We start from the raw sequence: 461,373 nt of genomic DNA, 5'->3' as shown, positions 1-461,373 counted from the left end.
CGCAAACAAGTTATTGGATACCTTGGCATCAGCTTTGGGCGTTTCTTTGGCTTTAATATCTGAGTTCGCACCTAATTTTAGCATACCCTGCATCAGCTCTGCGGTGGCGCGTGCATCCGCTAGGGCATCATGCGCATCACCCGGAAAAGGTTTGTGAAGAATGCGCTCATACGCAATGGTCAGCTTCGGTGTTTTCCAAAACCAATGCATTCTTTCTGAGTGCCAGCGCATGGCACCGACCAGTTCTTTACTAAATTCAGCGACATCTAACCATTTGCCATAGTCTAATTCAAACGGAAGTTGTTTTTTCTCAGCCGTGTTTTTGAGGTAGTTAAAGTCGCTTTCAGTGCTGTAAGCCAGAATAATGTCAGCTTGTTGTAATAGTGCATGAATGTCGGGCCAGCAGTCTTCAATTTTGGGTGCATCGGCTACCATCTCGGTAGTGATAGTATGTTTTTCATTGGGTGGAATCGGGTAGCCAGGATTGTAGAGCTGATTGAGCTTTTCATTACCCTCAAGGTCACAAACTGATAGCTGAATAACATCCGCATCTGGATTGGTAGAAATATCTGTTGCTTCAATATCAAGGCACAGAATGGTTTTGTTCTTCAGACTTTTGGCCTGCTGTTTGAGTTTGTAAAGCGCATCATTACGGTTATCACGAATTAAGTCGGTGACACTAGACTGAGTAAACTCGCTAATTAGCGCTTCAATGGCTAGCGCCAGTTTATGTTTTGACTTGTGTAGGCTTTTGCTTACTTTTTCCTCCTTCGTAGCCTGCTCAATAAAACGATCGCAACAGATTACTTGCTCGTCAATAAGGAGTTGGTCAAGCGTATATTGCGCGATTTTTCGCGTATCAAAATCAAAATCTTCAAGAGGTGGAATGCGTAAACCCGCGGTTAACAGTGCTTTTTCGCCTTTAGCGGGTGAGGCAATGACTTGAACGCCTTTAATGTCTAAACCATCCGAGGCGGCAACCGCAACGATGTAGTCTTTAAGGGGTTGGTTGCGTTTATCAATAAGAATGAGTTGGGGTGAATTCATGAAAAATAAGACAGGCTAGTTAAAAATAACTATTTTAGCAGCTATAGTTAGCACCGCTTAGATTTCTTTTGATAACGTAAGCGGCTTGGGTTTATTTTCGGCTTGATTCAACGAACTTGGTTGATGATTAATTAGCGCCAAGTTAGCTAAAAAATCTTGGGTCACACTGGTCCATTGAAATAGCGCTACGCTGGCACGCACTTTTTGACGTTTGACCGATAAGGCTTCGGTAATGGCCTCAAACAGATTGTCATCTAGATGACCATTTATCCCGTTTTGCACAATATCAATTGGGCCGGTGACCGGATAGGCCGCTACCGGTGTTCCAGAAGCCATAGCCTCGATATTAACGAGTCCAAAGGTGTCCGTTTTTGAAGGGAAAACAAACACATCAGCACTAGCATAATATTGGGCGAGTTCTTCACCAAATTTTTCACCGACAAATACCGCTTTAGGGTAACGGTTGCTTAAAAACTCACGATCTGGGCCGTCTCCAACCACTAAATGTGTGCCAGGGAGGGTTAAGCGTAAAAACGAGGCGAGATTTTTTTCAGTCGCGATACGTCCCACATACAGATAGATTGGTCTAGGATAAGGCAGGTCTTGACGTTTTTCGGGGTGAAAATGCGTTTGATCGACGCCACGACTCAGACGTTTGAGGTGTCCAAATCCGCGTTGTTCTAACTCGGTAATCAGGTGGTCTGACGGTGCAAAAGTGGTGTGTGCCGGTGCATGAAATCGTTTTAACAAGCTATACATTAACTTAAGTGGCAGCCTAGTGCGGGCATAGACATATTCGGGGTACTTGGTTTCGGCGTCTTCGTGGTGAGTTTGTAACCATTCGGGTTGGGAGGCTGTTAGCATCAGTCTAGTGGGTGAATGTGACAGGTTGATGGCAGCTAATGGAAAGATTTGTGACGCTAAGCCGGATGTAATGCTTTAGCGTCAATAGTAGATTACTGCTTCGTATTACTCTTGGCTTAAACTCGATTGGGTGCGCTCAAGGCGTTTGGTTTTGATGTGTAATGCCGCTTTGGCCATCAAATGCGCGCTAACAGGTGCGGTAATGAATAAGAACACCGTAACTAAGAGTTCGTGCAAACTGATTCCTTCACCCCGCACGGTAAAAAATACCGCTGAGGCAATCAAAATCGCGCCTACACCGAGCGTGGTTGCTTTGGTGGGGCCGTGTAAACGCATATAAAAGTCCGGCAGCTTATAGAGGCCAATCGAGCCAACGAGGGTAAAGAAGGCACCGATTAAAATTAATAACGATAAAATAAACTCTAACATAGTCGGTCCTTATTCCATGATGTCACCGCGCAGCAAGTATTTGCTGAGCGCAACGGTGCCTACAAATCCCATCACCGCAATCAGCAGCGCCGCTTCAAAATAGAGCGCACTGCCCAGATGCAGGCCAAGCAGAATCAATAGGGCAATCGAATTAATATACAGCGTATCCAGCGCTAAGATGCGGTCAGGTAACTCGGGGCCAATAATGACCCGGTATAGACTCAAGAACAGAGCCACGCTAACCATGGCAAAGGCAATTGGAATGACAATGTCTAGCATGGGACAAATACCTCTTTCAATGGACGCTCATAACGCTGTTTAATGTCGGCAATCATTTGCGCTTGATCATCAATATGCAATGCGTGAATAATCAATTTGGTTTGATCCGGTGACAGGTCGCAGGACACCGTACCTGGGGTCAATGAGATGGTGTTCGCCAGAATACTAATCCCAATGGGTGTCGTAATTTCCAGTGGCACTTCAAAGAACCCGGGTTGCAATTTGTCATTGCGCCCTAAGATCAATTTGGCCACCGCAAAGTTAGCCACCATAATATCCCAAAGCACGACGGCAAAAAACTTGGCCAGGACAGCCGGTTTTTGTACCTTGATTTTTTCTGGCCAAAAAGCCGCTGTAAACCAAGGGATGAAGATGGCTAAAATAGCACCTAACACCATGTGACCTGGGTCAACCGTGTTGTTAAGGAGTAACCAAGCTATCCATAAAATGAATGATAAAATCGGATGAGGTAAGACTCGTTTAAGCATCATTTTCTCTCCGTTGCTGGTGCACTAAGTACCGCATCAATATAACTGGCTGCATCAAATACTTGGGCTGCGATCAGATCCGTGTAGGCCGTAATCGGGTGGGCAAAAATAATCATAATCGGTGCCGTCGCAAATAAAGCGACGACGGCCACAAAAGCAGATTTATTCAATGGTTCACCCGGTGCTTGCTCACTCGGCTGGGTGCGATAAAACAACAAGGAACCAGAACGCGCCATGGCCACAATGCTTAATAAGCTGGCGATGAGTACTACCGCAAAAACTGCAGCCAGCCACTGATGTTCTAAAGCCGCGCCTAAAATCAGCATTTTGCCAAAAAAGCCTGAAAGCGGCGGCATACCGGTCATGGCAACGGCGCCGAACATAAAGGCACTGCCTATTAACACGCCATTGGCCATGATGGGCGATGATTCGAAGCGATCATCGGTATCGCAACGGCCTCGAGCAATTATATCGGCTAGTAAGAACATACCGCCTGCAATTAAGGTTGAATGTACCATGTAATATACGGTAGCAGAGACGGCGGCAGGCGTTGCGATGCCTACCCCGATCAGCAGGGTTGCTACAGAGGCTAATACCAAGTAGGCCACCTGCTCGCGTAAACCGCGCGCGGCTAGTACACCCAGCGCAGCGAGTGCCAAGGTGATAATCCCTAGACCTAACACCCATGGTGCATAGTAGAAGGCTAAATCACCCGCATCGTCACCGAATAGGGTGCCATGTGCACGGATGATAGAGTAGATACCTACTTTGGTCATGATGGCAAACAGGGCGGCCACCGGTGCGGAGGTATTGGCATAAGCAGTAGGGAGCCACAGATAGAGCGGGAACATTGCGGCTTTAATCCCGAATACCACTAGTAGTAGCAGGCCTGCTGCCGCAATTAAGCCGCGATATTCAGCCGGCGCATCCGCTACCTTGTTAGCCATATCCGCTATATTCATCGTTCCAGTTGCACCATAGAGCGCACCAACGGCAAACAGGAATAGCGTGGCACCAATCATGTTAATTACAACATAGTGCAAGCCGGCTTTGGTACGCAAACGTCCGCCACCATGTAGTAGTAAGCCATAAGACGCCAATAGCATTACTTCAAAGAATACAAACAGGTTAAACAAGTCCCCGGTCATAAAAGCGCCATTTAAACCAAACACTTGTAGTTGGAACAACACGTGGAAATGACTGCCTTTGGCATCGTAGTTAGTCGCAATAGCATACCAAAGTGAGCCAAGGGCCAGGATGGCGGTCATAAACACCATCAGCGCCGATAGACGATCAAGTACAAAGACGATCCCAAATGGCGCTGCCCAGTTACCGGATAAATAGACTTCTTGCGCACCCGTACTCGCAACTTTAAGCATTTCAATGCTGACAAAGATGAGTCCAATCGTAATAAGCAGGTTAAGTGCGCGCTGCAGCTTTAAGCCACCCATACGTGCAAACAACAAAATAAAGCCGGCGACTAATGGCAGTAATACCGGAAAAGCGGTTAATTGCATCATTGTTTAGTCTCCTGCTCGTCATGACTGCGGTGCAAACCATCAACATGATCATTACCTAGTTCACTGCGTGCTTTTAATGCCAAAACAATTAAAAAAGCAGTCATACCAAAGGCAATAACAATTGCAGTTAATACCAATGCTTGTGGTAATGGATCACCATAGCCGGCAGCGGCGGCATCAATAACCGCTGGCTGTCCTATGGTTAAGCGTCCCATTGCGAATAAAAAGACATTGGCCGAATAGGCTAGTAATGTCAGACCGAGTACGACCGGGAAGGTGCGAGCACGTAAGGTGAGGTAAACGCCCGCGCTGGTCATGACTCCAATTACAATTGCGACAAGCCATTCCATTAATTTTTCTCCTGTTGTGCAGCATAGTCGTGCGAGGCACGGCTAAGCTTGCCAAGCTGAACAAGGCTTAATACCGTTGCGCCTACGACGACAAGGAATACGCCGATATCAAATGCAATGGCACTGGCGACCTCGAACTTACCGACTACCGGCCAGGTTAAATATTCAAAGGTCGAGGTTAGGAACGGGAAGCCAATAGCAATCGACACTAAACCGGTTCCAGTACCAATTAATAGGCCGTAAGCAATGACGGTATGCATATCGACCTTAAGGCGATCACTCGTCCAATCAATGCCGTTAGCAAGGTATTGCACTATGAGGGCAACTGAAGCAATCAGGCCGGCGATAAAGCCGCCACCAGGCAAGTTGTGACCGCGTAAGAAGATGAATACAGCAACGAGTAACATCAACGGCAATAACAGACGAGTGAGGGTTTGCATAATTGCAGGATGGGTATCTGGATTCCACAGTCTGCCTTGGGCATCACGATCTCTTGCAGGAAGTTTCATGCCTTCTAGCATGGCATAGATCCCTAGACCTGCAAGAGCTAATACCACAATTTCAGCTAGTGTATCGATGCCGCGGAAGTCAACGAGAATAACGTTCACCACGTTGGTGCCGCCACCGCCAGGAACAGAGTTCTCTAAGAAGAACTCTGAAATCGGCGCGAAATCACGAGTCAATACAGCCATCGTCATCAGCGTGACGCCGATACCTGTAATGACAGCAATAACCCCATCACGTCCCAAACGTAATTTGCTAACCTCTTTTGGAGTGATTTGTGGCAAGAAGTACAAGGCCAAAAGCAACATCACAATGGTAACGATTTCGACTGATAACTGCGTTAAAGCTAGATCCGGTGCAGAGAACTTGACAAACCCTAATGCAATGATCAGCCCCACAACACCGATAGAGATAAGGCTCAAAAAGCGCTGACGATGCACTAAAACGGTCATTATTGTTGCGGCAATAAGCACAATGGCCGCTGTCAAGGATGCCGCATCAATTGGCAGAGTGGCGCGGTCACCAAACAGCGGCGCGTCTACCGTCATAAAGCCAATCACGCCGGCGACCAGGCCTGCACCTATCACCCATACCGATGCGTGCTGTAACGAGCCTTTGTCAAAGCGGCGCGTGACACTTAACGATAGGGTAAGTGTGGCATTGAGCAATGCGTTATAGCCGACTCTGGCATCGACACGACCTAAGATTTGGTCATGTAACTTGTATAGACGTTCACGAATCATGTAAACCCCTACACCCAGTGCTAATGCCAGCATACTCATCACTAATGGCAGGTTAAAGCCGTGCCAAATAGATAAACTATATTCTGGCGGTGTGGCTTGTAAGGTACCCGCAACGGCTACCGCTAAGATTGGCGCCACAGTAAACATTGGCAAAATACCTACCGCAAGACAAATAACGACCAATAAGTCTACTGGGATTTTCATAAAACGCGGTGGTTCATGGGGTACTTTTGGCAAATCTTTCGGTTCGCCATTAAAGAACACGTCATGAATAAAGCGTAATGAATAAGCAACAGAGAAGATAGCAGCTAGGGTGACTAATACCGGAATCGCCCAAGCCCATGCACTGGTTTCGGTCGCAAATACCGCTTGTTCAAAGAACATTTCTTTACTCAAGAAGCCGTTCATTAACGGCACACCAGCCATGGCGGCCGCGGCAATCATCGCCAGCACTGCAGTATGAGGCATGTATTTTAATAAACCGCTAAGTTTACGCATATCACGGGTGCCGGTTTCATGGTCAATGATACCGGCCACCATAAATAGGGAGGCTTTAAAGGTGGCATGGTTAATAATATGGAAAATAGCGGCTACAGCGGCCATTTGAGTACCAAAACCAAATAACAGTGTAATTAAACCTAAATGACTGATGGTGGAGTAGGCGAGTAGACCTTTAAGGTCATGCTTAAACATGGCCGTATAGGCACCAATCATAAAGGTTAGTAGGCCTGCTGTACCGACAATCCATGTCCATTCGGGCGTGCCGGATAGTGCCGGGAAGAAACGCGCAAGCAGAAAAATGCCCGCTTTAACCATGGTTGCCGAATGCAGATAAGCCGATACCGGCGTCGGTGCGGCCATCGCATGAGGTAACCAAAAATGGAACGGAAATTGTGCTGACTTGGTGAACACACCGAGTAAGATGAGTACCAAAATGGGCAGATAGAGTTCGTGGTTTTTAATCATGTCGCCTGCGGCAAGGACATCGGTTAGGTTGTAACTACCTACAACATGACCCAGTAGCAGTACCCCACCAAGCAGCGCTAAACCACCTGCACCGGTAATAGCTAACGCCATGCGTGCGCCGTGACGAGCGTCTTGACGGTGTTGCCAATAACTAATCAGTAAAAACGAACTGAGCGACGTCAGCTCCCAGAAGACCACCAGTTGCAATAGGTTTTCTGACAGAACGATACCTAACATAGAACCCATAAACATCATTAAATAGGCAAAAAAGCGTCCCATCGAGTCTTTGGTTGATAGATAGTAACGAGCATAAATAATGATGAGTAAGCCAATCACTAGAATGAGCAGGGCGAATAACAGAGCCAAGCCATCTAAACGAAAGGCAAAATCCAATCCGATGCTAGGCATCCAGGCCCAGCTTTGGATAAGAGTTTCACCGGCAAAAGGTATGCTGATGGCCGGCGCAAGGAAGGCAAGGGCAAGGACGGTAATCCCCGCAGATACCCATGCCGATGCAACACGATGAAATCTTGAAGCCCAAGCGGCTAAGGCCGCACCAACAAAGGGCAACAAAGCTACTATGGGCAAGTTAAAGGCAAGTAGGCTCATGTTTTTCCTGATCGAAGTTATAAATAAAGTTTATCAACCATGAAAGCTTACCATGTAAGGCGCCCAAGTCAATAATTTGTAAGCGAAATTGCCGCTTATGGGCGGTTGTTTTTGGATGGGGTATGGGTTTTGGCGGGGAAATAAAAAAGGCCGCAGAGTGCGGCCAAGCCAAGTCGTCGTGAAAAAACTTGGTAGAGGAACGAACTAAATCAATAAAACAAACGGCTAGCCATGCCTAAAACTGGTAACGCACACCAGCAGTAAAGTTACGCCCGGTAATCGGCGCTTCGTTTTTAAAGAAGCTTTGATGCAAACGACCATTTTCGTTGGTCAAGTTGCGCCCTTGTAGGAACAAACGCAGGTCTTTGATATTCGCAGGCGTATAGGCTAAATCAAAGCCAAGTGTGCCAAAACCATCGGTTGCTTCCTCCGCTTCGGCGGTTTGGGTTTGTTTAAGATGATAACGGTAATCCACGCTCAATTTAAAGTCACTCCAACGCGTATCCGCCCCTAATCCAACGCGGGGTGGGGTCATGCGCGGCAGATTGCCACCGTCACGTAACTCACCCCGCAAATAATCACCGCTGGCGCGTAAGGTTAGTGGCAGTTGAGTCGCAAGGTCGATGGCACCGCTTAGTTCCACGCCATAAAAAATCGCATCGTCTTGAGCGTTATAGACCAGCAGTTCACCGTTTGGATCATCACTTTGACCATCTCTTGAAACACGACGCGGGTTGCCGTTTGCATCTACATCATTTTGGTAATAGATAAAGTTATCCACCATATTGACAAAAGCCGTCGCTTCATAACGCAGACTGCCTTGTTGGCGCAATAAGCTAACTTCGGTGTTGAGGAAAGTTTCCTTGGTTAAATCCGGATTGCCGATTTCAAAAGTACCAGCGGCACCGTGGCGGCCAAAGGCATAAAGCTGTTCTGGGCCGGGCGCGGCTTCAGAGCGGCTAATACCGGCACGCAACTTGTGCTGACTATCCAAATTAAATAACGCACCCAAAGCAATGCCGGTAGTCAGATAATTTTGATTGCCTGGGTTCACGTCAAAATTGATGGTTTCACCACGATACTGAACTGCTGTAACTTTATTGTTATCAACGCGCTCTGGGTTAACCTGATCGTAACCCAGTCTAAAACCGACTTCGAATTGCCCCCAAGACGTTGGTCTTTCTTGCATACTAAACACACCAATTGCATTGCGCTCGCTTGGGCGAATAAAAAAGGCTTCACCGTCGTCTTCGGCTTCAAACTTGGTGTTGTTATAATCAAGACCAATTACCCCTGTCCAATTGGCAATCGGGTCATGGGTCAGCTCCAAGCGCAAATCGAATTCTTTTTGTTTGAAAATGGCTTCAAGATCGTCTTTTTTGCCGTCTTCATACTCCCATTCTTCTTGATAAAAGTCGGTGTAAGCGAGGCTAAAACGTGCGGTATTAAACCCTGGCATCGGATCATAGAGTTCGCCTTTTAAGTCAAAACGCTTTGACTCCGCCTCAATGCGATCATAGTCATCAGGGTCAGCTTCTGGAATTCCATAGTCGGTATTCCATTGACTAAAACCTATGCCCAAAAATCCGCGCTCACCGACATACACACCCGTAATCGCTAAATTGCGGCTTTCAAGATCACTGTTTAACAGTTCATTACGTTTGCCCTCGCCATCGTCTGTTTGGAAACCGTTAATAGCGAAGTTGTCGGTTTTGCGATAATCTGCGTCTAAACGAACCGCCATTTCACCCAAAACCGGCAATTCTAAAGCGATACCGGTACGACGATCATGGCCATTTAGTCCATAAGACGCCTGCACCGCACCGTTAGCGCGGTCACCGATAATCGGACTAAAACGGCCGGACACCACATTCACCACGCCGCCGGTTGCCCCCGATCCATAGAGTAAGGTGGCAGGGCCGCGAATAACCTCGACCGAATCGGCGCGCAGGGTTGAACTGGCTACCGCATGGTCGGCACCTTCGCCGGACACATCACTGACACGCGCACCGTCTTCTAATACTGCAACCCGTGAACCCTGCAAGCCACGAATAACCGGACGCCCCACACCCGGGCCAAAGTCTGCATTACTCATACCGGGTAAGCCATCCAAGGCCTCACCAATCGTACCGGCGCGACGCTGTTCCATTTGTTCGCCTTCAATCACGGCCACCGGGCGCACCACTTCGCTTTCTGTTTGGCTCATGATGGAACCGGTTTGAATGACCGAGATGCGCTCTAATGTAGTATCGGTATCAGTGCTCGCTAATAGTTGTGGGCTGAGAAGGGCTAGGCTGCTGCTGACACTCAGATAGCCTAGTGCGTGCACAATTCGCTTGGCTTTAAACATGGTTAACTCCTAAATTTTTTATTGCTAATAAAAAGTTTTTATAAAATATTTTGAATAATATTAGTGGTAATATAATATTTAGTCAAGACTAAATATTATATTTGGGCGTGAGTAAGTGGCCTGCTTGATAATTAAGCAGGCCTGGTGCGGTAGCGTGGAGTTTAAAGTGAGTTTAACGAGATAACAGCGCCGGGCGATTGGCGGTAAGGCGATAAAACAATGGAATCGTAAACAGCGTCAGTAACGTTGAGACACCAATGCCCCAAACGATCGCGGTGGCTACGGGACTAAACATCAGCGAATGGCCGCCCATGCCAATGGCCAAACCCATTAAGCCGGCCATGGTGGTAAAGGTGGTAATTAAAATGGGTACCAAGCGGCGACGAGCGGCATAGACAATCGCATGCAAGCTAGACATGCCACTGGCACGGCGTGAATTGGCCGCCGAAATTAACACGATGGCGGCATTGACCGCGATACCTGAGAGTGCCACTACGCCATAGAGGGTATATAAGCTCAAAGGGTAACCGCTGATCCAAAGTCCATAGGCCACACCGGTAAACGCCATCGGAATGGTAAGCAAAATAATAAAGGGCTGAAAATAGCTTCTAAATTGCGCGCCTAAAATCAAGTACATCAGCCCAACGCCCATTACAAACAGCATCAACATCGCATTCAGCGATTCATTGATTTCATCCAGTTCGCCAGAAAAATCAAGATTAATACCTGGGTGTTGCGCGGCGATATCGTCCCACGCGGCCTGCAGTTTTGCGTTGGCTGTGAGGGTGTCAATCTGACTGCGATCAATATCGGCCTCTAGGGTGATTGCACGGCTGAAGTTATGATGGCGCAAACTCACAAACCCTTGGCGGATATCCACGGTCACTAGTTCGGCTAAGGCAATGCGCTGCCCACTTGGACTGGTGATTTGCGTGGCTAACCAGGCCTGGATATCATCCGTTTGGGGAAGAGCGCCTCTGACGCGTAAATCAACTTGCTCCCCTCGGTCATTGAGTTGTGCGACCACTTCTCCATCGGTTAATAAACGTAAACTGCGCACCACGGTCATGGGGTCCAGGCCGGCTTGTCGAATCGCTGGCATGTTAAGCTGGGTTACCAGTTGAGGGCTGCCCAAGGTGGCATCATTTTGAATGTCAGTCACCCCAGGGATTTGTTCGAGTAGCGCAGTTAAGTCAGCTACGGCAGCCGCAATCTCGGTGTAATCATCACCGCGTACTTTGACACTAATCGGTTTTGAGCTGGGTGGGCCACCGGATAGTTTAAGCACCCCGACCTCGGCTGGTGCCGGTGCGTTGGCTGTGATGTGATCACGCAATCCATCAATGATGGTATCGGCACTTCGTTCACGCTGCGATGCTGGGTGCAGGCTAATAAATACCTGCCCTAGGTTTTCACCAATCAGCGGTTCCGTTTCGGTAAACATTTGTCCGGCATAACTGACCAGCGCGCGACCCTCACCGTCTTGTAACCAGGCCTGCGCAAGTCCTTCTACTTCGCGGGTTTTAACTAGGGTTTGGTCGATCGGTGTGCCGGTGGGAAGTTCGACATTTAAGTAGAAAATATCTAGGGTGTCGGAGGCGAAAAAGTTGGTGGTAATTCGTTCAGAGGAGACGAGGTAAATGGCTGATGCAAAGGTGCTTGCCAGTACCAACATGGTCAGCCAGGGGTGGCGAAAACTTTTGACCAGTGCCCGGCCATAGAGGTTGCGCAGTTTCATTAGGCGTCTTTCGCGCCCCGGCGTTAGGTGATGTTTTTGGTCGGCTTTAAGATGCATAGCATGGCTTTGAGACGGGAGCATCCAAAAGGCTTGAATCAGACTGATAATCAGCGCAATGGTGACCACCAGTGGCACAATGCGCATGAAGTCGCCCAAAATACCGGGCAGCAACATCAGCGGTAAAAAAGCCGCAATCGTCGTGAGCACAGCGGCAATCAATGGCCAGCCCACTTCGCGCATCGCCTCAAGCGCGGCATCAAGTGTATTGCGGCCACGGTGCATCTGTTGATGCATCGCCTCGATCATGACGACCGCCACATCGACCAACATCCCCAGCGCAATAATAATGCCTAATAAGACCGTGAGATTGAGGGTTTCGCCGCTCAGATTCAGCACGATAAACACCCCGGTTAGCGAGAAAGGAATGGCCATTGCGACCAATACCCCAATGCGCCACCCTAAAAACAACCAACTGACCAGCAGCACCAGCGTCAAACCTTGTAGCGCATTAGTTTGCATCATGCTAATGGCGTCACGGGTGGATTGGGTTTGGTCATCAGCAAGGGTTAGGGTTAAGCCTTGTGCGGCATATTGTTGATTATAATCAACAATAAAATCGCTTAAACGTTCAACTAACTCAAGGGTATTAGCCGTGCCTGACTTCATGACTGCTAGCATCACTGCTGGCTGATCATTCATCGATACCATTTGCGTGGTATCTTGGCGCGCCCGTAAAATCTCCGCGACTTCTTCAAGTAACACATCACCTTGTGGCGTCGGTAGCGGCAGTTGTGCGAGGGCTTGCGGGTTTGGGTCTTGACCAATGTGGCGCACGAGCCATTGTTCTTGGCCGACGCGTAATTTACCGGCGGCCTGGTCCTGCCACTGTGCTGCGATCATGTCGGCGACCAGCGGCGGGCTAAGACCGAGTTGAGCCAGGCGGTTAAAATCGAGCCTAACCTGTAGCTCGGGGTCTTCGAGTCCAATGGTATCAATGCGATCGACGCCGCGCAGCCGTTCTAATTCGCGTTTAAGTTGAAAGCCTTGGGCGCGTAGCGTTTCATCAAACGCCTGGCCTTTTAGCACGAGTGTGGCCGAAGGATAGGCATTAGCGCTGGTAATTTCAATGACCATCGGCTCTACAATATCGGCGGGGAGCTCGGGGCGTTTGTTTTGGATTTCTCGGCGTAAATCATTGATGCGTTTATCAAAGGTGCGATCGTCTAAATCACGAAATCTAACCAGAATATTGGATAAACCCACCCGCGAGGTGCTGGACACGAAATTGACATCATTGAGTTTGCGTAACGCATCCTCCAGCGGTTGGGTGACGCGGGTTTCGATGTCTTCTGCGCTGGCACCGGGCAGGGCAGTCACAATTACAATCCAGTTGAAGTTTATGGTCGGATCTTTTTGACGCGGCATATCCAAGTAGGACAGGGTGCCGAGCACCAACACCAAGGCGAAAACCAGATTCGCTAAGACCGCATTGCTGATAACGCGCTTAATCATTGGCCTGCTCGCGGGTTAAGCGCTGCTGGCCCTGGGTCACAATCAATAAGTTATCTGGCCAGTCGGCGGGCAGCGCATGGGGGCGTCCTTCTTGGACATCTTGCAGCTGGCGAAACCTCAGTTGATTGTCTTCTAGGGTAAAGACGCCAAATGCTTGGCCACGTTGCACAATCACCTGCGCGGGCAAGAAAGGCTGTGGGTGGGTAAGTCGCACTTGTCCGCTTAGGCCAATCGGCAAGTCGGCGGGGGCATTAAACCACACTTGCACCGTGCGACTGTTTGGATCAATGTGAGGTGCTTGGCGAATGAGCTGCAGGTCAATGTCATCAAATCCGCGTACTTGCAAGCGAGCACTCAGATCAGCAGGCCTGGTATGATCCATAGACTGTAGCCAACTAAAGGGTAGCCGGGTGCTAATTTCAGCCTGCTCAGTTTGTAGCAATTCCAACAGGGGGCTACCAACATTGACCCATTGGCCTTCACCGACATGATGCTTGAGCACACTGCCGGTAAACGGCGCCTTAATCGTGCAACGTTCAATTTGACGCGCATTGAGTCGTTGCTCGACTGCTAAGATATCGCCTTGTGCTTGGAGTTGTTGCACCTGTGCTGCGACTTCGTCTAATTGGCTCACTGCGGTAAGGTCGCGGTTTTGTAATTGCGCTAAGCGTGTTTGGGTGCTTTGCGCTAGGCTCAGTGAGGCTTGATTTTGTTGGCGTTGCGCCACTAAGCGTTCAGCCTGTAGTTGGGAGTCTTGGCAATCGAGTTTAACTAACCGTTGACCTTGTTTAACCTGTTCGCCTGGGCGCGTATAGATCCGCAGTACACGGGCATTCAGCTCGCTCGCTAATTGGGTTTGATTGGGACTGATGACCTCGGCGGCAAAGCTTTGTGAGCGTTCAATGACCACCTCGGACAAGGGTTGGGTTTGAATTTGGGCGCGCCAAGTTTCATCTGACTTAGCATAAATAGCGCTAACGGTTAGTGGATTTACCAGTATAAAGCCCAACACAATGACCCAACGCATGACCCCTCCTGAAATTATGTATAACGCGTTGATAGACTATGCCGCATAACTCGACTTGATTTGGGCATAATCATCACAGACCTGTTGCATCGCTTGCGCATCATAAACCCGCAAGCCACTGAGTAACATGGTTTTGTGGCCATGGCCAATCGGAGTGTCGCCATTCATAATGGTAAACTTGAGTGCAACTTGAGCGCGTTTTCCCTGTAAATCAATGTCATAACCGGCATAGGCGAGTTGGGTGTTTTGAGTGGGTTGTGTGTCAAAATTGACCGCCATGCTTTCGTACATCACCATCGGGCGAGCTGGATTGATCATAATATTATGTTCCGCCATAATCGGAACCAGCAAATGTGGAAAACTTTCGCCAGAAAAGGCCACATAGGCTTTAATAAATGGCGCAATAATCTGTGAATCTCGCGTTAAACAGTCTTGGTGGGTTAGGCTTAAAAAGGTTTTGGCGTCACTGTCTTGAATTAGATAATTATCTGTTTGTTCCGGCACAAAGGTTAGTTCGCGGTTATCGCTCAACATGCCTACAAATTTCACTCTCATGTGTTTGGCTAAACCGAGTTGACTTAAGCTCACTGCAAATAGCAGGTCCCCGGGTACACAAAAGCGCTTTGAATCTGGATTATGCAATGGATTGAAATCACCCGCGACTTGTTTGGCAAAACGACTGGCTTGTTCAGGCTCAATTACAAAAGAATTTAATCTGCTTGAGCAGGTCTGGTAAAAATCACTTAGAAACATGGCATAATCCGATTAAAATTTGCGATAAAAGAACTTAATAATACTTTAACCTAACGATGGAAGCTAGTTTGTGTCTAGTCGTAAGCATAATCTACCTAAAATAAAGGAAATAGCATGATTCAGCCAGTTAAGTCGGCCAAGCCAGATTCAATCGATCATCAAACTAAATCCAGTGCGCTCGGGCGTCGCGCCTTGTTAACCGGTGCGGTGGTCGCAACGGCTGCGGGGCTAAGTGGTTGCCAAGCGGATTGTGATCAAGGCGTCACGCTCGATCGTGAGCGGGTGTTTAATTGGAAAATGGTGACCTCTTGGCCGAAGAACTTTCCAGGTTTAGGTACTGGTGCGAATAATTTGGCGCAGCTCATTGAGCAGATGTCCGGTGGTCGTATAAAGGTCACAGTATTTGGCGCTGGAGAGTTGGTTGGGCCTTTCGAGGTCTTTGATGCGGTATCCCAAGGCCAAGCCGAATTAGGTCATTCGACCGCCTATTATTGGAAAGGTAAGTTACCCAGTGCAGATTTCTTTACCGTCGTGCCGATGGGTTTGACTGCAGAAGAAATGAACAGTTGGCTTTATTATGGTGGTGGCATGGCCTTGTGGGAAGAAGCTTATCAGCCCTTTGGTTTAATACCCAATGCCGCTGGTAATACGGGCACCCAAATGGGTGGTTGGTTTAATCGAGAAATAAAGAGTATCGCTGATTTGGGTGGCTTAAAAATTCGTATGCCAGGCTTGGGTGCCGAAGTCTATGAAAAAGTGGGAGCGGTACCGGTTAATCTGCCTGGTAATGAACTTTTTCAAGGTATGCAAACGGGTTTAATTGATGCTGTCGAGTTTGTCGGGCCTTACAATGATTTAGCTTTTGGTTTTCATCGAGTTGCCAAATACTATTATACGCCGGGCTGGCAGGAGCCGGGATCAGCCTTGGAATGTATGATCAATGCTAAAGCCTTTGCTGAACTGACGCCAGATTTGCAAGTCATAGTGCGTAGCGCTATGAAAGTCGCTAATCTAAATATGCTGGCAGAATATACCGCGCGCAATCAGCAGGCGCTGGATACGTTAGTGAATCAACATGGTGTCCAGTTGCGTCAATTCCCGCAGGATGTGTTACTGGCCTTAAAACAAACCAGCGAGGAGGTGGTTGAAGCGGCGGCTGCGCGTGATCCTTTGGCGCAAAAAGTTTGGGCTTCGCAGAAGGCTTTTCGTGACCAAGTCGCGCCTTGGACTGAACAATCCTTGAAAGCCTTTTTAGATTTACGATATATGTAATCAAATGGAGAGCGCATCATGAAAGTAGCTGTATTTAGTACCAAGCCTTATGATAAAACCGCATTGGGTCATTATGATAATGATGAAGTGGATCTAACTTTTTTAGAAGTGCCCTTGACGGTTGCTAGTGCCCATTATGCGCAGGGGTTTCAAGCGGTCAGCGCCTTTGTAAATGATGATTTGAGCGAACCCGTGTTAAGCCAGCTAAAGGGCTATGGTATTGAGCTAGTCACGTTACGTTGTGCGGGTTTTAATAATGTCGATTTAGCGACCGCAAAAAAACTCGCTATCAAGGTAACACGTGTACCGGCCTATTCACCCTATGCCGTTGCCGAGCACACCATTGGGATGATGTTGGCCTTGAGCCGTAAGATTTATAAAGCCTATAACCGTGTGCGCGAAGGAAATTTCTCGCTCAATGGTCTGTTGGGCTTTGATTTTTATGGCAAAACCGTGGGCATTATCGGTGCGGGAAAAATTGGCTTGCTCGTCGCTAAACGCTTACAGGCGTTTGGTTGCCGGGTGTTGGTTTATGATCCCTATTTGTGTGAATCCTGTGCCTCAGAGGGATTTGAGCAGGTGTCGTTAGATGCGTTGTTTGAGCAAGCGCATATTATTTCTATGCACTGCCCGTTAACGCCGGAAACGACGCGGATGATTAATAGTGAATCGATTGCTAAGATGCGTCAAGGTGTGATGATTATCAATACCGGACGTGGTGCGTTAATTGATACTAAAGCGTTAATTAAGGGTTTAAAATCGCGCCACATCGGGTATGTGGGTTTGGATGTGTATGAAGAAGAAGGGCCGTTGTTTTTTGAAGATCATTCGGATGACATCATACAAGATGACTACTTTGAACGCTTATTGACCTTCCCGAATGTATTAGTGACCGGTCACCAGGCTTACTTTACCCATGAAGCCCTCGAGCACATTGCTGAAACGACCATTGAAAACTTGATGGCGTTTAAATATCAGCGCCCTATGAGCAACGAAGTGCCGTTTAAATAACCGTCTCAATAAAAAAGCCCCAGAATCCAAATAGATATCCAAATGGAAACGGGGGCTTGCTTATATTAGGTCAGTTTAGCAGGCCTGCTTAGACTGAACCCATGCTACGTTTAGTACGCGGTGCGCCGGCTGGTTTACGGCTTAACTTTGGACGTGCGCCTGGTGCGCTACCCGTATCTCTAACTTCAGTCAAATCGGCTGCCTGACCACAAATCCAAGTTTTCTTGAGGGTGGCCAATTGCGCTTTCGATAAGTCTGCAGGCAAATCAACTAAGCTAAAGCTATCTTGAATGTTTAACTGACGGATCGAGGAGCCGTTGATATTCGCTTCATTGGCAATCGCACCAATAATATTGCCTGGCTTAACACCATTGGCAAAACCAACGTTAATCCGGTAGCGTTTCATGCCAGACTCAGGCGGGCCGTCTACACGAGGACGACGTGTTCCACGCTCTGGGCGTTCACCACGGCCGCGTCCATTACGCTCACGACCAAAGTCGCGATCACCGCGGCTTCCACGGTCATTGTCACGGAAGCTAGCCTGACGCACAGGCTTGTCTTCTAAGAAGAAAGGCGTGTCGCCTTGAACAAGCTTAGCTAAGGCAGCGGCAATTTCTAATGCGGGTACATTCGAGGCTTGTTGTAAATCTTCAATCATTTGTTGATAGAATTCTAAGCCCTCTTGTTCTAGTGCATCGGTAATGCGCGCCTTGAATTTTTCAACGCGTTGATCATTAATGTCTTGCGTGCTTGGCAGCGTTAGCATGTCGATCTTTTTATTAGTTGCGCGCTCAATTTGCTGCAATAAACGACGCTCACGTGGTGCCACAAACAAAATCGCATTACCAGAACGACCGGCACGACCAGTGCGGCCAATGCGGTGAACATAGCTTTCGGTATCGTACGGAATGTCATAGTTGACAACATGGGTAATACGCTCAACGTCCAAACCACGTGCCACGACGTCAGTCGCAATCAAGATATCGATTTTGCCTTTTTTGAGTTGGTTAACAATACGCTCACGGTGATTCTGCGCAATATCGCCATTCAAAGCGGCCGCTGCGTAACCACGCGCTTCAAGTTTTTCAGCGAGTTCAATGGTGGCAGTTTTGGTGCGCACGAAAATAATCATGCCGTCAAATTCGGTCGCTTCTAGGATACGGGTTAAGGCATCTAACTTGTGTAAACCACTGACCAACCAATAAGACTGGGTAATGGTTGACGCGGTGCCCGTTTTTTGTTTGATAATGACTTCGGTTGGGTTGTTCAAATGCTTGCTAGCAATTTTATGTACTTCTTTAGGCATAGTTGCCGAGAACAAGGCAATTTGACGGTCCTGTGGTGTTTGTTCCAATACCCATTCCACGTCATCAATAAAGCCCATACGTAGCATTTCGTCGGCTTCATCTAGTACCAAGGCTTGCAGGTTATCAAGGTTTAAGGTGCCTTTACGCATGTGATCCATCACACGACCAGGTGTGCCAACAATGACTTGCGCGCCGCGTTTTAAGGCTCGGATTTGACCACCATATTCTTGGCCACCGTAAATTGGCAATACATGGAAGCCTTTCATGTGATGCGCAAAGCTCTGGAAAGCTTCTGCAACTTGAATAGCCAATTCGCGGGTTGGTGCCAATACCAAAATTTGTGGGTTGGTGTTTTTAATATCGACGCGTGATAGTAATGGCAGGGCGAAGGCGGCGGTTTTACCGGTGCCGGTTTGCGCCATACCTAAAATATCACGGCCTTCTAAAATGGGTGGAATCGCTTGGGCTTGAATCGGCGAAGGGGTTTCATAACCCACATCTTTCAATGCCTTTAAAACCTGAGGAATAAGGTTAAAATCTTCAAATGTCATATCAATCGTGTTGTCGCTCATAGGGTTTTCCTTTAAGTGCTAATGAAAAAACGCTTATGGCTCAGATCAACGGAAAAACGGCGGTCTGGACAAGTCCTATGGCGATGGTGTGCACACCTATACACTGGGATGTGATGACATCGATGCTGGACTGATGCAGTAAGAAAGTAGAAATGACGCTATTTATTGGTCATTAAAAAGTTCCCGAGCTCCGTATGGCTCTCGGTCTAGCGAAATCAATCTGTAAAATCATACAGAGATAATTAAGTCGTCACTAATGAGAGAGCAAAGCAATAAAGCTAGCACAGGATAACAGAATTTATGCGGCTTGCAACTAATATATTGATTCTATTAATGGTGTCATTGGTATTTTTAGCGAAAATCGAACTTAAGCAGGATGGTGTTTTTAACCTAAATAAAATAGAATGAAAGTTCATTCTAAGGTGGTGATTGAAACATTATGACTGTTGCAAACAGTTTTTTTGAACACAAACATGGCTCAAAGCTGCAAACAAAAGTGCTTAATAGCGCGTTGAAACTGTTTGTAGAGCAGGGCTTTCATAAAACCTCCGTTCCTGACTTAGTCGCGGACTCGGGGGTGAGTATTGGCAGTATTTACAAGCATTTTGGTGATAAAGAGGGCTTGGCCAAGGAGTTAATGGTGCGTTTGTTTGAGGAACTTTCTCGACAGCAACAGATCATTATTGATCAGTATTCGCACGCTAAAGACCAATACCGTGCTTTGGTGGCCTGGATGTTTCAATTTGCCCTAGAGTTTCCGGATGTGATGGCATTTTTACTCTATGCCCGACATCAGAATTTTTTGCCCGATACCCGTTCAGCTTGTTCAGCCAAGCCGTTCATGATGTTGCGTGATGTCATTGCGCAGGGTATCGAGCGTAAAGAAATAAAGCAGCAAGACCCGCTTATTATGGCAGCGGTCGCCTTTGGGCCCGTATTGAGGGTTTTGCAGCTTTATATTGATGGTGTGCTGCCTAAGCCATTAACAGCATACCAAGACGAATTGATTGCGACGAGTTGGCAAGCAATCGCTTATTCAAACAATAATAACGATGGCGACAATAAAAAAGGATGATAATCATGATGAAGCGACGCGATTTTATTCTAGGTGGGCTGGGTGGCATGGCCGCGCTAACAGCAGGGCAAGCGGCAGCGCAAGATCCCTTAGCGAGAGCTTTACAGCATTACATGCAAGAGCTTGAGCGTGCTGAGCGTCAAGCGGGTTATTTAGGTCCACGTATTACTATTCCACAGGCTCAAAAAGTGACTGACGGTGTTTACACCGTGGTGGGCAGTATGATTTGGCATAACCCCTCCAACTATGGTTTAAATAATAACCTCAGCTTTATGATTTTTGAGGATGGAGTGTTTGTATTTAATGGCAGTGCCAATCCAGCCTTGTCACAAGCCTTGCATCGTCAAATTCAGCAAATTACCGATAAACCGGTTAGATGGGTGGCGGTTGAAAATCATCAAGGCCATGCGCACCTAGGTTCAAGCTATTGGTATGACATGGGCGTGCGTAATTTTTATTCCCAACGTCAGGCCCATGCGGACTTTCATGCCAGCTGGGATATTATCAAAGATCGTTGGTCACGAGCAGTGGGGCATCAATTAACCGCACCGGCCTATGATATTTCAGATGAGTTTACGGTGTTTGATGAGCGCATGGATATTGATGTCGGTGGCGGTGAGGTCGTGCAAATGCATTATTTTGGTAAAGGCCACACGCCCGGTTCGACCACGCTCTATGTGCCATCGCGCAATGTGATTTTCCCAGGCGATAACGCCTATGAAAGCCGGATGCTAGCTTTGTTTAGTTATACAGATACCCAAGCCTGGGTTAAAACCTTTGAGCGTTTTATGGAGTTTACGCCAGAGGGTACGATTATTGTGCCAGGCCATGGTGTGCCCACCGATATGGCAACGGTCAAGCGAGATACGTATGATTATTTAACTTGGATGCATCAAGAGATTCAAGCTATTATTGACCGTGGTGGTAGTCAACGTGATGCTGAAAACCTTGATCAGTCGCAGTTTAGTCATCGTGAAGTGTTTTCACAGACCTTTGCCGGTAATGCCCGCCATATTTATCGTGAATTAAAAGGCTTAGACTTGGGCGATGCGGTTGATTAATTGCTATTCTGCTATGCGCTTCAAAAAAGCCCCTGCCTAGGGGCTTTTTTGTGATCCATTTTTAGGTCAAGATAATCGAGATTAACATATTGTACAAGGTCGCAGTAATAGGTGCCGGGCCGGGCGGTTTAATGGTTGCTGAACAACTTGCAACCGACCCACGGTTTAAGATCAGGGTGTTTGATGCCATGCCCTCGGCTGGGCGTAAGTTTTTGCAAGCCGGGCGGGGTGGTCTCAATATTACCCATACCATGCCATTTGACCAGTTTGTGGCCGGTTATGGCGCGCAAGCGCCGCAGATTAAACCTTGGCTGGAGCAGTTTGGTCCGCAGCAGGTGCGTGATTGGGTACAGGGTTTTGGCATTGATACCTTTGTGGGGTCATCGGGGCGGGTCTATCCCGAAAATATGAAAGCCGCGCCCTTGTTGCGTGCCTGGTTGAAGCGATTGCGTGAGCGGGGTGTGGATTTTGCGATGCGTCATCAATGGCTGGGTTGGGAAGACTCGCCGTCTTATCAGCCGTTATTAAAATTTAAAACTCCCGATGGTGAGCAGATTATTGCGGCAGATATCGTTATTTTGGCGCTGGGTGGGGCGAGTTGGCCGCATTTAGGCTCAAATGGCGCGTGGACGCGCTATTTTAATCAGGCGCAATTAAGCCCTTTTTTACCGGCTAATTGCGGTTTTGAGCAGGCTTGGTCGGCGGTGTTTAGCGAAAGGTTTGCCGGTCAGCCACTTAAAAATACCTGTTTAACAGTCATCGATGCACAGCAACAGGTTTGGAAAAAAAGTGGGGAGTGCCTTATTACGGCGCATGGTCTTGAGGGGAGTTTAATCTATAGTTTATCTAGGGTGATCCGTGATGCCTTATTAAAGCAAGAACAAGTTGATGCCTGGTTAGATCTTTGCCCTGCTTTAAACCATGCGCAACTGATTAATCGTTTAAGCAAGCCACGGGGGAAGTTGTCTGTCGCAAACTTTTTGAAACGCGCTGGTATAGACGCTATTAGGTTGGGTTTGTTGCGTGAAAAGTTTTCAACAACTGATTTAAATAGGGCGCTCGATAATCCGGCTGAGTTAGCAGGCTTGCTTAAACACTATCCATTGGATTTGGTAAAAACAAGACCGATTGCAGAAGCCATTAGTAGTGCAGGTGGGGTTAAATTCGATGCCATTGATGCGTTTGGCCAGTTAGTCAGTCGACCAAGGTGTTATTGTATTGGGGAAATGTTGGATTGGGAGGCGCCCACAGGTGGTTATTTATTAACGGCGGTATTGTCACAAGCTTATTGTGTGGCGCAACAGTTAATCACCATTACGCCACCGCAAGCAGATTAGTCAGCGGCTACGCTCGCCATATCAGCTTGTTGATCGTTTAAACCTGGATCGCCTTCTTCTAGCACTTCAAATTTGTAACCAATGCCATATACAGAATGGATGACATCGGTGTCCGGCCAAACCTGATGCATTTTTTGGCGCAGCTTTTTAATATGACTGTCTACGGTACGGTCAGATACAATTCGACCGTCTTGATAAATCCTGTTCATAAGTTGGGCGCGAGAAAATATTTGACCTGGGTGTTCAAAGAGCACTTGGAATAAGGCAAATTCTACGGCTGTTAAGGCTACTGACTGTTCTTGGAAATGAATTTGTGAGCGTGTTTCATCCAACGTCCATTCGCTCGGTTGTTTCATTTCGTAGTGGCGACGTAGCACCGCACGAACACGAGCCATCACTTCTTTTGGGCTAAAGGGTTTGCAGATATAATCATCAGCACCTAAATCCAATCCTAGAATGCGATCCATTTCTTCAACTTTGGCGCTAATCATAATAATGGGCACCTGTGACGTTTTGCGCACTTGTTGGCAGATACTAATGCCATCGACCTCTGGCAGCATAATATCTAACAGAACCAGGTCAGGGTGCGTTTCTCGAATGGTATTAACTGCATTGGCGCCCGTATTGATTTGCTGAGTCGTGTAGCCTTCGGCTTTTAGGTAATCCTCTAGTAAATCGGCAATGCGTTTTTCATCTTCAATGATTAGAATATTCATGATGCATAAGCCTCCTGAGGCAAGGTTAGGTAAAATTTTAATCCACCATGTGAGCTAGCGGATACGGTCACATCGCCTTGATGTGCGTGCACTATTTGTTGCACTAGGGCTAAGCCAATACCCGCTCCGCCAAACCGACGATTGCGAGAACCTTCAGCCCGGTAAAAGCGCTCGAACAGATGTTTCATCGCTTCTTCGCTTACTGAGGGCGCCGTATCCTCTAACTCCAAGTGTAACACTTTTTTGTTTTGGGTTAATTTGATATAAATGTGACCAGGTTGATCAGTATACGCGATGCTATTGGCAATTAAATTGGCGATCATTTGATGTAGACGATCATTATCGCCCAGTAAAAATAAGTCCTGTTCAGGTAATTGTGCATGGATGGCGAGGCCTTTTGCTTCTGCTTGTGGGCGGAAGTTTTCTAGCGCATTATTAACTAGGCTCGTAAAATTAACCCGGGTCATTTGATAGCGCAGCCCACCGACGTCGTTCAATGCGATTTGATAAAGGTCATCAATTAGGCGATTAAGGTGGATAACTTCGTTATGTAAATTGTCCAAGCTGTGTTGGTTGAGTGGTCGAACGCCATCTTTCATGGCTTCAATATCACCGCGAATGATGGTAAGTGGCGTGCGTAACTCATGTGAGATATCGGCAATCCATTGATTGCGACTTTGTTGATTTTTTTCTAAGCTTTTCGATAGGTGGTTAAAGTCTTGTAACAACTGGCCGAGCTCATCACGACGATTAACTTTTAAGCGGGTATCAAAACGCCCAGCAGTTAAGGCGCGCATACCTTGGGTGACGGCTAGGATGGGATGAATAAAATAATGTGCAATGGGAAGGAGTAGCAGGCCTGTTATTAGAACTAGAAAGGCCACACTATAGGTAATCAGTTCACGTTGGCGCTGTTCAAGCTGAATATCAAGGCTTTCAGTCAGTTTTTCGCGATGGCTATAGCCAATGTAGCCTACTTTTTCATTGTCAATTTCAACGGGTAGAAACAAAGTGCGATTGCTCGCTTCATTACCAAAAATACATTCACGGCCCGTATTCATTAGGCTTAGTCTTTGTTCAGTGTAGTTGGGATGAAAGCGTTTAAACTCGGAAAAAGGATGAAAAAGAAACACCTCCGCGGGAACCATGGTTTCAGCAAAGTCAACTCGGCTTGAAATACCCACCAAATTTTTCCAAGTGACCTCATCCATTTGAGATAGGTCGGATTCACCACGCTGGGTCAGGACGTGTTGGAGATTTTTTTTGATGCGTTCTAAGTGGAGTTGATCACGCTGATCAACATATTCGATGAGACTGGTTTTCAGCATATAGTGATTGGTGACAATAGTCCCAATCACTAAAAAAAGCCCAAAAACGAGCGCGACTAAAATTAATTTTAGTTTAAAGCCTAGCATATGCTTGAGAGTTTCTCCGGATGTCATCCACTTGGATGACATGTATTCGTATTTTATAAAACGTTTCAAGTATAACTAGTCCAAAGTTATGTAATAAGAAAATAGATGGAATGCTAAAGATCCTGTTTTACGCAATCCATCGCATAAACGGTTTGACCATTTTTATCAATTTTTTCTAAGCCATGAATATCTGTTTCAAAGCCAGGAAACTGTTCGTTAAATACCTGTGCAAATTTTAAATATCTTAAAATGGTGCGATTAACCCGTTCACCAGGGATTAATAATGGAATCCCTGGTGGATAAGGCGTGAGTAGTACCGCGGTAATCCGGCCTTCAAGATCACCCACTTCGACACGTTCTATTTTGTTATGCACCATCATCGCATAAGCATCAGCCGGTTTCATCGCCGGTTCCATGTGCGAGGTGTACATTTCGGTGGTAAGACGAGCGACATCATTTTCGCGGTACATATTGTGAATAGCATCACATAAGTCACGTAAACCAATACGCTCATAGCGAGGATATTTTTTAATAAACCCTGGCAAACCCCGCCACAAGGGCATGTTGCGGTCATAGTCGTCCTTAAACTGTTGTAACGCCGTTACCATGGTGTTCCAACGCCCTTTGGTAATGCCAATCGTAAACATAATAAAGAAAGAATAGAGGCCGGTTTTTTCAATAATGACCCCATGCTCTGCCAAGTATCGCGTTACGATAGCGGCGGGAATACCTGACTCTGAAAAGTCGCCATTGACCGCTAGACCGGGGGTAATAATGGTCGCTTTTATTGGGTCGAGCATATTAAAGTTAGCTGCAAGTTTCCCAAAACCATGCCATGGATCATCGGCACGCAATACCCAGTCATCACGTTCGCCTACGCCTTCCTCCGCCAGTTCGTCTGGCCCCCAAACTTTAAACCACCAAGAATCACCATATTCTTCATCGACTTTGCGCATGGCACGTCTAAAATCGAGTGCTTCAGCAATTGACTCTTCAACGAGAGCTGTGCCCCCTGGTGGTTCCATCATCGAGGCCGCCACATCACAGCTGGCAATAATGGCATATTGGGGACTGGTGGATACGTGCATTAGGTAAGCTTCGTTAAAACGACCACGATCTAGAAGCCGTTTAGGGGATTCTTGCACTAAAATTTGGCTCGCTTGACTTAAGCCCGCCAGTAATTTGTGGGTAGACTGACAGGCGTAAACCATGGGGCCTTCCGAGCGATTGGTATCGCGTCCAATCGCGTGCATGCCTTTATAAAACTCGTGGAAAGTAGCATGAGGTAGCCAAGCTTCATCAAAATGAAGATTCTCAACAGATTCACCGAGTGTTTTTTTAATTTTATCGACATTGTACAAAATACCATCATAGGTACTTTGAGTAATGGTGAGCATTTGTGGCTTGGCATGGGGGTTTTTGACCAACGGGTTTGCCGCAATTTTTTGCTTGATGGTGTCAGGGTGGAATTCACTTTCTGGAATCGGACCGATAATGCCGTAATGGTTGCGGGTCGGCATTAAAAATACGGGCACAGCACCCGTCATAATAATAGAGTGGAGTACTGATTTATGGCAATTTCGATCGACTACCACTATGTCATCGTCTGCGACATTGGCATGCCAGACAATTTTGTTAGAAGTCGAGGTGCCGTTGGTGACAAAAAATAAATGATCCGCACCAAAGATACGCGCGGCATTATGCTCTGATGCCGCAACAGCGCCTGTATGGTCGAGGAGCTGACCTAATTCATCTACCGCATTACACACGTCGGCACGTAACATGTTCTCACCAAAAAATTGGTGGAACATTTGTCCGACCGGGCTTTTTAAGAAAGCCACGCCACCTGAGTGGCCGGGGCAGTGCCATGAATAGGAGCCGTCAGCTGCATAGCCGGTCAGCGCTCTGAAGAAGGGAGGCGCAAGACCATCAAGGTAAACACGTGCTTCGCGCATAATATGACGTGCAACAAACTCCGGCGTGTCTTCAAACATGTGAATAAAACCATGTAATTCTTTGAGTACATCATTGGGGATATGGCGTGATGTGCGGGTTTCGCCATAAAGGAAAATGGGTATGTCTGAGTTACGGTTACGAATTTCTTCAACAAACAGGCGCAGCTTGGCAATGGCACTGTCTTTAAGTTCCTCGTCGCCAAATTCGTCATCATCAATTGATAAAATAAAACACGACGCTCGGTTTTGTTGCTGGGCAATCATCGCGGTGTCATTAAAACTAGTGACACCTAAGGTTTCCATTCCCGCCGATTCTATCGCATCAGCGAGTGCACGAACGCCGGTGCCAGATGCGTTTTCAGAGCGAAAGTCTTCGTCAATAATAACGACGGGAAAGCGAAATTTCATAGCTATGTTAATCCTTGTCCAATGAGTGTGGATAGTCAAATATTTGACTTAGCATTATACAAAACGCCGTTAAAAATGATACGAAAGTTTCGAGCTGGCGTTAATATACTTAGCGTGAGTCTAGGTAGGTTGCTGCTTATTTACCGCAATTAATTGAACTCTGGTTAACTGTACAAATATTTTGAGGTGGTTATGTTTAGGTCGATTTTCTTTTTTGATGCCATGTTAGTTCCCAAGATTATTACCGGGTTGTATTGGTTATTGTTGGCTGGTGTGGTTATATCTGGTTTAGGTATGATGATAGCGGGAAGTTTTTTTGGCGGTTTAATGCTCATTCTGTTTGGTGCGGTGGGTGTGCGCATCTGGTGTGAGCTATTGATTGTGTTATTCAAAATTAACGACCATTTAAAGAAAATGGCTGAAAAACCTTAGTTGATAAACCCTAGCCGATAAACGCGGGTAGCCAAGTCGCGAGGCTGGGCCAAGCCGCCAGCAGAGCAAGCAGGCCCAGTTGCAACACGATAAAGGGCCAAACCCCTTTATAGATGTCTAGCGTTTTTAAAGCCTCGCTGGCCACGCCGCGCAAATAAAATAAGGCAAAGCCAAACGGGGGCGTTAAAAAAGCGGTTTGCAGGTTGATCGCAATCATAATCGCGAGCCAAATCGGGTCAGCGCCCAACATCAATAAGACTGGCGCAATAATCGGCACCACTACATAGGTGATTTCGATAAAGTCTAAAAAGAATCCCAAAATAAATAAAAATAGCATCGTCAGAAGCATCAGGGTAAACAAGCCGCCAGGCAGATTACCCAATAATTGATGCGCCAGCTCATCACCGCCCAAGCCCCGAAACACCAGGGAAAAAAAGGCCGCACCAATAAAAATTAAAAAGATCATGCTGGTGAGTTTAAGGGTATTGCGCATGACATAGTTCAGCGTATTCATCGACAGTTGTCGCTTGAACATAGCAAGCAGCAAGGCTCCTAGCGCACCTAAGGCGCCCGCCTCGGTCGGGGTGGCCATCCCCAATATAATCGAACCCAGTACCAATAAAATTAACCCAATGGGCGGCAGCAGGCTTTGCACGACTCGTACTAGCAGGCCTGGTTGGGTTTGAATCACGCCATGTTGCGTGGGCGCGACAAATTTGGGCACGCGATGCGGTTGCAACCACGCCACGCCTAACATATAGGCAAGATACAACCCTACCAGCAGCAGGCCTGGTAGTAATGCACCGGCAAATAAATCGCCAACCGACACCGTTTCAGGCGCAAAAATCCCTTGCTGTAATTGCGCTTGTTGATAAGCATTGGAGATGACGTCGGCCAGTAAAATCAGAATGATCGACGGCGGAATAATTTGCCCAAGGGTGCCACTGGCGCAAATGGTGCCGCTGGCTAATTTAGGGCAATAACCTTGTTGTAACATGGTGGGTAGGGCCAGCAGGCCAAGCATAACTACGGTGGCACCGACGAGGCCGGTACTGGCGGCTAACAGGGCGCCGACTAAAATGACCGCGATGCCGAGGCCACCGCGCACGCCTTTAAAGACTTCGGCTAGGGTCAGCAGCAGTTGATCAGCGATTTTCGATTTTTCTAACATCAGACCCATAAAAATAAATAACGGCACCGCCAGCAGCGTGGAGTTGGTCATGATCGAGTAGATGCGGCTGGGTATCGCTTGAATAAAGGCGATATCAAATACCCCGGCGAATAGCGCGCCGAAAGCAAATAACAAGGATACCCCGGCTAGGGTAAAGGCCACCGGAAAGCCAATCATCAACGAGATTAAAACCAACGCAAATAAAACGAGTGCCAGCCATTCCATTATGCGGGTTCCTCAACATGAAGCAGGGTGAGCAGATACTGTGCAATAAGGCCGAGTGTTTGCAGGATCACCAGGCCTGGCATAATTAGAATTAAGGTTTTAAGCAGATATACATACGGCAGCCCGCTGGCATCGAGCGATTTTTCCTGAATCGTCCAGCTCGCGCCTACATAACTTAGCCCCGCCCAAATAATAAACACCATCACCGGCAGTACAAATAAGATGGCACCGAGTAGGTTAATCCAGGTTTGGGTGCGCAGCGAACAACGTTGATAAAACACATCTACCCGCACATGCTGATTTTGTTGATAGGTATAGGAAATTCCCAGCATAAACAAGGTCGCATGCATATAGATTAGGCTCTCATCGAGTTTGCTGGCACTAAAATTGACGCCATAGCGCAGTAGCACCGCTGCTGCGGTAGTCAGTACTAGCGCCAAGCTTAGCCATGCCACCGCATGACCAACGGATTGTTGGAAACGGTTTTGCCAGAAGATAAAAAGCCGTAACAAATGCATGCAGGTCATCAACAAGGTAAAATCAACATTTTAGCCGAAAAATCATCCAGATGAAAAACGATGCAAACTAAATTTCTACGCGTTCAAGTGGCGTTACCTGGGCCGTTTTGGCAACCCCTCAGCTATCTTGTGCCTGACGATTACCTGTCGGTTGCCACCGATCCAACTGTGCAATCGGCTTGGCAAGCTGACTGGCTGGGTTGGCGGGTGCGGGTGCCGTTTCGCAATCAAACGCGCGTTGCGGTGGTGGTAGGCGTGGATCAGGATGATGGAGTTGAACTCAGTAAACTTAAACCCTTGTTAGCCAAGTTGGACCAAGAACCGGTTTTGAATTCTCAAGACCTTAAATTTTTGCGCTGGGCCGCGAATTATTACCACGAACCGATTGGCGAGGTGGTAATGGCTGCCTTGCCCAAGCGCTTGCGCGATGGCGAGCCTTTGGCACTGCCAGGGGTGATGACTTGGCAGCGTTCGGCTTTGGGTCAAACCATCAATGTGGATCAACTCAGCGCGCGCGCGCACAAGCAACGGGCACTTTGGCAAGCGCTATCCAATGACCAGGCCTGGTCGTCCAGTCAACTTAATGCGTCGTTCAGCGGCTGGCAGCCGCTTGTAAAGCGCTGGGTGGAGCAGGGCTGGTTAGCCGTTACAGAAGGGCCCTGTTTAGCGCAAAAGTCCCTTCCAAATCCAGTGCGCCATGTGCTTAATGACGAGCAGCAAGCCGCGGTTACGAGCGTGCAAGCGAGCCAGGGTTTTGGTTGTTTTTTGCTGGATGGCGTGACCGGTAGCGGTAAAACCGAAGTCTATTTAGCCTTAATTGAGCAGGTGTTAGCCCAGGGAAAGCAAGTGCTGGTGTTGGTGCCTGAAATTGGGTTGACCCCACAAACCGCCGCGCGTTTTGAGGCCTATCTACAGCAGCCGGTAGTAGCGTTGCACTCGGGTTTAAATGATCAAGAACGCCACTGTGCGTGGCAGGTGATGCGCCGTGGGGAGGCAAGTGTGTTACTCGGTACGCGTTCGGCGCTCTTCTCGCCCTTTGCTGATTTGGGGTTATGCATTTTGGATGAAGAGCATGATTTGTCGTTTAAACAGCAAGATGGGTTTCGTTATTCCGCGCGTGACCTGCTGATTCGCCGGGCGCATTTACTTAACATCCCGGTGGTGTTAGGGTCGGCAACACCGAGTATGGAGAGTCTGCATAATGCCCAAACAGGCCGCTATCACTATCTGCGCCTGAGTCAGCGGGCGGGGGAGGCACAACCGCCACAATTGAGCTTGCTGGATGTCCGGGGCGATCGTTTACAAGAAGGCTTGTCGAATAAGGCGTTGGGGCAGATGCGTGATGCCTTAGCCGCGGGAGGGCAGGTGTTGGTGTTTTTAAATCGGCGTGGTTTTGCGCCGGTGTTGCTCTGTCATTCTTGTGGCTGGCAGGGCGCCTGTTCGCATTGTGATGCCAATCTGACCTACCATCATGCCAGCGATAGCTTGAAATGTCATCATTGTGGCTTTCAGCAGCCTAAGCCCAAGGTGTGTCCCGCCTGTGGTAGTGCGCACTTTGTAGCCATGGGGCAGGGTACCGAACGCCTAGAACAGTTTTTAACGACTCAGTTTCCAGAGCACAGCATTTTGCGTATCGATCGCGATACCACCCGTTTAAAAGGCAGTTTGGCCGAAAAGGTGACCCAAGCGCGCGATGGTGAAGCCGATATTCTAATTGGTACTCAGATGTTGGCTAAAGGTCATCACTTTCCTAAATTGACGCTGGTGGTAATGCTGGATTTAGATCAAGGCTTGTTTAGTGTTGATTTTCGTGGTGCTGAACGGATGGCGCAATTATTAGTGCAGGTCGCCGGTCGGGCGGGTCGTGGAACGCAAGCAGGACGCGTATTGATTCAAACGCATCAGCCCGAACATCCTACTTATCAACAACTGATACGCGAAGGCTATGCTGGTTTTGCCGCGCAAACCCTGCGTGACCGTCAAACTGCCAATCTGCCGCCGTTTAGTTTTCAACTTCTGGTGCGAGTTGAGGCGCTGGACTCAGCCCAGGCCGTCGCGTTTTTAGAGACCATTAAAGCGCTGTTATTGGCGGTGCCGGTCGCCGAACCCTGCGAGATTTGGGGGCCGGTGTCGGCTCCAATGGCTAAGCGCCAAAATCGCTGGCGTTATCAACTGCTCCTACAGGCACCGAGCCGCCCAAGCTTGCAGGCCTGGTGGCAAGCGGTGGCAGCCGATGTTTATACCCACCCACTCGCTAATCGAGTGCGCTGGAGTCTGGATGTTGATCCGCAAGAAATGGGCTGAAATGGTCTGAGCAGGGTTTGTGGTAAAGTATTAAAATAATTACATAATGTATTTACTTTAACCAAAGGACTCACACGTGAACCCCTTTATCCAATTTATGAAGGCGATTAATGCCAATCAACACCCCTCGCAAATCGCGCTGGGACTAACCCTAGGTATGCTGTTGGGACTCACGCCTTTTTGGTTTCCCCACACAATTCTAACGCTGTTGCTGATTTTAGTATTGCGAGTGAATGTGTCTGCGGTGTTAGTAGCTTGGGCTGTCTTTACCGGTATCGCTTATCTGTTTGATCCACTCTTTAATAGTTTGGGTGCTTGGTTGTTGCAATTACCAGGCCTGGTGCCCATCTGGACGGAGATGTATAACAATGCGTTTTGGCGCTTTATGTCATTTAACAATACGATTGTGTTAGGCAGTATTGCCGTGGCCTATACGCTTGCTGTGCCTTTTTTTGGATTATTTTTAGTCTTGGTTCGTGCCTACCGTCAGCGGTTTTTAGCTTGGGCACAACGGTTTAAAATTGTGCGAATTATAATGATGAGCGATAAAGCCAGTAGTCTAGCGGGGTGGTTCAAATGAGCGAGCCGATTAAAACTGACAAAAATAGTACGCCCCCCAAAAAAATGGCCGCGCCAAAAGGCTGGGTGCGTTGGTCAGGTGTGATGCTGCTAGCAGGCCTGCTGCTTGTTGGGGGTGGCTTAACGTATGTCGTTTCACAGTGGGCCTTAAAAGCGCAGCTAGAGCGCGCGGCTTCTGCGGCATGGGGTGCCAAGGTAGAGATTGCCAGTTTGCGTTTTGGACTAGCGCCAGTGGGCATGGAGTTGCGTGGTTTAGCGATCACCGATACCAACGATACCATGCAAAATGCATTGGTGATTGATCGCATCGCATTTGATTTGAATTTGTATCATCTGGTGGTGGGGCGCACGGTAATTGATCAAGCGCGCATTACGGGCATTGCATTTGATCAACCACGTTCACGTGATGGCGCTTTGCCGATTAGATCTGTTGAACAAACGGAGTCCAGCCGAGTAGCGCGTTTAGTGGAGCGTGTCCCCTTGCCTAACTTGGCACTGCCTGAGCCGGACACTATTTTAAGTCGTGAATCCTTGCAAACCCTCGAACAAACCCAGGCGCTGGCTACACAGTTGGAACAAATTAAAGCGGAGTGGCAAAGTTTGCAGCCGGATCTGCCAACGCCTGCGCGTTTAACTGAGTATCAAACCCGCTTAGCTGCGTTATTAGAGGGTGATTTGAGCGATGTGAGTCAAATTCCACAACGCCAACAAGCTTTAGCTGAACTTCAAGCCCAATGGCAACAGGATCAGCAAACGCTTGCACGCGCACGTAGTGTATTTGATGAACAAATGCCGGGTATTCGTGCGTCGATCTCGTCGTTACCGGGTCTGCCGGCTGCAGATGCTCGCCGTTTAATGGCCACCTATACGTTAGATGAACAGGGTTTGTCTAATATCACCTATTTGTTATTTGGCGATACCATTCAAGGTTATTTGGACCAGGGTTTAGGTTGGTATCATCGCGCGCAGCCGGTTATCGAGTGGTGGCAGAATTATCGTGCTGAAGCGCAAGCTGAAGCGGCAAGGGCGGCAGCACAAGCACCTGCTCGCTGGGAAGGCGAGTATATTGTTTTTACGGAATATGATCCTCAGCCAGACTTTATGCTTAAAACCTTAGAAATTAGCGCGGAATTGGCAAGTGGCCCGATGCGTGGTGAAGTTAATTTTTTAAATTTTGATCATGCGACTAGCCAACAGCCCATTGAGTTTGAGTTTAGCCTTGCTCAGGCGGCGCAGATTAATCCTTGGCATTTACTGGGTCAAGTCGATGGGCGTGGCGAAGATTGGGTCAGTGATGTGCAGTTTAACTGGCCGGATTATGCTATAGAAGATTGGCAATTAGTGGACTCGGCCAGTTTGCCGGTGGTGATGCAATCTGCTCAAGCCGATTGGATAGGGCAGTTGCAGTTAACCAACTTAGATCGTGTTGATGCAACGTTGCTAATGCAGTATCAGCAAGCCAAACTGGATGTCAGTCAATCGGATTCTGCTACCGTGTTGCGTTTATTACAGCCTATTTTTACTGGCGTGGATAGCTTTAAAGTTGAAGCAGGTCTAGTGGGTGCGCCTTGGGCACCCAGATTGTCGGCGTCATCGGATTTAGATCGTCGTTTTGCCAGTGGTTTACGTCAGGTCATGCAGCAGGAAATGGCGCAATTACAACAGCAATTGACTCAAGAAATTGAGTCACGTTTAGCGGAGGCGATGGCGCCTTTGGATGCGCAATTGGCGAGTTTGAACCTAGATCAAGCCGAGTTGATGTCTTTAGTACAGGGGTATGCGGGTTTGGATCAGCAAGGAGATCAGCAGCGTCGCGCTTTAGAGCGTCAGTTGCAGCAGCGAGCGGAAGATGAGGTACGAGGGCGTGCCGAACAAGAGTTACGTCAACGCTTGCCTAATCCATTTGGACGCTAAATAGCACAAAACAAAAAGGCGCAACCAAGCGCCTTTGAGGTAACAGCTAAAGCACCTATTACATTGGACAACCCATTGCGCGGGCACGTTTTTTTACTATGGCTCTTTCAGCGGCATCAGCCTCGCTGTCAAAGCCATCGCGTTCATACCAACCCTGGGTATGTTGCAACAAGACATCGGTTAGCGCATCAGTATGGTCTTCACGATAGTTTAGCGCTTTGATATAACTAAACTTCTCACCACCGGCTTCTTCAAAATACTCGCGGTTTTCACCATCAATTTCTTCAATGGTTTCGAGACAGTCCGCTGAAAAGCCAGGGCAGATGACTTGAACATGTTTGTATCCCAGGCCGGGTAAAGACATCATGGTTTCATCCGTGTAAGGTTTTAACCATTCCTCTTTGCCAAACAGCGACTGGAAAGTTACCTTGTATTGATGCGGCTCTAAACCCAGTTCCTGCGCGAGTAAGCGCGAGGTCACTTGGCATTCGCAATGATAAGGGTCGCCATTGGTTAGGTAGCGTTTTGGTACGCCGTGATAAGACATGACCAATAAATCCGGCACGCCATGTTCCGCTTGATGCTCACGTACTGAGTTGGCTAAGGCTTTAATATAACCTGGGTGACGGTGATAGTGATTGATAAAGCGCAGTTCTGGAATCCAGCGCCATTTGCGCAATACATCCGTCACATCATCAAAGGTCGACGCGGTGGTCGCTCCTGCATACTGCGGATAGAGTGGCATGACCACTAAGCGCTGCACGCCAAGTTGCTCAAACTTTTTCAACGCCGATTCAATTGATGGATTGCCATAGCGCATGGCAATATCAAATACCACCTTGCCTTTAAAATGGGGCGCCAGCTTTTTTTCAATGGCTTCTTTTTGCTTCACGGTAATATTAAGCAGTGGCGAACCTGGCCCTTCTGAATCCCAGACTTCTTCATAGGCTTCTGCCGATTTTGCAGGGCGGGTGTTGAGGATAATGCCATTGAGAATTAACCACCATAACCAGCGTGCGGGTGGTGGTTCAACCACGCGCGGATCCCATAAAAACTGCTTTAAATAGGGGCGAAGTGCTTGTTTAGTGGGCGCGTCGGGTGTGCCCAAGTTGGTAATGAGTACACCGGTTGCTGCTTCATCGCCGTGCCGATAAGTGGTATTGTTATGGTATTTCATCCAGTTTTCCTTTTAAGACGTGGCAAATGACTCTTATTGTATAAGAATTGTATAGAGTTTGTGGATGGGTTTTTTTGTGTAATCATCCCTACACATTAGATTCTTTTTTAAAATAACTAATATAATTAAACTAAAATCAAAATAAAAGCTATCAAAAAGCTAACTCAAGGATACTTCAAAATGATTAATTTGTCAGGTCAGTGGCGGCGCAGATCAGTGTTTTTATTAGCTGCGACTATGATTGCGAGCGCCACCTTCAGTCATCAACTCTTAGCTAACCAATTAGTTATTCAAAGTCATGTTGAACAGGCAACCGTCACTGAATCGATTATGGGCTTGGGTGAAGTATTAGCTAAGCGTCATGTTGAACTACAACCTAGCGTAACAGAACGGGTGGTTGCAGTGCATTTTGGCGATGGTGACTGGGTTGAAGAGGGGCAGTTACTTTTAACACTGGATCAAGCTGAAGTACGCGCGCAATTGGCTGAGTTGGCCGTGCGCCTTGCCGATGCCGACCGCCAATTTGCCCGGTTACGCACGCTGTTAGCGCGAGGTGATGTGTCGCAAGCGGCGGTAGATGAAGCGGATTTAATGCGCCAAACCTTACGGGCGCAACAAGAATTACTCAATGTACGCCTGGCGCGTCTTGAATTGCGCGCGCCGTTTGCTGGTCGATTAGGCGTGCGTCAAGTCAACGAGGGCGCGATGGCATCACCAAGCCTGGTGATAACCGATTTGATTGAATTGGATGAGGTGATGGTTGATTTCCATCTACCCGCGCGTTTTCTGAGCGATGTGGCGGTTGGGCAAACGGTGGTGTTGGAAAGTAGCCAGTTTAATCAGCGTGACATTCAAGGAGAGGTGGTCACTATATTCTCCAGTCTTGACCCAGCTACCCGCACCTTTCAAGTCAGGGCTAAGGTCGCAAATCTCGATTACAGTTTGTTGCCAGGTATGGCGATGACGGTGCGTTTGGATAAGGCACCGCGCAACGTGTTGCGCGTGCCTGAAACTGCTATCGTACCTATGGCCGATCAAAATTTTGTTTATGTGCTTAAACCGCAAGCGGATTCGGACTTGTTTAAAATTGAGCGCCGAGAAGTCGTACTTGGGCTGCGTCAACCTGGCTGGGTTGAGCTAGTAACGGGGGCTGAAAAAGGTGAGAAGGTGGTCAGCCAAGGCGCTTTGCGTGTTAGACCCGGTCAGCAGGTGAAAGTAGCCGACCAATTGCATCAAATCTCTGAATTCGCGCAATAGGAGGCGTTATGTTACTGTCTGACACGGCTGTTAAACGCCCCGTTTTGGCGGCCGTTTTTTCGTTATTGTTGGTCGCATTCGGTATGTTGGCCTTTGATCGCTTGCCCTTACGTGAATATCCCAACATTGATCCGCCGATTGTCTCGATAACCACCGGTTACCCGGGGGCGTCGGCCGCGGTCATTGAATCTCGCATTACCAAGCTAATCGAAGATCAGATTGCCGGTATTGAGGGTATTTCATTTATTGAATCGACCTCAAGTGATGGGCGATCGCGGATTCGGATTGAATTTAATATCAACCGCGATATTGATTCAGCTGCTAATGATGTGCGCGATCGTGTCGCTCGAGTTGCGCGTAACTTACCAGACGGCGCAGATCAACCCGAAGTGCAAAAAGTCGATGGTGACGATGATGTGATTGTCTGGTTTAACTTAACTTCTGACAATATGACCGTACCTGAGCTGACGGATTATGCCCGGCGTTATTTAGTCGATCGTTTCTCAGTCTTAGACGGTGTGGCCCGTGTTCGTATAGGCGGTGGCCAGGAATATGCAATGCGCCTGTGGTTAGATGCCAATGAAATGGCGATGCGCAATATCACTGTCAGTGATGTAGAACGCACGCTGCGCAGTGCCAATATTGAATTACCGGCGGGTACCGTTACCATGCAGGATGCCTCATTTAGTGTCAGGGTAGATCGTCAATTAACCAGCGTTGCCGATTTTGAGCGTTTGGTGGTTAAGCGCGGTTCGGCGCAAACCCAGGTACGCCTAGCCGATATTGCTCGCATCGAGTTGGGCTCGATTGAAAACCGCAGTTTTTTTCGAGGCAATGGTCTGCCGATGATTGGCCTTGGGATTATTAAACAATCCACCGCCAATACGATTACCGTTGCCGAAGGTGCTGCGGACGAGGTGGCGCGTTTAAACGCGATTTTGCCTGAAGGCATGGCGATAAAAGCCAGCTATGATAGTTCGGTATTTATCAAAAGCGCGATAAACGAAGTCTATAAAACCCTCGCTATTGCGATTGTCTTAGTGATGCTGGTTATTTTGTTGTTCCTGCGTAGTGTCCGCGTGGCCTTAATTCCTTTGGTCACAGTCCCCGTCTCGATTATTGCCACCTTTTGGGTGTTGTGGATGCTTGGATTTTCGATCAACCTGTTAACCTTGTTAGCCTTGGTATTGGCGATTGGCTTGGTGGTTGATGATGCGATTGTGGTGCTTGAGAACGTACAACGGCATATTGAAAAAGGCTTCTCACCGCTTGCGGCCGCCTTTTTGGGCACACGGCAAGTCGGTTTTGCAGTTATTGCAACCACGCTGGTGTTGGTGGCGGTATTTTTTCCGATTAGTTTTTTACAAGGCACCTTGGGCCGATTGTTTTCCGAATTTGCCATTACACTCACCGTGGCGGTAATCTTTTCAAGTTTTGTCGCACTGACCTTGTCACCGGCCTTGGCCTCTAAGTTGTTAAAAGCACGCAAAACAAAAGCTAACTCAGCAGCTATAAATACCGATCCGGCATTGGACAATAGCAGGCCTGCTGATTATCACGCGCCGGATGGCATGATGATTAGGGCATATCGTCCGATCTTAAAAGCCATCGTTAAGTGGCCCATTATGATTCTGCCGATTTTGTTTGCGGCCTTTTATGCCAGTTATTGGTTGTTTCAACAGCTTCCGGAAGAATATGCACCCCGAGAAGATCGTGGTGCCTTCTTTATTTTTGTATCGGGTCCAGAGGGCGCGACCCACGATTATATGAAAACCTATCTGGATGAGGTCGAGGCGCGTTTAATGCCTTTGGTCGAAAATGGCGAAATCAATCGTTTGTTGATTCGCTCACCGCGAGGGTTTGGTAATACAGAAATTTTTAATACCGGGATTGGGATTGTTGTGCTGAATGATTGGGCAGAACGCCGGCCTGCTAATGAGATTATGCAGGATGTGCGCGATCGTTTGGCCGATTTGCCGGGTATTCGAGCCAATCCCGTGATGCGCCAAGGTATTGGCGGGCGGGTGCAAAAACCTGTGCAGTTTGTACTGGGTGGTGGCAGCTATGCTGAGCTAGCGGAATGGCGGCGCATTATTACTGATGCGATTAACGACAACAATCCTGGCTTTGAAGCGGTTGATTGGGACTATAAAGAAACCAAACCGCAGTTGCGCGTCAATATTGATTACGAAAAAGCCTTTGATATGGGAGTAACCACTGAAGAAATTGGTCGCACCTTACAAACTTTGCTGGGTTCAACACGGGTGACGACTTTTGTTGACCAGGGTGAAGAGTACGATATTATCTTACAGGCTGATCGACGCTTGTATCGTTCGCCGACGAGTTTGGATCTAATACATGTGCGCTCAAACACCACGGGTGAACTCATCCCTTTATCAAGTTTGGTCAGTTATGAGGAGTTTGCCGATTCCGGTTCCTTGAATCGTTACAACCGGATGCGCTCAGTCACGATTGATGCTAATTTAGCGCCTCACCTTAGTTTAGGGGACGGCCTCGCTCATTTAGAAGGCTTGGCGCGCGAACTCTTGCCTGCCGATGCGATGATTGACTATAAAGGTCAGTCCCGTGATTTTCAGACCTCTGGTAATGCGGTGTTGTTTGTATTTTTACTGGGGCTATTGGTGGTTTTCTTGGTGCTATCTGCTCAGTTTGAAAGTTTTGTCAGTCCGTTTATAATCATGTTAACAGTGCCATTAGCTGTACTGGGCGGACTATTGGGTTTATGGTTACATGGCTTAACGTTAAACCTATATACGCAAATTGGTTTGGTCATGCTTATTGGTTTAGCCACCAAAAATGGTATATTGATTGTGGAGTTTGCTAATCAGCTTCGTGATCAGGGGATTGCATTTAAAGAGGCGTTAATTGATGCATCTTGCATGCGACTACGACCTATACTGATGACTGCCATTACAACCTGCATAGGTGCAACGCCATTGATCATGAGCTCAGGTGCTGGTGCCGAAACACGCTATGTATTGGGGATGGTATTAATTTGGGGCGTGGCGATAGCTACGGTGCTTACCCTGATTGTCATTCCTGCTGTGTATGCGTTACTTGGACGTTTTAGCCAACCTGCTGGTGTGAACAGTCGTGCGCTGGTAGCTGAATTAGGTACAGACCTCGATCGATATAAAAAATAAATACTAGGATGCTCAAATGAATTTTAAAGACCTCACCCTCAACACTAAGGTGTCTATTTTTGCGACCTCGCTAGGTGTCATATTGGCATTGGTATTGTCCGCGCAAATGTACTTTATCAATATTCCTCAAACGCAGTCTGCAACGCAAGAAAATCTTTTGGTTGAATCGCGGATTCATGTTGAAAAAGCGATCGATTTAAAGGTACAAAGCGGCGTGTTAGGCGCGACCGCTTTCAGTATGCAGCCCAATCTTATCGATGCCCTTTACATGGAAGAGCGTGAAAACCTACTCGATTTTTTTGCGGGTATTCGTGATGATTTTCGTAGCAAGTCTAATTTCAATAATATAGCTACGATTTTATTTTCAGCTGATGGGAGGATGCTGATAAGGTCTTGGGACTTAGAGACCTACGGTCAAGATGCAACCAATAGCCCGATCATTCAACAGGTTATGGCAGAACAGATGTCTACCGCGTCACTGGCAGTAGGGGCAAGGGGCGTTGGTGTGGTGGCCGTTGCGCCAGTGATGGATGATGGTGAAATGCTGGGTATGGTCTCTGTTTTACAAGGTCTGGCATCAACTGTCAGTGATTTTAATCGAATGGATACGGACTGGGTGTTATTGATTGATCAACGCTATATCGAAACCTATTTTCCCGGTTTTGGCGTCGTAGCGAACAATAAACAAATTGGTGACCATCACATTCTTGCTAACAATAACTGGTTCCCAGACGATGCGGTTGCCATTCTCGAACGCCATTTTAAGCCTGTAGAGGGTGAGCAAGAACAGGTATTCCTAGCCGATGGTAAGGTGATAATGGATTTACCGGCCTTTGATGAGCGCGGTGAAGTGATGGGGCGTCATATTCTTATTCGTGACGAAGATTATTTGTTAGAGCCGATTGCTATCGCCACAAGGGAGGCATGGGCTACCTTGACAACCGTACTCATTGGATTGCTGTTGTTAACGACCATCCTTATTCTTGCTGTGAATAGAATGGTGATTAAGCCTTTGCAGCAAGTTCAGAATATGCTGCAAAAAGTGACCCGAGAAGGAAAATTCAGCCTTAAGGCAGATGTTAAATCGAAAGATGAGGTTGGGAAAACCATGGCCTCGATCAATAGTTTGTTAACGAATGTTGACCATGCTTTAAATGAATCCAATCAGGTCGTCACGGCTATTTCTAAGGGCGATTTTACCAAGCGCATAGAGGGTGATTATGTTGGCGACTTAGATGAGCTTAAGCAGGGGGTTAATCTAAGTGTTGAAAATATTGTATCGGTCATGAACCAAATTGCGGGTGCGATGGAGGCACTGAGTAAAGGCGAGTTTGACTATAAGTTTAGCGTCACGGGAGAGGGTGAGTATGCGCGTATCATGGAATATGCGCAGCAAGCCATGGCACAAACGGATCAGCTAATCGCTGAGATTAACCGCGCGATGGCGGCGATGCAGGCGGGTAATTATCAAGTACATATAGATGTAGATGCGTTTGGCCAGCTCGCAATTATGCGTGATCGCGTAAATGACTCCATTGCGACACTCGACAAGGCGATCAAAGATATTACGCGGATTGTTGTGGCACAAAGTGAAGGTGATTTAACCCAGCAAATTACCCATGAATATCAGGGTGACTTGGATGTGCTTAAGCAGGCAATTAACCGTTCATTATCTCAATTGTCTGCTATGGTAGACCAGTCTATACAAGGCGCGAGCGTTGTACGATCAGCGTCTGATGAAGTGGCTAAAGGTGCGCAGGATTTAAGCCAACGCGTCCAAGAGCAAGCAGCAGCTTTAGAGCAAACTAGTGCCACCATGCATGAAATGAATGAAGCGATTCAGAATAATACAGAGAACACTGAAACTGCGTCAAAATCAGCTATAGATATTCAGCAGCAAGCAGAACAAGGCCAGCAGGTGATGTCAAAAACGATTCAGGCGATGGCTGAAATTGACGCGGCTAGTCAGCAGATTGCCGATATTGTCCATCTAATTGATTCCATTGCTTTTCAAACCAACCTGTTGGCTTTAAACGCATCGGTAGAAGCGGCAAGAGCCGGTGAGCAAGGTCGTGGCTTTGCAGTCGTTGCTGGTGAGGTGCGAAATCTTGCGCAAAAATCGGCAGAGTCCGCCAAGAATATTAAAGTATTGATTGACTCGAGCGTTGAAAAAGTGAGCAACGGGACGCAGTTAGCTACAGACTTGGAGCAACGTTTGGCGAACATGGCTGATAGCATTAACCAAGTAAGTGGCATGATTGAGCAGATCGCAAATGCGTCTAGTCAGCAGGCAGAGGGCATTGGCCAGGTTCATCAAGCGATTAACGAGATAGATAGTGTGACGCAGCAAAATGCAGCACTGGTAGAAGAAACTACAGCCGCTGCGGAGAGCATGAGTGACCAAGCTACTCAGATGGAAGAAACAATGCGTTTTTTCAGAACAGCAAATGGGGGTGGTTTAACGCACCAGTTAGGACATCAACCTAAAACACCCAAAGCGATCAAGCAAGCAGCGCAAACAAACGCAGATACGACGGCACCAAAGCCTGTAAACAAAGCTAAGCCAAGTATTGAGAGCAAGTCACAATCTGATGATGACTGGGCTGAGTTTTAACTGCAACGAGATAGGCAGATAAGGCTTTCGATATGTTTAGTATGACTAAACATATCGAATTGTTGTGCTTGTTCAATGACAAAGCCTTGTTGAATTAATAAAGCTAAGTCTCGATTTAAACTGCCAGGATGGCAAGAGACATAAACCAATCTTTGCAACTGGGTTTTGCCTAAGGTGGCACAGAGCGCTTCAGCTCCAGCGCGTCCTGGATCCAAGATAGCCCTATCTGCAGGCCAAGACCACCAGGCCTGTTTATCAGGTGCTACAAACAAATTACTCTCTTCAAATCTAACATTAGTAATACCATTTGCGTTCGCATTTTTGTGTGCCAAGGCGACAGCTTGAGAATTTCCTTCTATGCCTAATACCGCTGCGGCTTGCAGTGCGGCCGGCAAACTAAAGTTTCCAATTCCGGAGAAAAAATCTATGACTCGACTAGCCGGTGTAAGCTGTAACCAAGTTAGCGCCTGCGCGACAAGCTGCTCATTAACGATTTGATTGACTTGAATAAAGCTTTTAGCAGTGAAGTAAAGACGTAAGCCCATTAGGGTGTAAAAGTCACTTTGCGGTTGATCTTCTTCACCTAGTTGACAGAGCGTTACATTGTCTCCTGCGCTTAGCCATAACGTTTGATTACGCTTGGGCGCATGATCAAGTAAACCGTGTCGTTGTGTTGTCAATTCTTGGTTGATAGATGAGGTGAGGATTGGACACTCTGAAATATCAACGACTTGATGGCTTTGTTGACTTCGAAAACCCAGTAGGGGTTGATGGCTCTGCCAACCTCGCCCAAGGATCAGTTTAGCCCGTCGACGGTATGCGCGATCAGGGGTGTTTGGCGTGTCAAGCCAGCTTATCGATGGTTTGGGCTGTAGCTTAGTCAGCATTTTAATAAGGTGCTGCTGTTTCCAATAGCGTTGAGCATCAATGTTCAAATGCTGCAGCTGGCAGCCACCACACTGATGATAAAGGGCGCAGAAGGGCGTTTCTCGGTGGGGTGATGCACTTGTTAAGTGAGTCAGCTTGGCAAGTGCGTAGCGCGGCGTATCCTCAGTAATTTGGATAGTAGCACAGTCACCAGGAACGGCTCCGACAACAAATATCGTTTTACCCTTTACTTTGGTAACACCCAAGCCGGTTTCAGATAGGTCGGTAATCTTGGCAGATGGAATGGAGTCGCCGAGTTTGAATTGGGTTTTTGCCTGTCGTTGAACAGGCTTAACACTTCGGCGCTGGGGTAGCTTCAATTATTGGATTCCGATGACATCTCCAACCGTCGCTTGAAAATAAACGGGGTCGAATGAAGGGGGTAATTGTTGATGAATAATAAAGTACATATACACGGCGTGTAGTGCACCGAACTTATAAAACCAGTGTCCTAGCCAACGTTTTAGCAGGCCTGGTTCAACTCGACGCAATTTCAGTTTACTCTTTGCGGTCCCAAACAAGTAGCCATAGGTTGCGCCACTAATAGGTTGTTGGGGGTTTAATCGACCTGTTTTAACCAACTCTTTCGATAGACGTACAGCGTCACGAATCGACTTGGCGAGTGCTAGACTCAAGTGCTTTGACACCTGTGCGCTATCGGCCTTGCCTTTTTCAAGTTGTTGGCGAAGATAAGCATGTTTTTGAGCCAAAACATGGTGTGCCTTGGCAAGATGCAGGGTGATTTGGCCATCGCTGTCTTGACTATAAAATACATGATCACTTAGATTAGTAAAGACCAAACGCCCAGTTAAGCGCAGGCTAATCTTATTAATCAGGTCTTTAAAGGAAAAGAATGGCATAGTAGCCAAGGGGTAAATGATTAAGAAGGTCATCAGTAACGCAAAGCTAATGGCTATAGAACGCCGACGCATTGGTGTGCCTTCGTAAAAGCCAAACATCACGATAAAAAAAGATAGCGTTAGCAGGCCTGCAATAAAAAGAATACTTAGCAGGTGTTGCCATAAAAAATGACGCCCTTGCCGACTTGCAACCAAGGCTCTCGTAAAATGCCAAGTTTCTCTGACACGAAATAGCCATTCATTGTTCATGATGTTTATCACCCTGTCGTGATTGCAGACAAAAATTCAATCTAAAATACAGTTAAAGAACCACACAAATAACCTTGTAATTATAGGCTAGTTGTAAACCACAATCAATTTATTAGCAGCATGTTTGAATGAAATGTGTTGTGGGTTAATTCATTCAATCAATAACCCATAAATGACCAAACCAATACCATTGTCCTTGCCCAGTCGGGGCGGTGCATGCATAGCGATCTCGTGGGGAGCGTAATGCTTGCTCAGCTTGAATAACCAATTGAGTGGGGCTTTGCCAATCCATGTGTAAGGTGTGTCCACGACTGTTAAAACAGTTAAGTTGGCGTACCGGCTCTGATAATTCTAAAGTAAGCGTAGGTGGATTCTTGCTAATAATTGGATCCCAAGGAGTGATGGAGTTGAGTGGCAGGGGACGTGTGTTAACTTTGAGTCGAAAATCTTCGATTTTGGCAAAGTTAACCGCCATCGGAAAACGATTCAGGGCACGGCGATCCATGTTCGCATCAACCGCACCTGATACTTGCGCGACACTTGTATAGCCCATTTCGGCAATTAAGTTTGCCGCGGATTCACTATATTCACCATAGGGGTAGGCGAATAAACGGGGTACATTTTCAGCACCTAGTTCGGCATCAAGGCGTTGTTGCGCAAGACTTACCTCTTGACGCACGCGTGTGAGCATGTCAGCTTCTGTTTCGCCGTCTATTGGGCGCATCTTGCTATGGCTGTGGCTGTGGTTGGCAAACTCAAATCCAGCTGCCTGCATGTTTCGCATTTGTTGCCAAGACATATAGTTGCCAAATCCACTATCAACCGGCTCTGAATTGACAAACGTGGTCATTGTCCAACCCAGTTTTTTAAGTCGTGGGTAGGCTTCAGTATAAACGCTAATATAGGCATCGTCTGCGGTTAATACGACGGTTCGATCCGGTACCGGTTGATTGGTTTCCCAATGATGAATGAGTTTGGATAGTGGCCAAACGGTAAAGTCATTATTTTTAAGGTAGTCTAAGTGGGCATCAAATTGGGCAAGGGTGACACTGGTGCTGGGCGGAGTATCATCACCAAAGTGATGATACATTAAAATAACGGCCGCACTATTGTGAGAATGTGATTGAACTTGGGTGCTAAACAATGTAAGTGCGGAAGCAAATATTAGAGCGAAATAATATTGAGTTTTAAACAGACTTATCCTCATAACCATCCTAAATTTGCTTTTTTTCTAATCATTGAAATATTATGCACGTGTGTTAAGGCAGATTCAAAGGAAGAAAATGCTAACTTATATTAAATTCAGTCTTATTCCATTAACTATATTCGCCGGGTGGATTTTTTACGAGCGTGGACAGTCGCTGGATAAAAAAGATAAGCCATTCGTTGCAGTTGAACTGCCAGATTTTGCAGCTATTGTTGATGTTAATGAGAAAAAACAAGCTTTTGTGGATTTTCTATTGCCCGCTATAGAAGCCTCTAATCAGGCTATAAAGCAAGAGCGCCAGTTTTTAATGCAATTAAACGTTGAACAGATGAGCAATCAACAACGCACTAAATTGGAGGCGTTAGCTGAGAAATATCAACAACCTCGCAATGAAGGTCAGTCTCTTGCTGAATGGCAATCCGCACTAATTAAAAAAGTGGATATTATTCCGCCGGCTCTAGCACTTGCGCAGGCAGCAAATGAGTCCGCTTGGGGAACGTCACGTTTTGCGATTGATGGAATGAACTTTTTTGGTCAATGGTGTTTTTCTGTTGGCTGTGGTCTAGTGCCTAATCAGCGCCCCGAGGGTCAAACTTATGAAGTCAGAGTGTTTGACTCCCCTCAGGCATCGGTAGATGCCTATATGTTGAACTTAAACGCTTTTCATACTTACGAAGATTTAAGGGACATTCGTGCTGAAAAACGTGCCAATAACCAACCGCTTAATAGCGAAGCCTTGGCCGAAGGCTTACTCGCCTATTCGACAAAACGAGAGGTTTACATAGAGGAATTGCAGGCAATGATCCGCTTTAATCAGTGGCAAGGCTATGATAAGAAGCTTTGATGAGAATGTCTTTATTAGATAGATGAATTTCGTGCACTATGATAAATTTTCTTACACAGTAAGAAACTAACCCTTATAATATCGAGGTTTTTAACACGCGCTCATAGTGAAATGGATATCACGAGGCCCTCCGGAGGCCTAAGTGGAGGTTCGATTCCTCCTGAGCGCGCCACCTTCCAAGTTTATGCCTGGCGCATAAACTGATCGATACGATCGAGTGCCTCTTCCAATTGAGCCATACTGGTTGCAAATGAAATCCGCAAATGCCCTTCACTGCCAAAACCTGATCCAGGCACCGCGGCGACTTCGGCATGATCTAAAATGGCACTGGCTAATTCGGCATCATTGGCCAAGCCTTTCATTTTTACCGCTTCGCTGACGTTGATGAACATATAAAAAGCGCCATCCGCTGGTAAGCATTTAAAGCCTGGAATTTGATTAATTCGTTGCACCACAAAGTGATGGCGTTCTTTAAATGCGGCTAGCATTGTTTGAATGCAGGCCTGGTCACCGTTAAGCGCGGCCACTGCGGCTGCTTGAGAAATTGAGCAGGGGTTGGAGGTACTTTGCGATTGGACGGTTTTCATCGCTTTAATAATCGCTTTGGGGCCACCGGCATAGCCAATACGCCAACCGGTCATGGAATAGGCTTTAGACACGCCATTTAATACAATCGTGCGGTCAGCTAGGGCTGGGCAGACTTCTAAAATATTGGTAAAGCCTAATTCACCTAAAATAATATGCTCATACATATCATCCGAGGCAATCAAGATGTTCGGGTGAGCCAACAATACATCGGCTATGGCCTGCAATTCATCAGCAGTATAAATTGCGCCGGTAGGGTTTGAGGGGCTGTTAATCACCACCATACGCGTATTGGGGGTAATCGCTTGCGCAAGCTGTTGGGCGCTAATTTTAAAATTTTGTTCAATATTGGTTTCTATAATAACCTGATTTGCGCCAGCTAATAAAGCCATGTCCGGGTAGGATACCCAGTAAGGCGCAGGAATGATGACTTCATCGCCATCATTAAGCACCGCTTGGCAAAGATTATAAAAGCTCTGCTTGCCACCGCTTGATACGAGAATTTCGTCAGCGGCGTAATCTAGCCCGTTGTCACGCTTGAACTTAGCTTGAATGGCCTGTTTAAGTTCGGGAATACCATCAACGGCGGTGTAGCGTGTTTGTCCGCCTTCAATGGCTGCAATACCAGCCGCTTTGATGTGCGTTGGCGTATCAAAGTCGGGTTCGCCGGCGCCAAGGCTTATAATAGCTTTTCCGGCCCGTTTGAGTTCAGCGGCTTTGGCTGAAATTACCAGGGTTAATGAAGGTTTTACACGTTGCACACGATCAGAAAGCAAGGCCATGAATTTCTCTCAGCTGATAGTATGATGCTGAAACAGCACCGGAATTTAAATTTATATGAAATAACCCTTTATTTTACTGTTTTTATAGGTTATTTAAAGCAGTTTATAAAAAATGTTTAGTGGGATCTTCCACATCATCTTTACCTTGTTAAGGAGCCGTCATGGCAAAAGCGTTTGAATTGGTATCACATTATCAACCTGCGGGTGACCAACCCGCTGCGATAGCAGGCCTGCTAGAAGGGCTGCAGGATGGCGAAGCTTATCAAACGCTGCTTGGGGTGACCGGGTCGGGTAAGACCTTTACCATGGCGAATGTGATTCAGCAGGTTAAGCGTCCAACCATTATTATGGCGCACAATAAAACGCTGGCTGCGCAGTTGTATGGTGAAATGAAAGGGTTTTTCCCTAAAAATGCGGTCGAATATTTTGTTTCTTACTATGATTATTATCAGCCGGAGGCTTATGTGCCGGCGTCAGATACCTACATTGCCAAAGATGCGGCAGTTAATGAGCAGATTGAGCAGTTGCGTTTGTCGGCCACCAAGGCGCTGATGGAGCGTGAAGATGTGATTTTGATTGCCACGGTATCAGCGATTTATGGTTTGGGGGATCCAGATCAATATTTGAGCATGATGCTGCAACTTCGGCTGGGCGATAAAATCAGCCAGCGAGATATTTTGGCGCGTTTGGCGACCATGCAATACAGTCGAAATGATATTGAAATGTATCGCGGTATGTTTCGGGTGCGTGGTGATGTGGTGGATGTCTATCCTGCGGAAGCTGAACAGTATGCGGTGCGGATTGAACTGTTTGATGACGAGGTAGAGCGCTTGAGTTGGTTTGATCCGCTTACCGGTGAGCAGGTTGCTAAGGTGACACGTATTAGTGTTTATCCAAAATCTCACTATGTTACACCGCGTGAGCGCGTGCTTGAAACCATTGATCAGGTCAAAATTGAGTTGAAGGCTCGCTTGGAGGAGTTACGCAGTTTAAATAAACTGGTTGAAGCGCAACGGCTTGAAGAGCGCACGCGCATGGATATCGAGATGATGTTGGAGCTAGGCTATTGTCAGGGGATAGAAAACTATTCGCGTTATTTGTCGGGGCGGGGTCCGGGCGAAGCACCACCGACTTTAATTGATTATTTGCCTAAAAATGCGTTGATGATTATTGATGAAAGCCATGTCACTATTCCGCAAATTGGCGGCATGTATAAAGGTGACCGCTCGCGCAAAGAAAACTTGGTTAACTATGGTTTTCGACTGCCTTCGGCGATGGATAATCGCCCGATGAAGTTTGAAGAATTCGAACAGTTAATGCCACAAACCATTTTTGTTTCAGCGACTCCCGCGGCTTATGAGTTTGAACACAGCTCGAAAATTGTTGAGCAGGTGGTGCGCCCAACAGGCTTGGTGGACCCGGTGCTCGAAGTGCGCCCCGCCACCACTCAGGTTGATGATTTGCTCGGTGAAATTCGATTGTGTGTGGCCAAGGCTGAGCGGGTGCTGGTGACGACCCTAACCAAACGCATGGCCGAAGATTTAACCGATTATTTAGAAGATCACCAGGTGCGGGTGCGTTATTTACATTCTGATATTGATACCGTCGAGCGGATTGAAATTATTCGTGATTTACGTCAAGGCGAATTTGATGTATTGGTTGGTATTAACCTGTTACGAGAGGGGCTAGATATTCCTGAAGTGGCCTTAGTGGCGATTTTGGATGCCGATAAGGAGGGCTTTTTGCGCTCCGAACGCTCGTTGATTCAAACAATTGGGCGCGCCGCACGTAATACCGAAGGGCGGGCGATTTTGTATGCCGATAAAATCACCAAATCAATGCAAAAGGCGATGGATGAATCCCTGCGTCGCCGTGAAAAACAATTAGCCTTTAACGAGACGCACGGCATTACTCCGACGGCTTTAAATAAAAAAGTGACCGATATTTTAGAGCACTCGCCCTATGCCTCCAAAGCCGGGCGCACTAGCCAGCGGAGTGCCATGGTGGCTGAAGCGAATGGTGACTTTGATGTTGCGTCTATTGCGCTGCTAAAACCGGCTGAGCTAGCGAAAAAGATCAAGCAAACTGAAAAGCAGATGTATGAAGCGGCCAAAGCGCTCGATTTTGAGCTGGCGGCGCAATTGCGTGATCAAGTTAAACAGTTAAAGGCAGGCATGGTTGGCGTGGGCGATTTAAGGTAGAATTGACAGATTGAGTATTAAATATTTGAGTGGGATAGTATGAAGCAGTGGGTCAAAAATTTAGGCGCTTATTTGAGTGCGGTGCTTTTAATGTTTCCTGCGTTTGTAGGAAATGTAAGTGCCGATGATGACAGTGCGAGCACCATCGTGGCGATTGAGCAACATATTGTCTCGCGTGAGTTTGATCAAGCTCAAGCATTGCTTAGTGAGTCTACGATACCTGAATTTCAGCGTGATTATTTGCGTGGTTGGTTAGCGGTTAAGCAGCAAGACTTCGAACAAGCGAAGGCGATTTGGCTGCCACTTTGGGAAGCTCATCCAGATAAGTTAGAATTGGGCAATAATCTAGCCGTGGCGCTTATTCAATTAAAAGAGTTTGGCTTAGCCAAGCGTGTGTTAGAAGGGTCGCTAAACCAAGATGAGCGTATTGCCAGTGCTTTGGGAAACTTGAACGATTTACACAGCTACCTTGCTCAGCGAGCCTATGCCAATGTATTTAATCGTATTCAAGCGCAACCGCCATTGGGTCAATGGTTAGCGCTTGCCCCTGAAACGATTAGTTATGATGTGGCAGCCAGTGTCAGCACTCAGGGTGTTGACTTTGAGCGCGAGATTACTCAAGCCTTAGTAGCTTGGCGTCATGCTTGGGCGGCACAGAATGTCGATCGTTATTTAATGGCATATAGCGATCGCTTTGTACCGTCGAATAATCAGAGTCTTGCTGATTGGCGGCGAACGCGTGAGCGCAATGTATCTCGACCGAATTTTATTGAGTTACAGTTAGCCAATGTGCGTATTTTACCTATCACTGCCAATGAAGTTCAGGTTGAGTTTGATCAAATGTACCGTTCGAATATTGTAACGAGTAATACGCGCAAGATGCTCATGTTTGAGCGTCAAGATGGTCGCTGGTTTATTATTCAAGAAAGGGTAATCAATGAAGGTTAGTGGCTTTTTTAACCCCAAAAGATTTGTTGTCGGGTTAAGTTTGATGGCATGTTTATCCATGCTCAGTCTATCGGCTCAAGCTGAAAATAATGCGGATGGTATATCGGCTGATATGGTGTTCGAAGCCCCGACTCGTCAAGCGGAACGTTTGCTGCTAGAGGTTTTGTATTACATTAAGCAGGGTGAGATGAATCTAGCTATGTCGCATGTGCAGGATTTAACTGAGCGTCACCCTGATTACCATTTAGCGCAAATGATCATGGCTGATTTATGGGCATTTCGTGCCGGTAACCTTGGTTTATTAGATCGAGTAGGAGAGCTTTACCCTATTACCGTGCGCCGGCTGCGTGAAGAGGCACAAGTGCGTTGGCAGTTTGCTCATTCAGATGAAAGCTTGGTAAAAAATTTACTGCACTCTTCAGTGCTTAAAGTTGGCCAGCAGCCGCATCTTGTGTTAATTAATCTTGCTAAAAGCCGGTTATATCTATACCAAAATCAAAGTGGTGAGCTTAATTTGATTACAGACTACTACATATCGATGGGTACAGCAGGCGCCGGAAAAGAAAGAGAAGGGGATCGCAAGACGCCTATTGGTGTGTACCATATTACTGATTTTGTCGCGGGAGAGCGCTTAGCCGATTTGTATGGTTATGGTGCATTGCCACTCAACTATCCTAATATTTGGGATCAGTCTTTGGGTAGAACGGGGCATGGTATTTGGTTGCATGGTACGCCCAGCGATACGTTCAGTCGGCCGCCACAATCTAGTCAAGGTTGCGTGGTGTTGAATAATGACGAGATGGGCAGCTTGGTATCAAAGTTTAACGTATCAGTCGCTACACCAGTGATTATTGTTAATCAAGCGGAAGACTTGTTGTTTTTAGAGTCGGAGCGTTTAGAGGTATTAAATGAAGTGCAACATTGGCTTGCTAACCAAGGTGAACGCTTTAATTGGGCCGATGTAAGCGTTTATGCCTACCCGAATGAATTACAACTGTACTACGCAACTTTTCCAGATGTGCGCCGTGATGAGCATCTCATTCATCAGTATTGGCGTCGTGATGAAGAGGGGGCATGGCAGTTGGTATTGCAAAGTACCGATCCAATACAAATTGCAACGCGATTAAATTAGTTTGCTAAATATCAGAAGTCGGCCTCGTAAGACTCAAGCTTATCATCAACCCAGTCCACCATATCTTGCCATATTTGGACGATTTCTTGTTGACTGGGTAAGACACCTGCCGCTTCAAGTTCAATAGTCAGTACCGGGATATTCAGGTGTTCGCCTGCGTAACGACCAAGCGATCCTGGAAAAGTACCAAGCTGTTGTAGCGTTAAATTGCCGAGTTTATCTGGCCGTGCAAAGTCAGGTCCATCGTAATCCAATAAGCCATAAGGTGCGTGCACCGAAATAATCGCGTCGGGTTGAAAGGTTTTAATAATGTCTACTTGCCATTGTGTTTCAGGCTCGCTAGCTGCACTGGCACCAGGGTGGCGTCGCGCATTGCGTCGAGCATGGCTTTCCCAAAATTGCAAAGCAAGTTCGTCCCAATCAGGTGTCGGAAAATTACGGTTTAAATCAACGCCATTTGCATTGGTGCGGGTTGAGGGCTGTTTATACAAGCCATCTGGGTTAGCTAGGGGTAAAAATAGCCAGTGATGCTTTATGGTTTCTGGGTTAGCAAGCATTGCTCGCATCCATAGATAGCCAATGCTTATCGCTGAAAATTCATCTCCATGTACTCCGCCGATGACAAGAATCCTAGCGCCTGGTCGTTGTTCGTTCATCGGTATAAATTCTCGATGCACCAGCTTGCGTCCTTCAACGCTTTGATAATGACTGGTCTGTAGGTCAAATGCCAGGCAGCCTTCTTTGGTTACTGTTCTGAGTTTATTTGCCCAATCTTTACAGTAATTGAGCATGACCGTTTCTGCTTTGTTTACAGTTGACTCCGGGTTGGCCATCGCCCCATGCCAGGTTATGCAGGCTAAGAGGAAGGGTATCCAGTATTTGATTGGATAAAGTTTGAACATGGTGGCTATTTTCATGGTTAAAGTTAAAATAAGACTATTATAAAATCATTATTAATATTGTGTCCTATCAAAACTCATGTGAGTGCCTATTAAGACCTAGGAGAAACGTTTGAACAATAAAATACTACTGGTCGAAGATGAATCAGCCTATGGCGAGATGTTGCAAAAAATTTTAGCGTCAAAAGACTATGAAGTTGTGCTCACCGCTAACCGAGAACAAGCCTTAGCATTCTTTGCCAAAGAGGGTGCGACTGTTTTTTGCGTGCTGCAAGATTTAGGCTTGCCCCCTTGCACTGACTCGATTGAAGAAGGTTTGGCATGTATGACTGATTTAATTGCGATTCAGCCCCAGTTAAAGGTCATCGTGTTAACAGGTCGAGATAGAGGCGAGGCCGGCGAACATGCTATTCGCTTGGGTGCGTTTGATTATTTGGAGAAGCCGGTTTCGCTCGATGCACTGGTAGTCGCCTTAGAGCGGGCTAAACTTTTTAACCAATCCGAAAACCGTTTGCTACAAGACGGTGTAGTGCCCATTAAGTTTAATGCTAACCTGGAGCAGGGCTTAAAGCTATCACGGGATAATTTTGAAGCGGAATTGGTTCGTCGCGTGCTGGAACAGTGCGATTTTAATATCCGCAAAGCCGCCGATATACTGGGTGTTAAGCGAGAAGGCTTGTACTATCTACTCAAAAAACATGATATCAGCCTGTTAAGGGAGGTTAATGACCTGCAGTGATTTTGAATACGACTGGGGTTAAGCCTAGTTGTTTGTATTGACGCCAGCGTTCTCGACCTGCTTCAATGCGTTCAGGTGACTGATCAAGCACTTCGACAGTGCGTCGGAAGCGCTCAAAGTGTGGATATAGCTCGGGATGCAGGTTAATTAATACATCTTGTTGTGGTTTGATAAGTTCGGAACCATGCAACAAGATACGACTAGGCTGGTGCCCCGCTAAGCTGTGGCCGATATAGCGTTCAGCAGGCTGTTGCCAGGCGATATGATCAAAGCGTTCTGCTTGCTCTTGTGTTTCAAAACGTACATCTGCACGGCGTTGTTGTTGCTGAATTTTGAGTAACAGTTTAGTTAGAAAGCGCTCACGGCTATGGGCATCAGCGCTGTCTAACACATAAAATACTAGGCTTGCTTCTTCAGTCGAGCTCATTGGGATAACTTTATGCTTGTTTAGATACAAGGTACTGGACTAATGCTGGAACGGGGCGCCCACTCGCACCTTTATTAGTACCAGATTGCCAAGCCGTCCCCGCGATATCGAGGTGTGCCCAGGCTACATCTTGGGTAAAGCGTGCCAAGAATTGTGCTGCGGTAATAGTACCCGCTTCACGCCCACCAATATTGGCCATGTCAGCAAAGTTTGACTTTAATTGTTCATCCCACTCTTCACCTAATGGTAACTGCCAAAAGCGATCGTAGGTATAGTCACTTGCAGTTTTAAGCTCATCAACCAGAGTCTGATCATTGCCCAGTATGGCTGAAACATGTTTACCTAGCGCAATAATGCAGGCGCCCGTTAAGGTTGCCATATCAATCACACATTTAGGTTGGTAAGTTTGTTGGGCGTAAGTGAGGGCATCACATAGGATTAATCGACCCTCAGCATCGGTATTTAAAATCTCAATAGTTTGCCCAGATAACGAGGTAACGACATCACCAGGTTTAATCGCATTACCTGCTGGCATGTTGTCGGTGGCTGGAATGATGCCCACTACATTGACATTTGGCTTAAGTTCGCCTAAAGATTTAAAGACACCGAGAACGGTTGCCGCACCGCACATATCATATTTCATTTCATCCATACCAGCGCCAGGCTTCAGTGAAATACCGCCTGTGTCAAAGGTAACTCCTTTACCGACCAGTGTAATCGGTGCGTCTGTTTTTTCTGCGCCCCAATACTCTAAGCAAATCATTTTCGGTGGCGTGACCGTGCCCTGCGCTACGGCCATAAAAGAACCCATGCCCATCGCAATCATTTCATCGCGCTCTAAAATAGTCGCTTTAAAACCATAATCTTTGGCAAGTGCAGTGGCGGTGTCGGCTAGATAGCTGGGTGTGCAAATATTGCTTGGTAAGTTGCCAAGGTCTTGGGTGAGCGCCATGCCTAATGCACTCGCTTGGCCTTGTTGTGCTGCGTGTGTTAGCGTGTCGTTCGCATCAAGAGGATAAATAATTTCAGTGATCGCCGACTGTTTGGGGGAATGCTCGCCACGGCTTGGGTGGCTGTATTCATAAAAGTTGCGCTGCCAGTTTTGGGTGTGTTGTAGTACTGACCAGGCCTGGTTGCAGCTAGATGGGTAATGTAATACGCTGGCATCGATTATCTGTTTGGCACCGGTATTTTCAAGTGCTTTGATCGCAGCGCTTTGTGCACTCAGCGATTTTTTGACGGTTAGTTTGTCACGTTCACCTAAGCCAACGAGTACTAGGCGTTGCGGCGTGTCGCTATAGACGGTGCGCGTTTGTGCGAGTTTGCCACTAAAATCACCTTGTGAAATGAGTGGCGCGACCAAGTGCTGAACACCAAGCTTTGCCAAAATAGGGTCGTCAAGTTCGTTTTGATAGAGTGAAATGATCAGAGTGTCAGTGAGTTTGGGGGTGGCAGAAAAGTTAAGTGCCAATTTTTTCATCGCATGATTCCTCTAAGATTAGTGTCTCACCAAGTCAGTGAGCTTCTACTGTTATAATGCACACTATTCTAACTTGAGAAGCAATTTTTGTGCGTATTCTCGATAAATATCTTTATAAAGAGTTGTTGTTAACACTGTTTGCTGTGTTATTGGTATTGTTGCTGATTGTATTTGGCACGGAGGCTACGCGATTATTGGCGATGGCGGTAGAAGGCAAGCTACCCGCGACTATTTTGGGTCAGGTTTTAATGTTACAACTGCCCGCCGCATTAGAAATGGTTTTGCCTTTGGTTGTATTGCTGAGCGTGTTGATTGCCTTTGGGCGTTGGTATCAAGACCGCGAAATGGTGGTGTTGCAGGCTTGTGCTGTATCACCGCAATACTTAGAGCGCCGGTTGCTGTTGTTTTTAACCCCTTTGGCAATATTGATGGCATGGATAACCTTGTTTTTAACGCCCTGGGCAGAAAAGCAAGAGCGCGAACTCATCTATCAAGCGACGGTACAAGCACCATTGTCCGGGTTGGTTGCCGGGCGGTTTAATAGCTTGCCACAGGGGCAGGGGGTGCTGTATGCCCAGCGCATTGATAGCAATGGTCAGATGCAGCAGGTTTGGTTGCAGCAACAAACCCTTGAGGGAGACCGCTTAATTGTTGCACCGAATGCACGTTTTGAATGGCGTGAAAATCGCCTAGCGTTAGTTATGCTTGATGGCTGGGCTTATGAGGGCTTAGTGCAAGGTGATAGCTTGCAAGTCCGGCAGTTTGAGCGTTTTGAAGGCTTCTTACCGGCCATGCCTGCTCCCACTATTACGCCTCGACTAGAAGAAAGCAGCTTGACGGATTTGTGGCATGCTGCAACCCCCGAAGCGACCGCCTTATTGCAGTGGCGTTTGGTGATGCCATTGAGTGTGTTAGTACTCGGCTTGGTTGCTTGGCGCATGAGTAAAACGGATCCACGACAAGGGCGATTCGGTAAGATTTTTTTGGCTATCTTCATATACATACTCTATCTGCAGCTCCTATTTACGTTTAATGGTTGGCTGCGTCAAGGGATTTGGCCTAGTTGGCCTGGATTATTTATTGTGCCGGTATTCACCTTATTATTGTTGTGGTTATGGCCTAAATGGCGGCAATTAAGGAGACTGGCGTGAAAAAAATAGAATGGTATTTAGCCCAGCAGTTAGTTCTTCATATTGGCCTAGTCATGATGGTGGTGTTGATTATTCTCGGATTTTCAGAGTTTATGAATCAAGTCACCAATTTGCGCGAAGATTATACGCTGGGTAGAGCCGCCATTTTTTCGTTATTAAAAATGGTGGTGTTTGCTTATGAGGTGTTTCCAATTGCGTTATTAATTGGTACCTTGTTGGCGTTGGGCGGTTTAGCGAATCGTGCCGAACTGACTGTCCTAAGGGTAACGGGCTGGTCGGTTAAGCGCTTGTATTGGGCAGTCATAAAAGTCGTATTAGTGATGTGGCTGCTGATGGCGTTAGTTGGCGAATTTTTAGCGCCAATAAGTGAAAGCTATGCCACGCAAATGCGAGCAGAATCCTTAAACCGCTCTTTGTCACTGGGGGGGCGTGAAGGCTTTTGGCTGAAAGAGCCTGATCAGGTCATTCAAATTGAACGTGTTGTATCGCCCACACAGTTGCGCAATATTACGCTATACCAATTGGAGGATGATCAGTTAGTGTCATGGATTCAGGCGCCGAGTGCCTATTTTATTGATGAGAATACTTGGCAGCTTGAGCAGGCCTGGTTACAGACTTTGACATGGCAAAGGGTTGATGATTTATCGCTTGAAATAGGCACCGTATCCAGAATGAATTGGTCTCAAACGCCACTTGAGGATGCAAGACTTCAACTGCCCGTTGATGCCGATTTGATTCAAAAGCTCCAGTTAGACCCACGTTACATGCGACTTGATGAGTTACAGCGATACATTCAGTTTTTAGCAGATAACAACCTGGACGCGCATGTATATCAGTTAGCCTACTGGCAAAAGTGGTCGGTGCCGATTACGGTGATGGCAATGATTGCGTTGGTATTACCTTTGGTGTTGGGTTCAACACGATCGGTGAGTATGGGCCAGCGTATTTTTGTCGGTTCGTTAATTGGGTTAGGGTTTTATTTATTAAATCAGTTTGTGGGTAATATGTCGGTGGTTTATCAATTTCCAGCGCTGCTTGGTGCATTTCTGCCGTCTATATTACTCTTGCTGATTGCGTTATGGGCGTTGAGGCGGGTGCGTTTAGAAAAAGGCGCCAGCAGGAAACTGGCGCTAGGAGCATAGATTACTGACCTATCTGCGCATAATAATGCGCAAGTTGTTCAATTTCGTCATCCGTTAAGTTCTGTGCAACATTGCGCATGGCCGCATTGACGTCATTGTTACGGCTACCATCACGGTAGGCCTTTAGCGTGCGAATGGTATAGTCTACTGCCTGGCCTGCTAGGGCTGGGAAGGTGTCGCCATTCCCTTCTCCTTGAGCACCATGACAGGCTGCACAGCTGATAATCATGCGACTCATGTCACCTGTGGTGACTAGCTGTTCTGTACTCGACTCAATACTCACTGTCGATGTGGTATTAACCAAGGGTTGCTGTGCCGCATAATAACGAGCAAGATCGCTAATGTGTTGGTCGGTCAACTCTTTGCTTAGGTAATGCATGATCTTCGCTTGGCCGTAAGGCTCTGCACGATGATTATGGCGATAGTCTAGTAATACTTTACGCAGATAGTTTTCGGGCTGTGCGTTCAGGTTCACATAGGTATGTGAACGAAATTCGCCTTCGACACTATGGCAAGCAATACATAAAAACTGATTTGCAACACGTTCGCCACGGATTTCATCGCCCTCTGGTAGTGCAGTAAGCGCATCGCGCAAACGGGCATCTGTCCAAGGTGTGGGGCGATCTTGTAGGGTCTGTGCGACCGCAGAAATACGCGTTAAGTCAAGCGTGTCATCGTGACTCGTGGCTGACAGTTGCGCAGCAGATTCACTCTGAGTGGTCATCTTGTCATTGGCGCTGCTAGGTGCATCCGACTGGCCGCAACCTGCTAAAGCAAGGGCAAGCCCTGCAGTTAAAGCCGACATAGAGAAGGTTTTAAATTGTGTTTTCATGAGGATTCCTTTCACGCTTAACCGAATACGTCTTTAACAAATGCACGATGCCAGTTTTTCTGGTAGGTCGCTTCTAAAATAGGTTGGCCGGGTAAATCAGTAATGGGTGACACACCTGATGACTCCCCTTTTGCCACGATGCGGTTATCAACAACTTCATAGATCGCTGAAATACTGATGCCATAGTTGGAGCCTACTAAGCTGTAGCAGACATTGGCGAAAATCGCAGCGGGCTGTTCTTCGCCGCGAAGCTCAGCGGCAATCGCACGGGCGCAGACTTTCGCCTGGGTGTTAGCGGCATTGCCAGACTTAGGCATTGCGTCAGCAATGGAGCTATCGCCTAATACATACACATCCTGTTGAATAGTCGATTCAAACGTATGACGGTTGATAGGGCACCAGCCGCTATCGTCAGTTAGGCCAAGTGTTTGAGCAATTTTGCCAGCACGTTGGTTAGGAATAATGTTGCACGCATCATATTTAACCGGACCACCGTCGCTAAACAAGGTTTTGTTGGCGGCATCAATGCCTGTTACACGGCCACCTTGATCAAGTGATACCCAATCAATTAAGCTATCATCCGTACCGTAGCCATACAAGCGCTGCCATGCGGTTTGGAAAGGGGTGAACTTCGAGTGAGAGTTTTTAGGGTCTAGAATGATAATCTTACCGGTTGGGTTGTGTTTTTGCATCCATTCTGCAAATAAAGAAATGCGCTCGTAAGGGCCTGGTGGGCAGCGGAAGTTGCCAGCAGGGGCGCTCATTACAAACACGCCGCCTTGCTTCATGCTTTGAAACTGGTCGCGGAGCATCAGCGTTTGTGGTCCTGCTTTGTAAGCGTGTGGCAATTGTGTATTGGCTAGTTCAGCACTATGGCCTTCGTAGTCTTCAAAACGGAAGTCAATACCGGGAGACATCACGAGTTTGTCGTACTTGATTTCATCGCCTTTGGCGGTACGTACTATTTTACGATCAAAATCGACCGCGGTAGCGCTATCAAATACAAAGCCAATACCATATTGGTTGCGCAGGGTGTCGTAAGAAAAGGTCAACTCATCAAGTGTGTGAAGGTTGACCATGACATCATTAGTGCGAAGACAGGTAATGTAGTGATCATTTGGTTCAATAACGGTGATTTTGACATCGTCATGTGCAAAACGTAAATATTTGGCAAAGGTTGCACCGCCAATCCCGCCACCAATAACAACGACATGCTGTGCGTTAGTTGCGTAGGCTTTGTGTGACGCGCCAAACAAACCTGTTCCCGCAAGTGCAGCCGCGCCAAATGTTTTGATTAATGTGCGGCGATTGATGGGCTGATTAAATGTCGAATTAGTCATGATTTAATTCTCCGGTCCATTGGGTTTTGGGTTGCGCAGCAAACCATTGAGCCATTGCGGCAATTTCATCGTCAGTGAAGCCTTTGGCTACCCGATCCATAATGACCGCAGCGCGTTCTCCACGCTTAAACTGCTGCATCACTTCAATAAAATAATCGGCATCGAGCCCGGCTAGGCCGGGCATGGATTCGCCAAATTCACGGCCGTTAGTGCCATGACAGGGTGCGCAGAGCCAAGCCATTGCTTCAGGGTCATAGCGGAGTTCATTGTTGTCAGGGTGAGCAAGAGCGCTTTGGCTGAACAGCAGGCCTGCTGCAACCAACATAAAAGCTTTCTTTGTCATGGTCTTGTCCTTAAAGGTCTATGTATAAAATCTTTGAGATAATACAATAAGGCAAGCTTATGATCACATCACTATAATTTATTGAACGCAATAGGTATATTTTATGGCGCCATAAAAAGCCCGCTATAAGCGGGCTGGTGGAAGAAAGCAAGGGTGTTTAGAATTGGAACTTTTGGGGTCGGCTTTGCTGGGAATGCAGCGGCGCAACAGCCGTTTCAAATAATGATTCATCAACCCATTCTTCCTCACTAATGCGGGTGATTAAGATGGCTGAAATGGCCGGTGCTTCGCCAACAAAGGCAATAAGGCGGCCACCTAAAGTAAGTTTTTTTCGGTACGCTTCAGAAATTTCGTCAACAGCACCAGTGAGAACAATAGCGTCATATTGTCTGCCATCAGGCCAATCTTGGCTCGCATCCCCCTGGTGTAATTCAATATTATTTAAGTCAGCTAAGGATTTTTTGGCTTGTGCAGCAATGCTGGCGTGCCATTCAATGCTTGTTACTTTGTCTGCTGCATGGCTTAATAGTCGCGTAAAGTAGCCTAGTCCTGTACCGATTTCCAGAACGCTGTCTTGCTTAGAAATGTCTAACGCCTGTAGTAACTTAGCTTCAATTTTGGGGCTTAGGGTCAATTCACCCTCACCAATAGGTAGTTCAAGATCACTGTATGCGAGTTTTTGTTGATGCTTTGGCATATAAAGGTGACGAGGGTGTGCGTCAAGTAACGAGAGAACATCTGGATCAAGCACTTCCCAGGGGCGAATTTGCTGTTCAATCATAAAAAAACGGGCTTGGTCAAAATTCATCGCGCTTCCTTACAGTTTTTGTTACAAAAATTTTGTCAATTATAACGATTTTAGTCTAAGTTCGTGACTTTTAACTGAAATTCTAAACATCAGCGCACTCAAAAAATGATGTGTGGTATTATTATCGGCCTAATTTTATTATGTTTTTTCATTTTTTTAATGTGTCAGGTGACGTAATCATGCCAATTATAACTTTGCCAGATGGGGCTCAGAAAACCTTTGATCAAGCGGTCAGTGTGCTTGATGTTGCAGAATCGATCGGTGCAGGACTAGCGAAGGCAACTGTAGCGGGTCGTGTGAGTGGTCGTTTGGTCGATGCAACTGACATGATTACCGAGGATGCTGCGTTAGAAATTATTACCTTGAAAGACCCAGCGGGTTTAGACATTATGCGTCATTCCTGCGCACACTTGCTGGGTCATGCGTTGAAACAACTTTTCCCTCAGGCCAAGATGGCCATTGGGCCGGTAATAGAAAACGGCTTTTATTATGATATAGATGCACCAGAGTCCCTGACCCCTGATGATTTAGTTGCGCTTGAAAAGCGCATGAAAGACTTGGCTAAAACGGGCTATCAAGTTAAAAAGGTCATGACGCCACGTGATCAAGTTATCGAAACCTTTAAAGCGCGTGAAGAAGACTACAAGCTGGAATTGGTTGCGGACATGCCGAACGAAACAGCGTTTGGTCTATACCATCACGAAGAGTATGTTGATATGTGCCGTGGACCGCACGTGCCGAATATGAAGCATATTAAAGCGTTTAAGTTGACACATCTGGCCGGCGCCTATTGGCGGGGCGACTCTAACAATAAAATGCTTCAGCGTATATATGGTGTGGCGTTTGCGTCAAAACAAGAGCTTAAAGACTACTTGCTCATGATGGAAGAAGCGGAAAAACGCGATCATCGTAAGCTAGGTAAAATGCTGGATTTATTTCATCTTGAAGATATTGCGCCTGGTATGGCGTTTTGGCATCCAAAGGGTACGATGCTGTATCGTGTGGTTGAAGATTATATGCGTCAGCAAATTCATGAAAACGGCTATGAAGAAATCCGCACCCCGTTCATTATGGATCGTATCCTGTGGGAGAAGTCTGGCCACTGGGATAAGTTCAAAGACAATATGTTTACCACCCATACCGAGCACCGTGATTATGCAGTGAAGCCGATGAATTGCCCCGGGCATATCATGGTTTATAACCGCCAGCTGCATAGTTACCGTGACCTGCCTGTGCGTGTAGCTGAATTTGGTACCGTGCATCGCAATGAGTCGTCAGGTACCTTGCATGGATTAATGCGTGTGCGCTCGTTTACGCAAGATGATGCGCATATCTTCTGTACCGAAGATCAAATAAAAGACGAGGTGCAAGCGTGTATCAACTTGGTTTATCAAACCTATGCAGATTTTGGCTTTGATAAGATTGAAGTGAAGTTTTCCACACGTCCAGAGCAGCGGGTAGGTAGTGATGCGGTATGGGATCAAGCGGAAGCCGCGCTAGAGCAAACCTTGCACGACGCTGGACTGGATTTTGAATTGCAACCCGGTGAGGGCGCGTTTTATGGCCCTAAAATCGAATTTTCGCTTCGTGACTGCATTGGCCGAGTATGGCAATGTGGCACCATTCAGCTTGATTTTTCGATGACCCAAGGTGAGCGTCTGAATGCAGTATATGTAGGTCAGGATAATGACAAACATCATCCGGTTATGATTCACCGCGCCATTCTTGGCTCACTTGAACGTTTTGTAGGTATTTTAATCGAGCATTATGAAGGGCGCTTCCCAACTTGGTTGGCTCCGGTTCAGCTTGTTATTGCACCTATTTCCCAAACCCACAGTGAATATGTCACCGAATTTGCCGAAAAACTAAAAAAACAAGGCTTTAGAGTCGAAACGGACTTGAGAAATGAGAAGGTTGGGTTTAAAATTCGCGAGCATACTCTTCAGCGTGTTCCTTATATTCTTGTTGCCGGTGACCAAGAAGTGGCCGACCAAACCATTACGGTGCGGGCACGAAATGGTGAAAATCTCGGTTCAATGACCTTGGATGCTCTGTTGAGTCACTTGTCTGTTGATGTTGCTCAATTAGGTCGCAACGTTTAACAGCCGCAAGATTAATTTAGCAGGAGGATAAGGCTATCGCTGTAAGAAGAGGTCGACCAAGACCACAACAACCCGAGTTACCGAAAGATAATATTAATGACGCTATTACCGCTAGAGAAGTGCGTCTAATTGATGCCGAAGGTGAGCAAGTCGGAGTTGTCTCCATCGCAAGCGCTAAGGCAATGGCCGAAGAAGCGGGATTGGATTTAGTTGAAATTGCAGCGAAGGCTGAACCGCCTGTTTGCCGAATAATGGATTACGGTAAATTCATTTATCAGCAACAAAAAAAGCAGCACGATGCGAAGAAAAACCAAAAGCAAGTGCAAGTTAAAGAAGTTAAGTTTCGCCCAGGAACTGAGGAAGGGGACTATCAGGTCAAGCTTCGCAACCTGATGCGTTTCCTTGAGCAGGGTGATCGGGTTAAGGTAACCATTTGGTTCCGCGGCCGTGAGATTACTCATAAGGAACTGGGAATGAAAATGTTGGAGCGTGTTAAGGGTGATGTTGAAGAGGTTGCGACCGTTGAACAAGAACCCAAGATGGAAGGTCGTCAGATGCAAATGATGATTGCGCCAACAAAAAAAGGTAAATAGTTTCGACTAGATACCGCCACAACAATCGGCTTCAGTAGTAATACTGTCGACTGGTGCAGCTCCCTCAGTGCTGTTCGTTGTTCCGACTGATTCAATGCTTATGTATTGAGTCTTATTGTTTAAGGCAGATGAAAAGATGGTGAATCTTATTCATCCAAATGCGGAGTTTGCAATGCCAAAAATTAAATCACATAGTGGCGCAGCTAAGCGCTTCAAAAAAACCGGTTCAGGCCGTTTCAAGTGTAAACAGTCTCACTTGCGTCATATCCTGACTAAAAAATCAACTAAGCGTAAGCGTCAGTTGCGTGCGCCTAACATGATCCATGACCATGATGTGGCAATGGTTCGTCGTATGTTACCGTACCTATAGTCAAGGAGATAAAACATGGCAAGAGTTAAAAGAGGCGTTACCGCCCGTGCAGCGCACAAGAAAGTATTGAAGGCTGCGAAAGGTTACTACGGTGCCCGTCGCAAGCAGTTTACCACAGCAAATCAAGCTGTTATCAAAGCGGGTCAATATGCTTACCGTGATCGTCGCCAAAGAAAGCGTCAATTCCGCCGTCTTTGGATTGCGCGTATTAACGCGGCAGCACGTATCAATGGCATGACTTATAGCCGTTTTATTAATGGTTTAAGCAAAGCAGGAATCATGGTTGATCGTAAGGTATTATCTGATATTGCGATTCATGATGCTGCAGCATTTGCGGCCATTGCAGCTAAAGCAAAAGCTGCATTAGCCTAAATTGTTGTCCAACGGATGTGAAAAGGGGGCGTAAGCCCCTTTTTTGTCGTTTATAAATAGGTCGTAAGATTCAAAAAAAATTGATAAGGGTTTTGACTAGATCTTATTAGCGGCATCTGGTTAAAAGTTTCATCAATATTTTTTGTTTAGGAAGCAGGGCATGCAAGATAAACTTACCGCAATTTTAGCGCAAGCCAAAGACACCATTGAGCGCGCAACGCAGCTTAGTGAAGTCGAAAAACTTCGTGTTGATTTACTGGGTAAAAAGGCGGAAGTGACCGCCTTGATGAAGACATTGGGTCAGTTATCTGCTGAAGAACGTCCATTGGTGGGGCAGCAAATTAATGATGTTAAACAGGCGATTCAGCAGCTCATTAGTGATAAAAAACACGCGCTAGAAACCGCTAAGATGGCCGCAGATTTAGCCCGTGAAACGATTGATGTTACGCTGGCTGGGCGTGATTTAGATTTGGGCGGCCTGCATCCGGTCACCCGGACATTAAGACGCATTGAGCAGCTGTTTGCGAAAGCTGGCTTTGATGTCGCGACCGGACCAGAAATTGAAGACGATTGGCATAATTTTGGTGCCTTAAACATCCCTGAAACCCATCCCGCCCGTGCGATGCACGACACCTTTTATATTGATGAGAGCACTGTACTGCGTACCCACACGTCAGGGGTGCAGATTCGGATTATGGAAAACCAGGCGCCGCCGATTCGGATTATTGCGCCCGGGCGGGTTTATCGCTGTGATTCTGATCAAACCCACACCCCGATGTTCCATCAAATTGAAGGTTTGATTGTTGAAAAGAATGCTAATTTTGCGCAACTGATGCAGTTGCTGACCGAATTCCTACAGCACTTCTTTGAGGACGACCAACTTAAAACACGCTTTCGTCCGTCTTATTTTCCGTTTACTGAGCCTTCAGCAGAGGTCGATATTGCCACTGAGTTGTTTGGTGCCGGTCGTTGGGTGGAGGTGCTAGGTTGTGGCATGGTGCATCCAAATGTACTTCGCAATGTCGGTATAGACCCTGAAGAGTATACCGGCTTAGCCTTTGGATTAGGCGTCGAACGCCTGGCTATGTTGCGTTATGGTGTAAAAGACCTGCGTCAATTCTTTGAAAACGATCTTCGTTTTTTAAAGCAATTTCAATAAGTCCCAGCAAGCAAAAACGAGAAGAAGATGAAATTAAGTGAACAATGGTTAAGAACTTGGTGTAACCCTAACTGGACAACACACGAGCTATCAGAAGCGCTAAGCCTTGCGGGATTGGAAGTGGATGATGTCGCGCCGGTTGCGCCTGATTTTAGCGGTGTGGTGGTTGCTGAAGTCGTCAGTGTGGACGCGCATCCTGATGCTGAAAAACTGCGTGTTGCGCAGGTGAATGTCGGTGATGAGGCGTTAGTACAGATTGTTTGTGGTGCGCCTAACGTCCGACCAGGCATCAAGGTGCCTTGTGCCAAAGTCGGCGCGGTTTTGCCAGATAGTTTTAAAATCAAAAAAGCAAAATTACGTGGCGTTGAGTCTTTTGGCATGCTCTGTTCGGCGACTGAATTAGGACTTGAGCAAGATTATGATGGTTTGTGGGAACTTTCTGCCGATTTATCCGTGGGTGAAGATATTCGTTCTGCGCTAGCCTTGGACGATCAATTAATTGAAGTGGATTTGACGCCTAACCGTGCCGATTGTTTAAGTGTTGAAGGTTTGGCTCGTGAGTTAGCGGTTGTAAGCCATGCGCCATTGCAGACTCCGTTTGAATTGTCACCGCTCACCCTGAACGGCAGCTGTCCACAAGCCGTGGTGATCGAGGAGCAGCAGGCCTGCTTAACTTACCTAGGCTGTGTCGTAACGGACTATAACACCCAGGCGACTACTCCGGACTGGGTGACGCAACGTTTGATCCGCAGTGGTTTGCGACCCATTTCCTTGTTGGTTGATATTACCAACTATGTGATGCTGGAACTCGGTCAGCCTATGCATGCCTTTGATGCGGATAAGCTGCAAGGTCCAGTACGAGTCCGTTATGCCCAAGCCGGTGAAGAGCTGGTAACCCTTGATGAAAAAACGCTACAACTTTCACCCAATACGCTGGTGATTGCCGATGATCAAGGTCCGCTTGCGCTAGCCGGGATTATGGGTGGACTTGCTTCCTCGGTTACGGAACAGACTCAACGTCTATTCTTTGAGTGTGCCCATTTCACGCCGGATGCAATAGTCGGTAAAGCACGTCAATATGGTTTGCATACCGATTCTTCACATCGTTTTGAGCGCGGTGTCGATCCAGCATTACCTGCAAAAGCGCTGACTCGCGCCCTGAATTTGCTGCAAGCTATTGCCGGTGGTCAGGTCAGCGAATGGGTTGTTGCGGGCCACTCCATTGAAGAGGGTCAGTCGACCAAGCCAGCAATTATGCTGCGTCGCAGTCGTGTGACCCAACTATTGGGCACCGCGATTGAGGATAGCTTTATTAGCCAGTTGTTGGCGCGCTTGGGGTGTCAGGTCCTTGCCGATGACCAGGCCTGGTCAGTCACTCCACCGACCTACCGCTTTGATTTGACTATTGAAGTTGATTTGATTGAAGAGATTGCGCGCGTCTATGGTTATAACAACCTTGCGGTTAACCAAGCTGCGATGCCACTTAATCTAAAACCCCTGCCAGAATCTGAACAAGAGTTGCATAGCTTACGGATGGCACTGGTGGGCCGGGGTTATCATGAAGTCATTAGTTATAGCTTTGTTGAAGAGTCAGCGGTGCAGCAGTTAAGCCCTGAGATTCCTTATGTGCAAATTAAAAATCCGATCTCGGAAGATATGAGCACGATGCGCACATCCCTGTTTCCAGGCCTTCTTGGCGTACTAAGCTATAACCAAAAGCGCCAACAATCGCGGGTGCGTATTTTTGAAACCGGTCTTATTTTTTCATTAGAAGACGGTCAAATGCAGCAGGTACCGGTCCTGGGTGGGTTGATTTATGGCCAAGTGGCACCGGTGAGCTGGCAGGCAAGTAATCGTAAGGTCGATTTTTACGACCTTAAAGGTGATGTTGAGGCCCTATTAGCCATGAGTCACTTGCATGATCAGGTCAGTTTTGCCCCCGCGCAAAGTCCGGAGTTCCATCCAGGTCAATGTGCACATATTCACTATGCTGGCCAAACCATTGGTTTAATAGGCCAATTGCATCCGCAATGGCTTAAGCCCTTTGGAGTGCAAGGGCCGGTATTTATGTTTCAGATTTTCCAGGATAGCTTGTTAACCAAACAAGTGCCACAGGTAACAGGTATTTCTAAATTCCCCGAAGTGCAGCGTGATCTAGCCTTTGTTGTTGACAAAACCTGTCCAGTTTCAGATTTGGTTTCGGCCATAAAGTCATTAGAAAATACGCTCATAAAACATATTCAAGTTTTTGATGTATATGAAGGAACAGGGTTGCCAGACTCACAAAAGAGTGTGGCAATCAGTGTAAAAATACAACATAATGATAGAACCTTGACTGACGAAGAGGTTGATCAGTTGATTCAACAAGTTATCGAACGAGCGCATCAGCGCGTTAATGCTAGCTTGAGATAAAGGAAGATCATGGGAACCTTAACAAAAGCAGATATGGCTGAAAAATTATCAGATATGTATGGCTTTAACAAGCGTGAATCAAAAGACCTAGTCGAGCAGTTTTTTAATGAGGTGACAGAAATATTGGTGAGTGGCGAATGTGTCAAGATTTCTGGATTTGGGAATTTCGAGCTGCGCGATAAAGCGTCACGGCCAGGCCGTAACCCGCGTACAGGCGAAGAGGTGGCGATTTCAGCTAGGCGGGTAGTCACCTTTAAACCTGGTCAAAAATTGCGTATTCAGGTGGATAACTACACAGGCTAAGTGATGGACAAACATCCCCAGCAGTTGCAAATAGATATTGAGCTTCCAGATAAAAAATACTTTACCATTGGTGAGGTGAGTGAGATCTGTCAGCTTAAATCCCATGTGTTGCGCTACTGGGAACAAGCCTTTCCTCAGCTTAAGCCGAGTAAGCGTCGTGGTCGTCGCTATTATCAAAAAGCGGATTTATTGCTTTTGTTAGAAATTAAAAGTTTGTTGCATGACCAAGGCTTTACTATTCCCGGCGCCAAAGCTCGGTTAGACCAAGTTCATTCTGCTAAAGGCGTATTGGCGGAGCAAAGTCTTGATGCGCCACAACAGGATATGCTGAGCCGCATAACCCAACTTCATCAAGATGTGGTTGAGTTTAAGCACTATATTCAACAAACCTACTAAATTCCGACTAGCGCGCTAAATGCGCGTTCACTTCCCGATAGACCCAATCGACATCAATTGCATCCATACACACCGGATTGTTACAGGGTGTTTTACGATGATTGGCGGCACTGACGCAGGGCGAGCAAGCCAGTCCGGCAAAAATAGCGGTGCTATTACCTAAAGATCCATAAAGCTTGGGTGTTTCTGGGCCAAATAATACAAAGGTTTTAAGCGGGGTAATGGCAGAAAAATGCCCCGGACCGGAATCATTGGTCACCATTAATTCACTCAGGGTATAGAGCATCGGCATTTGTTGTAATTTGAGCTGGCCGGCAAAGTTAATGCAGCGTGGGTGAGCGATCTTATCTTTAAGTGTTTCTGCTTCATCAAATTCGGCTGGCGCGCCAGTGATTAAAATTACAATATCGTCATGGGTAGCGAGTAAACGCTGCATCAGACTTTCAAAATTGGCTTTTGGCCAACGGCGTTGCGGCAAGAGTTCGCTCGCGTTGGGATTGATCAGCACCAGCCTGTGAGGCTGAGTTGCATAACTCGGAAACAACGTACTAACTTTATCGCGCACCGGTGCCAGCTGCGCCTCATCAAAACGGACTTGGTCGAGTTTAATGTCACTGTCGGCAATGAGCACTTTAGAGAAGGGTTGCTCATCTTGATTAAGCGGTAACGCATGGATCAAGGCGATAAAGTTTTTTGCTATGTGTAGGTGTGGGTTATAGCTGACTTTATGGGTAAGTAAATGGCCACGGTAGAGGCCTTCACCATGAAAGTTGTGAAAGCCGACGCGTCGTGGCGCGAGGCTGGCAGCGGTCAGTAATGCTGATACGCGCGAAAACAACTCTAAATCGACGGTGGCATCAATTTTATTGCGCCGACACCAGGCAATAAAACGCAGACTATCCCAAATAAGTAAGCTGAGTTTATCTTCACGCAGGGTGAAAATATTCGCTTCGGGAATCGTGTTGAGCAAATCTAAACTGGGTTTGTTTTTGCTAAAAATAACAAAAAATAATTCGGCATTAAGCTCGCGGCGCGTTTTTTTCATCGCGGGGTCAGCCAAAATAGTACTACCCATTTCAGATAGTTCGACAAATAATACCTTAGTCGGCTTGCCCGCTTTTGGGCGTATCCAATCAACTAGTTTGGTAAATAGACTGGTTAGCACACAAAGTGGTATGCCAAGGTAGTAGTCTATTTTGCGCATCGTATCGACTTTCACGGTTTGACTCCCTATAAAATTTTATGTTTATTGCGCACATAAAATACCAGGCCTGGTAGTGCCGCAAAAATGAGCATAATGCCATATAAAATCGACATGGCTAATACGAGGGTAGCATCAATGCCTACCGACATAAATAAGAAAATGAGTGCACCTTCGCGTAAGCCCCAGCCGGCAAAAGACAGGGGTAGCACGGTTAATAAAATAGCCGGTGGAATCAGCACTAAATAGGTCACCAGGGGTTCGTTAATCCCAACGCTATGGCCAATCCCAAAAATAGCAATCATCGCCAACAGATGAATTAACACTGACAAACCCAGTTGCTGACTAATGCGTTTGGGTGTTTTATACACCAGCCGAAAGCGCTGAGACAAATCAAAAAAGAGTTTGGTAAAGGACCAGCGCTCAAGCAAGGGTAGTTTATGCAGGGCAAGCAAGACAAAAAACCCCAAAAAGGCCGCCAGGATCAGACCATTAACTAAGTAGAAAATCTCTGTGGGCAGTAAACTGGGATCAATCATATTGGCGACAAGGGTAATTAGTAGTAAACCTATCAGGCCGACAATGCGATCGATGAACACACCATAAAAGGCTTCACGTAACCGACCACCTTGCGATTTAACTTCTGCTACACGGTAGGCATCGCCGCCAATACTGGTGGGTAGCACCTGATTAAACATTGCGCCTTTAAAGTAACTTTTGACATAAAAAATCAGTGGGTGACTATAGCTTAGCAAGCCCATAATCAGGCTCCAGCGATAAGCAGCCACCAGTTGACTGGCAATCAAAAACATCAAGGCAAGTCCAAGCAACAGCCAGTCAGCGCCCAGAATGGTTTGAGTCACTGCCGCAAAATCTACTTTGTAGATTAGAAAGCCTAGAATCGCAGCAGAAATGAGGAGTTTAAGATAATTAGCCAAGGTATGTGAAGTCGAGTCGTGTTAATTGTGTTGTTTGGTATGCCGAAGTTGTTTAACTGTTGCATTATAGCAAACCTTTGCGCTGGCAGAGGTAGAGATGGTAGTAGACATAAGCTTGGGTGGCGTCCGGGTAGTCTATGCGCTCGAGTAACTGGCAGCGTTCAAAGCGCAGGGTAGCCTGGTCGCGCAGTTTGTCGCCATAGTTGGGCCAAATAAACAGCGCCTGCTCAGGCAGAATCTCGGGTAGCGGAAACCACAAATCAAATTGATCAATACGTCGATCATCGACATAGACAGGTTCGGGGTAGGCATACCAGGCTAGGCGGCTAGCATGGGTCCAGTTGGTGACCCACAAGGATACCGGTTGTTGCTGATCAGCCAGCTTGCTTTGCCAGGCTTGCGCGCGATCAACCACCTCCGGCCAGCCATGTAATTCTTGTAACGGATGATTGGGCGCCTTAGCCAGTTGTGGCATAACTAACAACAAATTAAGTGCTAAGGTTAGCCCCACCACCCAAATAGCGTGTATGACCACTAGGGTTTTAAGCCAGGCGCGCTGCCAATTAGCATAGAGCCAATGAATTAACAGTGGGGCTAAAAATAACCACGCCAACGCGGTCCAGTGCGGTAGGGTCATTTTATGACCGCCGCCATAACCAAATAGCATCAGGATCGGCAGCGCGAAGATAATCACCAAGCGAGCATTGGGTTCACGCCAAAAAAGCCACAGCCATAGGACGCTTAACAGTCCGCCGATGAATAATAACGGTCCATACACCACCAGTTGTGCTGCTTGGCCAGCAAAAAACCGACCCAATAGCCAATTTGGATCGCGGGTGCCATGGTCAAGTTGATAGCTAAACGACAGCCACTCATGTTGATAGTTCCACATCAATACCGGGCTAATCAGCAGCAAGGTCACCAACACGGCGATCCAGGTTTTTAATTGACTAAGCCAGTAAAAGCGTCGTTCGATTAGCATAATCAACAGCAGTGAGATCACCAGGGTAATCGCGGTATATTTTGACAGCGCTGCCAAGCCTAAGCACACCCCAAGGCCTAACCAGGCCTGCCAGCTATTGCTTTCGCGTATGTTAAGTAATGCCAGCAAGCTTAATAAGCTAAACAGAATCAGTGGCGATTCGGGCAGCGGGGCTAAGCCTAACAGCTGCATCATCACAGCGCTATTGACGAGCAACAAGGTCCAAAACCCTAACCAGGCCTGCTGCGGGAACAGCCTCAAGCTAACACGATAAAGTACCGCATTACTGAGCGCCCAAAGGAGTATCGCTGGCAAGCGCATTAACCACTCAGTTTGGCCCAAGCTGACCGATGGTATCAGCAGCCACCCTATCATCGGTGGATGATCAAAATAACTCAGCGCCGGATGCAGCGCATAAAGCCCATAATGAGCTTCATCTACGCTCAAACCGACTTGGCCGGCTAACCAAAGATGCCAGGCACTGATTAACAAAATCAGTACGCTACTCCATTGAGCGGCAGGTTGAGAGGGTAGGTAGCTGCGAAGAAACGATGGGCTTGACATGGGGTGTATAATACTCTTATTTATCTAGAAATCACAGCCAAGCTGTGTTTTGCGCTGAGGAGTGCTTCATGTCTGATGTTCCATTAACTAAACGTTCCGTTATGACCCTGTTTTCTGATCCACGTAGCCCGAATTCGCATCGTGTGCGCTTGGTGGCAAAAGAAAAAGACATTCCCATGGATGTAATCGAAGTTGATCCAGATAACTTGCCGGAAGATTTAGTTGAATTAAATCCTTACGCGTCCTTGCCAACTCTCGTTGATCGCGATCTTATTTTATATGATGCGCAGGTGATTATTGAGTATTTAGACGAGCGTTATCCACACCCACCTTTAATGTCAGTGGATCCGATTTCAAAAGCGCGTTCACGCCAGCAGTTGCGTCAAATTGAAACTGAATGGTATCCGTTAGTTGAAACCATTGTCCGTAATGAAAACGCGGATGCGGTTAAAGTTGCGCGTCGTGATCTAACCGAGCGTTTGATTCAAATGATTCCGGTCTTTGCGCATCGTCCGTTCTTTATGAGTGATGACTATACCTTAGTCGATGCCAGTTTAGCGGTATTGCTATGGCGTTTACCGTCATTGGGCATTGATTTACCTAAATCAGCGAAAGCCATTACCGACTATTCAAATCGTTTGATGGAACGTGAAATGTTTAACGAAAGCTTGTCTGATGACGAACTTGATATGAATGATGCCTAAGCCGTTTAAGGAGAGATGATGATTTCGAATCGTCCTTATTTAATTCGCGCGATTTACCAGTGGATTGTTGACAACGATTGGACGCCACATATCCAAGTCGATGCGAATTATCCAGGTGTGCTGGTGCCGCAACAGCATGTGCAAGATGGCGTGATTGTGCTTAATCTTGCGCCATCCGCGGTACAGGGTCTGGATATGGATAACGCGCTGTTTACTTTTCGCGCCCGTTTTTCCGGCGTTGAACAGCGTTTGGCTGTGCCACCGCAAGCCGTATTGGCGATCTTTGCGCGTGAAAATGGTCAGGGTATGCCGTTACCGCCTGAGCCTTATCCTGAGACGGCGTTGGCTGATGAAGGCGCGGATGCATCAGCGCCTAAGTCGGGCAAGCCTGCTAAGCCGGGGACTAAAAAACCTGGCTTACGCCGGATTAAATAGGTTATGGCCAGCTAGTCCTAGCTGGCTGCTTGTTTATCAGGTTTAGCAAAAGGTTCAATCACCTTAAGACCCAAAAAAGCGGCACTGACCGCTTTTTTTTGTGCCGCTAAAAACAGCAGTTTTAAATTCGGTCCGGCATCCATCGTAAAATACACTTCTACACCTTGCTGGCGTAATGCCCAAACTTTTTGCATAGCGATCACCGACTCGGCTTGCCAATAGAGTAGCGGCGGCCAGCTGGCAATCATCGTGGCATGCATACTGAGCGCATTGTGCTCGGCTGTTGCGCCTAGCCGGCTAAAATCCTGTTGTTGAATGGCGTTAATAATCACCGCTTTGTCGCGCTCTGCTTGCGCCGGCCAGGCACTGTAGAGTGCACAAGCTGCCGTGGTTTGTTGCATACCTGCGGTGGAGCCGACCGGCTTTTCAGCGACATCAATTTCAACCAGACCGACACAAAAATCCGGCCAAGGCGCATCTAAGGCTTCGGCAAAACTGTCTGAACCCTGCTCACTTTGCCCTGCATGCCAAATTGCAAAGCCAGGGAATAATGAGCGACTGGCGCTGCCACTGCCCAAACGGGCTAGTAAAGACAGCTGCGTGGCGGGAAGTTGCCAGTTAAATAAATCATTCAGCGCTAATACCAATGCGGCGTAGCCCGATGCCGACGAGGCTAGACCGGCGGCAGTCGGCACGGTGTTGTGCGTGACAACCTCAAAAAAAGGCACCTCAGCGGTGCGAAATAAATCCAAAAACTGACTCAGGCGGCGCGCAAACGGCTGATGTGCATCGAGTAGCTGACCATTTAAGCTGATACGATCTTGCCCCGTCGCGTGTTGGCTCGAATTGGATGCAAGCGGGCGCAGGGTCGTGTCGGTGCCTAGGCCAGGTAGGCTAATTGATACTGAGCCATTTTGCGGCAGATTTAAAATCGCATCCCGTTTGCCCCAGTATTTACTGAGCGCAATATTGACCGGCGCGTGACCTTTGCCCTCTAATTTTATGGACTTAGCTGGCGAGCAGGCCTGCTTATCTGTTGCGAGGACGGCTTGTACAAAAGCAACTTGACGTGGGTTAGGCGTGTTCATGGTGACTGTCCTCGCTGTGTGAAGAGGGTGAATCTGCAGAGTCTGTTAATTGCGCTAGGGGTTTTGTTCGCGGTGTCATGCTGGCACCTTGCGCGGTGATTGGCAAACAAAAATGCGGCCAAGCTTGCAGGGAGGCTTGTTGTAAGCCATGTTGTAAGCCATGTTGTACAGCCCCGGCATGATGGCTAAAGGCAATAATACAATCGCCCAACCCGGAGCCAGAAATTTTCGCAGCGCCCATGTTGGAAAGTTGGCTGACTAGGCTAATCAGGTGGTCAAGCGTCTTATCACTCACGCCAAGCTGAACCATGCAATCTTGATAGTCATTTACGCTGGCATAAAAGTCTGACCAGGCCTGCTGCGCTATTGCTTGATAAGCCTGCTGGGTAATCTGTCCCATCTGCTGGTAGAGCTGATCACGCTCAGTGGGTCGATGCTGCCAATGTTGGGCAACCCAAGCCAGCACCTCCGCCGTAGGCGTTTTATAGCCGGCATAGACTAGCCCAAGTTGCAAAGACGCATAATGCACAGGCGCGAGTGGGGTAATTTGCGGGGTCGGTTGCGCTGGGTTCTCAGGCTGTAGATAAACCAAACCACCATACAGACTGGCCGCGAGATCCGCCGCAGAGCCGCGTCCTTGACGCTGACGAATAATCCTGCGCCCCAGTTGCCAAAGTTCGAGCAGACTATACTGGCTGGCGGTAAGGGTATTTAAGCCCACTAAACAGGCTGCTAGCACGGCGGCCGAGCTGCCTAAACCAAATTGGGTGCCGATATGACTGCTAATGCGTAATTGCCAGCCCTGCTGTGCGTCACGCAGTGCCGGTGCGAAGGCGAGCAACGCACCACCCACAAAGCCCAGTTGCGGGTGAATTTCAAGCTGCGCTAAGGAGGTGGTATGTTGTGCTAGTTCACTATGAATCACCAGGTCGGTGGTATCTAGCGGTGTCCAATCAATCGTCAGCCACTGATCCAGTGCCGCCACTAATGCGGGTTGACCATAGACTACCGCATGTTCACCCATGATCATGGTATTGGCTGGCGCACGACTTTGCCACAAGGGGAGTTGCGTCATTTGCGTTCTCCGCTCGTGGCCAACTTCGTCCAGCTTAGCCCAGCTGAGCCAAGTTGAATGGGTTGTGCGCGCCAGCCCTGTGTTTGGCAAATCGCATCCGGTGGCGTGTCGCCGATATAAAGCAACACCCCACCGGCATCGCCCGCAACACTGCCAGCGCCACAGAGTTTCACACCGCCAAGCTGTTGCAGCTGTGCAATCGGTGCATCGAGTGCGGCGGGCACCACGCCGATCTGTCTAAGCAGTTGGTGATTGTGATTAAGCTGTTGTTTCAGGGCGTTAAGATCTTGGGCTAACCAGGCCTGCTGCATCCGTGCTGTGACCCGTTTAAATTCAGGCCAAATAGCCGCTTGCGCATCATAGCGTCGCGCCACATCACTGACACACTCACCGGTGCTACTGCACGGCGCACCGGTATCAATTAACCAAGCTGACAGTGGCCAGGATGGCAGGGCTGTAAGTCCGGTTTCGCGTTCGAATCGGCAGGCGCCGCCCAATGCAATGATGCTAGGATCAAGACCACTGGACCGTCCATGTTGCCAATTTTCGAGGTGTTGCGCCTGCTCAATTAGCTCGACTAAAGTGAGATTATCATTTGCATAGGGTAGCTGAGCACTACGCCACACGGCTAGCAGTGCTAGCAAGCAGGCCGCTGAACTGCCCAAACCGCGGCCTAACCAGGCCTGGGAACGGATTTGAATTGAGCAGGCCTGCTGCTGAATCATGGGTGGAATAGCGCCATGGCTTAAAACTAATATCACCAGGTCACTGGGACAACTGAGCAGTTGCTCAATCGCGAGCTGACCTTGTTGAAAGGCGTGGTAACGCTGCTGCAAAATCGCACCGCGCGCGATTATCCCAGCCCAGCTTAATGAATAGTGACGGGCAAAATCGATTAAATCCAGCGTTAAACCGGCTGGTTGAGTTGAATCTAGGGTTAGGGTGACCTGCGTGGGTAAATCAATGCTGGTGGCTAAGGCAGGGCAGTCATAGAGTACCGCATGCTCACCACTTAAAATGAGCTTGGCGGGAGCCTGCGCGTGCAGTTGCTCCCGCATCCTAGGCCTCGGTTTTGAGATAGTAGCGTTTGTGGTCTTGGATGCCTGCGAGGCGATAGGGGCCAGTATGATAGATGTCAAAGGTGATATTGGCATCATTGGGCTGAGGCTGTTGATAATAGGCCAAATAATCGGCATAGCTTAACGCCTTGCGTTGCGCTATTTGCGCTAAATGGCTTTTGGTAAATAAATGCGCTTGATAACCGGTTTGCAATACGCCGCTAAAAAATTCAGCAACACAGCCAGAGCCATAGCTAAATAGCCCCACGCGATCGCCACTTAAATCGGTCGATTTTTGCGCGTAATAATCTAGCAGTGAACAAAAACCGACAAATAGCGAGGCACTGTAACTATTGCCAATCACCCGATTATAAATTTGGCTGGGTTGAATCTGTGCTTGGGTTTGGGCGTCATCCTGCGCCACGCCCGCGAGTTTAACCAGCTGCTTATGGGCTTTTTCGGCCATTTTAGTAAACGGAATGTGATAGCAGAAATGCTGAATATCGGCAAAGCCGCGTCCGGTTGCATCTTGAAAGTGTGACCAGGCCTGCTTCAAGCTATGCAGGTAAACTTTGGTCGAATACTTGCCATCAACCAGTGCGGTATCGCGGTGATTGGGGCGCCAAAAATCCATGACATCTTCAGTGTAATAGCCTGAACCAGGTTCAATGGCCATAATGCGTGGATTGGCAGTTACTAGCATGGCCACCGCGCCACAACCTTGGGTGGCCTCGCCGGAGGTGTCCACATCATAGCGTGCAATGTCGGCAGCAACGACTAAAATACGTTCATTAGGATTGGCGCGCACACTGTTCACTGCCATTTGTAACGCGGCGGCACCGGCATAACAAGCGTGTTTAAATTCCATTACGCGGCAACGGTTAGGCAGCCCAAGTAGGCCATGTAAAAAAGCACCGGCTGATTTTGATTGATCGACACCGGATTCGGTGGCAAAAAAGACGGCGGTGATTAGGCTGGGGTCACTGGCGGCTAACACTGGGTCGCAGGCTTTGGCGGAGAGGGTGACCACATCTTCATCGGGCGGCGCAATCGACATTTTTTCTTGGCCAATGCCCACATGGTATTTATTGAGATCTTGATTTTTTTGTTGCGCAAAGACGTCCAGCCCGAGATAAAAATCGGCGGTGGCAAAGTGGATTAGGTCAATACCAACATTCATGCGTCGTCTAAGCTTCCATGTTAAGGCTGCACCAAGAGGGCATCGTTTAAAAAAAGGTCTGTTGTCGTTGCGGCGCCGACTAAAAATTGCGCAACCTGAAATGCTTGTTTAAATTCAGTAATCGTTTGAACCACGGCGTCGGTGCTTTGTAAGGCCGGTTGTAAAAACGGCGCGGCCACACCACAGACATAGCCACCCATTATAACTGATTTCACCATGTCAATGCCATTACGGATTCCGCCACTGGCAATAAAGCGCGCTTGCTGATGAAAAGGACGCGCATTTTGTAGCGCTTGGGGTGTGGTATAGCCCCAATCTTGAAACAACAGCCCTAAAGCTTGTTGTTGTGATTTAGTGGTGCGATGCGCTTCAATGCGGCTCCAAGACGTGCCGCCACGACCAGCAAGATCAAACCAACCAATACCGGCGTTAAGTCCGCGTTGAATGTCAGTCGCTGATAAGCCACAGCCAACTTCTTTTAACACAATCGGCACCGGCAGCTCGCGGGCGAGTTGCTCAATTTTGGCGCATAAGCCAGCAAAGTTGCGGTCACCTTCTGGTTGAATCAGCTCTTGCAATGGATTCAGGTGCAAGATAAGCGCGTTGGCCTCTAAACAATCGACCGCGCGTTTCGCTTCATCCAAGCCAAAACCATAGTTAAGTTGGACCGCACCTAAATTAGCCAATAACGGCACATGAGGCGCATAGTGGCGAATTGCAAAGCTGCGTTGCGCGTCGCTGTTGGCCATCATCACCCGCTGTGAACCGACGGCCAGTGCAATCTGTTGATCTGCAGCGGCCTCGGCCAAATGACGATTAATTTTTTCCAGTTGCTCGCCCGAACCACCGGTCATCGATGAAATAAGTAACGGGAAGGCAAGGGTGTGGTCAAACAAGGTGCATTGACTATCGAGTTGCGCAAAATCCAGGCCAGGTAGCGCGCAATGGCGCAGTTGGATTTGATCAAAGCCGCTTTGCTGGCGGTCTATTGCTTGGTCTGACAAGATCGCATTAATGTGATCTTGTTTGCGCTGATTGATGGCGTTAAATTCGCTCACTTAGCGCTCGAACTTGAGGTGGGCAGCCATCAGCTCACCGGGATTGGTTTGCGCGGCTAATAGGGAAAGTTCGCCACAAAGCGCGGTGGCCCCAGCAATCGCCGCTAAACGACGCGCATTTACACCCGGTTCTACATCCGTGGCGGTGCAACCAAGCTGGGCGAGGTTGCGTTGGACAAAATCTAGGCCTTTGCCATTGCCGACACTGCCAACAATCAGGTTAGGCAGGCTAGTTGAAAAATATAACCCGCCATCGGGCGTCACTTCGGCATGGTTAATCGCTTGCGAACCTTCAACAATATTGGCGGCATCTTGACCGGTCGCTAAATAAAAGCCGAGCAGCATATTGGCGACATGGGCATTAGCACTGCGCAGGCTGCCAGCGGCAATTGAGCCGAGTAGGTCTTTTTTAATATGCAAATCGACCAGTTTGGCAGGGGTGGTTTTTAAAAAGCGTTGGCAGAGTTTGTCGCTAATCCAGGTTTCACACACAATATGTTTACCGCGGCCTAAAATGCCATTGACCGCCGAAACTTTTTTGTCAGTACAGAAATTGCCCGAAATCGACACATAACTAAGCTGTGGGTATTGGTTAAGTAGCCAGGGAGTGAGCTGGTCGGCCGCTTGGGTGACCATATTATGACCAGAGGCATCGCCGGTGCTGAACTCTAAACGTAAATACAATAGATTGCCAATAATCTCACCGTTAATATCGAGCAGTTTGGCAAAGCGACTGGTTTGGGCGACCACTTGCTGTAAGTCGGCTTGGCGCAGTTGCACTTGGCGCAATACGTTTAAGGCTTGTGTGGCATCGGGCGCTTGTAACAACAACGAGCGGGTCATGCGTTCGTTAATCACGGTGACCTGAATGCCGCCAGCATGAGCAGTCGCGCGCGCGCCACGCGCCACTGATGGCCAAAGTGGAGTTTCATAGGTCGCCATTGGCACCATAATGTCATCGGCATTAACCGCGCCGGTCAGCTTGAGCGGGCCCACCGAGCGCATCGGGATCTGGGCAAATTCTGTGTACTCAATTGGAGATGATTTCATGTGCGCCATTATAAACGAGATCGCAAAAATGTCACGATGGACAAGCTGCGATAGTCTGGGTTAAGTCCTGTTAAATAAGGCTGGCATAGCCTTCTTGGTAGCTAGGGTAAATAAATTCATAACCAGTGGCACGAAGTCGCGCATTACTTAAACGCTTATTACTGCGCATTAGACGGCTGTTTTCAGTCGGTTCAGCGTGCTCAATATTGCCAATACTGAGTTGCTCGGCCAACCATTCATAGACTTCGCAAGACAAGCTGGGTTGATTGTCGACGGCAATATATAAAGACTCGGGATTGGGCAGGTTCATTAAATGACTTAGCACGCCAACACAATCATCGGTATGGATTCGGTTGCTATACACATCCTCCATACACTGGGCTTTGCCTTTTAGTACCTGGTCGATAATGTGGGTGCGCCCCGGGCCGTATATGCCGCCAAAGCGCACCACGGTGGCAGGAAAGTTGGCATTTAAGGCGAGTTGTTCGCCCTCTAAAATACGTTTGCTAGAAAAGTTATGTTCTTCTGCAGGGCTGGTTTCTGTGACCCATTCCCCGTCGGCTTGGCTAAATACCGAGGTACTAGAGGTGAAAAACAGCCGCTTAATCGGCTGGTCTGCTAGCGCCGTCAATAGGTTTTTCATGCCGGCAACATAGGCTTGGTAGTAGGCAAGGTCGTTGTATTTACCGGCAGAAGCCATGTAGAACACATAGTCTAGGTCGTTGGGTAGATCTAGGTTGTCCTGGTGCAGGTCAGCAGCAATGGGCTGAATGCCCTCGGGTAACAGGTCGGTGTTGCGACGAATGCCATAAACCTGGTGGCCGGCATCGCTAAGTTGGCTGCCCAAGCGGCTGCCAATATCACCACAGCCTGCAATTAAAACCTTTGCCATACAATCCCCTTACTATGCTGATAAACGTGTGCAGTTAAATTTTTCGCTAGTATGCCCAAGTTTAGCGATGCTGAAAAGGTGCAAGGTGTAAAAAATTTGTTAAATAAAAAAGCCCCGGGGCTTGTGGGAGCAAGCGGCGCCGAGGCAGGCTTGGTTAGCAGGCTAACCAGGGTAGGAGAAGCGGTTGGTTAGAAGTTCATCCGCAATGCAATGGTGTAACCCAATTGAGAGTGGGTGACTTTGTGGGAGGTGTCACCTGGGGCGCCACCACTAATTAAACCAGTGTCAACTGTTTTAGTTTTTTCCGCGGCATAGGTCACTGCACCTTCAACGGTTAGGTTGTCGGTGAAGCTATAGCCGCCACCAAAGGTAAAGTGGCTTTCTACGACTGCAGGGAAAAAGTGGTTGTTAAATAAATTTACTACCTGGTTTTGTGCATTCTTTAGCATGTCTCCACCAGAACTATTTAATTTTTTAATTGGGTCGCTACCATAGTTATAGCCCACGCCTAGCCAGTATTTATTGGCGGTATATTTGGCACCAATCGCAAACACGTCTTGATCTTCCCAGTTGAAATCTTTATAGCCTTTCGCCGAGCCCCAACCAATACGCTTATAGTCAGCGGTGTACATCATGTTACCCATGGTGTAAGCGGCACCAACTTTAATTTCGGAGGGTTGTTCAAGGTTGTCTCCAAATGGCCTATCTAAAGGCCCACCAAAATCCTGACTAAATGGAGCAGATGCATTAGAAATTTGGTCTTTATATTTCATGTCAATTGCTGATTGATAGGCTAAACCAAGTGTGAGTTCTGGGGTGACATCGAAATAACCACCGATATTGAAGCCCAAGCCATAGTCAGTTGACATACCGCTGCCAATAGAAGTAGACGGGTCGGTATTGTCAAACTGGTAATTAATGTCCAATGCACCATACTGAATCACCGGTGCAAAGCCGATGCCCCAGTTGCTGTCGTTATAGGCAAGGGTTGGAGCAAATTTCATTAACTGAAGGTTACTGTAGCCGTTAATGAGTTCATCATTTCCTCTGTAATCAACCCCCATGCCTGCTGTTCCGAAAATGCCTAGACCAAACACCCAGTTGTCGTTAATGCGGGTGGCCAAAGACACTTCTGGAATAATGCTGAGATCCGAGTCACTTTTTGCTTTTCCTGGCCCAAATGTGGTTGCATCAGCCTTTACATCTGGCATAAACACCGTACCACCAATCACAAACTCCGTGCCCTGCATCTTACCAATCAAGGCCGGGTTGGTTAGGGCGTTTTCTGAACCAAAAAATGCCGCCGCTCCGGTACCGCCCATGGCGCGAGATTGAGCGCCTAAACCAATTAAGTGATCGCCGTTAGTGGCTAAAACAGGTTGTGAGACCATGGCTGCCGCTGCAACGGCTAGTGCTAAACGAGTAGGTTTCATACTTTAGTATCCTTTTTTGTAATAAAAGTATTGAAGCAATTGGAGTTAGTGCCGAAAGGGCCTAATTCCTAGGTGTTTTTAACTATGCGGCAAAATGAATTAAAAAGATAATTGATAAATTTTTATCGGGGATAGAAGAAGTTGATGCTTTATAAGTAATTGATAATAAAATTAAATAATTAAAGTCTAATTTTAATAAGGCAAAAAAAAACCGGTGCCAAAGCACCGGTAAGCGGAGGAGAAGCGAGGGTAGATGTTAGAAAACGTCGCCAGTTGCGCCTTTTTCCATCATTTCCCACATTGCTTCACGCACAGCCATAGTCAATTCTTTCAGCTCTTCAGGCATTTTACGCCCCATCTTGATCATCATATCCATATTCATGGTGTAAAGATGTAAGCCACCATCATGCTCTACGATCGTAATACGGCATGGTAAGAAGGCGCCCATCGCCGGACTAAAGTCGATCATTTTACGCGCCGTTTCTGGGTTACAGTAAGACACAACATGAATGACACCGGATTCTACGCCGCGTGCATTTAGCTCCTGTGACAACGGTAGTTGACCCACATCCATTAAGCCAGGTGTGTTAAGTGCTACATTATCTAAGGCGTCAAGAATGTCTTGAACTTCAACGCCTTCTTCAGCTTCACGGTGCCAGACTACGGCATAGCCAATGTCGCCTTCGCTTTCAACCCAGCGATCCCAAATTTCATTAAAGGTGCCCCAGGCGCCCTCTTCGAGGTTACCAGCTGCTTTCATAGTGCCGCAGCCAGAAAGTAGTGCGATTAAACCGGCTAGAAAACCGACTTTAACAAAGGTCATATTCATAGTTACTATCCTTTACATGGTTATGACGAAAATTAACATTAAGCGATTGAGTATTTCAGTCGTGTTTTTTTTTACAAAACCAAGATTACTCCTGTTGTCACCAAAAGAGAAAGCGAATTTTTTTGGTGTCTAATAATAAAATTTTATTATAATTTATTAATCTTCTAATATTAGAGTTGCCTAATATAAACGAAAGCCAAGTGATTGCAAGGCTTGATTCCATTCTTTTTGTGCACCTTTGGCTAGCGTATGCATCGGCCATTCTCGGCGCATGGGATAATCTCGACGTTGGATTTCAAACTGGCGCCACACTTGTTCCATGGTGTCAGCGTGCAATCGCTGGTGATCATAGTGTGGGTTGTAAGCCTGATGCAGTAAGTCAAGCAATATCGCAGGCCAGTTATCTAAGTGGCTATTTAATTGCAGTGCGGCAGGCTGAGCTGGGCAGGCCTGCTGCCAGTGGGTTTGGGGTGAAACCTGCCAAAATTTGCATAGTTGTTGGTACACCCATAACCCACCAGTGAGTTTCGCGTCATAGCTATGCCCCGCAATGTGAGGGGTAGCAAGGCTGGCTTGTTTAAAAAGTGTGGCATTAATATGGGGTTCATCTTGCCAGCAATCGACCAGTTTTGTGTGCATGGCACTTTGGCACCAGGCCTGCTCATCGACGATGCCACCGCGAGCGGCATTGATGATGATTTGGTTTGCATGAAGTCTGTTAAGGCGATTTGCATGGATAAGATTGGCGCTAGGATAAGCCCCCTCAAAACTGAGCGGTGTGTGAAGGGTAATAATATCGGCTTGATCTAAAAGGCTATCCAGGTCTTGCCAGTCACCAGCGGGACAGGCATCGCCTTGATCTTGACGTGGTGGGTCATTGAGTAGCAGTTTAAAACCGAGGGCCTGTGCTTTGGCGACCACCTTTTGGCCAACATGGCCGACACCGACTACGCCAATCGTTAGCTGCTTAAAGTCTTGTTGGCGTAAGCAAGCCTGCTCAACTAGTAGCGTGATAATATATTCACTCACTGAGTTTGCATTGCACCCTTGTGCTGAATAAAAGTGAATGCCTTGTTGAGCTAACCAGGCCTGGTCGATATGATCGAGGCCAACAACGCTACTGCCAACAAACTTAACACGGCTATTGGCAAGTAGCGTTTCATTCACTTGGGTGCGTGAACGTACGATGAGTGCGTCGGCATCCTGCACTGTTTGCGCGTCAATATCGCGTCCGGCAATGAGTTGGATGTCGCCTAGGTGACTAAATAGTTCGCTTGCCAAGGGTAAAGCATCATCAATAATAATACGATGGGTTGTCATGTGCCAAATGTCTCCGAGCTTAGACTAAGTAAAAGGAAATACCTAAGGATATGAAGCAGTGTAATCTAGGTCAGGCCATAATAGCTACAAATTGGAGCGGGCATGGGGCAAGCTAAATCAATTGTATTTGTCCCAGGACCAGTGGGGATGCTAGAGTGTCGGCTGGGTATGCTAAAGCCGGGAACGCGCCCACGAGGGTTGGTGGTGTTATTGCATCCCCATCCGCTCTATGAAGGTAGTATGAATAACAAAGTTGTGACTACCTTGGAGAAAAGCTTTTTAGCTGCGGGCTGGCAAACCGTGGCGTTTAATTTTCGCGGTGTGGGGCGCAGTGAGGGTTTTTTTGATGAAGGGCGCGGTGAGCAAGCGGATTTAGCTGCGGTTGTCACCTGGGCGCAAGGCATGTACGGTGAGTTACCGCTTGCCTTAGCAGGTTTTTCATTTGGCAGCTATATTGCGTTGTGCCAGGCGGAAGCTTTGCAGGCGCGTTATTTAATTACCGTTGCACCGCCGGTGAATCTTTATGCGTTCGAGTCGTTATCGGTGCCAGCTGAGCTGCATTGGAGTCTAATTCAGGGTGGGCAAGATGAGGTGGTCCCACCTTATAAAGTGGCTAACTGGATGCGGGGTTTAAAGGTACGACCAGATGTCTATTGGCGCGAGGCGGCAAGTCATTATTTTCATGGTGAGTTGATTTGGTTGCAGCGAATTGTTGCCGCTTGTTTGACTTAGTTTAATGAATTATAATATTAGAATTTTCTAATATATTAATGCGTTTGCTGTTGTGCGTGAAGCTGCGTATGCTTAGCAAATTAGGCCTATTTTAAGTAAGGAAGTAAACATGAAGCCTCGTATTTTGGCTATGGCGTTGAGTTGTGTCTTTTCAAGCGCTGTGCTGGCTCAAACGGTTGAATTTAGTGAAAGTGTCAATCAAACGCTGTCGCAAAACCCACAGCGTGATGTAACGGCTGCGCAAATTGACCAAGCGCAAGCAGCGGTTAATCAGGCAGAGTATGGCCGTATGCCTCGGTTTAATTTGTCTTTTGGGGTAACCCATAGCAACAACCCACTGAATGTGTTTGGGATGAAGTTGCAACAAAAAAATGCAACATTTGGCGATTTTGGATTTAGACAGTTTGATCCTATTAACCCTAACCCAGGACTTAAACCTGACGATCTTAACAACCCCGATCCCTACACCAACTTCAATACCGCAGTTGAAATGCAGCTTCCCATCTGGAATGGTGGGCGTATTGCGCACTTTCAACAGCAAGCTGAAGCCATGTTGGCCGCAGCACAGCAAGGTGATGAAGCTGTGCAGCAGATGCTGACGTTTTATGTTTATGAAGCCTATGAAGGTGTCCATGCTGCACGACGTTTTATCGATGTCGCTAAACAGGCGTTAAAAGCAGCAGAGGCCTATGTTAACACCACGCAAAACCTTGTTAATCAGGGTGTGGTGGTGCGTTCCGAATTATTGAGCGCGCAAGCAAATGCAGCAGAAATTTCAGTATTACTTGAGCAAGCTCAAAACCAAGAGCAAATGGCATTAGATGGCTTGCGTATGCTAATGGGGATTGAACCAAATGCACCGCTCGATGTAGGTGCGCGTGTCGCGGTGGTGTTGCCGTCGGACGATTTGGATAGCCTGCTTAACCAAGCCTTATTAAATAATCCGCAGTTACAAGCGCAACGCCGTGCTTTGTTAGCGCAGCAGGCAGCAGTGGGTGTGGCGCGTGCAGATTTGTATCCGCAGGTTAACATGATGGCACGTTCTGAGTGGAATGACGACCGTTTGGGGCTCAGTGCGCAGTCTTATACTATTGGTGCGGTTGCAACCTGGACTTTTTATGACTTTGGCTTTACCCAGCGTGGCGTTGATCAGGTGAATGCGAAATTGCGTGAAGAGCAAGCCAAGCTCCGCAGTCATGAGTTAGAGGTCAGAATGCAAGTATTGCAAGCTTGGCGACAATATCAAAATGAGTTAAAAAAATTAGCGGCCAATGAAGCCGCAGAACGCTTCGCCACCGAAGCTCAGGAACTTGTCGCACGTCGTTATGAAACGGGTATTGCAACGATGACCGAGGTATTAGCCAGTCAAGCGCAATTGGATAAAGCGCGGGCAGAATTAGTCAACTCGCAATATGCCATTAACTTACAAAAAGCCAGGTTACGTCTAGCGGCTGGCCTAATGAATTTAGATGATTTGAGTTTGGAGAACCAATAAATGAAAAGATATTCTTTGGCCTTAGCAGGCCTGCTAGCCGTGACGTTTGGTCTAAGTGGCTGTAACGATGAGTCAAGTTCGAGTGATGTTCAGAACGAAGCCGTTAACACCCATGAAGTAACGGTTAGCCAGGTGCAGTTGGCGACGGTACCCGTCTTGGTCAATATGCCAGGATCAGTGGTGCCTGACCAACAAGCACGCATTGCTTCTCGCCTGATGGGCAATATTCAAACCATGCCGGTCGAGTTGGGTACGCACGTTAAACGCGGTGATTTATTGTTTACGATAGACCCACAAGATATTAACAGTCAGATTTCGCAAGCGCGTGCTGGTTTTCAACAAGCCCAAGCGGCGTTAGAAAATGCTCGTGCTGATTTTGAACGTTTTAGCGAACTACTGCGTGAAGAGTCGGTATCGCGTCAGCAGTTTGATGGCGTGCGCTTACAATATAATGTTGCGCAAGAAAATCTAGCTGCAGCGCGTGCTGGTTTAGAACAGGCTGAGGCACAATTAACCTATGCCAATGTCCGTGCGCCGTTTGATGGTGTCGTGGTACAAAAATTAGCGGATGCGGGCGACCTTGCCGCACCAGGAAACCCTGTCGTGGTCATTGAAAACTTGCGTTCGCTAAGTGTGCAAACAGAAGTTTCACAAGACCTGTATGCGGCAATCAATGTGGGCGATACGGCACTTATTCAGGTAGATGGCGTCAATGAGGTTTTGGAGGGAGAAATTTACTCTCTTGTTGCAGCAGCTAATCCACGTACGCGTGGTCATACCACCAAATTAAGTTTGCCGGTGTTGGATAATGTTAATTCGGGCACCTTTGCACGTATTAGTTTTATTCGTGGCGAGCGTCAGGCACTGTTGATTCCGCAAACGGCGATTGTCAACCGTTCTGGGATTGAAGGGGTATTTGTGGTCACCGATGATGCACACGTGCAGTTCCGCATGGTGCGTTTGGGCGCTCAGCAAGCCAATTTTGTTGAAGTTCAAGCAGGTTTGGATATCGACGAGGTTATTGTTGTTACCCATAATCAAACCTTGGTGAATGGTGATCGTGTTATCACGCAAACAGCGGCGTTGGAGCGTAGTGAATAATGGCAGAGTCACAGAATCAAACAGGGCAGGATAACCTGCAACTCAACAGTGCGGGGAAACTCGCCAAAATGTTTATTCACTCCAAGATCACCATGATGATCATGATTGCTATCATGTTGGCAGGTCTATTGTCATTGTTTATGACACCGCGTGAATATAACCCACAAATTGTGGTGCCGGCTGCGAATATTATGGTGCCCAAAGCGGGTGCGACACCGGAAGAAGTGAATAACATGGTGGTCAAGCCATTAGAAGCGATTATGAATGCGCTTCCAGGCGTTGATAATACTTTTGGTTATGCTACCAGTGATTTTGGGGTGGTAACAGTTCAGTTTAAGGTCGGTGAGGATCAGATTGATAGCTTGGTAAAAGTTTATAACCAGGTGATGCAAAATATGGATCGGATGCCACCGGCGACACAGCAGCCCATTATCAAGCCAATTAATGTTGATGATGTGCCCATCCTTACCTTGACACTCACCTCAGAACGGATGGATGGCTATGACTTGCGCGACGTGAGTTTAAAGCTGGTTGAACAGTTGCGTAACGTGCCGGGTGTGTCCTTTACCGAGGTGCTGGGTGGTAAACAGCGTGCGGTCAATGTTTGGTTGGATTCACAAAAAATTGCCATGACGGGCTTATCTTTGGATGACATTAGCGACATGCTAATGGGATCCAACGTGTCTATGCCGGTCGGTAACCTGGTGCACAATAATCAAAGTCATCCTGTGCGAGTGAATGGTTATCTCGGTAGCGCGCAAGAAGTTGGTGACATTATTATTGGCGCAGACAAGGGACAGCCGATCTTTTTGCGTGATATTGCCACAATTGAAGAAGGCCCATTTGAAGATGAAGTTCACACTCGGATTGGATTTGGACCTGCGAGTTCGTTGGGTTTGCGTGGCGAGTTGCCTGCGGTCACTATTTCGATTGCTAAAAAGCCGGGCACCAATGCCGTAACGGTATCGAATGCGGTGATGGAAAAGTTTGATACTTTACAAACCGCTATGTTACCGGCTGATATTGAAGTGGTGGTGACCCGTAATGATGGTGAAATGGCTGATAAGGCTGTTAACGTTCTGGTAGAAAGCTTAATTATTGCCATTATTGCCGTGGTCATTATTTTGATGGTGTCATTGGGTTGGCGCGAAGCCTTAATCGTGACCTTAACCGTACCATTAATTTTGTTTGTGGTGCTGATTGTCGGCTATATTTTTGGTCAAACCCTAAACCGAATTACGCTGTTTGCGCTGATTCTATCGCTAGGGTTATTGGTTGACGCCGCGATAGTGGTGGTGGAGAACATCCACCGCCATGTGCGGCATGGTGTCGATCCAAAAACCTTTGATCAGTTACTGATTAAGGCCACGAATGAAATTGGTAATCCGACTAACGTGGCAACGCTTGCAGTTATTTTGGCCTTTATTCCGATGTTGTTTGTGACCGGAATGATGGGGCCCTTTATGGCACCGATTCCATTCAACGTGCCTGTGGCAATGATTGCATCACTACTTATTGCTTATATGTTGGTGCCTTATGCAGCTTATCGTTGGTTGGGTAAAAATGCCATTAAGAAAATGGCGGAAACCGATAGCATTCAGTCTCATCACCCGCAAAAAGAAGATTGGCTGCAGCGCGGTTATGTCAAGTTATTGGCACCGATGATTGCTAGTCGTACCAAACGGAATATCTTCTTGTTTGTGGTGTTAATGAGCTTATTTGCAGCGATGTTCCAGCCAGCGATTCAGTTTGTGCGCGAAGATGGCATGAATAATCCGCTGCACCCGGCGGGGGTGGAAGTCAAAATGCTACCGTTTGATAACACTGACACCTTCTTGGTACAGGTCGATATGCCATCGGGCACGGCCACGGAAGCGACCGACCGCGTGGTGCGTTTTGTGGGTGATATTATTGGTCGGACTGACTATGTCACCGACTACAGTGTTTATTTGGGAACACCGGCACCGATTGATTTTGCTGCCCTGGTTCGCGGTGACTTGATTAAGCAGGGTGAAAACTTTGCCCAGATTCGAGTGAATTTGCTTGAAAAAGAACGTCGCTCGTTAAGTTCGCATGAAATTGCCCAGCAGCTTTATGATCGCTTTGCGATGGTGCGTCAAGACTTCCCAGAAGCTAAAGTCAAAATCTACGAAACACCGCCTGGGCCGCCAGTGACGGCACAGATTTTAGCTGAGCTTTATGGGCCAGATTATGACAAACTGCGTGATGCGGCCAATGAGATTAACGCCAAGTTTGAGCAGATTTACGGCATGATTAACGTGGATAACTCGGTCACTGATGATGTGTTGAGTTATGAGATTAATATTGACCGTGAAAAGGCTAACTTACTGGGTATTGCGCCGGCAAATGTCAGCAAAATGCTGCGTGATTATGTCAGTGGCTTTAACTTGGGGTACATGCATTATGATAATGTTCGTGAACCCGTCAATATCGTAGTGCGTTTACCGCGTGCGGAGCGAACCGTACCAGAGCAGCTGTTAACCTTGCGCGTTAACTCTTACTCGGGTGAGGCCGTGCCTTTATCTGCGATTGCCACGATAGAAGAGCGTATTCTAGCTAAGCCGATTATGGGGCGTGACCAGCATTCCATGACGATGGTGAGTGGTGAACTTTTGCGCTCTAGTCCGGTGTATGCCGTGTTGACGCTTGATAAAATGCTGGATAATGTCACCCTGTCAGAATCAGGCGTGACCTTCCAAACCGCCAACCTAGGCTTTATTGAAGCCCAACCGAAGGATGTGATGGATTACACCTTGTTATGGGGTGGGGAAATGCGTCTTACTTTGGATGTATTCCGTGATATGGGGAGTGCGTTTATTGTCGCCCTTGTATTTATCTATCTGATTTTGGTTGGCTATTATCGCTCGTTTATGTTGCCTTTTATTGTCATGGGCGCGATTCCATTAACGATGATTGGGGTCTTCCCTGGGCATTGGTTGTTGGGTCAGGCATTTACGGCTACGTCGATGATAGGGGTGATTGCCTTGGCGGGGATTGTGGTGCGTAACTCCTTGTTGCTGATCGATTTCACTCTAGAGTATCAACGTGAAGGAAAGTCTTTACGCGACGCAGTTATTGAGGCAGGTAAAGTGCGTGCCAAAGCGATTATTCTAACGGCATTAACGATTATTTTTGCCTCGATTGTGATGGTGCCCGATCCGGTATTTGGTGGGTTAGCGATCAGCTTAATCTTTGGGGTGATTTCATCAACAATCTTGACCTTGTTTGTGATTCCGTTGATGTACTTTATCTGGCAAACCTACTATCCGTCACCACCAGAGTTAACGGATATGGCCAAAATTGAAAAAGAGTTATTGTCTAAGGTTTAAGCTTTGATAGTTAATCTTGGTTCAAGATAACCGATGAACCCCAATAAGCAGGCCTGCTTATTGGGGTTTTTTGTTTTATACTGCGTTAATTTGTAGAGGGGTGGGGCTCTTATGCCATTTGATCAAGCCTTAGCGGCCTTTATGCGTTATTTGCATCTTGCTCAGGGCTTAAGTCGTGCGACACAGCAGGCGTATCAGCGTGATTTACGTGATTTTGTGTTGCGCACCGGCGGCGAAGCCGCGCTATCTTCTGCTGCTTGGCTCACTTGGCAAGAAACTGATATTCTTCAGTATTTAGTGGGGTTGTCGGCAGAAGCTAAACCGCAAACACTGGCTCGGCGTTTGGCGGCTATCAAGCGGCTGTATAAGTTTGCCTTGCACCAGGCCTGGTTGTCGGTGCATCCAGCGCAACAGTTACAGGCACCCAAACAGCAGCAGGCGATTCCTAAGGTTCTATCCGAGCAGAATATTGATGCGTTACTGGCCGCACCGGATGTCAGCACAGCGTTGGGGTTGCGTGATCGCGCCATTTTAGAGCTGATGTATGCAACCGGTTTGCGGGTATCAGAGGTCGTTAGTCTACCTATTGCGCAGGTGGATTTAGCCGCAGGCCTGCTAATGGTGGTGGGCAAGGGTAATAAGCAGCGTATTATCCCGATGGGTGAGTGGGCGCAGCATTGGTTAGCCCAGTATTTAGCGCAAGCTCGGCCAGGCCTGCTTAAACCTGGCGCGGTATTGGATGAGGTGTTTGTATCACGGATTGGGCGCCCAATGACACGACAAACATTGTGGCATCGTATTCATAATCTTGCGCAACAGGCCGGTCTCACTGGTAAACTATCCCCCCATGGGTTGCGGCATGCCTTTGCGACGCACTTAATTAATCATGGGGCGGATTTACGCAGTGTGCAGCTATTGCTTGGACACAGCGATTTATCCACCACCCAAATTTATACCCATGTCGCTAAAGCGCGACTTAAACAGCTTCATCAACAACATCATCCGCGCGGATAGCAGGATTAGAGGACAAAGTATGATTAAATCGATTCAAAGTTTGGCGTTAGCCGCACTAATGGGCGCGAGTGCTATGATGCCTGCGATGGCAGATACTCAGCGTATCCAACAAGTTTTATCGCAAATGGCGCCGGGCGCACCGGCGGCTGATATACAACCCAGTGTAATACCGGGTCTGTACGAAGTGACCTTAGGTGTTACGGTTTTTTACATGACAGCGGACGGCGAGCATTTGTTTAATGGTAACTTGATTAATCTTGAGCAGGGTGCGAACCTGACTGAAAAGCGTCTGCAGCAAGCAAGACTTGAGGCGTTAAATGATATTGATCCTGCGTCGATGATCGTATTTAAAGCTAAAGGTGATACCAAGCGCCAAATCACCGTGTTTACTGATATTGATTGTCCGTTTTGTAAGCGTTTTCATAATCAAGTTGGACAGTTAAATGAGGCCGGTATTGAGGTGCGTTATTTAGCCTTCCCTCGTTCAGGCCCAAGCACGCCTAGTTTTACTAAAATGGAATCGGTGTGGTGTAGTGCGAATCCGGTTAAGGCTATGGATGATGCTAAAAATGGCATGGACCCAGAAACCAAACGTTGTGACAATCCGGTGATGTCTCACTTCCAAGCGGCACAGTTTTTTAATGTATCGGGTACACCGACGATGATTATTGATGATGGCCAAATGGTGCCAGGTTTTGTACCTGCGGAAGATTTGATTCCAGCGTTGTTAGAAAACTAACTAAAAAGGCATTGTATGAGTGCAATGCCTTGTTGTTATCCTAAACAACCTTTTGGGGTTAAACGCTATCCCAACTGCTGCGGCGTTTTGGGATTCTGAAGAAACGCCCGAGTAATAAGCCAATTAACAATACACCTGCCCCCGTTAAAAACCATTGGCGTTTAACGGCATCACCTGCTTGGGCGATTTGTTGGCGCATAATGACCTGTTGCGCTTCCATTTCATTAATAATCTGACGCATTTCACGGTTTTGCTTATCTAAATCAACCGCCTGTCCTGATATCTCGCGGATTTGTTCTAGTTCGCGGCGTGCTTCAAAATGCGCTTGTTTAAGCTCAGTTAATTCCGCAACAATTTCATCGTGATGGGTTTGTAGCTGCTCATAATCGCGATTTTGCTCATTAAAGCGCGCTTCAAGTTCATTAAAGCGTGCGCGTTGTTCATTTAATTGCAAACGTGCCGGCGGTTGATTCTGAATAGAAACCTGGTGAATCCAGCCTTGTGACGTGCGGTTGTTATGAGTCGCTTCTACGCGTGACCAGCCATCGCGGGTTTCAAGCACTTTTAATGGCGTGCCGGGGGGCAACATCCGTTCAATTCGGAACTCCACCCCCGCGCCACGCCGCATAGGTTGTTCCACACGGTCGCTAACATAATGGGTGAAGGCTTGTGTGTTGTCTTGTGCATAAACAGTGGAGCTGGATAATAGACCTATGTTTAAGCTTCCGGTTAACAGGATCAGCCCGAGTGTCTGACGTTTAAAGCTGTTCGATTTTGCCATATTGCTGCTCCAAGTTGCGTAGTGCGGTTTGAATATCATCGAGCTTAGCGCGTTCCTTGGCGACGACGGCGTCGGGTGCGCGCGAAATAAAGTTTTCGTTACTAAGTTTGCCATCCAGTCTTTTTTGTTCGTTTTCTAAACGATCAATTTCCTTTTTCAGGCGCGCCAGCTCGGCTTCTTTGTCAATAAGGCCCGCCATCGGAATTAAAATATTCATCTCGCCAACCAGTGACATAGCCGATTCCGGCTCATCGGTTTCATTGGCTAAGACCTCAATCGATTCAAGCTTCGCCAGTGTCATTAAGAACAGGCGGTTATTATCCAACCAGGCCTGGTCTTGCGCCGATACTTTGCTGAGTAATACCGGCAGGGGTTTGCCCGGTGCAATATCCATTTCCGAACGAATACGACGCACACCCATAATAAATTGTTTCACCCAGTCCAGTTCGGCTTCGGCAGCCAAGTCAATCTTGCTCTCATCCGCTTCTGGGTAAGGTTGCAACATAATGGTGTCGCCCTGTTTACCGGCCAAGGGTGCGACCGCTTGCCAAGCCTCTTCGGTGATATAAGGCATCACCGGGTGCAATAAACGCAACAAGGTTTCCAGTACGCGTACCAGGGTACGGCGCGTGCCGCGTTTGGCGGCATCGGACGAGTCTTTGTTAAGAATCGGTTTCGCCAGCTCCAAATACCAATCGCAGTATTCGTTCCAGGTAAATTCATACAAGAGATTCGCCGCCATATCAAAACGGTATTGTTCAAAATGACGCACCACTTCGGTTTCTAGCGTTTGTAAGCGCGATACGATCCAACGATCGGCCAGTGACAACTCAATCGGCTGGCTTTCATCGACCCCGGTATCAAACCCTTGAGTGTTCATTAATACATAACGGGTGGCGTTCCACAATTTATTGCAGAAGTTGCGATAACCTTCACAGCGATTGAGGTCAAACCGAATATCGCGGCCAGTTGATGCCAGCGAGGCAAAGGTGAAACGCATCGCATCGGTGCCAAATGCGGGAATACCGTCGGCAAATTGTTTGCGGGTGTCTTTTTCGATTTTGGCGGCTTTTTCCGGTTGCATCATGCCATAGGTGCGTTTGTTGACCAGGCTTTCCAAGTCGATACCGTCAATCAAGTCAATCGGATCCAACACATTGCCTTTCGATTTGGACATTTTTTGTCCTTCGGCGTCGCGCACCAAACCATGCACATAGACTTGTTTAAACGGTACTTGGCCGGTGAACTTCAGGGTCATCATAATCATCCGTGCGACCCAGAAGAAAATAATGTCGAAGCCGGTTACCAAGACTGAAGTCGGGTGGAATTTTTCCAGTTCCGGTGTTTGCTCCGGCCAACCGAGGGTCGAGAAGGTCCATAACGCCGAGCTGAACCAGGTATCCAGCACGTCATCATCTTGATGCAGAGGACGATCACCTAAATTATGCTTGGCGCGCACTTCAGCTTCATCACGGCCGACATACACACCGCCTTGGTCGTCATACCAAGCCGGAATGCGGTGTCCCCACCAAATTTGGCGCGAAATACACCAGTCTTGAATATTGTTCATCCATTCAAAATAGGTGTTTTCCCAGTTTTTCGGCACAAATTCGATGTCGCCGTTTTTCACCGCGTCAATCGCCGGTTTGGCTAGTTCTTGTACCGCGACATACCATTGGTCGGTCAGCATCGGTTCGATCACTGCATGCGTCCGGTCACCGCGTGGCACCATCAGTTTATGCGGTTCGATTTTTTCCATAAGACCGAGCGCTTCCAAATCGGTCACGATTTGTTTACGTGCTTCGTAACGGTCGAGACCTTGGTATTTTTCCGGTGCTGAATCGTTAATTGCTGCGTCTTGGGTGAAGACATTTAACATCGGCAGGTTGTGACGTTTGCCCATTTCATAGTCGTTAAAGTCGTGCGCGGGCGTAATTTTGACGCAACCGGTTCCAAACTCAGGGTCAACATAGTCATCGGCGATAATCGGAATGTCACGCCCCACCAATGGCAGGGTAATGGTTTTGCCAATCAATGCTTGATAACGTTCGTCTTCCGGATGCACAGCCACCGCTTGGTCGCCGAGCATGGTTTCGGGGCGGGTTGTGGCGACCACCAAATGCCCGGAGCCATCGGTCAAAGGATAGCGCATGTGCCACAGGTTGCCTTGTTCTTCTTCTGACACGACTTCCAGGTCGGAGACGGCGGTGTGCAGCACCGGATCCCAGTTGACGAGACGTTTGCCGCGATAAATCAAGCCTTCTTCATGCAAACGGACAAATACTTCTTTCACCGCGTTGGATAAGCCGTCGTCCATCGTAAAGCGTTCACGGCTCCAGTCAGGCGATGCACCCAAACGGCGTAACTGTTGGGTGATAGTGCCGCCGGATTCGGCTTTCCATTTCCAGATTTCATCAATAAACTTGTCGCGTCCTAAATCATGGCGACTTAAACCTTTGGCGGCTAATTGGCGCTCAACCACCATTTGGGTGGCGATACCGGCGTGGTCGGTGCCCGGTTGCCACAGGGTCGGTTTGCCTTGCATACGATTGAGGCGAATCAGGGTATCCATAATCGTGTCTTGGAAGGCATGTCCCATGTGCAAACTGCCGGTGACGTTCGGCGGCGGAATCATAATGCAATAGGGCGCTTTATCTGAGTCGGTATTGGGCGAGAAATAACCGGCGTTTTCCCAAGTTTGATACCACTTGGCTTCAATCGTTGTTGGGTCGAAATGTTTATCCATGATCTGCTTGTATGTGTCTTGATAAAAATAGCGTTAATTATAACAAGCGTTTATAAATAGGTGCGAAGGATTATGCGGATTTGAAAACGCAGGCGATTACTTGGGTGGATTGACCAGGGCACAACCAATGGTCTAACAGCGATCAGTTTGGACAGAGTCCTATAGAAACAGGGTTGATCTTATAAGCGCATTTATCTAATAAGCTGTAGGATATTTGCTTTGTCTTGGTTGCCTTGAGCCAGCATCATAATACCCGCTTGATTTAAGATGTCTTCGCGCGCTTTGCTAACAGAAGCGCGCGCAAAATCGGTATCTAAAATCTGGCTACGGCTGGCTATGTCATTTGTTTGGCCAGTGGCCATATTGGATATAGCCGACAATAGACCATTTTGCTGTGCGCCAAACTCAGCTTGGGTGCTGCTCATGGTTTCGATGGCTGTTTTCAGGGAATCGACAGATGCTGAGGCGCTAGCAAGGTTGCTAATACTTAAACCATTTAAGCTTAATAGATCGTTGTTAAGGGTGGGCATAGTTAAGGTGCTTGAGCTATCACCTAGTGCTAGATTGATGTCTGGATTTTCACCGTTGAATAAAGATACGCCATTAAACTGTGTCGTTTCAATTATGCGGTTTATTTCTTGTAATCCCTGTTGAAATTCACTGTCGAGTAGATTGCGTTGCGAATCATTGAGCGTGCCATTCATAGACTGGATCGATAGCTCGTACATCCGTTGTAAATTAACTGTGATGCCCTGGGTTGCGCCATTGGCTGTTTGCAGGATAGAGATGCCGTCAGCGGCGTTGCGCAAACCAGTTGATTGACTGTTGATGTCGGTGGTTAAACCATTTGCAACGGCTAAGCCGCTTGGGTTGTCGGCGGCACGATTAATTTGAGAGCCTGAAGTCATGCTTGCTGTAGTTGAACTTAAATTAGAAAAATTAGCTCGACTGTTGCTAATAGCGTCTGTACTCATAACTGAAAATCTCCCAAGACTATGACAACTTAATTCTATAATACGACATGGTGTTTATATTGCAAAGGATATCTAATGAGTTGTTGCGGAAAAGGCTTTTGTAATTTTCAATTTCCACCGGGTCCGCCTTTAACAGATTACTCGGTTACGAATCTTGATGCGCAATATTTATTTCTGCCCTATGGCACTTTGCTTGAGGTTGAAGAAGTGGTTCGCATTTGGATGGAGTCGGGTAAAACAAAAGAGGTCATCGTTACCGCCAAATGGCCAGTGGTATTTGATAGTACAGGCGCACATACGCCAGCTCGTGATCAGGATTTGCCATGGCAATTGGTTGCTATGGATACAGGGTTTGAATATGAAGATATTATGTACTGGCCGCAGCATGATTTATTTAACCCCACAACACAGCCGGTGGTGCTAGAGTTTAAGCATCCAATTGAATATAAGCCAAGCTTAAAAATGCGTTGGTTAGAATTGCTCTATAAAATTCGCAACTTGTAATGAAGCCAACTAGCGAGCGACCTAAGCTTAAAGCCAATGCAGTATAGGTTTAGTCACAAGGTAATGGTCTCGACTTGAGGATAAAATTTTTACAGTTTTTTTTAAAATACACTTGCAGTTTTTTTAGATCTTGGCATAATACGCACCTGTCTTCGGACTGAGATATTGGGCTGTAGCCAAGCGGTAAGGCAGCGGGTTTTGATCCCGTCATGCGAAGGTTCGAATCCTTCCAGCCCAGCCATCTCTCATCCGCATAAAGAATTCTATTCCTCCACAGGAGCTGCCATTATATGGCTAACAAAAGCGTCATGATATTTGCCGGTAATGCAAATGTCACTCTTGCCGAGAGAATCTCCCTCTACTTAGATCAACCCTTAGGACAAGCAAACGTTGGCCGTTTTAGTGATGGCGAAATCATGGTGCAGATTACAGAATCTGTTCGTGGTAAGGATGTCTATGTTTTGCAACCTACTTGTACGCCAGAACCGGCCGTTAATTTAATGGAAATGCTGGTTATGATTGATGCACTTAAACGTGCCTCAGCGAAACGTATCACCGCAGTGGTCCCTTATTATGGGTTTGCGCGTCAAGATCGTCGTCCTCATTCAGCGCGTGTACCGATTACAGCACGTCTAGCGGCTGACATGATTACAGTCGCTGGCGCGGATCGCATGATTACCATTGACCTGCACTCTGATCAAATTCAAGGTTTCTTCGACATCCCAGTTGATAATATCTATGCTTCGCCGGTATTGGTTGAAGATATGCTGGCTCAGTCCGGCTCAAATGTGTCCAATATTACGGTGGTGTCCCCCGATGTTGGGGGCGTAGTGCGTGCCCGTGCTGTTGCCAAAGCATTAGATGTTGAGTTAGCCATCATTGATAAGCGCCGACCAAAAGCCAACGTATCGCAGGTTATGCATGTTATTGGTGATATCAAGGGTCGAGATTGTATTATTGTAGATGATATGGTCGATACTGCGGGCACCTTGTGTAAAGCGGCAGCAGCTTTGATGGAAAATGGCGCTAAAAGTGTGACAGCCTATGCTACGCATGCCGTATTGTCTGGTCCTGCAGTCGGAAACATTCGTAAATCGGTGTTAAAAGAATTGGTGGTAACGGATACCATTCCGCAAACACTTGATGCGATGGAGTGCGAAAAAATTCGCCAAGTTTCGGTTGCTAATATTCTGGGCGAAACGATTCGTCGCGTAAATAATGAAGAATCGGTTACTGCGCTAATGCCAGCGATGTAAGCCAGCCGTTATAAGTTATTATTGATAAGTAACCAGCCCCGATTAGTCGGGGTTTGTTGTTTCTGGCAGGCTATATTAGCAAGTGCTTGAAAATTATTGGTTAATTGTTGGCTATTAAGTCATAAATCAGTATAATACGGCCTTTATTTTTGCCTGGTCGCGGGTGAAAGTTTTTGTAACGAGGGCAACCTCATTGATGGAGTAACGCTATGAGCGCATTATGGACAGCTAAAGTTCGTTCGACTGAGGGGAAAGGTGCGAGCCGCCGCCTTCGTCATACGGGCCAAATCCCAGGGATCATTTATGGCGGCGAAAAAGACGCCGTATCGGTCACCTTGGATGCAAACTTTGTTAAAAAAGCATTAACGAACAACGATATTTACAACACGGTTTTAACTGTTGATGTTGAAGGTGCAGGCCAAGAAAGTGTTGTGATTAAAGACATGCAACGTCACCCAGCGCGTGCTGATGTGATGCACATCGATTTACAACGTGTAACCGATAACGGTCGTGTTGTTAAGCGTGTTCCCATTAAGTTCACCGGTGCGTCAAAAGCGCCTGGCGTTAAATTGGGTGGCCTAATGACCTACTTCCAGAAAACAGTAGAAGTACGTTGTTCAGCTAAAAACCTTCCGACTGCCATTGAAATTGATGTTTCAAAAATGGAGTCAGGTGAAAGCATGCGTTTATCAGATCTTCAATTGCCTGAAGGCGTTGAAGTGGTTGCACTATTACACGGTAGTGCCGACTATGACCAAGCCGTTGTAGGTATTGGTAAAGTTAGACGTTAATTAAACTTGGCCCAGTAGGGTCAGGTTGACTAGGAACCAGCGCTTATGTCCTCTGTACAACTGATTGTCGGCTTGGGTAACCCAGGCGAGCAATATGAACAGACACGACATAACGCTGGTTTTTGGTTTGTGGAGGAAATGGCACGCCACGCTGGCGAGGTGTTTCGTCCAGAAACCAAATTTTTAGGTCTCGTGGCCAAAGTCGTGGTTAATAATCATCCAGTATGGTTATTGAAGCCAGCCACGTTTATGAATCGTTCAGGCCAGTCAATTCAAGCGCTAGCCAACTTTTATCGCATTCCCGTCGAAAGTATTTTAATTGCGCATGATGAGCTCGATCTACCGGTAGGGGTGGCCAAACTCAAAACAGGCGGAGGCCATGGCGGGCATAATGGTTTAAGAGATTCAATCGCAGCACTGGGCGGTGCCCATTTTCATCGTTTACGCTTGGGTATTGATCATCCAGGTGATCGCAAGCAAGTCGTCAATTATGTGCTTAAAGCACCATCAAAACCTGACCGCCAAGCGATTGAGGATGCGATTTATGATGCCACGCGGGTGATGACTGATGTCGTGCAAGGCGATTTTGCTAAAGCGATGAATCAGCTCCACACCAGGCCTGCTGCCAGTTAATATCATTTCAGACTACAAGGACATTTACCATGGGAATTAAGTGCGGCATTGTCGGTTTGCCTAATGTTGGAAAATCAACCTTATTTAATGCGCTCACCAATGCTGGCATAGATGCCGCTAACTATCCATTTTGTACGATAGAGCCGAATGTGGGCATTGTGCCTGTGCCTGATCCACGCCAAGATAAGTTAGCGGAGATGGTCAAGCCTGAGCGTGTATTAGCTGCAACCATGGAGTTTGTGGATATAGCAGGCCTGGTAGCGGGCGCATCGAAGGGCGAAGGGTTAGGTAATAAGTTTTTAGCTAATATTCGCGAAACGGATGCGATTGCGCAAGTGGTGCGTTGTTTTGAAAACGACGATATTGTACATGTGGCCGGTAAGGTGGATCCATTAACTGATATCGATATTATTAATACCGAATTGGTTTTGGCTGATATGGAGTCGATTGATAAAGCGATTCAAAAAGTGCAGCGAGTGGCTAAAACCGGCAGCAAAGAAGCGAAGGCACGCCTAGTGGTATTGGAAAAGGTTGCTGCCGGCATTGCAGAAGGTACCTTGGTACGCAACCTTGATTTGTCCCCTGAAGAACAAGCGGAACTGTATGATCTGCATTTGTTGACCATTAAGCCGATGATGTATATCGCTAACGTCAATGAAGATGGGTTTGAAAACAATCCTTACCTAGATGCATTGACGACATTTGCATTAGAGCAAGGTGCAGCCGTGGTGCCGGTGTGCGCGGCGATTGAGTCTGAAATCGCAGAGCTAGATGACGAAGATAAGCTGGATTTTTTACAGGGTATGGGTTTAGAAGAACCCGGTCTAAATCGAGTCATTCGTGCAGGTTATAGTTTGCTTGGCTTGCAAACCTACTTTACGGCAGGTGTAAAAGAAGTGCGCGCCTGGACGGTTAAAGTCGGTGCGACAGCGCCTCAGGCTGCGGGGGTTATTCATACTGATTTTGAAAAAGGCTTTATCCGTGCAGAAGTGACGGCCTACGATGATTACGTAAAATATAATGGCGAGCAGGGCGCTAAAGAAGCCGGTAAGCTGCGTTTGGAAGGCAAGGAATATATCGTGCAAGATGGTGATGTCATGCACTTTAGGTTTAATGTGTAAGAAAGTTTTGACAATCGCGCAAACTTCCTTATAATACGCCCATCTTTGGCTACATAGCTCAGTTGGTTAGAGCACATCACTCATAATGATGGGGTCCCAGGTTCGAATCCCGGTGTAGCCACCATTTTCAAGAAAAGCCCGTCTCATACGGGCTTTTTTTATGCCCTCAGCAACGTAAAATCAACAACTTAGCGTTTTTTCAGTAAAAATTTACATCTTGTTAAAAAGGCAAACGACGGCGTAAATTGTCTAGCATTTCACCGCCTCGTTCTTCAAGCTGCTGCTGGATTTGTTCGCCAATCTTTTCTTTTTGTTCTTCAACCTGTTTTTCGATTTGTTGTTGAATACGCTCTTGTTCCTGACGTAAGCGCTGCTCAACCTCTTGACGCGCGCGACTTTCTAGTAAAGAAGCCAAATCCAGCGACACACGCGGACTCAGTAGCGAGCCAGTTAATTTAACTGGGATGGTTAAGCCAACAAGATTACTTAAATCGGCACCATCTTGTCCCACGGCTGACGCGACAATGCTGGTGCGTACAAGATAATCCAGCTCTTGTTTAGGTAAATTGACGGTTCCTTCGCCTCGGATACGCATAAACGGTGCTTCGGCGCTTAGACGCTCTGTTGTCACCACACCTTGCTTGATGGTGGCACGTAAATCTAAGGCGCTAAAGTCAGTTTGTAATGGACCCTCGTCTGCTTGCGCACGCTGTCCGCGGAATAGGGCTTGCGCATCACGTACTGATTTAGCGAGGTTAAATCCTTTAACCGCACCGTCACGAAGGTTTAGGGTGACGTGGCCGTTAAGATTTTCTTGCCATTGACTGATACGATCACCGGCTGTAGTTAAGTCAGCTTGTACCAGGCCTGTTCCGGATAGCCGATCAAAGTCGACAAAACTGCTAATGACCTCACCAATGGGAATATTGCGACTGTCTAATTTAACCGCCATTTTCGGTTGATCGTCGCGGACATCAAGTTGCGCGCTCGCCACAGCTTGGGTGTTAAACAAATCAGCGCGTAACTGCGATAAATCAAGCACGCCTTCCTTGGCTTTAACATCAACAAGGATATTGGTCATATTTAATTGATCAAACGTCAATTGTCCCACGCGGATCTCACCATCTAAGTCTAAGCTGCGCAGTAGCTCATCGGGGAGTTCTAATACAAATTCAGGCTGGTCGTCAGGTTTTGGCTCCGTTTCTGTCACTGCATCTGGTTTAGGCGGCAAATAATCATTTAAGTTGATTTGATTTAACGCTAAATTCCAGCGTGCTAATAGGCTGTCGCCTGGCTGTACTTGCGCTTGCCCAGTCAGCTGGCTATTATCTAGTTCAAGTTTGAGGTTGTTAATAGCAATGTTAGGTGCAGCTTCACCTAGGGTGACGTGGCTATTAAAACTGAGCGCTAACTTTTCAAGGGTATTAGCCTTTGCCATTTCAGGCAATTCGACTTGTAACTGGTTTAATAGCTTGCGCAGGTTAAAGCTATCAATGGCTAATTCGCTAGTAATTGTTGGCGTAGTTTGGAGTTGCGTAATCGCAACGCGAGAATTCAAGACTAAATCTAATAGTGCCAGTTGCAAGCTATCAACAGTCAAGGTTTGCTCACTTAGATTGGCCTGCAACTCGGTGCGTAGGTCAAAATTGGTTTTTCCGACCGGCAATAGTGGCGAATCAAGCGTACCGTTCAACAGAATACTCGGTAATGCCACAGCCAAGGTATCGAGCTTTGCATCCAAGCCGGCAAAGTTCAGGTTCAGATCCAGGCTGTTAAGTAGTTTTTCATCACTGGATTGCGTTGGCCCATTCGCATTCAGCGTTAAGGCAAACTCGGGCAGCATCAGTTGTTGCTCGGTTAGATGCAATGTCACGGCCTGAATATCACTTTGTCCGGTCACTGAGGCAATAGGCAGGTTATCGTTAAACTGCGCTGCCATATTTAGGCTTAGGTCATTGATATTGAACATCTGTTGTTCAAGATCGAGATCAATAGTAGGGAGTGCCAGATTTACTCTGCTTTGCGTGACGGGCAATTCACGACTATTAAGATCTAATTGTAACGTCAGGTCTTTAAGGCTTAAACTTAGTTGGTTATCTATTTTGGCATCAATAGCTAACTGCCAATTTAGGTTAAGTTGCGGATCTTGTACGGCGAGGTTGCCGGCAAGGTTAAGATTAAAAAACTGATTTAATTTAATCGCAGTAGCGGTGATATTCAGGTCGTCAAATTCAATGCGTTGTTGGCTCGCCTGATCATCCCAAATAAAGGATGCGTTTTGAATGCGAATGCCATCAATCGCAAGGTTTTGTAGTTGCGCTATTAAGGCGTCAGTGTCTGTCGGCGCAGTCTCTTTGATGGCTTCTGTGTGTTCGGCTGGCTGACTCGCTTCTGGTTCGGGGAGTAAGTCTTGCCAGTTGGTAGTGCCATCGGCGTTGCGCGCTAAATAAACAGCGAGTCCGTTGAGTTCTAAGGTATCAACGGCCAACTCTTGGCGCAACAGTGGCATAAGGGCGACACCGATTCGCATTTGCGCTATTTTGACCATGGTGGGCTCGTCAAAACCGGTTGCATTACTAAGCTGCGCGTTGGTAATAGCTAAGCCGATGGTTGGATAAAGGGTTAGGCTGATGTCATCCAAACTGAGTTCACGACCGGTTTGATCCAACACCACTTGGCTGATTTGATCACGATATTTATTGGCATCAAAGGTGAGGAGTAGCACCGTGATACCAATCACTAACACCAGTGCTAAACCAAGGGTAATCTTAACAATCCAACCAAGCCATTTCATACCATTCTGCTCCATTAAATAGTGTTTTAATATTAGCAGAATCGCGAATTAAAAAGGAATATGGGTTAAGAAAATCTTGATTTAAATGGGTTGGACTTTAAAAGCAACCTGCTTAAGGTGAGCGATAAAGGTTAACCAGTTCCGAAATTGCATCCGCTACAATGTCAGGTCGTTGTCGCTGAATGGCATGGCCTGCAGGCACTGTGCGCCAATCGGCTTGAGGATAGAGTCTAGCGAGGTCCTCTCGCTTGTTAGTAACGTGGTCTCTGGCCGCTTGATCACGACTGTAATCCTTGCCAGCAACTAAAATAATCATTGGAATCTGTTCAGGGTTCGGCATATTAAGGACAGCTTCACCCGTGGCCATCAGGTTAAACAATTCTGCTTTTTCAGTTTTAGAAGTAAATAATTGAAATCCCAGTCGACTCCACCAAGGCCAGTTTTTATAGGCACCACGCCCTTCCATTTGAGAAGGATGCACTGAGTCAACAAGTAGCAGGCCTGCTAATTCTTCAGGGTAACTACGTGCAAAATATTGTGCATACAGCCCTCCTAACGAATGCCCGATGAGCAGGTAGGGCGGCTCTATTTGTTGTTGCGCCAATAGCGAGCGAAGTTCGGCGACAATAAATTCGCCAGTTCGAGGCTGGTCGCTAGATTCTGAGCGGCCATAATCGGCGCGATTATAAACCAAGTAATTCACATCATCGGGTAATAGCGGCAGCACGCCTTGCCAGGTTGATAACTTAGAGGTTAGGCCATTTTCAAAAATGAGGGTCAGGTCAGCTTGCTGATCTTGGTAAATAAACTCAACTTTACGGTCAGCGACATTGACTTGCTGGGATGGCAGCAGGGCACAGCCAGAAATATGTACCATATTAAATAATACCGCTGTAATGGCAGCGAGCTTTAATGACTTCATGTGGGTTCACTGTTTAAATTGTTTATTATGTAGTAATTTATTCAATGTAATTCGCTGTAAAAACAATTAAATAAGAATTAATGGCTAGAGAGATAAATGATGAAGCGATTTGGCATGATTGTGGGTGTTTTGGTTGCGGCATTAGTGTCTGCCTGTACTTACAAAACTGATTTGATTTCGCCTGTTGATCATCACACCAGTCAGATAGCTGTTGACTGGGCGGGTAGTTATGTTGGTCATTTACCTTGTGCTGATTGTGAAGCTATTCACTGGCAATTGAGCTTGTACGATGATTATTCATTTAACTTAGTGCGAGAATATATTGGCCGTTCAGAAAGTGTAATTAAAGATAAGGGTCAGTTTTTTTGGGCAGAAGATGGGCAGCGGATTTTGCTGACCACACAGGCGGGTGAAAAACTTGGATTTTTTGTAGGCGAGAACCGGATTTGGTTACTTGACCAAGAAAATCGTCTTATCGAAGGTAAGTTAACGGATTTGTATAAACTGATTAAGAAGTAGCAATGGACGTTGTTGAATGAATGTTTGGATACTATTGAGCTTGGCGATTATTGCCGAAGTGATTGGCACCAGCGCATTGAAGCTTAGTGATGGGTTTACTAAGCTTTGGCCTTCATTGGTGGTGTTGGTAGGTTATGGTTTAGCGTTTTATTTATTATCCTTGACCCTAAAGCAAATTCCGGTGGGCGTCGCCTATGCGATTTGGGCAGGGGCGGGGATTGCACTAATTACCTTAATTGGGTGGGTCGTGTTTAAACAAACGCTAGATTTAGCGGCGGTGCTGGGTATAGCCTTAATTGTAAGTGGCGTCGTGGTCTTGCAGGTGTTTTCTAAAGTCGGTGGGCAATAGAACAATAGTGTCGTTTAAGCAGGGTGCATTAAATTTTTTAAAAGCTTACAGCTTCGTTGATTAAAACCACCATTGGCCGGAGCCCAAGATAATGCGAGTGATTGTTTGATAACCGGATGATGCGGGGTGTGCGCCGTCGTTTTGGGCGATTTCGGCCAGATAAGCGTTATCTTGAACCAAGGCATCAAACAGCGGGATAAACGGCAAACCGGCTTTTTCAGCTTCGCTTTGCATGGCTTCTGATAAGGCTTTAATACGTTGATTTTGTTGATCGTCATCCACCGGCGGCGGGCCAACTACCAGGCCTGGTGAGGATTGCATACGCGCAAATAGCGCGCGCATATTCAGCAAAGACGTTTCAAACTCCACACGTAACACGCCGTTTTCCAGCGTGGTGTCGTTCACGCCGCACGACAATACAATCCGATTGTCGCAATCTGGATGTTGGCGTAACGCAATCTCGTTCCAGTGTTGCAGAATATCCGTCGAGGTGTTGCGCCGAATCCCCAGATTGTAATAGGTGATGTCGTGGCCTTTTTGACGCGTATCGACACACACACGTCCCGCCCAACCGAGCATCGTCTCATCGCCTGTGCCGTTAACGAACGAATCGCCGATAAAACAAATGCGGGTGTCGGTCATTGTCTCGCTTCCTCAGCATCAAGCCAATCTTCCGCACATTCTGCACTGTGGTTTGAGAAGGCGCGAGTTTCTATTGCGTCTTGGTTATTGGCGTACTTTTGCTTCAAAAATAAAAAGAAGTCATGTAGCTCACGTTGCGCATTCTCGGGTAGGCTTTGCCATTCCTGTGATGTGATGGTTTGCATTGCATATTCCTTTTGGGAAGCTAACTCTAAAGGTGATTATACATGTATGGCTTTTCTTAGCCTAGAAGGGCCAAGCTTTAAAATACAGCAACCATCAATAGCCATTTGAGATGATTTCCGGTCTAATCGACTCATAGATTGATACGAATAAGATTTTGAGTGTGTAACTACCAGGCATGGTTGGTAAGGTCTTTATGTGAATCTAAATTTTCTTTTTTCAGTTAATTGTGAAAATATAGTTTCATTTTACCGTTATTTAGCATAAAGTAACGCTAACAAAATTTTTTAGAGGTTAGCAAGACGTGGATAAGCGAACAGCGACTTTATTTCCTAAGCAGGAGGCGATTTTGGTGCAGTTGGGTGAAAACATTCGGCTGGCGGCGAAACGCCGAAAACTGACTCAAACCCAAATGGCCGAGCGCACGGGGTTGTCTAAGCCCACACTCAGAAAAATTGAGCGCGGTGATGGTTCGGTGTCGATGGGGCATTATCTGTTGGTTTTATCGGTTTTGGGTTTGGCGGATGATTTAACCAAGGTGGCGCGTGACGATGAATTTGGGCGTAAGTTGCAGGATATTGAACTGCTGAAAGGTAAGTCGTCATGAGCCGTGAAATTTTGGTTTATGCCGATTGGCAGGGGATGGATACCCCGCATAAGGTCGGGGTGTTGCGTGCGGATGTTGTGCGTGGCAGCGAGCACTTTAGTTTTAGCTATGATTCAGCTTGGTTGACTTCGGATTATGCTCAGCAAATTGATCCTGAACTCAAGTTGTTTCAGGGCGAGCAGCATAGTCAAGATAATCAAAACTTTCGTGCGTTTTTAGATTCGTGCCCGGATCGCTGGGGGCGTTTGATTATGCAACGTAGAGAGGCCGTTTTAGCCAGTCAGCAAAACCGCAAACCCATAAAGCTGATGGAAACCGATTATTTGCTTGGGGTTCATGATCTTCATCGTATGGGGGCGTTGCGTTTTAAGTTAGAGGAGGCTGGTGCGTTTTTAGATGACAATCACGCGTTATCCGCACCGCCCATGTCGTCGTTGCGAGAATTGGAAGTGGCGGCTTCGGAAGTTGAAAAACCGGGTATCAATAAGTCAGCGGACTATTCAAAGTGGTTGAATATGTTGATTTCTCCTGGTTCATCTTTGGGCGGTGCGCGACCAAAAGCCAGTGTGGTTGATGAAGATGGCAATTTGTGGATTGCTAAGTTTCCAAGCCGTTATGACACGCATGATATGGCCGCTTGGGAAATGCTGGTGTATAAGCTTGCGATAAATGCTGGCATTAATATGGCGCCCTGTGATATCAAGCGTTTGAATAGCGAACAACATACGTTTTTAACCCAGCGTTTTGATCGCGTTGCAGGACAGCGGTTGCATTTTTCATCCGCCATGACGCAACTTGGCTATTTTGATGGCGAAGCGGGCGCGAGTTATTTGGAGCTGGCCGAGTTTTTAATTCAGCATGGCGCGAATACTAAGGACGATTTGGCGCAGTTATGGCGGCGAATGGTGTTTTATATTGCGGTATCCAATACCGATGATCATTTGAGAAATCACGGTTTTCTTCATACATCGAAGGGCTGGGTTTTATCGCCTGCTTACGACATTAACCCGGTGGCTGATGGCACGGGCCTGCATTTGAATATTAATGAAATGGATAATCGCCTCGATTTTGAACTGGCTTTTTCCGTGATTGATTATTTTCAGTTAAATCAAGCAACCGCCGAAACCATTTATCGACAAGTGATTCAGGCGGTTGATCAATGGCGCGATGTGGCGGAACAGCTCAAAATCAGTCGCCAAGAGCAAGAATTGATGGCTCCTGCATTTATGGTACAGCGCCTTTAGTCACGCCTAAAATCAACAGGCCAGGTTTGGGCGAATGTTTAAAAAGTCACAAGTATAAAAGCTGTTTGAGATGATTGGGTGTTCTAATCGACTCATAAACTGATACAATTAAATCAATTAATCGTCTCACGCGGGTCTAAATATGGCGCAACAATGGGTATGGCAGCAGGCAAACTGGCCGAACTGGTCTTTTGATCAGGCACAGGTCATGCCGTCTTTATTGAGCGCGGTCAGAGCGGTTGCACCTTTAATTGCCCTAGCCAATCAACTTTCAGCGGAAAAACGTTTGGCGTTTGAGAGCCAGGTGTTGCTGGATGAAGCCTTGTCCACCTCCCTTATTGAACAACAGGTACTTGACCGCGAATCGGTGCGTTCCAGCATTGCCCGACATTTGGGTTTGCCTGATGCGAAACCGACAGACAAACGTTATGAAGCCTTTACGCAAGTTTTCTTGGAGGCGGTTCGTAATGCGGATCAGCTGTTAGATCATGCGCAACTTAAACGCTGGCAAGCGCAATTGCTTATCGAAACACCCAGGCTAAAAGAAATCACGTTGGGTGATTATCGTGATGAGCCGATGGCGGTGGTCTCGGGGCATTTTGGACGTAAGGAGGTGGTGCATTTTCAAGCACCCTGTGAGCAACGCGCCTGTGTAGAAGCTTATATGGATAAATTTATTGACTGGTTCAATCAAGATGAGTCGATGGTGGATTATCCGGTGTACGATTATTTAAAGGCCGCGATTGCGAAGTTTTGGTTTGTGACCGTTCACCCTTTTGATGACGGCAACGGACGCTTGTCACGCATTCTGGCCGAACGCTGTTTAGCGCGCGCCGATCATACCGATATTCGCTTGTATTCGATTTCCAGTGAAATGGCGCGTCAAAAATCCGATTATTATCAGGTGCTGGAAAAAACGCAAAAAGGTGACGGCGATTTAACCGAATGGATGGTTTGGTTCTTACATTGTGTGCAAGCAGCGGCACAAAACAGTTTGCGGCGATTGGAAAAAGTGCGTTATGCCACGCAGTTTTGGGATCAATATCGTTCGCACGCGTTTAACGAGCGCCAACGGAAATTATTGGTGCGCTTGTTGGAAACGAATGATTTTGATGACGGCATTGCACGGCGAAAATATAAAAATCTGGTCGGCACATCCGATGCCACCGCCGCGCGTGATTTAACCGAATTGGTTGAGTTAAGCGTTCTACAAACCCAAGGCAAAGGCCGTTCGGTTAAGTATTTTCTGTCTTAGCCCAAATATGCCATCGGCAACGCCCAGAGTTTGTCGCCGAATTGCACGGCGTGGTCGCCTAAATAAAATACATAACCGCCTTTAAAGTTATCGCCGAGGGTTTCAGCAAACGGCTTTAAATGTTTAAACGCGGACGCATCAATTTGGCTGGACGCTTTCACTTCGATGCCAATCGTTTGTAGTCCGCGCTGAATAATCAAATCTATCTCTTTTTGATCACTGGTGCGCAGGTGATATAACTCGGTCAGTTCAAGTGTCGTTTGTTTAGCGCGATAGAGTTCACTAAACACAAAGTTTTCCGTTATCAATCCGCGATAAGGGCTTTGCCAAAAACTGTCTAAACTCACTTGCAACATATTGCACAGCACACCGGTATCCATAAAAAACAATTTGGGCATTTTGACATGGCGTTTGGTGAGGTTATCCCAATAAGCTGAAACTAATTCAATTTGATAGGTGGTTTGCAACAAGGCCAAATAGTCATCCAATAAGGCGGCACTGATGCCGATGTCGCGCGCTAAACTGGCTTTGTTAAGCAGGTTAGCACTGCGCGAGGCCAAAATGTGATACAGCCGATAAAACGCGTCTTTTTTACGAATTTCTGCCAAGTTAAACGCATCGCGCTCAATATAGGTGGTGATGTAAGCGCCCATCCACAGTTTTTGCAAACGGGGTTGGGTTAGCGTTTGCATTTCTGGATAACCGCCGCTTAGCATCTGTTCAATGACGGGTTTGTCTAACGTTGGTGTTTGTTGTGTTATTGCGCCATTGAATAGATCGTCCAGCAGGTTTGGCTTGTGGTTATTGAGTTCACGCAAACTAAAGGGCGTGAGTTCCAGTACGCCCAAACGCCCGGCCAGCGAGTCTTGTACATTTTTCATGCCAAGCAAATTGGCTGACCCTGTGAGCAAGTAGCGACCATTCTGACGATTTAAGTCAATGTCCTGCTTAATCGCCAGTAGTAATTCGGGCACCCGTTGAATTTCATCAATAATGACCGGCTTTGGCAGGGATTGAATAAACGTCTGCGGGCTGTCTTGGGCCGCCATATACAAGGTGATGTCATCAAGCGTGACGTAATGGTAATCGGGTAATGCCATGACTAGCGTTGATTTACCGGTTTGGCGCGCACCACCTAACCATACGGCCGGAAACAGCTTGAGATAGTCGTTTAGCAGGTTTTGAATATGGCGTTTAAGCATAACTTACCATCCTTTTTTATAAATTATATAACTTTACCTTTATAATTTACATGGTTGTGGATGATTTATTTTTATCCATCCAACCAGGCCTGGTTCTTAGCTTATTGCCCCATGGTTTGTTTAATTCGGTCGATAAAATCATGGATATAGGGGGCGTGTTGGGCATTGTCTGCCGTATTTACCCTCTTATTATTTACATAGTTTTCTTGTCTTTGTAAAAGTTGCTTTGTATAGTTTTAACTGTATTTATTAATTTTTATTAATCGGTAATCTCACTAGGTTAGTTATTTCCAACAAAAATGGTTCATTAAATGAATGAAAATCTTCGCTTATTTGCACAGATTAGCGTTTTCTGTGCGGCAATTTTCACTATCACTGTGCATGCAGAACAAAAATCGAACGCCCCCTTTCTACCACTGATCGAGTCTCAACAGTCCACTGCTATACAAATCACAGGAGGCAGTGAACTGATCACTGAAATGATTCCATTAGGTGCCAGTAAAGTGACCATTGAAGAACCTCGTCATGCAGTGGTTTATGTCTGGCCAACAGCAGAATCCACCTTTGCGTTCTTTCTATATGACGGCAGTTTAGACGGTATCGAGCAGTTTGATGCCAACCTAGGATTTAATTGGCGATTCAGTCGAGATAATGGCGCTTGGAAAGCTGAGCGTATTCAATATGAATCGCTATATGAAGCGGAATTTGAATACCCTTATGAGCGCTTAACTCGTCGAAATTCTGTCTTAACCGATATTGCTTTGTTTAACGAGTCTAGGATGATTGAGTGTTTGCAAACACGGGGCAGTAAGTTTTCAAAAGACGCTAACCATAGTTGGACAAGAGAAGAGGCAATAAGCAACTTCTCCGGCAAAATCAGGGGAATGGGGCGGAATTTTATGACGAAACCCGGCCTTGAAGATATTCAGGCGTGTAGCCCAGAAATGCTCACTTCACTGTTGTATTTGGGCAAGGAAAGTTATGAGATTCTGTATGAGGTTGGCTTGAATCAGGCTTCCAAGGAAGAGAATCGATTGGTTAATGAAGAGAATCGATTGGTTAATGAAGAGAATCGATTGGTTAATGAAGAGAATCGATTGGTTAATGAAGAGAATCGATTGGTTAATGAAGAGGCTGATCGGTTGACAAATATTTTAAACAAGTTAAGTGGGCAGTAAGCCCTTTCTGTAGATATTTAATAACATGATGGCTAACGACGTGGGATCAACGTCGCATGAACCCAAACTTATACAATATACAAGGACAAATCCTATGACGGAAATGAAGTTACTCCCACAGAACAGAGCGCAATCAGCGTTAAGATTTAAGTTAGCAACCATGTTGCTCGGCATTGTTATGCTTGCAGGTTGTGATCAAGGGCAAGCGGATACTTCTAATAATGTAGGACAGGGTTTTATTGTCAGTCAAACCAAGCTAGAACGTCCGGGGGTGGATGCGGCGATGGTGCGGATTACAACCAAGCCGGGTGGGGCGCAAATTTACATTAACGGCCACCGCCGTGGCGATACGCCCGAACAAGCCGGCCAAACTTTTGCGATCAAGCTTGCCGAAGGTAGCTATCACATTCAAGTGGTGAAGGCGATTGATGCCAATAACGAATGGCGCGGCGAACGCAAAGATGTGTTTATTGCCGACTTCACATCGCCAACCGTGCATATTGATATGACAAGAGAGCTTACCCAAAAAGCAATAGATAAGCAAAAGGCTGAACAAAAAGCGAAGCAGGATGCTAACGACAATGCGTTTAAAGAGCGCTATGTGCTTAACAATGATGGCACGGTCTATGACAAAAAAACTAACCTTATTTGGATGCGCTGCAGCTTAGGGCAAACCTGGACCGGCACCACCTGTTCGGGTGACGCCAGCAGACATTTTTTGCAAGTCGCGGAAGACCTCGCCAAACAGAGCCGTTTTGCCGGTAAAACCGACTGGCGCGTGCCCACAGTTGATGAGCTACACTCACTGGTCTATTGTAGTTCTGGCCAACAACGCCGACTCGACGCGAGTGGCGGAATTGTAATTCGAGGCGGAATGGTAAGGCAAGGTAGTGAACTAACTGGCCGCTGCGAAGGTGACTATAGCCGTCCGACCATTTTTACCTCGGCCTTCCCGAATACGCCAAGAATGTTTTATTGGTCGGCCTCGCCTATTCCCATCGATAGCGATCTTGCGTGGGGTGTCTATTTCACCATTGGCGGCGTCAGCTACAGTAATCGCAGCAACGACGGTCATGTGCGCCTGGTGCGCGGCGGACAGTAACTTTGGCCGCGTAAGCGGCTTTTGCTTTCAAGGAGTAAACAATTTTTTCTCGCGACAACATGCCGAGCGGATTTACGCCTTGTATTGACGTTGCGCATGGCAACGCAATAAAAGCCAGACCGAATAACCAGGCCTGGTTGTCATTTTCAAGGTGAAACGTCATTAACGAAATAATAGTATGATTTTAAAAACAGGGCGCATATGAAACCATTTAAACTGGGTGAACTGCCGGATCACGACCGTCCGTTGCCAAACTGGCTGCAAATCAAAAACGAACAGCAGGGCAAAGTTGATATCAGCACCAACACGGCAGACGAACTGGTTTCAATGAGTAATGAAGCGTTTAACGAGCTTATCGGCAACGATAAAATAGACAATGATATTTTGCTGGTGTTTTTAACTACCCTAGACGATGGCGAACTGCAGCGTTTCTACCGCTATCTCGACGACACGGTACGCCCCGGCAACGACCCGCAGGCCAGCAGCCCGCGAAAAAACTTTGAAGCGGCATTGGCGCAGGTGCGCGAAGCTGGAAATGTGGAACAGCTTGCCAAACAGCGTGCCACGCTGGAAACCCCCATGAATATCCGCTTTGCCAAAAGTCTCTACGGTCAAACTACGCGGCTACGATCTGAACTTGAATCGCGCTACTTCGACTACGAAAACGGTGCTGAAAAGCAGATTGAAGGGCATCTAAACATGGCGCTCTTTGAAGAAATGAAATACATCCCCACCCATTACGAACAGACGCTGGATTTTATGCGTGATCGTTACTTAAATCCCACCGATGAACGCTGTCGTCGATTTGCGGATCATCTGTGTGATCGCTTTGGATATTTGATCTACGGCCTTTACCGCCTAAACCATCATTCGCAAATCACCGAAGCCGAACCGGGAGCCGATTCGCTGGCATGGTTTGTCGCCACTTTTCTTCAAGAGCGTGGCTTGGACATTTCCGAGCTGGAAGAAAAAGCGCCGCTGACTTACTACGTCGCCAGTGTGTATCACGCTATCGCCGATCAGGACGAGGACCTCTATTTAGGGGCACTTGTGCGTGTGACGCTGGAGCTTTTGAGTTACTATCCGCTCAATAGCGATGCCGCCGAATACGCGCTAGTAGAAACCATGAAATCGGTGGCGCTCAAGCAGGTCTCGCCAGAAAACGCGCAGAGTTTCCTAAACCTGTTTACGACATTGCCACACCTGTACGATAGGCTGAATTACCAAACGCTCATGCGGCTCAAAGAAACGATCAACCAGACCCTAGCGCAATACAAACCCCACGAAAACAAAGTATTTGCAGAGCATAACCTGAGCACGCTTGTGATGCTTGATTATCTGATCGATATGGAAGACCTTTACTCACAGGACGGCTAAAACCCGCGAGCGCCAGTGCTTTTAGTTTATGGGGTGAATGTTCAGAAAATATCAACTTGTTACCAGGCCTGGTTATAATGGCTAAATAATATGCATTAATAATTGATGCGGTGTTTATAGGCTTTGTTTCAGCTTCTTTTTTTGGTGTTCAGGTGGGCTTTCCCACTGGGCCAACGGGAAGGAGATGGGTCTTAATTCTATAGGAGTTAGTGTGACAGCAAATAATCTAGTGGGGCAGGTTGCCGCGCTTAGTGGCGCGCGTGCTGGTTGGGCGGAATCGAGGGTTTCGGTGCTGGCGTTGGCGCTAGGCGCGCTGATGCTTGTAGGTTGTGATCAAGGGCAAGTGGATACTGCTAATAAAGTAGGGCAGGGTTTTATTGTCAGTCAAACCAAGCTAGAACGTCCGAGTGCGGATGCGGCGATGGTACGCATTACAACCAAGCCGGGTGGGGCGCAAATTTACATTAACGGCCACCGCCGTGGCGATACGCCCGAACAAGCTGGCCAAACCTTTGCGATCAAGCTTGCCGAAGGCAGCTATCATATTCAAGTGGTGAAGGCGATTGATGCTAATAATGAATGGCGCGGCGAACGCAAAGACGTGTTTATTGCCGACTTCACCTCACCAACCGTGCATATTGATATGTCAAGAGAGCTTACTCCGGCTGGGGTGGTAGCGCAACGAAAAGCGGAAGAAGAGCGTAAAGCAGAGAACCAAAGGCGATGGGCTCAACAAGGTTATGTCGATAACCAAGACGGCACCATCACAGACACCAAAACTAACCTCACTTGGATGCGTTGCAGTCTTGGGCAAACTTGGACCGGCACTACCTGTTCGGGTGACGCCAGCATACATAGGTGGCAAGCCGCACGAGACCTTGCGAAAGAAAGCCGTTTTGCCGACAAATCAGATTGGCGTCTGCCTACCGTTGATGAGCTACACTCATTGGTCTATTGTAGTTCTGGCCAACAACGCCAGCGCCGACTCGACGCGAGTGGCAGCAATGCAAGGCAAGGTAATACATCTCTAGATGGAAGCTGTGAAGGCAACTATAGCCGTCCGACTATTTTTACCCCGGCCTTCCCGAATATGCCAAGCGCTTTTTATTGGTCGGCCTCGCCTGTTGCCTTCAATAGCAGTGATGCGTGGGGTGTCCATTTCTACAATGGCTTCGGCAACTACGTTTATCGCAGCAGCAGCACTCATGTGCGCCTGGTGCGCGGCGGGCAGTAACTTGGCCGCGTAAGCGGCTTTTGCTTTCTCGTTTCCAAGCGTCTTCGTGGGGTGCGTAAGCTTTGTATTCCACGATTATATTATGTCAGTAGTAGATAAAGGTTTAAATTTCATTTAAACGTGTCATAAAAGGAACACACTATGAAAAAACAAAGATTTCTAAAAACCACTATATTCTCGATGATGCTTGCCACTGGCAGCCTAATTCTCACAGGATGCAGCGCGGATAGTAGCAGCGCCTCTTCAGCTGAGAGCATTGGGCTGAGTTATATTGATAATGGCGACGGTACCGTGACCGACACCGAAACTAATCTTACTTGGATGCGCTGTAGTCTTGGTCAACAATGGACAGGCTCAACATGTACAGGGGTCGCAATCCAAATGAATCATAATGATGCCGCTATGAGAGGTCTTGGCTTTAATTATGCCGGCAAATCCGACTGGCGCTTGCCTACTTTTGATGAGCTACACTCATTGGTCTATTGTAGTTCTGGCCAACAACGCGAAGTCCGGCTAGACAGTCGTGGCATAGCTATAAAGAAAGGCAATACATATCTTAATGGACAGTGTGAAGGCAACTATAGCCGACCGGCCATTTTTACGTCAGCCTTCCCGAATACGCCAGAACAAAAATATTGGTCAGCCTCAATGATCCCCGGCGTCAGTAGTGATTGGGCGTGGGGTGTACATTTCTTCTCTGGTGTCGAAAGCCACCTTTACCGGAGCAGCAGCCGAAACAATCATGTGCGCCTGGTGCGCGGCGGACAGTAACTTTGGCCGCGTAAGCGGCTTTTGCTTTCTCGTTTCCAAGCGTCTTCGTGGAGTGCATAAGTTATTTTGCCGGAATTTTATTAAGTCAGTTGTAGGTAAAGATTTAAATTTCATTTAAACGTGTCATAAAAGGAACTCACTATGAAAAAACAAGGATTTCTAAAAACCACTATATTCTCGATGATGCTGGCCACTGGCAGCCTAATTCTAATAGGATGCAGCGCGGATAGTAGCAGCGCGGATAGTAGCAGCGCTTCTTCAGTTTATAACATTGGGCATGGCTATATTGATAATGGCGACGGCACAGTGACCGACACCGAAACTAATCTTACTTGGATGCGCTGTAGCTTGGGGCAAACTTGGAATGGCAGCACCTGTTTGGGTGACGCCAGCAGACATAACTGGCAAACCGCACGAGACCTTGCAAAAGAAAGCCATTTTGCCGACAAATCAGATTGGCGTCTGCCTACCGTTGATGAACTACACTCACTTGTCTATTGCGGCATCTTCGGCGAACAGCGGCAGCGCCTACTCGACGCAAGTGGCGAAACTGTATGGGAAGGTAGTTCCAATCTAGATGGCCGTTGTGAAGGTGACTATAGCCGTCCGACTATTCTTAACTCAGCCTTCCCGAATACGCCAGGTGAATGGTATTGGTCGGCCTCGCTTATTGCCTCGCCTATTGGCGACGATAGCGATTTTGTGAGGGGTGTCAATTTCTACAATGGCTACGACAACTTCTATGTTCGCAGCAACAGCTATCATGTGCGCCTGGTGCGCGGCGGACAGTAACTTTGGCCGCGTAAGCGGCTTTTGCTTTCAAGGAGTAAACCATGAAATTCATTTTACTGTTGGTTTTGTTGGCGGGTTATAACGCCCAGGCCTGGTCGTTTAGTTTTGATGATTTAGATCAATTACAGCAACACGAGCAAGAAAACTTGTTGGAATTGTCAAAGCAGGCATCACGCAGTTGGAACTTTGCTGAGGCGCAGCGTTATCTGGAGCAGGCAAGAAACACCGCCTATAACCCCACCGCTTTAGCCGAAGCCGAAGCGGTGTTTAACCGCGAGCGCAACGCACATCAGGCCGAACTTCGCCGCCAAGAAGAGGAACGCCGTCTGGCTGAAGAACGTCGCCTAGCCGCCGAACGCGACGCACGTCAAGCGAGTCGTTCCAGCTCATCCGGCTCAACAATGGGTAGTGGTGCCCAAACATCGATTTGTCGAATCACTTGCAGAACGCCCGGTTTTCTATTGAACGATACAAATGTGATTGAGCAAGCAACGATTAAAGGTAACCCAGATAACGAAACCGGACAAATGACCAAGCTATGCCGATCTGTCTTTGGTGGCCAGTGGTATCATTCAAAGCATACGTGTAGGTAAAGTCAATATGGCGTTTAGAACCATAATTGGAGATGTCAGAGGAGGTTATGAACGTTTTCTCAGATGTCATGTTGAAATATAGAGCTTATGCTCGGCATCATTGCCCCATGGTTTGTTTAATGCGGTCGCTAAACTCTTGGATTATTCAATTTAATTTGAGCTTTAATACAACAATCCAAACATCCATAGCGGGAGGGTGTTGTGGTGACCGACTTCGATATCGTCAAGCGCTAGGTAGCTATGGTCGAGCGATTGAAGCTGTTTTTTGGTTTTGCCTGCGCCGCCTATTTCAAAGATAGCCTGTTCATCAATAATAAAGTCGGCTTGATGGTGATAATGCACCTGATGCTGATGGTTCAGTTGCGATACAAAAAAGCTTTCGCGCACACTGCCGCTGTTGGGTTCAGCGCATAACACATAAAACAGATTCGGATTAGCCAGCAGCAGTTTATTCGGTTTATTGACCGCGCGCATGCCGCTACCACCGCGCAGGTGATGAATTAAATCAGCCGAGGCCATGAGTTGAATGTATTTATCGATCGTCGGCCAAGAGGCTTCAAGCGCGGCGCTGATTTTGGCTTTATTCAATTCCAGTGGCGGTGTCGCGCAAAGCAAATAGAGCATCTTTTTCAATTTATCGAGTTTGCTGGAATCGATATGGAAAATACTGGTGAGGTCGGAATCAATGGTGTGGTTAATGACTTCGAGCAGTTTTAATGGGTAATTGCTAAGGGATTCTTGATAAAACGGATAGGCACCGTGAAGCGTGTAAGCGCGAAAATGCTCAATCGGTCTAAATTGCGCGGTTAAATCCAGCGCAATGTCTTGATGGTTTTCCAATAATTCAGCTAGGCTGAACGCCTTAATTTGAAGTCCGGTTTCAATTTCTAAAAACTCGCGGAATGACAAAGCTGGCAAATGAAACATCACCGCACGGCGGGATAAGTCTGCCGATTGATGCGTCATTTGAATCGCCGAAGAGCCGGAAAAAATGACTTTTAAATCAAAGGTGTCGTAAATCGCCTTGAGTGATGTACCGAGTTGTTTGGCTTTGTGACTTTCATCGAGCAACAAAAGTTTGCCGCCTTCTTGATAAAACGTCTTCGCCAGCTCAAACAGGTCGGCATCCACCATCGCCGGATGATCGCACGACACATACAACACTTTGCTCAAAGGCAAGCCGCATTGTTGGGCATATTGCAGCAGTAGGGTAGTTTTGCCACTGCCGCGCGCGCCTCTAATGCCAATCAACCGGTCATTGAAATCAATCTTGCTCAGCAAGAACCGCTGATAACTGGGCTGACTGCGCTGCAGGATAAACTGCGAAGTCTGACGAATGACACTATGAATCATGTTTTATACCTTTTTAGGTTATGTATAAAACATAATTTATAGCAAATGGGTTTGTGTGGCAAGTTTAGTTTAATTAAATCAGGTTGTCGTCTATGTTTCGGGTGTCGGTGGTTTCATTTTTGTTTGTTACGAGTAAGGAAACTCAAGTGCTTTTTATGCTAGAATGCGATTAAAAGTACGATTGGGAGTATGTTTATGATTGTTACCGCAAATGATGTGAAAACCAAAGGTGTAGCCTTTTTAGGTAGTATGCTCGAAAAGGCAGATGAGCTTATTATCAATGTTCGTGGAAAAAACAAGTATGTGGTATTGGACATTGAGCGTTATCAGGCTTTTCGGCAACAAGAGTTAGATCTTGCGCACTTACTTGCCATGCGCGATATTAAAGAGGGTCGCTATCAGTCCCAAACGGCAAAAGAGCATATCGAAGAGTTAACGAATGCTTTATAAAATTATTCGAACCGACGAGTACTTTAAAAAGCTGAAAAAATTTATCAAAAAACACCCTGACATCTTACCGCGATACATAAAAACAATCGAAATACTTGAGGTTGACCCGTTTCATCCTTCCTTGAGGTTGCACAAGCTTCAAGGCCAGTTAGGTGAATACTACAGTGTTTCCATTAATATGAAATACCGTGTTGTTATAGATTTTCTGCTTAAAGACAATGAAATTATTCCAATTGATATTGGCTCTCATGATGAAGTTTATTAGCCTCGATAGGGGCAAACCCAATTGATTTATCCGTTCGTTAGCCGATATTAAAAACAACCAGGCCTGGTTGTGATGGTCTGGGTTTACGGTTTTTTTTAAATCCCCAACTAAACCATTAAAACCATGCTGCCGTATTTTTCGAATTGTGTGTCATGCGTCTTGTCCTAAAACAGCTTGGCGACCTGGTCGTTATGGTCATCAATATCATCGGGAATGATTAGATGTTTCGCTGCGCCAATTCTGAGTGCGGTGTCAGGCGTGGTATCAAGTGGCACCAGCTTGGCAACTGGACGACCGTGGCGCGCAATAATAATCTCTTTTTCTTGATGGCTTTCAATCGCTTCGAGCAGTTTAGAAAGCTGAGATTTGGCTTCAAACATATTGACTGCGTGCATAGCATTATCCTTAGCTAAGTTTGGTTTTGTTTGATTATATGGCACGCTTTTCGGTTATCCAAGCTGAACCCGATCTTATTGATTGAAGGCGAATCCTATACCCTGATGACCCAGGACATGACGATAATCGATATTTTTAATATCGGGGATATAGGTTTTAACTCTATGACAGCGGTGTTTAATGAAACCAGGCCTGGTTTGAAGTTGATTAAGAAAGTAAAACACTTTCAAGTAATTGACGGACTCTAGTTTTTGATAAAGCGACTGGCAAACGCTGTAGTTTTTCGCCCGTGTCATATTATCAACCAAAGACTGCTCAGTGCGTATAGAATAATGCTTAGTTTGTATGCGTTCACACAAGATCTAGAAAACGTGGTTTAGTCGCCATAATTTATGCCTCATAAAATGCTAAGGATTGAAATTAAATTCAGTAATAACAAGGCGTTATGTTAATTCGATCTACGAAACTACCGATATAAAACACCAGTTTTATAATTTGTTGGCATGGTTAATATATTTGGTTTAGGATGTCTAATTATAGTTATACGAGGAGAAAGTATGAAGCTGAAATCATTTAGAATCGTTGTAGTAGTGTTGATACCTCTCATTTTTGGGGCGCCGGTCAATGCGGCTAAATTTGCACCTGTAGCAAGCCTTGATTTTACTAAAACTAATATTTTTGCTTACGCAAAAACAAATATTGCAAGTGGCGCTTACGTTGATATATACACGAAAACAGGAAGATGTCGGGATGTAAGCTTCAAGCAACCACGCCCTCCTGTTGAAGTTGTCATACTGGATTCGTCGATAGAAGATATCCGTATCAGAAGCCCGATGTACCAGTCTCATATGAATCAACATGAAAAAGGTTTCTTGGTTGAGATTGTTTCTGATGGAAACTGTAAAGGAAAAGTTGGGTATCTGCCAGTGGATGCTCCAGAGCAATATTCTAAAGATTATCGCGAAAACATTTCAAACTATGCAAATGACTTGATGCGAAACAATCATATTAATGATTTGATTGCGGTTAAGAGGAGATATGAACAATATCCAATTTATGGTTTTTTTAAAGAAGCAGATATAGTACTAAATCAGAGATTGGTTGAGAAGATAAGGCAGGCAGAGAAGTGTGAAAGCAAAGAATGTTTTGAGAAATTTTATGTGGACTGGAATAGCAACAAGAAGGCTTATCTCCATTGGGTTTCATCGGCTGATATAGAGGGAGTTCATCTGAGCTATAAAGAATTTGTGAAAAATGAGTATCAGAAAGTTCAATCCATAAAAAGTATTGCTGGGTATCATTGGTTCTTGAATAACTATCCCGATGCTGAGCAGGCGCGAGATGCCTTGAAAAATTTACATACTCTCGCATATGAAATGGCATCGAAGATTGGAACTATTGATGCTTATAATGATTTCATCATTTCTTTTCCGTATGCTGATCAAGTGAAAAACGCAAACGAAAAAGCCTATGCTTTGGAAAACAAAGAGTATTCTAGTTTTTTTACAAGCAACGAGAAGCTTTCACGCGCATTACTGGTTCGCTCTAAACAAATAGAGCGAAAAGCTCGTAGTAGTAGAGGTATGCAACGGGCAGGTTACATGTTGGTTGTAAATCGCATGAATGAATTGTTGCAAGAGAAGTTCCCTGCTGAAGAAGCAACATTACGATATCTTGAGTCAGAAGAGTTTAAAGACTTTTATCGTGATTTCGCAAGATTGTTAAGCCAGATTGACCGCAAATTGGCAGATATTCAGTCAAATACTGCCAGTCTTTCAAGCTTGGTCAAAGAACAAACACTTTTGATGGATAACCACTTTGAGAAGGCCGCGGAGTCACGCAAGATGTCAGAGGAGTTGACGCGCCAACATCGTCTGTGGGAACGCTCTCTTCTAGCAGGGAATTAAGAGGACACGCACAAATTAGCTAATCTCCTATACGTTTTGACGTTGATGTCTGATACCTCTCGTCGCTAAATCGCTTTGCCGTGGTGTTATGGATAAGCAAGGAGGCAGCCATGACACGCGCGCGTTATTCTCAGTTTTTTTGGACGATACCCCGTTTTATATGTAGTGGTCAGTGTGAATAATCAGCCCGCGTGTCAGTTTGCGATTCCATAACGCTCGCAACAACGCCGTTTTAACCAGCTGCACATTAATTCGGTTATCCATCGCCCAACCCACCACACGGCGTGAAGGGCTCCAATGCTTCTTCAACATAATTCCTTGATGATAGTTCACTGACCATGTTGCTGTAATTTGAACTAACATAGTTTAAGTCTCCGACCAGTAAGTTAAGGTCATCGATTGTTGTAATGGTCCAACCAAATTGATTAGCTAACCCCAGTCTATCACTATCAATTTTCTTCAAGTTAATTTGAGTTTTATTCGTTTTTTTCATGTTGTCGGCGTCTTACCATAATCGGCGATCACACTTTCGTTGGTTTAAACAAGACAAGGAAACAAGCAAGACGATTGGCGTGCTTCCCAAGCGTTTTCGTCAGGAAAAGTATGAGTTGGATGTGGCGTTTCGGATGGCATCAATCGCGATACCATGCACTCTTCGAACCTAACAACCACAGCAGTCTATTTAGAGAAGCAAGCTAATAATCGTCATCTTCACTGCGTGCGGTGACGCTGATGTCGCCATCGTAATCCACCTGCACATGCAAATGGATGGGGCGACAACAGACAAAACAATCTTCAACATAGTGTTGTTCTGATTCGGATGGGTCCACTACAATTTCAATTTCTTCCCAACAATAGGGGCATTGAATAAACTGGGTATCGAGCATGGCTTAAGCTCCGGTTGCGTTTTGGGGCTGACAAGCCAGCGCAAATACTTGCGCACTATGCCAGGCCTGCTTATTGGCAAAATCGGCCACTTGGTGACGACAACTGGTGCCGGTGGCAACAATTAAGTCGTCTGCCTGCGCGCCAGCCAGTGTGGGCAACAGGGTTTGTTCGGCAATTTTGAGCGACACGGCGCGATTTTTATAACCAAATTCTCCCGACATACCACAGCAGCCAGATGGAATCAGCTGAACACTTAGCTGCGGAATGAGGCTCAGTGCGGCTTTGGCATCTAAGGCTTTGGCTAAGGATTTCTGATGACAATGCACGTGCAACCACAGGGTTTTATTGATCGGTTGCAATGGCAGTGGCGCGTCTTTGGCGAGCGCTAGGATCAGTTCTTCAAATAGGCGTACATCTTGATAATGCCATTCAGGTTCAACTTTTGGCGGCAATAATGCGCTGGCTTCATCGCGCCATACCAAGGTATCGGATGGTTCTAGCCCCACAATCCAGTCGCCATGGGTTACCTGACTTAATTGTGCCTGAATCGCTTTTAAACTCTGTTTGGCTTCATCAAGCAAGCCTTGGCTCAAGAGTGCGCGAGGTGAGTGGTCTAAAAATACCGGTATCACCTCAAGGTTTAGCGCGCATAAGCTAGTAATTGCCGCCTGGCCAATTTCCGGTTCTTGATAATTAGTGTATAGATCAATCAGTAACCAGACGCGACCTCGTGTTGGGGCAGATGGCTCAGGTAGCAGGCCTGCTGACTGCTGCCACCAATCGGCCAGGGTTTGTTCAGCCAGCGTGGGTAACGGCCGTGCCTCGTCCACACCCATGAGTTTTTTACTTAGCCAAAGGTTTTGGACGCGGTTAAACAGCTTGGGCATTCTGCTACCAAATTTGAGTAGCGGCGCATAGTGTTTGATTGACCAACGACTAAACGAGAAGGGCTGGGTTTGATAGAGCACCTCAGATTTTAACCGTGCCATATCCACACTGGCCGGACATTCGGTTTTACAGGCCTTACAGCCTAAGCACAAGGCTAAGGCATCTTGTAGTTCAGCATTATTCAGTGCCGCACGTGGGTCGGGTTCGGTTAAGGCGCGACGCAATAAATTACTGCGGCCTCGGGTGGAATAATTTTCTTCACGGGTGGCCTGATACGACGGACACATGGTGCCTTGGCCGGCGGATTTGCGACAGGCGCCCGCGCCATTACATTTTTCGACCGCGTCGAGCAGGGAGAGGTCTTTGCGCCAGTTATAGCCGGTGCTAAAGGTTTGTTGTGCGCGGCGTTGCGCACGCAGGTTTTCTGTAATCGGCGTGTCGCTCAAAATGACGCCGGGATTAAAGAGATTGTGCGGATCAAACAGTTGTTTGAGTTGTACCAAGCATTGATACACCGCGTCTCCGAGCTGGCTTTTTAAATAGGGCGCGCGGATCCGCCCATCGCCATGCTCACCGGACAGGGCGCCTCGGTATTTTTTGACCAACGCAGCACTGCGCTCAGCAACCTGCGCAAACAGGTCAGGACCTGTTGGGCTGGCTAAATCTATTTCTGGGCGCACATGAATCAGCCCAACCGACGCATGGCCATAATAGACGCAACCAAGTTGCAGTTCGGCCATCAGCGCTTGGGTGTCGCGATAAAAATCGGGTAAGGCAGCTACCGGCACACAGGCATCTTCAATAACGGCGACGGCTTTTTTGCGGGTTGGTTTGCCCATTAGCAGACCCAGTCCGGCTTTGCGCAAATTCCAGACCTTTACACTATCGCTCGGGTCGATAATCGGGCAGGCGTAGGCACCCTGTTGTTGCATCCAGGCCTGGTCATGGGCAAGGCGTTGCGCGAGTTGTTCAGCGCAATCATCAAAGAGTTCAACAACTAAAACCGCCGCCGGGTCGCCTTCTACCCAAAAGCGATTGGCCATTTGTTCACGATTATTCAGCGTGCCATCGAGGGTTGCTTTGTCAATTAGCTCTATGGCCGCAGGCTGCTGGGGCAAATAGGCTGGCACCACCTGCATTGCGGTAAAGATGGAGTCAAAATGGGCACAAAATAGCTGACGATGTTTGGGCAGCGGCACTAAATTAAGGGTGGCTTGAGTAATGACCCCGAGCGTGCCCTCACTGCCACAAATTAAAGGCACCAGGCTAAAGGGCTTGCCTTGTGGATTAAAGGGTTGGTGTTGGGTGTAGAGCACATCCAGCGCATAGCCGGTATTGCGACGGATGATACTGGGGTCGGGGTAGGCGGCTGCTATCGCCTCGCCCTGTTGCTGTAATAGCTCTAATACGCCACGATAAATTTGACCTTCTAAATCCGTTTGTTGGCATTTTTGTGCTAATTCGGCTGCGCTAAGTGGGCCAATGCTGACCTCTTGACCATCAGCTAGAATCATCTTTAGCGCTTTAACATGCTCACGGGTGGTGCCATAGTAAACCGAATAGGCGCCACAGGAGTTGTTACCGATCATACCTGCAATCATGGCGCGATTAGACGTGGAGGTGTCAGGCGCAAAGCGCAATCCATCTTGGCGAACCAGCGCGTTTAGATCATCCTGAATCACCCCTGGCTCGACATCGACTTCGCGTTGCGCGGGTCGATAATCCAACACGCGGGTAAAGTGTTTTGATAGGTCGAGTAGCAGGCCTGGTCCAATCGCTTGTCCGCCTAATGAGGTGCCTCCGGCGCGCGGCGTAATCGGTAACCTCGCCTCCAGTGCTTGACGTACCTGTGCCAGCAAATCGGCTTGATCGGTTGGGTAGGCAAAGCGCTGCGGGATAATTTCAAATACGGAGGCATCGGTGGTTATGCGAGTCATAATCTAATCGGTCACTCAGTGTAATAGTCGGGTGCGTAGCGTGCCCGGAATTTGTTTTAATTGTGCCAGAGCCGCATCACGGTCTTTAGCATCGAGGTCAATGACCACATAGCCAATCTCGCTGTTGGTTTGCAGGTATTGTGCCGCAATATTAATGTTTTGTGCAGCAAAGGCGTGGTTAATTTGTGTCAATACCCCGGGTTGGTTGTGGTGGATGTGGAGTAGGCGGCTACGTCCAGTATGTTCGGGGAGTGCGACTTCGGGAAAATTGACCGCCGACAAGCTGGTGCCAATATCGGAATAAGCGACTAGTTTAGCGGCGACTTCTTGACCAATACTGGCTTGGGCTTCTTCAGTGCTACCGCCAATATGCGGGGTGAGCAACACATTATCCAGGCCACGCAGTGGTGATTCAAACGGCTGCTTATTGGTTTCCGGTTCAGTTGGGAAGACATCAATGGCAGCACCGGCTAGCTGACCTGATTTAAGCGCATCGGCCAAGGCGTGTATGTCAACGACGCGGCCACGGGCGGCATTAATTAGTAAGCTACCGGGTTTCATTTTAGCCAGCTGGTCATGGCCCATCATCCATTCGGTGTCAGGCGTTTCAGGCACATGCAAGCTCACCACATCAGCAGCGGTCAGCAAGGCATCCAGGCTCGCCACTTGCTGAGCATTATTGAGCGGAAGTTGTTTGACAATGTCATAAAAGATCACGCGCATACCCAGGTTTTCCGCCAAGATGCTTAGTTGCGAACCGATTCGTCCATAACCAATAATGCCAAGGGTTTTGCCGCGTGCTTCAAAAGCCCCTTGCGCGGTTTTTTGCCAAATTCCGCGATGGGCGAGGGCATTCTTTTCGGGAATGCGGCGCAATAATAATAGGATTTCGCCTAGCACTAATTCAGCCACTGAACGGGTGTTGGAAAAGGGCGCGTTAAAAACGGGGATACCCAAGCGCATGGCGGCGGTTAAATCGACCTGATTTGTGCCAATGCAAAAACACCCAATGGCGTTAAGTTTGGGCGCTTGGGCAAGCAGTTCGGCGGTTAGCTGGGTACGTGAGCGAATGCCAATAAAATGACAATTAGCCAAGGCGTCTTTTAACGCACTCGGGCTGAGTGCCCCAGCATGGCTAGTAATATTGTTATAACCTTGCGCCCTAAAATAGGCCTCTGCGCTTGGGTGGATGCCCTCAAGCAACAGAATTTTAATTTTATCTTTAGCTAAGGATAGCTGAGTGTCGTGCATGATAATAACCTAGTAATTTAGTTGGTTATTAGTATAAAGTAATTTTATAATCTGACCAAGTGCTATTAATAGCGAATCCGTGCTTTTATTGTGCAATTACCAATATTGGTGAAAGTGATGGGTCGGTCCATGCCCTGACCCGACTGTTAACTGATCTGCGTGCGCAATGGCGGCGTTGATATAGTCTTTGGCCTGTTGAATGGCTTGCGCTAAATCACCGGTTTGCGCCCAAAAACTGGCAATCGCTGACGACAGAGTACAGCCGGTGCCATGGGTATTTTGGGTGGCAAGTCGAGGATGGCTAAACCAAAGCGCTTGCTCAGCGGTGAGCAGTAGATCTTGGCAGTGATCACCTGGCAAGTGGCCCCCCTTCGCCAATACCGCTTGCGCGCCAAGGTCAAGTAGTTGTTGCGCTTGTGAAAGCATCTGTTCTGGCGTCGTGGCTTCATCTTGCGCCACTAGTGTGGCGAGTTCTGGCAGGTTGGGGGTCACCAGGCCTGCTAGCTGTAATAAGCGATCGCGCAATGCAAGTTGGGTGGGCGAATCAATTAATGCCGCACCCCCTTTGGCAATCATCACCGGATCAAGCACAATCGGGCCGTTAAAGTCGGCCAGTCGGTCGGCGATGACATCGATAATCCGCACATCGCTGAGCATGCCAATCTTAATGGCATCAATGCGAATATCCTCTAGTAAGCTATCAAATTGTTGCGCGACAAAATCGGCGGGTAAAGGGTGAATTGCTTGCACCCCCTGGGTATTTTGTGCCGTGAGGCCGGTAATCACCGACATGCCATAGCACCCACAGGCTGAAAAAGTCTTTAGGTCAGCTTGAATACCCGCGCCGCCTGACGGGTCGGAGCCTGCAATGGTTAAAAGATTACAAATTGGTTGGTTTATCTTAGTCTTCGTCATCTTCGCTGTCCTTATATTAGGCTTACTTCGGTGCTGATTGCATGGCGCTTAACCAGGCCTGGCGAAATTGGCGAGTCACGGCGGCTGGATCGTCCGCACCGCAAATAGCCGAGGCGACCGCCAGACCCTGTGCACCGGTTTGATAGACCTGCTTGACATCGGCCAAGCCCAGCCCGCCAATTAATACCACGGGCTTATGGCTTAAGGCCACGCCCGCAGTGGCACCAGCCCAGCCGATGGGCGGTAGATGATTTTGTTTAGTGGCGGTGGCATAAACCGGGCCATGACCCACATAATCGGCATAAGCGAGTTCATCCGCTTGCAGCGCAGCCGCATTCGGCGCGGTTCGTCCAATAATGGCGTGTGGGCCAAGGGTGGCGCGAGCCTGGGCTAGATCGCCATCACCCTGACCCAAATGCACGCCGGCGGCCTTGGCTGCTTGAGCAATCGCCACGGAGTCATTAATAATTAAGGGCAGATTAAAATCATCTAGGCGTTGTTTGAGTTGTTCTGCGAGAGCTAAGCAGGCCTGCTCATCGCCGCGTTTATCGCGCAATTGAATCAAGCTAATTCCCCCGCGTGCCGCCGCCGTAGCGACCTCTAGCGGCGGATGCAAACAACGCGACGGGTCTAAAATTAAATAGAGGCTTAAATCCACGTTACTTTCCAATGCTCACCTACCAAGATTCGCTAACTTGCGTTTCGACCCAGGCCATAAAACCCTCATGCCAGGCCATGTGTTGTTTAGCGGCCAGATCAAAATCAAACGGATTACTGGCTTTGGCCAGTTCGTGGGGTGCTTTAAGCAGTTTGTAAGGGTTTTCAGCTTGCGCGGCTTGATTACCTTGTTGATAGGCATTGGCAAGTTGTTGTTGCTGATGGGCATCCTGTGCTTGTTGCTGCAACCAGGTATCTTGCGCGCCGTACTGATGCACATAACGCAGAATCTCTAGCGCTTGTTCCAATTCATTACGGCTTAATTGCGCCAAAAAATCGGCAAGATTAAAATCCGAGGTGTGTTGACCTAGGTGCGCCAACAGCGACCAGTGTTTTTGGGTAAAGTTGGGTGGCGAACTTGTCTCTAATGGTGTCATCAATCATCCTGTTTAAGCTAAGGTGGCTAATCGAGTTGTGGCATTCTAATCGGTTTTGCGGTCATGGTGTAGGGTCTTCATTGATGCGATAGGGCGCAAAGACCTGACGCATATCCACTCTCGCGTGTAATTTGGCGGCTAATAAATACAAGCCGCCTAGTTTACGATGAAAAAACAGTGCATCCGCAGGGGGGCTGTGCCAATAGTTTTGCTCAAAACTCAACGCCATGCCTTGATCCTTAATTCGCGCCAACATATCGGATTGCGCAAAATCAAAGGCGCCATGATAACAAAAGGGTTCGCAGGCCTGCTTAAATAGCCGAATCACGGTGTCTTGTTGTGCCGGCAAAATGTTCTGCTGGAAAAACCCAATTTGGCGGGCCGCATCGGCCATCTTGTCAGCACGGTTATCTTGAGCGGCGCTAATTAATTGGCGGTAGCCTAAGGCAATATCAGCGCTAAATGAGCGGGTGGCGCCAAAATCGAGCAGCACAATGCGTTGGGTATCAGCTTGGTATAAAAAGTTGGCAAAATTCGGGTCAGTTTGCATCCGCTGCCAGTCAAACAGTTCGGTCAAGAGTAATCTAAACAGCGCGGTAACCAATTTATCCCGCGTGGCTTGGGGTGCGTTAGCCAGGGTTTCGATGGGTTCGCCGGCCATAAAACTCATTGCCAAAATCGCTTGATTAGATAAAGTTTGATCTACTTTTGGCAGTATAAAGTAATCGTTCAGATCACTGTTTTGGAGCGCGGTTGCCATGTTATTTAAGGCGTCGGCTTCATGCTGATAATTGGTTTCTAGTAGCAGTTGTTGTTTGGCTTCGGCAAGAATCGGCGCTAAATCGACATCTTTGGGTATTAATCGTGACCAGCGTAATAAACTGGCTAAATTATCAACATCACTGTCAATGCTATTAGCCACACCCGGGTATTGAATTTTGATGGCTAAATCTGCACCGGCGAGGGTATGGGCGCGATGCACCTGACCAATGGATGCGGCGGCAATCGGGTAAAAGCTAAATTGACTAAACGCCTGCATCCAGTCATTGCCCCAATGTTGGTTAAGTTGAGCTTGCAGTTGCGAAATGGGCATAGATGGCGCTTGATTACGCAATTGCGCGAGGATGGTGGCCAGCTCATCGGGAATCAGTTCACCGGCATCAAGGGATAGGAGTTGGCCCACTTTCATCGCCGCACCGCGCATTTTGGCCAGTTCATCGGTCAAGCGTTGAATGTTTTGGCTGCTCAGTACCAGTGATTGCTTGGTTGGTTTTTCGCCCTGCAACCATTGTTTGGTACCTTGGTAAAGAATAGATCCGGCCATGCCACCGGCCACCTTGCCTAAGCGTGCTAGGCGGTTAAGGCGATGACTGGGTAGTGGATAGCTGTTTGGTGGCGCGAATTTCGTCATGGGGTAACCTTGATCAAAAATGAAATTAACACGGCTATTAATGTGGTGTATTGCATAAGTTTTGTATAACTCTATACTGTTAAGGTGAATAAACGCAAGATTGAACTTGGATAACAATTAGCAATAAGCACAGGATATTAATTACAGGATTAAGTAGCGTGGCAGACTTAGTAGAAGGTGATTTGGATCGTATTATTGAAATGGCTTGGGAGGATCGTACCCCGTTTGAGGCCATTGAGTTGCAGTTTGGCTTAACAGAGCCGCAGGTGATTAAGCTAATGCGCAATAACCTAAAGCCGGGTTCTTTTAAGCGTTGGCGTGAGCGGGTCACCGGGCGCGCCACGAAACATTTGCAATTGCGCGAGTTTACGGTGGGACGGGGCTATTGCGCGACGCAATACAAAGCGCCGCAGTATCGTCAACGCTAATGACCAAGAGGATGCGATGAATCAAGACATACTCGTGGTGGGAGCCAGTGGCGCGATTGGTCAGGCGTTAGTTAACCAAGCTGTGTTGCACCTACCGGCGCAGGCACGTTTAATCCGTATGGCACGTCAGCCACAGTGTTTACCGCCTTTAAATACGTCGCATCAAGTCATTGATTTAGCGATGGATTTTAGTGAGCCAGCGCAGATTGCTGAACTATTTGAGCAGGCTTACCAGGCCTGGTCGCGGGCATCGGGCTTAGCTAATCCTGCCGAACACCTAGCGCAGGTGTGGATCGCCACAGGTTTGTTGCATGATGCGACGATGCAACCGGAAAAACGTCATCAATCACTTAATGCGGTGGCGATGCAGCGCGCCTTTGCGGTGAATAGCATTGGACCAAGTTTGTTGTTATCACAACTCATTGATAGGTTACCCCGGCGTATTGCGCTTAAAATCGGGGTATTGTCTGCGCGCGTCGGCAGTATCAGTGATAATCGCATGGGGGGCTGGTATAGTTATCGTTCATCGAAAGCCGCGCTAAATATGTTGCTTAAAACCTTGGCGATTGAACTGGCGCGAACCCATCCACAGGTCACCTTGATGGGGATGCAGCCGGGTACCACGCGCAGTAATTTGTCGGCGCCGTTTAGTCGTCATGTTGCTGACAGTGATTTGCAGTCGCCCGAATTTACCGCCGCGCACTTATATCAGGTGCTCGCATCGTGTCAGCCCAGTGACTCCGGGAAGCTGATTGATTTTATGGGCGAATTTTTTGAGCCTTAAATTCAGATCTATTAAATAATTAGGAAAAGCGCATGAAACAACATCTAACCCCCGCTGCAGAGCAAAGGCTCTTCCCCAATTTCCATCAATCGCCCGGCGAGCAGGCCTGGTATTTTGTCAGTGATCAGGTGATGGGCGGCGTCTCCCATGGCGAGGTGCGCACCTATGCCGAGCAGGGTCAAATCCAAACCTGCCTGCAGGGGCAGGTCAGCCTAGAAAATAATGGCGGTTTTGTTCAAATGCAATGGGTGCTGGATCGAGGCGTTGATTTGTCCCAGTTCAGTGGTTTTTATGTGGATTGGCGGGGCCAGGCACCGGCCTTGGCGCTCCATCTAAAAACCGATCAATTGATGAGACCTTGGCAATCTTATCGTTATGAAACCCAAGTTAGCTCGCAATGGCAGCGCGAATATATTGCTTTCACCGATTTTGCACCTTACCGGACCGATACCCCGTTGGATTTGGCGCATGTGCGTCGATTAGCGGTAATTGCGTTGGGTGAGGCCGGGGGGGTGCAGGTTTGCGTCAGAGAAATGGGGTTGTATCGCTCATGACGCACCAAGCATTATCGCTAACGCCGCTGCCATTGCAGTTTAGCCAGCGTGAAGAGCTGGTGGCACAGGTATTGGCTTTGTCGCCTGATTTGACTGCCATGGATGACGATCCCGTTGCGAGCTGTGTGTCCGATATTGTGGGTGGAGCCGATGAGGCCGCGATGGCACTGCAGCTTTGGCCTGTTGCTGATTATGGTAAAACGCGCAATTATTTAAATGGTGCGGTGTCGGGTTTGTCACCCTATGTACGCCATGGCGTGTTGACGCCAGCCACCCTCAAGCAGGCCTGCTTAGTGCAGCAAAGTTTAGACGAAGCGCAAAAACTCTTGCAGCAACTGAGTTGGCGTGATTATTTTCACCATCTTGCACAGCTCAATCCTGCCGATTTATGGCGGGATATCGAGCCTTATAAAACCGGTTTTGTGGCCAGCGATTATTCGGCCGAACTCCCCGCCGATCTGATGCGCGCACAAACTCCAGATGCGTTTATTAACCAGTTAATTGAGCAACTCTACACGCAAGGTTATTTGCATAATCACGCGCGGTTATATTTGGCCAGTTATTTGGTGCACTGGCGGCGTGTGCGATGGCAGGCCGGCGCACAATGGATGTTGGGTCATTTATTAGATGGCGACTTGGCCAGCAATAATTTATCTTGGCAATGGGTGGCGTCCACTTTTAGCAGCAAACCCTATATTTTTAATCTTGATAATGTGGTGAAGTTTGCCGGTCAGCCCCATACCTTTGATCTCTCCCCAGCGCATAACCCCAGTTTAGCGGCCAGTTATGAGACGTTGCAGCGGCAGTTGTTCCCAAATTTAGGGGGAGATCATGTCTAGCCTAAGTTCGAATGTTAATCTTAATCAAACTCCAGCGCGGTTGTTCTGGTTACATGACGAAGCCTTAGCCAAACCAGATGATTATCGGGCGGGCGATAAATTGGTGTACCTTTGGGACGCGAATTATTTTGCCCAGCAGGCCTGGTCATTAAAAAGACGGGTGTTTATTTATGAATGCCTAGTCGCGCTGAAGGCGGAAATTTATGTTGGCCAGCCGGCTGAGTTTTGGCCTGTATTCTTGGCGCAACAAGCGCAGTCGTTGGGGCAAGGATCAGAGCCAATTGTGTATGTGGCTGCGGCACTGGATCCTGTGTTGCAGGCCTGGTTAGCAACCTGTCCGTCTGAGGTTAAGTTGGAAGTAACGTCTAACCCGAGTCATTTTTTGTTGCCGGACCTGCAACCGACGCGGCTAAAACGCTTTAGTCATTTTTGGTCCGCGCAAGCCAAAGCCTTGGGTGTGCCCGCATTTGGACGGTCAAATGGATCATCAAAGCATAAACGCCTAAGGAAGCATCAATGAGCAATACTTATCAAGCTCTGGCGAAAGTTTTTACCTATGCGGGAATGTTGCCGTTTATCTATGGTGCGCTAGCGGCGTTGGATTGGGCACCGGGTTTGGGGTTATGGCCAGATTGGATAAGCTGGCCGCAAGCGATGATTTTGTATGCTGCGGTGATTCTAAGTTTTTTAGCTGGGGTGCAATGGGGGCGAAGTTTGCAGGCAGGCTTGACCGAGTCGGCTAGCTTGGGCTTATTAGTCAGTGCTAATGCTATCGCCGTGAGCGTTTGGTTGCTATTGATGTTCAATCAAAGTAGCTGGGCGGTGTTGGGTTTGATGATGGGGTTTATGCTGGCCTTGGCGGTAGATTATGTGGCGTTACGTCAACAAGATCAGCAGGCCTGGTTTTTTAAGTTGCGCTGGCAAGCGACTCTGGCCGCATTGATTTCATTAGGGGTAGCATTAATTATTTATTATTAAAATAATTGTCACTCTTTTAAAAATCACCCATAATAAATACAAAACACAACATCGTAAGTTGGTTAATGTATGAGTGGTCAAGAATATAAACTTTCAGCTGAATTAGTAATCTTATCTACGGCAGATTTGCATGGAACGATCATTGACTATAACGCGGGCTTTAAAGAAGCGTCGGGCTACAGTGATGAAGAATTAAAAAATCAACCCCATAGTATTCTTCGTCATCCTGATATGCCTAAAGAGGCATTTAAGGATTTTTGGGATACCATTCAAGCAGGCCTGCCATGGCAGGGCATGGTTAAAAATAAGCGCAAAAACGGCGACTATTATTGGGTTTCGGCCAATGCGTGCCCCATATTCAAAGACGGCAAGATAACCAGTTATCTGTCGGTTCGTTATCCCGCAACAGAAGAGCAAAAGCAGTGGGCCACCCAGCTTTATGCCGACGTAAAAGCTGGTAAAGTTGGCTTTCCTTGGACACCTCGCCCATCAAAACAGACTGAAAAAGCCAAACTCACTCTGCCGCTGTTAGCTGGTTTAGGCGGCACTGTGGCAGCCGGTGTCACGATTGCAATGACTGGCGGTTTATTAGGCTTGGCTTGGTTAAGTTTACCGGTGATTGGACTGAGTTATCTTGCCTATCAGCTGCATGGCAAGCAATCCATCTCGGCTACGATTCTTAAAGGCATCGAAGATATTAACAATAGCCAATTCCGTAATCGCATTAACGATAATTCTGAACTTGGTTTTATGATGAACTTGATTCGTTCACGGGTGGCTGAATCTGCGGCGCGAAATTATGATGCGCTGCGCGCTTCGCAGGAGCTAACGACTGCCCTGAATGCTGCCAGCACCAATATCATGGTGGCCGACGGTGAGTTCAATATTAAGAGTATTAACAAATCACTGCGTGAGATGTTTACCCGTAATGAAGCGCAACTCAAACAAGCCTTGCCTAATTTCGATGCCACTCGGGTAGTGGGCTCTAATATGGATATTTTCCATCAAAATCCTGCCCATCAGCGTGCAATGGTGGGCAAAATGGTTGAGCCTTGGACGGGTGAATTGCGTGTAGCGGGTCTGGTGCTACGCCTTACGGTCGTACCCATTAAAGTCAATGGCGAAAAAACCGGGTATGTCGTTGAATGGTTAGATCGCACCCAAGAAGCCAATATTACTGACGATATCGTGCGTGTTATGAGCGATATGAACCACGGTCGGTTTGATTCACAGGTGACAGCGGTCGCGGATGGTGTGCTTAAAGTCATGAAAGGCAACATAAATGGCGCCTTAAGCCAGGTTAATCAGGCCGTGTCTGAAATCAGTACAGTTTTAGAGGCGCAGTCCAAGGGGGATCTTACCCAGCAGTTGCCTGAAAATGCTTTCAAAGGTCAAATGCATGACCTGGAAAATGCCATTAATTATGCGGCGGACCGTTTAAAAGAAGTGGTTGGCTCTGCCATTGAGGCAGCTCAGGTAGTAAGTGATGCCTCTGCACAAGTGTCGCAGGGAGCGAATGATTTATCTGAGCGTGTGCAATCGCAGGCCGCGGCACTGGAGCAAACCAGTGCTACCATGCATCAGATGAGCTCGGCGATTGAGAATACCAGTCAGAATTCACGTCGTGCTGCTGAGTTGTCGCTTGAAGTGAAATCGCAATCTACTGAGGGCGCACAGGTAATGGAAAAAACGCTTACCGCGATGCAAGCCATTGAAGAGTCGAGTCATAAAATTGCTGATATTGTTTCCTTGATTGACAGTATTGCCTTCCAAACGAATTTGCTTGCTTTAAATGCCGCTGTTGAAGCGGCTAGAGCGGGTGAACATGGACGAGGCTTTGCCGTCGTGGCGGGTGAGGTGCGTGCTCTAGCACAAAAATCAGCAGAAGCATCGAAAGAGATTCGCGGGTTGATTGATGCAAGCGTGGAGCGTGTTGGCAACGGTACGCAGTTAGCACAAAAATCAGGCGATTATTTAAATCAAATCACTCAGTCTATTGAAGAGATGGCGGATATGATTCAACAAATTGCCGATGCGTCAGCAGAGCAAAGCCAAGGTATTGCACAAGTGCATGAGGCGATCACCCAGATTGATGCGGTTACCCAACAGAACGCGGCCTTGGTAGAAGAGACAACTGCGGCTGCGGACACCTTAGACAGCGAAGCAACTAATTTGCGAAACACCATGGCCTATTTTAAAACAGGAAGTCAGCCACAAGCACTGGCAGAAAACACGACGCAGCCTGCTAAACCAAGGCTCGATAACAAAAAATCAGCACAGGCCGCCTTACCAAAAACTGTATCACCAGCATCTAGATCGGATGAGTGGGCTGAGTTTTAACCCGCTAAACTTATTATGATCAGAGACTTTTAAAAACACACCGACCACGGCATAATCACCTTCAAGTAAAAACTAAAGGTAAAAGCCATGGCCGGGCAAGAGTTTATCCTTCCAAAAGACTTAGTTATTCTTTCAACATCTGACTTACACGGCAACATTATTGATTACAACGAGGGCTTTAAAGAGGCTTCGGGCTATTCAGATAGTGAATTGATTAACCAGCCCCATAATCTATTAAGACATCCTGATATGCCCAAAGAGGCGTTTAAGGATTTTTGGGATACCATTCAAGCAGGCCTGCCTTGGCAGGGTATCGTCAAAAATAAACGTAAAAATGGTGATTACTATTGGGTATCTGCCAATGCCGCCCCCGTGTTTAAAGATGGCAAAATTACCAGTTATCTGTCGGTGCGTTATCCGGCCACTGATGAGCAAAAGCAATTTGCATCGCAACTTTATGCCGATATTAAAGCGGGTAAGGTGGGTTTTCCGTGGACGCCAAGACCGGAAAGTCAGGTGGGTTTACTAAAAACAACACTACCATTACTTGCTGGTGTCGGTGGCGTGCTAGCGGCAGTGGCAAGTAATGCTACCACGGGTGGATTAATGGGATTGGCTTGGTTGGGTCTATCAGTTGCTGCAATGGGTTACTTGGCCTATTTGGCGCATACTAAGCAACATTTTTCTGCTAACTTGCTTAAAGGTATTGAAGACCTGAATAATAGCCAGTTCCAACAACGCATTAATGATAATAGTCAGCTTGGTTTTATGCTGAATTTAATTCGTTCGCGTGTCGCGGAGTTTGCGGCTAGAAACTATGACAATATCCGTGCTTCTGATGAATTAATTACCGCGCTCAATGCGGCCAGTACCAATATTATGGTTGCTGACCAACATTTCACTATTAAAAGTATCAACAAATCCCTTCATCAAATGTTTACGCGTAATGAAGCACAACTCAAACAAGTCTTGCCAAATTTTAATGCTTCTAAAGTGGTGGGTTCGAACATGGATATGTTGCATCAAGATCCAGCCCATCAGCGTGCATTGCTAGAAAAAATACAAGAACCTTGGACAAGTGAGTTACGTGTTGCAGGCTTAGTTCTACGCTTAACGGTGGTTCCGATTGTCAAGGATGGAAAAAAACGCGGGTATGTGGTCGAGTGGTTAGACCGTACCCAAGAGGCCAATATTACTGACGACATCGTGCGTGTTATGGATGATATGAGCAATGGTCGTTTTGATTCGCAAGTGACTGCAGAAGCGGAGGGTGTCTTGAAGACCATGAAAGATAATATCAACAGTGCATTGATGCAGTTGAATAAGGTTATGATGGGTCTTCATGCTGTACTTGCTGCGCAGGCAGATGGTGATTTGACGCAAACATTACCTGACGGAGTATACAAGGGACAGATTCATGATTTAAAAAATGCGATTACCTATGCGGGCGAAAAATTAAAAGAGGTTGTTAGTGCATCAACTGAAGCGGCGCAAGTGGTCAGTGATGCGTCTTCGCAAGTGTCTGAGAGCTCGGCAGATTTGTCTGAAAGAGTGCAATCTCAAGCCGCTATACTTCAGCAAACAAGTTCAACGATGCATCAAATGAGTTCGGCGATAGAAAACACCAGTCAAAACTCCCAAAAAGCCGCCGGGTTAACACACGAGGTTAAGTCTCAGTCTATTGACGGCGCGCAGGTTATGGCGCAAACGCTGGCTGCCATGGAAGCGATTGAAGAGTCGAGCCATAAAATTGCTGATATTATTTCGTTAATTGATAGTATTGCATTTCAGACCAATCTATTAGCATTGAACGCGGCAGTAGAGGCAGCGCGAGCCGGTGAGCATGGGCGAGGCTTTGCGGTAGTTGCCGGCGAAGTACGTGATTTGGCGCAAAAATCGGCTGAAGCATCGAAAGAAATTCGTGGTTTGATCGACGTTAGCGTTGAACGCGTTAGTAAAGGCACGCATCTTGCCAAAAAGTCGGGTGATTATTTAAATCAGATTACCGACTCAATTCAAGAAGTGGCCGATATGATACAGCAAATTGCTGATGCCTCAGCAGAGCAGAGCTTGGGGGTCGCGCAGGTGAACGAAGCGATCACCCAGATAGATAGTGTTACTCAGCAAAATGCTGCTCTGGTTGAAGAGACAACTGCAGCGGCCATCTCGCTTGACAGTGAATCAAGTAGTTTGCGCAACACCATGGCTTATTTTAAAACAGGGAGTCAGACACGGGCACTATCCGTAAAAACGCCACAGCCCGCTAAATCCGCGCTCGCTAATAAAAAATCAACCCAAGCTGCCTTACCAAAAACGCTATCACGTGCGTCCGAAGGGGATGAGTGGGCTGAGTTCTAACTTGGCAAATAATAATGACAATAAAAAAGGGGCAATTGCCCCTTTTTGTTAACTTAAGTGATTAGTTAATCAATTAACTGAATCCTTAAGACCTTTACCTGGCGTAAATTTGACTTGTTTGCGGGCTGCAATTTGAATTTCTGCACCGGTAGAAGGGTTGCGTCCTGTACGAGCAGGTACATCTTTGACACTAAATTTGCCAAAGCCAATTAAACTAACATCTTGGCCTTTTACCATTAAGTCTGTTACTGCTTGAGTAACCTGACCAATTGCAGTGGTGGCATCTTTTTTAGAAAGACCTGTGTTAGCGACGATCTGTTCGACTAATGCTTCTTTAGACATGAATAAACTCCCGTTATGCATGATTGATGTTTTAAAAGAATGAAAAAAGAATTCGAATCTTTAATTAAATGTTGCACGTAAAATTTATGGCCAATCAAGGATATTTTACTTAAGCGCTGGCTGCAAGTCTTTCGATGCAGAAAAGTCCAGAAATTTAATGGCCTAAATGAATATTAGGTAAAAATCGCAAAGACTGCAACATTTATTGATTGTTTATGGCTAAATTAACAATTTAATAGCCCAAGTTGTCATGGAGCAGTGTTATGAAGTGGTTACGAAATATTTTTATGCTGTTTTTGCCAGTATCTTCTGCTTTGGCACTCGAGCCAGGTGATATGGCACCTGATTTTAGTTTAATGAATCAGCATCAGCAAATTGAATCCTTAGCCAATTACCGTGGGCAATGGGTAGTGGTGTATTTTTATCCTAAAAACGATACGCCAGGTTGCACGACTGAAGCTTGTAGTTTTAGAGATAACATTAATGCCATCATCGCTAAGCAGGCCACGGTTTTCGGTGTCAGTGTAGACAATGTAGCCAGTCATGCAGCCTTTGCCGAAAAATACCAGTTGCCGTTTAGTTTGTTGTCCGATGAGCGTGGCGAGGTGGCTAAGCAATATAATTCATTATGGCAGTTAGGGCCGTTGCGTTTTGCGCGTCGAAACAGTTTCATTGTTGATCCCAATGGTCGGATTGCCAAGGTTTACAAGGGTGTTGACCCAGAAGCGCACGTCGCCGAGGTATTGCGTGATTTAAACGCACTGCAGCAAGGCGCTAGCTAGTTTTAATGTCGCAGCGATTATTATCAGTTGCAGGGCAAAATTGGATTTTAAAGCGCGACCGTCGGCGCAAACGGGTGGCATTGCGCGTTGATGGGCAGGGGTGTTGGTGTTTAGCACCCTTTGGCGTCTCTGACGCATGGCTAGTGCAATTTATAACTGACCACCAGGCCTGGTGGCGTAACCAACTTAAACAACTTCCGGTTCCCCTTAATCTAAAACCTAATCAACTTTGGCCCTATCGCAATTTAGGGCGAATTATTACGCCGCAAGATTCGCTCACATCCCTCAAGCGCTGGTACCTCGAGCAAGCCGGTACTTATTTACCGTATCGCTTAGCCCATTGGGCCGATATTATGCCTAAACAACCACAAGGATTGAAGATTCGTTTTTACAGAGGGCGTTGGGGGAGTTGTAACCGTCGCCAAGAGTTGCAGCTTAATTGGGCATTAATCGCCTGCCCGGACGCAGTTATTGATTATGTGATGGTGCATGAACTAGCCCACCTCGTTCACTTTAACCACAGTAAAGCGTTTTGGCAGTTGGTTGAATGCTATTATCCTGATTATCAGCAGCAGGCCTGCTGGTTGCGCCGAGAAGGCCATCATTATTTAACCCAATTAAAAAGCTTGAACTTTTAATCATTCTTGATAGGCTGATGACACAAAATTAAACGCTATGAGGCATTATGTTAGTTGATTGGTTATCAGCATTGTTCGGACACTGGATAGTCTATCCAATGTTATTAAGTATATTGGTGGCTTTTACCAGTATTGCGACGGTTTTATTGTTCGTAAGTGTGAGCTTTTATCTATCAAGGCAATTAGTACGCCCTTGGGTGAATCGACTTATTGATTGGTTTGAAGGTGATACGCTTGATGTGACCTCAGCACAGCGTCCTGCTTTGGCCAGTCATATCGCACATCTCATCCCCGCCATCCTGTTGGTTGGCTTGGTCCCTTTTTTCTTTGGTAGTTGGCCTTGGTGGGAAAGCCTGGTGCACACCTTGACTTGGCTCTATTTATACGTATTCATTGCATTAACGTTTGCGGCGCTGGCCGACGTCATTCAAGCTATGCTAGCGGCACGTCATCAAGATTCTAATATTCCGTTTAAAGTTATTTCCCAGTTAACTAAGCTGGTGATTTTTATCGTGCTGGCGATTATGGCGGTGAGTTTACTCATGGGGACCTCGCCGGCCTATTTACTAAGTGGCTTAGGGGCACTTACTGCAATATTGCTGTTGGTGTTTCGTGATGCCTTATTGGGCTTTGTGGCCAGTATTCAGATTGCCGTTAATCGAATGGTAGCACGAGGAGACTGGATTGAAATGCCTAAGTATGGTGCCAATGGCAGTGTGATTGAGCTGGCGCTGACTACAGTAAAAGTACGCAACTTCGATAATACGGTCACCACCTTGCCAACTTATGCACTGATCTCGGATTCGTTTAAAAACTGGCGTGCCATGCAGGAGTCCGGTGGTCGTCGTATTATGCGGGCGATATTAATTGATATTCTGTCTATTCGCTTTGTTGATGCGGATGAGCTGGCTAAAATTAAACAAGCACCTATGCTGGCGGACTTTTTTGGCGAGCAAAAATTGGTGAATCTTGAACAACCCGATCTAACCAATACCGCATTATTTCGAGCCTATGTTGAATGGCAGTTGCGTAAACACCCTTTGATCAATCAAAACCTAATGGTGATGGTGCGACAACTTCAGCCCAGTGAGGTAGGGTTACCGATTGAAATTTATTGTTTTAGCGCGGATAAAGACTGGGCCAATTATGAGCGAATCCAGTCGGACATTTTCGATAATTTATTAGCTACTTTGCCTTTGTTCGATTTACAGGCTTTCCAACGGGTTGGCAGTCGTCGTAATGAATATGATGTGGATAAAACGAGTTTCGGAGAATAATGATTGTGGTAAGTTACATTCGGTTTTTTAATGAGTTGACTTTAGATGACTTGCCGCTGGTGGGGGGCAAAAATGCGTCACTGGGCGAAATGGTGCAGGCTTTAGCCAGTCAAGGTGTGCCGGTGCCAGAGGGATTCGCGGTGACGGCAGAGGCCTATCGCGAGTTGCTATCGGCCAACAAGCTGACTGGAAAAATCTCGGCTGAAATGCAAGCACTTAACCCCGATGATAAGGATGATTTAGCCACACGCGCAAAGCGGGTTAGAGGCTGGATTTATGATGCCAAGTGGCCAGCGGAGATGATTAGCCAGTTGCATCAAGCCTATGGGCGTTTGCAAGCCGAGTCGGGTTTAGGTGACCAATTGAGTTTAGCGGTGCGTAGCTCCGCGACGGCAGAAGATTTGCCGAATGCCAGTTTTGCCGGTCAGCAAGATACCTATCTTAATATTCAAGGTGAAGCCGACTTGTTAGAAGCCTGCAAACGTTGTTTTGCGAGTTTATACACGGATCGTGCAATTCACTATCGTATTGATAAAGGCTTTGATCATGATCAGGTGGCCTTATCGATTGGCGTGCAGCGCATGGTGCGGAGTGACTTAGCTTCATCTGGGGTGATGTTTACCTTAGATACAGAAACCGGGTTTGATCAGGTGGTGTTTATTACCGCCGCCTGGGGGTTGGGTGAAAATGTCGTGCAAGGAGCGGTTGATCCGGATGAGTTTTATGTGCATAAACCAACTTTAGCACAAGGGTTTGAGCAGGTACTCAAACGCCATAAGGGTGCCAAAAAGATTAAGATGGTGTATGCCGCAGCCTCAGCCGCAGCCAAGTCACCCGTGCGAAATGTGCCTACCTCGCGTGCTGAACGCGAGGTGTTCTGTTTGAGTGATACCGATGCGGTGACGCTGGCACGCTATGCGATGATTATTGAGCAACATTATTCGGCGCAAGCCGGTTACACCAAGCCGATGGATATAGAGTGGGCTAAAGATGGTTTAACCGGCGAATTATTTATTGTTCAAGCGCGCCCAGAAACGGTTATTTCGCAAAAAAATAAAGCGATTCAGCGAGACTATCGTTTAGCGACGCCTCCAGCCTGTGCGCCGTTGGTGGTTGGGCGAGCTGTCGGCGGTAAGATTGGTCAAGGCCAGGTGCGAGTGATTAAAGACCTGTCTGAGTTATCGAGTTTTAAACGCGGTGAAATTTTGGTGAGCGATACCACTAACCCTGATTGGGAGCCGATTATGAAAATGGCCGGTGCGATTGTCACCAATCGGGGCGGGCGCACCTGTCATGCCGCGATTATTGCGCGTGAGCTAGGGATTCCTGCTGTGGTGGGATGTGAGCATGCCACGGAACATCTCACCAGCGGTATGGATGTAACGGTGAGTTGTGCCGAAGGCGAGCAGGGCAAGATTTATCCAGGACTGCTTGATATTGACATCACAGAAACCGACTTGAGTGACCTGCCGCTGCCTGCCACTCCGATTATGCTGAATCTTGGCAATCCTGAATTGGCTTTTGCCTATGCGCATTTGCCGGTAGCTGGCGTAGGTTTAGCCAGAATGGAGTTTATCATTAATGCGATAGGTGTTCATCCACAGGCGCTATTGGACTTTGAGCAGTTGAGTGATCAGCCCTTAAAAACCGCTATTGGCGAGCGTATTAGGGGTTATGAATCACCGCAAGCTTATTATGTGCAATCCTTAGCGGAAGGGATTGCTACCTTAGCGGCGGCCTTTTATCCCAAACCCGTGTTGGTCCGTTTTTCGGATTTTAAATCCAATGAATATGCCAATTTATTAGGTGGCAGCCTGTATGAACCAGAGGAAGAGAATCCGATGATCGGTTATCGGGGTGCGGCGCGTTACATTGATGCTGATTTTGCACCGAGTTTTGCGCTGGAGTGCCAAGCCATTAAACAGGTGCGAGAAAAAATGGGGCTGACCAATGTCAATGTGATGGTGCCATTTTGTCGCCGTGTGAATGAAGCGCAGGCGGTGGTGAGCTTGCTGAATCAATTAGGCATTCGATCTGGCGATCAGGGGTTAAAAATCTACATGATGTGTGAAATCCCTAATAATGTCTTGATGATGTCAGACTTCGCCGAGTATTTTGATGGTTTTTCGATTGGCAGTAATGACTTAACGCAACTGGTGTTAGGGGTGGATCGCGATTCAGCTAAGGTGGCCGCCTCTTATGATGAACGAGACCCAGGCGTGAAAAAGATGTTGCAGATGGCGATTGAGCAAGCGCAAACCTTGGGTAAACCCATTGGTATTTGTGGTCAAGCGCCATCTGATTATCCAGAGATGGCTGAGTTTTTAGTGCAGCTAGGGGTGAGTTCGATGAGTTTAAACCCAGACTCGGTGTTAACGAGCTTGCCGAAAATTTTAGCCGCCGAGCAAGCGAGCACCTAACTCAACGCAAGGGTAAAGATTTATGGTAAGCTATGCGGCTATTTTTCTTGGCTGGTGCCTATTAACCATCTGATTTATAAGGTAAAGCAACATGAGTGATCTATTAACAAAGCAAGATACGTCTTTAACGAGCTCGATTGTTGGCGGTGGGTTATTGATTAAAACCTATGGCTGTCAAATGAATGAGTATGATTCAGAAAAGATGGCTAATTTGCTTGAGAACACCCATGGTTTGCGTTTGGTTGAAACCCCAGAAGAAGCCGATGTAGTGTTGATGAATACCTGTTCGGTGCGCGAAAAAGCGCAAGAAAAAGTATTTGATGAACTGGGTAAATGGAAAAAGTGGAAAGCGGAAAAGCCTAATCGGGTGATTGGCGTTGGTGGTTGTGTCGCTTCACAAGAGGGAAAGGTTATTCGTAAACGTGCGCCCTATGTGGATGTAATTTTTGGGCCACAAACCCTGCATCGTTTACCGAATATGATTAACGATGCGTTAGGTGCGCGTGCACGAGATGGCAAGGCTAAAGCGGTGATTGATATTTCTTTTCCAGAAATTGAAAAGTTTGATCATTTGCCTAAGCCAGAATCCACCGGCGTATCGGCCTTTGTGTCGATTATGGAAGGCTGTTCAAAATATTGTACCTTTTGTGTGGTGCCCTATACCCGTGGCGAAGAGGTCAGCCGGCCGTTTAATGATGTGCTAGCTGAGGTACGTATGCTAGCCGAACAGGGGGTGCGTGAAATCAATTTACTGGGTCAGAATGTTAATGCCTATCGGGGTGTGATGGCCGATGGTGACATCGCCGATTTAGCGATTTTAATGCACGCAATACGTTTAATTCCAGGCATTGACCGGATTCGTTATACCACTTCACACCCCAATGAAATGACCAGCAATATTATTAATGCGTTTGGTGAAATTCCCGAGTTGGTATCTCATTTACACCTACCGATTCAATCTGGTTCAGACCGAATTTTGGCCTTGATGAAGCGTAATCACTTGGCGTTGGAATATAAGTCGATTATTCGCAAAGTGCGGGCGCATCGTCCAAATTTAAGTTTGTCGGGTGATTTTATTATTGGTTTCCCCGGTGAAACTCATGCAGATTTTGAAGCCACTATGAAGCTAGTCGAAGAGTTGAAATACGATCGTTCGTTTAGTTTTATTTATAGCCCACGCCCCGGCACGCCGGCATCGAGTTTGCCTGATGATGTGTCGATGGATGAAAAAAAGCAGCGTTTATATGCGTTGCAAGCCTTGTTGAATGAGCAAACTCAAGCCTACAGCGAAGCGATGATTGGCACTAAGCAGCGGGTATTAGTTGAGCGTTTATCACGACGATCCACTGATGAAGTGGCTGGACGCACTGAAAATAATCGCGTGGTTAATTTTCCTGGCCGTATTGATATGATTGGTCAGTTTGTAGATGTCGAGATTCATGAAGCCTTAACTAATTCCCTGCGAGGTAAGGTGGTTGATGAACCAGAAGCAGGCTTGCAACGTGATCCTGTAGCCTACTATGCGTTGTAATGTCTTATGAGTGAAAGCCAATTGGACTCGATTGTATTTGAGTTAACCCCAGAATCAAACGAGCAGCTGCAAAATTTTTGTGGCTGGCACAATCAGCACATTAGTGACCTAGAGCTAAAGCTTGGCGTGGAGATTAACCATCTAGGCTTTAAATTTAAAATCACCGGCCATCCAAGCCGTTTGGTAACGGCTGAGCGGGCTGTACGCACTTGGTATGCGGAAGCGGAACATAAAACGCTGTTGCCTGAAGACCTGCATTTGTTACTGAGTTCTGCAGATATTCAACAAGGTCTGGCGCAGGCCGCTGCAAGCAGCACCGAGGGTTTTGAACTTATTCGTGTTAAGCGTAAGCAAATTAAAACCCGTAATCCCAATCAAACCCAGTATGTCCGGGCGATGAAAAATAATGAAGTGAACTTTGGCATAGGCCCGGCGGGTACGGGTAAAACCTATCTGGCGGTGGCCTGTGCGGTAGCGGCGCTCGAAGCGGATCAGGTGCGACGAATCGTCTTGACCAGGCCTGCTGTCGAGGCCGGTGAGAAACTGGGTTTTTTACCAGGCGATCTTACTCAAAAGGTGGATCCTTATTTGCGCCCGCTATACGATGCACTGTTCGATATGTTGGGCTTTGAAGCTGTTGAGCGCTTGATCGAAAAAAACGTTATTGAAATTGCGCCGCTTGCTTTTATGCGGGGCCGTACGCTCAATGAAGCCTTTATTATCTTGGATGAAGCCCAGAATACCACTATTGAACAGATGAAGATGCTATTAACCCGAATGGGTTTTAATTCTCGTTTGGCCGTGACCGGAGATATTACGCAATGTGATTTGCCGAAGCATCAAAAATCCGGTTTGCGAGATGCGATTGAGGTTTTAGCGGATTTAGATGAAATCGGTTTTACGTTTTTTCAAGTCAAAGACGTCGTGCGCCATAAGTTAGTACAACGCATCGTGCAGGCCTATGAACAATCAAAGCCAATGCCCCATAATTGAGCCTAGCCATGTTTGAACTTGATATACAGGTTGTTGAAGATGATCCAGAGTTACCGACTGAGGCGCAATGCTTAGGCTGGTTAGCGTCGGCGCAGGCCGAATTAGTAGCCTTTGATGCTGATGAGTTTGCGGATCAAGATTATATTATCACGCTTAGATTTGTGGATGCGGCTGAAAGTCAGCAGCTAAATGAAAGCTACCGAGGTATTAATAAACCGACCAATGTACTCTCTTTTCCTGTCGATGATTGGGATGATGCCTGTTTGCCCCCTGAGCTATTGGCCGAATTGGGTAGGCCGCATTTAGGTGATTTAGTATTTTGTGTGCCAGTGATGTTAGCAGAGGCACAAGACATGGCCATTGCGACAGAAGCTCATTGGGCGCATTTATTAATTCATGGTTACTTGCATTTACATGGATTTGATCATATTAAAGATGACGAAGCGGCGCTAATGGAGCGATTGGAGTCGTGTATTCTGCGCAAGTTAGGTTTTGCCGATCCTTACTAATCTTATTATTTTAATTTATTTTATTGCAATGGAGTTAAGCCCTCACCATGAGTGAAAGTGACAGTAGTAGCAGGTCGTCTTGGATAGATCGTATCGCCCGTGTATTTTCGAATGAACCGGAGGATTTAGACGACCTTATCACCCTGCTGAAAGATGCGCAACAGCAGGGACTAATCGATCATGACGCTTTTTTTATGATTGAAGGGGTGTTAGATGTTAATGAGATGCGGGTGCGCGACATTATGGTGCCGCGCCCTCAAGTCGATGTCATTGATGAGTCTGAACCTTTAGACGTCATTTTGAGTGAAATTGCCCGCTCTGCCCATTCTCGTTATCCCGTTATTTCCGAAACGAAAGATCAAGTATTAGGTATTTTGCTGGCAAAAGATGTTTTGAAGCTCATGGTGCAGGGTCAATTAAATTCGATTGAAGACCTGCGCTCAATTTACCGCAAACCGGTGTTTATTCCCGAGAGTAAGCGGGTTAACGTGTTGCTGCGTGAATTTAAGTCTAGTCACAACCACATGGCACTGGTGGTAGATGAGTATGCCGGACTGGCCGGCGTAGTTACCATTGAAGATGTCCTTGAGCAAATCGTCGGTGAAATTGAAGATGAGCATGATGAAGATGAAGAAGCTTTAATCAAGGCGCAAAATGGCACCAGTTTTAAAGTACAAGCCATTACACCACTTGAGGTTTTTGCCGAGACATTTAAAGTAGTATTGGATCATGACAGCAATATTGAAACACTTGGTGGCTTAATTGCAACACACTTAGGACATGTTCCGCAAAAAGGCGAAGAGCTTGTGCTGCAAGGGTTTAATTTTCGTGTTTTAAAAGCGGATAGTCGGCGTGTCCATTTATTCTTAGTCAAGCCGGTGAATAAAGCATCAGACGCTGGGTCTGCTGATATTGATGATTAAACTCAAACATGCATTAGTCGCGTTTGGCCAAGCCTTGGTACCAAATCGTTGGGCAGGTTTAGCCATTATTTTTGGCGCCATGACCGTGTTGGGTTTTGCACCCTTTGAGTTATCTCCGTTCGCTTTAGCTGGCCTGACCGGCTTGTTTTGGCTATGGTTGGCCAAGTCAAACAGTTTGGCAGATGGTGCGCGATATGGTCTGTGGTTCGGTATTGGCCAATTTGGCGTGGGTGTAAGCTGGTTATTCTCGAGTATTTATTTTTATTCAGAAGCAGGCCTGCTAGCCGCTATTATTCTCGTTGCCTTGTTTGTGCTGCTGTTATCCAGTTTTGTCGCTTTAGCAGGCCTGGTAATTCGTAAATTAGCATCGCATAATTGGCCGGGTGCAGCCCTGTTGTGGTTGATGCCAGCTGTTTGGGTGTTGGTCGAGTGGTTGCGCACCCATACCTTTGGAGGCTTGCCTTTCTTGTTAATGGGCACTTCGCACTTGGACACCTGGCTGGATGGTTATGCACCTGTATTCGGTGTTTATGGTGTGAGTTTTGCTGTTGCAATGACCGCAGGCCTGTTGGTATGGATGCTGCAGTACCGTCAAGTCTTGCCTGCCGCTTTAGTGATGGTTTTCTTGTGGCCGCTTGGCGGAAGCTTGCAAAAAGTAGCTTGGGTTAACCCTGTTGATGATCCGGTATCGGTTGCCTTGATTCAGGGTAATATTTCGCAAGATATTAAATGGCAGACATCAGAGTTTGCCAATATGATGCGCTTGTATACGCGTTTAACGCGTGAGCACTTGGATGCGCAAATTGTGGTGTGGCCAGAAACGGCGATTCCTGGCTATTATGATCAAGCAGCAGCAGGCCTGCTACGACACTTTGTGGGTGATGCACAATTGCAATCGCGTGATATTGTAGTGGGAGCCATTACGCGCCCCGACCCGAGCGCCAATCAATACTTCAACTCTATGATTAATCTGCGTCAACCTGATCAAATTTACCATAAACGTAAGTTGGTGTTATTTGGTGAGTATTACCCGATGTCTGGGGTCATTGAATCGGTTGCTGACTATCTTAATTTGCCCTTTTCGCAGTTTAGTGCCGGTCCAGCGCGACAGCCATTAATGGAATTGGCTGGGCATTCTGTGGGTGTATCGATTTGTTTTGAGATGATGTTTGGTGCTTTGATTGCCAGGGATGTACCGCAGGCCAGGTTTTTAATTACCGCCAGTAATGATGCCTGGTTTAGTCATACCTTAGAGCCGGCACAACTGCGTCAAGAAGCGCAGATGCGTGCGCGTGAGCTTGGGCGTGAAATAGCACGCGTGACCAATACGGGCTATACCGTCATTATTGGCGTAGATGGTCAGGTTAAGCAGCAGATTCCAGCCTATGAAGTGGGTGTATTGCGAGGTCATATTCAGCCTTATGAAGGACAAACTCCCTTTAGTCGTTGGACACATTGGCCTGTTTTAATTTGGTCGTGGATTTTGCTAATGATTGCGGTTTATCTTAAAAGAAATAACTTTAGTGAAATTGTACAAGGTTGGTTGCGTTAAACAAAAAACCCAACATTAAGCTGGGTTTTTTATGCGTAGGTTTCTATCTGGAGATCGCTCTCCAGAGAATCGATTAAGCTGAGTAATACATATCAAACTCAATCGGATGCGTGGTTGCGCGCATGCGAGTCACGTCTTCCATTTTCAGTGCGATATATGAATCGATCGCTTCATCAGTGAATACGCCACCTGCCGTTAAGAACGCGCGGTCTTTATCAAGCGCATCTAATGCCTCTTCTAGAGAAGAGCACACTGTTTCAAAGGTAGCTTCTTCTTCTGGTGGTAGATCATATAAATCTTTCTCAGCCGGTGCGCCTGGGTCAATCTTGTTGATAATACCGTCTAGGCCAGCCATTAACGAAGCGGCAAAGGCTAGATATGGGTTAGCCGTTGGGTCTGGGAAGCGTAATTCAACACGACGACCACGTTCTGAGGCCGCATAAGGAATACGGATGGACGCTGAACGGTTAGAGCCTGAGTAAGCTAGTAAGATCGGCGCTTCGAAGCCGGGTACCAAACGCTTGTAAGAGTTAGTGCCTGGGTTAGTGAAAGCATTTAATGCACGAGCATGCTTCATCAGACCACCAATGTACCATAGTGCTTCTTGTGACAAACCAGAATAGACATCACCCGCAAAGATATTTTTACCACCTTTTGAAAGCGACTGGTTAATGTGCATCCCTGAACCATTATCGCCTACAACAGGCTTAGGCATAAAGGTAGCGGTCTTGCCTAACTGGTGGCAAGTATTATGCACGGCATACTTAAGCATTTGCACTTCGTCAGCTTTAGCCGTTAGAGTGTTGCCGGCAATGGCTAACTCGCATTGGCCACTGTTAGCCACTTCGTGGTGATGCGCTTCAATTTTCAAGCCAATTGCTTCGGCCATAGCGCAGATATCAGCACGAACTTCATGTAGCTGATCAACCGGTGGAACTGGGAAATAACCACCTTTAACTTTTGGACGGTGACCCATATTACCGCCTTCGTAAACTTTTTCAGAGTTCCATGATGATTCACCACCATCGATCTTAACAAATGAGCCAGACATATCTGCACCCCAGCGCACATCATCAAACACGAAAAACTCTGGTTCTGGGCCAAAAAATGCCGAATCAGCTATGCCGGTAGACTTTAAATACATTTCCGCTTTCTTGGCAATGCCGCGTGGATCCTTTTCATAGGGTTCTAATGTTGAGGGTTCAACAATCATGCATCGGATAACAATGGTGGGATCATTGGTAAATGGATCTGAATAAAAACCATCAGTTTGAGGCATCAACAACATATCAGAGTTTTGGATTCCTTTCCAACCACGGATTGATGAGCCGTCAAAACTATGGCCGTCTTCGAAAAAGTCTTCGTCTACCTCAGTAGCAGGAATGGTGACATGTTGTTCCTTGCCAATCGTGTCGGTGAAACGCAAATCAGCCCATTTAATATCTTGTTCTTTGATGAGATCGAAAATAGCTTGCGACATAATCTTTATCCTTCGTTGTGGTTGTAATTATATTGTCATTGATATTAAAGCGGAAACCGTGCCAGTTATTCATTTTTTGTAATTTAGTTGCGTGTACCCTGTTGATTTAAAAATGAATTTTGTATTCGAATTTGGTTTTTAGTCACCTAGTCCTTAAACGGCAATATTCTATTTTGGTGCATTTGATTTGCTTTTGGTGCGATTGCAGGCTGAAATTAAATCTATTTTGACACATAGCTGTAATATTGGCTCGATATAGTGTGTTGAAATTAATCTAACAGGGTGGAAATCCGTTCAAATGAGCCAGCTTGCCAAAGACAATCTTAATGAGGCCTTAACTGGTCAACGCTCGAAACGGCGTTTATTACGTCGTCGTATTCTTGATCATACCGCAAAATATGGTATTAGTAGCGGCGGAATAGGGATTATTTTTGCCGTTTTCCTGATAATGTTTTTTTTGATTTATGTTGTGTTGCCGATGTTCGTGTCAGCAGACATAGACAAACGCACTGAGATGCTCGTGCCGGGTGGAATTGATCAGAGTACAGTGCATTATGCCATTGATGATTATAAAGAAGTCGGGGTACGTATTACTGATCTGGGTCAGATACTTGGCTTTTCTACAGAAAATGCCGATGTGTTACTTGATGAAAGAGTACCTGTGCCAGTGGGCACGCAAATTACTAGCTTCACCCTAGTAGATGAGCCAACGAATCGTTTTGCGTTTGGTTTAGGTGATGGAGGCGTCATATTAGGCCAAATACGTTTTGAGTTAACCTATCCTGATGGTCAACGGGTCATTACGCCGGTGGTGGATTGGCCTTTTGGAGAAGAGCCCAAGGCAATCCATGATGGTCCTGTTGATCGATTAGCGGTACGAGATGTTGATGAGCGCATGATGATTGTTGCTCAATCTAATTTTTCAGATAAAGTCAGTATTCAAACCTATACCAAGCGGACGTCGTTTATTTCTGATGAAATTCAGCTTCGCCCAAGGGCGCAATCTCAAATTAGTACCGATTTTGTTGCCGACTACATAATGCTTGCCAGGAATATGCGTGATTTGGTGTTGGTTGCGCGTGATGGTCTCGCGCGTTATTACCAAATAAGTAATATAGAGCAGCCGGAATTGTTGCAGCAGCTACGTGTTGTTCGTCCTGATGAGACGATTACAACGGCTAAATACCTCAATGGTAATACCTCGATGTTATTTGGTACCGATAAGGGTCGCGTAGTTCAATGGTTTCCGGTGCGGGATCGTAATAATGATTTCGCATTACAAGAAATTCGTGATTTTTCACGCAGTGAGCAGCCGATTACCGCCATAGGTATTGAAGGTACGCGTCGCGGGTTAGCCCTTGGTGACAACGATGGACAATTTAATCTGTTCTACTCTACGTCGGAACGTCACTTAAAAGGAGTGGCTACGGGTTTACAAGATCCGATTAACTTTATCCGCTTTGCACCGCGCGAAAACGGTGCCCTAGTTGAAACCCAGTCGGGACGTTTAATTAGCTATGACATTCACAATCCTCACCCTCAAATTTCATTTTCATCCTTATGGAAAAAGGTGTGGTATGAGGGGTATTCAGAGCCGACCCATACTTGGCAGTCTACAGGTGCAACCGACGACTTCGAAGGCAAAATGTCACTCACGCCCTTAACCTTTGGGACGATTAAGGCCGCGCTCTACTCAATGTTATTTGCCGTACCGATTGCGATCTTTGCTGCCATCTACACCGCGTTTTTTATGGACAAAAAAACGCGTCAATGGATTAAGCCGTCTGTTGAGCTTATTGAAGCCTTGCCTACCGTTATTTTAGGTTTCCTTGCGGGTCTTTGGTTGGCACCCTACATGGAAGCAAATTTACCAGGCTTTTTTGCCATCGTTTTTGTCGTACCCATAGGCATACTGCTGTTTGGATATGGCTGGTCTCGGTTGCCCGAAAAGATTCGTTTAATGGTGCCGATTGGGCGTAGAGCGGTTTTGATGTTACCGGTGGTCATTTTCTTGGGTTGGTTTGCCCTCAGCATGAGTGTACCGATTGAGAGGATGTTCTTTAACGGTGATATGCGTGATTGGTTGACCAATAGTGCTGGGATTGATTTTGATCAACGCAACGCGATGGTGATCGGCTTTGCAATGGGCTTTGCTTTAATTCCGACCATCTTTTCGGTGGCCGAAGACGCGATTTACAGTGTGCCACGTTATCTAGTTAACGGTTCCTATGCGTTGGGTGCCAGTGGTTGGCAGACTATGGTCGGTGTCGTGCTGCCAACGGCCAGTCCGGGTATTTTTTCAGCGGTTATGCTGGGCTTTGGACGTGGGGTGGGCGAAACGATGATCGTATTAATGGCATCGGGTAATACGCCATTAATGGACGTCAATATCTTTGAGGGAATGCGAACCTTAGCGGCCAACCTGGCGGTTGAAATGGCGGAAACCGAAGTCGATAGTACTCATTATCGTGTGCTGTTCCTGTCCGGTTTAGTGTTGTTTATTTTCACCTTCTTTTTTAACACCCTAGCCGAAATAGTGCGTCAGCGTATGCGTAAAAAATACGGTTCACTTTAACGCTATTACCCAAGATAAAAGGAATTAGTCATGAAAACATGGATGAGCAAAGGCGAACATTGGGTATGGTTTAGTGCGTCTGCCGTTAGTATCGCTGTTGTACTCGTATTTGGTTTACTGTTAATGATTTCAGCACGTGGGTTAAGTCACTTTTGGCCGCACTCGATCTATGAGTTTAAAGTTGAACAAGCAACGGAATCTGCAGTCTATACCGCTGAAATTCATAACACCCGCGTGCGCGTGTTTGAAGATCCGCAGAACCCCGGAGTCAGTTTGCGTGAAAATCAAATTTTATTAAAAACAGCGAACCGTGAAATTTATGGTCTCGATTTTAGGTGGATTCCTGAAAATGCAATTACATCGAAGCGGCTTGCCGAAGGTTTAAGTGTTTTTGAAAGATATGAACATGGTGATATGTATGCGGTCATCGAGGCATTTGAGGTTAATGGTGAGCGCATTGACGATCTAGTCTTAGTTAAAGATCGGATGCGTTCACAGCTAGCAAAAAGTCATCAAATTCGCCAAGAGTTGCGTCATATTGAAAGAGGGTTGATTGGTAATATCAATTATCAGTTAGAGCAGCTACGTTTTGAACAACGTCGTTTAGAGCAAAGAGGGCAGTTAACGGAACAAATCATCGCTGATTTTGATGCTGATCGTGCGCGTTTAAATCAAGAATTTAGCGAGCTAGAAACGGTACGCAATGAGCTATATAACCAATTAAGCCAATTAGGCACAGTCATTGTAAGTCTTGCTGATGGTGCTGAGCGTCGGCTCGGTTTAGATCATGTCGTGCGGTTTTGGCAACCAAATGAAATGCACCTTGGTGAAAAAACCGCTTTCTTTTTTGGCTCAATTAAAAATTTCTTACTCGATGATCCACGTAATGCCAATACCGAAGGCGGGGTATTCCCTGCCATCGTCGGTACCTTTACGATGGTCATCTTGATGACCTTATTTGTGATGCCAATGGGTATTTTAGCCGCGATCTATATGCGCGAATATGCCAAAGAAGGACCAGTTTTAAAGTTGGTGCGTATCTCAATCAATAACCTAGCAGGGGTTCCCTCAATCGTATTTGGTATTTTTGGTTTAGGCTTCTTTGTCTATGTGCTTGGTTACAACATAGATCAAATGTTTTACAGCCATGTGCTGCCTAATCCCACTTTTGGTACACCAGGCCTGCTGTGGGCGGCGTTAACCATGGCCTTGTTAACCCTTCCGGTGGTGATTGTGTCAACCGATGAAGGCTTGTCAAGGATTCCACGTTCGCTTCGAGAGGGGGGGCTAGCGTTAGGTGCTACCAAACTGGAAGTGATATTGCGAATAGTGTTGCCGATGACAACACCAGCCATTATGACGGGTTTAATTCTGGCGATTGCGCGTGCTGCCGGAGAGGTCGCGCCACTCATGCTTGTGGGTGTTGTAAAACTGGTTTCCGAGTTACCGGTGAATGCGAATCCGCCCTTTGTGCATTTGGATCAGAAGTTTATGCACCTCGGCTTTCATATTTTTGATGCGGGCTTCCAAAGCCCCAATGTTGAAGCAGCGCAGCCATTAGTTTATGCCACCTCGCTGTTGCTGGTACTGGTGATTGTGACCTTAAACTTGGGCGCGATTATGATCCGCAACCGTCTTCGCGAAAAATATAAATCGCTCGAACATTAATTACCAGAAATTAATTGACAGAATTTAGGTTAAAAGGAAAAAGTAATGAGTCAGAACATTAGTGTCAATACTGGGCGAGATCACCGCAATATGAGTCTTTCAGATGAAAAAATTGCGATCCAGGTCAAAAATTGGGATTTATATTATGGCAACTCACAGGCGTTAAAAAATGTCACGATGGATATTCCAGAGAATCGAGTCACTGCTTTTATTGGTCCGTCAGGTTGTGGTAAGTCAACCTTGTTGCGTTGCTTCAATCGCATGAACGATTTGATCGATATCGTGCGCGTTGAGGGCAAGATGCATATTCATGGCCAGGATATGTACGCCAAAGAAGTGGATGTAGCTGAAATTCGTCGTCGCATTGGGATGGTATTTCAAAAGCCGAATCCCTTTCCTAAAAGTATCTATGAGAATGTGGCTTATGGCCTGCGTTTGCAGGGTGTGAATAATAAGTCAACGCTTGATGATACCGTCGAATGGGCCTTGCAAGGTGCCGGTTTGTGGAATGAGGTGAAAGACCGTTTAAATGAAAATGCCTTGGGGATGTCGGGTGGTCAGCAGCAGCGTTTGTGTATTGCACGGGCGATTGCGATTCAGCCAGAGGTGATGTTACTAGATGAACCTACTTCGGCCTTAGACCCGATTTCAACCTTGGCGATTGAAGAGTTGATTTTTGAGTTGAAAAAAGACTTTACGATTTTAATTGTTACCCGCAACATGCAGCAAGCAGCCCGAGTATCGGATTACACCGCATTTATGTATATGGGCGAACTAATTGAATACACCGATACAGATAGTTTATTTACTAATCCACAAACTAAACGAACCGAGGATTACATTACCGGGCGCTACGGTTAATACCCACAAAAGGATAGGGATAAGATTATGGAAAAAAAAGAGTTTACTTCACATGTATCTGGCTCATTTAACCGTGCGCTCGAAGAATTATTTAACCAGGTTTTAGAGATGGGTGGCCTAGTCGAGCGTCAGTTGGCTAGCGCTATTCACGCGGTGCAAAATTACGATATTCAAGAAGCTAGAGAGGTTATTAATCTTGATAAGCTGGTTAACCAACAAGAAATTGAAATTGATCGTTTGAGTGTGCGGTTATTGGCGCGTCAACAGCCCACCGCGTCTGACTTAAGGCTGGTTATTGCGTCGATCCGTTTAGGGGTCGATTTAGAACGCATGGGCGATGAGGTGGTCAAGATTGCCAATATGGTTATCCAGATTGCTAAGATGGATGATGGACGCTGTCAGGGGTTAGAAGGGTATAAACAACTGATTGAGATTGCTTCGCGTGCTACTGAAATGCTCCAGAAAGCCTTAAATGCATTTGCGCGTTTAGATATAAAAGATTGTAGCAGCATTATTGAAGAGGAAGAGCGTGTGGACGAACTCTTTAAAGTGACGACTGATGAAGTCATGGCACTTTTTAAAGATTCGGATGTCGATGTGGTATGTTTGTTTGAATTGATTTATGCTTTACGAGCAAGTGAGCGCATTACCGATCATGCTCGAAATATGGCAGAAACCATTATTTATTTAGTGAATGGCCAGGAAATGCGTAATATTGATCCGAATCGTTTAGCTGAGTTTTTAGAAAATATTAGTTAATTGATTACCATGATGAGAGACTTTATGCCCCCTGCCAAAATACTCGTCGTAGAAGACGAATCGGCTATTCGTGATATGTTGCACTTTACCCTAAGTTCAGCAGGCTATGACGTGGTTTTGGCCGCTAATGCTGAACAGGGCTGGCAAAAAATACAGGATGAAACGCCGGATTTGCTTATTCTGGATTGGATGTTACCGGGTATTAGTGGGGTTAAGCTCGCGCAACGTATTCGACAGGATGAGAAAACGCGCAGCTTACCGATTGTGATGTTAACGGCGCGTGGTGAAGAAACCGATCAAGTAATGGGTTTTGATGCGGGCGCTGATGATTATGTGGTTAAGCCGTTTTCTCCTCGGGCTTTAGTTGCGCGTATTCGTGCCTTGTTTCGTCGCCAGGATCCAGAAACTCAAACTACAGAAGTGTTGCAACTTGGTGAGTTGAGAATGGATTTGGCCAGTTATCGTTTTTGGGCAAAAGAGCAAGAGGTCCGTATGGGGCCTACCGAGTTTAAGCTGATGCAGTTTTTTATGCAGCATCCTAATCGAGTTTATTCTCGGGGCCAGCTATTGGATCAGGTCTGGGGTCAGCAAGTGGTGGTTGAAGAGCGTACAGTGGATGTGCATATTCGCCGCTTACGCAAGTTGCTTGAACCGCTACAATGTGAAGATTACATCCACACTATTCGTGGTGCAGGTTACCGTTTTTCGGAACCTGATCCACGTTTTTCAGATGAGTAATGGGTCTGTTGAGTGCTTGGTATAAAGCCGTTTTTTGACTTATCAACAAGGATGCGTTTTCACGAGGAAGTGATTGGCATAGCAGGGCTGGTGCTTCTGGCCACAGTTCTTGGATTGTTTACTCAGGCTTGGGGCTGGTCATTTGTGGTTGCGTTTTTGTTGTACGTATTGCGAAATATGTATTTTTTTGCGCAGTTTTTGCGCATGGTCAAAAGTCCAGACTTAGTGGCACAACAAGTACCTTTTGGTGTGTGGGGTGATGTTTTTGATGCCTATTTTGAAAAGTCATACAAAGAAAAACGCCAAATTAAGCGGCTAAGATCGGAAACGGATCAAGTTCAGCAGGCCATGAACCTATTGCCAGATGCACATATTTCATTATCTAAGAATTTTAAAATTGAATGGATTAATCACGCTGCCGAAGATTTGTTAGGTTTAAATCAACGGGACGTAGGTCAACTTATTACTAATTTGCTGCGTCAGCCTGAAATTATCGCTTATTTTGAGATGGCTGATTTTGAGCAAAGCGTTGAGTTTTATCAAACTCACCAAAGCACCCAGCGACTAAGTGCATCAATGGTGCCTTATTTTCAACACCATTTTTTATTTATCGTGCGTGACATTACCGCCGAGCATAACCTTGCCCAAGTTCGACGTGATTTTGTGGCAAATGCCTCACATGAGTTGCGGACACCCTTAACGGTGGTAACCGGTTATTTGGAGTTGATGCAAGATGAGCTCGCTAGCTTTCCACCCTTATGGCACGGTCCCGTTGAGCAAATGAGCAGCCAAGCTCAGCGAATGCAGAACATTATCAACGACTTGTTAACGCTATCCTCAATTGAAGCGGATAGTTATAAAACACCGCCCGATGTGATTGATATGCAAGATGTATTAATGGCACTTGAACAGGAAATGCACCAACTTAGCCAAAACGAACACGATATAAAGTTCGAAATAGCGACCCACAAAAACCTTTTTGGGTTAGTAGATCCGCTACGCAGCGTGTTTGTGAACCTGGTGAGTAATGCCATTCGCTACACGCCAGCAGGAGGCAAAATCACGGTGCGTTGGTTTGAGAATAAACAACATCAATTGGTTTTTCAAGTTAAAGACACCGGTATTGGTATTGCACGAGAAGACATCCCGCGATTAACCGAGCGCTTTTACCGTGTGGACACCGCACGCTCACGTAGTTCAGGCGGCACGGGTCTGGGGCTAGCCATAGTCAAACATATTATTGAGCGTCATCAGGCCAAGTTGGATATTCAAAGTCGTCTAAAAGTCGGTTCAACATTTCGCGTTATTTTTCCTACAGCTATGGTTCGCGATCCGGCCTAATATCGACCTGTTTAGTGCTTGTCATAAAACTGTCAAATCTTCTTCATTTAACTGTTATTTAGCTCCCGCATACTAATCCTGAAGTTTAAATTTATTTAATTCTCTTAAGGAGCTTAACTATGCTACGTCGTAAATTATTAGCCACCATGGGTTTTGCTGCGGCCGCTTTAACAATACAGCCAGTTTTAGCGGGTGTGGATCCTACTTTGCCAAGTTATGAGCGGACTTCAGGTATCTCTGGCTCTTTGAGCTCAATTGGTTCAGATACCTTGAACAACTTGATGACTTTATGGTCAGAAGAATTTAATCGTATGTATCCGAATGTGAATGTGCAGATTCAAGGTGCTGGCTCATCCACTGCTCCGACGGCTTTAACTGAAGGTGCAGCTCAATTTGGTCCTATGAGTCGTGCCATGCGTTCAGGTGAAATTGCGGCTTTCGAGGCGCGTTATGGTTACGCCCCGACTGAAATCGGTGTGGCAATTGATACTTTAGCGGTATTTGTGCACAAGGATAACCCTATTGAGGGACTTACCCTGTCTCAGGTGGATTCATTATTTTCATCGACCCGAGCGTGTGGCGCACGTGAGGATGCCACCACCTGGGGTGATGTGGGTTTAACGGGTGAGTGGGCGAATCGCCCCGTCCAATTATACGGGCGTAACTCAGTATCGGGTACCTATGGTTATTTCCGTAATGTAGCCCTTTGTCGTGGCGATTTTAAAAACTCAGTTAACGAGCAACCTGGTTCAGCATCGGTTGTGCAAGGTGTGTCAGCATCAGTTAACGGCATTGGTTACTCAGGAGTCGGCTATCTAACTTCAAGTGTTCGCTCAGTACCTTTAGCACGTGAAGCCGGTGAGCAATTTTTTGAAGCGAATGCAGAAAATGCCGCAACGGGTGATTTTCCATTAGCGCGCCTGTTGTACGTTTATGTGAACAATCCACCTTCACAGCCTATGGAACCAGCGGTTAGAGAGTTTATGAGAATGGTGTTGTCTAAAGAAGGGCAAACCATTGTGAATAATGATGGTTATGTGCCATTACCCCGCGCGGCCGCAGAGCGTGAGTTACGTAAACTCGACTAATCACTATGCCGTTACAGGTTAGTTGATCAAAAAAACCCAGCCCTGTGCTGGGTTTTTTATTATTTAAAAAGCTTTCTTTCATGTTTTTATGCTTTAATGATGTTGATTGTTTTTCTAATTGGATAGATTGCTGTTAGATCTGTACTAGACAACCTGATTTCAAGCTGGTTTCCCTATCCAGCCCTCTACGTATTAAAATTATTAGTAATAAGTATTCTTGTTCATAAGGTGAATGAATATGTTTAAGTCAATCAGAGCTAAACTCTTGGGAAGTTTTATTGTAATTACCTTGATGGTGATTGGATTGGCGGTATATAGTATCGTCAAGGTACAGGAATCGGCCGGTGGTTTTGCTGATTATCGAACCTTAGCCATTAATGCGGTGGTTGCGACTGATGTTGATTCTAGCATGTTTGCGACGCGCATGAACTTGATGCGTTATTTAAGGAGCTCTAGCCCTGAAAATGCGGAGGGTTTTAATGCGCGTTACAACGAGCTCGTTAATGAAACAGAGCGTTTAACCGAACGCTTGACAGGCTCTGAGCGTGAGCGTCAAGCTCAAGAAATCATGGTTGCATTGCGCGAATACCGCACCAATTTTGATCGCATTCAATTACTCATAGCGGAACGCGATACATTGGTACATGCCCTTACCTTTGAAACCGGGCCGCAAATCGAACAAAACATTACTGACATTTTGCGTAGCGCTGAAACTCCTGAGGTGGTTCGGGATTTAGGTTTGCTAAATCGTAACTTGCTTGTAGCGCGTATTGCTGGACAGCGCTTTATTCGCGAGGGCACGCCGGACATCATGGAGATCGCCTATCAAGAGTTTGAACGTTCTGAACAGCGTCTTGCAACTCTGCGCGAAAATATGCAAAACCTTGATCTAATTGCTCAAATGCGCGATACCGAACAATTGATTGATGTTTATGTTCAGCAAATGCGTGATTTGCAACGTGTTATAGATCTAACCAATTCAAATATCAGCGAAATGGATCGAATCGGTAGCGATGTTGAAGGTCGCTTGCAAGAAGTGGTATCACGTATCCAAGCAGAACAAAACCAAGTCGGTCCGATGGTGCAGGCGCTCAATGAAGACATTGTGCGCATGATGATTATTATCAGTTTGTTGGTGGTGGTTTTATCGATTGCGGTCGCCGTTTATATCCCACGTTTGATTGCCCGCGGTTTATCAGCGATTCAAGGCAGTCTGGCGCAAATTAGCCAAACCGGCAATTTCAGCATACGTGCCGATGACAAACGCCAAGATGAAATCGGTGAGATGGGTAAAGCGGTCAATTTCCTGTTGTCGAATATGCAAGATGCCATTAGTGAAGCGAATGAGGTCGTTAAAGCATTGTCAGAAGGGCGCTTTGATCAGCGTGTCACCCGTGAGCTGGTGGGTGACCTTAATAAACTCAAAGACGGCATTAATACCAGTGCCGACAATATTACCGATGTCATGGCGCAGTTGAAAAAGACGATGGGCTACCTACGCGACGGTCAGTTTAGTGTCAATATCGACACCCAAGCGCAGGGTGAATATAAGGCGATGATTGACTCTGCCTCAACGTCCATGGCCGCCATGAATCGCGTGATTAGTGAAATTAACAGCGTCATGTCTAATGTATCAGAAGGCCAATTCTCCGAGCGGGTGAAAATTGCAGCGGCTGGCGATATGAATAAGCTAAAAGATTCAATAAATGCAACGGTTACGGTGCTTGAGGATGTTATTGGCGATATCACCCGTGTTATGGATGCGCAAAGCCAAGGCGATCTCACCCAAGCGGTCACCACCGACTGCCAAGGCCAGTTAGATCAACTCAAAACGGCTATTAATGCGAATGCGGACAATCTTGCGGGCATTATTGCCGGTGCCCTTAATAGTGCAGATGTGGTTAATGGTGCGGCAAACGAAGTGTCTAAAGGTTCACAGGATTTGAGCCAGCGTGTACAAGAGCAGGCGGCGGCGTTGGAAGAAACCTCTGCCACTATGGAAGAGATGAATTCGGCGGTTCAAAACAATACGCAGAATGCCCTTGAGGCAACGCGTGTCGCACAGGATGTACAGCTTAAAGCCAATGACGGTTCGCAGGTGATGCAGCAAACCATTGCAGCGATGAACGCTATTCAGGAATCGAGTCACAAGATTTCTGAAATTGTCAGTTTGATTGATGGTATTGCTTTCCAAACAAATCTATTGGCCTTGAATGCAGCGGTTGAAGCGGCACGGGCAGGTGATCATGGTCGTGGTTTTGCCGTTGTTGCGGGTGAGGTGCGTGCCTTGGCACAAAAATCTGCCGAAGCGGCTAAGGATATTAAAGCATTGATTGATGAAAGCGTGGTTCGGATTGATGAGGGTAGCAAATTGGCATCCTCATCTGGTGACATGCTGGCCGAAATTAACAATGCCATCGAAAATGTAACATCGATGATTGAGCATATTGGTGAAGCATCAAGAGAGCAGGCCGATGGCGTCAATCAAGTGCATCAGGCGGTAGCCGACATTGATCAGGTTACGCAGCAAAATGCGGCACTCGTAGAAGAAACATCAGCAGCAGCGGAAAGCATGAGTGAGCAAGCTCAAGAATTGAGTCGCAATATGGCCTTCTTTAATACTGGCCGAGATCTTCACCGTCCCGTTAAGCAACTTGAACAGAGCAAGCCTATAATGGCAGACAAACTTGTAAAACCAGCATCATTGCCAGGGTCTGCTAAGCCGTCTGACACTAAAACCACGGATGCTGATGAGTGGACGGAGTTTTAGTTGTTCGTTGCAAGGATGGTTGCTTCATTGATTAGCCCGAATTGTTCGGGCTTTTTATTTAAGCGCTAAATAAGGGCGCAGTTGCAGATGATTGACCTGATTTAAGCAGGTCTGCTGATCAGCTTTATCGAGTTGTCCTAATAAGTACCAGGCCTGCTGATTTTCGGGCATCTGCTTAGGTAAGTGATGAACAAAGTCTGCCAGTAGGTCTGCCAGCGTCCCTTCATAACAACCTGGCAGCCCATCTGGGTGTGCTACGCGATTGACTACGCCCCAATCCTCCAATAATGGCACGGCACCCAATGCCGACTCGGTTAACTCTAATATAAATCGCGCCGGTTTCAGTTGCACCGGTAGTAGGGGATCATGTTTGAGTAGCGCAATCATCGGTGCCACTACTAGGCCTGCTTGCATTGCTTGATGGCGTTCTTTTGCGGCGGCTAAGACCCAAGCGAGGCTGCTGCGATCTGCTAACCAAATTTGTGCTTGTTGTGGCCAGACCTTTACGCCATCGGGGCGAATGAAGTCTTGCCGCAGCGTGACATGCAACAGGTCTCCGGTCTGCCATGTGTCTAACCAGGCCTGGTCACTGAGCCATTGGGTTCTAACCCGACCATCTGCGGTAGCTTGGTTGTGCCAGGCTTTAGCGGTGATGTGCTCGGTGAAATGGCCAACCCTACCAAATTCAATCTCATGCGCTTGTTCTGTTTGCCACAACCAGGCCTGGTTGGGTTGGGCGTTGCAGCTTAATAGGGTGATCAGGCTATTCATCAAGACTTATGTCGCTTACACGGCACGGTTTTGATAAACCGTGCGACCCTGAAACAGCGTGGTGACCACCGCTGATTCAAAACGCCAACCGGCAAAAGGTGAGTTTTTACCCGCTGAAATCAGTTGTGCAGGTTCAAATGCCCAGAAGGTTTCTGGATCGACCAAACAGAGATCTGCACTGTAGCCACTCCCCAGCCTTCCGGCCATCACATTAATAATATTGGCGGGCTGCCAAGTTAAGGCACTGATGGCACGTTCCAAGGTTAACTGGCCACTTGCAACTAATTTAAGTGTTAAGGGTAGAAGTGTTTCTAAACTACTAATACCGGGTGTGCTTTCACCAAATGGTAGTAGCTTATGGTCTTTGTTTAGCGGGGTATGGTCGCTGACAATGGCATCAATTGTGCCATCAGCTAAGCCTGCAACCAACGCACGTTGGTCGTCCTGGCTGCGCAACGGCGGGCTAACATGAAATAGACTGTTAAACTCCAGCAAGTCCATTTCAGTGAGGTGTAGCTGATGGGCGGCTACATCACAGGTGACCGGTAAGCCTTGTGCTTTTGCTTGGGCAATCATCTGCACAGATTCGGCGCAAGAAAGTTGCGAAAAATGAGCGCGGACGCCACTTTCAGCAACCAAAATTAAATCACGCGCCAGCGCAATGGTTTCCGCTGAACGCGGAATCGGATTCAAGCCAAGGCGGGTACTGACCGTACCGGAATGGGCAACGCCGTGATTTTTGAGTTGCTGATTTTCGCAGCGCAGCATCACCAGTAAATCTTGTGAGGCTGCATAGTCGAGGGCGTTTTTGAGTACCAAGGGGTTTTGAATCGGTTGATTGGCTTGGCTTAGCGCTACGCAGCCACCGGCTTTGAGGGCGTTCATATTACTGAGTTGTTCGCCAGTAAGCCCTTTGGTTAGCGCACCCAGTGGCAAAACAAACGCCGTGGCGGCTTGGCGCGCCCGACGTTGAATGAGTTCGGTGACGGCTTGGGTGTCGGTGACCGGCTGGGTGTCGGGTGGGCAGCACAAGGTGGTAATGCCGCCGGCCACGGCCGCTTTGGTTTCACTGGCAATGCTGCCGGCGAGGTGTTTGCCGGGTTCGCCTAAGCGGGCTTGCAAATCTACCAGGCCAGGCAGTACCCACAAGCCTTGCGCATCTAAGACATCTAGGTCTTGGTTAGTTTCGAAGCCTGCAGGCGCTTGATCGCCAACTGCAGCAATATGCCCTTGACTAATATAGATATTGGTTACTTGATCGAGCTGTTGTGAAGGATCAATCACTCGGCCCTGTTGAATAATCATTTTCATGAGTGAGTCTCCGTGCTGGCTTGGGCATCGGCTTGTTGTAGTTGGGCGGCATTACTCATAATAGTTGCCATGACGGCCATGCGCACGGCAATGCCATAGGTGACCTGCTGTAAGATCACCGATTGTGGGCCATCAGCCACCGCTGAGTCAATTTCAACACCGCGATTAATCGGGCCGGGATGCATGACAATGGCATCGGCTTTGGCATAATTCAGACGTTCTTCAGTTAATCCATAGGTTTTAAAGTATTCTTCAGCGCTGGGCAGTAGCGCACTTTGCATCCGTTCATTTTGTAAACGCAGCATGATGACCACATCGACGCCATCTAACCCTTGCTTCATATCATGGTAGACCTGTACGCCTAAGCTTTCAGGATAGGATGGGATTAAGGTTTTTGGCCCAATAACGCGAATTTCACGCGCTTCTAACAGGCTGAGTGCTTGAATTTGGGAGCGCGCAACACGTGAATGCAAAATATCGCCCACAATCGCCACGTTTAAATCAAACACATCGCCTTTAAGTTTGCGGATCGTAAACATGTCCAGCATGGCTTGAGTTGGGTGCGCATGTTGACCATCCCCGGCATTCAGCACATGCACGTGCGGGGCGACGTGCTCAGCAAAAAAGTGCGCGGCACCACTTTCGGCATGACGTACCACAAACATATCCGCTTGCATGGCTTCTAGGTTCCACAGGGTATCGAGTAGCGATTCGCCTTTTTTGGTCGCCGAGGCGCTGATATTGAGGTTCATTACATCAGCCGACAGGCGTTTTTCGGCAATTTCAAAGGTGGTGCGGGTGCGGGTGCTCGGCTCAAAAAACAAGTTCATAATGGTTTTGCCGCGCAGCAGGGGGACTTTTTTGATTTCATTGGTTTGCGGATTGATGAAGGACTCCGCCAAATCGAGGATTTCTAACAGGTGAGTTTGTTTTAAACCCTCCAGCGTTAGAAAGTGTTTCAGTTTGCCTAGCTCGTTAAGTTGAATGTTGGGGGCATTTAGGCGTGGGCTCATAGGGTGTCCTCCAAAGGTTCAATGCGCAGGCTCAAGGGGCGAGGGCCTTGTAATTTAAAGCGGAGCGCATCTGCAGTGGCATAGGCATAAAAATCGGGCTGGATAGGCAGTTCGCGTCCACCTTGGCGATCAATCAGGCAGGCTAAAATAATTCGTGCTGGGCGACCATAGTCAAAAATTTCGTTCATTGCGGCACGAATGGTGCGTCCGGTGTGCACCACGTCATCCACCAAAATAATGGTTTGATCTTGCACATCCCATGGAATATTAGACGGTTGCACTTGGGCGCTAAGTCCGCTGGTGGCAAAGTCATCACGATAAAAGCTGCTGTCTAATACGCCAATCGCTTCATTAAGTTGCAGACGTTCGGCTAAGGCCAGCGCGATATATTCGCCGCCGGTGCGCAGCCCAATCATTTTGCTGTCGGCGCTAAAAAAGGGCGCTTGACGGATAGCATCAGCAAGTTGGTCTAGTAAGGAATCTAAATCAAGGTTGGGCATGATCATGCGGTCTCCAGCCAATTGGTCAGTAAAATTTGGGCGGCGTGTGCGTCAAGCAATGAATCGTGGCGGGTGCTGGCTTTTTTGCCAGCGGACTGGGCGCGCAGGCGCTGTTCGGCTTCAATAGAACTCAGTTGCTCTTCGATTAAAAACACCGGTAGGTTGTAGCGACCACCGAGGCGTTGGGCAAATTTGCGGGCATTTTGGGTAAAGGGCTGTTCTTCACCATTTAAACGTAGCGGTAATCCCACCACCAGCCCCACCGGTTGCCATTCAGTAATTAACGCGCTGATGTCATCCCAATTTACTTGGCCATCGCGATTTTTTAGTACACATAAAGGAGTGGCCGTGTCGCTAATGGTTTGACCTATCGCCACGCCAATGCGTGCCAGCCCGTAATCAAAGCCGAGCAAACTCCCCGATAAATCGGCTTTAGTGCGGCCTTGTGCTAGGGCATGTAGATTAAGCATGGCCGGCCTCACTGCTTAAAAAAACCGGGTCAATGCCGAGTGAGGCGAGGGCATGATTCCAGTGCTGATCAATGGGTACATCAAACACGATAGCCGGATCATAGGGACAAGTAAGCCAGGAATTGCGTTGGATTTCTTCAGTTAACTGGCCGGGATGCCAGCTAGCGACGCCTAAAAATACTAAATGAGGGGCTTCTGCTTCACCAGAAGCGATGGCTTTTAAAAACGCTTCTGATGTGCTCAAGATTAAGCCGCCCTCTAATGCAATGCTATTGGGCCAGTTGTTATTGTTGCGGTGCAAAATAAAGCCGTGTTCTTTGTCTACGGGGCCGCCCAAACGAACATATTCTGCTAATTCTGCTCGGGTATCCTCTTGGCCAACAGGGGTAAAATTAAAGTAGTCTAGTAAGTCGTTAACCTTGAATTTATGCGGTTTGTTAAGCACTAGGCCGGTGGTTTGTTGGTCGCTGTCTTCGGCAATATAAATCACCGTTTTTTCAAACCAGCTGTTATCCAAGCTGGGGTTGGCAATTAAAATTTGGTGTTGATAACTGTGTAATGTTTCTATCTTGGGCTGCAACGTAGGCCTCGTGTCATTCTGTGAGTCAGTCTGTCGGTGTTTAGGTCATGAAATGCCCATTATTTTAACAGATTTATTTAATAGCATTCGCTGGCTTATGGGTTCGTCTTGACTAACCAGGGCGAAAGAGCAGGGCTGACAATCAGCTGATTTTGCTGGTCGATGAATAGATAGTGACTCAGCTCAAATTCAGCGACTAAGGCTTGCCAATCTTTAGGGCCGGCAATGAGTAGAGCCGTTGCAAGGGTGTCAGCAACCACCGGATCTGTGTGCCAAACGCTAACAGAGGCAAAGCTATCAGCCGGTGCGGCGGTGTTGGGGTTAAGCAGGTGGCTGAAGCGCTGCCCTTGCCAATCGAAGTATCGTTGATAGGTACCGGAGGTGAACAGGGCCATATTGGCGGGTAGGCTCACTTCGGCGATTGCGCGCTCTGGTTGTTGCGGGTCGCGTAGTTTGATGGTCCAGTTTGTATCGGGTTTTTTATCACGTGTATCAACCGAAAAACTGCCTAGGTCGCCGCCTAGATTAAGCAGGGCGTGAGGTATTTGATGGTCTTGTAAAATTGACCAGGCCTGCTGCACCGCTAAACCTTTGAGATTGCCGCCAAAATCCAAGCGCACCTCTGTGTTGCGGCTAGTGAGCTGGCCTTGCTCAAATGCGAGGTCGGCAATGGAAGGGCGCTGGTCTAACCAGGCCTGGCGCAGGTGAAGCTCGGGCGGTGGGCCTTGCCAGTCGCGCTGATGAAATCCCCATAGTGCAATCAGGCTACCAATGCCGGGGTCAAAAAGATGGTGAGTGCGGGCGCTTAATTGCTGAGTTTGTTGGATGAAGTCTTGGATATCGGCAGGGATTTCAATGGCCTGATCTTGCGCAATGGCTTGATTAATTTGATACACCCAGCCATGGGGTTCCCAAGCATGCCAGGCCTGGTGCATGGCTAAAAAATGTTGTTCGATAGCATGAATTGCACGCTGGGCTTGCGGTGCGGGGGTGTCATAAATATGCACAGTCACTTCAGTGCCAAACACATAGAAGGTTTGCACAACCGGCGGCGGGGTCGGTTGGCAGCCACCGAGTAGCAGCAGGCCTGCTAACACTAGGCCTAAGATTACGCGTGGAGTTCGAGAGGTGGTTAATCGCGTGCTTGGCTGCATGTGGTTAATGGCGCGCTGGTTGTTGAATGGCTTGCTCTTGCAGCGCCTGTTCTAAGCGTTGCATTAACTGGTCGGCAATTTTGAGGCCAAATTGCGCATCCAGCTCACGGATGCAGGTCGGGCTGGTGACATTAATTTCGGTAATGTAGTCGCCAATCACATCGAGGCCAACAAACCATAATCCTTTGGCGCGTAAAGTGGGTGCAATCCGGGCGCAAAGAGCCTGGTCGCGCTCCGTGAGCGGTTGACCGACCCCCCGTCCACCGGCCGCCAAATTGCCGCGATTTTCGCCAGCAAGAGGAATGCGAGCCAGCGCAAAAGGCACGGGTTCACCATCAATAATCAGAATACGCTTGTCGCCTTGCGCAATCTCCGGTAAGAATCGTTGCGCCATGATCAGGTGTTGGCCATGGTTGGTCAAGGTTTCGATAATCACATTGAGATTCGGGTCGCCTTGTTTTACTCGAAAAATAGACGCGCCACCCATGGCATCAAGTGGTTTAAAAATGGTGTCTTGATGCTGCGCCACAAAGGTTTTGAGCAGATCAGCTTGCGCGGTCACCAGGGTGTCGGTCATGCAATCGCTAAACCAAGTGGCAAAGAGTTTTTCATTGGCGTCGCGCAGGCTTTGGGGTTTGTTGACCACCAGCACGCCTTGTTGTTCGGCGAGTTCTAAAATTTGCGTGCAATAGAGATAGTCTTGATCAAACGGGGGGTCTTGGCGAATCAGCACAATATCTAATTCATTAAGCGGGCGATCTTGGCGGTCATGAAGTTCAAAATAGTTTGGATCATCAGCCTGCTCCCAGACACGCAGCCTTTGCATCCGTGCCATGGGTTGACCTTGTGCTAAGAACACATCGCTCGGATTCATATAATATAAAACATAGCCGCGAGCTTGGGCGGCCAAAAGCATCGCAAATGAGCTGTCTTTATAAGGTTTTATCTGTTCGATTGGATCCATTATGATCCCGAGTTTAATGGTCATCGTGCCGTCCCAAGCGTCTGCTAAAAAGAACTTTATTATAGGAGATTTAGCGGGGCATTTTTATGTCGTTTTGTTTGTGCTGTTTTTTGTTCTAACTTGGTGCGGTTTGTTTCAAGATTTTCTTACAAAACGTTTTATTTTTTAGTTTTTTATGCCTAATTATATGTTTTCTAATATTAATTAAAATTTTGGTTTTTTATGTGCTTTAATCTAGTAAATATAATAAACATGAGGATGTAATGATGCTGTCGGCATATAACCCCGCCTTTTATGATGAGTCTATGCTATCCGATACTGAGCCACGTGCCGGTTCGCAGGACTTGGTCAATAATTTTCGTGCCTTAAATTCGGACCAGTTGCAGGGCTTGCAGGCCTTGGCAGATGCAACGATTGCCAAAATGGGCGTGTCCTTCACGGTTTATAGTGATGAAGGCAATATCGATCGGGCTTGGCCTTTTGATATTTGGCCGCGCGTCATTGAAGCCAGTGAATGGCAATCGGTGGCAGCAGGCCTGCAACAACGCTTACGCGCACTGAATTGTTTTATTGATGATGTCTACAACGAACAAAAGATCTTCAAGGCTGGTGTGGTGCCGGCTGATATTGTGCTAAGTTCGCGCAATTTTCGCCCTGAGTGTGTCGGGATGCGTCCAAAACATGGCGCCTGGTCTAATATTTGTGGCAGTGATTTGGTGCGCGATGCACAGGGTCAATTTTATGTGTTGGAAGACAATCTGCGCGTGCCATCGGGCGTATCCTATATGTTAGAAAACCGCGCGGTTATGAAGCAGGTGCTCCCTGAGTTGTTTGAACATAGCATGATTGCGCCTGTCGGGGATTATCCCAATAAATTATTGTCGATGCTCAATTCGCTTAATCCTAATGACTCAGTACTGGCTGAGGTGGTGGTGTTAACACCGGGGATTTTCAATTCGGCCTATTATGAACACGCCTTCTTAGCCCATGAAATGGGGGCTGAGTTGGTGGAGGGTAGCGACCTGGTCGTCGGTGATGATGACTATGTCTATATGCGTAATATCGAAGGTTTAAAGCGTGTTGATGTGATTTATCGTCGCATTGATGATGAGTTCTTAGACCCTGAGGTATTTCGGCCGGACTCGACCCTAGGTGTGCCGGGCTTAATGCGTGCTTGGCGTGCCGGCAAGGTGGGCATTGCTAATGCACCAGGCTGTGGTGTCGCAGATGATAAGGTGGTCTATGCGTATGTGCCAGCGATGATTGAGTTTTATTTGAATGAGCAACCTTTAGTGCCGAATGTGCCCACTTACCTGTGTCGCAACGACGATGATCAAGCCTATGTGTTGGCGAATATTGAGCAGTTAGTGGTGAAGCCGGCCAATGAATCGGGTGGTTACGGCATGTTGGTTGGGCCGCACGCCAGCGCTGAACAATGTGATGCGTTTCGTGAGTTGATTAAACAGAATCCACGCAACTACATTGCCCAACCTACTTTGCAGTTGTCAGTGGTGCCCACCCTAACGCCGAAGGGTATTGCTCAGCGCCATGTTGATTTGAGGCCGTTTATATTGCAAGGCGCAGACACCTACGTTACGCCGGGCGGCTTAACCCGTGTTGCGTTGGTTGAAGGCTCGTTGGTGGTGAATTCGTCACAGGGTGGCGGCAGTAAAGATACCTGGATTGTAGATTTGGAGGTGGATGATGTTATCTAGAGTTGCAGAGCGGGTATATTGGGTTGCGCGCTATATTGAGCGTGTTGAAAACAGTGCACGGATGATTTTGGTGCATTCTAATTTAATGTACGACTTGCCCAAAAAAATTGATATTAGTTGGTATCGTTTGATTGAATTGGTTAGTGCCGAAGCCTTGTTTGATGATCTTTATGATGCGAAAACTGAAAAAAATGTCATGGCGATGTTAATCAGTGATACGCGCAATCCTTCGTCATTGGTGTCTTCACTGCGGTTTGCGCGCGAAAATATTCGCACCACGCGTGATATCTTGCCAAAAGAAACCTGGAACATGATTAATGGACTGCACTTGATGCTGGCATCACGCGAAAGTGATTTGAGTTCGCGAGCCAAACGCAATGATTTAATGGAAGAGGTGATTCGTGCCTGTCAGGCGATGACCGGGATGTTTTCCGGTACCTTGAGTCAGAATGAAACTTTTTCATTTTTGATGTTAGGGCGCAATCTAGAGCGCGCCGATATGACGTCGCGCTTACTGGATGAGGGTGGCTTCTTTTTAGGTCAGCAAAAACATCTTGAGCAGGTGCAGGCTTATGAAAATGTACTCTGGGCCAATGTATTGCGTTCAGTCAGTGGTTATTTGATGTATCGTCAGCATGTGCAAACCCAAATTAATGGTGAAGACGTGGTGCGTTTTTTGTTGAATGATCGCAAATTTCCGCGCTCCGTGACCCAGTGTTTACAAACCATTGAGCAGGTCATACAGCAATTACCGGGCGATGGCGTAGTGAAGCAGCAGGTGGCTTCGTTAAGGGTTTACTTGCAGGATTGGCGTAATTTTGAAGCCGGATCGGAGGAATTACATGGTTACCTTGATCAGTTGCAAAAACACTTAATGTCGCTTAATAATGCGATTTACCAGGCTTGGTTTGTGCATAAATTAGCGGCGGCATAAAATGACAAAGAGCGTTAAGCAATAGGTTAGCAAAGGACGGCTATGCAACGATTTTATTGTAATTGTGGTCAGGAGGTCTATTTTGCCGATACGCATTGTATTGCTTGTGGTAGAGAGTTGGGATTTGATCCAGCACAACGCCACATGTACTGTGGTCGGCGCGATGGCAAGGAATTCATTGCTGAATTACCTAACGGCTCTGAAAAGCGCTTTAAAGTCTGTGATAATCACCAAGAGCCGGTGCATTGTAATTGGCTGTTGGCGTTGGATGATCCGCATCACCAATGTATTTCGTGTCGTACCACCCATATTATTCCAGACCAAAGTTATGCTAAAAATGGTGAGCGTTGGCGTCTTTTAGAAAAAGCAAAGCGCCGCTTATTTGATACGTTAATTAGTCTAGGGTTGGATGTTCGTGGCGTGCCAGAGCGGCCTCAAGGATTGCGGTTCAATTTTTTAGAAGATCAACGCAGTAATCCAGCGGTTGATCTTGAGTTTGTGTTGACTGGGCATAGTCATGGCCTAATCACCTTGAATGCGGCAGAAGCCGACGAAGGTTTCCTGCACACTATGAAAGAGCGGATGAATGAGCCTTATCGCAGTTTGTTGGGGCATTTTCGTCATGAAGTCGGCCACTATTATTGGGAATATCTACTGAAACCTGAAAGCTTAGTTCAGTTTAGAAGGGTGTTTGGTGATGAGCGATTTGATTATGGTCAAGCCTTACAAAGTTACTATCAATTTGGTGCGCAACGTAATTGGCAGGTGAGTTTTATCAGTGCTTATGCTAGTTCGCATCCTCTAGAGGATTGGGCGGAAACCTGGGCGCATTATTTACATATAACCGATACATTGGAAACGGCTCGGGTGTATGGCTTAAGTGAATATGTGCAGGGCCGGCATGACTTTGACCGTTGGATGGATGAATGGCTAAAAGTGGTTAAAGTGATGAATGCATTAAACCGAAGTATGGGCTTGGCAGACCCTTATCCATTTATAGTGAGTCCAATTGTGATGAGTAAATTGCGCTTTATTGATGAATTAGTGGATAGCCAAGCTCGACTAGATTGATACTACAGGCGCCAATTCATTAATAGATCACTAGGTAGGTAATGTGCTGTTCCGTGTACTTGTTTAAGTTTATCAGCCGTATAGGCATGATGAATAACGGCCATTTGTGCAGCAAGGCTGAGCGCTATGCCTTGGGCGACTAGGCCTGCTATGAGTCCGGTTAACACATCGCCCATACCACCTTTGGCCATGCCGCTATTGCCATAGCGGCAGACGATCATGTCTTGGCCATCATAAATAAGTGTCCCCGTGCCTTTTAATACAATCACGCCACCATAGCGTTTATGCAGGGCTTTAGCGGCGGCAATCCGGTCTTGCTGGACTTGGGCGACTGATTGTTTAAGCAATCGTGCGGCCTCTTTCGGATGGGGCGTTAAAACCCAGCGATGATAGTGAAAGGGTCGGTGTGCGAGGCAATTGAGCGCATCCGCATCAAGAATTAAGGGTTTATTGGTTTGGCAGGTTTGCTCAAATATACGCCATGCCCAATCGCTTTGGCCGAGTCCCGGGCCAATGGCAATCGTTGTTGCTTGTGCTAAATGTTCGGCGAGGGTGCTGTCATTGCTGACCATGAGTTCGGGCTGCATTTGCGTAAGTGGCAATTGATGTTCTGTACGACTGATGACTTTAACTAATCCGGCCCCTGCGCGTAAGCAGGCCTGGCTTGCTAAGGCGACAGCGCCCATCATGCCATAGTCGCCGCCGATTAAAAGGGCGGTGCCATAGCTACCTTTATGGCTGTTATGGAGGCGTGTAGGAAGTGAGAGCTCATTGATAGACGGTGCTATGGCTTCAGGTTGGAAAGCATGCAAAAGGTCGGGATCAAGTTGAAGATCGCAATGATGAATTTGCCCGCACTTATCACGCCCATCGAGCTGATAATAACCTAGTTTATGGCAAATAAAGGCGGCGGTATGGCTGGCGTTAATCGTGTCAGGGTGTGCCAGGCCTGTTGCACAATCCAATCCTGACGGACAATCTAACGCCAAGACCGGTTTTTCCGCGAGATTAACGGCTTGGGTAATAAGGTTCCAGGGCTCACTGAGTGGTCGGTTCAGGCCAATGCCAAATAGGGCATCAACTATAATGTCTGATTCTAGAAGTGTTTGGGCTGAAAAGCCTGCTACTGTGATGTCATGTTCGCTGATTTGCTTGGCCGCACGTTGAGTTAAAGTTGCCTTGGGGACGCTGATTTGACAGACCGTAGCTTGTTTACCAGCCTGTTTGGCATATTGCGCAAACAAATAGCCATCACCTCCATTGTTCCCAGAGCCCACCAAAATGTAATAGTGACTTGCTTGTGGCCATAGCTTTGCGGCTAATTGCCAGGCCTGCTTGGCGGCACGATTCATCAGCTCCCAACCATCATCACCGAGTTGTTTTTGGGCGAGCTGGTCGATGGCTTGGTTTTGGTGTGGCGTAAATATCGGCAGCATGGCAAGCCTTTTAATCATCTAGTTTAGGGTGATTAAAGCATAATTCCAGCCATAAAAAAACCGGCTTGAAGCCGGTTTTAGCACGAAAAACCAAATAAATAAATTACTTAATTTTCGCTTCTTTAAACATGACGTGCTTACGAGCCACTGGGTCGTATTTTTTGATTTCAAACTTGCCCGCCATGGTGCGTTTGTTTTTATCAGTGGTGTAAAAATAACCTGTACCCGCTGAAGAAACTAGTTTAATTTTATCGCGCATAACCGTCTCCTATTAAACCTTCTCACCACGTGCACGCATTTCTGCAAGCACTGACTCGATGCCGTTCTTATCGATAGTACGCATAGCGGCTGGCGTTAAGCGTAGTTTTACAAAACGGTTTTCAGACTCAACCCAAAAACGGTGTGCTTGTAAATTTGGTAAAAAACGACGACGTGTTTTACGGTGAGAGTGGGAAACGTTATTACCGACCGCAGGGCGTTTTCCTGTGACTTGGCAAACTTTAGACATCTCTCAATCCCCTAATCTTTTAAGATTTAACACTAAATTAGAAGGCGCAATATTACGCTTTCAAAAATTCTACATTACGGTAATAAATTACCTAAAAACAAGAATGACGCATTATCCATAAATAGCTTTCGGATTGCAAGTGTTATTTGTTTATATCTCACCTGCTTGCGCCATCGAGTGCCAGCGGCCATGATCACCAAGGATAATGTGGTCGAGTAATCTGACTTCAACTAAAGCAAACGCCTCTTTAATAGTAGCCGTTATACTGCGATCTGCTTGGCTTGGATGGGGTTTGCCTGATGGATGGTTGTGGGTAATAATAGCGGCCGCAGCATTGTGCTTTAACGCCAATTTCACTAACTCGCGGGGGTGTACGCTGGCTTGGTTAACCGTCCCCAAAAATACGATATCGAACGTAATCATTTGATGTTGCTGATCAAGCAGCATCAGCCCAAATTGTTCGCGTTGGCTATGGCCAATTTGTTGCATAAAGTATTGCGCGCTGAGTTCTGGCGCATTCATCGTGTTACCTTTTTTTAGGCCACTTTCAAAATGCCGCCGCGACATTTCAAGTACAGCACGTAATTGCGCGTATTTTGCAATACCTAGCCCTTTAGCTTGGCAAAAATAGCTTTGTTCGGCGTTGAGTAGGCTATGTAAGTCGCCAAACTCGTCTAATAGATCTTGTGCTAAAGTAACGGCACTTTTTCCCTTCACGCCAACGCGCAGAAAAATTGCTAATAGTTCTGCATCGGTTAAGCTGGCGGCACCAAATGCGATCAGCTTTTCTCTTGGTTGGTCAAATGGATGCCATTCTTTGATGCCCATATTTTAATTGCCCCTTATGATAAGCATAAATACTTATTATAAGGGGCGGTTGTGACGATTGAAAGCCGTATTTTATGTTGCGGCTTGCGCCTTTTTTTGTCGTTGTTGTTTGATGAGTAAAGCGGTTTTAGCCACTTTTGCGAAGTATGGGTATTGATGTTCCACACGTTTATACATTTGAACGGGACTTTCCCAAGGCATTTCGAAAGCAGTTTGTGCGATTTCAAACCATTTATCTATTTCTTGATCAGTAAAATATCTATTGATTTCAAAGTAAGATAATTTGGCCAGAATGACCGCTCTAAAGGTTTTATTCCATTCTAGATCGGTCAGCTTAGGATGGTTTTTTTTATAAAATTCGTTTGGCCCGTCAACTAGAAATTTGAGCAAGACTTTTAAGGTTTCGTGTGTGAGTAGATCTTGTGCAGCATCACTAGCAGCAAAGCTTAAATTATTTAGAAATTGAAGTTCAATTTGATGGCTTGTGCCTGGCATGGTTAGCTGCTCCTATACTAAATTAGTTAAAGCACTCTTGGAGCTCGTATTTTTGAATTTGCGCGAGTAAGAAGGTATGGTTAATGCCATTAAAAAACTCCAAGTTGATCGCAACGCGCTCATAAAAGGTTTCGGTTTGGCTTTGAATGCTTACTACTGTGCCATCAAAGTTTAATAGTTTGTCTTCATCTTTAAAGTAGATTAGCACATCTAAAGCTTCGCCAACCCTCAACCCTTTTTTGAGATTAAGTGCCACGCCACTCGCACTGACATTAACTGTGTCAAAGCGCCAGTCTTCAGGGTGTTGGCGTTGTATATGATCCTCGTGCAGTTGGCGAAATATGTCTGTATAAATGTTGAGCAGCACACTGGTATGCAAAATAGCTTGCATTAACGGAATGTTTTCGAACTTTGGGGCGTTGATTTTTTCACATAGTTCATCAATTTTGAAGCCCATTGGTAATGGTTCAGGTGAGTAAAAAGTATCCGAAGATGATTGACTCATCACCTCATCTAATCGTTGCAAGAAATATAGGTATTTTGTTTCTATGAGTTTGATGTAAGTGTAGGTTTTAGGTGCAGATTCTTTAATGGTTTTTATTAACGTCATGCCTTCAAAGTAGGCGTTGAGTTTAAAAATGGTATTGGGATCTTTTTTAGCATTGTAGCCCTTTGTGAGTTCGACTAGGCAGTGTTCAAAAAAGTCGAGGTGTTCTTGAATTTCAGCGAATATTTTTTTAACGAGGTCTGAGTTTTCACTCAGCTGGTTAAGTGAGATATTGACTCGGGTTTTTTGTTGATGGATATGGGTCTGAACACTGGTTGGGATGTAGTTGGCACCTGTTGCTAGGATGTCGCGGTCAGTTATCGGCGATTTGGGCGTCACGTATACCCTAAGCGGCATATTAATTCTAAAAAACCTGCGTACGTTGCGGGAAGCTCTTGTCATAATAGGATCAGTTTTTTCGTTGTATTTTATAAAGTGCCACTTCACCGAGTAGATTTGGAAGCATGCGAGTACCTAGATTACTTTTGTGCTGGTTATTAACGACGGCCTTGGCAACAATCTCAATATTATTCTCTTCACATAGGTCTTCAAAATCATTAAAGGTACAAAGGTGAATGTTCGGCGTGTCATACCAGCGATAGGGTAAGGTATCCGTTTCAGGCATTCTCCCTTTCAATAATAATTGAGCACGCATTTTCCAGTGACCAAAATTTGGAAAGGTGATAATAATTTGTTTGCCAATCGTTAACATATGCTTTAACAATAGGTCTGGGCGCCGAACCACCTGTAAGGCTTGCGTCATGATAACAAAATCAAAGCTACTGGGATCAAAGTAGTGGATTAAGTCTTCAGAGTCAAGATTGCTTTGAATAACATTGACGCCGTTTTGTAGAGCGAGCACATTTTTATGCGGATCAATTTCCATTCCATAGCCACGGATATTGCGTGTTTGCTTAAGGTGGTTTAAAAGGGTGCCATCCCCGCAGCCCAGGTCAAGCACATGGCTTTCGGGTGTAATCCAGTCAGTAATGAGGCTAAACTCTGGTGTGATGCGGTTCATGTTACCCATCCTTTTTAATACGATTCATGTAGGCACGAAAAATACCTTCATAATGGGCGTTTGGAAGTAAAAAGGCGTCATGACCATGCTCGGACTCAATTTCTGCATAACTCACGCTTCGGTCATTATCAAGTAGAGCTCGGACTATTTCGCGTGAGCGAGCAGGGGAAAAACGCCAATCTGAGGTAAATGAGACAACTAAAAAAGCCGCCTGAGTTTTTGCAAACGCAGCGCTCAAGTCGTTGTCGAATTCTGCGGCCGGATCAAAATAATCTAATGCTTTAGTCATCAGTAAATAGGTATTAGCATCGAAGTTTTGCTTGGTGGCAAACTTTTCGCCCTGATAACGTAAATAACTTTCTACTTGAAACTCGACATCAAAGCTATATTTAAGACGTTCACTACGCAGCTCGCGACCAAATTTTGCGCCCATCATATCATCAGACAAATAGGTGAGATGCCCTAGCATTCTTGCCAGAGCTAAACCGCCTTTCGGTGTGGTATTCGCTTCAATAAAACGCCCATCGTGAAAGTCAGGGTCGGTCATAATCGCGCGGCGTGCCACTTCGTTAAAGGCAATATTTTGTGCGCTTAACTTGGGTGCCGCGGCAATGACCAAGGCATGGCGTAATTTATCTGGATAATCAATCGCCCATTGCATGACTTGCATCCCACCCATTGAACCACCAATAATGGCAGCCCATTGATCTATGCCTAGATGCTGGCGAAGGGTGTTTTGACTATTAACCCAATCTCGACAGGTAACGATAGGGAAGTCTGGTCCATATACTTTACCAGAGAGCGGGTTTAGACTGGTTGGGCCGCTAGAGCCGCGACAACTCCCTAGGTTATTGGAGCAGACGACAAAAAACTCATTGGTATCAACCGGTTTGCCAGGCCCTATGTAGTGATCCCACCAGCCTGGCTTGTTATCCTCTTCATAAAAGCCGCTGACATGATGATCACCGCTTAGTGCGTGACAAATAAGCACAGCATTAGATGCATCTTCATTAAGTTCACCATAGGTTTCATAAACCAAGTCATATTGCGGCAGTTCGGCGCCACTAACCAGTTTTAATGGTGCCGATACATGTAGTGTGCTTGGCGTGACATACAATTTATCCGTCATCTTAGGGTGCTCAAAAGTTATGCCAGAGTATTGGCAAATTGGGCGATGCTGCCCACAATTAAAATTTGACTTAATTTTATCACGGCAATGGCCACAATCGGTGATAGATCAAAGCCACCCAAGTCGGGCATAAAGCGACGTATTGGCGCGAGCATGGGTTCGGTCATTTGGCGAAAGATGTCAAGATTTGGGTTGCTGTTACTACGTGCTAACCAGCTCAAGATGACTTGGATAATAATAAGCCAAAAGGCCAAATCAAATAAAAAGTTGAGTACTTCACTCAGTGCAAAAAGGCTAATAAAACCGGCACTAAAACTGCGACCTGTTATCCAGCCAATCATGACGGCAAGGGCGGCTTGTAAAATAACTGCAACAATCAGCGCGGCTAAATCCCAGCGTGGCCCGAGTTTGTTAGTCCAGTTGAAGGGTGCGCAAATGGGCGTGGTTACCTTGCCAATAAATTGTACGATTGGATTACGCCAGTCGGTGAAGGTAGCGCGCATGATAAAGCGCAGCACCAGTGCGAAAACAATGATGCCAACACTAAACTGTAATAGAAATAGACCTGCTTGTGTTGTAGGGCTCATGCTTGTTCTCCCAGTTCATCTGCGAGTTTTTGCGCACGTTGATAGGCGGCTTGCATAGCTTGTGCTACCGTGTGGTCAAGTTGTGCTTGCTGGAAAGATTTAATCGCTTGTTCAGTAGTGCCATTCGGTGAGGTCACGCGCGCGCGCAGCTCGGCCAGGTCAACATCACTTTCAAGCGCCATTTTTGCGGCGCCCAAAGCGGTTTGCAGCGTCAGTAATTGTGCCGTTTCAGCGGGCAAGCCTAAATTTTTGCCGGCCGATACCATAGCTTCCATAAATAAAAAGAAATAAGCCGGGCCACTGCCTGATAAGGCGGTCACAGCATCCAGCATAGCTTCATCTTTAACCCATAGTGTGATGCCAGCTGTACGCAATACTTGCTCGGCTTGTTCGTGTTGGGCAGCGGTTACATTGGCATTGGCAAATAATCCAGTTGCACCGGTTTGAATGAGCGCGGGCGTGTTGGGCATGGTACGTACAATTGCACAGTCTAAGCCTAACCAGCGCGATAGTGTATCGGTCGTAATGCCAGCGGCAATTGAAACAAACAATGGTAGGCGTTCGCGATGCATCAACAGTGGTGCTAATTCATGACAAACAGCTTGGAGTTGTTGAGGTTTGACTGCAAGCACCAACAGGTCATAGTCGAGAAGGTCGAGGTTGTTGGTACAAATGTTGATACCATGTTGTTGACTCAGTTCTGTCAACTGGTCTGCGTGCATATCGCTAGCGGCTAATGCGTCAGTCGGGTGGCCGCTGGCAATCAGGCCACCAATAAGGCTTTTTGCCATATTGCCAGCACCTAAAAATGCAATACGAGTTATCATGTTGGCATGGGCTCCAAAATATTTGCGTGTTCAAAAGATTAGTGTCATTATGCCAAAAATTCACTCTAAAAGGGCAGGCAGTTGCGAAATCAAACGTTAACAAAGACGTGGATCTTGTTTAAAAAATATAATCCGTTCATGTGGTTAGCGGTTGGCCTAGTGAAGTTTTATCAGCTTTTTATTAGTCCATTGCTGGGGCCGCGATGTCGCTTTTATCCCACATGTTCGCACTATACAATTGAAGCGCTTAAAACGCATGGTGTGATTTATGGCAGTTGGTTAGCGATTCGGCGCATTAGTCGGTGTCATCCGGCCAATCCAGGTGGTGTTGATCCGGTGCCGGAATGTGGTTGTAAGCTAGGGCCGTTGCATTTAGGAAAGTCCTGTGACGAGAACAAAGACGAAAACAAAACAGATAGTATCCATGATGATAGTCAGTGTGGGCATAGTCAAAGCGAACATAATGATAAAAAAGCAGCCAGTAAACAACCCTAGGATTTATTGACTGGCTGCACAGGGCTTAACGGTGAAACAAGCCCATCAAGTTAGGCTCAGCAATGTATCCGCCTTCAATACCCTTGGTCACAATGGCGACAGCATCGTGTGGATGCAAGCTTTCTAAATGATTCACTCTTACCCAAAAATCGGTTAAATGAGGTTCAGCATTAAGCGTGGTTTGTAAGCGACGCGCGGCATCTTCACAAAACATGAGATTGCTGGCGTTTAGTCGAGCAAATTCTTGTTCATCTTCACGTTTAACTGCCGCTTGAACAGGCGTTTGCAGGCTGTTTTCAATCAAGCTAATCCAGCGCGAAAAATCTAAGTCATCATGATCGGTAATGGCTAGCTTCACCTGCGCATAAGAACGTTGGCTGTGCGGGGTGGCACAAATGCCTTCCGGCGTGCCTAACCAGTTGAATACCTGTTCGTAGTCAAGTGATGCTTGCGCTTTAAACTGCGTTTCAAAGGCTTGTTGGATCAATTGGCGTGACAGCGCAGCTGAACACGGACAGGTTGACGAGTAGGGCACTTCTAAACTAATTTCGCAGTGAAATCGACCATTGTTCAGTTCGCCGCGTAAAGTAGCAGGATAGTGTTTCCAGCCGGCATTGCTACTTAATAACGATGAACGGCGCTCATAATAGTCAAAACGGAATTCGACAAAGGCTTGATCACTTAAGGTTTCGTGAGAAGACACAAACTTTTCTAAAATGGTTTTTACACGAGCAGGGGTTAAGGTTTGCTCGGTAGCCATTTGGTCGAGTAGCAGATACAAGCGAGACATATGAATGCCTTTGCTTGTAGGATCTACCAAATTGACATAGGCTTGAGTGGTGGAGGACAGGCGAATTGGCGAATGCGCGCTGTTAATCAGTATAGGCAGTTCAATACCACTCATGCCAACCCAATTAAGTTTGGGTTGTGGAATAGAGTGAGGTTGGCATGCGATATCGGGCATGTGCTTAGTCATGCAATTTCCTTCTGTTGCCAGCGTTATGACGTTTTAGACTATTCGTAACGCAAAAGTTAAAAGACTCGTCATAGTAGCAAGCTTTCTAGACAAGGTCACGTACTTGCACGCACTTACTTAGTTTTTCTTCAAAATCAGCGCGTGCCTGTTCAAAAGCTTCATAGGGCCAATCAACGAGAATTTCAAGTCGGTTATCTAAATACCAGGCCTGGTCAGCGAAATCGAGACCGGACGGGCTCCATTGGACGGCTTGCCAGTCTTTACCGGTGCGCAATACCCCTTTAAGACGGAGCAGGCCTGCGGGTGGGGCAGCCATCAGCTGCTTTAGCAGGGTTCGTGACCACAGCTGTTCTGCCTCACCTTGCCAGCTTAATAGGCTAATGTCACCTTGTTTCACTTGAGCGATCAAAACGCCCGGTAATGAAGAATTAACCCTTTGGCTGGTTTGGCCAAGTTGCGGTGTGTTGGTGTCATTAAGTAAATGAAAGCTCAAGTTCTGCCGGGGCGCTTGCCAACAACCGGCTAGTTGTTCGCTCGTTAAGTTTAAATGAACGGGTTTTGTGGGGCCCAGCGTTTGGGTTAACCAGGCCTGCTGCGTTGCTGCCTGTTGAGATGAAACTAAATCAGACTTGCTAATAATGATTTGGTCAGCCAAATTAAGCATATCGCGCAATAAACCAGAACGTTGGTAATAAGACTCAGAAAACTGGGTGGCATCCACGAGAGTAATCACCTGGATAATTTTAAAAAAAGTATGCGATTCTTGCTGATTAAAACGACGGATTGCGCGAATAATCGCGGCTGGGTTAGCCAGGCCGCTCGGCTCAATAACGAGCCGATCAGGATGCTGTTGCGTACTGAGTTGTTGCAGTTGCCGAGTAAATAAATGCTCGGCTGTACAACAAATACAGCCACCGGCTAGCGGCGTGATGCTGATGCCATCTGTGGCTAGTCGAGATGCGTCAAGATTCAGCTCGCCAAAGTCATTGAGCAAAATCTGCCAGGTTTCAGCGGTTGCTTGTTGCTGTTTAGATTCTATAAGTTGGCGCAGCAGGGTGGTTTTACCGCTGCCAAGTAATCCTGATAGGATTAACACTGGCAGGGTATTTGGAGCGGTTTGATGGGCCGGCTTAGTCGGTGAAAAGATCATGGCCTTCTAGCAGCTCATTAACGAGTTGCTCACGCTTAAGCTCTAAACCTAAGCCTTGACAAATCCGGCGCGTGTCACGATACGCGTTGTATAAACAGGTGGTGGCACCAGGTGACGGTGTCATATTAAAAATCAGGTTTTCACCAACTGGTGTAATACTCGCTTCACCGAGTTTTAATTGCATACTGGTTTTGTCAATAACTTGTGGGCGCAAGCCACCGACGCCTTCTGCAAACTGGAGGTCGTCTAATTGCAGGCCAGGTAAAATTTTACGGGCATCCTTCAAAAATAACCGTTTACGAATGCCAGGAATTTCAAAGGCAAAATTGCGGAAAATATAATTGCGGATGTCACTATCTTTCATTAAGTCCCAAAAGACTTTAGTGACCTTGAAGTCCAGTTTTAAGCTTTTCCAAAATTCCCAATAGGTGCCACCGGTGTAACGTTCAAGCTTTGGTAGCATCAGCGCAGTAGGGCCAAAACGGGTTTTATTGGGTTCAATCAGATCTGGATCACCATGCAATGCGGCAAAAGGAAGTTTGTCGTTTTGAATGGTGTACACTTTGCCATTGAGTAACTTGGGCGTGTAGTAAAAACTACCCGCCATCGGCAGAATCGACATATCCAAACCATGCCCAAGCTGGTTAGCAAGCAGTAGGCTGTGCGCACCGGCTGATACCACCACATAGCGCGACATAAAGGTGCCTTGTGGTGTGGTGATTTCATAGTGATCATCAAACTTTTGAATTTTTTGAGCTTGTGTACTCAGATGAATGGCAATGTCGGCCGAATGCTTGCGCGCGCTGGCAATAAAGGATTTAGCAATCAGTCCATAGTTAACGGCACTATATTCATCAGTACAGCCCGATGCCAGAATTTTTTCAGGGCGCGGCTGGCCACTTACTAAAGCGACATGGGGCTCCACCTCAGCAATTTTGGCGGCATCCCATAATTCCATGTAGGGGAAGGTTTCAGCAAACTCTTCATGGCGCTTTGCTAGCGTTTCGCATTCCTTATCACCGACGGCTAAGATCATTTTGGGGAACTTGAACAAGAAGTCATTTTTTTCAACTTGCTTGGCATAGTGCACCAGCATATTCGCTTGGCGTTTGACTTGGCCGGCCTTCGCTAAACTATAATTGGTTTCAATGTCCCCGCAGTGTAGGGTTTGACTATTGCTGCGGGCATTGGAGTTAACCGCGGCCAGGTTGTCATACTTTTCTAATAGTGCAATGGACTTGATATTGGTGTAACGCGCTAGCGTGTAGGTGAGCGCACAACCGGAAATGCCACCGCCAACGATGACAACGTCAAAAACACGTTTTTTCATTGATCTTCACAAGGTAAATAAATTACTTTTAATTATAGGATATTTTTGGTTGTACCAAAAATTATTTATAGAGGAGTTGGCACATGCGTATCTGGTTTTTGGCGTTTATTGTGTACTATTGCTGGGTGCGTTGTTTTATGTAGTCCATTAGGTCTTTAAGTGGAATACAAAGTTTTTCAGCCACCTCATTAACTGAGTGATTAAATTCCTGTACCATTAGATAGGCACTTTCAAGCTTTGCTTTTGCCGCACTATCATGGCGCTCCTGCTCAATCCACATCTTCGATTTTCTCTTCAAATAACGGGGTAATATAGTGCCCACTGTGAATTTTTAGCGTAGCAAAATCCATCAGCTCGGCAATGTCTTCTGGAAAGAAGCCTTCAATTAATTGCTGCACGAGTTCGGGATAAAAGAATAGTTCTTTATACCCCGTGTCATGGTGCTTAGCTTCTTGGATGCCAGTCAAGATAATGTTCCTTTAACGTATAATTGCTCACAATTAAAATAGACGCTTATTGCGCGAGATTAACACAAAATTTACCGCTTTCAGCGGTGTGCTAATTTTAATTAGGTCTTGCAAAGGTCTTTTGTCTGTGATGTAGCCTTAGTGTGGCATTATAAATGTATCGATTAATTGAATAATGGCTTTTTGTTGATCAAGATGCAGCATCGGCCAAGCTTGTTCAAGGCGGTTGCGTAAGGCTTTAGATTCATAACTTTGATAGTAGCCGTGATCTTCTGCAATCAGCGATATAACCGGTATTGTTTTCGCGCCCAAATAAAACCAGCCGACATCGGTTTGGGTTGCATCTGCTACCTGTTTAAGTTGTGACGCTGCGATTTTACTTTGTGCTCGTTCGTAGCGAGAGAACTGTTGTTGAGATACATCAATACATTCAGATAATTCATCGGCGCTAATGCCGAGTTCTTTGCGGCGGCGTTGGATTTGTTTGCCAATAGCGATATCAATGTCACATGGAAGGGGTTTAGCCATAATACATACACCTTTTAATAAGTAAGTAGATAGTGGTATGTATCGATGATGGCCTGAAGGTAATTAAATGAGTAAAACAGGCATTTTGCACCCTTAAATAATTAAGGGTGCAAAATTTTAATTATTAAACGGGTAGTTTTTAATTTTTACGGACTGGGGTTGGGGTAGCGCTGATGAATCGCTTCAATCTGTTTAAGCGCATCATCCGACAGGGTTACTTGGTGGCTAGCAATATTTTCAGCTAACTGCTCCAGATTGGTGGCACCAATAATATTACTGGTCACAAATGGCCGACTATTAACATAAGCGAGCGCCAACTGTGCCGGGGTAATATCGAGTTCTGCTGCCAACGAAACATAGGCTTCAGTAGCCGCATCGGCTTGAGGGTTAAAGTAGCGATCGAAACGTGGGAAGAGGGTAACGCGGGCATGTTCAGGGCGTTGTCCTTGACGGTATTTACCGGTTAAGACGCCAAACGCCAGTGGGGAATAAGCCAGACAGCCCACATTTTCACGATAAGCAATTTCTGCTAACCCCACCTCATAGCTGCGATTTAAGAGATTGTATGGGTTTTGCACTGACACAGGCTTGGGCAGGCCGAGTTGATCACAGAGGCCGATCACTTTCATGGTGCCCCAAGCGGTTTCATTCGACAAACCGTAGCTGCGAATCTTGCCGGCTTTGATTAAATCCGCTAGGGTGCGCAGGGTTTCAACCAAGGGCGTCAGATTTTGTTCAGCTTCAGAGGGTGGGGTAAAGCCAAGTTGGCCAAAGTAATTAGTGTGTCGCTCCGGCCAGTGCAATTGATAGAGGTCTAGGTAATCGGTATTAAGGCGGGTAAGCGAGGCCTCAAGGGCTTCGGTAATAGTTTCACGGGTAAAGCGGGTTTGGCCGTTACGAATATGCTGAACAAATTCACCCGGCCCCGCGATTTTACTGGCTAAAACAACCTGGTCACGGCGCCCGTGCTGTTTAAAGTAATGGCCGATAATTCGTTCGGTAGCACCGTAGGTATCGGGTTTGGGGGGCACAGCATAAAGCTCAGCGGTATCCCAAAAAGTCACGCCTTGTTCCAGCGCAAAGTCCATTTGAGCAAAGGCCTCCGCCTCCGTATTTTGCTCGCCCCAGGTCATGGTGCCTAAACAGATTTCGCTGACATTGATATCACTGTCGCCAAGCGGACGATATTTCATATTACGTTCCTTTTGTTAATGTTCGCTAGTTAATATCCAGTGCATAAGGGCGCAGGCTGGCCATATCGATATACTGTAGCAGGGCTTGATCGGTCGCGGCAAAGCGGATTTTGGGTGCCAGGCCTGCTTGATAGGCTTCGACCCAGCGTAATGCGCACAAGCACCAGAATTCCCCCGGCTTTACACCTGGAAAATGCGGGTGAATCGGTGAGGAAAGGTCATTGCCTTGTTGTTTGGAAAAACGCAGAAACTCGTCGGTCATTTGAGCGCATACGACATGACGGCCTCGGTCATGTTCATCGGTGCGGCACAAGCCATCGCGATAAAATCCAGTAAGTGGCATGTGTGAGCAGGGTGCTAGCGGTTCGCCGAGTAGATTACGTTTCATGGTGATCTGTCCTATGTTTTAAATTGTTTATTCACTAAGCAAGCGTTTGACTGCGGCAACCGGCTCAGGTTCATCCCATTCGATGCCACCAATCAGGGCATAACGCAGTTGCCCTTGGCGATCAATTAAGTAAGTCGTTGGATAAGCCAAAATGCGCCAGGTTTGAATCGCACTGCCAGCGGGGTCGAGCAATATGGGGAAGTTGACCGGGTTGTCGGCTAAAAATTGCGCAAAGTCCTCAGGTCGTTCGGCCAGGTTGACGGCTAAAATTTCAAAATCTGCATCGCTAAATTGATTTTTGAGTCGGGCCATCGACGGCATTTCATATAAGCAGGGCGGACACCAGCTCGCCCAAAAATTCAGCAATACCACTTGGCCTTTATAATCACTGAGTCGATGCGTTTGGCCATCTAGGTCGACTAAATTAAAGTCGCGTCCTTGTTCACCACGATATAGCTGCAGCCGAGCGGTCGTTGTCTCAGCGGTTGCCAAGGCGGCGCTATTTGTTAGCTTCTGCTCTGATGTGGCTGCTAATGAGGCTACAGGCGCGCTTTGCCGCGCAGTTTGCATGAGCGGGAAGAGTAACTGGCTGGCGCGAAGGATTTGCTGACCGAGTTGTTGGGTGGCCTGTTGTTCGAATGCGGTGGCATCGGGACGAAAATAAAAACGATCTCGCAGGCCTGCTAATAGATGAATATAGCTTTCACTGCCACTTTGTTCAAGTTGTTGTACGAGTTCTGTCAACTGCCAGCGCCATGGTGACAGTTCGGCTTGCAAAATATAAATCGGGAGATTGGTGGCGCTGACAGCGGGAAGATACTCAGCAACTTGCCCCGGTTCAGGCGTGGCGATGAATAAATCAGGGTTAATTAAAATCAGCCCCAGCTGGGATTGCGCGGTTTGTTGATAGTGAGCGAGGGCTTGAAGTGCGGCAGCCGCTGCGCGATTGGGTGCGATAATCCAGGTAGGTAGGCTGTTTGGGGTAAGTTGATGGCTGGTTTGGATTAAGCTGATCCAATATTCGGGTGCGATCTGGCTAAAGTTATCACGACTGGCGGCTTGCATCAGACTATTGAAAAAATCAGGCATGATACTGTCAAACCCCTGTTCAGCGAGAGTTTGTGCGAGTTCGAGCTCACTATCCAGGCGACCATACTCGGAGGGCAACCAAAGTAGCTGGCCTTGCCGCGGTGCACTAGCAGCTACATAATGAATATCAATTTGCTGGCTCGCTGACCAGTCCGCTAAAGGTGCTGGCATGGCTTGTGCCGGGTTACTTAGGGCAGCGAGGCTTACAAGGCCAAGCAAAAAACATAGCACTAGTTTGTTCTTAGTGGCCGGTTTAAATAGCAGGCCTGCTAATCTATGGGATAAGTTCAATATCATCTGAATTCTAGTTTATTAATCATTCGTTAATACTATCACAGGGTACAAAAATCCAACCTTCCGACCAGGGCGTGTCTTTTGGTGGTTGGGCTAATTGTTCGGGTTGGCTTGCTAAACAAGCGGCGACCAGGGCGCAATAGGCGGCATCATACACATCTCCTGGCTCGGGGCAGGCCTGCTGCCAACTAATCTGGCTAAAAGCCCGTTGCAAACTTGGCGATTTTTTGGCAAGACTAGGGTACACCTCAAACGCACTCAGTGTTCCAGTCGCATCTTGCCAAATCCCGCAACTGGCTTGATAAGGGGCAACCTTAGCTAACAAATGCCGACCCTTAGTAGCTTGACTACCAATCATATCTTTTATAGCAGAAAGGGGCGTATGGCCTCGTGCTAATAACCAGCGTTCGGTATAACGATATAAGTAGGGATTGCTGGCCGAGTCTTCAATCTGGGCAACAGGTTTAAATTGAATAATCAGCTCTTGCCAGGCTACGGACACCCCCAGCGGGGTATCAATGCCCAAATAAACAGGATAAGGATGTTGCTCAAAAAAATCAGCCGGCAGTGCCAGTAACGATGCGACTTGGCTTAACCAGGCCTGGTAATCGTTTGAGACATTAATGAGTTCACGCAAATTGCCGCGCCAGCTCTGGCCAACTTGTTGATGTTGCGGGTCAAGTAATACTAACGCATCGCGACTGCTTGGGTTTTTATCGCAATTCCAACCGCCGACATCCCAGCCGAGTGCAAAGTAATTCATGCTCACCTTCAAAATTTTATTTGGATCATAGCTTAATCCTAGCATTTAAAGGTGCAAAGAGCGCGCATAAAAAAACCCTGTACCTAGTCTAGGTACAGGGTTCAGCTTAGGTCACTAAAGCTTTTGGTTTTATTCTAGATCAAAACGATCCGCGTTCATAACCTTGGTCCATGCGGCAACAAAGTCGTTAACAAACTTCTCTTTGTTATCGTCTTGAGCATAGACTTCAGCATAGCTACGCAAAATCGAGTTTGAACCAAACACTAAGTCCACGCGCGTGGCGGTGAATTTAGTGGCACCGGTTTTGCGATCAACAATGTCATAATGCGACTTGCTAGCAGGCTTCCAGCTGTAAGCCATGTCAGTCAGGGTCACAAAGAAATCATTAGTTAGCGCACCGACTTGGTCAGTAAATACGCCATGCTTGCTACCACCATGGTTGGTACCTAGCACACGCATACCACCGATTAAGCAGGTCATTTCATGCGCGGTTAAGCCCATTAATTGCGCACGGTCTAGCAACAATTCTTCTGGTTGTACGGCATAGTCTTTTTTGACCCAGTTACGGAATCCATCATGAATTGGCTCAAGTACCGCAAATGACTCTATATCGGTCATTTCAGGTGTGGCATCACCACGACCTGGCGCAAAAGGCACCTCAACTTGAACACCCGCTGCTGCGGCCGCTTGTTCAACACCAACATTACCCGCAAGGACAATCACATCAGCGACTGAAATACCAAACTCGGCGGCAATAGGCTCTAGTTTGGCGAGCACTGCTTGCAAGCGAGCAGGTTCGTTACCTTCCCAATCCTTTTGTGGCGCAAGGCGAATACGCGCACCGTTAGCACCACCACGAAGATCAGAGTTACGGAAAGTACGTGCACTGTCCCAAGCGGTCGATACCATATCGCTAATGCTTAAACCCGTTGCGGCAATCTTTGCCTTAACCGCTGCGACATCATAGTCCGCTTTGCCAGGATGAACCGGATCTTGCCAGATTAAATCTTCGGTTGGGGCGTCTGGGCCAATGTAGCGAACACGGGGCCCCATATCGCGATGGGTCAGTTTGAACCATGCACGGGCAAACACTTCCGAGAAATAATCTGGATTTTCGTAGAATTTTTTCGAAATTTCACGATAAATTGGATCCTTAACCATGGCCATATCGGCATCAGTCATAATCGGGTTGTAACGAATAGACGGATCTTCAACATCAACAGGCTTGTCTTCTTCTTTGATGTTAATCGGTTCCCACTGCCACGCGCCGGCGGGTGATTTTTTCAATTCCCAATCGTAGTTGAATAACAAATAGAAGTAACCGTTATCCCATTTGGTTGGGTGAGTTGTCCATGCACCTTCGATACCAGACGATACAGTATCACGACCAACACCACGGCCAGTTTTATTGTTCCAGCCTAAGCCTTGCTCATCAATATCCGCCGCTTCTGGGTCGGGTCCGAGGTTTTCCGCACGACCATTACCGTGACATTTACCTACGGTGTGACCACCGGCTGTAAGAGCAACGGTTTCTTCGTCGTTCATCGCCATACGAGCGAAGGTTTCGCGAACGTGGTGCGCAGTTTTAAGCGGATCAGGTTTGCCGTTTACCCCTTCTGGGTTAACGTAAATCAAGCCCATCTGCACCGCAGCAAGCGGGTTGTCCATTGACGCTGCATCTTCAACGTCGCCATACCGCTCGTCAGAAGGCATTAAGAACTCTTTTTCAGCGCCCCAGTAAATATCTTTTTCTGGGTGCCAGATATCTGGACGACCAAATGCAAAACCGTAGGTTTTCAAGCCCATGTTTTCATAAGCAATGGTGCCAGCAAGCACTAATAAATCAGCCCAGCTTACTTTGTTGCCATATTTCTTTTTGATAGGCCACAATAAACGGCGCGCTTTATCTAGGTTAACGTTGTCTGGCCATGAGTTAAGCGGCGCGAAGCGCTGGTTGCCGGTGCTACCGCCGCCACGTCCGTCTGCAATACGGTAGGTACCCGCTGCGTGCCATGACATACGAATCATCAAACCGCCATAGTGACCCCAGTCAGCTGGCCACCAGTCTTGACTTTGGGTCATGAGATCATGCATATCTTTTTTAAGGGCGTCGAAATCAAGTGTTTTAACTTCTTCGCGGTAATCAAAACCGGGGTCCATCGGATTAACTTTTGAATCATGTTGATGCAGAATGTCCAAGTTCAGGGCGTTAGGCCAAAAAGACATCGCAGATGTCCCCATTTGACTGTTGGCCCCGTGCATAACCGGGCATTTACCTGCAGTTTGATTGTGTTCCATGGCTATCTCCTCTGTTGTGATAAGACCGTGCAGAAGGCCTAGACCCGCTGACTTGTTTTTCATTGTAACGAAATTATTTATTAATATTTATAATTGTTTTTATATTATTGATAGATTTTGTTTATTGGTTTTCTGGGGTGTCGTGGCGCGCAGACTTTTGCCCCATCTTGCTAAAACATTACCATTAGGTTGAATTATCTTAATCTCTCGTTTGTGGTTAAATAATGACATGTTTATTAAAGGACGATTATTGTGACTATTCAAGCTGAAACGAAGTGGTTAAAAGATTATCAAGCCCCGGTGTTTGAGGTGATCAATTTAGATCTAACATTTGAATTATCACCAACACAAACCCAGGTCACTAACCGGATGGTCTGTCAGCTGGCAGCTGAACAGCCGCTGGCGGATATGCTGCTTGATGGCGAAAATCTGCGTCTTATCTCGATTAAGCTCAATGACCAACTTCTTAATGAGGTGAATTACCAGCTTACTGACACCCAACTTCGATTGCCCAAAGCTTTGTTTGCCAATAGTTCCTCGCCTTATCAGCTTGAAATAGTGACCGAAATTAACCCGCAGGCGAACACCGCGCTAGAGGGCTTGTATCTGTCATCGGGTCGCTTTTGCACGCAATGTGAAGCCGAGGGCTTTCGCAAAATCACCTATTTCTTTGATCGCCCCGATGTATTGACGACTTATCAAACCACCCTGATTGCTGATAAAGCCGAGTATCCGACCCTGTTAGCCAATGGCAATTTAGTCGCGCAAACTGACTTGCCAGATGGCCGTCATCAAGCCGTTTGGCAGGACCCGCATAAAAAGCCTTGTTATTTATTTGCGCTGGTGGCTGGATCTTTTGGTTGTTTAACGGATCATTACACTACCGCAGAAGGGCGAGAGGTGTTGTTAGAAATTTACACCGAGCCACGGCATCTTGCCAAATGTCGTCATGCGATGGATTCGTTAATTGCTTCGATGCGTTGGGATGAGCAGCGCTTTGGGTTAAGTTACGATTTAGATCGCTATATGATTGTCGCGGTAGATGACTTTAATATGGGCGCGATGGAAAACAAAGGCTTAAATGTCTTTAACTCGAAGTTTGTGTTAGCCGATGCCGATTCCGCGACGGATGTCGATTTTGAAGGGGTTGAGGCGGTCATTGCGCATGAGTATTTTCATAACTGGACGGGTAATCGGGTGACCTGCCGTGATTGGTTTCAGCTCACGCTAAAAGAAGGCCTAACGGTTTTTCGTGATCAAGAATTTACAGCCGATATGTTATCGGCTCCGGTTAAGCGCATTGAAGATGTTCGTCGGTTACGAAGCCATCAATTTGCCGAGGATGCCGGCCCGATGGCGCATCCGATTCAGCCGCAATCCTATATAGAAATGAATAACTTTTATACTTTAACAGTTTATGAAAAGGGTGCGGAAGTGGTGCGTTTGTATCAAACACTGTTGGGTCGTGATGGTTTTCGCAAAGGCATGGATTTGTATTTTGCGCGCCATGATGGTCAAGCGGTGACCGTCGATGATTTTAGGTTGGCGATGGCGGATGCGAATCAGCAAGATTTAACGCAAATGCAGGCCTGGTATCAGCAGGCCGGTACGCCGCTGGTGAAGGTAGTGGCCGACTATGATGCAAATCAGCAGGCCTGGTTGTTGCAGTTTAGTCAGCAAAATCCATTGGCACAAGCTAAGTCGCAAGTCAAGTCGCAAGCCGATAAAACACCATTACTTATCCCGATTAAACTCGCGGCATTTGATGCTTCAGGCCAGGCCTGGTCATCCTCTTGTTTGGCGACAGCGGCACAGGATGCCATCGCGGCGGGTCAATTGCGTTTAATAGAGGGCGAGTGGGTGTATTTATTAACCGCCTCTAATCAAACACTCGAAGTTAAGGATGCGCCGGCGGATTTGGTCTGGTCGTTGTTGCGTGATTTTAGTGCGCCAGTGGTTTTAGACTATGCCATGCCAGCGACGGCACGAATGCATCTGGCTAAGTTTGATACCGACCCGTTTAATCGCTGGGAAATGGTTCAGCAACTGGTCTTGGCGGATTTAGTTGCGCAGGTGAATCAGGCGGCGGCTACACCGACGGCTGACCTAGTGGTCAAACCGAGTAATGAGGTTGTAACGCTATTTACCAGCTTATTAACGGAAGCTTTGGCCAAGAGTGCGCAGGCGGATGTGGATTGGGCTTGGTATGGTTATGCGTTGAATCTACCGGACATGAGCTATTTGATTGAACAGTTTAATCCGGTACCGATTGTCGCGGTGTTGCAAGTCTATCCAGCCTATCAGCGTGCTATTGGCTTAGCATTAGTGGACTTGTGGCAACAAACTTATCAGGCTCAGGCCACACAGTTATCGAGTGATTATGCTTATAACGCCCAGGCAATTGGACGCCGTTTGCTTAAAAATCGGGTCTTGCAGGCCTGGTTGGCCAGTGATGATCAACAGGCGTTAAGTACAGCAGCGGCGCAATATCATGCCCAGGCACACATGACGGATGTTGCTGCCAGTTTACAAGGCGTAATGCAGTGGCATGAAGTCGCGGCAGCTCCTTTGATGGATGATTTTTATCAGCGCTGGCTGGATCAACCTTTGGTATTAGACAAGTGGTTTGCTTGGCAAGCCGGTTTTGGCCAAGCGGCAGGTATAGCTGGTGTTGATGATTTGTTAGCCCATGCTAAATTTGCTTGGACGACGCCCAATCGTGTGCGAAGTGTCTTGGGAAGTTTTGCGCGTATGAATCTGGCACTGTTCCATCAAGCGGATGGCGCAGGCTACCGTTGGTTGGCTAAACAGGTGTTGCATTTAGATGCCATTAATCCACAAGTGGCGGCACGGATGGTGGTGCCGTTAATTCAATGGCGTCGTTATCAGCCCGAACAGCAAAAGCTGATGAAACAAGTACTCGAAGAACTGAAAGGTGCAATTCAGTCAAAAGACGTGTTTGAAATTGTTAGTAAAGCCTTGGTGGACTAGTTCGGTGCTGAGTAGGGTGCGGGCTAGCTGGCGGCGCGGAAGGCTTGTGACAGGCGTTGGGCTAGCTGTTTGGGGATTAGCACTTTTTGGGTTAGCTTGGTCAGCTGTGATGGCACAGCCGCCCACATCTCAGCAAACGACGCAAGCTACCAGGCCTGCTGAAGCGGTGGATGTGTCGCGATTGCAGATGTTGGATTATGAAATTGCGCTGCTGCGTGCAGAAATCGCGCTGCGCCAAGGCGATCGAAATGCTTTTTTCCCCGCCTATGAGCAATTGCGTCGTTTACCTGCAATTCATGAGTTTGAGCTGCGTTGGCAATGGGTGAGCGAGCAAGCAGAACGACTGGGGTGGCTAACCGAAGATGTGGTGTCTGCACAGGTTACTGGCTTTGCTCAAGCTTCATTAGCTGATCGGATGACCTTAATTGCGCCTTTGAGTGGCGAACTTTCACCTGCTGGGTTGGCGCTCAAACAAGTCCTTTTGGCCCATTATCCTCACAAGGATCTGTCTTTTGTTGATACTACAGATGAGCCTGTTGCGGTGCTCATTGAGACGATTGAAGCGACCGGTGCGGATTTATTGATTATTCTAGAGCGCCGTGAACTGACCTCACGATTAGCGCAGCATTTTCATGACCAGCCCGCGATCCTTTTCCATCCTGCTCGTGTTTTAGACCCAAGATTTCAGCGGGTTCTCAATCCAACTTATGAACAACAAGCGATGGCGCTAGAAAGTTGGTTAACAGGGCAGCATGCACAGGGTATCACTTGGTTGCAATGGCGTGATGCGTCGTCCCACCTCATCAATCGCGTTAACCTCCAGTTAGGGGAGAATTATCAACCCTTAATTGTCGAGTCTAACGCGCAACTAAACGACCTAGTCGCACAACGCTTTGGGCACCAAGAGAGTCGAGCTCGACAAAATTGGTTAGCGCGCGTGATTGAGCGACCGCTGACAGGTATTGGGCGGAGTCGGCAAGATCAAACATTAGTGGTCTTTTATGGACCGATTGAACAGGCGATGTTGTTGAGGCCATTATTGGAATATCATCAACAGGATCTGCCTATTTTATGGTTGCCTTCTGAACTGCCCGACCCCACTTTTTTTAAGTCAAATTTGTCGCGTTGGCAGTCAACTTATGCGCTATTACCGAGTCATTTTTTAGCCGAAGTTAATCAAAATAAATCGTTTGAGACAGAAGATGGCTTATTTTTTGCTTTGGGTGAAGTTGTGGTTGAACTTATTAGACGGTCAGGGCATTTGCTACCCGATCAGTTTGCTACTGAGTTTGGTGAGGTGTTTGTTACTGAGCGGGGCGAGTTTAGCTTAGGCCAGCAGTGGTATTATTTAAATGCCGGTTTAGTCCCAGTAGAGAATGTTGATTAAGGATGTGGATTAATGGCTAAAGCTTTAGCATGCTAGGTCGTAAAGAGTTATAGATATTTTATTTTTTATTTTACAGACTCTTGTTAGCAGCAAGATGGATGGAATATGGCTGAAAAAAACGAGACCACTAACGACGATATAGACGATATAGACGCGTTATTAGATGAGCTATCAGAAGGTGAATTAGATGAAGACTTAGCAGACTTTACCGATAGTCTGCAAGAGTCAGATGACTCAACGGCTGCAGAGCCTGAGCCTGAGCCAGATCTTGAAGAAATTCCAGACGAACCCAAACAGGCAAGCGTTACTGAAGCTGAAGATGATTTGCTCGAAATTAATGATGACTCATTAGAAGAAGAGTCGTCTGGCATACTTTCGGATCCTGTTGCGATGGCACCTGCTGCGGCAGCTACTACAGCCCCTGCAGCTGCGGCTGTTGCTGCTGAACCCAAGCGCAATACGGATAAAAAGGTTAATGAGTCATCAAACACATCAAATAATGATGCGCATGAAAAACATACAGAGGTAGCGAGAATGGAAACGTCATCAAATCAACCCGTGACTGTCGCGCTCACAAAAGATCAAAACACTGAGCTAAAAAAGATCAGGATGATGGGGTTGGCTACTGCAGGTTTGGCAGTATTCTTTTCATTGGGTGCGTTTATCATGGCGACCCTTGCTTGGAACGCGAGTGGCACAGGTCATTTAGATCAATCTTTGCAACTGCAGCATGAAACGAGTGAACAGCAGCAATTACTGTTGCAAAATTTGAGTCAGCAAATAAGTAATTTAGAGCAAAAACTCGATGTGAGTCGCTTATTAATCGATGATGTGTTAGCGGCGCAACAAGACGCTAATCAATTAAGCGCCCGTCAGCGTCAACACGAGTCTGAAGTTGCACCGCCGCAGCAAGCGCCAGCCGCTGCAGCGGCTCAGGTTAATACACAGGCATTGGAGCGTCGCATTGTTCAACTTCAACGCACTGCGAATACGATTCAAAGTCGGGTAACCCAGGTGGATGAAAAAGTGGCAAAACTTGACCAGCGTCAGGTTGCAACTGCGCAAGCGGTGCGCGAGTTTGAAAGAGCGTGGCTGGAACAATTACTTGCTCAACAAGCTAAAGAAGCAGAAGAAGAGGCGAAGCCATCTGCGCCAGTTGCACCTGATGCATATCGCTATATTGCACCGTCTAACCAGTTTAGTTATCCATAAAGTATAGATGCCAAATTAAAGTACGAGAAGGAATTTTGATATGAAAAAGTTATCTGCAATCACACTAGGGCTGGTTACCATTGGACTTATTTCGGGTTGTAACTCGACCCCAGATCCAAAGCCTACGCCAGTTAACTATTCACAAGTTGAGTTTAAAAGCACAACAGTCTCACCTGAGGCGAGAAGAACATTTGATGGCGCCGGTTCGGTTTCGAAGCCAGAGCCTTCTAATCAAGCGAAAAACAATAATGATTCGGACGGTAATTCGCAGCCAGCATCAAATGGCATCGCAACCCAGTCTGTGCCAGTTAATACGCCCAGGGAGCGGATTCGAATCACCGCTGTGGGTTATGGTACAGAGATCGCTTACCAAGGCATGACACCTGGCCAAGTTCGACTAATGGCGATTCGTGCTTCAAAGTTGGATGCCTATCGCGCGTTAGCGGAGCAGCTTTACGGCATTAACATTGACAGTAATACGTCTGTCGCAAGCTTAGCAACACAAAATGATAGTTTCCGAGCGCGTGTCAATGCGATGGTACGGGGCGCGCGAGTGATCAGTATTACCCCAATGGCGGATAATAACTATGAAACTGTTTTAGAGGTTTTTGTTGATCGTCGTTTCTTTGACCAGGTGTTTGTTTATCAACCCGACCAAGCCATGTCTAGCATGAGTGTTGACCAAGCCTGTGGTTCGGGTATGCAGTGTATACGCCCAGAGCAATTACGTTAGACATCACTTGGATCTTCAAAAGTCGGTAGTGCTTTGACCATACGGGTCCAAACAAGAGGACGTAAATCCGGCAAACCCGCGCGCCATACCGTGGTGCGCTCTCCCATCACCAGTGGTCTTAAATAGGCCAAGCCTGCTTCAGTTATATCCATGCCATCTTCGCTTATATAGTGATCGGGAACATGAAACTCCAACTCGGCCACGTCAGCTAATGGGTGGTTTTCAAATGTCCAAGTGAGTGGTTGGTTGCTGTAAGACTCGGTTGAAGCCTTAATTAATGGCAATATACCATGTTCACCTTGCTGGGCAGCATGAACGGCGGCAGCGCCTGCTTCATAAGCCATTTGCCAATCAGTAGCAGAAACACATAAAGCCGAAGAGCGTTGCAAATAGTCAGGGTTGGCGCTGTGCGTTTTGATACCGAGTGTTTGTTCAACCAGTTGGGCGAGTTTTTGAGCAACGCCGCCAAATTGCCGATAAACTTTGCCATGAGCCTGTTCCTCGCGAGCAACGGATAGGCATTCGCCACTGGCATGGCAAAGTCCTTCAGATGCCATACAAACACAATAGCCATGAGACTGGATCAAGCTAGACACTTTGGCTAAAAATGCAGCTTTATCAAAGGCACGCTCAGCAGGTAATATAATCAAGGGTAGGTTAGGAATAACATCTTTTACCAAGCCTGCTGACAAGGCTAGCCAACCAACATTACGTCCCATCGCCTCCATAACAAAGAATTTAGTCGAACTTGCTGCCATAGATTGGACATCCAGTGTCGCTTGTAAAAAATGACTCGCTAAGAATTTAGCCGCGCTACCAAACCCCGGGCTGCAATGACTGAGTGCTAGGTCATTGTCTATGGTTTTAGCGATACCAATACAGCGAAGAGGGTAGCCTTGTGATTGGCAATAATCGGCGACTTTTTTTGCGGTCAGCATGGAACCATTACCACCGTTATAAAAAAAAGTGCCAATGTCATAGTGGCTAAAGATATCAAGTAAACGCTGATATTGGTCTGGGCGTTCTGCTAGTGGCGCTAAATCAAAACGGCAGGCTTGAAAAGCGCCGCCAGGTAGGTTCTTGAGTCGGTCAAGATCGGTGTCTGATATATCAGTGAGGTCAACTAGTTCCTCATTCAGTAAGCCTTCAATGCCATTAATGGCCGCAAATATGCGCGGGGTTTGATTATATTGGCGAAGGGTTTCAATGACACCCACCGCACTTGCGTTAATGACGGCTGTGACGCCGCCGGCTTGAGCGTAAAGTGCATTATGCATAGTGTGTTCCTTTGAATATATCAGGTCAAAATAAGGGGGCAGCTAATTCAAGCCTGGGTTGAATTGCAAGCTTATTGTCAACACGCAAGTGGAGTTGGCCTTGTAAAAATTGTTGTAATTTTTTGCCTAATAATACATGACGCCAGCCCTGGTTGAGTTGGGAGGGTTGATTGAGTATTAAGGCCGCCAGTTCTTGCTTATTAGCTAAATTGGGTAGATGAATTCCATGTGTAGATGCAGTTTGTTGGCTAATGGCTAGCAGCACGGGTAACAGGGTTTGCTGGTTAGTATTAAGTGCAATGGGCTCGGGTAGTTCTGGCCAACAGTCTGGGTTTTGAAGCGTTAAGTCCAATTGGTTGATAAGATCTGCGCCTTGCTCGCGGATAATTTCTGGCGTAAGTTTATTGAGCTTTGGTAGTTCCTCGACTGTTCGAACGGGGCGTTTAGCGAGTTGTAGTAAAGCATCATCAGAGATAACCCATTTTCGAGGTTGATTGCGTTCGACTGCCTGCCTTTCTCGCCATGCGGCAAGTTGTTTTAATACACCTAATTGTTTTGGTTTTAAGCCCGATAGTAATTTAATTCGCAACCAGGCCCGGTCTGGTTCAATAGCGTACAGGGTTGGATCAGTTAGGGCATTAAAGTCTGCTTCGAGTGCTTGGCGTTGGGTTGGGGTAAGTAGATGCAGGATTTTTGGATAGGCCTGCGCCAAGTACCAAACATCTGCTGCAGCATATTCCAATTGCTCTGCAAGTAGCGGACGTTCTAACCAAGGTGTGCGTGCTTGATCTTTGTTTATCTTATCATTACAAAAGGTCTCGACCAGGCGCGCATACCCCGCTTGATCACCTAAGCCTAAAAATACACCCGCTACTTGCGTATCAAAAATCGGGCCTGGCATGACATAAGCGTGTTGATACAACACTTCAAGGTCTTGTCGCGCAGCGTGAAACACCTTTAAAACTTTTTTGTCTGCCAATAAAGCCCAAAGTGCATCTAAATCATCAATTGATAAGGGGTCAATTAAGTAAACTTCAAGGCTGGGTATCGCAATTTGAATCATAGCAAGCTGCGCAAAAAAAGTATCTTGGCGCATAAATTCAGTATCGATGGCGAGCCATTTTTCTTTGAGAAGGCCTTGACAGAGCTGGTTTAGCGTTTGGGTATCAGTGATAAGTTGGTAATTCATTAGGGTGTCTTGTTTAAATATTATGAAAAGATTCTATCAAGTTTAGTTATGTAAACCTAAGAATTATCTATTATAAATTTGGTATAAAAATTTGTTATTGTAAAGCTGTAGCAAAAGTTATAACCCTCATAATTTAATCGTAAAGCGATCTAGGAGAAAAGGGTTTCACAGAGGGTTGTACCTTAGATTTAAATAATCGATAAAGGAGGCAATCATGTCTGGCAATACTCAAGTTTATGGTCATGCTCCATCTAACGATCATATCCACGATCATGTCACCGAACAAGGTGAACATATTATTTCAACCGATGCCAAGCTAACTGACATAGCAAGTTGGTTAAAACGCGGCTGGCAAGATATGGCTGAAGCACCGGGTATTTCTTTATTTTATGGTGCAATAATGGCGCTATCAGTCTTATTAGTGTTCTTGTCATTTAGACATAATCCGATTCACATGTTTACCATTGCAACCGTTTTTGTAATGTTATCACCCTTCCTTGCAACGGGTCTGTATTACACCGCTAAGCAGCTTGAAGCAGGTGAAAAGCCAAAGTTGTTTGATTCAATGGTGTCCTGGAAAGCGAATGCCGGTGATATTGGTTTCTATGCGGCGGTATTGGGTGTTATTACGGCTGCATGGGCTATCTTTACTCCATTGCTTGCCGCGATTGTTGCGCAATCACATGGATTACTAATTGTCGATCCATCTTTGGGCTTAATGGGCTTTGTGTTATCTGAAGCAGGTCTTACATTTATGACCTATTTCGCTTTGCTAGCCATTGCATTAACAGCGTTTGTATTCACCATTAGTGTGGTCACTATTCCATTATTAATGAAAGATAAGAATATTGGTGCAGTGCAAGCGATGATTATTAGTTTCCAAATTTCTATGGAAAACAAACTAGTCATGGCGGCATGGGCTACAGTCATTGCGGTATTGTTGGCAGTAGCTATCTTCTCACTTGGTTTGGGAATGCTGATTGTAATGCCATTATTGGGTTATGCGAGTTGGCACGCATTTAATGATCTAGTTAAGATCGTTCCAGCTTCTAAATAATCCGTAAATCGCTTTCCCCCTAAACTCAGCCTTGTGCTGAGTTTTTTTATTTCTGATGTTTAAAAAGCTATAATAGTGCAAACATCAGGAGTGGCTATGCGTATACATATTTTAGGTATTGCAGGAACATTTATGGGTGGCGTGGCGCAGCTTGCAAAAGCGATGGGTCACCAGGTTAGCGGTTCAGATAAAGCCATCTACCCTCCCATGAGTGATCAATTAGCGCAAGCGGGTATTGCCATATCTGATTTAGATGATTTAAGTTTTTTGGATCAGGATATTGATCTAGTGGTTATAGGTAATGCCATGACCCGTGGCATGCTAGCGGTCGAAGCGACCCTAAATCGTCATCAAGCTTATTGTTCAGGGCCTGAGTGGCTAGCGCGTTATCTACTAAAAGATCGCTGGGTGTTGGGTGTGGCAGGCACACATGGAAAAACCTCTACATCGGCCATGTTAAGTTGGATTTTAGAGTCAGCAGGCCTGGCGCCAGGGTTTTTAATTGGCGGGGTGCCTGAGAACTTTGGCCAGTCAGCACGTCTTGGTTCAGCGCCATTTTTTGTAGTCGAGGCCGATGAATACGATACCGCTTTTTTTGATAAACGATCCAAGTTTGTTCATTATCACCCAAGAACCTTGGTGTTGAACAACTTAGAGTTTGACCACGCTGATATTTTCCCTGACTTAACTGCGATTCAAACACAATTTCACCATCTTGTCCGAACGGTGCCAAGCAATGGTCTAATTGTGATGCCCGCACAGGAATCCGCACTCGATTCAGTACTCGATCGTGGCTGTTGGACGCCGGTTTGCCGTCACAATGCCGAACAGCCAGCCGCTGATTCTCATTGGCATTGGGTCCTGATTAAACCCGATGCCAGTGAGTTTGAAGTCTGGTTTAAAGGCGATTTGCAGGGTGTGATTAGTTGGACCTTAACCGGTGTCCATAACGTTCGTAATGCGATGAGCGCTATTATTGCAGCGCAGCATGCTGGTGTGCCTGTTGCGCAGGCCATTAGTGCTATGGCTTCATTTAAAGGGGTGAAGCGTCGTATGTCTCATCTCGCGAATTTGGCAGATATTAATCTGTATGATGATTTTGCACACCACCCGACAGCCATTGCGACAACTTTGGCAGGACAGCAAGCTAAGATAGCCTTATCTGCAACACCACGACGACTGGTGGCCGTGTGTGAACCACGATCAAATACGATGCGCATGGGTGTGTTTAGTGAGCAGCTGGTGGCCGCTTTTGATTCAGCAGATCAAGTATTGTTATATATTGACCCCAAATGGGGTTGGAAATTGCCAGAAGCAGTCCGGTTTAAGCGTCATATTAAAATTTTTTCGAATTATGAAGCCTTGTATGAGGGCTTAATGGCGCAGATCCAACAGGGCGATGATGTCGTCTTTATGAGTAATGGCAGTTTTGCTGGTTTACCCGCAAGAGTCACTCGAGCTTTAAAACAAAAACTCACTGAGCTTGGTGTTATACATTAATTTAACAAGAGTCCATTAACATGATTCTATTTAGTACCCCGCATCATGCGGATGTGAAAATGTTCGATGATCTGGCCAAGTTTGCGATACAAAAAATGGGTGCCAGTGATGCGCTGCCGAGTGCTTTATCCGGCGAGCAACTGAGAGTAAGTTATGCAAATTTAATCAAAGCACGAGAACAGGCTCAGCAAACGGCGGCCAAATGGGGTGAAGATGGTGTTGCTTTGGCTGTTCGACTCGCGCCACTTGAGGCATTACTTGATTATGCGGTCGCAAATAAACAAATGGTGATGTGGGAGCACTCGGCTTGGTAACAAGATATGGTTTAAAAAAATGGTTATTCGGTTTAGGTTTAACCAGCTCTTTACTGGGCACGGTTAGCAGCAGTTGGGCACTCGATGATGCCGAGGCATTGGCTGAGTGGCAGTCGTTTTTAAATCAGCAAACCGAGCTGGTGACGCGAACAAAACTGAATGCGGACTTTGTCCCGGGTTCGATTACCGTGTTACATGGTCAAAATTTGGTTAACTACGGGGTTCGAACCTTAGCTGAAGCCTTAGCTTTAGCGCCTAATATCGAAATGCAAATTAATTTGCTAGGCCAGCGGGTAATTGTTATGCGCGGTGTGGGTGCGGCCTTTTCTAATTCAAGTGTCAAAATCATGCTTGATGGCGTTAATACGGTGCATGCGAGCCAGGGGTTTGCGCAAACCCTATTGCATATGCCGGTTGAGCAGATTGAGCGGATTGAGATTATTCGCGGTGCGGCAACCGTTGTGCATGGTGAAGATGCGATTGCCGGTGTGGTAAATATTATTACCCGTGATACGCCGCATGCCCATCTGGCCGTTGGCTCGAATGGTTATCGTGGTGCGTCGATTTCTCAAGGCTCGGACCTAGGCGCAGGACGGGTGCGCATTAATTTGAGTGCTTGGGGTCATCAGGCGACGGGCGTGCGCGCTGAAGGTGATGCGGTAACGGTGTTTTCGGATGCCATTGATAACCGCACCGGCTTAACATTTGGTTTTGAGGAATATTCAGTTGCCCCAGGCCGAGTCAATAATCAGCGCGCCTTTGAGCAGCTGCAGCTAGGTTGGCAATCCGAGCAAACGCAGCTCAATTTTGCATACAATCGCCTGCGCACCGGTGATTTTTATGGCGTGATTGAGTTTTTACCGCCCAGTGACGAGCGTTATGCGCAGACCTATGAAGATTATCTAGTCAGCTTGAATCATGAGCAGGCATTGACCAATAATCTGCGCAGTGTCACGCAGTTGTCGCTAAGTCAATTGAGTTATGATCTAGATACGCTATATGTACCTAAAAACTATAGTGATGAATCACTAGCTAGTTTGGATGCTTTAATTGATTTGACTTGTGCAGGTGAGCCGCCCCGCTGTATAGAAAGACTTAGAAAAAGTATTGTGCCTTACACTTATCAACAAGCCTATGTTAACCAAGTCCAAGAGCAGCAGGCTCAATTAGAGCAGCACTTCATCTATGATCTCAATGATACGCATCGCGTCCTGTTTGGTTTAGATTTTCGTTGGTTGGAAATTACAGATGCAAATGCAAAGGGCATCCAAAATCTGCCAAGTAGCGATCATGAAAATGTTAAAACTCGTTCAGGTTCAACCGGTGATAGCAGGCATACATTAGCGCTGTTTGTGCAAGATGAATGGCGGATGAGTGAAGATTTTACATTAACGGCCGGATTAAGATGGCAGCAAAGCTGGATTAACTATACCGATCGATCAAAGGATGGTCAACAACTCAGCAATCCATGGCAAGATCTTGAAGTCGCTCAGATTACACCGAAGCTGGCTGCCGTTTGGCAAGTTGAACCACAACATATTTTTAAGGCGCAGTACAGCCAGAGTCACATTACGCCGCCAATTAATCAAGTGACCGATGTGGGTAGTGTAAAACCAGGAGAGCGCTTGCCTTATGCAGCTCAAACGGATCACTATGAGCTAAATTATATATATGCCGGTTATGCGCAAACCCATCGGGTAAGCTTGTACCACTCTGAATTTGCCCAACTGGCACAGGGCACAAATTACTATCATTATTTTAACGAATTGAGTGCGAGCGACTTTGGTCAACAAGATTATGCTGGCTTAAGTCAAATCCGAGCGCGTGGCATTGAATGGGATAGTGATTTTCGGTTAACTTCGCGTTGGCGAGGGTTTGCAAATTTAAGCTTTAATCAAACAGATGACCTCTCCGGTAATGCTGTCGTCGGGTCTCGCCCTTATTTAGGCCGCTTAGGCTTGGATTATAAATTTAATGATGCGCTGCATTTAGCCGGTAGTGTGTCGCATGCCGCTCCTTTGGCCTTAGAGCCTTATGATGACCGTGATGATTTACCGAGTTACTGGTTATGGAATGCGGCAGCAAACTATATGTTACCCGCCCGCGGTTGGCGGGCTAGGTTAGCTGTAAATAATCTCACTGATGTGCAGGTTGCCAGCCCATCACCGCTTAATATTACGTTGAGTAAGCTTGCAGAGAGGCCTGTTGCTCCTTATGCCAATGGCTATTTGCATCAAGGCCGTAGTATTACTTTGAGTCTAAATTATCAGTTTTAAGCACTAACCATGCGGCACTAATCAGTAGGGCTGCTTGTATCCAGCCGGCCATGTCTAGGCCATGGTTTTGCAATTCTAAGTAAATGGCTACGCCAACCAATGCGATGGCAATGGCTCGGCGGCGTTGTTGTTTGGCTTGGTTTTCCAAGGCTTTTTCGAGTCGCGCGATTTGACCGGAATGCAATTCTAATTGACCATGCGCGGCTTTATTCAGCACCGAATGCACCAGGCCTGGTAGTTGCGGCGCGTTTTCAATCCAAAATGGTAGGTTGCGCTTGGTGTTTTTGACGAGGCTTTTTAGGCCAACCCGTTCTTTCATCCAGTCTTCTAAAAAGGGTTTAGCGGTATCCCATAAATCCAATTCATCATCCAGCTGACGCCCTAAGCCTTCAATGTTTAATAGGGTTTTTTGCAATAACACCAATTGCGGTTGCACCTCCATACCAAAGCGACGTGCGGTTTGGAATAAGCGCATTAAAAATAAACCAAATGAAATCTCTTTTAACGGACGATCCCAAATCGGTTCACAGACCGCGCGAATGGCGGATTCAAGTTCATTAACGCGGGTCTCTTTTGGCACCCACTCAGATTCAATATGCAGCTCAGATACGCGCAGATAATCGCGATTAAAAAATGCCAGAAAGTTTTCGGCTAGATAACGCTGATCTTCCGGTGTTAGCGTACCCATAATCCCGAAATCAATGGCGGCATAGCGACCATCAGGTAGCACAAAAATATTGCCCGGATGCATATCCGCATGGAAGAAGTTATGTTTAAACACCTGGGTAAAGAAAATCGTTACGCCCTTGGCTGACAGGTCGGTCAGATCAATGCCTTGTGCAATCAGTTTTTCGGTTTCAGAAATCCGCGTGCCATAAATACGCTCCATCGTCATCACGTGTTCATTGGTGTGCGACCAGTAGATTTCAGGTACATACAGTAGGTCTGAGCCTTCAAAGTTGCGTTTAAGCTGTGCAGCATTGGCGGCTTCACGCATCATATCCATTTCATCGAGGATGGTTTTTTCAAATTCGCTCACCACTTCGGTGGGGTGTAAGCGGCGACTTTCCTTAACCGCGATTTCGACCAAACGGGCCAAGCTGAACATAATGGACACATCTTGCTCAATCACCGGTTTAATATCGGGGCGCACTACCTTGACGACGACGTCTTCACCGCTATGGAGTTTGGCGGCATGCACTTGCGCCATCGACGCCGAAGCCATCGGCGTGGCCTCAAATTCAGCATAGGCCTCAGCAATTGAGCGCTTGAGTCCTTTTTCGATAATTTGACGTGAGCGGGTTTCATCAAACGGCGGGCAATCATCTTGCAGTTTGGTCAGTTCAACCGAAATGTCTTCAGGTAACAGGTCTTTACGGGTTGAGAGGGCTTGGCCGAGTTTGATAAAAATCGGTCCAAGTTCTTCCAAGGCTAGGCGCAGGCGCAGACCCCGATCACCTTGGTGGGTCGCGCGCCAGTTCCAAGGGAAAAGCACACGATTAAGCCAAATCAATGCGCGGTATTTGCTGTTGCCCAGCACCATTTCATCGAGTCGATAATGGGTAATGACCCGGTTAATTTTGATTAAACGAAATAACTGTTTGATGGGGTTCATAAGAGGTCTTTAAGGGTTAATGGCGTTGTTCATACGTTGAATTCGCGCATCCATTTCATTAAGGCGGTTGTCAAGTTCAGCGACTTGCTGGGCAAAGGTTTCGAATTCAGTGCGTGCCGGTAATAGATCCAATTCATAACGCAGATATTCTTTGAGCATCTGCTCGCCGTCATCCTTAAACGCACGGGTTTGGTCTTTAAATTGGCGCACGCGATAGCCTATTTGAAAGGCGAGTGGATCGCCGACTAGCTTCGCTAAATCTTCTTCCCAATCTCGTTTGGCACGCTCTGTGGTCATTAAAATTTCCATCCTCTGTGTAATGCAACAATTCCGCCGGTCATATTCATATAACTGGCACGATCAAAGCCGGCATCCAGCATCATCTGTTTTAAAGTGTCTTGATCAGGATGCATGCGGATGGATTCAGCAAGATATTGGTAACTTGCCTCATCTTTGGCGATTAACTTGCCCATTTTGGGCAGGATTTTAAAGGAGTAAACATCGTAAGCTTGACTCAGCAGCGGGCTATGTACTTTAGAAAATTCTAAAATAAGTGCCTGCCCACCGGGTTTCAGTACACGATAAATTTCAGCTAGTGCTTGGTCTTTATGGGTGACATTGCGCAAACCAAATGCCATGGTCACCACATCAAAATGATTGTCTGGAAAACTCAAGGCTTCGGCGTTAGCGACGTTAAATTTGACCTGGCTGCCAACGCCGGCATCAATTAAGCGATCACGCCCAACACGCAGCATGGATTCATTAATATCAGCGAGGACCACTGTGCCGGTTTTGCCGACTTTTTTCGCCATTGCTAGGCTTAAGTCTCCGGTGCCGCCCGCTAAATCCAATACCGTCATACCAGGGCGTACGCCACTAAGTGCGATCGTTTGTTGTTTCCACAGTCGGTGAATGCCCATCGACATGACATCGTTCATCAGGTCATAGTTGTCAGCGACGGAGTCAAATACACCTTTAACTTTTTTGACTTTTTCATTTAGGGGGACTTGGCTAAAACCAAAGTCGATGGTGTTGTGGTCTTGTTGGTTCATTTTCCCGCTTCCTTTTTAAGTCGCGTTAAGTCTGGGTGGCTGTGGCCGGCACGCATGACGCGGCGTAAATAATCCACCCAGCAGGCCTGGTAATTTTGGCCAAGTTCATACAAACGTTCCCAGGTGTAAAGGCCACTGTCATGACCATCATCAAAATGGAGCCGAATCGCATAGTTGCCTACCGGACTAATCGCCTCAATACCCACATCCTGTTTATCAAGTTGCAAGGTTTCTTGCCCGGGCGCGTGGCCTGTTACTTCGGCAGATTGTGAATAGACCCGTAAAAACTCACAGCTGTAATCAAATGTCTGCCCATCATCAAAACTTATCAATAGCCGGCGAGAGGCTTTTTTGAGCGTAATATCTGTTGGGTAAGGCATGATTAGGCCGCCTCTGGGCTTGGTGTCTCTATGTGGCAGTTGTCATATAAATCAGCAATAGGGAAGCAGAGATCAAAATCTCCCCATTCTAAGTCCCCATCTGTAAGGCGATAGGCTTTAAATAAAGAGAGATCTTGATATTTGCTAATCGCTGGATTGAGTGATGATTTTATAAAGTGCGCAAAATCTATCTTTTGAATTTTTCCGTCATTGAAAAATAGTTTAAGTTGATAGTCACCAAGATAATCAACCTTATCAATTTTGAGGGTTATCATCGTTTTACTCTCCCTTCAATATGAATACAGGTGATGGATTTGTGATAAACAAAGTAATCAATCCAACGTTGGATAATTTGATCGCTAAACGCAGCAACAAATTCTTTAAAGTCTTTTTGTTTCGCAGGTTCTAGCGGTCTTTTGCCACGCACCTCTTTTATTAAAATATCGACCAGCTTGCCATCTATTATGATTAACTCTGCCTTGTTTTCCATACCTTGAAACTTACCATAAACATGAATTGGCTCGTGTTCATTCGAATAAAACATAATGATAATACCAAGGTATTCAAAAAGTTTTGGCATTCAATCCGTCCTTAGAGAATATATTGCGATAAATCCTGGTCTTTTGCGAGGGCACCTAAGCGCTCATCCACAAAGGCCGCATCGACAACCAAAGCTTGACCTGACTGGTCAGGTGCATCATAAGAGGCTTCTTCAAGCAGGCGTTCCATTACCGTATGCAAACGGCGCGCGCCAATATTCTCGGTGCTTTCATTGACTTGATACGCAATTTCAGCCAGGCGCTGAATGCCCTCTTGGGTAAAGCTGACATTGAAACCCTCGGTGCCTAATAAGGCGGTTGCCTGGGTGGTTAGCGCCGCTTTCGGTTCGGTCAGAATGCGCACAAAATCTTCAACGCGCAAGGATTTTAGCTCCACTCGAATCGGCAGGCGGCCTTGCAGCTCAGCAATTAAATCAGCGGGTTTGCTGATATGAAACGCTCCAGAGGCTATAAATAAGATATGGTCAGTTTTGATCATGCCATATTTCGTTGAAATGGTGCTGCCTTCGATAAGCGGCAGTAGGTCGCGCTGTACGCCTTCGCGTGACACATCACCGCCACTGGCCCCACTGCGTTTGGCCACCTTGTCAATTTCGTCGATAAATACAATGCCATTTTGTTCAACGTTTTCAACGGCTTGAGTTTTAATGTCATCGTCGTTGACTAAACGCTGCGCTTCTTCATCTACCAATAAGCGCAAGGCTTTTTTGATAGGCAATTTGCGTTTTTGTTTTTTGTTGCTGCCTAATGATTGAAACATGTCTTGTAGTTGCGAAGTCATGTCTTCCATACCAGGAGGCGCCATGATTTCAACATGCGCAGGGCTCATTTTAAGGTCGATTTCAATTTCTTTATCATCCAGTGCCCCTTCACGCAGTTTTTTGCGGAATTTTTGGCGTGTGTCAGCCATGGCTTCGTGGCTATCGTCTTCTCGTCCTCGTGCAGGCGGTAGTAAAATATCTAAAATGCGTTCTTCGGCGGCATCTTCAGCGCGGGACTTGACTTTTTGTACGGCCTGTTCGCGCTGCATTTTGACGGCGTTATCGACCAGATCACGAACAATAGAATCGACATCGCGCCCCACATAACCTACTTCAGTAAACTTAGTGGCCTCTACTTTAATAAAAGGCGCATTGGCGAGTTTGGCTAGCCGGCGGGCGATTTCGGTTTTACCCACCCCGGTTGGGCCAATCATTAGAATATTTTTTGGAGTGACTTCGGTGCGCAGCTCTTTGGGTAGCTGCATCCGGCGCCAACGATTACGCAGCGCAATGGCGACCGCTTTTTTGGCGTCATCTTGCCCGATGATGTGTTTGTCGAGTTCATGAACTATTTCTTTTGGCGTCATCATGCTGGTTGCGCACCTCAATATCAAAAATTTAAAGCTCCTATTATAGTCCAAATGGCCGCTGTTCGAAGCCCTATGATGTGCGCAATTGGGGTAAAAATGTCAACAATGAATGGGTTAGATGACATGGTTATCCGGCTAGTTTGCTGTCATAATAAGGCTTTTAGGTGATTTTAATGGATGTGCTGTTAACGCAATTTAGTCATGGTGCGGGCTGCGGTTGTAAGATTTCGCCTAACCAACTTAATACAATTTTAGCTGGTGCAAGATCGAGTCTAAATTTTCCAGGGCTTGTGGTGGGGCATGGTGCGAAGGACGATGCCGCTGCGTTTGATATCGGCGATGGCCGAGTGGTGTTATCGACCACCGATTTTTTTATGCCCATAGTGGATGATCCCCATACGTTTGGGCGTATTGCCGCGACCAATGCGCTGTCAGATATTTATGCAATGGGTGGGCAGCCCTTAATGGCGATTGCGATTCTCGGTTGGCCAATGGATAAGCTCAGTCCAGAGATTGCCGCCGAGGTGATTGCCGGCGGCCGCCAAGTCTGTGAGCAAGCCGGTATTCCGCTAGCGGGAGGGCATTCTATTGATGCGCCGGAGCCAATTTTTGGTTTAGCGGTAACCGGTATAGCCAACCAATCTCACTTAAAAACCAATAGTATGGCGCAGGCAGATTGTGATATTTTTCTGACCAAACCATTGGGTGTGGGGATTTTAACCACCGCGCAAAAACAACAAAAAATTAGCGCAGCTGACCTAGCCCATGCCATCAATAGTATGTGTCAGTTAAATACTATCGGGGCGCATTTAGCTGATTTTGATGGGGTGACCTGTATTACCGATGTGACCGGGTTTGGTTTGCTGGGACATTTGCTAGAGGTTTGCGAGGCAAGTGGTATTCGTGCGCGTTTAGATGCCAAGACGATTCCTTTATTGCCCAATGTTATCGCCTATTTAGAGCAGGGTTGCGTACCGGGCGGCACGCTGCGTAATTGGCACAGTGTCCAAGACAAGGTCGCGGCCTTGGATGAGCAGACGCAGCGTTTATTGTGTGATCCGCAAACATCGGGCGGATTGCTGGTGATGGTTAAACAAAGCGCGCGAACTGCGTTTCAGGCCTGGTGCCAGCAACAGGGTGTTGATTTACAGCCGATTGGACAGACTTTCAAATCTGCGTTAAATCAGCCCAATGCGCCGATTATCGAGGTTGTGCAATGAGTCGTGAGTTACCGACAGTGGACAATTATGCCGCGATTGCCTTAGCGCAAACCCCGTTATTAGACGTGCGGGCGCCGGTTGAATTTGAACGAGGTGCGATTCCACAGGCCACTAATTTACCACTTATGAATGACGATGAACGTCATCAAGTCGGACTCTGTTATAAACAGCGCGGCCAGCAGCAGGCGATTGCATTGGGGCACCAGTTAGTGCAGGGTGAGTTGCGTGCAGAGCGTTTAGCAAGCTGGCAAGCCTTTTTTAGCCAGCATCCCAATGGCTTGCTGTATTGTTTTCGGGGCGGTCTGCGCTCGCGTACGTCGCAACAGTGGCTCGCTGATGCCGGTGTGGAGGTGGCGCGTATTGCCGGTGGTTACAAAGCTTTTCGCCAGTATTTAATCGACACGCTTGATCAAGCGGCCGAGGCATTAGAGCAGGGTGCATTGGCTTCTTGGATACTCGCTGGGCGCACAGGTTCGGGCAAAACGGCGTTATTAGCACAGTTACCCGGTGCAGTGGATTTAGAAGGACTCGCCCAACACCGAGGTTCGAGTTTTGGTGGTCGTGCTTGGTCGCAACCCTCGCAAATTGATTTTGAAAACCGTTTGGCCTACCGTTTGATTGAGTTGAATGCGCAGCCAATCCGACAACGGGTTTTCGAGGATGAAGCGCGTAATATTGGTTCGGTACATTTATCTGCGCCCTTGTTTAATGCAATTAAAGCTGGTCAGCGGATCGTGTTAGAGGTGCCGTTTGACACGCGCTGCCAACATATTTTGCAAGAGTATGTGATTGAAGGGCAGTTGGAATTTGGTGGTTTAAATGCGTGGATGGCGCATATGCAAGCGCGGTTTGCAAGGATTGCCAAACGCCTTGGCGGTGTGGGTTATACAAAATTAAGTCATGCTTTTGAGCAGGCCTGCATTGAGCAGCAAGCAACGGGTGATTTTGTCGCTCATATAAGCTGGATTGCACCCTTGTTGCAAGACTATTATGATCCTATGTACGATTATCAATTGAAGCGACATAGTCAGCCGGTCATTATGCGTGGCGGTGAGCAAGATGTTTTAGATTTTATGCAGCATAGCAGTAGCGCCAACTAAGCGCGGGTGATGAAAGCAGGTGATAAGGATAAGCAGTGAATATCAAATTTAGCAAAATGCATGGCTTGGGCAATGACTTTATGGTGGTCGATGCCATTAGTCAGTCGACTGAATTTTCACCAGGCCTGGTGAAAGCCTTGGCCAATCGCCATTGGGGGGTGGGTTTTGATCAATTGTTAGTGGTCGAAAAACCGCAATCGACCCACGCCGATTTTCGTTATCGGATTTTTAATGCCGACGGTTCGGAAGTGCAACAATGCGGCAATGGCGCACGCTGTTTTGCTCGCTTTGTCTATGATCAAGGGCTGACGCAAAAACGTGAAATTCCGGTCGAAACCGCCTCGGGTTTGATTGTGTTGTATTTGGAAGCCGACGGCCAAGTGCGCGTCAATATGGGCGTGCCGCGTTTTGAACCTAACGCCTTGCCATTTGAGGCTGAGCAGCAAGCCCCGACCTATCAAATTGATGTTGATCACCAAGCCTGGTTAATCGGTGCGGTGTCGATGGGCAATCCGCATGCGGTCTTGATGCCATTTGAAGATGTAGCACAAGCACCGGTCGAAAACCTGGGTGCGGCGTTAGAATCCCATCCGCGCTTTCCTGAGCGCGTGAATGTCGGCTTTGTGCAACTGATCGATGCCGAGCATATTAAATTGCGGGTGTTTGAACGCGGTGCAGGCGAAACCCAAGCCTGTGGCACCGGCGCGTGTGCCGCGATGGCGGTGTTGCGTTTGTGGGATAAGGTGAGCGAACAAGTGACCGTGTCTTTGCCAGGCGGTGATTTGCAGATTCGTTGGTCGGGCAAGCTGGATGAACCTTTGTGGATGACCGGTCCGGTGGCGACGGTTTTTTCGGCGGAGTTAGATGCTTCATTTTGGAACGAAGGAACTTAGATGACCACAGATAATAAAGGGCTGAGAGCCGATGAAGTAGCGGAATATCTCGCTAAAAACCAACAGTTTTTTCATATCTTTCCGGGCCTGCTAGATGAGCTTAGCATTCCCCATCCGGAGTCAGGTAAAGCGGTATCCTTACTAGAACGTCAGGTGTGGCAGTTACGTCAGCAAAAGCAACTCTTGCAGGATCAGGTTGATTCATTGGTCAGTATTGCCGGTGATAACGGGGTGATTATGCAAAAGCTGCATCACTTAGCCTTGCGTTTATTACAAGCGCCCACCCAACAAGCGGCTTTGGATGCACTTTATCAGCAGTTGCAAGGTCCGTTTGCAGTGGAACAGGTGACCTTATTTAGTTGGGAGTTGCCCAATACCAGTTTAGCAGGCCTGCAGCAACTAGGCGTGCGTCAAGATTGGGTAGCGAGTTTAAAGGCCAGCCTGACGCCAGGGCAGCCGGTGTGTGGCTTTATTGAAGCACAATGGAAGCAAGGCTTATTTAAAACCACTGAACCGATTGAGTCGATGTGCTGTGTGCCCTTGGGTTGGCAATCGGTGTGGGGCGTGCTGGCGTTGGGTAGTCACAGTAATCGTTTTCAGCCTGATTTAGGCATTTATTTTTTAAAGATACTCGGTGAGCTGGTCAGTTCACAGTTTAATAATTTGTTTAATGATGCGTTACCCGCCGAGCCTGAATTAACCCTGAGTCAGTCCTAATATGGGCCACGAAATCCTACCGATTGATGCTTGTCTGAGCGCCTTGGTGGCCGAGTTAAATGCGCAACACTATTCGCCTCATTCCATTGCCAATTATCAGCGTGATATTTTGGCTTACCAGGCCTGGTGCCAAGCGGGTACTGGCACTAAGTCCTTAAACAGTCACGATTTTTGGTCAGCGCAAAAGCTGCAAGACTTTGAGGCGTATGTGATGGCCATGAGCGAACAGGCGCTGCATCCACGTACCATTCGTCGCCACTTGTCAGCTTTGCGGCGTTTTTATCAGTTTATGCTTCGGCAAGGTTGGGTAGCGGACAATCCCGTGCAGTGGGTGCAAGCCCCCAAAGCCGATAAGCCGCTGCCAAAAAGTGTCTCAGTGGATAAGATGCAACAACTATTAGACCAGCCAGCTGACACCGCTTTGGCGCAGCGTGATCAGGCGATGTTTGAGTTGCTTTATTCGTCTGGGATCCGAGTAGCTGAGTTAGTGAGTTTGCGCTATCCGGACAGCCTAACCCAATTAGATGAAGGCTATATTAGTGTGGTGGGCAAGGGCAATAAGCAACGCCTTGCGATGGTGGGGCGGACTGCGATCACCGCCTTGCAGGTCTGGTTGCAGATTCGTCCGCAATGGGCTAGCCATGATGATGCGTTGTTTATTAGTCAACAAGGCAAGGGCCTGACCGTGCGCAGTGTGCAAAAGCGTTTAGCGCAACGTGGTCAAGCCGCCGGTCTAGATAGCCGTATCAGTCCGCATCGTTTGCGCCATGCCTGTGCAACCCATGTGTTAGAATCCAGCGGAGATTTACGGGCGGTGCAGGAATTATTGGGTCATGCGCAACTGAGTACGACTCAAATATATACCAAATTAGATATGCAACATCTGGCGCAGGTGTATGACAAGGCGCATCCACGCGCGCGAAAAACCAAGTAGAAAAGAGGAAAACCTTTATGGAACACCGTTCGGATACCATTTATGGAACGACGATTTTATGTGTCAAACGCCATGGCAAAATGGTCATAGGCGGTGACGGTCAGGTGACGCTCGGTCATATCGTGATGAAGGGCAATGCGCGTAAAGTGCGCCGCTTGTATGATGGCAAGGTGTTGGCCGGGTTTGCCGGAGCAACGGCCGATGCCTTTACGCTGTTTGAACGCTTTGAAGGCCGTTTGCAAACCCACAATGGTCAATTAATGCGCGCCGCGGTCGAAATGGCGAAAGATTGGCGTACCGACCGCGCGTTGCGTAAACTTGAAGCGATGATGATTGTCGCTGATGCGGACACCATGCTATTGATTTCCGGCACTGGCGATGTCATTGAGCCTCAAGATGATTTTATCGCGATTGGCTCAGGCGGCAGCTATGCGCACGCAGCAGCGCAGGCCTTAATGCGTCATAGCGAATTGGGCGCCGAAGAGCTGACCCGCAATGCTTTAACCATTGCGGCTGATTTATGTATTTACACCAACCACAACCTCACAATTGAGGTGCTGGAAAAGGCTTAACCTATCCCTAGCGCCTTAAGCATTGGGTATTCGCGGTTAATAAAATTGCTGGCGCGCTGGGTCAATTCAGCCAAGTTGTCTTCGGCTGACTCAAGCGTGCGACCATACTTCATCACCCCTTCACCGAGGGGTTCTAAAATCGTCCAAACAAACTCGGCTAAGGCTTCAGGCGTTTGCTGACCTTGTTGATAGCCTTGCAAAAACAATTGACTGAAACGTGCTACTTCAATTCCACCGCCGGTGACCGGACAGGCTAAAAAATAAATACTGGCACTGCCATGGGCTTTAGCCATGAGCGCTTGGTTAAACTTATCACAGCGATTTTTCACTGCCGCAATAGCCTCGTCACTTTGTGCCGATTGAATTTCACCGCGATGGGTAAAAATAAACATCGCTTGTACAATTTCCTGCAAACCAATCTTGCCGTGGCTGGCCAGCGCCTGTTCGATTTCACCAAGGGTGTGGACTTGGTAATCAGCTAAATAGTCGAGAATGGGGTTGTAAATATCAGCCGCTAAATCGGCAATACCGAGCGCACCTTCTAATACTAGCGAAATCGCGCCGCGTGGTTTGGTCATCACCACACGTTCGGCACGCAGCCCATTAATCACTTCAACGGGATTGAGGCTTTGTGCGCCTTTAGTCCAATAATCTTTGCGGAATTTTTTATCGACGCAAAAATCGCGCGTGTTTTCTCTGAGCGCCACATCGTCAATTTGATTAAGTAATTGTTGTTGTTCAGCGGACAAGTTAATCGCTTCAATGAGATCAAGATAACTGGCCGAGCTCGCGTAATCTAATTTGGCCTCCGCCATAACCTCGGCCATATCGGCAAAATCCATCGGTTGCCAATCGCGATTGAAATATTCATGCGCCAGATAATGGGGATCTTGACCAAGCAATTCTTGCAGTTTAGGCGCAACCTGACTATTGGCCGTGGCGTGCAAAGGTTGGGTTTTTAAAACTTGATCAGCAAATTGCAAGGCTTGGCGAATCCGTTGCGCACTGCCTTCGCCCGGTGCACCCATGCGCTGGGTATGCTGTACCAATAAACGGCGTAAAGGCATAATCTGCGCCCAACCGACTTGGGTGTTATAGCTGACATAGACCACGCCGCCGACCTTTAGGTTTTTCTTGATAAAGGCCATGATCAGTTGACGGTTTTCATTGGATACCCAAGTCCACACGCCATGTAAGCAAATAAAGTCAAATTTGGGCAGATCATCACGCGCTAAAAACTCGGCAAAGGATTCATCAGTAAACTGGGCATTGGCTCCACTGGCATTGACCAGGTTTTGTGCGCATAAGGCTTGCGAGGGTAAAAAGTCGTTACCCCACCATTGCGCTACCGCCGCGCTGGCATGGATCGCTGCGCTTAACCCTTGTCCAAAACCAAGTTCGCAGGCGGTACTGACTTTGGGTGGTTCTATGCCGGCATTCAATAAGGCCAAGCGCATCCGCAGTGGATTGAGTTCTTTGTAATAACCATAGGTATAGCCAATATCGGCTACATAACCTGATGTCCAATCACTCATTTGTCCGTCCTTTTAGCTGTATTAAAGCGTTGTGATTCAAAGTGTAGTCATTATAACCCTTCAAATGGGTTAGGCCGAGGCGTTTGTGTTGATGCTGGATTTTGTTCCGTACTGGCGGGCTTTGGCAACCAGTGTTCGGATTTACCGGTGAAAAAATAAACCGTCAAGCCAATCCATTCACGCCAACCCGCTTCCAGTGCCTTTAAATGATCATAGAAATCAAAATTGACCTGGCGTAGTTCACGACTATTGCTACGGTAATCCACGGGATAGGGAATCACATTAATCCCTTGTTGGCGTGCAATACCGACCGAGCGTGGCATATGGAAGGCAGAGGTGACCAGTAGATAAGTGCCGTCAGGTTTGAGTAGCGGTTGGGTATTGCGAAAGTTTTCATAGGTATTACGCGATGCCGATTCCAAGATTAAACGCGAAGGATGCAGTCCCATATCAAGAAATACTTGTTGGGCAATATGGCCTTCTGCACCGGTGTTTTGTAATTGAATCGAACCGCTGCCACCGCTAAAAATTACTGGGGCAAACGGATAGATGTCAGCCAGTTTTTTGGCGGCAATATAGCGGTCACCGCCCAAGCCCAATTCGGCCACATGCCAACTTAACGAGCGTTTTAAATCTTCGCCGCCGCCCAGAATAATGATGCCATCAATATGTTCGGGGAGTTCGGTTGGTGTGCTAAAACGTTGTTCGAGCGGCTGAATCACCCAGTCGCCAACCGGATAGCTAAGCACCAGGCCTGCTAGTAAGGCATTAGGAACCAGTAGCCACTTCGCCAGTTTTCTTAAGTTCATGAGCAGTAATATGCTGCCTAAGATAAAGATGATAATGATCAGGTTGCCGGGACTGAGTAGCGCCCAAGCGAGTTTTGAGAGATAAAAAAACAAGGTATCAGTCATGGTGGTGTCCTGTTATTAACCTGTGGATTAAATTTTTAAACTGCTCTTGAAAGCCTTGCGGCTAAATCCCATATAAAAATTAATGAAATTTGAGGATTCAGCCATGATGGATAAATTTACTAGCCAGTTTCAAGCTGCATTAGCACAATCGCAGTCGCTGGCAAATAGTCAAGATAATCAATTTATAGAACCTTTACACATTCTAGCGAGTTTATTGCCTGAGCAGGGGCATTTATTGCGGCTGGCAGGGGTGGATGTGAATGCGCTCAATCAAGCTGTGCAAAGCAAGCTTAAAACCCTGCCGCAAGTCAGTGGCGCGGGTGGTGATGTGCAGATTTCGCGTCAAACCGGCGCGATTTTGAATTTAATGGAAAAACAAGCTCAGAAAAATAGTGATGCCTACATTTCGAGTGAGTTGTTTTTTCAGGCCGCTTTGCAATCGAAAGATACGGTAGCGGATGTATTAAAACAAGCAGGCCTGCAGGAAGCCAAATTAACCCAAGCCATTCAACAAGTACGAGGAGGGGAAAGCGTGCAAGACCAAAACGCCGAATCCACGCGCCAAGCGCTGGAAAAATACACCATTGATTTAACTGCACGCGCCGAATCGGGCAAACTCGATCCGGTGATTGGACGCGATGACGAAATCCGCCGTGCGATTCAGGTTCTGCAACGCCGTACCAAAAACAATCCGGTATTAATCGGTGAACCTGGCGTGGGTAAAACCGCGATTGTGGAAGGCCTGGCGCAACGTATTATCAATGGCGAAGTACCGGAAGGGTTACGTAACAAACGTGTGTTATCGCTGGATTTAGGCGCGTTACTGGCCGGTGCAAAATACCGTGGTGAGTTTGAAGAACGCCTGAAAGCGGTGCTGAAAGACCTGTCGAAAAACGAAGGTCAGGTGATTTTGTTTATCGACGAAATTCATACGATGGTGGGTGCGGGTAAAGCCGAAGGCGCAATGGACGCGGGCAATATGCTCAAACCGGCATTGGCGCGTGGCGAACTGCACTGCATCGGCGCCACCACCTTAAACGAGTACCGCGACAATATTGAAAAAGATGCCGCGTTAGAGCGTCGTTTCCAAAAAGTCTTGGTGGACGAACCGACCGAAGAAGACACGATTGCGATTCTGCGTGGTTTAAAAGAACGTTACGAAGTGCATCACGGCGTGGCCATTACCGACCCAGCGATTGTGGCGGCGGCGCGGTTATCGCAACGCTATATCACCGACCGTCAATTGCCAGATAAAGCGATTGATTTGATCGACGAAGCCGCCTCGCGCATTCGGATGGAAATCGACTCCAAACCGGAAGAAATGGACAAACTTGACCGCCGTTTAATCCAGCTCAAAATGGAGCAGGTGGCGTTGAAAAAAGAGAAAGACGAGGCCTCGAAAAAACGGCTTGAGTTGCTGAATGATCAGATCAAAGAGCTGGAAAAACAATATTCCGATTTTGAAGAGGTCTGGAAAAAAGACAAGGCCAAGTTGCAGGGCGCTCAGCAATACAAAGAAGCACTCGACAAGGCGCGAACTGAAATGGAAGTGGCGCGTCGTGAAGGCAACTTGGCGCGTATGTCAGAATTGCAATACGGCGTGATTCCTGATTTAGAAGCCAAAATTAAGGCGGCTGATGAGCTGGAAATGACCGACGGCAAAAGCGAAATGCACCTATTGCGCAACAAGGTGTCTGAAGAAGAAATTGCCGAAGTTGTGTCGCGTTGGACGGGGATTCCGGTTTCGCGCATGATGGAAGGCGAGCGCGAAAAACTGTTACGTATGGAAGATTCGTTGAGCGCGAGAGTTGTGGGGCAAGCTGAAGCGGTGCAAGCTGTGTCGGATGCGATTCGTCGCTCACGCGCGGGCTTGTCTGACCCGAACAAACCCAACGGTTCATTCTTGTTCCTCGGGCCAACCGGGGTAGGGAAAACCGAGTTGACCAAATCCTTGGCGGATTTCCTGTTCGACAGTCAGGATGCGATTGTGCGGTTAGATATGTCAGAGTTTATGGAAAAACACTCGGTCGCGCGTTTAATTGGTGCACCGCCCGGTTATGTCGGTTATGAACAAGGCGGGTATTTAACCGAGGCGGTGCGCCGCAAGCCTTATTCGGTGATTTTGCTGGATGAAGTCGAAAAAGCGCACCCGGATGTGTTTAATATCCTGCTGCAAGTGCTGGACGACGGGCGTTTAACCGATGGTCAAGGCCGCACGGTGGATTTCCGCAATACGGTGATTGTCATGACCTCGAACCTCGGTTCGCAGATAATCCAAGAACTGTCGGGTGAAAATAATTACGATGCGATGAAGTCAGCGGTCATGGAAGTGGTCGGTGGTCATTTCCGCCCTGAGTTCGTCAATCGTATTGACGATATTGTGGTGTTCCACCCATTGGGTAAAGGACAGATTCGCGCGATTACCGACATTCAACTTGAGAGCTTACGCCAGCGCTTGACCGATATTGATTTGAAAATTGAGGTGTCGATTCCAGCGTTGGATGTGCTGGGTGAGGCTGGGTTTGATCCGGTGTACGGTGCGCGTCCATTAAAACGTGTGATTCAGCAGCGTCTGGAGAATCCGCTCGCGCAACGCATTCTAAAAGGCGAGTTCCAACCCGGTTCAACTATTCATGTTGAGCTGGAAGACGGCGAACTCAATTTCCACTAATTAGCTACTCACTTAAATCTGTCATGCTCCTAACCCCGCACCAGCGGGGTTTTTTATAGCCAAAACCCAACCACCAGGCCTGGTTGTGGTTTAGCGGTCAGTAGTGATACTTTGGTTGGTTTTTGAGGTTTAAGCATGAAAGCAGAAATGGTGACGACGTTAAAACGTCAAGCGACCAAAATTTTGGCGGCTGTGTAGATAGTTTTATTCTGGTGTCGCTGGAAAAAGTAAAGCCCAAAAAACGACAGCGTTATTTGGGCTAGGGTTATTAAGTAATTAGGCGGGGTTTTAAGTGCCGATGCCCCCGCCATCGGTTTTAGTAATCACCACGGTGGCTGATCTCGGCACACCATAGCCCATGGGCCAACGTGAACTAAATTGATTGCGTTTAAATGCGTCAGCCGTAGTGGTCGCGCCAGGGTGTTGCACGTTGATAAACAACGTTTTGCCATCAGGTGTGGCGGTAATGCCGGTGATTTCTTTGCCAATTGGACCGACTAAGAACCGGCGTAAATCACCGCTGGCTGGATCGCAGGCTAACATTTGATTATTACCAAATTGGGTAAACTCACCCGTATTCAATACACGCTCACTCATATCAGTTTGAATCCATAGGCGCCCATCCTTATCAAACCATAAGCCATCTGGGGCATTAAATTGATTGGTGTCATTGAGCGGCACACCCGCAAACTCAGAATCACTTTGATCACCTGCCAACAAAAAAATATCCCAGTTAAATTGATTTGGCAGGGTGCTAGACTCTTGCCAGCGGATGATATGACCATAAGGATTGCCGGCACGCGGATTGGCCGCATCTACTTGTTCGGCTTGGCGGCGGGTGTTATTAGTTAGGGTGAAATAAACCTCGCCTGAATTTGGGTCAATCGCGCCCCATTCAGGGCGATCCATTTTCGTGGCGCCCACTAGGTCAGCGGCTAAACGCGTGTTGATTAATACATCACCTTGACTATCAAAGCCATTTTCAGCAGTCAAAGGTCCTTGCCCAAAAACCAAAGGCAGCCACTCACCCCGACCATCCTCATGAAATTTGGCTACATACAAAGTGCCTTCGTCCAACAGACTTGCTTGCGGCTTATGTTTAGAGTAGGGGGCATCGCTTACATAACGATAAATATATTCAAAACGGGCATCATCGCCCATATAGCATTCGATGGGTTGACCTTCAACGGCGGGTCTAAAAATGACGCCCTCATGAGCGAAACGACCTAAAGCAGTTCGTTTAATCGGTGTGCTATGCGGGTCGAGTGGATCAATTTCAACTACCCAGCCAAATTGGTTGGGTTCATTAACAAATTCATCGTCGGCTTTAAAACGTTGGAATAGGTCAGCATGAGCCGCCGAACTTTTAGCGCGCTCCCAGCCATAACGCCCCGAGGTTTCCCTGCGCACGCCATAGCGTTGTTGTTCACGTGGTTGACTGGTGGGGTTATAAAAATAGCCCGCCCAGTTTTCTTCACAGGTTAAATAGGTACCCCAAGGGGTGACGCCATGCGCGCAATTATTAATCGTGCCACGGCCTTGGGTACCATCCGGACTAAACGGCGTGCGCATTTTTTCATGTCCACGCGCTGGACCGCTAATCTCCATCAGGGTAGTGGCATCGATGCGGCGATTGAGTGGACTGCTGGTGGGTAGCCACTCGCCTTGCTCATCGCGTTTGATATGCACGACAGTGACACCGTGTGCGGCCATTTCGTCTAATACCTCTTTGGCGTCACGATGCCCGTCTGAATCAATATACACCGCAGACGAGCTAAAGGTGCGACCCTGATAACTGTTATGTAAAAAACGCGGCTCAATATACTCATGATTGAGCACGAGTAGGCCTTCATCATTGCCGCCATAGATGGGAAAAAAGTGCATCCCATCATGATGACTGCCTATCGTGAGATCTAGGTCAGGGTGGGGCAGGCGCGAGCCAAATGGCAAAATGACCTGGTATTGATAGCCCTCAGGCAAGATGATTGTATCGGCTTCACTGACCATGACAGGGTTAAAACCCAGTCGAGAAGCAGGCCTGCTGACGGATGATGGCGTGTTTTCGTTTGCTAAAGCCGCTCCTTTGGGGAAGGTTAAAAACGCCAAGCCTAAGCTGCCGATTAAAAAGTCGCGGCGCTTGAGCTTGGGGGCTAATACCTGGTAAAACGCTGGGTTATTGCTGGTATTACACAAGCGCTCATCCGCGTCTTGATGATCAATACGATGGTTAGTTAAGGTCATTACTTTCTCCTTAAGCAGCAGGAAGCTGCACCAAATTAGCCTTATTGGAAGCTGGTAAAGCGTGGCGCTTGGAAGGATCAATCAATCTAAATTGACTGACCTTTTGTTCAAGACGCGTGACTTCATGAATAATGTTGGCTGAGGTGCTGGCAATTTGTTCAACCAAAGCAGCATTTTGCTGGGTGGTATGGTCAATAGCCGACAGCGCGTCATTAACCTCTTGAATGCCTTCATTTTGACGATTTAAGGCAGTATTCATTTTGCCAATTTTAGTGTTAATCTTCTGTACTCTTGCCAGGGTGTCAGCAAATATTTGTTGGGTTTGATGGCTGAGGGTCATGCCCTTACCAATTCGATCAATATTCATGTTACTGGCTTGTCTAATTTGTTTGGAAACCTCAGCCGTACGCTGTGCTAGATTGCGTACCTCTGATGCCACCACTGCAAAGCCACGTCCAGCCTCACCCGCTCTAGCCGCTTCCACTGAGGCATTGAGTGCCAAAAGATTGGTTTGGAAAGCAACTGAATCAATCGCGTCAGTCAAGGCACTGATATCATGGCTTGCTTCTTGAATAGCGGTCATCGCATTAACCATTTCACTGACCGTTGCCGAGCCTGTCGTAGAGGCCTGGAACATTTGTTCTGTGCTTTGCGTGACATCTTGCGCATCCGCCATAGTTTGATTGACATCTACCACCATGTCGAGCATGCTTTGAGTGGTTTGTTGCAGTGCAGCGGCTTGTTTTTGGACACGATCATTGAGATCTTGATTGCCGCTACTGATCTCATGAATACCGTGGGCGGCATGATCTGAGGCATCTCTTACTTCGGTCAGCATTTGGCTAATACTCTGTGCCATGCGCATCATGTGTTGGTTTAGCTCATGAAGCTTGCCATTAAATACAGCCTCAGACTGGTGGCTAAAATCCCCCTGACTAAATGCTTCAAGCGCCGCTGATTTAGCATCTAGTGCTTCCGCTAGGCGATCTAAAGATTCATTCAGATAGCGTTTTAGATTAGCCAGATCTCCCGGCATCTTGAGTGTAACACGTTGGCTAAAGTCACCTTCTCGCATGGCATGGGTCACGTGACGAATATCTTCTATTGCTTGGTTCTGGGTGTTCATCGCGTCTTTAATAGCTTGGGTGACGACTAAAAATTGACCCTGCTGATTTTGGCTGTCAATGCTGAGTTTATAGTCCCCATCTGCCAGGGCTTGCGCGGCGGTTTCGACTTGGTTAAGCGTTTGTTCGATATTGGCCAAGCTCGCGTTCATTTCTGCAGCTAGCTTGGCTAAGTCACCGCGGTAATCGCCATTCATGCGTTGCGAGGTTTGTCCCAGGGCTAAATTCTGGCTAACCTGGGTTATTTGGTTAAACGCATCGGTAATCTGATCAAGCAGTGTCATCATAGCTTGCTGCATATCCACCAGTTCATTGCGACCAGTTAAAGGTGACATGGTAGAAAAGTTGGAGGTTTCGTTGAGATTTAACAGTTGTTTTTTCAGTTGATCAATTGGCGAAACAATCGAGCGACTAATCATCAGATTGACTAACAACATCAGCAAAGCGGCTAAACTACTGATAATAACGAGTTGCATAGCCATTGCATCAGCCTCTTGTGCTTGTTGTTGCAAACTAGCGGTATTGGCAGCTTGCAACAATGCGCTAGTGGTGACCAAAATATCGTTGCCCTGGCCTGAAAGTTCTGCCAATGAATGATTGTTTTGTACCTGGGTAATCAGCGTATCGCGGATATCACCAAACGCATCAAAATAATTGCCCCAAGCGTCGTCAAGTTGACTGGCGAGCTGGCGATTAAAAAAATCACCCCGTAATGCGTCTTGTACGCTTTGTACCAACGGTCGTGCTGCAAAGCCCAGGCCAATTTCATCAAATTGGGATTTGATATCAGGGTTTTTTGCGGCAATCATTTCAGCGGTTAGTCGTTGTGAGAGAACCAGCCGCTCTCTTAAGCTAGCAAGACTATTGGCTAATTCAGCGTTGGCGGCTGTTTGATTATAGCGATTGAGTTCATCCAACGCGTTACGAAGACTTAAGCTAGACGCCTGAATACCAAAATCCAAGGTTTGTAAAATACGTTGTTCCATAAACACACTGGAGTTAGTGGCGTTTTTTAGATTACGTAATATCCGATCTAAACCATAAAGGGTGTTAATAAAATCAACGTTTTCTGCGTTGTGGATATCAAGGATGAGTAAACTGCCCCCCTCATCATAATCTAATTCAGCACCTAGCTCAGTAAGCAGGCCTGCCAAGTCAGCTATTTGTTCATCCACTTTAAGATTGAAGTTTTGTCCTGTGTCAGCATCGCCCGTTAAAGTATAGGCATTTGAAAGTTGTAGAGTTTCAATAAAGTTTTGATTAAAAAACCGCAGTGGCTCGCCAAGTTGTAGATCGGTTTGAATTAAACGTTGGGCTTCGCGTGCACTGGTATTGGCGGTTTGCCAACCTAGTAGCACCAGTGTTGCAAGTGCCAGAAAGATCATCGCTAAATTTAAAAATAAGCGTGATTTAATGGTTAGGCTATTTAAAAATGCCATGGCTTAATCCTCAAAAATTTATTACATAAACAGTAATAAATTTTTTATGCAGCTAGGTTATGTTTTTATGACGCTTCAGCGTCAAAAACTTGTCAAGCAAGCGTCATTAAACCGACATCTAGTTCGCGTAGCCTAAAAGCTTTATTTAATAGGAACGCGTATGGCACTGCTCCAAAATTGGCCGCTTCAATCCGCGCAATCAGTCCCACCTCGTTCGGCCGGTTGGCCGCGTAATCTGCTGTTGCATCATCCTAAAACGCATCGCCAACTTCATCGTCCGTTAGCCTTTATTACCGATATTCACGGGGACGCGCCGGCCTTAGTGCGCTCATTAATAGCCGGTGGCTTAGTGACGCCCCAGTCTTGCGTGGCCCATCTTGAATGGACAGCATCCGGCAAGCAGCGCCAATTAGTGTTGGGTGGCGATTGTTTTGATAAGGGACCAAGCACGCTGGTATTGTTGCGACTGTTAAAGCAGATTTGGCAAGCTAAACCCGATTCAATTTGGTTAGTGGGCAATCATGATTTGCGTTTTATGTTGGGGATGCGCGCGCTCGAGCTAGACGACCATCCGCTGCATAGTCATTTCTTCTCTCGAATGGGTAAAAAAGCCATAGGGTTGTTGGCAGAGATGCACGCAGAATGTCCGGCTGATTATCCCGTCACCCATCCAGCCTGTTGGGTTGATGCCTATTGGCCGCAAGCCTTCCGCCAGCAGGCGCAGTCTTTATTAGGCAAACGCCTAGTAAAAAAAGAAATTAAATAGTTGCACGTCAAACAAGCTGCTATGCAGCAGGCCTGCTTAAAGCTTTTTAATTCAGAACAGGCAATTAACCAGGCCTGCAGTTGGGCCGTGGCGCAGTTTTTAGCACCGGGCGGCGAGTTCTCAGATTTAATTGATACGTGGCAGTTGCATTGGGTGGCGGGGCCCTATTGGTTTTGTCATGCCGGAGTGAATGATGCCGCGATTGCATTGTGGCAAACAGGGCAACAGCAAAATACTAATGCCTTAGAGCAGCAGTATCAGCAGGCCTGGCAACATGGCGATTTATTTAATTTTTACTATGGCCCGTTAGGGGCATTGACGCGCACCAAATATCGTAAATATGATTGGCCTTTAACAGCCCAAGGCGCGCAACAGCTTAAAGCGGCGGGGATTGTCGGCTTGGTAAATGGTCACCGTGATAGTGTGCAGGGGCAGCAGTTGTATGTGCGCCAAGGTTTGTGGAATTTTGATTGCGATACCCAAATGAATAGCCATTGTCGCGCACGGGAAGGTTTAGCTCATCCTGGGTGGGGTATCACCCTATTTGAACCCTCGGGAGAGGTGGTGGCCTTAAGTAGCGATCATAGCGGCCGGCGCTGTTTTCAGTTGTAGGCTATTGGGGGTGAGGGGTGAGGTGACCGGTGGCTTCGCGCTCGTCGCGATGGCCCAAAAAAAAGACCGCCCGAGGGGGGCGGCCAAAACGACTTCGCGAGGACCCAAAGTCGTGACTAACTAACGAAAAAGGAAAACACAGCTTTACGGCTTCAACGCAACTTAGAAGTTGTAGATTAAGCCGACAGAGAACGCAGACATATCTTTACCTGCAACAGCTGACTGACGAGTATCACGGCCACCACCTACAGCTGAGAAAGTAGCGTTATCTTGGTTGTTGGTCATAGCGTAAGCACCGTAAAGGGTTAAATCACGACCAAAACGACGGTCTAAGCCCACTGCAAACATATCTGCACCAGTTTTCTTGGTGCCGCTTTCGTTGCTGGCATTGTAGTATTGGCCACGTACAACATAATCACCTATGCGGTATGAAGCACCTATACCAAATACATCACGAGAGCCGATTTCTTCATCTAGGACTCCATTATTATCAAAAACTTTACGCTTGTTTGAGTTTTGGTAGAAAGCAGCCACTTTTAACTCTTTAGTAAAATCGTAAGTTAAACCCAAACGATACGCCACTGCATCATCATTTTTCTTGCTGCCAGTACTAGCAGCATAACCTTGACCTAAACTTTCTACTGCGGCTGACATACGTAAGCCATCTGCACGATAATTAAGTGCAGCACTGTAAGCTTCACGACCATTGTCTAGTTGTGCGTTGCTACCGGCATCAGCTTCATTAGTTGCAGAGTATTGTAGATCAAGATTAAAGCCATTTAAGTTAGGTGTGGTGTAGCCGATACCATTACGGAAACGGTTGTCGAAGCTCAGGTTATCACCTGAAGTAATGTTACGTGCATCACCGATACGGTCACCAAACATGTCAGTGAAGCTACGGACTTTCTTTAAAGGTGTGTCAAAGAAACCAAGACGTACAGTACCAAAATCGCCTTTTAAACCAGCAAAGCTATCGCGAGTAGCGAATTGACCACCAGACTGGTCAAAACGAACGTTTTGCTCTAGTTGCATGATTGCTGTTAAGCCTTCAGTCACTTCTTTTGAACCTGAAACGCGAAGACGTGAAGAGTTAGAAGACATGGTTAAACCAGATTTTTTTGCATCTGCTGCACCTCTAGCGCCTGAAGCACCATTGTCAATATGATCAACAGATAAGTGCGCGCGACCAGAGATTTTCAATTCTGCTGACATGGCCGGAACCGTTGCAGCCGTTAAAGCGGCACCAATAGAGAGTGCTAAAAGTTTCTTTTTCATTTGGGTTGTCCTTGTAAAGTAAAAAAAGGTGTGCCAACAAACACAGGCAACACTTTACTGATCCCAAGGATTGTGTAGGTGACGCTTTGGTTAAACAAAATGACGATTTAGTTACGAGATTTTTACAAACTTGACGCTTAATATGGCTAGGTGGGTTAAGTGACGGAACGCAGGTGTGGCGCTACAGCGTCTGCCAATCCATTTGCACTAGGTTGCGTGCGTGGTTATTGAATACCAGGCCTAGCAGATGCAGCTGTTTACCGGCTTGTTGCTGCGCAAGGTAGTGTTGCGCATAGGCTTTGGTTTGGATTTGCGCTAGCGCGGGATTAGGCTGAGTCGGTTGATAGGCCTCGGTTTTATCCAGTTTAATTTCAGTGACGTAGATATGCTCACCAAGCATAATGGTCATGTCTGCTTGACCGTGGTTGTTAATGTCTTCAGGGATAATCTTGGCGTTAATGCTAGAGAGCCAAGCAAACAGCACCGAGGCGTAATAGCCTTCAGCATCAGGCAGGTCGTTGTTGGTAAAATTGCGCCAAGGTATCGCCGCGAATAGCGATTCGATTTGTTGTTGGATTGCCGGGAAGTTGGCTTGCGTTAGCGCATTGTAAAGCGATTTTTGATAGCCAACCTGATCGAACTGTTGGCTATAACCCGCAAAGAATTGATTATTGAGTGCCAGCATAACTTCTTTATTCGGTATCCGCAGATGATAAATTTGCCCACCCCAAGCGGATTCTTCTACCTGATCAATTGTTAAATAGCCCGCTTGAAATAACAAAGTGATGGGGTGAATCTGTTCAATATCAAATGAATCAAGAATTTCTTCACCCACTTCAATATTCGCGAGGTCTGGTAAAAAATAGCGCTGTTGGCGAAATAACTTGAGCAGAAAATTCGGGTTGCCGGTTTCAAACCAATAATTGCGGTAGGTTTGTTGATTGGAAATAAACAGCAGAATATCAAACGGGTTATAGACTGGCTCACCTAAGAACTGATAACCGTTGTACCAATCTTTGAGTTTAGTCCAATCAACGCCTGCCAAGTGTTCGGCAAAGCTGGTTTCCAAATCCTGCTGGGTGTAACCACAGAGGGTCGCATAATTGGCATCCAGCGTAATGTCTTTAAGCTGGTTCATGCCACTAAACAGGCTAACTTTAGAGAATTTGGTGACACCGGTCATAAACACGAATTGAATAAACGCATCTTGTCCTTTAAGCACCGAATAGAGGTTTTTTAAGCCATCACGAATTGAGGCGGCCAGCTCAGGTTGGTCAATGTTGTCTAGAATCGGTTTGTCGTATTCATCGACCAATACCACCACTTGCTGTTGATAGTGTGCCGCCGCAATTTGAATTAGTTGCGCTAAACAACCTGCGGGGTCATGCAGTGAAAACTGATCACACACCAGGTTGAGCCGCTGCTGATTCTCTTTTAACAGGTTGTAAATTAGCTGGTCTAAATCCTCACGGGATTCAATCACACCATTGGCGAAATTTAAATGAATAACCGGATAGGTTGTTGACCAATCCCATTTGTCTTCAATGTACAAGCCTTTAAACAGGGCCTGATTGCCTTCAAACACTTCTTTAAAGGTATCGACCAGCAAACTTTTACCGAAACGCCGTGGCCGCGATAGAAAAAAAGCCCCTGGCGATTGAATCATTTGATAAACCAGCGAGGTTTTATCGACATACACCAAATCATTTTCACGGATTTTAGCGAAGGTTTGAATACCAATTGGGAGTTTTTTCATAGGCTATTGCTGAGTTTATTGTGATTAATCTAGTCATTATCTTAGCACAACTCAGCTTGCTGCCTATTACCCATGATGTCGTAGCCAACTCAGGATAACAGCAGGCAAAATAAACCCAGGTTTAGCGGTAGCAATAACAAACTGGGTAGGCGTTTAAATTGCAATAAACCGAGATTGAGTAGCGCGACAGCGATAGCGGCAGGGCTGGTGAGGGTGTGCAGGGCGAGTGGGTTAATAATCATCGCGGCCAGTAAGCCAACCAGTGCCACCAATACCAGCGGTTGCGCACGCTGCCACCAGGCCTGCTTAAATAGGTTTTGTCCCAAGCTTAAGCTGATCCAAGCCAGTAATAACCCGGGTAAAAAAATCATCAAGGTGGCAACCAATGCACCGACAGGTCCGTGGGTCAGTGCGCCTAAATAACTGGCAAAACCAAACAAGGGACCCGGCATAAATTGCGCATAGGCATAGCCAGCTAAAAAGTCTTCGGCACTGATCCAGCCATTATTGACCCATTGAATTTGTAAAAAGGGCAGCACCACTTGACCGCCGCCCATTACAAAAAGGCCGGCGTGATAGACCGCACTGCTGATTGCCCAAAGACTGGGTGAGTTGTGGTTATTGAATAACCATGCCAGCAAGGGAAGCAGTAGGGCGAAGCCGAGTGTGCCGCCCAATAACCACCAGGCCTGCTGACGACTTGGACGATGCGGGATAAGGTGTGTTGTTGTTTCGGGCGAGGTTGTGGCAGGCGATGGATTCAGTGTTTGCACTGGAGCCGTTTGGGCGCGCCGAGATGCTAACCATGGCCGCAGTTGCGCCAATAAGGTTAACATCACCAGCCACACGAGCAGGCCTGCTAGGCTGTTTTGCCAGACTAGCCAACCCGTGCTGACCAAAGCCAGTGCCCAAAGTTGCGGCGTAGTACAAAACTTTTGCGCCATTTGCCAGGTCGCTTGTGTGACCAGTGCCAAGGCAAACACCAGTAAACTGGATAAGATAATGGGTTGCCAATGGGCGGGCAGTGCGGTGAGATTGTAGTAGGCTAGCGTCAGCATGAGGAAGGCGGTGGGCCAGGTAAAGCCAATGAAAGCGGCGATGCCGCCGGCTAATCCGCCACGATGGACGCCAATTAAAAAACCCAGCTGTGAACTCGCGGGACCAGGAAGGAGTTGACTGATTAATAGATAGTGGCCAAAGTCTTGCTCAGATAACCAGGCCTGGCGATTAACAAATTGGCGTTGAAATAGCGCGATGTGCGCAGGTGGCCCGCCAAAAGCTTGCCAACCCAGCCGAGTGAATTGCCAAAAAATACTGATAAAGGTCGTGAGGAGAGTGGGCGCAGCAGGGTGGTTCATTGTCTATCCTTTATTAGCAGGCCTGCTGCGCCGCGTTAGATATAAAAATTAGAAAGGCTTAGCAATCACAGCAATTCTATTTCGACATCACCTACGGGAATCACGCTGCAGGTTAAAATATGGCCTTGTTCGGGTTCGTAGATGGGGTCTTGAATCAACTCGACTTCGCCTGAGATCAATTTGACTTCGCAAGCGCCACAATTGCCGCCACGACACGAATAGGGCATATCAAATCCTTGTTCGTCAAGGGCTTCTAAAAGTGAAAATTCGCCATTGAATTCGGCGGTTCCTTGACCGATGACTGTAATAGTGGCCATGCTGACTCCTCTTGCGTTTTGAAAATAAAATCGTATTCTAGCAAAAATAACTTAGCCGCAACGCCCAACACCTAATCGATAAATAAGGAAATCATGTGAGTATAGCTGAACAGATTGAAGCCAAGATTAAACAAAATTTACCTATTTATGACATGCAGCTGCACAATGATAGCCATTTGCACGCCGGGCCTGCCACGGAATCGCATTTTAAACTGGTGTTGGTGAGTGAAGCATTTAATGGCTTGAGCCGTGTTAAACGCCATCAGGCGGTCTATCAAGCGCTCGGTGACTTGATGACGCAATTTCATGCGTTGGCCTTGCACACCTATACGTTAGATGAATGGCAGGCGCGACAAACTGAATTACCAGCGTCAACCCCCTGCGCACATGGCTAATCTCATGCGCATGATTAAGTTGGGCGGATTTGACAAGTCGCTAGCGAGCATGGTTGAATAGACAAGACAGTAAAGCTCCGCTATGGAGCTATTTTTTTATTAGCGGGTTTGCAAGCCTGCTGAGCTATTAAAAGGATGTGTTATGAAATTATGGATGGCCGCACTGGCTCTATCTGGTGGGATGATGACTACTCAAGTCGCGTTAGCACACAATCACACCGCACCGGTGTCAGCTGAAACCTCAGCGATGCCATCAGATGCTGATGTCGATTTGTTCGCGCAATCAATTATTAATGTTGAAAACCTTAAGCAGCAGTATCAACAAGAATTGATGCAGCGTCCTGAAGCGGAAGTAACTGAGCAGTTGCTAGAAGAAGTGAATGCTCGTTTTGAGCAGGAGGCGATTGCCTTAATTGAAAAAGAAGGCATGAGCGTGGAAAAATACAGTGCTATGATCGGATTGCTTCAGCAAAACCCTGAGTTTTTGGCGAAGGTTCAGCAACGAGTGGATGCGCTACAGTAATTTTAATAAAATTTAACCCTGAAAAAAAACCGTTTGTTTCTTTGAATCAAACGGTTTTTTGTGGGTCACTATTATCATTTAACTCTGGATCCAGTTCCGGGTGTTTCGTATGCCAGTATTGAATAAAATAGGGTTCATTCAGGTTTCTTTGTAACAAGACAATAGCCTGATAGTATTGAAGTATATAGTGGAATTGTTTTTTTCGCAGTGCGATCAGAAGAGCGCCGTAGCGCTTTGGTAAAAACGCACTAAAGTGGATGAGTAGCCCGTGTTCACCTTCAATGTCTTCAATGGCTTGTTGGAGACTCAGTTGCACTTGGCGTTGCGTATCATTTTCATAACTTTCAAAAGACTTACCTAAAAACCATATCAAAATCAGCGCGATAATAAAGCCATAAAGCATATTGCCAAGTAACCAACTCGTAAAAAGTGTCACCAAACCGAGAATAGTCACGGTAACTGGAAAGGTAAAGGTATGCAGCCATACACGTTTACCGAGGACTTGTTTTTCAACCTCTTGTGGGTTGAGTAGGTTTATATCTACCGCCTTTAAGCGTTGAATAAGGCTTTCAGCGGCTGGTGGGGTGTGAGGTTGGTTAGCCAAAAGTCACCTCAACCCGTTGCCGATGATTTGGCATGTTTGGGCGCTGCATAGCTAGGACAGTCAAGGCTATAGCGGGTGCGGGTATCGGCACAATAGGCTGTTAGTTGGCCTCCCCATAAACAACCAGTATCGGTAGCATGAACTTGATAAGCATCCATGGCCCCCAGTGTTGACCAATGACCAAAAAAGATTTGCTGGTCTTTGTTGCGTCTATTAGCGTGTGCAAACCATGGCAGGTAATTAGGGTGTTCAAAGTGTTTAGGGTGAGACTTGGTTTTAAACTCTAGCCTACCTTCTGCGTCACAATAACGCAGTCTAACAAAGGCATTGACAATATAGCGATAGCGATCCCAGCCACTTAGTTCAGGATGCCAACTGCGGGTTTTACTGCCAAATAAATGATCACGAACAAATTCAACCCATTGAGGTGAGCGCAAAATGTCATGAACTTCTTGGGCGTATGCCGTTGCCTGCGCAATAGACCATTGTGGTGGAATACCAGCATGTACCATGACCCAAGGGTGAAGGTTGTGCTGCAGAATTAGCGGTTGTTGGCGTAACCAGTCGATAAGTTCATCTACATCCTCGGCTTCAAGAATGGGGGCTAAGGTATCTGATTTAGCGCGGTATTTGTCGACCCCTAAATAACTGGCTAATAAATGAAAGTCATGATTACCCAGTACCATCTTGGCCGCATCTCCCATGTTTTTAATGTAACGTAGAGATGCGAGCGACTCTGGACCTCGGTTGATAATGTCTCCAACAAACCAAGCTTGGTCTTGACTGGGATCAAAATGAATCTTGTCTAAAAGCTCGACTAAGGGATCTAAACAGCCATGAATATCGCCAATTACATAGGTCGCCATAAATTAGGTTTCCTTGGTTAATATCGACTTAGTGTTTTGAGAATAGTGATTTGCAAGAGTAACAAACTCTGCGACCGAAAGTGCTTCAGCACGCAGGCGCGCATCAATGCCGCATTGCTCAAAGCCAGCATCATCAAGCCAGCCTTTAAGGTTGTTGCGTAAGGTTTTACGTTTCATCGCAAAGGATTGTTTAACAAGTGCGGCAAAGTCCACCATATTGTTCACTTGATAAGGCAGCGGACGTCTTGGAGTTAAACGTACAATGGCCGAATCGACTTTAGGCGGTGGGTCAAAATGCTCAGGCCCCACAACAAACAGCAGCTCTGCTTCGCAAAAATATTGCACCATCACCGATAAGCGACCAAAAGCCTTGTTACCTGGGGTTGCGGTTAGGCGTTCTACCACTTCTTTTTGCAACATAAAATGCATGTCGGCAATAGAGTCAAGGTAATTGAGTAGATGAAAAATCAACGGGCTAGAAATATTGTAGGGCAGGTTGCCGACCAGGCGTAAAGTTTGGTTGTCAGTGACCAACTGCGTATAGTCAAAACGCAGCGCATCAGCTTGGTGTAAGGCAAAAGCTGGGTAATGCCCTAACTTGTCACGTAAGGGTTGATGCAAGTCACGGTCGATTTCTATGATATCTAAGCGTTTGACTTGTTGCACTAGGGGGTTGGTTAATGCTGCTTCACCTGGGCCAATTTCAACCAGATGTTGGTCGGGTTGCGGATGAATTGCACTGATAATCTGTCGAATGATACTGTCGTTATTTAAAAAGTTTTGGCCAAATTGTTTTTTATGCTGATGCCCGCTGCTGCTGTAGCTTGCTTTGCGTAGTTTATTAATTCGGCTCATGTTGCGCCTCCAGCATTTCTAGCGCGACTTGGATAGCATAGCGAAAACTGCCTGCATCGGCTTGACCTGTACCGGCCAGCTCGAGTGCTGTGCCATGATCAACCGAGGTACGCACAAACGGCAGACCCAAGGTGATATTCACGGCTTGGCCAAAACCCTTGTGTTTAAGGACCGGCAAGCCTTGGTCATGATACATGGCTAAAAAGGCATCGGCTTGATTGAGCTTAGCCGGGGTAAATAATGTATCTGCGGGATAGCAGCCAGTGACATCCCAGTCTTTTGCTTGGCGTTGCGCAATAATCGGGTTAATAATGTCAATTTCTTCTCGACCCATGTGGCCATCTTCACCTGCATGTGGATTTAAACCGGCAACGAATAAGCGTGGTGTCGCTAAACCGAACTGGGTTTGCAAAGCCTGATAAGTAATATCAATCACGCGACTTACTAACTCGGGGGTAATGGCATCGGCAACGGCACGCAGGGGGAGGTGCGTCGTGGCAAGGGCAACTCTTAAACCGGGGGTAGCAAGCATCATCACCACTTGATCTACCTGACTAAGTTCGGCCAGCATTTCGGTATGACCACTAAAGGCCACACCGGCGTCATTAATCACCCCCTTATGCACCGGACCGGTAATCAGCGCACTAAATTCGCCGGCTAAACAGCCTTGCGTGGCACGGGTTAACATATTCAGCACATACTGGGCATTGGCCGGGTTGAGCAGGCCTGCTTGGCAGGGTACGGCTAAAGGTTCGTGCAATAGATAGAGTTCACCAGGCGGCAGTGCGGCTTGTGCTTCGTCGGGCTGATAGTCGTGCAGCCTAAGGGGGAGGTTAATGGCCTGCGCACGATCAAGCAGTAATTGGCGATCGCCTATCACCACCATCGGTACCGGCCAATGCAGTTGAGCCAATTCAACAATAAGATCAGGACCAATACCGGCAGGTTCACCTGAAGTGATGACTAAGCGACTGGGGTGATAGGACATCCTCTGCCTCACAACCGAATATCGATGACGGCATCATCACGTAAACGACGCATCCACAAATCAAAGGTCTCGTTGCCTTTGCGGTTACGGATAGCTTGAATGGCTTCTTGCTCTAAGGCTGTTTGAGATTGCGTTTGGGTGCGACGCTTATCAAGCAAGGTCACGATATGAAAGCCATTGGAACTTTCTATTATGGGCGAAATGTCACCTGGAGCCAAATTGCGAACCGTATCGGCAAAAAAAGACGGAATTTGATCATCTGACAACCAGCCAAGGTCACCGCCATTCAATGCTTGGCGACCTTCAGAATGCGTAATGGCGAGTTCTGCAAATGGGGCGCCATCAATTAACTGTTGGTGAATACGGTTAATACGTGCTTGCAAGTCGTTACGTTGTGCTTGGGTGGCTGAATCGGGGCGGCTAATAAGAATATGCGCTAAGCGATATTCATTGTTAGCCGCGTCCAGTTGACGACGTTGAATAAATTGCTGCACTTCGTCTTCGGTGACGGCAATTTGGCTGATGACTTCTATCTCTCGTAAGCGTTGAATCAGAATTTGACTTGAAATCTGTTTGCGAATTTTATTAAAACCGTCGGGTTGTTCGCGATTCAGCACATCACGCAGTTGTGCGAGCGTTAGGTTGTTTTCTTGCGCAATCTGAACGAGTTGACGGTTAATGTCTTCATCGGATACACGTAGACCTCGATCACGCGCACGCTCTTCTTGTAGTTTTTGCATGATAATGGAATCTAAAACCCGTTCTTGGATGACGCTGCGTTCAGGTGGATTTATACCACGTTCACGTAATTCAGCCAGGGATAGGTTGGTTTGCTCATCCAGTTCGCTAAGCAAAATAATATCGTTGTTGACGACGGCTGCAATGCGATCTAACGGCGTTTTTGCCTGTGCTACCCCCAGCGTTGCAATTAGCAGGCCTGCTAACAGCCAGGTTTGTAATGAAAAACGCTTCAAGCCGGTTAGAGCGGTATGTTTTTGAGCGGTCATAGTGAGTCCTTTAAAAATCCAGTTCGCTGCGTAAGGTATCAGCAAGGCGGTTGCCCACATTACTCAAACCCTTAAATTCAATAACATATTTAATGGTTGTATTATAACGGCCATCGAGCGTTTCTGCTTGCTCGATAATCAACTCTGATGCCCAACAGCAACTTTCATAACGCAGCCCGCCGGCGCGTTGTAGGGTGCGATCTGCTTCTAAGTCCCGTTGCGCATAGCCGGCCACTTGCCAGTTTTGACTCAGTTGATAGACACTGCCTAAGCCTAACGACTGTTGGCGTCTAGCTTTATCATCCAAGTTAAATCCTTGATGGGTGGCTAACACAGATAAACGCGGCTGCCAATGAGCCTCCAAGCGGTTATTGACTTGTTTGAGCTCCAGGGTTTGTTCATCCCATTGGCTGGTGCTGGTCGCGCTAAAAGGGTCAAAAAAACTGCGCAAACGCATAAAATAATCCGAGCGAGGGTCCGTTGCGATGGCTGGACCGGATAAAGTCACTTGACGGTCTTGCAGATAATAAATCTGGCCAACAGCGGCATCAAGTTTGGGTGCCCCTGCCGGGTTAATAAAGCGGGTCGTGACGGCCACACTAACCTGTTCGGTATCCCCAATTCGGTCTATGCCGCTAAAGCGGTTAAGTTGAAACAGATTGCCAAAATCTAAACTGGCGCGTCCTGAGTCATAAACAGGCAGACGACTTTGATCGACATAGGGCACATACAAATATTGCACTTCAGGCTCAAGGGTTTGTTGCCAGGCCTGGTTAAACAGAGTGATATCACGTTCAAAGTTTAATCCCCCGCGTAGCGCGGTCTGCCATACCAAGTTGGATGATTGTGCGGCGGTTTGAGGGTTAGGGTTGATCACTTGGTATTGACGCTGGTTGGCTTGCACTGTTGCATTAATAAAGCCATAGCTTTCGCTGATGCGATAATCTAGGCGTGGTTGCACTAACCAACGCTCGCCCATTTGCTCACGATTAATCAGACCGCGCACTTGGCCTTCGCGTTGAAAGTCATTAAAACCACGATAACGAACAAATTCGGTGCGTTCAGTATTTAGGCTCACCCGCCATTGCCCCAGGTTTTGACTGTAACCCAGACGCAATTCTGGCGCTTTTTCGAGGTAGTTATTTTCACCATTACGCAATGGCAAATAGCCCAAGTAATTTAATTCTGCGCGCCAAGGTCCTTGGTTATATCTTAGCTCAGCACGGCGTTCTAAGCGCGTATCACGGGTGCGTAAACTGCTGGTTTCATTAAAGTTGGTGGGCAGGTCATTGTAAAAGTCAGGATCTGACACCTCATGCCAAACCAGATTTGAGCGCATAGAGCGTGACCAGGTCTGCTGACCGGCAAGACTCACCCGCCAACGCTCGGTGCGGGCATCCAGCGTTTGATCTTGCCCGGCACGATCAACAAATTGCAACCCTTGTTCGCTCACCCGTTGATCATTTAAAAAACTGACACTAAGCTCGCCGCGATGGCGTGGCTGTAAATAACGCCACTCGTTATCCAGCATCAAGCCGCGCTGTTCAATGGCAACCAAAGTCAGCGTGGTGTCTAAATTGGGCGCTAAATTGACATAATAGGGTTGGGCAAACACGCCCAGAGCGCCACCGCCATGCGGGGCGTCAACGCTACCAAAATAAGGAAAGAGTAACCCGGTAGCACGGTCATCGAGTGGAATATCTAAATAGGGGCTGTAAAAAATCGGCACCCCATAAAAATCCAGGCGTGCATGCTTAACATAGAGCCGACGGGTGTTTTGATTCAGCTCCAGTTCGCGCCCGCTTAAGGTCCAATCTGGGTTATCTAACGCACAGGTGGTGTAAGAGGCTTGGTTAAGGTAGCTAATACCTTGCTCGGGTTGAACATCAATATGGGCAGCAAAACCGTGGGCACGGGTGTCGGTAAATTGATAGCGAATATCATCGGCTAAGGTTTGTTGCGATGTCGAAAAATGGCGCATGCTCTGTGCCTGCAAGATCAAATCACTTTGTTGTAGATTAACCTGGCCAAACAGTTGCACCCTTCGCTGTGTATTATCTACTATCGCTTGGTCAGCGCGTATCCATAAGCCATCTTGTTGTAATTCAACAGCGCCGGTGAGCCAAAAAGTATCGCTATCAGGTTGATTAAGTGACTGACTGGTAAGACGTTGTTGATCAGTTGGGAAGCTCAGGGTGCGGGGCGGCTCGAGCCAATCAATTAAGCAGGTTTCAGCCATAGCAGGTGTGCTGAAAATTGTCATACTCATACTTACAGTGAGCAGCGTCAATAGGCTAGCAATCCTAGAGCGCAGCCTAAGGATAAACGAGTAGAAAAGTTGACATTTAAAAACAGGCATTATTAAATTCAGGTTTTGAAAAATTCTTTGCGCTCATTCTACCTGAGAATAGAATGGGCGTCTTAGAAATGGGCGGGTGTTCCGCAAAAGGATAAGGCTTGCAGTCAGACAGTCAGCTTACGAGTCAATTTAACCATTCCCACAGCCATCAACCCGACCCGCGACTAGAACAGATGCAGGCCTGGTTAAGTCGGTTATCACTGTTGCAAAACCAGGCCTGGTTGCCCTTGCAAGTGGCGTCGGCCGATGCCAGTTTTCGGCGTTATTTTCGGCTTATCCGCACTGATCAGGCACAATCGTTTATTGTGATGGATGCGCCACCTGCGCTAGAAGATATGCAGCCGTTTGTGCGCTGGGCACGGGCCTTAGGTGCCTTAGATTATCGGGCGCCACGTATTTATGCCCAAAATGATCAAGCGGGGTTTTTGCTGTTGGATGATTTTGGCCACACCACCTTTTGGCAGGCGGTGTCACAGGTTCAGCAGAATAAGGACGCGGTCAATCGCTTTTACCAGCAGGCTTTATTGGACTTGGCACAGATTCAGTTAAATAGTTTTAAACAGGCGCAGCAGGTTTGGCCCCAGTCGGGGCTAATCATGCCTTATTCGGCACAAAAACTGGCCGAGGAAATGAGTTTGTTTCGTGATTGGTTAGCGACTAAATTTTGCGCCCAATCATGGACGGTCAACCAGCAGCAGGCCTGGTCGTCAATAACCGAGAGTTTAATAAACCGCGCCTTAGCACAACCTCAGGTATGGGTGCATCGGGATTATCATAGTCGCAATTTAATGTCCTTGCCGACCGCTGAAGAGGCAAACCCCATTCTTGGCGTGCTAGATTTCCAAGATGCCGTGTTAGGGCCGATTACCTATGATGCAGTATCACTGATTCGTGATTGTTATATTGATTGGCCGATGGCACAGCAGCAGGCCTGGTTGCAGCAGTATTATCAGCGTTTATTGGCCAGTGAATTGGTGCACGGTGGGCAATTAAACCTGCCGGACTGGCCGGCCTTTCAGCAAGATTTCGATTGGATGGGCGTGCAACGGCATTTAAAAGCGGCCGGCATTTTTGCGCGCTTATATCTGCGTGATGGTAAAGAGGGGTATTTAACGGCCTTGCCACGTACGCTGGGTTACATTCTACAACAAGCCCAGGCTTACCCTGAGCTGGCAGCGCTGGAAGAATTGGTCAGCCCTGTTCTGGCATATTGCGAGGCGTCGCCTCTATGCAAAAGATGATGCAGGCGATGATTTTGGCGGCGGGTCGTGGCGAGCGCTTACGGCCCTTAACCGATAGCTGTCCGAAACCGCTGGTGGAGGTCGGCGGGCAGAGTTTGCTGTGGCGTCATTTGGTTGCGTTAGAACAAACATCGGTGACGCAAGTAGTGGTGAACGGTGCCTGGCTGGCTGAGCAAGTGTTTGCTGAGGTGGCGCGTTATGCGCAGCAGGCAAAAGCCCGTTTGCCGAGCGATTGGCAGTGGCATGCCCAGTTGGAACCCGCTGGTGGATTAGAAACTGCTGGCGGCATTATCATGGCGTTACCCCAGTTAGGGGGGCAGCCGTTTTGGGTGGTCAATGCCGATATTTTGACCGATTTTAATTGGTCAGCGATGCCGCAAACGCTCGCCGAGGGGATGTTGGCGCATTTGGTACTTGTTCCCACGCCGGCGTTTAAAACAGCCGGGGATTTTGGCTTGGATGAGCAGGGGCGCGTGAGCGCGCAGGGCTGTTGGACTTTTAGCGGTATTAGTTTGTTATCACCAGACTTATTTAAAGGTTTAACCGTTTCGCGGTTAGGTTTAGCGCCGTTGTTACGTGATGCGATGGCGCAAGGACGCGTGACCGGCCAGATTTATAAGGGGTATTGGCAGGATGTCGGCACCTTAGAGCGGTTAGCTCAAGCGCGCCAAGATGCCCAAGCAAGATAGGATTTGAGTGGGTTTAGTGCTTAGCTTGGTGCTATACTGAAAGTGTAGGGAATTAACCTATTTGATCTTGTTAAGGAGACGATGATGAGTAACAAACACGATGCAATGATAGCGAAAATTTTTGCCCACCCGATTGCGGCGAATGTAGATTGGAAAAAACTGACTCATGCTTTAGAGCATTATGGTTTTACCGTTGATATGTCTCATCATGGCCGTGCTAAGATTGCGCGCGATGGTAATGAATTAGTGATTCATACCCCGCACCATGGTCATGATATTGAAAACAAAGATGACATTATGGCCTTGCGCCATTTCTTAACAGAGTTGGGTGTGAACCCTGTCGAGGCTTAAACCATGTTAATGTTGATTTCACCAGCGAAAGCACTAGATGAAACCCCGCGCCCCAGTGATTTAGCGATCACTGAAGGCCGCTTTATGACGCAGGCTCAAGCCTTAATGCAAGCGCTACAACCGCTTGGACCGGTTGAGTTAAGTCAATTGATGCATATTAGCGATGACTTGGCGGAGTTGAACTTTCAGCGTAACCAGGCCTGGTCAGTGCCCAAAGCAGATGATGAGGCGGCAAAACAGGCCTTGCTGATGTTTAAAGGTGATGTCTATCAGGGTTTGGACGCGTCGAGTTTGACAGAAAAAGGTTGGGCTTATGCGCAGCAGCATCTGCGAATTTTGTCGGGTTTGTACGGCTTATTGCGCCCAACGGATTTGATGTTGCCTTATCGGTTAGAAATGGGCACTAAGTTTAACAATAGCCAGGGCAAGGATTTGTATGCCTTTTGGGGTGAGCAGATTACTCAAGCTGTCAATGATGATTTGACGCAGGCGCAAGGGCCGTTGGTGAATTTGGCGTCGAATGAGTATTTCAAAGCGGTCAAACCGAAAAAACTCACCGCACCCGTGATTACACCACAGTTTAAAGATTGGAAAAACGGTCAGTATAAGATGATTAGTTTTTATGCCAAAAAAGCGCGTGGCTTGATGGTGCGTTATGCGATTGACCATCAGTTGCAAGAGGTGGAAGGCTTAAAACATTTTGATTATGCTGGTTACCAATTTGCGCCTGAGCTTTCAACTGAACAAGACTGGGTGTTTACTCGCCAGTTGGCGGATTAGTTAAGGGGTTGTGTGGCTAACATCGCTGCTAGGTCTTTTGGGCTTAGTGGTTTGGCAAAATAATACCCTTGTGCAAAATCACAGCCTTGCTCCAATAGAAAATCAACTTGCTGTTGACTTTCTACCCCCTCGGCGATTGTTTGATAGCCAATTGATTTGGCGAGTGAAATAATCGCTTTACATACCGCCTCATCTTCTTCATCAACACCTATGTCATCCACAAACGATTTGTCGATTTTTAATACCTGTAGTGAATATTTTTTTAGATAACTAAGCGATGAATAACCGGTGCCAAAATCATCAAGGGCGAGTTGTACACCAAGATCGTTAAGGCCATTAAAAATAGCGAGTACCGCTTCTGAGTTTGACATAGCAATACGTTCGGTAATTTCTAATTCTAGCTGTGTTGGCTCAATAGATGGATAGCGGCTTAAATGCTGTGTAATTCGACTGACAAAGTCGGGCTTAATTAACTCTTTGGCAGAGATATTTACGGATAACTTGAGCTTGGGGTAAGACTGATTTAGTTTGTTTAGATAATTCAGGGCTTGGTTTATCACCCAGTCGGTGATTTGGATAATTTGATCTGAGCGCTCTGCAATGGGGATAAATTGATCAGGCGCAATGATGCCAAGTTGAGGGTGCGTCCAACGCACTAGCGCCTCAATGCCTTCAATTTGATGATTGGCTAAATTGATTTGTGGTTGATAGACCAATGATAGTTGTTGTTTTGTAATAGCTTCACGCAGTGCAGTTTCGAGGGTAACTTTGGCATTAAGGTCTGATTCAAGTTCAGCTTTAAAAAGATGGACAGCATTGCGCCCGGATTGCTTGGCGTGATACATCGCGAGGTCGGCATGTTTTAATAGGGTGTTGTAATCCTTTGCATCGTCTGGAAATAACGCGATACCAATCGACGCCGAAATGTGAAGATTGGCATCTTGGATTAGATAGGGTTCGGCGAGAGTCGTCACTAAGCGTTCACCTAAATCCAGACTGTTAAAAGGGTTTATTTTGGGAAATAGAATGGCAAATTCGTCACCGCCTAAGCGTGCCAAGGTATCCTGTGGGCGTATCAATTGGTTAATGCGTTGCGTGACTTGCTTGAGGAGTAAATCCCCCATGTCATGTCCATGCACATCGTTTACTTCTTTAAAGTGATCCAAGTCAATAAACATTAAACTAAAGGCAATCGGTTCGCGTGAGGCCTCGCTAATGAGTTGTTCAGTGCGTTCGCGCAATAACAGACGATTCGCAACACCGGTTAGACCGTCATAAAAGGCTAGGTGCACCACTTCTTCCTCGGCTTGTTTTTTAGCGGTAATATCGTTGAATACACCTAGGTAGTTAATCAGATTACCCTGGGTGTCTTTAATCGCCGAGACAGACAGTTCTTGCGGGTAAATCTCCCCCGATTTACGTTTGTTCCAAATTTCGCCACGCCAATGACCAAATTGAATAAGACTGTCCCAAAAAGCTTGATAAAAAGTTTTAGGGTGGCGGCCTGAAGATAAAAACCGAGGGTTTCTTTTTAAACATTCTGGTTCGCTGTAGCCAGTAATCTTTTCAAAAGAGTTGTTGACTGAAAGGATAAGGCCATCTGGATCACAGATCATAATACCATCTTGACCTTTATTAAAAATCTCGTTTGAGATAGTAAGTTGTTTTTCATATTCAGTTTGTTCGGTAATGTCATAGGTAATGCCGCCAACAGCGAAGACTTGGTTGTTTGAATCAAATAGTGGGAATTTATCCGTTAAAAAATAGAGAATTTTCCCGTTTTTAACCATGTCTTCTTTCAATTGAAGTGGTTTTTTTGAACGAATGACCTCCATATCATGTTGAAAATGGCGGTTTGAGTCTTGTAACGACATCAGTTGCTCACGCTTTTGACCTATGACATCCAATGGGCTGGCGAGGCCAAACAATTCGGCGACCTTTTGATTGGCTAAAAGGCATTCACCGTTATGGTCAAACGCATAAATCATCACCGAGCTATGGTCTAAAATGCCTTGAAACATTTGCCAGTCTTTTTGGCGCTGATATTGGGCGGTTAAATCCATAATGGTGATAATGAATTGACGTTCATCAAGCTGATCAATGACCGGTTTGATCGGCATAATGCTGACTTTGACCGGAATGCGTTGCCCTTGTACTTCACAGTCAAACTCAGCCGATAAGGCCTCTTGATTTTCGCGGTCGTTTAAGCGGTTAAATAACCATTGACCATTATTTTTGCTTAAAAAACGAAAAATAGAGTGGTGGGTTAAATGGCGGGTGGTGCGGTGGGCAAAAAACAATTCAGCTTGATGGTTATTATCAAGAATAATGCCAGCTTGATCGAGTAATAAAGCCGGAATGGGTAAGTGCTCAAACAGTTTTTTATATTGAACCTGTTGGCGATTCAATTTGAGCTGGGTGTCTTGAAGTTGCTGGTTTTGGACTTCCAGCTCGGCTAAATAGACCTGCATTTCTTCAATCAGCGCTGAGATATCTGCGTGTGAAAGGCGCTCTAAGCCGCTGAGTTCCGGCTGTTCTTCTAATAGCTGCTTTGCGCGCTGACGTAGGGCGTTTCTTTCTAACTCATTCATGGCGTATCTTTATGCTTGTACCAATCAGTAATATTGGCATGACTCACCACCACCGCATAGTCTTTCTGGTTTTGAATTAGGTTCACATTCATCACAAACCAACGTTGTTCGGTAGCTGAGTGACAAGGATAGCTTAGGCTAAACTGTGTTTGTGAGCCTTCTAAAACAGACTTTAAGCCTAAATAAGCTTCTTGCGCGGTTGGGTCAGCGTTATCAAGGCTTTGTTTGCAAACCTCAAGATAATTGGCACCGACTCCGCTATGGGTTAATTGAGCATCGCCATTGGCTTTGGCAAAACGCACCCAGGCCTGGTTGACTAGTTTAAGTTCGCCTTCTATTGATAGCACGGCAATATGCTCTGGGAGAGCATCTAACGTAGCTTGTAGTCTTTTTCCATCGTTTATTGCAGTTACGTCAATAAAACTGGCCACAGCACCATGTTTGTCGCTTGATGGTATTTGGTAGGGCAGAATTCGCAGTAAAAATATTTTGCGATTTTGATGAATAAGTTCGGTTTCAAACGGGCGTGTGGTTTTTAAGGTTTGTTCAAAATACTCGATTAAATGTTCGTTGTTAAAACTGTGGTGCAAGTCGCTCAAAGGGCGTCCAAGGTCGGAATCACGTAACTTAAACAGCCCAACCGCATCGGGACTGAACCGGCTGATATTTAGATTGTGATCAACAAATATGGTCGCTACGCCCACAGCCTTCGCCATGGTATCCAGGTCGGCATTTAATTGGTTAAGGCGTAATACTTTTTCTTGGTATTCGGCATTGACCGTATTGAGCTCTTCGTTGACTGATTGCAGTTCTTCGTTAGAGCTTTGTAGTTCTTCGTTCGAGGCCATCAACTCCTCATTGGTAGCCTGAAGTTCTTCGTTTGAGGTTTCAAGTTCTTCAATCGTGGCTTGTAGGCTTTCACGGGTTGCCGCTAATTCTTGTTGCAACACCTCAATCCGCGCAGCGGTTTCATCGTCCAGGTTAATAGTTTGGCTTTGCGGGTCATTATCTTGCAAGGAAAGGGGTTCAAACAGCACCAAGGCAAATTTTTCGTCAGCATTGCTGCTAATCGGTCGGACGCAAACGCGTAACAAGCAAGGATTTTCTGGCTCGAGTTCAAGTTTTAAACGGTCGGAATAAAATACTTTTTGGTCTTTTAACGCTTTGAATAATAAAGCGGAAACCACGGAGATAAGCCCATCCGGTAAAATGCGGGTAATATCCATACTGGCAGCGCCGGCACGAATTTTATAAAAGGGTTTGACATCGCCGTACAGGTGAATGATTTCTTGATGATCGTTCACTAAAAAACCAGGCGGAGAATAGGCGTTAATCAATTGATGACTGGTTTCATCGAGCAATGCGACTTCAGCCGTTTCAAGTGCGTTCAGTTTGCTGAACTGTCTGGTTAGGCGAGGTTGGCTTTTAAGTGAGTTTTTACTATTGTCTAGGCCGATAAGTGGCATATTGACATAGTTTCTGCGGAAGATTTTACTTTTTGCATGAACCGTATCAAAGCCTTTGGCAATCGCGTTAATCGATTCGCTTGAGCCTAAAAATAAATAGCCGCCGGATTTGGTCGCGTACTGTAAGCGTTGCAAGGCTTTGTTTTGCGGTTCGGCTTGAAAATAAATTAAGGTATTGCGACAGGTGACTAAATCCATTCGGGTAAAGGGCGGGTCAGCGAGTAGGTTGTGTTTGGCAAATACCACGACTTGGCGCAATTCGGGGTTGACAATATATTCATTGCCGGATTTGCTAAAAAAACGTTGCAGACGTTCGGGGCTGACTTCAGCCGCAATTGATTCAGGGTAATGGCCGGTTGAGGCAAGTTCAATTGCTTGCGGGTTAACATCGGTGGCGAATATTTTTAAATTCGGCCAGCGCCGGGCGCGTTCAAAGGCTTCAAAGAACAAAATGGCAATCGAATAAACTTCTTCACCACTGGATATGCCGGCGGACCAGATACGAATACCGTTGCCGTTTTCGGCTTTGCTGACAATGTCATCTATCGCAATGGTTTGCAGATCATCAAAGGCCGGCGTGTCTCTGAAGAAACGGGTAACGGGTATGAAGAGTTCGCGTCTTAAATTCGCCAGTTCTGTGCGGTCTATCTCAAGCAGTTTGGCATAGTCTTTAACATCTGAGATGTGTTTAACTTGCATCCGTCGTTCAATGCGTCGGGTGACGGTGGCTTGTTTGTATTGGTGAAAATCAACGCCTGTGGTTTGCGCCAGATAGTGAAAAATTAAATGGGTGGGGTCTTCATAATCCAGGCCTTGTTGCGCCGTGTCTTGTTTAACAATTTTTTGTGGGTTTTTAACATAGTCGAGCAGTCGTTCAGCAAGCTGTTCAGCATCTAACACATCATCAATCAGGCCGGTGGCAATCACGCTGTTAGGCATGCCATTAAACTTGGCTTCTTTGGGTGATTGTGCCAATAAGAACCCGCCGGATTCATTAATCACATACGCACCGCGAGTGCCGTCTGAGCCTGTGCCTGATAGAATAATGCCGATGGCTTTGTCTCCATATTCTTCGGCCATTGAGGTGAAAAAAATATCAATCGGCAAGCTGAGTACATGCGGCGTTTTTTGGGTGAGGACAAAGTGGCCGCCAACCACGCGCATAATCGTGCCTGCGGGAATTAGGTAAACATGGTTGGGCTGAATCGGCATGCCTTCTTCAACCAGTTTAATCGGCATGGCGGTGTAACGCCCGAGTAAATCAGCCATCATGCTTTTATGGTCTGGCGATAAATGCTGGATTACGATAAAGGGTAAGCCGGTATCGGTTGGGCAAGCGGCAAAAAATTTTTCGAGCGCTTCAAGCCCCCCGGCTGAGGCACCAAGTGCAACAACAAATCCTCTGTGTTGAGTGGGTTGAGGGTGTTCGTTTGATTCCATTGATTTGTTCCTGATTGTCGGATGTGTTTTATAAACGCTGGAATGCGTTGATTAGCACTTTTGCAGTGCTGGGAATAATCCAATCTTCGGTCAGATCAAGTTGGTCGCTAGGCAAGTCAAGAAGTTCAGTTTGACGCTGGTGTGGTGAGACATTAAAAAACCGCATTGACCATTTACCAAAGCTTCGTTTTTCTATCGGGCGGCTATATATTTGGCGAACATCATAGTGACGGAAGTCTTGTTTAATCTTGCTGTATAAGGATTCAATGTCGTGTTGTTCGCCTTCAAGAAGTTGTAAAAAAATCCCGTTGTTATAAAGTAGCAGTCCTGTTATCTGCTGCATAGAGTTAAAGTAAATAGCTTCATTGCGTAATTCTTCCAGTTCAATTTCCGTCATCATGCTACTAGCACGACTAGTGTAAACAAGCTCAAACATTATTTTTCCTTCTATGAACCAATTGGTCATATACTTTTGCTATTCACATGGTTACTATTCTTAAAATATGAACAGTATTTACGATATCAGGCGCCACAATGCGCAACTTCTAGTTAACTTCATAGGTAATAAAGCGCTTTTCGCTGAAAGAATTGAGCGTTCGCCTACGCAAGTTAGTCGAATTTTGGGTGTCAGTCCCAGTCGCAATATTGGCGAAAAGTTGGCGCGCCATATCGAGCATTGCTTTTGTTTGCCCAAGTTTTGGCTAGATCAAGCGCATCAACAACCTGAAAATATCGAAAAACAAATTAACACGATTAACCAAGATCGCTATGAACATCTGCATCACGTGCTTTGCGAGCTTTACCAGGCCACCATTACCAAACGCATTGATGAAACTACTTACACTATGTTAGTGAAAGTATTTGAACATCATCAAAAATCAGTCTAAAAATTTACCAATTTGATACACATTTTATCTTCTAGTCTGTTACTGTCAACCAGTTTTTAATAATGGATACTTGTTAATTTTTGCTTGTGGGCTAGGCGTTTACCCGCCCGTTGGCGGAGTAAACTTTCCAACTTGGGCGTCGGATGGTCGGATGACGCCCAGATGGGACTTAGAAGCGGTAGGTAACCGCAAGTTGCAGGATAGGGAGGAAATCGAGTTTAGCGACGTCGTCTTTCAATTTACGTTCTTCGTTACGTAGCTCCTTGTTTAAGTCATCTTGTCGTCCAGGTGCATTGGTAGTACCTTTCAAGCTCACATCCGCCGCACCGGTAAAGATCGCGCCGACTTCAAATAAGGCACCCCAACCTTGCTTCGGGCTGTGACCCCAACCCAGTGAAAGAGTCGGTGCGTTATCCCATTTTAGTTTGCCGTTAATGGCTACAGTTCCATCAAAGGTATCATCACCCACAGTGACTGTTCCGGATTCTCTTGCATTCGCGGTCAATTCAAACTGGTTAATTGCATAGCCTGCCGATAAGAAAAAACTGCCTTGAAACGGATGATAATTTAAGCCCAATCGGTGAATACCGCCATCGGCTTTAATTTTGTAGTTGACGTTATCAACGCGATTAGTTTGGTTTAACCCCATGCCACTTGAAACCGAACCACGCGCGACTAAATAACTGTTAATAGGGTAGTTAAGTTCCAGTGTTGGGCCGGCCAATAGACCATAGCCTATGCCGACGCCAAGACCGCCATCGGCTTGCGCCTGGGTAGCCATCATGCCTAGGCCGATGGCACTAGCCAATAGACTGTTTTTTAATGCGTTTTTCATGGTTCATACTCCAATGCTAAGTTAAAAATACGGATTTACTAGCCAATTATGCCGTTTATGCTAGGGTAAAGCCATAAAAAATGCACAAAGCGGTACTATTAGCCGCGGTTGTTGTTAGGCTAAGCCGGTTTAAACAGTTGATCTAGATCGTCGGCATTAAAGCGTTCGTAGCGATTGCACATATCATTGTGTACGACGATTTCACCTTGTTCGGCAAGAATGGCGCGGGCTTCAGTTTCACCGAGGGCCTTTATCATGGTTGCAACCTGTTCACGGTTGCCAGGGCAGTTATAGAGCGGTTGACGAGCCGGGAAGAGTTCAACCTGTTCTTCGTGATATAAGCGCGTCAATAGGGTCGCGCTATCGAGGTTTAATAATTCTTCCTGTTTGACTGTGGCCGCCAAATGGCTGACGCGATCCCAGGCATCGGCATCGTGGCCATCGGTTTCGGGCATTTTCTGCAAATAGAGCGCGCCAATCGTCGTGTCGCTAACGGCAATAAATAAACGCGATTCTAGTTGCTCTGATTGGGTTAGAAAGCCTTGTAAATCCTGCACCAAATCATCCGATTCGCGGCCAACATAAGACTGATAAAAATGATCTGTTTGGCGGTTTTCTAGGGTGACTAATATTTGCCCATCCCCCAATAATGCCTGCGCGCCGGTTAAATCGGTTAAGGGGGCTTGGGTTTTGGCCACTCCGCGTAATTGCAAGGCATCGTCAATATCGACCACTAATAAATTAACCGGACCACTGCCTTGCACTTGTAGGGTGAGGCGGCCTTCGTATTTCATGCCATTAGCCAGCAATACCGCAAAGGCGGTTAGCTCACCAAACAGTTGCTGCAAGTTAGCGGGGTAGTGACGATCTAGGAGCATGGCTTGCCAGGCCTGGTGCAGTTGTAGCACTTGACCGCGCACAGCATGGTCTTGAAATAAAAAACGTTGAATCGAATCTTGAGCCATTAAAATTCACCTTTAGCTTGTAAATCGGCATGATAAGAGCTGCGTACCATGGGGCCACTGGCGACATGGCTAAAACCGAGCGCATAGGCATCGTCTTGCAGTTGCTTAAACTCATCGGGTGTCCAATAGCGTTCAACGGCTAGGTGATGAACGCTCGGCTGAAGATACTGTCCCACTGTTAGCATATCCACCTGATGAGCACGTAAATCTTTTAATACTTCAAGCATTTCGGCATAGCTTTCACCGAGTCCGACCATTAGACCCGATTTGGTTTTGACCTGTGGGTGCAGTGTTTTAAATTTTTGGAGCAAATCCAGTGACGCTTGGTAGTCAGCGCCTGGTCTGGCTTGTTCATACAGGCGCGGTACGGTTTCTAAATTATGATTAAGCACATCGGGTGGGCACTGGGCAAGCAGATCCAATGCGACGGTTAAGCGACCCCGAAAATCCGGTACTAGGGTTTCTATTTGGGTGTCGGGTGCGTGTTCGCGAATAGCTTGCACACAGGCTAAAAAGTGGCGCGCACCGCCATCGCGTAAATCATCGCGGTCAACAGAGGTAATCACCACATACTTGAGTTGCATGGCTTTGATGGTGGTCGCTAAGTGGTGAGGTTCTTGTTGGTCGAGTGCTTTTGGACGCCCATGTTTGACATCACAAAATGGGCATTTGCGAGTACAAATATCGCCCATAATCATAAAGGTCGCGGTGCCATGACCAAAGCATTCACCTAAATTTGGGCAGGAGGCCTCTTCACAAACCGTGTGCAGTTGATGCTCACGCAGGATTTGCTTGAGTTCGGTAATGCGATGAATGTCCTTGGCTTTGGGCAGTTTGGCGCGAATCCAATTAGGTTTGGCCAAGCGTTCACGTTCAGGGTCGGGGCGGTGCTTTAGCGCTTTAGTTTTATATTCGCCTTTACTCATCGCTTGATTGCGTGCTTTAAGTCCGCCAATGGTATCGAGGCTGATTTCCTGATAGTTTTGCATGGTTTAATCTCTTTGGGTCGAGGGGCTATTATAACGAAGATGCGCCATGTGCGTGAAGTGCGGCGATAAGATGGCTGAGTAACGCCTCGCCAAGCTGCTCAGAATCGTGGTTTGCATCGAAGTCAGGCACATGGTTGCTGACTTGTGTCATCTGGATGCCCGCTAGCCCGCAAGGGGTAATCCACTGAAACGGACTCAGGTCCATTGCGACGTTTAGCGCTAGACCATGATAGCTGCATTGGCGTTTAACCTTTAAGCCCAGTGAAGCGATTTTTTGACCGGCCACATATAAACCGGGCGCATCGGCGCGGGCGGTGGCGGTGATGCCATAATCAGCTAACAAGTTAATGCCGGTCTGCTCAAGCAGATGAACGAGTGCTTTGACACCGAGCTGGCGTCGTTTTAGGTTAAGCAGTGGATAGACGATCCATTGACCGGGTCCGTGATAGGTGATTTGACCGCCACGGTCAGTTTGGATCAGTGGAATCTTTGCTGGGCCTTGCATGAGGTCTAGCAGGTGTTTGGCATCGCCGTTCAGACCCTGAGTAAATACCGGTGGATGCTGGACTAACCAAATTTCATCAGGGGTATCTTCGTGGCGTGCTTGGGTGAAATCCTGCATCGCTTGGTAGCAGGCCTGGTAGTCAATTAATCCCAGGGGTTTAATCTGAATGGGCAAACCAGCTGCCATTATACTATTGCTTAAAGTGTCCAAAGTACATCTGGATGGGCATTGAGTTCGCCATAAATGCCATGAATTTGTTCGATATGCGTTGCGTAAAAGGTGATTCTTACTGACACATATTTGCCGTTTTTAGAGGCTTGCAAGCGTATCGCATCGCGGCTGACGTCAGGCGCATATTTTTGGGTGGTTTGATAAACCAGCTCAACAAACTCGTCACAGTGCTGTCCCATCGCTTTGAGTTCAAATTGGCAAGGAAACTCAATTAAGGTGTCGGGTTGTTGTGTTGCGGCGCTTGTTTTATTTGGGGTGGTTTGCGAAGTCATACCCATCCTTTAAGGTGTCGAATTACGGTGTTTATAGGCTTGGTAAAGGTCAAATATGTGTGACCAAGTAGGGCCAGCTTGACCGGAACCGACAGGTTGGTTATTCAGCTGTACAATCGGAATAATCTCTTTGGTTGAACTGGCTAACCATAATTCATCGGCGCTACTGAGTTCAGCTTGATCAATATCGCGTTCAATAAATTCTATATGGTGTTGGCGACACAGTTTTTCAACCACCTGGCGCGTAATGCCTGGCAAAATAAATTCATTGAGCGGCGGGGTATGAATAGCGCCATCTTTAATTAAAAACATATTGCTCGCGCTACCTTCAGTTACGCGTCCGTCAGGTCTAACTAACAACGCATCTTGCGCGTCTGCGGCCTGGGCCGCTTGTTTAGCCATGACGTTGGCTAAAAGGGTAATCGCTTTGATATCACAATGTTGCCAACGTAAATCGGCATGAGTAATCGCCGCAATACCCTGACTAACTTTGTGTTTGTCTATCGGCGCTAGAGGGTTGGTGTAAGCAAGTAGCGTAGGGGTTAATTCAGCGGCCGGCAAATGATCACGGGGTGTTTGCACACCACGGGTGATTTGTAGATAAATAAACTGGCTAGGCCAAGGATGGCGTAGAATGAGTTCGCTCAGCATCTCTAACCAGGCCTGCTGATCAAGTGGGTTGGCAATCTGGGTTAATTCAAGCGAACGTTCCAGCCTGGCATAATGCGCCGGCCATTCAAATAACTGCCCGTTATAAACCGGCACCACTTCATAAACGCCATCGCCAAATAAAAAACCTCGGTCAAGGACCGAGATTTTTGTTTCATGCAGCGGCTGAAATTGGCCGTTAAGATAGGCCCATTGCATGTGTGAAGTGCCCAAGGCTAGTCACCAAAGCTAAAAAGGTTTTTAAAGAATAGTTTGATGTTGTCAAACAAGCGTTTAAAAAAGGAGCCTTTTTCAACCGATTCAAGGGCGACAATGGCGGGTTCAGCCAAAATATCATTATTAAAGCTTATCTGTAAGCTGCCAATTTGATCGCCGGCCTGAAGTGGTGCATTAAGTTTGTTTGGGATCACCAATTCAATTTCAAGGTTTTGATATTGACCGCGTGGAATGGTGACATGCACGTCATCATTGACACCAATATTAACTAAGTCTTTAGCGCCACCAAATACACGTGCCTCTTGTAAGCGTTGTCCTGCTTCGTAAAGTTTATGCCCCTCAAAAAAACGGAATGCGTAATTAATTAAGCGCTGGCTTTCGGCGATACGCTGATTGGCGCTATCGGTGCCGGCAATCACACTGATTACACGCATATTATCACGCTGAGCCGAGCTGACTAGGCAGTAGCCCGCTGAGCTAGTATGGCCGGTTTTTAACCCATCAACAGTAGAGTCTTGCCAAAGTAAACGGTTGCGGTTGAACTGGGTGATACCGTTAAAGGTAAAGCTACGCTCAGAATACCAGCTATAAAATTCGGGAAACTCCGTGATCAGCGCACGGGCAAGAATAGCCAGATCATGCGCTGTGGTCAGATGCTCTGGATCAGGTAACCCGGTCGAGTTCAAAAAGTGTGTGTGAGTCATACCTAGCTTTGCAGCGTACTGATTCATCAAAATCGCAAAATCTTCTTCGGTACGGGCAATATACTCTGCCAATGCAACACTGGCATCGTTGCCTGACTGAATCACCATGCCACGAATTAAGTCTTCAACGGATACTTGCGTATCCACTTCGATAAACATGCGAGAGCCAGGCATGCGCCAAGCTTTGTGGCTAATCGTAACCATGTCATCAAGCTGAATGCGACCATTGCGAATTTCACTAAACACAACATAGCCGGTCATGATCTTGGTGAGGCTTGCAGGTTCAATTTGCATGTCGGGTTCGTGGCTAGTGATAATTGCGCCGCTGTCAAAGTCCATCACAATGTGTGCTGTGCCAGCGACATTGGGGGGGGATGGAATTATAAATGGGTTGTTAGCAAGCGCTTTAGCCGCAACTAAACTGAGGCTGAACAATAGTGTAACGAGCAGTGTACGACTTAGTTTCATAAAGCAAGACTCATAAATGCATTGAATAATTAGGCGACTAATTTACCATAAATTAGGCTGAGTTTGGGGTTAAAAAGTACTGATAGCCGATTAATCTGCCTTGGTGAATAAGAGCTTTTTATGGGTGTGGATCGACATCAAAATGCCAAAACTGATCAATAAGGTAACCATTGACGTGCCACCATAACTAATAAGTGGTAAGGGGAGCCCAACTACGGGAAATAAGCCACTGACCATACCAATGTTAACAAAAATATATACAAAAAAAGTGAGGGTAAAGCTCGCGGCAATGAGTTGGGTAAAACGTTCTTGTGCATAATAAGCGATGATAAGACCACGAATGAGTACAAATAGGTACACGCTGAGCAGTGCGATGACGCCAATTAGGCCAAATTCTTCAGCAAAAACGGAAAAAATAAAATCGGTGGTGCTTTCTGGTAAAAACTCTAAGTGGGCCTGGGTGCTCCCCAAAAAACCCTTACCTTCAATACCGCCAGACCCTATAGCGATTTTGGATTGAATAATATGATAACCGGCGCCGAGCGGGTCTGTTTCGGGATTCAAGAAAGTGAGGATGCGTTGTTGTTGATAGGCATGTAAAAAATTCCATGCAATCGGTGCGCTTGCAAGCAGTGCGGCAAGGGCACCGACAATAATCTTCCATGGTAGGCCGGCTAAAAACACCACAAACAGTCCACTCATAGCGATAAGCAAAGCCGTGCCGAGATCGGGCTGTAAAAAGATCATGCCAGCGGTCACCGCCGTTAAGAGTAGCCCCAAAATAAATCGCAATGGGTGAATGCGTAAATCATGGTTAATAAACAGCCATGCAATCATCATGGGGAGGACAATTTTCATCATTTCTGAGGGTTGAAAGCGTATAAAGCCTAAATCTAGCCAACGTTGCGCTCCTTTGCCCATATCGCCGGCAACCAAAACAGCCACCAACATAAAAAAGCCAGCTACAAACAACCAAGGCGTCACTATCTTAAGCCATGAGGGCGGGATTTGTGCAAAGACTAGCATGAGTAGGACGGCAATACCCATTCTGATTACATGGTTTTGGGTAGCTTGCCAGTCCGCACCAGAAGCGCTGTATATTGTCATTAGGCTAATGGTCAGTAGCATTGCAAGCCCTAATAGTAACCAGCCGTCTAGGTGTAGGCGAGCCAGCCAGTTTTTGGGGCGAACATAGGGTGATCCGAGTTTAATGTTTGAAAACAGTGAGATCATCGCAATTCCCGCAGATAGTAATCAATAGCACGCACTCCAATAGGTGCTGCGGTTCGGCCACCACCGCCACCATTTTCAACAATAATACTGATGGCAATATTAGGTTGATGAGCGGGCGCAAAAGCCACAAATAGCGCATGATTGTGTAATCGTTGATCGAGTTCTTCTTCTCGGTATTCTTGGTCATTCAAACTAAATACCTGGGCAGTTCCCGTTTTGCCGGCAATTTTATAGCCTTCAATTTGGCGTCCAGAGCTCCAGGCTGTGCCGCGTGGGGTATGAACGGAGTCCACCATGCCATCAATAACATATTCCCAGTGCTGTCGGTTTTCGATAGCAAGTTGGTCAACCTTGGGTTCAATGGCTTGATTAAAGTGCGGTGTAACGACTTGACCACGATTAGCTAAAATACTGGTCGCGTGTGCAAGTTGTAAGGGTGTAATAAGGTTATAACCCTGTCCAATAGAGGAAATAATGGTTTCACCTCGGAACCATGCTTCGCCATGCACAGCGCGTTTCCATGCTTGTGAGGGCAGAATGCCAGCTTGTTCGCCCGGGTGATCAATCCCGGTTCGTTTACCAAAACCAAAGGGAGCCAAGATGTCATGTAGGGTATCAATCCCCATATCTAAGCTCATTTTGTAGTAGTAGGTATCAACGGATTCAACAATAGAGCGTTTTAGGTCTGTCCAGCCATGGCCTTCACGTCGCCAGTTGTGGTAGCGCCGATCTTGAAATTCAAAATAGCCTGGATCAAAAATGCGTCTGGTCATGTTGGTATAGCCAAGTTCTAACGCACCTAAAGCAGTTATTGGCTTTGTTGTCGAACCCGGCGGGTACAGTCCACGACTGGCACGATTAATCAGCGGTCTGCGAGGATCGGTAAGCAAGCTGTTATAGTCGTTATGGCTGATACCATCAACAAATAAATTGGCATCAAAGCTTGGCGTGCTGACAAACGCTAATACTTCGCCACTGCTTGGCTCAATGGCCACTGCCGCAGCTCGCCAGCCAGAGAGTTCTTGTTCTAAAAATTGTTGTAGGCGGATATCAACGGTTAGGTGTAAGTCTTCTCCAGGGGTGGCTGGGATATGTTCAAGTATGCGAATCACGCGACCGCGTGCATTGGTTTCTACACGGCGGAGTCCAGGGTAGCCGTGTAATTGATCTTCATAAAAGCGTTCAAGTCCAGACTTACCAATGGTGCTTGTAGCGCGATAGCGGGCACGATCAATTCGAGGCAAATCTTGTTCGCTAATGCGCCCGACATAGCCGACCAAGTGTGCCGTTGATTGGCCATGAGGGTAGACGCGCTTTTGCCTAGCCGTTAATTGAATGCCAGGAAATCGGTGATTGTGGGCCGCAAATATAGCCGCCTGCTCATCCGTTAGACTGGTAGGAAATACGTGGGTTTGGTGGCGGGGCAAGCGCGTGATGCGCTGGCTAAATTGGCTTAAGCGTTCTTGATCAATATCGGGCAACAGCAAGGCAAGGTTATCAATGCTAGCCTGAAGGTCAGGAATACGTTCACGCGTAAAACTTAACGAGAAAACGGGTTGATTGTCAGCGACTAACTGGCCATTGCGATCGTAAATTTTGCCGCGCTCTGGTGCAACAGCTTGAACAGAGATGCGATTACCTTCAGCCAGCTCTAGGTAGGTTTCATGGTGATGGTATTGTAAGTAAACCATTCGCGCTATGAGGCCGCTAAACGCAAGCAAGATGATTAGTAATGCAAAAATGAGCCGGTTTTTAAAAGGCCATACCATAGCCTTGGGGGCGGCTTTCCAGCCCATTTGGTGTGATGAAGGTGATTTTTTGCGAAACCAATTCATAATCGTTTAATGGGTCACATTAATGCGAGTTAGCCAGCGAAAGCTCATGACGATAGGAATCCATAACAAGCCTGCCAAAAGAGGAGCCGACCAGTATGCCCAGATGCTATGTTCGTCTAGTTGAATCGGTGTAATCCAATAATAAATGATTTGGTATAGCAAGATGTAAAGGGTAATAAGCAAGGCTTGTTGCCAAATGCGGTAGCTTCGAAATCGCAATCTGATTCGCAACATTAAAAACATAAACACCACAAATAGTAGGGCATGCATGCCGAGCAGTGATTGGTAAAGCCCATCATAAAGCAGCCCAAGTACAAAAGCGCTAATTAAGTGAGATGCGTTAATTAAATGACTCGCCCAAAAGAAGGCAATTAGGAGTGCCAGCGGAGGTAAAAACAGGGGGCTAGTTAATTGCAAGTTAATCGCGTTGGCTGTGAGTGCAACAAAATAACCAAATAGCCACAGCCATATTACTTTGCGAAACTCTAAGTCATTGATGCGGTCCGTCATGGGGTCTGTCTTTCAATAATTAACACTTCATAGCTGTGATAAAGATTCGCTAAGGGTTTGGCTTCAATAGTCAAATAGCTATCACCAGGATAATGTTGGACGCGTGTTACTTGGGCAACTGGGTAGCCTGCTGGGAAAAGTTCGTCTAGTCCAGAGCTCACTAATATATCATCGACTCTAACCGAACTGGTAGTTGACATAAAATGCAGTTGTGTCATGCCTTGCCCCATCCCCGTTAAAATACCCCTTTTGCCTGTGCGTAAATTTCGTACAGAGAGTTGGTGATTCGGGTCACTTACTAATAGCACCCTGCTTTTAAAGGGGGTGACATGGCTTATTTGCCCAACGATACCATTAGCATCCACTACGGGTTGCTGCAGGCGCACACCGTTAATCGCGCCCCTGTTTAAGGTTTTATATTCCGTTAGGGGTGTGATTGAAAATTGTGTGACACTGGCAATTTGCAGGTCATACTGTCCCATGCGCCCTGTTGTACCAAGTAAACGTTGTAATCGTTCTAGTTCGTGTTGGGTTGTCTCAAACTGGGTTAATCGGTTACGAAGCAGTAGGTTTTCAGAGCGAAGCTGTAACAGTTCATTATGAATTTCAGTTTGTTCGGTGCTCGCGCTTAAATACCAGTTATGCAGGTCGAAGGGCACGTTTGCAACCCGTTCTACCGGCTCGAGTACCGTGGTAAGTAAATTTTTTATTTGACCCGAGTATTGACCATAATAGTCCGCTACCATCAAAAGTAGACTCAGGATAAAAGCCACTAAAAAGTGGCTAGCATCCTGCTGGGGACTGGTCGCATTGAGGCTAATGGTCAAACTCCTTTATGGGCTACTAAGCATGGGGTAGATTAATCGGGTGAAAAAACATCCATGCCTTTGTCATCCATCATCTCAAGTGCTCGACCACCACCACGCGCGACACAGGTTAAAGGGTCATCCGCCACAATGACGGCCACGCCTGTTTCTTCACTTAGACGTGTGCTAAGGTTGCGCAATAATGCGCCGCCACCGGTTAACACAATACCGTGCTCGGCAACATCGGAACCGAGTTCAGGCGGTGTGCGCTCTAGTGCTGTGCGTACTGCACCGACAATCGCTGAAAGTGGGTCTTGTAAGGCTTCTAGAATTTCATTTGAATTGAGTACAAAGCTGCGTGGTACCCCTTCAGCCAGATTGCGGCCACGGACTTCGATGGTTTTGGGTTCGGCTTCATAATAGGCAGATCCAATTTCATGCTTAATCTTTTCAGCACTCGCTTCACCAATTAACATACCGTAGTTACGACGCACAAACTTGATAATGGCATCATTGAAGCGATCGCCCCCCACTTTTACAGAGTCAGCATAAACAATCCCATTAAGTGAAATGGTGGCTACCTCAGTGGTGCCGCCGCCAATATCGACGACCATTGAACCACTGGCTTCGCTGACGGGCATGCCTGCACCAATTGCTGCGGCCATGGGCTCTTCAATTAAAAATACCTGGCGCGCACCCGCGCCGGCTGCAGATTCACGAATGGCACGACGTTCTACTTGGGTCGAGCCAGACGGAACACACACTAGCACCCGCGGGCTAGGTTGAAAGAATTTGGCTTCATGAACCTTGCGAATAAACGCCTGGAGCATTTTTTCAGTAATGTGGAAGTCTGCAATGACGCCATCTTTAAGTGGGCGAATCGCATTAATGTTGCCTGGTGTGCGCCCAAGCATCATTTTAGCCTCATTGCCTACGGCGACAATTTGTCGGTTACCGCGACCATTGTCACGAATAGCCACGACCGAGGGTTCATTGAGGACGACACCTTGTCCGCGCACATATATAAGAGTGTTTGCGGTACCAAGGTCGATAGAAAGGTCGTTAGAAAACAGGCCGATTAATTTACGAAACATGCGATGTCCTAAGTAGTGAAGTTTTAATGAGACTAATTTGTATTATTTTAACGCAATTTTGGCTGTGTTTTCAGAATAAAACGTTTATCTAGCATAGACTAAATTGGCGTCACTTGGATTCGATGTTAAAATCCACGGTTTAGATTTCGTTCAAAAAAAGGAAAGGTCGTCCTTATGGCTTTGTCAGAACAAGAAGTATTAAAAATCGCCAAATTGGCCGCGCTTGATGTCTCTTCGCAAGATTTAACGCAGTTGTCGGCTAAGTTGTCGAATGTGCTTGATTTATTTGCGCAGTTACAACAGGTCAATACGGATCATGTGTTGCCGATGGCGCATCCTCTTGATAAGGTGCAGCGATTACGGGTTGACCAAACGGTAGCGGACATTCCGCGCGATAAATACCAAGCCATCGCTCCGGCATGTGAGCAAGGGTTATACCTTGTCCCTAAAGTGATTGATTAAAAAAGAGAAGCGCACTTAATGAATATGATGTCCCTAACAGAGCTTAACCAAGCTTTGCAAACCAAGCAGATTTCGAGTGTTGAGCTGACCGAGTTTTTTTTGGCGCGCATTGCTCAACATGATTCACAGTTGAATAGTTTTATTACCGTAACCGCTGAGCAAGCTTTAGATGTTGCAAAAGCGGCAGATGCGCGGATTGCGCGCGGTGATGCGCCTAATTTGTGTGGCATTCCGATGGCGCATAAGGATATTTTTTGTACTGATGGCGTACTAACCAGCTGTGGTTCTAAAATGTTGGTCAATTTTACCGCACCCTATGATGCGCACATTGTTAGTCAGTTTAAAGCCCTTGATATGCCGATGTTGGGTAAAACCAATATGGATGAATTTGCGATGGGTTCTTCTAATGAATCGAGTTATTTTGGTGCGGTCAAGAATCCTTGGGCACTGGATGCGGTGCCAGGTGGGTCTTCGGGTGGTTCAGCGGCGGCTGTTGCAGCAGGACTGGTTCCGTTTGCTACCGGTTCAGATACCGGCGGTTCGATTCGTCAACCAGCGAGCTTTTGTGGCATAAGTGGTTTAAAGCCAACCTATGGTTTAGCGTCACGCTTTGGCATGGTTGCCTATGCATCAAGCTTGGATCAGGCCGGTCCGATGGCGCAATCGGCAGAAGATTTAGCGCTAACGCTCGATGTGATGCACAGTTTTGATTATCGTGACTCGACCAGTTTAGATCAGCCTAAACCCAATTATATGGCCGCCTTGTCCCAGCCCTTAGCAGGCCTGCGGATTGGTGTGCCAGCCAGTTATTTTGGTGATGGTTTGGATGCTGAGGTTAAACAGGTTATTGAGGCAGCGGTTGCCGAATATGAAAAGATGGGTGCGCAATGTGTTGCTGTTGAATTGCCTAATCAAGCGCATGCCGTGGCGGCCTATTACATTTTGGCGCCAGCAGAGGCGTCATCGAATTTATCGCGATTTGATGGTGTGCGTTATGGCCATCGTTGCGGAGACCCCAAAGATTTAGCGGATCTTTATGAACGTTCGCGTGCTGAAGGTTTTGGCATTGAAGTGCAAAAGCGGATTATGCTGGGCACCTATGCGCTGTCGGCTGGCTATTACGATGCCTATTATCTTAAAGCACAAAAAGTGCGTCGATTAATCCAACAAGATTTCTTAACCGCCTTTGAACAGTGTGATGTGATTATGGGGCCTGTGGCGCCGACCCCAGCGTTTAAGCTTGGCGAAAAAACCGATGATCCGCTGAGTATGTATTTAGCGGATCTTTACACGATTCCCGTAAACCTAGCCGGCTTACCGGCCATGTCGATTCCAGCAGGCCTGGTGCAGGGCTTACCGGTCGGTTTGCATTTGGTTGGGCCCTATTTTAGTGAAGCGAAGTTGCTCAATATAGCGCATCAGTTCCAATTACATACGGATTGGCATCGTCAAGTATCCCCGTTAGCACAAGGAGCCGCGTTATGATCAGTAGTATGAATTGGGAAGTTGTGATTGGACTTGAAATTCATGCGCAGCTGGCGTGTGAATCGAAAATATTCTCTAATGCGCCGACCGCTTATGGTGCAGAGCCTAATACACAAGCTAATATTGTTGACTTGGCCATGCCAGGTGTGTTGCCCGTATTAAATGAGCGCGCGGTGGAGTTGGCGGTGCGCTTTGGCTTGGCGGTTGGCGCAGAAATTGGTCAAACCTCGGTGTTTGCGCGTAAAAATTATTTTTATCCCGATTCACCAAAAGCCTATCAGATTTCACAATTTGAACTGCCGATTGTAGGTAAGGGTGAAATCACCATTGAAGTCGATGGCCAGCATAAGAACATTGGAATTACCCGCGCCCATTTAGAAGAGGATGCCGGCAAGTCGTTGCATGAAGATTTTCATGGCTTAACCGGAATCGATTTGAACCGTGCTGGTACGCCTTTGTTGGAGATTGTTTCTGAACCGGATATGCGTTCGGCTGCCGAAGCGATTGCTTATGCGAAAGCTATTCATGAGCTGGTGCAGTTTTTGGAAATCGGTGATGGCAATATGCAAGAGGGTTCATTCCGCGTCGATGTCAATGTGTCCTTACGCAAGCCAGGCGCGCTATTTGGTACACGCACCGAATTAAAAAACATTAACTCCTTTAAGTTTATTGAAAAAGCCTTGGCTTATGAAATTGATCGTCATATTGAAATCTTAGAAAGTGGTGGCGAAATCGTACAAGAAACGCGTTTGTATGATCCTGACCGCGATGAAACTCGTTCGATGCGCTCCAAAGAGGAGGCGAACGACTACCGTTATTTCCCTGATCCAGATTTGTTGCCCGTAGTGGTGAGTGATGAACAGTTGGCCGCAATTAAAGCGAGCCTGCCTGAATTGCCTGGACAAATGCGAGTGCGTTTTGAACAGGATTATGGTTTGTCTGCCTATGACGCGCAATTGTTGACGGCGGCCGCGGTCAATGCTCGCTATTTTGAAGCGCTAGTCGCAGAACTTGGTGCCCAGCAAGCTAAGTTAGCAGCCAATTGGATGAATGGCGAGTTAGCGAAAGCTTTAAATAAGGCAGAATTAACCCTTGAGCAATCCCCGATCAGTGGCGATGCCTTAGCAGGCCTGCTTGTTCGTATCGTGGATAATACTGTATCAGGCAAGTTGGCTAAGCAGGTGTTTGAGGCGATGTGGGCTGGCGAGGGCAGTGCCGATCAAATTATTGAAGCCAAAGGCTTGAAGCAAATTACCGACACCGGCGCGATTGAAAAAATCGTTGATGAGGTGTTGGCGGCCAATGCGAAGCAAGTTGAGGCTTATAAAGCGGGCCAGGAAAAGTTGTTTGGTTTTTTTGTGGGGCAAGTGATGAAGTTATCAAAAGGCCAGGCTAACCCTGCGCAAGTGAATGATTTACTGCAACAAAAATTAAAAAACTAAGTTTTTTGGTTATTGAGCGGGATCACTACTTGAAACCTCATAAAAAAAGCTTATATTAACTTTGAATAAATTTTTAATCTTCTCAATTAAGGAGAACTACGAATGAAACGGATTGGTTTATTTTTATTGACCAACATCGCGGTTATTGCTGTTGCATCGATCGTGCTCAGTTTGTTTGGTGTCGGCTCGACCCTCCAAGCCAACGGGGTTGACCTGGACTTAGGTAATTTGCTGGTATTTGCAGCGGTATTTGGTTTTGCTGGCTCGTTTGTGTCTTTGGCGCTATCGAAGTTTATGGCTAAAAAAATGACCGGAGCGCAGGTCATTGAAAATCCGCGTAATGCGGACGAGCAATGGTTGGTTGATACCGTGCGTCGTCAAGCTGAAAAAGCCGGTATTGGCATGCCAGAAGTGGCGATTTACAATGCGCCGGATCCAAATGCTTTTGCAACAGGTATGAGCAAAAACAACGCTTTAGTGGCGGTATCAACCGGTTTGTTGCGCAATATGACGCGTAATGAAGTTGAAGCGGTGTTAGGGCACGAAGTGGCGCACATTGCCAATGGCGATATGATTACCATGGCATTAGTTCAAGGTGTAGTTAACACCTTTGTTATCTTCTTTGCCCGTATCGCGGGTCACTTTGTTGATCGTGTTATTCTTAAAAATGAATCAGGTCATGGCATTGGTTATTACGTCGCATCGTTTATCTTTGAAATCATTTTCGGTATCTTGGCGAGTGTGATTACCATGTGGTTCTCGCGTCGTCGTGAATTCCATGCGGATAACGGCGGTGCCTATTTGGCCGGTAAAGAAAATATGATCGCGGCACTACGTCGTCTGCAAATGATGCAGCCAGGTGAATTGCCTGATCAAATGGCGGCGTTTGGTATTTCAAATCGTCCAAGCAAGCTAGGGGCGTTGTTTATGTCGCATCCGCCCATTGAAGATCGTATTGCAGCGCTAGAAGCGACTCGCCAAGAAGAGTTGAAAATCGCTTAATTAGTTAAATTAAGTTAAGTCATCAAAAAACCCAGCCTTGCGCTGGGTTTTTTGTATGGGTTGATTGTGTGTAACAGAGATTAAACTCTAGCCTGTGCCTCTGCTTGAATACGCTTGATCATGTGATACAAGCCGGTCGAACGGTTAGGTGATAGGTGCTGTAGTAACCCTGTAGTCGCTAAAAAGTCGAGCGGGGTGTTGATAATTTGTTCAGGGGTGTGGTCGTTGTACACTCGTAATAAAATAGCAATGAGTCCAGATACAATCGCTGCATCACTGGTCGCTTGCATCTGTAATTTGCCGTCTTGTTCTTCAATACTGATCCATACTTGCGATTGGCAGCCATGAATACGATTTTCTTCGGTTTTGAGTGCCTCGGGGAAAGGGGCTAGTTGTTTGCCAAGATCAATAATGTATTTGTACTTGTCTTTCCAGTTAGTAAAGTAATTCAGACGGGTTACGAGGTCTTGTTGATGTGCATCGAGTGCTTGGGTCACAGTTTTCTCCAGTAAAATAAATAAAACTTTTGTCGATTTTAATCCTTCGTCGCAAAGTTATCCAAGGTTTCCCAGTAGATTATCTTAATTATTGGCTTATTAAGCGCTAACCTTGCTAAAATACGGCTTTATTTTGTAATGAATTCATCATGATTAAACGAATTTTTAATGCCATCTCACGCCGGCTGGCACGAATCACACCAGAGCAAACACGTGAGGTAAAAGGTGATGAGCTGGTTGGCACAAATGTGCAGACCTATTCTGGTCATCAGCAGGGCATTCATCATCGACTGATTGCAAAACCGGCGCTTGATACGGTATTTAGTTTAAAACGAGCCGGCTATGATGCCTATCTGGTAGGTGGGGCAGTGCGTGATTTAATGCTGGGTATTGAGCCGAAAGACTTTGATATTGTCACCAATGCGTCACCAGATCAAGTGAAAAAAGTATTTCGTCATCGTTGTCAATTAATTGGGCGACGTTTTCGCTTAGCTCACGTTCGTTATGGCCGTTTAGTGATTGAAGTGGCGACGTTTCGGGGTGGCCAAGATGACAGTGATCCTGCCCGCCAAGTTGATGAGAGCGGTCGATTAGTGCGTGATAATGTTTACGGCACAATGGATGAAGATGTTTGGCGTCGTGACTTTACCATTAACGCCCTCTATTATGACCCCAAGCGTGATCAAGTTATTGATTATGTGGCTGGGCATGCTGACCTGCAAGCTGGGCAGATTGCTTTGATAGGCGATCCTTGGGTCAGATACCGAGAAGATCCAGTGCGTATGATTCGTGCGGTGCGCTTTGCCGCCAAACTTGGATTTAATCTTGCGCCCACGACTGAAGCGCCGATTGCAGAGCTGGGTAGTTTGCTCAAAGAAGTCTCTAATGCACGTATGTTTGATGAAGTGTTGAAGCTATTTCATAGTGGTGCAGCCATAATTGTGTTTGAAAAACTCCGCCATTATGATTTGTTTAAGCATTTGTTCCCGTTAACCGATGACGTGCTGGCTACAGAAAGTGAGCATTTTCCACGGCAGTTTGTTATGGCGGCTTTACAGAGCACTGATCGAAGAATTGCTGAAGATAAACCGGTGAATCCCGCCTTCTTGTTTGCTGCGATGCTTTGGGAGCCGATGATGCAAGCGCGTCAAGACTATTTGGCTGAAGGATTGTCGCCGCAAGATGCGATGTATGCAGCTGCAGGTGATGTGCTTAATATCCAGTGTTCCCATACGGCGGTACCTAAGCGTTTTACGGCTCAGATTCGTGATATTTGGAATTTGCAATTTAGACTGCACAAACGATTTGGTGACCGAGCCGCTACCTTGCGTGCGCATCCGCGTTTTAGAGCAGCCTATGACTTTATTGGCATAAGAGTGGCCGCTGGTGAAACAGAATTAACTGAGCTGTTTGACTGGTGGACTGAATACCAGGACAAAGATGCGTTGGAGCAGGTACGTTTTGCTCATGATGTGAAAAAGGGGGCTAAACCGCGTCGCCATAAGCGCTCGAATCGTAATTTTTATCGTAAAAAATCTGATCAGTTTAATGCGCATGACTAACAGCCATCCTGTAATGCAAAAACCCGCTGATAGCTGCTGCGATGATAACTGGGCGCAGGTTTATATTGGTTTAGGCAGTAACTTAGGTGATTCGGAGCAGGTGTTGCAGCGGGCCTGTTGGGCTATTGCACAATGGCCGTCGGTGCGAAATTTACGCATGTCTAATTGGTATCGTTCGCGGCCTCAAGGGCCCCAAGATCAACCTGACTATGTCAATGGTGCGTGTTGTTTTACTACCCATCTTGCACCTAGAACGCTATTGGCGGCGTTGCAGCAGCTTGAAATGGATTTGGGTAAAATTAAGCAGCGTCACTGGGGCGAGCGCTTGGTTGATTTGGATGTTATTTGTTACGGTCAGTTGATCTTAAATACGCCTGAGTTAACCCTGCCACATCCGATGGCGTCGCAACGAGATTTCGTGTTGGTGCCGCTACAGGACTTAGCGCCGGATTTGGTGTTACCTAAATTCGGTTCGATCCAGCAGTGTCTTGAACAACTTCCCGAAACATTTTTATATGCCGTCGCTGATACAAGTCTATGCCATCAACCCGATAAAAGAATAGAGTTATTGCATGAAAAAAACGCTGAAGCAGTTATATAAATTAGCCGATACGCAACAGCCGATTGCCTGTATTACCGCTTATGATGCCGCTTTTGCGCATTGGGCTGATCAAGCGGGTGTGGATGTGATTCTAGTAGGGGATTCATTGGGTATGGTTGTGCAAGGTCAAGCGACGACGCTTCCCGTTACGCTTGATGATATGGTTTATCACACTCAAATGGTACAGCGTGGAAATCAGCAGGCCTGGTGTATTGCCGATCTACCCTTTATGGCGGATAAGAATTTAGATTCGGTTTTGGATGCGGCTGCACAGCTATTAAAAATTGGCCAGGCTGACATGGTTAAGCTTGAAGGAGGACAGCGTATCGTACCTTTTGTACAGGCTTTGTCAGCACGTGGGATTCCAGTTTGTGGACACCTAGGGTTGCTCCCACAGTCTGTGCTGAAAAAAGGCTACCAAGTGCAAGGTAGTACGCCAGATCAAGCCGAACAGTTATTAAATGATGCAAAGGCCTTGGTTGCCGCAGGTATTGATCTGTTAGTCTTAGAGTGTGTTCCGAGTGAACTTGCACGACAGGTTACGGCTGATTTGCCGGTGCCCGTGATCGGGATAGGCGCGGGCACGGGTGTTAATGGTCAAGTACTGGTCAGTTATGATGTGCTTGGTTTGACGCCAGGTCGAATCCCAAAGTTTAGTGCAAATTTTTTGACCGGGCATCACTCAGTTTTAGCTGCGTTTGAGGCCTATGTTCAAGCCGTTAAAAACAAAACCTTCCCAACCGCCGCACATGAGGTAGGTTGATGCAAGTTTTACATGATATCCAGAGTCTTAAAACGCAGCTGGCGAAATGGCGCGAAGCGGGTAAAAGCTGGGCACTGGTGCCGACGATGGGGAATTTACATGCCGGTCATTTAAGCTTGGTGTCCTTAGCGCAAAGCCAAGCTGATTTTGTCGTGGTGAGTATTTTTGTAAATCCGCTCCAATTTGGTGAGGGCGAGGATTTTAATCAGTATCCACGAACGCTAGCGGCCGATTGTGCCCATTTGCAAGCCTTAGGGTGTGACCTGGTCTTTAGTCCTGCTGCGACCGAGCTCTATCCAGCTGAAGGCGGCCAAAGTCGTTTGTGTGCTGATCCTTTATTGACGTCGCGTTTTGAGGGGGCATTGCGTCCCGGTCATTTTGATGGCGTGGTCACTGTGGTAGCTAAGTTATTTAATCTAGTTCAGCCTTGCCTAGCCGTATTTGGCCAGAAAGATTATCAGCAATGGCGGGTGATTCAGGCCATGGTAGCGGATTTAAATTGGCCGATTCAACTGCTGAAAGGGCCGATTGCGCGTGATACAGATGGCTTAGCACTCAGTTCAAGAAATCAATATTTGGATGCAACTCAGCGCCAAATTGCGCCGCATCTTTTTCAACTTCTTGATGGCTTGGCCGATTCACTCAGATCTGCAAAAGATCCGGTTACCATTTGGCCAAGCCTGCGTGCTGATTTACAAGGTCGGCTTATCGCGGCTGGTTTTGATGCGGTGGACTATATTGCTTGGGTAGATCAACAAGACTTAACGGATGTGCGAGATAAATCGAAGCCAAGTGTATTGTTAGCAGTTGCACGTTTAGGCAGTACGCGCTTATTAGATAATATCGAGATTAAACTGCCGCTTTGAGGGGCGCAATGGTATTGCGCGTATGGCTGATTTTGTTATTGGCATCAACATAGACTAGCATAGGCTTGTAATGATCAGCTTCTGCCTCGCTCATTTGTGCATAAGTCGCAATAATCAGTAAATCGCCAGGCGCCGCTTTGTGAGCCGCCGCGCCATTGACAGAAATGGTGCCTGAATGTGCTTCAGCACTAATCGCATAGGTGGTGAAGCGCTCACCATTACGGATATTATAGATCTGAATTTGTTCGTATTCACGAATACCTGCCGCACTTAATAGGGCGGCATCTATTGCACAGGAGCCTTCATAATCTAGTTCGGCGTGTGTTGTGGTCACACGGTGAATCTTTGATTTTAAAAGTTTGATTTGCATAGTATTGTGTGCCTGCCTAAAAAAAGGATCAAAATAATTTGGCGCCCATTATACCCAATAGGGCGCCAATTACCAAATCATCAGCATGTAGCCTATTGCAGATTAAAAGGTAATCCCTAACCGGTATTACGCATACCGGCTGCGATGGCATTAATGCTGTTTAATAAGGGTTTTAACCAAATATCCTGTTGCTGTTCATCGACGCTTTCGTCTTTGTAGCGTTTGAGCAGCACGATTTGGATATGATTGAGTGGATCCAAGTAGGGATTGCGACGCTGGAGCGATAGCGCAATCGAAGGTGTTTCAGCCATTAAATAAGGGTTGCCACTTACCGATAATGAATGTTCACAGGTTCGAGCGTGTTCCTCTGCAATCATCGTATAAATATGCATAGCTTGATCCCGGTTACTGGCTATTTCACAATACTCTTTCCCTGTATTAAGCTGGGTTTTGTAAAGTGCCATTTGAATGTTACTCAACAATGCACGGAAAAATGGCCATTGATTGTACATATCTAGCAGGCCTGCTTGGCCATGGCGTTTAACCCATTCGTCAATGGCATAGCCAGTACCAAACCAAGCTGGGAAGGTGAGGCGAGCCTGTGCCCAGCCAAACACCCAAGGGATAGCACGGATGGATGATTTAGACAGGTTACCTTTTTTACGATGTGAAGGACGCGAGCCAATGTTTAATAAACCAATTTCGTTGACGGGTGTTGCTTCATAAAACAGTTTAAAGAAGCCATCAGTATGATCGGTAAGTAGGCGGTAGGCTGATTCCCCATCCTTGGCGAGCTGCTCCATCGTAGTCAGGTAAGCAGGGTTATCCTCTGTAATTTCTGTGACTAAACCAAGCGACGCTTTCATTAGGCCTGTCACACCAAGCGATAATTCATAGTTTGCGGTTTCAGAGTTACTGTACTTATAAGATAGTACTTCGCCTTGCTCGGTAAATTTAATTTCACCGCGTACAGTTCCCGTGGGTTGTGACAGGATGGCCATGTGAGTAGGACCGCCGCCGCGGCCAATCGTACCACCTCGACCATGGAATAAGCGACAATCAATTTCAAATGCATCCGCTACTTTCATGATTTTCTGTTGAGCCTGATAAAGTGACCAAGCCGATGACAGATTACCTCCATCCTTGGCAGAGTCAGAATACCCCAACATGATTTCTTGCTGGTTGCCGCTGGCTTTTAATAAGGCGTGATAAGTTGCATTATTAAATAGACTTTCAGTGACTGGTACAATATGTTCTAAATCTTCAATGGTTTCAAATAGCGGGGTAATGTGAATATCACAATAAGGCTCGCCAGCATTATAGCCTGCTAGACCTGCTTGGTGAGCAAGGAATAGCACTTCCATGACATGGCTGGCTTGATGTGTCATCGAAATGACGTAGTTATTAAAGGCCTTGGGGCTGATTTCCTTGCGAAGTTCTCTCAGTGTATTAAAGACTTCAAGTACTTCTGCGGTCATTGGTTCTAAGGCTAAGTGTTGCGTATCAATAATAGTGGCTGAGCCAATATGTTTGGCAAGAAGTGCCAATTTTTCGTTTTCACTCAACGCATTGTAGTCAATGTCAAGGTGGCTGAGAAGTTCTGCCACAGCTTCAGTATGTACGGTAGATTCTTGACGAATATCTAAGCGCATCAGATAAAAGCCGAAGGTTTCAACTAAACGTATGAGATCTCTGAGTGTTGCATTTGCGACACTTTGATCACCATGATTACAAAGGGAGTCATGAATTAATTGTAAATCTGCTAAGAACTCATCTTCTGAACTATAGGCAAAACGTGATGACGGTTGCGGTTGTTCGTTGTTCAAACGTGCTTCAATGTAGGCTAGATTTTCTCTGATGCGTCCGCGCATCAAATATAAGAAGCGACGATAGGGTTCGTCCTTAAAGCGTTCTGCACGCTTGTGGAAAACCTTTTCAAGTAAATCTGCATCTACAATCGTGGCACGGTTAATGATGTCTTGGTGGATATCACAAATATGCCGCGAATGAGTAAGCATAGCGCTGAGCTCAAGTAAGCGTTTTTCATATTCATATAAGATAGCACGCGATTGAAGGTAAATCGCTTCGCGAGTGGTTTGGTGGGTGACAAAAGGATTGCCATCTCGATCTCCACCTATCCAAGAGCCAAAGGTTAAAAATGGCGGGACTTGGTGGGCAATGTCTGGATAGTGTCGTCCTAAAGCACGCTCAAGATACCGGTATACTTGGGGAACTGACTGAAATAATGACTGTCGGAAGTAATAAATACCATTGCGAATTTCGTCGCTAACAGTGGGTTTGGACTGCCGAACTTCATCAGTTTTCCACAAAACTTGAATCTGATAGCGTAGTTTATCTATAACATCTTGTTTGGTGTAACTGTTGTTGTGTTTTTCTGCTTCGTTAAGTCCGTCGAGCGTAACAAAGATACGACGAAGGTTTTCCATAACGGCACGACGTTTTGATTCAGTCGGATGTGCGGTGAATACCGGTATGTACTTGATACGCCCCAGTAGTTTAGAGACATCTGCACTTGATAATCCGGCTTCCTTAAATTCGCCGATGGTTTGTAACATCGAACCAAACCATAAGGGACCGTCAGATTTCAGTTGGCTTTGGCGATCATGATACTGATGTTCTTCTTCAGCTAGGTTGGCTAAACTGAAATAAATGTTAAATGCACGAATAATCAGAATTAAATTTTCTGGTGTTTGCTGCTCGATAAACTCAACGAGGGATTGGCGCAGCGCAGGGTCATCTTGATCACGTAATTGGATGTAACCACGACGAAGTTTTTCAACTGCGTCTAGGGTTTCCTTGCCGACTTGGCTTTCAATGACTTCGCCTAGCAGTTGGCCGAGAAGTTTTACGCGCGCGCGCAACTGTTTATCGTGAGATTCAGTTTGAGCAGATACATTCATGTTAAACAATTTCCCAAAAAAATTTGCACAATTATAGCAGAATTATTAGGGGTGAGGCTGTTTAGATGGATGGATTGGCAGGCTGTTTGCCGCCAATCCTATGTGATAAAGTGAGATTAATTAGCTTAAGCCTTGGTAGCGTTTTGCACCTGTTTGGATTTCAGCAAAGGCACCTTCAGCATCTACCCAGCCTTCAATTTTAACCCACTTTCCTGGCTCTAAGTCTTTGTAATGCTTAAAAAAGTGTTCGATTTGTTCTTTAAGAAGAGGGATTTGATCAACCGCGGTGATGTTTTTGTAAATTGGGCTGAGCTTATCAACAGGTACCGCGATAACTTTCGCATCTTCGCCGCCATCATCAGTCATTTTTAACATCCCTATTGGACGACAGCGAATAACTGAGCCAACGAGCAGTGGGTGAGGCGTAACAACCAGCACATCTACAGGGTCGCCATCATTGGCAAGTGTCTGATTGATGTAACCATAATTGGCTGGATAGGCCATGGTAGCACCTTGGAGGCGATCTACCCAGACAAGGTCAGTGTCCTTATCCACTTCATATTTAATGGGCGGCGCAAAGGCTGGGATTTCGATAATTACGTTAATATCATTTGGCAGGTTTTGTCCTGCGGGTACGGCTGCATAACCCATGTCATATCCTTTAAAGTATTGAGTCTGTTAAAACAACACCACCCGCAGGGCGGGTGGCTGGATAAAATCAAATGTATTGGGTTAAAAGAACCTAGTCTTTTAGGTAACCCATCGCTTTTTCAACTTCGTTTTTAGAACCAAGCATCACGGGGCAACGCTGGTGAATGCCTTCTGGGTTAACATCCATAATGTGTTCGCGACCTGTGGTAGAAAGGCCACCGGCTTGTTCTACAATCATGCTCATTGGATTGCCTTCGTACATAAGGCGCAATTTGCCAGGTTTGTTAGGTTCACGGCTGTCCCAAGGGTACATGAAAATACCACCGCGCACTAAAATACGGTGAACTTCAGCAACCATAGAGGCTACCCAGCGCATGTTGTAACGCTTGCCAAGTGCGCCTGTTTCGCCTGCTAAACAATCATTAATATACTGGTTGGTGCCTTCTTCCCAGAAACGCTGGTTAGACATGTTGATGGCAAACTCATTGGTGTCTGCTGGGATTTGAACCTGTTCGCGGGTCAATACGAATTCACCAATATGACGATCTAGGGTAAAGAAGTTAACGCCTTTACCGGTAGTGAGTACTAGAATGGCTGAGGGGCCATATAGAACGTAACCGGCGGCAACTTGTTTACGACCATTTTGTAGGTAGATGCTCTGATCGTCACCTTGGCGGCTGTCATCGGGTGCTTCTAAAATAGAGAAGATGGTGCCAACCGAAAGGTTTACATCAATGTTAGAAGAACCATCTAACGGGTCAAATAATACCAAGTATTTACCTGATTCTGTACCAGCAACGGTATAGTCTTCTTCTTCAGAGGCAATGCCTTTTACACAGTTGTCTTCAACTAGAATTTTTTTCAGAAGGTCATTAGAAACCACATCTAAGAGTTTTTGTGTTTCACCTTGAACATTTTCAGTAACACTCGACCCCAAAATGCCCGCTAGATCACCTTGACCCAGTTTATGAGAAATCTCTTTACAGGCAATCATGATGTGGCTGATAACTTGTTTTAGCTCGCTATTGACCTCATCACGCTTTAAAATTTCATGTAATCTAATCATGGATTAACTCTCAGTTGGTTTGAAAAATTGGGTAAATTCTAACCTTTTCGGCTAAAAAAACAAGTTTTTTGCATGGTTTAGTCCGTAACTGTTGGGAAAAGTAACGGGGTTTGGATGGTTGGCGTACGGCTCATTCGTCGTTCCTGTACAAGGCTGAGTGTGCTGGTAAATGTAGTTTTATGGCGTTGCACACTTAATACATAATTTACTGTTTCATGGCCAATTCGACGACGAGCGATCTGTTCAACATTATAGAACCAGATGTAAGGATTTAAGCCTTCTCGTTCTGCCTCACGTTGGAGTTGCCTAACACGTGTTTGTCCAGCGTTGTATGCTGCAAGCGCAAAGTTCAGGCTTTCTTCAGCGGTGTAGTCCGGTCCTGCAAAAACTTGGTGCTTTAGGTAAGCCAGGTATTTTGTACCAGCATGGATGTTGTGCTCAAGGTCATTAATATCATGGATATTAATGGGTGGGGCTGCGGCAGTGCTGGGACGAATTTGCATAATGCCGACCGCCCCGCGCCCACTAGTCAAGTGGTTGCGAAACCGTGACTCTTGAAAAGCGACTGCGGCTATTAATAACCAGTCAAGGTCGTAAAAATCAGCATAAAGTTCAAAGTAGGGTCGAAGTTGACTGAGTCGGTCAAAGTTTTCAAGGGTGATATCGGCTGTTTCAAGCCAGCTATTGTCATTAAAGTATTTGTTAAAGAGTACGTTACTTAAATAACGACCTGGTCTTGCTTGGCGTTCTATAAAGTTATTGAGTGATTCTAGTAGCTGAGGATTATTATTTCTCACTGCCCAAGCAATTTGACCTTCTTGATGAAAGCGGATGTGGGGATGGAGTAAAAGATTGGGTAGTACGCTTGACCAGGCTTGGGCAATATGATCATCAGCAACAGTAAAATCGACAATTTGGGTGTTGACTAATTCGAGAATATCTTCAGCATCAAGCATGCTCGGCGCAGTCATAATGTCGATGGGTTGTAAGCCGAGTCGGCCTAAAGCCTGATTGGCCAACAGTAAATTAACCATATAGCTACTCTGCGCGACCACCATGACCCTTCGGCCAGAAAGGTCTTCAAGACGCTCAATGTGCGGCGCATTGATATGGCTAATCAATATTTCGTTAACACCAGAAATGTATGGTAGGGTGAATAATGCTAGGTTTTTGCGGGTTTCAGTTATGGTTAAACCTGCTGCGATAATATCGCCTCTTCCCTCGTTAAGGGCATCAAAAAGTTGGTCAAAAGGGGTGGGGATAAATACAAGATGCGTTTGGTAACGCTGTTGAAGGGGGCCACGATTCAGGGTTTGTTCGTAAGCGCGTAAAAACTCATATTCTAATCCAAGTTTGCCATGCTCAGCCATAAAATAATGAGTTCGATTATAGCTGATTAAGACTCGGATAAGCCTGCGCTCTCGCATTTCATCTAAATCACCCAAGAATGGTTGGGTAAGCCTGTCATGGTAGGAGTGGGGATTGGAATTATTGGGTTGACCAAAAGCGGTATTTAATGTGATGATGGCGCTAAAAATAATGATGAAGGTCACACACGCCTGTACCAGTTGGCGCGCTTTATGTTGGAAAAAAAACTCAATAATTTTTAGTCGGTTATGCATTGTTGTAACCCCTAAACATACATGCCGATTTTAGATGGTTGAGACAGTATAAGCCAGTATTTTAAGAAGAGACTTTGAATATGACCTCCACGCAGCACATTAAAAAAGTAAAGTTTGCCATAATTGGTGCCGGCTCGGCGGGGTTAACGGCTTGGAATGAAATAAAGCAAGTAACAGATGATTATGTGTTGATTGATTCCGGACCATTGGGCACAACATGTGCTCGAGTCGGATGTATGCCGTCCAAAGCGCTTATTCATATTGCTGAACATTACCATAGCTGGCATGAGGCAGCCTCGCTTGGAATTGAAATGCCGGCGCAACCCATCTTGCATAGTGATCAGGTGTTTGAACGTGTGCGACGCTTTCGAGATAGGTTTACATCGGGCCTGATAGCGAACACAACAGATACATTGACAGAACAGCATTTTATAACCGGACGTGCCGTTGTTTTCTCAAACGGTGAAGTTCATGTGAATGATCTTGTTATTGTTGCCGAGCGACTAATTGTTGCGGTGGGTTCGAAGCCCATAGTGCCGGATGACTGGTTAGAGAACCTTGGTGATCTGGCATTAACTAGTGATACAGTTTTTGAGCTAGATGCGCTACCAAATAGGCTAGCTGTCATCGGGTTGGGGGTCATAGGTCTTGAGCTTGGCCAAGCGTTTGCACAGTTGGGTGTAGAGGTTGAGGGCTTTGATGCACAAGCGCAAATAGGCGGTTTGCAAGACCCGATTTGTAATGACTTTATGCAGGAGTATGTTGCTCAAGACATGCCGATACATTTAAATCAGCAGGTTGTGCCGCTTCGTGAGCAAAATCAGGTTAAAATAACCTTCTCGGATGGTGAATGGGTAGGCGATAAAATACTGCTTACACTGGGTAGACGACCAAATAATGATTGGCGTTCTGAATCCTTGCAAGATTTGAATATCGACCCACAAACCCTGCAGTTAGGTGATTTACCTATTTTTGTTGCCGGGGATGCTAGCGGCTTTCATGGTATTTTGCATGAAGCGAATAGAGAAGGCAAAACTGCAGCACAAAATGCTATAAACTATCCAGAGACGAGGGGCCGTTGTAATTTAACCCCTTTGGCCATTGTATTTAGCCACCCTCAGTTATGTAGACTGGGTGTGGCTTTTAGTGATCTAGATCTCAGTGCAACGATTATTGGAACCTTTGATCTAAACTGTAATAATGGTCGTGCTATTGTGATGGATCAAGATTACGGGCGTATTCGCTTGTATGCTGATAAACAGAGTGGGCGCTTGTTAGGCGGGGAATTAGCAATGCCTAGCGCCGAACATCTTGGCCATCTATTGGCTTGGTCAGTGCAAATGCAACTGACCTTAAATGAATTGTCAAACATGCCTTTTTATCATCCAGTATTGGAAGAAGCCGTGCAAAATGTCATAGACACGATGTTGGATGAGTTTAATGCTGTGCATGGATTGGCGAAAAATAAATAGGGTTGGGATAGTAGTCTAAAGAAGACGCATCCTGTCCCTCCTAACTTAAGTAAGATGGAATAGAGTGACTGAACAAACAAATACACCCGTCATAGATCCCTTTGCTGATCGTGAAGCTGAAAAATATGACAATCCTATCCCAAGCCGGGAATTTATCCTAGAACACCTCGAAGAACTACAAAAACCTACTCGATTAGGCCCTTTGGCTAAAAGCCTTGGTATTGATGAAGATGATGAAGAGCGTTTTGAAGCCTTATCGCGCCGGTTAAAAGCCATGCTTCGTGATGGTCAATTGATTAAAAATCGCCGTGGTGCGTTTGGCCTATTACAAAAAATGGACCTTATCAAGGGATCGGTCACTGGCCACCCCGATGGTTTTGGTTTTGTGGCAAGCGATCAAGTAGAACGTGATTTGCTGCTATCCTCGCATGAGATGCACAAGGTTCTACATGGCGATGAGGTGATTGTGTCGATCATTGGTGAAGATCGTCGAGGACGCCAAGAGGCCGCTATTGTTGAAGTAACTCGTCGTGCCAATGAAGAAATAGTAGGCCGCATCCACTTTGAGCAGGATCTTGCCTGGGTTCATCCAAATAATAATCGCATTACGCAGGATGTATTCATTCCAGCGGATGGTTTGTTAGGCGCGACAGAAGGTCAAATTGTTCGTGTGTCTATTATGATGCATCCATCACATCGTCATGGTCCTGTGGGTAAAATCGTTGAAGTGTTAGGTGATTACATGGCACCAGGCATGGAAATCGATACCGCTATTCAAACGTTCAATATCCCCAATAAGTGGTCAGAAGCCTTGTTAACAGAGTTAGAGGCTATTCCGTCGGAGTTAACAGAGCAAGATTATGCCGATCGTAAAGATTTACGCAGTCTGCCATTAGTGACGATTGATGGTGAGGATTCAAAAGATTTTGATGATGCCGTATTTGCCAAAAGACGTAAAAACGGCTGGCGTTTAGTTGTAGCTATCGCCGATGTATCACATTACGTTAAGCCAGGCACAGAGTTAGATAAAGAAGCTTTTGAACGAGGTAATTCGGTTTATTTCCCACAACGGGTTATTCCGATGTTGCCCGAAAAGTTGTCGAATGATCTATGTTCTTTAAACCCCCATGTCGACCGGGTGTGTATGGTCTGTGATATGTCGATATCCGAAGAAGGCCAGCTTGAGAGAAGTCAGTTTTATCAAGCGGTGATGAACTCCAAGGCACGTCTAACCTACAATCAAGTTCATCAAATGGTAAATGATTCGACATCAGCCCTTAGAGACGAGTTTGCGCCGGTCGTGGCTGCGGTTGACAATCTGTATGAGCTGTATCAAGTTTTACATGCGGCCCGTGCTAAGCGCGGCGCGCTGGAGTTTGATACCGTGGAAACACGGATTGTTTTTGATGGCGAGCGAAAAATTGACAAGATTGTTCCCGTCGTTCGCAACCAAGCGCATCGATTAATTGAAGAATGTATGTTGATGGCCAATGTTGCGGCTGCGCGTTATTTAAAATGGCACAAGCTTCCTATTGTTTATCGTGTGCATGAGCCACCAAAAGCTGAAAAGTTAACCAAGTTACGTGGTTTTCTAAAAGACTTTGGTTTGGCACTTGATGGTGGCGATGAACCCACTGCGCAAGATTTTGATAAGGTGTTGCAAGCGGCACAAGGTTTACCATCAGAGCACCTGATTAAAACTATTATGTTGCGTACCATGAACCAAGCAGTGTATCAGCCAGAAAACAAAGGTCATTTTGGACTGAACTTTGAGCACTATGCTCATTTTACTTCGCCAATCAGGCGCTATCCTGATTTATTGATTCATCGTGCGATTCGACAGGCTTGGTTAAAACAAGGCGAACAAGGCTTTGCGTATAACGAAGAAGACATGACTCGAATGGGACGACATTGCTCGGATACTGAACGACGTGCTGATGAAGCGACCCGTGATGCCGTTACCTTCCTCAAGTGTGAGTTTTTATCACATCGTTTAGGTGAAGAATATGATGCGGTTATTAGCTCTGTTACCAACTTTGGGATGTTTGTTGAGCTTGATCCCCTCTACATTGAAGGCTTAGTGCATGTCACCGAGCTTGGCGAAGATTATTTCCACTTCGATGCAGTGCGCCATTGTCTAAAAGGTGAGCGTACTGGTAAGGTCTACCGAATTGGTGATCGGGTTAAAGTACAGGTTGCCCAGGTAGTGCTCGATACACGTAAAATTGATTTGCGTTTAATTAGTGGTACTGAGGAAGAGCAGGCTACATCGGATGCCATCAAACAGCCTGAAGAGTCCACAGTTGATGCAAATGAAGCTGCTCCAGAATCAGTTGAAGCAGAACAGGGCGAAGTGAAAAAAAAGCGGCGCTCTCGTTCGCGCTCACGACCGAATAATCGTAAACGTCGTTCACGCGCAAAGGCAAAGCATGACTGAAAAAGTCTATGGTTTGCACGCTTTAGAACCCTTGTTGGACAAGCACCCTGAGCAAGTTTTTCAGTTGGTTTTTTGTGAAGGGCGTTTGAATGCGCGGCAACAGTCCTTGCATGATCAAGCAATGCAATTAGGGGTGAAAATACAAACGGCACCTAAAAAAGTATTTGATCAGTTAGTGGGTGTCCATCAAGGAGTCTACGCAGATGTGGCTGCAAAGGCCGCCTATACGGAAGCGGATTTGATGGACTGGGTTGCTAATAAGCCTAATCCCTTATTGGTTTTCTTGGATGAGGTGCAAGACCCACATAATCTAGGTGCCATCCTCCGTACTGCTGACGCAACGGGTGTGACCGCTGTTGTGGTGCCAAAGAATAATGCTGTAGGGTTAAATGCTACGGTGCGTAAGGTAGCGTGTGGTGGCGCCGAATCAGTGCCGCTAGTAGTCGTCACTAACTTAGTGCGAACGATGGAGCAGTTACAGCAGCAGGGTGTGTGGTTTACTGGTTTGGCGGGTGAGACAGAGCAGACGCTTTATCAGGCTGATTTAACCGGTCCGGTGGCGATAGTCTTAGGCGCTGAAGGGAAAGGTTTGCGCCCTCTAACGCGCAAGACCTGTGACTATTTGGTAGCCATTCCGGTGCAAGGGCAGGTATCAAGTCTAAATGTTTCGGTCGCCGCAGGTGTGACCCTTTATGAAGCGGTTAGGCAACGCCAGTATCAATAAGCCGGTGTAACTATCCATAACTTACTGGTTTATTGCTCTGCAATATAAATAGCGCCGGTTTCTGGATCAATCTCCAAATCAACCGGTGTTAACTCTTCTCGCCAGCAAGGCCCTTCAACACAAACCCCGTCTTCGATTCTAAAAAACGCATCATGCACTGAGCATTTCATCGTCATTTCAAACGGGTTAATATCAATTTTATAAGCCTCATCCAATGGCACATCTTGATGCGGACAGTTATTTAAATAAGCCTTAACTTCATTGTCATGCTTAATTAACACAACCTTGTGTTGCAGCCCCGGAGCAGGCACGACGGTCGCACGAGAATTGGTAATATGTTTAATGTTCGCAATAGGTTTGCGAGTAACGAGAGGGTCTAAAAGATTATCTAAGCCCAGTTGTTGGCATTTACGTCGTGCCAGCTGATTGCCGGCTGAAACCGCCTCGGCTAGCGGCTTTTGGGCGATCAGCGCATCAACCGTGGCCGCAATAAAAGTATCGCCAGCGCCTAAGGTGTCTACAGGCTTAGGTAAGGCCTGAGTGGCTTGATGACAGGGCATGGCTCCGGGGGCAGCATACCAAGCTCCTTCACTTCCCCAGCTACATATTATCGTTGCTTGTGGAGCGCAAGATTGTAAATGATCAATGAGATCGGTGGCTGTTTGGAAGCCTGAAGCCTGGGCATAAGCAAAGCCTGTAAAAATAACGTTAACCTGGGTTAAAAGGCTTTCAAGACCATCTCTAGGCTTTTCCAGCTCAATTGAAATGGGTTGGTGGCTTAAAAAGGTTTTAGCAATGTTAAGCATACCACTTAGGGCTTCGAGGTTGCGTCCTTCAAAATGCAACCAATCAAAGGCCTCAATTTCAATTTTAGCAAAGTGGTCAAAGTCAACTTCAGGCAGATCACGAAAGTGAACAATGGTGCGTGAGCCATTTTGATTGTTAATTTGTACATAAGACGTAGGTGTTGAGCCTTGGATAAAGCGTTGAATATGGCTTAGGTCAATTTGGCGTGCTTCTAATGCGTTTTTTAATCGCTTAGCCGCATTATCGGTTGCGAGTGTAGCACAAAGGGCACAATCATGGCCCAGCTGTTGAAGGACCTGGAGATTGTTGGCAACATTGCCTCCTATTGCAAATAGTCGTTTTTCTGCACGTTGTTCAGAGTCTTCAATAGGGAAAGTGTTTACAAAAAGTTGTGTATCGAGAACGACATTGCCAATACCCAAAATACGTGCCATGGTAAATAAGACCCTTTGCTAATAATTAACAGCAAATTTTAACCTTAAGGCATTGATAGGTCACGTGTTTCGGATTAAAAACGTTTTTTATTTAAAAAAGTGCAAAATGTTACTTGCTTTTTAATTGGGTTTTGGGTTGTGCACGAAATAAACTTAAAAAACAACGAGCGTGCTTTTCAATAGGGGTTGACAAGGCTTTTATTTTCATATCTTATTGTTTTTATTGTATTTTTTGTTTTTCATGCTAAAGCATGATGTATTGGATTTATACACAAAGTCTGTGGATAACTTTGTGAGTTAATTTTTAAAAACCGCGCCAAGTTGTTACTATGACAGTCAAAGTCTTGAACTGATTAAAAAATAAGCAACCTATAACTATTCACAGTATTAAGTGTATAAAAAAACCTGCCAATATTGCAGGTTTAGTTAAGTCGCATATCTAATGAGTATTTAAGCCATCATCTTACTAATCGAGAAAAATAGACCCGCTGCGATTAATGCAGTAGCAGGGACAGTAATGACCCAAGCGGCGACTACTTTTAAAATCATTGAGCGCTTAACCAATTCTTGGTTATAGACTTTTTTAAGCCCTTTACGCTCCTTCTTAGTCAAGTGGGCATCATTCTTAAGACTCTTAGTTTTTAAGTCCTGTAACATGCGACCTTTTTCAGCCAGGTTTGCTTTATCAAAGCGACGTATAAACTCTTCGACAATTTCTCGCTCTTGGCCTTCATGATGCTCTTCAATTTTTTGAATCATACGCTGGTAGTTGGCTTTTAAGTACTCACGTAAAAAGCCTACACCAAAGATAGCACCAATCGTAACGTGGGTGGTACTGACGGGTAAGCCAAGTTGTGAAGCTAAAATAACCGTTAAGGCTGCCGCCATCGCAATACAGTAAGCGCGCATTTGATCAATATCGGTAATTTCAGAGCCAACGGTCTTAATGAGTTTAGGGCCATACAGTGCTAAACCAATCGCAATCCCCAATGCACCTACAACTAAAATCCAAAGGGGGATGGCGGCTTGTGAGCCACTAATATCACCTGAGGTGAGTGCATCATGAATCGCAGCAAGAGGACCAACCGCATTGGCCACATCATTTGAACCATGTGCAAAACTTAATAAGGCAGCGGCAAAAATAAGCGGGATAGTGAACATCTTGTTCACGCCATTTTTACAGTTTGAAGCCGCAATAGAAGCACGATTCACTAACGGACGGGTGATCAAGAAAACACTTGCTGCAACAGCTAAACCGACTAAAGCAGAGGTTAGGAAGCTAACCTTGATGATTTGACTAAATCCTTTCATCATCAAGTAGGTACCAAAAGCCCAGCCCATTAGTGCTAATAGCCACGGCACCATGCGTCGCGACGCATCCATCATATCTTCCTTGTAGGTAATGGTGCGTTTAATAGTATAGAGTAGCAAGGCCGCAATCAAACCACCAAGCATCGGTGAAATCACCCAGCTAGCAACGATTTGACCAATGGTTCCCCAGTTAACAATCGCCCAACCCGCTGCGGCAATCCCCGCGCCCATCACGCCGCCGATAATGGAGTGGGTGGTCGAAACCGGTGCGCCAAGTGCCGTGGCGATGTTTAGCCAAACAGCAGCAGCAAGTAGTGCAGACATCATCAACCAAATAAAGGCTTCGGTGTCATCTACATCAGCAGGATCAATGATGCCGCCTTTAATGGTGGTAATCACGCTACCGCCCGCAATGATAGCGCCTGCCGCTTCAAATACTGCAGCAATAATGATTGCGGTGGTGAGGGTCATCGCTTTAGAACCGACCGCAGGGCCGACGTTGTTCGCAACGTCATTGGCGCCGATATTCATTGCCATATAACCACCAATCATGGCGGCAATCACCAAGGTAAAGCTGATATGACCGTAATTGATAAAGGTGTATAGTATGACACCAATAATAAACAGTAACGCGATGCCTAAACGAAAGAGTTCTTTACGACCACGTTGACCCGCATCTTCGAGATGTTGAATATTTTTTAGTTCCATATATGATCCATATATATCAATTAACGAGCTGCAATAAAAATGTCAACGGATTGTAACACTTAAGAAATAAAAGTGAAGCAATTGTTTATCTTGTTGAAATACATATTGATTTTGTTGGAATTTAAAGAAGATAGGGTAGGAAAATGTTAAGTTATCAGCATGGTTTTCATGCCGGCAATGCCGCCGATTTGCTCAAGCATCTTGTGTTGGTGAACGTGCTGGATTATATGCTTAAAAAAGATAAACCCTTGGTTTATATTGATACCCATGCAGGATCGGGTGGCTATAGTTTGGCTGATGCGCAGGCTCAAAAGACCTTAGAGTTTAAACAGGGCATTGGACAGCTTTGGGTATTACCCAATCAGGTCTGGTCACCGAGCATAACCAATTATCTGGCCTTGGTAAGTGCCTTTGAACAGCAGGCTCGTCAACAGACACAGCAGCAGGTGTCTGGACGTTTTTATCCAGGTTCGCCGGCCATTGCGCAACTTTGCTTACGAGATATGGATCGCTTGGTCGCTTACGAGTTGCATCCGCAGGCCTTTTCACAACTCCAAGCGCACACGGCAACAGACCGGCGGGTTAAGATTTACCAACAAAATGGCTTTCAAGGACTGATTGCGCAAGTCCCTCCCAAAGAGCGTCGCGGGGTCATCTTAATCGATCCGCCCTATGAGCTTAAGCAAGACTATGACGAAGTCGTAACACGTTTGGTGGCCGCCTATAAACGCTTTGCGACCGGAACCTATTTAGTTTGGTATCCAGTGGTTGAGCGACGTCGGATTGATAAAATGTGGCGTGATTTAAAAGCCAGTGGCATTCGCAATATTGCGGTGTTTGAGCTGGGTTGGCAAGCCGATAACCCTGGTCGTGGTATGACGGCCAGTGGTATGATAGTAGTCAATCCGCCATGGACTTTAATGGCAACTATGCAGCAAGATTTAGCAGCACTCAAACAGGTTATTGCACCAGAAACTGGTTATTGGCATGCCGATATGTTAATGGCCGAGTAATATTAGTTGGAGGCGCCATGAAGATTGTTAAAGCCAATCAGACAAGGATGTCCCAGTTGTTAAGAATCTTGGGAATATGGGCTTTTTTGTTATTGATTTGGTGGGCTTTAGCGGCAGGACAGCTCAGTGGCTTTGCCTTGATATGGTCAGCTGCGGTGGCTATATTCGCACATTGGCTGTGGCCAACACTTCCTTATCGTCTATATTGGCGTCATTTCTTACCTTTGCTAGGCTTGTTTCTTCGCGCCTCAGTGGTAGGTGGGTTGGATGTCAGTCGACGCGCTTTTCAGCGTAAACCTCAAATTAACAGTTGTTTTATTGATTATCCATTACAACTGCCTGCAGGCTGGGCGCGTTCCGTCTGGGTGAGCGTCGTTGGCTTATTTCCGGGCACCCTAAGTGTTACGGATTCGGGTCAGGATGTACGGGTGCATGTGCTAGACGATGAAATGTCAGTTGACCAAGACTTAAAACAACTAGAGGCCTTGCTAGCCGCGTTTATTGGCTTGCAGTTACCGAGTCAGGAGTCATTATGATTGTCATTACGCTATGGTTTGCTGCTGGGTTATTGATGTTGCTGATCACGCTTGGACTCTGGCGCATTGTAAAAGGGCCGCATATTACTGATCGAATGTTAGCGGCGCAATTAGCAGGGTCAACCGGCGTCGCATTAGTGGTGCTGTTAGCATGGTTTATGGATAATCACGCTTTGTTGGATGTGGCCTTGTTGCTGGGCTTACTGGCGGCCATAAGTGGTATTGCTTTTGCCAAGTTATTACGACCGAAACAGGTCAGCAACATAAATAGGAGCCAGACGGATCATGTTTCTGATTGATATAGTCGCGCTATTAATGGTTGTAATAGGTTTGGTGTTCTTTGTCGCCGGAACCCTCGGCTTATTGCGCTTTACTGATGATCTTACCCGGCTACATGCCTTAACTAAAGCCGATAATCTGGGGTTGGGGTTTGTGCTGCTTGGCATGACGTTGTTGTTTTTTAATTTGCTGGTGATGCTTAAACTGTTATTGATTTGGGTGTTAGTGATAATCAGTGCGGCGACAGTCAGCCATGTGATAGGTCAGCGTGCCTACAAACAGTTGTTGCACCGCTCGGAGTCTCAAGATGATCATCGTTGATTTATTGCTTGCCCTCACTATTGTCTTAGTAGCGGCACGCTGCCTCTATACGTCAAATTTGGCGGAGTCGGTGGTGATGTTTATCGTGTTTGGCCTATTGCTATCCTTAGTTTGGGTCAGGTTATATGCGCCTGATACGGCCTTGGCCGAGGTGGCAATAGGTGCCGGTCTAGCCGGTGCGTTGTTATTGGCCACCCTAAGTCAGTTGCATCTTACTCACGCGGCTAAAGCCACCGCTATGGCAAGGATCAGTTTGATTATTCCGGTGCTGCTTGGCGGGGCGTTAGGAGTCAGTTTGTTAAGCTTGGTGCAGCCCGCGCCAGGTTTATCCGATTTGGTCATGAACAATATTACGCAATCCGGTGTGGAGCACCCCGTTACGGCGGTTCTGCTGAACTATCGCGCTTGGGATACGGCCTTAGAATTGGCCATACTCATGTGGGCGTGGGCAGCACAGCGTGCACTGGGACCTAACCTAGCTTGGCACGGGGTGAGATTGCAAGGATTGGTACTGGTGTATTTCAGCCGTTTAATGGTGCCATTACTGGCACTTGTTGCTGGATATGTTCTTTGGCAGGGTGCCTATGCACCGGGGGGCGCATTTCAGGCTGGGGCCTTGCTTGCCACGGCATTTATTCTGGCGTTTATTGTTCAACAGGCGCAACTCGGTCAGGCCAATCCTGCCGTTATTCGCCGGTTTATTCATCACTGGGCGGTTAAATTGTTATGGCTTGGCGGCTTGTTGGCTTTTTTTGTAGTTGGCTTAGCAGGCCTGCTTTTGGGGTATGGGTTTATGGGCTATGCCCCAGCCTATGCAGGTGCCTTGATTTTGGCAATTGAAATAGCCGCCACCTTTTCTATAGCGCTTATTTTGGCGGCGCTGTTTACCGGTGAGGGACGTCGTTATGAATGAAATCGCCATCTATTTAATAACCGGCTCAGTACTGTTTTGTTTGGGTTTATGGGGCGTGGTAATGCGTGAGCATCTATTGCACAAAATCCTTGGCGTCAACATTATGGGCTCGGCGGCGTTTATGCTGTTTTTAGCCTTTGCGGCACGAGCAGAACCGGCCGATGCGGTACCCCACGCCTTAGTATTAACCGGGATTGTGGTAGCCATCAGTGCTATGGCGCTTGCACTGGCGCTGATGAAACGCGTCGCCAAGGAATCCGAGCAACATCAAGCTACGCTGGAGGATTCGCAATGACGGTCTTACTGCCCGGTTTAGTGTTATTGCCGCTGATTGCAGGTGGGTTTGCAGCCTTATTTCGCCAACAAGGACGTTGGATAACGCTTGCCACTGGGCTAGGAATGCTCGTAATGTTGGTGTTACTGAGTATCGATGCATGGGGCGTGGGCCAGTATCAAGGATTATGGACCTTAGGTGGCTGGGAGCGACCATTAGCGATAGCTTGGTATTTAGATGATTTAGCCCATTTGATGCTGTTACTAGTGGGGCTGGTGAGCTTAGCCATTATGGCTTATGCTTGGTTTGATACTGAGACCTCAGATCATTTTTGGGGGCTGTGGCTAGGTGGCTGGGGCGCAATGAATGCGCTGCTTCTTTCAAGTGATTTATTTAATATTTACGTTACGATCGAGCTTCTAGGTTTAGTGGCGGTGGCGCTGGTGGCGCTATCGACCAAAGCGGGTGCTGCTGCCGCTGCGATGCGCTATTTGATAATTAGCTTAACCGGTTCGATGTTTTTTCTATTGGGCGTCGCGTTGATCTATGGCCAATATGGGCGTTTAGATCTCATTGGCTTGGCTGAAGTGGTTGAGCATAACTGGGTTACGCATTTGGCCTGGAGCATCATGTTATTAGGCCTGCTGGCCAAAACAGCGGCTTGGCCGTTACACGGCTGGTTGCCGCTGGCACATGGTCGTGCACCGACGGCAGCGAGTGCCTTGTTGTCGGCGTTGGTCATTAAGGCGTCGTTTTATTTAATGTGGCGATTTGGCGTGGGACCTTTTGCCGCGCTCAGTAATGAACTGATCGCTATGCTGTTAGCGCTATTGGGTACGATGGCTATTTTTTGGGGTTCTTGGCGTGCCTGGAAAACGCCGTTGCTTAAAGAGTTAATCGCTTGGTCAACGGTGGCACAAATCGGTTATCTGCTTATTGGCTTGGCCATCCTATTTAATCCGCAATCCATATTGACCGTTTCGGAGCAATTTAACCCGAGTTTACTGTTATTTTGGTTAATTGCGGCCCATGCCTTAACCAAGGCGGGTTTATTTTTAGTCGCGGGCAATTTAATTTTGCTGACGCACAGTTATCAATTAAAAGATCAACTCGCTGTTTTGTGTAACTCCCCTTTAACCTTGTGGACACTGGGCTTGGGCTCGGTAGCCTTAGCAGGCCTGCCTTTAACATTGGGTTTTATCGGTAAGTGGTGGTTAATTGAATCAAGTGTGGCCTTAGGTCAGTTTTGGTTGCTCGCACCTTTGATATTAGGTGGGGTATTTACGCTGGCCTATATGGGGCGTTTATTGCAACCTGCGTTTGAGCAGCGTTTGCTGTGTCAGTATGCACCCAAGCAGTCCGATGGCCGTCCGGCAGAGTGTATCAGTGAGCGCCAATTAGCTTGGCCATTACTGGCTGTGCCTTTCATCCTCGTGTTAAGCGTATGGGTATTAGCCTTGTTTCCGCTTTATCCATGGGGGGCGACCTTATGATCGAACAACTAATTAGCTGGACGACGGCTTATTCATTTTGGCCGTTGGTCATTATGGGCTTGTCATTTGGTGTGGCGTTATTGGTGTTTTTAATTGCCGAAGAGCGTGTTTGGTTGCGTTCAAGTGTTAACATCGCTGCGGCACTCATTAAGCTGGTGTTAGTGTTGGCGTTAATGCCCAGTTTGTTGCAAGGACACACCTATGAGTTTGGCTGGACGCTTGTGCCCGGCTTGACAATTCTGCTCAAAATAGATGGCTTGGCCATGCTATTTTTGGTGTTGTCAGTGTTTTTATGGTTGCTTACCACCCTTTATGCCATAGGTTATTTAGAGGGGGGCGTAAATCGCGCGCGCTTTTTTGGATTTTTTAACCTCTGTGTCAGTGCCACCACCGGTGTGGCCATGGCCGGTAACCTATTCACCTTTATTATTTTTTATGAATTGCTGACTTTAGCAACCTGGCCGCTGGTGGTCCATCGTGGCACCGAAAAAGCCTTGCAGGCCGGTCGAGTTTATTTGCTCTACACCTTGGGCGGGGGCTTGGTGTTGCTTACCGCCGCGATTGGCCTGCACCTTTTAGTGGGTACGCAGGCGTTTGTGGTGGGCGGTTATTTAAATGACTATTGGGCGGCTAATCCAGATATGGCGCCAATATTGTTTGGCTTAGGATTAGTGTTTATTGCCGGTTTGGGTGTGAAGGCCGCGTTATTTCCATTTCATGGTTGGTTACCCACAGCGATGGTGGCACCTGCGCCAGTGAGTTCCTTGTTGCACGCTGTCGCCGTGGTTAAAGCCGGTGCGTTTGGCCTAGCGCGCTTTGTCTATGAAATCTACGGCATTTATGTGTTTAGTGATTTGTATTTGCATTGGGTGTTGTTGGGCATGGCCAGCTTTACCATTGTCTATGGGTCGGTGCGCGCATTATTTCAGCAGGATATTAAAAAGCGCTTGGCTTTTTCAACGGTTAGCCAAGTGTCCTATGTGGCGCTTGGTTTGGCGCTGGCAGGACCAATTGGCGCTATCGGCGGGTTAATTCATATAGTGCATCAAGGATTTATGAAAATTACGCTGTTTATGGCCGCCGGTAATTATGCCGAAACCCTAGGGGTGCACAAGATTAAGGAGCTCAATGGGGTTGGCCGAGTCATGCCATTGACCACGCTAGCCTTTACGATAGGGGCACTGGGCATGATTGGTTTGCCGCCTTTGGCCGGATTTATTACCAAATGGTATTTGGGCTTGGGTGCGTGGGAAAGTGGTTTTTATTGGGTGATTGGCGTATTAGTTATTTCCAGCTTACTCAATGCCGCTTACTTTTTACCGACGATCTATCGCGCTTGGTTTTTACCGCCACCAACCCAATGGCCGCATCGTCAGGTGCTGAGTCAGCGTTTTGAAACCCACTTACTCTTGTTAGTGCCGCCATTGGTGACTACGGTAATGATTATTGTCTTAGGTGTTTGGGCTGGTCATTTAGCCACCCCATTGGGCTGGGTATCGGCTCTGGTCGCGAGCGAGTTTGAGTGAGTGAAGCAATGATTAATTAACGAACCTTGCTGATATAACAAGGCTTGGTTAAACTACTTAATCGTTTATTAGATTATTGAGTAACTCATGCAATCCGAAGCCGATACTCGCGCCAATTACATTGATCCCGCCTTAAACGCAGCGGGCTGGCATCCAAGTCAAATTATCCGTGAACACTATTTCACCGATGGCCGAAAAATGGCTGGTAATGTTCGTGGTCGGCGGTGTTTTGTTGATTATTTGCTGCATAAAGACAATCGCTACCTAGCGATTATTGAAGCCAAAAAAGAAGCTGAACACCCCACCAAAGGTTTGCAGCAGGCGATAGATTACGCCAAAAAACTCAAGGTGCGTTTTGTCTATGCCAGTAATGGCAAGCAAACCTATGAATTTGATTTAGATACGGGGCAAGGCGAGTACATTGAGTTTTACCCCACGCCCGAGCAACTCGAACAGCGTTATGCTGGCATAAATTCCGACATTGGCCAACAATTGCGCAATGTGCCTTTCCATTTAGAAGGTGCGATGCAACCACGCTATTATCAAGAGTTGGCTGTTCATGCGGCGACTGATGCCGTTGGGCAGGGCGCACAGCGAATCTTATTAACCTTGGCGACCGGAACCGGAAAAACTTTTATTGCGTTTCAAATCGTCCACAAACTGTTTCAGGCTCGTTGGAATCGTGATCAGTTTGGCGCACGTCGCCCAAGGATACTGTTTCTGGCTGACCGCAATATTCTCGCTGATCAAGCAATCAACACCTTTAACCCCTATGAAAAAGACCTGGTAAAAATCAATGGCGAAGAGGTGCGCAAGCGTCATGGCGTGGTGCCCACCAATGCGCATATCTTCTTTGCGATTTACCAGGCGATTGCTGAAAAAGAAAATATTGATGGCTATTACCAAGCCTATTCGCAAGATTTTTTCGATTTCGTGATGATTGATGAATGTCACCGTGGCGCAGCGAATGAAGCTGGATCATGGCGTGCGATTTTAGATCACTTTAGCAGTGCCGTGCATCTAGGCTTAACCGCGACCCCCAAACGCACCGATAACGTCGATACTTATGATTATTTCGGCCAACCGGTATTTGAATATTCACTGAAAGATGGGATTAACGACGGTTTTTTAACCCCCTATCGCGTTAAACGCATTCGTACTAATTTAGATGAATTGGTGCTCACCAAAGATGATCAAATCATCGAAGGCGAATCTGAACAAGACATTTATCAAGTCGAAGACTATGACCGTAAAATTGTGGTTGATGATCGCACCGAGCTGGTAGCTAAATCAATTCTCGAAAACATCAATCCAATGGATAAAACCATCGTCTTTTGCGAAAACCAAAATCACGCGCTGACTATGCGCGATATGATCAACAAACACAAACAGATTAAAGACCCGCACTATTGTGTGCGGGTGACCAGCGACGAAGGCAAAATAGGCCGCGAATTGCTGGAGAAGTTTCAAGATAATGATAAAGACATCCCCACCATCTTAACCTCATCGCAAATGCTCACTACCGGTGTGGATGCGCGTAATGTACGCAATGTGGTATTGGATCGCACCGTTGGCTCAATGGTCGAATTCAAACAAATTGTCGGGCGAGGTACGCGCGTGTTTGATGGCAAAGACTACTTCACCATTATTGATTTTCGTGGCGCGACTAATAAGTTTTACGATGATGATTGGGATGGCGAACCCGAACCGCCAGTTGGTGGCGGCATAAAAGAACCCCAGCCGCCTTATGGTCAACCGCCTGAAAAGCCGGAATCGCCAACTGGAGGCTCCACTGAACCACCTAAAACACGCTTAAAAATCAAGCTGGGTCAATACCGCGAAATCAAAGTGATTGATATTGAAACCCGCTATATTGACGAACACGGCAAACCGCTAACGATACAAGAATTTGTAGAACGTTTGATTCAACAACTACCAGGCCTGTTTAAAAACGTCGATGAATTACGTGAAATTTGGTCAGACCCGGATCAACGCGACCAGCTGCTGCAAAAACTGATTCATGCCGGATTTGATAAAGAACAACTCGCAACACTACGCCGCATGTTCGAAGCCGAAGCCTGCGATATGTTTGACCTTCTCGCCTTTTTAGCGTTTGAACAACCTATGGCAACCCGAAAAGCGCGCGCGGAAAAAGTGCGCAACAATTCCGATTTCTTTGCCCAATACCAACAACAAAAAGCCCAAGATTTCCTGCATTATGTCCTCGACCGTTACGAGCAAACTGGGGTCACTGAACTATCGCGTGATCGCATCCCAACGCTCATCGAACTCTCAGGACTTGGTACCACCAAAGATGCCTCAATCGCGTTCGGCGGCAAAGCCACACACCTGCTTGATGCCTTTAAACAACTCCAGCACCAGCTGTACTATTAATATAGAGCGCGCCATGTTGACCATCAACCCCTTAATCCATCAGCTAAAAACGCTGATTCAACACGCCAGAAATCAAGCCTATCGCGCGGTGGATACGATTCAGTTGCAAACCGATTGGCAAATAGGGCAGCATATTGTGCAGTTTGCATCAGGCCTTTCCAATTCGAGACGCACTGCGTCCCGAATGAAGCTGAACAATCCAACACACAACCTCTAAACAACAAAGAGTAACCATGTCACTACAACAAAAAATAGACCGAATTACTGATATTTTGCGCCGTGATGACGGCATTAGCGGGGCGATGCACTATACCGAACAAACCTCTTGGGTGTTGTTTCTCAAGTTTTTAGACGACTATGAAGCCGAAAAAGAAGACGAAGCCATTCTGTCCGGCAAACCTTACCAACCGGTATTGGATGAAGAACACCGCTGGTCAAACTGGGCCTGTCCGAAAACGCCCGATGGCAAGCTGGATATTAACCGCGTTCGCACCGGCGACGACCTCACCGATTACGTCAACAAAGAACTGTTTCCTTACCTAAAAAACTTTGCCAATGCCACCAGCGCTGATCCCAAATCCTTCACCTATAAAATCGGCGCGATTTTTCAATACCTCGACAATAAAGTTGCCTCTGGTCATACCCTGCGCGAAGTGCTGGATATTATCGACACGCTGAATTTTCAATCTGAAAGTGACTTGTTTGAACTTTCATTGGTGTATGAAGGGCTGCTGCAAAACATGGGCGATGCCGGCGGTTACGCTGGTGAATTTTATACTCCGCGCGCAGTGGTGCGGGCGATGGTTAAAGTGCTCGACCCCAGGCCTGGTCAAACCATTTACGATGCCGCCGCCGGTTCTTGTGGTTTTTTAGTCGAAGTTTTTGACCATCTCAAAGCCAATAAATCGCAACTCACCACCGAGCAATGGGATTTTATTCAACAGGATACGTTTTTCGGCTTTGAAAAAACCTCGCTGGCCTATGTGATGGGCATGATGAATATGATTCTGCACGGTATCGAATCGCCGAATTTATTTCGCGGCAATACGCTGACGCAGAATATCCGCGATATCCAAGAAAAAGACCGCTACGACATTATTCTTGCCAACCCGCCGTTTGGCGGCAAAGAAAAATCACAAATCCAACAGAACTTTCCGATTCAAAGCAACGCCACCGAACTGCTGTTTATGCAGCACTTTATGAAAACCCTTAAAACCGGTGGCAAAGCGGCGATTGTTATCCCAGAAGGCGTTCTGTTTCAAACCAATAGCGCGTTTAAACAAGTCAAACAAGAACTGCTGGAAAACTTTAACCTGCACACGATTTTAAGCCTGCCCGCCGGTGTGTTTTTGCCCTATTCCGGCGTAAAAACCAATGTACTGTTTTTTGAACGCAGCGGCGGCACCAGCGATGTCTGGTACTACGAATGCGAACCGGAACAAAAACTCACCAAAAACAAACCGATTACCGACGCGCATTTAGCCGAGTTTGTTGAGCTTTACAACCGCCGTGAAACCACAGAACGATCATGGACGGTATCCGCCAGTAAACTCGCGGAAGATTACGATCTCTCCGCCAAAAACCCGGCCAAACAAAAAGACACGGTACACCTCGCGCCTAATGACATCCTCAAACAAATCCGCATCAAAGAACAACAAGTAGCAGGCCTGCTCGACGAAATCGAACAGCTACTGGCGGAGAAGTGAGTATGGAACAGGTTTTATACGAACTGCCGGAGGGGTGGGAGTGGCACAAGCTGGCTGAAGCGGTTGAAAAAACGGAAAATCTAAATCCATTAAAAGACACTAATAAATTGTGGACGTATATTGATATATCTTCAGTTGATCGTAATAGATTTACCATCACAGAACCAAAAGAAATTCTTGGCAAAGATGCCCCATCGCGTGCGAAGAAACAAATACAGCTAAACGATGTGATCTTTGCCACTACGCGTCCAAACTTAAAAAATATAGCGTTGGTTCGTGATGAATACAAATCACCTGTAGCATCAACTGGATTCTGTGTTCTAAGAGCTAATGAAAAAGTTTTACCAGCCTATTTGTTTTATTTTGTAACAACGGACTTTGTTCAACGTCAGATTGAACCTTATGTAGGCGGCGCTTCATACCCCGCAATTACAGATGGAAATCTAAAGAAAGCGCTAATACCGATTCCTAGCATTGATGAACAAAAACGCATCGTCGAAAAACTCGATGCACTAATCACCCGCATCGACACCGCCATCGAACACCTACAGGAAAGCATCACACTGGCTGATTCGCTTTATACGAGTGAGTTAGCCAGTGTGTTTAGTTTAGGTCAAGACAAATCGCCATTAAAAGAGTTGAACGAAGTAGCTGAAGTGGCACGAGGCAAGTCCAAGCATCGACCTCGTAACGACAAATTATTATTTGGCGGTGAGTATCCCTTTATTCAAACTGGCGATGTTCGTAATGCACAAAAATACATCACCACATTTTCAGCTACATACAATGAAAAAGGGCTACAACAAAGTAAACTGTGGCCCAAGGGTACTATTTGCCTAACAATCGCAGCAAATATTGGTGACGTAGCTATTTTGGGAATGGATGCATGCTTTCCTGATAGTGTTGTTGGTATTTCATCCTTGGAACTAGAGACCGATTATCTTTATTACTTTTTGACAACGCTACAGCAGCAGCTTGACAGCAAAGCGAATGCCGCAGCGCAGAAAAACATTAATCTAAAGATTCTCTCTGAAATAAAAATTCCTGTGCCCACTATTGATGAGCAAAAAAATATTGTTAAGCAAATCAAAGAAATTGACCGATTAGCGGTAAAGCTGAAAGCTGAGATTTCTGAGAAAATAACAAAGATGCAGCAACTAAAAGCATCAATTCTCGATTCCGCCTTTAAAGGCGAACTCTAAGGAGGGAGTATGAGTGGTAGTCAAACCAAAAATGCAGCATTAACAACCGCCTTAGCCTTTCATTACCAAGTGTGCTGAATGTATTTTGCTTGAAAAGTAAGAAAGGTGAAATATGCCCCAGTCTTTTGGCGACTGAGGCGCAGCCACGAACCAAAACACTCGGTAAAGGTTCAATCAGCCATAGAGCTTGAGAGCAAATTATCACCTATTTAGCGTTTGGATCAATTTTTTAATTGAGTAAATAGTGAAAACCATACTTCCCTTTTTGGGAACTTTTTGTCAAAATACACCGGATCCAGAAAAGGCGGTTCATGCAAGTATTAGGTAAAGACAAATTGGACAAGTTCAGCAAAAAACATGCTGATGTGAGAAGTGCCATTAATGCTTGGCATGATGAAGTCTCCAATAAAAACTGCCGCTGGAAGGACTCTCATGACATTAAAGCGCGTTATCCAAGTGCCGATTTTTTAGCGGATAATCGCGTGATTTTTAATATCAAAGGCAATCATTACCGCCTTGTTGTCAAAGTTCGTTACCAAAATGGCATGGTTGTTATTGAATGGGTGGGAACCCATGCGGAATACGACAAAAAAACTTTCTGAGGAATCAACATGAATAACGTTAAAGTAATTAAAAATGAGCAGGAACACGCTCAAGCCTTGGAGCGTTTAATGGCTTTAATGGATCAAAATCCTGCTGAGGGTACAGAAGCTGCTGATGAATTAGAGTTATTAGCCTTAGTCATTGAAAAATATGAGGAAGAGCAGTTCACTATGGAGCCGCCAACGCCTATTGAAGCGATTAAATTTCGTATGGATCAAATGGGGTTCAAAAATAAAGACTTAATTCCCTACATCGGATCCGCTCCTAAAGTTTCCGAAGTATTAAATGGCAAAAGACCTCTTAGCCTTCCAATGATTCGCAGATTACATGAAGGCCTGGGGATTTCACTCGAAACATTGATTCAAGATCCAAGCCTTAAAAAAATTGAGCAATCTGATGTTGAATGGCTCTGTTTCCCGCTTGCCGAAATGCGCAAGCGCGGCTACTTTGGCGACTTTTCAGGCACCGTACATGAATTGAAAGAATATGCAGCGGAGAAAGTTTCTGAATTTTTATCCAATGTGGCAGGAGGCTTTAACCTAAAACCTGCGCTTATGAGAACAACGGCTCATGATGCTTTAAATGATAAAGAAGTTGATGCCTATGCACTCTGGGCCTGGCAGGTTCGAGTTTTACACTTAGCTAAAGAAGAAACCTTACCTGCCAACTATCAGCCAGGTGTCGTGAATCTTGAATGGATGAGACAGGTTGCTCAACTGTCTTGGTCAAATAAAGGCCCACTACTTGCCAAAGAGTTTTTAAATAAACATGGGATTCACTTGGTGTTTGAAGAGCACTTACCAAAAACCTATTTGGATGGTGCGGTCTGCATTAGTGAAACAGGCAATCCAGTGGTCTCGCTGACATTACGTCATGATCGTCTCGATAATTTTTGGTTTACTTTAATGCACGAACTGGCACATATTGCGCTTCACTTGGATGGTGAGGACGGCTGGTTCATTGATGACATGGACGCTAAAGATCGCCCAGAAATCGAAACTCAAGCCGACGAGCTTGCACAGTCGGCGCTTTTACCAAAGGAAGCAACGCACGGCATTTTAACGGCACAGGATGTGAATAACCTTGCTAAACAATGGAATGTTGCGCCTGATATTGTTGCGGGGCGAATTCGTTATGAAAGAAACAACTATAAGTTGTTTGGTCAACAATTCAAAACGAGTGTGAAGTGTGCTCTTGGCTTTTAGCTAATTTAATTGGCCTATTTAGGGTGAAATTATTATCTAAAACTATCAGCGACAGCTTTTGGTAGAGAAAAATTAGGGATAAAAATATGCCCCAGTCTTATGGCGACTGAGGCGCAGCCACGAACCAAAAAACTAGGTAAAGGTTCAATCAGCTATAAAGCTTGAATGCAGATTACCAACAATTTAGAGTTTTAGCCAATATTTTTTGGTTTCGTTTAATAAGTATCATAGTGTGAGTAATTAAAACTCTTTGGAGGCAGTCCATGACGTTTTCGTTAAATAAGCTGAATATTGAAGGCTTAAAAGGTGTGGGGCGGGTTGCGGCTGATTTTGAACATGCTCAACGCGCTTATGTGGTGATTGGTGAAAATGGTGTAGGTAAAACCAAGCTGTTGGAGGCGATGTTTCAATATGCACTGTATCACCATAGCGCTATCTTTTCTGAGCTTGGTTTGTCGCTTAAAGCAGAGTTATTGGTTTTTTCAAGTTGCAACAAGTGGAGATTATCTGATGATCTTATAAGTTTTTCATCGCTTCAAAGACAATATGAGAAAGAAGGTGTAAAGCTTTTTGCTGAACCACTAGTTTATTTGGGGTCGCAAAGCCGTGGTTTCATTGATCCGTCTCGCAATGCTAAGCCGATAACGGGAACATTTGAGCAGCGACATCACGCTTATATCAAAAGCTTGTTTGACGGTATGAGTCAGAACTTTTCTAACCTGAATATGAATGCCAATATTGAGCAGTGGTTTGTGACGCTTGCACAGTCGTCGAATCCTTATCAAAGCCGTGAAGATAATCGTGAGGTTGAGATTAAAACGGTGCTGCAACTTTTGAATCAGCTAGATGAACGCATTGATCCGCAGTTTATGGAAATTAGCGGTGATGAAAAGGTCAGTTTGAAAATTGATGGCCAGGTAAGAAAACTTAGTCAGCTTAGTTCCGGTTTTATGTCGATTTTAAAAATTATTCAAAGCATCGTATCCGGGTTTAGCTACTTTACGAATGAGCGCCAGTTGCAACATGTACCAGGCCTGGTGTTTATTGATGAGATAGAGAGCCATTTGCACCTGTCATGGCAAGCGCGGATTATACCAACGCTGAAAACGCTTTTTCCGAATGCGACCTTTTATATCACTACGCATTCTTCGGTGATTTTGTCGCAACTGAAAGAGGGCGAGGCGTATCGTTTGCAACGCGATAAGGAGGGTATCGTTAAAACACATCGAATTTGCTCGCCAGCGAATGCGTCGATGGTGGATATATTGAAGGATGTATTTGGCATTGATATGAATGCGCAAAAGTTAAACCTTGTTGAGCCAAGTGATCAAGCCAAGGCAAAAAAGCAGTTGCTTGAATTGATGGCTGGGGGCCAAGCATGAGAAGAGTATTGCTTGATACTAATATGATTGTGGCGGCGTTTGATGAATCGGGTAGTACGTCTGAGGAAATGAAAGCTAGTGCTAAAGCTAAGTTGGCAGGCTTGCTAAACGATGATGAGGTTGTGCTGGTAATCACGCCATTGATTCGCTATGAGGTTTTACGCGGTATCGCTTGGGCGGAGATTGAAAAGTTGAACGCGATGAAGCAAATTTTGAATGGTTTTGTTGAGCTGGATATTGAGCGTAAGGTGTCTGAGCTCGCCAGTGACTTATTCCGTTTAGATGATAGCCAAGTGAAAAACCCGTCGGATCGAAACATCAATAAACGCAATTTTGATATTTTCCATTTTGCTGTTTCAAAGCATCATGGCTTAGATTTGGCTTCAAATGATCGGCACATGCCCCAGTTGGAAAGCCTATATCAGCAATATCAGAGCGCGTAAAAACGGAGGCGCAGCCACGAACCAAAACACTAGGTAAAGGTTCAATCAGCTATAAAAGCTTATTTGCTGATTATTATTAATTTTAACTCATGTCAATTTTTTTATTTACTGGTCGGTGGGGCAGGGTGTTGATAAGATGCAGTGGAAAAAATGTGTTACAGGGAAAACAAAAAATGAAAGACGAATATACAGTGGCGTAGTTAAAACAGACTATTTGAAGGTAGTCCATGACATTACGCCATTCGCGAGAAAACTGGTTAGAGCAGATTCCTTCGAAGGGCTGTTCGATTAAATGTAAGTAGACTGTTTAGCTAGGAGGCGTGATGTTAGTTTGTGGAGTTGATTTAAGTGGTAACGATGCGATTGTTAGCTTGCTAAAGTTTGAAAAAGGCGTGTTTCACCAGCCGGCGTGTCGCACCACGCGGATTTCTTGCACGAACCCAGATAGCCGTGAGGCCTTAGTTTACTTTCAAAAAACCTTTGCGAAGTTGGTTGAGGATTATAAGGGAAGTGGACACTTGAACACTTTATTTAGTAATATAGCGTTCAAATGCGAGTGTGCTAAGTAATTAACTTGATTGCATATAGCCGTTATATGCCAAGTCTACTTGGCGCATTTATTCAATGATATCAAAGGAATTTTCTGATGCGCTTCCGTCCACTTTTTATTCAACTTGCTTTTGTTTCTGCAACTACGCTAGCCAGCAAATCAGCACAGGCTGGTCTATTGGGTTTTTTGGGGGATGTTGCGAGTATTTCATCGGCCATGTCTAGCAAAGGTGGTAGTGTGCTTTTGCCTGACTATGAGCTTAAAGTAAATCAGCAAGTTCAAAAGACATTAAAAATTCAGGGCTATTACACTGGGGCGATAGACGGCAATCTCAACACCTATGAATCCCGTCAAGCCGTTATGGCTTATCAAAAAGCCGCCGACCTTGAAGATAAAATGGCGCCTGGTTTTTTTGGTGGTAAATCTTTATTTCATGCAGGAATTTTGGACGACAACAGCAAACAAGACCTGCTCTATTACTACGAACTAGCTGAAGAGTTTGAAGCCAATACCTTTGGCGTTTTCCAAAATCAACCGCAACTCAAAACACTTCAAAAAGCCGCTGAAGCGCATGAAAAAGTGCTAACCGATGGCGATAACACGGTCTTGAGCGATTCTATGCAAAAAACCATAAATGCCTCAAAACGCAATGAATTGCCTGTTATTAAACTTAACGCACTTAATGATCAAGGTTATGTGGTGGACACAGCCAATGGTTTTGTATGGCAAGACAAAAACCTACCCACGGCCGTCATGTCATATGGCGAAGCCGAAAAATACTGTAAACAACTGACCTTGGACGGCATTAACAAATGGATTCTGCCTTGGCAAAGCCGCTTAACCAATTTGGCTGGTCAAGTTGATAAAGGGCGCACAAAACTGATTTTCACAACTCAAACACCCGTAGATTATGTTTGGTCAACCGATTACCGTTCTGCTTACCGTTTGGACAATGGTGAATACGTTAATCGCATTCGCAGCACCGCCGCTGTGCGTTGCGTTTATAAGTATTAATTTCTTTGGCGATTTAGACTTTTCTTTTTCAAGTTTGATTAAAGTTAAGGTTTTTTATGATTAGGTTATTTTTAAAAGCACTTTTTGTCATTTAATTTTTAACAAACTATGCACTGGCGAATCAACTGCACGTAAGAACCTTTTTTCCACTTCAAGTTGAAATTGACTTACCAACCACAAAGAGTCAAAAAGAACTCGACACCGAACTTGAAAATCTATTTGTGAAAGATTCATTTAAAGATGAATACCCAAATGCCCTGAACAATTACGTCAAGGAGCCTTTCCAACCGAGAAAGCCTTATTTTGAACCCTCACTCGACATGTAAAAGACTACCTATCATTCCAATTACTTTATGAATACGGCGGTTTTGGCAAAACTGTATTTTTCGAAAAATAACAACAACTGGGGTATTACCGCAGGCATTAAAGCGCAGTTATAAGTAGTCCTAGTTGCTATGTTTTTTATGGTTACACGCTGTGGCGTAGTGGAGGAAAAGATTTAATGTCAGAGTCTTGGAAACAGCAGCTATTATCTTGGGCATTACTGATGAGCTTAGAAAAAATAAAAAATCCAAAGGAAATTAAATGGACTTTAAAGAATTTGCAACTAATTATCTAAACCCTGTTTTCTTATTTTATCGAGTTTTACTTGGGGTGGCAGGGATTTTATTACTCTTATCAACAAAGTTTGTCGCTAACTTTGGTGGGCTCTCGGGGATTGAGTCGTTTGTAATCTACATTGCTAGCTAGTTTGTTTGTCAGCGGTTTTTTGGTTATAAAAATTATCGGACGCCCGTTTTTCCTTTATTTGGTTCTACCAATGGTAGGAGTGATTACGCCTTTAATAATGGCAGAATCAGGCAGTTTCTCTTTGACTTTGAGCATGCTGTACATGGCTTCGGTTTACCTGATTGCTTGGAACGGCATCCGTTCGTGGGGCTATGGCATTTCGATTAATGATCTTTAAAATATGACTAACAATAGGAGTTAATTCATGGCAATTTTTGCAACATCAGTTCGCTGCGGCGATAAAACTTACCACATCTCTGTTTCAGGTAAGGACGTTTATTTCAGTAGTAGCTCAAAAACGGGTGGTCTAACACTGCGAGGTATTAAAAATTACAATAATGAACTACGTACCAGCTTCGATAATAAGCCAGTGAATGAGTTTTCTATCTGACAGGCTTAGAAACTCCTTAAAATAGAGGTTGGTTATGGAAGTTAAAATATACAGAATGTCTTGGCTTAGTGAAATACACAATAAGCCGATCGTTAAGTATTTCTATTCACGTATGGACTATTATGCCGATGTCAGTGAGGCTAAAACAAAGTTTATGCCCGCAGTGGTCGATTTTGAAATGCTGAGTATCTTTAATTTGCAAAACGGGCCATGGGAGATTGTTGATGCGTTAGGTCTTCCTGAATCTCCAGGCTTACTTGGCCCTGCTTTGGATTGGTAATATTTTGTTATGAAATTACTAGCAATTGGCCCTACAGCAAAAAACATCCTAGCTGACATGCTATCAATCGCTCCAGACCTTCAGCTGAATTCAGTAGTGTGGAGTCGAAGTGATGGCGCACATCAGTTATCACAGGTTAAACGGGTCAATAATCTCTTTGAATTGGTCAACTATTTAGGCCGTGAAGAAGTTTTACACCTTGTTTACAAACCTGATTACCTTGATCTGTCTACTGATGAGAGTTTTATTTCAGTTATCAAAGCGATTAAAAAACGCTCAGGCTTAGTGTTTGTTCATCTAATATGGCCTTTTTGGGCAGAAGGAGACTCGTTAATAAAGGCGGCAGAAGAACACTCTAAGGCTTTTTGTCAGATAAAAGTTGATGGACTAATGCATTACCGTTTACCAATCAACAAAAAAATATCCAGTTTGAAACAAGCTTATAAAACACTTGCTGATCAAATTTGGCAGCCAATTTCGGCAATTGAAAACCTAGTTAATATGCCAGACCATGTCAATATGCCTGTGAGATTGGACAATGCCGACCTCAAAAATTTTGCAACCGATTTTGGGATCGATGACATTATCACTGCCGAATTTTCTGATCACAATATTGCCGACTTCTTTTCAAATCCAATCGACTTTTTTAACAAGCTAAAACCTTTAAGCGAGTGGAAAAATTGTTTAGTGCAAATTGTTGTCGGTAAAAATTCTCTTATCCAACACCCTCTCTTTGCAAAAACGTTAGGCTGGGGGTTAAGCAACGAACCGCGGTTTTCAGTCGGAAAAGATAACTCTTTTGAACAAGGTTTTCGCGTGACTTTGGTCATCAGCTATGGTCAACAAAGATTTTCTGCTATTGAGAGTGGAAAAAGTCAGTCATCGCCAGATAATAATCTCGCCGAAATGCCTTTTTGGGAAGTGGTGCCGCAAAAAATTAAATTGAATGAAAAAGATACCGAATATCTAAACCGATTTTTTATGCTAGGTGTAAAAGTCGATGCAGCCTATTTTTTTAAACTTTTACAAGGCTCTATTTCACTCGATTATTCTGAAAAACAACGAGTTATTATCAAGCTAAAAAAACTCAGATTAATAAGTATTAAAAAGTTAATTTCTACATTTGAAGAAGAAGAAAAAAAGATGTGGCAGTTTAGTCACACATCTCCACTGCAAATGGCAGAACGAATAAGTAAAACCAAACAGGATTGGACCAGTTTGAAAATTGAATTTAATTTACCTGACATACCTTGGCCATGCTGGTTTGGTGATATTGTTAAAGATTAAGCTTCCCAGGAATTAATATGAAAAATACAGATGAGTGGATGCTGGGTGAGCATCAAAATAATGATAACTCTTTTATATGGGCGGGCAGTCACCCCTTTAAAGACCAGATCGTATCTAAAATAGAAGCGCATTTATTCACTTACGATGAAGCGGTAAATAAGATTCATACAGTCAACCAAGCTAGGCTTAATAACCTCGATACATGGCGGTTGCCTACCATTGAAGAACTTAGGGCGCTCTATACGAGTGGACTAGAACCGAATGGATTAACAGATGGACATTGCTTTCGAAGCAATCAAAAGCATCCGGATTTAGCGATGCATTACGGTTTTGATTTTGACAGTGGCCAAAAGTGTTTAGGCGGCATTAATCACAAGATGCCTATCTTAATAATATGCTCTTTAAATAAACTGAGGTAATTGAAATGACTTCTATGAAAACAACCTTTATGACTGTTTTGCTGGTGATGACCTATATGCCTCATATCGTATCCGCTAATAACTCTGATTTGTTAAAAGCTAGAGCGCATTTTGCCGAAAATAAATGTGCGCATAGCATGATGTACTTTAATAAAATCAATTCTCACAATCGCTCTTTTAAAATCTTTGTAACCGAGCAACTAAACCTTGACGACCAAGTACGTGTTGCAACCTGTTTTGAGCGTGTGCCAAATGACTTAAGTTACTATGCATCATTGATTAAGTCCATCGGGAAGGATCAGATTGTAGATCAACTTTTATCCAAAGCAGAAGAATTAAGTAAAGAAGGCGAATTTCACTTAGCTAGCCATTATTACTTGAGTGCTCATCGCGTGAATCACTTACTTGATCTTCCAACGCATGATGAAGAAAGCCTTCTCACCTTGGCAATCAATTCTTCGATTGATGCCAATCAGCTGAGTATGGCATTAAAGTTACTTAAAGAAGAACAAAAAACACTATATGATCCTGCCCAAGCACTATTGCACTATCAACAAATCGCCAGTGTTTATCAAATGTTGGGCCAATACAAACAAGCGGAACAAGCGCTGCAGCACAGTCTTGATTCAATGCAAAAACTATCAAAAGGATTAAATACCGCAAAATTGCATTTTAAAATAGCACAGATGGCATTTAAACAAGGTGATGATCTGCGTAGTGAAGCACATTTAAAGGACGCTTATTTACAAAGCAAAAAAATTAACGATCCGATGTTACAAGCTGATATCGCTTATCTGCAAGCGGCAATATTAATTAAACAGGCAAAGTTTGATTTAGCACTTCCTTTATCAACAGAATCGCTTAAACACCATCAAGCCCAAACAGAACAAAATTCGCCCGGTAAACAATTAGTCATTGCAGAAAGACAAGTGCAATTGGCCAATATTTACCGAGGTTTGGAGCAATTTGACAAAGCAGAATCCCTCTATAGCCAAGCGGCCAAAACAACAGAATCTTTGCTTGGAAAAAAACATGATCACTATGCAAAAGTTTTAGAAGAAGAGCTTAAAATGTTATTTCGACAAGGGAAATATCAAAAGGCTGAACAGTTAATCGCGCAATATCAGCAACAAAATATACCCATATTTAAAAGAAATTTACGCTATGGATATGAGTACCCCTAAATTAATCGATGTGGAAACAAAGATTGGGCCATCTATTTACGAGGGAATCGTTATGCTAAACCGACTGTCATTTGCAAAAATCTCTACCATCACAGTATTAACTGCTTTGAGCTTATCGGCACAAGCAGTGGATTTTAATTGCCCTTTAACCGACTGCTCAAACATCAGCGCACCTTATAATCAGGAGCGCAAACCATCACACAACGGCATTGATTTTGCCGTGCCAGTGGGATCAGAAGTGTTTGCACCTGCTGATGGTGTAATTAAAATCGTTTCGCAAAGCCATTCAGCTGGCCAATATATTGTGATGTCTCACAAAAACAGCTACGAAACCCTTTACCTTCACCTGCAAAACAGTTTAGTTGAAGTAGGCCAAAAGGTTAAGTCAGGACAAGTGATTGCCAAAACCGGGGCAACCGGCATTGTTACCGGCCCTGTTTTACATTGGGAGGTACGAAAAAACAACCAACCTCAAGAACCAAGTTTTGCACATTAATGGGTAAGCTATAATTTTTAACGAAATAAAAAAATGAAAAACAAAAGGGTTTCAATGACACAAAAAACATTTCCGATAGGCTTTCCAGTTGGTCAACTAAAGAATAAGATTTTTGAGTCAATGTTTATTGTGCCTGCCCAGAGTGGCGGCTTATTTATCAAAACGGATGAAAGCAATGAAAACGAGGCGAATAATTTAATTGAAAGTTGTGCTTTGCATTTATTGAATACTCTTCAACCGGAACAGCTGAAAATTGACGTATTTGATTTTAGTTACCGAAAAAGGTTCCCCTATTTAGCCGACTTACAAAGTGATGGAGTGTATAAAATAGCACTTAATAGCAAACAAGCAGACCAAGCCTTCCAACAATTGGAAGACATGGCATTAGAAAGACATCACAAAATTTTATCGCCAACTCTTCCAACATTAAATGAATTTAATAAGGCAACAGAGCATCCATTTCCATATCAGTTAGTACTGATTAATATTGAATTTTTTCCTGACAATTACGTTAACAAAAAAAGATTCATTGATTTTATTAAAGAAGCCAAAGATGCAGGTATTTACATTATCGCTTTTGGTAATGAGGATATTATCGATCCATCAAATAGCACGCACAAGGTTCTGCAAGAAGAACTTATTCAAATTACCATTTATGACGATCATATCGATTACCAAAATCATACCCTGTTAGAGGATTTAAGCCAGCTAATCAAGCGCTTTGACTTATCAGTCCTGCCTTTGCTAGACGAGCGCGAAACATTATCGGTCCAATTTCGAGATAAAGTTAAAAGTAATGAAAATAATTATTTTCAAGACTTTATAAATATACCCATAGGAAAGTCACCTGATGGGAGAACCACTATTAATTTCAGTTTGGGGGATAAGTCGTCAAGCTACAATGCATTGATTACAGGCATGGTCGGGACAGGGAAAAGCACCCTGCTTAATAATCTTATAATTAGCATTGCAGAGGAATATACCGCTCAAGAGATGCGCCTTTATTTAATGGATTATAAAGAAGGGGTTGAATTTAAAGTCTTTAAAAACCACCCAAACTGCGAAAAAATCTTTTTAGACAACGCTAACTTAAATGCCGCCACAGAAATGCTGGAGAGCTTTGTCGATTTAATGGAACAACGTAGCCGCCTGTTTTCGAAATATGATCAGGTCAATAAGATCGCGGAATATAACAAAGTAGCTGATACGCCGATACCTCGGGTTATCTTAATCATCGATGAAGTCCACTCCCTATTTTCTGGAACATTTAAAACTCAAGACAAGTTCAAAGCACTTTTAGAAAAGGTGGCAAAAAAAGGCCGTGCGTTTGGCGTGCATATTATCCTGGCAACTCAAACACTGTCCGGCGCGATTAATCAGAACTTAAGAGAAGTAAAAAAACAGTTTCCTCTTCGAATGACTTATCGATTGTCTGAACAGGATGACGCAGAAGCAATTCTAACAATGGGCAATCTGGCTCCACTTCGCCTGAATAAGTTTGAACTTATATACAATAATCAGTCAGGGTTAAAAGATCACAATATCTTTTGTAAAGTTGACCCACCTAAAGATATACAAAAAATCGTAAACCAGATACAAGCAAGCCGTTCAGATGATGAAAAAGTCACGCCTATCATATATGAAAAATCAACCTCCGAGTTTGAGGACGATAAGGATAACGAGCCATTGCCATCAGTCAAATCCAATCAGCCTTTACCTTCAAAAAATAATTCACTTCACACTTCACAACAAGGTGATAAAGAATTTTTAGCTGGTTTTGTTAAAAAGGAGAAATTAGATCCTGTTCAAATAAATGCTGAAGATAAGGCAAAGGGATTAGACGATGATTAAACTAAAGAACTTTCAGAAAATTAACAATCAAGGCTCTTTTTCAGGCTATTTAGACTCAATTTTTAAATCCCATGACACGGCTGCTTGGAATAAAGCCTCCCATAATAGATCCATTCCATCCAGGAAAAAGTATATAGAAGACTTTCCAGATGGTGATTACCTTGAGCAAGCCAATGAAGAAATACGCCAAATAGAGTTTTGGGATGATACCATTGAACAAGAAACCATTAACAAAGTCGAAGAATATCTTCGCCAATACCCCAATGGTTTATTTGAAGAGGAAGCCAATAACCGTATTCAAGCGTTAAAAGAAGATTTAGATGCTTGGAATAAAGCCCAAAAGAAAAATCTTGAATCGTCTTATCAAGCCTACCTAAAGGCTTACCCGAATGGCAAATACACTCAACAAGCTAATCAAGCGATACAAGACATTAAAAAAGAAAAAGCGGATTGGCAGCACGCCAAAAAAGTGGACACGTTACAATCTTATCAAGACTATCTTTCAGAACATACATCCGGTGTCCACCAAGAACAAGCTAATCAAGCCTTACAAGCCCTTGAAGCCGATCAGCATTTATGGGAGCAAGCCCTAAGTTCAAAAACTGTAGACGCTTTTAACAACTACATGGCAAATCCCATGGCGATTAAATTCAAACAGCAAGCAACAAGTTGCATTGAAGAAATCGAGTATTGGCAAAACTTAAGCGATAATGATGAGTTAGGGCGGTTTAAAGAATACCTTTCACTCTACCCAGATGGTTTGTTTAAAACCGATGCCGAACAAACCATAGAGAAAATAGAACAAGCGTTAACTGAAGAAGAAAATAGTTGGCAAGTCAGTAAAAACGAATATAGCATTAAAGCGTTTAATGATTTCTTAGAGCGTTATCCACAAAGCCGATTTAGTGAAGAAGCCAAAACATCTATCGAAGAAATCGAGCTGATTGAGGCTTTTAATAAAGCATGCAGTATCGGTACAGAAGAAATTTTTAAGGCGTTTCTAAACAGCATCAATCGAGAACTTAGTAACGCAGACAATTTAATTAAGCAAGCTGAAGAAAATCTTGAAGCCATACAATACAAAAAACAAGAAGATGAATATTGGATTCAAGTTATTGATCAAAACAGCATAGAAGCCTATCAGCACTACCTATCAAAGTATCCAAAAGGGACTTACCTAAAAGAGGCGCAGCAAAATCTAGCTGCCCTTAGAAAAGAAGCACAAGAGCAGATAGAAAAAGAACTCAAAGAAGAGGAAAAGCAAGCTTGGAATGAGGCTCTGAATCAAGCCACCTTAGCAGCATTCAAAAAATTTTTAAAACAATATCCTAAAAGCCATTATCGAGATATTGCAGAACAAAAAATTAAAGCTTTGCAGAAAGCCGAAGCAAAATTTAAAGCGAATGAAATGGATGCCAAAGATGAAAGAGAATGGAAAAGGGCAACCACCGAAAACACTGAAGAAGCGTATTTAGACTACTTGGAAAAACACCCAAATGGCAAGTTTGCTTCACAAGCCACCGACAAACTTGCGGAGCTTTATCAAAAAGTTGAGCGCGAACGTAAAACAGAGAAAGATCGAAAAGACTTTTTTATTGGAGTTGGGTTGATTGCTGCTCTAATTGTTATGGGAAGCATAATATCCTCAATCATGGATGCAAATGAAAGAAAAGAAAAGCAGAAGTTTCAAGAGATAGCAAAACAAGTCATTGAAAAAGAAAAGCAAAAGCAAGATCCAAATTTTTACTTTGGACGAGCTATCCTAGCCAAGCGAGATAGCTATCAACAATTTGAGATGTACTTAAAAGCTGCTGAGTTAGGTCATAAAAGGGCGCAATATGAAGTTGCCAAAATTTACTATTTCGGACGAAACAAACGCAGTAAAGACTATCAAAAAGCAGCGGGTTGGTTCAGAAAAGCTGCTGAGCAAGGACATGCAGAAGCACAAAACGATTTAGGTGTTCTGTATAGAAAAGGCGAAGGCGTTCCTAAAAATTATCAAGAAGCCGTTAAGTGGTACAGAAAAGCAGCTGAACAAGGTTATGAAATTGCACAAAACAATTTAGGTTGGAGATATATAAAAGGCGAAGGCGTTCCTAAAGATTATCAAGAAGCCGTTAAGTGGTTCCGTAAGGCTGCAGAGCAGGGGTATGCTTCGGCTCAACATACTTTAGCTTGGAGATATATAAAAGGCGAAGGCGTTCCTAAAGATTATCAAGAAGCCGTTAAGTGGTTCCGTAAGGCTGCAGAGCAGGGGTATGCATATGCTCAGTATGAGCTCGGAATAATGTACAAAAATGGCTGGGGGGTTGAGCAAAATTATGCGGAAGCAGGTAATTGGATGCGAAAATCTTGTACAGCCGGTGATGACAGGGCATGTAAAGCATTATGAATAAATCAGGGTTTAAATATAAAATCTTCAAGATTTATACTGGTGATTATGCCGAAGAAGGCTATGACCAAGGTTTTAATGATAGGAAGCTAAATAAACCTCGGCAAGGCTGGGGCGTTTTTAAAAGCTTGCATCCAGCCAATTATTTTTGGAAGTTTCCTAACGCGATTGACTCTTACAATCAAAATTACAAAAAAGGGTATCTAGATCAACAAAGGGTAGAAAATGAGGTTTTTAGAGAAAAAGAAACAACCAACCAAAATGGAGAAGCGACAATGAGCATAGGGCATGATAGTTATCAAAATCAATTACGTTTGATGGAAAATGGTAGAGACAACTTACAATCGCTCCGTAGGCAGTTAAAGGCTATCTCTGAAAAGTATCTTGCGCAAATTAATGCTGCAGAAGCCGGGGGTTATATGAGTGATATGATTGAGCCGTTAAGAAAAAAATATTCATATTTTGAACAATTAATTGTGGCTTTAAGCCGTCTAATCGAAAGGCATGATGCCATCATTAGTGAACATCAAAATCGTATTCGTCACTTAATGAATCAAGCAGGCGAATAATCAGTGTGCGTAGTTTAAAAAGTTTAATTTAAAAAGTTTAATTTAAAAAGTTTAATTTAAAGGAGATACATATATGAGCGCGCAAAGTTTAGCTAATCAATTTGGTTGGACCATTACAACAATCGATGACCTTAACTTACTGGTTGGAGACTTAAACTATGTTAGTTCAAATTACAGCAACATGGTCAGTGAACTATCATCACGGAATTATGTTGAAGAAGCATTGGAACCCTTGAGGTTAATGAGCAAAGAATTTAACGCAGAAACGGAGCTACTTATAGAGCATATTAAAACCGAGCATATTGCTTATTTAGAAAAACAAAAGGAAGCCCTAAGAGCTCAAATGAAAGAGTTTTCTTAGTATTGATAGCTGTAAACAACGGGCTTCACCTCATTGGCTTGCAGATGTTTAATCTAATGATGTGGTTGATGAGGATAACAGTGGTTTTGGATACGTTACCCTCGTTAGGTAGTTCCAGTTTATTGAAGATTTTGCGAGGAATTGCTCTGCTGCTATTTTTGGCGATGCTCCCCCTGAATATGAACTTAAAACGACCCAATTTGATCCAAAACAAATTGCAGCGAATCCAAACTTAATTGAGCAGGCCTGTTTAGAAGATCTTTGCACTTATGTAGGAAGTATGCATTATGCGGAGCGTTACTCATCAGGCCGCATTGTATCAATGGTTGAAAGAGGGGATTTTTTAGCGATCGCCCAACGAGCGAAATGCCTATTAAAAAAGTAACATTAAGCATTTACTTTATTGGTTTATAAACCAACCACACAAAACTTCCAAGGCTAATCAATGAGCAAATAGCAGGGTTTTGGGAGCCTTGGGATAGAAAGAAAATAGTAACGTCCCCATATCAACTTATCAAAAAATAATCTTGTAAGGATAAAAGGAATGTATAAATTTTATTATCAATTTCAACAGTTGACCGCTGGGTTATTACTGGGACTGTTTTTGGTGACTGCGCAGGCGGAGTCAAAATCAACCGATGAAGAGGTTTCCTTGCCGCTAATTGAATCGCAACAGGCTGCGGTGCAGCAGGTTGATATTCGTTTGAGTGAGATTCCGCTGGGCGCGAGCAAGGTTGTGCTGGCTGAGCAGGATAATCTCACGCTTTATGTCTGGCCGACTGCGGCGGGTGGCTTTGAATTTATGCCTTTTAAAGGTGATTTGGGGGCAGTGAAGCAATTTGATGCCAACTTGGGCTATAACTGGCGCTTTGAGCGCAACGGTAAGCGCTGGCAAGCCAAGCGAGTGAATTATCAGTCTCAGTATGAAAAAGAGTTTGGCCACACCTACGACCGTTTAACACGAGGCAACCCAGTGTTGAAAGAAATTGGGTTATTCAATGAATCCAAGGTGATTGAATGCTTGCAAACACGTGGCAGAGCGTTTTCAAAAGATCCTAACCATACTTGGACAAGAGAAGAAGCGATTGAAAACTACGCTGGTGAGATTCGTTTATTTGGAAGGGATGCTATAACGAAACCCAGTTGGGAAGATTTAAAGGCTTGCAGCCCGGGTATGCTGACCTCACTGCTGTATTTGGATAAAGCGCGTTATAAAAACCTGTATGAAGTTGGCTTGTATCAGGCTGCTAAAGAAGAAGGTCAGTGGATAAATGAAGAAGCTCAGAGGATAAATGAAGAAGGTCAGAGGTTAGATAGAATTATTAAAAAGCTATCAGGTCAATAAGCTCCATTATTTAAGTTTTAAGAGCCTTCCCAAAAATGCCTAACGCAAACTTGCTTGACTCTCTTTTAGGGCAAATACAAACTGCTGCTGAGCGGGAGGGTGTGTTTTGGTCTAAAAAACAGGTATTAAGCACGGCTAAAACCACTTTGGGCTTGTTGCCTTCGGTGGCGGTTTGGTATTTGCTTTTGGTGCAAAGCTATGCGGGTTTTTTTAGGCTTAAAAACTGACAGTGTGTTTTGGCAAACTTATCCTGTTTTACATATGTTGGCTGGCCTAGTACTTTTGGGCATTACGGTTATGATTGCCCGAGTTTCTGAGCGAGCCAAAGCGCAAAACAAATTCAGTGCCTTTGCCATTGCGTTATTTGGTTGTTTTTTCTTAATCATGATTTCCCCAACTGGCTGGGGCTGGGTCGCTTTATTGTTATTGGGCATAGGTGTCTGTCCACTTCCCCTAAAATGAGACAGCGATATGCCTTAACCGGTGTTGGGCCGTTAGAGCAGATTCCTTCGATGGGCTGTTCGATTAAATGTAAGTAGACTGTTTAGCTAGGAGGCGTGATGTTAGTTTGTGGGGTTGACTTAAGTGGTAACGATGCGATTGTTAGCTTGCTAAAGTTTGAACAAGGCGTGTTTCACCTGCCGGCGTGTCGCACCACGCGGGTTTCTTGCACAAACCCTGATAGCCGTGAGGCCTTGGTTTACTTTCAAAAAACCTTTGCGAAGTTGGTTGAGGATTATAAGGTCGATCAGGTGGTGATTCGTGCGCGGATGAAAAAAGGTAAATTTGCCGGTGGCGCGAACGGTTTTATTCTTGAGGGCGTATTGCAAGTAATTCCCGATATTAAAGTGGGCCTTTTAACCGCCACTGAACAGAAAGCCGCGATTAAGCAATATGGTATGCCAATGTCGTTTGCTGAAACCGGGTTGAAGAAGTTTCAGGAGCCCGCTTTTATGACAGCGTTGGGTTATGTTGTCGGTCAGCTGGCCTGAGAGGAGTTATAGGATGTCATGGACTAGAAAACTAACGTTTGGTTTATTGGCGCTAATGATGTCGTTATCTTATGCCCATGCGCAAAGCAACTTTACCCTAGAACGCTTAGCGTCTGGCTTGGGTGTGGTGTGGGGAATGGATTTTGTCAGTGAGCATCAACTGGTGTTTACGCAGCGTTCTGGTGAGGCGGGGGTGTTAGATATACAAACCGGTCAAGTGACCTGGTTAGCAGGCCTGCCTGCTGTCGCGGCCACCGGGCAGGGCGGGTTATTGGATGTCAAATTTCTACGCAATGACGGTCATAACCAGGCCTGGTTGTACTTTACTTATAGTTATCCCGATGAATTTGGTGCGCGAACCACGTTAGCACGGGCGCAATTGCCGGATTTAGCGCGCTCGAATCAATTGCAAAATTGGCAAGATTTGTTGATTACCGAATCTTCAACCGGCAGCGGTCAGCATTTTGGCAGTCGGATTGCGTTTGATGATCAAGGCTATGTGTTTTTTGGCGTCGGTGATCGGGGTGAACGTCAGCAAAGTCAAAACACAGCTAATCATATTGGCACGATTATGCGCTTGCATTTAGATGGTCGCGTGCCGAAGGATAATCCGTTTGTCGGTAACCCCGCGGTGTTGGATGAGATTTGGAGTTTTGGTCATCGTAATCCGCAAGGGATGGCGTTTGATTCGGCAACCGGTCGGTTGTGGTCAAACGAACATGGTCCGCGCGGGGGAGATGAGATTAATTTAATTCAGCCGGGTGAAAACTATGGCTGGCCTGTAGTGTCGCAAGGCAAAGAATATTGGGGAGATCGCGCGATTGGCTTGACGAGTAAACCCGGTATGGTTGATGCGGTGAAGGTGTTTACGCCGTCGATTGCACCGGGTAGTTTACTGGTTTATCGCGGAGAGGCATTTGGGCAGTGGCAAGGTTCGTTATTTTCTGGCGCCTTGGCTTTGCGCCATTTAAATCGGGTGACGCTGAATGAGCAGGGTGAAGCGATGAGTGAAGAGCGATTGTTAACCGATTTAAATGAACGCATACGTTCTTTGGCGGTTGACCAAGCAGGCCTGGTTTATTTCAGTACCGATAGTGGTTTGATTGCGCGTCTTCGCCCAGCAGACTAAAAGTTTAACCTTGCAATTAAACCTGTGAAAGCAATCGATCAATCAGCTGTTCGGCTTGGCGTTGATAGTGGCCGCCGAATAGGTTGAAGTGATTGAGAATATGGTAGAGGTTATAAAGCGGTTTGCGTTGTTGATAGCCGGCATCTAATGGCCAGGCCTGGTTGTAGCCTTGATAAAAAGCCCGGCTAAAGCCGCCAAATAATTCAGTCATGGCCATATCGGTTTCGCGGTCGCCATAATAGCTGGCGGGGTCGTAAATAACCGGCTCGCCTTGGGCTGAAAAGGCGCTATTCCCTGCCCATAAATCGCCATGTAATAAGGAGGGTACCGGCTGGTAGTGTTCAAAAAACACCGCTAGGTTTTCGGCCAGTTGTTGTCCTTTTTCGATTAGCCGCTGGCTGGCACCCTGTTGTTTGGCAAGGGCTAGTTGCGGTTCAAGGCGTTGCTGGCGATAAAAATCCAACCAATCTTGCGTCCAAGCATTGTGCTGTGGGGTGTGACCAATAAAGTTATCCTGTTCCCAACCAAATTGGCGATGCTGCGTTTGATGCATCGCCGCTAAGGCTTGACCTCGTTTAAAATCATCGCCCCGCCCAGACAACTCCATATATTCCATCAATAACCAGGCCTGCTGGTCGGTTTGGCCCAGTGCGATGACCTGAGGACAACGGATGGTTTGGCTTTGCTGAATTTGCTGTAATGCCCAGGCTTCTGCGGCAAACACCGGGGCGGATTGTGCGCGATTCAGTTTTAAAAACAATTTTGCTTGGCTTGTTTCGAGTAACCAGGCCTGGTGAATATCGCCGCCGGCGACCGGAGTGATGTTTTGGAATTCGAGCGTTTGATTTAAGCTGTTATTCAGCGAGTGGATTAGGCTGTCAGAGAGCATGGCGGTAAGCTTGCCATTCCGGATAGCCCTCGGCCAGGCGTTTGGCCTGAATGCCGTGCTGTTGCAATTGGTCGAGCGCCTGTTGCGACCACATGCAATAGGGGCCGCGACAATAGACAATTAAGGTGCGATCGGTGTCGAGTTCCGGCAGCTTTTGTGCCAGTTGTTCAATCGGGATATTAATCGCCTGGGGAATGTGACCGGCGGCATATTCATCTTCCGGGCGCACATCCAGCAGCGTATAGGGTTGTTTGATGTCTTTTAAGGCTTTAAGCGAAATCGGTTCAAATGGCGTGTTGGGTTGCAAATGAGTTAATAACAGGGTTTGCATCGAATCCAGTTGCGATTCGGTCACTTCACGTAAACTGACAATCAAACGAAATACACTCGGATCACTCAGCGCATAGACAATACGTTGACCCTGGCGTTGGCTGATCACCAGGCCTGCTTGTTTTAGGGTTTGCAGGTGTTTGGAGACATTGGCAATACTCAAGCCGAGTTTTTGGTGCAAGGTATCCACGTCGCACTCAGTTTGCACCAGCACATCCAAAATCATCAACCGATTGGCATGCCCCAGCGCCTTACTTACCTGCGCCAACTGATCAAACAAATTGTATTTAAGAGTGTGTGTTGTCATAGTGCTTATTATAACTCAGCTTTTAACTTACTAATCAGGGTTGGCATTAAATGCGATGATTTTGTCCATACCTTCTGGCTGGGGAAGAATGGTGCTTTTGACATGAGTTACAAACGCATCACGACTGAGGCCTAGGGTGGGGTTATGGCGTTTTTCAAAACCGATGGTGGAAACCGGTTTACCGCTAATGCCTGCACCGCAAACACTGCCCGCTTGCGCGCCGGGTAGGATTTCTAGGTAATCGGCTAAAGGTAGAATTTTTTGGTGTAAAGAGTCAAATAATGCGTCCGCTAAGATTTCTTCTTTGCCATGTAAATCAGGGCGTCCGACACTGCCAACAAATAAGGTATGGCCGCTGACTAAAAACCAAGGTTCGTCACAGCGCGATTGGTCAGTGACTAATAGCGAAATGCTGTCTTCAGTATGCCCCGGTGTATGCAAAACCTGGGCGTGAACATTGCCGGCTTCGATGATTTGACCATCCGCCAAGGGGGTAAAATCACACTGCGCCGGTGAATCCTTAAACAAACAGTATTCACCGCCAGCACGCTTGGCGAGTTCAAGGCCGCCGGTAAAATGATCGGCATGGACATGGGTATCGATCACATAGGCGATTTTGACGCCTTTTTGTGCGGCTTTTTCTAAATAAAGATCAACTTCGTCTTGGTGAACATCCACCGCAATTGCCAAACCCTGGCCAACGCAGCCAAGCATATAAGACAAGGAACCGGGTTCAGAGTCAGGGGTGTGTTGGAATAGAAACATGGCGCAACCTCGCGTTAATTTTACATTTAGAATTGACACTATACGATCTTGTCGGCTAATATTCAACCAATTAGTTGAATATTAAAGGCGGATTGATGCACACGCAGATTGAACACGGTATAAAAGCCAATCTATCACAAATCAGTCAGCAACTGATTCAAGTCTTTTTGGTCGGTTTGGCACTGGGGATGACGCGCACAGTGGTACCAGGCCTGGCAGAAACCGAGTTTGGTTTGGCGGCGCAAGCCTTTATGAGCCTGGTGATGTTTGTATTGGTGTTTGGCTTGGTAAAGGCCAGCATGAATTTGGTGGCCGGGCATTTAAGTGAACACTATGGTCGTCGCCGATTATTAGTGATGGGCTGGTTGTTGGCCTTACCGGTGCCCTTTTTGACTTTTTACGCGCAAAGCTGGTGGTGGATTGTGTGGGCAATGGTGTTTCTCGGCTTAAACCAAGGCTTGTGTTGGTCAATGGCGCTTAATAGCAAGCTTGATCTCGCTAAAACCAATCAAAAAGGTTTAATCAATGGTCTGAATGAGTTTTCCGGTTATGCCGCAGTTGGGGTTGCCGGTTGGTTCACCGCGTATTTAGCGGAAGTTTATGGTGCCCGCGACGCCTTGCTCGGGTTTGGTTTAGTGGTGATTTTAGTGGGCTTGTTGTTAGCTTTATGGAAAGTATTGGATACCCGACCTTGGTCAAATTTGCATCAACAGCACCACAATCAACAACATGGTGATGATGGCGAACAGCAAACGCTGGCACAGGCGTTTAAAGTCGGCACCTTTCAGCACAAACAATTGGTTGCGCTGAATCAAGCAGGCCTGGTAGAAAAGTTTATTGATGCCCTGGTGTGGATTTTTATGCCGATTTATTTAATGTCGCAAACCCAAACACTGGTGCAAGCCAGTGGCATTATTGCCGTTTATGGCGTGGTGTGGGGCGCGTCGCAACTGATTACCGGGCCGGCATCCGATAAGTTTGGTCGTCGTGCCTTGATTGTCGGTGGTTTTTGGCTGTGTGCGCTGACCAGCCTAACCTTTGTGTGGGTGGATTCGGTCGCTGCCTGGTCAGTGTTAGCCGCCTTTATGGGCTTCGGTATGGCGATGCTTTACCCAACGCTCGGTGCCGCGGTGGCGGATTACAGCCAGCCTAAACAACGCGCTGGACTGTTGGGCGTCTATCGTTTTTGGCGTGACTTTGGTTATGCGGTAGGCGCTTTGTTCATGGGCTTGCTGGCCTTCTATACCAGCTCAGTCGTTTGGCCCTTTTACTTTGTCGGCGGCATGATGTTTTTATCCGGATTATGGGTATACTTAGCCTTGCAGCCGCGTAAAACGGTTTAAATCAGTTTAACTATTAAAACAAAATAAAGCTTAACCCATCTCTGTAGGAGGAGACTATGAAAAATCGGATGAAACAGGGTGTAAAACAAACCCTTATGTCTGGCTTATTAGCGAGCAGTTTGGCATTTGCAGGCCTGGTCAATGCTGAAGAAATCAAACAAACCTGGCAGGGTAAAACCCTGAATGCCAATTTAGAAATGGCTGATGGCAAAAGCTACAGCGATGAATTTGTGTTGTTGCTGCATGGCACTTTGACGCATAAAGGGCGCTCGACCTATATGGCGCTGCAGCAAAATTTGGCTGAACAAGGTATTAGCTCGCTATCAATTAATTTATCTTTGGGTTTGAATGACCGTGATGGCGAGTACGATTGCGCGGTACCGCATACCCACAAACATACCGATGCGCTAGATGAAGTGGGCGTGTGGCTGGATTGGTTGGAGCAGCAGGGTGCGCAGCAGGTTACCTTGATGGGGCATTCGCGCGGCGGCAACCAGATTGCTTGGTTTGCGACCGAGCGTGATCGTGATTCGATTGCGAATGTGGTGTTATGGGCACCGGCCACGGGAGCCCAACAATCGCATGAAAGCTACGAAGCAAGTTTTGGCAAACCTATCGGGCCGATTTTAAGCCAAGCGCAAAAGCAGATTCGTGCCGGTAAAGGTGATGAACTCATGCAAGGTATTGATTTTATTTACTGCCAAGATGCGCAGGTGACCGCGGCGGCGTTTGTCGATTATTCTGACATTAAGCCGCAATTTGATACCCCAACCTTACTAAAATCGGCTAAAAAGCCGACCTTGGTGATTATTGGCTCAGACGATGATGTGGTCGCTGATTTACCCGGCGCGATTGAAGCATTGGGCGATTTGGCCAGGGTGCAAACGGTGACCATTGACGGTGCCGATCATTTCTTCCTAGATTTTTACAACGAAGACTCAGCGACCGCTGTGCGTGAGTTCTTGAACAACTAAGGGTTGGTAGGAGCTTATGCCTGTCCTGTAAGACGCTTAATTAATTCGTTATCTAAGCAACCGTCAATTTGCAGCCTAAAGCTTCTACCACCTTGCTTATGGTCTCAAACTTAGGTGAACCGCCATCCGCTAAAGACTTATAAAGGCTTTGGCGGTTTACCCCAGCCTGTTTTGCAATTTCGCTCATTCCCTTAGCACGTGCTGCAATATTCAAGGCATGAATAAAATCTTGATGTGTGCCTTCTCGTGCTGTTTCTGCCAAAAACTCTTTAATATCCTCATCGGTTTCTAGCCATTCGGCAATATCCAGCGGCTTGGTCATCTTACCCATTAGATTTGCTCCTGTAACGCGTCTAAAATTTGTTTAGCCTTTGCAATATCTTTGCTTTGCGTCGATTTGTCACCACCATTATGTAGCAACACAATCGTTTCACCCCTTAAAGCATAATAAACTCGAAAGCCTGACCCAAAGAAAAATCGCAATTCAAACACACCCTCTTCAGTGGTAACCGACCAATCGCCAAAATTACCGTTTTCGATACGAGCAAAACGAGAAGCCAAACGCGCTTTAACCTTTCTGTCTTTTAAACGACTTAGCCAGTTATCAAACTCTGTTGAGGTTTCAATTTTATAATTCATTGCTAGATTGTCGCATGGGGGCGACGATCTGGCAATGAAATCATTTAATTTTGTGCTAAATATAGCGCTGAAAACTTCGCTATTTCGCTTTGATTAATCCCTCCAATCTTAGGCGTTGGCGGTGGTCGAACAATTGTTTTCCGGCCAGGTGCAGGGCGATCAGGGTGCCAAACCCGGTGGAGGCGACAATCAGCAGCATAATCAAGATTTGATATTTTACCGCTTCAATCGGCGCGATACCGGCTAGAATTTGGCCGGTCATCATGCCGGGAAGCGAAATAATCCCGGCGGCGACCAGCATATTGATCACCGGAATCATCGCAGAATGCAGGCTTTGTTGTTTGATAAAGTCCAGCGATTGTTTGGCGGTTTTGCCGAGGGCGAGTTGGGCTTCAATCCGTGCGCGCATTTGCACGGCATTGCGGGTCATGGTATCCAGCCCCAGCCCAATTGCGGTCATGCTATTACCCAACAGCATGCCCAGTAATGGAATAGCGTATTGCGGTTGATACCAAGGGTCGGGTTGAATGGTCAGGGTGAGTACGCCCACCAGCAACACCAAGGAAGTAAGCGAAATGGACATAAAGCCAATCAGTACTGCGTGCCACTTAGTAAAGCGGTATTGTTGTCGGCGCGTGATTTCATAACCGGCTGCCCCCAGCATAATCACACTCACCAGTAGCACCAACCAAAAGTTTTCAGAGGTAAACACATAGGTCAGCCAAACGCCCATGAATAGGAGCTGTGCGGCCATCCGTGTCGTACTCCAATAGAGCGAAGGCACGCGTTTAAAGCCGTTTAACCAGAGCACCACACCGAGCAATATCACCAACGAAGATAGGGCGACTAAATCCCAATAGCTGATAAGGATCATGCGTCGCCCTCCGCTGTAGCGCTAAACTGCCAATGTAATGCCGATGAAGCGAGGCGCGTTTGTTGTTGCGGATCATGGCTAATCCACAGCGCACAGGCCTGATGTTGCTGCACATAGTCTTGGATGAGCTGTTCAACCTGTTGTTCGGTTTTCGGGTCAAGGTTGGCGGTGATCTCATCCAGCAATAAGACTGTGGGCTGATAAGCCAAGCCGCGTAACAGCGCAAAGCGTTGTTTTTCACCGGATGAAAGTTGATCAGGATTTTGTTCAAATAATCTGCGCTCTAGGCCAATGGCGGATAGTGTTTCATCCGAAAGGGGTTCGTTAAAATGCGCGCTGATCTTATCTAACCACCAAGCGGTTTCTGCAGAAAAATACATCACCTTTTTTCGCCAGTGCGCGGGTAATATCTTTCGTTGGTCCAACCAGGCCTGGTTGTCCAATACGAAGGTTTCACCTTGATGCTCAATCAAATCCGCCAAGGCTTTTAAAAACTGCGATTTACCGCTCCCCGATTCGCCGGAAATCATGCCGATTTGCCCCGCCGACAAACGCAAAGAAATCGGATTTCCCATACCGGACGCATAAATAGATTTTGTTTTGAATAAGGAGGTTGGGTTCGTCATCTAGTCACCTAATTTGATCAGGCTATAATTTTAGCGTAAGTTTGATTAATTAACGCCCAAAAACTTTTAGGGCGCTGTGGTCACGAAGTGGCATTGCATTATCAAACAAATTCCAGTATGTTATTCAACCAATTAGTTGAATAATTAAGCCAAGCCCGAGAGGAAGCCTATGTCTGTCACGCCATCATCCAGTCAACAAGCGTTTATTGATCTTAATCGCCATTTACAAAAAACCATTGTTGGGCAGAAAGCCTTGCTTGAGCGCATGATGATTGCGATGCTGACCGGCGGCCATGTGTTATTAGAAGGTCCACCAGGCCTGGCAAAAACCACGGCGGTTAAAACCTTGGCAAAAGGCGTGCATGCCAGTTTTCAGCGCATTCAGTTTACCCCGGATTTAATGCCGGCTGATGTCATGGGCTCGGAAATTCTTGATACTCAACAGGGTGGGTTAAGTTTTGTGCCTGGGCCGATTTTTAATGAAATCGTGTTGGCGGATGAAATTAATCGTGCGCCGCCGAAAGTCCAGTCCGCACTATTAGAAGCCATGGCCGAAAAGCAGGTCACCGCAGGCGGCCAGACTCGCGCCTTGCCGGATTTGTTTATTGTCATGGCGACGCAAAACCCGTTGGAACAAAGCGGCACCTATCCTTTGCCGGAAGCGCAAATGGACCGGTTTATGTTGCATGTGGTGTTGGATTATCCGACTGAAACGGAAGAGCTGGAAATTTTGCGTCGCGACCGAGCCAAACATTTTGGGGTGGATGACGAACCCGATACGACCAGTTTAACGCCACAGAATGTGATGCAAGCGCGCCGTGATGTTGCCGATATTCATGTTGCGCCGGCTATTGAAGCCTATATTGTCGCGTTAATTGCCGCGACGCGTAACCTAAGCCGGTTTGACCCGGCCTTAGCTGGGGTACTTGATGTGGCCGCTTCGCCGCGCGCGTCGATTGCATTATTGCATGCCGCCACCGCTTACGCCTGGTTACAAGGGCGTAACTATGTCATTCCTGAGGATGTGGTGCTGCTATTACCCGATGTATTACGCCATCGGTTAGGCTTGAGTTTTGCTGGGCGCGCACAGGGTTGGACGGTCGATAGTTTACTGGCTAAATTAGTGGGCTGGGTTGAGGTGCCCGTTGTGGCATGAGCTTGAGTGGTATGAAGAAACTAGGTCTGACCAAAACAGCCCTCACCGCGGCACCGATTATGAGTGCCGCTGAGATCGCTGCTTGGGCGCAAGCGATTGCAGCTGATCTGGTTGATTTTAAGCCTAATCAGCGAGCGAGTAGCCAAGCCTTGTTTGGTGATCAATGGGCAAAAACGACCGGCCAAGGTATGGATTATGCTGATAGCCGTCCCTATTACGCCGGGGATGAATTGCGTCATTTAAACTGGCGGGCTTGGGCGCGTTCAGGTCAGGCGATGACCAAGGTGTTTCAGCAGGAGCGCCAGCAGGCCTGGTGCGTCTGCGTTGATCAAGGGCCCAGTATGCGATTTGGGTCGCACAAGCGCTTAAAAGTTACCCAAGCTATGCGTTTTACCGGGTGGTTGGCCTGGTGGGCGCAACAGCAAGGCGTGCAATGGCAACTGACTCAAGCTCATGATCAGCTGTATAGCTGGCCGACGCCCAGCGCACGTGATATTTTTATGAGTAGCATGAACCACTTGGCTAAGCCTTGTCCGCCGCAAGCTGCGGTGAATCAACAGCCTTTTGCGCAACGCATTAAGCCAGCTCAGCAGGCCTGGTTGCCCGGTGCCAAACTCTGGTTAATCACCGATTTTGCCGATTGGGCTGAGCAAGACTGGCAATGGCTCTATGCCCTCAATGCGCACTATGATGTCCAAGCGGTGAGTATCACGGATCCGGTTGAACAGCAGTTACCTAAACGTGCCTTATTAGCGTTACAGCAGGGCGCGCGTCGTTGGCTACTTAATCGTGATAGCCTCGAGGCTTATAATGCTTGGGCGCAACAACAGCGCGAACACTTAGCCACTAGACTGAGCGGCTATGGTATTGCGCACTGGGCGCTGAGCACCCAAGATGAATTGATCGATTTTAGACGCTTAGCGGTGGAGCGCGCCGGATGAGCATTACCCAGCGTGCTGATGGTTGGTATGATCTTGCCTCAACGCTAGATGAACCCGTGTTGCTGGTCGCTGCAGAGCAGGGACTGACACTATGGCAGGCTTGGTTGTTATTGCTGGTTGGATTGGGCGGGCTGGTAGTCTTAGCAGGCCTGCTGATGTGGAGCTGGCGTGCTTATCAGGCCTGGTATGCCAGGCGTAGCTTGCGGCGTCTAATCAAACGGGTGCAGCAGTTAGGCTCGGCTAATTTAACGGCTAGTGAGCGAACCATTGCATTGCGCCGTGTTGCCTTGGCGATTTATCAACAGCAGGCGCCGCTTGCCTTAGCCGAATGTCCTTGGCTCTATGATGCCTGTTTCAGTAATCAGCCGATTGATCCTCATGACTTTTATCACCAACTGCAAAGGGCTGAGTTTAGCCTAAAGCGAGTCGCTGATGACTGAATTCTTTTCACTATGGCAAGATGTGCAATGGCAGGCCGCTTGGGTACTGTTGTTGGTCGTGCTTTGGCCTTTGTTGTGGTGGCTGCGTCAGCAGGGTCAAGCGCGTTGGCCGTGGTTAGCAGAACCCGCCACCCAAGCCCAGCCGGTTTTTTATCATTCAAAAATAGCCGCATTTATGGCAACGCGCAACGATCAATCCGTTCAGTCCCCCGGGCTGATACGCTGGTTAATGCCTTTACAAACGCTATTGCGCACTTTGTTAGTCTTATTGGTATTGCTTGCCTTGGCAGGTCCTTTTTATTGGCAGGCGCTACCGCAACAGGTTCGTCAAGCTGAACCTATCCGTGATGTCACCTTGGTGGTGGAAAGTTCGGTGTCTTTAGTGCTAGAGGACTATGCAGAAAACGACCAACCTTTAAGCCGCGTGGCGGTGTTGCAGCAGGTATTAGATGAGTTTGTGGCCGCTATGCCTCAACATCGTTTTAGTATTATTTTATATGCCGACCAGGCCTTTACGCTGATGCCGATGACCGCTGATCGTGATACGGTGCGCGCGGAATTGCCGCGTTTGCTTCCCTATCTGGCGGGGCGTACCGATCAAGCCATGGGCGAGGCGATGGCCTTGGCGATACGCACTATGTTAGCCGATACGCAGCGCCCCAAGGATTATGATCCGCTGTTAGTGGTGGTAAGTGATGGTTTACAGACACGCAGTCGATTGAGTTTGGCCGATGTGATTGAGTATGCAAGGCTAAATGATATCGCGATTCATACCATAGGACTGGGCGGTCAAGAAGCTTCGTCACGTGGTTCTTCAAGACTTATTTATCAGCCGTTAGAAACGGCGAGTTTACAAACCCTGGCGGCAGACACCGGCGGTCAATTTGTGGCGGTGTATGACCCTAATGCGTTACGGCAAGCTTTTGCGCAATTGCAGTTGCGCGCACGTGAGGGTGTAGTCGAGCAGGGTGAACAATGGCGTGCGGTGAGTTTAGCTCATTGGCCGTTGCTGCTGGCACTCGGCGTGGCCGGGCTGTTGTTGTTAATTCATCTATTAACCCATTATCCGTTGCGGGGGTGGCGTCGTGGTCACGAATGAGGCGGATTTAATTGTCGCGGGCTTGTTTTTTCGGCAGGCAGGTTGGTTAGCGCTACTGCTGCCCTGGTTAGCAGGCCTGCTGCTGTGGTTAGGCTATCGGCATAAACAACTTCATGACTATAGTGATGCGTCATTAACTCCTTGGTCGCTGGCCGCTGGTGCACCGGCCAGATTATGGCCCTGGCGCTGGCCACTCGGGTTTTGGTTGGGGGTGTTGCTTATTGTGGCCGTAGCTGGTCCACGTTGGGCGTTGGATGCGCCTGCCACACCCCAACAAACCGGCGGAATCACCCATTTGGTCTTGTTGGATGCCAGTCGCTCGATGACCGCACTTGACCGTCAACCGGATCGTTTTGGCCATGCGCAAAACCTATTGGCGGCTTGGGCGCAGCGCTTACCCGCCGAAGATCGCGTGGGTTTAATGCTGTTTGGCACCGAGGCCTATTGGGCCTTGCCGATAACCGAAGATAAGGCGTTGTTGCAAAGCCGGTTGGGTTTATTGCAAGCACAACGCCTGCCGTTTGCGGGCACCCAGTTGGCGGTCGCGATGAAGCAGGCATTAGCGGTCGCGCAAGAACAGGGGGTGCAGCAGGTGGTGCTGGTAACCGATGGCGTGTTGTCAGAGCAACAGGCTGGTTTACTGGCGGTGGCCGAGGCCTATGCGCAGGCGAAGATTGGTTTGCTAGTGGTTGGGGTAGGGTCGACGGATGCGGTGGGCTTGCCAGATTCAGCTTCACCGACCGGATGGCTGGTCTATGATGGCGTACGGGTAACGGTGCCGATGGCGCGACAAAGCTTGCAACGTTTGGCGCAAGCGGCACAAGGGCGCTATGTTGATGACCGTAATCAATCTGCCGCTCTACAAAGCTGGTTTGACTATGAGGCGCGTTTTTTAGCCAATGCGGGGTTGGGCTTAGATGATGAGAAGAGTGCAGACGATACGAGCGCCATGCAACACGCATTTTATGACCTAACGCCTTGGGTAGTGGGATTGTTATTGCTAGGATTATTGTGGCGCTATTCGACGCCCAGTCAGCAGTCGGGTCAGCAGCAAGCTATATCCTCGTCACCGCTTGCTTTGTGGCTAGTAGCAGGCCTGCTAGTTAGCCTATTAAGTATGAACAATGCACAGGCACAGCAAGCGGATTATGTGCGCTGGATGCAAGCGGGAGAAGAGTTGCACCGCGAACAGCAACATCAGCAAGCTCAGGGTTATTTTCGTCAAGCGCTATTAACCGCACGAAACCATGACGAGCGGGCGCGTAGTTTATATAACCTAGGTTTAAGTTATGCCGATCAGCAGGCCTGGTCCTTGGCAGTGGAAGCCTTTGAAGGCGCATTAATTCATCAAGCGGATTTTCCCGAAGCGGCGCATAATTTAGCTTTGGCACAACGTCAGCATGCGCTTGAATTGGCGGCGCAAGCCCGTCAGGCCGAGCAGGGTGAGCAAACACGCGAACAGGGTGAAAATAGCGAGGGCGTCGGGCGTGACGGTAATGAGGATCCAACCCTAGCCGGCGCCACCGATGGCGAAAACTGGGGGCGCGATGACGATGAAGATTATTGGGGCGAGGAATTGCCAGAGCGCGATGCTCAGCAAGCCGAGTTACCGCCCGAGCAACAATCGACGTTTGCGAGTCGTGGAGCCTGGCAAGGTCAAGCAGTGATTGAACAGCAACGTCTAGATTTAGCCCGCGAGCAGCGCCAGGCGGATTTAGCCCGTTACTTAGACACGATTGCTGATGACCAAGTGGGCATTTTGTTTCATTTATTTGAGCGTGAGGCTGGTTTTCAAGCGCGTCAGGTCGAGCCACGTGAGTTGCCAGGGGTCAAACCATGGTAAGCAAAACGATGGTAAAACCTCATCTAAGGCGTAACCTTCTGATGGCGATTATCTGCTGGTGGTTTGCCATTGTCTTGCAGGGGCTGTCGCCGCACGCCATTGCAGACGCTTCAGTCACGGGTCTTACGCCAAGTTTAATCCTCGGTGAAAGTATTCAACTGACCTTACGCAGTGACAATACCCACGCCGAATTTGACCGCATGGATTTAACCCCGCTGCAGGCTTATTTTCATATTCAAGTGCGCTATCCCGCTGTTGATCGGGTGCGACTGACCTTGACGCCTTACCAGCCTGGTTTAATTACCACGCCGGCCTTGCGCAGCGGTACTTTGCGTTTACCCGCGCAACGTTTAGAGGTGTTGCCTAATCCTTTAATCAAATTACATTGGTCGGACGCGCCAGCACACGGCTGGTTGGGTGACTGGTGGAGCCAGCACTTGGATATTGAATTAGTCGATGAAGGTTTGAGCTTAAATGTGCAGATGCCGGAGCAAGCAGGTTTGGAGAGTGCGCCCTTAGAGCGCCTATCTAATCAGCAGGCGCGTTTAATTTGGGCGCAGCGTTTAGATGAAGAAGGTGAGTTTGTACGCAGTGCGCCGAGTTTAAGAGTTAGTACTAGACAAGGCGGCGGAGTATGGCAGTTTTTTGCGCCGCCACAAAGTGTGCATGTGCGTGCGCGCCCAAGTTATGTTCCGCCCAGTTTGTCTTCGGGTCCCCTTGAGTGGCATTGGCAACGTCCCAGTATTATGGTCAGTGGTCGGGTGTATGAACTTTACACCCATTGGAGCGCGGTAGATATGGATTATTTTCCGCCTTTAGGGAGTCTGTTGCAGCAGCAATTAACTTCTGAGCATCAACCAGAATGGTTGTTTCAGCGGCGTGAATCACGTGTGCAGTGGCAAGAGGAGGGCCGAGTTCTTTCACAAACTTGGGTACAACCTTTCAGGCTGGATGGGGTGCGTTGGGGCTATTATGCGCCGGTGAGTTGGCTGTATTTTGATCGCCACACCCAGCAGCTAACTGAAAAAACTTTGCCCGCGCAGTTTTTTATCGCCTTGCCAATTTGGTTATGGATGTTACTGGCATTAGTGGGACTATTAGCAGGCCTACTGATCCTTGCTGTGTTGGTTTGGCTGATTGTGCGAGGCTATAGTCATGGGCGTTTGTGGTCTATTATGCGTCAACCGATTCATTCGCCGCAACAGGCGCAAGACTGCTGGCAGTCGTTATTGCAATGGTCGCAAGCGCAAAAATTTGGCAGACCGGCGACCCAGCAGGCCTGGTTAACCGCCTATCAACAACGTTTTGGCAAACCTTGTCATTACCAACAAGCGATTCTTGCTTTGCGCCCTTGGTTATATGCGCCGCAAGCTGACAAGCCTTCACCAAATCAGCTACAATAAATTTACTTTTCATAGCAGATGTGGTGACAGATGAACCTGATGATGGCATTGTGGTTGTGGCCGCTGTTATTGACAATCAGCTTATTAATTCCGGCCACCAAAAAATATACCGGCAGCCTTATTACCCTTGGCCTTATCCCTGCGGTATTGTTATGGTTTGCGCAACTGGGTTTGCTGGCCCCTGTCATCTCTCCGCTTGATGCGCTTTATCTTCCTAGCTTTTTGCTTGGCTTACATTTGGTATGGCATGAGCTGTCATTTATCTGGCTGAGCTTTAGCATCATTATCTGGGCCTTAGTGGCTTGGCATAGTCACTGGGTTAAAACAGATGATATTAGCTATCCGTTATTTATGAAACTGAGTTTAGCGGGCAGTTTAGGGCTGGTCGTGGCCGGTGATGCGCTAAGTTTTTATCTGTTTTTTAGCTTAATGAGCCTAGCGGCGTGGGGGTTGGTGGTCCATGAACGCACTGTGCACGCAGAGCGGGCAGCTAATTGGTATATCATGCTGGCTATTCTGGGTGAAATTCTGTTATTCAGTGGCCTGTTGCTACGCGCGGCAGAATTGGGCACCACCGATTTAATGGTATGGTTAACTACCCCATCCGGTGCCTGGGGCATGGCACTAATTGCCTTGGGTATGGCGGTGAAATTAGGTGTGCCTCTGCTACATGTTTGGTTACCCTTAGCCTATACTGCAGCCCCCATTCCGGCCAGTGCCATTTTATCGGGCGTGATGATTAAGGCCGGCATTCTTGGGTTGTGGATTTTATTACCCAGTTTGGCCATGCCACTCAGTGAAACCGTGTTTATGGCACTTGCCTGGTTAGGTGGGATTGCTATGCTCTATGGGGTGGTGATGGGGTTAACCCAAACCGACCCTAAAACCGTGTTGTCTTATTCAAGCATTAGCCAAATGGGTTGGTTGATTTGGGGGCTAAGTTGGGTATGGCAAACGCCCGACCCGCGCATTTGGGTGCTGTGGGTGGCCTTGTTTGCTTGGCATCATGCCCTGGTGAAAAGCGCGTTATTTATTGGTTTAGGTTGGTATAAATTTGCCACGACCATGACACTACGTTATGTCGCCTTAGCAGGCCTGGTGCTGTTAGCTTTGGTGTTAGCGGGGGCACCCTTAACCGCGGGTGCTTGGTTGAAATACGGTATGAAATTATCCAGTGAAATGGAGGCCGTGGTCGCAACCTTACCGCTCTGGTGGTTAAGTATTGCCTCTGGGGCCACTTTGTTGTTAATGATGCACTTTATTCGGCGTTTGCTTAAACAGCCTTGGTCACTAGGTTTGCCGGGCGCACAATTTAAGTGGTCTAAAGCCTGGAATGATGCGGGTGCATTCAGTGCTTGGTTATTGGTACTTGGCATTATCATGCTTTGGCCATTATTGTTACTGGCCGGTGGCTTTACCCAAGCGATCAGTACGCATAATTTAGCATGGCAAACCTTGGCGCCGGTGAATTTGGCTTATGAGCAAATGTTGCAGCAGGCCTGGCCACCTCTGGTATTAGCCTTAATGATAGCCTTAGCCTGGCGGATTCGGATCAATCGGCAATTTGAGTTGCCCGCAGGCGATGTATTAGTCGTTTATGAGTGGTTAGGTGAGCGTTTGACACAGCATGTTGCGCAGACAGGCAGGCGGGTGTTAGCCGTTTTGCCAGCCAAGCCAGTCACAAAAGTTTGGGTATGGCTCAAACACCCTACAATGCATGACATTATTCACACCAGTAAAACGGTCAGTTGGCTAGGTTATTTACTGGCTTGGCTTACATTGTTAATTACCCTATTGCTGGTCATAAGTTGGCCGTTAATCTAGTGTTAGCTCAATAGTTAGGGTGTGGTTTTCAACTTGCTTTTTATTATGGTTTTTTGAAATGGGTCGATTGATTTTAAGTTGCACCTGTTGATCTGGCTGAGTTTGATAAAGCGCTAACATTAAGTCACTGAAGTGACGAATCGGTTGATGATTAAACGCAATAATGCAGTCACCCACTTGTAAACCGGCCCAATCGGCGGCACTGTCGGCAATGATTTCACGTAAGCAGGCCTGGCCCTGTGGGGTAATATGGCTGCCAATTCGACCATGTGCCGGTAAAGCTAGCTCGTCAGTGAGCAAAAAACCATCAAATCGACCCGATTGCCATTCCTCGAATGGACCATTGGCTAAGCTTAAGGTTTGCCCAGCTAAACTGGGCAGATGGCGCAGCATATCGCCGATAATTGCCTGTTGATAATCTAAATGAAATTGGCCGGCTATGACTAACATGCGAGTGTTTGGGTTGGCTCTAAGCCAAGCGGCAGCATTTGCGGCCATGGTTTCGTCCCAAGTCCGTTGTGCATGGATAAAGTTATCGGTGTTGGCGTGTTCAGCCAAGTTTTGACCAAAAAAATCTCGTAGCCGCTGTTCATGGTCAGGATGGGGTGGATGAATCTTGGGCAATTGCACACGTTGTTCATGGCTTAGACTATCCAGCCCTTCACGGGCAATCTGCCGGGTGAGTTCAGCGGGCGCATTCAGCGCTAAGACACGAATTTGATGATCGCGTGCATACTGCATCAGTGGTTGCAGCAAGCGCCAATCATAACGCCAACGAGAAAAGTATTCGGTGCGTTGTAATAATTCGCCTTCATCTAAACGTCCAGCAATATAGCCATCAACCCAGGCTTGAAAGGGCGCCTGAAACCACTCCACACCCACCGCGAGCGCGGATGTGTGTTGATGCATCAGGTGTAATAATTCAGCTTGGATTAAATGGTCACTGAGGCGGTTGTGAATTTCGCCATGAAAAATAACCTGATAATCAGCAAGCTTATTGATTAAGCCTTGCCAGTCATCTGCCTGGGTAAAATCCACAACTTCTGGGTTAAAGGGCAGGGTGATTAGGTTTTGTTGCGCCGCTTGTTCAAGTGGACTGCTGAGTGGTGTGTCAGCCATACCGCCCCCAGAGATAGCCAATAGCAGGCCTGCTAGTAATGAGGTGACGAGTGGTTTAAGTCTGGTGGTCATTCAGGCTCAATCCAGGCCTGGTTGAGTTCAATTTTAGTGACGCGAACCCGTTGGCCCTCTTGCCATTCGGCCGGTGGATTGGCAACTTGCCAGTGGGTGCCGTGATAAAACACCATCCAGGTATCATTGTGCAAGGAGAGCTTGCCTATGCCGCCGGTTTGGTAGGTGACTGAGATTTCTTCTTTAGCGTTGCGCTTGGCAATTACTTTATTACGCAAAGCGAATAGCAGTACCGAGCCGATGGCAAAAGCAAAAATGAGTTGAATTTCGCCATACTCAAAATCAACTACAAAACTAAGCAGGCCGACTACAATTAAACCAATGCCAAACCACATCAACATAAATAAACCGAGCAGCATTTCGACACCGATGAGCGCAAAACCCAATGCAATTAGCGCCCAGCTTGGAATAAGGTCGAGCAGGCCTAGTGTAATCATTTAGACGCTCCCGTAGTGTTGCCAGTTACAACGCCCGCTTGGGTGAGCACGCCTTGCAGTACCGATAGGGCACCAACCAGTTCAGTGGCTTCATAAGGAATCACCACCTTGTTGGCCGAATCACTAGCGGCAATGCCTTCCCAGGCTTTAATACGGTCTTTGGCCAGTAAGAACTCGGCTGCGTTAGGGTTAGATTGCATCGCTTGTGCTAGCATCACAATGGCTTCTTGCTGACCTTGCGCCAGCTGAATCTGTTCATAACGCATTGCATCGGCTGTACGCTCAATGGCCTCGGCTTCTTTGAAGGCTTTTTGGCGGTCACCTTCAGCCTTCGCAATGGTGGCATTTTTTAAACCTTCCGCCTCCGTTTCGGTGGCTCGACGTTCACGCTCAGCCCGTAATTGCAGTTCCATGGCGTGTTGAACCGCTTCGGGTACAGAGATGTCAGAAATTTCCACGCGCGTGACTTTAGCGCCCCAGCCGCCTGATGCATTATCTAACGCAATCATCAAGGTGGCATTGAGTGTGTCACGCGATGACAGGGTATCGTCTAAATCCATCTTACCAATTTCTGAACGTAGGGTCGTTTGTGCCAACTGGGCAAGGGCGTGTTTGAGATCAAGAATCTCGTAGGTGGCATGTTCAGCATTATTGACGCGCATAAAAACTAAGCCATCTATAACGATACTGACGTTATCGCGGGTAATCACCTTTTGAACAGGAATATCTACAACTTGTTCTTGGGTACTAAACTTTGAGCGCACGCGATCGACCACAGGAATAATAAAATTAAGGCCACCGTGCAGGGTGCGATGATAGCGGCCCAGACGTTCAACAACTTGCAACTCCGCTTGTGGCACAATCTTGATACCTGAGGCGAGGTAAATCACCACGACAGCGAGCAAGATAAGTGTAAAAACTGTGAAATCCATGGTTCATCCTTAGTTTTGGCAGTGAGTATCAGAGATGGATAGTGCTAGAATTACATTGTTATTTCATAACACTAATATAAATATAAATCATCTTGGAGGATGTATGTTGAAACAATCATTAAAATCGTTACTGGTGGCATCAGGCCTGGTTGTGGCGATGGCGCCTGTTGCTAATGCGCAGTCTTTAACGGTCGATGTACCGCGTTTAACGCTTGAAGTGAATAACAAAATTGCGATGGAAACCATTAAGGCTTGTGAAGCTAAAGGTATTCCAGTATCGGTTACCGTGGTCGATCGTAATGGAATTATTATGGTGCAGATGCGCGACTCGATGGCACCACCTGTGTCTTTACCAATTTCTCAGAAAAAAGCCTATACCGCGGTGATGTTTAATGCCAATGGGTCACAATTGACGAGCCAAGCGGAAGGGGCCTTGCCAACCTTGGGTGAAGGCCTTGCCTTTATGGCCGGTTCAGTGACAATTTCGGCTGGTGGTCGTTTATTTGGTGCCGTTGGTGTGAGCGGTGCGCCAGGTGGCGATATTGATGAAGAGTGTGCGGTTGCGGGTGTTGAAGCGGTTCAAATGGACCTTGAAATGATGTAAATCCAGCTATTGGATTTAAACTGGGTTTTATAGGTATTACAGCCGGGTTGAATTTATTTCGCCTGGCTGTGTTGTTTCATAGACAAGGGCAAGCTTAGCCGTTATAATTCGCGCACCTACGGAGAGCTGGCTGAGCGGTTGAAGGCGCACGCCTGGAAAGTGTGTATAGGTTAATAGCCTATCGGGGGTTCGAATCCCCCGCTCTCCGCCATTACACTTTAATCAACCCGTTCCAAACGGGTTTTTTTATGCCCAAAACCACCGTATTTAAAGGCTTTAAGGCCAATTAATATCTTTTTAACTGTATCATTGCATTTCAAGAAAAACCTATACATCTCACAAAAAAATGAGTATAAATGTGAGTATAGAATATGGTTGAGTACAGAAAATGTGAGTACAAAATGTTAAACAATACACAAATCAGAAATTTTAAGCCTAAGGATAAGCTTTATAGAGAAACAGACTCTCATGGTTTAGTCATGGAGATTAAGCCTAATGGTGTTAAAGCCTGGCGATATAGGTGCCGGATAAATGGTAAAGCGACCATGTTGTCTTTGGGAACTTATCCCAGCGTTTCATTGGCTGAAGCGCGTCGAGCGCGAGATGATCTAAAAGAGCAAATCAAATTAGGTTTTGATCCCCGGGAGCAGGTAGAGGGGTGTGTTGTTGAAAAAGTTGAAATCAAAACTTTTTCTGATATGTACCACGAATGGTACGAACATAATCTTGAATCTTGGACGGATGGTTACGCTAAAGATTTAGATGAGCGTTGTCAGAATCATTTATTACCTTTTCTAAGAGATAGAAGTATTGCTGAAATAACGGCAATGGATATGCTTGAAGTTTTCAAGCGCATAGAATCACGCGGTACTTTAAATATGCTCAAAAAAGTTCGAGGATACGCCAGTCGAGTGTTTCGCTACTCCGTGGGAATGGGGGTTTGCCCATTTGACCCGACGCGTGATTTACCACAGGACGTATTCAAAAAGGAAAGTGTTAAGGCTTTCTCACACATTACTTCAAAGCGTGACCTTGCTGTCGTACTCAAAAAAATTAATGCCTACGAAGGCGGTTTTAGTGTGCGCATGGCGTTAAAAATAGCACCTCATGTTTTTTTGCGCCCAAGCGAGTTGGTTTCAATTAAATGGGAAAATGTTGACTTTGAGCATAAACTTATACGTGTTGAAGCGCAAAAAATGAAAATGAAGCGCGAGCATCTAGTACCAATGAGTGATTATGTTGCTTCTGTACTTAATGAATGTTTTGAAGTTAAAACGACAAGCCAATTTGTCTTTCCGGGTCAGCGTTCCTTAACTCGCCCGATTACGCCGGATAGTTTGCGCGTTGCACTTAGGTCTGTTGATATAGGTCCCGATGTCTTAACTACACATGGCTTTCGACATACGGCCAGCACCATGTTAAATGAAATGGGCTGGCCTGCCGATGCAATTGAGAAACAACTTTCCCATGAGGAGCGTAATAAAATACGCGGTGTTTATAACAAAGCTGAATATCTTGAAGAACGAAAAAAAATGATGTCAGCTTGGTCTAATTTTTTGTTGACACTTTAGTTGAATTGAATAGCTCACAAGTGAAGATGTTCAAATTCATCGCGATCGTAATTTTTGCTAGTTTGCTGTATAATCCATTGTTCAACTTCTGATAAAACCCAGCGAACACTTCCTGGACCAATTTTTTTAGGTTTGGGAAATGTTGGGTCATAACCTTTTGCTGTTGGTTTTAATTTTCTGTAGATTGTGCTTCGGCTAAGAGCCAGTTTCTTAATGAGATCTCTTAAAGTCAGTAAATTAATATTTGAATTATTCATTTGAATGCTTCCTTTTAAAAATTAAAAAAATAAATTAAACACTAACAAGTCCATCCGAACTTGACGGGTTCTAGTGTGTCGAATTGAGTGAAGAAGAGACACTACCCGATCCAACTTGCTTAAGAATTTTGGTAATCTATACGTATTAATTAACTGATTTTTTAGCGTATATACTTGTTTTTCCGTGAATTGATTTGTTTAAAGCCATAGTGGTTAAAATATAATTTCAACCACTATCTACGGATTTATTTAAGCCTAAACCTCACCCCGCTCAGCCATAGACACATACCCCTCACGGCCAACGATGACATGATCCATGACCCGCACCTCAACCAAGCGCAGTGCTTGTTTAATGGTTTGGGTGATGGCTCGATCTGATTCACTGGGTGTCGGTTTACCGCTTGGATGGTTATGAACTAAAATCATGGCCGCCGCATTGCAAGCTAATGCCAGTTTGACCAGCTCACGGGGATAGACACTGGCTTGATTAACGGTGCCTCTAAATAGTGGTACGTATTTAATCAGTCGGTGTTGCTGATCTAGGCACAGTACCCCAAACACTTCATGCTCTAAATCCTGCAATAGATTTTGAAGATACTCATAAGTGGATTGGGGCGACGTGAGCTCCACCCCTTTTTTAAGCGCTTGTTTGGATAAATAATTCGCCATGGCGATGATGGCTTTAGGGGAGAGGGGTTGATTAGCCTGATAATAGCCAGTAAGCTCGTCCACTTGAAAAGGCTTAGGAATTGACATGGTTGTTCTCCTGAATGTTAAGATTGATACGCATGCTGAGATAAGAGTTCGATAAGGCTGAACACAAGGTGAACAGCCCGTTAGGATTGGAGTTGTGATAAGGGTTAAGCAACGTTTGGCAGGGCAAGATGCGCAATCTGACCTTCTTTTAACTTGGAAAAAGATTCAGTCAACTGCCATAAAGCACGATTGAGTTTGACATCTTCGCTCACCGATTGGATAGGGCGGGTGCGGACATTGCGCCCATTAGAGGAGCGACCGGCTAATCCACCTTTGAACAGGTTTTCTTGAACACGGTTAAAGACTTTCCACAGACTCGATTCGTGATCCTCAGTTCGACGAACGGTTAAAAGATCATCGGGGCTAACTGGACTGCTATAGCGCCAGTCATTGCCATATCGGAGTGTTAAAGCAGCGGTGGCATAGAGTCGCGCTTCGGCTTTAGAGATCAGGGTAGCCCTGTAGTGATCAACCGCCTGGTTAATGTGTGGCACCTGTTCGAGTAGGTTAAGGCTGCCATCTAAAATGGAATCGACAATATGCTTACCGTGTTTAACTTTGATGCCCCCTAAATCACCGGTTTGAGTCACCATGCCGTTTGAACAGGCCAGCCTAAACAAGCCTAAATCGAGTTGATAGGCGGCGGTGCGGTCATGCGAGTTGGTTAAAACAAGTTCGGCTAAACAATCGCCCACCACCAATTGGCGGTCAGGGTCTTGTCTAAAGCGAATCATGTGTTTGGTGACAGCACGTTTAGCTTCATCACGCACATTAGTTTGTAACGCCCGTACCGGATACCAGCCTTCATGCTTTAAGGCATCCACCACATCAATGGTCGGCACAAAGCCATAGCGTTTTGATACCTGGTTATCGGGTTGCGTAGCAAAGGCAGCTGGGGCAAGTTGGTGAAGTTTTTCAGGGGTTAAGATGGTCATAGCCATGATAGGTTCTCCTTTTAAAAAACAAAATAAAAAACCCCTTCGCCATACACCATGACAAAGGGGTTAACGATAGAAGTGTTGTAGTAACGTTTAGATAAACGTTTGTTTAATCAAAAATGCGCTGATTAAGCACTTAAGGCTTGCGCCTGCTGATCAATTTTGTCGGCCAAGCTTGGGCGATTGCGCTGTGACGCTGCATAGTTTTGTTGTGCACTAAAGCTCGGATTGGGGTGTGGTGAGGACGTGTTATCAGATTGAGCGGGGTAAAACTCTTCGACAATGGCATCAACATCGTCCTCCGCCTCCTCAAACGCACCGTTGTTAAAACCTTGTTGTGCAGTCTGATCTAATGCAGCTTGATTAAAGCCGGCGGAAATACGTTGTTGTTCAATTTCACTGGCTTGATTAAGGGTTTGTTCTAGTGTCAGATCATCACGCAGGGTAATATCGGCATAGAAAATGGGCTGCCCAAAACTTTGCCGAGTGGATTTACCACGTAACTTTAAAGCTAAGGGCAAACAGGCCAAGCGCCCGCCTGATAGCGCATTAAAATAATGTAACCGAGCCACCAGGGTTCGGATGCTATTAAAGCCGGTGGTGCGAAAGATAAAACTGCTTAAAGGGTCATCATCACCGACAATGACATTTAGCCGACCATAGGGCTTACAGTGGCCGTTAGCGCCGATGTCGCAGGCCTGTGGACTGGGACAGGGCAGGGTGTCAATACCAGAGGCTGTGGTACGTTTACAGGTTTCGCCATTGCCGACACATACTGGGCGTGCGGTATTGCGATCAAATAAACTGTACTGAACACGGCAGTTTAAATCGGGTTGGTTAAAGAGCAGTTGAATCGGGATGGTGCGTAACTTGCCTTGGGCAGAGGTCTCGCGCAATTTTTTATCTAGTGGATGCAAAATCCAGCCCTCACGTCCTTGCATTTGGGTAGTGAGGGTAAATTGATCATCCTTTTGGGGTAGGCGTTTGCCGTCTTTTTCAACGACCTTGCCAATACTAATGCGCCCAATGACAGGCGGGGTAATCGCTAGACCCTTAATCATTTCAGGACTCCTTTAGAAAAATGGGTATAAAAAAGCCCCTAGACCGCTAACCGGCAGGGGCAAAGACAGAACAAAACAGAGTGAATATTGCGTTAAAACGAAGTTAAGTTAAGCGGCTTGCACTAAAAACCGCCGCGAACCGGCTGAGGTTTGAACGTAAGCCGCGATCAATTCAGGATGCTCGGCTTTTAAGCGTGTCGTATCAATACGGGTCGAGGGTTTAGCCTGTTTCCAGCTTACTCGCCCGTTTTGAAAGAGTGCCACGGATGCGTGTCCCATTTCTTGTTGGATCTGGTGTCGCATCGAGGCTTCTTGATCTGAAAGTTGGCTGATTTTAGACCGAAGCTCAATTAACCGATTAAAGGTGTCAGATAAAACGGCATCTTGCCTAAAATCCACCGTTTTAGTGTTATCTGTTGGGAACAACCAACGCAAAGCTTGACCGGCAGAATCCGAACTATCCGCCGGTGGAGGGGTGTCAGTTTCAACAAACTTCCAAAAGTGTTGCTCTAACAAGGCGATTTTTTCAATCATCGCTTCATTGCGCTCAATCCGGTGAATCTCTAATTTTTGCCCGCCAAGCAATACCGCAACATCCGCCGCCTGTTGACCGGTGACCGCTAACTGATGCATCACCTGTACTTGCACATATTCCGGCACACCCTCACGCCAAAGTTTGGCTCCGTTTATGCCGGCAGTTTTACACTCCAATACCTGTACCTCGTCCTGCCCGACAATCTCACGATCTAAATTAGCTAACATCCAAGGTTTAGTGGGGTGGCGTAACACCGAATTAACTCGACGGACTTTAAACCCTGTGCGCAAGGCATATTGCTCTGCAACAATCGGCTCTAACACTGTACCCCAATGCAACGCACTATCCTGACTGGGTTCATCATTCGAGGCTTCTGTCGGTGTCCGACCCGTTTTCTCCATCCAAAGCTCTAATTGCGATTTATAGGGGTTTAAGCCAATGGCTGCGGCGGCATCGGAACTGCCAATCCCTTGTTTACGATAGGCCAGCCAATCAGACCGATCCAATGTTTTAGTATCCACCAATCGTTCTGCGCCGGCATAACGGCGTACTAGCTTAACAACGGGTTCTGGGGTTGGGTGCGGTTGCTGTGTTAATGCACTCATGTTATTTCTCCTAATTTTATCAAAATAATGGTGTGTTAATCTTGTGTTGAAAACGCATAGCCACAATCGAGGCATTGGCGGTTGTCAAGCAAGTGTCGATCTATTTCCTGACCTAATTTGGCACCGGCCAAGCCACCCGCTGCGGCACCGGCCAGTCCACCCAATACCGCTCCTGCTAAGAGCGATAAAGGATAGGGTGGTGACGTGGGAGCAATTTGCGACAGCCCGGCACCCAAAATGACGCCGGTTTTAGCACCCGCCCACATACCACTGGCACCACTCATACCACCGCCAATCATGCCGACCATGCCGCCGAATTTTTTTGCTCTATGCTTAGACACGCTGTTATGGCTGCCACATTTTGGGCAGGCCGAAAAATGAGACATATACCCTCCTTAGATGAGTGAATCTTTAAAGCAAGCCGGTTAGCTTGTCATAGAGGTGATATGTATTTGAGATTGCTTTAAAGGAAGCATTTTTTGAGTTTTATTTCCGTAGGGGGGTAAAATACTAGCCTAAAAAGCTACGTTTTAAGAGTGTAGTTGGGGTAAACTGGCCTAGCTATAGTTTATTTTTTATTACTTGAATGACTATTCATAAGTAGTAGTTAATAAGTGGTTTCAAAATGAAAAAACCTCAGACAGTCAAAGGATTAGAGGAGTTCGAGCGTATTCGTTTGTCCGAATCTTTTTACATGCGTGATTTTCTTTATAGTGAAATAGCCAATTTTTACGGTATTCAAAATATGCCTGACTATCCAGAGATTGCTATAGAAGCGTGTTCTGAGCTCTGTAATACATTGTTGGAGCCTCTAAATAAAACCTTTGGTCGTGTCACTATTTTTTCTGGTTATCGGTCGCCTGAACTTAATCAATTTTGTAATGAGAAGAAGCTTAATTGTGCGTCTAATGAAAAAAACTATGCTGGACATATCTTTGATTACCCCGACCAAAACGATCATATTGGTGCTACGGTAAGTCTTGTCATTCCGTGGTTTGCTGATAAGTATGAAAATGGAGCTGATTGGCGGGCTTTGGCCTGGTGGATTCATGACCATTTACCTCATTGTGGCTTGTACTTTTTTCCAAAACTAGCAGCTTTCAACATTACTTGGCACCAAACCAACAAAGCTAAGGTGATTAAAAGTTATATTGCACCGAAGGGAATTTTGACAAAGCCAGGTATGGATAATTATGGGGGTGATCATTCAGGCTGGTATGCGGACCTTAACTTCCCCGCATTTAAGCACTAATGAAATACTTTATTTGTTGATTTGTAGGAAAGCGTGAAAGATCAAAACAAGTTTTCATACCTGACGGAAAGAGATATCGACCTCTTATTGCTCGAGGAGTTCAATGTCAGTCAGTCACTTTCCCAATGGCTTTATTGCCGTGTTTTTGGTACTAGAAAAGAAGTACCAAGATGTATGGGCACATGGCATTCAGTTACAGACTCGCAATTTGGTGAGTCTGATCTAGTTGTGTTGTATGAAAATTGTGAAGCGATCCTAATAGAAAATAAAATAGATGCACCCGCGCAGCCTGAGCAGGCTGCAAGATATCGTCTTCGTGGCAAAGCAGGTGCTGAAATGGGCAATTGGTTGGCATTTAAAATTTGCATTATTGCTCCAATGCGATATTTAGATCACAACAGTGAAGCTCAACTTTATGATATTGGAATAAGTTATGAGGAAATAAAAGAGAGGTTAGATTTAGAGGGCACAGCGCGTTCTAGCTATCGTGCAAAAGTTTTTGAAGAAGCTATTCAACAAAATCGACGAGGTTACTCACCAATAGCGAATGATCGTGTAACACGCTTTTGGTATCAATATTGGGAATTAGCTTCAGATGAGTTTCCAGCGTTAGAAATGAAGCGTCCAGGTATCAAGCCTGCCAAATCTGACTGGCCAGAATTTCGACCAAGCTTATTGGGGAAGAATCTAACTATTGTTCACAAAATGGCACAAGGTTATGTCGATTTACAGGTTAGTGGTGCATCTGAGCATATTGAAGAAATTCGGTCTCAAATAAATACATCAGATTATGAAGTGGTTGCCGCTGGTAAGTCAGCTGCAATCAGGTTTAACACCCCAAAAGTTGATAGGTTTGATGATTTTGAGATTCAGAGGACAAAGGTTATGAGTGCGCTCGAATGGGCAAACATATTGTTAGATGTTGGAAAGTAATGGTAGGCGCACAATTAGGCTTAAGCGATAATTGAAATTAAATTTGAAATCAAACTTCATCTGTATCCATTGATTAAGGCAAAAGCAAATATCAAAAAAGTAAATTAAAGTATTGTTATTTGTAAAAAAACAAGTGTTGTCAATATTTTAAGTATGATAAAAGATTTATAAATATGAGTTCTGGTTAACTCAAATCAAATTAAAAAATTAAAATCAAAGTTGTGATGATAAATAGAGATATTAAAAGAAAGGGATATTATCCTAAATAAGATAATCTGAAAGAAAGTAGAAAAACTATTAAAGATAAAATTTTCATTGAAAAGATTAACTAATTTTTAAAATTTTTTTAAATTTATAACAACAAAAATCAAGCGGAAAAAAAGTGATAAAGTTATTAAAAAAACTACTACTATTGGCAGCGGCATTATTCTTTACTGGTTGTGTAAATAACCCAAAAATAATTCCAGTGGATGACGAGGTGAAAAATAAAACAACTAAAAATATTTCAGAAAAAGCATTAACTAAAAAAAACTTTGATTTTGTTGCAAAAGTGGAAAAAGAAAATGAAGTTCAACAGGAGATAAAAAAAGAAGAAATTGATTTTATAAAAATTGAAAGACTGATTGAAAAAGATAAAGAATTAGTTTTTGAAGAAATCACTTTGGATGGTTATGAGTTTAACAGCAAAACAGTCTATCGTCTAACAATGAAGAATACTGTAAACTTCAATACGAATAGCGCTGAGTTAAGTGAGGCTGTAGAGGAAAAAATAAATACTTTTGCAAATATTTATCAAAACTACTTTAGTGATCAAAAAAAACTACTTTTAGTTGGGCACACAGATTCAGACGGCACTATAGAATACAATGAATCGTTAGCATTGCGGCGAGTTGCAAGTGTTGCTAACCACTTAAAGAAAAATGGACTAAGAGAAGAGAATTTGATTTTATTAGGAATGGGGCCTCATAGGCCTGTTGCGCCAAATGATTCAGATGAAAATAAATTAAAAAACAGACGAGTTGAATTTTATGTTTCAAGCTCCTTGAATCAAATTAAGAGAGTGATAGAAAATCTTCCTTGTGAAACCAGTGAGTGTCAAAGAAAAGATTTAGGGTTTTATTCTGTCCCGCAAAGTCTAGATACAGAATTTGAATTAATTGAAAATTTAAGTTTAAAGCCAATACTTCGTAAGAGTTTAATAAAGGATTTAGGATATGTGATTCGAGAGCCACTAAATTTTCAAAAAATTATTAGAGAGCAGATTATTAATAGGTGAAAAGATGAGTATAGAGACAGTTAAAAATGAAGTAAATGATTTTTTGAGAAATGTGCCTTTTGTGGATGAAAAAATTGCAAGCAATATCAAAAATCTTGCATTGAAAGAAGTTGCCTTAAATAAAGATATTGGATATATTCCATTAGATAAAAATAATTGTACGCCTGTAGCAAGGGAAAATATTTTAACTGTTATAACAGATAAAATATTTACGTTTGAGAATGATTATAAAAGAGTTAAGGGGAAATTAAAGCAAAAGATAGAAAATCTTGAGTCACATGATTTTGACAAAGAGTTTTTTGATGTAAATGAAAAGAAAGAAGCACTTATTAATAAAAAAGTTAAAGAGCTTAAGGATGATAAAAATTATCAAGCTACTAAAAAATCCTACGAGGACAATCTTGACTTTTATGAAAAAATGAAGCTCGAAAATAACAATAAACCGCCTAAAAAACATGCTACTTTTTTATACATTATTGGTATTGTCTTCGTTGGAACAGCCGAATGGTTCATAAACTATCCAACGTTTTCTGAAAAGTATGTTCCTTTTGTTGCAATGGCGTTTACACTTCTTGCGGCTGCTATATTTGCAGCATCAAGCCATTATCATGGTGAATTTTTTCGGCAGCTACCATTAAGAATTAGTTCAAAACAAAATAGAAATGAACGAAGGTATGATCTTCTTTGGATTGTGATAATCACAATATCATTAGTTGGTGTGTTGTGGTGGGTATCAGCAGCAAGGTATGCTATGTTGTACGAAGAATATAGACCACTTATTGAATCAGATGCTGCATTCCTTATTGGTGGTGTTGACTCCGTAAATGCATATAAATCTGAGCTCAATTCTCTTGTATTTCAAACTGTCTTTGCAAATGTTCTTGTTTGGTTTGTTGGTGTTATTTGGAGTTATTTAATCCATGACAAGGTGCCCAATTACCAATCCGTTTATAGTAGTTACTTAAAAGCGACAGCAGAGTTTAATAAAAAAGAAAACCAAATAAGAAAAGAGCTTATTAGTACAGGTCTTGAATTTGATGGTGAATTAGAGAAAATTGAAAAGAGAAGAATTGAAATCAAATCTCAAATAAATGTCCTTAAAGATTTAGAAGATAACATAGATCATCATTTTAATTCTACCAAAGCTTTACTCTTGACAAAGCTGGAAAACTTACTTGTTATGTATAGAATGGAGCTTTGTCAGGTTTCATTAAATAATGGAATTGATAAAATTGGAAGTTTTTCAACAAAAGACTACGCAAATTTATGAGAGTTTATAACATGAAGATTATATTTTTTTTTCTATTTACATTTTTTTCGCTAAACGTTTCAGCTTTTGTAAACACAAGTTCATTTGATTATTGTTCTAGCACACCAGACAGGAAAACTATTTTTTATATAGATATTTCTTCAATCAATAAAGATGATAATTCATGGGCAACAGAGTTTCTCAATAAAACTAATTTTTTGCCAAGAGAGAAGGTAGAGATTTTTTTTATTGACACTTTTAATAATGTTATCATTGAAGGTATGACTGAAGTTTGTTATCCAGATTTATCTGATTCTGACATTGCTTTAGAGAGGGAGTCTAGATCACGAATTTCAAGATTTTTTACAAATGACATTGAAGAATCCATTAAGCGAGATCAAAGACTTTTTAATTCTAGATTAAGATCTGTTTTAAGTAATGCTTTAAGACTTGTAAACGAAAATGAAGGTCGTGTACCTTCCTCTAATGTTTTGAATTTATTATCTTTTGAACAATCCCGATTTAGTAATCAATATTTTAACCGTGTAATTATCTACTCTGATTTTAATAATTCTAATTTTGAATCTTTGTTGGTTGGTAATTATGAAGAATTGAATTTACCATTAAAATTTTCCGAAGTTTTCATATATGGTGTTAATTCTAATTCAGTTTTGTCTGACAGTAGGTTCAAAATTCTAACTAATTCTGTTTCTGATCTTTTAAAGAGAAATAATATTACACTTTCAAATTTTTCACTAAATCTAAATTTAGGAAATCAATCATTTGAGGGTTTGAACACCTGGCAGGGTCTTCTTGCTGATAGAGACGGCAATAATGCATTAATAAGGCTTAGATTGGTTGAAGATATAAATCAAAATTTTTTTTCCAGTTGGATGTTTGTTAATCAACTCGGCTATGTATCTATTACTGGATCAAAAATTTGTACTCAACAAAATTGCTCATATAGCTTGGTTTTAAATGATGATTTAAATCCATTGAAAAGGGATGATAAAGTGGATCTAATTTTAATCGATCACAACAATTTGAGTGGACAGATAACTGCTCCTGATGGTTTGCATAAGATTATGCTTGAGGATGGTACACTTGTAGATGTCATTTATAATGTCAGTTTTGAAAAGTCATCAAGTTCGAGATTTTAATTATCTTAACTTATTTTTTTATTCAGGGTTCTAAATTACTTATAGCTTTAATTTGTTAATACTAATTTTTACTTGATTTTAAAGTATTGGCTTTTTTTGTCCTATTCGTAACGAGCTTTTATGCGGTATCGGCTAACTTTTAAACGAGCTAAAATTGAGTCTAAGCAACTCGTCTATTTTGACCGCCATCAAATCTGTGATGAGTTTTACTGTGGTTGTAATTGGGAATGGGTTGGTCGTTCGGGTGGTCGAGTTAATCATGCCTCTTGCGGTTATCAAGTACGAGCGCAAGAAGTCCGGGCTGCACGAACCGAATGGGAACATATCGTGCCAATTAGCTCAGTCGGTCAGCAGCGCCAGTGCTGGCAAAACGGTGGTCCTCAAAACTGTCAGCGCACCGACCCCGTCTTTAATTTAATGGAAGCGGATATGCACAACCTCACCATTTCGGTGGGTGAGCTGAATGTGTCTGTCCACTCCCATTACATTAGAACAGCTCAATATTTATTACTTGAACCCTGACATCTCTGTTAGATAAAGAATAAGAGACTATTTCGTCTACTTCGCAGCCTTCTAATGCAGAACCTAAAGGGCTTTTAAGACTCAGTGTGGTGTACCCATCAAGTTTGATGCTTGAGTCATCAGTTGTTTTTTGAAGCCAAAACTTTACTAAAGCGCCTGCTTTTGGGCCATCCAGATATCTCACTGAAAATCTTGAACCCAGTTTAATATATCTATCATTATTTTTTGAATTCGTTGAATATGTGGGTGACTCTGCTATATTCAGTTTTTCATTTTCAATTTTAGAGTTTTCAATGTAAGTAATTTCATTGGAATTGGCTGTTTCAGGAATATTTTCTGTAAGTATAGACAGCTTTTCTTTTAAATAAGTTTTTAACAATTCTCTGCAACCAAGAGGATCTCTGAGCCAATCTGTTGACCAAATTCTGTATAAGTTCCAACCAAGCCTACTAAGAACTTCCTCCCTTAAGCGATCTCTATCACGTGCACTCTTTGAGCTGTGGTAGGTTGCCCCATCACACTCAATACCACATATATAACCGAATGGATAACTTGGATGCTTAACACCAATATCAATAAAGTATGAAGAAACACCAACCTGTGGAATTGCTTCATAGCCTAATGACCTAACCGCCTCAATAACATGATCTTCAAATGGACTGTCGGAGTTTCCAGCGCGATCATGATTATGGGCTACTTCACCAAGACATTTAGTGGCTGAGAACTCCAACCAGCGTCTTAGTAATGTTGCGCCTTCGTTAGTAGATGAAGGGTTAAAGTCAGACAGAGGAATTGATGAGAATGTAACAATTTGTTCTTTAGCCCTAGAAAATAAGACATTTAAGCGTCGTTTACCTGCTGGACCATTTATTGGACCAAATCGCTGATAAAACTTGCCTTGAGGGTCGCGACCATAGACTGTTCCAACAAAAATAACATCTCGTTCGTCTCCTTGGACATTCTCAAGATTCTTAACAAAGAACTTCTCAAGACCTTCATTAGTACTAGACCAATACTCTAAATAATCAGAGACTTTCTTGTTTGTTTCGGCTTCACGTAATACGAGAGTCTCTAGTTGCTCCATTTGGCTTTGGTTCATCACAGCCACTCCCAATGAGCGTTTTGGATTGTCTTTCATGAACTGTGCGATAGCCTCTAACATTACTTGGGCTTCAGCAGGGTTAATTCCTCTCTGAAATGTCCCGTTCACCTGAACAAGGCTTATTCCAAGCCCTTGGGTTGTTGGATGTGGAGAAGGAAAAATAACCAATTCATTGTCATAAACATAATGATTCGAGAAGGCAATCAAGTCCTCATGCTTGGAACGATAGTGCCACAATAACCTATGTTTTGGATGAAATTGAACATTCGCTAATTCTAGGATAGATTCTTCAGATGTTGTCACATCTTCGTCCTCGTCTTCGTCAACCGCTAGACCTTTAAAGAAATTGGTTGGAGGAAGTTGGTTTGTATCACCTGCAATTAATGCATTCTTACCTCTCATTAATGCACTAATTGAATTTTCTGGTGTCATCTGAGAAGCTTCGTCAATAATTATCAAATCGAATAATGTAGTCCGGGGTAAGTGTTGCGCTACAGCAGTTGGCACCATCATCCAACATGGAAATAATTCTAATAGCGCTCCTTGAGCTCTTTTAAGAATTTTACGCGGTGGAGTTCGACGTTTTTTCTGAAGCTCATGCGTTAAAAGAGAAACATCGGTATATTCAGATTTACGACCATAAGAAACACCCATTGGGGGGGTTGCGTGAGCAATTGCATTATTGGTTACTTCTTGTGGTGCAATCTCAATGATACTTCTGTCTAGCTCTTGGAGTTTAGATCGCGCAGAATTCAGTGAAATGCCATCAAATTGCATCAAGAGCGCCCCGTAGTCTTGTTCAATTTGATCACATAAACTTGATACTATCGCAGCTTTAGCAGTTGTAAAGATCTTTCCTTTTAAATTAAGCCGTTCAATCCTTTCAACCAATTGATTGAGACCTAGATTACTAGCTTCATTGAAAATTGACCGTCTTACAATTAGGCTATTTAGTCCTGCTTGGTCGCTGCGATGGTCATCTAAAATATTAATTATTTTACTCAAGCCCAGTTTTTCATTGGGAGTGTTAACTTGCTTAGCTTCCAAGAGTGTTTCAAAGGTACTTTGGATTTTTGATATTACTTCGAAATGGTCTGAAACCATTTGGAGAGCCTGATTACCTTCCTCACTTAAAATCAATCCAATAGATGATTTGGACATTGAAGAGTAATCTTCATAGGAGGCTAAAATTTGCGATGTATAGTTGTCATCTTCAAAGTCAGGCCCAAGGATTTCTAATAACTCAGATCGTTTTAAAAATAGAGCCATTGCCTTATCACTTGCTTCAATAAGGGTAAAAAATTTGCTACAAGAAAGGTTTCCAAAGGCTAGCAACCGTTTTTCGGCTTCTTCTAACTCCTCTAAAGAAGAATCTAATTTTTGAAGTTGGTTAATTGAAGCTTTATTTTGCTCAGCAATGATATCCCACGAAACGGGCTTCACTTCAATTTTATTGAATAATTCGATACAGGGTTTAAGCATTTCGCTATCAATAAGTTTCAGTGCTGATAACTCAGAAAGGCCTGACTGCTCAGTTCTGGCTTGCAACTCATCAAGCGCTAATAAAAGTCTAGTAAGCCTATTTTCAACCCTTGGGTTTAATGATTCAAAATGTTCAGAAAGTTCTAGTTTTATCCAGGTTTTAGAGACTTCTATAACTTCTTCAAGTTTATTAAGTAGTGTTGTTTTTGAGTCGTTCTGGCTAGCTTTGGATAACAACTTAACAGTATCAACTTTAGCTTGTTTGATTTTTGATGATAGGAAAGAAAACAAACCTCCACTATGAATTGTTTCATGTAGGCTTCTTAAAAGATCGAGAGAAGGTAATTCTGGTTCTTTTAGAATATGAGCTGCTGTACGATATAGTGACTTCGCTCTTCTAATCTCATTTCTTGCCTCTGATACTCCAACCGTTCGAAGAAAAGCATTAACATTTTTAATATCACTTTCATAATCTAAAAGAGAACTGCTTGCCAAAATTTGCATAGGCGTAATATCAAGTGATATCTGCTCGCACAAACTCTTTTGGAGATCAACTAACTTTTGTAAACTTTTACTTTGATCAAGAACAGATTGTCTGGTTTTTGCAACAACTCCTGGAACGACTTCCTGTATGTCAAACTCACTTGCAAACTCCTGCAAACCTTGTATTTGTTTTTTACTTTGGCTTAATGAGACCAACTGGCTATTTGATAAGCTCAACCGCGACTTAACATCATCAAGTTCTCTATTGACTTTAATTAAATCAACTAAGAGTTCATACGTTTTATTGCCACCTAAGTGAGTGACTAAATCATGAACTTTTCTTAGGTATATGCTTCTAGAGGCTTCTTGAAGTTCATACTGAATATCTTTAAAAGAGTTATCTAAGTATAATTTAACAAGTTCTCTAGAGTTTTCATCAAGTTTAGCTATAGATGATTCAATCTCAACAATCGCTTCTCTAGCATTTATTAATGCCGCATTAATCTTATCAGTTTTCAGATTTGTGGCTGACGCATCAAACCAAACGCTATTCTTTGGAATATTAGTTTCAGATAATCGACGGTACCACTCATCAATTTGGGAGGCAACTGAATCAAGGTCCTTTGGTGAAAAGGCGTTGATAAACTTATCAGGGTCAACCTTTACCGCTCTAAGTTCGATGGGGAGTTCTTTGATTTCAGCTGCATTGGATATGGCCAAACCAAGAACTTGGTGAACATTCATTCCTGTTCCTAAAACAGGTTTGGTTAAGAGCTCAATATATGAAGACAACTTGTCCCTGTGCAACTCAAGTTGTTGCTTAAGGCTTCTCAAGTCTTTGGATTTATTTGACGGAGCGAGGTTTAATCTATTTTCAACCGCTTTATAAAACTCATCAGAACCACCATAACCACCCATCAATGGAAGAACAAACTGGTCAAGACTAAGTGCCTGTAATCTTGATAAAACAACTTCTAGTGCAGTGACTTTTTGTGCTACGAAAAGAACACGTTTGCCAGAGTAAATAGCATTTGATATGGCATTTACAATAGTCTGACTTTTCCCTGAACCAGGTGGTCCTTCTAAGGCGACATTTTCATTATTGGCAACTTTTAAAAGAGCAATAAATTGGGAGGAATCTGCATCAAGAACAATATGTGGAACGAGCTCTTTTCCAACATCTGATTCCACATCTGATTCAGAAAAATCTAAGCCACCTCCTGAAACACTCGACTTTTTACCCACCATTAATTCAGATACAATTGGAAACTGAGAAAAATCACATTTTTCTGTATCTAAATCATAGTAGAGTTCAATGCCTTGGAAAGGATAAATACCAAAAGTTGCCTCCCTAAGAACTTTCCACTGCATGTTCTTAGGTTTTAGATTTGCTAATTTTTCAAATAATTGTTCAACGTTAACATCTTCATCATTAAGTAGATTTTTAACGCTTGAAAGATCTAGTTTTGCTTCAACATTTAATTTATGTTCTAAAGAAGGATTTAATATAGGGTCAGAAAGTTTTGTAACAGAATAAGTTTGTCCAATATTTGATTTAAGGCACTTCAGTGTTACTGGCAACAGTAACACTGGGGATTTGAACTCTTCCTGCTTATCAGTATTTGGTAGAGTCCATTTTAAATAACCTAGTGCAATGTATACTACATCCAACCCTCTTTCTTCGTTATACATCTTTGCTTTGCTTAAAATTCGATCTAGTCTTGACTGGAATGTTTTGGGCAGAAGTAAAGTTTGTAGGTTATCATCCTCAAAACGATCATCACTAGCTACTGCATCAGTATCAGGCAAAGAGCTTGAAGGATTAATCCCATGGGATTTAGCATGATTAATTAGGTCTGAATATTGTTCTGATTTAGGTCGAGGTGGCATTTCAAGCTGTTCTCGAACTCTATCTTTAAGATCTCTAATTGCATTTTCGTGTTTATCGATAGCTTTTTCATCATACTCAAAGTCAATTTCATCAATGACTCTTAAGTAAGCTTCATCAGTGGCTTGTGCGCTTTGGAAAGCATTTTTGAATTCAGTGGTGTTTTCATCTAGGGGGTCGATATCAACAGGTGGTAACGGTATAAGGTTCAATGATCTGGATTCAGAATTTATCCCATCAAAAATGTTTTGAGGCTTCTCATCGACAATTCTTATGAATGTTGCCGACTTTGCATTTAAGACATTATTAATAAGAGGGTTCCGACGGGACGTATCTTGTAATTTTGGGCGTAATGCTTCAATTCGTTCTTTGATTAAGTTTGAAAAACTGTCCATTAAGATACGTCCTGGATATGGCGTTTAAAAATTTTTTGTTGCTTATATTACCGATTCTTATAGAAGCGCACGTATCAAACGATACTGTATTTGAGATGTTTTGGCTACTGATTAAGAGCACTGCAACGTGCACTGTTAGAGGCTAGCTCTTTAAGATTGTAGTGGAAAGTGCTAAAAAAATACAAAAAAATAATGATTTCTTAACTTCAAAAAATGGAAGATATTTTTCCAAGCTATAGTGAGTTTAATTTCAATGGAGAATAACACAAAGGCAAGCGTAATGTACAACAGACAAGTAATCGTTTTGTAATGACAACATATCTCACTAAAGTTTTTCAAAAAGCCAATTACCAGACAGTTCTGTTAATATAAAGCTTATCAACATCGTATTGGTCTTGTTATGATTTTAAAGTCTTGGATTCTTGTTTTTGCCCTAATCGTAACGAGCGTTCATGCGGCGCCTGCTAACTTTGACCGAGCTAAAATTGAGTCTAAGCAATACGTCTATTTTGACCGCCATCAAATCGGTGGTGAGTTTTACTGTGGTTGTAATTGGGAATGGGTTGGTCGTTCGGGTGGTCGAGTTAATCATGCCTCTTGCGGTTATCAAGTGCGAGCACAAGAAGTCCGCGCTGCACGAACCGAATGGGAACATATTGTGCCAATTAGCTCAGTCGGTCAGCAGCGCCAGTGTTGGCAAAATGGTGGTCGTCAAAACTGTCAGCGCACCGACCCCGTCTTTAATTTAATGGAAGCGGATATGCACAACCTCACTATTTCGGTGGGTGAGATCAATGCAGACCGCTCTAACTTCAGGTTTGGGGTGTTACCGAGCACGCCATACCAACATGGTCAGTGTGATTTTAAAGTTGATTTTCAGCAACGTGTGGCTGAACCCCGCGATGAAGTGAAAGGCATGGCAGCCCGTGTCTACTTTTACTTTGCGGATTTCTATGGACTCACACTCTCGCGTCAACAGCAGCAATTGTTTATGGCATGGGATAAGCAATTTCCTGTGTCCGACTGGGAGCGTGAACGTGATCAGAGAATTGCATCCAGAATGGGCCATAACAATCCGTTTGTGACCGGGGAAAAACGATGGCATGAAGGATTTAAGCCGTCTATGTCAGGCTTGGTGAGTGAGATCCCGGCAAGCCATCCTGCGGCAACTCAAGCGATAACTGGGCCTGTGCGTGGCAATAAAAACAGCAAAATTTATCATCTACCTCATTGTCCAAGCTACGATGCGATTGCACCGGTTAATCGTATTGAATGGGATAGTGAACAAGAAGCTATTGATGCTGGCTATCGAAAAGCCGGTAATTGTCGCTAAACGCAATCGATTACTTAACCTGTACGGATTCCAAAAACTCTCTTATCGGAATAGGCGTGGGCAGAGGCGGTTGTCGAAGGCGTCGCACTTTGCAGACATGATCTAGGGTCGCTTGACTGGGTCGAACAGGCTCCACAAAGGGCGTTTTCCGATATTGGTCAGGTGCTTCACGTTTTAGCGCCATGAGCCCGGTAGGACAAATTAAATCCGCAAAGTAAATGCTCACTGTGGCATAACCGTCACCCCGTCCAGTTTGTGTGCAGCGCAAACACCATTGTGAACTCTCAAAAAGGTTGGCTAACTTCTCATCTGGGACGTTCAAGATACCCTGCATGAATATGAGCAGTTTACCAATTGCTTTTTTGTTGGGCCGATAAGGTTTGAGTCGATCATCTCTAGATAGCGTAAGTCGGAGTCTTCTCATGAGGGCGTGTCCTGAATACATCTGTTCGATACAAAATAATGGGATTGATTGTAAACCCAATTACTAGATATTGTCATATCATCAAATAAGTAAGTTCTCTATTTTACGCATTTAATGCTTGTGTAACACCAATCAAGCGATGTAACATATTTCAAAAAGTGGAGTATGTGATGCTTATCTTTGCCCTCGTCGATGCCAACAGTTTTTATGCGTCCTGTGAAATTTCATTTCGGCCAGACCTCGCCAAGCGTCCCGTTGTGGTGCTATCGAATAACGACGGCTGTATCGTGGCAGCAAATCAAATCGCCAAAGATTTGGCCAACCAACATACCCAAAACTATGGCTCAGGTGGTTACGCGTCAGCCAAACCCACCAGTATGATGTTTCAACCCTACTTTAAAGTTGCGTCCTTTTTAGAACGACACAATACCGCCGTGTTTAGTTCTAACTATGAGCTCTATGGCGATATGAGTGCGCGGATGCATCGTATGCTTGGAGAGTTCGCGGCGGCACAAGAGATCTATTCGATTGATGAGTCGTTTCTAGATCTCACGGGGATGACAGGATTAGTGGGCGACCTAACCGCCTATGCTCAGATGATCAAACAAAAGATTCATCAAGGGCTGGGGTTGCCGGTAGCTGTCGGGATTGGCTCGTCTAAAACCCTTGCCAAGTTAGCCAATCATTTGGCTAAAAAACGTGTGCAGTTCAAAGGGGTGCTGGATCTGACCGCTGTGAGTGAAGACACCTTAAATGCGCTCCTCAAGCAAGTTGAGATTGGCGATGTGTGGGGGGTGGGAAGACGCTATGCGGATAAGCTTGTCGCCATGGGTATCAAAAGTGCCTATGATCTTAAGGTGGCCAATATCAAAACTCTGCGTAAGCAGTTTGGGGTCATCATGGAGCGAATGGTACGCGAGTTAAATGGCCAGGCCTGCTTAACTTTGGAGATGGTACCACCAGATAAAAAACAAATCGTGCGCTCCAAATCGTTTGGTCAACCGGTGCATGATCTCAAAAAGCTCGAACAAGCAGTTGCCACCTATGCTGCCCGTGCTGCTGAAAAGTTGCGCCAACAGCATGGTGTGTGTCAGTATCTGAGTGTATCGATCCGTACCAATCCCTTTAAACAAGACCAACCCTTTTATGCCAATCACCATGCCATGGGGTTAGTCTATCCCACGGACAGTACCATCTTAATCACCAAACTCGCTAAACGTCTACTCAAGCGCATTTATCAACCTGGATGTGCCTATCACAAAGCGGCTGTATGTTTGGGTGAGATCAGCGTAAAAGGGGCGATGCAGCTGGATGTTTTTGCGCCCGACCCGCAATACAGCGCCAATCCTAAGTCCGATGCGCTGATGTCTGTCATGGATAAGGTCAATGCGAAATTCGGAAAAGGGTCTTTGGAGCTGGCATCGCAGGGGTTAAAGCAAAAAGAGCAATGGGCCATGCGCAGGGCGATGTGTTCACCCCGCTATACTACTAGGATTGATGAGGTGATGGTGGTTTACTGACTGGTGTTTCATAGCTTATTTGAGCAGGGGAAATCAAGGCTATCTTGGTTAGACTATCATTTCGACGTGTTAAAACTATCATTCTAATGAATTACTTAGATAATTGTATTAATTAATCTTTTGAATTAAAAGTGTAAAAATAAACTGATCGTTGTCATATACTATGAGTAAGTTTTCCGAAACTCGCGGGTAAGGACACGCTAGGGTTTTGAAAGATAAAAAACGGACAACACTTGTAAAAAGACGAATAAACCGGTCTAGACTTGCGGGTTATTTATGTTGTTATTATACTTAATATAACTACATCAAAAATAAGCAGTCACTAAGACTGCTAATAAGCTAAAGTCACGATTCAGCTTACCCAGCTAATACGGCTTTTTACATCTTCTCATAGTATATCCGTTCTTACTCACTGTTTAATCTATCAACAGGAGCTAAGACCATGATTAACGCAACACTGACACAAAAAACTAAACCCCATAACAAGCAGCGCCGCTTTGCTAATACCAAAAAATTCAAAGGTGAAGCGAAGGCTTACCGGCAGGGACGTTTAACTCATACGAAGTTAATGAGTTTAAACGTCACCCATGCTACGTTTCATAACGGGTATCGTATCCTAACCGATAAAGGGCCATTACTGGTGGATGCCCTAAACAAAATGATTGAAACCACCGTCACGACCTACTTACAATGGGACAGGGTATTTGCCACACGGGTTGATCTTTATTTTCCAACAGACTGGTCACAAGAACAACGTTTAGCGCAGGATTACTTTTCTAAGTTTATTCGCTCATTAAATGAGCAGTTGAATCATCTAAATAGCAAGCTTGCACATTCCGGTAATCAGCGTGATTTAGCGGTGCGGTTTTTTCGTTCTATTGAAGTGGCACCGGAGCGGGGTCTGCATATTCATTGTCTGTTATTGTTTAATGGTCATCAACACCGGTCTTTGGGGGATTTTGGTAAACCGCATATTAAACAGTGGAATGAGAACGGTGAACCGACTCATCCTCATCAATGGCCTTTAAATAATACCTTACTTCAACAAGACAGCTTAGGGCGTAAAATACTGGCCGCTTGGGCGAGTGCCTTATTAGGTTATGATCGAACATTTGTCGATAAAACCAACACTGACTGGCGTTTGAATACCCCTAACAGTGCCCATATTGAAAAGGTGTTTAATCAGGGTTTAGTGCATTTTGCTAAGTCTTGGTCACCGTCCAAACATCACGACACCTCGGTTCGTAAACAAAGTAAACTTGAGCAGCTTGAGCATGTGATTTTTGCGGGGTGCTACCTATGTAAGGCTGCAAGCAAACAAAGGCTACAGTCAGGCGCTAAGGGCTTTATAAAGGTCACGCAAAGCTCCTCGGCCAAGCGTAATCCAAAAGGCACACAACGGGCTGAACGTTTACATCGTTTTCAGGTTAAGCTCCCCTTGTTTAATCCCTTTAATCAAAGCGATGGGTTTGAGCTCTCACACCACGAGTTAGATCTTTACAGTCAGCTAGATCACAACGATTACATTTTACGAGATTTACAAGGTGTAAATCGCTACCTTGAAGAAAGTATTCAACACCATCATCGTTCAATCGTTATGCTGTCTTTCGAGCTAGAGCTTAATGAGCAAGCACTGCAACAATCGTATAGTACGCCGGTCATTCCTGGCTTCATTCGTGAATTGAACCGTGATTTACAACTTGAGTTTAATCAAGATTGGTATGTCACTGTACCAGCCTACGGTCAGCCAATAAATACGCATGGATGGCCTAAATTTTTTAAAAAACGAAATCCAGAATATAAAGTGTTTGGACTTCAAAAAGAAGTCCTCTACAAAGGGCAGCGCAAGCTTAAACTGGGCCTGCTGATTTCAAAGTCACTTTATGACTTAGTGAATCACACTTCAAAGCCTTGGGAGCAGCGTATTTTAGCGGCGGCCTCTTTCACCCTGGAAGCCATGTTAAAAGCGCCTCAGGGACCGCTTAGGCTCGATATAACTCACTGCCAATATAAGCGCGAAGGTGATCGTTGTTTTATACACTTACTCAACCATGCGGCTGAGTTTGCACAATCAGAAAACACACCACCAGATTTAGCGCCGCCTTATATCTGGTATCAGGACTTACCAAAAGCTTATAACTGAGTAACGGCTATCTAATCGCTGTCAATGTATCCCCTCCATGTTTCGTAACCCTAGGGCGGCTCATAATCTTATTGGCTTGGCGACTAAAGCCTATATCGGTTGATTTGCTCGCCCATATATAGGCCTCACCGGGTTTTAGGGTATTGAGCTTTTCAGGTGAGACATTTAATAAGGCTGAATTGGATAGCTGTAAATGTTTAAGCCATTGCGGTGAATTAAACTTATGCATCAGAATGATCGAAGCAAGCTCAATCAAGGTTGTTGGGATGGATTGCGGATCTTGGCTGGCAAGAATCACACTTGTACCACGATGACGCATTTCACGAACGGCTTCAGTGAGTGCACCTACTAACGATGGGTTGTTAATATACTTATGGCACTCATCAAACATAATAACCTTGTTAAAGGGCTTACCCTGATAGCGTGACTCTGAGAAGAGGTTAAGCAGGATAATAAACAACCCCAGTGCTTCGTTCTTTTCAGTCAGTTCATCACGTATATCGACTATAACGAGGCGACCGGGTTTGAGTAGCGAGTGAATATCACTGTCTTCACAAATAAACTGCTCAGCAAACATAAGCCGCATCATGGCAAGGTTGATAATGTTGTCATTGAGTCCAGATTTCAAGATTTTGTCCTTCAGCATATCAAGGGTGATGTTGTTTCGGTAGAACCTGATAATTTGATTCAGATAACGCAAATAGGCTGCATCATTTCCAGCTGCCCCCATTAAAATCTTCCAATGACTTGCATGAAGTTGTTTTGATGAGAATTGTAATGGCAGAACCTGTATATCTGGATGCTCTTCTTGGCGTTGTTCCACTTTATCTTTAGGGCAGAGAATGATCACGTCATTCAAGCCGCTAGGTCTTGCCCCATATTTTGCTTGTAACTCACGCACTTGTTGGGCGTTGTCATTTGGGTGAATCATTGAACAGGATTCTGACGTATAGGTTTGGGTTTCGCTAAAATGAAACACCACCGTAGCCATTTCATGTTGTAGGTAGTTAATGCCGTTAAATTTTTGCGTAGACATTTCTAAAATTGACCCGCAAGTATAGCTTTTACCGCTACCTTGTAGTCCAGTCGAAATGATTGTTTGCGGATGGTTTAAATCAATGGCTATCTTTCGACCGGCAGACTCACCGATTAAACCGTATTGTTGGCTATCGGCACTCACACCCAGTGCAATATCGAATGGCAGTTTAGGAGGTATATGCGCCTGAGCTTTGGGAAACATGGGAACTTTTTTTCCGTTAACAATATGATTAAGCATGTTTAAGAATCCTTCTTGTTTGATGCGACATTGCGGGGTTGTTTTACAGAATTCAGCCAAATAGCCACTTAAACCCCGCTAATGTCAAAAAAAATTAAATTAGATGTCGTAATGTCGCAGCCTAAACGTAGGCCGCACTGATGCCCTGTAAGACGGGGTTATGGTTAAAGTTCACCACAATAGACTTGTTAATACCGATCTGTGGGTCAACCTCAAATGTCCACTCACTCAGTCGTTTTGAGCGTCCATGAGAGACGCATTTCACGCCAAGATCTTGGAGTAGGGAATGAGCCTGTTTTAAATCTGCACCGAATTTTCTAGGCGATAAGATTTCAAGACTCACACCTTCACCTTGTGCGTAATAATCAAGTTCATTTAGCCACTCTTTTAACGATTGCGTAACCGATACCCCAGGATGGTCTTTTGCCCACAAATAAACCAAGTAAGCCGAGTCATTGTTATCCAATCTTAAAAAGGCATTTTGATTTGACCACTCAATGAACTCATCAACGAATTTTTGGGGTGTGCCGTGAATCAGATAAGAAATCTCACAACCAAGCCGAATAAAGCCCTGCATATTGTCAAACCCGTATATATCAACGGTATAAGGCACTTGGCTCTGACAAAAGCTAGGGTAGATGGTGTGTGAGACCAGTTGAGTTAAGCGTAAAAGCTCAATTCTGGCGTTATCTATTAGAGCAAGATCGATGTGTGCACTGGGTACAAAAACACAATTTTCCGGCAGGTGTAAAGATACTGTGCGTTGATAAAGGGCGGGCAGGGTTATAACCGACTCGGGTGCTTTGATTAGCATAGGTCTTTTAAGACGGCACAGCGTGGAGTATTTGGCTTTGGGTTGGGCTGCGACAATAGCCGTACCGTCTAGAAACTCAATAATGCCTGCCTGTACATCTTCATTCATTTTTTTGTATGTATGCAATACAAAAGAAATTAAATATTCATTAAAGCCGTATCGCATTACCTGCTCAAGCTTTTTGGGTAAGGGTTTGCTGGGTTCAAGAGTGTCATCAATCAAGGCTTTAATTGTCTTAAAAACGGTTAGACCGTGCGCTTCATTGTTTCCGGTAATTTCAACTAACAGGTGTTGTTTACCAATTAGCGTATGAACAAGCGAAGCCAGCGTAATCATACCAAGTTTATCAGGCACACCGATTTGGTTGATGAGCTGCAATAAATTTGTTGTGTAGGCTATCGCGTTAGCACGCGCATTAATTAAGGTTTGTGAACTAAAATCATCATAATGTTGGGCATATTGAGGCCATTTTGCACCGGTGGGTACAAACACGCCTTGAGGAAAAGGTGAGTTGTTTTGCGGCAGTGGAAGCAATGGAATGACATTGCCCGGCTGAAGTGCATAACCAATGTAGTAATGCCTTTGGTCAATCACTCTGATGCTTGGATTTGTAACAATTTCAGCGTCTTTAAACCAAAGATGCGTATTGGTTCTGAGCAGAATGAACGTATTATCTATCACTTTGGGCGCAAGATCAGCCATGCCTAGGTCTTGAATGGCTATTTTGGTGAGTTGATCTTTGAATTCTTGGCTATCGAAAGTGTAATACCATCCATTAAGATAGCAATAAAGTGTTCCAAATTCATTGATGCCCATGTATAGCGTAGCCAATGCCGGATGATTTTTAAACCACATCACACGAAATAAAATTTCAAGCTGTTGCCCAGCCTTGCCTCTGCGATATGCAGCCGGTATTTCCGGCATTTTGTGTACCGGTGTTGCTCGCATATTGGTGAGGATTTCACCGGATTTTTCGTCTATTACAATAGGGTGTTTTTTTTGAGTCATGATTGACCTCCAAATAAATTAAATTAAAAAGTAGCACCTAGATTGGTTGCAGCATCAATCTTACCAGTGTTTGTACTGTGTTAAGTTTATGAAAAATAAAGGGTTTATGTCTCATTGTTACCCTTTTTGATTCAGGTTTTCCCAAGGTGTTTCAAAAATTAGCTATAGATCTTTTTTATAATCTTCGATTAGTTTTATTAATGAAAATTATTTTTTGTGCCATCGTGTGTCTTTTGATTTCAGGCATCAAAACAGGCTTGATTTGAATATTTTTGGCGGCATAATCGAAAGTAAGTTTTAACTAGGCGATAGAAGGAAGTCGCTTTTTAGGGTCGAGTAGGCAGAGCTGAAAATGAGAGATTTTGGCTCAACTTGCTTCGGTATAAGCATCACGTTAAAAACACTGAATTGGGTAGGGCAGGATCAGTGAAATCAAGACTCGATTAATGAGAAATTATTTAGGAGGGCAGGATAAGGGTCAGAAAACCGGTTGTTTCAATGAGTGCTGAGCAATTGCTTGGCACTGTTTCAAGGGAGGGATTTTAAAAAGAGTGTAATTATTACCGCTATAATGCGTGATAGAAAACTTAAAAAACAAATTAAAGGGTTATCAATGGATCACAGTGTTCACAACAAGCTCGTTTCGTTTATCTGGAGTATTGCCGACGATTGCTTGCGCGATGTCTATGTACGCGGCAAATACCGCGATGTGATCTTGCCAATGGTAGTGTTGCGCCGCTTGGATACCTTGCTCGAACCGACCAAGGGCGCGGTGTTAGACGAGGTTAAATTCCAAAAAGAGGAAATGGATGCAGTGGAGTTGGACGATGCGCCATTACGCGAAGCATCGGGCTATGTGTTTTACAACACCTCCAAGTGGACACTGAAAAGCCTGTTCAGCACGGCAACCAACAACCAACAGATTCTACTGGCCAACTTTGAAGAGTATTTGGCCGGGTTTAGCGACAACGTGAAAGAAATTGTTGAGCGCTTCAAGCTTAAATCCCAAGTACGCCACATGGCCAGCAAAGATGTCTTGCTAGACGTGCTGGAAAAGTTTGTCTCACCTTACATCAACCTAACGCCGAATGATAGTGAAGCGCCAGATGGCAGTAAGTTGCCCGCTTTAACCAACTTAGGCATGGGCTATGTGTTTGAAGAACTGATTCGAAAATTTAACGAAGAAAACAACGAAGAAGCCGGAGAACACTTTACCCCGCGTGAAGTGATCGAGTTGATGACGCATTTGGTGTTTGACCCGATTCAACACAACTTACCGCTTACCCTGACCGTGTATGATCCGGCGTGCGGAAGTGGCGGGATGTTGACCGAAGCGCAGAATTTTATCGAAGAACGTTATCCCAACGCCAACCGCGATATTTACCTCTACGGCAAAGAGATCAACGACGAAACCTACGCGATTTGTAAATCCGACATGATGATCAAGGGCAACAACCCTGAAAACATTAAAGTCGGCTCAACGCTGTCCACCGATGAATTTGCCGGTAACAAGTTTGACTTTATGCTCTCCAACCCGCCCTACGGCAAAAGCTGGGCATCCGATCAAAAATCGATTAAAGACGGCAAGGATGTGGTTGATTCACGTTTTAAAGTTCAACTTGCCAATTATTGGGGTGAAGTTGAAGAGGTGGATGCCACACCGCGTTCCAGCGACGGCCAACTGCTGTTCCTGATGGAAATGGTCAGCAAAATGAAAAACCCGGCCAACAGTGCGCTGGGTTCACGTATTGCATCGGTTCACAATGGCTCCAGCTTATTCACTGGCGATGCCGGCAGCGGAGAGAGCAATATCCGCCGTTACCTAATCGAAAACGATATGCTGGACGCCATCGTGCAACTGCCGAACAACCTGTTTTACAACACCGGCATTACCACCTATATTTGGCTACTCAATAACAACAAGCCTGCTAACCGCAAAGGCAAGGTGCAGCTCATTGATGCCAGCTTGCTGTATCGCAAACTGCGCAAAAACCTAGGCAATAAAAACTGCGAGTTTGCGCCAGAGCATATTCAGCAGATTGTGCAAACCTATCTCGATTGCGCCTCAATCGAACGCCAAAAAGACGCCAATAACGACCCGATTGGGCTGGCGAGCAAAGTGTTTAATAACGCCGATTTTGGTTATTACAAAGTCACCATTGAACGCCCGGATCGTCGCAGTGCCCAGTTCAGCGCCGAACGCCTGGCCGATTTACGCTTTGACAAAAGCCTGCTCGAACCGATGCAATCGGTCTATGCCAGCTATGGCGATGCGGTGTATCAAGCCGACTTTTTAACCGACAAGGCCGACGAGATCATAAAAGCACTTGAAGACCAACAAATCGAACTCAATAGCAAACAACGCAAAAACCTGTTTAACCACCAGGCCTGGTTAAAGCAACGTGATTTATTGCAAACCGCAGAAACGCTCATGGACAAAATCGGCACTGAACAAACCGACGACTTTAACGCCTTTAGCCAGCAAGTCGATAACGTTATCAAAGCCGAAAAAATCAAACTCAGCGCCCCTGAGAAAAAAGCCATTCTCAATGCCGTCAGTTGGTACAACGAAGCAGCGGCGAAGGTGGTTAAAAAGGTCGAAAAACTCAGCGGTGACAAGCTGCAATCTTTACTGGCGCGATTGGGTTGCGCTGAAGCCGACTTGCCGGATTACGGTTATTACCCGACTGGAAAAAAAGGCGAATTTATCAGCTATGAAAGCAGCTCGGATTTACGCGACAGCGAATCGATTCCGCTCAGTCAGTCTATTCACGACTACTTTTTAGCGGAAGTCAAACCCCATGTGGATGAGGCCTGGTTAAACCTTGATTCAGTCAAAATCGGCTATGAAATCAGCTTTAACAAATACTTCTACCAACACAAACCGCTGCGAAGCTTAGACGAGGTTGCGCAAGAAATGATTGAGCTGGAACAACAAGCCGAAGGCCTGATTGCCGAGATTTTGGGCGTGTCGGTTCAGAAAGTGCAGGGGGTTTGAAAATGAACCACGAAGCGCACCAAGTACACGAAGGGGTTTGGCAATGATGCAATTAACCCACTATCCAAAATATGAGCGTTATAAAGATTCGGGGGTTGAATGGTTGGGGGAAGTTCCGTCTGATTGGTTTTCTTTTCCACTAAAAGCTAAAGCGTCATTAAAATCAGAAATTAATCATACTGGTGAAGACTTGTTATCCGTATATTTGGATAAAGGTGTAATCAAGTTTGATGAAGTTGAAGCGAAAAGAACTAACGTAACCAGCTTGGATTTAACCAAATATCAGCTTGTTGAAGCAGGGGACTTTGTGTTGAATAATCAGCAGGCATGGCGAGGATCTGTAGGTGTCTCAAAATATAGAGGAATAGTAAGTCCTGCATATATTGTTCTGTCATTAGCAAGTGACATCAGACTAGAGTATGCAAATTATTTATTCCGTGATCAATCCATGGTTGCTCACTATCTTGTTTGCTCAAAAGGTGTAGGTACTATTCAGAGAAACTTATATTGGCCTCACGTCAAAAATGTACCAATATTTCTGCCATCTTTAAACGAGCAGGAGCGAATCGCCAACTTCCTTGACCAAAAAACCGCGCAAATTGATCAAGCGGTGGCGATTAAGGAAAAGCAAATCGCCCTGCTCAAAGAGCGCAAACAAATCCTGATCCAAAACGCCGTCACCCAAGGCCTCAACCCCAATGTGCCGATGAAAGACAGCGGCATCGACTGGATCGGCCAAATCCCCGCGCATTGGAGTTTGCAGCCAGGTTTTATGATTTTTTCAGAGTCTAAGAGAATCAACAAAGGAATGGTTGACGATAGTGTCCTTTCATTAAGCTATGGAAATATCATCCTTAAACCAAAGGAAAAATTAGTTGGTCTGGTTCCTGAATCGTTTGAAACATATCAATTAGTCCAACCTGGAGATATCATTGTTAGGTGTACTGATTTGCAAAATGATAAAACAAGTCTTAGAACTGGAATATCAAAGTTTTATGGAATTATCACGAGTGCTTACTTAAACCTAAGAGTCAAAACAGAAGTTGCTGACTATATTTATAGCTATCTTCACGCCTTAGACATTACAAAAGTAATTTATAAGTTTGGCTCTGGCCTTAGACAGAACCTTAGCTTTAATGACTTTAAGCACATGAAAATAGTTGTACCTCCCATCGAGGAGCAAAAAGATATCGTCGAATTCATACAAACCAAATCCCAAAAAATCGATCAAGCCATTGCCTTGCAACAGCAGCAAATCGACAAACTCAAAGAATACAAAACCACACTAATCAACAGCGCCGTCACCGGCAAAATCAAAATCACCCGTGAAGGGTTGGTGTAGTGCCGGATTTGAGTAGATTATTAAAAGGTGAAGCATGAGCAAGGAAGCCACATACAAAGCAATTGAAAATATTGCTAATAAATTTGGATTTTTACGAGACGTCAAGACGACTAGGAAACGAAGCACAGGTGAATGGGCTGAAAGTGATAAGACGCTTAAGTTTTCGAAGGGTAATGCTGCTCATTTTTATATTGTTAAAAATGACTCAGATTCGAAAATGAAGCTTTTGGCTGTATTTCACCCAAACCTTAAAGAAAGGCTCAATAAACTTTCAGGTCAGCGTGGATTACCTTCTTGGACTAAAGTCCTTGGTGATAAGGATTGGAAGCATAACGCAAGTTTAAAAGAATTCCCAAAGCGTTTGAACAAAGGGAAGGAAGAGATCGGATACGGTTATCCAATTTCTTTTGAAGGTGCTAGCACTATGGCCTTTTTTGAACGTGTTTTGAATGAGGTGTATGCATGCAGTGATCTACCTTCAACAACTGACAGTGACTCAGTGTTACCTCTTCCAACTGATGACATAACCTTGCGCTTAATTGAAGCGCGCCAAGGACAGGGATTGTTCAGGAGTGTAGCCTTGGAAAAGTTCAATTCAACTTGTGTTGTGACAGGTTCAAAGATAGTTGCTATCTTGGAAGCGGCACACATCATGCCTTATGCGGATGTTAAAGATACACGGCAGGACAATGCCCTTTTAATGCGATCTGATGTTCATACGCTTTTTGATTTAGGCTTGGTAAGGGTTGAAGTTCAGATGGATGAGCTTGTTGTCAAATTGACTGAAGAATTGATGAGTACAGAGTATGCCCCTTATCATGGGAAGATACTCGATCTTAGCTTGTCAGAACACATGAAGACAAATGTGTCTGAACGAAATTTAAAATATGTTAGCTGATTGATGGGTTAATAAGATACCAGGGAAGACAATGTTTACAATCGATTCACAAGCCAATCGTATCCAGCCGGTTAAAACGAAAACTTTTAGTGAGCTGGGATTTACCGAGCGTAAGCATCTGCAAGAGTGGTTGGCGCATCAGCCAAACGCGCTAGGCGAAGAGCTGCTGATTATTCAAAAAGAATTTGATGGCTTTGATGATACCAAGGAACGCCTTGATCTGCTGGCGTTGGATAAAGAGGGTAATCTGGTCATTATCGAAAATAAACTCGATGACAGTGGCCGTGATGTGGTTTGGCAGGCATTGAAATATGCCTCCTATTGCGCTAGTTTGACCAAGGCGCAAATCGTTGAGATTTATCAGCAGTATTTGCAGCGCTATGAACACACGCCTTCTAATGCTGATCAAAAACAGCCTACCGCTGCGCAACGGATTTGTGAGTTTTTAGAAGCCCCGGATTTAGATGAGGTAAAACTGAATTTGGGCAATAGCCAGCGTGTGTTGTTGGTAGCGGCGAATTTCCGTAAAGAAGTAACCAGTACCGCGATTTGGTTGCTAGGGCAGGGTATCCAGATTCAGTGCTTTAAAGTCACGCCTTATGCGTTTAATGATCAATTGTTTATTAGTATGGATCAGATTATCCCCACCCCTGAAGCGCAGGAGTTGATGATTGGTATTAGCGCCAAAGAAGCCGAAGAAAAGACTACCGAGGTGGTGTTGAAAAATGCCGAGAAGCTTCGCCGCGCTTATTGGGAGCAAGCATTGGAGGTATTTCAGGCGAGTCCATGTGTACTTTACAACAATATCAGCCCCAGCAAAGACCATTGGCTGTCCGCTGGTTCTGGCGTAACCGGCTGCCCTTATAATTTAATCTTTTTACAAAAAGAGTTACGTGTAGAGCTAAAAATTGGAAGAAACGTAGTTGAAGAAAATAAGTTCATATTCGATTTCCTTTACCAAATGAAAGGTGTAATTGAGACGACATTCGGTGAACCGCTTCATTGGATGCGTTTAGACGACAAGAAAATGTCACGTATCCAGTTTGCCTGTCAAGCAGATGGCTATAACCGAGATAAATGGCATGATCACATTCAATGGCAATTGGCGCAAATGATACGTTTTGAAAAAGCCTTGAAACAGCCATTACTCAAAGCCGCCGAGGCGCTGAAAAGGCAAGGTTTTAATTAATTTTGGGTATTTCAAGTATGAGCTTAGAAGAATTTAATAAACATCAGCAGGACGTGAGAGCTAGAACAGAGTCATTAACAAAAGCAATGTTAGTTTTATCAGGCGGAGCTTTATCGATTTCGATAGGGATTTTTCTGAATAGTAAGCCCCAGTTTTTAATAAACTTTGTACCTTACTTGCAATTTTCATGGGGGTTGTTATCCATGACTATTTTAAGTTTGATAATTATGCTGTTTTTGGTAATTGCTAGAGATTACAGGTTTGGCGAGCGTTGGAGATTACTTCTTGATGGAGAGTTTCAAGGAAGAGTAGAAAACCACACCCCTTGGGATCGAGCAATTTGGATGTTAGGCTTTATTGCGTTAGGGTCTTTTGTATTTGGGTTTGGGTTGTTAATCTACTCAGCAATAGCTTTCCTGGGAGTATATAACCAGTGAATATTTTGAGCTTGGTAATAAGCGAATTAATTTTTATGAAGATCCATTAATTTAGCAGAAAATGTATGAGATTAGAGCAAATAACATTATGTAATTTCCGGCGATTTAGCGAATTGCGCATGACCTTTCATCCCCGTTTAACGGTGATTGTCGCAAAAAATGGTCAAGGTAAAACCTCTATTTTAGATGGTGCCACTGTAGCGCTAGGCTCGTATTTTTCGAGCTTTGAGTTTGGGCAAGCACGTAATTTTGATCGATATGATGCAAGATACGCTTCTAAGCTCAAAAATCTAGAGAAAGATCAATGTTATCCGGTTTCTGTCTCAGCGGATGTTCATTTTGCTAACCAGTCACACCAGATTTTAAGAGAACTGCGTAGCGCCAAAGGCAGAACCACAACCGGCGACGCCGCTGAAATCAATCAATATTCAAAATCCTTAGCGCAATCCTTAACCTCTAATCAAGCGGTTTCGTTGCCTCTGTTGGCTTACTATGGGTCAGGGAGATTGTGGAATAGTCACAAGAACATGAAGCGCAAGCTGGTATTAACAGCAAGCCGTAGCATGGGGTATGAGGACTGTTTTAGCGCCGCCTCTTCATACAAGCAAGTACAAGAATGGATGATCAAGGCGACTTTTGCTGTTATTCAAGAGAGCAGGATGGACGAATACCCTGACTCAAATTTAAAGAATCAGCTTGAATGTGTTCAAAAAAGCATCAACCAAGTTCTTGAACCAGAAGGCTGGCGCAATTTTCATTACAGCATCCCACATGAAGAACTCGCAATGATTCATGATCAACTTGGCCCGTTGCCGGTATCGTTACTCAGTGATGGTGTGCGAGCGATGGTTTCCATGGTCGCCGATATGGCGTGGCGCTGTGCAAAACTGAATCCGCATTTTGGTGAAATGGCGGCACAAAAAACCGATGGCATCGTTTTGATTGATGAAGTTGATATGCATCTTCATCCTGAATGGCAGCAGCGGGTTATTCAGTCTTTGACCAAAACATTTCCTAACATTCAATTTATTGTCACAACCCATAGTCCACAAGTGCTTTCGACAGTGCCCAAGGAATCAATTCGCGTGTTGTCAGAGCATAACGGTGAAATGACTGCCGAAGAACCTAAAGCACATTCTTACGGTGAACCAAGTAATGACGTGCTTGAAGCGATCATGGGTGTCGATCCTCAACCACCGGTTGTCGAAAAACAGAATTTAAACAGATTGACAGAGTTGGTAGAGCAGGGGGATTATGAATCCGAAGAGGCGCAAAAGTTGTTCAGTTTGCTTCAAGGCGTTTTGAATGCTGCACATCCTCAGTTGAAAAAAATCGAGCGGTCGATTCGCCGCCATCGATTTTTAAAAGGTGAGGCGAACTAGTGCGCTTTATCAATAAACAAGGTACAGGTGAGTTTCAACTTAACCGATCTAACCAAACACCGCCGGCGACTAGGGAAGATGCAACCAGCCGTTGGGGATCATTTGGCTATAAAGCTGATCTGCTCAAAATACTCACAGCAGAACAACAGGGCTTGTGTGCCTACTCAGAACTTGATCCGGCGGAGTTTGGGCTTCAATCTCACATAGAGCATGTTGAGCCCAAAAGCCAATATCCGCAAAGAACTTTTGATTATCATAACCTGGTGATGAGTGCGTTAGGTTCGGATGATCTGAAACTTAGTGATGTTGATCTATTTGCCGGTCATGCAAAGCAAGAACGTTTCGAGCCAAACCTTTTTATTTCACCACTGAATAGTGCTTGCCAAGACTATTTTGTTTATCTTTCTGATGGGCGGGTTATACCGAACAAGCGCTTAAATAAGTCGGAGAGAGAGAAAGCTGAGTACACGATTGCGTTATTAAACCTTAATTGCGCCTACTTGAAAAATAAGCGTAAAAACTGGATTGATGAACTGGAAGAATTGATTGACCAGCACATCGAAGAGAACTGGTCATTGCATTATTTGGAGCAGATCTATTTGGAGCCATGCAACGAAAAGCTCTATTCATTTTTTAGCGCAAACCAGCAACGCTTTGCTGCTTAATAGTTGGGCTAAATAGACGAAAGGAATTAACATGCGAAGCCAAACCAACGAACAAGCGTTAGAAGCGGCGATTGAACGTGCTTTAACCGGTCAATGCCAAGAGGATGCCAAAGCAGGCCTGGTTGCAGAGAGTCCGGCGGATTATGTCGGCAGCAATGGCTTTAAGCGTGGTATACCCTCTGATTTTAATGCGCAGTATGCCTTGGATGAAAAGTGGTTTTGGCAGTTCCTTGAATCGACGCAGCAAGCTACCTTAACGCAGTTGCAGAAACATAGCCCGAATGATTGGCAGCGCAGGATTTTGGAGCGTTTTGATCGGTTGGCGAAAAAGAACGGTGTGCTGCACCTTTTGAAGAAAGGCTTGAGCTTAGACGATGTGCATTTTCATTTGATGTATCCCGCGCCCTTAGCTAGTAGTAGCGATCAAGTTAAACAGCATTTTGAAGCCAATATTTTTAGCGTTACGCGCCAAGTGCGGTATTCGTTAGCGAATCCCTTACAAGAAATCGATATGGTACTGTTTGTTAATGGCATACCCTTGGTGACCTTGGAGTTAAAGAACGCTTGGACAGGGCAGACGGCACGTTATCACGGTCAAAAACAGTACCGCAGCGACCGAGATACGAATCAGCCACTTTTGCAGTTTGCACGCTGCTTGGTTCACATGGCGGTGGATACCGATGAAGTCTATATGACCACCAAATTAAGCGGGCAGAGCACTTTCTTTTTACCGTTTAACAAAGGCCATAATCAAGGGCAGGGCAATCCACCCAACCCTAATGGCCACAAAACCGATTATTTGTGGAAGGAAGTATTCACCAAGGATAGTCTGGCGAATTTAATCCAGCATTTTATTCGGTTGGATGGTTCAAGCAAAGATCCGCTGAATAAGCGCAATTTGTTTTTCCCGCGTTATCATCAAATGGATGTGGTGCGGCGCTTGATTAAGGATGTATCAACCCAAGGCGTCGGACAAACCTATTTGATTCAGCATTCTGCCGGTTCCGGCAAATCGAACTCCATTACTTGGGCGGCCTACCAACTGATCGAAGCCCATCCTGAGCGCGAAGATGTGCCGGGTGCGAAAGGATTGGAAGAACCCCTGTTTGATTCGGTGATTGTCGTCACGGATCGGCGGATTCTCGATAAGCAGCTTAAAGACAATATCAAAGACTTTTCTGAGGTTAAGAACATTGTGGCGCACGCCAATAAGTCAGCCGATTTAAAGAGCGCGTTGGAAGGCGGTAAAAAGATCATTATTACCACCATTCAGAAGTTCCCTTTTATTATTGATGGGTTGAGTGATTTGAGTGATAAGCGCTTTGCGGTGATTATTGATGAGGCGCACAGCTCGCAAAGTGGTACGGCGCACAGCAAGATGAATGAAGCGATGGGTGCGGATGAAGAACTCGATGCGCAGGATAAAATCCTGCAAGCGATGCGCTCAAGAAAAATGCGTGACAATGCCTCTTATCTGGCATTTACCGCGACACCTAAGAACACCACCCTAGAAAAGTTTGGGCATCAACAGCCAGACAGCTCTTTTGTGCCGTTTCACCTTTACTCGATGAAACAAGCGATTGAGGAAGGCTTTATCTTGGATGTGTTGGCGAATTACACCACCTATAGATCCTATTACGAAATCCAGAAGTCGATTGCTGAAAACCCAAAATTTGATACCGCGAAAGCGCAAAAGAAGTTACGGGCGTATGTGGAGCGCAGCCAGCAGACGATTGATACCAAAGCCGAGATCATGCTCGATCATTTTGTAACTCATGTGGTGAATACCAAAAAGCTGAAGGGTAAGGCGAAAGCCATGATTGTGACCCAAAGTATTGAGATGGCGATTCGCTATTTCAAAGCCGTTCAGCGCTTACTTGATCAACAAGGCAACCCATTTAAAGCGATTATTGCCTTTTCAGGCGAGAAGAAGGTCGATGGCATTGATTACACCGAGTCTGACATGAATGGCTTTTCCGATAACGATACCAAGGATAAATTCGATACCGATGAATATCGCTTATTAGTGGTGGCGAATAAATACCTCACCGGTTTCGATCAGCCCAAATTGACCGCGATGTATATTGATAAAAAACTGCAAGGTGTGTTGGCGGTGCAGGCATTGTCGCGCTTAAATCGCGCTGCGCCTAAGTTGGGTAAGAAAACTGAAGATTTGTTTGTATTGGATTTTTTCAATAGCACCGACGATATTAAAAAGTCGTTTGATCCTTTCTATACCGCCACGTCTTTGAGCGAGCCGACTGATATTAATGTGCTGAATGATTTAAAAGATGCGCTGGACGATGTTGGTGTTTACGAGGGGTATGAGGTTGAGAAGTTCGCGCAGGGCTATTTTGATGGGGTGGATGGGCAAGCGTTAAGCGCCATGATTGATGTAGCGGTAGCGCGTTTTGAAAGTGAGTTGGTGTTAGAAAACGACGAACAGGCTGACTTTAAAATTAAGGCAAAACAGTTTGTCAAAATTTACGGGCAAATGGCCTCGATCATGCCTTATGAGAACATGCAGTGGGAAAAGCTGTTTTGGTTCTTAAAATTTTTGATCCCAAAGCTAAAAGTTGCTGACCCAGAAGCCGACCAGCTTGATGCCTTGTTGGAGTCGGTAGATTTAAGTTCGTATGGTCTTGAACGTGTCAGGCTTAATCAGTCGATTGGCTTGGATGCGACAGAAACCCAACTCGATCCGCAAAACCCGAATCCGCGCGGGGCGCATGGAGAAAAACAAGAAGATCCGTTAGATGAGATTATCCGTGACTTCAACGAGCGTTGGTTCCAAGATTGGAGTGCAACGCCGGAAGAGCAGCGGGTGAAATTTATTAATATTGCAGACAGTATTAAAGCGCACCCGGATTTTGAAACAAAATATAAAAATGAGACAGATCCTCATCATCGGGATTTGGTGTTTGAAAAAATGCTCAAAGAGGTCATGTTGAAACGACGTAAAGAAGAGCTTGAGCTGTACAAGCTCTTTGCTGGTGATGCGGCTTTTAAAGCAGCGTGGACTTCGACTATGCAACACCGAGTTGCGATATAGACTTTTAAGCAGGTTTGCTGGTTAATATCAGCTAGCTTAGTTAGGGTTTATAGGTGATTTTGAAAACTTTGTAAAGAACAGCATATTTCTTTAGGATTAAGCCTATAAATGCTTCAATGATTAAGCTGCTAAATCGGTCGCATTTAATGGCAGTAAGTTGATAAATGCAGGAGTGTGTGGTGAATAAGAACAGTATATTTGATTCGAAATGGAATCGGATTGATACAAAACCAAAGAAATTTGTTGATTTTAAGCCAGCAATCACTTTTGATGATATCTACTACCGATTGTCCAGGGATTTAGAAGAAGCAGTTTTTGATAAATTGAAAGCTGAATTAAGTTCTAATGGAGATTTGGATAGTTTAACCGCGAAAGAATCTTTAGATGAGGCTGTAAAAGAGCAAAGCAAAATAGCTAAAGACAAGCTTAAAAGGGTACTTTTCGGCTTGTGCACTGAACCAAGAATAATTGATCAGTTTGATAGTTTAGCAGGTCAGCAAATACTTGATCTTTTCTATCGATTGACCATAGCTGAGAACTATAGGCAGGTTGATGATTTTATTCGAAATAACAGAAAGAAATCAGATTTGATCAATAAAACCTACTTGCAAGCGAAGAAAGAAGGCTTATTTGGTATGGTAGATGACGTTATCAGTGAAAATCACATGGTCCCATTGCTTCGGTATGTTCAACGTTATGAAGATTTTCAAATTGGTCTATTTGAATTGAGCATGCAGACAATGGATTTAGAGAATTTAATTGTAGAGCAGGTCAATCGTCTGACCGTACCTGATATGTTTAGTTTGTATAGATATAATTATAAAGACCCCAGTAAAGATCCGATAGATGTCAATTCCCTGCGCCACGATTGTTTATACAATGCTATCACTTTGGCTGTTTGTGCCCGACTCGCATTGCAGTTATCAGGTTTGTATCAAATAACGTTTCAAGATTCTGGTTATGATAAGGTTGATAGTTTTCAACAGGATCAGCTAGGCAGACGCCGTGCATATTTCGAACATTACACCATTGTAGCCTTATCAAAGGCTGAGGCACTTTATGGCATCTACCTAGGCATGAAAGTATCTGGCAACATAAGGGATACAGTAAACCTTGGTAGTGAATCGAGTGCTTTTAAAAAACGTCAGCTTAAACAAATGTTGCTAAATCTTATTGCTAATAAAGCTCCTTTTTATGGCTGGTCAAGTACAGACCAAATGGCAGAACGAGTAGCCCCTAAGCTTTTGCTTTTTAATAAAAGACTATATAAAAACAAACAAAACATGTCGGAAGAGGATATGGTGTGTGAGATCTTAAATAGATTGGAAAGTAGTAAAGATAAATCGTATAGGAATCAGTACTATGTTTATGCTTCAGAAGAAGGGCGGCAAGAGTTTAAGGGATTGGCGCGTGTTGAATCTGTTCGAAAACGTGCTGATGAGATTGATCAGAAAAGGAATCGTGATCGTTCTTTAAAAAGTAGCTTGGCATACTCTAGTGTATGTAGTGAAGAAGGGATCTAATTAGAGCTTAAAATCAAGAAGTTTTAATCGCAGGAAATGAGAGCGTTCAAAATTCTGTGTCAGCCTAGTTTCTTAAATATCCAACGCCTTGTCTAGTCGACCTTCGAAGTGGATAGCCAACTGAGACAGGGCAAGGTTCCAGTTTTGAACCGGCATCGTCCATTTTTTGGACGCGTTGAGTATGCCAGCATACAACAGTTTCAACAAGCTATTTTCGTTTGGAAAACCGCCTTTGGTTTTGGTCAGTTTACGGAACTGGCGATGCACTGCTTCAATCGCGTTGGTTGTGTAAATCACCCGTCGGATGTACTCCGGGTATTTGAAGTACACACTGAGATTATCCCATTTGCGCCGCCAAGACGAGATAACAATCGGATAGTGTGCGCCCCATTTGGCTTCCAGTTCATCCAGTGCGGCCTCAGCGGCTTGTTTGGTGGTGGCACGGTAAACCGGCTTTAAATCTTGCATAAAGGCCTTCTGGTTTTTGGAGGCCACGTATTTCATTGAGTTGCGGATTTGATGAATCACGCATTGTTGCACTTCAGTCTGTGGGTAGATGCTGTTAATCGCTTCGACGAAGCCGGTTAAACCATCTACACTGGCAATCAGAATATCTTTGACGCCACGGTTATGTAAATCGGTTAAGACAGAGAGCCAGTAGTTCGCCCCTTCGCTTTCTGAGAGGTACAAGCCGAGCAGTTCTTTGCGACCTTCGGTATTGACCCCTAAAATGGTGTAGACTGCTTTGCTGACATAGCGGCCATTGTCTTTAATTTTGTAGTGAATGGCATCGAGCCAGATAAACGGGTAGATTGCGTCCAGCAAGCGCGACTGCCATTCTTTAAGCTCAGGAATCAGCTGGTCGGTGACAGCGGTAATGGTCGCTTCAGACACATCAATGCCGTACAGTTCTTCAATGTGGAAACGGATATCGCGGTAACTGGTGCCCAGTGCGAACAATCCGAGAATTTTCTGGTCGATTTCTGGAGTGAGTTTGGTTTGGTGTTTTTTGACCAGTTGCGGTTCGAACGTACCCTCACGATCACGGGGTGTGTCTAGCTCAAATTCACCCACACCGCTTTTGACAGTTTTCTTGGTGTAGCCGTTTTTACGATTAGCTGACGTATCTTCGGCTAAATGTAGGTCAAGTTCGGCTTTAAGCGCGGCTTCGGTGAGCTGTTTGATTAAGGGCGTTAATACACCATCTTTACCGGTGAGCCCTTTGCCAGATTGAAGCTGTGCTAATGCTTCGTTGAAATCGAATTGTGGTTTTGTCATGTGTCATTCCTTTTTGAGAAATTTTAACGAAATGACACAGATTTCTAAACACTACCCAGGAAATGGTGAAAGTGAGTATAAAAGTGAGTACAAAAACAAATAAAAGGTTTTTTAGCTAGGTTTTTAGGGTGTTTTCGAATCCCCCGCTCTCCGCCATATTACTTACTAAACCCGCATCAAGCGGGTTTTATTATGCCCAAAAAAATCAATAACTTAGCGAAACTTATAGTCCAAACAGGTGTTTAATCGCCACAGTGACCGCAATACCAACCACTAAGCCAATACCCCATTTTAAAACCCGTAAATCTGCGTTAATTTGCGCTATGTCTTGCTTCATTAGCGTTTGTTCGGCCAAGGCTTCGGCTTGCTCCGTGGTGAAGCCCTTGGCTTCAAGGGCTTTGGCATACTGGAGCGTATCAAATGTAATGAATGACATAGCAAACCCTAACTTAGTGTTGTTTTATGGGCTAAATGATACCCCAGTTAACCTATCGAGCAAACTAAAATGAGCTTGCAAGCCGTTGCGATCTGGTCAAGGGAGAAGTGATGAATACAATTGCGATTGAAACTTTTAATGAGTTTAGACGTTTCGGTTATGCAGTATAACTATTAATCGCTTTCTCTTAACTAATTACTAATATGGTGTTATTCTTCAACCAATTTATTTTTGAATAATTAAGTCAAAAATTGCGTGATTTCAATTCTATAGCCTAAGATTTATAGTTGGAGCCAAAAAGTGCTGTCAAACAGAGCTGTAACACAAAACCAAATAACCATTCCTGATGATTACATCTTATCTACCACCACTAACTTACAGGGCATTGTTGCAACGGCTTCGGATGACTTCTTAAAAATCTCTGGCTATAGTCGTGAGGAATTTGTCGGTCAACCCCATAACAATTTGCGCCACCCAGATGTGCCAGCCCAAGTGTTTGAGGATATGTGGCAAACCATTAAAGCCGGTAAAGATTGGACTGGGATTGTAAAAAATCGCGCTAAAAATGGTGACCACTATTGGGTGCAAGCCAATGTATCGCCTATGGTTGAAGATGGCAAAAAACTCGGTTATGTTTCGGTTCGCACTCCGGCGACATCGCAACAAATAGCTATGGCTGAAAAACTCTATCGCCAAATTAATCAAGGTGAGTTAAGGCTGCAAAACAGCATGGCGATCACGCCTTTGGCAGCGAAGTTAAACAAGTTTGCCATTACGGGCAGCTTGGCAAAACTTTTGGCAATTTACGCCATGATCGTGTTGTTAGCAGGCCTGGTGGCTTTGGGTGGTTTGTTTTATAAATCACAAATTGCACCGATTATTGACCAGCAGCTCAATGAGGCGCTAGATGTTGCAGAACAACAAATCAAAGATCAGATTGCTTTTAAAGCGGTTTCTGTGACCGATATAGCGGCCACCGCGGCGATGATGCCTGAAATTCAGCGAGCCTTGGCAGGGGTAGTGCCTCGGACAGTTGCAGAACAGCGTCTGTCAGAAGTTCAAAATCACTTCGCTAGAATTACTGACTACCGCAATATTCGCTTTCAACTTTATGATAATGACCGCCGCTCCTTTATGCGCTCCTGGTCATTGGAGCAGTTTGGAGATGAACATCTTGACCGGATTCGTGATCGTGCATTTGAAACCCAGCGTGTAGTGGGTGACCTATCCATTAATAAAAATGGTTTTGGTATTGGCGCGACGGGTTATGCGCCCGTGTTTTATAACAATCAGTTGGTTGGGGTGGTGTCCGCTTCAGGTGGTGTGGGTTCCATTGTCCGTGATCTTAAGCAACTCAATACTGATTGGGTAATGGTAGTTGACCAAAGCTTTTATGGTGATCGTATGCCACGTACTTTGACCAATAACAATGCGTTTATGCCGGGTTACTTGTTGGCTCATAACGCTTGGTTTAATGAAGAGGCCATTAATTACCTGCGTGAGAACCTGCCAAAATTTGAGCAGGGTGAAAATCGTGCCGGTTACTTCATAGGTGATGCAATTATTTTAGATTTACCCGCATACAATCCGGTCGGTGAAGTGATGGGTCGCCACCTGATGATTAAACCGGCTGATCAAATTCAGCAACAAATAGCTGCCGCCACTCAACAAGTGATTTGGTCGTTGTTAGGGGTCGTATTGGTGGTGATTGCGATTGTGCTTTTACTGTTATTGGTGATATCAAAACGGGTGATCAAGCCGCTTAAAATGTTGTCGGCGTCGATGCGCACTATGATCAACACAGGTCGTTTTAATGGTCGCGTCATGTATCATGATCGCGGTGACGAAATCAGCGACATTGTGCAGTCCTACAATCGTTTTGCTGCTAATGTCCAGCGTGCAATAACCAATGTTAATGACGTCATGTCTTCGGTTGCCGAGGGTAAATTTGATGTTCAGGTTACTGATATTCTCCATGGTGACCTTAATATGATGAAAAACGCCGTTAATGCGTCGGTAGGAAGTGTTCAAAACACCATGGACGCACTTCAAACGGTGATGGATGCCCTTTACAACGGTGACTTTAGTGTCACGCTACCGGATACTGTTAAAGGGGAATTCCGTACTAAGGTTGATCAGGCTGTACAAAACTTGCACCTAACCATTAATAGCATCAACCACGTGATGTCTAAAATGCAAGAGGGTGATTTCCATTATCGTGTCGAGGTTGACGCACGCGGTGAGTTATTGAAACTTAAAAATGGTATCAATAGTTCGATGGAAGACATCTCGGATGCGATTACGAAAATCAGTCAAGTGGTGGCCGCGCAAGCGTCAGGTGATTTAACTGTTGAATTACCCACAGGGCACTTTAAAGGTGAACTGCACAGCTTGAAAAACTCGATTAACTATTCCATGGAAAAAATGAAGCAAGTGGTTAACGCAGTAACCGATGCATCAGTGAATGTGAGTAGTGCCGCTACCGAAGTGTCGCAAGCATCATTAGACCTGAGTCAACGGGTTCAAGAACAGGCTGCCTCGCTTGAGCAAACCTCAGCCACCATGGATCAAATGAACGCGACGGTCCAGGCCAATACCGAAAATGCTCAGCAGACAGTTGGTGTCACACAGCAGGTACAAAAGCAAGCCAACCAAGGTGCCACGGTTATGCAACAAACTATCGGTGCGATGAACTCTATTCAAGAGTCGAGTCATAAGATAGCGGATATTGTGACCTTGATTGATGGGATAGCCTTCCAAACCAACTTACTCGCACTGAATGCGGCGGTAGAGGCCGCCCGTGCCGGAGAACATGGCCGTGGTTTTGCGGTGGTAGCCGGTGAAGTACGGGCGTTGGCGCAAAAATCAGCTGAAGCGGCCAAAGATATTAAAGACCTGATTGATGAAAGCGTGGGACGTATCGATGAGGGCACCAAGCTTGCTGCTGAATCAGGAGACGTTTTGCAAGGCATTAATGATGCGATTAATAATGTGGCCGAGATGATTAAACAAATTGCCCAGGCCTCTGTTGAACAATCCGAAGGCATCAAGCAAGTTCATAATGCGATTGCACAGATTGATGGTGTTACGCAGCAAAATGCGGCGTTGGTAGAAGAAACCAGTGCGGCATCAGAAAGCCTGAGTGAGCAGGCGCAGCGTTTACAGGAAGATATGGCGTTCTTTAAAACCGGCAATACGGCTAGCCAGCCGAAAGCTTTATCGAAACCGGCGGTCTTAGCAAAACCTGCGGTCCGCCAGTTAGCGTCCAAGCCTGCGAAACCATCCAAACCGGCTGCTGACGAGTGGAGTGATTTTTAGCAATAGCCTCGCACTGCTTTAAAACCTAAGTGCTTATTTCAAACGCCCCAAACGGGGCGTTTTACGTCTTTAAAGCGGTAAAAATATGACTATAAACTTAGTGCCAAGTTATTAAAAAGCCGTTAAGATCATAGTATGTGTTTAATTTTGAGTAAGACTGCCGCTAAAGGAATGCTATTGAAATTATCTCGTTATCGCCAAGTGCTTATGTGGCTCAGCAGTTGTGTGGCGTTGTGTCTGCCGTTAAGCGCGCAGAGTTCAAGTTTTCAGCAGGTGTTTGAGAACCAGGGTTTGGTTATGCTGTTAATTGAACCCAACAGCGGTCAAATCGTGAGTGCCAACCAAGCGGCGGCGGACTTTTATGGCTATTCACGCCAAACCCTGCAGCAGATGCGCATTCAGCAAATCAATAGCTTGAGTGTTGAGCAGGTCGCGCAAGAGCGCCAGCTCGCCAAGCAGCAGGGGCGCAACTACTTCATTTTCCGCCATCAGCTTGCTAATGGCGAGCTGCGCACGGTCGAGGTCTATTCACAGCCTTATCAGTTCGGTGCCACCAACTTATTACTGTCGGTAATCCATGATGTGACCCCGGGGCGCGATTTTGATCCGGGTATCTGGCATTTCAAAGACAGGTTAGAGCAAGAAGTCGCCTTACAATTAGGGCAAACTCATCAGCTTAACCAACGCATTCAGCAGCTTTTAATTGTTGGCATCCTACTGTTTGCCTTGCTTTCGTTGTTTTTGTGGTTCGTGAATGTCAAACGAAAAAAAGCCGAAGGGGATTTGTTTGAGTTTAAGCGAGAGTTTGAAGCCTTTCTTGAGCAAACAACCGACTTTGTGTATTTCAAAGACCGAGATGGCAAAATGTTGTTTTGCAGCCAAACCCTGGCCAAGGTGACCGGCCATAGTTCTTGGCGAGATATGATCGGCAAAGATGATCACCAGCTATTTCCGGCGGAGACCGCCAAGATTTATCATGAAGAAGAAGCACCGGTCTATCAGCAAGGGCAAGCGGTTATCGGCAAAATTAATCCCTATTATGATGAACAAGGCAAACTGGGGTATGTGCAAACCAATAAATGGCCGGTGTTGGACGAACATAATCAGCTGGTGGGGCTATTTGGAATCAGTCGTGAAATCTCTGATCTTCAGGCACTCAAAACCGAACTTGAACGCAGTGAACGCCTACTAGAAGACAGTGAAGCACTCGCCAAAATAGGTGGCTGGGAGTATCAAGTCGATGGCGCTAAAATGTTTTGGACGCAGGGGTTGTTTAGGTTGCATGATTTTAAACCCAGTCCCGACTTTGATCATATCGCTGAAAGTGTGCATTGTTATTTGCCTGAAGATCGCGAAACGATTCTTGAAGCCTTTAAAGCCTGTATTGAAAAGGCCCAGCCCTATGATTTGGTCTTTCCATTCAAAACCCATCTGGGCAAAGACAAATGGATTCGCACCAAAACGGCACCACTCATTGAGCAAGGCAAGGTGAGCAAAGTCATTGGCATTGTGATGGACATTACCGACCAAAAGCTGACCGAGTTGCGCTTGCAGCAATCCTTGGAACTGTCCGAACAACACAAGCAACAGGCGGAGGCCGCCAATATTGCGAAAAGCCGTTTTTTGGCGACCATGAGCCACGAGATTCGTACACCGATGAACGGCATTCTCGGCATGGCGCAATTATTGTTGGCTCAAACCCCTGCTGAGCAGGACTATCGCCGTTATGCCCAAACCATTATGGACTCGGGCGAAACCCTGATGCGCTTGTTAAACGATATTTTAGATCTCTCCAAAGTGGAAGCCGGCAAACTGAACCTCGAACCAGGCCTGGTATTCCCCAACCAAATCCTGCAAGACACCCTGGCCTTGTTTACACCGAGCGCCAAGCAAAAACACTTGCAACTTAACATGCGTTGGCAGGGCAAAGACAACGCCTGTTATCAAGGCGATGGGCAGCGTATTCGCCAAATGCTTAACAATTTAGTGAATAACGCGATTAAATTCACCGAACAAGGGACGGTGTTAATCGAAGCGCAAGAACTGACGCCAGAGGGGGAATTGTTATTTGCGGTAGAAGATTCGGGTATCGGCATTGCACCGGAACAACATCAGCATTTATTTCAGCCCTTTAGTCAGCTGGATAACAGCAGCACCCGCCAATATGGCGGTACCGGGCTCGGCCTGTCGATTGTGCAAAAATTGGCGCAGCTGATGGGGGGTGAAGCCGGTGTGGACAGTCAAGTCGGTCAGGGTGCACGTTTTTGGTTTAAAGTAAGCTTAGCGCCGGTAGTAACAGCCGACTCGGCAGCAACCCCATCGGACGCGCATAACACCTTGCCGCAATTTAGTGGTCAGGTGTTGGTGGTTGAAGACAACGAGATTAATCAGCTGGTGGTGGAAAACCAACTTGCTTTACTGGGGCTTAGCACGCGAGTAGCGGAAAACGGCCAGCAAGCGGTTGAACAGGTGCAAGCCCATGCAGATCAACTCGATGCCATTATTATGGACATTCAAATGCCGGTGCTGGATGGTTACCAAGCCACTGAGCAGATTCGTGCTTGGGAGCAGGCACACAATCGGAACCCCATCCCGGTAATTGCGCTCACCGCCGATGCCTTTGCTGAAAATCGACAGCAGGGCTTAGCAGCAGGCATGAACCACTATTTAACGAAACCCTTAGACCAACACGCTTTGATTGATGCCCTGTCGAATTATCTACCGTTACGCGACACACCGGAAATTTAGCTTAAAAAAATCACAATTCAAACGCCCCAATCGGGGCGTTTTCTAAAAGAAAGTTGCGATTACTTTGTTAAAAGCATCCTGCCGGAGTGGCTTGGTAAGATAGCCATTCATGCCAGCCTGTTTTGCCTGTTGGCGATCGGCATCACTGCCGTTGCCACTCAAAGCGATGATGGGTAATTTTATGCCGTCATCTCTCAGCTTTTTTGTTAGCTCAAAACCATTCATCTCAGGCATGATAATGTCAGTCAGTATTAAGTCAAAATGCCTATTGTTAAGCGCTTCTTGTGCTTCAGCTAAATTTTTTACCGCAAAGGCTTGATGCCCATAACTTTCAATAAAAGCAAGCTGCACGCGTTGCAGTAGTAAGTCATCGTCTATAAGTAAAATGTTGCGGGGTTGCTGGTACATAAAAAACAGCTCTTAATAAAACTTGAAGCTATGTTACACCAAAATTTATTTCAATAAATTAATCGGATGACAAGGTTTAATAATTCTAGTTTTATTGCGTATAGTCTTTTAGGGCTAAAGACTTTACCGAGTGGGTGTGTTGTTAATACTTATGGTTGTTAATTTCTTTTTACTCATAGTTGTTTAAGTTATGGCAAGTGATAAGTGCTCAAGGTATATTTAAGGGATGAGACAACTTTACGGATACGCCAATGTTATTACCTAAGCTGAGCGAGATTGCTACCCCGAATGTGATTACGATTGCCGATTGTCACTCGATTAATGATGCGGTGCATTTAATGGCCGAGCGCAAACTGCGCGATGTGATTGTGACCGGTGAGGCGGGGTTGCGGATTCTGACAACCCGCGAATTGATCCATTTCCGCTTACAACAGGTCAACTTTGACCAGCCTTTGCGTCAAGTAGAATTGAATGCTGTCCCCACCTTACCGCCTGAAGCACCGGTGTTACAGGCGTTGGAGGTTATACGTTGTCACCCAGATGAATATTTGTGTCTGGTTGATCAAGGCGAATTGGTCGGGATTGTCAGTTATAGCGATCTGGCCGGTTATCTTGACCCGGAAAACCTCGCGCAAACCAAAACGCTCGCTGAAGTGTTAGGTATGTCGCAGTTTGTTAAGGTCGATAACACGCACAGCGTTGAGCAGGTGTTTGCCAAGCTGAGTCATGCGCACCAAACTGCCGCGGTGGTGTTTGATGAAGAAAAACCTGTCGGCATGATTACCCAGAGCGATATTATTCGTTTGTTTGACCAACATGCTGACTTGTCGGTACAGGCGGACACGGTGATGTCTGCACCATTAAAAACCTTTGCCAGCCATTTGAGCTTAGGTGAGGCCTTGGAGCAGGCACGCGTGCATAAAATAAAACGCTTGTTGGTGGTGGATGGTTTGTCGGGAGAGGTTTTAGGGGTTTTGCATCAAAAAGATTTAGTGACCTTGGTGTACCAGGCTTGGGGCGAACGCTTGGCTCAAGAGCAAGCACGTTTAAAAAATGAGCGTGACTTGTTTGCCGGGGGGCCAGTTTTGGTGTTTAAGTGGCGACCGGAAGAAGGCTGGCCGGTGAACTTTGTTTCGTCCAATGTCCAGCAGATTCTCGGCATCTCTGTTGACGAGGTTTTGTCCGAGGGGTTTCAATTCGTTTCCTTAGTACACCCTGATGATCTAGAAAAGTTAGGTCAAGAAGTAACGCAATATATCGCAGAAAAACGCCCCTTTTGGGAGCAGACTTATCGTTTGATTAACGCTAATGGCCAATGTCGTTGGTTTTATGACTACACGCGCCCGGTGTATAACGAGCAGGGTGAAGTGGTTGAGATTTTGGGCTATTTGATTGATCAAAGTGAAATCAAGCATGCGCATCATCGTCTGCAAGCGCTGTCGAACAATATTCCCGGCATGATTTATGAGCTGGTGCGTTATCCTAATCAGCGTTTTGGCTTTTCCTTCGCTAGTCCGGCGATTGTTGATTTGTTTGATTTGCAGTTTGAGGATGTTCAAGAGGATGCATCGAAATTGTTTAGTCGGGTGCATGAAGAGGATATTCAAGACCTATCGAAAGCCATTGATGAGTCAGCACAGAACCTAACCCCTTGGTCGCAAGAGTTTCGCGTCAACCTGCCCAGTGGCTTAACGCGGTGGCTTAGTGGTCAATCCAGCCCAACCAGACGCGATGATGGCACCGTTATCTGGCACGGCTTTGTGCATGATATTACCAGCCAAAAACACCAGCAACTTGCGCTAGAGAATGCGAACCAACAATTTTCCCTAACCATGCAAGCGACTCTGATTGGTTTATGGACATGGGACTTGCTGACTAATGATATTACTTGGTCAGATGAAGCCTTTGTGCAGTTAGGCTATGCACCGCAAGCGTTTACAATCAGCCTTGAGGTTTTTCAAAGTTTATTGCACCCTGATGATCTGCACCCGATGTTTCAGTCGATTGAACAGCAAATGGCGCAGGATAAGTCGTTTGTAGTGGAGTTCCGGTTTAAAAATGCGCAAGGCGGTTGGACGTGGATTCAGGGGCGTGGCAATACCACCAAAATGAATGCGCAAGGGCAACCGATTCAAATGATGGGCACCCATCTGGAGATAACCGAACAAAAAGAACTTCAATTAGAAACGGAGCAGAAAAACCAGCTTTTACAAGCAGTTTGGCGCGCGAATCAAACTTTCATGACCACGCAGGATATTCAAACGACTTCGGATGTCTTGTTAGAAGAAATTTTGAGTTTTACCCAAAGTGAATACGGCTTTATTGGCGAAGTCTTGCATGATGAACAGGGAGCGCCTTATCTTAAAAGCTTTGCCTTGACGAATATCGCTTGGGATGACGCAACGCGAGCGCTCTATGATGAGGTAGCCGGACGGGGTATGGAATTTCGTAACCTAAATAATCTGTTTGGTTATGCCTTGTTGAATAAAACAACGGTGGTCAGCAATGACCCGGCGAATGATGCCCGAGCAGGCGGTTTACCACCGGGGCATCCGGCTTTGAATGCCTTTATGGGTGTGCCGGTTTTTTATGCCGATGACATGATCGGTTTTTTTGGGATTGGGAATGCGCCGGGCGGCTATTCAGACGATTTAACGCAAAAATTGTCGGTATTTAGTCAAAACTTTAGTTCGTTGATTTTTGCTAAACGTTTGCAACAGCAACAACATGCCTTAACGCGTGATTTGCAAATTGAGCGTGATCGCGCCGATGCCGCCAATCGCGCTAAGTCGGAATTTCTCGCGAATATGAGCCATGAAATCCGCACGCCGATGAATGGCATTATCGGTATGTCGGAGTTGGGTTTAACCGAAACCGATCCGCAAAAAATGCAGCATCAACTTGAACGGGTGAATCAATCCGGCCGGTTATTATTGGGCATAATCAACGATATTCTCGACTTCTCGAAAATCGAAGCCGGTAAGCTGGAACTTGATCGACAGCCGTTTCAGCTGGTGCAACTCAAAGACGAGCTGACTGATTTATTTGAATACTTAGCGCAAGACAAAGGTTTGGCGTTTGATGTGCATCTCGCGGATAGCCAGCTAAATAAATGCTGTTTCTATGGTGACAACCTGCGTTTGCGTCAGGTGCTGACAAATTTAATTGGCAATGCGATTAAGTTTACCGAGCGTGGCAAAGTAGAGGTGGTCTGTAAATTTCATACTGATCACCATGGCGGCTTATGGTTAAGTTTCGATATTAAAGACACAGGAGTGGGCTTGAGTACTGAGCAGCAGCAAAAACTGTTTAACGCGTTTACCCAAGCGGATACCAGTATTACCCGCAAACACGGCGGCACCGGCCTGGGCTTGGTGATCAGTGAACGTTTAGTCAAGTTAATGGGGGGGAGTGATATTCATATTGACAGTGAGCTTGGTAAGGGTTCCACATTTAGTTTTTCAGTACCCATGTCGGCCTGTAACGCCGAGCAACTCGCCAAGCTTGAAAGTTATGTCAAACCCCTTAAACACAAGCAGTTATCAGGTCAGGTGTTATTAGTCGAAGACAATGAAATCAACCAAGAGGTCGCCGCCAATATGCTGACACAGCTTGGCTTGAGCGTTGAACTGGCCGAAAACGGTCAAATCGCAGTTGAAAAAGCCCAGAAACAGCCGTTTGATGTCATTTTAATGGATATCCAAATGCCGGTGATGGACGGTTACCAGGCCTGCCGGACGATACGCGAGTTTAATCCAGCTATTCCGATTATCGCCTTAACCGCGGCGGCGGCTGTTGAAGATCGTAACAAAGCCTTGGCTGTAGGTATGAATGACCACCTTGCTAAACCGCTCAATTCAGATGAATTGTATCGCGTATTAAGCGAACATCTAACATCGCAGCCGAAAGCACAGCCAACATCAAAACCCAAACCCGTGCTATTAATCGTCTGCCATGACAAACAGCAACTCAAAACCCTCGCCCAACAAGCGCAAGCCGAATATCAAGTCAAAGTGGCGCATGATGCTCAAAAGGCGATCAAGCTTCTTAAAACCGGCCAGATTAACCAAGCCTGGTTAGTCGAACCCCACCAAGAACTGGAAGCGGTATTACTGCAAAATAGTGTAAACTTTGTAATGAATTCCCAGCAACGGACTAAACCATGACGAGATTGTTGGTCAATCCTCTCAAATTGATACTGGCATGTGTGTTTTTAACCTTGCCTATAGCCGCTCAAGCGTTAGTTGAACAGTCCTCAGATGTGCACCAACAAGACGCGAAGCAACAAACAGTATATCAATTAGCCGTGCTGGCTTTTCAAGATAAGTCGCTTGCTATGGCGCGTTGGCAACCACTGGCAGACTATTTAACAAACAAAATTGATCATGCTCAATTTGAGCTAGCGGTGTATCACAACGAAGAAATGGAACAAGCCGTCGCATCGGGTGCGGTGGATTTTGTGCTGACTCAACCCTCGCAGTATGTTTTATTAACCTATCGGCATCAACTGAGTTCGCCTTTGGCTTCATTACTTAACAAAGACGGCGGGCAGGTCACCGAATATTTTGGTGGCGTGATTTTTACCCTTGCTGAACGTGATGATATTGCTAACTTAAAAGACATTAAGGGCAAGCGGGTCGCCGGCGCATCTATAACTGGGTTGGGTTCTTATCAAATGCAGGCTTTTGAATTATTGCAGCATGGGATTCGTTTACAGCAAGACGCGAATGTGACCACAACCGGACAACCGCAGCGCAGAGTCGTGGAAGCGGTGTTGGCTGGCGAGGTGGATGTGGGGTTTGTTCGCACGGGTGTGTTAGAAGCCTTGTCGGCGCGTGAGTTAATAGATTTGTCGCAGCTTAAAATTCTAAACCAGCAGGCTTATGCTGGTTTTCCGTTTATCACGAGTACACGTCTCTATCCAGAATGGGCGTTTGCGGCCATGCCGGAAGTGGATAGCGAGGTCATTAGACTGGTTGCCGCCGCGTTATTGGCCATACCGAGCCATAGCCCTTTATCAGAGGCTATGCAAATCGGTGGTTTTACAATTGCGGGCGACTATCGCACCATTGACAATTTAATGCGCGAGTTACGTTTAGAGCCCTTTGATGATTTTGCGCTGCAGTTTCAAGATGTAGTGGCTTGGTGGCTCATAGAGATTGTTATCGGATTAGTATTGGTTTTCAGCATGCTTGCGTTTGTTGTAGCCCTGCTTATCCAGCGGCAGGGCTTACTAAATCAAGAGCGTCGACGATTGAAGAAAGCATTGACCGAGCTTAGATTGCTTAACCAGGCCGTTGAACAAAGTCCTGAATCAATCGTGATTACCGATCTGAATGGGCAGTTTCGTTATATGAACCCCATGTTTGAACAAACAACGGGCTATACAGAAGAGGAAGTCTTAGGTAAGTCACCTAGTATTTTGAGTTCAGGTCTAACGCCGAAGTCTGTTTATCAAGACTTATGGGCAACTTTGAAACAAGGTAAAGTATGGCTAGGTGAACTATCTAATAAACGTAAAAATGGCGAGATTTACCCTAGCCAAGCGATAATTTCTCCGGTAAAAGATGAGCAGGGTCGAGCGACCCATTATTTAGCGATTCAACGCGATATTAGTTCTCGAAAACAACGTGAACAACGCATTAATGAGTTGTTATATCGTGATCCGGTAACCGGCTTAGCTAACCGCAATCGTATAATTCAATTTATTGACAAGCAGTTATTTGAATCTTCGGGGCGAAACGCCGCACTCATTTTAGTAAACATTGCACGTTTTAAATTTATCAATCAAATTGATGGAGCCGATGTAGGAGACGCGGTGCTTGTAGCCGTGGGACAGCGCTTGAATAGACTATTTACAGGTCAGGGTAACCTTGTTGCGCGCTTAGCGGCCGATGAGTTTGCTGTTTTTTGTCAACGGGATGGACAAAAAGATGAGGCGCTTGACCAGACTGTGCAAACAATTGTTCAAGCCTTTAACACATCGGTTGGGGTAAGAGGTAAGCGGTTTGACTTGAACGTTGCGGTTGGCGTGGCAAGTTTAGTTTTATCCAAACCCGAGAGTAGCCAGGTGGTGATCAATCAGTTATTTGAAAATGCGGGTGTGGCACTAAAGCAGATTCGCCAAAGTTCTGGTACAGGTGTGTGTGTATTTGATCAACAACTGTTGCAAGATTCATTAGCAAAACATCAGCTCCAAAATGAACTGGCCAGCGGGATTTTGCGCGATGAGTTACGCTTGTTTGTGCAGCCTCAGGTGAATCACCAGCGCCAATTAATGGGTTTAGAGTGTCTAGTCCGCTGGCAGCACCCAGACCATGGGCTTATGGCACCAGGAACCTTTATACCGCTAGCAGAAGAGTCCGATCTTATTTTAGGCTTAGGGGACTGGGTGTTACGACATGCGTGTTTGATTTTAGCGCAAATGCAGCAAAGTCAACCCGCCATTATCGTTGCGGTCAATATTAGTCCGCGTCAATTTATGCAAGCTTCGTTTGTAGCAAGCGTCAAGAAATGGTTAGCGGAATCTGCTGCTCAGCCCAATGGCTTAATGATTGAGATTACCGAAAGTCTGTTTTTAGATGAATTGCAAATGGTCGTCAATAAAATGAACGAGCTTAAATCTTTAGGCGTGCAGTTCTCTATTGATGATTTTGGCACAGGCTATTCATCGCTAAGTTACTTACAACAGCTACCTGTTGATGAGTTAAAAATTGACCGCTCCTTTATCTTAACCATGACTGAAAGCAACGAGTCTGTGAGTTTGGTGCCGACAATTTATGCGATGGCCCAACAAATGAATTTGCGGGTGATTGCAGAGGGGATTGAAACGCCAGCGCAAGCAGCACAACTAGCTCAATTTGAACATTTAGAGCTGCAAGGGTATTTATTTGGTAAACCTGCTGAGTTTAAAGACTGGTTTGCGCAATGGTCAGCGGATAATTCACAATAATGCTTGTGCGTTTGCGCCAAAAAATAAGAGTAATAAGTTATGTTTTTTCCTTCACTGATTAGTATTGCTACTAAAAAAGTCATTAGCTTAACGGATAATCAAAGTCTCCAGTACGCTGTTGACCTAATGGATCAGCAATCTTTGCGCGACCTAGTGATCACTGGACAGCAGGGGTTGCGAATGCTGACAGCCCGGGAGTTAATTGCGTTTCGCTTGCAAGAACAAGACTTTAACCAACCGTTAGGTTGCTTTGATTTGCAACCGGTCAATAGCTTGCCGGATGATGCGTCAGTGATTGAGGGATTGAACGCATTAAAACAAGGTTCTTTTGAGTACTTGTGTTTGCTCGATAAGCAAGGAAACCTTAGTGGCATAGTGAGTTATTCTGATTTAGCGGCCCATTTGGAACCAGGTCATTTAACCGAATTTAAGCGCATTAGGGATATCATGCATTTGTCTTGCTACCTAGCTGTCGATGTTCAAAGCAGCTTAAAAAATGTGCTGTTAACCTTGCGTGACCATCAACAAACTGCTGCGATTATAGAGCGTAATCACCAAGCGGTTGGGATTGTGACCCAGCGAGATATTACCCATGCGTTAGCTGAAAATATGCCTAGTGATATGCTGGTAGAAAGGATTATGGTTTCGCCACTGGTTACAGTGAACATGGATGTGAGTGTTCAAGACGCCCTTAACCTAAGTCGATCTAAAAAAATTAAGCGTCTTGCGGTTGTTAAGGGCGGTCAAGTGCAGGGTATTTTGCACCAAAAAGACTTGGTTGCTTTGGTTTATGATAAGTGGCGTCGATATTTAGGCGAGCAGCAACGCCACTTGCAAGTAGAGCGGGAGTTGTTTAAGCAGGGGCCAGTATTATTGTTTATTTGGCACCCAGAGGGTAACTGGCCGGTTCGGTTTGTTTCTGAAAATGTTAAGAATATTTTGGGTTATAGCTCAGAAGAGTTAACCGATGGTCGTTTTGAGTTTGCCCAGATTGTTCATCCAGACGATTTTGAGCAAACCAAAGCAGAGTTGAGTGAGGCCATCGCTGCACAACGCCCCTTTATTAATCAGTCGTATCGGGTATTTGATAAACAGGGTAAGGTGCATTGGCTGATGGATTACACGCGTCCAATGTATGATGATGAAGGGCGTGTCACTAATGTCTATGGTTATTTACTCGATGAAACCGATCAAATTGAAACGAAACGCCAGGCGCAGGATAGTAAAGCGCAACTTGAACTGGCTTTGGATGCCTCTGAAACAGGTTTTTGGGTGTGGGACTTAACCACTAATGCTATTAGCTGGTCGGATCAGGCTTTTGCTATCTTAGGTTACGCACCGCAAGCCTTTCAGGTTTCGCTAGAAAGTTTTCAAGCTAAGGTGCACCCTGATGATATCCAGCTGGTATTCGCTAAAATCGAACAACAAATTGCGTCAAATCGTGCTTTTAGCGTTCAATTTAGGTTTAAAAATGCTAAAGGAAGTTGGACTTGGTTGGAAGGTCGGGGCAAGGTAACCCGGCATAATGCCAAAGGGGAGCCTATTGAAGTAATGGGTGTTCAGCAAAATATCACCGCAGCTAAGTTAAAGGACAAGGCATTAAAAGAGCAAACAGCACTCTATTTGAACCTCGTTGAGCAACATCCGTTTTTTATTAACCGTTTTTTGCCAGATACCACCACGCTATATTGTAACCAAACACTCGCGCGTTTCTTTGGTGCGACACAAGAACAAATTCAAGGTGTGCCATGGGCCGATATGTTGCCCTCCCCTACAAGAGAAGAAGCCTTAGCCGCCTTAGCTAGCTGCACCCCCGAACAGCCTGTCCAAGAATATATTAACCAGGTGACCAATGCAGAGGGGCAGCTTCGTGATGTGAAGTGGACGATGCAAGCTTTCTTTGATGATGACAGTCAGGTGCAGTTTTTTCAGTCGGTGGGGCAGGATATTACCGATGAACTGGCATTAGCAAAACAACTCAAGGCTGCTCAGGTTGAGGCTGAGCAAGCTAACCAAGCCAAATCAGAGTTTTTAGCCAATATGAGCCATGAGATACGCACTCCGATTAACGGAATTATTGGTTTAAGTGAAATGGCGCTTAATACTAATGATCTCGCTCAGGTGCATCTGCAGTTACAAAAGATAGCCAGTTCAAGTCAGCTGCTATTAGGCATTATTAATGATATTTTAGATTTTTCAAAAGTTGAAGCTGGCAAGCTTCAACTCGATCCGCAACCTTTTGTGCTTGATAGCATTCTAGATGGCTTTAAGAGTTTATTCGAATCGACCCTCAAGGATAAACCCATTGAATTTATCATTGAGGCGGATGTTGATACTAAGCAAACCTTAATTGCCGATTCAATGCGCTTGCGGCAAGTGCTTTTGAATTTGTTGAGCAATGCGTTTAAGTTTACCAAACAAGGTATGGTCACCCTGAGGATAGACGAGACCAAAACACATAATCAACAAACTTGCTTAACCTTTAGTGTAACAGATACTGGTATTGGGATGACCGAGGCGCAGCAGCAAAATTTGTTTAAAGCCTTTACCCAGGCCGATACCAGTATCACACGTGAGCATGGTGGTACTGGCTTGGGTTTAGTAATTAGCCAGCGTTTGGTCAGCTTAATGGGGGCTGAACAGATCGAGGTTGCATCGCAGTGGGGTGAGGGCAGTTGTTTTCGCTTTACCTTGCCTGTTCAACTGGCAGACAGTTCAGCAAATACTGCTGAGGCAAGTGCAAACTTAACCGATACGCATCAGTCAATAAACATTACGAATTTGGTTGGTCAGGTATTACTGGTTGAAGATAATCCAATTAACCAAGAAGTGGCGGGCTATCACCTCGCATCAATAGGTTTAAATTATAGCTTGGCTGAGAACGGTCAAGAGGCTGTTGATAGGGTTAAAAGTGAGTCATTTGACTTGATATTAATGGATATTCAGATGCCCGTTATGGACGGATATCAAGCAACTCGGGCAATTCGAAGCTTTAATGATAAAATACCGATTATTGCGTTAACCGCTGCGGCAATGATTGAGGACAAGCAAAAAGCCTTGGCTGCGGGAATGAATGAGCATTTGAGTAAGCCAATCAATAGAGCCATGCTTTATCAGGTGTTAGAACATTACTTACAGAAGGTGAGTGCTAATATGGAACATAATCAAAACACTGCCGAGTCTGACGAAACTGGAGAGGCTTGCGCTAATCCAACCGTTATTGATTGTCAGCAAGGGTTAGTGCAGCTGGGTGGTAACGAAGCCCTCTATAAAAAACTATTGGCTAAATTTTATCAGCAGTTGAGCCATGACTACATCAACCTAGTCAGTTATCTTAAAAAGCTTGCTGCAGCTGATTCAGCGTCTGTAAGTGAAGAAACTTGGACTGAATTGCAACAACAAAATCATGCCCTTAAAGGTGTGGCGGGTAACCTTGCTTTAAGCAAACTTTACCAGACCAGCCAAGCCATTGATATGGCGTTAAAACAACGTAGCAGGCCTGCTGATGACCTAATCACAAGTTTTGAAGAGGCTTTTTCGACAACGCAACAGGCTTTAAGTGATATAGATAGGGCTTTTTCAAATTCAAGTGGCGAGCCGGCGGCGCAGTCGGATTTTAGTCAAGCAGACTTAATCAAGTTATTGGATGAGCTATTAGTTAAGGTAAACGACAGTCAATACATTGCTGAAGATGAGTTAGCGCATATTGAGCAGCATTTACCCTCGGCGAATCGTGATGACTGGCAACAAATTATGGCTTATTTGGATGACTTTGATTTTGATCAAGCCGCCATCGTTTTGAGTAAGCTTATTAAATCTTTAAAATTGCAGCAGCCTTGATGAATAGATTGTATTTTGTAATCGGTGGTTTGCTTTTAGTATTAGCCTTTGGCTTGGCTAGTTTTTATTGGCAACTGCAAACACTGGAGCGTTCTACTTTTCAAGAATTGCGCGCAGTGAATGGCTTGAAAAGCCAACAACTTGAACACTGGTTACAAGAGCGGCAAGCGGATGCTATTGTTTTAACGGATAACCCACTTTTTATCGACTTGGTAGCCAAAAGTTTCAACGATCCGCTTGCGCAAGAAAGGCTTAAACAACGTCTGAAGCTATTTCTTGATGCCAAACCCTATAAACAAATTACCCTATTCTTACCCGATGGCCAGATGTCGTTAAATGTCGGTCAACACTTTAGCTATTTACCAACACGAACCCATGAGCTATTTCCTTTGGCAGTAGAACGCGCTAAACCGATTTTGACCGATATTTTTGTTGATAAGCATGGACACCGTCACCTTGATTTAATTGCACCTATTGGGTTGGATGGCAATCAAACTGATTCGATTGCTTTTCTAGTTTTTCACATTAACCCCAGTCATTTTATAGACCCATTAATGACATCTTGGCCTAGTAGTATGGCTAGCGCGCAAACGTTGTTGATACGCTTTGATAATAATCGTATTTATGCACAGACGCCTATTAGGAGTTCGGCCAGTGTTTCACAGTCAACACAGCCACTAGAAGGCTTCGAGCGCTTAATTGTAATGAAGGAAATGGGCTTAACAGAAGGTCACATGTCTTGTCAGAATCAACAAGGCCAAGCGGTGTGGCTTTATTGCAATACGCTAGACGCCATGCCGTGGAGCCTGTTGTCGTTTGTGGAGAAAAAGATTATTGTTCAGCCGTTGCTATGGCGCAGTTTTTTGCAAGCGCTGTTGTTTGGCCTAGTGGTCGTTTTCTTTTTAAGTTGGTTGTATCGGCGCCTGAAAGAAAAGCAACGTTCTTTGCTTGAGGATTTAAAAGTGGCAGCGGCCGTGTTTGATCATACCGGTGAAGGGATTATGCTGACTAACTCTCGTGGCGAAATTCAAATGGTCAATCAGGCGTTTTTGCGTATTTTGGGTTATCAGGAATCAGAGGTTGTCGGCAAAACACCTGGATTGTTGCGTTCAGGGCGACACACTGAGGATTTTTATCGCCAGATGTGGCAGGATTTAAAAGAATCTGGAAATTGGCAAGGTGAAATTTGGAATCGCAAACAAAATGGTGATCTGGTTGCAGAATGGCTGAGCATTTCAAGTTTGGCGGATGATTCGGGAAATATAACCCATTACATTGGGGTGTTTGCAGACATTTCTAAGCTTAAAGATTCCGAACGGCAGCTCGATTACATGTCACATCATGATCCGTTAACTAATCTGGCCAACCGACAATTACTCATTATTCATTTGCATCAAGCCTTGTCTCGTTATGTTAAACCGCCACAGAGGGGTGAGCATTTAGCGGTATTAGCCATAGACATTGACCGGTTTAAAAATATTAATGATAGCTATGGTCAAAGTTTGGGGGATGAGGTACTTAAGCTCATAGCCAGTTTGTTGCAGAAAGGGCGCCGTAAAACGGATATGGTGTCCCGAATAAGGGGCAATACGTTTGTGCTTGTTTTGGATGAACTCCAGCAGCCTGAAGATGCCGCGCGGATTGCCAGCGCTATTATTGCCGAGTTGGCTAACCCACTACACTTAAGTAATGGCATCGAGATAAGTCTGAGCGCAACGGTTGGAATTAGTATGTTACAAAATCCGGCGTTAAGTGCAGAGGAGTTGTTGCAGCAAGCGGACACGGCTTTGTATCAGGCCAAACATGAAGGTCGGGGCGGTTTTTTTTTTTTCGACATGGGCATGACTTATAAGGCGCAAGAACGCTTGGTGATGGAAGCGCAATTAAAACAGGCGCTGCTACAAAATCAATTTGAAGTTTACTATCAACCGCAAGTGAATCTGGCTAGCGGACACATTGAATCGGCAGAAGCATTGGTGCGTTGGCGTCATCCTGAAATCGGGCTAGTGTCGCCAGCGCACTTTATTCCGATTTGTGAAGAAATTGGCCTGATTACCCGACTGGGTGATTGGGTCATGCGTAATGTGTTAGAGCAGGGTGCTATGTGGTTAGCCGCCGGCTATCCGGGTCGCGTTCTTGCGGTCAATGTAGCGGCATCGCAATGGCAACAGCCAGACTTTGTGGACAAGGTTAAAGACTTATTAATGGAAACAGGTTACCCTGCTGAGCTCTTAGAGCTTGAGTTAACGGAATCGGTGTTAATTCGACAAGAGCAAGAAACCGTTAACGCTATGCAAAAACTCCGCAACATGGGGGTGAGGATTGCGTTAGATGACTTTGGAACAGGCTATTCGTCGTTGGTCTATTTGCATAACTTACCCTTAAGTAAGCTAAAGATAGATAAACAGTTTATTGATAATATTTTAGACGATAGTAAAAAACAGCAATTGTCAAAAGCGATTATAGAGTTGGCGCATAACCTGGGCTTTGATGTGATTGCAGAGGGCGTGGAACAACCGGATCAGCTGGCGTGGTTGAAAAAATACGGTTGTGACAGTTATCAGGGCTATTTATGTAGTCCGCCGCTTGCCGCTGATGCGTTTATTAAATTAAATCACTGTCAAGCGCATGACCTCTCATGAAGCGGTTGAATGTTAAATCAGCGCAAAAAGCATTTATAGCCTTAAAACAAGCTTTAGTTGAGGCGCAGGCAGCCAGTGAAGCCAAGTCGGCTTTTCTGGCTAATATGAGTCATGAAGTGCGCACGCCAATGAATGGCATCCTAGGCTTAATTCAGGTGGCAATAGCCCAGTCAAAAGATACCAAAATTAATCGTTTGTTAGCGAAGATTCAACAGTCAGGCCATCATTGTTAGCTATCCTAAATGATGTGTTAGATTTTTCTAAAATTGAAGTCAATAAGGTTGCCATTGAACCAAGTGCTTTTCAGCTTAAAACCTTATTGAAAAGCTTACTAGAGATACATGGTCCCATAACCAAGCAAAAAGGGCTGGTGTTTAAGTTGCACGTCCAACTCGATACAACTCAGTATATAATGACGGATGAGCTCAGGCTAAAGCAAATACTTAATAATCTACTCAATAATGCGATTAAGTTTACCGAGCAAGGTGAGATCACCCTAGAAGTTGTTGAAGAACACCATGCTGATAATCAGCAAGCCTGCTTATGTTTTGCCGTAACAGATACGGGGATTGGTATGACCCGTGAGCAACAGGCACGATTACTGCAACCTTTTAGTCAAGCAGATAACTCAATTACCCAGCGTTATGGGGGAACAGGGCTTGGCTTGGTGATTGCAGAAAAATTGATTAAGGCATTGGGCGGTAACCCACTGATCATTGAGTCGGTATGGCAAACAGGCTTCTGTTTTAGTTTTAAAATTCCATTGAAAAAAGCACACAAAGAAGACGTTGCAGAAAAAGCTGCAGGGATTAAAAGGGTTGATTAATGGGCTTATCATTACATGCTAGTTTAAAAAACAGGGTGATCTTATTTGTCCAGTTGACCCTGTTAGTGGTCTTTATTCTGGTCAGTGGTTTGATCGGTTGGTTGGTTTATCAAGAGACCAAACAGTCCTTAATTACTGAGCAACAGCGAGCCAATACGACAGTAGCCAGTATTATTCAAGATGAAATGCGAGACCGCATTGATACCTTGCAAGGTTTTGCTGTGCATTTGGTTGGTGATAATGGATTGTTGCCTGAGCAGGAAATTCAAAGGTTATTAGAGAACCGTGTCCGTTTGCATACTTTTTTTAATAATGGTTTGGTAGTAGTTGATCAGCACGGCATGATTATTAATGATGCACCGGTTATTGCAAATAGATTGGGCACGGATGTGAGCAATCGTCAGTTTATTCAACAGGTGTTTAGCACCGGGCAGTCGGTTATAACGCCACCCATAACAGGTAAGGTGCTAAGACAACCCATATTCAATATCGCTGTGCCCATAATAGATAACCAAAACCAGGTGGTGGGTGTGTTGTTTGGCATAACACTGCTACACGAAGATAATTTTCTAGCTGATTTAGCTATTCGTTACTCTGTTGAACCCCTTGGCGGTATGTTTGTCATTGATATTGAACAGGATTTAATTGTCTCTGCCTATGATCGAAATTTAGTTTATACGCCTTTGTCATCGCATGCCGAAAGCTGTGAGTGTTTGCAGGCGGTGATGTCTGGCGTTGGCTCTGGTTTTGCCCACAATGACCAAGGTGAACGATTTATGTTTAGTAGTTCGCCGATTGAAGGTTTTTCGTGGCATGTGGTCAATCGTATATCGACCGCGGAGCTTTTTGCGCCTTTAGTCACGCTGTTGATTACTTTGTATGGGTTTTTAGCAATCATCTTAATTATTACCATGTTGCTATTAAACCGTTTTTTAAAGCATTTGTTGCAGCCTTTAGAAGATTATGCTGATCAGGTTGATGGATTGGCTGTCGATGATTTCCAGCGTAAAGTCGATATTGAGATAGATAGGCACGATGAGTTGGGGCGTCTAATGCTGGCATTCAACCGCTTACTTGCTAGACAGCACCAGGCCTTAATCGAGATATCGGAGGCGAAGTTAAGCGCAGATCAGGCTAGTCGCGCCAAATCGGAATTTTTGGCCAATATGAGTCATGAAATTAGAACGCCGCTTAATGCGGTGATTGGTTTAAGCAGCGTGCTGCTTAATGACACTAGCCTGTCTAATAGTGCATCGAGACGCACCTTGCAAATGCACAATGCAGGTCAGCTACTGCTGCGTATTATCAATGATGTGTTAGATTTTTCAAAAATTGAAAGTGGGCGCATGGAGGTAGAGCAGATTGAATTTGAGCTATCTCAGGTTTTAGATCAACTGTCGGTATTGTTTACGGAGCAAGCGGCCGCAAAGGATATTGAATTGATTTTTAATGTTGATTCAAATGTCCCCGTATCTTTTAAAGGGGATAGCTTGCGACTAACTCAGGTTTTAACAAATTTAGTCGGTAACGCGATTAAATTTACCGATAGGGGCGAAGTTGAGCTGTGCATAAGCTGTGATTCATTGAGAGGCGATTATGCTAAATTAGTGTTTGCAGTGCGTGATACAGGCTTGGGTATGACTGAGCAACAACGTAATAACTTGTTTAAGGCGTTTGTACAAGCGGATACCTCGATTACTCGTAAGCATGGTGGTTCTGGGTTAGGCTTAGTCATCAGTCAACGATTAGTGCACTTAATGCAGGGCTCTGATATTGCGATTGAGTCAGAGAAGAATAAGGGTTCGGTGTTTAGCTTTGATTTATTACTGCCGGTAGTAGAGCAAGTTCAGCAAGCAAAGCACCGTTTTTATTGTGATCCAGGCCCTTGTCGCGCGTTGATTGTTGATCATCAGTCAAGGTCGCGTGATGTATTAGTACAAATTCTGAGTTCTTGGCAAGTCGAGGTCGATGAGGCGCAATCGGCAGAAGAGGCCTATCAATTCATCAATCATCACCTCGAAGATGACCGTTTTTATAAGATGGTGATTGTTGATAACGATATTCAAAATTCATTTAATGGTTATGAATTGTTGCAACAGGTTAAGAGCATCTATTCAGCTGCTGATCAGGATCGTACGCTGCCTGCCTTGTTAGTATTGAGTGTTGGTGATGATCTGGGTGAGATTGATGCCGGTATCACAGATATACCAGTGTTGTATAAGCCTTTCACGCCTTCTGGCCTGTATGATGCGTTGACTGAATTTGGACGGTTGAATCAGTTAGGTGTGATGGATGCGGCAGCATCGGTTAGCTTTAAAGGGCACCATATCCTGGTTGTGGAGGATAATGAAATAAACCGCGAAGTCGCCAATGAAATGTTATCAATGCTGAATCTCAAGGTTTCTTTTGCGGAGAATGGTGAGCTAGGTGTTGCGGCGGTTAAACAGCATAATTATGACTTGGTGTTGATGGACATTCAAATGCCGGTGATGGATGGGTATCAGGCAACACAAGCCATTCGTAGTTTTAATAAAACCTTACCGATTATTGCCTTAACCGCTGCCGCCATGGTTGAGGATAAGCAAAAAGCCTTGGCGGCAGGCATGGATGCGCATCTCGCTAAACCTATTGACCAGGTCCAGTTGCAGCAGGTGTTAATGACTTATTTAGATTGGCAGTCCGAAGCGGAGCAGCCCGTGGACGAAGCGTCTGATGCAGTGGTAGAAGATCCTATCGCAATACATTCGGGTGATACTGCTATCAATAACCAAGTGGCGGCACTCATGCATGATGAGAAGCCACTTATTTTGATTGTTGATGACGCCCCTACAAATGTCAAAATTTTAGCCAACAGTTTAAGAGCGGACTACCGTATTAAAGTGGCTAACTCGGGTTATAAAGCCTTAGAGCTTGCAAGATCCAAGCCTTATCCAGATTTGATCTTACTGGATATTATGATGCCTGATATGGACGGCTATCAAGTGTGTCAGGCGTTAAAAAATGATCTTGAGACGCAAAATATTCCTATTATCTTTGTGTCTGCACTTGACCAAAAGCATGATGAGGAAAAAGGACTGAATTTAGGTGCAGTGGATTATATTTCTAAGCCTTTCCACCTACCCATCGTGAAATCGAGAGTGCGCAATCATTTGGCATTAAAGTTAAAAACAGACTTATTTGAGCAGATGTCACAGATAGATGGTTTAACCCATTTAGCCAATAGACGGTTGTTTGATACAACTTTGAGCAAAGAAAGTCAGCGTTTAGCACGTAGCGGTCAACCTTTAGGGTTGATTATGCTAGATATTGACTACTTTAAAGCCTTTAATGACAACTATGGGCACGGCAAAGGCGATAATTGTCTAGTGCGAGTAGCCCAATCCCTCAAGTCGATTATCAAGCGGCCGGCAGACCTCGTGGCGCGTTATGGTGGTGAAGAGTTTGCAGTGATTTTACCCGAGACCGATGCACAAGGTGTCGCATCTATCACTGAGTCTTTGCGTAAAGCGGTTGAAGATTTACAGATTCCGCATGATTATTCCGACGCGTCTAAGTGGATCACCATTAGTTTAGGGGGCGCGAGTGCCAAGCTTAATGATGCTGATGACGCAAATGCGTTATTAAAAGAGGCCGACAGCGCTCTGTATGAGGCAAAAGAAAGTGGACGAAATAAATGGATAATAGCGGATGCTTGAATACTTAGCTGCTTTGCAACAAGAGGCGCGCCTCAAATAGGTTGCGTTCATTAAGGCTAGTATCATCTTCACTGACTTGTTGTGTACTTTCGTTTTGTAATTCAATTCGTGCTTGAGCCGCTTGTTGTGCCGCTTGAGCGGCCACTTTGATATCCTGGCCAGAGGGTTCAGCTGGAGCTAGGGCTGCGCGTTGCACAACTTGCATTTTTTGCATGGTCGCTTCAGGGTCACCTGGAATGGGTGATGTGTCTATCCCAACCGAGCCTCCGACAGCATAAAGCTGGCCATCTGGCCCAGTCTGATAATCATATTGAATGCCGCCTGTCGCATAGGGTCCAGCGGCACTAAGATGCGCCTGTTCATGCGCTCTGACCTCCCGGTCACGTGCTTGTAATTGCGCTATCACTTGTTCATAGGCTTGGCGCTGCTGACGTTCTTTGGCATCTTCACGAAGATCGGTGGCGGTATCGCTAGCCGCTAAAGGATTTTGACTAGTTGGGGATGATATAGACGGATTAGCGCTTTCGTCTGCTGTTGCAGTGGGTGTGATAGGTACCGGCTGACTCTGTTGGGTATTGAGTGCAGAGGTGGCCTTGGGCGCCCAAGCAGACGGAATGTAAGCCAAGCTTCCACCTATGTCCATAATCTAATCGCTCTTGCTAAATCGAAATGTTTATACTTAACAACAGTTTAGTCTTGATGTGTTTTGATGTAAACCTTCGTGTACTAAGCGTGATGGCACAAGACCCTAGTGAAATAACCCTGGAGGTTGGATTTGAAAATTCGATATATGGCCGTTTTAGCAGGCCTGGTCAGTTATAACACAGTCATTTATGCGGCTAATGATGATCAATCCTTGGCCTGGAAGCCCGCGATTGAATTTGAGTATGATAATTTTCAATCGTCACGATTTGACAACAGTCGCGGTGAATTGTCATTGGATGTCGCTAAACTTAAGATCTCTAATCGTTATATCAGCATGGACTACCAACATTGGAATATTGATACTAAAAATATAGCCGAGCTGCCTTTTGGTGACCAGCAGACCAAGCCGATAAAACAGCTTGAATCTTTTAATATTAGCACCGGTTATATGGCCAGGATTAATCCAAGTTGGCGTTGGCTCAATACGTTGGGTTTGGGGGTGAACTATGAAAAGAAGATGAATGATGCAACCAGTGTCAATTTGTTGAGTTTAGGTTTTTATAGTCTTAATCCGGATTTGGATATTATTGCTGGTTTTAGTTATCGCTATCATCCTGTGCAATCACGTATCTTACCGGCGGTAGGTTTGAGTTATCGCGCCAATGAGTTTGAAGGCTGGAGTGCCACGCTCGGTTTTCCGCGTAGTTTTGTTAATTATGGTTTTGCGGCTGACTGGCAAGTGAGCGCAGGCTTGGCCTATCAACGAATCTTGGCAAAATTAGCCAAAGACAGTGTCATTGAAGCCGATGGTTATGTTGAGATTAGTAATTGGCAAACCGATATTCGATTGATTCATCGCCCTGCGCCGGCATGGGAAGTATTTGCTAGTTTGCGCTATATTCCGTTTTATGAGTTTGAAACCTATAATCAGCGCGGCAATCGACAAGATACGTATGATCTTGAGCCGACTGTGGGCGCGGGATTAGGGGTGCGTTATCAATTTTAGGGGCTAACAAAAAACCCGCCGAAGCGGGCTATCCTGAGGAGAAGGATTTGGATGTTGTTGTGTTTAAGTTGACACAACAGTAAGTAGGCTCAACAGCCAAATGAGGGCAATTGAGCCGAAGGTGAGGATAATGCCCCAGATAATGGCTTTGATTCCGTTCATTTGGCACCTCCTTGATAACCAAGTCCGGCGTAATAATCGGCGAGTGCTTGAATTTCGGCATCGGTCAATTCATAGGCGAACTGCGCCATGCCTTCGTGAATGTCATTGCGGCGTTTTTTGTCACGGTAAGCCTGCATGGTGCGCACAAAATAGTCGCTGGTTTGACCGGCAAGGGCAGGGGTAATGCCATTGCCTTCACCATGTGCGCCGTGACAAGATGCACAGGCGATAATCATCCGATTGACTTCACCCTTGCGGATCATGTGATCTATTTTTGGTTCGGTCTGCGGTTGTGTGACCCGAATCGGCAACGCCTGCTGCGCATAATAAACCGCGAGATCCGCCATGTCTTGGTTGGACATCGGCAGGGTGGCGGCTTGCATCAGTTTGGCCTTGCCATCCCCTTCATTACGCAAACCAGATTGATAATCCAGTAGGGTTTTGTAGGTGTATTCCTTGGTCTGTCCGGCTAGGCTGGGCGCATTGCGTGAGGGCGCGACACCAGCGTCACCGTGACACGTCATACAGAGACCATCGCGGTGTAATTGTGCACCACGTAACGCGTCACCTTGCGGCATTTCGCTGAGGGCTTGGTTCCATTCGATATGTGTCCAAGCCTTCGCCTCAACTTTAGGTTCGGCGGCCAAGCTTGCACCGGCTGTGCTGATCAGCAAAGCGGATAATGCACCGGCCAGGGCGTTTGATAAACGGTTGGTTTTGGTCATGTTAGTCTCCTTGGCCTTAGTGAAAGATTTCTTTGCGGAAAGTACGTTGCCAGTTTTTCGCTAAGTCAGCGCGGATATGGCGAACATAGGGGTTATCCGTCACCTCGGAAATGCGCTGTTGCACCAAATAACGGTCACCGGCAAAACGATGGGTGTCGGCAATGGTCATGCCATAGTCATCGGAAATAATGGCCACACAGTTATTGGCAATAAACGGCGTGCCGGGTTCACGGCCTTCCAAGTCGGCAACAATCGATTCGACCACCACCTTGGCTTGGTTGCTGGCAATCATGCCGGTTTTCGACATCGGGGCATTCACCATATCGCCAATTACATAGACATTCGGGTCTACTAAGGATTTAAAGGTTTTGGCTTCAAAATCCACCCAACGCTGACCTTGTGCCAGGCCTGCATCTATCGCAAACTTTGATGCTTTGTGCGGGGGGATAATATTGATGACATCCGCTTTAATTTTTTCACCACTGGCGGTGATCAGGGTTTTATTGCGCGCATCGAGTTTAACTGCACGGCCACCATCCTTTTCCGCCACCCAGCTAATGACTTCATTTTCGGTGCCAAAGCCATAGCGCTCTGTCCAGTAGTGTTCATAGTGCTCCTGGAAGGTATAGCGGTTTTTAGAATCGAGAATAATTAATTTCGCGGTGGGATTGGTGCGCGATAGTTGATCGGCAATCATCGAGACCCGCTCATAAGGAGCCGGTGGGCAACGATAGGCGCCATCCGGTGATGACATCACAAATACACCCCCTTGTGGCATGGCATCAAGTTGCGCTTTGAGCTTGGCGGTTTGTGCGCCTGCTTTCCAAGCATGTGGCAAATCGCCTGCTGCATGGGCGGCACTATAGCCCTCAACTGCGTCATAGATAAAATCTGGTCCGGTCGATACCACCAGCTTGTCGTAGCTGACGTTTTCTCCCGACCCAAGACGCAACTGGCGTTTTGCGTAATCAATCGCTACCGCCTTGTCTTGAATCACATTGACGCCATAACGCTGGCGCATGGTGTCATAGTTAAAGGTCAGGTTTTCTAAGGTTTCGTGACCGTTAAATACCTCGTTACTGCCCGGGCAGAAGGTGTATTCTGGGTTCGGCTCTACCAGAGTAATGCGAACCTTGCCATGGGCGAGGCGCAAGTATTTGGCGGTGGCCGCACCACCGATGCCGCCACCGACAATAACAATATGTGCCGATTTACTTGACCAGGCCTGGTTGCTAAAACCAAACAGGCCGGTGCCAGCCACCGCTGCCGCGCCAAAGCGTTTAATCAAATCACGGCGACTTAGCATAGATTGTGAAGAGCTCATTGTGCACCTCCGATTTGTTTGATTGTGCCGTCAGGATTTAAAAAGGCCGATTCGGTTATGTTCGGCGCAGGCCATTGTTCTGCCGGAAGCGAGGCAAAATAATCCGCCATTGCCTCAATTTCGGCATCGGTGTACACATAAGCGACATCGTGCATCACAATGGTCGGAAAATCGCCTTGACGAAACGCCTTCATCAGGTCAATAAAATGTTGGCGGTCCATACCCGCTAACGGCGGCATGCCTTCGTTAAACTCGGCGCCAAGGGTGCCATGACAGGCGGCACAGCTATCGCCAAGCATTTTGCCGCTTGGCATCGGGAACTGGGCATTGATTTCGTTCACTTCTGCATCGCTGAGCTTGGCTTCGGCGGCGATGACCAGGCCTGGTAGCGCCAAACAAGCGACTAAAGCCGTTTTTAAAAGTTGATTTTTAATCTTCATCATTGTCTCCTTATTGCACCCAAACCCAAAAACCGAGCACAAAGAAATGCACCATCCACAGCGAAATCACCCAAATCGCAATCGTACCGGCACGGTCAACAGCTGGGCTAGGCACATATACGCCCTTGCTTTGACCGACTTTCCAAGCGATGGTGAGGAAATAACCTAATACCGCACCGCCGACCACGGCAAAAGTGCCGAAGAACAAAAGGGTGGAGTACCAGTCAATCATCACCTTATAGTCAAAGAAGTTATAGCCAAAGAAACCGTTCAGAATGTCATAACGCAACACCTCGCGGCCAATCGATGGCAATAACACCGCAATAAACGCCATTGCTAACACCATATAATTACAAATGGATTTAGCGTCGTTTAAGCGTAGGTGTGACCAGACCGCTAAGCCGATAAAGCCTAACGCAGGTAAGATGCTCCAGATCGAGCCGGCAAAGTTTTCAGCGGTTTCCGGCAGGGTCAGCATCCAGCCAAGATACGGAATCAACACCAATAATGAACCGACTTTAAGCCATTTTTTACCTAACTCAGCCGCCCAGTCTAAATAAGCGTGATCGGCATCATCGCGCACTGATTTAAAGCGGCGGTAGGCGACTAGCATTGCACCGGCAACCGGAATCGCCGTTAGGATAAAGAAGGCAAAGCGCCATGGATTGTTGGCATGCAATTGTGAACCGGTGGTATCCATTGCGCCATTAGGTACATACCACTGCTGCCAAAGTTCAGGGTGCAACATTTGCGAGGTGAGGCTGTGCATAATCCAACCCGCCACTAAAAACACCAGCAGACTGGCAATAATCGACCAGCGCGCTTTGGGCTTATCCGCACCCTGGCCAAATTTGCCATTGCGGAAATAGTAGTAATACATCAACCAGTAGGCCATGATCATAATCACAATAAAGCCGATGACCCAGCGTGCGGATAACACATTAGCGGTGTACCATTGCGGGTCATAGACCACCTGCACAAACAGCAGGGGCGCGACCCCGATGACGATGGCAACCGAAACTGAGACCTTGGCGATTTCGAGCATCGCGCTGGCAAGACGTTGCCAGTAGGGGTTATTGCTAAACGCACCGTAGGCGGTGATCGCACCGGTGCCTAGCATGAGTTGCACAAAGAAAATGTGCATGGCAAAGGTTAACACCCCCAACGCGATAAACACAATCGGGTAAAAAGGCACGCCCGCCGGATTGCGCAGGGCGTACATCATGTCAGTTAATTGTGCGACTTCCATTATTGCATCTCCTCTGCAGATGATTTCATGCTCACCACCAGGCCTGCTTTATCCGCCAATTGCTTGGCTTCACGGTTAGCGATTTCTTCGCTAATCGCCAGATTGGTGGCAGCTAAACCGTCATTGTTGATTTTGGTTAGATAGGCGGCAATCGCTTGCACCTCCGATTCCAACATCGGCATTTTTGGCATATAGGCGATATTGCCGGGCACTAATGCGCCTCGGATATAGCGCGCCATCACTTCTTGAGTCACCTGGTCAGGGAAGTAACGATGTAACGGGCGAATACCGGAATCGCTGACCGAGTGACAGTTAGCGCAATAGGTCATGGTGATAAATTCACCGGCTTGGATTTTATTGCCGTCATTGACTGTTTGCAGATGTTCCGGTGTGAACGGATGCGCCTTAAGAATGCCCACTTTTTCAATCAAGGGCAGTTGCGATTGAATATCCATGCCCGGTACATCACGGCCAATAACTTGGTTGGAATACACATATTGACCCGCTACCCAAGGCTTACGCATGGATTCACGCGCCGTTTCTTCCGGCCAAAGTCCGGCGACCAAAATTACAATCGCCATGGTGCCGGCAAAGCCGCTGACCAAAAACTTCGGTTGCACCATGGTCAGTACGAAATAACCAATCGTGAGGGCTAATACAATGGCGATACTCGGGCCAAAGTAATCCGGCAAACGGTTTTCCATCACCAATAACGCATAGTCAGGTACGGAATTCAGATAAAGCTGGAACATGGCTGCGCCTAACAGGGTGGCGATAATCCCCAGCCAACCGAGTTTGCGGGTCATTTCTTTTTTGAAGGCTTGATCTTTGATCCCGGCAACAATAATGCCCCCGACCACGGCGGTCATGGTGAGCATAAACATCGCCCGCATCGCCAACTGAATAAAGGTGTTGTCACCATAGAAGCCAAGCAGATAACCGCCGTCTTCAAACCAAGCTTCTTTGCCCGGCACCATCATAAACGACAGAATGCCGACAATAATCACCATAGTGGCGAAGGAGGCGATACCAAAAATCACCGAAATTTTCATATGGGTTTTCTTATCGACCTTGCCGACCAGATACACAATCATATAAATTCCGATAACTTCGATCACAAAGAACACCCATTCGGTCGCCCATTTCCACACAAACGAGTGAATCAGTGCGCCAATACCATTTGGACTAGCGACGGTGGTGGAATACCAAATGCCGACCCCGGTTAACGAGCCGGCGACATAGGTGAACACCAACAGAAAGAGACCGTACTTTTTAACAAAATCGAGATAATCATCGCGATCGTCTTTCCAAGCACGGTAAGACAGATAAGCAAATAACAAGGCCGCACCCACCGAAGTGTGTGAGGCAAGAATGTGAAACGTGGCGATAAAGCCGACCACCCAGCCCGAACCGACAGCGGGTTCGTACCAGGTAGGGAACAGTCCAATGAGTTCCATCGTAAAATCCTCATGAAAATGGATAGATAATTTCAATACCCATATTAATTTGTTTAAGTCTCAAGACTATTACAAAAGTCTTAAGATGACATCAATTGTGGATTCTACATAAATATATTGTATATGGGTATCAGTTAATTTTATATCAAAGGTCAAGAAAAATTAATCCCTGCATTGGCGTCTTGCGACAAAGCCCTATAAACAAGATAATAAGAGATATTTTTTATTAACGGAGACCTATCGTGGCTCAACACCAAATCAAGGGTTTGATTCGCGTTTATTACGACGGCTTATGTGGTTTGTGTCGGCGTGAAATAACCTATTATCAAAAAATTCAGCCTGCCGATGTGTTTGAGTGGATTGATATTACCCAGTCTGCGGATGATTTAGCGCAGCAAGGTATCAGCCTACAAACCGCGCTGAAACATTTGCACGTGCAAGATGCGCAAGGGCACTGGCATCTTGGCGTGGATGCTTTTTTAGTGATTTGGCGCGGGTTGGGTGGAGTTTGGTCGGTGCTGGCACGCATTGTCGCGCTACCAGGCCTGCTGCAGCTAGCACGAATAGCCTATAAATTATTTGCGGCCTGGCGCTTTAAGCGCCTTGCGCATTGTCAACTCGATTAAGTTGAATGGATTCAACTTACAGTGAAAAGCCACCAAAGTCGTCTTTGCTGACGTTGGTGTCCACTTGACCAACCAGATAAGAGCTGATTTCTGATTCTTGTGGGGCGACTTGAACATTATCACTGACCAACCAGTTATTCATCCAGGGTAAGGGGTTGCTACGCTGCTGGAAAATAGTGGGGTAGTTAAGTGCTTTTAAACGCACGTTAGTAATGTATTCAACATAGTCCTGCAGAATTTTGGTGTTTAAGCCAATCATAGAGCCATCTTTGAACAGATACGCGGCCCACTGCTTTTCCTGTTCTGCGGCATCTTTAAAGATGTTGATGATGGCCTCTTCTTCTTCAGCGGCAATTGCGGCCATTTCAGGGTCGTCATCGCCATTGCGCAATAGGTTGAGCATGTGTTGAGTGCCTGACAAATGCAAGGCTTCATCGCGGGCAATCAGTTTGATAATCTTGGCGTTGCCTTCCATAAGCGAGCGTTCGGCAAATGAAAAACTACATGCAAAGGAAACGTAAAAACGAATGGCTTCAAGGACATTCACCGACACGAGGGTTAAATAAAGGGCGCGCTTGATTTTTTTGCGAAAGACCGCATCTTGTTCAATATCAATCGCTTGTGAGTAAAGGGTGTTGGTTAAGAAGATTAATTCATCGTAATGTTCAGTGACCGAAATGGCGCGTTTAACAATCTCATCATTAGTGACGATATCGTCAAATACCACGCTTGGATCCGTCACGATGTTACGAATAATGTGGGTATAGGAGCGGCTATGAATGGTTTCTGAAAATGACCAGGTTTCAATCCAGGTTTCGAGTTCTGGAATGGAGACAATCGGTAGCAGCGCGACGTTGGGCGAGCGCCCTTGTACCGAATCCAATAGCGTTTGGTATTTAAGGTTACTTAAGAAAATATGTTTTTCATTGTCGGGCAGGTTGGCAAACTCGGCGCGATCGCTCGACAAATCGACTTCTTCTGGACGCCAAAAGAAGCTTAGTTGCTTTTCAATGAGTTTTTCGAAAATCGGGAATTTTTGCTGATCGTAGCGCGCTACGTTAACATTTTGACCAAAAAACATCGGCTCTTTTAGCGCGTTATTTTGACTGCGACAAAAAGTAGAGTAAGTCATTTTCTCTTGGCAACTCATAGTGATTTCCTGTTGTTATTATAGTTTACACGCACCGCCGGCACAGCCGTCGTCATCTTGGGAGTCGGTCGCACCGTCACGGGTATTATGGTAATAGAGTGTTTTCAAACCAAGCTTGTAACAATAGAGTAAATCTTGGATGATTTGTTTAATGGGAACCTTGCCTTGTTCAAATTTGGCCGGATCGTAATTGGTGTTGGCGGAAATAGCTTGGTCCACAAACTTTTGCATAATCGCCACTAATTGAATATAGCCGGTGTTGTTAGGAATCTGCCACAGCAATTCATAGTTAGCTTTGATTTCTTTAAAGCCTGGTACCACTTGTTTTAATATGCCATCTTTGGAGGCTTTCACCGAGATATAGCCACGCGGCGGTTCAATCCCGTTGGTCGAATTGGTGATTTGTGATGAGGTTTCACAAGGCATTAGCGCGGTGAGCGTCGAGTTGCGTAATCCGGTAGTTTTAATTGCACTGCGCAAACTTTCCCAGTCGTAATTTAATGGCGTATTGCACACGCTATCGAGGTCTTTTTTGTAGGTATCAATCGGTAAAATACCTTGGGCATAGGTGGTTTCATTAAACTTCGGACAGGCACCGAATTCTTGTGCTAAATGATTAGATGCTTTTAGCAAGTAATATTGAATCGCTTCAAAGGTGCGATGTACTAAATCATTCGCTGAACCATCAGAGTAGCGCACGCTGTGTTTCGCTAAATAATAAGCCAGGTTGGTAACACCAACCCCGAGGGTACGGCGATCTAGGCTAGCAACCTGCGCGGCTTTAATCGGGTAGTCTTGGTAATCCAATAGGCTATCAAGGGCGCGCACAATCAATTCAGATAGTTCTTCGAGTTCATCTAGGTTTTCAATCGCGCCCAAGTTAAACGCGGAGAGGGTACATAGCGCGATTTCACCATTTGGGTCGTCCACTGAATTAAGTGCTTTAGTAGGCAGCGCAATTTCTAAACATAGATTGGATTGGCGAACTGGCGCTTGTTTTGAATCAAACGGACTGTGGGTGTTGGTATGATCGACGTTTTGAATATAAATACGACCGGTTTGCGCACGTTCTTGGGCAAGTTGCGAGAATAAATCCAGCGCTTTGATTTGTTTTTTTCGAATCGTAGGATCGGTTTCATAGAGCTGATACAGGCGTTCAAATTCCGCTTGATCTTCAAAGAAGGCATCATAAAGCCCTGGCACATCGGATGGGCTAAACAGGGTAATCATGCCACCTTCTAGCAGGCGCTGATACATTACCTTGTTGAGTTGCACGCCGTAATCCAAATGGCGGGCGCGGTTTTCTTCTACCCCCCGGTTATTTTTAAGCACTAAGAGGGATTCAACTTCTAAATGCCATAAGGGGTAAAACAAGGTTGCGGCACCGCCGCGTACACCACCTTGAGAGCAGGATTTAACCGCAGTTTGAAAGTGTTTGATAAAGGGGATTAGACCAGTATGGAAAGCTTCACCACCACGAATGGCACTACCTAAGGCACGTACGCGTCCAATATTAACCCCAATGCCTGCGCGTTGTGAGACGTATTTAACAATCGATGAAGAAGTGGCGTTAATGGAATCCAGTGAGTCACCGCATTCAATCAGCACACAGGAACTAAATTGGCGAGTTGGTGTGCGCACACCGGACATAATGGGCGTGGGTAATGACAATTTAAAGTTTGATGCCGCATCGTAAAAGCGCTTAATTAAGTTGAGGCGGGTGTCACCCTCATAGTGACTAAATAGACACATAGGGATCAGCATATAGATAAATTGCGGGCTTTCGTAGATGTCACCGGTGACGCGGTTTTGAACCAGGTATTTGCCTTCTAACTGTTTTACTGCGGCATAACTAAAATTCAGATCGCGATCGTGTTGAATGTAGTCATCGAGTTCATCAATTTCGGCTTTGCTGTAGTCATCTAGCAACTGGGCATCATAGCGACCGGCGCGTACCATCTTGTTGATCTGTTCAAACAACGACGGCGGCGTAAAACGCCCAAAGGCTTTTTTGCGTAAATGGAAAATAGCCAGGCGCGCGGCCAAATGTTGATAGTCAGGCGCCTGCTCGGAAATGAGATCAGCAGCGGATTTGATAATGGTTTCGTGGATGTCGGCGGTTTTGATGCCATCGTAGAATTGAATATGTGAGCGGAGTTCCACTTCGGATACGGACACTTCATCTAAACCTTCAGCCGCCCAGGTAATAACACGATGGATTTTTTCAAGATCGATTGACTCTTTACGTCCGTCGCGTTTAACGACCAAAATTTCTGAAGTGCTGTTAGACATAATCAATTCCTGCGTCAGATTGTGTGTTTTTAAGATAAAAAATCACCCTGCCAAATAGGGTGTGGGTAGTTTTATTTTGTCAATAGTTTTTTCCCTAAACAATTGTTTTATAAATCAGCGCCTTAGCGATGATAGATTAAAAACTAGTTAAATTTTTTAGGGTAAGTGAATTGGTGAATTAAAATCAAAAACCACTAGATGTGGTTGTTTGAATTTAATCGAAAGCAAAATATAGTAAATTTGGCCGCTGTGTGCAAGTTAAATTTTTGCTAGGGTTATACACAGAATGAGCGCTGTTTGCTTGTGGTTAACCCCAGTCTAAGTTAATAGATTGGCGGCCTGAACTTGTGGATAAATTTGTGGAGAGTCGGTTAAATGGGGTGAAAATTTATTTTGTTTTTAGTGTTCTAGGTGATGTTCACCACAAACTTGATTGCGTTTATTTTTGGCGAGGTAGAGTGCTTTATCTGCACGTTCAAAGAATGACTCTGCCGGCTCGCCAATTTGATAAATGGCTACCCCTATTGATACGGTGATTCTTAAGGGGGTCTCATGGCCGCGGGCGCGTAAGGACTTGCGCGCAATGTTTGCGCGGATGTTTTCAGCAAATCTTAGCGCATTATCATAGGTGATTTTATTGAGCAGTATCACAAATTCTTCACCGCCATAACGCGCGACTCGATCGTGACCCTTGGTTTCAGTGTCTAACAGCTTTGCAAGGTAGCGCAGGGTTGTGTCACCTACTAGATGTCCATAAGTGTCATTAACCACTTTAAAATGATCAAGGTCCACAATCAATATACAGAAAGTTTCGGCATTTTTTTTGGCCAGTTCGATTTGACGATCTAACATTTCGTCAAATCCATGTCGGTTTGCGATGCCGGTTAAAGAATCTGTTTTCGCCAGTTTGTGGGCGTTTTTTAAGTCGTCTTGGAGTTTTTCGATCAGCTGTGACCATTCATCCAGCTTATTCTGTAGGCGTTCGGTTTCTTGGCAGATCAAGTTTATCGGCGGAATAATGTGTTTAGATACATAATCATTAACAGCCTCTTTAGTGTCGCACTGGGTTATGTTAGCGAGGTTAGTTGATAATGTCCCTTGTTGCTGTTTTGATACAGCATTCCAATTGTGAGTATCATCAATTGCCTGATCAATTAGTTGCTGAACCTGGTCTGTGGGAATATTGATTGCTAGTGCGGACTTAACAAGATCTTGGTAAATGGGAAAGGCTAAGTCATCTTGGTATTGTTTGGCCTGAATCAACTCGGTTAGCTTTTTGGAAAAGTTAGGGTCTATATCACCGAGTAACTCAAATATTAAGGTGTAATGAATGGGGTTGGGCGCCAAGCCTAATTGATCAATTTCTTTAAGCGTTTGTTGGGCAAGTTTTTTTGTTTCTTGTAAGTTCGTGTGATACCGAAGCGAGCGCTGAGTCATACTAAACCTTGATACTTGTTCTTTATTATGACGTTATGATACGGCAATTGGCTCTAATCGGCTAGCTGATATAAGTTTCACTTAATATAATTTGGCTTATATTTTATTTTGCTGGCATAAAGTCCAGTTTAAAGGAGGGCGATTGAAGGATAACACTAAATTACCCGGTGAGGTTTTGAGCGATTCGATTCGTGGAAGGGTGTGGTTGATGGCGCCGAATGGTGAGAGCTATTTTGGTAAGGGGCGCATTTTATTGCTAGAGCGGATTGCTGAATGTGGTTCGATTAGTCAGGCGGCCAAGTCGATGAAGATGTCCTATAAAAAAGCCTGGCGTTTAGTGGATGAAATGAATCAGGCCGTGGCTGAACCCCTGGTGGTAAGTGAAGCAGGCGGGCGACAGGGTGGCGGCACACGGATTACGCCTGCCGCTGAACGGGTGATAGCACAGTATCATCAATTGCATGCGGCATTATTAGTTTTTTGTGCAGAGCAGGAACGAATTTTAAGTGAGTTTGAGGCCAAGGATGAGTGAAAGTCTATCTTGGATGCGCGATGTTTCATTGTGGTGCATATTTGCACCTTTGTTGATGTTTTATGACTGATAAAATTTTATTTATAGTGTAAGTTTTAGTTTATGTTGTTGATTTTTAATAATTTGTTATTTATTTGGCACGATGGAAGCTTTAAGTTTTTCGAGTTTAGCTCTTGTTAGTCATAAAAAGGAAAACAAACATGAAAAATGCATTCAAACTTAAATCTTTAGCTTTATCTGTTGCAGTTGCTTCATCTTCAATGGCCGTCATGGCGCCTAATGTTGCGCAAGCGGAATTGACCGGTAATATTGGGTTGATGTCACAGTATTATTTCCGTGGTGCACCTCAGTCAGAAGGAGTGTCACCAGAGTTTGGTGTGGATTATGAGCATGAGTCAGGATTTTATTTAGGTCTTTGGTCTGCTAAAGTTGGTGGGCCTGTGGAAGATGATGATGATATCGAATATGACATTTATGGTGGTTATGAAACTGAAATTAATGGTTTCACATTAGGCGCGGGCTTTACCCTGTATCGCTACCTAGAGGGTGATTTTGATACATCATATGATGAATTAAACTTCTGGGCAGGTTATGGTCCATTAACGGTTATGTATGATCGTGGTATTAATCGCAAAGGCAGCGCTGGTCCAGATAAAGATGAAGATTATTCTGTTATCAGTGCAGAGCTCGAATATGCTGGTTTCTATGGTATTTATGGTAAAGGTATGGATTTCTTAGGAAAAGGTACTGACCACACTTGGGCCCAGTTAGGCTACAGTACTGAAATCTACACCGATACCACAATTGACTTCTCAATTCTTCGTTCAAGTAAAGAAGCAACTGGTGACAAAGAGCGCACTACTTTATTGCTAGGTATCAACAAGTCATTTAGCTTTATGTAATGCAGGTTAGGCTCGCTGTGAAGCGAGCCGTGTTTTCCGATTTATGCTGTCGGATTCCTTGGTTAGTATCCTCGTAGGCCTTGTGCAAGCAAGGTTTTTCAGGCCCCTCGCGGGCCTGCTTTTTATTCGCACTCCAGCTAGTTCCCCTGCCAACATCCACCCAAAATACACGCCTTGCTACTGCCAGTGACCCCAGTTAAATCGACCGGTTTACCTAACCAGGCCTGCTGCGCCAGCCATGCACACAGCATCCCCTCAATGGCTAAAGGATCGGTGTGGTAATGCTCGGTTGTCATTACCTTTTGGGTGCCAAGTTTATGCTGCAAGCGCGTTAATAGCGTGCGATTTAAACTGCCGCCGCCGCAGATTATCACCGGTGCGAACACTTTATTTAGAGTGTTGGCTAGGGTGATGGCCGTGAGTTCATTAAGGGTGCTGAGTAGTTCAAAGGGTGTTTGCCAGGCCGATGCCGGTAGGCGCGCTTGTAACCAGGCCTGGTTAAAATAATCGCGACCCGCGCTTTTAGGTGGGGGTTTGGCGAAGTATGGATCGCTCAATAAGGCTTGTAGCCAGGCCTCGTTAGGGGTGGCCTGTGCGGCCAGTTCTCCCTGGGCATCGTAGCGACAGTTAAAATAGCGCTGGCAAATCTCATCCATTAAGCTGTTGCCTGGTCCAGTATCCCAGCCTTGTAAGGGTGTATCAGGGCTGATAAGGCTAAGGTTAGCGATACCACCAATATTAACCATCCAGGCCTGTTGAATAGCTTTGCTATGTAACCAGGCCTGGTGAAGCAGCGGGGCGAGGGGCGCACCTTGGCCACCGAGTGCCATATCATCCACTCGGAAGTCCGCGTAGGTGGTAATACCGGTGCGCTTGGCAATGATGGCTGGGTGGCCAATTTGCAGGCTGATACCCTGCTTAGGTGCATGAAACAATGTGTGGCCGTGACTGCCTAAGGCGGTAATCTGATGAGCTGTCAGTCCCTGCTGTTGCATGATTTTTAGTGCGGCAAGGGCAAAGGCTTCACCCAAGTCGCGTTCTAATTGTGCCAGTTGCATCAAGTCAATCTGGGGTTGATGATTAAGTAATGTCAGGGTTTGCGCGTGTGGCAGGGGGTGTGTATAGCGCCCCACTAGCTGCATGTCTTGATGTTCAAATGATACAAGACAAGCCTCGATGCCGTCTGCGCTGGTGCCAGACATCAGGCCGATAAAGTAGTGTGCGCTCACCGCTCAATTACTCAAACAGTGTTGCAAGTTTTGTGGCAGTGGGGTCGGTGCGACGTAACTGGCTCTTGAGCAAGCCTGCCCACTGTGCAAAAAGCGGTTTTAAGTCCTCGGGCACGGGATCGCCGCTGGGGAATTCAACCGTTAATGGGTCGTGGTGGACGCCGTCAATTCGGAACTCATAGTGTAGGTGAGGGCCGGTGGCAAGACCGGTCATGCCAACATAGCCGATGACATCACCCTGATTAACACGTTGGCCTTGGCGAAATTTGCCAAAACGCGACATGTGGCCATAGACTGTTTCGTAGCGTCCCGCATGTTGCAGAATAATGTAGTTACCATAGCCGCGACCCCAGCCGCGAGACTTGACCGTGCCGTCGCCTGCAGCATAGATGGGTGTGCCTGTGGGAGCGGCATAGTCCACCCCTTTGTGGTCACGAATTTCTTGTAATACCGGATGGTAGCGGCCACGCTGAAAGTGTGAACTAATTCGGGTGTAATTAATGGGGTTGCGCATAAAGGCTTTGCGCAAGTTTTCACCCTGTTCATTAAAATAGCCAATGAGTTCGCCTTCATGCTCAAAACGGAATGCGTTGATCGTACGGTTGCGGTGTCTAAGATTAAGTTGTGCGGCGAGGATATGGCCATCACCAATATACTCGCCATCAACATAGCGCCGCTCAAAAATGATGGTGAACTCATCTCCGGCACGAAACTCACGCACAAAGTCAACTTCCCATGAGTAGATGTTAGCAAAATTCATAATCGTTCGTGGACTGGCACCAACGGCTTGGACGCCAAGGTAGAAAGAGTCATTAATTTGGCCAGATACCATTTGTATACGTGTTTCGACTTCTTGTTGAATAGCGTAGATATTCAGAGAGTCATCGTAGCTTGGAGCGGTTTCTAGTACATAGGTAAGCGTTGGGCTGCGCTTAAGTTTCATCTTAACTAGGCGGTTGTCTTCGTTGACCCACTTGATTAGCTCATCACCAGGGCGTAAGCGGGTAAAGTAATTTGCGTTTTCATGGCGGCTAATGCGCCATAGTAGATTGCCATTATTGTTGATGGTTTGCAGTGCATGACCAAGGCCTTGGTTAGGCTTTAAAGTGTAGTGTAGTTTGTGAAATGAAGACTCAGCTGCTTCAGTGGCTACTAGGGGAGCAGGGGATTGCTGTTGCTCAGGCAGTGCTAAGCTTAGGCGTTGAGTTTCTTGAGCGTTGGCTGCGTTGATAGTCAATGATGCCAAGACTATCAATGCGGCCACGACCAGGGCTGTGGTTTGATAGGTGTGCTTGGGGTGTGCTAACAGTAAATAGCGCATGCGTTTATCCATGTTGGGTTGGGTTGTTTTGGCGCAATTTTAGCTGAATTTTCCAGCTTTGGGGTGAAGTTTGAGGTTTATCTGCATCATGTGGGCTTACGCTTAAGAGCTGGTGTTTGTTAATGCGGCACCAGCTTGCCAAGTCACGTTCGGCGGCTGGATCGGTCACCCAAACCTCCATAATGCAGTCATGGTTCAGTTGACGCGCGGCCTGCTGAGTTTTAATCACCGGCATCGGGCATTTGAGTCCCCGTAAATCGAGGGTATGGGGCTGATCTGGCGGCATAAACTATCCTTTTTAGGGTATAATTGCGCTAATTTTCTATTATTGAATTTATTGAGATGAATCGAGCAGGCTTTAGAAATAGTTTGTTGTCATTTTAAGTTCAAATTACCATTTTAACCGAGGATGGAAGCGTGTCAAATAAGCAATTCGTCGCTGATGTATCCAGTTTTCAAGGTCTCATTCAAACCTTACAAGCCTACTGGGCGGAACAGGGCTGTGTTGTCTTGCAGCCCTATGATAATGAAATGGGTGCGGGAACCTTCCACCCGGCAACCTTTTTACGCGCAATCGGGCCTGAGCCATGGCGCGCAGCCTATGTGCAACCGAGTCGTCGTCCAACGGATGGACGTTATGGTGAGAACCCCAATCGCTTGCAGCATTATTATCAATTCCAAGTGATGCTGAACCCGTCTCCCGCCAATATTCAAGAATTATATTTGGACTCCTTGCGCCATTTAGGGATTGACCCATTAGAGCATGATATTCGTTTTGTAGAAGATAACTGGGAGTCGCCGACCTTAGGTGCTTGGGGCTTAGGCTGGGAAGTGTGGCTTAATGGCATGGAAGTGACTCAATTTACTTATTTCCAGCAGGTGGGTGGTTTGGAGTGTCGTCCAGTCACCGGTGAAATCACCTATGGTCTTGAGCGGATTGCCATGTATCTGCAAGGCGTGGATAGTGTGTATGATTTAACCTGGGTGGATGGACCGCAAGGTAAGGTGACCTATGGTGATGTCTTTCATCAAAACGAAGTGGAAATGTCGGCCTACAATTTTGAACATGCTGATGTGCCGCATTTATTTAATCAATTTGATGCTTGTGAAAAAGCCTTTGGTGGCCTAATTGCGGCAAATCTACCCTTGCCGGCTTATGAGCAGGTCTTAAAAGCGTCGCATACTTTTAATTTACTAGACGCCCGGCATGCGATTAGTGTGACTGAACGCGCGCGCTTTATTGGTCGGGTGCGTGCGATGGCACGTGATGTGGCGCAAGCCTATTTTAATGGCCGCGAGGCGTTAGGATTTCCATTGGTTAAAACGGATACTGCTGGGCAAGAGGGAGCAAAATAATGCAAGCGCAACAAGATATTTTGGTTGAAATTGGTACAGAAGAGCTACCGCCTAAGTCATTGCAAGCGCTTGCAAAGTCTTTAGCCACGGGATTAGAGGTGGGGCTGCAGCAAGCAAATCTTAATTATGGTCAAGTGCAGGTGTATGCGGCGCCACGACGTCTCGCGGTATGGATTGCATCTGTGCAAACCCAACAGGATGACCAAACACTAGAGCGAAAAGGGCCTGCATTAAAAGCCGCCTATGACCAGGAGGGTCAGCCCACCAAAGCCCTGTTGGGCTTTGCGCGTTCTTGTGGTTTAGATGTGAGTGATTTATTTACCGAAGAAACTGACAAGGGTACTTGGTTAATGGCGCGGCAGGTAAAACCAGGCGCTCCTTTAACTAGTTTATTACCCGGCCTGGTTGAACAAGCGTTAAAACACTTGCCGATACCCAAGCCAATGCGCTGGGGCGACTCTGCGATAGAATTTGTGCGCCCAGTCCACTGGGTGGTGTTAATGCTAGGCGATCAAGTGGTGCCGGCTACAATTTTAGGTTTGCCAACGGGCAAAACCACACGTGGTCACCGTTTTCATGCACCGCAAGAAATCGAAATTTCACTGCCAAGTGAATATGCGCTTATCTTGGAGGAGCAGGGTTTTGTATTAGCCGATTTTGATCAGCGTCGTGAGCGTATTTGTGATCAAGTCGAGCGCGTTGCGGATAGCCTGGATGCGCGACCAGTAATTGACGAGGCACTGCTGGATGAGGTCACTGCGTTAAATGAATGGCCGCACGCCCTAGCGGGCTGTTTTGATGAGCAATTTTTGCAAGTGCCGGCTGAATGCTTGGTGTCGGCGATGAAGGGTCACCAGAAGTTTTTCCATTGTATCGCCCCGAATGGTGAATTAATGGCGCGTTTTATTACGGTCAGTAACATTGCTAGTCAAAATCCGGCGGCGGTGGTATCGGGTAATGAGCGTGTGATTCGTCCGCGTCTATCTGATGCGCAGTTCTTTTGGAACCAAGACCTTAAGCAACCATTGAACGCTTTTTTACCGGCGCTTGAGAAAGTGGTCTTTCAGCAACAGCTCGGTACGGTGGCGGATAAGGTTGCGCGTTTGGAGCAACTCGCCAGCGAGTTAGCAACTGAGTTGAATGTGGAGTCGGCAGCGGCACAGCGCGCAGCGCGTTTGGCAAAATGTGATTTGATGAGTTTAATGGTGGGAGAGTTCCCTGAGTTACAAGGCACGATGGGACGTTATTATGCGCAGCATCAAGGTGAATCGTCCGCTGTGGCACAAGCGATTGAACAGCATTATTGGCCACGTTTTGCTGGAGATGATTTGCCGCAAGATGCTTTGGATCAAATTATTGCCATCGCAGATCGTCTTGATACGATTGTAGGCATTTATGCGATAGGACAGGGACCAACAGGTGATAAGGATCCATTTGCCTTGCGACGAGCTGCGTTAGGCTTAGCGCGCATCATTATTGAAAAGGACTTGCCGCTTGACATTGCCTATTGGGTAGAACGCGCGGCTGAAACTTATGCGCAGTTGCAAATCAATGTCGAGCAGCAAGCAGAAATAGTTAGGTTTATTGTGTCGCGGTTAAAGTCCTATTACCAGGACGAAGGCGTTGCAGCGCAGGTGTTTGATGCTGTACGCGATACGGGCGTAACCCGTTTGGTTGAGTTGAACCAACGTATCCAAGCGGTACGTCATTTTGCTAGTTTAGAGCAAGCAGAGCCTTTGTCAGCAGCAAATAAGCGGATTGCGAATATCTTGAAGAAAGTTGCGCAGCCTTGGCCAGACGAGGTGAATGAAGCGTTGTTTGAGCAGAATGCTGAACGTGCGTTATGGGCCGCGTTTTGTCAGGTGCGTGCCGAAAGTTTAGCGGCCATGACCCAGGGTGATTATCAGTTAGCGTTGGTGGTATTAGCGGTGCTTCGTGAACCCGTTGATGCATTTTTTGATCAGGTGCATGTGATGACTGATAATGCACAACTCCAAACTAATCGTATTGCTATGCTTAATCATATTCGTCAGGCATTTTTGGCTGTTGCGGATATTTCGCGGCTAGCGGTATAGGTTAGCGGTGTAATGAGCATAGCCACAACGGCCCCTGCCCCTTTGCTGATCTTGGATCGGGACGGTGTCATTAACCATGATTCCGATGCGTTTATTAAGTCAGCCGATGAATGGCAACCGATACCAGGTAGTTTGGCTGCGATTGCACAGTTTAAACGCGCCGGCTGGCTAGTTGCGGTCGCCACCAATCAATCTGGTATTGCGCGCGGCTATTATGACCGTTTGGCCTTGCGTGCGATGCACCTTAAGCTGAATGAATTGTTAGTCAGTGAGTTTGACGTGCGGTTGGATTGGCTGTGTTATGCGCCTTATTTGAGTGATCAACCAAATGTCGCACGCAAGCCGCTCACCGGTATGCTGCGTCAAATTAGTCTCACTCTAAACCGGCCTCTGCCGCAACAAATTATGGTGGGTGATACGCTAGCGGATATTCGAGCAGCTCAAGCAGCAGGGATGCGTCCCTATTTGGTTCGAAGCGGTAAAGGCGAACGAACACTTGCCGCGCATCCAGAGTTAGCCCAACAGCTGCCCGTCTGTGATGATTTAGCTGCAGTGGCAGCAGGCCTGCTCACGCAGTTAAAGGAGTAGTAGGTGAATAAAACGCGGGTATTTATTCGATCTTTGGTATTTGAAACCGGGCGGGTGAGTTTAACGCTGTTGTTTGCAGTATTTGGGCAGCTGCTGTGGTTGACGCCCTATCGCATGCGTTATTATCTATTAGGTTATTGGGCTCGTCTAACCTTGGCGTGGTTGCGTATTACCTGTGGCGTGAAGGTGAGCGTTATGGGCTTAGAACACTTGGACAGGCGTCAGCCGAGTATTGTGATGGCGCATCATGAGTCGGCATGGGAAACCTTAGCACTCCATGGTTTATTGCCCCGCCATACCTATGTTTTAAAACGTGAACTGATGTGGATTCCTTTTTTTGGCTGGACACTGGCCATGCTAAAACCTATTGCGATTAATCGTTCGGCTGGCGCAAAGGCACTCAAGCAGTTATTGCAACAAGCCAAACAACATATGCAAGAGCGCGGCGACTGGGTGGTGATTTTTCCTGAGGGCACTCGGGTGCCGACGGGTACAGTCGGCAAGCTAGGAAGTGGTGGGGCGAGATTAGCGCAGCAGATGCAAGTGCCCGTGTATTTTCTAACCCATAATGCAGGTGCCATTTGGCCAAAAAAAAGCTTTTTAAAATATCCCGGTGAGATTAAAGTAGCTATAAGTCCAGCAGTTAATGCAGCTGATTTGTCAATAGATCAGCTTAATAGCCACGCAAAAGAGTGGTTTGCAACAGGGTTGCAGCCCAAGCGAGTGCCAAAAGCGGAGTAAACAATGAATCGCGCGTCGACAATATTAGGCCTATTGCTAGGAAGTATTATTATCTCGTTATCGATGGTGGATTTTTCAACCTGGCAAATCATTTCGGCGTTTTTCAATTTACAAGGATTCCTTGTTGTCGTTGGTGGCACATTTGCTGCTGTATTGATTAATTATCCACTTAATCAGTTGGGTTGTGCTTATCATGGCTTTAAAAAAACACTGGTGTCTGATCAGGATGACATGCTGGAGATTATTGATCAACTCGTTGACCTGAGTAGAATGTCGCATAAACAGGGTTTGCTATCACTCGAAAAGACCATTCCAGACATTAAAGATGACTTTTTGCGTTACGCTGTAGGGCAGTTAATGGTGCACCATGATGAGAAAATGTTACAGCATTCATTAGAGGTTCAACAACTGCAGACCCAGCAACGTCATTTTAATTGTCAAGAAATGTTTCAAAACATGGCGTCCTATGCCCCAGCCTTTGGCATGATTGGGACGGTTATGGGGCTTATTATTATGATGACCAGTCACATGAGTGCTGATCCGCTGGCGATGGAGTCGGATGATATGTTAGCAGGCCTGCTCACTGGGATGGGTTTAGCACTGGTAACAACTTTTTATGGTGTGCTGATTGCCAACCTGATTTTTGTGCCTGTCGCCGGTAAATTGAAAACCCTTTCTGAACAAGAGCTGGTTACGCAAGCGCTCATTCAAGAGGCGATTATGTCCATCAAGCGCAGTCATTCGCCGATTTTAGTGCGTGAAATGATGATGTGTTATTTGACCAAGCAGCGCCAGCAAAAACTTGCCTAAGTCTGAGGTTAAGCATGTTGTATGTCCAAATTAAGTGAAAAACAAGCCTTGCTCCAAGAGCGAGTGAGTTTAGAAAACTATAAAAAATCACGTGGGTGGTTATTTGTATTTGTCGGTTTGTTTACGGTTTTGTTGGCATTTTATGTGTTAATCGTTGCGTTGGTGGAGTTTGAAGGAGTCAGTGCACAGCGTAGTTTTCAAAAGATTAATCATAGTTTGTTTTTAACGCTTGAAGAGACTCGAGCTGAGCAAGGCTGGGATCACGTCGAAATAGAAAATACCCTAGCCAAAGGGATTCGAATTCGTTTTAATACGGAAATTTTTGAGCAAGTGCCTTTGTTCCTTTCAGCACGGGCAGAAATTGAACCCGGCCATATCGAGACCATGAACCAACTGGTTGTGCTTATTGAGGCATTAGAGCTTCCTTTTGTGCGATCGCGTTTTAGTAGTTGGGTGGCCAGTATTGAAGCGGCAGGCTATGAGTTTAGTATGCAAGTGCGTGTCGAAGGTCATACTGACGGTGTGCCACTTACTCCAGGTTTTTTGTACCGCAACAATCTTGAGTTGAGTACGGATCGAGCCTTTCAGGTAAAAGACTATTTACGTGCGAGTACGGGCTTGCCACCAGAGTTATTTGCTATTGCTGGATATGGTGATTTTAGACCTGATACTGATAACCCGTTTGATATAGAAAATCGACGTATTGAAGTATTTGTAACGCCTTTAATGACTGTTAATACCGTGTTTAATCCGTTATGAGTAAAGTGTCCGACCTAAAAGCGCGTGGCAGTTGGCTTTTAAGCTATGCGGATTTGGTCACCTTGCTGATTACTTTTTTTATTATGATGCTGGCGCTTTATCATACAGAAATAAGCCGAATGCAAAACTGGGCAAATTTTAAAATGGACCAGTCTTTTCAGCAACTAACAGAGTTGATTGAATCAAAAGATTATCGTTATCTTGGTGTGTTTAGGTCGGGGCAGGGGCTGCATATCTACATACAGCATCCAGAAGCATTTGAGCAGGGAGGTTATCAGTTGGCTGAAAATCTAGCAGCAGAACTGGTTGATGTGGCTGAATATCTAACCGAGTTGCCGATGTTTGAAGCCTTTCTAAATCAGTTCGATAGTCAGGCGCCCCGAGATCCTATTATCCAACGCGCCAGTCTTGCGGGCCTTAATTTGCAAGCAGACGTGCGCATTGAAGGTCATACCGACGATATTCCAATTGCAGCTGGCTCAAGAATGCGTAATAACTGGGTACTGAGTACCCTGCGGGCGCAAGAGGTTATGCAATCACTTTATCAAGCAAGTGGTTTGCCTGCTGATACCTTTGCGATTGCCGGTCGCGCAGAGTTTGATCCGGTTGTGCCTCACGATAGCCCTGAAAACCGTGCCTTGAACCGTCGTATTGAGGTCATCATTACCCTGTATTTTGTTCGAGACTAAATCAAAACTAAATGCTTTTGCTCCAGTCAATCGTATCGTAGCCTTGTTGCATTAAGTAAGCATTGGTTTGGCTGAAAGGCTTGCTGCCCCAAAAACCACGATAGGCCGAAAGTGGCGAGGGGTGTACGCTGATGAGACAATGATGTCGCGGGTCAATAAGCGTTTGTAATTGTTGCGCTTGCTTGCCCCATAAAATAAAGACAAGGTTGTTGGGGTGTTGATTGAGCTGCCGAATAACCTGCTCGGTAAACCATTCCCAGCCTCGACCCTGATGGCTGTTACTTTGTTCTGCACGTAAGGTTAAAACACGGTTTAGCAGTAGCACACCTTGGGTGGCCCAAGCGGATAAATCACCGTTAAGTGGACATTGGCCTAAATCGTCTTTTAGTTCCTGAAAAATATTTTTCAATGACTTGGGTAGTGGCGACACACTCGCATCAACCGAGAAGCTGAGTCCATTTGCATGACCAGGAGTGGGATAAGGATCTTGTCCGACAATGACCAGTTTGACCTGATGGTAGGGCGTTAAATTAAAGGCTCGAAACCAGTGTTGCTGGCTAGGTAATATCGATTGACCTTGCGCTATCTCTGCAGATAAAAACTGGGTTAGTTCCCGCAGCTGATGGTGAGCTTCAAGTGGCGCAAGTCGAGATTGCCACGCTTGGTCAGTGATGAGATCGGTCAGATTGAAGTTTATCATTTAAGGCGATAGCCGCTGCCCCTGCCATGAACCCGTTGTATCGCGCAAAAAGTTGATGCGATCATGTAAACGATTAGGGCGACCTTGCCAGAATTCGATGCGATCAGGCATTAGACAATAACCTCCCCAATGAGCAGGCCTGGTGGGGGGCTGATCAGCATAGCGTTGTTTAAGATCGGCCATTTTTTGCTCAATTGCCGCGCGATTGGGCAGGACTTGGCTTTGCGCTGACACTAGCGCACCAAGCTGGCTATCCAGTGGACGACTTTGGAAATAGCGATCTGATGCTTCGGCACTCGTTTTACTGACCTTGCCCTCGATACGAACTTGACGCTCAAGTAAGGGCCAAAAAAAGTTTAATGCCGCAAACGGATTGTGGGCTAACTCTTCACCCTTATCGCTGGCATAGTTGGTGTAAAACACCAGGCCTGCTTGATCAAGTTGTTTTAACAATACGATGCGGCTGTGGGGGCGTCCCTGAGCATCGACTGTGGCAAGATTCATGGCAGTGGGTTCATCAACCTTGTGGTTAAAGGCATCATCAAACCAACTTTGTAGCAGCAACATGGGCGATTGTGAGATAAGGCTATCGTCCAAGGCTCCCATTTCATAACTTTTTCGCTCCGCATGGTAGTCACGGTTTGGCATGGCGCACCTCTAATTTTGATGACTTTTATAAGTGCAACATAATACTGAGACCGCTGACAAAATACTAGAGGCATCCGCCGACTCTCGTGTTTTTAGTCTATAATTTAACAAACTAGATTTAAGGAGGCGTGTAATGACCCAGGCATATAATGCAGCGGAAATCGAAGTGTTAACCGGGTTAGACCCAGTGCGCAAACGTCCGGGCATGTATACCGATACCACGCGCCCAAACCATCTTGCGCAAGAGGTGATTGATAATAGTGTTGATGAAGCCCTAGCTGGCTATGCCAACCGTATAGACGTGATTCATTACCCAGATGGTTCAATGAGTGTGGCCGATAATGGTCGTGGTATGCCGGTTGATCTTCATCCAGAAGAAGGGGTTCCCGGCGTTGAAGTTATCTTGACACGTCTGCATGCGGGGGGGAAGTTCTCGAATAAGGCGTATCAGTTTTCTGGCGGCTTACATGGTGTGGGTGTGTCTGTTGTGAATGCCTTATCCAAGCGGGTAGAGATCGAAATTCAACGTGATGGTAAGATTCACCATATTGCCTTTGAGCAGGGCCAGTTGGTGAGCCCATTAAGTGTGACAGGCAAAGTTGCTAAAAAGCAAACAGGCACCCGTTTGACCTTTTGGCCAGAGGCCGAGTTTTTTGATAGCCCAAAATATGCTTTATCAAGGCTTAAACATTTGCTACGGGCTAAGGCGGTGCTTTGTCCAGGCTTGTTGATTTGTTTTGAAGACCAGGTGAGTCAAGAGGTTGAAGAGTGGTTCTTTGAAGCTGGCTTGCAGGACTATTTAGTGCAATCGATTGCTGGACAAGAGGCCTATCCAGCTGATGGATTTGTGGGTGAGCATAGCGGAGATCAAGAAGCAGTTGAATGGGCATTAACCTGGCAGCTAAGTTCGGAGGTGTTGGCAGAAAGCTATGTGAATTTAATCCCAACCCCTCAGGGGGGAACTCATGTAAACGGTCTGCGGCAAGGGGCTACCGACGCGGTACGAGAGTTTTGTGAGTTCCGCAATATGTTGCCACGGGGGTTAAAGTTATCGCCTGAAGATGTATGGCAAAACGTTTCGTATGTGTTGTCTGCCAAAATGCGTGATCCACAATTTGCCGGACAGACCAAAGAGCGTTTGTCTTCACGCGAAGCGGCTGTTTATATCGCGGGGGTGGTAAAAGATGCGCTCAGCCTGTGGCTAAATCAGCATACTGATATTGCCGAAAAAATTGCCGAACTTGCCATTCAAAACGCGCAATCACGTCAGCGTAAGTCAAAGCAGGTGACGCGAAAAAAAATCACGACTGGCCCTGCTTTGCCCGGTAAGCTTGCGGACTGTACAGAATCTGACTTAACCCTCACTGAATTGTTTTTGGTAGAAGGGGACTCCGCTGGCGGCTCGGCAAAACAAGCGCGTGACAAACGATTCCAAGCGATTATGCCGCTGCGGGGTAAGATATTAAACACCTGGGAGGTTGCGTCTGAACAGGTGCTTGCATCACAAGAAGTGCATGACATAAGTGTAGCGATTGGCGTTGACCCTGGGAGTGATGATTTATCTGGATTGCGCTATGGCAAGATTTGTATTTTGGCCGATGCGGACTCAGATGGTGCCCATATTGCGACGTTAATTTGTGCCTTATTTGTCAAACACTATCCTAAACTTGTTGAGTTGGGTCATGTGTATGTGGCCATGCCACCACTCTACCGGATTGATTGGGGCAAAAATGTGTCTTATGCACTTGATGAGGCAGAGCGACAAGGAATCTTTGATAAAATTTCAAATCAGAAAATATCAGGTAAGGTTCAAGTTACCCGCTTTAAAGGTCTGGGTGAAATGAATCCGTTGCAGCTGAGAGAAACCACGATGGCTCCGGCCACTCGTCGCTTAGTTCAACTGCAACTAGATAATGATAGTGCTTTTGCCAAAATGGATATGATGCTAGCTAAGAAGCGTTCTGCTGATCGTAAAGCCTGGTTAGAACAAAACGGCGATCTCGCTGAGGTAGTATAGATGCAAAAAAAATCCCAAAAAATAGCCTGGACACTCTTGTTTAGCGGCAGTATTGCGTTTGGTGGGCTAGCAGGCTGTCAGGGTAATGCAGCAGGCATCCACCCTGTGGTGGCCAAGAGTGAAGAGCCAGTAGGTGAAACCGATAGCCGCATCAATCCAAGTTGGATGTATGACATTCTGGTTGCTGAAATGTTGGCTGGAAGGGGAGATTTTGTCAATGCATACCATGTCATGATGCGCGTGGCGAAGCAAAGCCAAGATGTTGCCCTGGCCGAGCGCGCATTTAATTTTGCAATGAGTGGTTATGAACCACGCGGTATTGAGCAAAGTGCGGCACTATGGCGTTCACTAGAGCCTACGGATGCCACACCCTGGCGAATTGGCTATATTATGGCATTACGAGCAGGTAACCTTGATGATGCATTGCAAAACTGGGATGCCTACCGTGCTCGTTCAGAGGACTCGTTAGCAACAGACTTAAAAAATGCGGCAACTCAAATAGGCCATGGTATTGAGGCAGACATTGCGCTCGCTTTTTTTGAGCGGCTCCATCAGCGTCATCAAGGCGAGTGGAGTGCTGGCTATGTGTATGGTTTTGTTGCAGATCACTACCAACAGCATGAATTAGCGGTCAGTATTCTAGAAGATGTGGTTAGTCGTTTTGCTGTTGATCGAGATGTGTATTTTGCGCTAATTAATATTTATCTTGAACAAGATTGGTACGAGCGTGGGCTTGATGTGCTTGCAGATTACATAGCAGAGCACCCTGATGACTGGACGATGCAGGAGCGTTATGCCAGGCTAGAAGTAAGGGCACAACGTTTCGATGCCGCCGAAGCGCGCTACCAACGTATTGTTAAAAATAACCCGCAGGCTCGCGCTTCACAGCTCTCATTAGCTCTTCTATTACTTGATCGTGGCGACTTTGATGCGGCCATTCCGCATTTTCATGCCTTGTTAAGGCAGCAATCTTACCAAGATGTAACCAATTATTACTTGGGGTTGATTTATCAGGATCAAAGTCAAAATAGCCTTGCTCGTCAGCACTTAGATAGAGTGGGCGAAGGGCTTTATTTTCTGGATGCGCAATTAATTCTTTCTCAACTAGACTTTGATGAAATAGGTCTAGATGCGGCGCTACAACGCTTAGCCGCACTAGACGCAGCTGATCCAGCGGAGCAGCTTAAGCTTTGGCGTGCAAAAGGGTCGTTTTATTCACAAGCTAAGCGCTGGCATGATGCGGCCGCAGTATACCGTCAAGCACATGCCCAAAATAGTGAGCTGTTGCCACTTATTTATGCCTATGCGTTAAGTTTATATAATGCCGAGTTATTTACTGAATATGAAGCTGTTGTTAAACAAGCGGTATTGAATAATCCTGATGAACCAGACCTGCTTAATGCGTTAGGCTATTTTTATGCTGAAAAAGGCATTAATTTAGCCGAAGCGAAAGAGTTGCTTGATCGTGCATTGGAAATCGCGCCTGATGCATTTCATATTATTGATAGTCGCGGTTGGTTAGCTTACCAGCAGGGTGAGTTTGAATTAGCCGAGAAGCTGATTAGCCAGGCCTGGTCAATGCAGCAGGATGAAGAAGTTTTGTTGCACTTAATTAAGGTGAAGTGGGCTTTGCGTAAGTTTGAGGAAGCAGAAGCCTTATGGCAGCGTTATCATCATCAATATGCCGACAACGAAGAGGTGCAAAATCTGCTGATTAAGTTGCGGGCTGATTCAAAAAAATCAGCCACCCCGTAGTCACCTCAGGTTGGACAGACTAGTTGACCTAAGCGTTCAGTGAGCTTCAGATTTTCCGAGTAGTCAACTGGACAATCTATAATGACGACACCTTGAGTCATTAACGCAGACTCAAGTGCTTGCTCTAGGCTGAAGTTTTCACTGACTTGTAGCCCCGTAGCACCAAAAGCATCGGCAAGCTTAACAAAGTCTGGGTTATTGAAAGCGATATTACTTTCGCGACCAAACTCATTGAGTTGCTTCCACTTGATTAACCCATAGCCACTGTCATTCCAAATTAAAACAACCATATCAAGTTGCAAGCGGACGGCTGTTTCAATTTCTTGGATATTCATTAAGAAGCCTGCATCGCCAGTAAGCGCCACCACTTTTCGTTCAGGATGTGCCAATTTAGCAGCCATGGCGCCAGGTAATGCAATGCCCATCGAGGCAAAACCGTTCGATATAATGCAGGTATTGGGTGCTTGAGCAGGATAGAGTCGCGCCATCCACATTTTATGGGCGCCGACATCACATATAACAATGTCTTGATCATCCAGTGCTTGGCGCAGGTCATAAATTGCTTTTTGAGGCTTGACTGGAAAACTGGCATCGTCAGCATATTGGCTTAACTCGTTATCAATCAGGCGTTTGATCGGACTCACATCGGTGATATGGGTGCGATTAACCTGTTGGCACAGTTGGTTGAGGCTTTCGTTTAAGTCGGCCACCACACCGACCGCCAGACTATAGAACTCATCCACTTCAGCGGGTTGCGAGTCAAGGTGGATAATGTGACAATCCGGATTGTGATTCCACAGGTGTGGGTGGTATTCAACAATATCATAACCAATACAAATAATGACATCGGCTCGATCAATACCGCAGGCGATGTAGTCACGCGCTTGCAATCCAATCGTGCCAAGAGCCAAAGGATGGCGGCAAGGTAAAATGCCTTTCGCCATAAAGGTATTAGTCACTGGGATCTGATGGCTTTCGGCAAATTTTGCTAAAGCCACACTGGCATTGTTGCGCACAATGCCATTGCCAGCAAGGATGATTGGATAACGAGCTTGGCTAATCAATTCGACCGCTTGAGCAATTTTATTGGGATGCGGGAAAGGCGCTTTTGGAGCTTGGGGCTTTAAGGGCAGTTTGTTAACGGGCATGGGTGCAATATTTTCGGGAAAGTCGATAAATGAGCAGCCAGGTTTTTCCATTTGTGCCACTTTAAACGCTTTGCGAACGACTTCAGGCACAATTTCGGGGCTTAAGATTTGTGTACTGTATTTGGTAATGGGTTGAAATAAGTTAACCAGATCAAGTACTTGGTGACTTTCTTTGTGCAGACGTGTTGTCGAAGCCTGACCTGCAATAGCGACGACTGGGGCATGATCCATATTGGCATCGGCCACGCCGGTGACTAGGTTTGTGGCGCCTGGTCCTAAGGTAGATAGGCAGACACCGGCTTTCCCGGTTAAGCGTCCATACACATCGGCCATAAACGCGCCGCCTTGTTCGTGACGCGTTAAGATAAATTGAATTGGACTATCCAGTAATGCATCCATAATATCGAGATTTTCTTCTCCCGGGATGCCAAAAATATACTCGACCCCCTCATTCTCAAGGCATTTTACCAGTAGCTCTGCTGCGTTCATGGTTAATGTCTCCAATAATCTATGTTTATAAATGTGCTCTAGAATTCTGTTTTAACGTTTAACCGTTTAACTCAGATGTGTTTAGGTACAGCTTAACCTAGCCTCTGTTAAAATGGTCATACTTTTCGCTATTAAATTGTGATACTAATTTGGCAAATCTGGTTAAAGCAACGTTAAGTGTCGGCGGCATGACCTTTATATCACGCATTTTGGGTTTTGTGCGCGATATGGTGATTGCCCGTTTTTTTGGCGCATCCGCAGGCGCTGATGCGTTTTTTGTTGCCTTTAAAATCCCTAACTTTTTTCGGCGCCTATTTGCTGAGGGTGCTTTTTCACAAGCCTTTGTGCCGGTATTGGCGGAGACTAAAGAGCATCGTGGCCATGAGGCAGTGCGCCATCTCGTCGCTGCGATTGGCTTGCGACTGGGTTTTATTTTATTAATCTTAACCCTATTCGGGGTGTTCGGTGCATCCTTGTGGATGACGGTGTTTGCACCAGGCTTTCGCAGTGATCCAGAAAAATTTGCCCTTGCGACCGCCATGTTGCAACTCACTTTTCCCTATTTGTTATTAATCTCCTTAGTGGCCTTGTCGTCGGCGCTGATGAATACCTATAACAAATTTGCTGTACCGGCCTTTACACCGGTTTGGTTAAATCTGGTATTGATTGGTTGTGCGATCTGGTTGGCGCCACAACTTGAGGAACCGGTGATGGCGTTGGCTTGGGGGGTGTTATTAGCAGGCCTGGTGCAGTTGTTGTTTCATTTGCCATTTTTGTGGCAGATGAATTTATTACCCAAGCCCACCTTGGCGTCGGATCCAGGTGTCGGTGAAGTTAAGCGTTTAATGTTGCCCGCCTTGTTTGGCGTCTCAGTGGCACAGATTAATCTATTAGTCGATACGATTTTAGCCTCGTTTTTGGTGACAGGTAGTGTGTCTTGGCTCTATTATTCCGACCGGTTAATGGAATTCCCGTTGGGAGTCTTTGGTGTGGCACTAGCCACTGTGGTATTGCCGGGCTTATCTAAAAAAGCGGCGCGGGCTGATTGGGCGGGTTTTAAACGTGACCTTGATTTTGCGCTCAAGCTCGTGGTGTTGATTGCACTACCCGCGATGATCGGCTTGTTGTTGCTCGCGCACCCGTTACTGGTTACTTTGTTCTTTTACGGTGAATTTACCGCCTTTGATGCGCTAATGTCGAGTCACAGCTTAATGGCCTATTCACTTGGTTTACTGGGGTTCATTTTAGTAAAGGTACTCGCGCCCGCGTTTTATTCCCGCAAAGAGATGAAAACGCCGGTCAAAATCGCAGTGGTAGCCCTGGTCAGTAATATTATTTTGAATTTAATCTTGATTGGTCCTTTGGCGCATGTGGGTTTGGCCCTAGCGACGTCAATCTCCGCAATGCTGAATGCTGGGTTGCTCTATTATTTTTTGCTTAAACAAGGCGTTTTTAGTTTGCAAACTCCTTGGCGAGCTTTTTTGCTGCAAGTGAGTTTCGGCTTAATTGCGATGATGACAGTGATTCTGCTGATCAATCCAGAGCAGCAGGCCTGGTTAGCGTTTAATGCTTGGCAGCGGGTCAGTTGGTTACTAGGTATGATTGCACTGGCGATGCTGGCGTATTTAGTGACCATGATGGTGGTCGGTTTTCGGCCAAAAGCGTTTTTACGCCAGCTTAAAGTTGGCAAAGATAAGCCAGAAAACCTTGACCTGACGTGAATGCGAAAGGGTTACAGCCTGAGCTGAATCCGTTATAATCGCGGTTTATTTTTAAAGCGACCTGCCGTTTGCTATGCGTTTAATTCGTGGCCTTCATAACATTAACCAGTTTACTGCCGATTTTGCACAGGGCAGCGTGGTCACCATTGGCAATTTCGATGGCACTCACCTCGGTCATCAATGTGTGTTGGCGCAGGTAAAACAGCAAGCGCAAGCGCTGAATTTACCGAGTGTGGCGATGGTGTTTGAACCCTTTCCGATTGAGTATTTTCGACCGGAACAGGCGCCGGTTCGGCTGATGAACTTGCGCGAAAAAGTGCGTGCGCTGGCAGACGTGGGCATTGATTATTTGCTGTGTGTCAGCTTTAATCGCCAATTTGCCGCCCAAAGCGCGGTCGATTTCGTCACGCAGATTTTGCACCAGCAGTTACAGGTGCGCCATTTGGTGATAGGCGACGATTTTAAGTTTGGTTATCAGCGTCAGGGCGATTTTGCCTTTTTGCGCCAATGCGGTGCGCAGATGGGATTCAGTGTCAGCGCCATGCCGACCTTTAATCTTGACGGCGCGCGCGTGAGCAGTACGCGGGTACGCCAGGTGCTGGCCAAGCCGGATTTGGCCGAGGCCGCAAGGCTGATGGGGCAGGGATTTCGGTTTGAAGGGCGCGTCATTCACGGTCAAAAACTGGGGCGCACCATTGGTTTTCCGACCTTAAACCTGAACCCTAAGCGCTTGCAAATGCCCGTCAGCGGCGTGTTTGCCGTCAGGGTTGCAGGCCTGAGTGAGCAACCTTGGCCCGGTGTCGCTAATATAGGTGTGCGCCCCACAGTGCATGGCCAGCGGCCATCAATTGAAGTGCATTTATTTGACTGGCATAAAATGGTATACGGCGCCCACGTTGAAGTGCGCCTTGAGGCGTTTATTCGCCCAGAAATGAAATTCAGTGGTTTGCCCGCACTCCAAGCACAGATTGCGCAGGATGCCGAGCAGGCCAAATTGTTATTAATCAATTCAAATCATTCAATTTTGAGTAGCGAACATGACCGATTACAAAGCAACGCTTAACCTTCCCGAAACCGACTTCCCGATGCGTGGCGGTTTGCCACAGCGCGAGCCTAAGCAGGTGCAGGCCTGGTTGAATGACGATCTGTATCAAACCGTGCGTCAGGCGATGGCGGGGCGGCCCAAGTTTATTTTGCATGATGGTCCACCCTATGCCAATGGTGATATTCATATCGGTCACGCGGTCAATAAAGTGCTGAAAGACATGATTGTTAAATCTAAAGGCTTGAGCGGCTTTGATGCGCCGTTTGTGCCGGGCTGGGATTGTCATGGTTTGCCGATTGAATTGAATGTTGAGAAAAAACACGGCAAGGTCGGCGTCAAGCTTAATGAGCGTGAATTCCGCCAAGCCTGCCGCGATTATGCGCAAAGCCAGGTTGAAGGTCAGATGAAGGATTTTCAACGCTTAGGGATTATGGCCGATTGGAACAATCCTTATTTAACCAAGGCGTTTGATTTTGAAGCCAATGAAGTACGCGCCTTAGCGAAAATCATTGAAAAAGGTCATCTGGTCAAAGGCACCAAGCCGGTTTATTGGTCGATTGGTGGTCGTTCGGCGCTCGCGGAAGCGGAAGTAGAATACGACGAAAAACGCTCCAATGCGATTGATGTGCGCTTTAAGGTGATCGACGAAGCCGCGTTTTTTGAGCGCTGTCATCATATTGAAGACCACACAGGTGAAGGCCCCATTTCGGTGGTGATCTGGACGACCACGCCTTGGACCTTGCCCGCTAACCAAGCGGTGGCGATTCACCCTGAGTTGGAATATGCGTTGGTGCAGGTTGAAACCAAACAGGGCAAAGAACGCCTGTTCATGGCGGAAGCTTTGATTAAAGATGTGATGGCGAAATGTGATATCGAGCATTATCGTGTTGTGGCCTATGGTCGCGGCGATCAGTTTGATTTAATCCGCTTGCAGCATCCGTTTTATGAGCGCATTGTGCCGATGATTTTGGGTGAGCATGTCACCACCGATGCCGGTACCGGTTGTGTGCATACCGCACCGGGGCATGGTCAAGACGACTTTATTGTGGGCTTAAAATACGATTTAGAGGTGGATTGCCCGGTCGATGGTTCGGGTAACTTCGTGGCTGGCACACCCTTGTTTGAAGGCTTGAATGTACTTAAAGCCGATGAGGCGGTGTTGGACGTTTTGCGTGAGCGCGGTGCGTTATTGCATCATGAAGCGATTCGCCATAGCTATCCGCATTGCTGGCGTACCAAAACACCGTTGATTTTCCGTGCCACGCCGCAATGGTTTATTAGCATGGATCAACAAGGTCTGCGTGCCAGTGCGATGGAGGCGATTAAAACCGTGCAATGGGTGCCGGATTGGGGGCAAAACCGCATTGAAGGCATGATTGACGGCCGCCCGGATTGGTGTATTTCGCGCCAGCGTTTATGGGGTGTGCCGATTTGTATTTTTGTGCATAAAGTCAGCGGCGAAATGCACCCGCGCACCACCGAACTGATGGAGTTGGTTGCACAGCGGATTGAACAGCAGTCGATTGATGCCTGGTATGAGTTAGATGCCCGTGAGTTGTTGGGTGATGAGGCCGATGACTATGAAAAAGTACAGGATATTTTGGATGTCTGGTTTGATTCTGGCGTGACCCATTTTGCCGTTTGTCAGCAGCGCGATGAACTGCATGCGCCTGCAGATTTATATTTAGAAGGGTCGGATCAGCATCGTGGTTGGTTCCAATCGTCACTTTTGACTGGCATGGCGATGAACAATGCCGCGCCTTATAAGCAGGTGCTAACCCACGGCTTTACGGTGGATAAAGACGGCAAAAAAATGTCCAAGTCGAAAGGCAATGTGGTCGCGCCGCAAAAAATCGCCGATACGCTCGGGGCGGATATTTTGCGCCTGTGGATTTCGGCCGCCGATTACCGCTATGAAATGACGGTATCGGACGAAATTATCAGCCGCACAGCCGATGCTTATCGCCGAATTCGCAATACGGCACGTTTCCTATTGGCGAACTTGAATGGCTTTAATCCGGCTACGGATTTGGTCGCCTATGAGGATTTATTGCCACTCGATAAATGGGCGGTCGGCCATGCGCATCAATTGCAGCAGCAGATTGTGGAATCCTATGAGCAATATCATTTCCATCAGATTTATCAAGCGGTGTCGCATTTCTGCTCGATAGAAATGGGCGCGTTTTATTTAGACGTGATCAAGGATCGTCAATATACCTGTAAAACCGACGGTTTGGCGCGGCGTTCTGCACAAACTGCCTTGTATCACATTATCGAAGCCATGACGCGCTGGATTGCACCGATCTTGAGCTTTACCGCTGAAGAAATTTGGCAGTATATTCCGGGCGAACGTGAAAAAACCGTATTTGTGGCGACCTGGTATCAAGGTTTAACGGCGTTAGATGAAAGCGCTGAGATGAACTCGGCTTATTGGGCGCAGATGATAGAGGTGCGTTCTGCGGTCGCTAAGCGCCTGGAAGAGTTGCGTAATGCTGGAGAAATTAAAGCCAGCCTCACCGCACAGGTTAAACTCTATGCTGATGGCGCACTCTATAACGCATTGGCCAAGTTACAAGACGAGTTGCGTTTTGTATTGATTACCTCCTACGCGCAGGTCTTGCCGCTGGCAGAGAAATCCGCCACCGCCGTTGAATCGGAATTAGATGGCTTGTGGCTTGATGCACAAGCGGTGCAGGCCGAAAAATGCCCACGTTGCTGGCATCATCGTGAAGACATCGGTGTCGATGCTGATCATCCAGAACTGTGTCAGCGTTGTGTCGATAACGTCGTCGGCGACGGCGAAGTGCGTCACTTTGCTTGATATTGGCTTAAACCGCTGATTTCTGCGCGACTAGGTTATGCCCTTGCTCCTTCGGCTTTTTTCTTCGAAAAAAGAGGCGTCGCTAGAGCATAACCTAGCCTCTTGCAAATTAGAGCGAGTCGAAAGCGCTTAGATTGCTAGTCAACCTAGCCTCTTGCACATTAGAGCGAGTCGAAAGCACTTTGATTGCAAGAGCACAATCCAGCCGTTTACACGTTAGAGCAAGTCGAAAGCATAAGATGCAAATCTTGAGTACAACTTTATAGTCCAAGACAAAACTGCAAGACTTATCACGCAAGGTAATGAGATGCCGAATCTAAAATTAATTGTTGCGCAAACCGGGTTACGTTATCTGTGGTTAGCAGGCCTGGTGTTGCTGCTCGATCAAATCACCAAGTACCTGGCGGTTAGCTATTTGACCTTTGGTGAGCCTCTGGCAGTGATGCCACATTTTAACCTGACGCTGGTGTATAACTATGGCGCAGCCTTTAGCTTTTTAGCGGATATGGGCGGCTGGCAGCGTTGGTTTTTTGTCGTTTTAGCTATTATGATTAGCTTTGTGCTGCTGTTTTGGTTAAGTAAACTCAAAGCTAAACCGACCTTTGAAGTCTTGGGTTTGCAGTTAATTTTGGCCGGCGCGATCGGCAATTTGATTGATCGGTTGCTGTTTGGCAAGGTCACCGATTTTCTTGATTTCTATTATGGCAGTTGGCACTATGCCACCTTTAATATCGCGGACGTGGGCATTACGGTCGGTGCGGCGATGTTGATTATCTATGAGTTCTTTTTGCGTCCCAAAGACAAAAAATACCCCGGGAAAACCGCCGTGAGCAATACCTAGTGGTGTTGGCTAAATGGTCATTTACACTGGCAAGCTCAATATTTAGCCGCCTTGCCTAGTGATCACTCACAACGGTTTTTTCAATTTTTATATGACTGTTTTGAAAGGCACCACAGGCCTGGTGCTTAAAAAGTCGATGTTGTATTTGAGCGATGCGATATATTGCCAACCGATCATTGTGTCGGATTGCGTGCGAGCGTCGCTCCCGTTCCAGAAGGCAGCGACGACTATGGCTTAGCTTTTGGCTTGGGGCAACTCGCTGCGCTCAAACAATCCCCAAGCTGATCAAAAGCCTTCGCGCAGTCTTTCGCAACCCTTCTTCCAAAGTCGCTCAGCCACGCACCCAATCCGCTTATACAAAACGAAGTATCACCAGGCCTTGTGAACTATGCCGGTTTAACTTTAAACCAGGCGCTGTACAGAGCCGGCAAAAATAACAGTGTTAAGAGCGTTCCGACCGTAATACCGCCTATGAGAACATAGGCTAATGGCCCCCAGAAAGTGGAGGTGGTAAGCGGAATAAAAGCCAGCACAGCTGCAAGTGCAGTCAATACGACTGGGCGAGCTCGTCGCACTGTTGCATCGACCACGGCATCATAATCATTGAGTCCATGGCGTTTGTTGTCGTCTATCTGTCCAACGAGTATCAGTGTATTGCGCATCAGAATCCCTGCTAGACCAATTAAGCCCAGCGTGGCAACAAACCCGAAAGGTTGCGAAAACAGCAGTAACGCTGCCACGGCTCCAATCAAGCCTAGCGGTGCGGTTAACAAAACCATCAGGGTGCCACTAAATGAGCGCATCATCAGCATAATCAATGTAATCATCAAAATCACCATTACCGGCATTAGCGCTTGTATTGAGCTTTCAGCTTTTGCCGATTCTTCAATAGAGCCGCCAATTTCAATCCGATAGCCTGGTGGTAAGGTCTGATTAAGCGTTTCAAGTTTTGGCCAGATTTCAAAGGTCACATCGGGTGGCTGCGCACCGGATTTAATTTCACTGTTGACCGATAAATAAGGAGTGCGATTACGGCGTTTTAATACCGGGTCTTCATAGGCGATGACCAGTTCGGCGAGTTGCGACAATGGCAGGCTTTGTCCGGTGGGTGTGGTGACTAATAAACTGGCAAGTTGTTCGAGGTTAATTTCCTCGCGTTTATCAGCGCGTGCAACCAGTGCGACACTGCGGGTATCGATACGGAGTTCGGTCAGGCTTTGTCCCTGGAGCGCAAATTGCAGTTGCTGGTGCAGCGTTTGACGCGTAAAGCCAAGTTGTGCCAAGCGTTGTAGGTCAAATTCAAGTTGCACCACCGGGGCTCGTTGACCATAATCCAAGTGAGGTTCAAGCGTGGCAGGGTGGGCATCAACAACATCACGAACCTGATTAGCGATATCGCGCAAGACTAAAGGGTCATCGCCCATCACGCGAAAGGTTATGGGCCAGGCCACGGGCGGACCATACAGCAGGGGATGAACACGCACACGGGCATCAGGAAAGGCGCCGTCATTAATTAAGCTTTGCAAACGCGCTTGCAGCTGATCGCGTTCATAGCGGTCACCAGTGATGGCAATAATTTTAGCAAAAGCCGGGTTGGGTAATTCGGGATTAAGCGCCATAAAAAATCGTGGGGCGCCTGCGCCAATGTAGCTTGCCAGCGATTGTACCTCAGGTTGTTCATTTAAGATGGCTTCCATCCGTTGGGCAACCGCATCGGTGGTAGCAAAAGCCGAGCCTTCGGGAAGATAAATGTCGATCATCAGTTCAGGGCGGTCAGAGCTGGGGAAAAACTGTTTCTCAACTTTTTTGGCCATGCCGATGATGGCCAAGACAAACAGCACAAAGGTAAAGATTAGGATGCTTTTGCGATAGTTTACACAGCCTTGGACAATCCGGCGCAGTGCTTGGTAACCTTTGGTTTGGTAGGCTTGATCTGCGGCAAGATTGTTAGTATCAAGGTGCGTCGGTGCGCCAGGATGGTTTTTTAATAATTTCACCCCAAGATAGGGGGTGAAAATAACCGCAACAATCCATGACGCCACGAGTGAAATCGCGAGCACCCAAAAAATATTGCCGGCATATTCACCTACATTGGAAGCGGCAAAGCCAATCGGGACAAATCCTGCGGTAGTAATGAGGGTGCCGACTAGCATTGGCATGGCGGTCACCGACCAGGCATAGGAAGCGGCTTTAACCTTATCCAAGCCTTCTTCAATTTTAACCAGCATCATTTCAATCGCGATAATCGCATCATCGACAAGTAGTCCCAGTGCCAGGATTAACGCCCCAAGCGTAATACGATCTAAGTTTTTGCCAGTTAGCATCATAATAAAGAAGGTAATCGCTAAAGTCAGCGGCACCGCGAGCGCGACCACCAGGCCTGCTCGCAGGCCGAGTGCCAAAAAGCTCACTAGCATCACCACACCCAATGCCATTAAAAACTTGAGCTGAAATTCATCGACAGCCAAGCGGATAGCGTTGGCTTGATTGGTTATTTGCTCAAAAATAATGTCTGCAGGCAGTTGCGCTTGCAGGCTTGCTTCAATTGCGTGCAGGTTTTTGCCAAGAGTTAAACCATTAAAACCGGGTTTCATCACCACGCCAAGCATTAAGGCTTCTTGGCCCTGATCTCGAATGATATAACTGGGTGGATCTTGAAAAGCACGTGTCACTTCAGCAATCTCACCTAGGGCAATGACTTGATTGCCAAGTTGAATAGGCAGTTGGCGCAACTGGTTTAAATCACCCATGTCTTGATTAAGACGCAGATAGGTTCGACCGGCGGCGGTTTCAATGAAGCCGGCGGGCAGCAATTGATTTTGGGCAGCGAGGGCATCAAAAACGCTTTGCGGTGCGAGATTAAGTTGCGCTAATCGATCCAGGTTTAAATCAACCTGAACTTGTTGTGGCCGTTCGCCCAATAGGTTTACCTTTTGGACCCCCGGCACGCGTAATAATTGGTCACGCAGTTGTTCGGCTGGTTGAATCAGTTCATATTGCGGGCGATTCGCTGAAGTGAGTGCATAAAGACTAAAATAAACATCGGCAAAGTCATCGTTGACGACCGGTCCAATAACACCGCGTGGCAATCGAGGGGCTTCATCGAGCATACGTTTGCGCACTTCATAAAACACATTTTGTACTTCAGCGGCCGGCGTTTCGTCGAGGAATTGAATTTGCATGACCACCAGGCCTGGTCGTGCCGTGGTTTCAACGCGATCAAAAAAAGGCACTTCTTGAATGCGCTTTTCTAACCGGTCGGCCACTTGTTGTTGCATCTCTAATGCGGATGCGCCCGGCCATTGCGCGGACACGGTCATCACTTTAATCGTAAAGCTTGGATCCTCTGCGCGACCTAAGCTTACAAAGGCATATAAGCCAGCTAGTGACACGAGGATAATAAAATAGAGCGTGATGGCGCGTTCACGCACCGCCCATGCCGATAGATTAAAGCGTTCAAACATGTGCGAATTTCCTTTTAATCATTGAGGATGCGGACAGCTTGATCAGGTTGCAGGCGATGCACGCCATGCCGAACAATTTTGCTATCATCAGCTAAGGTGGGTTGGATAAGTGCCACCCCGTTATGCAGCCGAACTAGCGAAACTTCAGTGAGTTGCGTTTTATTGTTAATGATTTGCCAGACATGAGGGCCCTGACCAAGATCAATCAGCGCGCTGCCAGGTATTTGTTGTAATTGATTGGGTAAGGGTTGCTCAAAGGTGACCGAATAGCGTTCACCCAGTGGGAGCTTCGCTAGGGCTTGCTGCGCTACGGTATCATCAGGGCTGGCTTTATAGCGTACTGCAAATAGACCGGTTGCAGGGTCGGCTAGGGGTTCTTGCTCAAATAAGCGCAACTCAAATGCGCCTGTCGGGGTGTTGAGCTTAGCCTGTTTGGGCAGCGCAGCCATGCGATGCGCAGGTAGATGCGTGAGAACAATCAGTTTATCAGTTTGAATTAGCTCAAGTAGAATCTGGCCGGGTTGTATTTGTTGGCCGGGTTCAATCATTACTTGGTTAATGCGGCCTGAGACCGGTGCCTTGAGCTGGGTGTAGTCAATTTGACGATTGGCTAGGGCACGCTCTTGGTTGAGGCGTGCAAGTTGTGCCGCTAGGCTTTCGATGCGGGTTTCGATTTGATCGACATCTTGCTCTGAGACCAGTTCACGTTTAAGCATTGCCTTTAAGCGATCACGATCACTAAAAGCTAAACGCTGATCGGCTTCAACTTGTTTGATGCTAGCATCAAGACTATTGCGCTTGAGGACAAAATCCTCGGCATCCAAGCGTATCAGAGTGGTGCCTTGATTCACCTGATCACCTCGTGTTACAAGCCGTTCAGTTACCCGGCCACCAACTTCCATGCTCAGTAAAATTTGTTGTGCAGGCAGCAGTTGCCCAAGTGCTTGCCATTGCTCACGTTCAACAAATATCACATCACTGACCTCAACAGGGATACTGGTGTGCTGCTGTGGCATTGGAGCATCTGAATCCGTGTTGTTCTGCTCCCCATCTGAACATCCCGCTAGGGTAAGCATCAGTAGCATCACGCCGGCGGTTAACTTTTTAGTGGACATTCTGACCTCTCTAATCATCATGATTTAGCCTGGTGAAGGAGCTTGTTGTAGCAACTGTAGCATGCGCGGACTTGGAAAGCCGTCGGCTGGTAGTCCTTGTTTGACTTGGAATTGGCGTAATCCACCTCGGGTACGCTGTCCAGCAATGCCATCAGCGCGCCCAACATCAAAGCCGAGTCGGTTTAAGTGGTTTTGGAGCGCAATGACGTCGTCTCGACTCATAGCCGCATCATCAGCAGGTGCTTTTGCAACCAGGCCTGGTTGATGACGAATTTGGTCAGCAATCAAGCCGACTGCAAGGGCATAGTTGTTTGAGTTATTCCAACGTTTGATGACATTAAAGTTATGAAACACGAGGAAAGCAGGACCACGATAGTCGCCGGGTAGCAGCAGAGCAGCTGACATATCTGCTGGTGTAGCATCCGTCAGTTTGGTACCTGATGCACGAGTAATGCCAAGCGAGGCCCATTCCGCTATGCTGCGTTGCGTGCGGCCATCTGCAAGTGCATAATCAAAGCCTTTTGGTAGTCTAATTTCATAGCCCCAGTCTTGGCCTTCACGCCATCCCAGACGATTTAAAAAATGCCCAGAAGAGTGAAACACATCGTCGAGACTATTAAAAAGATCTTTGCGACCACTGCCGTCACCATCCACCGTGTAGTGAATATAATTAGATGGCATAAATTGGGTATGTCCCAAGGCACCCGCCCAAGAGCCTTTCATTTGGTCTAGGGTTAAATGCCCTTCCTCAAGAATGCGCAATGCATACAACAGTTGTTCAGTAAAAAACGCACTGCGACGTGGATCATAGGCTAGGGTAGCGAGGGCTTCAATAGTCGGGGTATTGCCGGTAAAGCCGCCAAAATTGGTTTCCATCGCCCAAAATGACAATAAATAGGCGTCTGGGATGCCATAACGTGCAGTGACAGTGCCCAGTAGTTCTGCATGTTGTTGCCTGAGTAATCGCCCGCGCTCAATACGAAGTGGGGTGACGGTCATATCAATGTACTGCCAGAAAGTACGCGTAAATTCTGGTTGACGACGATCGAGTTCGAGGACACGTTCATTGAGTTGAACATTCGCAAAAGCCATGTCAAAGGTTGCTTCGCTAATGCCGGCGCTGAGTGCTTGGGGTTTAAACTCTTGGATCCAGCGTTGAAAATCGGCTTGATTTTGTGCCACTTGCGCACTCACTTGCCAAGGCAGTAGTAAGCTAATTAAAACAAATCCGTACTGAATAAATCGCGTATGAGCCATAGACTGTCCAGTTTAATCACAAATTTTAATTGGTAATGACGCTTATTCTAACGAAAGCCAAAGCCAAAAAAGGTAAAATTAACACAAGTTTGTCAATCATTGAAAGTTAAGTAGGGTAAATGAAATTTTTTGCGACCGCGCCAAACGGGTTATCTGAGTTATTAAAAGAAGAGTTACAGGCCTTAGGCGCGCAAGCTGTCAAAGCACAACCACGCGGCGTCAGCTTCGAGGGCGGGTTGGTCGATGGTTATCGTGCCTGTTTATGGTCGCGCTTGGCCAATCATGTGTATCTAGTGTTGTTGGAAACTGAGCTGGATACCCAAGAGGATCTGTATGCCAGTGTTCGTGCGCTCGATTGGTCCAAGCACATGACCGCAGATCATAGTTTTGCGATTTCGTTTACCGGCAAGGGTATGGGAATTGATCATACCCACTTTGGCGCGTTAAAAATCAAGGATGCGCTGGTCGATTATTTTCGCGATAACACCGGCCATCGCCCGGCAGTAGACCGTGATTATCCCGATATTCAATTGCACGGCCATTTAAACCGTAATCAATTCACCTTGAGTTTAGATTTGTCCGGTCATAGTTTGCACCAGCGAGGTTATCGTGAAGGTCAGCAAGTCAAAGCGCCGTTAAAAGAAAACGTCGCAGCGGCGATTTTGATTCGCGCCGGTTGGCCAGAGCTGGCCGCGCAGGGTGCACCGTTATTTGATCCGATGTGCGGTTCGGGTACGTTTTTAATTGAAGCGGCCATGATTGCATCAGATACTGCACCAGGCCTGGCTAAGGCGCAAGATATGGGCTTTTTATCCTGGTTAGGTCATCAGCGTGAGATTTGGGATGGCTTGGTTAAGGATGCGGTGCAACGTGAAGCTGCAGGCCTGGTGAAGATTCCAAAAATCTATGGCTCGGATGCCCATCCCGGTGCGGTAAAAATTGCCCGCCAAGCAGTGCAGCAAGCCGGTTATGCCGATGTGATTGAGGTGAACGTCGCCAAATTGGGTGAACATGCGTTTGATACAGAGGTCGCAGTAGGTCGAAAAGGCCTGGTGGTGACCAACCCTCCTTACGGCGAACGCCTAGGCGAAGAAGATGAAGTTAAAGCCTTGTATGTGCAAATCGGTGAAACCTTAAAGCGTCAGTTTGTTGGCTGGCAAGCAGCGGTGTTGACCTGTAACAAGGAATTGGGCCTCTATTTAGGTTTAAAAGCCAAACGTGATCATGCATTTTTTAATGGTGCAATGGAGTGTAAGCTATTCCGTTTTGAGGTTGAAGAAGAATTTTTCCGCCAACCTGCGTTAAAAGCGGGGGCAGATTTAGCTTCAGAAGTCGAAATGTCGATGGCCGACTTAGCAAACACCGAAGGTGCGCAGATGTTTGCCAATCGGTTGCGCAAGAACTTAAAAACTCTGCGTAAATGGGCCGACCGTAATAAGGTGTTGGCCTATCGGGTCTATGATGCCGATATGCCAGAATATGCCTTGGCGATTGATTATTACCATACGCTTGAAGCCGGTGAATGGTTGGTGGTGAATGAGTATGCCGCACCGAAAACGGTGAATGCGGCGAAAGCCAAGCGTCGTTTGTATGAGGCGATGGCGGTCTTGCCAGAGGTGTTTGGCATAACCGCTGAAAAAGTGGTGTATAAGGTTCGCCAAAAACAAAAAGGTACAAGCCAATACGAGAAGCTCGAAGAGCGCAAAGATTATTTTACGATTATCGAAAACGACACCAAGGTGCGGGTTAACTTTACCGATTACTTAGATACCGGTTTATTTTTAGATCACCGCGATGTGCGCGCCCTGGTCGCCAAGCTCGCGAAGGGCAAGGATTTATTGAACCTGTTTTGTTATACCGCCACCGCGACCGCACAAGCGGCGGTGGCGGGTGCTAAAAACTCGCTCAGTGTCGATATGTCGAAAACCTATCTTTATTGGGCGAAGCATAATTTTATGACCAATAATATTGATTTGCACCATCATCAATTGCTACAAGAAGATGTGGTCGCTTGGCTAAAAAATCCGCCCGAAATGGCGCCGTTTGATGTGATTTTCCTTGATCCGCCTTCATTTTCAACTTCCAAGCGAATGGAAGGCGTATTGGATATTCAACGTGATCATGTTGAGCTGATAAAACAAGCCGGTGCATTATTGGCGGCGGATGGCGTATTGGTGTTTTCCAATAATATGCAGAAATTTAAACTTGATACCGAGGCGTTAAGTGACTGGCAGATTGAAGATATCACCCGTAAAACCCTGCCGGAAGATTTTAAACGCAGCCCGAAAATTCACCAGGCCTGGTTGTTACAAAAGGTTGGGGGTTGACCATGTTAATCACCTTGTTCGTTATAACTTTTTTGTTACTAATCTTGGCGGTTGCAGGATTGATCTGGCAGCGTCGTCACCTCGTGAAAATAAAAGCCGACCAGCGCGTGTATGAGGTTTTATTTGAGCGTTTGCGGGAAGGGGTTGTGCTTACTGATAAAGAAAAAAATATTGTTAGAACCAACCCAGCGTTTAGCAAAATCACCGGTTATGAGTTTGCAGAAGTGGTGAATAAAAACCCCAATGTCTTGAGTTCGGGTATGCAAGATGCCGGTTTTTATCAAAAGGTCTGGGATGCCATTAATCAACAAGGCTTTTGGGAGGGGCGACTTTGGAACCGTAACAAGCCTGGCGAAGCCTATTTGCAAAAAACCTCTATTATTAATTTGGCTTCGCTGGATCATCCAAAACTGGGCTTTATGGCGATTCAGTCTGACATTACCAGTCTCGTTACGCATGAACAAGAGCTTAATAAGTTATTACATTATGATGCATTAACAGGTCTGCCTAATCGTTTGCAGTTAACCAAACATTTAGAGGTGGTGCTAAAAAACGCGCAGGCCAATAGCGATATGGTTGCGGTGTTGTTCATTGACTTAGATGGCTTTAAGACCATTAATGATAAATTCGGTCACGAAGTAGGTGACAAAGTCCTGATTCAAACAGCCCAGGCACTCAAAACAACCTTAGGAGAGCATGCGATCGTATCGCGGGTAGGCGGTGATGAATTTGTTGCGGTGATTAGTCACCTTAAAAATGAGCATTTGCTTAATAATCTTTTAAACAGAGTGCAGCGTTCTATTAGCGAAGTGGGTTACAGCCAAGATGTGCTGCTTGAGTTGTCTGCTAGTATTGGAGTCACCCTCACCCCTGAAAATCAAAGTGAAGCAGAGCAGCTAATTCGGCACGCTGATTTAGCCATGTATCAAGCTAAACAGGCTGGCGTGGGTTTTATAAGGTTTTTTGATTTAGATGAGGATCGAGAAACTAAACTTTATCGTCGCATTTGGTTGGAAGTTGAAAATGGCTTTAAAGAGGGTGAGCTTGAACTTTTTTATCAACCTAAGATCAATATGCGCACGGGTGAAATTGTTGGGGCAGAAGCTTTAATCCGTTGGCATCACCCTCAAAAAGGTTTGGTTATGCCCGATAGCTTTTTACCCTTTATTGAGCGAAGTTATTTGTCAGAAACCTTGGATCAATGGGTGATAGGTCAGGCGCTTAATCAATTGAGTGCGTGGCGTTCAATAGGGCTTGAATGGCAATTGAGTATCAATATCACTTCACGTTCTCTACAAAAAGTCAGTTTTGTGTCGAACTTGGCAAAACGGCTTAAAGAATATGGCACTGAATTAGCGTCCTATTTGGAGATTGAGGTGCTTGAAACCAGTGCATTGGAAGATATGGAGCACGTCATTGCAGTGATTGGCCAGTGTCATAGATTAGGCATAAGTTTTGCATTGGATGATTTTGGCACAGGTTATTCATCTTTACAGTATTTACGAGATTTGCCCGTCGATAAAATTAAGGTCGATCAAAGCTTTGTCCGCAAAATGCTGCAAAATCCGAATGATTTGTCTATTGTGAGTGGTGTAATCAGTCTTTGTCGCGTATTTAATCGACAAGTTATTGCCGAAGGTGTGGAGACAGTTGATCATGCTGATATTTTATTACTATTAGGTTGTGATTTTGCGCAAGGATACGGTATAGCCCGTCCAATGGATGCTGGGGCATTGATGGTTTGGCAAGCCCAATGGCAAGTAAAACCTTTTGCACTAGTGCATAATCAAGCAATGTTTGGCCGAGGGGATACCAATTTATTGCGTACTGAAGTGATTCATCGTTTATGTGTTGATCAAGTCGAAGCTTACATAATGGGTAAGCACGAAGCGGCGCCTGAAGTAAATTCGAAACAGTGTGATCTTGGTAAATGGCTTGGTCATTACAGCTTAAAACATGACCAAATCTACCATGAGTTAAAGCAAGTGCACAGTGAGTTACTATTCAAGGCAGCTGAACTTATTAAACTATGCCAAAAGGGACAGCAGTCTGCTGCACAAGACCAACTCCCTAAACTATTTAATAGGCGAGATGGTTTTATTAAAGTCATGCGCAAACTGCACAATGCTGTGGTAAACAGAACCGAATAACCCAAAATTATAGGGGACGAGTGTGGAACAAGGAATTCAATTTGATGCGGACTTAATTAAACGTTATAACCAAAGCGGGCCGCGTTATACCTCCTATCCGACCGCAGTGCAGTTTGACGAGTCATTCGGTATTGCCGATTATGAAGCCGCCGCCGCGCGTTCTAACGCATCCGGGCGCGGGCTGTCGTTGTATTTTCATATTCCGTTTTGCGATACGATTTGTTTTTATTGCGCCTGCAATAAAGAATGGACCCGCGACCGTAAAAAAACCACGCCCTATTTAGAGCGTCTGTTTAAAGAAATCGAATTGCAAGCCAAGTTGTTTGATCCGAATCGCAAAGTGGAACAATTACATTGGGGCGGCGGTACGCCAACGTTTATCAATCACGATGAAATGCGTCAGTTAATGGCGAAAACCCGCGAACATTTCAATTTGTACGATGACGACAGCGGCGAATATTCGATTGAAATCGACCCGCGTGAAGCCACTGCCGAAACGATTAAACTTCTGCGTGAACTCGGCTTTAACCGCATGAGTTTAGGGGTGCAGGATTTTGATCCGAAAGTTCAAAAAGCGGTCAATCGTATTCAGAGTGAAGAAGAAACTTTTACTGTATTGAATGCAGCAAGAGCGGAAGGCTTTTTATCGGTCAATGTCGATTTGATTTATGGTTTGCCGTTTCAAACCCAAGACAGTTTTTTGCAAACGCTGGATAAATTATTAGCAGTCGAACCGGATCGCTTCTCGATTTTTAACTATGCGCACATGCCCAGCATGTTCCCAACGCAGAAAAAAATGCGTGAAGAAGACATGCCGAGCCCGGATCAAAAACTGGCGATTTTGCAGGCGACCACCGAACGTTTATTGCAAGCGGGTTATGTGTATATTGGCATGGATCACTTTGCTAAGCCAGATGACGAGCTGGCAGTCGCACAACGGAATGAAACGCTGTATCGCAACTTCCAAGGCTATTCCACTCACGCCGATTGCGATTTGATTGGCATGGGCGCGACTTCGATTGGTTTAATTGATAACACCTATTCACAGAACCGTAAAACCTTGGATGACTATTATGCCGCGATTGATGCGGGCGAATTGGCAATTTTCCGTGGCGTGCATTTAACTGAAGATGACGAGTTACGCCGTGATGTGATAACGCGGTTAATCAGCCATTTTCATCTGAATTTTGAAACGGTGAATCAGCAATGGGGTATTCGTTTTGACGAATACTTTGCTAAAGAATTGGTGGCGGTACAACAGTTCGCCGAAGACGGCTTACTGACGCTGGATGCGCAGGATATTTATATCACCGCTAAAGGCCGGTTATTGATTCGTAATATCTGTATGGCGTTTGATGCCTATATTAAACCGGGCACCACTAATCGTTTTTCTAAAGTAATATAGTAAGTAATTTTAGTTATATTTACACACACCCCTTAAAAAATTACGTATAATTAATAGGTAGTTTTATAGGGGTTTATTTTGTGTTCCATCAAAGTCATTTCATTTATTTTTGTGGTATCGCTAGCCTAAGCCTATGGCTGCTCACCGGTTGTAACACGACGCCTAGTCACAGCTTAGACGCTGAGCTTAAGTTGCCTAACGCCTTGCCCGCTACGCAAAATCTTCCAGATAATGCCGATCTCGCGGGGTCTATCGAACCCCCAATCAGTCCAAGATATAGTTTGCATTTACAAGACCAGTCTGTAGAAGATGTACTTCAAAAACTGGCTTGGATGGCAGACAAAGAATTGGAAGTCTGGCCTCATCAGGCGCCGACCATTACGGTCAGGGCAGATAATCTAACTTTAAATGAACTGTTACATCGTGTCGCTGTAGCGAGTGGGTTGCAAGTGCTATTACAACAACGGCGCATTATTGCACGCCCTGACCAGTTGTATTGGCAAGCCTATCCGGTTGACCTGCTTAATTTGCAGCGCTCAAAGGTCGATAAACTGGTCACGAACCTTAATATTGGCCAAGTGAGTCTTCTGGCTGCAACGCAAAATTCTAGTCAATCCAGTATGGAGCTAACTAGCAATACTGATATTTGGGGCAGCTTGGCCAGTCTTCTTGCACAATTATTAATTAATGATCCTTTTGCTAGTGAATTCTCACCGTCTCAACGGGTAATCGCGCAACCTGAATCAGGGCTGGTCATGGTACTGGCCAGTTATCAGCAACAACGACAGGTCGCAGATTGGTTGGTGCAGCTACAAGCAAGAACCAGTCGACAAGTACTAATTGAGGCGGTGATTGCTGAAGTGGCCTTATCGCAAGACTATCAAACGGGTATTGATTGGAGTTTGGATGGCTTGTTAAATCGCAGCGGTGTAAGCCAAGTCAGTCATGATCGTATATTTAGTGCCAGTTTAGGGGCGGTGGGCTTAGATGTAATGCTGGGATTGCGTTGGTTGGAAAACTTTGGTCAGGTCAGTGTGCTATCTAGTCCGCGTGTAATGGCGCTAAACAATCAGCCGGCGATGCTTAAGGTTGTAGATAATTTTGTTTATTTTACCATTGGTGTTGTGCGCACGACTAATCAGAATGTGACCGAAGTGACCTATGGATCAAACTTAAACTCGGTACCCGTGGGCTTGATTTTAAATGTTCAGCCGATGGTGACCGAGCAGCAGCAGGTATTGCTAAATGTACGACCAAGTGTAACCCGTATTATTGGCCAGGTTCAAGATCCAAACCCTGATTTAGCGGCCGTGGGGGTGAAAAACTTTGTGCCTTTGATTCAAGAGCGCGAAATGGAAACCTTGTTACGCTTAGATGATCAGGAAACCGTTATGATTGGTGGCTTAATTCAGCAACGTCAAGATGAGCAGCAATCTGGTTTATATGGCTTGTCGCGGCAACCAAGTCCGCTAGCGCGCTTATTTGGTTTGCAGCAAGCCAGTCAATCAAAGACCGAGTTGGTGGTACTGTTACGGGCAACCGTTATAGGGGCTGATGATGCGAGTCGATGAACAACAACGGGCGTATTTGTTGAATCATCATGTGCTTAATGATGCGCAGTTGACCCTGACCGAGCAAGCACAGCAGCTTCAAGGCGGTAGCCTGCTCGATAATAGTGTTAAGTTAGGCTTTTTAACTCGGGAGCAGGCCAGTTTTTATCAAGGCCAGCAACTCGGGTTAAGTTATTTAAGTCTCAACCAACTTGTTCCAGATCCCGAAGCCTTAACCCTGTTTGAGCCGGTATTGTTGCGTAAATGGCAAGCAGCGCCTATCAAATTGCAGCAGCAAAATCTGACTTTAGGCGTGGTAAATCCTGATGATCTCTGGGTTCAAGACCAAATTGAACACTACTGTACTGCTCGTTTGCCATCTTTTCAGCTTAATTGGGTCTTGATTAACCGTGATGAGTTGGCCGATTTTCTTGCGCGTAGTTATCAATATCAGCGGGCGATTCCTGCGTTGATTGACGAGGCACTCGAATTATCCCCGCAGCAGGCCAGTCTTAATGATCAGGATGATTTTCGTCACCCGATTGTGCGTTTGGTGGATAGTTTGTTGACTGAGGCAGTTAGACAAAGTGCATCTGATTTACATTTTGAGCCAGAGCAGGCGTTTGTGCAGTTGCGCTATCGAATTGATGGTTTGTTGGTGCTACAACACTACATTCCAAAAGTACTTTGGTTGCCCATTTTGGCGCGTATCAAGATTCTAAGTGGTTTAGATGTCACTGAACAGCGTCGACCGCAAGATGGACGTTTTGCGATGATGTTGCTGGGCAAGGCGATTGATTTTAGGGTAAGCAGTTTACCTGGGTCACAAGGCGAAAATCTGGTGTTACGGGTTTTGGATCAGCAGAAAAGTGTGTTGGATTTGACGGCATTGGGATTAGATGCTCCACGCGAACAGGCCTTGCGTCGTTGGTTAGCCCAGCCGGCAGGGGTGATTTTGGTTGTAGGGCCGACCGGGTCGGGCAAAACGACCAGTTTGTATGCCATGTTAGCCAGTCTTAATCAACCGGGTGTCAATATTATGACGCTGGAAGATCCGATTGAATATCGCCTAATCGGTTTGCGCCAGACCCAAGTAAATAGTGAGTTTGGGGTGAGTTTTCAGCAGGGTTTGCGGGCGATTTTGCGTCAAGACCCAGATATTATTTTAGTCGGCGAAATTCGTGATGCTGAAACGGCTCGTTTGGCATTTCAAGCCGCGATGACTGGGCATTTGGTGTTATCTACCTTGCACTGTGACCGTGCCAGCCAGGCACGCTATCGGCTGATCGACTTAGGGGTCAGTGAAACGGTGATGAATGAATGTTTAGTGGGGGTGATGGCGCAGCGTTTAGTTCGGTGCCTAGTAGCTGAGCAGGCCAGTCAATCTGATCCTGTTGAGTCTCGTCAATATGCCGGTCGGCAAGTCTTAATTGAAATGGTCTCACGTTGGCCAGCCGATCAACAAATCGGGGATTTTTATGATCACGGTGCGCAATTAGTGGCTAATCAACGTACTGATCAGGCTGAGTTGCAGCGGGTGGTAGGAGTAGGGCATGCCTAATTTTCGGTTTACCTTTACTACAACGGATGGTCAGGTGAAAACCGAGGAGCGGATGATGCCCTCAGAAGCAAGTTTACGCCAGCTACTAGACCAGCAAGGTAGCGTGCTGATAAGGTTGAGGCGATTGGATTTTGACTCGACACAGCGAGGGTTACCAGGGTTACTGCATCGAATTAAGTTAAGCCGTGGTGGACAGTTTAATTGCGTGCAACTGACTGAAGACTGGGTGGCCTTACTCGCCTCGGGATTGACGGTGAGTGACTCTATTCAAACGCTTGTGGAATGGCAACAAGATAGCGCCACCACTGCAAATTCAGTATTAGGTTCAGCATTACAGCAAGTGGCTAGGCAGCTTAATGAAGGCACGCCACTTGACCAGGCCTGGCAAGCATCAGGCTTACGTTTTGATCCCACTTGGCTATTAAGTATTAGGCTCGGTATGCAAACGGCTCAATTAGCAGATGTTTTGTGTCATTGGTTGGCCTTACAGCATTGGCGCAAGGGCTTTCGAGGGCGGCTTAAAAAGCTGTTGACCTACCCACTAATTGCTTCGAGCATTTTAATCTTGGTATTAGGTTTCATGTTGGTTTGGGTTCTGCCTGATTTGATTGGGTTTTTAATTGATATGAACGCACCCATTAATCAAGCCACGCGTTTAATGTATGGGTTGTCTAATTTGATGATACAACAGCCTTGGCTGTTGCTGGCCGGTGTGGTTGTGACTGGGCTAGTAACCTGGTTAGGGGTTAAATCAGTCGGTTCAAAGCGTATCCCTTATATCGGGCGGGTGAGTTTGGCGCTTGAGCGAGCCTATTTAATGCGTCAATTGCATTGGTTGCTCGCAGCGGGCACCACGCTCCACGATGCGGTAGGGCAAATGATCGCTAATAGTCCTTCAGCTAAGCGAAAAACTCAGCTGCAAGTCTTGCATGAGCAGCTAGCACAAGGTGTACCTATGCCGCAGGCTGTTACCAAAAATTTAGACTTACCTAGATTTAGCCAGAAGTTATTAAACTTAGCCGAAAAAACCGGACAGCTCGCACCGGTGATGCAGCAACTTGCAGACTATTTTGAAGCGCAAGCGAGGCAGCAATTGGATCGATTTGAGCCATGGATAGAACCTATGACGACCCTGATGCTTGGGGGAGTGGTGGTATGGATGATTCTGGCTATTCTAGGTCCGGTTTATGGGATGATGGCGCATGTCGTTTTTTAAGTTTAAGGTGTCTTTAGCTTGGTTTGATGGACGTGAGTTTAGCTTAGTTGATAAGTTAACATCTGATAGCAAACCATTAGTGGTGCTGTTGAGTAGTGACGAATCATGTCAGTGGCAAATGCGACCAAAATTGCCACTATGGCAGGCCTGGTTCTGGTCTCGTGCGCTTGTGCGGCGCGCGCGTTTTAGCCATAAAGATTCTGCTAATAGCCGTTTCTATGCGCAACCGATTATGCGTCGTTGGCAAGGGCAAGCAGTGTATTTGCAGCAACAATGGGAGCCGCACCAGGCAGATCTGAGCAACCTTAATGGTCAGCACGGCATTGGATTGTATGGTTTTAATCAATGGTGGCAGGCTTGGTGGCCACAAAGTGCCATCCAATCATTATTGGTTAAGTTGTCAAAGCCAGATTGGGTGATGGTGCATTTGGAATGGGCGCCTAAGCGGTGGGTACAATTTGCACATTACCAGCAGCAGGCCTGCTGGTGGCGAGTGATTAATCAACGTGATGCAATAAACTGGTCGTTTGAAGATCAACGCTTTGTGGATTATTTGCAACAACAATCGCTGCAGCCAGCCCAAGGTCCTGCCTGTTTAATTTGCATAGATCAAAATGGGTATCGGGTGGTGTCTAATGCTGATAGCGAAGCAGCGGCTGAGTTTTCGGTTGCAGCGCATGCTGTGCCACACGGCTGTGCATTCGATGATTCGAAGGTGCTAACTCGGTTAAAACGCGTCAAACCGATTTATGCGCTGGCACCTTGGTTTCAATATTATTTGACTCGGCTAAGACGCAGGCGTCTGATCAAGTTGAATGGCCTCTTAGCCACTTGGTTGACGTTATGGCTTGCGGCCTTGTTTGCATTTGATTCGTTTGGGCTTACTCATGTTTTGATGGGGCATCAAACCCAGCCTCCGATCGTTCAGCCTGTTCCACTTCAACCGTCTCTTACTCAATTGCAACAACAGCAAATCACGAGCGAGCTACTGGCTATTAAACAGCGTTACCAGGCCTGGCAATCCCAATCCCAATCCATGCATGAACTTTCGGAAGCTATGTGGCAACAATTGACTGACTATGGCATGGGCGTACAAAAATTGCAGTGGACTTGGCAACCTGCAGGCTACTGGGAGTGGCAGGTTGAAGCTGAATTAGCGGGGTCACAGCGTTATCAGTTAACCAAAATTTTAGATCACTTTGCGTATCAACAATCTTTAACAGGCCGACTAGAGCAATGGAGAGTGGATTTGCAAGGTTTAGAGGTTGAGTTGGGGCGTTTACATGACCCTCAGCAGAGTAGGATTACAGTCAGTTGGGCGTGGCAATTATGGCCCTAAAGACCTTGGCTAAACCACTGGCGGTTACCATTTTGTTGAGTAGTGGTTTAGCGTTATTAGCTAGTTGGCAGGGGTTGGCCTATCATCAGGCGCATGTCCAACAGCAAGCCGCTGCTCAATATCAACAGCAGTTAGTCGCGCAAGCCGAATATCAACAGTGGTTAGAGAAGGTGCAAGCCATGCAGCCCTGGCTCAGTATGTTGCAACAGGGTGTTACGGCCCATGATTGGTCAGCCGCATTAACCGAGTGGCAGCAGGCACATCAGCAGGCCTGGCCAGATCTTGAGCTCACCCAATCACAGCCTGCCTACAATTGGCAGCGATATCAGTTGCGCAAGCAGCTGCACATCAACGATCAGTCTGACTACCAGGCCTGGTTAGCCTGGCAAGACCATCCGTTTCACCCTGGTTTGTTACCTGTGCAATGTCGCTGGCAGAGCCAAGGTCATGTACTAACAGTTGGTCAGGATAGTCAAGCGTTTAAAGGCACAATTAACTGTACTTGGCAGATTGATACGTGGCCGCTGTTAAAGGGTTTGGCGCAGCCTAAGTCTGTGCCATTGTTAACACAACAGGATAATACTCACCAAGCGTTATCGTCCAGCGTGCCAACGGATCACCTTGCCGAATATTCAAAGGCTGCGACAAAAGTGCTCATTTCGGCCACACCTATTCCGGCAGCGATTTTTTCCGGAGTGGTCGCGGACGGACATAAGCAGTATGTCAATATTAACAATGAATGGTCGGTGTTGCCCATGATGTGGTGTGGGTGGCAAATTAACGACTACGATGGCTATGGGTTGTCACTGGTAAACCAAGCGAATGGAGTAGCTGCCCTACGTATTCCGTTAGGACAGCGCTTGCCAGATTGTGAAAGGCATTAAATCTCAAAACAGACGGTACGATGGTTGTCATCTGCGGTAAAACCACTTGCGCTACTGGATAACAGCGTGGTGTTGTGCACAAGACGCGCCCGTCCGCTGCCAAGCGTTTCATTGCCATCTACAAGGCGAATAAGGTGGTTAATATGGCTGTCGTCATTGATTTCTCCATAGCATAACGCCCAATTAAAGCTATTGCTGCCATTATTGGCAAGGTCGGCGCTCCCTAGAGTGCCGATGGGGCTGCCGCTAGTTGTACCATTTTTGACCAGGTAAATGGGGCCGCCTAAGTTATGTTGTGATTTGGGGGTTATAAAACCCGTATCGCTTAACTCAGTGAGTAGAAGCTGGCTTTTTTCTTGCCAATTGCTATCAGCTTGCCAGCCGTTACCGTCAGATTGGGCGCGAGTAAGAATATTGCCATAGCGTTGTTCATAGCTTACTAGCGCCACGGCATAGTTATTGACATCCTGAGCAGCCGTATTGATTCGCGCATTGGTGATGAGTTCAGCGCCTTTGGTAATGCCGGTTATTAATAAACCAATAATAACCAGTACGATAGCGATTTCAATTAACGAAAAACCGCGTTGGCGTTGTAATCTGCTGCGATGTTTATCATGAGTGATCCGAGTAGTCTTGGTCATGACCTTTCTCCATTGATTAAAATTAATAAGTGAAATTGCTAGTTTTTATTTTAATAAAAATTAAGTAAAAATACTAATTAAATTTTTAACGATGATCTAAATCAGCAGTGATAAATTTTACTGTTGAAGGTTAATTAATAGACTCAATCCTATTACCTGCGGCTAAGGTGGTGTTTTTATGATTAGCTGTGGTAATATGGAATTGTGGAATGGGGCGCGAGACCCTCGAGCCGATAAGTACTACTTTGGGGCCAGATGCCATTTGTGGTGAGTACCTCGCTTATGTCCGAGGAACCTAAACATATGGCCTAGGCTGCCACCTTGAACCTCCGGGTTCAGGGACCGCAGCCCCATTTCACTCCCTCTTTTCTAATGGTTAATTATGCGTTTTTCCCTTTCTCAGCTTCGTCAAATGATGCGTTTGGCTCGTCAAAACCTTAGCTTAGATGTTCAGAGACAGCATGCAGCTGATGCGTCGTTACATTTTCAAAACTATTGGCCATGGCTTAATCGACGATCTCATGCGGTCACTCAAAAGGTGTTGCTTGGTTTTATTGCGGCTGATGGTGAATTAGCCACTCAGCAGGTTTTGGAGTGGGTGCTAGCTGAACCGGATTGGCAATTAGCCTTACCTGTTCTGGGCAGTCGTCCTGGAGAAATGCATTGTGGTCTATGGGATGGGCAGGTGCCCTTACAACCGAATAGGTTTGGGATATTAGAGCCTGATAGACATCAACCCATTTGTGCTCTAGAGCAGATTCAGTGTGTCTTAATGCCTTTGGTTGCATTTGATAACCGGGGTAATAGGTTAGGAATGGGCGGGGGCTACTATGATCGCTTATTAGCCGGTGTTGCAGATTTGCCATCATCACAGCGCCCCTGGTTGGTGGGTTGGGCGCATAGCTTGCAGAAGGTTGATTATCTAATCCCTCAGCCATGGGATATTAGCTTAGATGCTTGCATTACCGAGCAAGCATGCCATGTTTTTACCGACTAACGTTCAAGTCGATAAATTAAGTCGATGGCATTACTCAGTTCTCCACTTTCACTTTTGATTAGCCAGTTGGGTGTCAGGTTAAAAAATAACTGAACAGCACTTTGTCCTACACCAGAAAGATTGTGGGCATAATTAATATATATTTGCTCGTTAATCGCACGACCAAGAATCAAGTTGCTCACTTCTCGATCTTGAACATCAAAGTAAATATCCTCGATACCTAAACCTTGGGTGAGATCATTAAGGATGGGTAGATTGTTTTGTAGCCCCAGCTTGTAGAGTGCGGTTAGCATTTGCGATTCGTAGTTTGGTTCATTTTGTAGATCACCTGCGCGGCCGAAAATTAATAAATTAACAATTCTTGCTTGCGATTGAGTGGGTGTTGAATAGAACACAAACTGTGGTCTTGTAGCTTGTCCCGTTATATTCAATCTTGCCGTGGTTTGATCAACGACGCGGAATAGGTTGACATCAAGGCGCGGGTTATCAAGTGGACCATTAAAAGAAAAACCCGATGGATCAATTTCAATGCGATTACGCCGGTCAATATTTAAGCGGCCGCGCTCGATACGGACTTGACCAAAACCGCGTAGTTCAGGCTGTTGCGGGGTTTGAACTAGGTTCAGTTCCCCGCCTAGCCAAACCCGGGCATCGAGTCCGCGAATCTGTACATTGTCGCCAAAACCGACCGTGAAGTCTAAGAATATGGGTAAGTTGGTATCCTCAACTTCAATTGGCTTACCCTGTGCATCGAGCAGGATTTCATCGCCACTGATCGCGGTGCGTGATTGCCCCGTTTCAAGAGCCAGATTAAGCTGGGTATTTTGTAATTTCACGCCCCCCAAAATTTGAATGACATTAGGGTGATAATTTAACCGGATGCCAATTTGACTGTTGATATCACCTAATGAGGTGTTCAATAACTGGAAGTTGTCACTATCGAGTCGAACGAAAATGGGTGCCATGGCCGATGGCGCATCAGGGGTCTGGGTCAGCAAGCTTGGATCATAAGTGATGGCTAAGTCCAATTGGTTATTGTCGGGTTGCAGCCAACGGCCACTGATTAATAATGGCTCGGTTGCCGGGATAGGATAGGTGATGTCACTGGCGATGCTGATACTTTGTTCACTCAGTCCAAGTAAGGGCAAATCGAAATCCAAGGCTAAACCAAGGTTCGCACTCAGTTGCGGGGCGTTCACTGTACCGTCTAAGTCGGCCTTGAAACTGAGGTTTTGTTGATGGATTGTAATAATATTTTGCCAGTCTTTAGCGAGGTAGAGATCAATAATATCGACTAAAAAGTGACCGCTTAAACCCGCATCAGACCAGGCCTGGTTAGCTGTTTTAGTGAGGCTGATCTGGCTGTCAAGTTGTCCATGTTGATTGAGCTGGGCTTGGCTGGTGAGATCGAGTTGATTGGGCGAGGCTTTAAGCTCATTGCGCCAGTTAAGTACGGTGAGCGGAAGGGCTACTTCGGGTGTTTGTACATTTATAAAAAAGTAAGGCCAATTAAGCGTGTTGTGTAGCTTCCAATCAAGTGTTTGAGCCTGATTACCCTGTGATTGGGTTAGGTTCCAATCTAACCGTCCCTGTATTGCAAATTCACCTAGTAGCGTGATGTTGTCAGGTTGGAAGGGCGCTAACCAGTCCTGCCAAGGTAGATGTTGCGCTTGCCACTGAATGCGTTGTTGTGCACTTTGAAGACAAAAAGAAGCCATGCTATCTTGTTGTAAACACAGCGGACTCAGCGTCAACCCCTTCTGCACCCCCTGCCAATTTCCCTGAGCAGGCTCACCCAGTTGCCAAGTACCAACAACTGGCGCAGTGAGTATCAATTCATCAAGCGTAAATCGGGGTTGTAAGCCGGACGTTTGCCATGCTGACCAATTAGTTAAAGCGTCTAGGTTAAGTGGTTCTGACCAGTGGTCGGTGAGGCTTAATGTCAATGATAAATCGGGTTGCGTCAACACCAGGTGGTTCTGGGTTTGGCTAGCATGGGTCGATTTATTGATGGCTTGACGGCTAAAGCTGAGCTGCTCGATGATCGGTGCGGTGGCCGTTTGTTCTGCTAGGTGTGCTAAACGTAACTCAATTTGATGGCTAAATAGGTTACCTAGATCCCCGTCGGTAGTAAATTGAGCTTCGGTAAGTTGCCAGTCCTGCCAGCCAAGATTATTAATTAGCCATGTTTGAGTTAATTGAGCTGAATCGACTAGCTTCAACCAGTCATCTGTTCTGGCAGGCTGATGCAATGTTACTTTGCCTTGCACTTCACCTGAAAGGTCAGGGTGAAATTGATCTAAGCGAGCGGCATTAAGCTGTAAGTCTAAAGTGAGGTCATCGCTAACCCTGGCAGATAATTCAAGTTGGTTATCTCCTAAATATAAACCTAGCTGGTCGAGGATAAGCTGACTGCGGTCTTTAGCAAGACTTAATGCTAGCTTAAATTGGCCATCAATATCGCCATAACGAAGCTCGCTTGTTAACCAGTCGAGTTGATAAAGATCAGGCTGGCTAAGACGGCTGAGCGCATGGCCACTAAACATTAACGGCTCAGCTAGGCCTTCAAGTTTAAGTTGGTTAATGTCTAAAATTAAGCTGCGTTCCTCCCAGTCTAGTAGCTGGATACCACTATCTAAGTTGAGTTTCCAGGCCTGCTTATCATCATTTTCGTTGCTATTTAGCGTGCCGGGGATCATAAAATCTCGCGTATTAATGCGCAAATGGCCGGTTTTATTGTCAAGGTTCCACAACATGACCTGGTGCAGGGTGCCGTGATCTTCAAGGGTAAGGGCACTTTGGGTATTGATTTCCGTTTGCTGGTTCACATTGGGGGTCAATCCAATCCTGTTTGCCAGCTCGATTTCAGGTAGGTTATGGCTTTGAATGCTAAGCTGTTGCTGGGCTTCAAGTGTTTGACCAAACCAGCTGCCCTGGCCATGACTACTAAACGTAAGTGATTGCAATTCAATCGGTAACTCAAGGTCGCTTAAGGGGCTTTGTTGATCGATGTTGATGGTAAGTTGTGTGTGCCATTCGAGGTTTTGATCATTGCCAGCAAGCTGTTGTTGCCACTTGAAATCAAGTGGTCCCTCTAGCGCCAATTGCGCCGTGATTTGTTGTTGCTGAGCCTCGAGTTGCGCACTCAATTGTATAGCAGGCAAGCGGGTATTAATCCCTTTAAGTTGTTCACTCAATTCTAAAGGGAGCCATGCAAAGTTTTGCCAGTGGTGTAGTCTTCCTTGCAGCTCTAGTCGAGTGTGTTGTGCGTGATGGTACTGGAGCAGGCCATGAAGTTCGACCTGGCTATTATAAGCGGTTAAATTTAACTGATTAAGGGTAAGCATTTGTTGATGCCATTTGAGTGCCACTAGCGCTTTATCCAGCGTCCAGTCTTGTTCGCCTTGTTGGAAGGTTAAATCATCGACGCGAAGTTGCTGCAGCTTGATGTCCCAATCAAGTCTGCTTAGGGGGGTAAGTAATTGATGAACATCTTCGGTATCAAAAGCCAAGTTTGCCAGTTCTTCCCAATCAAGTGGTGTGGCTGACTCTGATGGCTTTTGTTCTATCATGGCAATTTGTGGTGCCAGTATTAGCAGTTCTTTGATATTAAGTTCTTTATTGAGCAAGCGATGAGGACGCCACTTTAACGCTAGTTGCTTGATTGCGACTGTGCCTGCAAGCTCATGTTCTGCTGAAGGAAGAGGGTAGTATAGGTTTTGGAGGGAAATACCTTGGTAGAGTGGGCCTTCAAGTTTATCAATTACTAAGCCCTCTGGCCAATAATCAGCCAGCAGCGGTGACTCACTGGCCCAGTTATATAACGTCTGGGGTGCTTGTGGATGTGAAATGACCCACAAGATGGCTAAGCTTAGCAGGCCTGCTAGAATCAAAGTGACCGACGCTAAAAAGCTTGTCAGCGCTAACAGGGCGCGTAGGATGATTTTTTTGATATTTATAATCATGCCGTCATCGCTATAAATCTAAGCCAAGTGAGAAATGAATTCGATAGCCGCGTTCTGGCTCAGTAAGCGGCCAAGCGATATCGAGTTTTGCGGTGCCAATGGGTGTAAAACCACGAACCCCAAAACCGGCTCCCACTAAATACTGGTCTTTTGGAACGTCTTCATAGACTTGTCCTGCATCAACAAAAATGCCACTGCCAAGCCAGCGACTAAAACGATAGTCGGCTTCAACCGAGCCTTGTACCATATTGGCGCCACCCTCAAGTCCGCGCTCCGTGCGAATCCCAATCGTTTCAAAGCCGTAGCCACGTAAGGTTTCTCCACCTAGCAAATAGCGATAGGTGGCCGGGATTTTACGTAAGTCATCACTAAAGGTATAAGCGGCTTGAATCCGGCCATGTAAACGCAAAAAAGGCAGCGGTGAATAAATGCCGCGGCTGCCTAGTTCAACTTGTTGAAAATCGGCATTAGATAAAAATTGATCGCTACTGACTCTGAAACTAGCAGAGTGTCTGTAGCCACTATTTACATAGCCTTCTTGGTTAACCCAGCGGTATTGCAGGTTAACCCCGCCCAATAATGATTGAATGACCTCTGTGTCTTGATTAGCGTAATTGAAGCTCTCCGTTTCTAGCGAAACAAATGGGTTGAAGCGAAATTTGGGCGTAACTTGAAAGACATATTCGGGGGATATAAGCGTTCGATTTCGTTTGAGGGCCGATGATTGAGTTGCATCAACCCCTAGATTTACGTTCCAATACTGCAGCGCAGGGCGCTTACCTGGTAAGCGATAACGAAAGGTCGCATTCTGGGATTGCTGCCCGACGACGCTTTCAAACTCGTAATTGTGTCCCCAGCGATTAAGTAGGCGATTCTGAAAGCCAAGGGTTAAGCGCGCGCCCGTATCGGTACCATAGCCTAAGCCGACCGTATAGCGGTGTTTAAGATTGTCTTCAACCTCAATATCAATAGGAATGCGCCGGTCAACAATGCGATCAAAATCAGGATTAATCCGCACCATACCAAAATATTGACTAGATACCAGCTGGGTTTGCAATTCGGTTAAAGGCGCTTGTTCAAACTGTTGTCCGGGTTCGAACTCCACATAGCTTTGCATAAAGCGCGGATGC

The 461,373-nt window shown here is 46.1% G+C and carries 401 protein-coding genes and 4 tRNA genes (2 of these 405 only partly in view); 223 read left to right on the top strand and 182 right to left on the bottom strand.

The window, feature by feature from the left end:
- The 12 genes from BM293_RS05225 to BM293_RS05170 form a co-directional block, all read right to left on the bottom strand.
- Positions 1 to 1,047 carry the 5' portion of a 3'-5' exonuclease gene (locus BM293_RS05225; RefSeq protein ID WP_093447332.1) on the bottom strand. The gene continues 30 nt to the left of window position 1, outside the view, so 1,047 of the gene's 1,077 nt are visible here — the first part of the coding sequence; the start codon lies at positions 1,045 to 1,047; its stop codon lies beyond the left edge, outside the window.
- Positions 1,048 to 1,104: 57 nt separating this feature from the next.
- Positions 1,105 to 1,911, bottom strand: a complete 807-nt coding sequence (locus BM293_RS05220; protein WP_234968908.1) for a glycosyltransferase — start codon at positions 1,909 to 1,911, stop codon at positions 1,105 to 1,107.
- A 105-nt stretch (positions 1,912 to 2,016) separates the two neighbouring features.
- Positions 2,017 to 2,340 (bottom strand): Na+/H+ antiporter subunit G, encoded by a 324-nt coding sequence (locus BM293_RS05215; protein WP_006460809.1) that lies wholly within the window; start codon positions 2,338 to 2,340, stop codon positions 2,017 to 2,019.
- Between the two features lie 9 nt (positions 2,341 to 2,349).
- On the bottom strand, positions 2,350 to 2,619 hold the full coding sequence (locus BM293_RS05210) for a K+/H+ antiporter subunit F (RefSeq protein ID WP_006460810.1): 270 nt from the start codon (positions 2,617 to 2,619) through the stop codon (positions 2,350 to 2,352).
- Entirely contained in the window at positions 2,613 to 3,107 is a 495-nt protein-coding gene (locus BM293_RS05205; protein ID WP_200770610.1) for a Na+/H+ antiporter subunit E, read from the bottom strand. The genes BM293_RS05210 and BM293_RS05205 overlap by 7 nt, the downstream gene beginning before the upstream one ends.
- Positions 3,107 to 4,627 carry a monovalent cation/H+ antiporter subunit D gene (locus BM293_RS05200; RefSeq protein ID WP_093447329.1) on the bottom strand — a complete coding sequence of 507 codons (1,521 nt, stop codon included), beginning with the start codon at positions 4,625 to 4,627 and terminating at the stop codon, positions 3,107 to 3,109. The genes BM293_RS05205 and BM293_RS05200 overlap by 1 nt, the downstream gene beginning before the upstream one ends.
- The gene (locus tag BM293_RS05195; RefSeq protein WP_093447328.1) at positions 4,624 to 4,977 is read right to left on the bottom strand and encodes a Na+/H+ antiporter subunit C; all 354 of its coding nucleotides are present in this window, start codon (positions 4,975 to 4,977) and stop codon (positions 4,624 to 4,626) included. The genes BM293_RS05200 and BM293_RS05195 overlap by 4 nt, the downstream gene beginning before the upstream one ends.
- Positions 4,977 to 7,799 (bottom strand): monovalent cation/H+ antiporter subunit A, encoded by a 2,823-nt coding sequence (locus BM293_RS05190; protein WP_093447326.1) that lies wholly within the window; start codon positions 7,797 to 7,799, stop codon positions 4,977 to 4,979. The genes BM293_RS05195 and BM293_RS05190 overlap by 1 nt, the downstream gene beginning before the upstream one ends.
- A 235-nt stretch (positions 7,800 to 8,034) precedes the next feature.
- Positions 8,035 to 10,149: a TonB-dependent receptor gene (locus tag BM293_RS05185; protein WP_093447325.1), complete on the bottom strand. Its 2,115-nt coding sequence runs from the start codon at positions 10,147 to 10,149 to the stop codon at positions 8,035 to 8,037.
- A gap of 172 nt (positions 10,150 to 10,321) precedes the next feature.
- A complete protein-coding gene (locus tag BM293_RS05180) occupies positions 10,322 to 13,399 on the bottom strand; it encodes an efflux RND transporter permease subunit (protein ID WP_093447323.1) in 3,078 nt (1,025 codons plus the stop codon).
- Positions 13,392 to 14,426, bottom strand: a complete 1,035-nt coding sequence (locus BM293_RS05175; protein WP_093447322.1) for an efflux RND transporter periplasmic adaptor subunit — start codon at positions 14,424 to 14,426, stop codon at positions 13,392 to 13,394. Before BM293_RS05175 ends, BM293_RS05180 begins: the two co-directional genes overlap by 8 nt.
- 36 nt (positions 14,427 to 14,462) lie before the next feature.
- Positions 14,463 to 15,179, bottom strand: a complete 717-nt coding sequence (locus tag BM293_RS05170; protein ID WP_093447320.1) for a DUF3581 family protein — start codon at positions 15,177 to 15,179, stop codon at positions 14,463 to 14,465.
- 114 nt (positions 15,180 to 15,293) lie between these two features.
- Between BM293_RS05170 and BM293_RS05165 the strand changes: the two genes are divergently transcribed.
- Both BM293_RS05165 and BM293_RS05160 read left to right on the top strand, forming a co-directional pair.
- Positions 15,294 to 16,451, top strand: coding sequence for a TRAP transporter substrate-binding protein (locus BM293_RS05165; protein ID WP_200770598.1), 1,158 nt, complete (start codon positions 15,294 to 15,296; stop codon positions 16,449 to 16,451).
- Positions 16,452 to 16,469: 18 nt separating this feature from the next.
- The gene (locus tag BM293_RS05160) at positions 16,470 to 17,462 is read left to right on the top strand and encodes a 2-hydroxyacid dehydrogenase (protein WP_093447319.1); all 993 of its coding nucleotides are present in this window, start codon (positions 16,470 to 16,472) and stop codon (positions 17,460 to 17,462) included.
- 88 nt (positions 17,463 to 17,550) lie between these two features.
- On the opposite strand, the gene BM293_RS05155 is transcribed toward BM293_RS05160, so the two are convergent.
- Positions 17,551 to 19,341, bottom strand: a complete 1,791-nt coding sequence (locus tag BM293_RS05155; protein WP_093447317.1) for a DEAD/DEAH box helicase — start codon at positions 19,339 to 19,341, stop codon at positions 17,551 to 17,553.
- Positions 19,342 to 19,780: 439 nt separating this feature from the next.
- Between BM293_RS05155 and BM293_RS05150 the strand changes: the two genes are divergently transcribed.
- From BM293_RS05150 to BM293_RS05140, 3 genes are all read left to right on the top strand, one after another.
- Positions 19,781 to 20,416, top strand: a complete 636-nt coding sequence (locus tag BM293_RS05150) for a TetR/AcrR family transcriptional regulator (RefSeq protein ID WP_093447316.1) — start codon at positions 19,781 to 19,783, stop codon at positions 20,414 to 20,416.
- Positions 20,417 to 20,421: 5 nt separating this feature from the next.
- On the top strand, positions 20,422 to 21,477 hold the full coding sequence (locus tag BM293_RS05145; RefSeq protein WP_093447314.1) for an MBL fold metallo-hydrolase: 1,056 nt from the start codon (positions 20,422 to 20,424) through the stop codon (positions 21,475 to 21,477).
- A gap of 89 nt (positions 21,478 to 21,566) precedes the next feature.
- The gene (locus BM293_RS05140) at positions 21,567 to 22,814 is read left to right on the top strand and encodes a TIGR03862 family flavoprotein (RefSeq protein WP_255360083.1); all 1,248 of its coding nucleotides are present in this window, start codon (positions 21,567 to 21,569) and stop codon (positions 22,812 to 22,814) included.
- Here the strand turns inward: BM293_RS05140 and BM293_RS05135 are convergent.
- From BM293_RS05135 to BM293_RS05125, 3 genes are all read right to left on the bottom strand, one after another.
- The gene (locus BM293_RS05135) at positions 22,811 to 23,530 is read right to left on the bottom strand and encodes a response regulator (protein ID WP_093447311.1); all 720 of its coding nucleotides are present in this window, start codon (positions 23,528 to 23,530) and stop codon (positions 22,811 to 22,813) included. The genes BM293_RS05140 and BM293_RS05135 overlap by 4 nt on opposite strands.
- Positions 23,527 to 24,888, bottom strand: coding sequence for an ATP-binding protein (locus BM293_RS05130; protein ID WP_234968906.1), 1,362 nt, complete (start codon positions 24,886 to 24,888; stop codon positions 23,527 to 23,529). The genes BM293_RS05135 and BM293_RS05130 overlap by 4 nt, the downstream gene beginning before the upstream one ends.
- 170 nt (positions 24,889 to 25,058) lie before the next feature.
- Complete coding sequence (locus BM293_RS05125; protein WP_093447308.1) at positions 25,059 to 27,308, bottom strand: arginine/lysine/ornithine decarboxylase; 2,250 nt, start codon at positions 27,306 to 27,308, stop codon at positions 25,059 to 25,061.
- 192 nt (positions 27,309 to 27,500) lie between these two features.
- Here BM293_RS05125 and BM293_RS05120 point away from each other — a divergent pair, with 192 nt between their 5' ends.
- Complete coding sequence (locus BM293_RS05120; protein WP_093447306.1) at positions 27,501 to 27,740, top strand: DUF4282 domain-containing protein; 240 nt, start codon at positions 27,501 to 27,503, stop codon at positions 27,738 to 27,740.
- A 10-nt stretch (positions 27,741 to 27,750) separates the two neighbouring features.
- Here the strand turns inward: BM293_RS05120 and BM293_RS05115 are convergent, their stop codons facing one another.
- A complete protein-coding gene (locus BM293_RS05115; RefSeq protein ID WP_093447305.1) occupies positions 27,751 to 29,136 on the bottom strand; it encodes a TRAP transporter large permease in 1,386 nt (461 codons plus the stop codon).
- Entirely contained in the window at positions 29,136 to 29,663 is a 528-nt protein-coding gene (locus BM293_RS05110) for a TRAP transporter small permease subunit (protein ID WP_234968905.1), read from the bottom strand. Before BM293_RS05110 ends, BM293_RS05115 begins: the two co-directional genes overlap by 1 nt.
- Positions 29,664 to 29,714: 51 nt before the next feature.
- On the opposite strand from BM293_RS05110, the gene BM293_RS05105 reads away from it, so the two are divergent.
- The 3 genes from BM293_RS05105 (at position 29,715) to BM293_RS05095 (ending at position 34,451) form a co-directional block, all read left to right on the top strand.
- Positions 29,715 to 31,958, top strand: coding sequence for a primosomal protein N' (locus BM293_RS05105; RefSeq protein WP_093447303.1), 2,244 nt, complete (start codon positions 29,715 to 29,717; stop codon positions 31,956 to 31,958).
- 76 nt (positions 31,959 to 32,034) lie between these two features.
- On the top strand, positions 32,035 to 32,538 hold the full coding sequence (locus BM293_RS05100; RefSeq protein ID WP_093447301.1) for a TIGR03546 family protein: 504 nt from the start codon (positions 32,035 to 32,037) through the stop codon (positions 32,536 to 32,538).
- Complete coding sequence (locus BM293_RS05095) at positions 32,535 to 34,451, top strand: TIGR03545 family protein (protein ID WP_093447299.1); 1,917 nt, start codon at positions 32,535 to 32,537, stop codon at positions 34,449 to 34,451. Before BM293_RS05100 ends, BM293_RS05095 begins: the two co-directional genes overlap by 4 nt.
- Positions 34,452 to 34,509: 58 nt before the next feature.
- On the opposite strand, the gene hemH is transcribed toward BM293_RS05095, so the two are convergent.
- A complete protein-coding gene (hemH, locus tag BM293_RS05090) occupies positions 34,510 to 35,628 on the bottom strand; it encodes a ferrochelatase (protein WP_093447297.1) in 1,119 nt (372 codons plus the stop codon).
- 180 nt (positions 35,629 to 35,808) lie between these two features.
- Here hemH and BM293_RS05085 point away from each other — a divergent pair, with 180 nt between their 5' ends.
- Genes BM293_RS05085 through BM293_RS05075 form a run of 3 tightly spaced genes read left to right on the top strand, consistent with a single transcriptional unit; the run spans position 35,809 to position 42,663 of the window.
- Positions 35,809 to 36,885 (top strand): efflux RND transporter periplasmic adaptor subunit, encoded by a 1,077-nt coding sequence (locus BM293_RS05085; protein WP_093447295.1) that lies wholly within the window; start codon positions 35,809 to 35,811, stop codon positions 36,883 to 36,885.
- Positions 36,886 to 36,893: 8 nt separating this feature from the next.
- Complete coding sequence (locus BM293_RS05080; protein WP_093447293.1) at positions 36,894 to 40,049, top strand: efflux RND transporter permease subunit; 3,156 nt, start codon at positions 36,894 to 36,896, stop codon at positions 40,047 to 40,049.
- Positions 40,050 to 40,065: 16 nt separating this feature from the next.
- On the top strand, positions 40,066 to 42,663 hold the full coding sequence (locus tag BM293_RS05075; protein ID WP_093447292.1) for a methyl-accepting chemotaxis protein: 2,598 nt from the start codon (positions 40,066 to 40,068) through the stop codon (positions 42,661 to 42,663).
- Here BM293_RS05075 and BM293_RS05070 read toward each other — a convergent pair.
- The 3 genes from BM293_RS05070 to BM293_RS05060 form a co-directional block, all read right to left on the bottom strand.
- Positions 42,660 to 43,910 (bottom strand): class I SAM-dependent RNA methyltransferase, encoded by a 1,251-nt coding sequence (locus BM293_RS05070; protein ID WP_093447290.1) that lies wholly within the window; start codon positions 43,908 to 43,910, stop codon positions 42,660 to 42,662. The two genes, BM293_RS05075 and BM293_RS05070, sit on opposite strands and share 4 nt — an antisense overlap.
- Positions 43,911 to 44,699 (bottom strand): hypothetical protein, encoded by a 789-nt coding sequence (locus BM293_RS05065; protein ID WP_093447289.1) that lies wholly within the window; start codon positions 44,697 to 44,699, stop codon positions 43,911 to 43,913.
- Positions 44,700 to 44,853: 154 nt separating this feature from the next.
- The gene (locus tag BM293_RS05060; protein ID WP_234968904.1) at positions 44,854 to 45,789 is read right to left on the bottom strand and encodes a polysaccharide deacetylase family protein; all 936 of its coding nucleotides are present in this window, start codon (positions 45,787 to 45,789) and stop codon (positions 44,854 to 44,856) included.
- A 193-nt stretch (positions 45,790 to 45,982) separates the two neighbouring features.
- Here BM293_RS05060 and BM293_RS05055 point away from each other — a divergent pair, with 193 nt between their 5' ends.
- Together BM293_RS05055 and BM293_RS05050 are read left to right on the top strand one after the other, a co-directional pair.
- Positions 45,983 to 46,750, top strand: a complete 768-nt coding sequence (locus BM293_RS05055; protein WP_093447286.1) for a glucosaminidase domain-containing protein — start codon at positions 45,983 to 45,985, stop codon at positions 46,748 to 46,750.
- A 97-nt stretch (positions 46,751 to 46,847) separates the two neighbouring features.
- Positions 46,848 to 46,922, top strand: a tRNA-Arg gene (locus BM293_RS05050).
- A 10-nt stretch (positions 46,923 to 46,932) separates the two neighbouring features.
- Here the strand turns inward: BM293_RS05050 and BM293_RS05045 are convergent.
- Entirely contained in the window at positions 46,933 to 48,117 is a 1,185-nt protein-coding gene (locus tag BM293_RS05045) for a pyridoxal phosphate-dependent aminotransferase (RefSeq protein ID WP_093447284.1), read from the bottom strand.
- 161 nt (positions 48,118 to 48,278) lie between these two features.
- On the opposite strand from BM293_RS05045, the gene uvrB reads away from it, so the two are divergent.
- Genes uvrB through BM293_RS05030 form a run of 3 tightly spaced genes read left to right on the top strand, consistent with a single transcriptional unit; the run spans position 48,279 to position 52,398 of the window.
- Positions 48,279 to 50,318: an excinuclease ABC subunit UvrB gene (uvrB, locus tag BM293_RS05040; RefSeq protein WP_093447283.1), complete on the top strand. Its 2,040-nt coding sequence runs from the start codon at positions 48,279 to 48,281 to the stop codon at positions 50,316 to 50,318.
- A 39-nt stretch (positions 50,319 to 50,357) separates the two neighbouring features.
- Positions 50,358 to 51,266 (top strand): L,D-transpeptidase Cds6 family protein, encoded by a 909-nt coding sequence (locus BM293_RS05035; RefSeq protein WP_093447281.1) that lies wholly within the window; start codon positions 50,358 to 50,360, stop codon positions 51,264 to 51,266.
- A gap of 43 nt (positions 51,267 to 51,309) precedes the next feature.
- Positions 51,310 to 52,398, top strand: a complete 1,089-nt coding sequence (locus BM293_RS05030) for a L,D-transpeptidase family protein (RefSeq protein ID WP_234968903.1) — start codon at positions 51,310 to 51,312, stop codon at positions 52,396 to 52,398.
- An 11-nt stretch (positions 52,399 to 52,409) separates the two neighbouring features.
- Here BM293_RS05030 and BM293_RS05025 read toward each other — a convergent pair whose 3' ends face one another.
- Positions 52,410 to 53,315 carry a M14 family zinc carboxypeptidase gene (locus tag BM293_RS05025; protein WP_234968902.1) on the bottom strand — a complete coding sequence of 302 codons (906 nt, stop codon included), beginning with the start codon at positions 53,313 to 53,315 and terminating at the stop codon, positions 52,410 to 52,412.
- A gap of 94 nt (positions 53,316 to 53,409) precedes the next feature.
- Between BM293_RS05025 and BM293_RS05020 the strand changes: the two genes are divergently transcribed.
- On the top strand, positions 53,410 to 54,036 hold the full coding sequence (locus BM293_RS05020; RefSeq protein ID WP_093447277.1) for a response regulator: 627 nt from the start codon (positions 53,410 to 53,412) through the stop codon (positions 54,034 to 54,036).
- On the opposite strand, the gene BM293_RS05015 is transcribed toward BM293_RS05020, so the two are convergent.
- Together BM293_RS05015 and BM293_RS05010 are read right to left on the bottom strand one after the other, a co-directional pair.
- Positions 54,020 to 54,463 (bottom strand): DNA polymerase III subunit chi, encoded by a 444-nt coding sequence (locus BM293_RS05015; protein WP_093447276.1) that lies wholly within the window; start codon positions 54,461 to 54,463, stop codon positions 54,020 to 54,022. The two genes, BM293_RS05020 and BM293_RS05015, sit on opposite strands and share 17 nt — an antisense overlap.
- Before the next feature lie 10 nt (positions 54,464 to 54,473).
- Positions 54,474 to 55,943, bottom strand: coding sequence for a leucyl aminopeptidase (locus tag BM293_RS05010; RefSeq protein WP_093447274.1), 1,470 nt, complete (start codon positions 55,941 to 55,943; stop codon positions 54,474 to 54,476).
- Positions 55,944 to 56,032: 89 nt separating this feature from the next.
- Here BM293_RS05010 and lptF point away from each other — a divergent pair, with 89 nt between their 5' ends.
- Complete coding sequence (gene lptF / locus BM293_RS05005; RefSeq protein WP_234968901.1) at positions 56,033 to 57,094, top strand: LPS export ABC transporter permease LptF; 1,062 nt, start codon at positions 56,033 to 56,035, stop codon at positions 57,092 to 57,094.
- Positions 57,091 to 58,236, top strand: a complete 1,146-nt coding sequence (lptG, locus tag BM293_RS05000) for an LPS export ABC transporter permease LptG (protein WP_093447271.1) — start codon at positions 57,091 to 57,093, stop codon at positions 58,234 to 58,236. The genes lptF and lptG overlap by 4 nt, the downstream gene beginning before the upstream one ends.
- 1 nt (position 58,237) lies before the next feature.
- Here the strand turns inward: lptG and BM293_RS04995 are convergent, their stop codons facing one another.
- From BM293_RS04995 to BM293_RS04980, 4 genes are all read right to left on the bottom strand, one after another.
- Positions 58,238 to 59,068: a c-type cytochrome gene (locus BM293_RS04995; protein WP_093447270.1), complete on the bottom strand. Its 831-nt coding sequence runs from the start codon at positions 59,066 to 59,068 to the stop codon at positions 58,238 to 58,240.
- A gap of 17 nt (positions 59,069 to 59,085) precedes the next feature.
- A complete protein-coding gene (locus BM293_RS04990) occupies positions 59,086 to 60,408 on the bottom strand; it encodes an NAD(P)/FAD-dependent oxidoreductase (protein WP_093447268.1) in 1,323 nt (440 codons plus the stop codon).
- Entirely contained in the window at positions 60,401 to 60,751 is a 351-nt protein-coding gene (locus BM293_RS04985; RefSeq protein WP_093447267.1) for a c-type cytochrome, read from the bottom strand. Before BM293_RS04985 ends, BM293_RS04990 begins: the two co-directional genes overlap by 8 nt.
- Positions 60,752 to 60,908: 157 nt before the next feature.
- On the bottom strand, positions 60,909 to 61,559 hold the full coding sequence (locus BM293_RS04980) for a protein-L-isoaspartate O-methyltransferase family protein (protein WP_093447265.1): 651 nt from the start codon (positions 61,557 to 61,559) through the stop codon (positions 60,909 to 60,911).
- Positions 61,560 to 61,738: 179 nt separating this feature from the next.
- On the opposite strand from BM293_RS04980, the gene thrS reads away from it, so the two are divergent.
- From thrS to BM293_RS04940, 8 genes are all read left to right on the top strand, one after another.
- Positions 61,739 to 63,661 carry a threonine--tRNA ligase gene (thrS, locus tag BM293_RS04975; protein ID WP_093447264.1) on the top strand — a complete coding sequence of 641 codons (1,923 nt, stop codon included), beginning with the start codon at positions 61,739 to 61,741 and terminating at the stop codon, positions 63,659 to 63,661.
- 35 nt (positions 63,662 to 63,696) lie between these two features.
- Positions 63,697 to 64,254 (top strand): translation initiation factor IF-3, encoded by a 558-nt coding sequence (infC, locus tag BM293_RS04970; protein WP_093447262.1) that lies wholly within the window; start codon positions 63,697 to 63,699, stop codon positions 64,252 to 64,254.
- Positions 64,255 to 64,426: 172 nt separating this feature from the next.
- Positions 64,427 to 64,624, top strand: coding sequence for a 50S ribosomal protein L35 (gene rpmI / locus BM293_RS04965; RefSeq protein ID WP_013835962.1), 198 nt, complete (start codon positions 64,427 to 64,429; stop codon positions 64,622 to 64,624).
- Between the two features lie 15 nt (positions 64,625 to 64,639).
- A complete protein-coding gene (rplT, locus tag BM293_RS04960; protein WP_093447261.1) occupies positions 64,640 to 64,996 on the top strand; it encodes a 50S ribosomal protein L20 in 357 nt (118 codons plus the stop codon).
- Positions 64,997 to 65,156: 160 nt separating this feature from the next.
- Positions 65,157 to 66,155 carry a phenylalanine--tRNA ligase subunit alpha gene (gene pheS, locus BM293_RS04955; RefSeq protein ID WP_093447259.1) on the top strand — a complete coding sequence of 333 codons (999 nt, stop codon included), beginning with the start codon at positions 65,157 to 65,159 and terminating at the stop codon, positions 66,153 to 66,155.
- Positions 66,156 to 66,182: 27 nt separating this feature from the next.
- On the top strand, positions 66,183 to 68,567 hold the full coding sequence (gene pheT, locus BM293_RS04950; protein ID WP_093447258.1) for a phenylalanine--tRNA ligase subunit beta: 2,385 nt from the start codon (positions 66,183 to 66,185) through the stop codon (positions 68,565 to 68,567).
- A gap of 9 nt (positions 68,568 to 68,576) precedes the next feature.
- A complete protein-coding gene (locus tag BM293_RS04945) occupies positions 68,577 to 68,870 on the top strand; it encodes an integration host factor subunit alpha (protein ID WP_093447256.1) in 294 nt (97 codons plus the stop codon).
- Between the two features lie 3 nt (positions 68,871 to 68,873).
- A complete protein-coding gene (locus tag BM293_RS04940; RefSeq protein WP_093447255.1) occupies positions 68,874 to 69,266 on the top strand; it encodes a MerR family transcriptional regulator in 393 nt (130 codons plus the stop codon).
- A gap of 7 nt (positions 69,267 to 69,273) precedes the next feature.
- On the opposite strand, the gene BM293_RS04935 is transcribed toward BM293_RS04940, so the two are convergent.
- The 3 genes from BM293_RS04935 to BM293_RS04925 form a co-directional block, all read right to left on the bottom strand.
- Positions 69,274 to 70,485, bottom strand: a complete 1,212-nt coding sequence (locus BM293_RS04935; protein WP_093447253.1) for a glycosyltransferase family 9 protein — start codon at positions 70,483 to 70,485, stop codon at positions 69,274 to 69,276.
- 11 nt (positions 70,486 to 70,496) lie between these two features.
- Positions 70,497 to 71,405 carry a lysylphosphatidylglycerol synthase transmembrane domain-containing protein gene (locus tag BM293_RS04930; RefSeq protein ID WP_093447252.1) on the bottom strand — a complete coding sequence of 303 codons (909 nt, stop codon included), beginning with the start codon at positions 71,403 to 71,405 and terminating at the stop codon, positions 70,497 to 70,499.
- Positions 71,406 to 71,469: 64 nt separating this feature from the next.
- On the bottom strand, positions 71,470 to 72,951 hold the full coding sequence (locus BM293_RS04925; RefSeq protein ID WP_093447250.1) for an ArnT family glycosyltransferase: 1,482 nt from the start codon (positions 72,949 to 72,951) through the stop codon (positions 71,470 to 71,472).
- Between the two features lie 68 nt (positions 72,952 to 73,019).
- Between BM293_RS04925 and BM293_RS04920 the strand changes: the two genes are divergently transcribed.
- Both BM293_RS04920 and BM293_RS04915 read left to right on the top strand, forming a co-directional pair.
- Positions 73,020 to 73,655, top strand: a complete 636-nt coding sequence (locus BM293_RS04920) for a glutathione S-transferase N-terminal domain-containing protein (RefSeq protein WP_093447249.1) — start codon at positions 73,020 to 73,022, stop codon at positions 73,653 to 73,655.
- A gap of 18 nt (positions 73,656 to 73,673) precedes the next feature.
- Positions 73,674 to 74,090 (top strand): ClpXP protease specificity-enhancing factor, encoded by a 417-nt coding sequence (locus BM293_RS04915; RefSeq protein ID WP_093447247.1) that lies wholly within the window; start codon positions 73,674 to 73,676, stop codon positions 74,088 to 74,090.
- Between the two features lie 17 nt (positions 74,091 to 74,107).
- On the opposite strand, the gene mvaD is transcribed toward BM293_RS04915, so the two are convergent.
- From mvaD to BM293_RS04865, 10 genes are all read right to left on the bottom strand, one after another.
- A complete protein-coding gene (gene mvaD, locus BM293_RS04910) occupies positions 74,108 to 75,178 on the bottom strand; it encodes a diphosphomevalonate decarboxylase (protein ID WP_093447246.1) in 1,071 nt (356 codons plus the stop codon).
- Positions 75,165 to 76,253: a mevalonate kinase family protein gene (locus BM293_RS04905; protein ID WP_093447244.1), complete on the bottom strand. Its 1,089-nt coding sequence runs from the start codon at positions 76,251 to 76,253 to the stop codon at positions 75,165 to 75,167. Before BM293_RS04905 ends, mvaD begins: the two co-directional genes overlap by 14 nt.
- Positions 76,250 to 77,311: a mevalonate kinase family protein gene (locus BM293_RS04900; RefSeq protein ID WP_093447243.1), complete on the bottom strand. Its 1,062-nt coding sequence runs from the start codon at positions 77,309 to 77,311 to the stop codon at positions 76,250 to 76,252. The genes BM293_RS04905 and BM293_RS04900 overlap by 4 nt, the downstream gene beginning before the upstream one ends.
- A gap of 1 nt (position 77,312) precedes the next feature.
- Positions 77,313 to 78,491, bottom strand: a complete 1,179-nt coding sequence (locus BM293_RS04895) for a hydroxymethylglutaryl-CoA synthase (RefSeq protein WP_093447241.1) — start codon at positions 78,489 to 78,491, stop codon at positions 77,313 to 77,315.
- 20 nt (positions 78,492 to 78,511) lie between these two features.
- Positions 78,512 to 79,549, bottom strand: coding sequence for a type 2 isopentenyl-diphosphate Delta-isomerase (gene fni / locus BM293_RS04890; protein ID WP_093447240.1), 1,038 nt, complete (start codon positions 79,547 to 79,549; stop codon positions 78,512 to 78,514).
- Positions 79,550 to 80,608, bottom strand: a complete 1,059-nt coding sequence (locus BM293_RS04885) for a hydroxymethylglutaryl-CoA reductase (protein WP_093447238.1) — start codon at positions 80,606 to 80,608, stop codon at positions 79,550 to 79,552.
- Between the two features lie 61 nt (positions 80,609 to 80,669).
- On the bottom strand, positions 80,670 to 81,491 hold the full coding sequence (locus BM293_RS04880; protein ID WP_093447237.1) for an SDR family oxidoreductase: 822 nt from the start codon (positions 81,489 to 81,491) through the stop codon (positions 80,670 to 80,672).
- 188 nt (positions 81,492 to 81,679) lie between these two features.
- Positions 81,680 to 82,924 carry an OmpP1/FadL family transporter gene (locus tag BM293_RS04875; protein ID WP_093447235.1) on the bottom strand — a complete coding sequence of 415 codons (1,245 nt, stop codon included), beginning with the start codon at positions 82,922 to 82,924 and terminating at the stop codon, positions 81,680 to 81,682.
- A 256-nt stretch (positions 82,925 to 83,180) separates the two neighbouring features.
- Complete coding sequence (locus BM293_RS04870; RefSeq protein ID WP_093447233.1) at positions 83,181 to 83,753, bottom strand: DUF302 domain-containing protein; 573 nt, start codon at positions 83,751 to 83,753, stop codon at positions 83,181 to 83,183.
- 180 nt (positions 83,754 to 83,933) lie between these two features.
- Positions 83,934 to 85,073: a 4-phosphoerythronate dehydrogenase gene (locus BM293_RS04865; RefSeq protein WP_093447232.1), complete on the bottom strand. Its 1,140-nt coding sequence runs from the start codon at positions 85,071 to 85,073 to the stop codon at positions 83,934 to 83,936.
- Between the two features lie 102 nt (positions 85,074 to 85,175).
- On the opposite strand from BM293_RS04865, the gene BM293_RS04860 reads away from it, so the two are divergent.
- The 6 genes from BM293_RS04860 (at position 85,176) to BM293_RS04835 (ending at position 93,504) form a co-directional block, all read left to right on the top strand.
- Entirely contained in the window at positions 85,176 to 85,805 is a 630-nt protein-coding gene (locus BM293_RS04860) for an alpha/beta hydrolase (RefSeq protein WP_093447230.1), read from the top strand.
- Positions 85,806 to 85,914: 109 nt separating this feature from the next.
- The gene (locus BM293_RS04855) at positions 85,915 to 87,300 is read left to right on the top strand and encodes a TolC family protein (RefSeq protein ID WP_093447229.1); all 1,386 of its coding nucleotides are present in this window, start codon (positions 85,915 to 85,917) and stop codon (positions 87,298 to 87,300) included.
- Complete coding sequence (locus BM293_RS04850) at positions 87,301 to 88,401, top strand: efflux RND transporter periplasmic adaptor subunit (RefSeq protein ID WP_093447227.1); 1,101 nt, start codon at positions 87,301 to 87,303, stop codon at positions 88,399 to 88,401. It abuts the gene before it with no gap.
- The gene (locus tag BM293_RS04845) at positions 88,401 to 91,751 is read left to right on the top strand and encodes an efflux RND transporter permease subunit (protein ID WP_093447226.1); all 3,351 of its coding nucleotides are present in this window, start codon (positions 88,401 to 88,403) and stop codon (positions 91,749 to 91,751) included. The genes BM293_RS04850 and BM293_RS04845 overlap by 1 nt, the downstream gene beginning before the upstream one ends.
- Before the next feature lie 111 nt (positions 91,752 to 91,862).
- Positions 91,863 to 92,765, top strand: a complete 903-nt coding sequence (gene xerD, locus BM293_RS04840; protein ID WP_093447224.1) for a site-specific tyrosine recombinase XerD — start codon at positions 91,863 to 91,865, stop codon at positions 92,763 to 92,765.
- A 19-nt stretch (positions 92,766 to 92,784) separates the two neighbouring features.
- Positions 92,785 to 93,504 (top strand): DsbC family protein, encoded by a 720-nt coding sequence (locus BM293_RS04835; RefSeq protein WP_093447223.1) that lies wholly within the window; start codon positions 92,785 to 92,787, stop codon positions 93,502 to 93,504.
- Between the two features lie 58 nt (positions 93,505 to 93,562).
- Here the strand turns inward: BM293_RS04835 and BM293_RS04830 are convergent, their stop codons facing one another.
- The 3 genes from BM293_RS04830 to BM293_RS04820 all read right to left on the bottom strand — a co-directional run bounded on the left by BM293_RS04830 (position 93,563) and on the right by BM293_RS04820 (position 98,005).
- Positions 93,563 to 94,285, bottom strand: a complete 723-nt coding sequence (locus BM293_RS04830; RefSeq protein WP_093447221.1) for a TIGR04211 family SH3 domain-containing protein — start codon at positions 94,283 to 94,285, stop codon at positions 93,563 to 93,565.
- On the bottom strand, positions 94,263 to 97,031 hold the full coding sequence (locus BM293_RS04825; RefSeq protein WP_093447219.1) for a valine--tRNA ligase: 2,769 nt from the start codon (positions 97,029 to 97,031) through the stop codon (positions 94,263 to 94,265). Before BM293_RS04825 ends, BM293_RS04830 begins: the two co-directional genes overlap by 23 nt.
- Positions 97,032 to 97,222: 191 nt before the next feature.
- Positions 97,223 to 98,005, bottom strand: a complete 783-nt coding sequence (locus tag BM293_RS04820; RefSeq protein WP_093447218.1) for a flagellin N-terminal helical domain-containing protein — start codon at positions 98,003 to 98,005, stop codon at positions 97,223 to 97,225.
- Positions 98,006 to 98,080: 75 nt separating this feature from the next.
- Between BM293_RS04820 and BM293_RS04815 the strand changes: the two genes are divergently transcribed.
- From BM293_RS04815 to BM293_RS04785, 7 genes are all read left to right on the top strand, one after another.
- Entirely contained in the window at positions 98,081 to 98,509 is a 429-nt protein-coding gene (locus BM293_RS04815) for a hypothetical protein (RefSeq protein ID WP_093447216.1), read from the top strand.
- 166 nt (positions 98,510 to 98,675) lie between these two features.
- A tRNA-Gln gene (locus BM293_RS04810) sits at positions 98,676 to 98,750 on the top strand.
- Positions 98,751 to 98,799: 49 nt separating this feature from the next.
- Positions 98,800 to 99,765, top strand: coding sequence for a ribose-phosphate pyrophosphokinase (locus BM293_RS04805; RefSeq protein ID WP_093447214.1), 966 nt, complete (start codon positions 98,800 to 98,802; stop codon positions 99,763 to 99,765).
- A 209-nt stretch (positions 99,766 to 99,974) separates the two neighbouring features.
- On the top strand, positions 99,975 to 100,556 hold the full coding sequence (locus tag BM293_RS04800) for a 50S ribosomal protein L25/general stress protein Ctc (protein WP_093447213.1): 582 nt from the start codon (positions 99,975 to 99,977) through the stop codon (positions 100,554 to 100,556).
- Positions 100,557 to 100,601: 45 nt separating this feature from the next.
- Positions 100,602 to 101,189 carry an aminoacyl-tRNA hydrolase gene (gene pth / locus BM293_RS04795; protein ID WP_093447211.1) on the top strand — a complete coding sequence of 196 codons (588 nt, stop codon included), beginning with the start codon at positions 100,602 to 100,604 and terminating at the stop codon, positions 101,187 to 101,189.
- A 29-nt stretch (positions 101,190 to 101,218) separates the two neighbouring features.
- A complete protein-coding gene (gene ychF, locus BM293_RS04790) occupies positions 101,219 to 102,310 on the top strand; it encodes a redox-regulated ATPase YchF (RefSeq protein WP_093447210.1) in 1,092 nt (363 codons plus the stop codon).
- 47 nt (positions 102,311 to 102,357) lie between these two features.
- A tRNA-Met gene (locus BM293_RS04785) sits at positions 102,358 to 102,434 on the top strand.
- Positions 102,435 to 102,530: 96 nt separating this feature from the next.
- On the opposite strand, the gene BM293_RS04780 is transcribed toward BM293_RS04785, so the two are convergent.
- A complete protein-coding gene (locus tag BM293_RS04780; RefSeq protein WP_093447208.1) occupies positions 102,531 to 105,104 on the bottom strand; it encodes an AsmA family protein in 2,574 nt (857 codons plus the stop codon).
- A gap of 112 nt (positions 105,105 to 105,216) precedes the next feature.
- Entirely contained in the window at positions 105,217 to 106,026 is an 810-nt protein-coding gene (locus BM293_RS04775; protein ID WP_093447207.1) for an alpha/beta fold hydrolase, read from the bottom strand.
- A gap of 96 nt (positions 106,027 to 106,122) precedes the next feature.
- On the opposite strand from BM293_RS04775, the gene BM293_RS04770 reads away from it, so the two are divergent.
- Together BM293_RS04770 and BM293_RS04765 are read left to right on the top strand one after the other, a co-directional pair.
- Positions 106,123 to 106,545 (top strand): copper resistance protein NlpE, encoded by a 423-nt coding sequence (locus BM293_RS04770; protein WP_093447205.1) that lies wholly within the window; start codon positions 106,123 to 106,125, stop codon positions 106,543 to 106,545.
- Positions 106,546 to 106,561: 16 nt separating this feature from the next.
- Positions 106,562 to 106,894 carry a DMT family transporter gene (locus BM293_RS04765; RefSeq protein ID WP_093447204.1) on the top strand — a complete coding sequence of 111 codons (333 nt, stop codon included), beginning with the start codon at positions 106,562 to 106,564 and terminating at the stop codon, positions 106,892 to 106,894.
- Positions 106,895 to 106,954: 60 nt separating this feature from the next.
- Here the strand turns inward: BM293_RS04765 and BM293_RS04760 are convergent, their stop codons facing one another.
- Positions 106,955 to 107,536 (bottom strand): DUF459 domain-containing protein, encoded by a 582-nt coding sequence (locus BM293_RS04760; RefSeq protein ID WP_093447202.1) that lies wholly within the window; start codon positions 107,534 to 107,536, stop codon positions 106,955 to 106,957.
- Entirely contained in the window at positions 107,533 to 107,721 is a 189-nt protein-coding gene (locus BM293_RS04755; RefSeq protein WP_093447201.1) for a hypothetical protein, read from the bottom strand. The genes BM293_RS04760 and BM293_RS04755 overlap by 4 nt, the downstream gene beginning before the upstream one ends.
- A 302-nt stretch (positions 107,722 to 108,023) precedes the next feature.
- Between BM293_RS04755 and BM293_RS04750 the strand changes: the two genes are divergently transcribed.
- The 3 genes from BM293_RS04750 (at position 108,024) to BM293_RS04740 (ending at position 110,825) form a co-directional block, all read left to right on the top strand.
- Positions 108,024 to 108,326 (top strand): helix-turn-helix domain-containing protein, encoded by a 303-nt coding sequence (locus tag BM293_RS04750; RefSeq protein ID WP_093447199.1) that lies wholly within the window; start codon positions 108,024 to 108,026, stop codon positions 108,324 to 108,326.
- The gene (locus BM293_RS04745; protein ID WP_093447198.1) at positions 108,323 to 109,570 is read left to right on the top strand and encodes a type II toxin-antitoxin system HipA family toxin; all 1,248 of its coding nucleotides are present in this window, start codon (positions 108,323 to 108,325) and stop codon (positions 109,568 to 109,570) included. Before BM293_RS04750 ends, BM293_RS04745 begins: the two co-directional genes overlap by 4 nt.
- A 142-nt stretch (positions 109,571 to 109,712) precedes the next feature.
- Positions 109,713 to 110,825 carry a Fic family protein gene (locus BM293_RS04740; protein WP_093447196.1) on the top strand — a complete coding sequence of 371 codons (1,113 nt, stop codon included), beginning with the start codon at positions 109,713 to 109,715 and terminating at the stop codon, positions 110,823 to 110,825.
- Here BM293_RS04740 and BM293_RS04735 read toward each other — a convergent pair.
- On the bottom strand, positions 110,822 to 112,027 hold the full coding sequence (locus tag BM293_RS04735; protein WP_093447195.1) for an ATP-binding protein: 1,206 nt from the start codon (positions 112,025 to 112,027) through the stop codon (positions 110,822 to 110,824). The genes BM293_RS04740 and BM293_RS04735 overlap by 4 nt on opposite strands.
- Before the next feature lie 56 nt (positions 112,028 to 112,083).
- On the opposite strand from BM293_RS04735, the gene BM293_RS10240 reads away from it, so the two are divergent.
- The 8 genes from BM293_RS10240 (at position 112,084) to BM293_RS04700 (ending at position 119,074) form a co-directional block, all read left to right on the top strand.
- The gene (locus BM293_RS10240) at positions 112,084 to 112,245 is read left to right on the top strand and encodes a hypothetical protein (protein ID WP_159428460.1); all 162 of its coding nucleotides are present in this window, start codon (positions 112,084 to 112,086) and stop codon (positions 112,243 to 112,245) included.
- Positions 112,246 to 112,338: 93 nt separating this feature from the next.
- Positions 112,339 to 113,205, top strand: coding sequence for a hypothetical protein (locus tag BM293_RS04730; protein WP_093447193.1), 867 nt, complete (start codon positions 112,339 to 112,341; stop codon positions 113,203 to 113,205).
- A 94-nt stretch (positions 113,206 to 113,299) separates the two neighbouring features.
- The gene (locus tag BM293_RS04725; protein WP_159428459.1) at positions 113,300 to 114,307 is read left to right on the top strand and encodes an Lcl domain-containing protein; all 1,008 of its coding nucleotides are present in this window, start codon (positions 113,300 to 113,302) and stop codon (positions 114,305 to 114,307) included.
- 201 nt (positions 114,308 to 114,508) lie between these two features.
- Complete coding sequence (locus tag BM293_RS04720) at positions 114,509 to 115,684, top strand: hypothetical protein (protein ID WP_093447190.1); 1,176 nt, start codon at positions 114,509 to 114,511, stop codon at positions 115,682 to 115,684.
- A 211-nt stretch (positions 115,685 to 115,895) separates the two neighbouring features.
- Positions 115,896 to 116,918, top strand: coding sequence for an Lcl domain-containing protein (locus BM293_RS04715; RefSeq protein ID WP_159428458.1), 1,023 nt, complete (start codon positions 115,896 to 115,898; stop codon positions 116,916 to 116,918).
- Positions 116,919 to 117,059: 141 nt separating this feature from the next.
- Positions 117,060 to 117,689: an Lcl C-terminal domain-containing protein gene (locus tag BM293_RS04710; RefSeq protein WP_093447187.1), complete on the top strand. Its 630-nt coding sequence runs from the start codon at positions 117,060 to 117,062 to the stop codon at positions 117,687 to 117,689.
- A gap of 141 nt (positions 117,690 to 117,830) precedes the next feature.
- The gene (locus BM293_RS04705; RefSeq protein WP_143607739.1) at positions 117,831 to 118,481 is read left to right on the top strand and encodes an Lcl C-terminal domain-containing protein; all 651 of its coding nucleotides are present in this window, start codon (positions 117,831 to 117,833) and stop codon (positions 118,479 to 118,481) included.
- Positions 118,482 to 118,522: 41 nt separating this feature from the next.
- Positions 118,523 to 119,074, top strand: a complete 552-nt coding sequence (locus tag BM293_RS04700; RefSeq protein ID WP_093447185.1) for a hypothetical protein — start codon at positions 118,523 to 118,525, stop codon at positions 119,072 to 119,074.
- Between the two features lie 162 nt (positions 119,075 to 119,236).
- Here BM293_RS04700 and BM293_RS04695 read toward each other — a convergent pair whose 3' ends face one another.
- A complete protein-coding gene (locus tag BM293_RS04695; protein WP_093447184.1) occupies positions 119,237 to 120,427 on the bottom strand; it encodes an ATP-binding protein in 1,191 nt (396 codons plus the stop codon).
- Positions 120,428 to 120,622: 195 nt separating this feature from the next.
- On the opposite strand from BM293_RS04695, the gene BM293_RS04690 reads away from it, so the two are divergent.
- A complete protein-coding gene (locus BM293_RS04690; protein WP_093447870.1) occupies positions 120,623 to 120,877 on the top strand; it encodes a prevent-host-death protein in 255 nt (84 codons plus the stop codon).
- Complete coding sequence (locus BM293_RS04685) at positions 120,867 to 121,142, top strand: type II toxin-antitoxin system RelE/ParE family toxin (protein WP_093447182.1); 276 nt, start codon at positions 120,867 to 120,869, stop codon at positions 121,140 to 121,142. Before BM293_RS04690 ends, BM293_RS04685 begins: the two co-directional genes overlap by 11 nt.
- A 164-nt stretch (positions 121,143 to 121,306) precedes the next feature.
- Here BM293_RS04685 and BM293_RS04680 read toward each other — a convergent pair whose 3' ends face one another.
- Positions 121,307 to 121,537: a type II toxin-antitoxin system Phd/YefM family antitoxin gene (locus BM293_RS04680; RefSeq protein ID WP_093447181.1), complete on the bottom strand. Its 231-nt coding sequence runs from the start codon at positions 121,535 to 121,537 to the stop codon at positions 121,307 to 121,309.
- Between the two features lie 30 nt (positions 121,538 to 121,567).
- On the opposite strand from BM293_RS04680, the gene BM293_RS10175 reads away from it, so the two are divergent.
- Both BM293_RS10175 and BM293_RS04675 read left to right on the top strand, forming a co-directional pair.
- The gene (locus BM293_RS10175) at positions 121,568 to 121,786 is read left to right on the top strand and encodes a hypothetical protein (protein ID WP_143607737.1); all 219 of its coding nucleotides are present in this window, start codon (positions 121,568 to 121,570) and stop codon (positions 121,784 to 121,786) included.
- A gap of 309 nt (positions 121,787 to 122,095) precedes the next feature.
- Positions 122,096 to 123,445 (top strand): hypothetical protein, encoded by a 1,350-nt coding sequence (locus BM293_RS04675; RefSeq protein ID WP_093447179.1) that lies wholly within the window; start codon positions 122,096 to 122,098, stop codon positions 123,443 to 123,445.
- 156 nt (positions 123,446 to 123,601) lie between these two features.
- Here BM293_RS04675 and BM293_RS10170 read toward each other — a convergent pair whose 3' ends face one another.
- The 8 genes from BM293_RS10170 to BM293_RS04635 all read right to left on the bottom strand — a co-directional run bounded on the left by BM293_RS10170 (position 123,602) and on the right by BM293_RS04635 (position 131,829).
- Positions 123,602 to 123,808: a hypothetical protein gene (locus tag BM293_RS10170; protein ID WP_143607735.1), complete on the bottom strand. Its 207-nt coding sequence runs from the start codon at positions 123,806 to 123,808 to the stop codon at positions 123,602 to 123,604.
- Positions 123,809 to 124,140: 332 nt separating this feature from the next.
- The gene (locus BM293_RS04665) at positions 124,141 to 124,332 is read right to left on the bottom strand and encodes a CPXCG motif-containing cysteine-rich protein (RefSeq protein ID WP_093447176.1); all 192 of its coding nucleotides are present in this window, start codon (positions 124,330 to 124,332) and stop codon (positions 124,141 to 124,143) included.
- A 3-nt stretch (positions 124,333 to 124,335) separates the two neighbouring features.
- Positions 124,336 to 127,158, bottom strand: coding sequence for an FAD-binding and (Fe-S)-binding domain-containing protein (locus tag BM293_RS04660; RefSeq protein WP_093447175.1), 2,823 nt, complete (start codon positions 127,156 to 127,158; stop codon positions 124,336 to 124,338).
- Positions 127,159 to 127,173: 15 nt separating this feature from the next.
- A complete protein-coding gene (gene serA / locus BM293_RS04655) occupies positions 127,174 to 128,409 on the bottom strand; it encodes a phosphoglycerate dehydrogenase (RefSeq protein WP_093447173.1) in 1,236 nt (411 codons plus the stop codon).
- A 96-nt stretch (positions 128,410 to 128,505) separates the two neighbouring features.
- Entirely contained in the window at positions 128,506 to 129,324 is an 819-nt protein-coding gene (gene thiD / locus BM293_RS04650; protein WP_093447172.1) for a bifunctional hydroxymethylpyrimidine kinase/phosphomethylpyrimidine kinase, read from the bottom strand.
- 22 nt (positions 129,325 to 129,346) lie between these two features.
- A complete protein-coding gene (gene thiE / locus BM293_RS04645) occupies positions 129,347 to 129,994 on the bottom strand; it encodes a thiamine phosphate synthase (RefSeq protein WP_234968898.1) in 648 nt (215 codons plus the stop codon).
- Between the two features lie 7 nt (positions 129,995 to 130,001).
- Positions 130,002 to 130,418, bottom strand: coding sequence for a hypothetical protein (locus tag BM293_RS04640; protein WP_093447169.1), 417 nt, complete (start codon positions 130,416 to 130,418; stop codon positions 130,002 to 130,004).
- A gap of 61 nt (positions 130,419 to 130,479) precedes the next feature.
- Positions 130,480 to 131,829 (bottom strand): ABC1 kinase family protein, encoded by a 1,350-nt coding sequence (locus BM293_RS04635; RefSeq protein ID WP_093447168.1) that lies wholly within the window; start codon positions 131,827 to 131,829, stop codon positions 130,480 to 130,482.
- Between the two features lie 158 nt (positions 131,830 to 131,987).
- Between BM293_RS04635 and BM293_RS04630 the strand changes: the two genes are divergently transcribed.
- From BM293_RS04630 to BM293_RS04595, 8 genes are all read left to right on the top strand, one after another.
- Positions 131,988 to 132,257 (top strand): TIGR03643 family protein, encoded by a 270-nt coding sequence (locus BM293_RS04630; protein ID WP_093447166.1) that lies wholly within the window; start codon positions 131,988 to 131,990, stop codon positions 132,255 to 132,257.
- Between the two features lie 16 nt (positions 132,258 to 132,273).
- The gene (locus tag BM293_RS04625; RefSeq protein ID WP_093447164.1) at positions 132,274 to 133,041 is read left to right on the top strand and encodes an SDR family NAD(P)-dependent oxidoreductase; all 768 of its coding nucleotides are present in this window, start codon (positions 132,274 to 132,276) and stop codon (positions 133,039 to 133,041) included.
- A gap of 32 nt (positions 133,042 to 133,073) precedes the next feature.
- Entirely contained in the window at positions 133,074 to 133,595 is a 522-nt protein-coding gene (locus BM293_RS04620; protein ID WP_093447163.1) for a CIA30 family protein, read from the top strand.
- Entirely contained in the window at positions 133,592 to 134,434 is an 843-nt protein-coding gene (locus BM293_RS04615; protein ID WP_093447161.1) for an FAD-binding domain-containing protein, read from the top strand. Before BM293_RS04620 ends, BM293_RS04615 begins: the two co-directional genes overlap by 4 nt.
- A complete protein-coding gene (locus BM293_RS04610; RefSeq protein ID WP_093447160.1) occupies positions 134,427 to 134,954 on the top strand; it encodes a hypothetical protein in 528 nt (175 codons plus the stop codon). Before BM293_RS04615 ends, BM293_RS04610 begins: the two co-directional genes overlap by 8 nt.
- Complete coding sequence (locus BM293_RS04605) at positions 134,951 to 135,412, top strand: DUF3429 domain-containing protein (protein ID WP_093447158.1); 462 nt, start codon at positions 134,951 to 134,953, stop codon at positions 135,410 to 135,412. The genes BM293_RS04610 and BM293_RS04605 overlap by 4 nt, the downstream gene beginning before the upstream one ends.
- Before the next feature lie 69 nt (positions 135,413 to 135,481).
- Positions 135,482 to 137,752 carry a methyl-accepting chemotaxis protein gene (locus BM293_RS04600; protein WP_093447157.1) on the top strand — a complete coding sequence of 757 codons (2,271 nt, stop codon included), beginning with the start codon at positions 135,482 to 135,484 and terminating at the stop codon, positions 137,750 to 137,752.
- 87 nt (positions 137,753 to 137,839) lie between these two features.
- Positions 137,840 to 140,110 (top strand): methyl-accepting chemotaxis protein, encoded by a 2,271-nt coding sequence (locus BM293_RS04595; protein ID WP_093447155.1) that lies wholly within the window; start codon positions 137,840 to 137,842, stop codon positions 140,108 to 140,110.
- A gap of 69 nt (positions 140,111 to 140,179) precedes the next feature.
- On the opposite strand, the gene BM293_RS04590 is transcribed toward BM293_RS04595, so the two are convergent.
- On the bottom strand, positions 140,180 to 140,452 hold the full coding sequence (locus BM293_RS04590) for an HU family DNA-binding protein (protein ID WP_093447154.1): 273 nt from the start codon (positions 140,450 to 140,452) through the stop codon (positions 140,180 to 140,182).
- Positions 140,453 to 140,715: 263 nt separating this feature from the next.
- Between BM293_RS04590 and BM293_RS04585 the strand changes: the two genes are divergently transcribed.
- From BM293_RS04585 to lnt, 9 genes are all read left to right on the top strand, one after another.
- Positions 140,716 to 141,234 (top strand): peroxiredoxin, encoded by a 519-nt coding sequence (locus BM293_RS04585; RefSeq protein WP_093447153.1) that lies wholly within the window; start codon positions 140,716 to 140,718, stop codon positions 141,232 to 141,234.
- A gap of 5 nt (positions 141,235 to 141,239) precedes the next feature.
- The gene (locus BM293_RS04580) at positions 141,240 to 141,872 is read left to right on the top strand and encodes a M48 family metallopeptidase (RefSeq protein ID WP_093447151.1); all 633 of its coding nucleotides are present in this window, start codon (positions 141,240 to 141,242) and stop codon (positions 141,870 to 141,872) included.
- A gap of 47 nt (positions 141,873 to 141,919) precedes the next feature.
- Positions 141,920 to 143,149: a mechanosensitive ion channel family protein gene (locus tag BM293_RS04575; RefSeq protein WP_093447150.1), complete on the top strand. Its 1,230-nt coding sequence runs from the start codon at positions 141,920 to 141,922 to the stop codon at positions 143,147 to 143,149.
- On the top strand, positions 143,149 to 145,569 hold the full coding sequence (gene ppsA / locus BM293_RS04570) for a phosphoenolpyruvate synthase (RefSeq protein ID WP_200770597.1): 2,421 nt from the start codon (positions 143,149 to 143,151) through the stop codon (positions 145,567 to 145,569). Before BM293_RS04575 ends, ppsA begins: the two co-directional genes overlap by 1 nt.
- Positions 145,570 to 145,660: 91 nt before the next feature.
- Complete coding sequence (gene miaB / locus BM293_RS04565; protein WP_093447148.1) at positions 145,661 to 147,100, top strand: tRNA (N6-isopentenyl adenosine(37)-C2)-methylthiotransferase MiaB; 1,440 nt, start codon at positions 145,661 to 145,663, stop codon at positions 147,098 to 147,100.
- A gap of 6 nt (positions 147,101 to 147,106) precedes the next feature.
- Positions 147,107 to 148,093, top strand: a complete 987-nt coding sequence (locus BM293_RS04560) for a PhoH family protein (protein WP_093447147.1) — start codon at positions 147,107 to 147,109, stop codon at positions 148,091 to 148,093.
- A gap of 8 nt (positions 148,094 to 148,101) precedes the next feature.
- A complete protein-coding gene (gene ybeY / locus BM293_RS04555) occupies positions 148,102 to 148,602 on the top strand; it encodes an rRNA maturation RNase YbeY (protein ID WP_093447145.1) in 501 nt (166 codons plus the stop codon).
- Positions 148,603 to 148,649: 47 nt separating this feature from the next.
- Positions 148,650 to 149,525, top strand: a complete 876-nt coding sequence (locus tag BM293_RS04550; protein ID WP_093447144.1) for an HlyC/CorC family transporter — start codon at positions 148,650 to 148,652, stop codon at positions 149,523 to 149,525.
- Positions 149,518 to 151,077 (top strand): apolipoprotein N-acyltransferase, encoded by a 1,560-nt coding sequence (lnt, locus tag BM293_RS04545; protein ID WP_093447142.1) that lies wholly within the window; start codon positions 149,518 to 149,520, stop codon positions 151,075 to 151,077. The genes BM293_RS04550 and lnt overlap by 8 nt, the downstream gene beginning before the upstream one ends.
- Positions 151,078 to 151,150: 73 nt before the next feature.
- Here the strand turns inward: lnt and glnA are convergent, their stop codons facing one another.
- Positions 151,151 to 152,557, bottom strand: coding sequence for a type I glutamate--ammonia ligase (glnA, locus tag BM293_RS04540; protein WP_093447141.1), 1,407 nt, complete (start codon positions 152,555 to 152,557; stop codon positions 151,151 to 151,153).
- 298 nt (positions 152,558 to 152,855) lie between these two features.
- Here glnA and BM293_RS04535 point away from each other — a divergent pair, with 298 nt between their 5' ends.
- From BM293_RS04535 to BM293_RS04500, 8 genes are all read left to right on the top strand, one after another.
- Positions 152,856 to 155,132, top strand: a complete 2,277-nt coding sequence (locus BM293_RS04535; RefSeq protein ID WP_093447139.1) for an ABC transporter permease subunit — start codon at positions 152,856 to 152,858, stop codon at positions 155,130 to 155,132.
- Positions 155,133 to 155,162: 30 nt separating this feature from the next.
- Positions 155,163 to 156,800 carry a phosphate ABC transporter permease PstA gene (gene pstA, locus BM293_RS04530; protein ID WP_093447138.1) on the top strand — a complete coding sequence of 546 codons (1,638 nt, stop codon included), beginning with the start codon at positions 155,163 to 155,165 and terminating at the stop codon, positions 156,798 to 156,800.
- A gap of 90 nt (positions 156,801 to 156,890) precedes the next feature.
- Positions 156,891 to 157,661 carry a phosphate ABC transporter ATP-binding protein PstB gene (gene pstB, locus BM293_RS04525; protein WP_234968935.1) on the top strand — a complete coding sequence of 257 codons (771 nt, stop codon included), beginning with the start codon at positions 156,891 to 156,893 and terminating at the stop codon, positions 157,659 to 157,661.
- Between the two features lie 27 nt (positions 157,662 to 157,688).
- Positions 157,689 to 158,420, top strand: a complete 732-nt coding sequence (gene phoU, locus BM293_RS04520; protein ID WP_093447135.1) for a phosphate signaling complex protein PhoU — start codon at positions 157,689 to 157,691, stop codon at positions 158,418 to 158,420.
- 24 nt (positions 158,421 to 158,444) lie between these two features.
- Entirely contained in the window at positions 158,445 to 159,158 is a 714-nt protein-coding gene (gene phoB / locus BM293_RS04515) for a phosphate regulon transcriptional regulator PhoB (protein ID WP_093447133.1), read from the top strand.
- 51 nt (positions 159,159 to 159,209) lie between these two features.
- Positions 159,210 to 160,499, top strand: coding sequence for a phosphate regulon sensor histidine kinase PhoR (phoR, locus tag BM293_RS04510; RefSeq protein WP_093447131.1), 1,290 nt, complete (start codon positions 159,210 to 159,212; stop codon positions 160,497 to 160,499).
- Positions 160,500 to 160,618: 119 nt separating this feature from the next.
- Positions 160,619 to 161,587, top strand: coding sequence for a PstS family phosphate ABC transporter substrate-binding protein (locus BM293_RS04505; protein ID WP_093447130.1), 969 nt, complete (start codon positions 160,619 to 160,621; stop codon positions 161,585 to 161,587).
- 238 nt (positions 161,588 to 161,825) lie between these two features.
- On the top strand, positions 161,826 to 164,357 hold the full coding sequence (locus BM293_RS04500; protein WP_159428457.1) for a methyl-accepting chemotaxis protein: 2,532 nt from the start codon (positions 161,826 to 161,828) through the stop codon (positions 164,355 to 164,357).
- A gap of 54 nt (positions 164,358 to 164,411) precedes the next feature.
- Here BM293_RS04500 and BM293_RS04495 read toward each other — a convergent pair whose 3' ends face one another.
- The 8 genes from BM293_RS04495 to gshB all read right to left on the bottom strand — a co-directional run bounded on the left by BM293_RS04495 (position 164,412) and on the right by gshB (position 171,144).
- Positions 164,412 to 165,128, bottom strand: a complete 717-nt coding sequence (locus BM293_RS04495; RefSeq protein ID WP_093447127.1) for a hypothetical protein — start codon at positions 165,126 to 165,128, stop codon at positions 164,412 to 164,414.
- Between the two features lie 15 nt (positions 165,129 to 165,143).
- A complete protein-coding gene (locus tag BM293_RS04490) occupies positions 165,144 to 166,439 on the bottom strand; it encodes a dihydroorotase (protein WP_093447125.1) in 1,296 nt (431 codons plus the stop codon).
- Complete coding sequence (locus tag BM293_RS04485) at positions 166,436 to 167,452, bottom strand: aspartate carbamoyltransferase catalytic subunit (RefSeq protein ID WP_093447124.1); 1,017 nt, start codon at positions 167,450 to 167,452, stop codon at positions 166,436 to 166,438. The genes BM293_RS04490 and BM293_RS04485 overlap by 4 nt, the downstream gene beginning before the upstream one ends.
- Positions 167,449 to 167,958, bottom strand: a complete 510-nt coding sequence (gene pyrR / locus BM293_RS04480) for a bifunctional pyr operon transcriptional regulator/uracil phosphoribosyltransferase PyrR (protein ID WP_093447122.1) — start codon at positions 167,956 to 167,958, stop codon at positions 167,449 to 167,451. The genes BM293_RS04485 and pyrR overlap by 4 nt, the downstream gene beginning before the upstream one ends.
- Complete coding sequence (ruvX, locus tag BM293_RS04475; protein WP_093447121.1) at positions 167,955 to 168,422, bottom strand: Holliday junction resolvase RuvX; 468 nt, start codon at positions 168,420 to 168,422, stop codon at positions 167,955 to 167,957. The genes pyrR and ruvX overlap by 4 nt, the downstream gene beginning before the upstream one ends.
- Entirely contained in the window at positions 168,415 to 169,002 is a 588-nt protein-coding gene (locus BM293_RS04470) for a YqgE/AlgH family protein (RefSeq protein ID WP_093447119.1), read from the bottom strand. The genes ruvX and BM293_RS04470 overlap by 8 nt, the downstream gene beginning before the upstream one ends.
- Positions 169,003 to 169,097: 95 nt before the next feature.
- Positions 169,098 to 170,156: an FAD:protein FMN transferase gene (locus BM293_RS04465; protein ID WP_093447118.1), complete on the bottom strand. Its 1,059-nt coding sequence runs from the start codon at positions 170,154 to 170,156 to the stop codon at positions 169,098 to 169,100.
- 4 nt (positions 170,157 to 170,160) lie between these two features.
- Positions 170,161 to 171,144, bottom strand: a complete 984-nt coding sequence (gene gshB, locus BM293_RS04460; protein WP_093447116.1) for a glutathione synthase — start codon at positions 171,142 to 171,144, stop codon at positions 170,161 to 170,163.
- Between the two features lie 239 nt (positions 171,145 to 171,383).
- On the opposite strand from gshB, the gene BM293_RS04455 reads away from it, so the two are divergent.
- The 3 genes from BM293_RS04455 to BM293_RS04445 are packed head-to-tail and all read left to right on the top strand — an operon-like array spanning position 171,384 to position 174,840.
- Complete coding sequence (locus BM293_RS04455; RefSeq protein WP_093447114.1) at positions 171,384 to 172,835, top strand: circularly permuted type 2 ATP-grasp protein; 1,452 nt, start codon at positions 171,384 to 171,386, stop codon at positions 172,833 to 172,835.
- The gene (locus BM293_RS04450; protein ID WP_234968897.1) at positions 172,822 to 173,769 is read left to right on the top strand and encodes an alpha-E domain-containing protein; all 948 of its coding nucleotides are present in this window, start codon (positions 172,822 to 172,824) and stop codon (positions 173,767 to 173,769) included. The genes BM293_RS04455 and BM293_RS04450 overlap by 14 nt, the downstream gene beginning before the upstream one ends.
- Positions 173,770 to 173,811: 42 nt before the next feature.
- Positions 173,812 to 174,840: a zinc-binding metallopeptidase family protein gene (locus BM293_RS04445; protein WP_093447110.1), complete on the top strand. Its 1,029-nt coding sequence runs from the start codon at positions 173,812 to 173,814 to the stop codon at positions 174,838 to 174,840.
- Between the two features lie 2 nt (positions 174,841 to 174,842).
- Here the strand turns inward: BM293_RS04445 and BM293_RS04440 are convergent, their stop codons facing one another.
- From BM293_RS04440 to proC, 10 genes are all read right to left on the bottom strand, one after another.
- Positions 174,843 to 176,294 (bottom strand): NAD(P)H-hydrate dehydratase, encoded by a 1,452-nt coding sequence (locus BM293_RS04440; protein ID WP_234968896.1) that lies wholly within the window; start codon positions 176,292 to 176,294, stop codon positions 174,843 to 174,845.
- Positions 176,295 to 176,379: 85 nt separating this feature from the next.
- Positions 176,380 to 176,535, bottom strand: coding sequence for a 50S ribosomal protein L33 (gene rpmG, locus BM293_RS04435; RefSeq protein ID WP_093447106.1), 156 nt, complete (start codon positions 176,533 to 176,535; stop codon positions 176,380 to 176,382).
- Between the two features lie 12 nt (positions 176,536 to 176,547).
- On the bottom strand, positions 176,548 to 176,784 hold the full coding sequence (rpmB, locus tag BM293_RS04430) for a 50S ribosomal protein L28 (RefSeq protein WP_093447104.1): 237 nt from the start codon (positions 176,782 to 176,784) through the stop codon (positions 176,548 to 176,550).
- 150 nt (positions 176,785 to 176,934) lie between these two features.
- Entirely contained in the window at positions 176,935 to 177,612 is a 678-nt protein-coding gene (gene radC, locus BM293_RS04425) for a RadC family protein (RefSeq protein ID WP_093447102.1), read from the bottom strand.
- A 72-nt stretch (positions 177,613 to 177,684) separates the two neighbouring features.
- Positions 177,685 to 178,107, bottom strand: coding sequence for a hypothetical protein (locus BM293_RS04420; RefSeq protein ID WP_093447100.1), 423 nt, complete (start codon positions 178,105 to 178,107; stop codon positions 177,685 to 177,687).
- A gap of 22 nt (positions 178,108 to 178,129) precedes the next feature.
- Positions 178,130 to 178,993: a PilZ domain-containing protein gene (locus BM293_RS04415; protein ID WP_159428456.1), complete on the bottom strand. Its 864-nt coding sequence runs from the start codon at positions 178,991 to 178,993 to the stop codon at positions 178,130 to 178,132.
- Positions 178,994 to 179,063: 70 nt separating this feature from the next.
- Positions 179,064 to 179,675, bottom strand: a complete 612-nt coding sequence (metW, locus tag BM293_RS04410) for a methionine biosynthesis protein MetW (RefSeq protein WP_093447096.1) — start codon at positions 179,673 to 179,675, stop codon at positions 179,064 to 179,066.
- A gap of 1 nt (position 179,676) precedes the next feature.
- Positions 179,677 to 180,804, bottom strand: coding sequence for a homoserine O-succinyltransferase MetX (locus BM293_RS04405; RefSeq protein ID WP_093447094.1), 1,128 nt, complete (start codon positions 180,802 to 180,804; stop codon positions 179,677 to 179,679).
- Between the two features lie 17 nt (positions 180,805 to 180,821).
- Complete coding sequence (locus tag BM293_RS04400; protein ID WP_093447093.1) at positions 180,822 to 181,391, bottom strand: YggT family protein; 570 nt, start codon at positions 181,389 to 181,391, stop codon at positions 180,822 to 180,824.
- Entirely contained in the window at positions 181,388 to 182,218 is an 831-nt protein-coding gene (gene proC / locus BM293_RS04395) for a pyrroline-5-carboxylate reductase (protein ID WP_093447091.1), read from the bottom strand. Before proC ends, BM293_RS04400 begins: the two co-directional genes overlap by 4 nt.
- Positions 182,219 to 182,356: 138 nt before the next feature.
- On the opposite strand from proC, the gene yidD reads away from it, so the two are divergent.
- Entirely contained in the window at positions 182,357 to 182,713 is a 357-nt protein-coding gene (gene yidD / locus BM293_RS10445) for a membrane protein insertion efficiency factor YidD (protein ID WP_093447090.1), read from the top strand.
- Positions 182,714 to 182,738: 25 nt separating this feature from the next.
- Here the strand turns inward: yidD and folE2 are convergent, their stop codons facing one another.
- From folE2 to katG, 11 genes are all read right to left on the bottom strand, one after another.
- Entirely contained in the window at positions 182,739 to 183,689 is a 951-nt protein-coding gene (gene folE2, locus BM293_RS04385) for a GTP cyclohydrolase FolE2 (protein ID WP_093447088.1), read from the bottom strand.
- Between the two features lie 85 nt (positions 183,690 to 183,774).
- Entirely contained in the window at positions 183,775 to 184,839 is a 1,065-nt protein-coding gene (locus BM293_RS04380; RefSeq protein ID WP_093447087.1) for a CobW family GTP-binding protein, read from the bottom strand.
- A complete protein-coding gene (locus tag BM293_RS04375; protein WP_093447085.1) occupies positions 184,820 to 186,169 on the bottom strand; it encodes an FAD-dependent oxidoreductase in 1,350 nt (449 codons plus the stop codon). Before BM293_RS04375 ends, BM293_RS04380 begins: the two co-directional genes overlap by 20 nt.
- A gap of 115 nt (positions 186,170 to 186,284) precedes the next feature.
- Positions 186,285 to 186,449 carry a hypothetical protein gene (locus tag BM293_RS10235; protein ID WP_159428455.1) on the bottom strand — a complete coding sequence of 55 codons (165 nt, stop codon included), beginning with the start codon at positions 186,447 to 186,449 and terminating at the stop codon, positions 186,285 to 186,287.
- On the bottom strand, positions 186,439 to 186,636 hold the full coding sequence (locus tag BM293_RS04370; RefSeq protein WP_200770596.1) for an Rpn family recombination-promoting nuclease/putative transposase: 198 nt from the start codon (positions 186,634 to 186,636) through the stop codon (positions 186,439 to 186,441). Before BM293_RS04370 ends, BM293_RS10235 begins: the two co-directional genes overlap by 11 nt.
- Positions 186,637 to 186,774: 138 nt before the next feature.
- Positions 186,775 to 187,164: a helix-turn-helix domain-containing protein gene (locus tag BM293_RS04365; protein ID WP_093447084.1), complete on the bottom strand. Its 390-nt coding sequence runs from the start codon at positions 187,162 to 187,164 to the stop codon at positions 186,775 to 186,777.
- Positions 187,165 to 187,310: 146 nt separating this feature from the next.
- Positions 187,311 to 188,357, bottom strand: coding sequence for an NADP(H)-dependent aldo-keto reductase (locus BM293_RS04360; RefSeq protein ID WP_093447082.1), 1,047 nt, complete (start codon positions 188,355 to 188,357; stop codon positions 187,311 to 187,313).
- A 25-nt stretch (positions 188,358 to 188,382) separates the two neighbouring features.
- Positions 188,383 to 188,745 (bottom strand): DUF2237 family protein, encoded by a 363-nt coding sequence (locus BM293_RS04355; RefSeq protein WP_093447081.1) that lies wholly within the window; start codon positions 188,743 to 188,745, stop codon positions 188,383 to 188,385.
- A 27-nt stretch (positions 188,746 to 188,772) separates the two neighbouring features.
- Complete coding sequence (locus tag BM293_RS04350) at positions 188,773 to 190,131, bottom strand: TlpA disulfide reductase family protein (protein WP_093447079.1); 1,359 nt, start codon at positions 190,129 to 190,131, stop codon at positions 188,773 to 188,775.
- A 19-nt stretch (positions 190,132 to 190,150) separates the two neighbouring features.
- Positions 190,151 to 190,891, bottom strand: a complete 741-nt coding sequence (locus BM293_RS04345) for a hypothetical protein (RefSeq protein WP_234968895.1) — start codon at positions 190,889 to 190,891, stop codon at positions 190,151 to 190,153.
- Between the two features lie 129 nt (positions 190,892 to 191,020).
- The gene (katG, locus tag BM293_RS04340) at positions 191,021 to 193,189 is read right to left on the bottom strand and encodes a catalase/peroxidase HPI (protein WP_200770595.1); all 2,169 of its coding nucleotides are present in this window, start codon (positions 193,187 to 193,189) and stop codon (positions 191,021 to 191,023) included.
- Positions 193,190 to 193,441: 252 nt separating this feature from the next.
- Here katG and pepN point away from each other — a divergent pair, with 252 nt between their 5' ends.
- From pepN to BM293_RS04320, 4 genes are all read left to right on the top strand, one after another.
- A complete protein-coding gene (gene pepN, locus BM293_RS04335) occupies positions 193,442 to 196,180 on the top strand; it encodes an aminopeptidase N (RefSeq protein ID WP_093447076.1) in 2,739 nt (912 codons plus the stop codon).
- Positions 196,181 to 196,226: 46 nt separating this feature from the next.
- Positions 196,227 to 197,567: a type 1 periplasmic-binding domain-containing protein gene (locus tag BM293_RS04330; RefSeq protein WP_234968894.1), complete on the top strand. Its 1,341-nt coding sequence runs from the start codon at positions 196,227 to 196,229 to the stop codon at positions 197,565 to 197,567.
- Between the two features lie 105 nt (positions 197,568 to 197,672).
- Positions 197,673 to 198,779, top strand: coding sequence for a hypothetical protein (locus tag BM293_RS04325; RefSeq protein ID WP_093447073.1), 1,107 nt, complete (start codon positions 197,673 to 197,675; stop codon positions 198,777 to 198,779).
- A 40-nt stretch (positions 198,780 to 198,819) separates the two neighbouring features.
- Positions 198,820 to 199,512, top strand: coding sequence for an LPP20 family lipoprotein (locus BM293_RS04320; protein ID WP_093447072.1), 693 nt, complete (start codon positions 198,820 to 198,822; stop codon positions 199,510 to 199,512).
- Here the strand turns inward: BM293_RS04320 and BM293_RS04315 are convergent.
- Both BM293_RS04315 and rnd read right to left on the bottom strand, forming a co-directional pair.
- Positions 199,509 to 200,789 (bottom strand): 6-phosphofructokinase, encoded by a 1,281-nt coding sequence (locus BM293_RS04315; RefSeq protein WP_093447070.1) that lies wholly within the window; start codon positions 200,787 to 200,789, stop codon positions 199,509 to 199,511. The genes BM293_RS04320 and BM293_RS04315 overlap by 4 nt on opposite strands.
- Before the next feature lie 25 nt (positions 200,790 to 200,814).
- Entirely contained in the window at positions 200,815 to 201,978 is a 1,164-nt protein-coding gene (rnd, locus tag BM293_RS04310) for a ribonuclease D (protein ID WP_093447069.1), read from the bottom strand.
- A gap of 214 nt (positions 201,979 to 202,192) precedes the next feature.
- Here rnd and BM293_RS04305 point away from each other — a divergent pair, with 214 nt between their 5' ends.
- The 4 genes from BM293_RS04305 (at position 202,193) to BM293_RS04290 (ending at position 207,125) form a co-directional block, all read left to right on the top strand.
- Positions 202,193 to 203,035 (top strand): DUF2189 domain-containing protein, encoded by an 843-nt coding sequence (locus BM293_RS04305; RefSeq protein ID WP_093447067.1) that lies wholly within the window; start codon positions 202,193 to 202,195, stop codon positions 203,033 to 203,035.
- A gap of 96 nt (positions 203,036 to 203,131) precedes the next feature.
- Complete coding sequence (gene mpl, locus BM293_RS04300; protein ID WP_093447066.1) at positions 203,132 to 204,535, top strand: UDP-N-acetylmuramate:L-alanyl-gamma-D-glutamyl-meso-diaminopimelate ligase; 1,404 nt, start codon at positions 203,132 to 203,134, stop codon at positions 204,533 to 204,535.
- A gap of 20 nt (positions 204,536 to 204,555) precedes the next feature.
- Entirely contained in the window at positions 204,556 to 204,849 is a 294-nt protein-coding gene (locus BM293_RS04295; RefSeq protein WP_093447064.1) for a DUF1840 family protein, read from the top strand.
- A complete protein-coding gene (locus BM293_RS04290; protein WP_093447063.1) occupies positions 204,843 to 207,125 on the top strand; it encodes a TonB-dependent receptor in 2,283 nt (760 codons plus the stop codon). Before BM293_RS04295 ends, BM293_RS04290 begins: the two co-directional genes overlap by 7 nt.
- On the opposite strand, the gene ubiB is transcribed toward BM293_RS04290, so the two are convergent.
- The 7 genes from ubiB to hslU are packed head-to-tail and all read right to left on the bottom strand — an operon-like array spanning position 207,097 to position 212,083.
- On the bottom strand, positions 207,097 to 208,740 hold the full coding sequence (ubiB, locus tag BM293_RS04285) for a ubiquinone biosynthesis regulatory protein kinase UbiB (protein WP_093447062.1): 1,644 nt from the start codon (positions 208,738 to 208,740) through the stop codon (positions 207,097 to 207,099). The genes BM293_RS04290 and ubiB overlap by 29 nt on opposite strands.
- 9 nt (positions 208,741 to 208,749) lie before the next feature.
- On the bottom strand, positions 208,750 to 209,037 hold the full coding sequence (locus tag BM293_RS04280; RefSeq protein ID WP_093447060.1) for a hypothetical protein: 288 nt from the start codon (positions 209,035 to 209,037) through the stop codon (positions 208,750 to 208,752).
- Positions 209,037 to 209,792 (bottom strand): bifunctional demethylmenaquinone methyltransferase/2-methoxy-6-polyprenyl-1,4-benzoquinol methylase UbiE, encoded by a 756-nt coding sequence (gene ubiE, locus BM293_RS04275; RefSeq protein ID WP_093447059.1) that lies wholly within the window; start codon positions 209,790 to 209,792, stop codon positions 209,037 to 209,039. Before ubiE ends, BM293_RS04280 begins: the two co-directional genes overlap by 1 nt.
- Positions 209,789 to 210,172, bottom strand: coding sequence for a gamma-butyrobetaine hydroxylase family protein (locus BM293_RS04270; protein ID WP_093447057.1), 384 nt, complete (start codon positions 210,170 to 210,172; stop codon positions 209,789 to 209,791). Before BM293_RS04270 ends, ubiE begins: the two co-directional genes overlap by 4 nt.
- A 2-nt stretch (positions 210,173 to 210,174) precedes the next feature.
- Positions 210,175 to 210,447, bottom strand: coding sequence for a DUF2442 domain-containing protein (locus tag BM293_RS04265; RefSeq protein WP_093447056.1), 273 nt, complete (start codon positions 210,445 to 210,447; stop codon positions 210,175 to 210,177).
- The gene (locus tag BM293_RS04260) at positions 210,444 to 210,752 is read right to left on the bottom strand and encodes a DUF4160 domain-containing protein (protein WP_093447055.1); all 309 of its coding nucleotides are present in this window, start codon (positions 210,750 to 210,752) and stop codon (positions 210,444 to 210,446) included. Before BM293_RS04260 ends, BM293_RS04265 begins: the two co-directional genes overlap by 4 nt.
- A gap of 11 nt (positions 210,753 to 210,763) precedes the next feature.
- Positions 210,764 to 212,083 carry an ATP-dependent protease ATPase subunit HslU gene (gene hslU / locus BM293_RS04255; RefSeq protein ID WP_093447053.1) on the bottom strand — a complete coding sequence of 440 codons (1,320 nt, stop codon included), beginning with the start codon at positions 212,081 to 212,083 and terminating at the stop codon, positions 210,764 to 210,766.
- A gap of 173 nt (positions 212,084 to 212,256) precedes the next feature.
- Here hslU and selD point away from each other — a divergent pair, with 173 nt between their 5' ends.
- The 6 genes from selD to hslV are packed head-to-tail and all read left to right on the top strand — an operon-like array spanning position 212,257 to position 217,519.
- A complete protein-coding gene (selD, locus tag BM293_RS04250) occupies positions 212,257 to 213,303 on the top strand; it encodes a selenide, water dikinase SelD (RefSeq protein WP_093447052.1) in 1,047 nt (348 codons plus the stop codon).
- Complete coding sequence (mnmH, locus tag BM293_RS04245; RefSeq protein ID WP_093447050.1) at positions 213,300 to 214,403, top strand: tRNA 2-selenouridine(34) synthase MnmH; 1,104 nt, start codon at positions 213,300 to 213,302, stop codon at positions 214,401 to 214,403. The genes selD and mnmH overlap by 4 nt, the downstream gene beginning before the upstream one ends.
- Before the next feature lie 35 nt (positions 214,404 to 214,438).
- Positions 214,439 to 215,296 (top strand): diaminopimelate epimerase, encoded by an 858-nt coding sequence (dapF, locus tag BM293_RS04240; RefSeq protein WP_093447049.1) that lies wholly within the window; start codon positions 214,439 to 214,441, stop codon positions 215,294 to 215,296.
- A complete protein-coding gene (locus BM293_RS04235; RefSeq protein ID WP_093447047.1) occupies positions 215,297 to 216,013 on the top strand; it encodes a DUF484 family protein in 717 nt (238 codons plus the stop codon). It begins immediately after the preceding gene.
- Between the two features lies 1 nt (position 216,014).
- Positions 216,015 to 216,947, top strand: a complete 933-nt coding sequence (locus BM293_RS04230; RefSeq protein ID WP_093447046.1) for a tyrosine-type recombinase/integrase — start codon at positions 216,015 to 216,017, stop codon at positions 216,945 to 216,947.
- A gap of 17 nt (positions 216,948 to 216,964) precedes the next feature.
- Positions 216,965 to 217,519, top strand: a complete 555-nt coding sequence (gene hslV, locus BM293_RS04225; protein WP_093447044.1) for an ATP-dependent protease subunit HslV — start codon at positions 216,965 to 216,967, stop codon at positions 217,517 to 217,519.
- Here hslV and BM293_RS04220 read toward each other — a convergent pair.
- Entirely contained in the window at positions 217,516 to 219,054 is a 1,539-nt protein-coding gene (locus BM293_RS04220; RefSeq protein WP_093447043.1) for a class I SAM-dependent methyltransferase, read from the bottom strand. The two genes, hslV and BM293_RS04220, sit on opposite strands and share 4 nt — an antisense overlap.
- Positions 219,055 to 219,104: 50 nt before the next feature.
- Positions 219,105 to 219,968, bottom strand: a complete 864-nt coding sequence (locus tag BM293_RS04215) for a YdcF family protein (RefSeq protein ID WP_093447041.1) — start codon at positions 219,966 to 219,968, stop codon at positions 219,105 to 219,107.
- A gap of 103 nt (positions 219,969 to 220,071) precedes the next feature.
- Between BM293_RS04215 and clpB the strand changes: the two genes are divergently transcribed.
- Positions 220,072 to 222,639, top strand: coding sequence for an ATP-dependent chaperone ClpB (clpB, locus tag BM293_RS04210; RefSeq protein ID WP_093447040.1), 2,568 nt, complete (start codon positions 220,072 to 220,074; stop codon positions 222,637 to 222,639).
- A 288-nt stretch (positions 222,640 to 222,927) separates the two neighbouring features.
- On the opposite strand, the gene BM293_RS04205 is transcribed toward clpB, so the two are convergent.
- Both BM293_RS04205 and BM293_RS04200 read right to left on the bottom strand, forming a co-directional pair.
- Entirely contained in the window at positions 222,928 to 224,880 is a 1,953-nt protein-coding gene (locus BM293_RS04205; protein ID WP_093447038.1) for a PhoX family protein, read from the bottom strand.
- 10 nt (positions 224,881 to 224,890) lie between these two features.
- Complete coding sequence (locus BM293_RS04200) at positions 224,891 to 227,443, bottom strand: methyl-accepting chemotaxis protein (RefSeq protein ID WP_093447037.1); 2,553 nt, start codon at positions 227,441 to 227,443, stop codon at positions 224,891 to 224,893.
- 160 nt (positions 227,444 to 227,603) lie between these two features.
- Between BM293_RS04200 and BM293_RS04195 the strand changes: the two genes are divergently transcribed.
- Together BM293_RS04195 and BM293_RS04190 are read left to right on the top strand one after the other, a co-directional pair.
- Entirely contained in the window at positions 227,604 to 228,209 is a 606-nt protein-coding gene (locus BM293_RS04195) for a metallophosphoesterase (protein ID WP_093447035.1), read from the top strand.
- Positions 228,210 to 228,821: a hypothetical protein gene (locus BM293_RS04190; protein ID WP_093447034.1), complete on the top strand. Its 612-nt coding sequence runs from the start codon at positions 228,210 to 228,212 to the stop codon at positions 228,819 to 228,821.
- 162 nt (positions 228,822 to 228,983) lie between these two features.
- Here BM293_RS04190 and BM293_RS04185 read toward each other — a convergent pair whose 3' ends face one another.
- The 4 genes from BM293_RS04185 to BM293_RS04170 form a co-directional block, all read right to left on the bottom strand.
- Positions 228,984 to 230,096, bottom strand: a complete 1,113-nt coding sequence (locus BM293_RS04185; protein WP_093447033.1) for a porin — start codon at positions 230,094 to 230,096, stop codon at positions 228,984 to 228,986.
- Between the two features lie 181 nt (positions 230,097 to 230,277).
- Positions 230,278 to 231,852, bottom strand: coding sequence for an ATP-binding protein (locus tag BM293_RS04180; protein ID WP_093447031.1), 1,575 nt, complete (start codon positions 231,850 to 231,852; stop codon positions 230,278 to 230,280).
- An 89-nt stretch (positions 231,853 to 231,941) separates the two neighbouring features.
- A complete protein-coding gene (chrA, locus tag BM293_RS04175) occupies positions 231,942 to 233,210 on the bottom strand; it encodes a chromate efflux transporter (RefSeq protein ID WP_093447029.1) in 1,269 nt (422 codons plus the stop codon).
- 65 nt (positions 233,211 to 233,275) lie between these two features.
- A complete protein-coding gene (locus BM293_RS04170) occupies positions 233,276 to 233,527 on the bottom strand; it encodes a 2Fe-2S iron-sulfur cluster-binding protein (protein ID WP_006459881.1) in 252 nt (83 codons plus the stop codon).
- Between the two features lie 95 nt (positions 233,528 to 233,622).
- On the opposite strand from BM293_RS04170, the gene BM293_RS04165 reads away from it, so the two are divergent.
- On the top strand, positions 233,623 to 233,922 hold the full coding sequence (locus tag BM293_RS04165; protein ID WP_093447028.1) for a BolA family protein: 300 nt from the start codon (positions 233,623 to 233,625) through the stop codon (positions 233,920 to 233,922).
- Positions 233,923 to 234,064: 142 nt separating this feature from the next.
- Positions 234,065 to 234,445 carry a DUF4168 domain-containing protein gene (locus BM293_RS04160; protein ID WP_093447026.1) on the top strand — a complete coding sequence of 127 codons (381 nt, stop codon included), beginning with the start codon at positions 234,065 to 234,067 and terminating at the stop codon, positions 234,443 to 234,445.
- A 46-nt stretch (positions 234,446 to 234,491) separates the two neighbouring features.
- Here the strand turns inward: BM293_RS04160 and BM293_RS04155 are convergent, their stop codons facing one another.
- Genes BM293_RS04155 through BM293_RS04130 form a run of 6 tightly spaced genes read right to left on the bottom strand, consistent with a single transcriptional unit; the run spans position 234,492 to position 241,034 of the window.
- Complete coding sequence (locus tag BM293_RS04155; RefSeq protein WP_093447025.1) at positions 234,492 to 235,049, bottom strand: hypothetical protein; 558 nt, start codon at positions 235,047 to 235,049, stop codon at positions 234,492 to 234,494.
- An 8-nt stretch (positions 235,050 to 235,057) separates the two neighbouring features.
- Positions 235,058 to 235,915 carry a symmetrical bis(5'-nucleosyl)-tetraphosphatase gene (locus tag BM293_RS04150; protein WP_093447023.1) on the bottom strand — a complete coding sequence of 286 codons (858 nt, stop codon included), beginning with the start codon at positions 235,913 to 235,915 and terminating at the stop codon, positions 235,058 to 235,060.
- Positions 235,916 to 235,918: 3 nt separating this feature from the next.
- Positions 235,919 to 236,770 (bottom strand): 16S rRNA (adenine(1518)-N(6)/adenine(1519)-N(6))-dimethyltransferase RsmA, encoded by an 852-nt coding sequence (gene rsmA, locus BM293_RS04145; RefSeq protein WP_093447022.1) that lies wholly within the window; start codon positions 236,768 to 236,770, stop codon positions 235,919 to 235,921.
- Positions 236,757 to 237,758 (bottom strand): 4-hydroxythreonine-4-phosphate dehydrogenase PdxA, encoded by a 1,002-nt coding sequence (pdxA, locus tag BM293_RS04140; RefSeq protein WP_093447020.1) that lies wholly within the window; start codon positions 237,756 to 237,758, stop codon positions 236,757 to 236,759. The genes rsmA and pdxA overlap by 14 nt, the downstream gene beginning before the upstream one ends.
- A gap of 8 nt (positions 237,759 to 237,766) precedes the next feature.
- Positions 237,767 to 238,765, bottom strand: coding sequence for a peptidylprolyl isomerase (locus BM293_RS04135; RefSeq protein WP_093447019.1), 999 nt, complete (start codon positions 238,763 to 238,765; stop codon positions 237,767 to 237,769).
- Between the two features lie 10 nt (positions 238,766 to 238,775).
- Positions 238,776 to 241,034, bottom strand: coding sequence for an LPS-assembly protein LptD (locus BM293_RS04130; protein WP_234968893.1), 2,259 nt, complete (start codon positions 241,032 to 241,034; stop codon positions 238,776 to 238,778).
- 188 nt (positions 241,035 to 241,222) lie between these two features.
- On the opposite strand from BM293_RS04130, the gene BM293_RS04125 reads away from it, so the two are divergent.
- The 4 genes from BM293_RS04125 to yaaA all read left to right on the top strand — a co-directional run bounded on the left by BM293_RS04125 (position 241,223) and on the right by yaaA (position 244,185).
- Positions 241,223 to 242,365, top strand: coding sequence for an aminoglycoside phosphotransferase family protein (locus BM293_RS04125; protein ID WP_093447016.1), 1,143 nt, complete (start codon positions 241,223 to 241,225; stop codon positions 242,363 to 242,365).
- Positions 242,353 to 243,054: a nucleotidyltransferase family protein gene (locus tag BM293_RS04120; protein WP_369793705.1), complete on the top strand. Its 702-nt coding sequence runs from the start codon at positions 242,353 to 242,355 to the stop codon at positions 243,052 to 243,054. Before BM293_RS04125 ends, BM293_RS04120 begins: the two co-directional genes overlap by 13 nt.
- Before the next feature lie 84 nt (positions 243,055 to 243,138).
- Positions 243,139 to 243,405, top strand: a complete 267-nt coding sequence (locus tag BM293_RS04115; RefSeq protein ID WP_093447014.1) for a hypothetical protein — start codon at positions 243,139 to 243,141, stop codon at positions 243,403 to 243,405.
- Positions 243,406 to 243,408: 3 nt separating this feature from the next.
- Entirely contained in the window at positions 243,409 to 244,185 is a 777-nt protein-coding gene (yaaA, locus tag BM293_RS04110; RefSeq protein WP_093447013.1) for a peroxide stress protein YaaA, read from the top strand.
- On the opposite strand, the gene BM293_RS04105 is transcribed toward yaaA, so the two are convergent.
- The 3 genes from BM293_RS04105 to BM293_RS04095 are packed head-to-tail and all read right to left on the bottom strand — an operon-like array spanning position 244,182 to position 250,118.
- On the bottom strand, positions 244,182 to 246,776 hold the full coding sequence (locus BM293_RS04105) for a bifunctional diguanylate cyclase/phosphodiesterase (RefSeq protein ID WP_093447012.1): 2,595 nt from the start codon (positions 246,774 to 246,776) through the stop codon (positions 244,182 to 244,184). The two genes, yaaA and BM293_RS04105, sit on opposite strands and share 4 nt — an antisense overlap.
- The gene (locus tag BM293_RS04100; RefSeq protein ID WP_234968892.1) at positions 246,773 to 249,682 is read right to left on the bottom strand and encodes a chemotaxis protein CheB; all 2,910 of its coding nucleotides are present in this window, start codon (positions 249,680 to 249,682) and stop codon (positions 246,773 to 246,775) included. Before BM293_RS04100 ends, BM293_RS04105 begins: the two co-directional genes overlap by 4 nt.
- Before the next feature lie 28 nt (positions 249,683 to 249,710).
- Positions 249,711 to 250,118 (bottom strand): BLUF domain-containing protein, encoded by a 408-nt coding sequence (locus tag BM293_RS04095; RefSeq protein WP_159428454.1) that lies wholly within the window; start codon positions 250,116 to 250,118, stop codon positions 249,711 to 249,713.
- Between the two features lie 67 nt (positions 250,119 to 250,185).
- Here BM293_RS04095 and BM293_RS04090 point away from each other — a divergent pair, with 67 nt between their 5' ends.
- Positions 250,186 to 250,569, top strand: coding sequence for a hypothetical protein (locus tag BM293_RS04090; protein WP_093447009.1), 384 nt, complete (start codon positions 250,186 to 250,188; stop codon positions 250,567 to 250,569).
- A gap of 169 nt (positions 250,570 to 250,738) precedes the next feature.
- On the opposite strand, the gene BM293_RS04085 is transcribed toward BM293_RS04090, so the two are convergent.
- The 12 genes from BM293_RS04085 to BM293_RS04030 form a co-directional block, all read right to left on the bottom strand.
- On the bottom strand, positions 250,739 to 251,404 hold the full coding sequence (locus BM293_RS04085) for a hypothetical protein (RefSeq protein WP_093447007.1): 666 nt from the start codon (positions 251,402 to 251,404) through the stop codon (positions 250,739 to 250,741).
- A 119-nt stretch (positions 251,405 to 251,523) separates the two neighbouring features.
- Positions 251,524 to 252,369 carry an Hsp33 family molecular chaperone HslO gene (locus BM293_RS04080; RefSeq protein WP_093447006.1) on the bottom strand — a complete coding sequence of 282 codons (846 nt, stop codon included), beginning with the start codon at positions 252,367 to 252,369 and terminating at the stop codon, positions 251,524 to 251,526.
- The gene (gene lipA / locus BM293_RS04075) at positions 252,369 to 253,358 is read right to left on the bottom strand and encodes a lipoyl synthase (protein WP_093447004.1); all 990 of its coding nucleotides are present in this window, start codon (positions 253,356 to 253,358) and stop codon (positions 252,369 to 252,371) included. Before lipA ends, BM293_RS04080 begins: the two co-directional genes overlap by 1 nt.
- Positions 253,359 to 253,386: 28 nt before the next feature.
- Positions 253,387 to 254,049, bottom strand: coding sequence for a lipoyl(octanoyl) transferase LipB (gene lipB / locus BM293_RS04070; RefSeq protein ID WP_093447003.1), 663 nt, complete (start codon positions 254,047 to 254,049; stop codon positions 253,387 to 253,389).
- 11 nt (positions 254,050 to 254,060) lie between these two features.
- Entirely contained in the window at positions 254,061 to 254,366 is a 306-nt protein-coding gene (locus tag BM293_RS04065; RefSeq protein ID WP_234968891.1) for a YbeD family protein, read from the bottom strand.
- Between the two features lie 9 nt (positions 254,367 to 254,375).
- A complete protein-coding gene (locus BM293_RS04060; RefSeq protein ID WP_093447862.1) occupies positions 254,376 to 255,233 on the bottom strand; it encodes an aminotransferase class IV in 858 nt (285 codons plus the stop codon).
- A 17-nt stretch (positions 255,234 to 255,250) separates the two neighbouring features.
- Positions 255,251 to 256,423 carry a D-alanyl-D-alanine carboxypeptidase family protein gene (locus BM293_RS04055; RefSeq protein ID WP_093447000.1) on the bottom strand — a complete coding sequence of 391 codons (1,173 nt, stop codon included), beginning with the start codon at positions 256,421 to 256,423 and terminating at the stop codon, positions 255,251 to 255,253.
- Positions 256,424 to 256,513: 90 nt separating this feature from the next.
- Positions 256,514 to 257,656, bottom strand: coding sequence for a rod shape-determining protein RodA (gene rodA, locus BM293_RS04050; protein WP_093446998.1), 1,143 nt, complete (start codon positions 257,654 to 257,656; stop codon positions 256,514 to 256,516).
- Positions 257,653 to 259,491: a penicillin-binding protein 2 gene (gene mrdA, locus BM293_RS04045; RefSeq protein WP_234968890.1), complete on the bottom strand. Its 1,839-nt coding sequence runs from the start codon at positions 259,489 to 259,491 to the stop codon at positions 257,653 to 257,655. Before mrdA ends, rodA begins: the two co-directional genes overlap by 4 nt.
- A gap of 6 nt (positions 259,492 to 259,497) precedes the next feature.
- Positions 259,498 to 260,001 (bottom strand): rod shape-determining protein MreD, encoded by a 504-nt coding sequence (mreD, locus tag BM293_RS04040; RefSeq protein WP_093446997.1) that lies wholly within the window; start codon positions 259,999 to 260,001, stop codon positions 259,498 to 259,500.
- Positions 259,998 to 260,828, bottom strand: coding sequence for a rod shape-determining protein MreC (gene mreC, locus BM293_RS04035; RefSeq protein ID WP_234968889.1), 831 nt, complete (start codon positions 260,826 to 260,828; stop codon positions 259,998 to 260,000). The genes mreD and mreC overlap by 4 nt, the downstream gene beginning before the upstream one ends.
- Positions 260,829 to 260,860: 32 nt before the next feature.
- Positions 260,861 to 261,901 carry a rod shape-determining protein gene (locus BM293_RS04030; RefSeq protein ID WP_093446996.1) on the bottom strand — a complete coding sequence of 347 codons (1,041 nt, stop codon included), beginning with the start codon at positions 261,899 to 261,901 and terminating at the stop codon, positions 260,861 to 260,863.
- A 174-nt stretch (positions 261,902 to 262,075) separates the two neighbouring features.
- On the opposite strand from BM293_RS04030, the gene gatC reads away from it, so the two are divergent.
- From gatC to htpX, 4 genes are all read left to right on the top strand, one after another.
- On the top strand, positions 262,076 to 262,363 hold the full coding sequence (gatC, locus tag BM293_RS04025) for an Asp-tRNA(Asn)/Glu-tRNA(Gln) amidotransferase subunit GatC (RefSeq protein ID WP_093446994.1): 288 nt from the start codon (positions 262,076 to 262,078) through the stop codon (positions 262,361 to 262,363).
- 18 nt (positions 262,364 to 262,381) lie between these two features.
- Complete coding sequence (gene gatA, locus BM293_RS04020; RefSeq protein ID WP_093446993.1) at positions 262,382 to 263,848, top strand: Asp-tRNA(Asn)/Glu-tRNA(Gln) amidotransferase subunit GatA; 1,467 nt, start codon at positions 262,382 to 262,384, stop codon at positions 263,846 to 263,848.
- An 8-nt stretch (positions 263,849 to 263,856) separates the two neighbouring features.
- On the top strand, positions 263,857 to 265,290 hold the full coding sequence (gatB, locus tag BM293_RS04015) for an Asp-tRNA(Asn)/Glu-tRNA(Gln) amidotransferase subunit GatB (protein WP_093447856.1): 1,434 nt from the start codon (positions 263,857 to 263,859) through the stop codon (positions 265,288 to 265,290).
- 102 nt (positions 265,291 to 265,392) lie between these two features.
- A complete protein-coding gene (htpX, locus tag BM293_RS04010) occupies positions 265,393 to 266,292 on the top strand; it encodes a protease HtpX (RefSeq protein ID WP_093446991.1) in 900 nt (299 codons plus the stop codon).
- 80 nt (positions 266,293 to 266,372) lie between these two features.
- On the opposite strand, the gene BM293_RS04005 is transcribed toward htpX, so the two are convergent.
- Positions 266,373 to 266,789: a SufE family protein gene (locus BM293_RS04005; protein WP_093446990.1), complete on the bottom strand. Its 417-nt coding sequence runs from the start codon at positions 266,787 to 266,789 to the stop codon at positions 266,373 to 266,375.
- 149 nt (positions 266,790 to 266,938) lie between these two features.
- Here BM293_RS04005 and pcnB point away from each other — a divergent pair, with 149 nt between their 5' ends.
- From pcnB to panC, 4 genes are read left to right on the top strand one after another with little or no spacing between them, the layout of a single operon-like run.
- The gene (pcnB, locus tag BM293_RS04000; protein WP_093446988.1) at positions 266,939 to 268,351 is read left to right on the top strand and encodes a polynucleotide adenylyltransferase PcnB; all 1,413 of its coding nucleotides are present in this window, start codon (positions 266,939 to 266,941) and stop codon (positions 268,349 to 268,351) included.
- A gap of 13 nt (positions 268,352 to 268,364) precedes the next feature.
- The gene (folK, locus tag BM293_RS03995) at positions 268,365 to 268,952 is read left to right on the top strand and encodes a 2-amino-4-hydroxy-6-hydroxymethyldihydropteridine diphosphokinase (protein WP_234968888.1); all 588 of its coding nucleotides are present in this window, start codon (positions 268,365 to 268,367) and stop codon (positions 268,950 to 268,952) included.
- The gene (panB, locus tag BM293_RS03990; RefSeq protein ID WP_093446985.1) at positions 268,924 to 269,715 is read left to right on the top strand and encodes a 3-methyl-2-oxobutanoate hydroxymethyltransferase; all 792 of its coding nucleotides are present in this window, start codon (positions 268,924 to 268,926) and stop codon (positions 269,713 to 269,715) included. The genes folK and panB overlap by 29 nt, the downstream gene beginning before the upstream one ends.
- On the top strand, positions 269,715 to 270,581 hold the full coding sequence (panC, locus tag BM293_RS03985; protein ID WP_093446984.1) for a pantoate--beta-alanine ligase: 867 nt from the start codon (positions 269,715 to 269,717) through the stop codon (positions 270,579 to 270,581). Before panB ends, panC begins: the two co-directional genes overlap by 1 nt.
- Here the strand turns inward: panC and panD are convergent.
- From panD to BM293_RS03960, 5 genes are all read right to left on the bottom strand, one after another.
- A complete protein-coding gene (gene panD, locus BM293_RS03980; RefSeq protein WP_093446982.1) occupies positions 270,565 to 270,951 on the bottom strand; it encodes an aspartate 1-decarboxylase in 387 nt (128 codons plus the stop codon). The two genes, panC and panD, sit on opposite strands and share 17 nt — an antisense overlap.
- A 116-nt stretch (positions 270,952 to 271,067) precedes the next feature.
- The gene (gene ppc / locus BM293_RS03975; RefSeq protein WP_093446981.1) at positions 271,068 to 273,872 is read right to left on the bottom strand and encodes a phosphoenolpyruvate carboxylase; all 2,805 of its coding nucleotides are present in this window, start codon (positions 273,870 to 273,872) and stop codon (positions 271,068 to 271,070) included.
- Positions 273,873 to 273,992: 120 nt separating this feature from the next.
- Positions 273,993 to 274,523: an inorganic diphosphatase gene (gene ppa, locus BM293_RS03970; protein WP_093446979.1), complete on the bottom strand. Its 531-nt coding sequence runs from the start codon at positions 274,521 to 274,523 to the stop codon at positions 273,993 to 273,995.
- A gap of 91 nt (positions 274,524 to 274,614) precedes the next feature.
- Positions 274,615 to 275,589 (bottom strand): class 1 fructose-bisphosphatase, encoded by a 975-nt coding sequence (locus BM293_RS03965; RefSeq protein ID WP_093446978.1) that lies wholly within the window; start codon positions 275,587 to 275,589, stop codon positions 274,615 to 274,617.
- A 77-nt stretch (positions 275,590 to 275,666) separates the two neighbouring features.
- Positions 275,667 to 277,211 carry an MltF family protein gene (locus BM293_RS03960; RefSeq protein WP_093446976.1) on the bottom strand — a complete coding sequence of 515 codons (1,545 nt, stop codon included), beginning with the start codon at positions 277,209 to 277,211 and terminating at the stop codon, positions 275,667 to 275,669.
- 80 nt (positions 277,212 to 277,291) lie between these two features.
- Here BM293_RS03960 and BM293_RS03955 point away from each other — a divergent pair, with 80 nt between their 5' ends.
- From BM293_RS03955 to rlmB, 3 genes are all read left to right on the top strand, one after another.
- Entirely contained in the window at positions 277,292 to 278,683 is a 1,392-nt protein-coding gene (locus BM293_RS03955) for a dihydrolipoyl dehydrogenase (protein ID WP_093446974.1), read from the top strand.
- Positions 278,684 to 278,747: 64 nt separating this feature from the next.
- Entirely contained in the window at positions 278,748 to 281,120 is a 2,373-nt protein-coding gene (gene rnr / locus BM293_RS03950) for a ribonuclease R (RefSeq protein ID WP_093446973.1), read from the top strand.
- Positions 281,113 to 281,844 (top strand): 23S rRNA (guanosine(2251)-2'-O)-methyltransferase RlmB, encoded by a 732-nt coding sequence (gene rlmB / locus BM293_RS03945; RefSeq protein WP_093446972.1) that lies wholly within the window; start codon positions 281,113 to 281,115, stop codon positions 281,842 to 281,844. Before rnr ends, rlmB begins: the two co-directional genes overlap by 8 nt.
- A 29-nt stretch (positions 281,845 to 281,873) precedes the next feature.
- On the opposite strand, the gene BM293_RS03940 is transcribed toward rlmB, so the two are convergent.
- Both BM293_RS03940 and BM293_RS03935 read right to left on the bottom strand, forming a co-directional pair.
- Entirely contained in the window at positions 281,874 to 283,085 is a 1,212-nt protein-coding gene (locus tag BM293_RS03940; protein ID WP_093446970.1) for a PfkB family carbohydrate kinase, read from the bottom strand.
- A 450-nt stretch (positions 283,086 to 283,535) separates the two neighbouring features.
- Positions 283,536 to 285,104 (bottom strand): inorganic phosphate transporter, encoded by a 1,569-nt coding sequence (locus BM293_RS03935; protein WP_093446969.1) that lies wholly within the window; start codon positions 285,102 to 285,104, stop codon positions 283,536 to 283,538.
- 143 nt (positions 285,105 to 285,247) lie between these two features.
- Here BM293_RS03935 and BM293_RS03930 point away from each other — a divergent pair, with 143 nt between their 5' ends.
- The 33 genes from BM293_RS03930 (at position 285,248) to BM293_RS03765 (ending at position 315,443) form a co-directional block, all read left to right on the top strand.
- Entirely contained in the window at positions 285,248 to 286,117 is an 870-nt protein-coding gene (locus BM293_RS03930) for a 23S rRNA (adenine(2030)-N(6))-methyltransferase RlmJ (RefSeq protein ID WP_093446967.1), read from the top strand.
- A gap of 17 nt (positions 286,118 to 286,134) precedes the next feature.
- On the top strand, positions 286,135 to 286,653 hold the full coding sequence (locus BM293_RS03925) for a Na+/H+ antiporter subunit E (protein WP_234968887.1): 519 nt from the start codon (positions 286,135 to 286,137) through the stop codon (positions 286,651 to 286,653).
- Positions 286,650 to 286,952 carry an MrpF/PhaF family protein gene (locus tag BM293_RS03920; RefSeq protein WP_093446966.1) on the top strand — a complete coding sequence of 101 codons (303 nt, stop codon included), beginning with the start codon at positions 286,650 to 286,652 and terminating at the stop codon, positions 286,950 to 286,952. The genes BM293_RS03925 and BM293_RS03920 overlap by 4 nt, the downstream gene beginning before the upstream one ends.
- The gene (locus BM293_RS03915) at positions 286,939 to 287,253 is read left to right on the top strand and encodes a cation:proton antiporter (protein WP_093446964.1); all 315 of its coding nucleotides are present in this window, start codon (positions 286,939 to 286,941) and stop codon (positions 287,251 to 287,253) included. Before BM293_RS03920 ends, BM293_RS03915 begins: the two co-directional genes overlap by 14 nt.
- Entirely contained in the window at positions 287,240 to 288,166 is a 927-nt protein-coding gene (locus tag BM293_RS03910; protein WP_093446962.1) for an MnhB domain-containing protein, read from the top strand. The genes BM293_RS03915 and BM293_RS03910 overlap by 14 nt, the downstream gene beginning before the upstream one ends.
- On the top strand, positions 288,159 to 288,461 hold the full coding sequence (locus BM293_RS03905; RefSeq protein WP_093446961.1) for a cation:proton antiporter subunit C: 303 nt from the start codon (positions 288,159 to 288,161) through the stop codon (positions 288,459 to 288,461). The genes BM293_RS03910 and BM293_RS03905 overlap by 8 nt, the downstream gene beginning before the upstream one ends.
- Positions 288,458 to 289,933 carry a complex I subunit 5 family protein gene (locus BM293_RS03900; protein ID WP_093446959.1) on the top strand — a complete coding sequence of 492 codons (1,476 nt, stop codon included), beginning with the start codon at positions 288,458 to 288,460 and terminating at the stop codon, positions 289,931 to 289,933. Before BM293_RS03905 ends, BM293_RS03900 begins: the two co-directional genes overlap by 4 nt.
- Positions 289,930 to 291,459, top strand: coding sequence for a complex I subunit 5 family protein (locus BM293_RS03895; RefSeq protein ID WP_200770594.1), 1,530 nt, complete (start codon positions 289,930 to 289,932; stop codon positions 291,457 to 291,459). Before BM293_RS03900 ends, BM293_RS03895 begins: the two co-directional genes overlap by 4 nt.
- 87 nt (positions 291,460 to 291,546) lie before the next feature.
- The gene (hsdR, locus tag BM293_RS03890) at positions 291,547 to 293,853 is read left to right on the top strand and encodes an EcoAI/FtnUII family type I restriction enzme subunit R (RefSeq protein WP_093446958.1); all 2,307 of its coding nucleotides are present in this window, start codon (positions 291,547 to 291,549) and stop codon (positions 293,851 to 293,853) included.
- Between the two features lie 13 nt (positions 293,854 to 293,866).
- Positions 293,867 to 294,070 carry a DUF1016 N-terminal domain-containing protein gene (locus tag BM293_RS03885; protein ID WP_093446956.1) on the top strand — a complete coding sequence of 68 codons (204 nt, stop codon included), beginning with the start codon at positions 293,867 to 293,869 and terminating at the stop codon, positions 294,068 to 294,070.
- Between the two features lie 16 nt (positions 294,071 to 294,086).
- Positions 294,087 to 295,559: a type I restriction-modification system subunit M gene (locus BM293_RS03880; protein WP_093446955.1), complete on the top strand. Its 1,473-nt coding sequence runs from the start codon at positions 294,087 to 294,089 to the stop codon at positions 295,557 to 295,559.
- 2 nt (positions 295,560 to 295,561) lie between these two features.
- Entirely contained in the window at positions 295,562 to 296,761 is a 1,200-nt protein-coding gene (locus tag BM293_RS03875; protein WP_093446953.1) for a restriction endonuclease subunit S, read from the top strand.
- 311 nt (positions 296,762 to 297,072) lie between these two features.
- Positions 297,073 to 297,363 carry a type II toxin-antitoxin system HigB family toxin gene (locus tag BM293_RS03870; RefSeq protein WP_093446952.1) on the top strand — a complete coding sequence of 97 codons (291 nt, stop codon included), beginning with the start codon at positions 297,073 to 297,075 and terminating at the stop codon, positions 297,361 to 297,363.
- Positions 297,364 to 297,372: 9 nt separating this feature from the next.
- Complete coding sequence (locus BM293_RS03865) at positions 297,373 to 298,569, top strand: ImmA/IrrE family metallo-endopeptidase (RefSeq protein WP_093446950.1); 1,197 nt, start codon at positions 297,373 to 297,375, stop codon at positions 298,567 to 298,569.
- A 263-nt stretch (positions 298,570 to 298,832) separates the two neighbouring features.
- Entirely contained in the window at positions 298,833 to 299,951 is a 1,119-nt protein-coding gene (locus BM293_RS03860; protein ID WP_093446949.1) for an AAA family ATPase, read from the top strand.
- A complete protein-coding gene (locus BM293_RS03855; protein WP_093446947.1) occupies positions 299,948 to 300,394 on the top strand; it encodes a type II toxin-antitoxin system VapC family toxin in 447 nt (148 codons plus the stop codon). Before BM293_RS03860 ends, BM293_RS03855 begins: the two co-directional genes overlap by 4 nt.
- Before the next feature lie 323 nt (positions 300,395 to 300,717).
- The gene (locus tag BM293_RS03850; RefSeq protein ID WP_234968886.1) at positions 300,718 to 300,963 is read left to right on the top strand and encodes a DUF3010 family protein; all 246 of its coding nucleotides are present in this window, start codon (positions 300,718 to 300,720) and stop codon (positions 300,961 to 300,963) included.
- A 77-nt stretch (positions 300,964 to 301,040) separates the two neighbouring features.
- On the top strand, positions 301,041 to 301,958 hold the full coding sequence (locus BM293_RS03845) for a peptidoglycan-binding domain-containing protein (RefSeq protein ID WP_093446945.1): 918 nt from the start codon (positions 301,041 to 301,043) through the stop codon (positions 301,956 to 301,958).
- A gap of 585 nt (positions 301,959 to 302,543) precedes the next feature.
- Complete coding sequence (locus BM293_RS10230; protein ID WP_159428453.1) at positions 302,544 to 302,708, top strand: hypothetical protein; 165 nt, start codon at positions 302,544 to 302,546, stop codon at positions 302,706 to 302,708.
- Positions 302,709 to 302,952: 244 nt separating this feature from the next.
- A complete protein-coding gene (locus BM293_RS10320; RefSeq protein WP_093446944.1) occupies positions 302,953 to 303,138 on the top strand; it encodes a hypothetical protein in 186 nt (61 codons plus the stop codon).
- A gap of 55 nt (positions 303,139 to 303,193) precedes the next feature.
- Entirely contained in the window at positions 303,194 to 303,418 is a 225-nt protein-coding gene (locus BM293_RS03835; protein ID WP_159428452.1) for a hypothetical protein, read from the top strand.
- Between the two features lie 9 nt (positions 303,419 to 303,427).
- A complete protein-coding gene (locus BM293_RS03830; RefSeq protein WP_093446940.1) occupies positions 303,428 to 304,705 on the top strand; it encodes a hypothetical protein in 1,278 nt (425 codons plus the stop codon).
- A 17-nt stretch (positions 304,706 to 304,722) separates the two neighbouring features.
- Positions 304,723 to 305,124, top strand: coding sequence for an Lcl C-terminal domain-containing protein (locus BM293_RS03825; protein WP_093446939.1), 402 nt, complete (start codon positions 304,723 to 304,725; stop codon positions 305,122 to 305,124).
- A gap of 245 nt (positions 305,125 to 305,369) precedes the next feature.
- A complete protein-coding gene (locus BM293_RS03820) occupies positions 305,370 to 306,308 on the top strand; it encodes a tetratricopeptide repeat protein (protein ID WP_234968885.1) in 939 nt (312 codons plus the stop codon).
- A 52-nt stretch (positions 306,309 to 306,360) separates the two neighbouring features.
- Positions 306,361 to 306,804, top strand: a complete 444-nt coding sequence (locus BM293_RS03815) for a M23 family metallopeptidase (protein WP_159428450.1) — start codon at positions 306,361 to 306,363, stop codon at positions 306,802 to 306,804.
- 54 nt (positions 306,805 to 306,858) lie between these two features.
- Positions 306,859 to 308,655: an FtsK/SpoIIIE domain-containing protein gene (locus tag BM293_RS03810; protein WP_159428449.1), complete on the top strand. Its 1,797-nt coding sequence runs from the start codon at positions 306,859 to 306,861 to the stop codon at positions 308,653 to 308,655.
- Entirely contained in the window at positions 308,648 to 311,047 is a 2,400-nt protein-coding gene (locus tag BM293_RS03805; protein WP_200770593.1) for a tetratricopeptide repeat protein, read from the top strand. The genes BM293_RS03810 and BM293_RS03805 overlap by 8 nt, the downstream gene beginning before the upstream one ends.
- Positions 311,044 to 311,616 carry a hypothetical protein gene (locus BM293_RS03800; protein WP_093446933.1) on the top strand — a complete coding sequence of 191 codons (573 nt, stop codon included), beginning with the start codon at positions 311,044 to 311,046 and terminating at the stop codon, positions 311,614 to 311,616. Before BM293_RS03805 ends, BM293_RS03800 begins: the two co-directional genes overlap by 4 nt.
- 73 nt (positions 311,617 to 311,689) lie before the next feature.
- Entirely contained in the window at positions 311,690 to 311,977 is a 288-nt protein-coding gene (locus BM293_RS03795; RefSeq protein ID WP_093446931.1) for a hypothetical protein, read from the top strand.
- 544 nt (positions 311,978 to 312,521) lie between these two features.
- Complete coding sequence (locus BM293_RS03785) at positions 312,522 to 313,322, top strand: hypothetical protein (RefSeq protein ID WP_093446928.1); 801 nt, start codon at positions 312,522 to 312,524, stop codon at positions 313,320 to 313,322.
- 198 nt (positions 313,323 to 313,520) lie between these two features.
- Positions 313,521 to 313,784, top strand: a complete 264-nt coding sequence (locus tag BM293_RS10225) for a hypothetical protein (protein ID WP_093446926.1) — start codon at positions 313,521 to 313,523, stop codon at positions 313,782 to 313,784.
- Between the two features lie 98 nt (positions 313,785 to 313,882).
- Complete coding sequence (locus tag BM293_RS03770) at positions 313,883 to 314,314, top strand: DUF3010 family protein (protein WP_093446924.1); 432 nt, start codon at positions 313,883 to 313,885, stop codon at positions 314,312 to 314,314.
- Between the two features lie 13 nt (positions 314,315 to 314,327).
- Entirely contained in the window at positions 314,328 to 315,443 is a 1,116-nt protein-coding gene (locus BM293_RS03765) for a PQQ-dependent sugar dehydrogenase (protein ID WP_093446923.1), read from the top strand.
- Positions 315,444 to 315,459: 16 nt separating this feature from the next.
- Here the strand turns inward: BM293_RS03765 and BM293_RS03760 are convergent, their stop codons facing one another.
- Genes BM293_RS03760 through BM293_RS03750 form a run of 3 tightly spaced genes read right to left on the bottom strand, consistent with a single transcriptional unit; the run spans position 315,460 to position 317,734 of the window.
- On the bottom strand, positions 315,460 to 316,332 hold the full coding sequence (locus tag BM293_RS03760; protein WP_093446922.1) for a fructosamine kinase family protein: 873 nt from the start codon (positions 316,330 to 316,332) through the stop codon (positions 315,460 to 315,462).
- Positions 316,322 to 316,969 carry an ArsR/SmtB family transcription factor gene (locus tag BM293_RS03755; protein ID WP_093446920.1) on the bottom strand — a complete coding sequence of 216 codons (648 nt, stop codon included), beginning with the start codon at positions 316,967 to 316,969 and terminating at the stop codon, positions 316,322 to 316,324. Before BM293_RS03755 ends, BM293_RS03760 begins: the two co-directional genes overlap by 11 nt.
- A 30-nt stretch (positions 316,970 to 316,999) precedes the next feature.
- Positions 317,000 to 317,734 carry an MBL fold metallo-hydrolase gene (locus BM293_RS03750; RefSeq protein WP_093446919.1) on the bottom strand — a complete coding sequence of 245 codons (735 nt, stop codon included), beginning with the start codon at positions 317,732 to 317,734 and terminating at the stop codon, positions 317,000 to 317,002.
- 95 nt (positions 317,735 to 317,829) lie between these two features.
- Here BM293_RS03750 and BM293_RS03745 point away from each other — a divergent pair, with 95 nt between their 5' ends.
- Together BM293_RS03745 and BM293_RS03740 are read left to right on the top strand one after the other, a co-directional pair.
- Entirely contained in the window at positions 317,830 to 319,077 is a 1,248-nt protein-coding gene (locus BM293_RS03745) for an MFS transporter (RefSeq protein WP_093446917.1), read from the top strand.
- Positions 319,078 to 319,133: 56 nt separating this feature from the next.
- Entirely contained in the window at positions 319,134 to 320,051 is a 918-nt protein-coding gene (locus tag BM293_RS03740) for an alpha/beta hydrolase (protein ID WP_093446916.1), read from the top strand.
- Between the two features lie 52 nt (positions 320,052 to 320,103).
- Here BM293_RS03740 and BM293_RS03735 read toward each other — a convergent pair whose 3' ends face one another.
- The 4 genes from BM293_RS03735 to BM293_RS03720 form a co-directional block, all read right to left on the bottom strand.
- Positions 320,104 to 320,382, bottom strand: coding sequence for an addiction module antidote protein (locus BM293_RS03735; RefSeq protein ID WP_093446914.1), 279 nt, complete (start codon positions 320,380 to 320,382; stop codon positions 320,104 to 320,106).
- A complete protein-coding gene (locus tag BM293_RS03730; RefSeq protein ID WP_093446913.1) occupies positions 320,382 to 320,690 on the bottom strand; it encodes a type II toxin-antitoxin system RelE/ParE family toxin in 309 nt (102 codons plus the stop codon). Before BM293_RS03730 ends, BM293_RS03735 begins: the two co-directional genes overlap by 1 nt.
- A gap of 79 nt (positions 320,691 to 320,769) precedes the next feature.
- Positions 320,770 to 321,564 (bottom strand): ABC transporter permease, encoded by a 795-nt coding sequence (gene fetB / locus BM293_RS03725; protein WP_093446911.1) that lies wholly within the window; start codon positions 321,562 to 321,564, stop codon positions 320,770 to 320,772.
- Positions 321,561 to 322,190 carry an ABC transporter ATP-binding protein gene (locus tag BM293_RS03720; RefSeq protein ID WP_234968884.1) on the bottom strand — a complete coding sequence of 210 codons (630 nt, stop codon included), beginning with the start codon at positions 322,188 to 322,190 and terminating at the stop codon, positions 321,561 to 321,563. The genes fetB and BM293_RS03720 overlap by 4 nt, the downstream gene beginning before the upstream one ends.
- A 169-nt stretch (positions 322,191 to 322,359) precedes the next feature.
- On the opposite strand from BM293_RS03720, the gene BM293_RS03715 reads away from it, so the two are divergent.
- Genes BM293_RS03715 through BM293_RS03685 form a run of 7 tightly spaced genes read left to right on the top strand, consistent with a single transcriptional unit; the run spans position 322,360 to position 330,896 of the window.
- Positions 322,360 to 323,346, top strand: a complete 987-nt coding sequence (locus BM293_RS03715) for an AAA family ATPase (RefSeq protein WP_093446910.1) — start codon at positions 322,360 to 322,362, stop codon at positions 323,344 to 323,346.
- Positions 323,343 to 324,287, top strand: a complete 945-nt coding sequence (locus BM293_RS03710) for a DUF58 domain-containing protein (RefSeq protein WP_093446908.1) — start codon at positions 323,343 to 323,345, stop codon at positions 324,285 to 324,287. Before BM293_RS03715 ends, BM293_RS03710 begins: the two co-directional genes overlap by 4 nt.
- Positions 324,284 to 324,727, top strand: a complete 444-nt coding sequence (locus BM293_RS03705; RefSeq protein WP_093446907.1) for a DUF4381 family protein — start codon at positions 324,284 to 324,286, stop codon at positions 324,725 to 324,727. The genes BM293_RS03710 and BM293_RS03705 overlap by 4 nt, the downstream gene beginning before the upstream one ends.
- Entirely contained in the window at positions 324,720 to 325,826 is a 1,107-nt protein-coding gene (locus tag BM293_RS03700) for a vWA domain-containing protein (RefSeq protein ID WP_093446905.1), read from the top strand. Before BM293_RS03705 ends, BM293_RS03700 begins: the two co-directional genes overlap by 8 nt.
- Complete coding sequence (locus BM293_RS03695; RefSeq protein ID WP_093446904.1) at positions 325,813 to 327,669, top strand: vWA domain-containing protein; 1,857 nt, start codon at positions 325,813 to 325,815, stop codon at positions 327,667 to 327,669. Before BM293_RS03700 ends, BM293_RS03695 begins: the two co-directional genes overlap by 14 nt.
- A 41-nt stretch (positions 327,670 to 327,710) precedes the next feature.
- Positions 327,711 to 329,072, top strand: coding sequence for a hypothetical protein (locus BM293_RS03690; protein WP_234968883.1), 1,362 nt, complete (start codon positions 327,711 to 327,713; stop codon positions 329,070 to 329,072).
- A gap of 30 nt (positions 329,073 to 329,102) precedes the next feature.
- The gene (locus tag BM293_RS03685) at positions 329,103 to 330,896 is read left to right on the top strand and encodes a complex I subunit 5 family protein (protein WP_093446902.1); all 1,794 of its coding nucleotides are present in this window, start codon (positions 329,103 to 329,105) and stop codon (positions 330,894 to 330,896) included.
- Here the strand turns inward: BM293_RS03685 and BM293_RS03680 are convergent.
- From BM293_RS03680 to BM293_RS03670, 3 genes are read right to left on the bottom strand one after another with little or no spacing between them, the layout of a single operon-like run.
- On the bottom strand, positions 330,888 to 332,087 hold the full coding sequence (locus BM293_RS03680) for a ChaN family lipoprotein (protein WP_093446901.1): 1,200 nt from the start codon (positions 332,085 to 332,087) through the stop codon (positions 330,888 to 330,890). The two genes, BM293_RS03685 and BM293_RS03680, sit on opposite strands and share 9 nt — an antisense overlap.
- Positions 332,084 to 332,524 (bottom strand): NfeD family protein, encoded by a 441-nt coding sequence (locus BM293_RS03675; RefSeq protein WP_093446899.1) that lies wholly within the window; start codon positions 332,522 to 332,524, stop codon positions 332,084 to 332,086. The genes BM293_RS03680 and BM293_RS03675 overlap by 4 nt, the downstream gene beginning before the upstream one ends.
- A complete protein-coding gene (locus BM293_RS03670; protein ID WP_093446898.1) occupies positions 332,521 to 333,456 on the bottom strand; it encodes an SPFH domain-containing protein in 936 nt (311 codons plus the stop codon). Before BM293_RS03670 ends, BM293_RS03675 begins: the two co-directional genes overlap by 4 nt.
- Positions 333,457 to 333,559: 103 nt before the next feature.
- Between BM293_RS03670 and BM293_RS03665 the strand changes: the two genes are divergently transcribed.
- The 3 genes from BM293_RS03665 to BM293_RS03655 all read left to right on the top strand — a co-directional run bounded on the left by BM293_RS03665 (position 333,560) and on the right by BM293_RS03655 (position 335,631).
- Positions 333,560 to 334,060, top strand: a complete 501-nt coding sequence (locus BM293_RS03665) for a GlcG/HbpS family heme-binding protein (RefSeq protein ID WP_093446896.1) — start codon at positions 333,560 to 333,562, stop codon at positions 334,058 to 334,060.
- 120 nt (positions 334,061 to 334,180) lie between these two features.
- Positions 334,181 to 334,271, top strand: a tRNA-Ser gene (locus tag BM293_RS03660).
- Between the two features lie 190 nt (positions 334,272 to 334,461).
- Complete coding sequence (locus tag BM293_RS03655) at positions 334,462 to 335,631, top strand: tyrosine-type recombinase/integrase (protein ID WP_159428448.1); 1,170 nt, start codon at positions 334,462 to 334,464, stop codon at positions 335,629 to 335,631.
- A gap of 14 nt (positions 335,632 to 335,645) precedes the next feature.
- Here BM293_RS03655 and BM293_RS03650 read toward each other — a convergent pair whose 3' ends face one another.
- The 6 genes from BM293_RS03650 to BM293_RS03625 form a co-directional block, all read right to left on the bottom strand.
- Positions 335,646 to 335,888: a helix-turn-helix transcriptional regulator gene (locus BM293_RS03650; protein ID WP_093446893.1), complete on the bottom strand. Its 243-nt coding sequence runs from the start codon at positions 335,886 to 335,888 to the stop codon at positions 335,646 to 335,648.
- A 255-nt stretch (positions 335,889 to 336,143) separates the two neighbouring features.
- Positions 336,144 to 336,644: a JAB domain-containing protein gene (locus tag BM293_RS03645; protein WP_093446892.1), complete on the bottom strand. Its 501-nt coding sequence runs from the start codon at positions 336,642 to 336,644 to the stop codon at positions 336,144 to 336,146.
- A gap of 104 nt (positions 336,645 to 336,748) precedes the next feature.
- Positions 336,749 to 337,585: a DUF932 domain-containing protein gene (locus BM293_RS03640; RefSeq protein ID WP_093446890.1), complete on the bottom strand. Its 837-nt coding sequence runs from the start codon at positions 337,583 to 337,585 to the stop codon at positions 336,749 to 336,751.
- A gap of 125 nt (positions 337,586 to 337,710) precedes the next feature.
- Complete coding sequence (locus BM293_RS03635; protein ID WP_093446889.1) at positions 337,711 to 338,643, bottom strand: recombination directionality factor; 933 nt, start codon at positions 338,641 to 338,643, stop codon at positions 337,711 to 337,713.
- Positions 338,644 to 338,751: 108 nt separating this feature from the next.
- Positions 338,752 to 339,783 (bottom strand): YqaJ viral recombinase family nuclease, encoded by a 1,032-nt coding sequence (locus BM293_RS03630; RefSeq protein ID WP_093446887.1) that lies wholly within the window; start codon positions 339,781 to 339,783, stop codon positions 338,752 to 338,754.
- Positions 339,784 to 339,818: 35 nt separating this feature from the next.
- Positions 339,819 to 340,169 carry a hypothetical protein gene (locus BM293_RS03625; protein WP_093446886.1) on the bottom strand — a complete coding sequence of 117 codons (351 nt, stop codon included), beginning with the start codon at positions 340,167 to 340,169 and terminating at the stop codon, positions 339,819 to 339,821.
- 239 nt (positions 340,170 to 340,408) lie between these two features.
- Here BM293_RS03625 and BM293_RS03620 point away from each other — a divergent pair, with 239 nt between their 5' ends.
- From BM293_RS03620 to BM293_RS03595, 6 genes are all read left to right on the top strand, one after another.
- Positions 340,409 to 341,035, top strand: a complete 627-nt coding sequence (locus BM293_RS03620) for a hypothetical protein (RefSeq protein WP_093446885.1) — start codon at positions 340,409 to 340,411, stop codon at positions 341,033 to 341,035.
- Positions 341,036 to 341,068: 33 nt separating this feature from the next.
- Complete coding sequence (locus BM293_RS03615; protein WP_143607732.1) at positions 341,069 to 341,968, top strand: PD-(D/E)XK nuclease family protein; 900 nt, start codon at positions 341,069 to 341,071, stop codon at positions 341,966 to 341,968.
- A 412-nt stretch (positions 341,969 to 342,380) separates the two neighbouring features.
- Positions 342,381 to 343,244, top strand: a complete 864-nt coding sequence (locus BM293_RS03610; RefSeq protein ID WP_159428447.1) for an OmpA family protein — start codon at positions 342,381 to 342,383, stop codon at positions 343,242 to 343,244.
- A 4-nt stretch (positions 343,245 to 343,248) separates the two neighbouring features.
- Positions 343,249 to 344,514 carry a transporter permease gene (locus tag BM293_RS03605; protein ID WP_093446880.1) on the top strand — a complete coding sequence of 422 codons (1,266 nt, stop codon included), beginning with the start codon at positions 343,249 to 343,251 and terminating at the stop codon, positions 344,512 to 344,514.
- Between the two features lie 11 nt (positions 344,515 to 344,525).
- Positions 344,526 to 345,653 (top strand): hypothetical protein, encoded by a 1,128-nt coding sequence (locus tag BM293_RS03600; protein ID WP_143607730.1) that lies wholly within the window; start codon positions 344,526 to 344,528, stop codon positions 345,651 to 345,653.
- A 120-nt stretch (positions 345,654 to 345,773) separates the two neighbouring features.
- Entirely contained in the window at positions 345,774 to 346,175 is a 402-nt protein-coding gene (locus tag BM293_RS03595; protein ID WP_093446877.1) for an endonuclease, read from the top strand.
- On the opposite strand, the gene BM293_RS03590 is transcribed toward BM293_RS03595, so the two are convergent.
- A complete protein-coding gene (locus BM293_RS03590; RefSeq protein ID WP_093446876.1) occupies positions 346,141 to 351,525 on the bottom strand; it encodes a DUF4011 domain-containing protein in 5,385 nt (1,794 codons plus the stop codon). The genes BM293_RS03595 and BM293_RS03590 overlap by 35 nt on opposite strands.
- A gap of 400 nt (positions 351,526 to 351,925) precedes the next feature.
- Here BM293_RS03590 and BM293_RS03585 point away from each other — a divergent pair, with 400 nt between their 5' ends.
- The gene (locus BM293_RS03585; protein ID WP_093446874.1) at positions 351,926 to 352,858 is read left to right on the top strand and encodes an endonuclease; all 933 of its coding nucleotides are present in this window, start codon (positions 351,926 to 351,928) and stop codon (positions 352,856 to 352,858) included.
- A gap of 10 nt (positions 352,859 to 352,868) precedes the next feature.
- On the opposite strand, the gene BM293_RS03580 is transcribed toward BM293_RS03585, so the two are convergent.
- Positions 352,869 to 353,282, bottom strand: a complete 414-nt coding sequence (locus BM293_RS03580; protein ID WP_093446873.1) for a hypothetical protein — start codon at positions 353,280 to 353,282, stop codon at positions 352,869 to 352,871.
- Between the two features lie 170 nt (positions 353,283 to 353,452).
- Here BM293_RS03580 and BM293_RS03575 point away from each other — a divergent pair, with 170 nt between their 5' ends.
- Both BM293_RS03575 and BM293_RS03570 read left to right on the top strand, forming a co-directional pair.
- On the top strand, positions 353,453 to 354,802 hold the full coding sequence (locus BM293_RS03575; protein ID WP_093446871.1) for a Y-family DNA polymerase: 1,350 nt from the start codon (positions 353,453 to 353,455) through the stop codon (positions 354,800 to 354,802).
- A 442-nt stretch (positions 354,803 to 355,244) separates the two neighbouring features.
- Positions 355,245 to 356,945 (top strand): YagK/YfjJ domain-containing protein, encoded by a 1,701-nt coding sequence (locus BM293_RS03570; protein ID WP_093446870.1) that lies wholly within the window; start codon positions 355,245 to 355,247, stop codon positions 356,943 to 356,945.
- Positions 356,946 to 356,952: 7 nt separating this feature from the next.
- Here BM293_RS03570 and BM293_RS03565 read toward each other — a convergent pair whose 3' ends face one another.
- Together BM293_RS03565 and BM293_RS03560 are read right to left on the bottom strand one after the other, a co-directional pair.
- Positions 356,953 to 358,185: an ATP-binding protein gene (locus tag BM293_RS03565; protein WP_159428446.1), complete on the bottom strand. Its 1,233-nt coding sequence runs from the start codon at positions 358,183 to 358,185 to the stop codon at positions 356,953 to 356,955.
- Between the two features lie 157 nt (positions 358,186 to 358,342).
- Complete coding sequence (locus BM293_RS03560; protein ID WP_093446867.1) at positions 358,343 to 360,043, bottom strand: hypothetical protein; 1,701 nt, start codon at positions 360,041 to 360,043, stop codon at positions 358,343 to 358,345.
- Positions 360,044 to 360,656: 613 nt separating this feature from the next.
- Here BM293_RS03560 and BM293_RS03555 point away from each other — a divergent pair.
- The 9 genes from BM293_RS03555 (at position 360,657) to BM293_RS03515 (ending at position 373,529) form a co-directional block, all read left to right on the top strand.
- Positions 360,657 to 363,041, top strand: coding sequence for a type I restriction-modification system subunit M (locus BM293_RS03555; protein ID WP_093447845.1), 2,385 nt, complete (start codon positions 360,657 to 360,659; stop codon positions 363,039 to 363,041).
- Positions 363,042 to 363,084: 43 nt separating this feature from the next.
- Entirely contained in the window at positions 363,085 to 364,383 is a 1,299-nt protein-coding gene (locus BM293_RS03550; RefSeq protein ID WP_093446865.1) for a restriction endonuclease subunit S, read from the top strand.
- A gap of 34 nt (positions 364,384 to 364,417) precedes the next feature.
- On the top strand, positions 364,418 to 365,281 hold the full coding sequence (locus BM293_RS03545) for an HNH endonuclease (protein ID WP_093446864.1): 864 nt from the start codon (positions 364,418 to 364,420) through the stop codon (positions 365,279 to 365,281).
- A gap of 31 nt (positions 365,282 to 365,312) precedes the next feature.
- Positions 365,313 to 366,470, top strand: a complete 1,158-nt coding sequence (locus tag BM293_RS03540) for a DUF4268 domain-containing protein (RefSeq protein ID WP_093446862.1) — start codon at positions 365,313 to 365,315, stop codon at positions 366,468 to 366,470.
- A gap of 17 nt (positions 366,471 to 366,487) precedes the next feature.
- The gene (locus BM293_RS03535; protein WP_093446861.1) at positions 366,488 to 366,907 is read left to right on the top strand and encodes a hypothetical protein; all 420 of its coding nucleotides are present in this window, start codon (positions 366,488 to 366,490) and stop codon (positions 366,905 to 366,907) included.
- 65 nt (positions 366,908 to 366,972) lie between these two features.
- Complete coding sequence (locus tag BM293_RS03530) at positions 366,973 to 368,289, top strand: AAA family ATPase (RefSeq protein WP_093446859.1); 1,317 nt, start codon at positions 366,973 to 366,975, stop codon at positions 368,287 to 368,289.
- Positions 368,289 to 368,954, top strand: coding sequence for a retron system putative HNH endonuclease (locus BM293_RS03525; RefSeq protein ID WP_093446858.1), 666 nt, complete (start codon positions 368,289 to 368,291; stop codon positions 368,952 to 368,954). Before BM293_RS03530 ends, BM293_RS03525 begins: the two co-directional genes overlap by 1 nt.
- Before the next feature lie 31 nt (positions 368,955 to 368,985).
- Complete coding sequence (locus tag BM293_RS03520) at positions 368,986 to 372,006, top strand: type I restriction endonuclease subunit R (RefSeq protein WP_093446856.1); 3,021 nt, start codon at positions 368,986 to 368,988, stop codon at positions 372,004 to 372,006.
- Positions 372,007 to 372,185: 179 nt separating this feature from the next.
- On the top strand, positions 372,186 to 373,529 hold the full coding sequence (locus BM293_RS03515; protein ID WP_093446855.1) for a hypothetical protein: 1,344 nt from the start codon (positions 372,186 to 372,188) through the stop codon (positions 373,527 to 373,529).
- Between the two features lie 72 nt (positions 373,530 to 373,601).
- Here the strand turns inward: BM293_RS03515 and BM293_RS03510 are convergent, their stop codons facing one another.
- The gene (locus BM293_RS03510) at positions 373,602 to 374,807 is read right to left on the bottom strand and encodes an IS256 family transposase (RefSeq protein ID WP_093446853.1); all 1,206 of its coding nucleotides are present in this window, start codon (positions 374,805 to 374,807) and stop codon (positions 373,602 to 373,604) included.
- A gap of 223 nt (positions 374,808 to 375,030) precedes the next feature.
- Positions 375,031 to 375,243 carry a hypothetical protein gene (locus tag BM293_RS03505; RefSeq protein ID WP_093446852.1) on the bottom strand — a complete coding sequence of 71 codons (213 nt, stop codon included), beginning with the start codon at positions 375,241 to 375,243 and terminating at the stop codon, positions 375,031 to 375,033.
- Positions 375,244 to 375,543: 300 nt separating this feature from the next.
- On the opposite strand from BM293_RS03505, the gene BM293_RS03500 reads away from it, so the two are divergent.
- Entirely contained in the window at positions 375,544 to 378,561 is a 3,018-nt protein-coding gene (locus BM293_RS03500; RefSeq protein ID WP_093446850.1) for a methyl-accepting chemotaxis protein, read from the top strand.
- A gap of 177 nt (positions 378,562 to 378,738) precedes the next feature.
- Complete coding sequence (locus BM293_RS03495; protein ID WP_159428445.1) at positions 378,739 to 381,309, top strand: PAS domain-containing hybrid sensor histidine kinase/response regulator; 2,571 nt, start codon at positions 378,739 to 378,741, stop codon at positions 381,307 to 381,309.
- 42 nt (positions 381,310 to 381,351) lie between these two features.
- Here BM293_RS03495 and BM293_RS03490 read toward each other — a convergent pair whose 3' ends face one another.
- A complete protein-coding gene (locus BM293_RS03490) occupies positions 381,352 to 381,717 on the bottom strand; it encodes a response regulator (RefSeq protein WP_093446847.1) in 366 nt (121 codons plus the stop codon).
- Positions 381,718 to 381,968: 251 nt separating this feature from the next.
- Here BM293_RS03490 and BM293_RS03485 point away from each other — a divergent pair, with 251 nt between their 5' ends.
- Genes BM293_RS03485 through BM293_RS03455 form a run of 7 tightly spaced genes read left to right on the top strand, consistent with a single transcriptional unit; the run spans position 381,969 to position 399,672 of the window.
- Entirely contained in the window at positions 381,969 to 385,883 is a 3,915-nt protein-coding gene (locus tag BM293_RS03485) for a PAS domain-containing protein (protein WP_093446846.1), read from the top strand.
- Positions 385,880 to 388,669: an EAL domain-containing protein gene (locus BM293_RS03480; RefSeq protein ID WP_093446844.1), complete on the top strand. Its 2,790-nt coding sequence runs from the start codon at positions 385,880 to 385,882 to the stop codon at positions 388,667 to 388,669. The genes BM293_RS03485 and BM293_RS03480 overlap by 4 nt, the downstream gene beginning before the upstream one ends.
- A gap of 39 nt (positions 388,670 to 388,708) precedes the next feature.
- Positions 388,709 to 392,509, top strand: a complete 3,801-nt coding sequence (locus BM293_RS03475; RefSeq protein ID WP_093446843.1) for a PAS domain-containing protein — start codon at positions 388,709 to 388,711, stop codon at positions 392,507 to 392,509.
- Complete coding sequence (locus BM293_RS03470) at positions 392,509 to 395,151, top strand: putative bifunctional diguanylate cyclase/phosphodiesterase (RefSeq protein WP_093446841.1); 2,643 nt, start codon at positions 392,509 to 392,511, stop codon at positions 395,149 to 395,151. Before BM293_RS03475 ends, BM293_RS03470 begins: the two co-directional genes overlap by 1 nt.
- The gene (locus tag BM293_RS03465) at positions 395,148 to 395,384 is read left to right on the top strand and encodes a sensor histidine kinase (RefSeq protein ID WP_093446840.1); all 237 of its coding nucleotides are present in this window, start codon (positions 395,148 to 395,150) and stop codon (positions 395,382 to 395,384) included. Before BM293_RS03470 ends, BM293_RS03465 begins: the two co-directional genes overlap by 4 nt.
- Positions 395,378 to 395,977, top strand: coding sequence for an ATP-binding protein (locus BM293_RS03460; RefSeq protein WP_093446838.1), 600 nt, complete (start codon positions 395,378 to 395,380; stop codon positions 395,975 to 395,977). Before BM293_RS03465 ends, BM293_RS03460 begins: the two co-directional genes overlap by 7 nt.
- Entirely contained in the window at positions 395,977 to 399,672 is a 3,696-nt protein-coding gene (locus BM293_RS03455) for a response regulator (RefSeq protein WP_093446837.1), read from the top strand. Before BM293_RS03460 ends, BM293_RS03455 begins: the two co-directional genes overlap by 1 nt.
- 4 nt (positions 399,673 to 399,676) lie before the next feature.
- On the opposite strand, the gene BM293_RS03450 is transcribed toward BM293_RS03455, so the two are convergent.
- Complete coding sequence (locus BM293_RS03450) at positions 399,677 to 400,315, bottom strand: putative metalloprotease CJM1_0395 family protein (protein ID WP_093446835.1); 639 nt, start codon at positions 400,313 to 400,315, stop codon at positions 399,677 to 399,679.
- 132 nt (positions 400,316 to 400,447) lie between these two features.
- Here BM293_RS03450 and BM293_RS03445 point away from each other — a divergent pair, with 132 nt between their 5' ends.
- Positions 400,448 to 401,323, top strand: a complete 876-nt coding sequence (locus BM293_RS03445; RefSeq protein WP_143607728.1) for a hypothetical protein — start codon at positions 400,448 to 400,450, stop codon at positions 401,321 to 401,323.
- 158 nt (positions 401,324 to 401,481) lie between these two features.
- Here the strand turns inward: BM293_RS03445 and BM293_RS03440 are convergent, their stop codons facing one another.
- From BM293_RS03440 to BM293_RS03420, 5 genes are read right to left on the bottom strand one after another with little or no spacing between them, the layout of a single operon-like run.
- Positions 401,482 to 402,210 (bottom strand): c-type cytochrome, encoded by a 729-nt coding sequence (locus BM293_RS03440; RefSeq protein WP_093446832.1) that lies wholly within the window; start codon positions 402,208 to 402,210, stop codon positions 401,482 to 401,484.
- Positions 402,211 to 402,226: 16 nt separating this feature from the next.
- Entirely contained in the window at positions 402,227 to 403,534 is a 1,308-nt protein-coding gene (locus tag BM293_RS03435; protein ID WP_093446831.1) for an NAD(P)/FAD-dependent oxidoreductase, read from the bottom strand.
- Positions 403,531 to 403,974 (bottom strand): c-type cytochrome, encoded by a 444-nt coding sequence (locus tag BM293_RS03430; protein ID WP_093446829.1) that lies wholly within the window; start codon positions 403,972 to 403,974, stop codon positions 403,531 to 403,533. The genes BM293_RS03435 and BM293_RS03430 overlap by 4 nt, the downstream gene beginning before the upstream one ends.
- A gap of 10 nt (positions 403,975 to 403,984) precedes the next feature.
- Positions 403,985 to 405,223, bottom strand: coding sequence for a hypothetical protein (locus tag BM293_RS03425; RefSeq protein WP_093446827.1), 1,239 nt, complete (start codon positions 405,221 to 405,223; stop codon positions 403,985 to 403,987).
- Positions 405,223 to 406,680, bottom strand: a complete 1,458-nt coding sequence (locus tag BM293_RS03420) for a c-type cytochrome (protein ID WP_093446826.1) — start codon at positions 406,678 to 406,680, stop codon at positions 405,223 to 405,225. Before BM293_RS03420 ends, BM293_RS03425 begins: the two co-directional genes overlap by 1 nt.
- Before the next feature lie 242 nt (positions 406,681 to 406,922).
- Between BM293_RS03420 and BM293_RS03415 the strand changes: the two genes are divergently transcribed.
- Positions 406,923 to 407,306: a thiol-disulfide oxidoreductase DCC family protein gene (locus tag BM293_RS03415; RefSeq protein ID WP_093446824.1), complete on the top strand. Its 384-nt coding sequence runs from the start codon at positions 406,923 to 406,925 to the stop codon at positions 407,304 to 407,306.
- Between the two features lie 16 nt (positions 407,307 to 407,322).
- Here BM293_RS03415 and nrdB read toward each other — a convergent pair whose 3' ends face one another.
- The 3 genes from nrdB to BM293_RS03400 all read right to left on the bottom strand — a co-directional run bounded on the left by nrdB (position 407,323) and on the right by BM293_RS03400 (position 412,185).
- Positions 407,323 to 408,456: a class Ia ribonucleoside-diphosphate reductase subunit beta gene (nrdB, locus tag BM293_RS03410; RefSeq protein WP_093446823.1), complete on the bottom strand. Its 1,134-nt coding sequence runs from the start codon at positions 408,454 to 408,456 to the stop codon at positions 407,323 to 407,325.
- 18 nt (positions 408,457 to 408,474) lie between these two features.
- Positions 408,475 to 410,748: a class 1a ribonucleoside-diphosphate reductase subunit alpha gene (nrdA, locus tag BM293_RS03405; RefSeq protein ID WP_093446821.1), complete on the bottom strand. Its 2,274-nt coding sequence runs from the start codon at positions 410,746 to 410,748 to the stop codon at positions 408,475 to 408,477.
- A 399-nt stretch (positions 410,749 to 411,147) separates the two neighbouring features.
- Positions 411,148 to 412,185, bottom strand: coding sequence for a GGDEF domain-containing protein (locus BM293_RS03400; protein ID WP_093446820.1), 1,038 nt, complete (start codon positions 412,183 to 412,185; stop codon positions 411,148 to 411,150).
- Positions 412,186 to 412,327: 142 nt separating this feature from the next.
- Here BM293_RS03400 and BM293_RS03395 point away from each other — a divergent pair, with 142 nt between their 5' ends.
- Both BM293_RS03395 and BM293_RS03390 read left to right on the top strand, forming a co-directional pair.
- A complete protein-coding gene (locus BM293_RS03395) occupies positions 412,328 to 412,717 on the top strand; it encodes a winged helix-turn-helix domain-containing protein (RefSeq protein ID WP_093446818.1) in 390 nt (129 codons plus the stop codon).
- 200 nt (positions 412,718 to 412,917) lie between these two features.
- Positions 412,918 to 413,619, top strand: coding sequence for a TorF family putative porin (locus BM293_RS03390; protein ID WP_093446817.1), 702 nt, complete (start codon positions 412,918 to 412,920; stop codon positions 413,617 to 413,619).
- 137 nt (positions 413,620 to 413,756) lie between these two features.
- Here the strand turns inward: BM293_RS03390 and BM293_RS03385 are convergent, their stop codons facing one another.
- From BM293_RS03385 to BM293_RS03375, 3 genes are read right to left on the bottom strand one after another with little or no spacing between them, the layout of a single operon-like run.
- Positions 413,757 to 414,848: an anhydro-N-acetylmuramic acid kinase gene (locus tag BM293_RS03385; RefSeq protein ID WP_093446815.1), complete on the bottom strand. Its 1,092-nt coding sequence runs from the start codon at positions 414,846 to 414,848 to the stop codon at positions 413,757 to 413,759.
- 7 nt (positions 414,849 to 414,855) lie between these two features.
- Entirely contained in the window at positions 414,856 to 416,181 is a 1,326-nt protein-coding gene (locus BM293_RS03380) for a M23 family metallopeptidase (RefSeq protein ID WP_234968879.1), read from the bottom strand.
- Entirely contained in the window at positions 416,174 to 416,455 is a 282-nt protein-coding gene (locus tag BM293_RS03375; RefSeq protein ID WP_093446812.1) for a sulfurtransferase TusA family protein, read from the bottom strand. The genes BM293_RS03380 and BM293_RS03375 overlap by 8 nt, the downstream gene beginning before the upstream one ends.
- 131 nt (positions 416,456 to 416,586) lie before the next feature.
- Between BM293_RS03375 and glyQ the strand changes: the two genes are divergently transcribed.
- From glyQ to BM293_RS03340, 7 genes are read left to right on the top strand one after another with little or no spacing between them, the layout of a single operon-like run.
- Positions 416,587 to 417,525, top strand: coding sequence for a glycine--tRNA ligase subunit alpha (gene glyQ / locus BM293_RS03370; RefSeq protein WP_093446811.1), 939 nt, complete (start codon positions 416,587 to 416,589; stop codon positions 417,523 to 417,525).
- Entirely contained in the window at positions 417,525 to 419,600 is a 2,076-nt protein-coding gene (gene glyS, locus BM293_RS03365) for a glycine--tRNA ligase subunit beta (RefSeq protein WP_093446809.1), read from the top strand. Before glyQ ends, glyS begins: the two co-directional genes overlap by 1 nt.
- Before the next feature lie 12 nt (positions 419,601 to 419,612).
- Positions 419,613 to 420,188 (top strand): D-glycero-beta-D-manno-heptose 1,7-bisphosphate 7-phosphatase, encoded by a 576-nt coding sequence (gene gmhB, locus BM293_RS03360; RefSeq protein ID WP_093446808.1) that lies wholly within the window; start codon positions 419,613 to 419,615, stop codon positions 420,186 to 420,188.
- Between the two features lie 3 nt (positions 420,189 to 420,191).
- On the top strand, positions 420,192 to 420,929 hold the full coding sequence (locus BM293_RS03355; RefSeq protein WP_093446806.1) for a lysophospholipid acyltransferase family protein: 738 nt from the start codon (positions 420,192 to 420,194) through the stop codon (positions 420,927 to 420,929).
- A 3-nt stretch (positions 420,930 to 420,932) separates the two neighbouring features.
- Positions 420,933 to 421,739, top strand: coding sequence for a motility protein A (locus tag BM293_RS03350; protein WP_093446805.1), 807 nt, complete (start codon positions 420,933 to 420,935; stop codon positions 421,737 to 421,739).
- Positions 421,740 to 421,760: 21 nt separating this feature from the next.
- Positions 421,761 to 422,498, top strand: a complete 738-nt coding sequence (locus tag BM293_RS03345; protein WP_093446803.1) for an OmpA/MotB family protein — start codon at positions 421,761 to 421,763, stop codon at positions 422,496 to 422,498.
- Positions 422,495 to 423,187, top strand: a complete 693-nt coding sequence (locus tag BM293_RS03340; RefSeq protein ID WP_093446802.1) for an OmpA/MotB family protein — start codon at positions 422,495 to 422,497, stop codon at positions 423,185 to 423,187. Before BM293_RS03345 ends, BM293_RS03340 begins: the two co-directional genes overlap by 4 nt.
- Before the next feature lie 7 nt (positions 423,188 to 423,194).
- Here the strand turns inward: BM293_RS03340 and BM293_RS03335 are convergent, their stop codons facing one another.
- Together BM293_RS03335 and pdxH are read right to left on the bottom strand one after the other, a co-directional pair.
- Positions 423,195 to 423,887 carry a uracil-DNA glycosylase gene (locus BM293_RS03335; protein WP_093446800.1) on the bottom strand — a complete coding sequence of 231 codons (693 nt, stop codon included), beginning with the start codon at positions 423,885 to 423,887 and terminating at the stop codon, positions 423,195 to 423,197.
- Positions 423,888 to 424,535, bottom strand: a complete 648-nt coding sequence (pdxH, locus tag BM293_RS03330) for a pyridoxamine 5'-phosphate oxidase (protein WP_093446799.1) — start codon at positions 424,533 to 424,535, stop codon at positions 423,888 to 423,890.
- A 133-nt stretch (positions 424,536 to 424,668) separates the two neighbouring features.
- On the opposite strand from pdxH, the gene parE reads away from it, so the two are divergent.
- Both parE and BM293_RS03320 read left to right on the top strand, forming a co-directional pair.
- Complete coding sequence (parE, locus tag BM293_RS03325; protein ID WP_093446797.1) at positions 424,669 to 426,552, top strand: DNA topoisomerase IV subunit B; 1,884 nt, start codon at positions 424,669 to 424,671, stop codon at positions 426,550 to 426,552.
- The gene (locus tag BM293_RS03320; RefSeq protein WP_093446796.1) at positions 426,553 to 428,307 is read left to right on the top strand and encodes a tetratricopeptide repeat protein; all 1,755 of its coding nucleotides are present in this window, start codon (positions 426,553 to 426,555) and stop codon (positions 428,305 to 428,307) included.
- A 5-nt stretch (positions 428,308 to 428,312) separates the two neighbouring features.
- Here the strand turns inward: BM293_RS03320 and BM293_RS03315 are convergent, their stop codons facing one another.
- Positions 428,313 to 429,944: an acetolactate synthase large subunit gene (locus tag BM293_RS03315; protein ID WP_093446794.1), complete on the bottom strand. Its 1,632-nt coding sequence runs from the start codon at positions 429,942 to 429,944 to the stop codon at positions 428,313 to 428,315.
- A gap of 188 nt (positions 429,945 to 430,132) precedes the next feature.
- Here BM293_RS03315 and murJ point away from each other — a divergent pair, with 188 nt between their 5' ends.
- The 5 genes from murJ to BM293_RS10400 all read left to right on the top strand — a co-directional run bounded on the left by murJ (position 430,133) and on the right by BM293_RS10400 (position 436,657).
- Positions 430,133 to 431,665, top strand: coding sequence for a murein biosynthesis integral membrane protein MurJ (gene murJ / locus BM293_RS03310; protein WP_234968878.1), 1,533 nt, complete (start codon positions 430,133 to 430,135; stop codon positions 431,663 to 431,665).
- A 73-nt stretch (positions 431,666 to 431,738) separates the two neighbouring features.
- A complete protein-coding gene (ribF, locus tag BM293_RS03305) occupies positions 431,739 to 432,728 on the top strand; it encodes a bifunctional riboflavin kinase/FAD synthetase (protein WP_093446791.1) in 990 nt (329 codons plus the stop codon).
- Positions 432,703 to 435,531 carry an isoleucine--tRNA ligase gene (gene ileS, locus BM293_RS03300; protein ID WP_093446790.1) on the top strand — a complete coding sequence of 943 codons (2,829 nt, stop codon included), beginning with the start codon at positions 432,703 to 432,705 and terminating at the stop codon, positions 435,529 to 435,531. Before ribF ends, ileS begins: the two co-directional genes overlap by 26 nt.
- 307 nt (positions 435,532 to 435,838) lie before the next feature.
- A complete protein-coding gene (lspA, locus tag BM293_RS03295; RefSeq protein ID WP_093446788.1) occupies positions 435,839 to 436,372 on the top strand; it encodes a signal peptidase II in 534 nt (177 codons plus the stop codon).
- 162 nt (positions 436,373 to 436,534) lie between these two features.
- Positions 436,535 to 436,657, top strand: coding sequence for a hypothetical protein (locus tag BM293_RS10400; protein ID WP_255360074.1), 123 nt, complete (start codon positions 436,535 to 436,537; stop codon positions 436,655 to 436,657).
- Positions 436,658 to 436,758: 101 nt separating this feature from the next.
- Here the strand turns inward: BM293_RS10400 and BM293_RS03290 are convergent, their stop codons facing one another.
- From BM293_RS03290 to BM293_RS03280, 3 genes are read right to left on the bottom strand one after another with little or no spacing between them, the layout of a single operon-like run.
- A complete protein-coding gene (locus tag BM293_RS03290) occupies positions 436,759 to 439,836 on the bottom strand; it encodes an efflux RND transporter permease subunit (RefSeq protein WP_093446787.1) in 3,078 nt (1,025 codons plus the stop codon).
- 14 nt (positions 439,837 to 439,850) lie between these two features.
- Positions 439,851 to 440,972, bottom strand: coding sequence for an efflux RND transporter periplasmic adaptor subunit (locus tag BM293_RS03285; protein ID WP_234968877.1), 1,122 nt, complete (start codon positions 440,970 to 440,972; stop codon positions 439,851 to 439,853).
- Positions 440,973 to 440,975: 3 nt separating this feature from the next.
- On the bottom strand, positions 440,976 to 442,208 hold the full coding sequence (locus BM293_RS03280; RefSeq protein ID WP_093446785.1) for a lytic murein transglycosylase: 1,233 nt from the start codon (positions 442,206 to 442,208) through the stop codon (positions 440,976 to 440,978).
- A gap of 119 nt (positions 442,209 to 442,327) precedes the next feature.
- Here BM293_RS03280 and rlmKL point away from each other — a divergent pair, with 119 nt between their 5' ends.
- From rlmKL to BM293_RS03240, 8 genes are all read left to right on the top strand, one after another.
- On the top strand, positions 442,328 to 444,535 hold the full coding sequence (rlmKL, locus tag BM293_RS03275; protein ID WP_093446784.1) for a bifunctional 23S rRNA (guanine(2069)-N(7))-methyltransferase RlmK/23S rRNA (guanine(2445)-N(2))-methyltransferase RlmL: 2,208 nt from the start codon (positions 442,328 to 442,330) through the stop codon (positions 444,533 to 444,535).
- Between the two features lie 32 nt (positions 444,536 to 444,567).
- Positions 444,568 to 446,685 (top strand): EAL domain-containing protein, encoded by a 2,118-nt coding sequence (locus BM293_RS03270; RefSeq protein WP_234968876.1) that lies wholly within the window; start codon positions 444,568 to 444,570, stop codon positions 446,683 to 446,685.
- Positions 446,686 to 446,707: 22 nt separating this feature from the next.
- Entirely contained in the window at positions 446,708 to 448,090 is a 1,383-nt protein-coding gene (gene hemN / locus BM293_RS03265; RefSeq protein WP_093446781.1) for an oxygen-independent coproporphyrinogen III oxidase, read from the top strand.
- 80 nt (positions 448,091 to 448,170) lie between these two features.
- The gene (locus tag BM293_RS03260; RefSeq protein WP_093446779.1) at positions 448,171 to 449,661 is read left to right on the top strand and encodes a type II secretion system protein GspD; all 1,491 of its coding nucleotides are present in this window, start codon (positions 448,171 to 448,173) and stop codon (positions 449,659 to 449,661) included.
- The gene (locus BM293_RS03255; RefSeq protein ID WP_093446778.1) at positions 449,645 to 451,201 is read left to right on the top strand and encodes a GspE/PulE family protein; all 1,557 of its coding nucleotides are present in this window, start codon (positions 449,645 to 449,647) and stop codon (positions 451,199 to 451,201) included. The genes BM293_RS03260 and BM293_RS03255 overlap by 17 nt, the downstream gene beginning before the upstream one ends.
- Positions 451,194 to 452,417 carry a type II secretion system F family protein gene (locus tag BM293_RS03250; RefSeq protein ID WP_093446776.1) on the top strand — a complete coding sequence of 408 codons (1,224 nt, stop codon included), beginning with the start codon at positions 451,194 to 451,196 and terminating at the stop codon, positions 452,415 to 452,417. Before BM293_RS03255 ends, BM293_RS03250 begins: the two co-directional genes overlap by 8 nt.
- The gene (locus tag BM293_RS03245; RefSeq protein ID WP_093446775.1) at positions 452,404 to 453,756 is read left to right on the top strand and encodes a hypothetical protein; all 1,353 of its coding nucleotides are present in this window, start codon (positions 452,404 to 452,406) and stop codon (positions 453,754 to 453,756) included. Before BM293_RS03250 ends, BM293_RS03245 begins: the two co-directional genes overlap by 14 nt.
- Entirely contained in the window at positions 453,747 to 454,640 is an 894-nt protein-coding gene (locus BM293_RS03240) for a hypothetical protein (RefSeq protein ID WP_093446773.1), read from the top strand. Before BM293_RS03245 ends, BM293_RS03240 begins: the two co-directional genes overlap by 10 nt.
- Here BM293_RS03240 and BM293_RS03235 read toward each other — a convergent pair.
- Positions 454,637 to 455,281 (bottom strand): type II secretion system protein, encoded by a 645-nt coding sequence (locus BM293_RS03235; RefSeq protein WP_093446772.1) that lies wholly within the window; start codon positions 455,279 to 455,281, stop codon positions 454,637 to 454,639. The two genes, BM293_RS03240 and BM293_RS03235, sit on opposite strands and share 4 nt — an antisense overlap.
- A 382-nt stretch (positions 455,282 to 455,663) precedes the next feature.
- Here BM293_RS03235 and BM293_RS03230 point away from each other — a divergent pair, with 382 nt between their 5' ends.
- Complete coding sequence (locus tag BM293_RS03230) at positions 455,664 to 456,278, top strand: 5-formyltetrahydrofolate cyclo-ligase (protein WP_093446770.1); 615 nt, start codon at positions 455,664 to 455,666, stop codon at positions 456,276 to 456,278.
- Here BM293_RS03230 and BM293_RS03225 read toward each other — a convergent pair.
- Both BM293_RS03225 and BM293_RS03220 read right to left on the bottom strand, forming a co-directional pair.
- A complete protein-coding gene (locus BM293_RS03225) occupies positions 456,275 to 460,243 on the bottom strand; it encodes a translocation/assembly module TamB domain-containing protein (protein ID WP_093446769.1) in 3,969 nt (1,322 codons plus the stop codon). The two genes, BM293_RS03230 and BM293_RS03225, sit on opposite strands and share 4 nt — an antisense overlap.
- Before the next feature lie 10 nt (positions 460,244 to 460,253).
- Positions 460,254 to 461,373: the 3' portion of an autotransporter assembly complex protein TamA gene (locus BM293_RS03220; RefSeq protein ID WP_234968875.1), read on the bottom strand. The gene runs 620 nt beyond the window's last position; the window shows 1,120 of its 1,740 coding nt (coding positions 621-1,740); its start codon lies off the right edge, out of view; its stop codon occupies positions 460,254 to 460,256.

It is taken from the genome of Thiomicrospira sp. ALE5, assembly GCF_900112445.1.
Classification (GTDB): Bacteria; Pseudomonadota; Gammaproteobacteria; order Thiomicrospirales; family Thiomicrospiraceae; genus Thiomicrospira.
Note: the sequence above shows the minus strand (reverse complement) of the source record. Positions and strands in the feature narration are given on the sequence as shown.

Bases quoted from the DNA above. Each gene is read 5' to 3' on its own strand.
- pyrR (WP_093447122.1), bottom strand. From the start codon at position 167,958: ATGATCATGCCCAACCTTGATTTAGATTCCTTACTAGACCAACTTGCT.
- glyS (WP_093446809.1), top strand. From the start codon at position 417,525: ATGCAAGCGCAACAAGATATTTTGGTTGAAATTGGTACAGAAGAGCTA.
- BM293_RS03645 (WP_093446892.1), bottom strand. From the start codon at position 336,644: ATGTCAATTCCTAAGCCTTTTCAAGTGGACGAGCTTACTGGCTATTAT.
- BM293_RS05200 (WP_093447329.1), bottom strand. From the start codon at position 4,627: ATGATGCAATTAACCGCTTTTCCGGTATTACTGCCATTAGTCGCCGGC.
- BM293_RS04550 (WP_093447144.1), top strand. From the start codon at position 148,650: ATGAGTGAAAGTGACAGTAGTAGCAGGTCGTCTTGGATAGATCGTATC.
- BM293_RS05075 (WP_093447292.1), top strand. From the start codon at position 40,066: ATGAATTTTAAAGACCTCACCCTCAACACTAAGGTGTCTATTTTTGCG.
- BM293_RS05025 (WP_234968902.1), bottom strand. From the start codon at position 53,315: ATGAAAATAGCCACCATGTTCAAACTTTATCCAATCAAATACTGGATA.
- BM293_RS05165 (WP_200770598.1), top strand. From the start codon at position 15,294: ATGATTCAGCCAGTTAAGTCGGCCAAGCCAGATTCAATCGATCATCAA.
- BM293_RS03925 (WP_234968887.1), top strand. From the start codon at position 286,135: ATGAAGATTGTTAAAGCCAATCAGACAAGGATGTCCCAGTTGTTAAGA.
- BM293_RS03915 (WP_093446964.1), top strand. From the start codon at position 286,939: ATGTTTCTGATTGATATAGTCGCGCTATTAATGGTTGTAATAGGTTTG.
- BM293_RS03570 (WP_093446870.1), top strand. From the start codon at position 355,245: ATGATTAACGCAACACTGACACAAAAAACTAAACCCCATAACAAGCAG.
- BM293_RS04575 (WP_093447150.1), top strand. From the start codon at position 141,920: ATGTTAGTTGATTGGTTATCAGCATTGTTCGGACACTGGATAGTCTAT.
- BM293_RS04900 (WP_093447243.1), bottom strand. From the start codon at position 77,311: ATGCGGGAGCAACTGCACGCGCAGGCTCCCGCCAAGCTCATTTTAAGT.
- BM293_RS03955 (WP_093446974.1), top strand. From the start codon at position 277,292: ATGACCTCCACGCAGCACATTAAAAAAGTAAAGTTTGCCATAATTGGT.
- pcnB (WP_093446988.1), top strand. From the start codon at position 266,939: ATGATTAAACGAATTTTTAATGCCATCTCACGCCGGCTGGCACGAATC.
- BM293_RS04420 (WP_093447100.1), bottom strand. From the start codon at position 178,107: ATGCCAGGCACAAGCCATCAAATTGAACTTCAATTTCTAAATAATTTA.
- thiD (WP_093447172.1), bottom strand. From the start codon at position 129,324: ATGACGAAGACTAAGATAAACCAACCAATTTGTAATCTTTTAACCATT.
- BM293_RS10170 (WP_143607735.1), bottom strand. From the start codon at position 123,808: ATGTTAGTTCAAATTACAGCAACATGGTCAGTGAACTATCATCAAGGA.
- BM293_RS04705 (WP_143607739.1), top strand. From the start codon at position 117,831: ATGAAAAAACAAGGATTTCTAAAAACCACTATATTCTCGATGATGCTG.
- yaaA (WP_093447013.1), top strand. From the start codon at position 243,409: ATGTTAATGTTGATTTCACCAGCGAAAGCACTAGATGAAACCCCGCGC.
- BM293_RS04065 (WP_234968891.1), bottom strand. From the start codon at position 254,366: ATGACTTCGCAAACCACCCCAAATAAAACAAGCGCCGCAACACAACAA.
- BM293_RS04560 (WP_093447147.1), top strand. From the start codon at position 147,107: ATGAGTGAAAGCCAATTGGACTCGATTGTATTTGAGTTAACCCCAGAA.
- lnt (WP_093447142.1), top strand. From the start codon at position 149,518: ATGATTAAACTCAAACATGCATTAGTCGCGTTTGGCCAAGCCTTGGTA.
- ubiB (WP_093447062.1), bottom strand. From the start codon at position 208,740: ATGAACCCCATCAAACAGTTATTTCGTTTAATCAAAATTAACCGGGTC.
- BM293_RS03285 (WP_234968877.1), bottom strand. From the start codon at position 440,972: ATGATGATTAGAGAGGTCAGAATGTCCACTAAAAAGTTAACCGCCGGC.
- BM293_RS05195 (WP_093447328.1), bottom strand. From the start codon at position 4,977: ATGGAATGGCTTGTCGCAATTGTAATTGGAGTCATGACCAGCGCGGGC.
- miaB (WP_093447148.1), top strand. From the start codon at position 145,661: ATGAGTGATCTATTAACAAAGCAAGATACGTCTTTAACGAGCTCGATT.
- BM293_RS04665 (WP_093447176.1), bottom strand. From the start codon at position 124,332: ATGCTCGATACCCAGTTTATTCAATGCCCCTATTGTTGGGAAGAAATT.
- BM293_RS04085 (WP_093447007.1), bottom strand. From the start codon at position 251,404: ATGAAAAACGCATTAAAAAACAGTCTATTGGCTAGTGCCATCGGCCTA.
- BM293_RS04780 (WP_093447208.1), bottom strand. From the start codon at position 105,104: ATGAAATGGCTTGGTTGGATTGTTAAGATTACCCTTGGTTTAGCACTG.
- BM293_RS04455 (WP_093447114.1), top strand. From the start codon at position 171,384: ATGATGCTGTCGGCATATAACCCCGCCTTTTATGATGAGTCTATGCTA.
- hslU (WP_093447053.1), bottom strand. From the start codon at position 212,083: ATGATGACGCCAAAAGAAATAGTTCATGAACTCGACAAACACATCATC.
- BM293_RS04920 (WP_093447249.1), top strand. From the start codon at position 73,020: ATGTCTGATGTTCCATTAACTAAACGTTCCGTTATGACCCTGTTTTCT.
- BM293_RS03595 (WP_093446877.1), top strand. From the start codon at position 345,774: ATGCGGTATCGGCTAACTTTTAAACGAGCTAAAATTGAGTCTAAGCAA.
- BM293_RS03770 (WP_093446924.1), top strand. From the start codon at position 313,883: ATGTTAGTTTGTGGGGTTGACTTAAGTGGTAACGATGCGATTGTTAGC.
- BM293_RS03425 (WP_093446827.1), bottom strand. From the start codon at position 405,223: ATGGAAGTCGCACAATTAACTGACATGATGTACGCCCTGCGCAATCCG.
- BM293_RS04740 (WP_093447196.1), top strand. From the start codon at position 109,713: ATGGCGCAACAATGGGTATGGCAGCAGGCAAACTGGCCGAACTGGTCT.
- BM293_RS03490 (WP_093446847.1), bottom strand. From the start codon at position 381,717: ATGTACCAGCAACCCCGCAACATTTTACTTATAGACGATGACTTACTA.
- BM293_RS03250 (WP_093446776.1), top strand. From the start codon at position 451,194: ATGCCTAATTTTCGGTTTACCTTTACTACAACGGATGGTCAGGTGAAA.
- BM293_RS04800 (WP_093447213.1), top strand. From the start codon at position 99,975: ATGAGCGCATTATGGACAGCTAAAGTTCGTTCGACTGAGGGGAAAGGT.
- BM293_RS03860 (WP_093446949.1), top strand. From the start codon at position 298,833: ATGACGTTTTCGTTAAATAAGCTGAATATTGAAGGCTTAAAAGGTGTG.
- serA (WP_093447173.1), bottom strand. From the start codon at position 128,409: ATGCACGACACTCAGCTATCCTTAGCTAAAGATAAAATTAAAATTCTG.
- BM293_RS04485 (WP_093447124.1), bottom strand. From the start codon at position 167,452: ATGAGCCCACGCCTAAATGCCCCCAACATTCAACTTAACGAGCTAGGC.
- BM293_RS05170 (WP_093447320.1), bottom strand. From the start codon at position 15,179: ATGTTTCTAAGTGATTTTTACCAGACCTGCTCAAGCAGATTAAATTCT.
- murJ (WP_234968878.1), top strand. From the start codon at position 430,133: ATGACCTTTATATCACGCATTTTGGGTTTTGTGCGCGATATGGTGATT.
- BM293_RS03230 (WP_093446770.1), top strand. From the start codon at position 455,664: ATGCGTTTTTCCCTTTCTCAGCTTCGTCAAATGATGCGTTTGGCTCGT.
- BM293_RS04090 (WP_093447009.1), top strand. From the start codon at position 250,186: ATGAACAGTATTTACGATATCAGGCGCCACAATGCGCAACTTCTAGTT.
- BM293_RS03800 (WP_093446933.1), top strand. From the start codon at position 311,044: ATGAATAAATCAGGGTTTAAATATAAAATCTTCAAGATTTATACTGGT.
- BM293_RS04675 (WP_093447179.1), top strand. From the start codon at position 122,096: ATGAAGCTGAAATCATTTAGAATCGTTGTAGTAGTGTTGATACCTCTC.
- BM293_RS05060 (WP_234968904.1), bottom strand. From the start codon at position 45,789: ATGTATCATCACTTTGGTGATGATACTCCGCCCAGCACCAGTGTCACC.
- rlmB (WP_093446972.1), top strand. From the start codon at position 281,113: ATGACTGAAAAAGTCTATGGTTTGCACGCTTTAGAACCCTTGTTGGAC.
- BM293_RS03470 (WP_093446841.1), top strand. From the start codon at position 392,509: ATGAATAGATTGTATTTTGTAATCGGTGGTTTGCTTTTAGTATTAGCC.
- BM293_RS03430 (WP_093446829.1), bottom strand. From the start codon at position 403,974: ATGAAGATTAAAAATCAACTTTTAAAAACGGCTTTAGTCGCTTGTTTG.
- BM293_RS04105 (WP_093447012.1), bottom strand. From the start codon at position 246,776: ATGAATGAGTTAGAAAGAAACGCCCTACGTCAGCGCGCAAAGCAGCTA.
- BM293_RS03225 (WP_093446769.1), bottom strand. From the start codon at position 460,243: ATGATTATAAATATCAAAAAAATCATCCTACGCGCCCTGTTAGCGCTG.
- BM293_RS03350 (WP_093446805.1), top strand. From the start codon at position 420,933: ATGAATCGCGCGTCGACAATATTAGGCCTATTGCTAGGAAGTATTATT.
- BM293_RS04720 (WP_093447190.1), top strand. From the start codon at position 114,509: ATGAAACCATTTAAACTGGGTGAACTGCCGGATCACGACCGTCCGTTG.
- radC (WP_093447102.1), bottom strand. From the start codon at position 177,612: ATGGGCATCAAAGAATGGCATCCATTTGACCAACCAAGAGAAAAGCTG.
- BM293_RS10225 (WP_093446926.1), top strand. From the start codon at position 313,521: ATGCGGGTTTTTTTAGGCTTAAAAACTGACAGTGTGTTTTGGCAAACT.
- ppa (WP_093446979.1), bottom strand. From the start codon at position 274,523: ATGGGTTATGCAGCCGTACCCGCAGGACAAAACCTGCCAAATGATATT.
- BM293_RS03640 (WP_093446890.1), bottom strand. From the start codon at position 337,585: ATGGCTATGACCATCTTAACCCCTGAAAAACTTCACCAACTTGCCCCA.
- BM293_RS04345 (WP_234968895.1), bottom strand. From the start codon at position 190,891: ATGAATTACTTTGCACTCGGCTGGGATGTCGGCGGTTGGAATTGCGAT.
- BM293_RS04450 (WP_234968897.1), top strand. From the start codon at position 172,822: ATGATGTTATCTAGAGTTGCAGAGCGGGTATATTGGGTTGCGCGCTAT.
- nrdB (WP_093446823.1), bottom strand. From the start codon at position 408,456: ATGAGTTGCCAAGAGAAAATGACTTACTCTACTTTTTGTCGCAGTCAA.
- BM293_RS03585 (WP_093446874.1), top strand. From the start codon at position 351,926: ATGATTTTAAAGTCTTGGATTCTTGTTTTTGCCCTAATCGTAACGAGC.
- BM293_RS05105 (WP_093447303.1), top strand. From the start codon at position 29,715: ATGCAAACTAAATTTCTACGCGTTCAAGTGGCGTTACCTGGGCCGTTT.
- phoU (WP_093447135.1), top strand. From the start codon at position 157,689: ATGGAAAAAAAAGAGTTTACTTCACATGTATCTGGCTCATTTAACCGT.
- BM293_RS04195 (WP_093447035.1), top strand. From the start codon at position 227,604: ATGGCACTGCTCCAAAATTGGCCGCTTCAATCCGCGCAATCAGTCCCA.
- BM293_RS05150 (WP_093447316.1), top strand. From the start codon at position 19,781: ATGACTGTTGCAAACAGTTTTTTTGAACACAAACATGGCTCAAAGCTG.
- BM293_RS03335 (WP_093446800.1), bottom strand. From the start codon at position 423,887: ATGATAAACTTCAATCTGACCGATCTCATCACTGACCAAGCGTGGCAA.
- BM293_RS03905 (WP_093446961.1), top strand. From the start codon at position 288,159: ATGAATGAAATCGCCATCTATTTAATAACCGGCTCAGTACTGTTTTGT.
- BM293_RS04060 (WP_093447862.1), bottom strand. From the start codon at position 255,233: ATGCAATGGGCCTATCTTAACGGCCAATTTCAGCCGCTGCATGAAACA.
- lipA (WP_093447004.1), bottom strand. From the start codon at position 253,358: ATGCAAAACTATCAGGAAATCAGCCTCGATACCATTGGCGGACTTAAA.
- BM293_RS05010 (WP_093447274.1), bottom strand. From the start codon at position 55,943: ATGAAAAAATTGGCACTTAACTTTTCTGCCACCCCCAAACTCACTGAC.
- clpB (WP_093447040.1), top strand. From the start codon at position 220,072: ATGATGGATAAATTTACTAGCCAGTTTCAAGCTGCATTAGCACAATCG.
- BM293_RS04120 (WP_369793705.1), top strand. From the start codon at position 242,353: ATGCAAAAGATGATGCAGGCGATGATTTTGGCGGCGGGTCGTGGCGAG.
- rpmG (WP_093447106.1), bottom strand. From the start codon at position 176,535: ATGCGCGATAAAATTAAACTAGTTTCTTCAGCGGGTACAGGTTATTTT.
- uvrB (WP_093447283.1), top strand. From the start codon at position 48,279: ATGGCAAAAGCGTTTGAATTGGTATCACATTATCAACCTGCGGGTGAC.
- BM293_RS05185 (WP_093447325.1), bottom strand. From the start codon at position 10,149: ATGTTTAAAGCCAAGCGAATTGTGCACGCACTAGGCTATCTGAGTGTC.
- BM293_RS04590 (WP_093447154.1), bottom strand. From the start codon at position 140,452: ATGTCTAAAGAAGCATTAGTCGAACAGATCGTCGCTAACACAGGTCTT.
- BM293_RS04735 (WP_093447195.1), bottom strand. From the start codon at position 112,027: ATGCTTAAACGCCATATTCAAAACCTGCTAAACGACTATCTCAAGCTG.
- BM293_RS04360 (WP_093447082.1), bottom strand. From the start codon at position 188,357: ATGAAATATCGTCCGCTTGGCGACAGTGATATCAATGTCAGCGAAATC.
- BM293_RS05160 (WP_093447319.1), top strand. From the start codon at position 16,470: ATGAAAGTAGCTGTATTTAGTACCAAGCCTTATGATAAAACCGCATTG.
- BM293_RS04580 (WP_093447151.1), top strand. From the start codon at position 141,240: ATGTCGCAGCGATTATTATCAGTTGCAGGGCAAAATTGGATTTTAAAG.
- BM293_RS03375 (WP_093446812.1), bottom strand. From the start codon at position 416,455: ATGCCGCCAGATCAGCCCCATACCCTCGATTTACGGGGACTCAAATGC.
- BM293_RS03685 (WP_093446902.1), top strand. From the start codon at position 329,103: ATGAACCTGATGATGGCATTGTGGTTGTGGCCGCTGTTATTGACAATC.
- BM293_RS04095 (WP_159428454.1), bottom strand. From the start codon at position 250,118: ATGTTTGAGCTTGTTTACACTAGTCGTGCTAGTAGCATGATGACGGAA.
- BM293_RS04055 (WP_093447000.1), bottom strand. From the start codon at position 256,423: ATGAAACTAAGTCGTACACTGCTCGTTACACTATTGTTCAGCCTCAGT.
- BM293_RS04885 (WP_093447238.1), bottom strand. From the start codon at position 80,608: ATGGCGCACATGAAATCATCTCCAATTGAGTACACAGAATTTGCCCAG.
- BM293_RS05145 (WP_093447314.1), top strand. From the start codon at position 20,422: ATGATGAAGCGACGCGATTTTATTCTAGGTGGGCTGGGTGGCATGGCC.
- panC (WP_093446984.1), top strand. From the start codon at position 269,715: ATGCAAGTTTTACATGATATCCAGAGTCTTAAAACGCAGCTGGCGAAA.
- BM293_RS03720 (WP_234968884.1), bottom strand. From the start codon at position 322,190: ATGACGAACCCAACCTCCTTATTCAAAACAAAATCTATTTATGCGTCC.
- BM293_RS04845 (WP_093447226.1), top strand. From the start codon at position 88,401: ATGGCAGAGTCACAGAATCAAACAGGGCAGGATAACCTGCAACTCAAC.
- BM293_RS04150 (WP_093447023.1), bottom strand. From the start codon at position 235,915: ATGGCGACCTATGTAATTGGCGATATTCATGGCTGTTTAGATCCCTTA.
- BM293_RS03960 (WP_093446976.1), bottom strand. From the start codon at position 277,211: ATGCATAACCGACTAAAAATTATTGAGTTTTTTTTCCAACATAAAGCG.
- BM293_RS03380 (WP_234968879.1), bottom strand. From the start codon at position 416,181: ATGGATAAACGCATGCGCTATTTACTGTTAGCACACCCCAAGCACACC.
- BM293_RS04380 (WP_093447087.1), bottom strand. From the start codon at position 184,839: ATGATCTTTTCACCGACTAAGCCGGCCCATCAAACCGCTCCAAATACC.
- BM293_RS03870 (WP_093446952.1), top strand. From the start codon at position 297,073: ATGCAAGTATTAGGTAAAGACAAATTGGACAAGTTCAGCAAAAAACAT.
- nrdA (WP_093446821.1), bottom strand. From the start codon at position 410,748: ATGTCTAACAGCACTTCAGAAATTTTGGTCGTTAAACGCGACGGACGT.
- pth (WP_093447211.1), top strand. From the start codon at position 100,602: ATGTCCTCTGTACAACTGATTGTCGGCTTGGGTAACCCAGGCGAGCAA.
- ybeY (WP_093447145.1), top strand. From the start codon at position 148,102: ATGTTTGAACTTGATATACAGGTTGTTGAAGATGATCCAGAGTTACCG.
- rnd (WP_093447069.1), bottom strand. From the start codon at position 201,978: ATGAATTACCAACTTATCACTGATACCCAAACGCTAAACCAGCTCTGT.
- BM293_RS03880 (WP_093446955.1), top strand. From the start codon at position 294,087: ATGTCACTACAACAAAAAATAGACCGAATTACTGATATTTTGCGCCGT.
- BM293_RS03545 (WP_093446864.1), top strand. From the start codon at position 364,418: ATGAGCAAGGAAGCCACATACAAAGCAATTGAAAATATTGCTAATAAA.
- BM293_RS03740 (WP_093446916.1), top strand. From the start codon at position 319,134: ATGAAAAATCGGATGAAACAGGGTGTAAAACAAACCCTTATGTCTGGC.
- BM293_RS03845 (WP_093446945.1), top strand. From the start codon at position 301,041: ATGCGCTTCCGTCCACTTTTTATTCAACTTGCTTTTGTTTCTGCAACT.
- BM293_RS05220 (WP_234968908.1), bottom strand. From the start codon at position 1,911: ATGCTAACAGCCTCCCAACCCGAATGGTTACAAACTCACCACGAAGAC.
- BM293_RS04535 (WP_093447139.1), top strand. From the start codon at position 152,856: ATGAGCCAGCTTGCCAAAGACAATCTTAATGAGGCCTTAACTGGTCAA.
- BM293_RS03940 (WP_093446970.1), bottom strand. From the start codon at position 283,085: ATGGCACGTATTTTGGGTATTGGCAATGTCGTTCTCGATACACAACTT.
- BM293_RS04730 (WP_093447193.1), top strand. From the start codon at position 112,339: ATGAATGAAAATCTTCGCTTATTTGCACAGATTAGCGTTTTCTGTGCG.
- BM293_RS04725 (WP_159428459.1), top strand. From the start codon at position 113,300: ATGACGGAAATGAAGTTACTCCCACAGAACAGAGCGCAATCAGCGTTA.
- BM293_RS04595 (WP_093447155.1), top strand. From the start codon at position 137,840: ATGGCCGGGCAAGAGTTTATCCTTCCAAAAGACTTAGTTATTCTTTCA.
- BM293_RS04820 (WP_093447218.1), bottom strand. From the start codon at position 98,005: ATGAGTACAGACGCTATTAGCAACAGTCGAGCTAATTTTTCTAATTTA.
- BM293_RS04400 (WP_093447093.1), bottom strand. From the start codon at position 181,391: ATGAGCCCTACAACACAAGCAGGTCTATTTCTATTACAGTTTAGTGTT.
- BM293_RS03435 (WP_093446831.1), bottom strand. From the start codon at position 403,534: ATGAGCTCTTCACAATCTATGCTAAGTCGCCGTGATTTGATTAAACGC.
- BM293_RS05120 (WP_093447306.1), top strand. From the start codon at position 27,501: ATGTTTAGGTCGATTTTCTTTTTTGATGCCATGTTAGTTCCCAAGATT.
- BM293_RS03735 (WP_093446914.1), bottom strand. From the start codon at position 320,382: ATGGGTAAGATGACCAAGCCGCTGGATATTGCCGAATGGCTAGAAACC.
- BM293_RS04915 (WP_093447247.1), top strand. From the start codon at position 73,674: ATGATTTCGAATCGTCCTTATTTAATTCGCGCGATTTACCAGTGGATT.
- BM293_RS03710 (WP_093446908.1), top strand. From the start codon at position 323,343: ATGAGCTTGAGTGGTATGAAGAAACTAGGTCTGACCAAAACAGCCCTC.
- BM293_RS05135 (WP_093447311.1), bottom strand. From the start codon at position 23,530: ATGAATATTCTAATCATTGAAGATGAAAAACGCATTGCCGATTTACTA.
- BM293_RS04295 (WP_093447064.1), top strand. From the start codon at position 204,556: ATGATTCTATTTAGTACCCCGCATCATGCGGATGTGAAAATGTTCGAT.
- BM293_RS04760 (WP_093447202.1), bottom strand. From the start codon at position 107,536: ATGACCGACACCCGCATTTGTTTTATCGGCGATTCGTTCGTTAACGGC.
- pheS (WP_093447259.1), top strand. From the start codon at position 65,157: ATGCAAGATAAACTTACCGCAATTTTAGCGCAAGCCAAAGACACCATT.
- BM293_RS04305 (WP_093447067.1), top strand. From the start codon at position 202,193: ATGTCTGGCAATACTCAAGTTTATGGTCATGCTCCATCTAACGATCAT.
- BM293_RS04365 (WP_093447084.1), bottom strand. From the start codon at position 187,164: ATGGCTAAACCCCTTCCATGTGACATTGATATCGCTATTGGCAAACAA.
- BM293_RS04635 (WP_093447168.1), bottom strand. From the start codon at position 131,829: ATGACGAAATTCGCGCCACCAAACAGCTATCCACTACCCAGTCATCGC.
- BM293_RS03340 (WP_093446802.1), top strand. From the start codon at position 422,495: ATGAGTAAAGTGTCCGACCTAAAAGCGCGTGGCAGTTGGCTTTTAAGC.
- BM293_RS03465 (WP_093446840.1), top strand. From the start codon at position 395,148: ATGAAGCGGTTGAATGTTAAATCAGCGCAAAAAGCATTTATAGCCTTA.
- BM293_RS04850 (WP_093447227.1), top strand. From the start codon at position 87,301: ATGAAAAGATATTCTTTGGCCTTAGCAGGCCTGCTAGCCGTGACGTTT.
- BM293_RS04585 (WP_093447153.1), top strand. From the start codon at position 140,716: ATGAAGTGGTTACGAAATATTTTTATGCTGTTTTTGCCAGTATCTTCT.
- BM293_RS03690 (WP_234968883.1), top strand. From the start codon at position 327,711: ATGGCGATTATCTGCTGGTGGTTTGCCATTGTCTTGCAGGGGCTGTCG.
- ruvX (WP_093447121.1), bottom strand. From the start codon at position 168,422: ATGCTTAATCTACATGCCCTAGCACAAGGCCGCACTAAAGCCGATTTA.
- BM293_RS03505 (WP_093446852.1), bottom strand. From the start codon at position 375,243: ATGTCATTCATTACATTTGATACGCTCCAGTATGCCAAAGCCCTTGAA.
- BM293_RS03440 (WP_093446832.1), bottom strand. From the start codon at position 402,210: ATGACCAAAACCAACCGTTTATCAAACGCCCTGGCCGGTGCATTATCC.
- BM293_RS04625 (WP_093447164.1), top strand. From the start codon at position 132,274: ATGAATCAAGACATACTCGTGGTGGGAGCCAGTGGCGCGATTGGTCAG.
- BM293_RS04265 (WP_093447056.1), bottom strand. From the start codon at position 210,447: ATGATAACCCTCAAAATTGATAAGGTTGATTATCTTGGTGACTATCAA.
- BM293_RS03485 (WP_093446846.1), top strand. From the start codon at position 381,969: ATGTTATTACCTAAGCTGAGCGAGATTGCTACCCCGAATGTGATTACG.
- BM293_RS04940 (WP_093447255.1), top strand. From the start codon at position 68,874: ATGGACAAACATCCCCAGCAGTTGCAAATAGATATTGAGCTTCCAGAT.
- BM293_RS05045 (WP_093447284.1), bottom strand. From the start codon at position 48,117: ATGGCCTTGCTTTCTGATCGTGTGCAACGTGTAAAACCTTCATTAACC.
- BM293_RS04770 (WP_093447205.1), top strand. From the start codon at position 106,123: ATGATGAAGCGATTTGGCATGATTGTGGGTGTTTTGGTTGCGGCATTA.
- BM293_RS03530 (WP_093446859.1), top strand. From the start codon at position 366,973: ATGAGATTAGAGCAAATAACATTATGTAATTTCCGGCGATTTAGCGAA.
- BM293_RS10230 (WP_159428453.1), top strand. From the start codon at position 302,544: ATGGACTTTAAAGAATTTGCAACTAATTATCTAAACCCTGTTTTCTTA.
- BM293_RS03850 (WP_234968886.1), top strand. From the start codon at position 300,718: ATGTTAGTTTGTGGAGTTGATTTAAGTGGTAACGATGCGATTGTTAGC.
- BM293_RS04995 (WP_093447270.1), bottom strand. From the start codon at position 59,068: ATGAAAACACAATTTAAAACCTTCTCTATGTCGGCTTTAACTGCAGGG.
- BM293_RS03400 (WP_093446820.1), bottom strand. From the start codon at position 412,185: ATGACTCAGCGCTCGCTTCGGTATCACACGAACTTACAAGAAACAAAA.
- BM293_RS03730 (WP_093446913.1), bottom strand. From the start codon at position 320,690: ATGAATTATAAAATTGAAACCTCAACAGAGTTTGATAACTGGCTAAGT.
- BM293_RS04605 (WP_093447158.1), top strand. From the start codon at position 134,951: ATGAGCAATACTTATCAAGCTCTGGCGAAAGTTTTTACCTATGCGGGA.
- BM293_RS04495 (WP_093447127.1), bottom strand. From the start codon at position 165,128: ATGAATAGCCTGATCACCCTATTAAGCTGCAACGCCCAACCCAACCAG.
- mreD (WP_093446997.1), bottom strand. From the start codon at position 260,001: ATGACGGACCGCATCAATGACTTAGAGTTTCGCAAAGTAATATGGCTG.
- BM293_RS04660 (WP_093447175.1), bottom strand. From the start codon at position 127,158: ATGACTCGCATAACCACCGATGCCTCCGTATTTGAAATTATCCCGCAG.
- BM293_RS04180 (WP_093447031.1), bottom strand. From the start codon at position 231,852: ATGAAAAAACTCCCAATTGGTATTCAAACCTTCGCTAAAATCCGTGAA.
- fetB (WP_093446911.1), bottom strand. From the start codon at position 321,564: ATGATCCTTATCAGCTATTGGGATTTAGTCGCCCTATCTTCGTTGGTG.
- BM293_RS03480 (WP_093446844.1), top strand. From the start codon at position 385,880: ATGACGAGATTGTTGGTCAATCCTCTCAAATTGATACTGGCATGTGTG.
- BM293_RS04710 (WP_093447187.1), top strand. From the start codon at position 117,060: ATGAAAAAACAAAGATTTCTAAAAACCACTATATTCTCGATGATGCTT.
- BM293_RS05190 (WP_093447326.1), bottom strand. From the start codon at position 7,799: ATGAGCCTACTTGCCTTTAACTTGCCCATAGTAGCTTTGTTGCCCTTT.
- BM293_RS04405 (WP_093447094.1), bottom strand. From the start codon at position 180,804: ATGACGGATAAATTGTATGTCACGCCAAGCACACTACATGTATCGGCA.
- mpl (WP_093447066.1), top strand. From the start codon at position 203,132: ATGCGTATACATATTTTAGGTATTGCAGGAACATTTATGGGTGGCGTG.
- BM293_RS05210 (WP_006460810.1), bottom strand. From the start codon at position 2,619: ATGCTAGACATTGTCATTCCAATTGCCTTTGCCATGGTTAGCGTGGCT.
- BM293_RS03830 (WP_093446940.1), top strand. From the start codon at position 303,428: ATGAAATTACTAGCAATTGGCCCTACAGCAAAAAACATCCTAGCTGAC.
- BM293_RS04500 (WP_159428457.1), top strand. From the start codon at position 161,826: ATGTTTAAGTCAATCAGAGCTAAACTCTTGGGAAGTTTTATTGTAATT.
- BM293_RS03855 (WP_093446947.1), top strand. From the start codon at position 299,948: ATGAGAAGAGTATTGCTTGATACTAATATGATTGTGGCGGCGTTTGAT.
- BM293_RS04115 (WP_093447014.1), top strand. From the start codon at position 243,139: ATGAGTAACAAACACGATGCAATGATAGCGAAAATTTTTGCCCACCCG.
- BM293_RS04505 (WP_093447130.1), top strand. From the start codon at position 160,619: ATGCTACGTCGTAAATTATTAGCCACCATGGGTTTTGCTGCGGCCGCT.
- BM293_RS04135 (WP_093447019.1), bottom strand. From the start codon at position 238,765: ATGACCGCTCAAAAACATACCGCTCTAACCGGCTTGAAGCGTTTTTCA.
- BM293_RS03590 (WP_093446876.1), bottom strand. From the start codon at position 351,525: ATGGACAGTTTTTCAAACTTAATCAAAGAACGAATTGAAGCATTACGC.
- xerD (WP_093447224.1), top strand. From the start codon at position 91,863: ATGCCATTTGATCAAGCCTTAGCGGCCTTTATGCGTTATTTGCATCTT.
- BM293_RS03245 (WP_093446775.1), top strand. From the start codon at position 452,404: ATGTCGTTTTTTAAGTTTAAGGTGTCTTTAGCTTGGTTTGATGGACGT.
- BM293_RS04170 (WP_006459881.1), bottom strand. From the start codon at position 233,527: ATGGCCACTATTACAGTCATCGGTCAAGGAACCGCCGAATTCAATGGC.
- BM293_RS04185 (WP_093447033.1), bottom strand. From the start codon at position 230,096: ATGAAAAAGAAACTTTTAGCACTCTCTATTGGTGCCGCTTTAACGGCT.
- BM293_RS04870 (WP_093447233.1), bottom strand. From the start codon at position 83,753: ATGAATATGACCTTTGTTAAAGTCGGTTTTCTAGCCGGTTTAATCGCA.
- BM293_RS03680 (WP_093446901.1), bottom strand. From the start codon at position 332,087: ATGACCACCAGACTTAAACCACTCGTCACCTCATTACTAGCAGGCCTG.
- BM293_RS04700 (WP_093447185.1), top strand. From the start codon at position 118,523: ATGAAATTCATTTTACTGTTGGTTTTGTTGGCGGGTTATAACGCCCAG.
- BM293_RS03815 (WP_159428450.1), top strand. From the start codon at position 306,361: ATGCTAAACCGACTGTCATTTGCAAAAATCTCTACCATCACAGTATTA.
- BM293_RS04030 (WP_093446996.1), bottom strand. From the start codon at position 261,901: ATGTTTCGTAAATTAATCGGCCTGTTTTCTAACGACCTTTCTATCGAC.
- BM293_RS04815 (WP_093447216.1), top strand. From the start codon at position 98,081: ATGAGTTGTTGCGGAAAAGGCTTTTGTAATTTTCAATTTCCACCGGGT.
- BM293_RS03390 (WP_093446817.1), top strand. From the start codon at position 412,918: ATGAAAAATGCATTCAAACTTAAATCTTTAGCTTTATCTGTTGCAGTT.
- BM293_RS04830 (WP_093447221.1), bottom strand. From the start codon at position 94,285: ATGGCAAAATCGAACAGCTTTAAACGTCAGACACTCGGGCTGATCCTG.
- BM293_RS03785 (WP_093446928.1), top strand. From the start codon at position 312,522: ATGTATAAATTTTATTATCAATTTCAACAGTTGACCGCTGGGTTATTA.
- phoR (WP_093447131.1), top strand. From the start codon at position 159,210: ATGCGTTTTCACGAGGAAGTGATTGGCATAGCAGGGCTGGTGCTTCTG.
- BM293_RS03795 (WP_093446931.1), top strand. From the start codon at position 311,690: ATGAGCGCGCAAAGTTTAGCTAATCAATTTGGTTGGACCATTACAACA.
- BM293_RS03560 (WP_093446867.1), bottom strand. From the start codon at position 360,043: ATGACTCAAAAAAAACACCCTATTGTAATAGACGAAAAATCCGGTGAA.
- BM293_RS04350 (WP_093447079.1), bottom strand. From the start codon at position 190,131: ATGATATTGAACTTATCCCATAGATTAGCAGGCCTGCTATTTAAACCG.
- BM293_RS04755 (WP_093447201.1), bottom strand. From the start codon at position 107,721: ATGCAAACCATCACATCACAGGAATGGCAAAGCCTACCCGAGAATGCG.
- BM293_RS03930 (WP_093446967.1), top strand. From the start codon at position 285,248: ATGTTAAGTTATCAGCATGGTTTTCATGCCGGCAATGCCGCCGATTTG.
- BM293_RS03810 (WP_159428449.1), top strand. From the start codon at position 306,859: ATGACACAAAAAACATTTCCGATAGGCTTTCCAGTTGGTCAACTAAAG.
- BM293_RS03235 (WP_093446772.1), bottom strand. From the start codon at position 455,281: ATGACCAAGACTACTCGGATCACTCATGATAAACATCGCAGCAGATTA.
- ribF (WP_093446791.1), top strand. From the start codon at position 431,739: ATGCGTTTAATTCGTGGCCTTCATAACATTAACCAGTTTACTGCCGAT.
- BM293_RS03655 (WP_159428448.1), top strand. From the start codon at position 334,462: ATGTTAAACAATACACAAATCAGAAATTTTAAGCCTAAGGATAAGCTT.
- BM293_RS03760 (WP_093446922.1), bottom strand. From the start codon at position 316,332: ATGCTCTCTGACAGCCTAATCCACTCGCTGAATAACAGCTTAAATCAA.
- rpmI (WP_013835962.1), top strand. From the start codon at position 64,427: ATGCCAAAAATTAAATCACATAGTGGCGCAGCTAAGCGCTTCAAAAAA.
- BM293_RS03835 (WP_159428452.1), top strand. From the start codon at position 303,194: ATGTCTTGGCTTAGTGAAATACACAATAAGCCGATCGTTAAGTATTTC.
- BM293_RS10235 (WP_159428455.1), bottom strand. From the start codon at position 186,449: ATGTGGATTGAGCAGGAGCGCCATGATAGTGCGGCAAAAGCAAAGCTT.
- BM293_RS05205 (WP_200770610.1), bottom strand. From the start codon at position 3,107: ATGCTTAAACGAGTCTTACCTCATCCGATTTTATCATTCATTTTATGG.
- BM293_RS03630 (WP_093446887.1), bottom strand. From the start codon at position 339,783: ATGAGTGCATTAACACAGCAACCGCACCCAACCCCAGAACCCGTTGTT.
- panD (WP_093446982.1), bottom strand. From the start codon at position 270,951: ATGCAAATCAAACTTTTAAAATCAAAGATTCACCGTGTGACCACAACA.
- chrA (WP_093447029.1), bottom strand. From the start codon at position 233,210: ATGAACCACCCTGCTGCGCCCACTCTCCTCACGACCTTTATCAGTATT.
- BM293_RS05095 (WP_093447299.1), top strand. From the start codon at position 32,535: ATGAGCGAGCCGATTAAAACTGACAAAAATAGTACGCCCCCCAAAAAA.
- BM293_RS04375 (WP_093447085.1), bottom strand. From the start codon at position 186,169: ATGAAAAAACGTGTTTTTGACGTTGTCATCGTTGGCGGTGGCATTTCC.
- gatB (WP_093447856.1), top strand. From the start codon at position 263,857: ATGAATTGGGAAGTTGTGATTGGACTTGAAATTCATGCGCAGCTGGCG.
- BM293_RS03600 (WP_143607730.1), top strand. From the start codon at position 344,526: ATGAAGATTATATTTTTTTTTCTATTTACATTTTTTTCGCTAAACGTT.
- BM293_RS03540 (WP_093446862.1), top strand. From the start codon at position 365,313: ATGTTTACAATCGATTCACAAGCCAATCGTATCCAGCCGGTTAAAACG.
- BM293_RS04260 (WP_093447055.1), bottom strand. From the start codon at position 210,752: ATGCCAAAACTTTTTGAATACCTTGGTATTATCATTATGTTTTATTCG.
- pdxH (WP_093446799.1), bottom strand. From the start codon at position 424,535: ATGCCAAACCGTGACTACCATGCGGAGCGAAAAAGTTATGAAATGGGA.
- BM293_RS04680 (WP_093447181.1), bottom strand. From the start codon at position 121,537: ATGCACGCAGTCAATATGTTTGAAGCCAAATCTCAGCTTTCTAAACTG.
- BM293_RS04835 (WP_093447223.1), top strand. From the start codon at position 92,785: ATGATTAAATCGATTCAAAGTTTGGCGTTAGCCGCACTAATGGGCGCG.
- BM293_RS04985 (WP_093447267.1), bottom strand. From the start codon at position 60,751: ATGACAAAGAAAGCTTTTATGTTGGTTGCAGCAGGCCTGCTGTTCAGC.
- BM293_RS05080 (WP_093447293.1), top strand. From the start codon at position 36,894: ATGTTACTGTCTGACACGGCTGTTAAACGCCCCGTTTTGGCGGCCGTT.
- BM293_RS04465 (WP_093447118.1), bottom strand. From the start codon at position 170,156: ATGCAGCCAAGCACGCGATTAACCACCTCTCGAACTCCACGCGTAATC.
- BM293_RS03700 (WP_093446905.1), top strand. From the start codon at position 324,720: ATGACTGAATTCTTTTCACTATGGCAAGATGTGCAATGGCAGGCCGCT.
- BM293_RS10320 (WP_093446944.1), top strand. From the start codon at position 302,953: ATGGCAATTTTTGCAACATCAGTTCGCTGCGGCGATAAAACTTACCAC.
- rpmB (WP_093447104.1), bottom strand. From the start codon at position 176,784: ATGTCTAAAGTTTGCCAAGTCACAGGAAAACGCCCTGCGGTCGGTAAT.
- BM293_RS04775 (WP_093447207.1), bottom strand. From the start codon at position 106,026: ATGAAGTCATTAAAGCTCGCTGCCATTACAGCGGTATTATTTAATATG.
- BM293_RS03510 (WP_093446853.1), bottom strand. From the start codon at position 374,807: ATGACAAAACCACAATTCGATTTCAACGAAGCATTAGCACAGCTTCAA.
- BM293_RS03665 (WP_093446896.1), top strand. From the start codon at position 333,560: ATGTTGAAACAATCATTAAAATCGTTACTGGTGGCATCAGGCCTGGTT.
- BM293_RS04880 (WP_093447237.1), bottom strand. From the start codon at position 81,491: ATGGCAAAGGTTTTAATTGCAGGCTGTGGTGATATTGGCAGCCGCTTG.
- BM293_RS04270 (WP_093447057.1), bottom strand. From the start codon at position 210,172: ATGCCTTACCCAACAGATATTACGCTCAAAAAAGCCTCTCGCCGGCTA.
- BM293_RS03965 (WP_093446978.1), bottom strand. From the start codon at position 275,589: ATGATTAGATTACATGAAATTTTAAAGCGTGATGAGGTCAATAGCGAG.
- folK (WP_234968888.1), top strand. From the start codon at position 268,365: ATGCAAAAACCCGCTGATAGCTGCTGCGATGATAACTGGGCGCAGGTT.
- gmhB (WP_093446808.1), top strand. From the start codon at position 419,613: ATGAGCATAGCCACAACGGCCCCTGCCCCTTTGCTGATCTTGGATCGG.
- hemH (WP_093447297.1), bottom strand. From the start codon at position 35,628: ATGAAATACCATAACAATACCACTTATCGGCACGGCGATGAAGCAGCA.
- ubiE (WP_093447059.1), bottom strand. From the start codon at position 209,792: ATGAACCAACAAGACCACAACACCATCGACTTTGGTTTTAGCCAAGTC.
- BM293_RS04765 (WP_093447204.1), top strand. From the start codon at position 106,562: ATGAATGTTTGGATACTATTGAGCTTGGCGATTATTGCCGAAGTGATT.
- rodA (WP_093446998.1), bottom strand. From the start codon at position 257,656: ATGATCTCACTGTTTTCAAACATTAAACTCGGATCACCCTATGTTCGC.
- BM293_RS04855 (WP_093447229.1), top strand. From the start codon at position 85,915: ATGAAGCCTCGTATTTTGGCTATGGCGTTGAGTTGTGTCTTTTCAAGC.
- BM293_RS04990 (WP_093447268.1), bottom strand. From the start codon at position 60,408: ATGACTAATTCGACATTTAATCAGCCCATCAATCGCCGCACATTAATC.
- BM293_RS05065 (WP_093447289.1), bottom strand. From the start codon at position 44,699: ATGAACAATGAATGGCTATTTCGTGTCAGAGAAACTTGGCATTTTACG.
- BM293_RS03885 (WP_093446956.1), top strand. From the start codon at position 293,867: ATGTTGACCATCAACCCCTTAATCCATCAGCTAAAAACGCTGATTCAA.
- BM293_RS03635 (WP_093446889.1), bottom strand. From the start codon at position 338,643: ATGATTAAGGGTCTAGCGATTACCCCGCCTGTCATTGGGCGCATTAGT.
- BM293_RS03345 (WP_093446803.1), top strand. From the start codon at position 421,761: ATGTCCAAATTAAGTGAAAAACAAGCCTTGCTCCAAGAGCGAGTGAGT.
- selD (WP_093447052.1), top strand. From the start codon at position 212,257: ATGGATGTGCTGTTAACGCAATTTAGTCATGGTGCGGGCTGCGGTTGT.
- BM293_RS04215 (WP_093447041.1), bottom strand. From the start codon at position 219,968: ATGACTGATACCTTGTTTTTTTATCTCTCAAAACTCGCTTGGGCGCTA.
- BM293_RS05155 (WP_093447317.1), bottom strand. From the start codon at position 19,341: ATGAGCGACAACACGATTGATATGACATTTGAAGATTTTAACCTTATT.
- ychF (WP_093447210.1), top strand. From the start codon at position 101,219: ATGGGAATTAAGTGCGGCATTGTCGGTTTGCCTAATGTTGGAAAATCA.
- BM293_RS04905 (WP_093447244.1), bottom strand. From the start codon at position 76,253: ATGACGCAACTCCCCTTGTGGCAAAGTCGTGCGCCAGCCAATACCATG.
- BM293_RS04490 (WP_093447125.1), bottom strand. From the start codon at position 166,439: ATGAAAATGATTATTCAACAGGGCCGAGTGATTGATCCTTCACAACAG.
- rlmKL (WP_093446784.1), top strand. From the start codon at position 442,328: ATGAAATTTTTTGCGACCGCGCCAAACGGGTTATCTGAGTTATTAAAA.
- BM293_RS03875 (WP_093446953.1), top strand. From the start codon at position 295,562: ATGGAACAGGTTTTATACGAACTGCCGGAGGGGTGGGAGTGGCACAAG.
- BM293_RS04865 (WP_093447232.1), bottom strand. From the start codon at position 85,073: ATGACAACCCATCGTATTATTATTGATGATGCTTTACCCTTGGCAAGC.
- BM293_RS03920 (WP_093446966.1), top strand. From the start codon at position 286,650: ATGATTGTCATTACGCTATGGTTTGCTGCTGGGTTATTGATGTTGCTG.
- BM293_RS03715 (WP_093446910.1), top strand. From the start codon at position 322,360: ATGTCTGTCACGCCATCATCCAGTCAACAAGCGTTTATTGATCTTAAT.
- BM293_RS04440 (WP_234968896.1), bottom strand. From the start codon at position 176,294: ATGATTAAAAGGCTTGCCATGCTGCCGATATTTACGCCACACCAAAAC.
- BM293_RS05015 (WP_093447276.1), bottom strand. From the start codon at position 54,463: ATGAGCTCGACTGAAGAAGCAAGCCTAGTATTTTATGTGTTAGACAGC.
- gatA (WP_093446993.1), top strand. From the start codon at position 262,382: ATGAATATGATGTCCCTAACAGAGCTTAACCAAGCTTTGCAAACCAAG.
- metW (WP_093447096.1), bottom strand. From the start codon at position 179,675: ATGAACCGCATCACACCAGAGTTTAGCCTCATTACTGACTGGATTACA.
- mvaD (WP_093447246.1), bottom strand. From the start codon at position 75,178: ATGAACACGCCTAACCCACGTCAAGTTGCTTTTGTACAAGCCGTCCTC.
- BM293_RS03550 (WP_093446865.1), top strand. From the start codon at position 363,085: ATGATGCAATTAACCCACTATCCAAAATATGAGCGTTATAAAGATTCG.
- yidD (WP_093447090.1), top strand. From the start codon at position 182,357: ATGTGGTTAGCGGTTGGCCTAGTGAAGTTTTATCAGCTTTTTATTAGT.
- BM293_RS05175 (WP_093447322.1), bottom strand. From the start codon at position 14,426: ATGCGTTGGGTCATTGTGTTGGGCTTTATACTGGTAAATCCACTAACC.
- BM293_RS05055 (WP_093447286.1), top strand. From the start codon at position 45,983: ATGCTAACTTATATTAAATTCAGTCTTATTCCATTAACTATATTCGCC.
- ileS (WP_093446790.1), top strand. From the start codon at position 432,703: ATGACCGATTACAAAGCAACGCTTAACCTTCCCGAAACCGACTTCCCG.
- BM293_RS04895 (WP_093447241.1), bottom strand. From the start codon at position 78,491: ATGAATGTTGGTATTGACCTAATCCACTTTGCCACCGCCGATTTTTAT.
- BM293_RS04355 (WP_093447081.1), bottom strand. From the start codon at position 188,745: ATGAAACGTAATCTACTCGGCGAACCGCTAGCACCCTGCTCACACATG.
- BM293_RS04235 (WP_093447047.1), top strand. From the start codon at position 215,297: ATGACCACAGATAATAAAGGGCTGAGAGCCGATGAAGTAGCGGAATAT.
- BM293_RS04825 (WP_093447219.1), bottom strand. From the start codon at position 97,031: ATGGATAAACATTTCGACCCAACAACGATTGAAGCCAAGTGGTATCAA.
- rsmA (WP_093447022.1), bottom strand. From the start codon at position 236,770: ATGAGCCGAATTAATAAACTACGCAAAGCAAGCTACAGCAGCAGCGGG.
- BM293_RS03825 (WP_093446939.1), top strand. From the start codon at position 304,723: ATGAAAAATACAGATGAGTGGATGCTGGGTGAGCATCAAAATAATGAT.
- BM293_RS04160 (WP_093447026.1), top strand. From the start codon at position 234,065: ATGAAATTATGGATGGCCGCACTGGCTCTATCTGGTGGGATGATGACT.
- BM293_RS03575 (WP_093446871.1), top strand. From the start codon at position 353,453: ATGCTTATCTTTGCCCTCGTCGATGCCAACAGTTTTTATGCGTCCTGT.
- BM293_RS03650 (WP_093446893.1), bottom strand. From the start codon at position 335,888: ATGAATAATTCAAATATTAATTTACTGACTTTAAGAGATCTCATTAAG.
- gshB (WP_093447116.1), bottom strand. From the start codon at position 171,144: ATGACCATTAAACTCGGGATCATAATGGATCCAATCGAACAGATAAAA.
- BM293_RS03865 (WP_093446950.1), top strand. From the start codon at position 297,373: ATGAATAACGTTAAAGTAATTAAAAATGAGCAGGAACACGCTCAAGCC.
- rplT (WP_093447261.1), top strand. From the start codon at position 64,640: ATGGCAAGAGTTAAAAGAGGCGTTACCGCCCGTGCAGCGCACAAGAAA.
- BM293_RS04130 (WP_234968893.1), bottom strand. From the start codon at position 241,034: ATGAGTATGACAATTTTCAGCACACCTGCTATGGCTGAAACCTGCTTA.
- phoB (WP_093447133.1), top strand. From the start codon at position 158,445: ATGCCCCCTGCCAAAATACTCGTCGTAGAAGACGAATCGGCTATTCGT.
- BM293_RS04620 (WP_093447163.1), top strand. From the start codon at position 133,074: ATGAAACAACATCTAACCCCCGCTGCAGAGCAAAGGCTCTTCCCCAAT.
- BM293_RS03240 (WP_093446773.1), top strand. From the start codon at position 453,747: ATGGCCCTAAAGACCTTGGCTAAACCACTGGCGGTTACCATTTTGTTG.
- BM293_RS03520 (WP_093446856.1), top strand. From the start codon at position 368,986: ATGCGAAGCCAAACCAACGAACAAGCGTTAGAAGCGGCGATTGAACGT.
- panB (WP_093446985.1), top strand. From the start codon at position 268,924: ATGAAAAAAACGCTGAAGCAGTTATATAAATTAGCCGATACGCAACAG.
- BM293_RS03895 (WP_200770594.1), top strand. From the start codon at position 289,930: ATGATCGAACAACTAATTAGCTGGACGACGGCTTATTCATTTTGGCCG.
- BM293_RS04220 (WP_093447043.1), bottom strand. From the start codon at position 219,054: ATGAGTGATTGGACATCAGGTTATGTAGCCGATATTGGCTATACCTAT.
- pheT (WP_093447258.1), top strand. From the start codon at position 66,183: ATGAAATTAAGTGAACAATGGTTAAGAACTTGGTGTAACCCTAACTGG.
- BM293_RS03755 (WP_093446920.1), bottom strand. From the start codon at position 316,969: ATGACAACACACACTCTTAAATACAATTTGTTTGATCAGTTGGCGCAG.
- BM293_RS04860 (WP_093447230.1), top strand. From the start codon at position 85,176: ATGGGGCAAGCTAAATCAATTGTATTTGTCCCAGGACCAGTGGGGATG.
- BM293_RS03675 (WP_093446899.1), bottom strand. From the start codon at position 332,524: ATGATTACACTAGGCCTGCTCGACCTTATTCCAAGCTGGGCGCTAATT.
- BM293_RS03315 (WP_093446794.1), bottom strand. From the start codon at position 429,944: ATGAACGCAGCAGAGCTACTGGTAAAATGCCTTGAGAATGAGGGGGTC.
- BM293_RS04080 (WP_093447006.1), bottom strand. From the start codon at position 252,369: ATGGCTCAAGATTCGATTCAACGTTTTTTATTTCAAGACCATGCTGTG.
- BM293_RS03255 (WP_093446778.1), top strand. From the start codon at position 449,645: ATGATGCGAGTCGATGAACAACAACGGGCGTATTTGTTGAATCATCAT.
- BM293_RS03455 (WP_093446837.1), top strand. From the start codon at position 395,977: ATGGGCTTATCATTACATGCTAGTTTAAAAAACAGGGTGATCTTATTT.
- BM293_RS04875 (WP_093447235.1), bottom strand. From the start codon at position 82,924: ATGAAACCTACTCGTTTAGCACTAGCCGTTGCAGCGGCAGCCATGGTC.
- lipB (WP_093447003.1), bottom strand. From the start codon at position 254,049: ATGGCAGCTGGTTTGCCCATTCAGATTAAACCCCTGGGATTAATTGAC.
- pstA (WP_093447138.1), top strand. From the start codon at position 155,163: ATGAAAACATGGATGAGCAAAGGCGAACATTGGGTATGGTTTAGTGCG.
- BM293_RS04925 (WP_093447250.1), bottom strand. From the start codon at position 72,951: ATGTCAAGCCCATCGTTTCTTCGCAGCTACCTACCCTCTCAACCTGCC.
- BM293_RS04690 (WP_093447870.1), top strand. From the start codon at position 120,623: ATGATTGTTACCGCAAATGATGTGAAAACCAAAGGTGTAGCCTTTTTA.
- BM293_RS04325 (WP_093447073.1), top strand. From the start codon at position 197,673: ATGGCTGAAAAAAACGAGACCACTAACGACGATATAGACGATATAGAC.
- lspA (WP_093446788.1), top strand. From the start codon at position 435,839: ATGCCGAATCTAAAATTAATTGTTGCGCAAACCGGGTTACGTTATCTG.
- BM293_RS05125 (WP_093447308.1), bottom strand. From the start codon at position 27,308: ATGAAATTTCGCTTTCCCGTCGTTATTATTGACGAAGACTTTCGCTCT.
- ppsA (WP_200770597.1), top strand. From the start codon at position 143,149: ATGATTGTGGTAAGTTACATTCGGTTTTTTAATGAGTTGACTTTAGAT.
- BM293_RS04980 (WP_093447265.1), bottom strand. From the start codon at position 61,559: ATGAATTTTGACCAAGCCCGTTTTTTTATGATTGAACAGCAAATTCGC.
- BM293_RS04600 (WP_093447157.1), top strand. From the start codon at position 135,482: ATGAGTGGTCAAGAATATAAACTTTCAGCTGAATTAGTAATCTTATCT.
- BM293_RS05180 (WP_093447323.1), bottom strand. From the start codon at position 13,399: ATGATTAAGCGCGTTATCAGCAATGCGGTCTTAGCGAATCTGGTTTTC.
- BM293_RS03765 (WP_093446923.1), top strand. From the start codon at position 314,328: ATGTCATGGACTAGAAAACTAACGTTTGGTTTATTGGCGCTAATGATG.
- BM293_RS05115 (WP_093447305.1), bottom strand. From the start codon at position 29,136: ATGGAATGGCTGGCACTCGTTTTATTTGCGTTGGTTTTAATCTCGTTG.
- proC (WP_093447091.1), bottom strand. From the start codon at position 182,218: ATGATAACTCGTATTGCATTTTTAGGTGCTGGCAATATGGCAAAAAGC.
- BM293_RS03910 (WP_093446962.1), top strand. From the start codon at position 287,240: ATGATCATCGTTGATTTATTGCTTGCCCTCACTATTGTCTTAGTAGCG.
- ppc (WP_093446981.1), bottom strand. From the start codon at position 273,872: ATGAATGTATCTGCTCAAACTGAATCTCACGATAAACAGTTGCGCGCG.
- glnA (WP_093447141.1), bottom strand. From the start codon at position 152,557: ATGTCGCAAGCTATTTTCGATCTCATCAAAGAACAAGATATTAAATGG.
- mrdA (WP_234968890.1), bottom strand. From the start codon at position 259,491: ATGAATTGGTTTCGCAAAAAATCACCTTCATCACACCAAATGGGCTGG.
- BM293_RS04615 (WP_093447161.1), top strand. From the start codon at position 133,592: ATGACGCACCAAGCATTATCGCTAACGCCGCTGCCATTGCAGTTTAGC.
- BM293_RS03565 (WP_159428446.1), bottom strand. From the start codon at position 358,185: ATGTTTCCCAAAGCTCAGGCGCATATACCTCCTAAACTGCCATTCGAT.
- BM293_RS03900 (WP_093446959.1), top strand. From the start codon at position 288,458: ATGACGGTCTTACTGCCCGGTTTAGTGTTATTGCCGCTGATTGCAGGT.
- BM293_RS05035 (WP_093447281.1), top strand. From the start codon at position 50,358: ATGAAGCAGTGGGTCAAAAATTTAGGCGCTTATTTGAGTGCGGTGCTT.
- BM293_RS05110 (WP_234968905.1), bottom strand. From the start codon at position 29,663: ATGACCTGCATGCATTTGTTACGGCTTTTTATCTTCTGGCAAAACCGT.
- pstB (WP_234968935.1), top strand. From the start codon at position 156,891: ATGAGTCTTTCAGATGAAAAAATTGCGATCCAGGTCAAAAATTGGGAT.
- gatC (WP_093446994.1), top strand. From the start codon at position 262,076: ATGGCTTTGTCAGAACAAGAAGTATTAAAAATCGCCAAATTGGCCGCG.
- BM293_RS03580 (WP_093446873.1), bottom strand. From the start codon at position 353,282: ATGAGAAGACTCCGACTTACGCTATCTAGAGATGATCGACTCAAACCT.
- BM293_RS03420 (WP_093446826.1), bottom strand. From the start codon at position 406,680: ATGGAACTCATTGGACTGTTCCCTACCTGGTACGAACCCGCTGTCGGT.
- BM293_RS03670 (WP_093446898.1), bottom strand. From the start codon at position 333,456: ATGGATTTCACAGTTTTTACACTTATCTTGCTCGCTGTCGTGGTGATT.
- hsdR (WP_093446958.1), top strand. From the start codon at position 291,547: ATGCAATCCGAAGCCGATACTCGCGCCAATTACATTGATCCCGCCTTA.
- BM293_RS04945 (WP_093447256.1), top strand. From the start codon at position 68,577: ATGGGAACCTTAACAAAAGCAGATATGGCTGAAAAATTATCAGATATG.
- BM293_RS05085 (WP_093447295.1), top strand. From the start codon at position 35,809: ATGATTAATTTGTCAGGTCAGTGGCGGCGCAGATCAGTGTTTTTATTA.
- htpX (WP_093446991.1), top strand. From the start codon at position 265,393: ATGAAACGGATTGGTTTATTTTTATTGACCAACATCGCGGTTATTGCT.
- BM293_RS03320 (WP_093446796.1), top strand. From the start codon at position 426,553: ATGCAAAAAAAATCCCAAAAAATAGCCTGGACACTCTTGTTTAGCGGC.
- folE2 (WP_093447088.1), bottom strand. From the start codon at position 183,689: ATGACTAAGCACATGCCCGATATCGCATGCCAACCTCACTCTATTCCA.
- BM293_RS03605 (WP_093446880.1), top strand. From the start codon at position 343,249: ATGAGTATAGAGACAGTTAAAAATGAAGTAAATGATTTTTTGAGAAAT.
- BM293_RS03475 (WP_093446843.1), top strand. From the start codon at position 388,709: ATGTTTTTTCCTTCACTGATTAGTATTGCTACTAAAAAAGTCATTAGC.
- BM293_RS04610 (WP_093447160.1), top strand. From the start codon at position 134,427: ATGTCTAGCCTAAGTTCGAATGTTAATCTTAATCAAACTCCAGCGCGG.
- BM293_RS04695 (WP_093447184.1), bottom strand. From the start codon at position 120,427: ATGATTCATAGTGTCATTCGTCAGACTTCGCAGTTTATCCTGCAGCGC.
- BM293_RS03935 (WP_093446969.1), bottom strand. From the start codon at position 285,104: ATGGAACTAAAAAATATTCAACATCTCGAAGATGCGGGTCAACGTGGT.
- mnmH (WP_093447050.1), top strand. From the start codon at position 213,300: ATGAGTCGTGAGTTACCGACAGTGGACAATTATGCCGCGATTGCCTTA.
- pdxA (WP_093447020.1), bottom strand. From the start codon at position 237,758: ATGTCCTATCACCCCAGTCGCTTAGTCATCACTTCAGGTGAACCTGCC.
- BM293_RS03450 (WP_093446835.1), bottom strand. From the start codon at position 400,315: ATGGACATAGGTGGAAGCTTGGCTTACATTCCGTCTGCTTGGGCGCCC.
- BM293_RS05030 (WP_234968903.1), top strand. From the start codon at position 51,310: ATGGCATGTTTATCCATGCTCAGTCTATCGGCTCAAGCTGAAAATAAT.
- BM293_RS03705 (WP_093446907.1), top strand. From the start codon at position 324,284: ATGAGCATTACCCAGCGTGCTGATGGTTGGTATGATCTTGCCTCAACG.
- BM293_RS04315 (WP_093447070.1), bottom strand. From the start codon at position 200,789: ATGCATAATGCACTTTACGCTCAAGCCGGCGGCGTCACAGCCGTCATT.
- katG (WP_200770595.1), bottom strand. From the start codon at position 193,189: ATGGAACACAATCAAACTGCAGGTAAATGCCCGGTTATGCACGGGGCC.
- BM293_RS04205 (WP_093447038.1), bottom strand. From the start codon at position 224,880: ATGACCTTAACTAACCATCGTATTGATCATCAAGACGCGGATGAGCGC.
- BM293_RS04640 (WP_093447169.1), bottom strand. From the start codon at position 130,418: ATGACACCATTAGAGACAAGTTCGCCACCCAACTTTACCCAAAAACAC.
- BM293_RS04320 (WP_093447072.1), top strand. From the start codon at position 198,820: ATGAAAAAGTTATCTGCAATCACACTAGGGCTGGTTACCATTGGACTT.
- BM293_RS03620 (WP_093446885.1), top strand. From the start codon at position 340,409: ATGAAAAAACCTCAGACAGTCAAAGGATTAGAGGAGTTCGAGCGTATT.
- BM293_RS05215 (WP_006460809.1), bottom strand. From the start codon at position 2,340: ATGTTAGAGTTTATTTTATCGTTATTAATTTTAATCGGTGCCTTCTTT.
- BM293_RS04685 (WP_093447182.1), top strand. From the start codon at position 120,867: ATGCTTTATAAAATTATTCGAACCGACGAGTACTTTAAAAAGCTGAAA.
- BM293_RS03535 (WP_093446861.1), top strand. From the start codon at position 366,488: ATGAGCTTAGAAGAATTTAATAAACATCAGCAGGACGTGAGAGCTAGA.
- BM293_RS03625 (WP_093446886.1), bottom strand. From the start codon at position 340,169: ATGTCTCATTTTTCGGCCTGCCCAAAATGTGGCAGCCATAACAGCGTG.
- parE (WP_093446797.1), top strand. From the start codon at position 424,669: ATGACCCAGGCATATAATGCAGCGGAAATCGAAGTGTTAACCGGGTTA.
- BM293_RS04745 (WP_093447198.1), top strand. From the start codon at position 108,323: ATGAGCCGTGAAATTTTGGTTTATGCCGATTGGCAGGGGATGGATACC.
- BM293_RS04280 (WP_093447060.1), bottom strand. From the start codon at position 209,037: ATGACCACAGAGCGTGCCAAACGAGATTGGGAAGAAGATTTAGCGAAG.
- BM293_RS04230 (WP_093447046.1), top strand. From the start codon at position 216,015: ATGGGCCACGAAATCCTACCGATTGATGCTTGTCTGAGCGCCTTGGTG.
- BM293_RS03555 (WP_093447845.1), top strand. From the start codon at position 360,657: ATGGATCACAGTGTTCACAACAAGCTCGTTTCGTTTATCTGGAGTATT.
- BM293_RS03280 (WP_093446785.1), bottom strand. From the start codon at position 442,208: ATGGCTCATACGCGATTTATTCAGTACGGATTTGTTTTAATTAGCTTA.
- BM293_RS03750 (WP_093446919.1), bottom strand. From the start codon at position 317,734: ATGTTTCTATTCCAACACACCCCTGACTCTGAACCCGGTTCCTTGTCT.
- BM293_RS04100 (WP_234968892.1), bottom strand. From the start codon at position 249,682: ATGGAATCAAACGAACACCCTCAACCCACTCAACACAGAGGATTTGTT.
- BM293_RS03290 (WP_093446787.1), bottom strand. From the start codon at position 439,836: ATGTTTGAACGCTTTAATCTATCGGCATGGGCGGTGCGTGAACGCGCC.
- BM293_RS03745 (WP_093446917.1), top strand. From the start codon at position 317,830: ATGCACACGCAGATTGAACACGGTATAAAAGCCAATCTATCACAAATC.
- thrS (WP_093447264.1), top strand. From the start codon at position 61,739: ATGCCAATTATAACTTTGCCAGATGGGGCTCAGAAAACCTTTGATCAA.
- BM293_RS04805 (WP_093447214.1), top strand. From the start codon at position 98,800: ATGGCTAACAAAAGCGTCATGATATTTGCCGGTAATGCAAATGTCACT.
- BM293_RS04200 (WP_093447037.1), bottom strand. From the start codon at position 227,443: ATGGCATTTTTAAATAGCCTAACCATTAAATCACGCTTATTTTTAAAT.
- BM293_RS03805 (WP_200770593.1), top strand. From the start codon at position 308,648: ATGATTAAACTAAAGAACTTTCAGAAAATTAACAATCAAGGCTCTTTT.
- hslV (WP_093447044.1), top strand. From the start codon at position 216,965: ATGGAACACCGTTCGGATACCATTTATGGAACGACGATTTTATGTGTC.
- BM293_RS04445 (WP_093447110.1), top strand. From the start codon at position 173,812: ATGCAACGATTTTATTGTAATTGTGGTCAGGAGGTCTATTTTGCCGAT.